The sequence below is a fragment of the Arthrobacter sp. B3I4 genome (assembly GCF_030816855.1).
GTDB lineage: Bacteria > Actinomycetota > Actinomycetes > Actinomycetales > Micrococcaceae > Arthrobacter.
Window position 1 is genome coordinate 1,752,335 of record NZ_JAUSYK010000001.1, and the last position, 457,087, is coordinate 2,209,421.

The 457,087-nt window shown below is 67.3% G+C and carries 416 protein-coding genes, 8 tRNA genes, 2 other RNA genes, 13 pseudogenes and 2 riboswitches (2 of these 441 cut by a window edge); of the genes and pseudogenes, 270 read left to right on the top strand and 169 right to left on the bottom strand.

What is annotated here, in order from left to right:
* A protein-coding gene (locus QFZ61_RS08275) for a twin-arginine translocase TatA/TatE family subunit (RefSeq protein ID WP_307035021.1) crosses the window boundary here: on the top strand, positions 1-150 show its 3' end. The gene continues 228 nt to the left of window position 1, outside the view; 150 of the gene's 378 nt are visible here — the last part of the coding sequence; its start codon lies off the left edge, out of view; its stop codon occupies positions 148-150.
* 30 nt (positions 151-180) lie between these two features.
* Here QFZ61_RS08275 and QFZ61_RS08280 read toward each other — a convergent pair whose 3' ends face one another.
* From QFZ61_RS08280 to QFZ61_RS08290, 3 genes are read right to left on the bottom strand one after another with little or no spacing between them, the layout of a single operon-like run.
* Positions 181-1,332 carry an Mrp/NBP35 family ATP-binding protein gene (locus QFZ61_RS08280; RefSeq protein ID WP_307035023.1) on the bottom strand — a complete coding sequence of 384 codons (1,152 nt, stop codon included), beginning with the start codon at positions 1,330-1,332 and terminating at the stop codon, positions 181-183.
* Between the two features lie 11 nt (positions 1,333-1,343).
* A complete protein-coding gene (locus QFZ61_RS08285; RefSeq protein ID WP_307035025.1) occupies positions 1,344-2,102 on the bottom strand; it encodes a DUF1003 domain-containing protein in 759 nt (252 codons plus the stop codon).
* The gene (locus tag QFZ61_RS08290) at positions 2,083-3,366 is read right to left on the bottom strand and encodes a magnesium transporter MgtE N-terminal domain-containing protein (RefSeq protein WP_307035027.1); all 1,284 of its coding nucleotides are present in this window, start codon (positions 3,364-3,366) and stop codon (positions 2,083-2,085) included. The genes QFZ61_RS08285 and QFZ61_RS08290 overlap by 20 nt, the downstream gene beginning before the upstream one ends.
* 77 nt (positions 3,367-3,443) lie before the next feature.
* Here QFZ61_RS08290 and QFZ61_RS08295 point away from each other — a divergent pair, with 77 nt between their 5' ends.
* The gene (locus tag QFZ61_RS08295; protein WP_307035029.1) at positions 3,444-4,328 is read left to right on the top strand and encodes a general stress protein; all 885 of its coding nucleotides are present in this window, start codon (positions 3,444-3,446) and stop codon (positions 4,326-4,328) included.
* Positions 4,329-4,430: 102 nt separating this feature from the next.
* Here QFZ61_RS08295 and QFZ61_RS08300 read toward each other — a convergent pair whose 3' ends face one another.
* Complete coding sequence (locus QFZ61_RS08300; RefSeq protein WP_307035032.1) at positions 4,431-6,017, bottom strand: aminopeptidase P family protein; 1,587 nt, start codon at positions 6,015-6,017, stop codon at positions 4,431-4,433.
* A gap of 71 nt (positions 6,018-6,088) precedes the next feature.
* Between QFZ61_RS08300 and QFZ61_RS08305 the strand changes: the two genes are divergently transcribed.
* Together QFZ61_RS08305 and QFZ61_RS08310 are read left to right on the top strand one after the other, a co-directional pair.
* Positions 6,089-6,934 (top strand): PHP domain-containing protein, encoded by an 846-nt coding sequence (locus QFZ61_RS08305; RefSeq protein ID WP_307035034.1) that lies wholly within the window; start codon positions 6,089-6,091, stop codon positions 6,932-6,934.
* An 8-nt stretch (positions 6,935-6,942) separates the two neighbouring features.
* On the top strand, positions 6,943-7,551 hold the full coding sequence (locus QFZ61_RS08310) for a MarC family protein (RefSeq protein WP_307038068.1): 609 nt from the start codon (positions 6,943-6,945) through the stop codon (positions 7,549-7,551).
* Here the strand turns inward: QFZ61_RS08310 and QFZ61_RS08315 are convergent.
* From QFZ61_RS08315 to thiE, 4 genes are all read right to left on the bottom strand, one after another.
* Complete coding sequence (locus tag QFZ61_RS08315; RefSeq protein ID WP_307035037.1) at positions 7,519-8,463, bottom strand: site-specific DNA-methyltransferase; 945 nt, start codon at positions 8,461-8,463, stop codon at positions 7,519-7,521. The two genes, QFZ61_RS08310 and QFZ61_RS08315, sit on opposite strands and share 33 nt — an antisense overlap.
* A gap of 8 nt (positions 8,464-8,471) precedes the next feature.
* Complete coding sequence (locus QFZ61_RS08320; protein ID WP_307035039.1) at positions 8,472-10,220, bottom strand: DEAD/DEAH box helicase; 1,749 nt, start codon at positions 10,218-10,220, stop codon at positions 8,472-8,474.
* 318 nt (positions 10,221-10,538) lie between these two features.
* Positions 10,539-12,035, bottom strand: coding sequence for an RNB domain-containing ribonuclease (locus QFZ61_RS08325; protein ID WP_307035041.1), 1,497 nt, complete (start codon positions 12,033-12,035; stop codon positions 10,539-10,541).
* Positions 12,036-12,156: 121 nt separating this feature from the next.
* Positions 12,157-12,909, bottom strand: coding sequence for a thiamine phosphate synthase (thiE, locus tag QFZ61_RS08330; RefSeq protein ID WP_307035042.1), 753 nt, complete (start codon positions 12,907-12,909; stop codon positions 12,157-12,159).
* A gap of 26 nt (positions 12,910-12,935) precedes the next feature.
* Positions 12,936-13,053, top strand: a riboswitch (TPP riboswitch).
* On the opposite strand from thiE, the gene thiO reads away from it, so the two are divergent.
* From thiO to QFZ61_RS08365, 7 genes are all read left to right on the top strand, one after another.
* Positions 13,045-14,364 (top strand): glycine oxidase ThiO, encoded by a 1,320-nt coding sequence (thiO, locus tag QFZ61_RS08335; protein ID WP_307035044.1) that lies wholly within the window; start codon positions 13,045-13,047, stop codon positions 14,362-14,364. Its footprint overlaps the riboswitch before it by 9 nt.
* A complete protein-coding gene (thiS, locus tag QFZ61_RS08340) occupies positions 14,361-14,597 on the top strand; it encodes a sulfur carrier protein ThiS (RefSeq protein WP_307035046.1) in 237 nt (78 codons plus the stop codon). Before thiO ends, thiS begins: the two co-directional genes overlap by 4 nt.
* Before the next feature lie 5 nt (positions 14,598-14,602).
* Positions 14,603-15,457, top strand: coding sequence for a thiazole synthase (locus QFZ61_RS08345; RefSeq protein ID WP_307035048.1), 855 nt, complete (start codon positions 14,603-14,605; stop codon positions 15,455-15,457).
* 69 nt (positions 15,458-15,526) lie between these two features.
* Complete coding sequence (locus QFZ61_RS08350) at positions 15,527-15,730, top strand: hypothetical protein (protein ID WP_307035050.1); 204 nt, start codon at positions 15,527-15,529, stop codon at positions 15,728-15,730.
* Between the two features lie 147 nt (positions 15,731-15,877).
* Complete coding sequence (locus QFZ61_RS08355; RefSeq protein WP_307035052.1) at positions 15,878-16,159, top strand: DUF3311 domain-containing protein; 282 nt, start codon at positions 15,878-15,880, stop codon at positions 16,157-16,159.
* Entirely contained in the window at positions 16,156-17,850 is a 1,695-nt protein-coding gene (gene mctP / locus QFZ61_RS08360) for a monocarboxylate uptake permease MctP (protein ID WP_307035054.1), read from the top strand. The genes QFZ61_RS08355 and mctP overlap by 4 nt, the downstream gene beginning before the upstream one ends.
* Positions 17,851-17,921: 71 nt before the next feature.
* A complete protein-coding gene (locus tag QFZ61_RS08365; RefSeq protein ID WP_307035055.1) occupies positions 17,922-18,314 on the top strand; it encodes a VOC family protein in 393 nt (130 codons plus the stop codon).
* 86 nt (positions 18,315-18,400) lie between these two features.
* On the opposite strand, the gene QFZ61_RS08370 is transcribed toward QFZ61_RS08365, so the two are convergent.
* The 3 genes from QFZ61_RS08370 to QFZ61_RS08380 form a co-directional block, all read right to left on the bottom strand.
* Positions 18,401-18,703, bottom strand: a complete 303-nt coding sequence (locus tag QFZ61_RS08370) for a hypothetical protein (RefSeq protein ID WP_307035057.1) — start codon at positions 18,701-18,703, stop codon at positions 18,401-18,403.
* Between the two features lie 8 nt (positions 18,704-18,711).
* Entirely contained in the window at positions 18,712-18,936 is a 225-nt protein-coding gene (locus tag QFZ61_RS08375; RefSeq protein ID WP_307035058.1) for a DUF3107 domain-containing protein, read from the bottom strand.
* Between the two features lie 64 nt (positions 18,937-19,000).
* Positions 19,001-19,744, bottom strand: a complete 744-nt coding sequence (locus QFZ61_RS08380) for a TetR/AcrR family transcriptional regulator (protein ID WP_307035060.1) — start codon at positions 19,742-19,744, stop codon at positions 19,001-19,003.
* Positions 19,745-19,750: 6 nt separating this feature from the next.
* Here QFZ61_RS08380 and moeB point away from each other — a divergent pair, with 6 nt between their 5' ends.
* From moeB to QFZ61_RS08395, 3 genes are all read left to right on the top strand, one after another.
* On the top strand, positions 19,751-20,962 hold the full coding sequence (gene moeB, locus QFZ61_RS08385; RefSeq protein WP_307035062.1) for a molybdopterin-synthase adenylyltransferase MoeB: 1,212 nt from the start codon (positions 19,751-19,753) through the stop codon (positions 20,960-20,962).
* 11 nt (positions 20,963-20,973) lie between these two features.
* The gene (locus QFZ61_RS08390; protein WP_307035064.1) at positions 20,974-21,987 is read left to right on the top strand and encodes an SDR family NAD(P)-dependent oxidoreductase; all 1,014 of its coding nucleotides are present in this window, start codon (positions 20,974-20,976) and stop codon (positions 21,985-21,987) included.
* Positions 21,988-22,050: 63 nt separating this feature from the next.
* Entirely contained in the window at positions 22,051-22,806 is a 756-nt protein-coding gene (locus tag QFZ61_RS08395; protein WP_307035066.1) for a class I SAM-dependent methyltransferase, read from the top strand.
* A gap of 7 nt (positions 22,807-22,813) precedes the next feature.
* On the opposite strand, the gene QFZ61_RS08400 is transcribed toward QFZ61_RS08395, so the two are convergent.
* Entirely contained in the window at positions 22,814-24,160 is a 1,347-nt protein-coding gene (locus QFZ61_RS08400; RefSeq protein ID WP_307035068.1) for a glutamyl-tRNA reductase, read from the bottom strand.
* 159 nt (positions 24,161-24,319) lie between these two features.
* Between QFZ61_RS08400 and hemE the strand changes: the two genes are divergently transcribed.
* From hemE to hemL, 10 genes are all read left to right on the top strand, one after another.
* Positions 24,320-25,438, top strand: coding sequence for a uroporphyrinogen decarboxylase (hemE, locus tag QFZ61_RS08405; protein ID WP_307035070.1), 1,119 nt, complete (start codon positions 24,320-24,322; stop codon positions 25,436-25,438).
* Positions 25,439-25,443: 5 nt separating this feature from the next.
* Positions 25,444-26,943, top strand: coding sequence for a protoporphyrinogen oxidase (gene hemG / locus QFZ61_RS08410; protein ID WP_307035072.1), 1,500 nt, complete (start codon positions 25,444-25,446; stop codon positions 26,941-26,943).
* Between the two features lie 101 nt (positions 26,944-27,044).
* Positions 27,045-27,782, top strand: a complete 738-nt coding sequence (locus QFZ61_RS08415) for a hypothetical protein (RefSeq protein WP_307035074.1) — start codon at positions 27,045-27,047, stop codon at positions 27,780-27,782.
* 121 nt (positions 27,783-27,903) lie between these two features.
* Complete coding sequence (gene hemQ / locus QFZ61_RS08420; protein WP_307035076.1) at positions 27,904-28,605, top strand: hydrogen peroxide-dependent heme synthase; 702 nt, start codon at positions 27,904-27,906, stop codon at positions 28,603-28,605.
* Entirely contained in the window at positions 28,602-29,876 is a 1,275-nt protein-coding gene (locus QFZ61_RS08425) for a ferrochelatase (RefSeq protein WP_307035078.1), read from the top strand. The genes hemQ and QFZ61_RS08425 overlap by 4 nt, the downstream gene beginning before the upstream one ends.
* The gene (gene hemC, locus QFZ61_RS08430) at positions 29,873-30,871 is read left to right on the top strand and encodes a hydroxymethylbilane synthase (RefSeq protein WP_307035080.1); all 999 of its coding nucleotides are present in this window, start codon (positions 29,873-29,875) and stop codon (positions 30,869-30,871) included. Before QFZ61_RS08425 ends, hemC begins: the two co-directional genes overlap by 4 nt.
* Positions 30,872-30,890: 19 nt before the next feature.
* On the top strand, positions 30,891-31,796 hold the full coding sequence (locus QFZ61_RS08435; protein ID WP_307035082.1) for a uroporphyrinogen-III synthase: 906 nt from the start codon (positions 30,891-30,893) through the stop codon (positions 31,794-31,796).
* 10 nt (positions 31,797-31,806) lie between these two features.
* Positions 31,807-32,787 (top strand): porphobilinogen synthase, encoded by a 981-nt coding sequence (gene hemB, locus QFZ61_RS08440; RefSeq protein WP_307035084.1) that lies wholly within the window; start codon positions 31,807-31,809, stop codon positions 32,785-32,787.
* Entirely contained in the window at positions 32,787-33,914 is a 1,128-nt protein-coding gene (locus QFZ61_RS08445; RefSeq protein WP_307035085.1) for an LLM class flavin-dependent oxidoreductase, read from the top strand. The genes hemB and QFZ61_RS08445 overlap by 1 nt, the downstream gene beginning before the upstream one ends.
* 5 nt (positions 33,915-33,919) lie before the next feature.
* On the top strand, positions 33,920-35,251 hold the full coding sequence (gene hemL / locus QFZ61_RS08450; RefSeq protein ID WP_307035087.1) for a glutamate-1-semialdehyde 2,1-aminomutase: 1,332 nt from the start codon (positions 33,920-33,922) through the stop codon (positions 35,249-35,251).
* A 77-nt stretch (positions 35,252-35,328) separates the two neighbouring features.
* Here hemL and QFZ61_RS08455 read toward each other — a convergent pair whose 3' ends face one another.
* The 4 genes from QFZ61_RS08455 to QFZ61_RS08470 all read right to left on the bottom strand — a co-directional run bounded on the left by QFZ61_RS08455 (position 35,329) and on the right by QFZ61_RS08470 (position 38,963).
* Complete coding sequence (locus tag QFZ61_RS08455; RefSeq protein ID WP_307035089.1) at positions 35,329-36,171, bottom strand: MetQ/NlpA family ABC transporter substrate-binding protein; 843 nt, start codon at positions 36,169-36,171, stop codon at positions 35,329-35,331.
* Positions 36,172-36,274: 103 nt separating this feature from the next.
* A complete protein-coding gene (locus QFZ61_RS08460; RefSeq protein WP_307035091.1) occupies positions 36,275-36,946 on the bottom strand; it encodes a methionine ABC transporter permease in 672 nt (223 codons plus the stop codon).
* Positions 36,946-37,971 carry a methionine ABC transporter ATP-binding protein gene (locus QFZ61_RS08465; protein ID WP_307035093.1) on the bottom strand — a complete coding sequence of 342 codons (1,026 nt, stop codon included), beginning with the start codon at positions 37,969-37,971 and terminating at the stop codon, positions 36,946-36,948. Before QFZ61_RS08465 ends, QFZ61_RS08460 begins: the two co-directional genes overlap by 1 nt.
* Before the next feature lie 281 nt (positions 37,972-38,252).
* Positions 38,253-38,963, bottom strand: coding sequence for a 3'-5' exonuclease (locus QFZ61_RS08470; RefSeq protein WP_307035095.1), 711 nt, complete (start codon positions 38,961-38,963; stop codon positions 38,253-38,255).
* Between the two features lie 83 nt (positions 38,964-39,046).
* On the opposite strand from QFZ61_RS08470, the gene QFZ61_RS08475 reads away from it, so the two are divergent.
* The 3 genes from QFZ61_RS08475 (at position 39,047) to QFZ61_RS08485 (ending at position 46,307) form a co-directional block, all read left to right on the top strand.
* Entirely contained in the window at positions 39,047-39,463 is a 417-nt protein-coding gene (locus QFZ61_RS08475) for an MGMT family protein (protein ID WP_307035097.1), read from the top strand.
* A 59-nt stretch (positions 39,464-39,522) separates the two neighbouring features.
* A complete protein-coding gene (locus QFZ61_RS08480) occupies positions 39,523-42,735 on the top strand; it encodes an ATP-dependent DNA helicase (protein ID WP_307035099.1) in 3,213 nt (1,070 codons plus the stop codon).
* A gap of 128 nt (positions 42,736-42,863) precedes the next feature.
* Positions 42,864-46,307 (top strand): ATP-dependent DNA helicase, encoded by a 3,444-nt coding sequence (locus tag QFZ61_RS08485; RefSeq protein ID WP_307038070.1) that lies wholly within the window; start codon positions 42,864-42,866, stop codon positions 46,305-46,307.
* Between the two features lie 18 nt (positions 46,308-46,325).
* Here QFZ61_RS08485 and QFZ61_RS08490 read toward each other — a convergent pair whose 3' ends face one another.
* Positions 46,326-47,786 carry a phosphotransferase gene (locus tag QFZ61_RS08490; protein WP_373427141.1) on the bottom strand — a complete coding sequence of 487 codons (1,461 nt, stop codon included), beginning with the start codon at positions 47,784-47,786 and terminating at the stop codon, positions 46,326-46,328.
* A gap of 238 nt (positions 47,787-48,024) precedes the next feature.
* On the opposite strand from QFZ61_RS08490, the gene nudC reads away from it, so the two are divergent.
* The 3 genes from nudC (at position 48,025) to QFZ61_RS08505 (ending at position 52,102) form a co-directional block, all read left to right on the top strand.
* Complete coding sequence (gene nudC / locus QFZ61_RS08495; RefSeq protein ID WP_307035101.1) at positions 48,025-49,125, top strand: NAD(+) diphosphatase; 1,101 nt, start codon at positions 48,025-48,027, stop codon at positions 49,123-49,125.
* Between the two features lie 257 nt (positions 49,126-49,382).
* On the top strand, positions 49,383-51,473 hold the full coding sequence (locus QFZ61_RS08500) for an ATP-dependent DNA helicase UvrD2 (RefSeq protein ID WP_307038072.1): 2,091 nt from the start codon (positions 49,383-49,385) through the stop codon (positions 51,471-51,473).
* Positions 51,473-52,102 carry a M48 family metallopeptidase gene (locus QFZ61_RS08505; RefSeq protein WP_307035103.1) on the top strand — a complete coding sequence of 210 codons (630 nt, stop codon included), beginning with the start codon at positions 51,473-51,475 and terminating at the stop codon, positions 52,100-52,102. Before QFZ61_RS08500 ends, QFZ61_RS08505 begins: the two co-directional genes overlap by 1 nt.
* A 158-nt stretch (positions 52,103-52,260) precedes the next feature.
* Here the strand turns inward: QFZ61_RS08505 and QFZ61_RS08510 are convergent, their stop codons facing one another.
* Entirely contained in the window at positions 52,261-53,727 is a 1,467-nt protein-coding gene (locus QFZ61_RS08510; RefSeq protein WP_307035105.1) for a zinc-dependent metalloprotease, read from the bottom strand.
* Between the two features lie 236 nt (positions 53,728-53,963).
* On the opposite strand from QFZ61_RS08510, the gene QFZ61_RS08515 reads away from it, so the two are divergent.
* From QFZ61_RS08515 to QFZ61_RS08535, 5 genes are all read left to right on the top strand, one after another.
* Entirely contained in the window at positions 53,964-55,178 is a 1,215-nt protein-coding gene (locus tag QFZ61_RS08515; protein WP_307035107.1) for a PDZ domain-containing protein, read from the top strand.
* Between the two features lie 164 nt (positions 55,179-55,342).
* On the top strand, positions 55,343-58,351 hold the full coding sequence (locus tag QFZ61_RS08520) for a UPF0182 family protein (protein ID WP_307035108.1): 3,009 nt from the start codon (positions 55,343-55,345) through the stop codon (positions 58,349-58,351).
* A 177-nt stretch (positions 58,352-58,528) separates the two neighbouring features.
* A tRNA-Met gene (locus tag QFZ61_RS08525) sits at positions 58,529-58,602 on the top strand.
* 100 nt (positions 58,603-58,702) lie between these two features.
* Positions 58,703-59,599 (top strand): CPBP family intramembrane glutamic endopeptidase, encoded by an 897-nt coding sequence (locus QFZ61_RS08530; protein ID WP_307035111.1) that lies wholly within the window; start codon positions 58,703-58,705, stop codon positions 59,597-59,599.
* A gap of 19 nt (positions 59,600-59,618) precedes the next feature.
* Positions 59,619-59,695, top strand: a tRNA-Met gene (locus tag QFZ61_RS08535).
* 51 nt (positions 59,696-59,746) lie between these two features.
* On the opposite strand, the gene QFZ61_RS08540 is transcribed toward QFZ61_RS08535, so the two are convergent.
* The 3 genes and pseudogenes from QFZ61_RS08540 to QFZ61_RS08550 form a co-directional block, all read right to left on the bottom strand.
* The gene (locus QFZ61_RS08540; RefSeq protein WP_307035114.1) at positions 59,747-61,171 is read right to left on the bottom strand and encodes a deoxyribodipyrimidine photo-lyase; all 1,425 of its coding nucleotides are present in this window, start codon (positions 61,169-61,171) and stop codon (positions 59,747-59,749) included.
* A 135-nt stretch (positions 61,172-61,306) separates the two neighbouring features.
* Positions 61,307-62,096: pseudogene (locus tag QFZ61_RS08545) on the bottom strand (PspA/IM30 family protein).
* A 114-nt stretch (positions 62,097-62,210) separates the two neighbouring features.
* Complete coding sequence (locus QFZ61_RS08550; RefSeq protein WP_307035116.1) at positions 62,211-64,250, bottom strand: TPM domain-containing protein; 2,040 nt, start codon at positions 64,248-64,250, stop codon at positions 62,211-62,213.
* Between the two features lie 306 nt (positions 64,251-64,556).
* Between QFZ61_RS08550 and QFZ61_RS08555 the strand changes: the two genes are divergently transcribed.
* From QFZ61_RS08555 to QFZ61_RS08575, 5 genes are all read left to right on the top strand, one after another.
* Entirely contained in the window at positions 64,557-66,185 is a 1,629-nt protein-coding gene (locus QFZ61_RS08555) for a S1C family serine protease (protein ID WP_307035119.1), read from the top strand.
* Between the two features lie 250 nt (positions 66,186-66,435).
* Positions 66,436-67,236: an electron transfer flavoprotein subunit beta/FixA family protein gene (locus QFZ61_RS08560; RefSeq protein ID WP_307038074.1), complete on the top strand. Its 801-nt coding sequence runs from the start codon at positions 66,436-66,438 to the stop codon at positions 67,234-67,236.
* Positions 67,237-67,251: 15 nt separating this feature from the next.
* The gene (locus QFZ61_RS08565; RefSeq protein WP_307035121.1) at positions 67,252-68,211 is read left to right on the top strand and encodes an electron transfer flavoprotein subunit alpha/FixB family protein; all 960 of its coding nucleotides are present in this window, start codon (positions 67,252-67,254) and stop codon (positions 68,209-68,211) included.
* Positions 68,208-68,987 (top strand): PIG-L deacetylase family protein, encoded by a 780-nt coding sequence (locus QFZ61_RS08570; RefSeq protein WP_307035123.1) that lies wholly within the window; start codon positions 68,208-68,210, stop codon positions 68,985-68,987. The genes QFZ61_RS08565 and QFZ61_RS08570 overlap by 4 nt, the downstream gene beginning before the upstream one ends.
* Positions 68,988-69,060: 73 nt before the next feature.
* Entirely contained in the window at positions 69,061-69,588 is a 528-nt protein-coding gene (locus QFZ61_RS08575; protein WP_307035125.1) for a gluconokinase, read from the top strand.
* A 10-nt stretch (positions 69,589-69,598) separates the two neighbouring features.
* On the opposite strand, the gene QFZ61_RS08580 is transcribed toward QFZ61_RS08575, so the two are convergent.
* The 5 genes from QFZ61_RS08580 to QFZ61_RS08600 form a co-directional block, all read right to left on the bottom strand.
* Positions 69,599-70,471 carry an anti-sigma factor gene (locus QFZ61_RS08580; RefSeq protein ID WP_307035127.1) on the bottom strand — a complete coding sequence of 291 codons (873 nt, stop codon included), beginning with the start codon at positions 70,469-70,471 and terminating at the stop codon, positions 69,599-69,601.
* A 10-nt stretch (positions 70,472-70,481) separates the two neighbouring features.
* A complete protein-coding gene (gene sigK, locus QFZ61_RS08585; protein ID WP_307035129.1) occupies positions 70,482-71,087 on the bottom strand; it encodes an ECF RNA polymerase sigma factor SigK in 606 nt (201 codons plus the stop codon).
* Positions 71,088-71,331: 244 nt separating this feature from the next.
* On the bottom strand, positions 71,332-71,799 hold the full coding sequence (locus tag QFZ61_RS08590) for a tRNA (cytidine(34)-2'-O)-methyltransferase (RefSeq protein ID WP_307035131.1): 468 nt from the start codon (positions 71,797-71,799) through the stop codon (positions 71,332-71,334).
* A gap of 68 nt (positions 71,800-71,867) precedes the next feature.
* The gene (locus QFZ61_RS08595; protein WP_307035133.1) at positions 71,868-72,836 is read right to left on the bottom strand and encodes a J domain-containing protein; all 969 of its coding nucleotides are present in this window, start codon (positions 72,834-72,836) and stop codon (positions 71,868-71,870) included.
* Positions 72,833-73,471, bottom strand: a complete 639-nt coding sequence (locus QFZ61_RS08600) for a hypothetical protein (RefSeq protein ID WP_307035135.1) — start codon at positions 73,469-73,471, stop codon at positions 72,833-72,835. Before QFZ61_RS08600 ends, QFZ61_RS08595 begins: the two co-directional genes overlap by 4 nt.
* 91 nt (positions 73,472-73,562) lie before the next feature.
* On the opposite strand from QFZ61_RS08600, the gene QFZ61_RS08605 reads away from it, so the two are divergent.
* Entirely contained in the window at positions 73,563-74,261 is a 699-nt protein-coding gene (locus QFZ61_RS08605) for a metalloregulator ArsR/SmtB family transcription factor (protein WP_307035137.1), read from the top strand.
* On the opposite strand, the gene QFZ61_RS08610 is transcribed toward QFZ61_RS08605, so the two are convergent.
* A complete protein-coding gene (locus tag QFZ61_RS08610; RefSeq protein WP_307035139.1) occupies positions 74,248-75,123 on the bottom strand; it encodes a DMT family transporter in 876 nt (291 codons plus the stop codon). The genes QFZ61_RS08605 and QFZ61_RS08610 overlap by 14 nt on opposite strands.
* A 71-nt stretch (positions 75,124-75,194) precedes the next feature.
* Here QFZ61_RS08610 and QFZ61_RS08615 point away from each other — a divergent pair, with 71 nt between their 5' ends.
* The 8 genes from QFZ61_RS08615 to QFZ61_RS08650 all read left to right on the top strand — a co-directional run bounded on the left by QFZ61_RS08615 (position 75,195) and on the right by QFZ61_RS08650 (position 85,107).
* On the top strand, positions 75,195-76,415 hold the full coding sequence (locus QFZ61_RS08615; RefSeq protein WP_307035141.1) for a cysteine desulfurase family protein: 1,221 nt from the start codon (positions 75,195-75,197) through the stop codon (positions 76,413-76,415).
* Positions 76,416-76,530: 115 nt separating this feature from the next.
* Positions 76,531-77,643, top strand: a complete 1,113-nt coding sequence (mnmA, locus tag QFZ61_RS08620) for a tRNA 2-thiouridine(34) synthase MnmA (protein ID WP_307035143.1) — start codon at positions 76,531-76,533, stop codon at positions 77,641-77,643.
* 261 nt (positions 77,644-77,904) lie between these two features.
* Positions 77,905-79,539, top strand: a complete 1,635-nt coding sequence (locus tag QFZ61_RS08625) for an ABC transporter substrate-binding protein (protein ID WP_307035145.1) — start codon at positions 77,905-77,907, stop codon at positions 79,537-79,539.
* Positions 79,540-79,670: 131 nt separating this feature from the next.
* On the top strand, positions 79,671-80,762 hold the full coding sequence (locus tag QFZ61_RS08630) for an ABC transporter permease (RefSeq protein WP_307035147.1): 1,092 nt from the start codon (positions 79,671-79,673) through the stop codon (positions 80,760-80,762).
* Position 80,763: 1 nt separating this feature from the next.
* The gene (locus QFZ61_RS08635; RefSeq protein WP_307035149.1) at positions 80,764-81,798 is read left to right on the top strand and encodes an ABC transporter permease; all 1,035 of its coding nucleotides are present in this window, start codon (positions 80,764-80,766) and stop codon (positions 81,796-81,798) included.
* A complete protein-coding gene (locus tag QFZ61_RS08640; RefSeq protein ID WP_307035151.1) occupies positions 81,795-83,510 on the top strand; it encodes an ABC transporter ATP-binding protein in 1,716 nt (571 codons plus the stop codon). Before QFZ61_RS08635 ends, QFZ61_RS08640 begins: the two co-directional genes overlap by 4 nt.
* A 134-nt stretch (positions 83,511-83,644) precedes the next feature.
* On the top strand, positions 83,645-84,073 hold the full coding sequence (locus QFZ61_RS08645; RefSeq protein ID WP_307035153.1) for a chorismate mutase: 429 nt from the start codon (positions 83,645-83,647) through the stop codon (positions 84,071-84,073).
* A gap of 2 nt (positions 84,074-84,075) precedes the next feature.
* Entirely contained in the window at positions 84,076-85,107 is a 1,032-nt protein-coding gene (locus QFZ61_RS08650; protein WP_307035155.1) for a hypothetical protein, read from the top strand.
* 4 nt (positions 85,108-85,111) lie between these two features.
* On the opposite strand, the gene QFZ61_RS08655 is transcribed toward QFZ61_RS08650, so the two are convergent.
* Entirely contained in the window at positions 85,112-85,822 is a 711-nt protein-coding gene (locus QFZ61_RS08655; protein WP_307035158.1) for a DUF4166 domain-containing protein, read from the bottom strand.
* Positions 85,823-85,996: 174 nt separating this feature from the next.
* On the opposite strand from QFZ61_RS08655, the gene mtrA reads away from it, so the two are divergent.
* From mtrA to secA, 7 genes and pseudogenes are all read left to right on the top strand, one after another.
* Positions 85,997-86,671 carry an MtrAB system response regulator MtrA gene (gene mtrA, locus QFZ61_RS08660; protein WP_307035161.1) on the top strand — a complete coding sequence of 225 codons (675 nt, stop codon included), beginning with the start codon at positions 85,997-85,999 and terminating at the stop codon, positions 86,669-86,671.
* Complete coding sequence (gene mtrB, locus QFZ61_RS08665) at positions 86,643-88,556, top strand: MtrAB system histidine kinase MtrB (RefSeq protein ID WP_373427142.1); 1,914 nt, start codon at positions 86,643-86,645, stop codon at positions 88,554-88,556. Before mtrA ends, mtrB begins: the two co-directional genes overlap by 29 nt.
* Positions 88,553-90,272, top strand: a pseudogene (locus tag QFZ61_RS08670) (LpqB family beta-propeller domain-containing protein). Before mtrB ends, QFZ61_RS08670 begins: the two are co-directional and overlap by 4 nt.
* A 107-nt stretch (positions 90,273-90,379) precedes the next feature.
* Positions 90,380-91,300, top strand: a complete 921-nt coding sequence (locus QFZ61_RS08675; RefSeq protein ID WP_307035163.1) for a ComF family protein — start codon at positions 90,380-90,382, stop codon at positions 91,298-91,300.
* A gap of 162 nt (positions 91,301-91,462) precedes the next feature.
* Positions 91,463-92,191, top strand: a complete 729-nt coding sequence (hpf, locus tag QFZ61_RS08680; RefSeq protein ID WP_307035166.1) for a ribosome hibernation-promoting factor, HPF/YfiA family — start codon at positions 91,463-91,465, stop codon at positions 92,189-92,191.
* A 28-nt stretch (positions 92,192-92,219) separates the two neighbouring features.
* Positions 92,220-93,497, top strand: coding sequence for a winged helix-turn-helix domain-containing protein (locus tag QFZ61_RS08685; RefSeq protein WP_307038079.1), 1,278 nt, complete (start codon positions 92,220-92,222; stop codon positions 93,495-93,497).
* Between the two features lie 84 nt (positions 93,498-93,581).
* A complete protein-coding gene (gene secA / locus QFZ61_RS08690; RefSeq protein WP_307035168.1) occupies positions 93,582-96,320 on the top strand; it encodes a preprotein translocase subunit SecA in 2,739 nt (912 codons plus the stop codon).
* Between the two features lie 80 nt (positions 96,321-96,400).
* On the opposite strand, the gene QFZ61_RS08695 is transcribed toward secA, so the two are convergent.
* Together QFZ61_RS08695 and QFZ61_RS08700 are read right to left on the bottom strand one after the other, a co-directional pair.
* Entirely contained in the window at positions 96,401-96,874 is a 474-nt protein-coding gene (locus QFZ61_RS08695; protein WP_307035170.1) for an Rv3235 family protein, read from the bottom strand.
* A 44-nt stretch (positions 96,875-96,918) separates the two neighbouring features.
* The gene (locus tag QFZ61_RS08700; RefSeq protein WP_307035171.1) at positions 96,919-97,743 is read right to left on the bottom strand and encodes a LysM peptidoglycan-binding domain-containing protein; all 825 of its coding nucleotides are present in this window, start codon (positions 97,741-97,743) and stop codon (positions 96,919-96,921) included.
* Positions 97,744-97,902: 159 nt separating this feature from the next.
* Between QFZ61_RS08700 and QFZ61_RS08705 the strand changes: the two genes are divergently transcribed.
* Complete coding sequence (locus QFZ61_RS08705; protein ID WP_307035173.1) at positions 97,903-98,475, top strand: hypothetical protein; 573 nt, start codon at positions 97,903-97,905, stop codon at positions 98,473-98,475.
* A 43-nt stretch (positions 98,476-98,518) separates the two neighbouring features.
* On the opposite strand, the gene QFZ61_RS08710 is transcribed toward QFZ61_RS08705, so the two are convergent.
* Positions 98,519-98,734: a helix-turn-helix domain-containing protein gene (locus tag QFZ61_RS08710; RefSeq protein WP_307035175.1), complete on the bottom strand. Its 216-nt coding sequence runs from the start codon at positions 98,732-98,734 to the stop codon at positions 98,519-98,521.
* Between the two features lie 153 nt (positions 98,735-98,887).
* On the opposite strand from QFZ61_RS08710, the gene QFZ61_RS08715 reads away from it, so the two are divergent.
* From QFZ61_RS08715 to QFZ61_RS08730, 4 genes are read left to right on the top strand one after another with little or no spacing between them, the layout of a single operon-like run.
* The gene (locus QFZ61_RS08715; protein WP_307035177.1) at positions 98,888-99,529 is read left to right on the top strand and encodes a hypothetical protein; all 642 of its coding nucleotides are present in this window, start codon (positions 98,888-98,890) and stop codon (positions 99,527-99,529) included.
* Positions 99,529-100,887, top strand: coding sequence for a chromosome partitioning protein (locus QFZ61_RS08720; protein ID WP_307035179.1), 1,359 nt, complete (start codon positions 99,529-99,531; stop codon positions 100,885-100,887). The genes QFZ61_RS08715 and QFZ61_RS08720 overlap by 1 nt, the downstream gene beginning before the upstream one ends.
* Before the next feature lie 59 nt (positions 100,888-100,946).
* Entirely contained in the window at positions 100,947-105,812 is a 4,866-nt protein-coding gene (locus tag QFZ61_RS08725; protein WP_307035181.1) for an NAD-glutamate dehydrogenase, read from the top strand.
* A gap of 35 nt (positions 105,813-105,847) precedes the next feature.
* On the top strand, positions 105,848-107,317 hold the full coding sequence (locus QFZ61_RS08730; protein WP_307035183.1) for a sensor histidine kinase: 1,470 nt from the start codon (positions 105,848-105,850) through the stop codon (positions 107,315-107,317).
* A gap of 74 nt (positions 107,318-107,391) precedes the next feature.
* On the opposite strand, the gene QFZ61_RS08735 is transcribed toward QFZ61_RS08730, so the two are convergent.
* Positions 107,392-107,640 (bottom strand): WhiB family transcriptional regulator, encoded by a 249-nt coding sequence (locus tag QFZ61_RS08735; RefSeq protein ID WP_003804966.1) that lies wholly within the window; start codon positions 107,638-107,640, stop codon positions 107,392-107,394.
* 239 nt (positions 107,641-107,879) lie between these two features.
* Between QFZ61_RS08735 and QFZ61_RS08740 the strand changes: the two genes are divergently transcribed.
* On the top strand, positions 107,880-108,347 hold the full coding sequence (locus QFZ61_RS08740; protein ID WP_373427143.1) for a hypothetical protein: 468 nt from the start codon (positions 107,880-107,882) through the stop codon (positions 108,345-108,347).
* Between the two features lie 15 nt (positions 108,348-108,362).
* Here the strand turns inward: QFZ61_RS08740 and QFZ61_RS08745 are convergent, their stop codons facing one another.
* Entirely contained in the window at positions 108,363-112,661 is a 4,299-nt protein-coding gene (locus QFZ61_RS08745) for an FtsK/SpoIIIE domain-containing protein (RefSeq protein ID WP_307035185.1), read from the bottom strand.
* Positions 112,662-112,871: 210 nt separating this feature from the next.
* Here QFZ61_RS08745 and glf point away from each other — a divergent pair, with 210 nt between their 5' ends.
* From glf to QFZ61_RS08780, 7 genes and pseudogenes are all read left to right on the top strand, one after another.
* On the top strand, positions 112,872-114,059 hold the full coding sequence (gene glf / locus QFZ61_RS08750) for a UDP-galactopyranose mutase (RefSeq protein WP_307035187.1): 1,188 nt from the start codon (positions 112,872-112,874) through the stop codon (positions 114,057-114,059).
* Positions 114,056-114,991: pseudogene (locus tag QFZ61_RS08755) on the top strand (glycosyltransferase); the annotation flags it as partial. The gene glf and the pseudogene QFZ61_RS08755, both read left to right, overlap by 4 nt.
* Before the next feature lie 205 nt (positions 114,992-115,196).
* Positions 115,197-115,349: pseudogene (locus QFZ61_RS08760) on the top strand (hypothetical protein); the annotation flags it as partial.
* 117 nt (positions 115,350-115,466) lie between these two features.
* Complete coding sequence (locus tag QFZ61_RS08765; RefSeq protein WP_307038082.1) at positions 115,467-116,087, top strand: hypothetical protein; 621 nt, start codon at positions 115,467-115,469, stop codon at positions 116,085-116,087.
* A complete protein-coding gene (locus QFZ61_RS08770) occupies positions 116,084-116,977 on the top strand; it encodes an ABC transporter permease (protein ID WP_307035189.1) in 894 nt (297 codons plus the stop codon). The genes QFZ61_RS08765 and QFZ61_RS08770 overlap by 4 nt, the downstream gene beginning before the upstream one ends.
* A gap of 1 nt (position 116,978) precedes the next feature.
* Positions 116,979-117,716, top strand: coding sequence for an ABC transporter ATP-binding protein (locus QFZ61_RS08775; protein WP_307035191.1), 738 nt, complete (start codon positions 116,979-116,981; stop codon positions 117,714-117,716).
* A gap of 49 nt (positions 117,717-117,765) precedes the next feature.
* Complete coding sequence (locus QFZ61_RS08780; protein WP_307035193.1) at positions 117,766-119,892, top strand: acyltransferase family protein; 2,127 nt, start codon at positions 117,766-117,768, stop codon at positions 119,890-119,892.
* A gap of 102 nt (positions 119,893-119,994) precedes the next feature.
* On the opposite strand, the gene QFZ61_RS08785 is transcribed toward QFZ61_RS08780, so the two are convergent.
* Entirely contained in the window at positions 119,995-122,070 is a 2,076-nt protein-coding gene (locus tag QFZ61_RS08785) for a DUF6541 family protein (RefSeq protein ID WP_307035195.1), read from the bottom strand.
* A 222-nt stretch (positions 122,071-122,292) separates the two neighbouring features.
* Positions 122,293-123,381, bottom strand: a complete 1,089-nt coding sequence (locus tag QFZ61_RS08790; RefSeq protein WP_307035197.1) for a glycosyltransferase family 4 protein — start codon at positions 123,379-123,381, stop codon at positions 122,293-122,295.
* A gap of 227 nt (positions 123,382-123,608) precedes the next feature.
* On the opposite strand from QFZ61_RS08790, the gene QFZ61_RS08795 reads away from it, so the two are divergent.
* Together QFZ61_RS08795 and QFZ61_RS08800 are read left to right on the top strand one after the other, a co-directional pair.
* Positions 123,609-124,247 carry a glycosyltransferase family 2 protein gene (locus QFZ61_RS08795; protein ID WP_307035199.1) on the top strand — a complete coding sequence of 213 codons (639 nt, stop codon included), beginning with the start codon at positions 123,609-123,611 and terminating at the stop codon, positions 124,245-124,247.
* Positions 124,248-124,262: 15 nt separating this feature from the next.
* On the top strand, positions 124,263-124,643 hold the full coding sequence (locus QFZ61_RS08800) for a DUF2304 domain-containing protein (protein ID WP_307035201.1): 381 nt from the start codon (positions 124,263-124,265) through the stop codon (positions 124,641-124,643).
* A 17-nt stretch (positions 124,644-124,660) separates the two neighbouring features.
* Here QFZ61_RS08800 and QFZ61_RS08805 read toward each other — a convergent pair whose 3' ends face one another.
* The 3 genes from QFZ61_RS08805 to QFZ61_RS08815 form a co-directional block, all read right to left on the bottom strand.
* Complete coding sequence (locus QFZ61_RS08805; RefSeq protein WP_307035203.1) at positions 124,661-125,887, bottom strand: lipopolysaccharide biosynthesis protein; 1,227 nt, start codon at positions 125,885-125,887, stop codon at positions 124,661-124,663.
* Entirely contained in the window at positions 125,884-126,699 is an 816-nt protein-coding gene (locus tag QFZ61_RS08810; protein WP_307035205.1) for a glycosyltransferase family 2 protein, read from the bottom strand. Before QFZ61_RS08810 ends, QFZ61_RS08805 begins: the two co-directional genes overlap by 4 nt.
* 116 nt (positions 126,700-126,815) lie before the next feature.
* Complete coding sequence (locus tag QFZ61_RS08815; protein WP_307035207.1) at positions 126,816-129,041, bottom strand: GH25 family lysozyme; 2,226 nt, start codon at positions 129,039-129,041, stop codon at positions 126,816-126,818.
* 16 nt (positions 129,042-129,057) lie between these two features.
* On the opposite strand from QFZ61_RS08815, the gene QFZ61_RS08820 reads away from it, so the two are divergent.
* The 7 genes and pseudogenes from QFZ61_RS08820 to QFZ61_RS08850 all read left to right on the top strand — a co-directional run bounded on the left by QFZ61_RS08820 (position 129,058) and on the right by QFZ61_RS08850 (position 134,554).
* Entirely contained in the window at positions 129,058-129,486 is a 429-nt protein-coding gene (locus QFZ61_RS08820) for a hypothetical protein (protein WP_307035209.1), read from the top strand.
* A 197-nt stretch (positions 129,487-129,683) separates the two neighbouring features.
* Positions 129,684-130,727, top strand: coding sequence for a UDP-glucose 4-epimerase GalE (gene galE / locus QFZ61_RS08825; RefSeq protein WP_307035211.1), 1,044 nt, complete (start codon positions 129,684-129,686; stop codon positions 130,725-130,727).
* A gap of 144 nt (positions 130,728-130,871) precedes the next feature.
* Positions 130,872-131,147, top strand: a pseudogene (locus QFZ61_RS08830) (CpaF family protein); the annotation flags it as partial.
* A gap of 33 nt (positions 131,148-131,180) precedes the next feature.
* Entirely contained in the window at positions 131,181-132,581 is a 1,401-nt protein-coding gene (locus QFZ61_RS08835; protein WP_307035213.1) for a recombinase family protein, read from the top strand.
* Positions 132,582-132,714: 133 nt separating this feature from the next.
* Positions 132,715-132,957, top strand: a complete 243-nt coding sequence (locus QFZ61_RS08840; RefSeq protein WP_307035215.1) for a hypothetical protein — start codon at positions 132,715-132,717, stop codon at positions 132,955-132,957.
* Between the two features lie 3 nt (positions 132,958-132,960).
* Positions 132,961-133,749 carry a hypothetical protein gene (locus QFZ61_RS08845; protein ID WP_307035217.1) on the top strand — a complete coding sequence of 263 codons (789 nt, stop codon included), beginning with the start codon at positions 132,961-132,963 and terminating at the stop codon, positions 133,747-133,749.
* A gap of 547 nt (positions 133,750-134,296) precedes the next feature.
* The gene (locus QFZ61_RS08850) at positions 134,297-134,554 is read left to right on the top strand and encodes a hypothetical protein (protein WP_307035219.1); all 258 of its coding nucleotides are present in this window, start codon (positions 134,297-134,299) and stop codon (positions 134,552-134,554) included.
* A 9-nt stretch (positions 134,555-134,563) separates the two neighbouring features.
* On the opposite strand, the gene QFZ61_RS08855 is transcribed toward QFZ61_RS08850, so the two are convergent.
* Positions 134,564-134,794: a hypothetical protein gene (locus QFZ61_RS08855; RefSeq protein WP_307035221.1), complete on the bottom strand. Its 231-nt coding sequence runs from the start codon at positions 134,792-134,794 to the stop codon at positions 134,564-134,566.
* Between the two features lie 406 nt (positions 134,795-135,200).
* On the opposite strand from QFZ61_RS08855, the gene QFZ61_RS08860 reads away from it, so the two are divergent.
* The 19 genes from QFZ61_RS08860 (at position 135,201) to ssrA (ending at position 151,010) form a co-directional block, all read left to right on the top strand.
* Positions 135,201-135,560, top strand: coding sequence for a hypothetical protein (locus QFZ61_RS08860; protein ID WP_307035223.1), 360 nt, complete (start codon positions 135,201-135,203; stop codon positions 135,558-135,560).
* A gap of 405 nt (positions 135,561-135,965) precedes the next feature.
* Complete coding sequence (locus tag QFZ61_RS08865) at positions 135,966-137,174, top strand: phage major capsid protein (protein ID WP_307035225.1); 1,209 nt, start codon at positions 135,966-135,968, stop codon at positions 137,172-137,174.
* A gap of 22 nt (positions 137,175-137,196) precedes the next feature.
* A complete protein-coding gene (locus tag QFZ61_RS08870) occupies positions 137,197-137,880 on the top strand; it encodes an HK97 family phage prohead protease (RefSeq protein ID WP_307035227.1) in 684 nt (227 codons plus the stop codon).
* Between the two features lie 435 nt (positions 137,881-138,315).
* Positions 138,316-138,753 (top strand): hypothetical protein, encoded by a 438-nt coding sequence (locus QFZ61_RS08875; protein WP_307035228.1) that lies wholly within the window; start codon positions 138,316-138,318, stop codon positions 138,751-138,753.
* Positions 138,754-138,861: 108 nt separating this feature from the next.
* A complete protein-coding gene (locus tag QFZ61_RS08880) occupies positions 138,862-139,398 on the top strand; it encodes a hypothetical protein (RefSeq protein ID WP_307035230.1) in 537 nt (178 codons plus the stop codon).
* A 547-nt stretch (positions 139,399-139,945) separates the two neighbouring features.
* Entirely contained in the window at positions 139,946-140,815 is an 870-nt protein-coding gene (locus QFZ61_RS08885) for a hypothetical protein (protein WP_307035232.1), read from the top strand.
* A 349-nt stretch (positions 140,816-141,164) separates the two neighbouring features.
* Positions 141,165-142,133, top strand: a complete 969-nt coding sequence (locus QFZ61_RS08890) for a CpaF family protein (RefSeq protein ID WP_307035234.1) — start codon at positions 141,165-141,167, stop codon at positions 142,131-142,133.
* Entirely contained in the window at positions 142,133-142,990 is an 858-nt protein-coding gene (locus QFZ61_RS08895) for a type II secretion system F family protein (RefSeq protein ID WP_307035236.1), read from the top strand. The genes QFZ61_RS08890 and QFZ61_RS08895 overlap by 1 nt, the downstream gene beginning before the upstream one ends.
* Positions 142,987-143,928, top strand: coding sequence for a type II secretion system F family protein (locus QFZ61_RS08900; protein ID WP_307035237.1), 942 nt, complete (start codon positions 142,987-142,989; stop codon positions 143,926-143,928). Before QFZ61_RS08895 ends, QFZ61_RS08900 begins: the two co-directional genes overlap by 4 nt.
* 35 nt (positions 143,929-143,963) lie before the next feature.
* Positions 143,964-144,215: a hypothetical protein gene (locus QFZ61_RS08905; RefSeq protein WP_373427194.1), complete on the top strand. Its 252-nt coding sequence runs from the start codon at positions 143,964-143,966 to the stop codon at positions 144,213-144,215.
* An 87-nt stretch (positions 144,216-144,302) separates the two neighbouring features.
* Positions 144,303-144,647, top strand: coding sequence for a TadE family protein (locus QFZ61_RS08910; RefSeq protein ID WP_307038086.1), 345 nt, complete (start codon positions 144,303-144,305; stop codon positions 144,645-144,647).
* A complete protein-coding gene (locus tag QFZ61_RS08915; protein WP_307035240.1) occupies positions 144,628-145,092 on the top strand; it encodes a hypothetical protein in 465 nt (154 codons plus the stop codon). Before QFZ61_RS08910 ends, QFZ61_RS08915 begins: the two co-directional genes overlap by 20 nt.
* The gene (locus QFZ61_RS08920) at positions 145,089-145,586 is read left to right on the top strand and encodes a pilus assembly protein TadG-related protein (protein ID WP_307035242.1); all 498 of its coding nucleotides are present in this window, start codon (positions 145,089-145,091) and stop codon (positions 145,584-145,586) included. Before QFZ61_RS08915 ends, QFZ61_RS08920 begins: the two co-directional genes overlap by 4 nt.
* Before the next feature lie 28 nt (positions 145,587-145,614).
* Positions 145,615-146,730, top strand: a complete 1,116-nt coding sequence (gene prfB / locus QFZ61_RS08925; RefSeq protein WP_307035244.1) for a peptide chain release factor 2 — start codon at positions 145,615-145,617, stop codon at positions 146,728-146,730.
* Between the two features lie 172 nt (positions 146,731-146,902).
* Positions 146,903-147,661, top strand: coding sequence for a cell division ATP-binding protein FtsE (gene ftsE, locus QFZ61_RS08930; protein ID WP_307035246.1), 759 nt, complete (start codon positions 146,903-146,905; stop codon positions 147,659-147,661).
* On the top strand, positions 147,658-148,572 hold the full coding sequence (gene ftsX / locus QFZ61_RS08935) for a permease-like cell division protein FtsX (protein WP_307035248.1): 915 nt from the start codon (positions 147,658-147,660) through the stop codon (positions 148,570-148,572). Before ftsE ends, ftsX begins: the two co-directional genes overlap by 4 nt.
* Positions 148,573-148,597: 25 nt before the next feature.
* Entirely contained in the window at positions 148,598-150,004 is a 1,407-nt protein-coding gene (locus QFZ61_RS08940; RefSeq protein ID WP_307035250.1) for a M23 family metallopeptidase, read from the top strand.
* Positions 150,005-150,044: 40 nt separating this feature from the next.
* Entirely contained in the window at positions 150,045-150,515 is a 471-nt protein-coding gene (gene smpB / locus QFZ61_RS08945) for an SsrA-binding protein SmpB (RefSeq protein ID WP_307035252.1), read from the top strand.
* Positions 150,516-150,641: 126 nt separating this feature from the next.
* Positions 150,642-151,010: a transfer-messenger RNA gene (ssrA, locus tag QFZ61_RS08950) on the top strand.
* Between the two features lie 154 nt (positions 151,011-151,164).
* Here ssrA and QFZ61_RS08955 read toward each other — a convergent pair.
* Both QFZ61_RS08955 and QFZ61_RS08960 read right to left on the bottom strand, forming a co-directional pair.
* A complete protein-coding gene (locus QFZ61_RS08955; RefSeq protein ID WP_307035254.1) occupies positions 151,165-151,299 on the bottom strand; it encodes a hypothetical protein in 135 nt (44 codons plus the stop codon).
* A gap of 50 nt (positions 151,300-151,349) precedes the next feature.
* Complete coding sequence (locus tag QFZ61_RS08960; RefSeq protein WP_307035256.1) at positions 151,350-151,721, bottom strand: hypothetical protein; 372 nt, start codon at positions 151,719-151,721, stop codon at positions 151,350-151,352.
* A 126-nt stretch (positions 151,722-151,847) separates the two neighbouring features.
* Between QFZ61_RS08960 and QFZ61_RS08965 the strand changes: the two genes are divergently transcribed.
* The gene (locus tag QFZ61_RS08965) at positions 151,848-153,293 is read left to right on the top strand and encodes an MFS transporter (RefSeq protein WP_307035258.1); all 1,446 of its coding nucleotides are present in this window, start codon (positions 151,848-151,850) and stop codon (positions 153,291-153,293) included.
* On the opposite strand, the gene QFZ61_RS08970 is transcribed toward QFZ61_RS08965, so the two are convergent.
* From QFZ61_RS08970 to QFZ61_RS09005, 8 genes are all read right to left on the bottom strand, one after another.
* Positions 153,290-154,000, bottom strand: a complete 711-nt coding sequence (locus QFZ61_RS08970) for a metal-dependent transcriptional regulator (RefSeq protein ID WP_307035260.1) — start codon at positions 153,998-154,000, stop codon at positions 153,290-153,292. The two genes, QFZ61_RS08965 and QFZ61_RS08970, sit on opposite strands and share 4 nt — an antisense overlap.
* Before the next feature lie 10 nt (positions 154,001-154,010).
* On the bottom strand, positions 154,011-155,306 hold the full coding sequence (locus tag QFZ61_RS08975) for an Nramp family divalent metal transporter (RefSeq protein WP_373427144.1): 1,296 nt from the start codon (positions 155,304-155,306) through the stop codon (positions 154,011-154,013).
* Positions 155,307-155,441: 135 nt separating this feature from the next.
* Positions 155,442-156,200 (bottom strand): class I SAM-dependent methyltransferase, encoded by a 759-nt coding sequence (locus tag QFZ61_RS08980; RefSeq protein WP_307035262.1) that lies wholly within the window; start codon positions 156,198-156,200, stop codon positions 155,442-155,444.
* A gap of 66 nt (positions 156,201-156,266) precedes the next feature.
* Positions 156,267-157,658, bottom strand: coding sequence for an aminotransferase class V-fold PLP-dependent enzyme (locus tag QFZ61_RS08985; protein WP_307035264.1), 1,392 nt, complete (start codon positions 157,656-157,658; stop codon positions 156,267-156,269).
* A 33-nt stretch (positions 157,659-157,691) separates the two neighbouring features.
* A riboswitch (SAM riboswitch) is annotated at positions 157,692-157,804 on the bottom strand.
* Between the two features lie 86 nt (positions 157,805-157,890).
* Positions 157,891-158,703, bottom strand: a complete 813-nt coding sequence (gene hisN, locus QFZ61_RS08990; RefSeq protein WP_307035266.1) for a histidinol-phosphatase — start codon at positions 158,701-158,703, stop codon at positions 157,891-157,893.
* 68 nt (positions 158,704-158,771) lie between these two features.
* A complete protein-coding gene (locus QFZ61_RS08995; RefSeq protein WP_307035267.1) occupies positions 158,772-159,887 on the bottom strand; it encodes a ribosome small subunit-dependent GTPase A in 1,116 nt (371 codons plus the stop codon).
* Positions 159,871-161,283 carry a 3-phosphoshikimate 1-carboxyvinyltransferase gene (gene aroA / locus QFZ61_RS09000; RefSeq protein ID WP_307035269.1) on the bottom strand — a complete coding sequence of 471 codons (1,413 nt, stop codon included), beginning with the start codon at positions 161,281-161,283 and terminating at the stop codon, positions 159,871-159,873. The genes QFZ61_RS08995 and aroA overlap by 17 nt, the downstream gene beginning before the upstream one ends.
* Positions 161,284-161,290: 7 nt before the next feature.
* Positions 161,291-161,872 (bottom strand): DoxX family protein, encoded by a 582-nt coding sequence (locus QFZ61_RS09005; RefSeq protein ID WP_307035271.1) that lies wholly within the window; start codon positions 161,870-161,872, stop codon positions 161,291-161,293.
* A 248-nt stretch (positions 161,873-162,120) separates the two neighbouring features.
* Between QFZ61_RS09005 and QFZ61_RS09010 the strand changes: the two genes are divergently transcribed.
* Together QFZ61_RS09010 and rsrA are read left to right on the top strand one after the other, a co-directional pair.
* Positions 162,121-162,906 carry a sigma-70 family RNA polymerase sigma factor gene (locus tag QFZ61_RS09010; RefSeq protein ID WP_373427145.1) on the top strand — a complete coding sequence of 262 codons (786 nt, stop codon included), beginning with the start codon at positions 162,121-162,123 and terminating at the stop codon, positions 162,904-162,906.
* Positions 162,903-163,175 carry a mycothiol system anti-sigma-R factor gene (gene rsrA / locus QFZ61_RS09015; RefSeq protein ID WP_307035274.1) on the top strand — a complete coding sequence of 91 codons (273 nt, stop codon included), beginning with the start codon at positions 162,903-162,905 and terminating at the stop codon, positions 163,173-163,175. Before QFZ61_RS09010 ends, rsrA begins: the two co-directional genes overlap by 4 nt.
* Before the next feature lie 85 nt (positions 163,176-163,260).
* Here the strand turns inward: rsrA and QFZ61_RS16955 are convergent, their stop codons facing one another.
* The 5 genes from QFZ61_RS16955 to QFZ61_RS09035 all read right to left on the bottom strand — a co-directional run bounded on the left by QFZ61_RS16955 (position 163,261) and on the right by QFZ61_RS09035 (position 169,528).
* A complete protein-coding gene (locus tag QFZ61_RS16955; RefSeq protein ID WP_369299106.1) occupies positions 163,261-163,335 on the bottom strand; it encodes a 50S ribosomal protein bL37 in 75 nt (24 codons plus the stop codon).
* Between the two features lie 107 nt (positions 163,336-163,442).
* Positions 163,443-164,054, bottom strand: coding sequence for a PadR family transcriptional regulator (locus QFZ61_RS09020; RefSeq protein WP_307035276.1), 612 nt, complete (start codon positions 164,052-164,054; stop codon positions 163,443-163,445).
* Complete coding sequence (locus QFZ61_RS09025) at positions 164,054-164,881, bottom strand: DUF4097 family beta strand repeat-containing protein (protein ID WP_307035278.1); 828 nt, start codon at positions 164,879-164,881, stop codon at positions 164,054-164,056. The genes QFZ61_RS09020 and QFZ61_RS09025 overlap by 1 nt, the downstream gene beginning before the upstream one ends.
* A 121-nt stretch (positions 164,882-165,002) precedes the next feature.
* On the bottom strand, positions 165,003-165,602 hold the full coding sequence (locus QFZ61_RS09030; protein ID WP_307035280.1) for a GDSL-type esterase/lipase family protein: 600 nt from the start codon (positions 165,600-165,602) through the stop codon (positions 165,003-165,005).
* Positions 165,603-165,730: 128 nt separating this feature from the next.
* The gene (locus QFZ61_RS09035) at positions 165,731-169,528 is read right to left on the bottom strand and encodes a multifunctional oxoglutarate decarboxylase/oxoglutarate dehydrogenase thiamine pyrophosphate-binding subunit/dihydrolipoyllysine-residue succinyltransferase subunit (protein ID WP_307035282.1); all 3,798 of its coding nucleotides are present in this window, start codon (positions 169,526-169,528) and stop codon (positions 165,731-165,733) included.
* A 263-nt stretch (positions 169,529-169,791) separates the two neighbouring features.
* Between QFZ61_RS09035 and QFZ61_RS09040 the strand changes: the two genes are divergently transcribed.
* From QFZ61_RS09040 to QFZ61_RS09070, 7 genes are all read left to right on the top strand, one after another.
* Positions 169,792-171,270: a GuaB1 family IMP dehydrogenase-related protein gene (locus QFZ61_RS09040; RefSeq protein WP_307035284.1), complete on the top strand. Its 1,479-nt coding sequence runs from the start codon at positions 169,792-169,794 to the stop codon at positions 171,268-171,270.
* Positions 171,271-171,537: 267 nt separating this feature from the next.
* Complete coding sequence (locus tag QFZ61_RS09045; protein ID WP_307035286.1) at positions 171,538-172,899, top strand: hemolysin family protein; 1,362 nt, start codon at positions 171,538-171,540, stop codon at positions 172,897-172,899.
* Positions 172,896-173,957, top strand: a complete 1,062-nt coding sequence (locus QFZ61_RS09050) for a hemolysin family protein (RefSeq protein ID WP_307035288.1) — start codon at positions 172,896-172,898, stop codon at positions 173,955-173,957. The genes QFZ61_RS09045 and QFZ61_RS09050 overlap by 4 nt, the downstream gene beginning before the upstream one ends.
* Before the next feature lie 183 nt (positions 173,958-174,140).
* Positions 174,141-174,992, top strand: a complete 852-nt coding sequence (locus QFZ61_RS09055) for a metal ABC transporter solute-binding protein, Zn/Mn family (RefSeq protein WP_307035289.1) — start codon at positions 174,141-174,143, stop codon at positions 174,990-174,992.
* Positions 174,989-175,804 carry a metal ABC transporter ATP-binding protein gene (locus tag QFZ61_RS09060; protein ID WP_307035291.1) on the top strand — a complete coding sequence of 272 codons (816 nt, stop codon included), beginning with the start codon at positions 174,989-174,991 and terminating at the stop codon, positions 175,802-175,804. The genes QFZ61_RS09055 and QFZ61_RS09060 overlap by 4 nt, the downstream gene beginning before the upstream one ends.
* Positions 175,805-176,692: a metal ABC transporter permease gene (locus QFZ61_RS09065; protein WP_307035293.1), complete on the top strand. Its 888-nt coding sequence runs from the start codon at positions 175,805-175,807 to the stop codon at positions 176,690-176,692.
* Between the two features lie 66 nt (positions 176,693-176,758).
* Positions 176,759-177,682 (top strand): hypothetical protein, encoded by a 924-nt coding sequence (locus tag QFZ61_RS09070; protein WP_307035295.1) that lies wholly within the window; start codon positions 176,759-176,761, stop codon positions 177,680-177,682.
* A gap of 41 nt (positions 177,683-177,723) precedes the next feature.
* On the opposite strand, the gene QFZ61_RS09075 is transcribed toward QFZ61_RS09070, so the two are convergent.
* Positions 177,724-178,203: a Fur family transcriptional regulator gene (locus QFZ61_RS09075; protein ID WP_307035297.1), complete on the bottom strand. Its 480-nt coding sequence runs from the start codon at positions 178,201-178,203 to the stop codon at positions 177,724-177,726.
* Between the two features lie 104 nt (positions 178,204-178,307).
* Between QFZ61_RS09075 and QFZ61_RS09080 the strand changes: the two genes are divergently transcribed.
* Positions 178,308-178,964: an MBL fold metallo-hydrolase gene (locus QFZ61_RS09080; protein ID WP_307035300.1), complete on the top strand. Its 657-nt coding sequence runs from the start codon at positions 178,308-178,310 to the stop codon at positions 178,962-178,964.
* 15 nt (positions 178,965-178,979) lie between these two features.
* Here the strand turns inward: QFZ61_RS09080 and QFZ61_RS09085 are convergent, their stop codons facing one another.
* The gene (locus QFZ61_RS09085; protein ID WP_307038092.1) at positions 178,980-180,068 is read right to left on the bottom strand and encodes a PLP-dependent cysteine synthase family protein; all 1,089 of its coding nucleotides are present in this window, start codon (positions 180,066-180,068) and stop codon (positions 178,980-178,982) included.
* Positions 180,069-180,118: 50 nt separating this feature from the next.
* Between QFZ61_RS09085 and QFZ61_RS09090 the strand changes: the two genes are divergently transcribed.
* Positions 180,119-180,979, top strand: coding sequence for a sulfurtransferase (locus tag QFZ61_RS09090; RefSeq protein ID WP_307035302.1), 861 nt, complete (start codon positions 180,119-180,121; stop codon positions 180,977-180,979).
* Positions 180,980-181,026: 47 nt separating this feature from the next.
* Here QFZ61_RS09090 and QFZ61_RS09095 read toward each other — a convergent pair whose 3' ends face one another.
* The gene (locus tag QFZ61_RS09095; RefSeq protein ID WP_307035304.1) at positions 181,027-182,478 is read right to left on the bottom strand and encodes an HNH endonuclease; all 1,452 of its coding nucleotides are present in this window, start codon (positions 182,476-182,478) and stop codon (positions 181,027-181,029) included.
* A gap of 465 nt (positions 182,479-182,943) precedes the next feature.
* Here QFZ61_RS09095 and QFZ61_RS16960 point away from each other — a divergent pair.
* The 4 genes and pseudogenes from QFZ61_RS16960 to QFZ61_RS09110 form a co-directional block, all read left to right on the top strand.
* Positions 182,944-183,144, top strand: a pseudogene (locus tag QFZ61_RS16960) (RNA polymerase sigma factor); the annotation flags it as partial.
* A gap of 123 nt (positions 183,145-183,267) precedes the next feature.
* On the top strand, positions 183,268-184,350 hold the full coding sequence (locus QFZ61_RS09100; RefSeq protein WP_307035306.1) for a CU044_5270 family protein: 1,083 nt from the start codon (positions 183,268-183,270) through the stop codon (positions 184,348-184,350).
* 102 nt (positions 184,351-184,452) lie between these two features.
* On the top strand, positions 184,453-185,619 hold the full coding sequence (locus QFZ61_RS09105; RefSeq protein WP_307035308.1) for an NAD(P)-dependent alcohol dehydrogenase: 1,167 nt from the start codon (positions 184,453-184,455) through the stop codon (positions 185,617-185,619).
* Positions 185,616-186,044 carry an HIT family protein gene (locus QFZ61_RS09110; protein ID WP_307035310.1) on the top strand — a complete coding sequence of 143 codons (429 nt, stop codon included), beginning with the start codon at positions 185,616-185,618 and terminating at the stop codon, positions 186,042-186,044. Before QFZ61_RS09105 ends, QFZ61_RS09110 begins: the two co-directional genes overlap by 4 nt.
* A 67-nt stretch (positions 186,045-186,111) precedes the next feature.
* On the opposite strand, the pseudogene hrpA reads toward QFZ61_RS09110, so the two are convergent.
* Positions 186,112-190,135, bottom strand: a pseudogene (gene hrpA / locus QFZ61_RS09115) (ATP-dependent RNA helicase HrpA).
* Between the two features lie 98 nt (positions 190,136-190,233).
* Here hrpA and QFZ61_RS09120 point away from each other — a divergent pair.
* Together QFZ61_RS09120 and QFZ61_RS09125 are read left to right on the top strand one after the other, a co-directional pair.
* Positions 190,234-190,899: an SDR family NAD(P)-dependent oxidoreductase gene (locus QFZ61_RS09120; RefSeq protein WP_307035312.1), complete on the top strand. Its 666-nt coding sequence runs from the start codon at positions 190,234-190,236 to the stop codon at positions 190,897-190,899.
* Positions 190,900-190,992: 93 nt separating this feature from the next.
* Positions 190,993-191,817 carry an SDR family oxidoreductase gene (locus QFZ61_RS09125; protein WP_307035315.1) on the top strand — a complete coding sequence of 275 codons (825 nt, stop codon included), beginning with the start codon at positions 190,993-190,995 and terminating at the stop codon, positions 191,815-191,817.
* A gap of 104 nt (positions 191,818-191,921) precedes the next feature.
* Here the strand turns inward: QFZ61_RS09125 and QFZ61_RS09130 are convergent, their stop codons facing one another.
* Entirely contained in the window at positions 191,922-192,089 is a 168-nt protein-coding gene (locus tag QFZ61_RS09130) for a hypothetical protein (RefSeq protein WP_307035317.1), read from the bottom strand.
* 81 nt (positions 192,090-192,170) lie between these two features.
* On the opposite strand from QFZ61_RS09130, the gene QFZ61_RS09135 reads away from it, so the two are divergent.
* Entirely contained in the window at positions 192,171-193,139 is a 969-nt protein-coding gene (locus QFZ61_RS09135) for a GlxA family transcriptional regulator (RefSeq protein WP_307035319.1), read from the top strand.
* Here QFZ61_RS09135 and QFZ61_RS09140 read toward each other — a convergent pair.
* Together QFZ61_RS09140 and QFZ61_RS09145 are read right to left on the bottom strand one after the other, a co-directional pair.
* Entirely contained in the window at positions 193,136-193,438 is a 303-nt protein-coding gene (locus QFZ61_RS09140) for a protealysin inhibitor emfourin (protein WP_307035321.1), read from the bottom strand. The two genes, QFZ61_RS09135 and QFZ61_RS09140, sit on opposite strands and share 4 nt — an antisense overlap.
* Before the next feature lie 54 nt (positions 193,439-193,492).
* Positions 193,493-194,539 carry a M4 family metallopeptidase gene (locus QFZ61_RS09145; protein WP_307035323.1) on the bottom strand — a complete coding sequence of 349 codons (1,047 nt, stop codon included), beginning with the start codon at positions 194,537-194,539 and terminating at the stop codon, positions 193,493-193,495.
* 117 nt (positions 194,540-194,656) lie between these two features.
* On the opposite strand from QFZ61_RS09145, the gene QFZ61_RS09150 reads away from it, so the two are divergent.
* The gene (locus QFZ61_RS09150) at positions 194,657-195,637 is read left to right on the top strand and encodes a cation diffusion facilitator family transporter (protein WP_307035325.1); all 981 of its coding nucleotides are present in this window, start codon (positions 194,657-194,659) and stop codon (positions 195,635-195,637) included.
* A gap of 71 nt (positions 195,638-195,708) precedes the next feature.
* Here QFZ61_RS09150 and QFZ61_RS09155 read toward each other — a convergent pair.
* Positions 195,709-195,781, bottom strand: a tRNA-Arg gene (locus QFZ61_RS09155).
* A gap of 187 nt (positions 195,782-195,968) precedes the next feature.
* On the opposite strand from QFZ61_RS09155, the gene QFZ61_RS09160 reads away from it, so the two are divergent.
* The 29 genes from QFZ61_RS09160 to QFZ61_RS09300 all read left to right on the top strand — a co-directional run bounded on the left by QFZ61_RS09160 (position 195,969) and on the right by QFZ61_RS09300 (position 227,897).
* Complete coding sequence (locus tag QFZ61_RS09160) at positions 195,969-196,376, top strand: STAS/SEC14 domain-containing protein (RefSeq protein ID WP_307035328.1); 408 nt, start codon at positions 195,969-195,971, stop codon at positions 196,374-196,376.
* Positions 196,342-197,898, top strand: a complete 1,557-nt coding sequence (locus QFZ61_RS09165) for a bifunctional diguanylate cyclase/phosphodiesterase (protein WP_307035331.1) — start codon at positions 196,342-196,344, stop codon at positions 197,896-197,898. Before QFZ61_RS09160 ends, QFZ61_RS09165 begins: the two co-directional genes overlap by 35 nt.
* A gap of 9 nt (positions 197,899-197,907) precedes the next feature.
* Positions 197,908-198,699 (top strand): class I SAM-dependent methyltransferase, encoded by a 792-nt coding sequence (locus tag QFZ61_RS09170; protein WP_307035333.1) that lies wholly within the window; start codon positions 197,908-197,910, stop codon positions 198,697-198,699.
* A gap of 35 nt (positions 198,700-198,734) precedes the next feature.
* Positions 198,735-200,399, top strand: coding sequence for an arginine--tRNA ligase (argS, locus tag QFZ61_RS09175; RefSeq protein ID WP_307035335.1), 1,665 nt, complete (start codon positions 198,735-198,737; stop codon positions 200,397-200,399).
* Between the two features lie 5 nt (positions 200,400-200,404).
* Complete coding sequence (gene lysA / locus QFZ61_RS09180) at positions 200,405-201,871, top strand: diaminopimelate decarboxylase (protein ID WP_307035337.1); 1,467 nt, start codon at positions 200,405-200,407, stop codon at positions 201,869-201,871.
* Positions 201,872-203,200, top strand: coding sequence for a homoserine dehydrogenase (locus QFZ61_RS09185; protein WP_307035339.1), 1,329 nt, complete (start codon positions 201,872-201,874; stop codon positions 203,198-203,200).
* On the top strand, positions 203,201-204,307 hold the full coding sequence (thrC, locus tag QFZ61_RS09190) for a threonine synthase (protein ID WP_307035341.1): 1,107 nt from the start codon (positions 203,201-203,203) through the stop codon (positions 204,305-204,307).
* A 68-nt stretch (positions 204,308-204,375) separates the two neighbouring features.
* The gene (thrB, locus tag QFZ61_RS09195; protein ID WP_307038094.1) at positions 204,376-205,296 is read left to right on the top strand and encodes a homoserine kinase; all 921 of its coding nucleotides are present in this window, start codon (positions 204,376-204,378) and stop codon (positions 205,294-205,296) included.
* A 311-nt stretch (positions 205,297-205,607) separates the two neighbouring features.
* The gene (rho, locus tag QFZ61_RS09200; protein WP_307035343.1) at positions 205,608-207,737 is read left to right on the top strand and encodes a transcription termination factor Rho; all 2,130 of its coding nucleotides are present in this window, start codon (positions 205,608-205,610) and stop codon (positions 207,735-207,737) included.
* Positions 207,738-207,951: 214 nt separating this feature from the next.
* Entirely contained in the window at positions 207,952-209,025 is a 1,074-nt protein-coding gene (gene prfA, locus QFZ61_RS09205) for a peptide chain release factor 1 (RefSeq protein ID WP_307035345.1), read from the top strand.
* Between the two features lie 17 nt (positions 209,026-209,042).
* The gene (gene prmC / locus QFZ61_RS09210) at positions 209,043-209,981 is read left to right on the top strand and encodes a peptide chain release factor N(5)-glutamine methyltransferase (RefSeq protein WP_307035347.1); all 939 of its coding nucleotides are present in this window, start codon (positions 209,043-209,045) and stop codon (positions 209,979-209,981) included.
* A complete protein-coding gene (locus tag QFZ61_RS09215; RefSeq protein WP_307035349.1) occupies positions 209,971-210,690 on the top strand; it encodes an L-threonylcarbamoyladenylate synthase in 720 nt (239 codons plus the stop codon). Before prmC ends, QFZ61_RS09215 begins: the two co-directional genes overlap by 11 nt.
* Positions 210,691-211,602, top strand: coding sequence for a glycosyltransferase (locus QFZ61_RS09220; RefSeq protein ID WP_307035351.1), 912 nt, complete (start codon positions 210,691-210,693; stop codon positions 211,600-211,602).
* 7 nt (positions 211,603-211,609) lie between these two features.
* A complete protein-coding gene (locus QFZ61_RS09225) occupies positions 211,610-212,572 on the top strand; it encodes a glycosyltransferase (RefSeq protein WP_307035353.1) in 963 nt (320 codons plus the stop codon).
* A 98-nt stretch (positions 212,573-212,670) separates the two neighbouring features.
* Complete coding sequence (locus QFZ61_RS09230; RefSeq protein ID WP_307035355.1) at positions 212,671-214,548, top strand: nucleoside-diphosphate sugar epimerase/dehydratase; 1,878 nt, start codon at positions 212,671-212,673, stop codon at positions 214,546-214,548.
* Positions 214,545-215,570 carry a glycosyltransferase family 4 protein gene (locus QFZ61_RS09235; protein ID WP_307035358.1) on the top strand — a complete coding sequence of 342 codons (1,026 nt, stop codon included), beginning with the start codon at positions 214,545-214,547 and terminating at the stop codon, positions 215,568-215,570. The genes QFZ61_RS09230 and QFZ61_RS09235 overlap by 4 nt, the downstream gene beginning before the upstream one ends.
* A gap of 80 nt (positions 215,571-215,650) precedes the next feature.
* Positions 215,651-216,142, top strand: a complete 492-nt coding sequence (locus QFZ61_RS09240; protein ID WP_307035359.1) for a hypothetical protein — start codon at positions 215,651-215,653, stop codon at positions 216,140-216,142.
* The gene (locus tag QFZ61_RS09245; RefSeq protein ID WP_307035361.1) at positions 216,129-216,458 is read left to right on the top strand and encodes a hypothetical protein; all 330 of its coding nucleotides are present in this window, start codon (positions 216,129-216,131) and stop codon (positions 216,456-216,458) included. The genes QFZ61_RS09240 and QFZ61_RS09245 overlap by 14 nt, the downstream gene beginning before the upstream one ends.
* Positions 216,459-216,549: 91 nt before the next feature.
* A complete protein-coding gene (atpB, locus tag QFZ61_RS09250) occupies positions 216,550-217,350 on the top strand; it encodes a F0F1 ATP synthase subunit A (RefSeq protein ID WP_307035363.1) in 801 nt (266 codons plus the stop codon).
* Positions 217,351-217,430: 80 nt separating this feature from the next.
* A complete protein-coding gene (gene atpE / locus QFZ61_RS09255) occupies positions 217,431-217,649 on the top strand; it encodes an ATP synthase F0 subunit C (protein WP_003804776.1) in 219 nt (72 codons plus the stop codon).
* 52 nt (positions 217,650-217,701) lie between these two features.
* Complete coding sequence (locus QFZ61_RS09260) at positions 217,702-218,253, top strand: F0F1 ATP synthase subunit B (protein ID WP_307035366.1); 552 nt, start codon at positions 217,702-217,704, stop codon at positions 218,251-218,253.
* On the top strand, positions 218,253-219,077 hold the full coding sequence (locus QFZ61_RS09265) for a F0F1 ATP synthase subunit delta (protein ID WP_307035368.1): 825 nt from the start codon (positions 218,253-218,255) through the stop codon (positions 219,075-219,077). The genes QFZ61_RS09260 and QFZ61_RS09265 overlap by 1 nt, the downstream gene beginning before the upstream one ends.
* An 87-nt stretch (positions 219,078-219,164) precedes the next feature.
* Positions 219,165-220,802, top strand: coding sequence for a F0F1 ATP synthase subunit alpha (gene atpA, locus QFZ61_RS09270; RefSeq protein ID WP_307038097.1), 1,638 nt, complete (start codon positions 219,165-219,167; stop codon positions 220,800-220,802).
* Positions 220,803-220,878: 76 nt separating this feature from the next.
* A complete protein-coding gene (locus QFZ61_RS09275; RefSeq protein WP_307035369.1) occupies positions 220,879-221,772 on the top strand; it encodes a F0F1 ATP synthase subunit gamma in 894 nt (297 codons plus the stop codon).
* Between the two features lie 82 nt (positions 221,773-221,854).
* Positions 221,855-223,309, top strand: coding sequence for a F0F1 ATP synthase subunit beta (atpD, locus tag QFZ61_RS09280; protein WP_307035372.1), 1,455 nt, complete (start codon positions 221,855-221,857; stop codon positions 223,307-223,309).
* A gap of 1 nt (position 223,310) precedes the next feature.
* Entirely contained in the window at positions 223,311-223,595 is a 285-nt protein-coding gene (locus QFZ61_RS09285; protein WP_104172348.1) for a F0F1 ATP synthase subunit epsilon, read from the top strand.
* A 10-nt stretch (positions 223,596-223,605) separates the two neighbouring features.
* Complete coding sequence (locus QFZ61_RS09290; RefSeq protein ID WP_307035375.1) at positions 223,606-224,037, top strand: DUF2550 domain-containing protein; 432 nt, start codon at positions 223,606-223,608, stop codon at positions 224,035-224,037.
* Positions 224,038-224,040: 3 nt separating this feature from the next.
* Positions 224,041-225,411 (top strand): alpha/beta hydrolase family protein, encoded by a 1,371-nt coding sequence (locus QFZ61_RS09295; protein WP_307035377.1) that lies wholly within the window; start codon positions 224,041-224,043, stop codon positions 225,409-225,411.
* Positions 225,408-227,897: a bifunctional lysylphosphatidylglycerol flippase/synthetase MprF gene (locus QFZ61_RS09300; protein WP_307035379.1), complete on the top strand. Its 2,490-nt coding sequence runs from the start codon at positions 225,408-225,410 to the stop codon at positions 227,895-227,897. Before QFZ61_RS09295 ends, QFZ61_RS09300 begins: the two co-directional genes overlap by 4 nt.
* 103 nt (positions 227,898-228,000) lie before the next feature.
* On the opposite strand, the gene QFZ61_RS09305 is transcribed toward QFZ61_RS09300, so the two are convergent.
* Positions 228,001-228,204, bottom strand: a complete 204-nt coding sequence (locus QFZ61_RS09305; RefSeq protein WP_011692441.1) for a cold-shock protein — start codon at positions 228,202-228,204, stop codon at positions 228,001-228,003.
* A gap of 424 nt (positions 228,205-228,628) precedes the next feature.
* Positions 228,629-229,324, bottom strand: coding sequence for an endonuclease NucS (gene nucS, locus QFZ61_RS09310; RefSeq protein WP_307035381.1), 696 nt, complete (start codon positions 229,322-229,324; stop codon positions 228,629-228,631).
* An 86-nt stretch (positions 229,325-229,410) separates the two neighbouring features.
* On the opposite strand from nucS, the gene QFZ61_RS09315 reads away from it, so the two are divergent.
* The gene (locus QFZ61_RS09315; protein WP_307035383.1) at positions 229,411-229,776 is read left to right on the top strand and encodes an ATP/GTP-binding protein; all 366 of its coding nucleotides are present in this window, start codon (positions 229,411-229,413) and stop codon (positions 229,774-229,776) included.
* A gap of 24 nt (positions 229,777-229,800) precedes the next feature.
* Positions 229,801-230,601 (top strand): alpha/beta hydrolase, encoded by an 801-nt coding sequence (locus tag QFZ61_RS09320; protein WP_307035385.1) that lies wholly within the window; start codon positions 229,801-229,803, stop codon positions 230,599-230,601.
* Between the two features lie 70 nt (positions 230,602-230,671).
* Here QFZ61_RS09320 and QFZ61_RS09325 read toward each other — a convergent pair whose 3' ends face one another.
* On the bottom strand, positions 230,672-231,994 hold the full coding sequence (locus QFZ61_RS09325) for an AI-2E family transporter (RefSeq protein ID WP_373427146.1): 1,323 nt from the start codon (positions 231,992-231,994) through the stop codon (positions 230,672-230,674).
* Between the two features lie 200 nt (positions 231,995-232,194).
* Between QFZ61_RS09325 and QFZ61_RS09330 the strand changes: the two genes are divergently transcribed.
* The 10 genes and pseudogenes from QFZ61_RS09330 (at position 232,195) to QFZ61_RS09375 (ending at position 243,250) form a co-directional block, all read left to right on the top strand.
* Positions 232,195-234,018 (top strand): hypothetical protein, encoded by a 1,824-nt coding sequence (locus QFZ61_RS09330; RefSeq protein WP_307035387.1) that lies wholly within the window; start codon positions 232,195-232,197, stop codon positions 234,016-234,018.
* Positions 234,019-234,164: 146 nt separating this feature from the next.
* Positions 234,165-235,172 carry a tetratricopeptide repeat protein gene (locus QFZ61_RS09335; RefSeq protein WP_307035389.1) on the top strand — a complete coding sequence of 336 codons (1,008 nt, stop codon included), beginning with the start codon at positions 234,165-234,167 and terminating at the stop codon, positions 235,170-235,172.
* Positions 235,172-236,272 (top strand): NADH:flavin oxidoreductase/NADH oxidase, encoded by a 1,101-nt coding sequence (locus QFZ61_RS09340; RefSeq protein ID WP_307035391.1) that lies wholly within the window; start codon positions 235,172-235,174, stop codon positions 236,270-236,272. The genes QFZ61_RS09335 and QFZ61_RS09340 overlap by 1 nt, the downstream gene beginning before the upstream one ends.
* A gap of 49 nt (positions 236,273-236,321) precedes the next feature.
* Positions 236,322-237,095, top strand: a complete 774-nt coding sequence (locus QFZ61_RS09345) for an ABC transporter ATP-binding protein (protein ID WP_307035393.1) — start codon at positions 236,322-236,324, stop codon at positions 237,093-237,095.
* Positions 237,077-238,648, top strand: a complete 1,572-nt coding sequence (locus tag QFZ61_RS09350) for a transporter (protein ID WP_307035395.1) — start codon at positions 237,077-237,079, stop codon at positions 238,646-238,648. The genes QFZ61_RS09345 and QFZ61_RS09350 overlap by 19 nt, the downstream gene beginning before the upstream one ends.
* Positions 238,649-238,756: 108 nt before the next feature.
* Positions 238,757-239,536, top strand: coding sequence for a glucosamine-6-phosphate deaminase (gene nagB / locus QFZ61_RS09355; RefSeq protein ID WP_307035397.1), 780 nt, complete (start codon positions 238,757-238,759; stop codon positions 239,534-239,536).
* Between the two features lie 45 nt (positions 239,537-239,581).
* Positions 239,582-239,894: pseudogene (locus QFZ61_RS09360) on the top strand (DUF3039 domain-containing protein).
* 137 nt (positions 239,895-240,031) lie between these two features.
* Positions 240,032-241,831: a DEAD/DEAH box helicase gene (locus QFZ61_RS09365; RefSeq protein ID WP_307035399.1), complete on the top strand. Its 1,800-nt coding sequence runs from the start codon at positions 240,032-240,034 to the stop codon at positions 241,829-241,831.
* A gap of 91 nt (positions 241,832-241,922) precedes the next feature.
* The gene (locus QFZ61_RS09370) at positions 241,923-242,402 is read left to right on the top strand and encodes a helix-turn-helix domain-containing protein (RefSeq protein ID WP_307035401.1); all 480 of its coding nucleotides are present in this window, start codon (positions 241,923-241,925) and stop codon (positions 242,400-242,402) included.
* Between the two features lie 14 nt (positions 242,403-242,416).
* Complete coding sequence (locus QFZ61_RS09375; protein WP_307038100.1) at positions 242,417-243,250, top strand: IS3 family transposase; 834 nt, start codon at positions 242,417-242,419, stop codon at positions 243,248-243,250.
* Between the two features lie 77 nt (positions 243,251-243,327).
* Here the strand turns inward: QFZ61_RS09375 and QFZ61_RS09380 are convergent, their stop codons facing one another.
* From QFZ61_RS09380 to QFZ61_RS09390, 3 genes are all read right to left on the bottom strand, one after another.
* Positions 243,328-243,672: a hypothetical protein gene (locus tag QFZ61_RS09380; RefSeq protein ID WP_307035403.1), complete on the bottom strand. Its 345-nt coding sequence runs from the start codon at positions 243,670-243,672 to the stop codon at positions 243,328-243,330.
* A gap of 83 nt (positions 243,673-243,755) precedes the next feature.
* Positions 243,756-244,394, bottom strand: a complete 639-nt coding sequence (locus QFZ61_RS09385; protein ID WP_307035405.1) for an isochorismatase family protein — start codon at positions 244,392-244,394, stop codon at positions 243,756-243,758.
* Positions 244,395-245,723, bottom strand: a complete 1,329-nt coding sequence (locus QFZ61_RS09390) for a nicotinate phosphoribosyltransferase (protein ID WP_307035407.1) — start codon at positions 245,721-245,723, stop codon at positions 244,395-244,397.
* 94 nt (positions 245,724-245,817) lie between these two features.
* Between QFZ61_RS09390 and clpS the strand changes: the two genes are divergently transcribed.
* From clpS to QFZ61_RS09405, 3 genes are all read left to right on the top strand, one after another.
* Positions 245,818-246,180 (top strand): ATP-dependent Clp protease adapter ClpS, encoded by a 363-nt coding sequence (clpS, locus tag QFZ61_RS09395; RefSeq protein ID WP_307035409.1) that lies wholly within the window; start codon positions 245,818-245,820, stop codon positions 246,178-246,180.
* The gene (locus QFZ61_RS09400; RefSeq protein ID WP_307035411.1) at positions 246,173-246,733 is read left to right on the top strand and encodes a DUF2017 domain-containing protein; all 561 of its coding nucleotides are present in this window, start codon (positions 246,173-246,175) and stop codon (positions 246,731-246,733) included. The genes clpS and QFZ61_RS09400 overlap by 8 nt, the downstream gene beginning before the upstream one ends.
* A 172-nt stretch (positions 246,734-246,905) precedes the next feature.
* Positions 246,906-247,742 carry a formate/nitrite transporter family protein gene (locus tag QFZ61_RS09405; RefSeq protein ID WP_307035414.1) on the top strand — a complete coding sequence of 279 codons (837 nt, stop codon included), beginning with the start codon at positions 246,906-246,908 and terminating at the stop codon, positions 247,740-247,742.
* 43 nt (positions 247,743-247,785) lie between these two features.
* On the opposite strand, the gene QFZ61_RS09410 is transcribed toward QFZ61_RS09405, so the two are convergent.
* Positions 247,786-249,828 carry a hypothetical protein gene (locus tag QFZ61_RS09410; protein WP_307035416.1) on the bottom strand — a complete coding sequence of 681 codons (2,043 nt, stop codon included), beginning with the start codon at positions 249,826-249,828 and terminating at the stop codon, positions 247,786-247,788.
* A gap of 170 nt (positions 249,829-249,998) precedes the next feature.
* Between QFZ61_RS09410 and murI the strand changes: the two genes are divergently transcribed.
* From murI to rdgB, 4 genes are read left to right on the top strand one after another with little or no spacing between them, the layout of a single operon-like run.
* Positions 249,999-251,027, top strand: a complete 1,029-nt coding sequence (murI, locus tag QFZ61_RS09415) for a glutamate racemase (RefSeq protein ID WP_307035418.1) — start codon at positions 249,999-250,001, stop codon at positions 251,025-251,027.
* Entirely contained in the window at positions 251,024-251,821 is a 798-nt protein-coding gene (locus QFZ61_RS09420; protein WP_307035420.1) for an MBL fold metallo-hydrolase, read from the top strand. The genes murI and QFZ61_RS09420 overlap by 4 nt, the downstream gene beginning before the upstream one ends.
* A 38-nt stretch (positions 251,822-251,859) precedes the next feature.
* Entirely contained in the window at positions 251,860-252,618 is a 759-nt protein-coding gene (gene rph, locus QFZ61_RS09425; RefSeq protein WP_307035422.1) for a ribonuclease PH, read from the top strand.
* On the top strand, positions 252,615-253,280 hold the full coding sequence (gene rdgB / locus QFZ61_RS09430; protein WP_307035424.1) for an RdgB/HAM1 family non-canonical purine NTP pyrophosphatase: 666 nt from the start codon (positions 252,615-252,617) through the stop codon (positions 253,278-253,280). Before rph ends, rdgB begins: the two co-directional genes overlap by 4 nt.
* Before the next feature lie 18 nt (positions 253,281-253,298).
* Here the strand turns inward: rdgB and QFZ61_RS09435 are convergent, their stop codons facing one another.
* A complete protein-coding gene (locus tag QFZ61_RS09435) occupies positions 253,299-254,066 on the bottom strand; it encodes a VTT domain-containing protein (protein WP_307038102.1) in 768 nt (255 codons plus the stop codon).
* Positions 254,067-254,146: 80 nt separating this feature from the next.
* On the opposite strand from QFZ61_RS09435, the gene QFZ61_RS09440 reads away from it, so the two are divergent.
* Both QFZ61_RS09440 and QFZ61_RS09445 read left to right on the top strand, forming a co-directional pair.
* Positions 254,147-255,172, top strand: coding sequence for an exonuclease domain-containing protein (locus QFZ61_RS09440; RefSeq protein WP_307035426.1), 1,026 nt, complete (start codon positions 254,147-254,149; stop codon positions 255,170-255,172).
* A 69-nt stretch (positions 255,173-255,241) separates the two neighbouring features.
* Positions 255,242-255,772, top strand: coding sequence for a DUF4395 domain-containing protein (locus QFZ61_RS09445; protein ID WP_307035428.1), 531 nt, complete (start codon positions 255,242-255,244; stop codon positions 255,770-255,772).
* 7 nt (positions 255,773-255,779) lie between these two features.
* Here the strand turns inward: QFZ61_RS09445 and QFZ61_RS09450 are convergent, their stop codons facing one another.
* Entirely contained in the window at positions 255,780-256,928 is a 1,149-nt protein-coding gene (locus QFZ61_RS09450) for an ADP-ribosylglycohydrolase family protein (protein ID WP_307035430.1), read from the bottom strand.
* A 73-nt stretch (positions 256,929-257,001) separates the two neighbouring features.
* Here QFZ61_RS09450 and QFZ61_RS09455 point away from each other — a divergent pair.
* From QFZ61_RS09455 to QFZ61_RS09485, 7 genes and pseudogenes are all read left to right on the top strand, one after another.
* Positions 257,002-257,112 (top strand): annotated as a pseudogene (locus QFZ61_RS09455) (YidH family protein); the annotation flags it as partial.
* Positions 257,113-257,179: 67 nt separating this feature from the next.
* A complete protein-coding gene (locus tag QFZ61_RS09460; protein ID WP_307038291.1) occupies positions 257,180-257,359 on the top strand; it encodes a hypothetical protein in 180 nt (59 codons plus the stop codon).
* Entirely contained in the window at positions 257,356-257,694 is a 339-nt protein-coding gene (locus QFZ61_RS09465; protein ID WP_307038103.1) for a DUF202 domain-containing protein, read from the top strand. The genes QFZ61_RS09460 and QFZ61_RS09465 overlap by 4 nt, the downstream gene beginning before the upstream one ends.
* 93 nt (positions 257,695-257,787) lie before the next feature.
* Positions 257,788-258,726, top strand: coding sequence for an MIP/aquaporin family protein (locus tag QFZ61_RS09470; RefSeq protein WP_307035432.1), 939 nt, complete (start codon positions 257,788-257,790; stop codon positions 258,724-258,726).
* Between the two features lie 77 nt (positions 258,727-258,803).
* Positions 258,804-259,976, top strand: coding sequence for an exonuclease SbcCD subunit D (locus tag QFZ61_RS09475; protein ID WP_307035434.1), 1,173 nt, complete (start codon positions 258,804-258,806; stop codon positions 259,974-259,976).
* Positions 259,973-263,056 carry an SMC family ATPase gene (locus tag QFZ61_RS09480; protein WP_307035436.1) on the top strand — a complete coding sequence of 1,028 codons (3,084 nt, stop codon included), beginning with the start codon at positions 259,973-259,975 and terminating at the stop codon, positions 263,054-263,056. The genes QFZ61_RS09475 and QFZ61_RS09480 overlap by 4 nt, the downstream gene beginning before the upstream one ends.
* 176 nt (positions 263,057-263,232) lie before the next feature.
* A complete protein-coding gene (locus QFZ61_RS09485; protein ID WP_307035438.1) occupies positions 263,233-264,636 on the top strand; it encodes an MFS transporter in 1,404 nt (467 codons plus the stop codon).
* 116 nt (positions 264,637-264,752) lie between these two features.
* Here the strand turns inward: QFZ61_RS09485 and hpaD are convergent, their stop codons facing one another.
* The 6 genes and pseudogenes from hpaD to QFZ61_RS09515 all read right to left on the bottom strand — a co-directional run bounded on the left by hpaD (position 264,753) and on the right by QFZ61_RS09515 (position 271,522).
* Entirely contained in the window at positions 264,753-265,826 is a 1,074-nt protein-coding gene (gene hpaD / locus QFZ61_RS09490; RefSeq protein ID WP_307038105.1) for a 3,4-dihydroxyphenylacetate 2,3-dioxygenase, read from the bottom strand.
* 126 nt (positions 265,827-265,952) lie between these two features.
* Positions 265,953-267,453: pseudogene (hpaE, locus tag QFZ61_RS09495) on the bottom strand (5-carboxymethyl-2-hydroxymuconate semialdehyde dehydrogenase).
* Positions 267,454-267,512: 59 nt separating this feature from the next.
* Positions 267,513-268,457 carry a 4-hydroxy-tetrahydrodipicolinate synthase gene (dapA, locus tag QFZ61_RS09500; RefSeq protein WP_307035440.1) on the bottom strand — a complete coding sequence of 315 codons (945 nt, stop codon included), beginning with the start codon at positions 268,455-268,457 and terminating at the stop codon, positions 267,513-267,515.
* Positions 268,458-268,498: 41 nt separating this feature from the next.
* Positions 268,499-269,203, bottom strand: coding sequence for a GntR family transcriptional regulator (locus QFZ61_RS09505; protein ID WP_373427195.1), 705 nt, complete (start codon positions 269,201-269,203; stop codon positions 268,499-268,501).
* 8 nt (positions 269,204-269,211) lie between these two features.
* Entirely contained in the window at positions 269,212-270,690 is a 1,479-nt protein-coding gene (locus tag QFZ61_RS09510; RefSeq protein ID WP_307035444.1) for a fumarylacetoacetate hydrolase family protein, read from the bottom strand.
* 115 nt (positions 270,691-270,805) lie between these two features.
* On the bottom strand, positions 270,806-271,522 hold the full coding sequence (locus tag QFZ61_RS09515) for an IclR family transcriptional regulator (RefSeq protein ID WP_307038107.1): 717 nt from the start codon (positions 271,520-271,522) through the stop codon (positions 270,806-270,808).
* Between the two features lie 321 nt (positions 271,523-271,843).
* Between QFZ61_RS09515 and QFZ61_RS09520 the strand changes: the two genes are divergently transcribed.
* The 4 genes from QFZ61_RS09520 (at position 271,844) to QFZ61_RS09535 (ending at position 275,195) form a co-directional block, all read left to right on the top strand.
* A complete protein-coding gene (locus tag QFZ61_RS09520; protein WP_307035446.1) occupies positions 271,844-273,199 on the top strand; it encodes an MFS transporter in 1,356 nt (451 codons plus the stop codon).
* A 190-nt stretch (positions 273,200-273,389) separates the two neighbouring features.
* Positions 273,390-274,244, top strand: a complete 855-nt coding sequence (locus QFZ61_RS09525; RefSeq protein WP_307035448.1) for a WXG100 family type VII secretion target — start codon at positions 273,390-273,392, stop codon at positions 274,242-274,244.
* 46 nt (positions 274,245-274,290) lie between these two features.
* On the top strand, positions 274,291-274,680 hold the full coding sequence (locus tag QFZ61_RS09530; protein WP_307035450.1) for a hypothetical protein: 390 nt from the start codon (positions 274,291-274,293) through the stop codon (positions 274,678-274,680).
* A 107-nt stretch (positions 274,681-274,787) separates the two neighbouring features.
* Positions 274,788-275,195, top strand: coding sequence for a hypothetical protein (locus QFZ61_RS09535; RefSeq protein WP_307035452.1), 408 nt, complete (start codon positions 274,788-274,790; stop codon positions 275,193-275,195).
* 50 nt (positions 275,196-275,245) lie between these two features.
* Here the strand turns inward: QFZ61_RS09535 and QFZ61_RS09540 are convergent, their stop codons facing one another.
* From QFZ61_RS09540 to QFZ61_RS09560, 5 genes and pseudogenes are all read right to left on the bottom strand, one after another.
* On the bottom strand, positions 275,246-276,073 hold the full coding sequence (locus QFZ61_RS09540; RefSeq protein WP_307035453.1) for an alpha/beta fold hydrolase: 828 nt from the start codon (positions 276,071-276,073) through the stop codon (positions 275,246-275,248).
* Positions 276,074-276,077: 4 nt separating this feature from the next.
* On the bottom strand, positions 276,078-276,407 hold the full coding sequence (locus QFZ61_RS09545) for a biotin/lipoyl-containing protein (protein WP_307035456.1): 330 nt from the start codon (positions 276,405-276,407) through the stop codon (positions 276,078-276,080).
* Positions 276,400-277,378 (bottom strand): annotated as a pseudogene (locus QFZ61_RS09550) (alpha-ketoacid dehydrogenase subunit beta). The gene QFZ61_RS09545 and the pseudogene QFZ61_RS09550 overlap by 8 nt, the downstream one beginning before the upstream one ends.
* Positions 277,379-277,439: 61 nt before the next feature.
* Entirely contained in the window at positions 277,440-278,477 is a 1,038-nt protein-coding gene (locus QFZ61_RS09555; RefSeq protein WP_307035458.1) for a thiamine pyrophosphate-dependent enzyme, read from the bottom strand.
* Between the two features lie 120 nt (positions 278,478-278,597).
* Positions 278,598-279,974, bottom strand: a complete 1,377-nt coding sequence (locus QFZ61_RS09560; protein WP_307035460.1) for an amino acid permease — start codon at positions 279,972-279,974, stop codon at positions 278,598-278,600.
* Positions 279,975-280,146: 172 nt separating this feature from the next.
* Between QFZ61_RS09560 and QFZ61_RS09565 the strand changes: the two genes are divergently transcribed.
* The 6 genes from QFZ61_RS09565 (at position 280,147) to QFZ61_RS09590 (ending at position 286,758) form a co-directional block, all read left to right on the top strand.
* A complete protein-coding gene (locus tag QFZ61_RS09565) occupies positions 280,147-280,620 on the top strand; it encodes an Lrp/AsnC family transcriptional regulator (RefSeq protein ID WP_307035462.1) in 474 nt (157 codons plus the stop codon).
* 139 nt (positions 280,621-280,759) lie between these two features.
* Positions 280,760-281,476, top strand: coding sequence for an NUDIX domain-containing protein (locus QFZ61_RS09570; protein ID WP_373427196.1), 717 nt, complete (start codon positions 280,760-280,762; stop codon positions 281,474-281,476).
* The gene (gene nadA, locus QFZ61_RS09575; protein WP_307035468.1) at positions 281,473-282,771 is read left to right on the top strand and encodes a quinolinate synthase NadA; all 1,299 of its coding nucleotides are present in this window, start codon (positions 281,473-281,475) and stop codon (positions 282,769-282,771) included. The genes QFZ61_RS09570 and nadA overlap by 4 nt, the downstream gene beginning before the upstream one ends.
* Positions 282,768-284,597, top strand: coding sequence for an L-aspartate oxidase (locus QFZ61_RS09580; protein WP_307035469.1), 1,830 nt, complete (start codon positions 282,768-282,770; stop codon positions 284,595-284,597). The genes nadA and QFZ61_RS09580 overlap by 4 nt, the downstream gene beginning before the upstream one ends.
* Complete coding sequence (nadC, locus tag QFZ61_RS09585) at positions 284,594-285,604, top strand: carboxylating nicotinate-nucleotide diphosphorylase (protein ID WP_307035471.1); 1,011 nt, start codon at positions 284,594-284,596, stop codon at positions 285,602-285,604. Before QFZ61_RS09580 ends, nadC begins: the two co-directional genes overlap by 4 nt.
* A complete protein-coding gene (locus tag QFZ61_RS09590) occupies positions 285,601-286,758 on the top strand; it encodes a cysteine desulfurase family protein (protein ID WP_307035473.1) in 1,158 nt (385 codons plus the stop codon). The genes nadC and QFZ61_RS09590 overlap by 4 nt, the downstream gene beginning before the upstream one ends.
* Here the strand turns inward: QFZ61_RS09590 and QFZ61_RS09595 are convergent.
* Together QFZ61_RS09595 and QFZ61_RS09600 are read right to left on the bottom strand one after the other, a co-directional pair.
* Positions 286,755-287,237, bottom strand: coding sequence for a GtrA family protein (locus QFZ61_RS09595; protein ID WP_307035475.1), 483 nt, complete (start codon positions 287,235-287,237; stop codon positions 286,755-286,757). The two genes, QFZ61_RS09590 and QFZ61_RS09595, sit on opposite strands and share 4 nt — an antisense overlap.
* A gap of 4 nt (positions 287,238-287,241) precedes the next feature.
* Positions 287,242-287,916: a DUF1684 domain-containing protein gene (locus QFZ61_RS09600; protein WP_307035477.1), complete on the bottom strand. Its 675-nt coding sequence runs from the start codon at positions 287,914-287,916 to the stop codon at positions 287,242-287,244.
* A gap of 127 nt (positions 287,917-288,043) precedes the next feature.
* Between QFZ61_RS09600 and QFZ61_RS09605 the strand changes: the two genes are divergently transcribed.
* Positions 288,044-288,880, top strand: a complete 837-nt coding sequence (locus QFZ61_RS09605; protein ID WP_307035479.1) for a hypothetical protein — start codon at positions 288,044-288,046, stop codon at positions 288,878-288,880.
* Positions 288,881-288,968: 88 nt separating this feature from the next.
* Positions 288,969-289,775, top strand: a complete 807-nt coding sequence (locus tag QFZ61_RS09610) for a transglutaminase family protein (protein WP_307035481.1) — start codon at positions 288,969-288,971, stop codon at positions 289,773-289,775.
* A 43-nt stretch (positions 289,776-289,818) separates the two neighbouring features.
* Here QFZ61_RS09610 and QFZ61_RS09615 read toward each other — a convergent pair whose 3' ends face one another.
* Positions 289,819-290,331, bottom strand: a complete 513-nt coding sequence (locus QFZ61_RS09615) for a MarR family winged helix-turn-helix transcriptional regulator (RefSeq protein WP_307035482.1) — start codon at positions 290,329-290,331, stop codon at positions 289,819-289,821.
* Positions 290,331-291,434 (bottom strand): LLM class flavin-dependent oxidoreductase, encoded by a 1,104-nt coding sequence (locus QFZ61_RS09620; RefSeq protein WP_307035483.1) that lies wholly within the window; start codon positions 291,432-291,434, stop codon positions 290,331-290,333. The genes QFZ61_RS09615 and QFZ61_RS09620 overlap by 1 nt, the downstream gene beginning before the upstream one ends.
* A gap of 198 nt (positions 291,435-291,632) precedes the next feature.
* Between QFZ61_RS09620 and QFZ61_RS09625 the strand changes: the two genes are divergently transcribed.
* The 5 genes from QFZ61_RS09625 to QFZ61_RS09645 all read left to right on the top strand — a co-directional run bounded on the left by QFZ61_RS09625 (position 291,633) and on the right by QFZ61_RS09645 (position 296,229).
* A complete protein-coding gene (locus tag QFZ61_RS09625; protein ID WP_307033036.1) occupies positions 291,633-293,387 on the top strand; it encodes an IS30 family transposase in 1,755 nt (584 codons plus the stop codon).
* Positions 293,388-293,645: 258 nt separating this feature from the next.
* Complete coding sequence (locus QFZ61_RS09630) at positions 293,646-294,092, top strand: GNAT family N-acetyltransferase (protein ID WP_307038108.1); 447 nt, start codon at positions 293,646-293,648, stop codon at positions 294,090-294,092.
* A 74-nt stretch (positions 294,093-294,166) separates the two neighbouring features.
* Positions 294,167-294,571: a VOC family protein gene (locus QFZ61_RS09635; RefSeq protein WP_307035485.1), complete on the top strand. Its 405-nt coding sequence runs from the start codon at positions 294,167-294,169 to the stop codon at positions 294,569-294,571.
* 114 nt (positions 294,572-294,685) lie between these two features.
* The gene (locus QFZ61_RS09640) at positions 294,686-295,387 is read left to right on the top strand and encodes a hypothetical protein (protein WP_307035487.1); all 702 of its coding nucleotides are present in this window, start codon (positions 294,686-294,688) and stop codon (positions 295,385-295,387) included.
* Between the two features lie 341 nt (positions 295,388-295,728).
* Complete coding sequence (locus QFZ61_RS09645; protein ID WP_307035489.1) at positions 295,729-296,229, top strand: hypothetical protein; 501 nt, start codon at positions 295,729-295,731, stop codon at positions 296,227-296,229.
* Between the two features lie 264 nt (positions 296,230-296,493).
* On the opposite strand, the gene QFZ61_RS09650 is transcribed toward QFZ61_RS09645, so the two are convergent.
* From QFZ61_RS09650 to QFZ61_RS09670, 5 genes are all read right to left on the bottom strand, one after another.
* A complete protein-coding gene (locus QFZ61_RS09650; protein ID WP_307035491.1) occupies positions 296,494-296,766 on the bottom strand; it encodes a hypothetical protein in 273 nt (90 codons plus the stop codon).
* A 745-nt stretch (positions 296,767-297,511) separates the two neighbouring features.
* Positions 297,512-297,784: a DNA gyrase subunit A gene (locus QFZ61_RS09655; protein ID WP_307035493.1), complete on the bottom strand. Its 273-nt coding sequence runs from the start codon at positions 297,782-297,784 to the stop codon at positions 297,512-297,514.
* Between the two features lie 78 nt (positions 297,785-297,862).
* A complete protein-coding gene (locus tag QFZ61_RS09660) occupies positions 297,863-298,549 on the bottom strand; it encodes a hypothetical protein (RefSeq protein WP_307035495.1) in 687 nt (228 codons plus the stop codon).
* 551 nt (positions 298,550-299,100) lie between these two features.
* Positions 299,101-299,760, bottom strand: a complete 660-nt coding sequence (locus QFZ61_RS09665) for a Type 1 glutamine amidotransferase-like domain-containing protein (RefSeq protein ID WP_307035497.1) — start codon at positions 299,758-299,760, stop codon at positions 299,101-299,103.
* The gene (locus tag QFZ61_RS09670) at positions 299,757-300,281 is read right to left on the bottom strand and encodes a DUF2975 domain-containing protein (protein ID WP_307035499.1); all 525 of its coding nucleotides are present in this window, start codon (positions 300,279-300,281) and stop codon (positions 299,757-299,759) included. The genes QFZ61_RS09665 and QFZ61_RS09670 overlap by 4 nt, the downstream gene beginning before the upstream one ends.
* Positions 300,282-300,434: 153 nt before the next feature.
* Between QFZ61_RS09670 and QFZ61_RS09675 the strand changes: the two genes are divergently transcribed.
* Positions 300,435-300,890, top strand: coding sequence for an SRPBCC family protein (locus QFZ61_RS09675; RefSeq protein WP_307035501.1), 456 nt, complete (start codon positions 300,435-300,437; stop codon positions 300,888-300,890).
* Positions 300,891-300,897: 7 nt separating this feature from the next.
* On the opposite strand, the pseudogene QFZ61_RS09680 reads toward QFZ61_RS09675, so the two are convergent.
* From QFZ61_RS09680 to QFZ61_RS09705, 6 genes and pseudogenes are all read right to left on the bottom strand, one after another.
* Positions 300,898-301,462: pseudogene (locus tag QFZ61_RS09680) on the bottom strand (dihydrofolate reductase family protein).
* A gap of 92 nt (positions 301,463-301,554) precedes the next feature.
* Positions 301,555-302,154 carry a GNAT family N-acetyltransferase gene (locus tag QFZ61_RS09685; RefSeq protein ID WP_307035502.1) on the bottom strand — a complete coding sequence of 200 codons (600 nt, stop codon included), beginning with the start codon at positions 302,152-302,154 and terminating at the stop codon, positions 301,555-301,557.
* A 70-nt stretch (positions 302,155-302,224) separates the two neighbouring features.
* Positions 302,225-305,491, bottom strand: coding sequence for an efflux RND transporter permease subunit (locus QFZ61_RS09690; RefSeq protein ID WP_307035504.1), 3,267 nt, complete (start codon positions 305,489-305,491; stop codon positions 302,225-302,227).
* 82 nt (positions 305,492-305,573) lie between these two features.
* Positions 305,574-307,079, bottom strand: coding sequence for a malate:quinone oxidoreductase (locus QFZ61_RS09695; protein WP_307035506.1), 1,506 nt, complete (start codon positions 307,077-307,079; stop codon positions 305,574-305,576).
* 78 nt (positions 307,080-307,157) lie between these two features.
* Entirely contained in the window at positions 307,158-308,810 is a 1,653-nt protein-coding gene (locus QFZ61_RS09700; protein WP_307038110.1) for an ABC transporter substrate-binding protein, read from the bottom strand.
* A 227-nt stretch (positions 308,811-309,037) separates the two neighbouring features.
* The gene (locus QFZ61_RS09705; protein ID WP_307035508.1) at positions 309,038-309,736 is read right to left on the bottom strand and encodes a fasciclin domain-containing protein; all 699 of its coding nucleotides are present in this window, start codon (positions 309,734-309,736) and stop codon (positions 309,038-309,040) included.
* A 239-nt stretch (positions 309,737-309,975) separates the two neighbouring features.
* Here QFZ61_RS09705 and QFZ61_RS09710 point away from each other — a divergent pair, with 239 nt between their 5' ends.
* The gene (locus tag QFZ61_RS09710) at positions 309,976-310,314 is read left to right on the top strand and encodes a YnfA family protein (protein WP_307035510.1); all 339 of its coding nucleotides are present in this window, start codon (positions 309,976-309,978) and stop codon (positions 310,312-310,314) included.
* On the opposite strand, the gene QFZ61_RS09715 is transcribed toward QFZ61_RS09710, so the two are convergent.
* The 5 genes from QFZ61_RS09715 to arsB form a co-directional block, all read right to left on the bottom strand.
* Positions 310,195-311,523 (bottom strand): MFS transporter, encoded by a 1,329-nt coding sequence (locus tag QFZ61_RS09715; RefSeq protein ID WP_307035512.1) that lies wholly within the window; start codon positions 311,521-311,523, stop codon positions 310,195-310,197. The genes QFZ61_RS09710 and QFZ61_RS09715 overlap by 120 nt on opposite strands.
* Positions 311,524-311,537: 14 nt before the next feature.
* The gene (locus tag QFZ61_RS09720; RefSeq protein WP_307035514.1) at positions 311,538-312,923 is read right to left on the bottom strand and encodes an FAD-dependent oxidoreductase; all 1,386 of its coding nucleotides are present in this window, start codon (positions 312,921-312,923) and stop codon (positions 311,538-311,540) included.
* An 87-nt stretch (positions 312,924-313,010) separates the two neighbouring features.
* Positions 313,011-313,988 (bottom strand): thioredoxin-disulfide reductase, encoded by a 978-nt coding sequence (trxB, locus tag QFZ61_RS09725; protein WP_307035516.1) that lies wholly within the window; start codon positions 313,986-313,988, stop codon positions 313,011-313,013.
* Positions 313,989-314,019: 31 nt separating this feature from the next.
* Complete coding sequence (locus QFZ61_RS09730) at positions 314,020-314,442, bottom strand: arsenate reductase ArsC (protein WP_307035518.1); 423 nt, start codon at positions 314,440-314,442, stop codon at positions 314,020-314,022.
* Between the two features lie 24 nt (positions 314,443-314,466).
* Entirely contained in the window at positions 314,467-315,564 is a 1,098-nt protein-coding gene (gene arsB, locus QFZ61_RS09735; protein WP_307035520.1) for an ACR3 family arsenite efflux transporter, read from the bottom strand.
* A gap of 109 nt (positions 315,565-315,673) precedes the next feature.
* Between arsB and QFZ61_RS09740 the strand changes: the two genes are divergently transcribed.
* Together QFZ61_RS09740 and QFZ61_RS09745 are read left to right on the top strand one after the other, a co-directional pair.
* Positions 315,674-316,024, top strand: coding sequence for a metalloregulator ArsR/SmtB family transcription factor (locus tag QFZ61_RS09740; protein ID WP_307035522.1), 351 nt, complete (start codon positions 315,674-315,676; stop codon positions 316,022-316,024).
* A gap of 62 nt (positions 316,025-316,086) precedes the next feature.
* Positions 316,087-316,323, top strand: a complete 237-nt coding sequence (locus QFZ61_RS09745; RefSeq protein ID WP_307035524.1) for a hypothetical protein — start codon at positions 316,087-316,089, stop codon at positions 316,321-316,323.
* On the opposite strand, the gene arsA is transcribed toward QFZ61_RS09745, so the two are convergent.
* The 3 genes from arsA to bcp all read right to left on the bottom strand — a co-directional run bounded on the left by arsA (position 316,310) and on the right by bcp (position 318,846).
* Positions 316,310-318,073 carry an arsenical pump-driving ATPase gene (arsA, locus tag QFZ61_RS09750; RefSeq protein ID WP_307035526.1) on the bottom strand — a complete coding sequence of 588 codons (1,764 nt, stop codon included), beginning with the start codon at positions 318,071-318,073 and terminating at the stop codon, positions 316,310-316,312. The genes QFZ61_RS09745 and arsA overlap by 14 nt on opposite strands.
* 99 nt (positions 318,074-318,172) lie before the next feature.
* Positions 318,173-318,254 (bottom strand) — tRNA-Leu (locus tag QFZ61_RS09755).
* Positions 318,255-318,372: 118 nt separating this feature from the next.
* A complete protein-coding gene (gene bcp, locus QFZ61_RS09760; protein WP_307035528.1) occupies positions 318,373-318,846 on the bottom strand; it encodes a thioredoxin-dependent thiol peroxidase in 474 nt (157 codons plus the stop codon).
* An 85-nt stretch (positions 318,847-318,931) separates the two neighbouring features.
* Between bcp and QFZ61_RS09765 the strand changes: the two genes are divergently transcribed.
* Together QFZ61_RS09765 and QFZ61_RS09770 are read left to right on the top strand one after the other, a co-directional pair.
* The gene (locus tag QFZ61_RS09765) at positions 318,932-319,423 is read left to right on the top strand and encodes a MarR family winged helix-turn-helix transcriptional regulator (RefSeq protein ID WP_307035530.1); all 492 of its coding nucleotides are present in this window, start codon (positions 318,932-318,934) and stop codon (positions 319,421-319,423) included.
* 83 nt (positions 319,424-319,506) lie between these two features.
* The gene (locus QFZ61_RS09770) at positions 319,507-319,641 is read left to right on the top strand and encodes a hypothetical protein (protein WP_307035532.1); all 135 of its coding nucleotides are present in this window, start codon (positions 319,507-319,509) and stop codon (positions 319,639-319,641) included.
* Between the two features lie 36 nt (positions 319,642-319,677).
* Here the strand turns inward: QFZ61_RS09770 and QFZ61_RS09775 are convergent, their stop codons facing one another.
* From QFZ61_RS09775 to QFZ61_RS09790, 4 genes are all read right to left on the bottom strand, one after another.
* Positions 319,678-319,974, bottom strand: a complete 297-nt coding sequence (locus tag QFZ61_RS09775; RefSeq protein WP_307035534.1) for a hypothetical protein — start codon at positions 319,972-319,974, stop codon at positions 319,678-319,680.
* Positions 319,975-320,375: 401 nt separating this feature from the next.
* Positions 320,376-320,451, bottom strand: a tRNA-Lys gene (locus QFZ61_RS09780).
* A gap of 118 nt (positions 320,452-320,569) precedes the next feature.
* Entirely contained in the window at positions 320,570-321,691 is a 1,122-nt protein-coding gene (locus QFZ61_RS09785) for a sorbosone dehydrogenase family protein (protein WP_307035536.1), read from the bottom strand.
* 2 nt (positions 321,692-321,693) lie between these two features.
* The gene (locus QFZ61_RS09790; RefSeq protein WP_307035538.1) at positions 321,694-322,569 is read right to left on the bottom strand and encodes a hypothetical protein; all 876 of its coding nucleotides are present in this window, start codon (positions 322,567-322,569) and stop codon (positions 321,694-321,696) included.
* 103 nt (positions 322,570-322,672) lie between these two features.
* Between QFZ61_RS09790 and QFZ61_RS09795 the strand changes: the two genes are divergently transcribed.
* The 15 genes from QFZ61_RS09795 to QFZ61_RS09865 all read left to right on the top strand — a co-directional run bounded on the left by QFZ61_RS09795 (position 322,673) and on the right by QFZ61_RS09865 (position 343,277).
* Complete coding sequence (locus QFZ61_RS09795; protein WP_307035540.1) at positions 322,673-323,611, top strand: LysR family transcriptional regulator; 939 nt, start codon at positions 322,673-322,675, stop codon at positions 323,609-323,611.
* Between the two features lie 127 nt (positions 323,612-323,738).
* Positions 323,739-325,460 carry a dihydroxy-acid dehydratase gene (gene ilvD, locus QFZ61_RS09800; protein WP_307035542.1) on the top strand — a complete coding sequence of 574 codons (1,722 nt, stop codon included), beginning with the start codon at positions 323,739-323,741 and terminating at the stop codon, positions 325,458-325,460.
* A gap of 415 nt (positions 325,461-325,875) precedes the next feature.
* Entirely contained in the window at positions 325,876-327,774 is a 1,899-nt protein-coding gene (locus QFZ61_RS09805; protein ID WP_307035544.1) for an acetolactate synthase large subunit, read from the top strand.
* 2 nt (positions 327,775-327,776) lie between these two features.
* Complete coding sequence (gene ilvN, locus QFZ61_RS09810) at positions 327,777-328,289, top strand: acetolactate synthase small subunit (RefSeq protein ID WP_307035545.1); 513 nt, start codon at positions 327,777-327,779, stop codon at positions 328,287-328,289.
* Between the two features lie 69 nt (positions 328,290-328,358).
* Positions 328,359-329,384 (top strand): ketol-acid reductoisomerase, encoded by a 1,026-nt coding sequence (gene ilvC, locus QFZ61_RS09815; protein ID WP_307035547.1) that lies wholly within the window; start codon positions 328,359-328,361, stop codon positions 329,382-329,384.
* Between the two features lie 119 nt (positions 329,385-329,503).
* Positions 329,504-331,099, top strand: coding sequence for a phosphoglycerate dehydrogenase (serA, locus tag QFZ61_RS09820; protein ID WP_307035549.1), 1,596 nt, complete (start codon positions 329,504-329,506; stop codon positions 331,097-331,099).
* Between the two features lie 214 nt (positions 331,100-331,313).
* Positions 331,314-334,103 (top strand): ABC transporter permease, encoded by a 2,790-nt coding sequence (locus tag QFZ61_RS09825; RefSeq protein WP_307035551.1) that lies wholly within the window; start codon positions 331,314-331,316, stop codon positions 334,101-334,103.
* A complete protein-coding gene (locus QFZ61_RS09830) occupies positions 334,100-334,864 on the top strand; it encodes an ABC transporter ATP-binding protein (protein ID WP_307035553.1) in 765 nt (254 codons plus the stop codon). The genes QFZ61_RS09825 and QFZ61_RS09830 overlap by 4 nt, the downstream gene beginning before the upstream one ends.
* A 9-nt stretch (positions 334,865-334,873) precedes the next feature.
* Positions 334,874-336,433, top strand: a complete 1,560-nt coding sequence (gene metG / locus QFZ61_RS09835) for a methionine--tRNA ligase (protein ID WP_307035555.1) — start codon at positions 334,874-334,876, stop codon at positions 336,431-336,433.
* Between the two features lie 374 nt (positions 336,434-336,807).
* Positions 336,808-337,860 (top strand): 3-isopropylmalate dehydrogenase, encoded by a 1,053-nt coding sequence (locus tag QFZ61_RS09840; RefSeq protein WP_307035557.1) that lies wholly within the window; start codon positions 336,808-336,810, stop codon positions 337,858-337,860.
* Between the two features lie 112 nt (positions 337,861-337,972).
* Positions 337,973-339,085 (top strand): branched-chain amino acid aminotransferase, encoded by a 1,113-nt coding sequence (locus tag QFZ61_RS09845; protein WP_307035559.1) that lies wholly within the window; start codon positions 337,973-337,975, stop codon positions 339,083-339,085.
* 105 nt (positions 339,086-339,190) lie between these two features.
* On the top strand, positions 339,191-339,982 hold the full coding sequence (locus QFZ61_RS09850) for an MBL fold metallo-hydrolase (RefSeq protein WP_307035561.1): 792 nt from the start codon (positions 339,191-339,193) through the stop codon (positions 339,980-339,982).
* 80 nt (positions 339,983-340,062) lie between these two features.
* Complete coding sequence (locus QFZ61_RS09855) at positions 340,063-340,839, top strand: fumarylacetoacetate hydrolase family protein (RefSeq protein ID WP_307035562.1); 777 nt, start codon at positions 340,063-340,065, stop codon at positions 340,837-340,839.
* 117 nt (positions 340,840-340,956) lie between these two features.
* A complete protein-coding gene (gene gltX / locus QFZ61_RS09860; protein ID WP_307035564.1) occupies positions 340,957-342,504 on the top strand; it encodes a glutamate--tRNA ligase in 1,548 nt (515 codons plus the stop codon).
* The gene (locus QFZ61_RS09865) at positions 342,504-343,277 is read left to right on the top strand and encodes an HAD family hydrolase (RefSeq protein WP_307035566.1); all 774 of its coding nucleotides are present in this window, start codon (positions 342,504-342,506) and stop codon (positions 343,275-343,277) included. Before gltX ends, QFZ61_RS09865 begins: the two co-directional genes overlap by 1 nt.
* Before the next feature lie 78 nt (positions 343,278-343,355).
* Here QFZ61_RS09865 and QFZ61_RS09870 read toward each other — a convergent pair whose 3' ends face one another.
* Complete coding sequence (locus QFZ61_RS09870) at positions 343,356-344,870, bottom strand: hypothetical protein (protein WP_307035568.1); 1,515 nt, start codon at positions 344,868-344,870, stop codon at positions 343,356-343,358.
* 340 nt (positions 344,871-345,210) lie between these two features.
* Between QFZ61_RS09870 and QFZ61_RS09875 the strand changes: the two genes are divergently transcribed.
* From QFZ61_RS09875 to QFZ61_RS09890, 4 genes are all read left to right on the top strand, one after another.
* A tRNA-Gln gene (locus QFZ61_RS09875) sits at positions 345,211-345,282 on the top strand.
* 129 nt (positions 345,283-345,411) lie between these two features.
* Positions 345,412-345,487 (top strand) — tRNA-Glu (locus QFZ61_RS09880).
* 110 nt (positions 345,488-345,597) lie between these two features.
* The gene (locus tag QFZ61_RS09885) at positions 345,598-347,379 is read left to right on the top strand and encodes a dynamin family protein (protein ID WP_307035570.1); all 1,782 of its coding nucleotides are present in this window, start codon (positions 345,598-345,600) and stop codon (positions 347,377-347,379) included.
* Complete coding sequence (locus tag QFZ61_RS09890; RefSeq protein WP_307035572.1) at positions 347,376-348,992, top strand: GTPase; 1,617 nt, start codon at positions 347,376-347,378, stop codon at positions 348,990-348,992. The genes QFZ61_RS09885 and QFZ61_RS09890 overlap by 4 nt, the downstream gene beginning before the upstream one ends.
* A gap of 37 nt (positions 348,993-349,029) precedes the next feature.
* Here QFZ61_RS09890 and QFZ61_RS09895 read toward each other — a convergent pair whose 3' ends face one another.
* Together QFZ61_RS09895 and QFZ61_RS09900 are read right to left on the bottom strand one after the other, a co-directional pair.
* Positions 349,030-349,575, bottom strand: a complete 546-nt coding sequence (locus QFZ61_RS09895) for a DUF1697 domain-containing protein (RefSeq protein ID WP_307035574.1) — start codon at positions 349,573-349,575, stop codon at positions 349,030-349,032.
* A gap of 38 nt (positions 349,576-349,613) precedes the next feature.
* A complete protein-coding gene (locus QFZ61_RS09900) occupies positions 349,614-350,333 on the bottom strand; it encodes an IclR family transcriptional regulator (protein WP_056738264.1) in 720 nt (239 codons plus the stop codon).
* 147 nt (positions 350,334-350,480) lie between these two features.
* Between QFZ61_RS09900 and leuC the strand changes: the two genes are divergently transcribed.
* The gene (gene leuC / locus QFZ61_RS09905) at positions 350,481-351,935 is read left to right on the top strand and encodes a 3-isopropylmalate dehydratase large subunit (protein ID WP_307035577.1); all 1,455 of its coding nucleotides are present in this window, start codon (positions 350,481-350,483) and stop codon (positions 351,933-351,935) included.
* 74 nt (positions 351,936-352,009) lie between these two features.
* A complete protein-coding gene (leuD, locus tag QFZ61_RS09910) occupies positions 352,010-352,612 on the top strand; it encodes a 3-isopropylmalate dehydratase small subunit (RefSeq protein ID WP_307035579.1) in 603 nt (200 codons plus the stop codon).
* A gap of 240 nt (positions 352,613-352,852) precedes the next feature.
* On the opposite strand, the pseudogene QFZ61_RS09915 reads toward leuD, so the two are convergent.
* Positions 352,853-354,212 (bottom strand): annotated as a pseudogene (locus QFZ61_RS09915) (HNH endonuclease); the annotation flags it as partial.
* A 245-nt stretch (positions 354,213-354,457) separates the two neighbouring features.
* On the opposite strand from QFZ61_RS09915, the gene QFZ61_RS09920 reads away from it, so the two are divergent.
* The 5 genes from QFZ61_RS09920 (at position 354,458) to QFZ61_RS09940 (ending at position 359,868) form a co-directional block, all read left to right on the top strand.
* Positions 354,458-355,366, top strand: a complete 909-nt coding sequence (locus QFZ61_RS09920) for a CPBP family intramembrane glutamic endopeptidase (RefSeq protein WP_307035581.1) — start codon at positions 354,458-354,460, stop codon at positions 355,364-355,366.
* Between the two features lie 129 nt (positions 355,367-355,495).
* A complete protein-coding gene (gene murA, locus QFZ61_RS09925; RefSeq protein WP_307035583.1) occupies positions 355,496-356,821 on the top strand; it encodes a UDP-N-acetylglucosamine 1-carboxyvinyltransferase in 1,326 nt (441 codons plus the stop codon).
* A gap of 10 nt (positions 356,822-356,831) precedes the next feature.
* A complete protein-coding gene (locus QFZ61_RS09930) occupies positions 356,832-357,659 on the top strand; it encodes a 1-acyl-sn-glycerol-3-phosphate acyltransferase (RefSeq protein WP_307035585.1) in 828 nt (275 codons plus the stop codon).
* Positions 357,656-358,717 carry an NAD(P)H-dependent glycerol-3-phosphate dehydrogenase gene (locus QFZ61_RS09935; RefSeq protein WP_307035587.1) on the top strand — a complete coding sequence of 354 codons (1,062 nt, stop codon included), beginning with the start codon at positions 357,656-357,658 and terminating at the stop codon, positions 358,715-358,717. Before QFZ61_RS09930 ends, QFZ61_RS09935 begins: the two co-directional genes overlap by 4 nt.
* A gap of 2 nt (positions 358,718-358,719) precedes the next feature.
* A complete protein-coding gene (locus tag QFZ61_RS09940; RefSeq protein WP_307035588.1) occupies positions 358,720-359,868 on the top strand; it encodes a D-alanine--D-alanine ligase family protein in 1,149 nt (382 codons plus the stop codon).
* Between the two features lie 48 nt (positions 359,869-359,916).
* Here the strand turns inward: QFZ61_RS09940 and QFZ61_RS09945 are convergent, their stop codons facing one another.
* On the bottom strand, positions 359,917-360,420 hold the full coding sequence (locus QFZ61_RS09945) for a DUF3515 family protein (protein ID WP_307035590.1): 504 nt from the start codon (positions 360,418-360,420) through the stop codon (positions 359,917-359,919).
* An 88-nt stretch (positions 360,421-360,508) separates the two neighbouring features.
* On the opposite strand from QFZ61_RS09945, the gene QFZ61_RS09950 reads away from it, so the two are divergent.
* The 4 genes from QFZ61_RS09950 to rsmD are packed head-to-tail and all read left to right on the top strand — an operon-like array spanning position 360,509 to position 365,502.
* Complete coding sequence (locus tag QFZ61_RS09950; protein ID WP_307035592.1) at positions 360,509-361,570, top strand: thiamine-phosphate kinase; 1,062 nt, start codon at positions 360,509-360,511, stop codon at positions 361,568-361,570.
* Between the two features lie 22 nt (positions 361,571-361,592).
* Positions 361,593-362,663, top strand: a complete 1,071-nt coding sequence (locus tag QFZ61_RS09955) for a DAK2 domain-containing protein (protein ID WP_307038112.1) — start codon at positions 361,593-361,595, stop codon at positions 362,661-362,663.
* Positions 362,653-364,887, top strand: coding sequence for an ATP-dependent DNA helicase RecG (locus tag QFZ61_RS09960; protein WP_307038114.1), 2,235 nt, complete (start codon positions 362,653-362,655; stop codon positions 364,885-364,887). Before QFZ61_RS09955 ends, QFZ61_RS09960 begins: the two co-directional genes overlap by 11 nt.
* A 36-nt stretch (positions 364,888-364,923) precedes the next feature.
* The gene (gene rsmD, locus QFZ61_RS09965) at positions 364,924-365,502 is read left to right on the top strand and encodes a 16S rRNA (guanine(966)-N(2))-methyltransferase RsmD (protein ID WP_307035594.1); all 579 of its coding nucleotides are present in this window, start codon (positions 364,924-364,926) and stop codon (positions 365,500-365,502) included.
* 3 nt (positions 365,503-365,505) lie between these two features.
* On the opposite strand, the gene QFZ61_RS09970 is transcribed toward rsmD, so the two are convergent.
* The gene (locus tag QFZ61_RS09970; RefSeq protein WP_307035595.1) at positions 365,506-366,483 is read right to left on the bottom strand and encodes an ABC transporter substrate-binding protein; all 978 of its coding nucleotides are present in this window, start codon (positions 366,481-366,483) and stop codon (positions 365,506-365,508) included.
* A 227-nt stretch (positions 366,484-366,710) separates the two neighbouring features.
* On the opposite strand from QFZ61_RS09970, the gene QFZ61_RS09975 reads away from it, so the two are divergent.
* Positions 366,711-367,199 carry a MarR family winged helix-turn-helix transcriptional regulator gene (locus QFZ61_RS09975; RefSeq protein ID WP_307035597.1) on the top strand — a complete coding sequence of 163 codons (489 nt, stop codon included), beginning with the start codon at positions 366,711-366,713 and terminating at the stop codon, positions 367,197-367,199.
* 57 nt (positions 367,200-367,256) lie between these two features.
* On the opposite strand, the gene QFZ61_RS09980 is transcribed toward QFZ61_RS09975, so the two are convergent.
* From QFZ61_RS09980 to QFZ61_RS09990, 3 genes are read right to left on the bottom strand one after another with little or no spacing between them, the layout of a single operon-like run.
* Positions 367,257-368,045 (bottom strand): spermidine synthase, encoded by a 789-nt coding sequence (locus tag QFZ61_RS09980; RefSeq protein WP_307035599.1) that lies wholly within the window; start codon positions 368,043-368,045, stop codon positions 367,257-367,259.
* A complete protein-coding gene (locus tag QFZ61_RS09985; RefSeq protein WP_307035601.1) occupies positions 368,042-369,250 on the bottom strand; it encodes an aminotransferase class I/II-fold pyridoxal phosphate-dependent enzyme in 1,209 nt (402 codons plus the stop codon). Before QFZ61_RS09985 ends, QFZ61_RS09980 begins: the two co-directional genes overlap by 4 nt.
* Positions 369,247-370,182: an SDR family NAD(P)-dependent oxidoreductase gene (locus QFZ61_RS09990; protein ID WP_307035603.1), complete on the bottom strand. Its 936-nt coding sequence runs from the start codon at positions 370,180-370,182 to the stop codon at positions 369,247-369,249. The genes QFZ61_RS09985 and QFZ61_RS09990 overlap by 4 nt, the downstream gene beginning before the upstream one ends.
* Positions 370,183-370,231: 49 nt before the next feature.
* On the opposite strand from QFZ61_RS09990, the gene coaD reads away from it, so the two are divergent.
* From coaD to mutM, 5 genes are all read left to right on the top strand, one after another.
* Positions 370,232-370,732, top strand: coding sequence for a pantetheine-phosphate adenylyltransferase (gene coaD / locus QFZ61_RS09995; RefSeq protein ID WP_307035604.1), 501 nt, complete (start codon positions 370,232-370,234; stop codon positions 370,730-370,732).
* 169 nt (positions 370,733-370,901) lie between these two features.
* Positions 370,902-371,426, top strand: coding sequence for a DUF177 domain-containing protein (locus tag QFZ61_RS10000; RefSeq protein WP_307038116.1), 525 nt, complete (start codon positions 370,902-370,904; stop codon positions 371,424-371,426).
* A gap of 36 nt (positions 371,427-371,462) precedes the next feature.
* Positions 371,463-371,666, top strand: a complete 204-nt coding sequence (rpmF, locus tag QFZ61_RS10005) for a 50S ribosomal protein L32 (RefSeq protein ID WP_056738282.1) — start codon at positions 371,463-371,465, stop codon at positions 371,664-371,666.
* Positions 371,667-371,686: 20 nt separating this feature from the next.
* Positions 371,687-372,409, top strand: coding sequence for a ribonuclease III (gene rnc / locus QFZ61_RS10010; RefSeq protein ID WP_307035608.1), 723 nt, complete (start codon positions 371,687-371,689; stop codon positions 372,407-372,409).
* A gap of 8 nt (positions 372,410-372,417) precedes the next feature.
* Complete coding sequence (mutM, locus tag QFZ61_RS10015) at positions 372,418-373,392, top strand: bifunctional DNA-formamidopyrimidine glycosylase/DNA-(apurinic or apyrimidinic site) lyase (protein WP_307035611.1); 975 nt, start codon at positions 372,418-372,420, stop codon at positions 373,390-373,392.
* On the opposite strand, the gene QFZ61_RS10020 is transcribed toward mutM, so the two are convergent.
* From QFZ61_RS10020 to QFZ61_RS10030, 3 genes are read right to left on the bottom strand one after another with little or no spacing between them, the layout of a single operon-like run.
* Positions 373,362-374,348, bottom strand: coding sequence for an NAD(P)-dependent oxidoreductase (locus QFZ61_RS10020; RefSeq protein WP_307035613.1), 987 nt, complete (start codon positions 374,346-374,348; stop codon positions 373,362-373,364). The two genes, mutM and QFZ61_RS10020, sit on opposite strands and share 31 nt — an antisense overlap.
* Positions 374,345-377,071: an alpha/beta fold hydrolase gene (locus QFZ61_RS10025; RefSeq protein ID WP_307035615.1), complete on the bottom strand. Its 2,727-nt coding sequence runs from the start codon at positions 377,069-377,071 to the stop codon at positions 374,345-374,347. Before QFZ61_RS10025 ends, QFZ61_RS10020 begins: the two co-directional genes overlap by 4 nt.
* Positions 377,065-378,087 carry a 3-oxoacyl-ACP synthase III gene (locus QFZ61_RS10030; protein WP_307035617.1) on the bottom strand — a complete coding sequence of 341 codons (1,023 nt, stop codon included), beginning with the start codon at positions 378,085-378,087 and terminating at the stop codon, positions 377,065-377,067. Before QFZ61_RS10030 ends, QFZ61_RS10025 begins: the two co-directional genes overlap by 7 nt.
* 268 nt (positions 378,088-378,355) lie before the next feature.
* On the opposite strand from QFZ61_RS10030, the gene smc reads away from it, so the two are divergent.
* Positions 378,356-382,003: a chromosome segregation protein SMC gene (smc, locus tag QFZ61_RS10035; protein ID WP_307035619.1), complete on the top strand. Its 3,648-nt coding sequence runs from the start codon at positions 378,356-378,358 to the stop codon at positions 382,001-382,003.
* 55 nt (positions 382,004-382,058) lie between these two features.
* Entirely contained in the window at positions 382,059-383,264 is a 1,206-nt protein-coding gene (gene ftsY, locus QFZ61_RS10040) for a signal recognition particle-docking protein FtsY (protein WP_307035621.1), read from the top strand.
* A gap of 52 nt (positions 383,265-383,316) precedes the next feature.
* On the opposite strand, the gene QFZ61_RS10045 is transcribed toward ftsY, so the two are convergent.
* Positions 383,317-384,582 (bottom strand): MFS transporter, encoded by a 1,266-nt coding sequence (locus QFZ61_RS10045; RefSeq protein ID WP_373427147.1) that lies wholly within the window; start codon positions 384,580-384,582, stop codon positions 383,317-383,319.
* A gap of 284 nt (positions 384,583-384,866) precedes the next feature.
* Here QFZ61_RS10045 and QFZ61_RS10050 point away from each other — a divergent pair, with 284 nt between their 5' ends.
* Together QFZ61_RS10050 and QFZ61_RS10055 are read left to right on the top strand one after the other, a co-directional pair.
* Entirely contained in the window at positions 384,867-386,231 is a 1,365-nt protein-coding gene (locus QFZ61_RS10050) for an ammonium transporter (protein ID WP_307035623.1), read from the top strand.
* Positions 386,228-386,566 (top strand): P-II family nitrogen regulator, encoded by a 339-nt coding sequence (locus QFZ61_RS10055; RefSeq protein ID WP_307035625.1) that lies wholly within the window; start codon positions 386,228-386,230, stop codon positions 386,564-386,566. The genes QFZ61_RS10050 and QFZ61_RS10055 overlap by 4 nt, the downstream gene beginning before the upstream one ends.
* 112 nt (positions 386,567-386,678) lie before the next feature.
* On the opposite strand, the gene QFZ61_RS10060 is transcribed toward QFZ61_RS10055, so the two are convergent.
* Positions 386,679-388,067: a glucose-6-phosphate dehydrogenase gene (locus tag QFZ61_RS10060; protein WP_307035627.1), complete on the bottom strand. Its 1,389-nt coding sequence runs from the start codon at positions 388,065-388,067 to the stop codon at positions 386,679-386,681.
* 150 nt (positions 388,068-388,217) lie between these two features.
* On the opposite strand from QFZ61_RS10060, the gene ffh reads away from it, so the two are divergent.
* The 20 genes from ffh (at position 388,218) to QFZ61_RS10160 (ending at position 404,665) form a co-directional block, all read left to right on the top strand.
* A complete protein-coding gene (gene ffh, locus QFZ61_RS10065; RefSeq protein ID WP_307035629.1) occupies positions 388,218-389,801 on the top strand; it encodes a signal recognition particle protein in 1,584 nt (527 codons plus the stop codon).
* 78 nt (positions 389,802-389,879) lie between these two features.
* Positions 389,880-390,614, top strand: coding sequence for an alpha/beta hydrolase (locus QFZ61_RS10070; RefSeq protein WP_307035631.1), 735 nt, complete (start codon positions 389,880-389,882; stop codon positions 390,612-390,614).
* Between the two features lies 1 nt (position 390,615).
* Positions 390,616-391,104, top strand: a complete 489-nt coding sequence (locus QFZ61_RS10075) for a GNAT family N-acetyltransferase (RefSeq protein ID WP_307035633.1) — start codon at positions 390,616-390,618, stop codon at positions 391,102-391,104.
* Between the two features lie 3 nt (positions 391,105-391,107).
* Positions 391,108-392,193 (top strand): amidohydrolase family protein, encoded by a 1,086-nt coding sequence (locus QFZ61_RS10080; RefSeq protein WP_307035635.1) that lies wholly within the window; start codon positions 391,108-391,110, stop codon positions 392,191-392,193.
* A 97-nt stretch (positions 392,194-392,290) separates the two neighbouring features.
* Positions 392,291-393,166: a VOC family protein gene (locus QFZ61_RS10085; RefSeq protein WP_307035637.1), complete on the top strand. Its 876-nt coding sequence runs from the start codon at positions 392,291-392,293 to the stop codon at positions 393,164-393,166.
* Between the two features lie 130 nt (positions 393,167-393,296).
* Positions 393,297-393,734, top strand: coding sequence for a hypothetical protein (locus QFZ61_RS10090; RefSeq protein WP_307035639.1), 438 nt, complete (start codon positions 393,297-393,299; stop codon positions 393,732-393,734).
* 207 nt (positions 393,735-393,941) lie between these two features.
* Positions 393,942-394,364 (top strand): 30S ribosomal protein S16, encoded by a 423-nt coding sequence (rpsP, locus tag QFZ61_RS10095; RefSeq protein WP_307035640.1) that lies wholly within the window; start codon positions 393,942-393,944, stop codon positions 394,362-394,364.
* Between the two features lies 1 nt (position 394,365).
* A complete protein-coding gene (locus tag QFZ61_RS10100; RefSeq protein ID WP_307035642.1) occupies positions 394,366-394,608 on the top strand; it encodes an RNA-binding protein in 243 nt (80 codons plus the stop codon).
* Between the two features lie 124 nt (positions 394,609-394,732).
* The gene (rimM, locus tag QFZ61_RS10105) at positions 394,733-395,305 is read left to right on the top strand and encodes a ribosome maturation factor RimM (protein ID WP_307035644.1); all 573 of its coding nucleotides are present in this window, start codon (positions 394,733-394,735) and stop codon (positions 395,303-395,305) included.
* A gap of 1 nt (position 395,306) precedes the next feature.
* Positions 395,307-396,110 (top strand): tRNA (guanosine(37)-N1)-methyltransferase TrmD, encoded by an 804-nt coding sequence (gene trmD / locus QFZ61_RS10110; protein ID WP_307035646.1) that lies wholly within the window; start codon positions 395,307-395,309, stop codon positions 396,108-396,110.
* A gap of 262 nt (positions 396,111-396,372) precedes the next feature.
* Complete coding sequence (gene rplS / locus QFZ61_RS10115) at positions 396,373-396,732, top strand: 50S ribosomal protein L19 (protein ID WP_090953186.1); 360 nt, start codon at positions 396,373-396,375, stop codon at positions 396,730-396,732.
* 100 nt (positions 396,733-396,832) lie between these two features.
* On the top strand, positions 396,833-397,510 hold the full coding sequence (lepB, locus tag QFZ61_RS10120; RefSeq protein WP_307035648.1) for a signal peptidase I: 678 nt from the start codon (positions 396,833-396,835) through the stop codon (positions 397,508-397,510).
* On the top strand, positions 397,511-398,491 hold the full coding sequence (lepB, locus tag QFZ61_RS10125; RefSeq protein WP_307035650.1) for a signal peptidase I: 981 nt from the start codon (positions 397,511-397,513) through the stop codon (positions 398,489-398,491).
* A 6-nt stretch (positions 398,492-398,497) separates the two neighbouring features.
* Positions 398,498-399,184, top strand: a complete 687-nt coding sequence (locus QFZ61_RS10130; protein WP_307035652.1) for a ribonuclease HII — start codon at positions 398,498-398,500, stop codon at positions 399,182-399,184.
* Positions 399,185-399,247: 63 nt separating this feature from the next.
* The gene (locus tag QFZ61_RS10135; protein WP_307035653.1) at positions 399,248-399,574 is read left to right on the top strand and encodes a DUF2469 domain-containing protein; all 327 of its coding nucleotides are present in this window, start codon (positions 399,248-399,250) and stop codon (positions 399,572-399,574) included.
* Positions 399,575-399,666: 92 nt separating this feature from the next.
* Complete coding sequence (locus tag QFZ61_RS10140) at positions 399,667-400,023, top strand: YraN family protein (RefSeq protein ID WP_307035655.1); 357 nt, start codon at positions 399,667-399,669, stop codon at positions 400,021-400,023.
* Positions 400,024-401,571, top strand: a complete 1,548-nt coding sequence (locus QFZ61_RS10145; protein WP_307035657.1) for a YifB family Mg chelatase-like AAA ATPase — start codon at positions 400,024-400,026, stop codon at positions 401,569-401,571. It abuts the gene before it with no gap.
* A 58-nt stretch (positions 401,572-401,629) separates the two neighbouring features.
* A complete protein-coding gene (gene dprA / locus QFZ61_RS10150; RefSeq protein ID WP_307035659.1) occupies positions 401,630-402,817 on the top strand; it encodes a DNA-processing protein DprA in 1,188 nt (395 codons plus the stop codon).
* 138 nt (positions 402,818-402,955) lie between these two features.
* A complete protein-coding gene (locus QFZ61_RS10155) occupies positions 402,956-403,882 on the top strand; it encodes a tyrosine recombinase XerC (RefSeq protein ID WP_307035662.1) in 927 nt (308 codons plus the stop codon).
* 279 nt (positions 403,883-404,161) lie between these two features.
* Positions 404,162-404,665: a DUF3145 domain-containing protein gene (locus QFZ61_RS10160; RefSeq protein ID WP_307035664.1), complete on the top strand. Its 504-nt coding sequence runs from the start codon at positions 404,162-404,164 to the stop codon at positions 404,663-404,665.
* Positions 404,666-404,768: 103 nt separating this feature from the next.
* On the opposite strand, the gene QFZ61_RS10165 is transcribed toward QFZ61_RS10160, so the two are convergent.
* Entirely contained in the window at positions 404,769-405,815 is a 1,047-nt protein-coding gene (locus QFZ61_RS10165) for an Lrp/AsnC family transcriptional regulator (RefSeq protein WP_307035666.1), read from the bottom strand.
* Positions 405,816-405,987: 172 nt separating this feature from the next.
* Here QFZ61_RS10165 and QFZ61_RS10170 point away from each other — a divergent pair, with 172 nt between their 5' ends.
* Both QFZ61_RS10170 and QFZ61_RS10175 read left to right on the top strand, forming a co-directional pair.
* Positions 405,988-407,217 (top strand): M20 family metallopeptidase, encoded by a 1,230-nt coding sequence (locus QFZ61_RS10170; RefSeq protein ID WP_307035668.1) that lies wholly within the window; start codon positions 405,988-405,990, stop codon positions 407,215-407,217.
* A gap of 115 nt (positions 407,218-407,332) precedes the next feature.
* Positions 407,333-408,265 carry an ABC transporter substrate-binding protein gene (locus QFZ61_RS10175; RefSeq protein ID WP_307035670.1) on the top strand — a complete coding sequence of 311 codons (933 nt, stop codon included), beginning with the start codon at positions 407,333-407,335 and terminating at the stop codon, positions 408,263-408,265.
* A gap of 96 nt (positions 408,266-408,361) precedes the next feature.
* Here QFZ61_RS10175 and fabF read toward each other — a convergent pair whose 3' ends face one another.
* The 6 genes from fabF to aceE form a co-directional block, all read right to left on the bottom strand.
* Positions 408,362-409,597, bottom strand: a complete 1,236-nt coding sequence (gene fabF / locus QFZ61_RS10180; RefSeq protein ID WP_307035672.1) for a beta-ketoacyl-ACP synthase II — start codon at positions 409,595-409,597, stop codon at positions 408,362-408,364.
* Between the two features lie 189 nt (positions 409,598-409,786).
* A complete protein-coding gene (locus tag QFZ61_RS10185) occupies positions 409,787-410,032 on the bottom strand; it encodes an acyl carrier protein (protein WP_091256299.1) in 246 nt (81 codons plus the stop codon).
* A 73-nt stretch (positions 410,033-410,105) separates the two neighbouring features.
* Entirely contained in the window at positions 410,106-411,167 is a 1,062-nt protein-coding gene (locus QFZ61_RS10190; protein ID WP_307035675.1) for a beta-ketoacyl-ACP synthase III, read from the bottom strand.
* Positions 411,164-412,093, bottom strand: a complete 930-nt coding sequence (locus QFZ61_RS10195) for an ACP S-malonyltransferase (protein WP_307035676.1) — start codon at positions 412,091-412,093, stop codon at positions 411,164-411,166. Before QFZ61_RS10195 ends, QFZ61_RS10190 begins: the two co-directional genes overlap by 4 nt.
* Before the next feature lie 88 nt (positions 412,094-412,181).
* A complete protein-coding gene (locus QFZ61_RS10200) occupies positions 412,182-413,426 on the bottom strand; it encodes a CdaR family transcriptional regulator (protein ID WP_307035678.1) in 1,245 nt (414 codons plus the stop codon).
* Between the two features lie 170 nt (positions 413,427-413,596).
* Positions 413,597-416,350: a pyruvate dehydrogenase (acetyl-transferring), homodimeric type gene (aceE, locus tag QFZ61_RS10205; protein WP_307035680.1), complete on the bottom strand. Its 2,754-nt coding sequence runs from the start codon at positions 416,348-416,350 to the stop codon at positions 413,597-413,599.
* A 437-nt stretch (positions 416,351-416,787) separates the two neighbouring features.
* Between aceE and QFZ61_RS10210 the strand changes: the two genes are divergently transcribed.
* The 4 genes from QFZ61_RS10210 (at position 416,788) to QFZ61_RS10225 (ending at position 418,867) form a co-directional block, all read left to right on the top strand.
* A complete protein-coding gene (locus QFZ61_RS10210; RefSeq protein WP_307035682.1) occupies positions 416,788-417,207 on the top strand; it encodes a DUF3052 domain-containing protein in 420 nt (139 codons plus the stop codon).
* Positions 417,204-417,707: a peroxiredoxin gene (locus QFZ61_RS10215; RefSeq protein WP_307035684.1), complete on the top strand. Its 504-nt coding sequence runs from the start codon at positions 417,204-417,206 to the stop codon at positions 417,705-417,707. Before QFZ61_RS10210 ends, QFZ61_RS10215 begins: the two co-directional genes overlap by 4 nt.
* Positions 417,708-417,723: 16 nt before the next feature.
* A complete protein-coding gene (locus QFZ61_RS10220) occupies positions 417,724-418,644 on the top strand; it encodes an NAD-dependent protein deacetylase (protein WP_307035686.1) in 921 nt (306 codons plus the stop codon).
* Positions 418,645-418,791: 147 nt separating this feature from the next.
* Positions 418,792-418,867 (top strand) — tRNA-Val (locus QFZ61_RS10225).
* A 180-nt stretch (positions 418,868-419,047) separates the two neighbouring features.
* On the opposite strand, the gene QFZ61_RS10230 is transcribed toward QFZ61_RS10225, so the two are convergent.
* A complete protein-coding gene (locus QFZ61_RS10230; protein ID WP_307035688.1) occupies positions 419,048-421,264 on the bottom strand; it encodes an HNH endonuclease signature motif containing protein in 2,217 nt (738 codons plus the stop codon).
* Between the two features lie 342 nt (positions 421,265-421,606).
* On the opposite strand from QFZ61_RS10230, the gene QFZ61_RS10235 reads away from it, so the two are divergent.
* Positions 421,607-421,897 carry a hypothetical protein gene (locus QFZ61_RS10235; protein ID WP_307035690.1) on the top strand — a complete coding sequence of 97 codons (291 nt, stop codon included), beginning with the start codon at positions 421,607-421,609 and terminating at the stop codon, positions 421,895-421,897.
* A gap of 267 nt (positions 421,898-422,164) precedes the next feature.
* Here the strand turns inward: QFZ61_RS10235 and QFZ61_RS10240 are convergent, their stop codons facing one another.
* Positions 422,165-422,896 (bottom strand): FadR/GntR family transcriptional regulator, encoded by a 732-nt coding sequence (locus QFZ61_RS10240; RefSeq protein WP_307035692.1) that lies wholly within the window; start codon positions 422,894-422,896, stop codon positions 422,165-422,167.
* Between the two features lie 226 nt (positions 422,897-423,122).
* Between QFZ61_RS10240 and gndA the strand changes: the two genes are divergently transcribed.
* Positions 423,123-424,559, top strand: a complete 1,437-nt coding sequence (gndA, locus tag QFZ61_RS10245; RefSeq protein WP_307035694.1) for an NADP-dependent phosphogluconate dehydrogenase — start codon at positions 423,123-423,125, stop codon at positions 424,557-424,559.
* 111 nt (positions 424,560-424,670) lie between these two features.
* Here gndA and epsC read toward each other — a convergent pair whose 3' ends face one another.
* The 3 genes from epsC to msrA all read right to left on the bottom strand — a co-directional run bounded on the left by epsC (position 424,671) and on the right by msrA (position 426,835).
* Positions 424,671-425,255, bottom strand: a complete 585-nt coding sequence (epsC, locus tag QFZ61_RS10250) for a serine O-acetyltransferase EpsC (protein WP_307035696.1) — start codon at positions 425,253-425,255, stop codon at positions 424,671-424,673.
* A gap of 34 nt (positions 425,256-425,289) precedes the next feature.
* A complete protein-coding gene (gene cysK, locus QFZ61_RS10255; RefSeq protein ID WP_307035698.1) occupies positions 425,290-426,225 on the bottom strand; it encodes a cysteine synthase A in 936 nt (311 codons plus the stop codon).
* Positions 426,226-426,292: 67 nt separating this feature from the next.
* The gene (gene msrA, locus QFZ61_RS10260) at positions 426,293-426,835 is read right to left on the bottom strand and encodes a peptide-methionine (S)-S-oxide reductase MsrA (protein ID WP_307035700.1); all 543 of its coding nucleotides are present in this window, start codon (positions 426,833-426,835) and stop codon (positions 426,293-426,295) included.
* A gap of 121 nt (positions 426,836-426,956) precedes the next feature.
* On the opposite strand from msrA, the gene QFZ61_RS10265 reads away from it, so the two are divergent.
* Positions 426,957-427,880 (top strand): Nif3-like dinuclear metal center hexameric protein, encoded by a 924-nt coding sequence (locus tag QFZ61_RS10265; protein WP_307035702.1) that lies wholly within the window; start codon positions 426,957-426,959, stop codon positions 427,878-427,880.
* Positions 427,881-427,996: 116 nt separating this feature from the next.
* On the top strand, positions 427,997-428,734 hold the full coding sequence (locus tag QFZ61_RS10270) for a zinc ribbon domain-containing protein (RefSeq protein ID WP_307035704.1): 738 nt from the start codon (positions 427,997-427,999) through the stop codon (positions 428,732-428,734).
* 31 nt (positions 428,735-428,765) lie between these two features.
* Here the strand turns inward: QFZ61_RS10270 and QFZ61_RS10275 are convergent, their stop codons facing one another.
* The 3 genes from QFZ61_RS10275 to QFZ61_RS10285 are packed head-to-tail and all read right to left on the bottom strand — an operon-like array spanning position 428,766 to position 431,380.
* On the bottom strand, positions 428,766-429,530 hold the full coding sequence (locus QFZ61_RS10275) for a YaaA family protein (protein WP_307035706.1): 765 nt from the start codon (positions 429,528-429,530) through the stop codon (positions 428,766-428,768).
* A gap of 23 nt (positions 429,531-429,553) precedes the next feature.
* Positions 429,554-430,477, bottom strand: a complete 924-nt coding sequence (locus QFZ61_RS10280; protein ID WP_307035708.1) for an alpha/beta hydrolase family protein — start codon at positions 430,475-430,477, stop codon at positions 429,554-429,556.
* Between the two features lie 27 nt (positions 430,478-430,504).
* On the bottom strand, positions 430,505-431,380 hold the full coding sequence (locus QFZ61_RS10285; RefSeq protein ID WP_307035710.1) for a slipin family protein: 876 nt from the start codon (positions 431,378-431,380) through the stop codon (positions 430,505-430,507).
* A gap of 105 nt (positions 431,381-431,485) precedes the next feature.
* Between QFZ61_RS10285 and rnpB the strand changes: the two genes are divergently transcribed.
* Together rnpB and QFZ61_RS10295 are read left to right on the top strand one after the other, a co-directional pair.
* An RNA gene (gene rnpB / locus QFZ61_RS10290) (RNase P RNA component class A) lies at positions 431,486-431,879 on the top strand.
* A 228-nt stretch (positions 431,880-432,107) separates the two neighbouring features.
* Positions 432,108-432,386: a DUF6221 family protein gene (locus tag QFZ61_RS10295; RefSeq protein ID WP_307035712.1), complete on the top strand. Its 279-nt coding sequence runs from the start codon at positions 432,108-432,110 to the stop codon at positions 432,384-432,386.
* A 109-nt stretch (positions 432,387-432,495) separates the two neighbouring features.
* Here QFZ61_RS10295 and QFZ61_RS10300 read toward each other — a convergent pair whose 3' ends face one another.
* The 28 genes from QFZ61_RS10300 to terL all read right to left on the bottom strand — a co-directional run bounded on the left by QFZ61_RS10300 (position 432,496) and on the right by terL (position 454,378).
* A complete protein-coding gene (locus QFZ61_RS10300) occupies positions 432,496-432,852 on the bottom strand; it encodes a hypothetical protein (RefSeq protein ID WP_307035713.1) in 357 nt (118 codons plus the stop codon).
* 434 nt (positions 432,853-433,286) lie between these two features.
* Positions 433,287-433,586 carry a hypothetical protein gene (locus QFZ61_RS10305; protein WP_307035715.1) on the bottom strand — a complete coding sequence of 100 codons (300 nt, stop codon included), beginning with the start codon at positions 433,584-433,586 and terminating at the stop codon, positions 433,287-433,289.
* On the bottom strand, positions 433,586-434,518 hold the full coding sequence (locus QFZ61_RS10310) for a M23 family metallopeptidase (protein WP_307035717.1): 933 nt from the start codon (positions 434,516-434,518) through the stop codon (positions 433,586-433,588). Before QFZ61_RS10310 ends, QFZ61_RS10305 begins: the two co-directional genes overlap by 1 nt.
* A complete protein-coding gene (locus QFZ61_RS10315) occupies positions 434,515-435,180 on the bottom strand; it encodes a hypothetical protein (RefSeq protein ID WP_307035719.1) in 666 nt (221 codons plus the stop codon). The genes QFZ61_RS10310 and QFZ61_RS10315 overlap by 4 nt, the downstream gene beginning before the upstream one ends.
* On the bottom strand, positions 435,177-435,410 hold the full coding sequence (locus QFZ61_RS10320) for a hypothetical protein (protein ID WP_307035721.1): 234 nt from the start codon (positions 435,408-435,410) through the stop codon (positions 435,177-435,179). Before QFZ61_RS10320 ends, QFZ61_RS10315 begins: the two co-directional genes overlap by 4 nt.
* A 56-nt stretch (positions 435,411-435,466) precedes the next feature.
* Complete coding sequence (locus QFZ61_RS10325) at positions 435,467-436,102, bottom strand: hypothetical protein (protein ID WP_307035723.1); 636 nt, start codon at positions 436,100-436,102, stop codon at positions 435,467-435,469.
* Positions 436,102-437,055: a hypothetical protein gene (locus QFZ61_RS10330; RefSeq protein WP_307035725.1), complete on the bottom strand. Its 954-nt coding sequence runs from the start codon at positions 437,053-437,055 to the stop codon at positions 436,102-436,104. The genes QFZ61_RS10325 and QFZ61_RS10330 overlap by 1 nt, the downstream gene beginning before the upstream one ends.
* On the bottom strand, positions 437,048-438,223 hold the full coding sequence (locus QFZ61_RS10335; protein WP_307035727.1) for a hypothetical protein: 1,176 nt from the start codon (positions 438,221-438,223) through the stop codon (positions 437,048-437,050). Before QFZ61_RS10335 ends, QFZ61_RS10330 begins: the two co-directional genes overlap by 8 nt.
* Positions 438,224-438,266: 43 nt before the next feature.
* A complete protein-coding gene (locus QFZ61_RS10340; RefSeq protein ID WP_307035729.1) occupies positions 438,267-438,599 on the bottom strand; it encodes a hypothetical protein in 333 nt (110 codons plus the stop codon).
* 13 nt (positions 438,600-438,612) lie between these two features.
* Positions 438,613-440,052 (bottom strand): hypothetical protein, encoded by a 1,440-nt coding sequence (locus QFZ61_RS10345; RefSeq protein WP_307035731.1) that lies wholly within the window; start codon positions 440,050-440,052, stop codon positions 438,613-438,615.
* Positions 440,049-443,060 (bottom strand): phage tail tape measure protein, encoded by a 3,012-nt coding sequence (locus QFZ61_RS10350; RefSeq protein WP_307035733.1) that lies wholly within the window; start codon positions 443,058-443,060, stop codon positions 440,049-440,051. Before QFZ61_RS10350 ends, QFZ61_RS10345 begins: the two co-directional genes overlap by 4 nt.
* Before the next feature lie 9 nt (positions 443,061-443,069).
* Positions 443,070-443,309 (bottom strand): hypothetical protein, encoded by a 240-nt coding sequence (locus QFZ61_RS10355; protein WP_307035735.1) that lies wholly within the window; start codon positions 443,307-443,309, stop codon positions 443,070-443,072.
* Positions 443,310-443,398: 89 nt separating this feature from the next.
* Positions 443,399-443,986, bottom strand: a complete 588-nt coding sequence (locus QFZ61_RS10360) for a hypothetical protein (RefSeq protein WP_307035737.1) — start codon at positions 443,984-443,986, stop codon at positions 443,399-443,401.
* Positions 443,987-443,995: 9 nt separating this feature from the next.
* Positions 443,996-444,262 (bottom strand): hypothetical protein, encoded by a 267-nt coding sequence (locus tag QFZ61_RS10365; RefSeq protein WP_307035740.1) that lies wholly within the window; start codon positions 444,260-444,262, stop codon positions 443,996-443,998.
* 91 nt (positions 444,263-444,353) lie between these two features.
* Positions 444,354-444,671, bottom strand: a complete 318-nt coding sequence (locus QFZ61_RS10370) for a hypothetical protein (RefSeq protein ID WP_307035741.1) — start codon at positions 444,669-444,671, stop codon at positions 444,354-444,356.
* A gap of 12 nt (positions 444,672-444,683) precedes the next feature.
* A complete protein-coding gene (locus tag QFZ61_RS10375) occupies positions 444,684-445,187 on the bottom strand; it encodes a hypothetical protein (RefSeq protein ID WP_307035742.1) in 504 nt (167 codons plus the stop codon).
* Entirely contained in the window at positions 445,187-445,453 is a 267-nt protein-coding gene (locus QFZ61_RS10380; protein WP_307035744.1) for a hypothetical protein, read from the bottom strand. The genes QFZ61_RS10375 and QFZ61_RS10380 overlap by 1 nt, the downstream gene beginning before the upstream one ends.
* Positions 445,454-445,463: 10 nt before the next feature.
* Entirely contained in the window at positions 445,464-445,880 is a 417-nt protein-coding gene (locus QFZ61_RS10385; RefSeq protein WP_307035746.1) for a hypothetical protein, read from the bottom strand.
* A complete protein-coding gene (locus QFZ61_RS10390) occupies positions 445,873-446,241 on the bottom strand; it encodes an HK97-gp10 family putative phage morphogenesis protein (RefSeq protein WP_307035748.1) in 369 nt (122 codons plus the stop codon). The genes QFZ61_RS10385 and QFZ61_RS10390 overlap by 8 nt, the downstream gene beginning before the upstream one ends.
* Positions 446,241-446,654: a DUF6093 family protein gene (locus QFZ61_RS10395; protein ID WP_307035750.1), complete on the bottom strand. Its 414-nt coding sequence runs from the start codon at positions 446,652-446,654 to the stop codon at positions 446,241-446,243. The genes QFZ61_RS10390 and QFZ61_RS10395 overlap by 1 nt, the downstream gene beginning before the upstream one ends.
* Positions 446,648-446,998: a hypothetical protein gene (locus QFZ61_RS10400; protein WP_307035752.1), complete on the bottom strand. Its 351-nt coding sequence runs from the start codon at positions 446,996-446,998 to the stop codon at positions 446,648-446,650. The genes QFZ61_RS10395 and QFZ61_RS10400 overlap by 7 nt, the downstream gene beginning before the upstream one ends.
* Positions 446,999-447,085: 87 nt before the next feature.
* Positions 447,086-448,153 carry a hypothetical protein gene (locus tag QFZ61_RS10405; protein WP_307035754.1) on the bottom strand — a complete coding sequence of 356 codons (1,068 nt, stop codon included), beginning with the start codon at positions 448,151-448,153 and terminating at the stop codon, positions 447,086-447,088.
* An 11-nt stretch (positions 448,154-448,164) separates the two neighbouring features.
* On the bottom strand, positions 448,165-448,512 hold the full coding sequence (locus tag QFZ61_RS10410) for a DUF2190 family protein (RefSeq protein WP_307035756.1): 348 nt from the start codon (positions 448,510-448,512) through the stop codon (positions 448,165-448,167).
* 14 nt (positions 448,513-448,526) lie between these two features.
* On the bottom strand, positions 448,527-449,744 hold the full coding sequence (locus QFZ61_RS10415) for a hypothetical protein (protein WP_307035758.1): 1,218 nt from the start codon (positions 449,742-449,744) through the stop codon (positions 448,527-448,529).
* 11 nt (positions 449,745-449,755) lie between these two features.
* Positions 449,756-449,998 carry a hypothetical protein gene (locus QFZ61_RS10420; RefSeq protein WP_307035760.1) on the bottom strand — a complete coding sequence of 81 codons (243 nt, stop codon included), beginning with the start codon at positions 449,996-449,998 and terminating at the stop codon, positions 449,756-449,758.
* 184 nt (positions 449,999-450,182) lie between these two features.
* Positions 450,183-451,235 carry a phage minor head protein gene (locus QFZ61_RS10425; RefSeq protein ID WP_307035762.1) on the bottom strand — a complete coding sequence of 351 codons (1,053 nt, stop codon included), beginning with the start codon at positions 451,233-451,235 and terminating at the stop codon, positions 450,183-450,185.
* Between the two features lie 107 nt (positions 451,236-451,342).
* Positions 451,343-452,872, bottom strand: a complete 1,530-nt coding sequence (locus QFZ61_RS10430; protein ID WP_307035763.1) for a hypothetical protein — start codon at positions 452,870-452,872, stop codon at positions 451,343-451,345.
* Positions 452,873-452,881: 9 nt separating this feature from the next.
* Positions 452,882-454,378: a phage terminase large subunit gene (terL, locus tag QFZ61_RS10435; RefSeq protein ID WP_307035765.1), complete on the bottom strand. Its 1,497-nt coding sequence runs from the start codon at positions 454,376-454,378 to the stop codon at positions 452,882-452,884.
* A 95-nt stretch (positions 454,379-454,473) separates the two neighbouring features.
* On the opposite strand from terL, the gene QFZ61_RS10440 reads away from it, so the two are divergent.
* Complete coding sequence (locus tag QFZ61_RS10440; RefSeq protein ID WP_307035767.1) at positions 454,474-454,662, top strand: hypothetical protein; 189 nt, start codon at positions 454,474-454,476, stop codon at positions 454,660-454,662.
* A 574-nt stretch (positions 454,663-455,236) separates the two neighbouring features.
* On the opposite strand, the gene QFZ61_RS10445 is transcribed toward QFZ61_RS10440, so the two are convergent.
* The 3 genes from QFZ61_RS10445 to QFZ61_RS10455 all read right to left on the bottom strand — a co-directional run.
* Complete coding sequence (locus tag QFZ61_RS10445; protein ID WP_307035769.1) at positions 455,237-456,007, bottom strand: hypothetical protein; 771 nt, start codon at positions 456,005-456,007, stop codon at positions 455,237-455,239.
* 104 nt (positions 456,008-456,111) lie between these two features.
* The gene (locus tag QFZ61_RS10450) at positions 456,112-456,615 is read right to left on the bottom strand and encodes a hypothetical protein (RefSeq protein ID WP_307035771.1); all 504 of its coding nucleotides are present in this window, start codon (positions 456,613-456,615) and stop codon (positions 456,112-456,114) included.
* 103 nt (positions 456,616-456,718) lie between these two features.
* Positions 456,719-457,087 carry the 3' portion of a hypothetical protein gene (locus tag QFZ61_RS10455; RefSeq protein ID WP_307035773.1) on the bottom strand. Its footprint extends 171 nt past the window's final position, so the window shows 369 of its 540 coding nt (coding positions 172-540); its start codon lies beyond the right edge, outside the window; the stop codon is at positions 456,719-456,721.

The following is a 457,087-nucleotide window of genomic DNA, read 5'->3' on the forward strand; positions in this document are numbered from 1 at the left end:
ATCAAGGAAGCGCTCCTTGAGGACGACTCCAAGCCGGTCAGCCCCGGAGCGCCCGCCGCTGTCGCAACAGCGGAGGAGCGCCGCCCGGCCCGCGTCGTCGAGCGGCTTCCCGAGGGCCAGCCGGCACCGTTCGACTCCGAGGCCACCTAGGCCCGTAGGCCCGCAACCTGGTTTTCCGGGTCAGCGCGGCTGCAGGCCCAGCCGGACGCCGTTGAGTCCGCGCGGACTGGACGCCAACGTTCCGGCGATGCCTGCCAGCGCCACGGCAGCCGGGCTCTCAGGCCGGCTGAGCACCAGCGGCACACCGGTATCGCCGCCTTCGCGTAGCAGGATATCGAGCGGGATCTGGCCCAGCAGCGGCACGTCGGCACCCGCCGTGACAGAGAGCCGCTCAGCCAGCACGGCACCGCCCCCGCTGCCGAAGAGCTCCATCCGGGCGCCGTCGGGCATTTCCAGATAGGACATGTTTTCCACCACCCCGGCCACGGTTTGGCCGGACTGGGCCGCCATCGTCCCGGCCCGTTCAGCGACGTCGGCGGCGGCGGCCTGCGGAGTGGTGACCACCAGGACCTGCGCCTTCGGCAGCAGCTGCGCCATCGAAATGGCGATGTCGCCGGTGCCGGGCGGCAGGTCCAGGAAGAGCGCGTCCAGGTCGCCGAAATAGACGTCCGTGAGGAACTGCTCGAGGGCGCGGTGCAGCATGGGCCCGCGCCAGGCCACCGGCTTGTTGCCGGAAACGAACATGCCGATCGAGATCACCTTGACCCCGTAGGCCACCGGCGGCAGGATCATGTCGTCGACCTGGGTCGGCGCCTGGTCAATCCCCATCAGCGCCGGCACGGAGAAGCCGTACACGTCGGCGTCGACGATCCCCACGCGCAGTCCCTGGGCGGCGAGGGCGCAGGCGAGGTTGACCGTTACGGATGATTTCCCCACCCCGCCCTTGCCGCTTGCCACCGCATACACCTTGGTCAGGGAGCCCGGCGCGTTGAACGGGATGCTGCGCTGGCCGCCGGGCCCGCGCAGTTGCTCCTTGAGGGCATCGCGCTGTGCCTGGGTCATGACTTTGAGATCAACGTCAACGGCGGTGACCCCGGGTACGGCGGCCAGCGCCGCCTCGCAGTCCCGCGTGATTGTCCCCCGGAGCGGGCAGCCGGCAATGGTCAGCAGCACGGTGATCCGCACCCGGCCGCCGTCGGACACGCGGACGGACTCAACCATGCCGAGTTCGGTAATGGGGCGCCGGAGCTCCGGATCGATGACGGTGGCCAGCGCCGCGTCGACGGCCTGTTCCAGGGCGGAGGCGCCTGCGGGGCGCGGAGGAGTGCTCATAGGGGTACGGCTCAGCTTTCGGGGGAGCGGCGTGGCACGGAGGCGTCTGTGCCCTCCGGCCGGTCGTCGGATGCCGGCGTTGTTGCAGGCTCAACGGTGGTATCGGTGGGGACGCGGGGAATCTGCTGGGTGCGGGGGTTGCGCCTGTCGCGGCGCTCCCGAAGCTTTTCCTTGCCTTTGTCGCGCGTGTTCTCGGCGTCCCCGGCCGCGGAATCGCGGCTGCGAAGGTCCTCCTGCGCATCGACCATGTCCTCGAGCAGGCTCCGGAGCTCGGCCCTGACGTAGTCGCGGGTGGCGACTTCGCGCAGGGCAATCCGCAGCGAGGCCAGCTCCCGGGTGAGGTACTCGGTGTCGGAGAGGTTCCGTTCGGCGCGCTGGCGGTCCTGCTGCAGCGAAACCCGGTCCCGGTCATCCTGGCGGTTTTGGGCGAGCAGCAGCAGCGGGGCGGCGTAGGAGGCCTGCAACGACAACATCAGGGTCAGCAGGGTGTAGCCGAGCGCCTGGGAGTCGAACTGCCAATCCTGGGGCGCAAAGGTGTTCCAGACCAGCCAGAAGACCACAAACACGGTCATGTACACGAGGAACGCCGGCGTGCCCATAAACCGGGCGAAACCCTCCGTGGCGTGCCCGAAGGCGTCCGGGTCGGGGGAGAACTTCGGCAGGATCCGCTGCCGCCCGCTCAGCGGGGTGTCGAGGCTGCCGGTGGTCCGTGCTCCCGGACGGACGGTGGAGTTCCGTGGTGCGCTGTTATCAGCCAATGCGGCCTCCAAGTTTCCTTATCGGGGCGTCGTCCTCGTGGGCGCGCCAGTCATCGGGCAACAGATGATCAAGCACGTCATCAACAGTCACCGCCCCGACAAGCCTGCCGTCGTCGTTGACAACGGGGAGGGAGTTGAGGTTGTACGTCGCCAGGGTGCGGGCCACCTCGCTGATGTGGGCCTGGTCCGAGAGCGGTTCGAGGTTCTTGTCCACCAGGTTGCCCAGCGGCTCCGGCGGCGGGTAGCGCAGCAGCTGCTGGATGTGCACGACGCCGAGGAAGCGGCCCGTGGGGGTTTCCAGCGGCGGGCGGGCGATGAAGATCGAGGAGGCCAGCGCCGGGGACAGTTCCTCGCGCCGGACATGCGCGAGGGCCTCGGCGACGGTCGCTTCCGGGGGGAGGATGACCGGGACCGGGGTCATCAGGCCGCCGGCGGTGTCTTCGTCGTATTCGAGCAGGCGGCGGACGTCCTCGGCGCCTTCAGGTTCCATCAGCTGCAGCAGTTCCTCGGCCTGCGCGCTGGGGAGCTCGGCGAGGAGGTCGGCGGCGTCGTCGGGGTCCATCTCCTCCAGCACGTCGGCGGCGCGCTCGACGTCGAGCGCTGAGAGGATCTCCACCTGATCACCTTCGGGCATTTCCTGCAGCACGTCGGCGAGACGTTCGTCCTGGAGCTCGCTGGCGACCTCAAAGCGGCGCTTGTCGCTCATCTCCTGCAGCGCCTCCGCGAAGTCCGCGGGCTTGAGGTCCTCGTGAGTGGCGACAAACTGGGTGGCTGCCTGGGGTTCGGTGCGCGCACCCTGCTGCGCGTCGGCCCAGTCAATGATCATGGTTTCGTTGCGGCGCAGCCGGCTCAAGGGCGAGAGGGAGTGGCCGCGGCGGACGAAGAGCTTGCTGACGAACCAGTCGCCGGAGCGGTGCCGGTCCATGGCGATGTCCTCGATGGTGGCGTCCCCGCTGCCGTCGGCGAGGGTCACCCGGCGGTCAAACATCTCGGCGACGACGAGGGTTTCCGCCCCGCGTTGTTCGAAGCGGCGCAGGTTTACCAGCCCGGTGCAGATGACCTGGGTCTGGTCAATCGAAGTGATGCGGGTCATCGGCACGAAGACCCGCTTCTTGCCCGGCACCTCGACGACGATGCCCACCACGTGCGGGGCTCCGCGGTTACCGCGGGAGAGCACCACGACGTCGCGCAGCCGGCCCAGACGGTCGCCCAAAGGGTCGAAGACGTCCAGCCCGAGAAGGCGCGCGACAAATACCCGCGAAAGAGTTGTGCTCACTCCTACAGGCTACCGAGTCTGCTCTCTTTTAGCGGAATTTGCAGGCGCTGCCCAGCTCGATGGGCGAGAATGGGCGTATGTCAAACATTTTTGGTGGTCCAAAGGCCGGCGCTCCCGGCGGGGCGGACGAGTCCCGCGCAGTCCCCAAGGGCGACGCCGTCGGTTCCTACAATTCGTACCTGGATGCCCAGAAGGCGGTGGACTACCTCGCGGACCAGCAGTTTCCCGTGCAGCTGGTTTCAATCGTCGGCAACGACCTGAAGATGGTGGAGCGCGTCACCGGCAGGCTCACCTACCCCCGGGTCGCCCTTTCGGGCGCGCTCAGCGGCATGTGGTTCGGCCTGTTCGTCGGGGTCATGCTGTCCTTCTTCTCGACGACGGGCGGCTATTTTTCGATCATCAGCTCGGTGCTGATGGGTGCGGCGTTCTTCATGCTGTTCGGCATCGTCACCTACGCGATGCAGCGGGGCAAGCGTGACTTCACCTCGACCAGCCAGGTGGTGGCGACGAACTACGACGTCGTGGTGGCGTTTGAGGCCGCCCACGAGGCCCGCCGCCTGCTGCACCAGCTGCCGATGACTCCGCAGGACGCCTCGTCTCCGGGCTTCCAGCAGCAGGGCCACCAGCACCAGCCGTTCCAGCAGAGCACCCAGCAGCAGGGCCAGCAGGGTCCGCAGCAGCAGGGCCAGCAGGGCCCGCAGCAGCAGGGCCCGGCACCGGAGCGCCCCGCCGGCTGGAGCGATCCTTACGGTCAGCGTCCGTCCGGTGCTACCGCGCAGCAGCCGGCCCAGGGTCAGCAGCCGGCAGCGCAGGAGCCGGAACCGCAGCAGGTCCGCCCCGCCGCAGTCCGCTACCCGGACCTGCCGGATGGCCGCCCGCAGTACGGCGTCCGGGTCAGTGATGACCGGCGCCAGGAGGACAAGCGCCACGACGCATCCCGCGACGAGGGCGAGCAGCGCTAAAAGCCAGCAGGGCGGGCCGACGCCTTGTGAGACGCCTTAAAAATGGGAGGGCGGCCGGAGTTGTTCCGGCCGCCCTCCCTTTTGCTTTCCAGCGCGCTGCTGTTACTCCTGCCGCAGGGCGTCGACTTCCTGGTAGATGCCCGCCATCCAGGACTCGACGTCGGCGGCCTTGCGCGGCAGCGCGGCGCTGAGGTTGACCGGACCGTCGGCCGTCATCAGGATGTCATCTTCGATCCGGACGCCGATGCCGCGGTATTCGGCCGGGATGCCGAGGTCCTCTTCCTTGAAGTACAGGCCCGGTTCGATGGTGAAGACCATGCCGGGGGTGAGGACACCGTCCAGGTACAGTTCACGCTTGGCCTGCGCGCAGTCGTGCACGTCCAGGCCCAAGTGGTGGCTGGTGCCGTGCGGCATCCAGCGCCGGTGCTGCTGGCCTTCGACGCTGATGGCTTCCTCGACGGAGACCGGGAGCAGGCCCCATTCGGCCAGCCGTTCGGCCAGCACCGTCGTGGCTGCGGTGTGGATGTCGCGGAACTTCGTCCCGGGCTGCGCAGCCGCGAAGCCGGCGTCGGCGGCGTCGAGCACAGCCTCGTAGACCTTCCGCTGGATGTCCGAGAAGCTGCCATTGGCCGGCAGGGTGCGGGTGATGTCCGCGGTGTAGAGGGATTCGGCCTCGACGCCGGCATCCAACAGCAGCAGTTCGCCGGCGTTGATCTTGCCGGTGTTGCGGGTCCAGTGCAGCACGGTGGCGTTGTTGCCGGAGGCTGCGATGGTGTCGTAGCCGAGTTCGTTGCCTTCCTCGCGGGCACGGGCGAAGAAGGCGCCCTCGACGACGCGCTCGCCCCGCTGGTGGGTGAGGGCCCGCGGCAGAGCCTTGACCACTTCGGTGAAGCCCTGGACGGTGGCGTCCACGGCGGTCTTCATCTGCTCGATTTCCCACTCGTCTTTGATCAGGCGCAACTCGGAGAGGGCTTCGCTGAGCTTTTCATCCAGCGCGTCCAGCACACCGAGGTCCAGGTTCTCCGGGTCCTTGGCGGTGTTGTAGCGGGCGGTGTCCACCAGCGCATCAATGTTCTCGTCCACCTTGCGCACCAGCCGGATCGACATGCCGCCGATCTCCGGGGCCCCCACGTTCTTGGTGATGGCCAGCTCAAGTTCGGCCAGGTCCGCAGTCGCCAGACCCAGCTGGGCCTCAAATTCGGCCAGCGTCGGGCGGGCCCCGATCCAGAACTCGCCGGAACGGGAATCGGCGTAGAACTGCTCGGTGTCCCGGCCCGCGAGCGGCCGGAAGTACAGCGTCGCGCGGTGGTGGCCGCCGTCGTCGCCCTTCCCCTCGTCCGAGGGTTCCAGGATGAGCACGGCGTCGGGCTCGTGGTCCACGCCCAGGCCGGTCAGGTGCGCGAAGCCCGAGTGCGGGCGGAAGCGGTAGTCGCAGTCGTTGGAACGGACCTTCAGCGGCCCGGCGGGGATGATTAGGCGTTCACCTTTGAACAGCTCGGAGATGGCGCGGCGGCGGGCGGCTGCATACCCGGCGACGGCGTCCAGCCCGGGAAGCTGCGCCTGGGCCGGCGCCCAGTTGCTGGCCATGAAGGCCTTGAAAGCGTCGGAACTGGGCCGCTGGGAGCGGTTGTTGACGCGCTCTTCGAGGGGCTGGGAAGCGGAGACTTGGGTGTTATCTGCATCGTTCACGCACCCATCGTCTCACCAGCGGCTGGCGATAGGCCAACAAGCCGCCCCGGCGGATCTACTAGGCTGGGCAGGTGAGGATTGACCTGCATGCCCACTCGAATGTTTCCGACGGCACCCAAGCTCCCGCAGCGGTGATCGCGTCCGCTGCCGAGGCCGGCCTCGACGTCGTCGCCCTGACCGACCACGACTCCACCGACGGCTGGGCAGAAGCGGCGGCGGCGGCCCGCAAGCTCGGCCTGGCCATGGTCCCCGGGATGGAGGTGTCCTGCCGGACCAGTGAGGGCATCAGCGTGCACCTGCTCAGCTACCTGCACGACCCGGCGCACCCCGGGCTGCTGGAGGAGATCACCAAGGCCAAAGACGCCCGCTTCACCCGCGCTGAACGCATGGTCAGCCTGCTCGCCGAGGATTACCCGCTGAGCTGGGACGACGTCATCCACCATGTGGCCCCCGGCGCCACCCTCGGCCGGCCGCACATCGCCGACGCCCTCGTCGCCGCCGGCGTCGTCGCCGACCGTACCGAAGCCTTCGACACGATCCTGACTTCGCGCTCCCGCTACTGGGTGCAGCACTATGCGCCGGAGCCCGCGGTCGCCGTCGAACTCGTCCGCGCTGCCGGGGGCGTGCCGGTCTTCGCGCACCCGGTAGCGTCCTCCCGCGGACGGATCGTGGGGGACCGGACCTACCGGGAGATGATCGACGCCGGGCTGGCCGGCCTGGAGGTCGACCACCGGGACAACCCGGAGGAGGGCCGCGCCTTCCTGCGCGGCCTCGCTGAACGGCACGGCCTGCTGATCACCGGGTCCTCCGACTACCACGGGGCCGGGAAGCCCAACCTGTTCGGCGAGAACCTAACCTCCCCGGAGGCGCTGGCCCGGATTGAGGAGCTGGGAACCGGATCCTCCGTGGTGCGCTGATGGAGTGGATCGACCTCCAACTCCTCGCCTCCGTCATCGTCACGCTGTTCGTGATCATGGATCCGCCCGGGACGGTGCCGATTTTCATGTCCCTGACAGCCCAGATGGACGCCCGCGACCGCAACCTGTCGGCCCTTCAGGCGCTGCTGGTGGCCACCGGCGTGATCGTGACCTTCGCCATTTTCGGGCAGTCCATCCTCAACTACATGCACATTTCGCTGGCCGCGCTGCAGGGCGCCGGCGGCCTGCTGCTGGTCCTGATCGCCCTGCAGCTGCTTACCGGTTCCACCGGCGGTGAGGAAAACGCAACGAAGTACAAGAACGTCGCGTTCGTGCCGCTGGGGACGCCGCTGATGGCGGGGCCCGGCGCGATCGTCGCGGTGATGGTGTTCGTCCAGCGCTCCGGCAGCATGTCTCAGTACCTCGCCGTCGGGCTCGGGATTGCTGTGACGCTCGCGTCCCTTTACCTGGCCATGCGGTTCGCCGGCGTCGTGCAGCGCGTCCTGGGGGAGAACGGCGTCGAACTGGTCACTCGGATCGCCGGCCTGCTGCTTTCCGCGATTGCGGTGCAGATGATCGCCGACTCAGTCCACGCCTTCGTCACCAGCTGGACCTGACACACCTCGCCCGACCGGGGTTGCCCCGGCCGGCGCGGGCCGGGCATCCGGCAGCGCGGTGAAGCAGGCGCTCGCCGCCAGCCGTTTGGCCATGACGTCGACCGCGGCCTGGTTCTGGTCCACGCAGACGAACCTGCGGTTGAGCTTGGCCGCCACGGCGCCCAGTGTTCCCGAGCCCGCGAAGAAGTCCAGGCACCAGTCGCCCGGCCGGCTGGACGCGGCCACCACGCGGCGGATCAGGCCCTCCGGCTTTTGCGTCGGATACCCCGTCTTTTCCCTGCCGGTGGGTGAAACGATGGTGTGCCACCAGACATCGGTGGGCAGCTTGCCCAGTTCCCGTTTGGCGGGCGTCACCAGTCCGGGCGCCATGTACGGCTCACGGTCCACCTCGGCGCTGTCGAAATGGTACTTCGCCGGGTTCTTCACGTACACGAGGATGTTGTCGTGCTTCGTGGGCCAGCGGAACTTGGCGCGGGCACCGTAGTCGTAGGCCCAGATGATCTCGTTCAGGAAGCATTCCCGGCCGAAGATCGCGTCCAGCATCACCTTGGCGTAGTGCACCTCGCGGTAGTCCAGGTGCAGGTACAGCGTCCCGTTGTCGGCGAGCAGCCGCCAAGCCTCGATGAGCCTCGGCTCCAAAAAGGACCAGTAGTCGCTGAACGCGTCGTCGTAGCTGTGCAGCGCGCCCTTGATGGTGTCGTAGGACCGGCCCTTGAAGCCGACGCGGTCGCCCTCGCCCCCGGCGTTAAGCACCATCTTGGTTTCCTGGCGCTTCTGGACCCGGCCGGTGTTGAAGGGCGGATCCACGTAAATGAGTGTGAAGGCGCCGTCCGGCAGCGTCGGGAGGTACTCCGCGTTGTCCGCGTGAACCACCAGGTTGCTGCCGTCCGGCGCCCAGACGGTGTTAGCCATGAAGCGGGTTAGGCCTCGGTGCCGCGGGCCGGGGCGTTGCCCTGCGTTTCGCCGGCCACGACTTCGCCGTTGCGGCGGCGGGTGCGGGTGCGGCGGCGCGCGCGGGTTGCCCGGTCCACCTCGGCGGGAGCGCTGGCCGGGGCCGCAGCCTGGGTCGTCGCCTCGGCGGGGCCGGCCGCGGTCTCCTTCTCGGGCGAACGACGGCGGCGCTCACCCGAGCGCCCGCTGTCGCGGCTGCCCTCGCGGGAACCGGTCCGGCTGCCCTCGCGGGAACTGGTCCGGCTGCCCTCGCGGGAACCGCTGCGTGCACCGTCACGGCCGCCTTCACGGGAGCCGGTGCGTGCGCCGTCGCGGCCGCTGGGGCGGGCGTTCTTCTTGCCGGTCTCACCGAGGTCTTCGAGGACCTCGGCGTTGACGCCGGCCAGCACGCGCTTGTCGCGGGGCAGGCGGCCTTTGGTGCCCTCAGGGATGTCGAGTTCCTCGAACAGGTGCGGCGAGGAGGAGTACGTCTCCACCGGCTCGGGCACGCTCAGGCCCAGGGCTTTGTTGATCAGGCCCCAGCGCGGCATGTCGTCCCAGTCCACGAAGGTCACGGCGGTGCCCTTGTTGCCTGCACGGCCGGTGCGGCCGACGCGGTGCAGGTAGATCTTCTCGTCCTCGACGCACTGGTAGTTGATCACGTGCGTGACGTCGTCGACGTCGATGCCGCGGGCGGCGACGTCGGTGGCGACCAGCACATCCACTTTGTTGTTGCGGAAGGCGCGCAGGGCCTGCTCACGGGCGCCCTGGCCGAGATCACCGTGGATCGCGGCCGCCGCGAAGCCGCGGTCGACGAGCTCCTCGGCGACCTTGGCGGCGGTGCGCTTGGTCTTGGTGAAGATGATGGTGCGGCCGCGGCCGCGGGCCTGGAGGATACGGGCAACAACCTCGACCTTGTCCATGCTGTGCGCACGGTAGATCAGCTGGCGGATGTCGCGCTTGGTCAGGCCCTCATCCTCGGGGTCGGCTGCACGGATGTGGGTGGGCTGGGTCATGTAGCGGCGGGCCATCGCGACGACGGGGCCGGGCATGGTCGCGGAGAACAGCAGGGTCTGGCGGACCGCGGGGGTGCCGGCGATGAGGGTCTCCACGTCCGGCAGGAAGCCGAGGTCGAGCATCTCGTCGGCCTCGTCGAGGATGACCATTTTGACGTTCTTCAGGACAAGGTGCTTCTGCTTGTACAGGTCGATCAGGCGGCCGGGCGTGCCGACCACAACTTCGACGCCCTGCTGGAGCGCCTCGACCTGCGGCTCGTAGGCGCGGCCGCCGTAGATGGTGGTAATGCGGGCGTTGCGCTTGCGGGCAGCGTTCTGCAGGTCATTGGCGACCTGGACCGCCAGCTCACGGGTCGGCACGATCACGAGGGCCTGCGGCGCACCAGGCGCCGGCAGCTTGTCAAAGCCGGCGTCGTCACGTCCGATGACGCGCTGCAGGGCGGGAATGCCGAAGCCAAGGGTTTTGCCGGTGCCGGTCTTAGCCTGGCCGATGATGTCTTGGCCGGCGAGTGCGACGGGCAGCGTCATGGCCTGGATCGGGAAGGGGTGGGTGATGCCGGCGTCGGCGAGGGATTCAACAATGTCGGCGCGGACGTTGTAGTCGGCGAAGGTCTTTTCCGCGATTTCGTGCGGGGCTTCGGTCGAGATGATGGTCTCTTCCGGCTCGAGCGTTTCCGTGCCGGATTCGTCGGTCAGAAGCTGGTGCGTGTGCAATTCACTCACAGGGGAGTTTCCTTATTCATTTGGGTTGCGCTGCTTGCTCAACGGGGGCCGGCCGGGGGCCGTTCCGGAGCAGGCTCAGGGGCGCAAGCAGGTCCAGCGGAAGCCGATCGCGGGCTATCTGGTTGCTGGCACTGGGACCAGCGGGTGTGTCTCAAGATCGCGTAGGGGCGGGCTTGTTGAATTCGAAATACTTGGAAATCAACGACCGGGCATCCATTACTACCCTTCCAGTCTAGCTGTTCGGCGTTCGGATCCTCGACCGGACGCGGCGGGCGGCGCGGCACCACCGCCGCCGGGCAGGGCGCCCGGCGACAAAAATCAGCCGACCAGTTCGAGCCGCACCTCCCGCGCCGCGATGTCTGAGGACACCACCCGGACCCGGACCTGGGTGCCGGACTGCAGCTCGCCGGGGCAGCGGGCGGTGACGGCGGGCTCAGCAATCTGCACGATCCCGGAAGGACCATTGCCGTTCCCCTTGCCGTTGCCGTTGCTGCTTCCCGTGCCGTTGGCCATGCCGTTTTTGGCGGGTTTGGAGCCGGAGATGACGACGGCGTCGAACTCCTGCCCGATGTGGTTGCTCAGCAGCGCGGCCTCCACCGTGTCCAGGGACAGCCGCTCCAGCTTGGCGGCCAGTTGGTCCGAGGCCGCCATGATGGCCGGCAGCGACGGCAGCGCCTCCCGGGCCCACGCGGGAACCTCGGAGCCGTTGGAAAGGGCCTCGCAGATCACCAGGACGAAACGGTCGATCAGGCGCCGCAGCGGGGCCGTCGAGTGGGCGTACGCCGCGCCGATGGCCGACTGGAGGGCATCCTCGGGGACGTCGCCGTCGAAGGGCGTGTAGCCGGCGCCGCGGAACAGCATGCCGGCCGAGTGCACGATCGCCAGCTGGCGCGGGTCCGTCGGGTCCAGGGTGCGAAGGTACTCCCCGTAACTGATCTGCCCGTCCCACGGCTTGCCCAGGGCGCCGGTCTGGCGCCGGAAGTGCCGCAGCGAGCTCTCGTCCGGGGCTGGCATGGTGCGCAGGATGCCGACCTTGCCTTCAAGCATGAGGCCTGCGGCGGCCATGCCGGTCATCAGCGAGATCTGCGCGTTCCAGTCCTCCACTGGAAGCGGCGGGGCGGCGACGATCCGGTAGCCGCCGTCGGGGAGCTGCTCGATTTCCTGGTCCGGCATGTTCAGGCTCGCTCCGCCGCGCAGCCGCTCCAGTTCCACCCGCTTGCTGCCGACCTCCCGGAGCAGCTGAAGCAACGGGTCCGCGGTGCCGCCGTCGAGCTCGGCCTGAACCCCGGCGTAGCTCAGCTTGGCCCGGCTGCGGACCTGCGCTCGCCGCACCAGCACGGTGGTGACCTCGGCGGCGCCGTCCAACTCAAACTCCCAGACGAACGCCGCGCAAAGCTGGCCTGCCAAGAGGCTGCCCGCCGCTTCACTGATCACCTCAGGGTGCAGCGGAATCCTGCCCTCCGGGGTGTAGAACGTCTGCCCGCGTCGGCGGGTCTCGGCGTCGAGGGCACTGCCGGGGGCCACGAAGGAGGGGACATCGGCGATGGCGTAGAAAACCTTATAGCCCTCGCCTGCGCGATCGATGAACAACGCCTGGTCCAGGTCCGTCGAGGACGCCGGGTCGATGGTCACAAAGTCCACATGCGTGAGGTCCAGTTCCGGCAGTTCGTGGCTGGCTACGGCAGCCTCGGCATCCCGGAGCACATCTTCCGGGAACGGTCCCGGCAGCTCCAGGGTGGTGCGCAATGCATTGAGCGCCTGGGCAAGCTGGTTCTGTTGCTGGCGGACGCTTGGCGTCAGGCGATGATGAGACACGAAAATCAGGTTAGCCCGATTTCCGCCAATAGTCTTGAAACATCGGCCCGGGCGGCGGCGAGGGCCGGCGGGCCCGGTCACGGCCGCGCCGGGGGAGCGGGGCCGGCCGGAAGTGCTGCTGCTAGTTCCCGGGGTTTCCGACGGCGTTGGCAGCGCCGGACGCGGTGGCCGCAGCGGCAGTTGCGTCTGCCCCGGCGTCGAGTGCGGCGAGCAGCGCCCGCGCCGCGCCTTCCGGGTCAGCGGCCTCGGTGATGGCCCGGACCACCACGACGCGCCGGGCGCCCGCCTCGACCACCTGTTCCACGTTGGTGAGGTCAATGCCGCCGATCGCGAACCACGGCACCACCCCGGGAACCCGTCCGGCGTCGCCGCCCTCGGCCCGTGCGATCGCCTCCGCGGCGTAGCGCACCAGCTCCAGCCCGACGGCGGCCCGGCCCGGCTTCGTCGGGGTGGCCCACACCGGCCCCACGCAGAAGTAGTCGAGCCCGCGCCGGCCCGGTGCCGCGGCGATGGCGGCGTCAACCTGGTCCGGGCTGTGCGTGGACATGCCGATTACAGTGCCCTTGCCCAGGAAATCCCGGGCGGCGGCGAAGGGGATGTCCCGTTGTCCGACGTGGAACACCGGTGCGTGGGAGAGCGAAGCGATATCTGCACGGTCGTTGACCGCCCAGAGCCGGCCGTGCCGGGCCGCCGCCGCATGCAGCACCTTCAGCAGTTCAAGCTCCTCGGCGGCCTCCAGGGACTTGTCCCGCAACTGGATGATGTCAACGCCGCCGGCAAAAGCAGCATCGACGAAGTCTTCAAAGTCGCCGCGCTCCTTCCGGCCATCGGTGCACAGGTACAGGCGGGCGGTGGTGTGGAGGTCCTGGCTCATGGTCTAAGGGTAGTTCCTCTACACTGGGCGGATACTGCGGGAGCCCGCGCAGCCTTTCCACGGCGCCGGGCTGAGAGGGCATCAGAGCCGACCGCTTGACCTGATCCGGTTAGTACCGGCGTAGGGAAGGAAGCCATGGTCCCACCATCCGCCACACCCACCGGACACTGCGACGTCGTCGTCATTGGCGGCGGAGTGGTCGGCTGCGGCATTGCCTGGGAGGCCCTCCGGTCCGGCCGCTCCGTCGCACTGGTTGACGACGCGCCTGGCGCCGGGGCCAGCTGGGCCGCCGCCGGCATGCTCGCGCCGGTCAGCGAACTCCATTACCAGGAGGAGGAGCTGCTGGCCCTGATGCTGGAAGCCGCCCGGCTCTGGCCCGGCTTCGCCGCGGCCCTGGCAGCCGGCGCCGACGGCCACCCGGACGGCGGCGCCGGCGCGGGGGACACCGGGTATCTCACGACGCCGACCCTCGCCGTCGGGGCGGACGCCGCCGACCGCCGGGCGCTCGAGGACCTGCGAATCGTGCAACAGGCTTCCGGTCTTGGCGTTGAACCGCTGACGGTCCGTCAGGCGCGCGGGCGCGAACCGCTGCTGAGCCCCGGAATCTCCTGCGCCTTCGACATCCCGGCCGACCACCAAGTGGACCCGCGCACGCTGCTGACCCGGATCGGCGAGCTGCTGGCGGCGAGCAGCCGGTATACCGGCGTGCGGCGGCGGGCAGCCGGACTGCTCTGGGAAGACGGACACGTGGCCGGCATAGAGCTGGAGGGCGGCGGGGAAATCCGGGCCGGTGAAACGATCGTGGCCAACGGACTCGGAGCGGCAGACCTGCAGGGTCTTCCCGAGGGACTGCGGCTGCCGCTGCGGCCTGTCTACGGGGACATCCTGCGTCTTCGGGTGCCGCAACGGCTTAGGCCCCTGCTGCGCTCCACCGTCCGCGGCTTGGTCCGCGGCGTCCCGGTCTACATCGTCCCGCGCGGGGACGGCACCGTCGTGATCGGCGCCACCCAGCGGGAGGACGCGCCGGCGGACCCGACGGCAGTGTCCGCGGGAGGCGTCTATCAGCTGCTGCGCGATGCACAGCAGCTGGTCCCGGCCGTCGCGGAACTGGAACTGCTTGAAGCCACGGCGCGGGCGCGGCCAGGCACTCCGGACAACGCCCCGCTGCTGGGCAGGATGGCCCAATCCCCGGGCGGGCCCGAGTGCGGGGGGCTAATCATTGCCACCGGCTTCTTCCGCCACGGGGTGCTCCTCACCCCGGCGGCCGCCGTCATCTGCCGCCAACTGCTCGACGGGACGCCGGATCCGCGCTGGGCCGCCTTCCGCCCGGACCGCTTCTCCGGTCAGGCAATCCCCGCTCAGGCCATCTCCGCTCAGGCCTTCTCCGCACGCGGTTTCTCCAGTGCCGGCGCAGCAGGGGCAAATATCTCCACGACAGACAGGGAACCAGCATGAACATCAGGCTCAACGGAGCACAGCACGCCGTCGCCCAGGGTGCCACCGTCGGCGCCCTCGTCAGCGGGGTCACCGGCAGGCCGCTGTCCTCCGACGGGCAGGCTACCGACGGCCGGAAACTCGGCGTCGCCGTCGCCCGCAATGCCGAGGTTGTGCCGCGCAGCCAGTGGCACGTGACCGCGCTCGCCGAGGGCGACGACGTCGAACTCGTCACCGCAGTACAGGGAGGATGAACGCCATGGAGGAAACAACGCTGGCTGCAGCAGAGCCGAACGCTGCAGAGCCGAACGCTGCAGGGCCGAGCACAGGACAGCAGCTGCGTCGGGACCCGCTGACGGTCGACGGTGTGGAACTGGGTTCCCGCCTGATTATGGGCACCGGCGGCGCGCCAAGCCTGGACGGCCTCGGCGCCGCGCTGGCGGCGTCCGGAACCGAACTCACCACCGTGGCCATGCGCCGCTACTCGCCGGCCGAGAGCGGTTCATTGTTCCAGCTGCTCGCAGAGCGCAGTATCCGGGTGCTGCCCAACACCGCCGGCTGCTTCACCGCCCGGGACGCCGTCCTGACCGCCGAGCTGGCCCGCGAAGCGCTGGAGACGGACTGGGTGAAGCTTGAGGTGATCGCGGACGAGCACACCCTGCTGCCGGATGCCGTGGAGCTCGTGGAGGCAACCGAACAGCTCGTGGGGCGCGGCTTCAAGGTCTTCGCCTATACGAACGACGACCCGGTGCTGGCCCTGCGGCTGGAGCACCTCGGCGCCACCGCGGTGATGCCGCTGGGCGCGCCGATCGGGACCGGCCTGGGCATCCTAAACCCGCACAACATCGAACTGATCGTCTCCCGGGCATCAGTTCCGGTGGTGCTCGACGCCGGCATCGGCACGGCGTCCGACGCCGCCCTTGCGATGGAGCTGGGCTGCGACGCCGTGCTGCTCGCCACCGCGGTGACCCGGGCCCAGGATCCGACCCTGATGGGCGAGGCCTTCAAACATGCCGTAGCCGCGGGGCGGCTCGCGCGGCTCGCCGGCCGGATCCCGCGCAGGGAGCACGCCCTCGCCTCGTCCGCGATGGAGGGCCGGGCCGAGTTCCTCTAAACGGTTCGAGGGCCGCCGCCTGGGAGCCGGCCCTCGACAATCCGGGGGCGGGACTCCTACCGTGGAACCATGAGCGAGATCCCCGCGGGAGGCGGACCGGACCCCGACGCCGCCGACATCAAAGGTAAAGGCCAAGGCAAAGGCCTTGACGCCGATGCGTTCTCGCCGGTCATCGATCCTGATCTGGTCCCGGCGGAGACGCCAGCGGATGACGAAGCGAAACGCGCCGCAGAGCCGAGTTCCCCTGACCTGGAGGACCGCCCCGGGGACTGACCAACGCCGGGCATTTATGCACTGTTGAAGAATTAGTCCAGTGTCTATTCTGTTGCCTACGACCGCGGTGACACGCGGCCGGCAGACCGCCGGCACGTCCCGGGAACCCTTCCCGCCCCGGAGGTCCGTCCCGTCGAGGAGGCGTCGATGTCCAGTCCCGATGTTGCAACGCGGGGGCCGGCCAGGCCAGGTCCCTATGTGATTTCCGGAATCCTCTTGCTGGTCGCCATCGTGGTTCCGTTGTTTGTGCCCGCGTATTCGTTCGATGAACCGCGGCTGGCCGGTATCCCGTTCTTCTACTGGTACCAGATGGCCTGGATCCCTGTCACGGCAGCCCTGGTAGGGATCTCCTACTGGCTCGTCACGAAGGAGGACCGCCGCCGGCGCGACGCCGTCCGCGGCCTGGCCGGTGCGGGGGAGGGGCGATGACCGCGGCCCTGGCGCCGCTGGCAACACCGGACCGTCCGGTCAACGGCGTCGCGCTCGCCATTGTGATCATCCTCTTCGTCCTGGTTGCGGTCCTTGGGTTCTTCGCCGCACGGTGGCGGCGGCACGAAACCACCGGGCTGCACAGCCTGGACGAATGGGGCCTCGGCGGCCGGGGCTTCGGGACCTGGGTAACCTGGTTCCTGCTCGGCGGGGACCTTTACACCGCCTACACGTTCGTGGCCGTTCCCGCGGCGATGTGGGCCACCGGAGCCGTGAGCGGGTTCTTCGCGGTGCCGTACACCATCGTGCTGTACCCCATCGTGTTCCTGCTGATGAGCCGGCTGTGGTCCGTCTCGCACCGGCACGGATTCGTCACGCCGGCGGACTTCATTGGCGGCCGCTACGGCAGCAGGGCACTGACCGTTGCGGTGGCCGTCACCGGCATCGTGGCAACGATGCCCTACATCGCCCTGCAACTGGTGGGCATCAAGGCGGTGCTCACGGTGCTCGGTTTAGGCAGCGCCGAGAACGTGCTGCTGACTGACCTTCCGCTGATCATCGCGTTCGTCGTGCTGGCCGCCTACACGTACACCTCGGGGTTGCGCGCTCCGGCCCTGATCGCCGTCGTCAAGGACCTGCTGATCTACCTGGCGGTGATCGTCGCGGTGATTTACCTGCCGATCAAGTTCGGCGGCTGGGGCCCCATTTTCGACTCCGCCCAGGCGAAGCTGGGGACGGTCAGCCCGGCGACGGGCAAACCGGCGGGCACGTTCATTCCGGGCGCCTCGAGCTATTCGGCCTACTGGACCCTGGCTCTGGGCTCCGCCCTGGCTTTGTTCATGTACCCGCACTCGATCACAGGTGTCCTGGCGACGAAGAGCAGGAACACCATCCGCCGCAACGCTGCGGTGCTGCCCTTGTACTCCCTGATGCTGGGTTTCCTCGCGCTGCTGGGCTACGCGGCCATTTATGCCGGGACCAAGCCCATCGACCTGAACGGTGCCGTCAATCCTCAACTCGTGGTGCCGCAGCTGTTCCTGGATCAGTTCCCGGCCTGGTTCGCCGGCATCGCGCTCGCGGCCATCGCCATCGGGGCACTGGTCCCGGCCGCCATCATGTCCATTGCGGCGGCGAACCTCTTCACCCGGAACATTTACCGTGACCTGATCAGGCCGGATGCCACGCCCCGTCAGGAAGCGAACGTTTCCAAGATCGCGTCCCTGGTGGTGAAGTTCGGTGCGCTGATCTTCGTCATCGCCATGGACCAGTCGGCGGCGATCAACATGCAACTTCTGGGCGGGATCTGGATCCTGCAGACCTTTCCGGCGATCGTGGCCGGACTCTACACCCGGTGGTTCCACCGTTGGGCGCTCTTCATCGGCTGGGCGGCCGGCATCGCGTACGGCACCATCGCGGCCTACAACGTCGTCAACCCGGCCACGAAGGCCCATTTTGGCGGCTCGATCGCGGCTATTCCCGGCACCGACGTGCAGGTCTATATCGCGGTCGTCGCATTTGCTATCAACCTCATCGTCTCGGCGGGGCTGTCCGCGGTCTTCCGTGCGATGAAGGTCCCCGACGGCAAAGACATCACCCGCACGTCCGACTACGGCGCCGACGAGAACGACCCCAAGGTGGCTCAGCTCCAGCGCGAGCATCCGCTCGTCGAACCGGGAGGTCCCACGTACTGACGGCGGGGCAGTAGTGAAAACCCGCCGATAATGAAGCCCCGGCGCGCTGCAAGCGGGGTACTGTGATCCGCATGGAGATGCGCCTTGAGGTCGTACAGGTACCGGTCACGAATGTCGATGCGGCCAAATCGTTCTATACGGACCGGCTGGGGTTCGCCCTGGACCACGACGTCGAATACATCCCGGGCATGCGGGTTGTCCAGCTCACGCCGCCCGGGTCGGCCACCTCGATAGTCATCGGGACCGGAATGAACAGCATGTCCCCGGGAAGTCTGGAAGGCCTGCAACTCGTCGTCCCGGACATGGCGTCCACCCGTGCGGAGCTTCTGGAGCGCGGGGCGGAGATTAGCGAGGTCCAGGACATGGGCGGAATTGCGTTCGCCTATTTTAGTGACCCGGACGGAAACCGCTGGGTGATCCAGGAGTCCACCCCGCCGGCGGTCAAGGACGCTTATCAGCGCTGACGGCCGGGGCTTGGGTAATGTGGTTAAAGCAGTGTGACCACCCGCCCGCCAGGGGGAGTGGCCACCGCTTAGGGCTTGAAAGACTGCTAGAGCCGCAGGATTGCCGTCATCCGGGCGGTGTCTTGCCGGGTCCGGGACCTGCCGAGGTAAAGCACAGCGCCGGCGGCTGCGGCCACGCCGAGCAGCAGGGGCAGCACCCACGGGATCCAAGTCAGGCCGGGCTGGTAGCCGAAGCCGGCCGCCATAAAGACGATCCAGCTCAGCATCCCCACGCCCAGGGCAACCCCGGCGGGAACGGCCGTGCCGTACTTAGCGTGCCGCTTGTCATTGGCCCACACCACGAAACCCGCGGCGACGGTCAGCATGGCCACCACAATGAGGGACAGCACCGGGGCTCCTAGAGGGCGCCGAAACCGACCCGGCGGACCTCTTCGGCGCCGATCTCCACGTAGCCCAGGACGTTCGCCGGAATGATGATCTGGCGGCCCTTCTCATCGGTCAGCCGGAGTTCGGTGCCCTTGGAGAGGGCTTCTCCCACAAGCTTCGCCACCGCGTCAGCGTCCTGGTTCGATTCCAGAGCGATCTCGCGCCCGATGTTCTGAATGCCGATCTTTACTTCCACTGCAAGGCCTCCAAGCCAATCAACGTGTTCAAGTTTTTTCTACGAGGTGTTCTCTATTTGTACTCTAGGACTCTTTGGGGAAGCGGGAGATTCCGCGCCAAGCTAAACGGTAGATCAGGTCGCTGGCCACATCGAGGTCCAGGTCGCCGTCGGTTTCGAGCCAGTATCGGGCACTGACCTGCGCCATCCCGGACAGCCCGCGGCCCAGGAGCTGTGCCTCGAGCAGGGGCAGCTTGGTGTCCTCGGCAATGACCTTCGCGATGGCGTCAGCGAAGGTCTTGTTGAAGGTCTCCAGCCGTGCGCTCACGTCCGGGTCGTTGACCAGGTCTGACTCGAAGACCAGGCGGTGCGCCTGATCGTCGCTGGCGATGAAGTGGTAGTAGGCGCGCATGACGGCCTGGACACGGTCGTCGTTGTCCGTGGTGGAATTCAGGGCGCCCAGCATGAGGTCGGTGAGGGCCGACAGATGGCTGTCCAGCAGGGCCAGGTAAAGCTCCCGTTTGGAGGGGAAGTGCTGGTACAGGACCGGCTTGCTGACACGCGCCGTCTCCGCGATCTCGTCCATCGCGGCGCCGTGGTAGCCGTTGGCCACAAAGACCTCCTGGGCCGCGGCAAGCAGCTGCACCCGGCGCTCGTCGCGCGGCAGACGCGCCGAGCGTTGCGTGCCGCTGCGCGTTTGGCCGGCCGGTTTCCCGTCCTGGCCCCGCTCAACCGGTCCCTGATGAACCACTGTCGGCCTTCTTTCCCTCGCAGTTGCTTCCACTCTACGCGCGGGTAATATGACCCGGCGGCATCTTCGGGCATACATTGAAGTATGGCTTCGAAGTTGACCGAAAACAGCACCCCCGCCACCGTTGCGCAGGCCCCGGGACCGCTGGTCGAACCGGCGGAAGACCTGACTCCGGCCGAGGTGGAACGCTACTCCCGCCACTTGATCATTCCTGAGATAGGGTCGCTCGGGCAACGCCGCCTGAAGAACGCCAAAGTCCTGGTGATCGGCGCCGGCGGTCTCGGTTCGCCCGCCCTGTTGTACCTCGCGGCCGCGGGCGTCGGGACCCTGGGGATCATCGACGACGACGACGTGGACCTGAGCAACCTTCAGCGCCAGGTGATCCACGGGGTGGCCGACGTCGGCCGGCCCAAGATCGAGTCCGCCCGCGATGCAATCGCCGCGCTGAACCCCTTGGTCGACGTCCGGCTCCACAACGTCCGGCTTGATGCCTCCAACGCCCTGGAGCTCTTCGCCGGTTACGACCTCATCCTCGACGGCGCCGACAACTTCGCCACCCGCTACCTCGTCAACGACGCGGCCGCAATCCTCGGCAAGCCCTACGTGTGGGGTTCGATCTTCCGCTTCGACGGTCAGGTCAGTGTCTTTTGGGAGCAGCACGGACCCACCTACCGGGACCTGTACCCGGAGGCGCCGCCCGCCGGCTCCGTTCCCTCCTGCGGGGAAGGCGGGGTCTTCGGCATGCTATGCGCCGCCGTCGGGTCGCTCATGGTGACCGAAGCAGTGAAGCTGATTACCGGCGTCGGACGCTCCCTGCTGGGGCGGGTGGCGTTGTTCGACGCCCTCGGCGGGAGTTGGCGCGAAATCAAGGTCTCCCGCGATCCGGAGGCTTTGCGCATCACGGAATTGACCGACTATGAGGCTTTCTGCGGGATCACCCCGGCCGCGGACGCGGGCACCGAACACACCGTCACCGCAGCCCAGCTCGCCACCATGCTCGCCTCCCGAAAGGCCGGGCTGAAAGACTTTGAACTGGTTGACGTCCGGGAGAGCGGGGAATTCGAGATCGTCCGGATCGACGGTGCCAAGCTGATCCCGCAGGGCAGGATCCTGGCCGGCGAGGCCTGGTCCGAGCTGCCGCAGGACACGGACATCGTCTTCCACTGCAAGGCCGGGACGCGCTCCGCCGCTGTCCTGGCCGCCGCCCGTGCCGCCGGTTACGAGCGGGTCAGCCACCTGGAAGGCGGCATTCTTGCCTGGGTGCGCGAAGTCGAACCGGGCAAACCGGTGTACTGAAAGGCACAGCGATGAGCGATGAGAGCACCCTGACCCCACGGCAAAGGATCGGCTCGTGCTTCGGCCCGCGGTCGACGGCGGCCGAGGTCGTGGCAGGTGTGGACCTGGACGGCAAGACCGCCGTCGTTACCGGCGGCTACTCGGGTCTGGGACTGGAGACAGTCCGGGCACTCGTGTCCGCCGGTGCGCGCGTGATGGTGCCGGCGCGGCGGCCCGGGCACGCCCGCGAGGTGCTTGACGAAGCGGGCCTCAACGGCGTCCAAGTTGCAGAGCTGGACCTGGCTGACCTGCAGAGTGTTCGAGACTTCACCCAGGGTTTCTTGGCATCCGATTACCTTGGCGATGCCCGGAGCCTGGACATCCTGATCAACAACGCCGCCATCATGGCCACCCCGGAGCGGCGCGTCGGCCCGGGCTGGGAAGCACAGTTCGCCACCAACCACCTGGGCCACTTTGCGCTCGCCAACCTGCTCTGGCCCGCGCTGGCAGCGGGAAGTGGTGCACGGGTGGTTGCCTTGTCTTCCACCGGCCACAAGCTCTCGCCGATCCGGTTCGCGGACATTAATTTCGACGCGGGCTACGACAAGTGGAAGGCCTACGGGCAGGCGAAGGCCGCGAATGCGCTGTTTGCCGTGCAGCTCGACGCGCTCGGGAAGAGCGCCGGCGTCCGGGCCTTTGCGGTCCATCCAGGCGGGATCATGACCGAATTGCAGCGCCACCTGCCGCGGGAAGAAATGATTGCCTCGGGTTGGATGGACGCGGACGGCAACATCAACGAGCGGTTCAAGACCCCTGCCCAGGGCGCCGCGACGTCGGTGTGGGCGGCCACCTCGCCACTGCTCGCGGACCTGGGCGGCGTGTACTGCGAGGACTGCGAGATCGCCGAGCCGACGCAGCCAGGCACACCGGAAGCGCGCATCCGGGGAGTGGACGCCCACGCCGTGGACCGCCCGGCAGCGGAGCGCCTCTGGCAGCTGTCTGCTGACCTGACCGGCATCAACGCCTTCGCCTCCGGGCAGGGCTGAACGCAAAGAGCCTCGTAACTTCGGTTGGTGGTGATCGGCTCTGGGGGGTGCCATAGTGGCGGGATGATCAACCAGCAGCAGCTTTGGGACGAAGACGCCGCTCAGCACTACGACACCCCTGAAGAGGGCATGTTCGCCGCCGAGGTGCTCGGCCCCACGGTGGAGGTCCTCGCCGAGCTCGCGGGCGGCGGCCCGGCCGTTGAGTTCGCCATTGGCACGGGTCGTGTTGCCATCCCGCTCTCGGCGGCGGGCGTGAAGGTCAGCGGCATCGAGTTGTCCCACGCGATGATCGCCCGCCTGCGCAAGAAGGTTCACGAGGACCAGATTCCGGTCGTTCAGGGCGACATGACCGAAGCAATGGCCGGGGAGAACTTCTCGCTTGGGTTCTTGGTGTTCAACACCATCTCCAACCTTTTGACCCAGGACGAACAGGTCCGGTGCTTCCAAAACGCCGCCCGCCATCTTGCACCCGGCGGGCGGTTCGTCATTGAACTCTGGGTGCCGCAGCTGCGTTCGCTGCCACCGGGACACGGCGGGACGGTCGAAGTCAGCCAGCCCGGGTATCTCCTGGTGGACACCTACGACGTGCTCCGCCAGCACGTCGTCTCCCACCACGTCCGGTTCGCCCCCGACCTATCGGAGGGGCGGGACGCCCGGATCGGACGGACACCGCATCGCTACATCTGGCCCAGCGAGCTCGACCTGATGGCGCGGCTGGCCGGGTTCGACCTGGAATTCAGATGGGCGGATTGGGACCGCAGCGAATTCACGGAGGATTCCCGCAGCCACGTTTCCGTGTACCGGCTTTCCGCACGCTAGGAGCGGGCTAAGCCGTCTCCCGCTTGCCCTCGCCGGCAGGCCGGGCGCCGTGGTCCACCGGGCATTCCGCTGCGGCCGCACCGGTGGTCCGGGTTGCGGGCTGTTCAACGCTGATGCCATAGACCGCCTCGAGGCCGGCAACGTAGTCCGCCTGCTGGCCGTTCGCGGCGAGCTCGCGGGCCCGGACGGTGGGCACGTGCAGCAGTTGTTTGACCATCCGCCGCAGGGCGAACTCGACTTCCTCGGCCGCCGCGGTGCAGCCGTGGCGGGCGCGCACCTTTTCCATTTCGGCGTCCAGCACGTCCATGGTGTGGCGGCGCAGGGCCACGATAGCCGAGTCCACGGAGCGCGCTTCCCGCTCCTGCTCAAAGGCGGTCGCCGCGCCGGCGACGATGCCGCTTGCCTGGCTCAGGGACTCTGCCTGCTCCTGCGGGGCGGCCAGCCGGACGGACTCCAGGGTAAGCAGCTCCACGCCGTCGAGCTCGGCGACGGCCGGATCAAAGTCATGCGTGAGGGCCAGATCGATCGCGATCAGCGGCCGCGGGGACGCGGAGCGGATCCGGGCCAGTTCTGCTGCTTCGACCCGGTTGTCGGAGCCGCTGCAGCCGATCATCACGTCGGCAGCGGCGACGGCGCCCGGCAGGGAGTCGCTGTTCAGGGCGGTGCCGCCGCGGGTCGCGACGAAACCCTCGGCCCGGCCCGAGGAGGAAAAAACGGAAATGTCGGTGCAACCGCGTTCCCGCAGCAGCGACATCGTGGCCCCGGCGTACGCGCCGGTGCCGAACACGACGACCCTCTTGCTGGACCAGTCCGCGTTCTCGGACAAATCGGTGGCAAGATCCAGGGCAACCGACACAATCGACAGCCCGCGGGACCCGAGCGCGGTCTGCGCGCCCACGTCCTTGGCGGTTTTCGAGGCTGCCTGGAAGAGCCGCACCAGGCCGGAGCTGGCCGTCCCCTCGTGCTGGGCAGTGATCAGGGCGCGCCGGACCTGGCCGGCGATTTCCCGTTCACCGACGACGGCGGAGTCAAGGCCGGAGCTGACCGCAAACAGGTGCCGGCTCACGTCGGGGCCGGTGCGGGTGTTGAAGGCGCGGGAGACGAGCTGCTTGTTGAGCCCGCTGGCCTCGCTGATCTGCGCCACCAGCGCGGCGCGGGCTGCTTCGACGTCGTCCGGGCGGGGAGCCTCGCCGTAGATTTCGAAGCGGTTACAGGTGGAAAGGACCACGGCGCCGGCGACGGCAGGTGATTCGGCGAGGGCGGAGGATGCCAGCCCGGAAGCGCCGGTGCTCAGTTGAGCAACGGTCTCAAGATCGATGTCGGCGTGTGTAGCCACCAGAGAGAAAAGAACCACAGCACGACTAGCATAGCTTTTTCGCGCCTGTGTAGAACAACGTCGGGACGTGGGTCTGCGCACGCCGGGGTGTGATTCACGCCACCGCGGCGGCCGCCGGAGAGCCCGCTGACAGATTGTCGTTATCTTTTGGGGCCCGTTTTCGGCACAATCAAAGGCATGACTCCTAGCGCTGCGGCAACAAACGGCACGGCACACAACGGCACGGCACCCAACAGCCTCGACGCCGGCCACCCTCTGATGGACGGCCGTACCGGCGGTTCGCCGCTTATCACCGCTTACCGCGGCGGGACGCCCTCCCGGCGTCCTGTCTGGTTCATGCGCCAGGCCGGCCGTTCCCTGCCGGAGTACCTGAAAGTACGCGAGGGCGTGGCGATGCTGGACTCCTGCCTGCGCCCGGAGCTCGCTTCCGAGATCACCCTCCAACCGGTGCGCCGGCACGACGTCGATGCCGCTGTCTTCTTCTCGGACATTGTGATTCCGCTCAAGCTGGCCGGGGTCGGGGTGGACATCGTTCCCGGCGTGGGCCCGGTGCTGGAGAAGCCGGTCCGCACTGCCGCCGACGTCGCCGCCCTGCCCGAGCTGACATGGGAAGCCCTAGAGCCGATCCGCGAGGCCGTCCGGCTCACCGTGGCCGAGCTGGGGAGTACCCCGTTGATCGGCTTCGCCGGCGCTCCCTTCACCCTTGCCGCGTACATGGTGGAAGGCAAACCGTCCCGCGACCACCTGGGCCCGCGCACCATGATGCATGCGGACCCGGAAACCTGGACTGCCCTGGCCAACTGGGCCGCGGACGCTTCCGGGCTGTTCCTCCGCGCGCAGCTGGAAGCCGGTGCCTCGGCCGGCCAGCTCTTCGATTCCTGGGCAGGCTCTCTCGGTCTGGCGGACTATCGCCGCTTCGTTGCGCCGGCTTCGGCCCGGGCGCTGGACCACGTCCGGCACCTCGGCGCACCCCTGATCCACTTCGGCACCGGGACCTCGGAGCTGCTCGTGGCGATGCGCGACGTCGGCGTCGACGTGGTCGGCGTCGACTACCGGCTGCCACTGGACGAGGCGAACCGCCGGCTCGGCGGAACCGTGCCGCTGCAGGGCAACATCGACCCGGCCCTGCTTGCCGCGCCGTGGGAGGTCCTCGAAGCCCACGTCCGGGAGGTCATCGCGGCCGGCGCTTCGGCCCCGGGCCACGTGCTGAACCTTGGCCACGGCGTGCCGCCGGAGACCGACCCCGCGGTGCTGACGCGCGTGGTCGAATTGATCCACTCGATCGCCCCGGAGTAAGCACGATGGCCGCCAACGCCGTACCCGCGCCCGGTACGCCGGTCGCCGCGCCGACTGCCGTGGTGGTGGGCGGCGGCATCTCCGGCCTCCTCGCGGCCAGGGAGCTCGCCGGGGCCGGCGTCAGCACCACTGTGCTGGAAGCCACCGGGCAATGGGGCGGCTGCGTCGGCAGCCACGTCGTGGCCGGCCTGACCCTGGACAGCGGGGCGGAATCCTTCGCCACCCGCTCCTCCGCCGTGGCGCACCTCGCCGAAGAACTGGGCCTCGGTCCGCAAATCGTTCCGCCGAACCCGGGCGGGGCATGGGTCCAGCTCCCCGACGGTCCCCGCGAGCTGCCGAAGACCGGCGTGCTGGGCATCCCTGCCAACCCCTTTGACCCGGAGGTTCGGCGTTCCCTGGGCCTCTTCGGTTCCGCCCGCGCGTGGTTCGATGCCGTGCTGCCCGCGTCCGTGGGAACGGCTGCCGAAGCCACCAGCGTCGCGGACCTGGTCCGGGCCCGCATGGGGCGGCGGGTGCTTGACCGGCTCGTCTCGCCCGTCGTCGGGGGAGTGCACTCGGCCGACCCTGCACTGCTCGACGTCGACATGGTGGCCCCCGGATTGCGCGACGGAATCCGGACGCACGGATCGCTGGCCGCGGCGGTCGCCGCCCAGCGCCGGGGCGCTACCGGCGGTTCACAGCCGCCCGGCCGTCAGCAACCCGGCCATCAGCAGCCGGGTCCGCAGAAGGCAGGTTCCGCCGTCGCCGGCCTCCGCGGCGGAATGCATACCCTTGTCACGGCCCTCCTGGCCGAGTTGCAGGGCCATGGCGTTAGCCTGCTCAGCGGCACGCGTGCGGACGCGGTACAACGTCTGCCCGGCGGTTGGCGCGTCACAGCGGGTTCCGACCGTTTCGAGGCCGAACGGCTGGTCGTGGCGGTGGAGGGTCCCGCAGCCGTCACGCTCCTGTCGGACACGCTGCCTGCCCTGTCGGCCCTGCGCCCGGACGCCGGCCCCGACGTACGGCTGGTGACCCTGGTGCTCAACCGTCCCGCCCTCGACGCCGCACCCCGCGGCACCGGCGTGCTGGTCGCTCCACAAAGCCCGGGTTTCCGGGCCAAGGCCCTGACCCACGCCACCGCTAAATGGGTCTGGCTGGCTGAGCAAACACCGCCAGGACAGCATGTCCTGCGGCTCTCCTACGGCCGTGGAGGGGCCCGCCCCGGCCCCGGCCAGGCACGTCCGGAGCCACGCACTGACGAGGAACTCTTCTCCGCCGCGCTTGAGGACGCCTCCGCGCTGCTTGGCGTTCCGCTGTCCCGGACCGACGTCGTGGACTGGGACGTGGTGCGCTGGTCGGGGGCGCTCCCCTTCGCCGCGCTCGGCCACAAGCAGCGGGTAGGGCGGGTCCGGGAACTCTGCGCCGCGGAGCAAAATCTCGCGGTGGTCGGCGGCTGGCTTTCCGGAAACGGCCTCGCGGCCATCGTCGCCGACACTCCCCGGCAGGTGGCGGCGTTGCTGACCTGACGCCTGCCGGGCTTCCTGCCCCCGCGGAGAGCCCGCTAACCGGAAAGCGGCCGTTTCGGCAAATTTTTCCCGCGGATGGTTGGCGGCTAAGGTCGATGACCATGAGCAAGCACGGGCCCGAAATCGTGGCCGCGCCGGCGGCCCAATGGAACCTCCGGCGCGGCGCTTCAGTAGCGGCGTTGGGAACGGCGCTGGCCCTTAGCGCCGGCGTTCCCGCCAGCCAGGCCACGACGCCGGCGCCCAGCCCTGGTACGCCCTCTGCCTCGATCTCCGTCGGAATCGACGACCTGATCGGCGGCCTCACAGATCCGCCATCGCCATCACCCACGTCGGGCACTGCCGGCCCCACCCCCGCCCCCGGCACAGCGCCGCCGACCTCAACCACGCCGGCGCCCTCGCAGACACCGGAGCAGCAGCGGCCGCCGAGGGGGACAGGCTCCCCCTCCGCGCCCGGGACGACGACGGCGGAGCCAGTACCGGCCGCCCCGCAGCCGCCCACAGGGCAACCGACCGGCACGCAGGCGCCCGGGCAGACGAACCCGACTGTGCCGGACGGACCCACGGACGCCGCTACCGGGAACGCCGGGCCGGGAACTCCCGGGCCGGGAACTGCCGGAACGCCGGCCACAGTGGCATCAGTCCCGGGGGCCGCGCCCCGGTACAGCGCCACCGTCACGGCTGGGACAGCCCCTGACACCAGCGCCATGTCGGGCGGATCGATGCGGGCCGCGTCCGCGGTCGAACCTTTCGGTCGGTCCGGGCTGGTGGGGTGGGGCATCTGCCTGGTCGCGGTTTCACTGGGCTCCGCCGCTGCCCTGCTCCGGCTGCGCAGGCTCTAAGCCGCCGCCTGGCGGCGCAGATCACGAGCCGCTGGGTGTTCCTGTGAAATTAATCACTTCTACGCGTTGTAGAAGTTCTCTGTTTCGACTTAGGTCGGGGGAAGGGGGCAGACTGGTATCCATGAGCCACACTTCTGCCGAATCTGTCACCAAAAACGAAGAATCAGCCGAGCAGTTCTTCACGCTCTGGACAGTCTTCAAGCGCTCCGCGGACGTCCTGCGCAGCGGCGACGCCGCCGATGATTTCGAAGCCCTCCTCGGCCGGCTGGCGGAGGACGGCGTCGTCCACCGCGGCAGCTACGACGTCTCCGCGATGCGCGCCGACGCGGACATCATGGTCTGGCTGCACGGCCCGCGGGCCGAAGCCCTGCAGCGCGCGGTGCGCGACATCCGGCGCAGTAAGCTCTTCGCCGGCACCGAAATCGCCTGGTCCGCCATGGGCGTGCACCGCGAGGCCGAGTTCGCCAAAAACCACACCCCGGCGTACTCCCGCGGCGTGGCGCCGGCTGAGTGGCTCTGCGTCTACCCCTTCGTGCGCTCCTACGAGTGGTACCTGCTGCCGGACGCCGAACGCGGGGCCATGCTTCGTGACCACGGCCTGCTGGGCCGTGACTTCCCGCAGGTTATTTCGAACACCGTCTCCTCCTTCGCGCTCGGCGACTGGGAGTGGATCCTGGGCCTCGAAGCCCCGGAACTGGTGGACCTCGTGGACCTCATGCGGCACCTGCGCAGCACCGAAGCCCGCCACCACGTCCGCGAGGAAGTTCCGTTCTACACCGGCCGGCGCGTCAGCGCCGCCGAGGTCGCCGAGGTGCTCGCATGAGCCCGCTGGATCCCCAGGAGACCCCGGAGGCAGTGACGGACATCAACCCGGTCACCGAAGCCGGCCGGATGGCCCCCAAGGATTACGACGCCGTGCTGCTCGCCTCGTTCGGCGGCCCTGAAGGCCAGGAAGATGTCATCCCGTTCCTCCGCAACGTCACCCGCGGCCGCGGCATCCCCGATGAGCGGCTCGAAGAGGTCTCGCACCACTACCGCGCCAACGGCGGCATCAGCCCGATCAACCAGCAGAACCGCGACCTCAAAGCCTCCCTCGAGGCCGAGCTCGCGGGCCGGGGCATCGGCCTGCCGGTCTTCTGGGGCAACCGCAACTGGGATCCCTACATCCCGCAGACCCTGCAGGACATGTACGACGCCGGCCACCGCAAGGTTCTGATGATCACCACCAGCGCGTACTCCTGCTACTCCAGCTGCCGGCAGTACCGCGAAGACATCGGCATGGCACTGACCGAAACCGGCCTGGACGGCAAGCTCGAAGTGGACAAGGTCCGCCAGTACTTCGACCACCCCGGCTTTGTCGAGCCCTTCATCGAAGGCACCGCGGCCGGCCTCGCCGACGTCCGCGCCCAGCTGGAAGCCGCCGGGACCCCGGACGCGCCGCTCCACATCCTCTTCGCCACGCACTCCATCCCGACCCGCGATGCGGAGGCCGCCGGCCGCTCGGAGGGGGAGCCGCGCCAGTTCGAGCAGGACTCCGCCTACGTCGCCCAGCACCTCGCGACCGGCACCGAGGTCATCCGCCGGGTGGAAGCCGAAACCGGACTCACCGCACCGTGGTCTCTCGTGTATCAGTCCCGCTCTGGCGCGCCGCAGGTGCCGTGGCTCGAGCCCGACATCAACGACGCGATTGAAGAACTCGCCGGCCAGGGCGTCAAAGGCGTCGTAATCGTGCCGCTGGGCTTTGTCAGCGACCACATGGAAGTCGTCTGGGACCTCGACACCGAAGCCCTGGAAACCTGCGGCAAGCTGGGCCTGGCCGCCACCCGCGTACCCACGCCGGGAACGCACCGGAAATTCGTCGCCGGGATCGCGGACCTGATCAGCGAGCGGACCAGGTCGAACAACATCGCCGACCGGCCGCACCTGACCAAGCTTGGACCCTGGTACGACGTCTGCCGGCCGGGCTGCTGCGCGAACTTCCGCGGCGAGAAGCCCACGATCGCCGGCGCGGACACCCGTGTCGGGACCGGGCACGACCCGTACCCGGCCGGGGTCGAGGCTGTTGCCGCTGCCGACGGACAGGCCGCGCTGTGACCATCCGGATCGGCACCCGGGCCAGCAAACTCGCCCTCACCCAGACCCAGCAGACCGCGGACCAATTGGCCGCCGTCGGCGGTTTCCCGGTGGAACTCGTGCACGTCCGCACCGACGGCGACATCCTCACCGGCTCACTTTCCCAGATGGGCGGCACCGGAGTCTTCGTGGCGGCGCTGCGTGATGCCCTGCTCCGGGACGTCTGCGACGTCGCCGTCCACTCGCTCAAGGACCTGCCCACCGGTGCCGCCCTTGGCCTGACGCTCGCAGCGACGCCGAAGCGCGTGGACGTGCGCGACGTACTCTGCGCCCGGGACGGGCTCAAACTCGCCGACCTGCCGGCCGGCGCCACTGTGGGCACCGGTTCCCCGCGGCGTGCCGCCCAGTTGCGTGCAGCCCGCCCCGACCTGGTCATCCGCGACATCCGCGGCAACGTCGACACCCGCCTCGGCCGCGTGCCGGGCCTGCCGGGCAACGCGGACAGTGCCGTCGTGGAAGGAAAACCCGGCGACCTCGACGCCGTCGTGCTCGCCGCCGCCGGCCTGCACCGGATCGGCAGGCTCGACGCGGTCACCGAGTTCCTGGAAACCGACGTGATGCTCCCCGCGGCCGGGCAGGGCTCGCTCGCAATCGAATGCCGCACCGCCGATGCGCCCCGCAAGGCCGGATCCACCGAGGGCTCGCAGGGCGTACTGGCCCAGGCGCTGGCAGCCCTGGATGATCCTGACACCAGGCTGGCGGTCACCGCCGAACGCGCCCTCCTGGCTAGGCTCGAAGCCGGTTGCGCGGCCCCGGTCGGCGCCTACGCCTACCGCAAGGGCAGCATGCTGCACCTCGAGGCAGTCGTCTGCGCCGTGGACGGCACCGCAACTGTCCGCGACAAGAAAGCCACCGACGGACTGACCGAAGCCGGTGCCACGCTGCTGGGAATTGAGCTTGCCGAAGCGTTGCTCGCGGCAGGCGCGGCCGACATCGCCGACCTGGCCGCTTCCTGAGCCGGGGTACGCCAGCCTGATGGGACGCCGCAGCGCACACCTCCGGCCGGACGGGGACGCCGGGCCCAGGGTGCTCGAAGGCGCCCGGGTGCTGGTCACCCGCAGCCCGGAGCGGGCCGGGGCGCTGGTGTCCGCGCTGCGTGAGACCGGCGCCGAGCCGCTGCTGCTGCCGCTCATCGACTTCGAACGCGCCTCGGACCAGCATTCACTCGATGTGGCCTTCGACGCCCTCGGCGCCGGAGCCTACTCCTGGCTCGTTATCAGCAGTGTCACCACGGTCCAGGTCCTCCAGGGGATGGCGGCCGATCGCGGCGCTGCCCTCAGTGCCTGGCTGCCCGGCAACCTCCAGGTGGCAGCAATCGGCCCGTCGACGCGCCGGGCACTGGAAGGCCTGGACATCGCCGTGGACCTCGCCCCGGCTGGTCAGCAGTCCGGAGCCGGGCTGCTGGACATCTGGCCGGAGGGCCCGGGCAGCGTGCTGCTTCCGCAGGCCGACATCGCCGACCCGCGGCTGCGCCGGGGACTGGCGGCCCGCGGCGCCTGGGTGCAGGCGGTCACCGCCTACCGGACCGTGGACTACCCTGCGGACCCGGACCGAAGCCTGGCCGGACTGTTCCCCCCGGACGAGCACGGCGCCCCCGTGCTGACCCCGGCCGACGCGAAGGTGGCCCTCGACGCCGGCGAACTGCACGCCATCGTCGCCGCCTCCCCGAGCGCCGCCCGGCGCGTCTGCTCAGCCCTGGCACCGCTGGGCCCCTGCCGCCTTGTCGCGATCGGACGGTCAACGGAGGCCGAGGCCCGGGGTCTGGGCCTCGTCGTCGCCGCGGTCGCCGACGAACCCACCCCTTCCGGCCTTGTCGCGGCCGTTATCGAGGCCCTGGATCCAGGGCACCCCCACTCCACCCCGCCCACCCGCAGACTGTGAAGGACCAGACATGAGCTTCCCGACCCACCGCCCCCGCCGGCTCCGCACCACCCCCGCGATGCGGCGCCTCACTGCCGAATACCGGCTCTCCCCGGCAGAACTGATCCTGCCCGCATTCATCCGCGAGGGCCTCTCGGAACCAAACCCGATCGACTCGATGCCCGGCGTGCAGCAGCACACCACCGACTCGCTCAAACGTGCCGCCGCGGAGGCCGTACAGCTGGGCGTCGGCGGCATCATGCTCTTCGGCGTTCCGGCCCAGCGGGACGCCCGCGGCACAGCCTCGCTGGACCCGGACGGCGTGCTGAACAAGGCCATCCGCGATGTGAAAGCAGAAGTCGGCGACGAGCTGGTCATCATGAGCGACGTCTGCCTCGACGAGTTCACCGACCACGGCCACTGCGGCGTCCTGGATGCGCACGGTTACGTGGACAACGACGCGACCCTCGAGATCTACGGGCAGATGGCCGTCGCACAGGCCGAGGCCGGCGCCCATGTCCTCGGCCCGTCCGGAATGATGGACGGTCAAATCGCCGTGATCCGCCAGGCCCTTGAACAGGCCGGGCACGCCAACACCGCCGTCGTGGCCTACGCCGCCAAGTACGCCTCCGCCTTCTACGGCCCGTTCCGTGAAGCGGTGGATTCGCAACTCACCGGGGACCGGCGCACCTACCAGATGGACGGCGCCAACCGCCGTGAAGCGATCCTCGAGGTGGAACTGGACCTCGAGGAAGGCGCCGACATGGTGATGGTCAAGCCGGCCATGAGCTACCTCGACATCCTCGCCGACGTCGCCGCGATGAGCCCGGTGCCGGTGGCCGCCTACCAGATCTCCGGGGAGTACTCGATGATCGAAGCTGCCGCTGCGAACGTCTGGATCGACCGCCGCGCAGCCATCACCGAATCCGTGCTGGGCATCAAGCGGGCAGGTGCCAACATGGTCCTGACCTACTGGGCGAGCGAACTCGCCGGCTGGCTGAAGGAATCCTGATGACGCGCCCGCCGGTACCCGACCCGGCGTCCGCGCCCAACCCCACCGCCCCGGTGGGACAGGACCGCATCCTCCTGGGCCTGAACACCTTCGGCGACGTCGGCGTATTCCCGGACGGGCACCCGGTTCCGCACGCCCAGGTGCTGCGCCAACTGTTGGAACAGGCTGAGTTGGCGGACCAGGTGGGACTGCACGCCTTCGGGGTGGGGGAGCATCATAGGCGCGACTTCGCCGTCTCCGCGCCCGAGGTCTTCCTTGCCGCCGCGGCCGCGCGGACCAGGAATATCCGCCTCGGCTCCGCTGTCACCGTGCTCAGCTCCGATGACCCCATCCGGGTCTTCCAGCGTTTCGCCACCGTCGACGCGCTCTCCAACGGCCGTGCCGAAGTCATGCTGGGCCGCGGATCCTTCGTGGAATCCTTTCCGCTGTTCGGCCTGGACCTGGCCGACTACGAGGTGCTGTTCGAGGAGAAGCTCGAGCTGTTCGACAAGGTCCGGACCCAGAAGCCGGTCAAGTGGGAGGGCAGGACGCGCCCGGCAATTAACGGGCTCAGCGTCTACCCGCCGTTGGAACACCACCTGCTGCCGGCCTGGATCGGCGTCGGCGGAACCCCCGAATCCGTGCTGCGCTGCGCCGAGTACGGTTATCCGATCATCTTTGCCATAATCGGCGGCCAGCCGCGGTCCTTTGCCCCGCTGGCCGGGCTCTACCGGGAGGCCATGAGCAAATACGACCACCCGATGCAACAAATGGCCACCCACTCGCCGGGCCACGTCGCGGCGTCGGACGAGGAGGCGCGCGAAGGGTTCTTCCCGCATTGGATCGGCCAGCGCAACCAACTCGGCGCCGAGCGCGGCTGGGGCCCGGGCAGCCGCGCCGAGTTCGATTACCTGTGCAGCCCCGAGGGCGCGCTTTACGTCGGTTCGCCGGAGACTGTCGCGGCCAAGATCGCCCTGCTCAAGCAAAACCTGGGCGTGGACCGCTTCGACCTGAAGTACAGCAACGGCACACTGCCGCACGCGGCCATGATGCGCTCCATCGAGCTCTTCGGCACCGAGGTGGCGCCGCGCGTGGACGCCCTGATCGCCGGTCCGCGGACGGCACCCGACCAGCACCTGAAAGAATAGGACCCATGACTTCCAGCCACCCTCGCAACGAGGAACTTTTCGACCGCGCCCGCCGGCTGATGCCGGGCGGCGTTAACTCGCCGGTCCGTGCCTTCGGCTCCGTGGGCGGAACACCGCGCTTCATGGTCTCCGCCAAGGGCCCGTACTTGACCGACGCCGACGGCGCCGAGTACGTCGACCTGGTCTGCTCCTGGGGGCCGGCCCTGCTGGGCCACGCCCACCCGGCTGTGCTCGCGGCCGTCCACGCCGCCGTCGACCGCGGGCTCTCCTTCGGCGCCTCCACCCCGGACGAGGCCAACCTTGCCGCGCTCGTCCAGGAACGCGTCCCCGCGGCAGAACGGGTCCGGATGGTTTCCACCGGCACGGAAGCGACTATGACTGCCATCCGGCTGGCGCGCGGCTACACCGGGCGTGACCTGGTGATCAAATTCGCCGGCTGCTACCACGGCCACCTCGACGGGCTCCTCGCCGCCGCCGGTTCCGGCCTGGCAACGCTCGCGCTGCCCGGCTCCGCCGGTGTCACCGCTGCCACCGCCGCCGAAACCCTGGTGCTGCCCTACAACGACCTCGCCGCCGTCGAGGCCGCCTTCGCCAAGCACGGTGCGAACATCGCTGCGGTCATCACCGAGGCCGCTCCGGCCAACATGGGCGTGGTCACCCCGGGTGAAGGGTTCAACGCCGGCCTGGCCCGGATCACCCGCGACCACGGTGCCCTGCTGATCCTAGATGAGGTCCTTACCGGCTTCCGCACCGGCTACTCGGGATACTGGGGTCTGACCGGCGGGGCGGCCAACGCCGCAGAACCCTGGGCGCCGGACCTCCTGACGTTCGGAAAGGTCATCGGCGGCGGCATGCCGACGGCGGCCCTCGGCGGGCGGGCCGATGTGATGGACTACCTGGCGCCGGTGGGTCCGGTCTACCAGGCGGGCACACTGTCCGGGAACCCGGTGGCGATGGCGGCCGGCGTCGCGACCCTCACCCACGCCACCGAAGAGGTGTACTCCTTCGTGGACGCCCGTTCGCTGGAGCTCTCCGGCGCGCTGTCCTCGGCGCTGGCCGAAGCCGGGGTGGATCACTCGATCCAGCGCGCCGGGAACCTGTTCTCGGTGGCTTTCGGCACGTCGGCCCGCGGCGTGCACAACTACGACGACGCGCAGGGCCAGGAAGCTTTCCGCTACGCGCCGTTCTTCCACTCGATGCTGGACTCCGGCGTGTACCTGCCGCCGTCGGTGTTTGAAGCCTGGTTCCTCTCCGCAGCGCACGACGACGACGCGATGAACCGGATCTTCGACGCTCTGCCGGCCGCCGCCAAGGCTGCCGCCGCAGCCACCGCGTAGGCGCGAGCCAACCGGCGCCTGGGTTAAACACTTTCGGCACCCGCCGTGGCGGGTGCCGAAAGTGCTTTAACCCTGGTTTAGAAGGCCGGAGTCACGTCGCCGTTGGGCCATTCCTTCTGGATGAAGGCTTTGACCTCGGGGGAGTGGAGCAGCTCGTCGAGTTTCTTGATCCGAGCGTCGTCCTTGGAGTCCTCACGCCAGGCGAGGAAGTTCGCGTAGGGGTTGTTGTCCACTGATTCCACTGCAAGGGCGTTCTTGGTGCTCAGGCCGGCCTTGAGGATGAAGTTGCCGTTGATGAGGGCCAGGTCCACCGAGGGGTCCTTCAGGTCATTGATCAGCAGCTCCGGCTGGTTCTCAGAGAACTTCAGCTTCTTCGGGTTCTGGGCGTCGCTGAGCGTCAGCACGGAGGTGTCGTCTTTGATGTCCTTGAGCAGGCCTGAGACCTGGAGGACCTTCAAAGCGCGTACCTGGTTCGACGGGTCGTTCGTGATCGCAACCTTAGCGCCGTCCTTGACGTCCTTGATGTTCTTGACCTTTTCCGAGAACGCGGCGTACGGCTCGATGTGAACGCCTTCACCGTGGCCGAACTTGTACCCCTTGGTCTTCACCTGGTCCTCAAACCAGGGCAGGTGCTGGTAGAAGTTGGCGTCGAGGGATCCATCGCTGAGCGCTGTGTTGGGCGTCTGGTAATCCTCGATTTCCTTGATGTCCAGCTTGAGGCCGGCCTTCGGAGCGAGCTCCTGGTTGACGAACTCGAGGATCTTGGCGTGCGGAACCGGGCTGGCGCCGACTTTAAGGGTGGCGGGCTTGGCCGGGTCCAGGGTCGTGACCTGGGCGCTGGGGGTGGACGAACCACCGCAAGCCGTCAGCGCCAGGGCAGTGACAATGCCGGTGGCCAGGAGGGAGAGTGACTTACGCATCGGATGCGTTCCTTTCAAGAGAGGCGGAAGCCACGGCCGTGCCGTGGTCCGCGCAGATGCAGAGGGCGGCTACCCGCTGCAAGGCTGTGAGGGGTGTCCGGGGCTAGCGGTGGTCGAGGCTGCGCGAGATCCGCTCGCCCGCCAGCTGAATGACTTGGACGAGGACGACGATCAGAACGATGGTGACGATCATGACTGTGACGTCGAAGCGCTGGAAGCCGTAGTTGTAGGCCAGCTTGCCCAGCCCGCCGCCGCCGACCAGGCCGGCCATTGCGGAGTAGCCCACCAGCGTCACCACCGTGGTGGTCGCGGCTGCGACGAGAGCCGGAAGGGATTCTCGCAACATCACCTTGCTGATGACCTGCATGTTCGTCGATCCCATCACCTGAGCGGCATCGATCTTGCCGTGGTGCACGTCGCGCAGGCATGACTCCACGAGGCGGGCAAAGAAGGGGATGGTGCCGATGGATAGTGACACGGAGGCGGCGATCGGTCCCAGGCTGGTTCCCGTCAGCGCGCGCGCCAGCGGGATAAGGGCCACCATCAAGATCGCGAAGGGAATGGACCGGGTGATGTTGACGATGACATCGCTGAGGATCCGGTTGGTGACGGGCATGGGGCGCAACCCGCCAGGTGCCGTGACGTGGAGGAAGACGCCCAGGGGCAGGCCGATCAGCACGGTGAAGAAAGCCGAGATTCCAACCATCTGCAGCGTCTCCACGATCGCTTCGGGAAGGGCTTTGGCCAGCACGGGGTTGCCGAAAAGGTCATTCATTAAAGTGCTCCTTCTTCCGCCGGGGCGGCGACCGCAGGCGCGTGTTTGGCGCTGATGCCGCGCTCGTGAAGGTAGCGCAACACGGCCTCGGAATCGGCGCTCTCGGCGAGCTGGACGCGAAGGTGGCCGAACTGCTGGCCACCGAGCGTCTCGACGCTGCCGGCCAGTACATTGAGGTCCAGATCGAAGTGCCGGGCGACTCCGGTCAGCACCGGTTCCCTGGCGCTTTCGCCGGAGAAGAGAAGTTCCAGGACCGGTCCCCGCTGCAGTGCCCCGTGCAGGGGTTCCGACGGCGGCAGCGGGAGCAGGGCCCGGGCGAGCTTTCCGTCCAGTGCACCCGCGACGTCCTGCAGTGCACCGTGCTCGATGATGCGTCCCCTGGATAGCAGCGAGACGGAGTCGCAGACGCGCTTCACCACGTTCATTTCGTGGGTGATGATCAGCACGGTCAGCTGCAGCCGGCGTGTCAGGTCCTTGATCAAATCTAGGATCTCTTCGGTGGTGGCAGGGTCCAGCGCCGAGGTCGGCTCGTCGCATAGCAGGACCTCGGGATCCGAGGCCAGTGCCCGGGCGATACCTACCCGTTGGCGCTGGCCGCCGGAGAGCTGGGACGGGTAAGCATTCTCAAACCCTTCAAGCCCGACCAGTTTCAACAGTTCTGCCACCCTGGTCCGGGTCTTTTCCTTGGGCGTTTTCACAAGTTCCAGCGGGTGCGCGACGTTGCCTGCCGCTGTCCGCGCATCCATCAGGTTAGCGTGCTGGAAGACCATGCCGATGCGCCGCCGCGCTGCCCGGATCTGCGAGTCGCGAACGGAACTCAGCTCCGTGCCGTCGATGCTGACCGAGCCGGAAGTGGGGCGGTCCAGCAGCGTCAGGCAGCGTACCAGGGTGGACTTGCCCGCCCCGGAGTGTCCGATGATGCCGTGGATCGAGCCTTTGGGCACCGAAAGCGTGACGCCGTCCAGTGCCACGACTTCCTTTCGACCCTGCCGGTAGACCTTTCGGAGGTCGGTAACTGTGATCATTTATCCCTTGACGGTTGCGGTGTGGGCGCGGCATATCGTGCCCGTAGCTGAACTTAATTATCTCAGCGGGGCGGAGCAGCATCCACCTGCGAATCTGGTTCGTCACAAAGGGAATATTGGCGCAGGAAATTCAGTGGGCGCAGTAAACGTCGGGACACGGCATGGCGAGCAGCAACCCCAGCGGAATAAGAGACGCGACCTGAATAGCCTGTTACTGAGTGATCCGGCTGTGATCTCGGTCCCAGCACGATTGCCGTTGCTTCGGGCAGCTCTCCGAGCGGCTAGAAGCCGCCCCGGCTGGCGTCCTCGGGCGGCAGCACCGGCCATTGCCCTTCGATCACGGCGGCCGGTTTGGTCTTGCGCAGGTAGCTCTGGAAGTCTTCGGCCTGGGCGGTGGCCCATTCCACCTGGAGCTGGTGGAGGTGGCTTGCGGGCATCTGCAGTTTCGGGAATTTGCCTGCCATGGCATCAAGGACCCGCAGCGTCGCCAAAGCATCCGCCGCAGAGGTGTGGGCGTTGTCCAGCTCCACGCCGTATTCCTCACACAGGGCAGTGAGCGTCCGCTTGCCCTTGCGGTACCGGTCCACCTGCTTGTTCATGATGTACGGATCCAGAACGGGGAAACGGCGCAGCTGCGGAACGCCGTAGCGCGCCGACTCGGCGGCCAGCACCGTGAAGTCGTAACTGGCGTTGAACGCAATCACCGGCACGCCAGTATCGAACAGTTCCTGCAGGACCGCCGCGAGTTCCCGCGTCACTTCCGCGGCCGGCCGGCCGTCGCGGCGGGCCTGTTCGGTGGTGACGCCGTGGACGTCGCTGGCTTCGGTAGGAATTTCGACTCCCGGGTCGGCCAGCCATTCGTGTTCCTTGATCACCGAGCCGTCGGTATCCACGACCGTCACCGAAGCCGTCACGATCCGCGCGGCGCGGGAGTTCCGGCCGGTCGTTTCCAAGTCGAAGGCCGCGCGGGGGAGGGTATGCCAGGTGCTCATGCCTCAACGCTACCGGCTGGCCCGGACAGTTTTGCGCAAGGACTTGCCCCTTGGGAGGCAGTGCGCGAAGGTAACCTTGATCCATGCGGACGGAGTATGTGGAGGCGGTGCTCGAAGTGGCAGCAATGGTGCCGGCGGGCGCGGCTGTCAGCTACGGGGACATCGCCGAACTGCTCGGCGCGGGAGGCCCGCGGCAGGTCGGATCAGTTCTCAGCCACCACGGCAGTGCGGTTCCCTGGTGGCGCATTCTCAAAGCCAACGGGGACGCCCCGCCCGGGCACGAACACGACGCCCTGGCCCGGTACCTCGCCGAAGGGACACCCCTGCTGGGCAGCTACGCCGAGTTCCAGCGCACCGGGGAAGGCCGCTGGCGGGTGGACCTGATGGCTGCCCGCTGGGCCCCCTCCGAACCCGATTTCGACCGGATCGACGCCATAGCCGAACGGCTCGACCGGCAGCTGCATAAACTGTCTGTCCCCAATGATGAAATGTCTGTGTGAGTAGCTCCAGCCAAACCCGCGTGACCGAGTCAAACACCAGCCAACCAAACTTACGCCTCGTGCCGCCGCGGACACGGCACAGCACAGTCCCGGTGCTCTCGCCGGACCAGCAGGACGCCGTCGACGTCGCTCATGGTTCCGGCCCCGTGCTTGTTCCCGGGGCGCCGGGCACCGGCAAGTCAACGGTTTTGGTAGAGGCGGCCGTCCGCCGGGCAGAGCGGGACGGCCTCGATCCGGAGCGGATGCTCATCCTGGCGCCCGGCCGGCTCGCCGCCGATGCGCTGCGTGACCGCTTCACGGCCCGCCTGGACCGCAGCTTGAGCACGACGCCGGCACGCACCTGGGCGTCATATGCTTTCGATGTGATCCGCCGGGCTAAGGCCGAAGGCGTCCTGCCGCTGCCGCACGCACCGAAACTTCTGTCCGGCCCGGAACAGGACCTCATCATCAAGGAGCTCCTTGAGGGCCATGCCCGTCCCGGTTTTGAACTTCCCTGGCCGGCGGACCTCGATGCCGCCCTGCAGACCCGCGGTTTCCGGCAGGAGGTCCGCCAGCTGTTTGACCGCATCATCGAGTCCGGCCGGACGGCTCCGGACCTGGCTGCCCTCGCTGCACGCTGCGGGCGGCCGGACTGGACCGCCGCCGCTGCCCTGTACGCGGAGTACCGCGACGTCCTGGACCTGCGCATGCCCGAAGCCTTTGACCCTGCCGGCATCATTACGGCGGCGCGGCAGATTTTCCAGGATGCCCCGGAGTTCCTGGCCGCCGAGCGGGACCGGCTCCAGCTGATCCTCGTGGACGATATCCAGGAAGCCAATCCAGCGGTCTTCGAGCTGCTGGCGGACATCGCCGCGGGTAAGGACGCGCTGGTCACCTCCTGCCCGGACACCGTGGTGCAGGGATTCCGCGGCGCACGGCCGGATCTTGTCGCCGAGCTTCCCCGGCTGCTGGCGGCCGGCGGCGCTGTGCTGGAGCGGCCCCTCTGGACCGCGCACCGGCACGCCCCCGCGGTCGCCCGGGCCTGGCAGGCGGTCGCGGAGCGGATCTCGCTGCGCTCGGGCGGTACGTCGGCCCGCCGGCTGGAACAGCCGGACGCCGCAGCCGGCGGAACGGTTGAGGCGCACCTGCTGCCCTCCCCGGTGCACGAACTGCGTTACGTGGCGCAGCGGATCCTGGAGGCCCAGCTCAATGACGGGCGCGAACTGGGCGATATCGCCGTGATCGTGCGCAACGGCGGCCAGCTCAGCCAGCTCCAGCGCCACCTTGCCGGCCAAGGCATCCCGGTCCGGATTCCGGTGGCCGAATCCGCGGTCCGCGACGAGGTCGCGGTGCGCCCCCTGCTGGACGCCTATGCGGTCGCCCTGGATCCGGCCATGCTCACCCCCGAGGCCGCCGTCTCGCTGCTCACCTCCCGGATCGGCGGGGCGACGTCGATTGATCTGCGCCGGCTGCGCCAGACGCTGCGCCGCGAGGAGCTGCTGGGCGGGGGCGGCCGCACCAGCGATACGCTGCTGGTCGAGGCGCTGCTGGAGCCGGGTGCTCTGGCGCCCCTTGGCATCGAGGGGCGGCCCGCCCGCCGGGTGGCCCGGATGATCCAGGCAGGCCGTGAGGCAGCGGCAGCGCCGGGCGGCAACGCCGAAACCGTGCTGTGGGCGCTGTGGCACTCCACCGGTCTGGCCGGCCGCTGGACCGAAGCCGCCCTGGCCGGCGGCGCGGCTGGTGCCCGCGCCGACCGGGACTTGGACGCCATGATGGCGCTGTTCCACACAGCAGAACGGTACGTGGACCAGCTGCCGGGGTCAGGTCCGGAACAGTTCCTCGAGTACCTGCTGAGCCAGGAGCTGCCGATGGACACGCTGGCGGCCCGTGCCCAGCTGGAGGACGCGGTGGAACTGATGACGCCCGCCAGCGCGGCAGGCCGCGAGTGGCCGCTCGTGATTGTGCCCGGGCTGCAGGAGGGAGTGTGGCCCAACACCCGGCTGCGCGGGGAGCTGCTGGGCAGCACGGTCTTTGCCGACGCAGTGGAACACGGTGTCGAGTACGCCCTGCAACTCGATCCGCTGAGCCGGCTGCGTGAGATCCGCTACGACGAGCTGCGCAGCTTCTCCACCGCGGTCTCGCGCGCCCAGGAGGTCCTCATCTGTACCGCCGTCTCCTCCGAGGATGAGCAGCCCTCTTCGTTTCTGGACTACGTTTCGCCGCTGGACCCGGACCAGGACCGGCGCGGCTTCACCCCGGTGGAACGGCCGCTGACCCTCCGGGCGCTGGTCGCGGAACTGCGCCAGCACGCCCAGCTTGACGCCGGTTCCGCCGAAGCGGCGGAAGCGGCCGCCGTACTGGGGTCCCTCGCCGCGGCCGAACCGCCCGTGCCCGGCGCCCACCCTGGCAGCTGGTGGGGCCTCGCTCCGCTGTCTTCAACCGACCCGGTGGTGCCGGCCGGCAGCACCGTCTTCGTCTCGCCCTCCAAGGTAGAAACCGTACAGAAGTCGCCGCTGGACTGGTTCGTCCAGGCTGCGGGCGGAGAGGCTGCCACCGACTTCGCCCGCAGCCTCGGAACGCTGGTCCATGCGATCGCCCAGGACCTCCCGGACGCCTCAGGTGGGGAGTACGTTGCGGAACTGGTCAAGCGCTGGCCGGCGCTCGGGATGAAGGACAACTGGGAGGGCAAACTCGACTTCCAGCGGGCCGAGACGATGGTCCGGAAGCTGGCCCAGTATGTCCTGATCATGCGCAGCGAGGGGAGAAGCCTGCTCGGCGTCGAGCGGGACTTCGAAGTGAAGCTGCCCGACGTGGTCCCGGAGGGCGGTCCGGAGGGGGATGAGAACTGGCCGGCGCGGCCTGCCGTGCTCCGCGGGCAAGTCGACAGGCTGGAGATCGACGCCGAGGGCCGCCTGGTCATCGTGGACCTGAAGACCGGCAAACGGCAGCCCGGTAAGGCCGAACTCGAACGGCACCCCCAGCTGGGCGCCTACCAGGCCGCGGTCCTTGCCGGCGGTTTCTCCGGCCCCGACGACGGAACTCCGCTGCTGCCCGGCGGGGCGGTACTGGCCCAGCTCGGCACGGGCACCAAGAGCCCCGGGGTGCAGAGCCAGCCGCCGCTCGACCCCGACGCGAACTGGGCACTGGACCTCGTCGGCGAAGCCGCCCGGATCATGTCCGGCAGCACCTTCGAAGCCCGCCATGACCCGGCCAAGGGCGGGCACGGCGGCCACGGCTGCCGGCTGCCGGAAGTCTGCCCGCTGTGCGCACGCGGAAAGCAGGTCACCGAATGAGCAGCCAGAGTACGGCGTCGGTGGCGCAGGGAACAGCATGGCAGCCCGACCCGCTGCCGCAGACACGCCCGGAGTCCCGGCCCGAGGTCCCGCCCGAGCCGCGGTTCAGCCCCGAGGAGCTCTCGGCGATGCTGGGGGAGAAGAACAGCCCCACCGCCGAGCAGTCGCAGATCATCTCTTCGCCGCTCAGCCCCAGGCTGGTCATCGCGGGGGCCGGTTCAGGAAAGACGGCCACCATGGCGGACCGGGTGGTGTGGCTGGTCGCCAACGGCTGGGTCAGGCCGGAGGAAGTCCTCGGTGTGACCTTCACCCGCAAGGCGGCCGGAGAGCTTGCCACCCGGATCCGGGCCAAGCTTTCCGCCCTCGCACGGATCGCAGCGGCTGACACCGATCACCAGGTGTTCCCGGCCGGGCTGCTCAGCACCGACGCCCTGGAACCCAAGGTCTCCACCTATCACTCCTATGCCAGCGGCATCGTCTCCGACTACGGGCTGCGCCTCGGCGTCGAACGTGACGTCGTATTGCTGGGCGGGGCACAATCCTTCCAGCTGGCGAGCGAGGTCGTGGAAGCCTACGACGGCGATTACCAGCACTTCCGCGCGGCCAAATCCACCCTCGTCAAAGCCGTCATCCAGCTCGCTGGCGAATGCGCCGAGCACCTGCAGGATCCGGGCCAGGTCCGCGGCTGGCTGCTGGACCGGGTGGCCGAGTTTGAGGCGCTGCCGTATGCCGCCACTGCCAAAAAGAATCCCAGCCAGGCCGCGGGGGATCTCAGTGCCATGCTCCGGACGCGGGCCAGCGTCGCGGACATGGTTGGACGCTATGCGGAGGCCAAAAGGGCACGGGGCGCCCTTGATTTCGGTGACCTGGTTGCCCTTGCAGCCCGGGTGGCCAGTGAAATTCCGGTGGCGGCGCAGACCGAACGCCAGCGCTACAAGGTGGTGCTGCTGGACGAATTCCAGGACACTTCCCACGCCCAGCTCGTGCTGTTTTCCCGGCTGTTCGGCGACGGGCACGCCGTCACCGCTGTAGGCGACCCGAACCAGTCAATTTACGGCTTCCGCGGCGCATCCGCCGGACAGCTCTTCCACTTCGTCCGCGAGTTCCCGCTCCGCGTTGACACGGCCGCCGCGGCCGCAGCGGGCGAAGGCGACGGTAACGGCGACGGCAACGGCATCTCAAACGGCGGTCCGTCGAAGTTCGCCGTGGCACCGACGTCGTATCTCACCACGGCGTGGCGCAACGGCCGCAACATCCTCGAGGCGGCCAACGTGATTTCCGCCCCGCTGAGCAGGGCAGCGGCGCAAACGGGCGCTGCTGGTGCCCGGGACACTGCCGTGGCCGTGGACGTCCCGCCGCTGCAGCCGAGCCCGGCCGCCGTGCAGGGCCGCGTCCTGATGGCCCGCTTCGGCACCGACGAGGACGAGGCGGCGGCCATCGCTGCGGACGTGCTGAAGTTCCGTGTCACCGACTTCGACGCCGCCGCGGCGCCGGACGCCGAGCCGCCGGCGATGGCCGTGCTCTGCCGCCGCCGTGCGCAGATGGAGTGCATCCGACGGGAATTCGAGCTGCGCGGGATCCCCTACGAGATCGTAGGCCTCGGCGGGCTGCTGGACACCCCCGAGATCGTCGACCTCGTCGCGACCCTGCGGGTTCTGGCCGACCCGGGCCGTTCGGATTCCCTCATGCGCCTGCTTGCCGGAGCCCGCTGGCGGATCGGGCCCGCGGACCTGATGGCCTTCCGCGACTGGTCGAGCTTCCTGGCCCGGCGCCGGGGCCGGCCGGGTGCTGCCGACGAGGACGAGGACATGGACGCCGCCGAGACGGTGATCGAAGCCGACCTCACCGACGCCGCGAGTCTGGTTGAGGCGCTGGACTGGCTGCCCCGCCCGGACTGGACTTCCGCCAACGGCCGGCGGTTGAGCCCGGCGGCGCTGGAACGGCTCCAGCGGCTCTCCGCCGAGCTCCGGCAACTGCGCAGCTTCATGGGTGATGACCTCAGCACACTCCTCGGCGAGGTGGAACGGTCCATGCTCCTGGACATCGAAGTCGCAGCCCGCCCCGGCATCAGCATCCACCAGGCCCGGCGCAACCTGGACGCCTTCCAGGACGCCGCAGCAGGGTTCCTGCACACCTCGCAGCGGGTCGACGTCCTCGCCTTCCTGGCCTGGCTCGAGGCCGCTGCCGCAGAGGAAAACGGCCTGGACGCGGCGGCGCCGGACGTCAACCACGAAGCGGTCCAGCTCCTGACCGTCCACGCCTCCAAGGGCCTGGAATGGGATGTGGTCTTCGTGCCCGGGCTCAACGCCGGGGCGTTCCCCAGCAGCCGGGACTCGCGCTGGAGCAGCGGATCAGCCGCCCTGCCATGGCCGCTCCGCGGAGACCGGGCCGACCTGCCGCAATGGGACCTCGACCACCCGGACCAGAAGGGCTGGCTAGATGCCGAAAAGGACTTCAAATCCGCGGTCCAAGTCCACGGCGAAGCCGAGGAACGACGGCTCGCCTACGTGGCCTATACCCGGGCGAAGCACGTGCTCTGGGTCTCCAGCGCGGCGTGGGTGGGCTCCCGGGCCGGCCTGGCCGGCATGTCGCCGTTCCTGGCTGAACTCGAGGTCCTGAGTGCGGCCGGGACGGCGGAAATCCATCCGCGGTCGGTCGCGGAGGAGTCCCTGCCGGAGGAGAGTCCTCTCACCAGTGAGGTGGAGCTCGCCCTGTGGCCGTACGACCCGTTGGAGGGCCCCGTGAATCCCCGCACCGGCGCCAGGCTACGGTTGGTGCCGGGCCGCCGCGCCGCGATGGAAGGTGCCGCCTTCCGGGTCCTGGCTCAGCTGGCAGACCCCGACGCCGGGCACCCCGCCGCCCCGGTCCCTGCACGGCCGCTGCGCGGGCAGGCCGCAGGGTGGGCTCAGGAAGCGGCCACCTTGTTGGAGCGGCGCTCCCGGCGGAGGGCGGTCCACGACGTGCATCTACCCGGACACATCTCTGCCTCCACCCTGGTGGACTTGGACGACGACCCGGCCTCCGTGGTCGCCCGGCTGCGGCGTCCGGTCCCGCGTGAACCGGGGATGTCGGCCCGCAAGGGAACGGCGTTCCACGCCTGGGTCGAAGAGTATTTCGGCACCTCCGGAATGCTGGACCTCGGCGAGGCACCCGGATCGGACGACCACATTGATGAGGCCTACGGCCTGGACGCCATGGTGGAGACTTTCCGTCAATCGGAATGGGCGCACCGTGCGCCCGCCCACGTCGAAGTGCCGGTGGAAACCCGGGTTGGTGACGTGGTGGTCCGAGGCCGCATCGACGCCGTTTTCCGGGACGCCGACGGCGGCTGGGACCTAGTGGACTGGAAGACCGGCCGCAGGCCCTCGACGGCCCAGCTCAAAACCAAAGCGGTCCAACTCGCCGTCTACCGGTTGGCATGGTCCCGGCTCAAGGGCGTGCCGCTTGAGCAGGTCCGGGCCGCGTTCTACTACGTCGCCGACGACGCGGTGGTGCGCCCGCACGACCTCGGGTCCGCGGAACGACTTGAGGAGATTATTGCTGCGGCCCTGGGGAGGACAGCAACGAAGTAGCGCCGGAACCGGGGAAGACTACGAAGAACCCTTGGCCGGGACCACCGTCAACGCCGTCGTTGAGGTGTCGTCCGCGGCGGACGGTTTCCGGGGAATCGCGTGAGCTCCGGCCGCCAGCGTCCGGGCGTGCTCGGGCCGCCGTACCTCTGCCGGGGCTTCCTCGTTTTCCGCCGGCGCGGTGCGGGCCGGTGCATCCGCTGCGCCCGACTGGTCTGTTTTTGGTGCCGCGCCGGCGGCGTCGTTCTGCCCTGCGGCAGGGACCACATCCCGGGGGCCCTCGTGGCCGGGGATCTCACCGTCAGTGGCCTCACCGTCAGTGGCCTCACCGTCAGGGACTTCGTCGCGGGGTATCGGGGTGACATGGACGGCTGCGACGGCAGCGCCGGACGTCAGCCGTTCCGCTGCGGAGCGTGGCGCGTCCGGGCCGATCGGCTGGACGGTGACAGCGGGCTGGGCGGTGGCGGCGGGCTGGGCCGTGACGGCCGGCTGGACGGTGGCGGCCGGCACGACGGAGACGGCAGGCTGGGCGGGCTGCGGCAGCGGTTCCACGCTGATCGGCTGGCCGCCGTGCTCCGCGACGTCGTCTGCCAGCGCTGCCAGCATCGATTCGGCTTCGTACACCATGTCCAGGTCGTCTGCGGCGAGGCCCTTCACCAGGTACTGCGCCAGAGCGAACTCGGCGGATAACGCCGCGCGGCGCAGCAGATGGGAGTCCGGCACGTCCCGGCGGCTATCGGAGTACTGTGCGAGCACCGTGTCGACGAAGTCCTGGTCGTTGGAGGCGACCAGCCAGGCCATGTCGTCGGCGGGGTCGCCGATGCGCAGGTCCGTCCAGCCGGTCACGGCGGTGACGCGGTCCCCGTCCACCAGAATGTTGTCCTCATGCAGGTCCCCGTGCACCACGCTGGGGTTGAATCGCCACAGCGACACATCCTCCAGCGCGTGCTCCCAGCGGCGGAGCAGCAACGGCGGGATCTTGCCGGTCGTCGCTGCCTGGTCAAGCTCGTTGAGCCGGCGCTGCCGGAACTCATTCGGCGTGTAACTGGGAAGGTCGGCGTTGCTGACCAGGGAGCGCGGCAGATCGTGGACGGCCGCCAAGGCAGTCCCGATTTCACGGGCCAGCGCAGCGGGGCCGCTGCTGAGTTCCTCGACTGAACGGGTGGCACCGGAAAGGTGGGAGTACACGAAGGTACTCAGCGTGCCCTGCCGGACGGTGCCGGCCACGGTGGGCATCAGGAAGGGAAGCTCGGCCCGGATTCCCGGGGTGAAAGCACGGAGCACCAGGAACTCGGTTTCGAGCCGGGCACTGGCTTCGGCATGCCGCGGCGAGCGCACCCGCCAGCGCTTGCCCTCAGTGTCCAGGAGAAGGGCGGAATCGAAGTCTGCCGGATCGTCGGGGGCAGAGCTCACGGCCGTCGGGGTCAGGCCGGGGACTGCCGCCGTTGCTACCGCTGCCAGTTCGATTGGGTTTCTTCTCACGCTTCCACGGTAGATTGAGCCGCGCCCAAGACGGCGATGCATTGCGGCGAGTCGAAAGATCGTCCAGAAATAGCACCGACGCACTGACCCCAGCGGCCCCACCGGCGACAACGGCCCCAGGGGAGCCGCGGCCTGGCGCCGCCGGCTCCCGTCGTCTGCGCGGCTCATTCGCTGCAAGGACGGCGGCCGCCGCCGACGGTAAATGTCAATTGTCAGCGGGGGTCGGTACGGTGGGTACATGAGTCTTGCGGAGTCAGCAGAATCCGGTGCCGCCCAGAGAAACGGCCTGAATATCGGCCCCAGTGGTGACGGCCAGAACACCGGGCCGAACGGCCGCGGAGAGAGCCTGCCTGCCAACAGCCTCCGCGACACCGTCCTCCCGGTGCGCCCGGCACTGATTGACCGGGGCTCCGCGGCCCGACTGAAACCGGGCATGCTGGAGGATCTGCTGGGATCCGGCGGCGTCCAGGCCATGCTGCTGTCGGGGCGCCAGGCGCTGGTCAGTGGCGACGGGTTGGTTTTCCTCGACGCGGCCGACCTCGCCGCGCGCCTCAAAGGAACCGCCCACGCGCCCGAACAAGTGGTTTACCTCGGCTCCGCGCTGCCCGGGTCGGGTACGGCGGAGGGAACCGAATACGTGCTTTTCATTCTTCCCGAACAGTTCGAGGTGCATGCCGAACCGTTCGAGGAGCGCGTCGACGGCATCCCTGCCGCCGCGCAGTGGGCCGGCTTCCGCGAAGTGGCCAGCCAACTGGACGCCAGGGACACCGCGCTGTTCATAGAGGCCAGCGCCATCGCGAACTGGCATGCCAGCCACACCCACTGCCCGCGCTGCGGCGCCGCCACGGTCCCGGAAGCCGGCGGCTGGGTGCGGCGCTGCCCGTCGGATAATTCAGAGCATTACCCGCGCACTGACCCGGCGATCATCGTCACCGTCGTCGGGCCGGACGACCGGTTGCTGCTGGGCGGCGGCGGGCCGCTCGACGCCCGGAACTACTCGACCCTGGCCGGCTTCGTCGAGCCGGGGGAATCCCTGGAACAGGCAGTGGTCCGCGAAATCGGCGAAGAAGTCGGGGTGCGCGTCACGGCCTGCCAGTACCTCGGCTCCCAGCCCTGGCCCTTCCCGGCGTCGCTGATGCTCGGCTTCACGGCCACGACGGCCGACACGGAGGCCAAGCCCGACGGCGTCGAGGTCACCCGGGCGCGCTGGTTCAGCCGGTCCGAGCTTCAGGAAGCAGTGGCCAGCGGCGACATCGTCATCTCCAGCAAGCTCTCGATCGCGCGGGCCCTGATCGAACACTGGTACGGCGGCGTCATCCATGACCGTCCGGAACTGTGAGCGGCGCCGGTCATGAATGCCTTCCGTCCTGAGTTCCAGCGCCACACGCCGGCGTGCCTCCGAGCACACCGCCCCCGGCGCGGCCCACTCCGCGGCGCCCCAGTCGCGGACCTCCACCAACTGAGCAAGTAGAAGTGAACACAGACATATTCCAGACCAGCGACCTCCCGGCCGGACCGCCCGCAGCAGGTGCGCCGGCCTCTGCACCCTCCGCCCTCGAACTTCCGCCACCGGACAACCGCTCCCTTGAGGAGCGGATCCTCGGAGGTCTCGACGCCGAACAGCGTGAGGTGGCCAGCACCCTGAACGGCCCGATGTGCGTGCTCGCGGGAGCCGGGACCGGTAAGACCCGTGCCATCACGCACCGCATTGCGTACGGCGTGCACTCGGGCGTGTACAGCCCGCAACGGCTCCTGGCCGTCACCTTCACCGCCCGGGCCGCGGCTGAAATGCGCAGCAGGCTCAGGGACCTCGGCGTCGGCAGTGTACAGGCCCGCACTTTCCACGCTGCCGCGCTGCGTCAACTTCAATTCTTCTGGCCCCAGGCCGTCGGCGGCGCCCTTCCGAACCTGCTGGATCACAAGGCGCAAATGATCGCCGAAGCGGCCCGCCGGCTGCGGCTCAGCACCGACCGGGCCTCCATCCGCGACCTTGCCTCCGAAATTGAGTGGGCCAAAGTGTCCATGCTCACCCCCGCCAATTACCTGGAAAAAGCCCAGGGCCGCGGCACGCCCGGCGGCTTCGACCTGACCGCAGTGGCCCGAGTGTTCCAGTCCTACGAAGACGTCAAAACGGACCGCAACGTGATCGACTTCGAGGACGTGCTGCTGATCACCGTAGGCATCCTGCAGGAGGACCCGAAGGTTGCCGCCACCGTCCGGGAGCAGTACCGGCACTTCGTGGTGGACGAATACCAGGACGTTTCGCCGCTGCAGCAGCGGCTCCTCGAGCTCTGGCTGGGCGGCCGCGACGACCTCTGCGTCGTGGGTGACGCGAGCCAGACAATTTATTCCTTCACGGGCGCCTCGCCCAAGCACCTGCTCGGATTCAAGAGCCAGTTCCCCAATGCCACCGTGGTGAAGCTGGTCCGTGACTACCGCTCCACCCCGCAGGTGGTCAAACTGGCCAACGAGCTGCTGGCCGGACGGCGCAGCGGCGGTCCCGTCGCGGACGCGGCCTGGGCTGCGCCGCTGCAGCTTGTGGCGCAGCGGCCGGCCGGGCCCGTGCCGCAGTTCACCGAATGCTCCGACGACGAGGCGGAAGCTGCGACGGTCGCGGTGAAGATCAAGGCATTGCTGGACGCGGGGACTCCGGCGAGCCAGATTGCCGTGCTGTTCCGTACCAATGGCCAGTCGGAAGCCTATGAACAGGCCCTCGCCTCGGCCGGCATCGGGTACCAGCTCCGCGGCGGCGAACGGTTCTTCGCCCGGAAGGAAGTCCGGGACGCGATCCTGCAGCTGCGGGCCGCCACCCGGGCGGTCTCCGAGACCGCCGCGCCGGAGCCGCTGGGCCAGCTGGTCCGCGACATCGTGTCCTCGCTCGGTTACACCGACGCCGCTCCGCACAACGGCGGCGCCCTCCGGGAACGCTGGGAATCGCTCGCAGCTTTGGTGGCGCTTGCCGACGAGCTGGTGGTCAGCAGGGGAGCGCAGTTCAGCCTCGCGGATTTCGTGAACGAACTGCAGGAACGGTCCCTGGCGCAACACGCCCCGACGGTCCAGGGCGTCACCCTTGCGTCCCTGCACGCCGCCAAGGGCCTGGAATGGGAGGCCGTGTTCCTGGTGGGCCTGAGCGAAGGCCTGGTGCCGATTTCCTTCGCGGACACCCCCGAGGCGGTGGATGAGGAACGCCGCCTGCTCTATGTCGGCATCACCCGGGCGAAAGAACACCTGTACCTGTCCTGGTCAACCGCCAGGACCCCGGGGGGCCGGGCCAACCGGAAGCCCTCCCGGTTCCTCGACGGGCTGCGGCCCGACTCGGTGGCCAGCTCCTCGGTCCGCGGCAAGGGAGCGGCCCCGCGCCGCAAGGCAGCCGTTCCGGCGTCGTGCAGGATCTGCGGCAGCATGCTCTCCAGCGGAGCCGAACGGAAGGTGGGCCGGTGCAGCCAGTGCCCGCCAAGCTACGAGGAGCAAACGTTCGAGGCGTTGCGGCAGTGGCGGAAGGAAACCGCGCTGGAGGCCGACGTCCCGGCGTTCGTGGTCTTCACCGACGCGACGCTGACCGCGATCGCCGAAGCGCGGCCGGAATCCCTCGAACAACTCGCCAAGCTGCCCGGCGTCGGCGCATCAAAGCTGGAAAAGTACGGCGAGGCCGTGCTGCTGATCCTGGCCGAGAGTTCCACCCTCTAATGCCCGGCACGGCGAACAGCATCCCGCTGACCACCGCTGACGGTGCCCCCGTCGAGGTCCGCCGGTCGGCCCGCCGGCGCCGGACGGTGGCCGCGTTCTGGGAAAACGGCACCGCCGTCGTTGCGATCCCCGCCCACTTCAGCGGGGCGCAGGAACGCGAGTGGGTGCACCGGATGCTCGAGAAGCTCCGGCTGCAGGGCAACCGCGGCGCCAAGGCCGCCGGCAAGCGCCGCGCCGGCAGCGACGACGAACTGGCAGAACGCGCAGCCGCCCTCTCTGCCCAGTACCTCGCAGGGCGCGCCGTCCCCAGCTCGGTCCGCTGGGTGACAAACCAGAACTCGCGCTGGGGCTCGGCGACGCCGTCGGAGGGAACCATCCGGCTCTCACACAAACTCAGGCCGATGCCCCAGTGGGTGATCGACTATGTCCTGCTGCATGAACTGGCTCACCTGCTGGTGGCCGCCCACAACGCCGCGTTCTGGCGGCTGCTGGCTGCCTACCCGGAGACCGAACGCGCCAAGGCCTTCCTCGAAGGCGTCTCCTTCGCTACCTCCCGCGGACTTCCACCCGCTGCGGACACGGCCGACGGCGCCGACGACGTCGGGCAGGCCGACTGCGCGGACGCCTGATCGCGGGAAAGCCCCCGCCCTGACGGGGAAAGCCCAAAGCCCCACGGGGAAAGCCCTGCCCACGGAAAAGCCCCCGGAAAAGCCCTGACACACGAAAAAGCCCCGGCCCGAACCGAGGTTCGGGCCGGGGCTTTCCGCTGCCGTTCGCTGAGGTGCCGTCAGGCCTTGGGCGTCCCGCCCGAGTCGCCGGCCTCGGGCTCGTCGCCCGCGTCGCCGCCGGACTCACGCTCTTCGTCGCCGTCGCGCTCCTCCCCGGCCCCGTCCGCTCCGGGCGTGTCCGTGTCGAACCCGCCGCTGAGCAGTTTTTGCAGGGCGTCGTCCACCTCGGTGTCACTGGCCTCGGCCAGTTTGCGGCGTTCGCTGAAACCCTTCGGATCGTCCAGGTCCTCGGCGGTGGGCAACAGGTCGGGGTGCTGCCAGATGGCGTCCCGGCCCTCCACACCGCGTTCCTCCCGGAGCTGGGCCCACAGGGCGGCGGCCTCGCGCAGCCGCCGGGGCCGCAGTTCAAGGCCGACCAGCGATGAAAACGCGTGCTCTGCCGGGCCGCCGGTGGCGCGGCGGCGCCGGACCGTCTCGCGCAGCGCCGACGCCGAGGGCAGCATCTTGTCGGTCGCGGCGGCAGTCAGTTCGTCGACCCACCCCTCCACCAGTGCCAGGGCGGTCTCCAGCTTTTCGAGGGCCTGCTCCTGCGCCGGGGTGCGCTGGGGCATGAACACGCCCTGCGAGAGAGCCTCCTGGATGCCCTCCGGGTTGCTGGGGTCCAGCTCGCGCGCCAGCTCTTCAATCTTCGACGTGTCGATGTGGATGCCGCGGGCGTAAGCCTCAATCGCGCCGAGCAGGTGGCCGCGCAGCCACGGTACCTGGACGAAGAGCCGGGCGTGGGCAGCCTCGCGGACCGCCAGGAAGAGCCGGATGTCGTTCTCCGGCAGACTGAGGCCCTCGCCGAACTTCGCCACGTTTGCCGGCAGCAGCGCCATTTCCAGGTCCGCCAGCGGGACGCCGATATCGGTGGAGCTGACCACTTCGGCGGAGAGGGCGCCGATCGCCTGCCCCAGCTGCATGCCGAAGATCGCACCGCCCATGTTCTGCAGCATCGAGGAGGCGCCGCCCATCATGGTCTTCATTTCCTCGGGCATCTGTTCGGTCATGGCGGAGGAAAGCGCGTTGGCGATGCTGTTGGCGACCGGCTCCGTCAGGCGCTTCCAGGTGCCGAGGGTTTCCTCGACCCACTCCGCGCGGGACCAGGCCCGGCCGATCAGTCCGGTGGAAGGAAGTTCCGTCACCTGATCCAGCCAGAGTTCAGCCAGCCGCAGCGCCTCGTCGACCTGCCGGGACTGCGCGGCGGTCACGGACGGGTCGGAGCCGCTGGCGGCCACCCTGCGGGCGTTCTCGTGGGCCAGCTGCCAGTTGACGGGCCCCTCGGACGGGGCGCTCATCATGGCCTGGACCTGGGAAAACATCTGGGCCAGCAGGTTCGGATCGTCCGGCAGTCCGGCGGCCTTGGCGAGCTCCGCCGGATCAATGTCCCCCATGCCCCTGCCGCCCATCAGGTTCTGCAGCAACTCCGCCAGCGGATCCTTGGGTTCGTCGTCCCCGCTGGACGGATTAAGTGGGTTAGAGGTCATGATCCCGCCGATCGTCGGTGTGACTGGTACTCAACTTCACGCTACCCCTCCGCGCGAGCGGCTGTCTCCCGAAACCGTGCCACGTTCGCTGTCGGCAAAGAGCCCCGGCAGCGTGCAAGCGCGTAGTGTTGGGAGCTGGAATAATTGCAGGCTGCCGCGCCGGTTCCGGCCGCAGCCGCAGCGCCTTGATCCCGCCCCCAGGGGCACCCCTGGCGCCGGCACGGAGAGGTCCTTCATTGACGTTTACCCAGGGCGGCCAGCCTCGCGGCGAATCAGCGCCGGCAACAGTTGACGACGCCGGTGGCGGCGGCGGTGCCGGCCATGGCACCCTCTGGTCCAGGTTTGGCCCCGGACGCACCGGTGACGGCAGGACGCCGCGCCGCCGCGCCGACGGCGGGGGAGCGGAGAGCCGGTCGTCCGCCATGCTCGTCTCCGGCCTGCTGTCTCTCGCCTTGGGCATGGCCGCCATGACCCTTCCCGTTCCCTATGTGATTGAATCCCCCGGCCCGACCTTCAACACGCTGGGCACCGACAACGGCAAACCGGTCATTGCCGTATCGGGGCACCAGACCTTCCCCGCCCAGGGCAGCCTGGACCTCACCACCGTCTACGTCGACGGCGGTCCCAACGGGCCGGTCAGCGTCTTTGAGGCCCTCAGCGCCTGGCTCAACGGGTCCAAGGCCGTCTACCCGGAGGAACTGATCTTCCCCACCGGCGTCACCAGGGAACAGTCGCAGCAGGAGAGCGCCGTCGCGATGACCACCTCGCAGGAAAACGCTGTGGCCGCTGCCCTGAAGGAACTCGGCATCGCGTTCGAGCAGAAGTTGCAGGTGGCCGGGATCCCGGACGACTCGGCCAGCAAGGGCAAAATCCAGGAAGGGGACGTCCTGGTTTCGGTCGGCGGCAAGCCGGTCACCGCCCTCAGCGTCATCCAGGCGGAACTCGCGGACGGAAAGGGCAAGCCCGTCGCCGTCGTCGTGGACCGGAACGGCACCCAGTTGCCCGTCACAGTCACTCCGACGAAGTCCCAGACCGGCCGCTACCTGCTTGGCGTCGCGCTGCAGTACAAGTTCAAGTTCCCCTTCGACGTCAAGATCTCCCTGGACAAGGTCGGGGGACCCAGCGCGGGCATGATGTTCGCGCTCGGCATCGTGGACACCGTCACGCCAGGGGACCTGACGGGCGGCAAGCACATCGCCGGAACCGGCACCATTAACCCCGACGGTGCCGTCGGAGCCATCGGCGGCATCGGCCAAAAGATGGTCGGGGCACGCTCCGGCGGCGCCACCCTGTTCCTCGCCCCAGCGGCGAACTGCGACGACGTCGTCGGGCATATCCCGGCGGGGCTGCAGGTGGTCAAGGTCGAAAACCTGACCGAGGCGCGGCACGCCGTTGAACTGGCCGCCGGGGGAAGCGACACATCGGGACTTCCCGCCTGCACCAGCAATTAGACTGACCCCGGAACTAAGCTCCGGTGCCACTCGTGGCACTAATGACGGCTGTTGCCGCCCCTGCCCGGGCGGTGCCGGCGGTCCCTGCAACTGAAGACCTAAACAACTGAACACCTGACAACTAAAAAGCCAGCAGCACTGAGACCAGCTATGAGGTACCGAGTTTGTCCCGTCCCAGCACCGTCCCACCCGGAAGGCCACAGCAGCGGCGAGGCGCCCTGACGCCCACCCTGATTGTCGTGGCCCTGATCGTCGTGGGCTTCATCTTCTTCGCCAATGTCTGGACGGACGTCCTCTGGTACCAGCAGCTGGGCTTCTTCGAAGTCTTCCTGACCGAGAACCTCGCGCGGATCGCCATCTTCCTGGCCGGCTTCGCAGTGATGTTTGCGGCGGTGTTCTTCGCAATCCGGATCGCCTACACCGCCCGCCCGGTCTACGCGCCCGATTCGGAGGTCCGGGACAACCTCAACCGCTACCAGGCCCAGCTCGAGCCGATCCGCCGGGTGGTCATGATCGGACTGCCCGTCCTGTTCGGGCTCTTCGCCGGCAGCGCGGCCGCCAGCCAATGGCAGAAGGTGCTGCTTTTCTTCAACCAGGAGCCCTTCGGCCAAAAGGACCCGCAGTTTAACCTGGACATCAGCTTCTACCTGATGACGCTGCCGTTCCTCGGTTTCGTCACCGGCTTCCTGATCAGCGTTGTCGTCGTCGCCGGTATCGCCGGCATCCTCACGCACTACCTTTACGGCAGTATCCGCCTGATGGAACGCGGCGTCTTCACCAGCCGTGCCGCCCAGATCCACCTGGCCGTCACCGGCGCGGCGTTCCTGCTGCTGCTGGGCATCAATTTCTGGCTGGACCGCTACTCGGCGGTGCTCAACAGCGGAGGCCGCTGGGCCGGCGCGCTCTACACCGACGTAAACGCCGTCATTCCCACCAAGGCCATCCTCGCCGTCGCCGCGGCTCTTGTGGCCGTCCTGTTCATCGTTGCCGCCGTGATCGGCAAGTGGCGGCTGCCGGTGATCGGCACCGCCATGCTGGTCATCACCTCGATCCTGGCCGGCGGCGTCTACCCCTGGGTAATCCAGCAGTTCCAGGTCCGGCCCTCCGAACTGACGCTGGAGAAGAAGTACATCGAGCGCAACATCGCCATGACCAGAGCCGCGTACGGCCTCGATAAGATCCAGGAAAAGCGCTACGAGGCCACCACCAACGCCACCACCGGCGCCCTCGCTCCGGACGCGCAGACCACGGCGAACATCCGCCTGCTGGACCCCAACCTGATCTCGGATGCGTTTTCGCAGCTGGAACAGTACCGGCCGTACTACCAGTTCCCCAGTGCGCTGAACGTGGACCGCTACGAGGTGAACGGCAAGATCCAGGACACCGTGATCGCGGTCCGCGAGCTGAACCCGAACGGACTGAGCGCCAACCAGCAGTCCTGGCTCAACCGGCACGTGGTCTACACCCACGGTTACGGCGTCGTTGCAGCCAAGGGCAACAAGTTCACCGCGGACGGCAAACCGGACTTCCTGCAGTCGGGCATCCCGTCCACCGGCGTGCTGGGCACCGATGCCAGCTACCAGCCGCGGATCTACTTCGGCGAAAACTCGCCGGACTACTCGATTGTCGGCGCCCCGGACGGTGCCCCGCACCGCGAGCAGGACCGGCCCGCCGCCAAGGAGGGCGACGGCGAGACGCAGTACACGTTTACCGGCAACGGCGGCCCGAACGTCGGCAGCTTCTTCAACAAGGTCCTTTACGCGATCAAGTTCCAGTCCTCGGACCTGATGCTTTCCGACGGCGTCAACGCCGAGTCGCAGATCCTTTACGACCGGAACCCGCGTGACCGGGTCGAGAAGGTGGCCCCCTACCTGACTGTGGACGGAAATGCTTACCCCGCCGTCGTCGACGGGCGGGTGAAGTGGATCGTGGACGGCTACACCACCAGCCCCTACTTCCCGTACTCGCAGCAGGAACAGCTCTCGGACGCCACCAAGGACTCGCAGACGACGGCGAACCGCACCGCGGCGCTGCCGAACACCTCGGTCAACTACATCCGCAACTCGGTGAAAGCCACCGTGGACGCCTACGACGGTTCCGTCACGCTGTACGCGTGGGACGACCAGGACCCGGTCCTGAAGGCCTGGCAGAACATCTTCCCCTCCTCGCTGAAGCCGTACTCGGAGATGTCCGGCGCGTTGATGAGCCACGTGCGCTACCCGGAGGACCTGTTCAAGGTCCAGCGCGAGCTTCTGGGCCGCTACCACGTCACCAACACGGACAACTTCTATACCAACAACGACGCCTGGAGCGTTCCGAACGACCCCACCGTCAAGGAAGAAGGTGTCAAGCAGCCGCCGTTCTACATGTCACTGCAAATGCCTGACCAGGAAAAGCCTGCCTTCCAGCTGACCTCCTCGTTCATCCCGCAGGTGGTCAACGGCAGCGCCCGGAACGTGCTGTACGGCTTCCTGGCCGCCGACTCGGATGCCGGCAACCAGAAGGGCGTGAAGGCGGACAGTTACGGCCAGTTGAGGCTGCTGCAGATCCCGCCGGAAACCCAGGTGCCCGGCCCGGGGCAGGCGCAGAACAAGTTCAACTCGGATCCCACCGTGTCGCAGGCCCTCAACCTGCTGCGGCAAGGAGCCTCGGCGGTACTTAACGGCAACCTGCTGACGCTGCCTGTCGGCGGCGGCCTGCTCTACGTCCAGCCGGTTTACCTGAAGTCGACCGGCGAGACGTCGTACCCGACCCTGCAGCGGGTGCTGGTCGCCTTTGGCGACAAGATTGGCTTCGCACCGACCCTCGACGAGGCGCTGAACCAGCTGTTCGGCGGCCGGTCCGGCGCAACCGCCGGCGACGCCGCCAATAACGGGCAGACACCGGCTGCCCCGGCCCCGGGCGGCACGCCGCCGCCCGCCGGCGGCACGGACGCCAAGGCCGAGCTCAAGGCGGCGCTGGATGAGGCGAACGCCGCGATCAAGGCAGGTCAGGAGGCGCTCGCCAAGGGCGACTTCGCAGCGTACGGCGACCAGCAGAAGAAGCTCTCCGCGGCCCTGCAACGGGCAATTGATGCGGAGGCCAAGGTCGGCACGCCGGCACCGACGCCCGCTCCCAGCGGCAGCGCCACGCCGTCGGCTGCACCGTCACCGTCGCCCTCGCCGAGCAAGTAGGCGGCGAAGCCCGCTGACGGCTGGAGGCCGGGTTCTGCTCACCGGGAGCAGAAGCCCGGCCTTTTGCCTGAGCGGGGAGAGCCCGGCGCGCAGGTGCACCGGGGCCGGCGGTGGGACGGACATCACGCCCTGCGGATTTGGCCTCCCGATCGCCGGCAGGTAAAGTTGATCTTGCGACGCGGGGTGGAGCAGTTCGGTAGCTCGCTGGGCTCATAACCCAGAGGTCACAGGTTCAAATCCTGTCCCCGCAACTGGAAAAGAGGTCCGGAACACTGGAAAGTGTTTCGGACTTCTTCGTTTAACCACCCGCCCGGCCAGCCGGGGGCACTTTCCTTCAGCCGAAGGCATGCGGTGGTTCTCTTCTATGTCCTGATATTCGCCCTCGCGTTCGGGCCGGCGCTCATCCTGGGCGGTCCCGGTGCCCTCCTGGAAGGCGGCATCTACGCGGGGACCGCCACTGCCGCAGATGCGAGTGCTCTCATGGTCGCGGCCATGCTGTCCGGGCCTCCTGCGTACGCGCTGGTGGCCATGCTGATGATCGCGCTCACCTCCGGGCGCGCGGGGCTGCGTGGCCTCCGGTCAAGGACCCTGCGCTGGAGGGTGGGCGTTCGGTGGTACGCCGTTGCCCTGCTGACCGCGCCACTCCTGTGGTTGGGGATCCAGGGCACGCTTTGGCTCACCTCCAGCGCCTATGCCCCCGCCATCATCGCGGCCGAGGACAAAGCGGGTCTGCTGGTGACGGCCCTTGTGGCGGGCCTCATCGCCGGCTTCTTCGAGGAGATCGCCTGGTCCGGCTTCGCAACGCACGAACTTATTAAGCGGCATGGGCCGGTGGCAACGGGACTGATGGTGGGCCTGCCGTGGAGCCTGCTCCACTTGCCGCTCTACGCCGGAGCGCCCTCCGGGGATGTCCCGTGGGCGCTCTCCGTCGCGGTGGGCCTCTTCGCCTGGCTGCCGCCCTACCGGGTGCTCATGGTGTGGGTCTACGCGCACACCCAGAGCGTGCTGATCGCGATGCTCATGCACGTCCCCGTCAGCGCGCTGGGGTTTGTCCTCGGCTCCGCGGCGATGGCGGGGCTACCCGACCTGATCTTTAACCTCATTTTCGGGGTGACGCTCTGGGGCCTGGTAGCAGCGGTCACCGCCGGTCGCAGGAGCACCCCGCAACCTGGGCCGCCGGCCCCGAGGCCGTTACGTGGGACAGAAGAACCAACTGGGGCGCCCTGGTCGGGGCCGGAGTCAAAGTAGGGTAGTGTTGATCCTGCGACGCGGGGTGGAGCAGTTCGGTAGCTCGCTGGGCTCATAACCCAGAGGTCACAGGTTCAAATCCTGTCCCCGCAACCAATGGCAGTAAGGCAAAGGCCCGGATCGAAAGATCCGGGCCTTTGTGTTTCCCTAGCCGTCCTTGAGCCGCTGGTACGTCCCCAGCGCCCGCGCCCGCGACTCCGGCAGCCCGAGGATGGGCTCCGGGTAGCCCGCTGTGGCACCGTCGGCTTTCCACGGTTCATGCACCGCCTTGTCGGACAGGCCCGCGAGCTCGGGGAGGAAGGCGCGCAGGTAGCGGCCCGCGGCGTCGAACTTCTTGCTCTGCGTGACCGGGTTGAAGATGCGGAAGTAGGGCGAAGCATCCGCACCGGAACCCGCCACCCACTGCCAGTTGGCCGGGTTGCTGGCGGCGTCTGCATCCACCAGGGTGTCCCAGAACCAGGCCTCGCCAACCCGCCAGTCAGCCAGCAGGTTTTTCACCAGGAACGACGCTGCCGCCATCCGGATACGGTTGTGCATCCAGCCGGTCTGCCATAGCTGGCGCATGCCCGCGTCAACCAGCGGATAGCCGGTGCGGCCCTGCTGCCACGCCTGCAGCTCTTCGTCTGACGGCGCCCGCCAGGCGAAGCGGTCAAACTCGGGCCGGTAGTTGCGGCTGGCCAGTTCGGGGTTCTCGTAGAGCAGCTGCCAGCAGAACTCCCGCCAGCCCAGTTCGGAGCGGAAGATTGCGACGTCGGCCGGTGCTCCCTGCGGGAAGCGCTCCCGGAGCGCGTGCCAGATTCGGAAGGGGCTGATTTCACCGAAGCGCAGGTGCGGCGAGAGCCGACTGGTGCCCTCAACCCCGGGGACGTTCCTTCCGGTGCCGTACTCGCTGACGGGGCCGTCCAGGAAGTCCTGCAACCGGGCGTGGGCACCTGCCTCGCCCGGCACCCATTCCGCAGCCAGTCCGGCACTCCAGTCCGGGTGCCGGGGGAGCAGACCCCACCCGTCCAGGGCCTCGCTGCCCGGCAGCTGGCCGTCGTCCGCGGCAGCGGGCCGCGGAAGCCAGTCGGGAGCGGCCAGCGGTTGCCGCGGTTCGTGCGCGTCCAGGCAGGCCCGCCAGAACGGAGTGAAGACCTTGTAGGGCCCTCCGGAGCCGGTCCGCACCGTCCAGGGCTCAAACAGAAGGTTGGCTTGAAAACTGGCCGCTGTCAGGTTCTGGCTGGCCGCCCAGTCCTTCAAGGCCGCGTCGACGGCGCGTTCCGGCCCGCCGTAACGGCGGTTCCAAAGGATTCTGGTGGCGCCGGTTTCTTCGGCTAGCCGCCGGATGGTTTGCTCCGCCGGGCCGCGGCGGAGCACCAGGCGGGAGCCGGCCGACTCGAGGTCCCCGGCAAGCGAAGCCAGGGAGTGGTGCAACCACCACTTGGTGGCCGCCCCGAGGGGCCGCATCCCCGGCGAGACCTCGTCCAGGACGTAGACCACCGTGAGCGGACTGCCGCTCGCCGCTGCCTCCGCCAGGGCAGGGTTATCGTCGAGGCGGAGGTCATCGCGGAGCCAAACCAAGGTCGAGGACATGGTTCCACGCTACTGGATCACCGGGCCGGCGGGCCGACGAACCCCGGCACAGCAGAGGCCGGGCCCGCGCGCTGAAGTGCTGCACGCTGGCCCGGCCTCCGGGTCGACTTCCGGCCGTCAAAGGCCGGCGCCGGTTTAGAGCTTGTCGAAGTCGGCCTCGTCGACGGTGGTGCCCGTCTTGGCGCCGGTTCCGGCGCCGAGGGCCTGGGTGGTGCCGCCGGACTTCAAGGCAGCCAGGCGTGCTTCGATTTCGGTCTGCTCGCCCAGGTCCTCCAGCGAGTTGAACTGGGCGTCCAGGCTGGAGGCGGCGAGTTCCTGCTGGCCGCGTACCTTCGCCTCTTCGCGGCGGATCTTCTCTTCGAACCGGCCCACCTCGGAGGTCGGATCCATGATGTCGATGCTCCGGAGGGCATCGTGCACCTGGGACTGCGCCGCCGCCGTCTTCGAACGGGCGATGAGTTCGTTGCGCTTGCTGGTGACGCTCGTTGAGCTTGCCCTTCATCTGGTCCAGGCCGTGCTTGAGCTTGTCCACCACCTCGGTCTGCGACGCGATGCTGGGCTCGGCGGACTTCGCCTCGTTTTCGGACGAGATCTGCCGCTGCAGGGCCACCTTGGCGAGGTTGTCGAACTTCTCGGCGTCCACGGTGTCGCCCTTGGCGCGGTACTCGTCGGCCTTCCGCGAGGCGGCCAGGGCCTTGTTGCCCCAGTCCTGGGCGTTCTTGACGTCTTCGTTGTAGTCGTCCTGGAGCATGCGCAGGTTGCCGATGGTCTGGGCGACCGCTGATTCAGCCTCGGCGATGTTGTTGGTGTAGTCGCGGACCATCTGGTCCAGCATCTTCTGCGGATCCTCGGCCTGGTCCAGCAAGGAATTGATGTTCGCCTTCGCCAGCTGCGCCATGCGGCCGAAAATGGACTGCTTAACCATGGTGTTACCTTTCGTCCTGTCCAGTGGTGGCCACTGAATTCGGTGAACAGTGAAATGTACCGCTTCTACCCGCCGGCTACGGTCGTTGCCGGCGTCTAGTCTGTAGCCGGGCGGCTAAAAGCTTCCGGAGTCTCCGCCGCCGAAGTCGCCGCCGCCGCCGAAGTCGCCGCCGCCCCAGCCGCCGCCGGAATCGCCGCCGCCCCAGCCGCCTCCGCCGCCCCAGCCGCCGCCTCCGCCGCCATGCAGGATGGAGTTGATCAGGATGCCGCCGAGGATGGCGCCGCCGAGGCCGCCGCCCCCGCCGCCGCCAAACATCCCGCCGCGGCCGTAGCCCTGGCTCGCGTAGCCGCCGAACTGGTCAACGTCTGACTGGGCCAGCTGTGCGGCCTGGGCGGCGAGCGAGTGCGCCTGCTGGGCGTACTGAAGGGCGGTGACCGGGTCTGTGCGGGAGATCGACAGGGCGTAGTCGAGGTTGCGCTGCGCCTCCGCGAGCCGGGTGCGCGCTTCCGTGCCGACGCCGCCGCGTCGTGCGGTGATGTAGTCCGAGGTGGCACCGATCTGCGCCTGGGCGGACATGATGCTCTGCTGCAGCGAGGCCTGCGCCCGGCGTGCCTGCTCCTGCTGGTCCCGGATGCCGGTGAGGGCCGCATCGAGGGACTGATGGGCGGCCTCCACACGCTCCAGGGTGGCGATCGGGTCGATTTTGCCGGCCTTCATTTCGGCCTTCACCCGGGCCAGGGCAGCCTCCACGGCGGCGACCGGTCCGGCAAGTTCGGGGTGCGCACCCGCCCGGATCATGGCCTGCGCCTGAGCCAGGTCCTGGGACGTATCGACGACGGCGGATTCGAGTCCGTTGCGGGCCTCGTTGAGGTTCGCTGCGACCTTGTCGATGGCGCCGAGCAGCACGTTGGTCTGGTGCAGGCTCTCCTCGGCGGCCCGGACGGCGACGGCGGCGAGGCTGCCCTCACCGGCGTCGAGCTTGTCCCCGGCCGTGCCGGAGGCGTTCTGCACGAAGGCCAGCCGCTCCTTGGCCTGGCTGATGTTGTCCGTCACCTGCGTCAGGGCGCTCTCGGCGTACTTGGCCCGCAGCTCGGTCAGGGACTGCTCCGCTGCGGCAATCCGGGTCTCGGCCTCCCTCGCGCCGGCGCCGACGGCCGCCAGGGCCTGCGGGGCGTTTTTCTCAAGCTCGCGCAGGGAATCGAAATCCGCTTTCTGTTCCTGCAGCGAAGCCAATGCCGCTTCGGACCGGCGGATGATTTCACCCAGCCAGGTCCGCTGCTGCTCTTCAGTGTCCGGGATGTGGTCGTCGAGCTGCTGCTGAAGTTTAAAGGACTCGGTCATGTGAGCCTTGGCCTCCTGCAGTGCCGTTGTGAAGTTACCGACGGCGGCATCACCGTACTGCGCCTGGGCAAAGCCCAGCTCCTGCTCGCTTGACTTGATGGCGTCGTCGGCCTCGATGAGCAGCGACCCGCTCTTACGCCGCAGTTCCGTGACGCTCAGCCCGGCAAGGGGGTCCAGTTCGGCGCCCTGCGGGCCGTAGCCGGCAGTGTTGGTCCCCGCGGCTTTCTTTCGCCGGCTGCGCAAATAAAGGTAGGTTCCGACACCGCCGGCGGCCACCACGCCGACGCCGACGAGGGCGCCGTTTCCGGCGCCGGAGGGAACCGATCCGCTGCCGCCACCGGCGGCGTCGCCCACCGCCGCGGCGGTGTCAATGGCGGCCTGGGCAAAGTCACGCTTGCCGCCGGCCAGGTTCGCGACGATGGCATTCTGGCTGATGGTGCTGGTCTTGGAGTAGATCGCGCTGGCCGAGTTGGGGGAGAAGTAATACTTACCCTCGTCCGACATGGCGAGGATAACGTCAGCCCGGCCCATGCCCTTCTTGGTGGCCACGGCCTGGGACCAGGCCTTCGGGTCGGCCGGGTTCGTAAAGCTCTTCACCGTGACGACGTAGAGGTTGTACTTGTGGTCCTTCAGGAGCTTCTGCACCGCGTCCTGAACTTCGCCCTTGCGGCTGCCCAGCAGATTTCCGCTGTCCACGACGTTCTGCCCGGACGGAATGGTCACCGGGTCTTCGGCGAGCGCGGGAGCGGCGGGGAGGGCCAGCAGTCCGGCGACGCCAAGGCCCGCAAGGAATCGTTTCATCATTGACCGCATCTGCAACCCTTCAGCACTTCTGTGACCGGAACAGGCCGAACCGGTCGTCTCAGAATGCAGCAGCGCCCCCACGCAGGTGTAAAGCCGCAGGTCGCTGTGGCAATTCCATTTGATTCTATGGTGCACCCCGGGGGGCGTCCACAGCAGCGAATATGCCACCAGCGAAACGGCTGGCGGCTGCCGTGAGCGGAACCCTGCGGGGCCAATAGGTCCTTGCCAGCGTTCAGGAACCTCCCAGCAAATGCCCGCTCTTGTACCAGCCTGCCGCACCATAGTTAACTGCAGACAAGGATGAAAGGAAGTCCCATGACTGAGAACCCAAGGCAGGGCGCGTCACCGGATCCCTCACAGGCGCACCGCGAGCCGGCCGACCAGTCCGCGGGTAACCCCGCGGCACCGCATGGCGCGTCGGCGCAGGATGCAGCGGCGCAGGGTTCGGCGCAGGAGAACCCGACTATGAGGCTCGACCAGCCGGCGGGCGGCGCTCCACATCCGGTGTACCCGCAGCGCCAGCCGGCCTACGGCCAGCATGGGGTTCCCGACACCCAGTTCGGCGCTTCGGCCCATCAGCCTGACAACGGCCGCCCTGCCCAGGGCCCGGCCCAGCCGAATCATTCCGGAGCGGGGCCCGCAGGGTACGGGCAGAGCCAGTACAGCGGGTACGGTAACCAGCCTCCGACCGGTCCGGCACCCCACAACGCGTACAACCACGCCGGCAACGCCCCCAAGCGGAAGGCCGCTTTCGGTGTTCCCACCCTCGTGGCCAGCATCCTTGCCGCAGGCCTGGTCGGCGGCGGTGTGGTGGCGGGCAGCACCGCCCTAATGGGCAACCGTCCGCTCGCCTCGACGGGCAGCACCAGCCAGCCGGGCACCGTGATCGTCAACAACAAGGAAGACGTCAACGCGATCACCGCCGCCGCCCTGAAGGCGTCACCGAGCGTCGTGACCATCAAGGCCACCAGCGGCTCCGAGGGTGGAACGGGCTCGGGCATCATCCTCGACGGTGAGGGCCACGTCCTCACCAACACGCACGTGGTCACGCTGGACGGCAAGACGGCCAAGGCCGCCGTCGAGGTCCGCACGAGTGACGGCAGGGTCTACAGTGCGAAGATCGTGGGCACCGACCCGCTTTCGGACCTCGCCGTAATCAAGATCGACAACGCCTCCGGGCTGGTACCGGCCACGCTCGGCGACTCCGGCAAACTCAATGTGGGCGATACTGCCGTCGCAATCGGTTCTCCGCTTGGACTCACGGGAACCGTCACTGACGGCATCGTCTCCACGCTCAACCGCACTATCAGCGTGGCCTCCTCGGCAGCGCCCAAGGACGGTGCTGACAAATCCCAGGGCGGTGACCAGGGCTTCCAGTTCGCCCCTCCCGGGGGCGGCCAGGCGCCGAGTACCGCAGACCAGGGCAGCATCTCGATCAACGTGATCCAGACGGACGCGGCCATCAACCCGGGCAACTCCGGTGGTGCCCTGGTCAACGCCAAGGGTGAGATTATTGGCGTCAACGTCGCCATCGCCTCAGCCGGCGGGGACTCGAGCGGCAGCAGCAGCGGCAACATCGGCGTCGGTTTCAGCATCCCGATCAACAATGCCAAGCGGGTGGCCCAGGAGATTATCAGCAACGGCAAGGCAACCCATGGCCAACTGGGCGTAAGCGTCAAGTCCAAGCCTGCAGGCGCGTCCTCCTCCGGTTTCTCGGTCGGCGCCGACGTTGCGACCGTCGAGCCCGGCTCGGCCGCTGACAAGGCCGGAATCAAGGTCGGCGATGTGGTGACGAAGTTCCAGGACCTGGCCATCAGCGACCCTAACCAGCTGACCGCCGCGGTGCGCGAGCAGGCAGCGGGGGCGACGGTCAAGGTGACCGTCCTCCGGGGCGGCCAGGAGAAGCAACTCGACGTGACCCTCGGAGCTGCCCCGGAGCTGTAGGCCGGGCGGCATTCAACAACGGGGCCGGGACGCACGCTCAGGTGCGTCCCGGCCCCGTTGCGTACCGCAGAAAGCGCCGTTTCCTTTCCCCGCCGGAGCGCTGCCGGCAGCGCCACTGACCCCGCACCGCCCGCGGACGGGCTATATGGTTAGTTAGGGGCAACCGGCCCCCGGAAGTTTGCTGGCCAACCCGACCCGGCTGGCCGTCCCACCCGCACGGAAGGCTGCTGTAACCACAGTGGAAGACACCCTGAAGATCATTGTGCTGGTCAAGCATGTACCGGACGCGCAGTTCGACCGCCACCTCAGCGGCGCGGACAACACTACGGACCGGTCCGAAAGCATTCTCTCGGAGCTGGACGAATACGCTCTCGAGGCCGCACTGCAGCTGATCGAAGCACGCGGCGGCGAGGCTGCCGGGAACAAAGTCATCGCCCTTAGCATGGGCCCGGCCGGTGCCGTCAACGCGGTCAAAAAGTCGCTCCAGATCGGCGCCACCGAAGGCGTCCACCTCACCGACGAAGCGCTGGCCGGCTCGGACGCTTCCGCCACCTCTTTCGCGCTGGCCGCCGCGATCCGCCACCTGGGCGCAGACGCTGCCGCCGATCTCGTCCTGACCGGCATGGCCTCCACCGACGCCGAAACCTCGCTGGTCCCGGCCCAGCTCGCCGAGCGTCTCGGCCTGCCCCAGGTCACCTTTGCCGCTTCCCTCGACGTCGACGGCGGCCGGCTCACGGCCCGGCGCGAGGGCGACACCTACGCGGTCACGGTCGAGGCCGCCCTGCCGGCACTTGTCTCCGTCACCGACCAGATCAACGAGCCCCGGTACCCGAACTTCAAGGGCATCATGGCCGCCAAGAAGAAGACGATCACCACCCTGACGCTGGCCGACATCGGCGTCGACCCCGGCATGGTGGGACTGGCCGGGTCCTGGACCGCCGTCGAGTCCGCCGAGGCCCGCCCGCCGCGCACCGCCGGCACCATCATCACCGACGAAGGCGACGCCGGCCTCCAGCTGGTCGAGTTCCTGGCCGCCCAGAAGCTGCTCTAAGGGGATTATCCGAACATGGCAAAAGTACTGGTATTCATCGACAACCCCGGCCGGGCGCTGAAGAAGTCCAGCCTTGAGCTGCTCACCATTGCCCGCACTCTCGGGGAGCCGGCCGTGGCCTTCAACGGCGAGTTGCACGACGACGTCGCGGCGGCGCTAGGTGAGTATGGCGTGCAGGGCCTCTACCGGCCCTCCGCTGACGATTTGGACGACTACCTCGTCGGTCCCAAGGCCTCCTACCTGGCCGCCGCCGTGCAGACCTCCGGAGCAAGCATCGTCCTGGTTGAGAACTCCGCCGAGGGCAAGGAAGTCGCGGCCCGGCTGGGCATCAAGCTCGGTGCGGGCGTGATCACCGACGTCGTCGCGGTGGATCCCGACGGCACCGCCCACAAGTCGGTCTTCGCCGGCTCGTACAGCAGCACGGCCAGGGCCACCACGCCGGTGGCCGTACTCACCGTCAAGCCCAACAGCACCCTCCCCGAGCCGGCGGTCACCGGCACGGCACCGCGAGCCGCCACCGTCGAGGTGCCGGACACCGCCGCCGCCGCGTCCGCCCGGATTACTGGGCGGACGGAAAAAAGCGCCAGCGGCCGCCCGGAGCTTTCCGAGGCCCGGATCGTTGTGGCCGGCGGCCGCGGCGTGGACGGGAACTTCGGGCCGCTGGAAGACCTCGCGGACGCCCTCGGCGCAGCCATCGGAGCCTCCCGGGCGGCCACCGACGCCGGCTGGATCAGCCACGATGCGCAGGTGGGGCAGACCGGCAAGACCGTCTCGCCGCAGCTGTTCATCTCCGCCGGGATCTCCGGCGCCATCCAGCAAAAAGCCGGCATGCAAACCGCCAAGGTCATCGTTGCGGTGAACAAGGACGCCGAATCGCCGGTTTTCGAGATCGCCGACTTCGGCATTGTGGGCGACCTGTTCCAGGTGCTGCCGCAAGCCACCGAAGAGATTAAGAAGCGGAGGGGTGGCCATTGAGCACGGAGGCCGCCACGGCCCCGAGCCCGTTCGACGCGGAGCGCGCCGGGATTGAGCGGGTGCTGTGTTTTGCCGCCCACCCGGACGACATCGACTTCGGCGCTGCCGGCACCATCGCCGCGTGGACTGCGGCCGGCGTGCAGGTCTCATACTGCATCATGACCGACGGTGATGCCGGAGGCTTCGACCCGGAGCGGCGCGACGAGATTGTCCGGCTGCGCATCGAGGAGCAGCAGCGCGCCGCTGCCCTCGTCGGGGTGACCGACATCCGGTACCTGCACCAGCGCGATGGCTACCTCGAGGCCTCGCACGAGGTCATCCGCGAGGTGGTGCGGCTGATCCGCGACGTCCGTCCCGACGTCGTGCTGGCGATGCACCCGGAACGCAACTGGAACCGGATCCAAAAGAGCCACCCCGACCACCTGGCAGTGGGGGAGGCCGTGACCCGGGCGGTCTATCCGGCGCTGGAAAACCCGTTCGCCTACCCGGAACTGGCAGCCGCAGGGCTGGACGCGTACAAACTGCCCTGGCTCTGGCTGTTCGCGGGGCCGGATGAACGTGATAACCACTTCGTTGACGTCACCGACCACGTCGAGGACAAGGTCGCGGCCATCCACATCCACGTCAGCCAGCATCCCGACGCCGGGGCGATGGAACGCACCGTCCGCGGCCTTATGCTGGCCAACGCGGAGCGCGCAGGACTGGCGCCGGGCCGCAGCGCCGAGGCCTTTCACGTGGTGGCCGTCAACGGACCCGGGACCATCGCCGGTTTCTAGGTTTGCCCGCGGCTGCCGCCTGCCATATGCTGGCCATGTTTAAATCATATTTATTTATGGAAGGCAGACTTTAATGGCGAAGACTGCGCAACAGCCCGTACTGGTCATCATGGGCGTCTCCGGCTCCGGCAAGTCAACCGTTGCCGGGCTGCTGGCCGGCCGGCTTGGCTGGGACTTCGCCGAAGGTGATGACCTGCACCCGGCCTCCAACGTGGCCAAGATGCAGGCCGGCCAGCCGCTGACTGATGAAGACCGCTGGCCCTGGCTGGACAGCATCGCGGGGTGGATCCGGGAGCACAGGGCCGCAGGCACGCCCGGCATCGTGACCTGCTCGGCGTTGAAGAAGCGGTACCGCGACGTCCTCCGCGGGGAGGGCATCGTCTTTGTCTTCCTCGAAGGCAGCAAGGACAGGATCTCGGGCCGGCTCGCGTCCCGCCACGGGCACTTCATGCCGCCGGCCCTGCTCGAGTCACAGTTCGACGCGCTGGAGGCCCCGACCGAGGATGAGGACTTCCTTACCCTGTGTGTCGGCGCGACCCCGGCGGAGGAAGCCCAGGAAATCATCGACCGCCTCCACCTCGGGGAAGCCGCCGGGCGGTAGCCCTACCGGCTCAGGCGCCAAGCGGGGCGTTGGCCACGGTGGGTGTGGTGGGCATCTTGGAGCCGCCCGCCGGCTCCACCGTGATTCCCAGGGATGCCGCGGAGCCGATGCCCGTAACGACAGCCGGCTTGGACAGCGCTTCCGCATCCATCAACCCCTTGGACACCGGCGCGGAGCCGTCCTTGGGGATCAGCCACATCTGGTAGACCTTGCCGGCCGGCGGGGCCGGGACGTCATTCATCTTCACCACAGCGGCGTCCTTCGAGGACGAGAGGGTCAGGGACGCCGTGCCCCCGCCTTTCACCTCGATCGTGGCCTTGCGGACGTCACCGGCCTGCATCACCTGGTTGAGCGGATCGTTCTGGTTGGCGACATAGGCGCCGACGCCGACCCCGCCCACCGCGATAAGAGCCGCCGCGGCGACGCCGACCAGCCAGTTGCGCATGCCCTGGGGCCGGCGCCGTTCCTCACGGCGCTGGCGGGCAGCGCCGAGTTCGTCCGGGACCGGAGACCCGGCCTGATCCCGGACCGGTCGCGCGACGACGGGGGGAACAGTTGGTGCGGGGAGGCCTTCACCGGTTCTGCCGGGCTGCTGCGCCGGAAGGGCGGCGACGATGCGGTCAAAGAGCCCGGCCGGCGGCTCCTCCTCCGCGGTGAAGCTCAGGGTCAGCGTTTCACGGGCCTGCAGGACACGTTTCTGGAACTCGGCGCGCTCGGCGGGCGCGGCTCCGGCGATGTAGCGGTCGACGGCGCTGCGCTCGGCGTCGTCGAGGGCGTGCAGCGCATAGACTTCGGCGAGGTCTACGGCGCGGCCGGAGCTGAGGTCTGCCGCGATGTCGGTGGAGAAGCCGCCGGGCGTGCGGCCGCTGTTCAGTGGATTCATTTCGTTCATCTCAACTCACCCCCAAACAGGTTTTCAAGCGGATCAGTCCGTCGCGGATGCGGGACTTGATGGTGGGGACGGCCGCGTTGAGCTTCTCGGCGACTTCCCGGTAAGTCAGGCCGCCGTAATAGGCGAGCCGGACGGATTCCTGCTGTGTGTCGGTCAGCGTGTCCAGGCACCGGACCACGGCTTCGGCTTCAAGCCGGCTGCCCACCTCGTCGGAAACGGAGTCGTGGTCGACTTCCTGGCTGCTGGCGCCGTATTTGGCTTCCCGGTCGCTGGCGGACTGGGAGGAGCGGACCTTGTCAACGGCCCGGCGGTGCGAAATCGTCATGAGCCACGCGAGCGGGGTGCCGGCGTCGGCGTTGAATTTCGACGCGTTTTGCCACACCTGGAGAAAGACCTCCTGGGTGGTGTCCTCACTCAGTTCCGCGTCGATCAGCACCCGGCGCGCCATGCCAAAGACCCGGCGCGAGGTGAGCTGGTAAAACTCGGCGAAGGCGGCCTGGTCCCCGGCGGCGATCTGCCCCAGCAAGGCAACCAGCCGGCGGTTTACGTCGGCTGAGGCGCTGGGGGGAGCGGCGGCCTCGGGGTTCGGGGCATTCGGAGTTTCCATCACCTTCAAGCATAGAGCGCCCGCCGCCGATCCCGGGCCAGTGCCGCGTGTTCCGCGGCCGGCCGCACCGGCGGCCGGGGGTCTGCCCACCTGTAGTGTGCTCACCTGCGGCTCCTTGCTCCCTCGACGCCTACCTGGAAGGTTGTCTCACCTATTGTTCGTGGCAGCCGGGCTGGAGGATGGGCGGAACACGGGGCTAATTCGGCAGCGGCCCTGCCGGCCGCGGCCGACTCTGCGTCCGCGCCTAGAGCTTCGCGCCGGCGAAGCCCTGCTGCCGCCAGGCCTCGTAGACCGCGATCGACGCCGCGTTGGCGAGGTTCAGCGAGCGCAGCGCCGGCAGCATGGGCAGCCGGACCCGGGACGTCACGTGCGGATCGTGCTTCACGTCCTCGGAGAGCCCGACCGATTCACGGCCGAACATCAGCACGTCGCCGGGACGGTATCTGATGTCGGTGTAGGAGGTATTGCCGTCGGAGGTAAACGCGAAGACCCGCTCGGGCTGCAGAGCCTCCCAGGCGGCGCCGAGGTCCGGATGCACGGTCACGACGGCCAGGTCGTGGTAGTCCAGGCCGGCGCGGCGGAGCTTGGCATCGGAGAAATCGAAACCCAGCGGCTCAATTAGGTGCAGCTGGGCGCCGGTAATGGCGGCCAGCCGGATGGCGTTGCCGGTATTGCCGGGGATTTCGGGGCTGTGAAAGAGGATGCGGAACACCCACCCATCCTAGCGAGCGGCCCCGGGGACCGTGCATACGGCCGTGTTTTCCGCCCTGCCCATGCCGCCTAGTGCATCCCTCGCAGCAGGCGCGCCAGTACCGGTACGTTGACGGTGTTGGGGGCCGGTCCCGAGCCGAGGAACTGCTTGAGGCCGCGGGCCAGTCCGGCGCCGTTGACCACCTGCACGGTCTCGGGACTTTCCCCGCGGCCCCGGGAGCGGCCGTGCCGGTCGATCACCGGTTCGTGGAGGTTGCCGTCGCTGCTGTGCACCACTGTCCAGCCGGTGACGTTCAACTCCGGGAAAATGTCCTGCATCCGGCGCACCACGTGGGCAAGCTGCGGCGGCGCGACGGACCGGCCGCCATGGTTCAGGGTGTGCCCGTTCCAGGCGTAGGCACCCGGCGGCAGCAGCATGGAACCGATCACGGCCATCCGGTATCCGGAGAGCAGCACGTGGTCGATGTGGCTGTTGTCCGCCGGCGACTGCAGGCCGTTGATCAGGCGGGCGGCGGGAATGCCCGGGAGGATCTGCCGGGTAATCAACTGCACCGTCCGCATCTCGCGCTGGATGCGTGCCTCCGCCCCGAAGATGCCGCGCCGCCTTGGCATGCCGTGGATCTGTTGGCGGGCCACCGACGCCGGGATCAGCGGAACCTCGCCCGCTGCGGCCACGTCGTCGAAGGACGGGACGTAGACCGGGGCGTCGGCGGAGGTGTTTCGCGGCTCATTGGGACGGCGGACGTGCGCGGAGGCCCGGCTGCCGGCTGCCGGTGCATCGAAGTGGGCGCCTTCCTCGGCCGGTGCCGTGCGGCTGGCATAGGCGGTGCCACTGCCGTAGGAGCGGTCGTAGTCAGCCCGGCGCTTGGCGTCGATCAGGGTCTCGTAGGCGAGGGTCACCCGGCGGAAGGTGGCGGCGTCACCGCCGTGGTCGGGGTGCGCCGTGCGGGCGGCCCTGCGGTACGCCACCTTGATGTCCTTGTCCGTCGCCGTGACGGGGATCCGGAGGACTTGGTAGTGCGAGCTGCCCTGCGTCAAGCGCGATTCCTTTGCGTCAGTGGAGCCAGTCCTGCCGGGACGTCCGGCGTGGCCAGTTTAACCGGCTGGGGGAATAACGAGCGCGGGGCAGTGGATGGTTCCCCTGCGGGCAGAACGCGGCGCCTGCCGGGCGGCCCGCCCCCTGCGCGCGCCGGCCGCCGTCGTCCTGTCCCGCATTCGGCGGGAGGGGCGGCGGCGGATCGCCGGGCTGCGGAGGACGCTAGCGGGTCCTGCCGGGGGGAGAGCCGGTTGAGCGCGAGCGCCCCGACCAGCAGGCCGAAATCGCGCAGGGCCACGTCGAAGAAGCTGCCCAGCACCAGCAGGTTAATGATGATGCCGAGCAGCCAGGCGGCGACCAGCAGCGATCCGAAGCGCGGCCGGACCGCGACAGCAACGCCGGCGACGATTTCGACCACGCCGACGATATACATAAAGCTCTGCGCCGGAAGCGGGATCACCGACGTGGCCACGGGGGCCAGATACATAGTCCAGTCGGTCAGGATGTTGGTGAACTTGTCCAGCCCGAAGATGATCGGCGCGGCGGTGAAGACCGTGCGCAGCAAAATGAACGCCTGCCGCTGCCGGTCCGCCGTGGCTGCGGACGCAGGAGTCGCGAGGGTTGTTGCAGATTTCATGGGATTGCTCCTTCTAAAAGTAGGTAACCTGATTTTAGAATGGGATCAGAAGTTAAGCAATGGATCTTGTTTTTAGAGTTAGGCTCGAGACATGAAGCGATTTACGTGGAACCGGAGGCTGTCCGCCGTCGCCTCCCTGCGCGACGAGAACCGCCGTCGGCTCTTCGACTTTGTCGCCTCCGCGCCGCAGGCTGTGGGGCGGGACGATGCCGCGGGAGCGTTGGGGCTGGCACGCAGTACGGCGTCTTTCCACCTGGACCGGCTGGTCGACGACGGTCTGCTGGGCGTGGAGTTCCGGAAACTGGGCGACAAGGCAGGTCCGGGGTCCGGCCGGCCGGCCAAGCTATACCGGGCTGCGGTACAGGAGGTGTCCGCTTCCGTTCCGGAGCGCAACTACGACCTCGCCGCGGAACTGCTGGTTACGGCGGTTGAGCGGTCAGCCGCCGACGGTAGTTCCGCCCGCGAGGAGCTGCTGCGGGCCGCGTATGAGCGCGGGTTCGGGGCGGGGGAGGCGGCCGGCGCTCCGGACTTCGCCGGTCTGCTGGCGGCCGAAGGCTACCGCCCGGCGGACGACGGCAGCGGCGGGCTGGTGCTGCTCAACTGCCCCTTCCACCGCGTGGCGGAGGGCCACGCCGGGGTGGTCTGTGCCATGAACGGTGCGTTCCTGAGCGGAGCTGCGGCCGGCTGGGGCGTCGACCCGGACCGGGTGGAGCCACTCGCAATTGACGAGCTCAGGGCGCAGGGCTCCGCCGGCTCCGCCCAGTGCTGCGCAAGGATCAGGCCGCTTTGACCCTGGCCTGCCCCTTCGTGCCGGTCAACAGGACGCCCGCGAGGACCAGGATGCCGCCTGCGACCTGGACCAGTGTCAGCGCCGTGCCAAGCACAACTGTAATGACGGCCGTGAAGACCACCATCAGGTTCAGGTAGTTGCCCGCGGTGCCGGGCGGGGTGGTCTTCAAGGCCAGGTTCCAGAAGAGGTACGCGCCCAGTGACGGGAAGACTGCAATGTAGGCCAGTGACCAGGCATCGGCCGGGGTGGAGGGCAGTTGCACGTGGAGTGCCACGGCGAACGGTGCCAGCGTCACGGTGGCCATGGCGACCTGCACCGCCGTCGAGGTGATGGGCGCAACGCCGAGCCGTCGGGCGACGATGGTGTAACAAGCCCAGACCCCGATGGCGCCGGTCATCATCAGCTCGCCCGTGTTGATCGTGAGGCTCACCACCCGTTCCAGTTCACCGCGGGTCAGGACCAGCAGCACGCCCAGCATCCCCAGCCCGATGCCCAGCCAGCCCAGCCGCGTAGTTTTCTCGCCGAGCACGACGATGGCCAGGACGACGATCAGGGCCGGGTTGGCGGCCGTGATCAGGGAAGCGTTCAATGCCGACGTGTAGCCCAGTGCGCTGTAGAGCAGGAGGGTATAGCCGCTCATGCCGAGCACGCTCAGCAGCAGGAGCACCGGCCAGCGGCGCAGCACCGTCCGCCAGTCGGGCTTTTCCACCAGGTGGGCCAGGACCAGCAGCGGCACAGCGGCCAGGGCCCAGCGCCAAAACGTCAGCTGCAGGGGCGTCATCGAGGCCACCGCCGCCTGCCCGACGACGTAGTTGCCGGACCAGAAGAGGGTCGCCAGGACAAGGTACAAGGGCGCTTTCACCGCTTGAATGTACCGCAGTGCCACTACCCTCCGGCCGGGAAGGCCCCGCACTGCCACGGTAGAATTGACCTGTGCCTGTATATCTAGACCACGCCGCCACTACGCCCCTCGCTCCCGAGGCGCTGGCCGCGCTGACCCGGGAGCTGGCCAGGACCGGGAACCCTTCCTCGCTGCACGGTTCGGGCCGCCGCGCCCGCCGGGCCGTGGAGGACGGCCGGGAGGCGCTGGCCGCCGCCGCGGGTGCGCACCCCTCGGAAATCATCTTCACCTCCGGCGGCACTGAGGCTGACAACCTCGCCGTCAAAGGCCTGTACTGGGCCCGGCGCGCGGAGGATCCGCGGCGCACCCGCGTCCTGTGTTCCACAGTCGAACACCACGCGGTGCTGGACACCGTGGAGTGGCTGGAGCGGCACGAAGGCGCCGACGTCCGCTGGCTGCCCGTCGACGCCGAAGGCGTGCTGGACCTGGCCGCCCTGGCCGCGGAACTGGCCGAGGATCCCGCCTCGATCGCCCTGGTCACAGTGATGTGGGCCAACAACGAGGTGGGCAGCATCCAGCCGGTCGCCGAGATCGTGCGGCTGGCGCACGCCGCGGGCGTGCCGGTGCATTCCGACGCCGTGCAGGCGTTCGGCTCCGTCCCCGTCGACTTCCGCGGTTCCGGCCTGGATGCCATGTCCATCTCCGGGCACAAGATCGGCGGCCCGGTCGGCGTCGGCGCCCTGGTCCTGGGCCGGGCCGTGAAGCTGACCCCGGTCCAGCACGGCGGGGGACAGGAACGCGATGTGCGCTCCGGCACGCTGGACACCGCGTCTATTGCAGCCTTCGCCGCTGCCGCGGAGGCTGCCGCCGGCAACCTTGCCGCAGAGTCCGCGCGGATCGCGGGGCTCCGGGACCGGTTGATCGAGGGTGTCCGCGCCGCCGTTCCCGACGCCGTGCTGCGCGGGGCCCCCGGGGTCGGCCGCCTGCCCGGCAACGCCCACTTCACCTTCCCCGGCTGCGAGGGCGACTCGCTGCTGTTCCTGCTGGACCTTGTCGGCGTCGAATCCTCCACCGGGTCAGCCTGCACCGCCGGCGTTCCCCGGCCCTCCCACGTACTCCTCGCCATGGGCCTGGACGAGGAGACCGCCCGCGGCGCCCAGCGCTTCACCTTGGGCCATTTGTCTTCCGAAGCCGACGTCGACGCCCTGCTGGCCGCCCTGCCGGATGCCTACGCGCGCGCCCGGCTGGCGGGCATGGCGGGGCACGTGTCGAGCATCCAGACGGCAGGCACCCAGGCTGGCGCCCCCGGCTGAGCCCCCTTGCACGTTCCGCGCTTTTGGGCGGTGAATCGGCGTGGCGATAGACTGGAGCGGCAGGGCGTTGTGTTATTCCGACGCCGGCACTCCCCATTCCCCATAGAAAGCCAGCATGCGAGTTCTTGCAGCCATGAGCGGCGGCGTTGATTCCGCCGTCGCCGCCGCCCGCGCCGTCGAAGCCGGGCACGACGTCGTCGGCGTCCACCTTGCGCTTTCGCGCATGCCGGGAACGTTGCGTACCGGCAGCCGAGGCTGCTGCACGATCGAGGATTCCCGCGACGCCTGGCGGGCCTGCGACGTGCTCGGCATCCCCTACTACGTGTGGGACTTCTCCGAGCGTTTCAAGGAAGACGTCGTCCAGGACTTCATCGACGAGTACGCCGCCGGCCGCACGCCGAACCCGTGCATGCGCTGCAACGAGCGGATCAAGTTTGCCGCCCTGCTGGAAAAGGCGATCGCCCTGGGGTTCGACGCCGTCTGCACCGGCCACTACGCCAAGGTGATCACCGACGCCGACGGCAATCCGGAATTGCACCGGGCCGCGGACTGGGCCAAGGACCAGAGCTACGTGCTGGGAGTGCTCACGCACGAACAGCTGAAGCACTCGATGTTCCCGCTGGCGGACACCCCCTCCAAGGCCGAGGTGCGCGCCGAGGCCGAGCGCCGCGGGCTGTCGGTGGCCAACAAGCCCGACAGTCATGACATCTGCTTCATCCCGGACGGTGACACGGCCGGCTGGCTGGCCGAAAAGATCGAGATGAGCACCGGCGACATCGTCGATGAGTCGGGCACCAAAGTCGGTGAACACCCCGGCGCGAATGCCTTCACCGTCGGCCAGCGCCGCGGCCTGAAGCTGGGCACCCCGGCCGCCGACGGCAAGCCGCGCTTCGTGCTGGAGATTCGGCCCAAGGAAAACAAGGTGGTGGTGGGTCCGGAGGCCCTGCTCGCCATTGACGAGATCCGGGGCATTAAGGTCTCCTGGGCCGGGCTGCCGATCGGTGAAATTGCCACCGGCGAGGAGTTTGACTGCCACGCCCAGGTCCGCGCCCACGGCGACCCGGTGCCGGCGGCCGCCCGCATGGACCAGGGGAACCTGGTGGTGACCCTCGCCGAGCCGCTGCGCGGCGTCGCCCCCGGCCAGACCGTGGTCCTGTACCAGGGCAGCCGAGTCCTCGGCCAGGCCACGATCGACGCCGCCCGCTCCCTGCAGCGCGCAGCCCTCTAACCGCCGCTGCGGCGCGCAGCCCTCTAACCGCCGCTGCAGCGCGCACCCGTCTGCGCCCCGCATCAGTGCCGGAAACGGACCCGTGCGGCGAAGAAAACGATGAGTTCCCGCGGATCGTATAAATTTTGTGTCTCACTTCACAGGATTTAGCGGTCTCAGCCGCGGTGTTCTGGTTGAATCTAGGAATCAGGACAGTGTGCTGCCCTTCGAGTCGAGCTACTTCGGCGGCGCACGAGTACTCATCGAACAGAAAGTTCACAGATGGCAATGAACAAAAAGGCCCTGCAGAGCGCCATCGCGCTTGCCGGGGTTTCCGCCTTTGCATTGACGGCCTGCACCGGCCCTTCCGGCGGCGGAACGGCGTCCGGGAGCGCCTCAGGCGGAGGCGCCATTACGTACGGCACCACGGACAAGGTGGTCACCCTCGACCCGGCCGGCTCTTACGACGCCGGCTCTTTCATGGTGATGAACCAGATCTACCCGTTCTTGTTGAACTCCAAGCCCGGAACGGCCGACTCCACCCCGGACATCGCCGAATCCGCTTCCTTCACCAGCCCCACCGAGTACACCGTCAAGCTCAAGTCCGGGCTCAAGTTCGCCAACGGGCATGCCCTGACCTCCTCGGACGTGAAGTTCTCGATCGACCGCGTCGTCAAGATCAACGACGACAACGGTCCGGCTTCCCTGCTGGGCAACCTCGCTTCGGTGGAAGTCAAAGACGACTCCACCGTGGTGTTCAAGCTCAAGGAAGGCAACGACCAGGTCTTCCCCGGCGTGCTCGCTGCCAACGCCGGCCCGATCGTCGACGAAGAAGTCTTCGCCGCCGGCAAGCTGATGAGCGACGACGACATCGTCAAGGGCAAGCCCTTCGCCGGCCCGTACACAATCGAGAGCTACAAGAAGAACGAACTTGTCAGCCTCAAAGCCAATCCCGACTACAAGGGTCTGCTCGGCAAACCGGCGAACGACAGCGCCACGATCAAGTACTACGCCGACTCCAACAACCTGAAGCTCGACGTCCAGCAGGGCAACATCGACGTCGCCGGCCGCAGCCTGACCGCGACCGACGCCGCCGACCTCGAAAAGGACTCCAAGGTCAAGGTCCACAAGGGCCCGGGCGGCGAGCTGCGCTACATCGTCTTCAACTTCGACACCATGCCGTTCGGCGCCAAGACCGCCGACGCCGACCCGAAGAAGGCACTCGCCGTGCGCCAGGCGATGGCCGACGTCGTCGACCGTGACGCGATCGCCACGCAGGTCTACAAGGGCACCTACCTGCCCGCGTACTCCGTGGTTCCCGACGGCTTCGTCGGTGCCATCAAGCCGCTGAAGGACATGTACGGCGACGGCAACGGCAAGCCCAGCCTTGAGAAGGCCAAGAAGGCCTTCAGCGACGCCGGCGTCACCGCCCCGGTAACCCTGAAACTGCAGTACAACCCGGACCACTACGGCAAGTCCTCCGGCGACGAATACGCCATGATCAAGGAGCAGCTGGAGAAGTCAGGCCTGTTCAAGGTCGACCTGCAGTCCACTGAATGGGTCACCTACTCCAAGGACCGCACCAAGGACGTGTACCCGGTCTACCAGCTCGGCTGGTTCCCGGACTATTCCGACGCCGACAACTACCTGACCCCGTTCTTCATCCCGGGGAACTTCCTGAAGAACCACTACGAGAACCCGGCTGTGACTGATCTGATCAAGAAGCAGCTGACCACGGTGGACAAGGCCGAACGTGAGAAGGTACTCGGTGACGCCCAGACGGCGGTCGCCAAGGACCTCTCCACCCTGCCGCTGCTGCAGGGCGCCCAGCTCATGGTCGCCGGCAAGGACGTCCAGGGCGTCGACAAGACCCTGGATGCGTCGTTCAAGACCCGTCTTGGTGTGATTTCCAAGTAGGTCCATTCCCCATCCGGTCCTGACCAGCCATGGAGGCGGGGCGCCTGCGCGGCGTCCCGCCTCTTTTGCTGAGGGCAGGACAACCGATTCCCACGCCCACGAAGCTGACGGAAACACAGATTTAGGTACCAATGACAACACTTATTGAGGCACCGCCCAGCGATGCCGACGGCCTATTGCCGACAAAGAAGAAGGCGTCCGGTGGGGGACTGGGCCAATACATTCTGATCAGGTTCCTGCTGATCTTCCCGACCATCCTTATCCTGGTCACGCTCGTGTTTTTCCTGATGCGGATCACGGGTGACCCCATCACGGCCGCCCTCGGCGGCCGGCTCCCGCCGGAGCAGCTGGCGGAACGAATCCACGCCGCCGGTTACGACCGGCCCATTTTCGTGCAGTACTTCGAATACCTCGGACAGCTCATCACCGGCGACTTCGGCACCACGCTTTCGGATAACCGGCAGGTCTCGGAGATGCTGACCACCTACGGGGCGGCGACGCTGGAACTGTCCATCAACGCGCTGCTGGTGGCCCTGGTCGTCGGCATCCCGCTGGGCATGGTCGCCGCGCACCGCCGGGACAAGGCTCCCGACGCTGTCCTGCGGATCTTCGCGATCCTCTGCTACGCCACCCCGGTGTTCTTCGCCGGCATGCTGCTCAAGCTGACCTTCTCCGTCTGGCTCGGCTGGCTGCCGGTCGCGGGGCGGGCGAAGACGTCCACCGAGCTGGCCCTCACGGCGCTGCAGGCGCCCACGGGCATCTACTGGCTCGACGCGGTCCGCAGCGGCAACATGGCAGCGCTCGGGGACGTCATCGCGCACGCGGTGCTGCCCGCCCTTGCCCTCGGTCTGCTGACGGCCGGCATCTTCCTGCGGCTGGTCCGCACCAACGTGATCGGCACCCTCGGCAAGGACTACGTCGAAGCCGGACGCTCGCGCGGCGTCAGTGAATTCCGGCTGGTCACCAAACACGCCTACAAGCCCGCGCTGATCCCGATCATCACCGTGATGGGGCTGCAGATCGCAGTCATGCTCGGCGGCGCCGTGCTGACCGAGACCACCTTTGAATGGAAAGGCCTCGGCTTCCAGCTCGCGACCTACCTGACGGCCCGCGACTTCGTGGCCGTCCAGGGCATCGTGGTGCTGCTCGCCGTGATCGTGGCCGTGACCAACTTCATCGTGGACATCGTCGCCGCGCTGATCGACCCCCGCGTGAGGTACTGACATGAGCATCGAACCAACCATCGCCGCAGAGAGCCGCAGGGACCCATGGTTCCGGCGGCTGCCGGTCGTGTCCCATTTCAACAAGAGCGTCGGCCTGCAGCGCGGCATGCTGGTCGCCGGCCTGATCCTGACCACGCTGTTCCTGCTGACCGCGGTCCTCGCGCCGCTGATCGCCCCCTACGGCTTCGCGCAGATTTCCGACGCCGACGGCGGCTTCCCGGCGCAGCAGGCCCCCGGCGGCAAGCACTTGCTCGGCACCACGGTGGGCGGCTACGACGTGTTCTCACGCGTGGTCTGGGGAGCCCAGACGGCCGCGATGGTCATCGTGGTCGCCGTGATCATGTCCATCTTCATCGGTGTGATCCTGGGCCTGCTCAGCGGTTACATCGGCGGCTGGCTGGACCGCATCCTCGTGGTGATCGCCGACGCCGTCTACGCCTTCCCGTCCCTGCTGGTGGCGATTGTGATGGCCATCGTGATCAGCGGCGGCCGCTCCAGCCTGTGGGGCGGCATCCTGGCCGCGGCGATCTCCATCACTGTGGTGTTCATCCCGCAGTACTTCCGCGTCATCCGGGCCGAGACCATCCGGCTGAAGGCCGAACCCTTCGTCGAGTCGGCGAAGGTGGTGGGTGCGTCCAACATCCGCATCATGACCCGGCACATCTACAAGAACGCCAACCGCACCCTGCCGCTGATCTTCACCCTGAACGCCTCGGAAGCCATCCTCACCCTCGCAGGTCTCGGTTTCCTGGGCTTCGGCATCGAACCGACGTCGGCGGCCGAATGGGGCTTTGACCTGAACAAGGCGCTCGCGGACACGACGTCGGGGATCTGGTGGACGGGTGTGTTTCCCGGCCTGGCCATTGTCCTCACCGTCGTGGGGCTGACCCTGGTCGGCGAAAGCATCAACGACCTCAACGACCCGCGGCTGCGCGGGCGCAAGAAGGCTGCCTCCGGTAAAACCGGACCGGACACCGGCGGATCCGGCGCTGCCGGTTCGCAGGCGGCGCCCACAGCGGAAGTGAGCAACTCATGAGCACCAACATCGGTTCCGTTTCAGACCAGCACGGCCGTGGTGCCGGACCGGTGCTGGATATTGACCACCTCAAGGTCACCTTCGCCACGGACGCCGGGGACGTCTACGCCGTCAAGGACGTCAGCCTGGAGGTAAACCCCGGCGAGGTCGTCGCCATCGTCGGCGAATCCGGCTCCGGCAAAACCGTCACCGCTAAGACCATTCTGGGGCTGCTGCCGGAGACGGCCATCAGCTCCGGTGCCGTGCTGATCAACGGGAACAACGTGATCAGCGTGAGCGCCTCGAAACTGCGGGAAATCCGGGGCCGCGACGTAGCGATGGTGTTCCAGGAGCCGTCGACGGCGCTGAACCCGGTTTTCACCGTGGGCTGGCAGATCGCCGAGGGTATCCGTGCCCACGCCGGCCGCCAGGGCGGCGGCAAGGTCAGCGCGAAGGACGCCAAGGCCCGTGCCATCGACGCGCTGCGGAAAGTCGGCATCCCGGACCCGGAGACGCGGGTCAACTACTACCCGCACCAGTTCTCCGGCGGGCAGAAGCAGCGCGTCGTCATCGCCGCTGCGCTGGCGCTCAACCCGGGACTCATTGTCGCGGACGAGCCGACGACGGCCCTGGACGTGACCGTGCAGGCGGAGATCCTGGAACTCCTGCGCGACCTCCGGGACCAGTACGGCACCTCGATCGTGCTGATCACGCACAACATGGGCGTCGTCGCCGACCTCGCGGACCGTGTGGTCGTGATGTACCAGGGCGACGTCGTCGAGGAAGCGAATTCGCGGGTGCTCTTCGCGGCCCCGAAGCAGGACTACACAAAGAAGCTCCTCGCCGCCGTCCCGCACCTGGGGCGGAACTCCGCCTCCGCCGGCATGACCGAACGAGCCCACCAGGGCGGCAAGGTGCTGGTGGAGGCGAAGAACCTCACCATCGAATACCCCGGCCGGCTGGGCAGCCCGGCGTTCAAGGCCGTGGACGGGGTGAACTTCACCCTCTCGGAGGGCGAAGTCTTCGGCCTTGTCGGGGAGTCCGGATCCGGCAAGACGACGATCGGCCGCGCCATCGCGGGACTAAACAAGACCACGGGGGGCAGCCTGAAAGTGCTCGACTACGAGATGCTCAATCTCAAGGAGCGCACCTTCAAACCGCTGCGCAAGCAGATCGGCTTTGTCTTCCAGGACCCGGCCGCCTCGTTTAATCCGCAGCTCACCATCGGCGACTGCATCGCCGAGCCGCTGATCATCCACACGAAGCCGACGCCGGCGCAGGCCCGCCAACGGACCCGCGAACTGCTCGAGTCGGTGCAGCTGCCGGCGTCGTATGCCGAGCGGTACCCGCACGAACTCTCCGGCGGCCAGCGCCAGCGCGCGTCGCTGGCCCGGGCCCTGATCCTGAACCCGAAGCTGCTGATCGCCGACGAACCGACGTCGGCGTTGGACGTGTCGGTACAGGCGAAGGTGCTTGAACTGTTCAAGGAGATCCAGGCCGAGTTCGGTTTCGCCTGCCTTTTCATCAGCCACGACCTCGCCGTCGTTGACATCCTCTCGCACTGGGTGGGCGTCCTCTACAAGGGCAGGATGGTGGAACAGGGCCTCGGGAACCAGGTCATGGGCAACCCCCAGCATGACTACACCCGCAAACTCATCGCCTCCCTGCCCGTCCCCGACCCGGACGAGCAGGCCCGGCGCCGTGAGGAGTTCCGCGCGGTGCTCGGGGCCTAGCTGCAGGCTGCACGACCCCGGTACGAATGGGCATGTCCGCCGCTCACTTTGAGCGGCGGACATGCCCTTTTGGGCTCCGTCGGCCGCTGCTTAACACCTCAGGGGATTTGCCGCCCAGCCCCTAGACTGGATCAATGACCGAGCAGAGCCAGAACCTTCCCGACGCCGATGCCTACGACCCCGCTGCCAGCTCGCTGGCCGGCCAGGTGGATCCCGCGGTGATGGCGGAACTGCTCTCGATCCGGTCCAGCATCGACAACATCGACGCTACCCTCGTGTTCCTCCTCGCCGAGCGTTTCAAGGCGACGCAAAAAGTAGGGTTCCTCAAGGCTGCGCACCAGCTGCCCGCCGGTGACCCGGGACGGGAGACCGCTCAGATCGCGCGGTTGCGCCGGCTCGCCGCCGAAGCCCATCTGGACCCGGCCTTTGCGGAAAAGTTTCTGAACTTCATCATCGGCGAGGTGATCCGCCACCACGAGGCCATCGCCGAAGACCACCAGGCGGCCGCCTCCGAGGCCGCCGGCCGGACAATTGCGGACCCGGCCGTTAGCGCCGAGGCATAGCCGTGCCCGAATCGCCCGGCCAGGTCACCGCCACCGCCCTCGGACCGTGGCCCGGGGATGACCCGGTTGAAGCGGCCCGCATCATTCGCGGCGAACTGGGCAGCCCGCACCTGCCCTTCCTTGCCGAGCTCCCGGACCGCGGCGTCGGCTCCGACGCTCTCGGCCGAACTGCCTCGCTGCTGGAGGGGCTCGCCGTCGACGTCCAGCCCCACGGCTGGCGCCTGGTGGACCGGCCCGGCAAGGACCACCGACGGGCGAGTTCGGCACTCTCCACCGACATCAACGTCCTGGCGGACGTCGCCGGTGCCGAAGAATCACCGGCCACAGAACTGAAGATCCAGCTGCGCGGCCCGCTCAACCTCGCCACCGGCCTGCACTTGCATAGCGGCGAACGGGCCCTCGTCGATCACGGCGCGCGGCGGGACCTCGCGGCCTCGCTCGCGGCCGGCGTGGGTGGCCACCTGCGCAGGGTGGCCGCCGCGGTCCCGGGCGCCAGGCTGGTAGTGCAAATCGACGAACCGGATATCGCCGCGGTCATGGCCGGCACCATCCCCACGTCCAGCGGCTACCGGACCCTGCGCGCCGTGGCCGGCTCCGAGGTCACCGAATCCTGGCGGCTCGTCATCGACGCACTGCGGGCTTCCGGCGCGGCGGAGGTCGTGGTGGCGGTAGCGGAGGTCGAGGCGCCCTTTGACCGGATCCTGGCCGCCGGTGCGGACGGGATCGCGGTGCCGCTGCGGGCGCTGACCTCCCGGCAGTGGGAGCAACTCGCCGGGGCGGTAGAGGCCGGAAAGCAGCTCTGGGCCGGTGTTTTGTCGGTCGACGATCCGGTCGCCACCTTCCCGGCGGTGCCGCAGGCAGTCGAAACGCTCTGGCGGCCCTGGCGCCAGCTCGGGTTGCCGCCCGCGTCGCTTGGCTCCGTACGGGTCACACCCTCCGGCGGCCTGGCCGGGCACACGCCGTCGTCCGCGACGGCGGTGCTGACCCGGCTGACCCAGATAGCCGACGGGCTGAACCAGCTCGCGCTCGGCTAGGGCGCTACACCCTGCGTTCCCAGCGCGTCGGCAGGGCCGGTGCGGGAAGGTGGCCGGGGGTCCCAGCACCGGCCGGGTACGGCTCGAGGCGATAGTCGAAATGCCCGGCGTAAACCAGTACCAGACCGAACTGGGGCTGGATCACCTTGACCTGGATCCGGTGCCGGCCCTCGGCCGGTTCCCACCATTGCTCTGCGTACGCTTTGGCGTCAAGGATGCCCGGCAGCGGTATCCGGAGCGGGCCAAGGAAGAGCCGGGAGACCTCCGAGATGCCGCGCAGCCGTCCTTCCGGCGTCACGCTAAGGTTCAAGTCGGTGACCAGCCGGCGGTAACGGCCGACATAATCGACCAGCCGGGGCGTGCCGGTGGACGAGTCCAGGCTGGTGGTGTCGGAAAAAACGCGGGTGGTCTCCGGGAAAAAGATCTCCCGCCGGGCGGTTAGGCTCGGGCGCCCGAATGGATCCAGGTGCGCGTGGTTCTCGATCCGGAAGCTGATGCCCTCCCCGTACTCAGGAAAGAAGGCCTGCTCGCCGCTGGCCAGTCTGATCAGCGGCCGCAGCCAGCGTTGCCGGCAGCCGACGACGTCGAAGACGCCCTCGCCGACGCCGTACCTCCCGGATCCCGGTGCCAACGAAAAGTACTCCTGCAATTCAGGCTGCAGCCGGGAGAAGTCCTTTCCCAGGCCGAGCTGGTAAATCGGTTCGTAGCCGGTCACGGCATTCTCCTTGCGGTTACAGGGCCGCCGGTGGCCTGTCAACGCAGGTTCGCAGCGGGGCAGGCTCGGGGCCGGGCCTGCCCCCAGCCTATAGTTGCGGCGCCGCTCCACCCGCGCCATGCCGGGGGTCGGCCGAATACGACAAAGCCATGGCAATAGGGGAATATATAACCTATGAAGGCACGGATTTTGGTAGTGGACGATGATGAGGCGCTGGCCGAGATGATCGGGATTGTGCTGCGCAACGACGGCTTTGACCCCGTCTTTTGCGCGGACGGCGGTCAGGCGCTGGACGTATTCCGCTCCTCCAAGCCGGACCTGGTGCTGCTGGACTTGATGCTTCCGGGCATCGACGGCATTGAGGTGTGCCGGCAGATCCGAGCCGAATCGGACGTCCCCATCGTCATGTTGACGGCGAAGTCCGACACCTCTGATGTCGTCCGCGGCCTTGAGTCGGGCGCCGATGATTACGTCCCAAAGCCGTTCAAGCCTGCCGAGCTGGTGGCGCGGGTCCGGGCGCGGTTGCGTCCCGGAGACCAGAAGGCCCCCGAAACGCTGCGTATCGCCGACGTTACGATCGACGTCGCCGGCCACGTGGTCAGCCGCGACAGCGAACGCATTTCGCTGACGCCGCTCGAATTCGATCTGCTCGTTGCGCTGGCCCGCAAGCCCTGGCAGGTCTTTACCCGGGAGTTGCTGCTGGAGCAGGTCTGGGGCTACCGCCACGCGGCGGACACCCGGCTGGTCAACGTCCACGTCCAGCGGCTGCGCTCGAAGATCGAACGCGATCCCGAAGCCCCCGAAGTTGTATTGACGGTCCGTGGTGTCGGCTACAAAGCAGGTTCCTGAACCGGCGGACGGCCACCCCGCAGCCGCCGCGCAGCCCGCCGCGCCGGCGAGTCCGGGCCCCCAGAGCCCTGCCCCGGAAAGCCCGGAGAGCCCGGCCGGCCCGCCCCGGGGGCAGAGCGCAGTGTTCCGCGCCGGAATCTGGGTCCGCCGTGGCCGGATTGTCACCGCCCGGGTACTGCGGTTGGTCCGCATCGGAGCGGCCCGCGTGCTGCCGACGATCCGGTACCTGCTGCGCGCCCTGCACCGGCGCTGGCGGCGGTCGCTGCAGTTTCGGACGGTGTTGACCACCCTGATGCTGGCGATTGGCTCCTTCGTCGTGGTGGGCGCGTACCTTTCCAACCAGATTGCCAACAACCTCTTCCAAGAGCGGCTGGCGCAGGCGGAGTCGGAGACTCGCTACAACGTCAAGCAGGTCCAGGACACGTTCGACGGCGCCCAGGTCACCGACCAGTCCAGCGTCATAACCCTGGTCTACGACACGCTGAACGCCGTCGAGGGCCGCGGTTCGGTGATTCAGCGCCGCTACGTTTTTGAGGCGATGCCCGAGCAGACCAAGCCGCGCAACCGCTGGGTCGAATCCCGGGCCTCGGACCAGCTCACCATCAGCGTCATCCCGCCGGACCTGCGTAAAGCCGTCCAGGAATCGGGCAAGGACCAGTTCTGGGCCTCCACGGAGTTCCCGGTCGGCACCGAGGACCGTCCCGGCATCGCCGTCGGCAACAAGGTGACTTTCAACGGCACCGTGTACGAGCTGTACCTGATCTACGACCTGAACACCGCGCAAAAGACGCTCGACGAAATCCAGAACGTGCTGCTGGCCGGCGCCGCGGTGCTGGCGCTGCTGATCGGGGCCGTCGCCTGGTACGTGACCCGCAACGTTGTCAGTCCGGTCAGCCACGCCGCCGTCGTGTCCGAAAAGCTGGCAGCAGGCCAGCTTCAGGAACGCATGGTGGTCAAGGGCGAAGACGAAGTCGCCCGGCTGGGGGCGTCGTTCAACCACATGGCCGCCAGCCTGCAGGAACAGATCACCCAGCTGGCCACCCTGTCCCAGATGCAGCAACGCTTTGTCTCCGATGTTTCGCATGAGCTGCGCACCCCGCTCACCACGGTGCGGATGGCCGCGGAGGTGCTGTACGACGCGCGGGAGGACTTCGATCCGATCAACAAGCGCTCTGCTGAGCTGCTGTACCACCAGGTGGAGCGCTTCCAGTCCCTGCTGGCCGACCTGCTGGAAATTTCGCGCTTTGACGCCGGCGTCGCAGTACTCGATGCTGAACCGACGGACATCATCCAGCTCATCACGCACGTGATGGAGGGCGTGGCACCCGTTGCCGCCGAATACGGCTCGGAGGTAACGCTGAATGCTCCGCAGGGCAGCGTCGTGGTCGAGATGGATGACCGGCGGATCGACCGGATTCTCCGCAACCTGGTGCTGAACGCACTCGAGCACGGCGAAGGCCGCCCGGTGAACATCTCCGTGGCCGCCAATGGCACCGCTGCGGCGGTGGCTGTCCGGGACCATGGCATCGGCATGACCTCAGCGGAAGCGGCCCGGGTCTTCGACCGGTTCTGGCGTGCCGACCCTGCCCGGGCACGCACGACGGGCGGCAGCGGCCTGGGACTCTCCATCGCCACCGAGGACGCCAAGCTCCACAACGGCTGGCTGCAGGCTTGGGGCAAGCGAGGGTCCGGCGCCAATTTCCGCCTTACGCTGCCGTTGCGCCAGGGCGAGGTAATTACAAAATCCCCGCTGCAGCTGGAGCCCGCGGACGTTAACCTGGACGGCGGCGGGGAAGGCCGACAGATGATGCTGCTGCTTGACCAGGCTGCTCCGGTTCCCGGCACGCCGGCCGAGGGCCCGCACGAAACGAAGGAACAACCATGAGCGGCACCAAAAAGCTCACCAGCGCCGCCGCGGCCGTGCTGGCGGTGGTCCTTTTGCTGCTCACCTCCTGTGCCCAGATACCGCGGTCCGGGCCGGTGGGCAAGAGCACCGACGAGAGCGCCGGCAAACCGAACAACGCCCCGGTCTTCTTCCCTGTGGCCCCCCGGGCCGGGGCCGGCCCTGAATCGGTCATCGAAGACTTCTACTTGGCGGGCAGCGGTTATGAGGACGACTACGCGGTGGCAAGGCAGTACCTGACCCAGGCTTCCTCGGTGAAGTGGAAGCCGGACCAGCGGGTGCTGGTCTTCCGTTCCGCCCGCGTCGTGGCAACCGCCGTCGAAAATGTCTTCAACTACGAACTGGACCTCGCCTATACGGTCGACGCCGACGGCATCGCCACTCGGTTGCCTGAAGGCACCAAGGAGAGCATTCCCGCCACGCTGACCAAGGTGGAGGGGGAGTGGCGGATAGCGGATATCCCCGACGGAACCGCCATCCCCGAGGAGACGTTCAAAGTCATCTACGGCGCGTACCCCATCTACTTCTACGACCCCACCTTCACCTACGCCGTCCCGGACGTGCGCTGGTTCATCAGAGAAGAAGACCGTCAAAGCCATGACCAGCGCGCTGCTGGGCGGGCCGGCCCCCTACCTGAAAGGCGCCGTGGTCAGTGCTTTCCCCGCCGGGATGAAGCTGGCACGCGAATCGGTTCCGGTGGTCTCCGGCGCCGCGCAGGTGGACCTCTCGGCCAAGGACCTGGTGGAAGCATCCAACGAGGACCGGCTGCGCATGCAGACCCAGCTGGCGCTGACCTTCCGCAGCCAGCCGGACGTTATCAACGTGGAGCTGCGGGCAAACCAGGACCTGGTACGGGTGGAAGACAACGGCTCCGTGCTGCCGCCAGTGCGCGATAAAGAGGTCCCAGCCCACCAGATCGCCGTCAGCAACAACGATCTGGTCCGCTATGAGAACAACAAGCTCGGCCCGCTGCCGGACATCAAGCCCGTCAGCACATTGTCCCCGCGCCTTCCGGCCGAGTCGCCGGCGTCCCAGGCCGTAGCCTTCCTCAACTCGGACCGCAACACGCTGTATTCGATCGTCCCCGGTCAGCCCGCGCGTGCCCTGACCACCCGGGCGAGCGTCTCGCGGCCGTCCTTCGACCGGTACGACTGGGTGTGGGCGGCCGGTCCGGGCGGGAACGGTTCCACCGAGGTCCTGGCCTACCGGCCGTCGGGGATAGCGGAGGGCGCCAACGTGCCCGGCGTGACGCTGACCCCGTCCTGGCTTGCCGGCCGGAAAGTCAAGGAGTTCCGGATCTCACGTGAAGGGACCCGGGCGCTGGTGATCTCCGAACTGAACGGCAAGACCCGGGTGCAACTCACCGGCATCGTCCGCACCAGCGACGGAACCCCCCGGGATCTCACGCCGCCGATGATTCTGCTGACGGTCCGCGACCCGGACCAGGGCGTCTGGGTAAACGACACGACAGTCGCCGTGATGAAAGGCTCCGCGAGTGACAACGTCACTCCCGAGCTGCTCTCCCTGACCGCGGCGGAACCACAACAGCTGGCGCCTTGGTCGGGGCTGACTGCGCTGAGCGCCGGCAACGGTCCGGCCGAGATCTTCGGCCAGTCCGCGGAGGGCATCTTCCAGCGGCTGGGCAACGGCTGGTCATTGCAGCTCAAGGGCGCCGTCGACCCGTCGTACCCGGGCTGACACCGGGCGCTTTGCCGCCGGTTGTCCACATAGCCGGGTTGCCGCCGGTTGTCCACATAGCAGCCGCAAGGCCGGGACCGGGGGAACGGGGCAACGAAGCTTAGGGGGTGAAGAAGCACCGGGTTGACCGCGACCCCACCCCTGCCTCCGTCCTTGACCCGGACCTTGATCCGGCGCCGCCTGCCGCGAAACACCGCGGCCGTTATTCCGGCTGGACGGCGCGGTTCGCTGAGCGCGCGGACGCAGCCGCCCGGGAGCTGCTGGCACTCGCGTTCCCAGTCGAGTGCGTCTGTTGCGGCGCCGAGGACCGGGTCCTTTGTGCTCCCTGCGCCAACCGGCTCCGCCAGCTCACGCGCCGGGCGTTCCGGGCCGAGGCGAGGGCTCCGGCGCTGGTCGACATGGAGGGCTCCGTGCTGCTGCCGGTTGTGGCGGCCGGGGTCTACCGTGACGAGCTGGCGCAGAGCCTGCTCTCCTTCAAGCGACACGGTCAGCGCCAGCTGGCGGTGGCACTGGCCAAGCCACTCGCCGCGGCCATCGCCGCCTCCGCGGCCCCGGTACAGGGGGTCCTGCTGGTCCCCGTCCCCACCAGCGGGGCGGCCTTCCGACGCAGGGGCTTCGGCCCCGTCCATCTCCTGCTGGCCCACGCGCGGCGCAGCCCCGGGCTGCAGAGCGCAGCGGTCGCCGATGTACTTCGGGCCGCCCGGGCCTCCCGGCGAAGGGGACTGGACCTGAAGGGGCCTGGACAGAAAGGACTGGGCCGTGCGGCGCGGGCACGGCGGGTACGCGGCTCCATGCGGGTGAAGGGCGGAATCCGTCCGCCGGAGCTGAAAGGAAGGGCCTGCATCGTCGTAGACGACGTGCTCACCACGGGGGCCACCCTCGCCGAGGCGGCCAGGGCCCTGGGCGCCGCGGGAGCCGTGGTCCGCGGAGCGGTGGTCCTCGCGGCGACACGCCCGCCTGTGCGCGGTGACTGTGCCGGGACAAACCCCGCACCCGTGCGGAAGCAACGGGTAACGGAAAACAAATAAACCAAAAAAGGATGAATAACAGGAGTCCATGAACTAACGTCGAACATGGGTACCAAGAAGAGATGTACCTGTCGATAGCGGCTCGGACAGGGGCTCGACTGTCCGTCAGAACGGCCCCTGGAAGTGCCGCCGTCGTGTCACCGAAGTCATTTGGAGGGCACCATGGAGTTCATGATCAGCGGTCGCAATTTGACGGTCTCGGACCGGTTCCGCGAATACGCCGAGGAAAAGATCTCGAAGATTGCATCATTGGGGGACAAGGTCCAGAGGGTGGACGCGAAGGTCACCAAAGAGACCAAAGTCCGGCAGATCGCAGAGCTGCTCACTGTCGAGCTGACCGTTCTGGGCCGCGGCCCCGTGATCCGTGCCGAAGCCAGCGCGGCGGACAAGTTCGCCGCCTTCGATCTGGCCTACAACAAGCTTCTTGAACGATTGCGCCGGGCCAAGGACCGCAAGAAGGTCCACCACGGCCGGCACACGCCCAAGTCCGTGACCGAGGCTACCGCCACCTTGGAACCGGCCAGCACCAGTGAGCCCATTTATGAGGAAGCGGCCCACTGGTCCGAGGATCGGCCGGCTGAACAGTCACCCTACGAGGTGGCGAACGACATCCCCGCTGGCGACTCGCCCGTGTTGATCCGCCGGAAGGTCTTTCCTGCTGCGTCCCTCTCCCTCGACGACGCCGTCGACAACATGGAACTCGTCGGACACGACTTCTACTTGTTCGTGGACAAGGACACCAAGGCACCGTCGGTCGTCTACCGCCGCGAAGGCTGGACCTACGGGGTGATCAGCCTGGACCAGACCTGCGAGCCGGGCGAGCCCGGCGAGGCTCCGCTGGAAGAGAAGATCATCGCCTATCGTTCTGAGGATGAGCCCGCCAGCGCCTGAGCGGCGGTTTTTCGACGAAGGGAAGAATGTGCCCGCATCGCTGAGCCTCAAGCAGGCGCGGCGGATTGCACTGGCAGCCCAAGGATTGGATAAGGTCCGGCCCGCCGCACCCGTGAGCGCACGGGCGGTGGGCCGGACCTTTGCCCGCCTCCAGCTAGTCCAGATCGATTCCGTGAACGTGCTTGCGCGCAGCCACTACCTGCCGTTCTTCTCCAGGCTCGGTAACTACGACCGTTCCATCCTGCACCGGATGGCGGGCACCCGTCCGCGCCGGATGATGGAGTACTGGGCGCATGAGGCCAGCTTCATCCGTCCCGAGCATTTCCGTGACCTCGTGATCTGGCAGAACCGCAGCTGGGTCGGCGCGCACGCCATGGATCCGCAGTTCCGGTCCGAGGTGGCTCAGCGCGTGCTGCAGGCGCTCGCCGACGGACCGCCCTTAACGGCAGGCGAACTCACTGTCCGTCTGGGCCACGTTGAGGAACGGGCCAGGGACAACTGGGGATGGAACTGGAACGCCGTCAAGCGCGTCCTTGAGCACCTGTTCGAAGAGGGGCTGGTCTCCGCCGCCTCCCGGACCGATTCCTTTGAACGCCGCTACACGCTGACCGCGAGGGTCCTTCCGCCGACCGCTGCGCCTGGTCTTGCAACCGGCGCCGGTCTTGCAGGGGGCGCCGGTCTTCCAGCCGGCGCCGGCGCGGCGGAGCCTGACGCCGCAGCCGCCATGGTCCGGCTGATCGACGCCGCTGCGCTGGCCCACGGCATCGGCACGGTGCGGTGTTTCGCCGACTACTTCCGGAGTCCGCTGCGCGCCGCCGCCGCTGCCGTGGAGCAGCTCGTCGGCACCGGTCGGCTGGAACCGGTGACCGTTGCCGGCTGGAACCGGCCGCTGTACCGGCACGTCGAGGCGAGGCTGCCGCGGACTGCCAGCGGCCGGGCGCTGCTGAGCCCCTTCGATTCACTGGTGTTCGAGCGCCGCCGGCTGGAGGAACTGTTCGGCTTCCATTACCGGCTGGAGATCTACACTCCGGAAGCCAAGCGCCGCTACGGCTACTACGTGCTGCCCTTCCTGCTGCGCGACGGGATCGTTGCCCGGGTGGATCTGAAAGCGGACCGGGCAGCGGGCAGCCTGCTGGTTCGGAGCAGCCACGCAGAGCCCGGCGCGCCGGCGGATACCGCCGTCGAACTCGCCGAGGAACTGCAGCTCATGGCAGAGTGGTTGGAGCTTGACCGGATCGCTGTCGCCCCCGTCGGGGCCCTGGCGGCGGCGCTTGCGCAGGCAGTGGACGGCCTGCATCCGCTCTGAGGGAACAGGCGCGTCCCGCCCTGCGTCTCTCCCGTAGACTAAACACGCCGGAATTCGGCAGCTGGAGACTGGGAGCAATTTCACGTGGCATCACTTATTGAAAAACTTCTCCGCACGGGTGACAAAAAGACCCTGCGGCAACTGCGGAACTATGCCGATTCCATCAACGCCCTGGAAAGCTCCTTCCAGACCTTCACTGACGCCGAACTACGCGAAGAGACCGACCGGCTCCGGGCCCGCCACAGCGACGGCGAGAAGCTCGACGACCTGCTGCCCGAGGCTTTCGCCGCCGTCCGCGAGGCGTCATCGCGGACCCTCGGGATGCGCCACTTCGACGTCCAGCTGATGGGCGGTGCCGCGCTGCATCTGGGCAACATCGCCGAAATGAAGACCGGTGAAGGCAAGACCCTCGTGGCAACCGCCCCGGCCTACCTTAACGCCCTCACCGGCAAGGGCGTGCACGTCATCACCGTGAACGACTACCTCGCCGAATACCAGTCGGACCTGATGGGGCGCGTCTACCGCTTCCTTGGCCTGACCAGCGGCTGCATCCTGTCCAACCAGGACCCCGCCGTCCGCCGGGAACAGTACGCCTCCGACATCACCTACGGCACCAACAACGAATTCGGCTTCGACTATCTCCGCGACAACATGGCATGGGATAAGAGCGAGCTCGTCCAGCGCGGCCACAACTTTGCCATCGTCGACGAAGTCGACTCGATCCTCATCGACGAGGCCCGGACCCCGCTGATCATTTCCGGACCGGCGCAGGGCGACACCAACCGCTGGTACAGCGAATTCGCCAAGGTCGTGCTGCGGCTCCAGGCGGAAACCGACTACGAAGTCGACGAAAAAAAGCGCACGGTTGGTGTCCTCGAGGCCGGCATCGAGAAGGTCGAGGACTACCTCGGGATCCACAACCTTTACGAGTCCGCCAACACCCCGCTGATCGGGTTCCTGAACAACGCCATCAAGGCGAAGGAACTGTTCAAGCGGGACAAGGACTACGTCATCCTCGACGGCGAGGTGCTGATCGTGGACGAGCACACCGGCCGCATCCTCGCCGGCCGGCGCTACAACGAGGGCATGCACCAGGCGATCGAAGCCAAAGAAGGCGTCGAGATCAAGGCGGAGAACCAGACCCTCGCCACGGTTACGCTGCAGAATTACTTCCGCATGTACGACAAGCTCTCAGGCATGACCGGCACCGCCGAAACCGAGGCCGCCGAGTTTATGAGCACCTACAAGCTCGGCGTCGTTGCCATTCCCACCAACCGGGACATGCAGCGCGTGGACCAGGCGGACCTCGTTTACAAGAACGAGACTGTCAAGTTCGACGCCGTGGTCAAGGACATTGCCGAGCGTCACGAAAAGGGCCAGCCGGTTCTGGTCGGCACCACCAGCGTCGAAAAGAGCGAATACCTGTCCCGGCTGCTGGCCAAGGAAGGTATCCGGCACGAGGTTCTGAACGCCAAGAACCACGCCCGGGAAGCATCCATCGTGGCGCAGGCCGGCCGCAAGGGAGCCGTCACCGTCGCGACCAACATGGCCGGCCGCGGCACCGACATCATGCTGGGCGGCAATGCCGAGTTCACTGCCGTCGCCGAGCTGGCCCAGCGCGGACTGGACCCGGAGGAGAACTCCGAGGAATACGAGTCTGCCTGGCCATCAGCCTTTGAAGCGGCCAAGCAGTCCGTCAAGGACGAGCATGAGGAAGTGCTCAACCTGGGCGGTCTCTATGTGCTCGGCACCGAGCGGCACGAGTCCCGCCGGATCGACAACCAGCTCCGCGGACGGTCCGGGCGCCAGGGCGACCCGGGCGAGTCCCGCTTCTACCTGTCGCTGACCGATGACCTGATGCGCCTGTTCAACTCCGGGGCAGCCGAGCGGCTGATGAACAGCTCGGTTCCGGACGACGTTGCGCTTGAATCCAAGCTCGTGTCGCGCGCCATCGCCTCGGCCCAGGGCCAGGTTGAGGGCCGCAACGCCGAACAGCGGAAGAACGTCCTGAAATACGACGACGTCCTGAACCGTCAGCGCGAAGCCATCTACGGTGACCGCCGGCGCATCCTGGAGGGTGACGACCTGCATGAAAAGGTCCAGTACTTCCTCGAGGACACCATCACCGCGTTCATCGACGAGGCGACCGCGGAGGGGACCGGCGACGACTGGGACTTCAACCTCCTCTGGACCAACCTGAAGACCCTCTACCCGGTCAGCTTCTCACCGCGCGACGTGATCGATGAAGCCGGCGGGAAGTCGAGGATCACCGCAGAGTTCCTGAAAGAAGAGATCCTTTCCGACGCCCGTTTGATGTACCAGGCCCGCGAGGAAGTGATCGGGTCCGAAAGCATGCGCGAACTCGAGCGCCGCGTGGTCCTGTCGGTGATCGGCCGCAAGTGGCAGGAACACCTCTATGAGATGGACTACCTCAAGGAAGGCATTGGCCTGCGGGCGATGGCCCAGCGCGATCCCTTGGTCGAGTACCAGCGCGAAGGCTTCATCATGTTCCAGGCCATGATGGAGGCCATCCGTGAAGAGAGCGTGGGCTTCCTGTTCAACCTGGACGTGGAAGTGACCCCGGCGCAGGACGTCGTGGTGGCCGACGGTGCGGGCCAGCACACCGAGCACCAGGAGCCGCAGGTCCACGCCGCAGGACTGGAGGCTCCGGAGAAGCCGGCCCAGCTGCAGTACACGGCGCCGGGCGAGGACGGCGCAGCCCAGACCCGGATCGAGGCGAAAACCTCGGGACGCTCCGGCAACCCGGCGAAGGCAGCGGCGCAGGAGTCGCCCCGCCGGGCCAGCAAAAAGAAGCGCCGCTAAGGTTAGTGACACAGGGCCGGAACGAAAGTTCCGGCCCTGTGTGTTTAAGGCAGCCCTCCTTTCTGGGTTTGCGCGGACGTCTAGCCGATCTCAAGCACGGTGACCCGCCATGTCATCCGGCACCGCTCGAGCCGCAGTGCCACTGCCCGGACCCGCAATTCGTCGGAGACAACGGCGCTGGCCTCGTAGACGTCGTCGGCTACCCGGCAGGCGCGGACCGATCGGACGCACGGATTGCGGTGCAACCGGCCCGCGGTGGGCGAAGAGCCCGACGCCACGCGCCGGGTCAGTGCGGCCCGGTGCTGGAGTGCGGCCAGGCAGCGTTCATCCAGCCGGCGCGCAAGCTGTTGGGCCGGCCGGGTCCCGGCCAGCACCTCGATAGCCGCCTGGACAGTGGAGCGGCAGATGGCACAGACTTCCTTCTCCTGGTCCACGAGCCGCAAAACCGGCGGGTCGGCGCAGGGCGCTGACGTTGCGGGAGTGGAATGGGGATCAGGCGGGGCCGGCGGGACCGGGACTGCGATGCCTGCGCGGATACCGGTGAAGGGGCTCATGGGGTTCCTTTGCTGTCGTTGGAGGAGTTGCGGTGTGAGTTGCCTCAGAAGCCGACGGGAATGATCAGGACCTGTCCGGGGAGCAACAGGCCGGGATCCGGGCCAATGACGCCGCGGTTGGCCTGGTAAAGCCGCGGCCACGCCAGCGCAACGTCCACGTCGGAGGCGAGGGGACCCAACGCCTCCGCGCAGATGCTCCACAGCGAATCACCCGTTTGGACGGTTACTTCAGCCGTCCTGGCCGCCCGGGCCTGGTCCCGATGCGGGGCTGCCGCCAGGACGCGGGGGTCCATTGGCGTCGGTGACGGTGTCCAGTGCGGATCCACCCCAAGGCTCCGCGGGAGCGGCAAGGGCGCCGGCGGATCCGGGGCCGGAGTTGCCGCCCGCGGCAGGGCAACAGCTTGTGCGGCCAGCGCGCCGCCGCTGGGCACCCAGGCCGCAACCACCGCTGACGCAGCGGTGCCCTGGCCCGCCGGATCCCCGGCCCGCGTTGACGCCTGCGCCAGGGGCGCCGTGGCGAGCTGCAGTCCGACGGCGGCCAGTGCCAGCCGGCGCATGAACGCCGGGCTGAACTTCCCCGCAGCGACAGCGGCCCGGTGGCTCCCGCAGCGTTCCAGCAGTGCAGCCGCGACGGCGATCAGAAAGGACAGCACCCACCAGACGACGACAATCAAGCCAGTGGTGTTGGCCACCAGTCCGATGTGGTCCTCAAAAGAGAGGGACTGCCGCCGGGCCGTGGAGGTTTGCAGGCGCTGTGCGAGTTGCGCCCCGGACCACGCCAGGAATGCTCCCAGCAGCAGGATGAGCGCCGCCATGGCTGCGTCCGCGCGCCGTCCCTGCGCCCTGCCGGCGGATGTTGCGGTGACCACCTGGTGCCTCCTTTGGCCATATCCATTTGATGCAGTTTGATGCTGTTTGACACGTTTTGGTGCCTTTATTGCAGTTTGCTCCGGAGTGAGGGTGCTTGTCTAGAGGCAGCAGGATGAAAGTGGATTGACCCCTTACGTGCTGCCGCCTACGCTGTCGCCATGCGTTGGGACGCCCTGTTTGCAGACCTGGAGGCGCAGCTTGCCGAGGCGGAGCGGCGGGGCTTGGAGCTGGAAGTGGATGAACGGGCGCGCGCGGACGCGGTCGACGTCGAGCTGGCGGACCGGGTGCGCGGCTCGGTAGGCCTTCTGGTCCGGGTCCACCTCGGCTCAGGCACGGTGTGCGAAGGCAGCCTCAGCCACGCCGGAAGCCAGTGGCTCGTTCTCGACGAGGCACGCCACCAGGTACTGATTCCCTATGCAGCGGCGACGCGGTACGCCGGGCTGTCCCGGCAGGCGGTGGGCGCGGGAACTGCAGTCCGGCAGCGCCTCGGGCTGGCGAGCGCCTTGCGGGGCTTGGCCCGCGACCGTGCCAGCCTCACCGTGACAGTGTGGCGGGCAGCCGGGGGAGAAGCCGTCCTCCACGGTGTCATTGACCGGGTGGGACGCGACTTCTTCGATCTCGCCGTCACCGCACCGGGTGAGGAACGGCGGGGCTCGAACGTCACCGAGGTGGCAACGATTCCTTTTGGCGCCCTCGCCGCGCTGCGCTCCGTTCGAAGCGCCGCGGGCTGACGGTCCGCCGGAGGAACGCGGACCGGGCTGCAGGGCAGCGGCCTCAGCTGCCCTTGGACCGGGATTCCTCGATCATCCGGCTTGCCTCGGCGTAGCGCTCCTGAATGTACTGCTCCAGCATCGTCTCCTCGACCCGCCACTGGCCCCTTCCGCCCACCTGGATGGCCTTGAGCTGGCCGCTCCGGACCAGGGCATAGGCGGCAGGCGAATTGATCTGGAGCTGCTCGGCAACGTCCGCGAGGGTCAGGAATCGTGGCATGGCACCATTTTGCCACCGGTGGGGTCGTTTGAGGCCGTTGTCCACAATTTGGTGTTGTTGGCCCCGGCGTCTTCCCGCCGGGCCACCTATTGGTAACAATAGGGATGTCCGGCCCCGGGGGTGCGGATTGCGACTACAGGGGGAGCAGGACGCATGACGGTGACTACGGCGCCCGGCGGCGCGCGGTTGAAGAAACCCTCGTGGAGGGACCCGCGGCTGCTCGTCGGCATTCTGCTCGTGCTCGCTTCGGTGGCCGGCGTCGTGTCACTGGTGGCCGCCGCTGACCAGACCACGGAGGCGTTCGCGGCAAGTCAGCCGATCGCCGTCGGAGAGCAGCTGACACCGGACAAGCTGCACCGGGTCAAGGTCCGTCTCGGCGACGTGGAGCAGCACTACCTCACCCCGGCATCCGGTGCTGACTACGGCCTGGTCGCGGTCCAGCGCATCGGCAAGGACCAGCTCCTGCCCCGGGAGAGCCTGGGCACAGTGGACAAGCTGGACCGCAAGCCCGTCGCTGTGACCATCGACGAAGCGCTGCCGCCACAAGCTGTTGCAGGATCACGAGTGGACGTCTGGGTCGCTCTGCCCGACAACCGCAACGGTTTCAGCGAACCCACGCTGCTGCTGCGGGGAGCGGAGATTGCGCAGCTCACGCCGGGGAGCAGCGCACTGGGGGCGCAGCGCTCCACCGTCGTGATGGTCCTCGTCCCGGACGGGCAGATGCCCAAGCTGCTGGGAGCACAGGCCAATAAGGCAAAGATATCGGTCGTCTGGAATCCGGGCGGAGACACCTGATGGGTATTCCGGTGGTGACGGTCGGCAGCGCCACGGAGGACCTCGTGGGCGCCCTGGAGCAGCTTCACGGCCCGGTGTCAGTGGTGCGCCGTTGCACTGAACTCGCCGAACTGCTGGCTGCCTGCCAGACCGGGCTTGCCCGCGCGGCCGTCGTCGCCGAGGGCAGTGGCGAGTTGACCGCCTCGCTGGTGGACCGGTTGTCCGCCGTGGGGGTCGCCGTCGTGGCCCTGACGGACCAGCCGGCGGAGGCGGCCAGGCTTCAGGGCATAGGCGTCACCGCTCACCCCTCCCGCGTAGCGGCCGCCGCTCTCGCCGACGTCATCGCCGGCGCCGTTGCAGGGCTGGCCGGAACGGTATGGGCTCCGGCCGCCGACGCCTTCGCGGGCCGGCCTGGGCCGTACCCTCCACTGGGCCGCGGACAGGAGCGCCTGCGCTTTTCCACTCCGGAGCAGGCACGTGGTGCCAACGGTGATGAGCGCATGGGTGCGGCGGAGCCGGCGGCGGGGCAGATCATCGCTGTCTGGGGGCCGGCCGGGGCGCCGGGCCGGACCCTCCTCGCCACCAATATCGCAGGTGAATTGGCGGCCCAAGGGAAGTCGGTCCTGTTGGTCGACGCCGACAGTTACGGTGCCAGCGTGGCAGCTGCGCTGGGGCTGCTGGAGGAGGCCGCGGGTCTCGCCCAAGCCTGCCGGCTTGCGGATCAGGGCGTCCTGGACGCTGCGGCCCTGGTCGGCGTCGCGGTGCCCGTGGCCACCCGCGCCGGTTCCTTCCGTGTGCTCACCGGCATCACCCGGGCCGACCGCTGGACTGAACTCCGGGCCGCCGCCCTTTCGCTGGTTTACGAGCGAGCGCGCGAGGTCGCCGACTTCACGGTGGTGGACACCGGCTTTTGTCTGGAAACCGACGAAGAGCTTAGCTTCGATTCGATGGCCCCACGGCGGAACGCAGCGACCCTGCGCAGCCTCCAGCTGGCGGACACCGTCTATGCCGTAGGCACCGCAGATCCTGTTGGGGTGCCACGGCTGGTGCGCGGACTCGCCGAGCTGGAGGGTGCCGTCCCGCAGGCGTCCCCGCGCGTGGTACTGAACAAGGTGCGGGCGTCCGCCGTCGGGCGGTCTCCGGAGCGCCAGCTCCGCGACGCCTGGGCTCGCTTCGGCCCCGGCTCGCCGCTGGAGGTTTTCATCCCGGCTGACGCAGCCGCCTGTGACGCGGCCCTGCTGGCCGGATCCCTGCTGCTCGAAAGCGCGCCGGATTCCTCGCTCCGGAAGGCTATCGCCGCCTTGGTTTGTGCACCTGTCCAGCGAAAGCGGAAATCCTCTGTCTTGTCTTCCACAGCAAAGCGACGGACGACCGGATAGGCTCGCCATGAGGGCCGCAACGGTGCGGCCGAGAACTTTCTTCATGGAGGCGTTTGTCGATGTCGTCTGGGTCCAGTGTTGAGGATCAACCCGTTTCGATCGGTGCCAGTGAGAGGTACTTCGCCGACTACTACGAGCACCTCGCTGAGGAGGATGCCCGCACGTACGGCGAGGAAGCGCTGACCGCCCGCTGCCAGGCCCATCTGGAGGCCGCTGCGACGCGGCAGCCAGGTGATGCACATGTCGTGATCGCGGACGAGACGGACTCCAGCGTCGTCTATATCGTCACCGACGACATGCCTTTCCTGGTGGACTCGGTCAACGCAGAACTGGTCCGGCAGAAGTCCCCGATTCGGCTCGTCATGCACCCCCTCTTCGTCGTGACCCGAAACCGTGCGACCGGCCGGCTGGTGAAGGTCGCACGGGTTCCCTCGCATCTTGGCATCTCCAGCGGCGACACGGCGGCGATGCCCAATCTCTCGCACCTGATCGCCCAGGGCGACAACGCCTCGCACATGGAATCCTGGATTGCTGTCGAAATCGGCCGAGTGGACGATGAGAAACGCCAGCAGCTCGTCGAGGGCCTGCAGCGGGTGCTCGGCGATGTCCGGGCAGCCGTCGAGGACTGGCCGAGAATGCGCAACAAAGCGCGCGAAGTGTCCGACGGCCTCGACAAGGTAACCAACGCCGCCGACGTCGCCGGACTCCGCCAGGCGCAGGAGCTGCTCCGCTGGCTGGACGACGGGAACTTCACCTTCCTCGGTTACCGGGAGTACGACCTGCGCAGCGAGTCCGGCGAAGATGTGCTGGAACTGCGCGAGGAGAGCGGCCTCGGCTTGCTGCGCGACGGCGGTGACACCCGCCACCAAATCCAGCACCTGACCGAAACGGGACGGAAAAAGGCGCGCGAAAAGAGCGCCCTGGTCATTACCAAAGCAAACTCCCGGTCCACCGTGCATCGCTCGGCCTACCTGGACTACATCGGTATTAAGAGCTTCGACGCGGCCGGCAACGTCAACGGAGAACGGCGCTTCATCGGTCTGTTCGCCACGACCGCCTACGCCGGCTCGGTCCGCGACATCCCGGTGGTCCGCGAAAAGGTCGACGCCGTGCTGCGCGAGGCCGGGTTCCCGCCGGACTCGCACTCCGGCAAGGACTTGTTGGGCATCCTCGAGACCTACCCGCGCGATGAGCTTTTCCAAATTGAGATTCCCGAGCTTGCTGCCATCGCCACCGGCATCCAGCGGCTTCAGGAACGCCGCCGGACCCGGCTCTTCCTCCGCCCGGACATTTACGGCCGCTTCATGTCCGCGCTCGTCTACCTGCCGCGCGACCGGTACACCACCAACGTCCGGCTGCGCATTGAAAAGGAATTGCGGGAAACCTTCGCCGCGGTCTCCATCGACTATGAGGCGAGGATGACCGAATCTGCCCTCGCCCGGCTGTTCTTCCGGATCCGGCTCCCCAAGGACGCCGACACCGCGCACGTCAACAGCGATGAGCTGGAGAAGCGGCTGGTCCGGGCAGCGCGCTCCTGGAGTGAGGGCATCGCGGAGGTGCTCCGCGCCAGAGCCAGCGCGGACGGCGAAAACGGTGCCAAGGAACTCGCTGCGGTCTGGGCCGAGGCCTTTCCCGCCAGCTACCGCGTTGACTACGAGGTCGAGGACGCGCTGGAGGATATTGCCCGCTTCGAAAAATACGGCGCTGCCGCCGAGCGCGGCGGCGAGGCCGCGCAAGAGCAGCCCGGCGTCCACGTTTACCTGCCCGCCGGTGCCGGTGCGACGCTTGAGGAGGACGCCCGCGTCAAGCTGTACATGCTGGAGCCCAAGAGCCTGAGCCAGATCCTGCCGTTCTTCCACAATCTCGGCCTTGAGGTCCTGGATGAACGGCCCTTCGAGATCGAAACCTCTGACCGCCGCGACTTTTTCCTCTATGACCTCGGCCTGAAGTACCCGACCGGAGTGGACCCCGTGAAGACCGGGGCCCTGTTGGCGGAATCCTTCGGCGCGGCGGTGTCCGGGGCGGTGGAATCGGACAGCTTCGACCGGCTGGTCCTGCGCGAAGGAATGGACTCACGCCAGGTGGTCGTCCTGCGTGCCTACGCCAAGTACATGCGGCAAATGGGAAACACCAACTCCTTCGAGTTCATGGCCGACACGCTGCTGGCCAACCCCGACGTCGCCCGCGGACTGAATGCGCTGTTCGCCGCACGTTTCGACCCGGCGGTGACCGGCGAGGAACGCGAAAACCGGCAGGCCGAAGTCCGCACCGGTCTGGACGCGGCCATCGAACAGGTCGCAACGCTGGACGCGGACCGGGTTCTGCGGACCTTCAAGAACCTGATCCAGGCCACACTGCGGACCAACTTCTTCCAGAACAAGAGCCACGTCAGCTTTAAGCTCGACCCCTCCGGCATCGATGGCCTGCCCTTTCCGCGGCCGATGTTCGAGATCTGGGTCTACTCGCCCCGGGTCGAGGGCGTCCACCTGCGCTTCGGCAAGGTGGCACGCGGCGGACTGCGCTGGTCGGACCGCCGGGAAGATTTCCGGACCGAAATCCTCGGCCTGGTCAAGGCCCAGACGGTTAAGAACGCCGTGATTGTCCCCACCGGTGCCAAGGGCGGCTTCTACGCCAAGCAACTGCCGGACCCCGCCGCGGACCGCAGCGCCTGGATGGCTGAGGGCATCGAGAGCTACAAGACCTTCATCAGAGGCTTGCTGGACGTCACCGACAACCTCGTCACCTCACCGCAGGGTGAAACCCTGGTGCCCCCAGCCGGCGTCGTGTGCCATGACGATGCTGATTCCTACCTCGTCGTGGCGGCTGACAAGGGAACCGCCTCGTTCTCTGACATCGCCAACGGCCTCGCTGCCGAATACGGGTTCTGGCTCGGTGACGCCTTCGCATCCGGCGGGTCCGTCGGCTACGACCACAAGGCCATGGGCATCACCGCGCGCGGCGCCTGGGAATCGGTCAAGCGCCACTTCAGCGAACTGGATCTGGACACACAGGCCGACCCGTTCACCGTCGTCGGTGTCGGCGACATGTCAGGGGACGTGTTCGGCAACGGCATGCTGCTCTCACGGCACATCCGGCTGCTCGCCGCGTTCGACCACCGGCACATCTTCCTGGACCCGAATCCTGACGAAGCTGCGTCCTTCGCCGAGCGGCAGCGGCTCTTCGAGCTTCCCCGCTCCTCCTGGGACGACTACGACAAGTCCCTGATCAGCGAAGGCGGCGGCGTATTCGCCCGCCAGGCCAAGTCGATTCCGGTTTCGCCGCAGGTCCGGGCCGCGCTGGGACTGCCGGAGGCAACCACGCAGCTCAGCCCGCCGGAACTGCTCCGCGCGATCCTGCTGGCCCCGGCGGACCTGCTGTACAACGGCGGCATCGGCACTTACGTCAAGGCGAGCACCGAGACGAACGCCGCCGTCGGCGACAAGGCCAACGACGCCATCCGCGTCGACGGCCGGGAACTGCGGGTTAAAGTCGTCGGCGAAGGTGGAAACCTGGGCATGACCCAGCGGGGCCGCATCGAAGCCGCGCTGCAGGGCGTCATCCTGAACACCGACGCCATCGACAACTCGGCGGGCGTGGACTGCTCCGACCACGAAGTCAACATCAAGATCTTCGTCGACCGCATGGTGGCCGCGGGCAAGCTGGACCCGTCCGAACGCGCAGAGTTCCTCGCCTCGATGACCGACGAAGTCGGCCGCCTGGTACTTGAGGACAACATCGACCAGAACATCCTGCTCCTCAATGACCGGATGCGCGTCGCGGAGTGGAGCCCCAGCTATGAACGGCTGATGGACTGGCTGGAGAAATCTGCTGACCTCAAGCGCGAACTGGAGGCGCTGCCCACCACCGGGACGCTGCGCGAGCGGCTCGAACAGGGCCAGGGCCTGACCTCGCCGGAACTGTCCGTGCTGGCCGCTTACGCCAAGATCGAGCTTGCCACCGCGCTGCGCGACAGCAACCTGGCGGAGGATCCGTGGTTCCGCAAGACGCTCCGGGCGTACTTCCCGAAGCAGCTTCGGGAACGGTTCGACGCCGACCTCGACACGCACCCGCTGCGCCGGGAAATCATCGCCACTGTCGTCGCCAACGACATGATCAACCTGGGCGGCATTACCTTCGCGTTCCGCGCCATGGAGGAAACTTCCGCCAGCGAGGTCGCTGTCGCCAAGGCATTCGTTGCTTTGCGGGAGGTATACGAACTGGACATCATGGTTCAGGAGCTCAACGATCTGCCGGCGTCGTTCCCCACCGAGCACTGGAGCACCGTCCACCTGGATATTCGCAGGCTCCTGGACCGCGCGGTCCGCTGGGTTCTGAGCCAGGGCAACACCGCACGCCCGATCGCCGACGTCGTGAACGACTTCAAGCCGTTGATGGACCCGATGCGGGCACGGCTGCTTGAGTACCTGCGCGGCGACGACCGCGAGCGGGTGTCGCAGTGGCTTGCGAAGGCCCGCAGCTGGGAGCTTCCCGAGGACCTCGCGCACCGCTGGGCCGAGCTCTTCGAAAGCTTCGTACTGCTGGACATCGCGAAGATCGCCCACGCCAGCAGCGAGCCGGTAGAAAACATCGCCCACGTCTACTACACCGTCTTCAACCGCTTCCACGCGGACTCGCTGCTTGAGCGCATCAGCAAGCTGCCCCGCGAAGACCGCTGGCAGGCCCTGGCTCGTGCAGCGCTGCGTGATGACCTGTACTCGACCGTGTCCGACATGACGACTGCGGTGCTGGAAGCGACGCCCGCGGACATGCCGGCGGAGGAACGGCTGGTGGCGTGGGAAAGCAAGAACGTTGAGCAACTGGAACGGGCGAAGAGCATGTTTGACGAGGTGAACGCGCTCGAGGCAGATGACATGGCCTCGCTCTCGGTAGCATTGAGGCTCTTGAGGTCAATCGTTCGACGCTAGGGTCTGCCGGCCCCCGCGACGCAAATGGAGGTGCTGTGGCAATCTTTACGGACCCTATCAGGGAGCATGCTGATTTCGGGCCGGGGGATGCCGAGTGGCTGCACTTGCTCGTGGGGGACTGGCAGATGGTGGCCGACCTTGCCTTTGCCGACCTTGCCTTGTGGTTTCCGCATCCCGAGCTCGGTTACGTTGCGCTGGCCCACGTCCGCCCCTCCACCTCGCATACGGTGTTCCACGCCGACTTCGTGGGGGAGGGCATTCGCTCAGACTTGAAGCGGCTCGTCGACAAGGCGTGGGAGAGCCGCGTGATTGAACGCTCCAACGAGACCAACTGGAGCAGTGACCTGGCAATGCGGGTGGAGGCCGTCCCGATGGTCCGCAACGGCAGGACCCTCGCTGTTGTCACCTCACACATGGACCTGTCCAGCTCCCGGATGCCCTCACGGCTCGAACTGACGTACCGGCAGTGCGCGTACGACCTGCTGCGCATGGGAACCCTGGGCCTCTGGCCGGACTTCGCCTCGCCCACCGGCTCCCGCCGTGGCGCGCCCCGGGTGGGGGACGGCTTGATCCGGCTCGATGCCGAAGGGATTGTGCAGTACGCGAGCCCGAACGGCGTGTCCGCCTTCCGCCGGCTCGGTGACGGGGAGTCGCTTGAGGGGCGGTCGCTGGCCGAGGTCACCGCTGGTCTGCTGCGGGATCGCCGCATGGTCGATGAGACGCTACCCCTGGTGGTCACGGGGCGTATGCCGTGGCGCAGCGAAATCGAATCCCGCGGTGTCAGCCTCTCACTGCGGGCCATTCCACTGCGGGACGAGCAGCAGCGCTTCGGGGCGCTCGTGCTGTGCCGCGACGTTTCGGAGCTGCGCCGGCGGGAGATGGAACTCGTCACCAAGGACGCCACCATCCGCGAGATCCATCACCGCGTCAAGAACAACCTGCAGACGGTGGCGGCCTTGCTGCGCATGCAGTCGCGCCGGATGGTCAGCGACGAGGCCAAGCAGGGACTCGAGCAGGCCATGCGGCGGGTCGCCACCATCGCCCTGGTGCATGAAACGCTCTCCCAGGGCCTGACCCAGAGCGTGGACTTCGACGAACTGATTGGGCGCCAGTTCCGCTTGTCTGCCGAGGTGGCGTCCCCTTCGCAACAGGTGAAAACCCAGCGCTCGGGGCTGTTCGGCGAACTGCCCAGCGATTTTGCCACACCGTTGGCCCTGGTCATCAACGAACTGGTGACCAATGCCGTCGAGCACGGGCTTGAGGGCCGGGCCGGGACTGTCTGGCTACTCGCCGACCGTTCGGAAAGCGAAGACGGCGACGAACTGCTGACCGTCACCGTGGCGGACGACGGCGTTGGTCTGCCGGCGGGGTCCTACGCGGAAGGGCTGGGCCTGCAGATTGTGCGCACCCTGGTGACGAGCGAATTGGGCGGCAGTATCCAGTGGAAGCCTCGGGAGGGCGGCGGAACGGCCGTGCAGGTGGTCCTGAGCCTCGAATCACGCTAAAGGCCGCGTTGAACGCAATGGCCCCGGACCGTTGGTCCGGGGCCATTGCGTTGCCAGATACCCGGCGGTGAAAACTAGGAGGCGCGGCGAGCGCGGGCGGCTCGGCGCTTCAGGGCGCGGCGTTCGTCTTCGCTCATACCGCCCCAGACGCCCGCGTCCTGCCCGGACTCGAGCGCCCATTGGAGGCAAGTGTCCACAACGGGGCACCGCCTGCAGACGCTTTTCGCCTCCTCAATCTGCAGGAGGGCGGGACCTGTGTTTCCTACCGGGAAGAACAGCTCCGGATCCTTGTCGAGGCACGCTGCGCGGTTACGCCAATCCATGCTGATCAGTAACTCCATTCGTGGGAATTCATTTGCTGCCTCTTGTGAAAATATTCACTAGAGGCTTCATAAGAAAGGGGCCCTGTGGGCCCCCTCGGTCATCTGGATTAAGCGTGTCATGTTAACGCTGTGTAAACAAGGGGTTTTTGCTGTACAAATGCCGCCGAATCGTGAGCGATGCATCACATTGGCTGGCGGAGCCCCCACTTCTGCTTGACTATGTCGGGTAGGGTGCCAGTGTGTCAAGACCCCCTGTGAACCCAATTGACCCCGACGGCGACCAGCAAGGGGGTTCTGGACCGCATCCTGTCGGCAGGCCTGCGGGCATCAAAGTGATCTCTCTGGTCGTGGTGCTCGAAGCGATGGCATTGCTTGTGGCCGCAGGCTGGTACGGACTTCAGCTGGTGTCCGGCGCCCCGGTGCTGTCCTTTTGGGGAGCCGTCTTCACTCTGGGCCTGCTGCTCGCCTTTTCCGCCTGGCTGTTCGCGGTGGCGGTTTTCCTGTTCCGCGGCTACCGCTGGCCGCGGGCAGGGGCATTGGTGGCCCAGCTGTTTATGCTCACTATTGGCTTTCCCACGCTGACTGGCGGCTATGTGATTGCCGGTTTGGCCATGCTGGTGCCGGCCGCCGTTGCCATCGTCCTGTTGTTTGACAAGCGCGTGATTGCCTTTGCTTCGCGCGCAGGCGGCGCGCCGCCGGCCCTGTAACAGCCGCATCGCTAGCTATGGATCGGTGCCGGGCTGGGCGCGGTCTGGAGCCAGCGCGAGCTGAACGGCCATGACCCGGCAGTCTGAGATCACGACCGCCCGGCCCGCCGGCGGACGTGGCTCCGGCTCAAAGCGAATACTGAACAGCTCCGCGTCCATCATGCTCTGGGGCTGAATCAGGATGCCCTTGCCGTGGCGGCGGACGGAAAGAGCCAGCGGCACGCGCTGCTGCAACGCCGGGCCGTGCCCGGCCGTGAAGACCACCGTCCAGCCGAGGCTGTTCAGCTGCAGCAACTTATCGTTCACGTCCCTTGTGGCCAGGTCCAGATCGTCGGCGAGAATGATGGCGGCCCGGTCAAGGGCTCCGGCCAACGCCTGTGCGCGGATTCCAGTCCAGTACGCTTCCCGCCCGGTCTCCTCCCTGGAGCCTATCCACGTCCGGGCCGGATTGAGCAGCGGCAGGGCCCGCAAGAGGGCGCTCTTTCCTGAACCCGGACCGCCAAGGACGGCGAGCACGCCCCCCGGCGGCAACACAATGCCGGCCGGGAGCAGTTCATCGCCGCCAACCCCCACCAATAACGTGCCTGTCGGTGCTGTCGGTGCTGTCGGTGCTGACTGTGCCCTCGGTGCGTTGGGTACCTTCGGTGCCTCCGGTGCTGTCTGTGCCGGACAGAGTGCTGTCGGCGCTGTCGGTGCTGGCGGTGCGGGACGGAGTGCCGGCTCAACGACGACCGCCCCTCGCCGGGCGCTCTCTCGGTGAAGGGTCTCCAGCCGGGAGCGGACTTCCTCCACCGTCACCAGTGCAGGAAGGGCCTCCACCCGGAACGGCCGGCTCTGCACGTTGCCTGCCGGAGGACTGGGCAGCGGCCGGCCGCCGGATGTCCCTGCGGGTTTCTGGAACAACTGCGCGGCCCGCAGCACATCCCGTGTAGACCAGCCGTTGCCCGGCGGCGCCGGCCACCCGTTGGGGGTCTCAGTTCTCGCAGACATCCCCGAGACGACGACCCGGCCCGGAAGCGCCGGAAGCCGCGGCATCGGTGGCCACGCGAGCCGGTCTTCCTCCGTCGACCCGGCGGGGAAGTAGATCCTGTTGGGAAGGGCCGCGAAAAACCGTGACGTCACGAGTTCGCGCTCGCCGGTCAGCATCCCAACAACGCCCGCTTTGGGGCCGTCCCGGAGGATGTCGTGCACAACGTCCTCGGCCCAAGCCAGCGGGCCGGAGCGGAACTTCGAAAGCCAGGAGCCCCAGTTGTGCAGAACAAGGATCAGAGGCGGCGGTTTGGGAAGAGGCGCGTCGACCAGCCGGCTGTTTACTTCCTCGCTGATACGCGTCAGTACCCGCGCGGCCCGCCCGGCATCCTGTGGCCCTACCCAGGCGCCCACCCGGGGAGATGGCGCGGCGGCAGCCAGGGATCCGTCCCCGTCGAGAAGATAGAAGTGAGACTCAACGTCGGCCTGGATCAGCCGTTCCAGAACCAGCCGCAGCGTCTCCACGGGGCCGCCAGGACCAGCGATCCGCGTTCCTCCGACCATTGCGAGGTGGCCATGCCGGTCCGGGTCCCAACTTAACTGCCGCACCAGCTGCTGCTCAGGGAGGTCCACGACGCCCAGCGGGACCTCGCGCGCAGACAGCGCCCCGTCACGCTCACATTCCTGCAGGCCAGGCGAGACCAGCACTGGCGGCAGCGGTGTGACGACCGGTCGCCGCGCCGGGGCGCCACCTTGCGAGGCCCACAACCGGGCGGTGAGCTCCACGAAGGGCCCAACAGAATCTACGGATCCGGCAGGCGGACATGGCCGGCCGTCCGTCGAAGGCAGCAAACCCGAGGGCAGGTCGAGCAGCGTCTCGGCCCGCATCACGGTGATGGCGTCGACGGCAGCGATGCGCAGCGGTGCGCTGACGGTGGCTGTCTGCAGCTGAACCGGGGTCCCGTTGCCCCGGACCAGGTAAGCCCGTCCCGGGCAGTCGACCGGGATAGCGGCCGCGACTCGGGAGTTCATGACGTCCGCTGACTCGAGATCCGACTGGACCCTGAGCACCACGCTGCTGGTGACGTTCGCCCGAATGTCCGCCGTGAGGGCACCCTGCGGCCGCTGGGTCGCCATAACCAAGTGGATGCCCAGGGCGCGGCCGATCACCGCAAGGCGCATCAGTTCAGCCAATGCCGCCGGCGCCTCCTCCACCAGCATCCGGAACTCATCGATGACGAGGACCAGATGGGGGAGTGCCGGAAGGTCCATTCCGCGGGCACGGTAGCTGACCAGGTCGGGTACCTCCGCCTCGGCCAGCAACATCTCCCGGCGGCGCACTTCCGCCCGCAGCGAGATGAGCGTCCGGTCCATTTCGTGAGGGTCCAAATCGGTGAGGAGTCCGACGCAATGTGGCAAACCGGTCAAGGGCGCGAGTCCCGAGCCGCCTTTGAAGTCAACAAACAGGAAATTAACCCGGTCCGGGGGGTACGACGCCGCCAACCCGGCCACGAGGGTGCGCAGGAATTCCGATTTACCGGAACCGGTAGTCCCCGCCACGAGCAAGTGGGGCCCGTCCGACTGCAGGTCAACGCCTACGGGCCCGGTCATTCCGCGGCCAACCGGGACGGCGAGGGCCACTGGCTGTAGCGGCGTCCGGACAGCTGCCGCCCAGCGCTGAGCAACCCTGGCCTCAGAGAGCGGCAAAACCTCGTCCAGGAAACAGAAAGCAGGGACGGCGCGGGGTTCTCGGGCCGGCACGACCTCGCCAGGTAACTGCCGGCAGAAACGATCAAAAACCTGCTCCGGCACCAAGTCCGGGACGAAGTCAACAGTGTGCGACCCGCTGGTGAGCCGGCCCATGGAACCACTAAGAACCACCGATTGGTCTCCGCTGGCGGCGGCCATCATGGCGACTCGCGCGCAATCGATCAGCTGCCAACCGAACCGGGCCGCGGCGGAGCGAAGGATATCAGCGGAACGCAGGGCGTCTGCGGAGCCGGTGCCGGGCAGCAGGACCAGCACGCCCCGGTCACAACCCGGACCCGGGCCCTGCCCAAGTCTTGCGGCCGTGACGGCCGGGTTGGCGGAGAGTGAGACCCGGGGAAGAAAGCGGGCGGCGAGCGGGATCGAATGCAGCGGGCCGTGGACGTGCACCCACGTGCCGGAGCCCCGGGGGTACCCGGCCAGTTGCATGAGGAAGAAGCGGACAAGCCCGCCGACAGCCTCCGGTGGTCCCTGCAAAGCGGTGACGGCCGACGCGCCCAGTGTTACCGGAAGAGCGGCGGGCGGTGGCGGGCGGAACCCACGCTCTGGCGGTTCAAGCCGGATATTTGCTGACTGCTCGGCCAAACCGAGTCGCAACCACACCGGTCCGCGTTTCAACGGTTCGGCGGCTCCCGCCGCGTTTTCCGGAGCCGCCGGCGAGTCCTGGCCCAGCGCCGTTCCGGGTCCGGCCCGGGTGGTGGCGAGGACCAGCCGAGCCGCCGGCGGCGCGCACCCCCATCGTCGTTCTGCGTCCAGCCGGACGGCGGCGGCGACGGCCTCCCTCCGCTCCCGGCGCTGCCTGCGGCCGGATACTGCGGGCAACAGCACCGGGATGGCGGAAAACGCGGAAAAGGCCAGAAACATCCACGTCCCTGTAACCGCCGCCAGGATTACACCGGCAACGAGCGGCAGCCCTGCCGCCAGCACCAGAAGTCCGCGCTGGCTGGCTGGGCCGGGACCGGCGACAAGCAGCGGTTCTGATACATCTTCCCCGGCCGGATACAACTCCGGACCTTCGCGAGAAGTTTCACGGAAGATGACCGACAGCGTCGAGTTTCCACACCGGATGAGGGAGCCGGTGGAGACAGCGGTGGACAGCACGCGCCGGCCGTCGACCCAGGTTCCGTTGGCGCTGCCGAGGTCAACCAGGGTTATCCCCGCGTTCGAAACATCCAGCCGTGCGTGTTCGCGGGACAGCTCGGCGTCCGGAAGCGACAGGTCTGTTCCGCTCCTGCCGATCCCATAGCTCCCCCGGTGCAGCGGCAGGACCATTCCGGCGCCCGGTCCGCTTAGCACGGCCAGCAGCAGGGGTGCGCCTGGCTGCGGCCGCTTACCGTCGGACGGCTCGCCCGGCGCCCAGCCGTCGATCAGGACGGCTCCGTTCACAAGCGGCGGCGTTCCGGCCGTCAGGGCGGTCAGCGGCGCCCCCGCGACAACCAGCCGCCCAGTGCCGAACTGCCGCGCCACCGCCTCCTGTAAACGGGCGCCGGAGCAGCCTTCCGGCACCTCGACGGAGAGCTCAACCGGGTAGCCAATGACGGAACCCGCCCCGCCCGCCAGGGTGTAATGCAGGAGCATCGCCGAAGCCTTTCACACCGCCCTCCACCGTCAACAGTACGAATCACAGCCTTTGCGCGCTTCGCACAGTTCGGCCATGTGGACAACTCTTCCCGGCCGTGCGGCTTACTGCGAGCCCGGCAATTCGCAGGTTCACACTCTGCCTCGGGTAGGCTAGAGCAGCAGACAATGCGCATCGTTGTGCTGCCCGCATTCGAACCAGGAGATTTTGTGACCGCTGACCTCGTTATCGTAGGGTCGGGCTTTTTCGGCCTGACAATCGCAGAACAGGCCGCCACCGAGCTGGGCTTGAAGGTCGTCGTCATCGACCGCCGCCACCACATCGGCGGCAATGCCTACAGCGAAAAGGAGCAGCAGACCGGCATCGAAGTCCACCGGTACGGCGCGCACCTGTTTCACACCTCGAACGACCGCGTGTGGGAGTACGTCAACCGCTTCACCACCTTCACGAACTACGTGCACAAGGTTTACGGCGTCCACAAGGGCGAGGTCTACTCCCTGCCCATTAACCTGGCCACCATTAACCAGTTCTTCCGTGCCAACCTGACCCCGGGCCAGGCCCAGGACCTGATCAAGGAACAGGCCGGAGAGCTCGCGGGAACCGACCCGCAGAACCTGAACGACAAGGGCATCCAGCTGATCGGCCGCCCGCTCTACGAAGCGTTCATCAAGCACTACACCGGCAAGCAGTGGCAGACGGACCCGAAGGACCTGCCGGCCGGCATCATTTCCCGGTTGCCCGTGCGTTACAACTACGACAACCGCTACTTCAACGACAAGTACGAGGGTCTGCCGACGAACGGCTACACCGCGTGGATCGAGAAGATGGCGGAGCATCCGAACATCGAGGTCCGGCTCAACACCGATTTCTTCGATGAGTCGCACGAATACAGCAAGAACAAGGTCGTCGGGAACATTCCGGTCGTCTACACCGGTCCGGTGGACCGCTACTTCGACTACGCCGAGGGCGACCTTTCCTGGCGCACCATTGACTTCGAGGAGGAAGTGCTCGACGTCGGGGACTTCCAGGGAACCTCGGTGGTCAACTACAACGACGCCGACGTCGCCTACACCCGCATCATTGAGCCGCGCCACTTCCACCCCGAGCGCGACTACCAGACGGAAAAGACCGTCATCATGCGCGAGTTCTCCCGCGCCGCGGAGAAGGGCGATGAGCCCTACTACCCGATCAACACCGCCGCAGACCGCGAAAGGCTGCTGAAGTACCGCGACCTTGCGGCCGCTGAGCGCGACGTCCTCTTCGGCGGACGGCTCGGCACCTACAAGTACCTGGATATGCACATGGCCATCGGCTCCGCCTTGACCATGTTCGACAACAAGATCCGCCCGCACTTTGAGGGCGGCGCCAAGATTGAAAGCGGGGGTGTGGACGCATGAGCGTTGCAACCGAAGTTTTGAACGAAGAATCCGCGGCCGGTGTCAATGAAGAGTGGCAGATCGTCCACCGCGTTGTCTTCCCGACGGACGGCGACACGGATACCCTTCCCCTGTACCTGGATTTCAACGCCGCGCAGCGCGTAGTGTCCGGCGAAGCCCAGGACTCAAAGTCCGGTTCCGGTGTCACCGCTGTCTCTTCTGCCGGCGCCGCAGTGCGTACGGATTTCCTGGACAATCGCCGACAGTTGCACCTCCCGGCGTTCCGCCGGGTTTCTTTCGGCACCTACTTCAATGCCTTCCCGGCCAGCTATTGGCGTGCTCACACCGATGTTGCCGCCGTGCGACTGACCGTAGCAGTGGACGCCCCGGCCACCGTCGTGATTTCCCGCTCCACGTCCCGAGGAACTTCCAACCGGGTGGAGAGCATCACTGTCGACGCCGGTTCCCCCGCCGACGTCGTGCTGCCGCTGGCCAACTTCGGCGACGGCGGCTGGTACTGGTTCGACCTGGTCGCAGGCTCAGAGAAGGTCAAGCTGATTGGCGCCGAGTGGTCCGTCCGCAAGCCGGATGGCTTCGTGCCCGGGACCGCCACTGTGGCTGTGACGACGTTCAACCGGCCGGACTACTGCGTCAAGCACCTCACGACCTTCGCTGAATCACCGGAACTGCTCGAAGTGGTGGACCGGCTGCTTATCACCGACCAGGGCACCCAGAAGGTGCGCGACCAGGACGGTTACGCGGAAGCCGCCGCCCGGCTGGGCGACAAGTTCGCCATCATCGAGCAGGGCAACCTCGGCGGCTCGGGCGGGTTCGCGCGCGGCATGCAGGAAACCGTTGAGGACGGCCGCAGCAAGTACGTCCTGCTGCTCGATGACGACGTCATCATCGAGACCGAGGGTGTGCTCCGGGCGATCAACTTTGCCGATTACACCCGCAAGCCGACGATCGTCGGCGGCCACATGTTCAACCTCTACGAGCGGTCCGTGATGCACACCTTCGGCGAGGAGGTGAACGAGTACAAGTTCTTCTGGGGTGCCGTCGAAAGCACCCGGGAAGGCCACGATTTCTCTGCCAGCAACCTGCGGACCACCCCCCTGGATGCACCGCCGGATCGACGTCGACTTCAACGGTTGGTGGATGTGCCTGGTGCCGACCAGCATCGTGCGCGAAATCGGCCTGGCGCTGCCGGTGTTCATCAAGTGGGACGACGCCGAGTACGGCATCCGTGCCCGCCGCCACGGCTACCAGACCGTTACGCTGCCCGGCGCTGCAGTCTGGCACATGCCGTGGACGGAGAAGGACGACACCATCGACTGGCAGGCCTACTTCCACCAGCGCAACCGGTGGCTGGCTGCCCTCGTCTACTCGCCCTACAAGAAGGGCGGCATCCTGCCCCGTCTGAGCTTCATGGTGGACGTCAAGCACCTGCTGTCGATGCAGTATTCCGCTGTTGAACTGCGCCTTGACGCGCTCGAGGACTTGCTCAAGGGACCGTCCCACCTGCACGAGACAATCAGGACAAAGCTCCCCGAGATTCGTGCCCGGCGGGCGGAGTTCGACGATGCCCGGATCACCAAGGAAGTTTCCGGCTTCCCGCAGGTGAGGCGGGTCAAACCACCGCGCCGGGGCAAGAAGCCCAGCGCGCCGAAGTCGATCCTGAACGCCCTCGCGACCGCGGCAACCGCCGGTGTCCGGCAGGTCTCCGGGGTCCGGCCGGGCGCCCTGCAGAACCCCGAGGCCCTGGTTCCGGCGATGGATGCCCGCTGGTGGCGGCTGTCCCAGCTGGACTCGGCCATCGTCTCCTCGGCAGACGGGTCGGGCGCTTCCTGGTACAAGCGCCAGCCCGAGCAGTTCCGCACCATGATTGCCCGTAGCGTCAAGCTTCACCAGCAGCTCCTGCGTGACTGGGACAAACTGTCCAAGGTTTACGGCGAAGCGCTTCCCGAGTTCACGTCGCCGCAGGCGTGGAAGCAGACGTTCGAAGCCATGACGGTCAAGCCGGCAGAGCAGACACCGGAGTCGAAGTGACCTCAGTCGGTGCCCACGGGGGGTCCTCCGCCCTTGTCCGCCCCGGCGTGGGCGGAGGTCTCGCAGAGGTATTCCGGCAGCGGTTCCTGCTGAAACTCCTGGTTCGCAAGGAATTGCAGATCCGTTACCGGGGTTCGGTGCTCGGACTTCTGTGGTCCTACGTCAAACCCGGAGTCCAGTTTGTGGTGTTCTATATTGCGCTGGGTGTTTTCCTGGGGCTGGAACGCAGCCCACGGAACCCGGACGGTCTCGCGAACTACGCGATCTACCTGTTTTCCGGCATCGTGTTGATTAACTTCTTCACTGAAGCCCTGAGCAACGCGGCGCGCTCGATCGTCAGTAACGGTGGCCTGATCAAGAAGATCTACCTGCCCCGGGAGCTTTTCCCGGTCGCTTCCGTCTGGGTGTCCGCGGTGCACTTCGTGCCTCAGCTGGCCGTGCTGGTGGCTGCCTGCCTCGTCGTCGGCTGGCAGCCCTCGCTGCTCCAGCTGGCGGCGGCGGCGGCAGGTTTCGTCATCGTTGCCATGCTTGCTACCGGTCTGGGCTTGCTGTTCGGTTCGGCCAACGTGTACTTCCGGGACTTCGAGAACATCGTTGACATGCTGCTCATGGTCGCCACCTGGGCCTCCCCAGTCATGTACGCCTGGACCATGGTTCGGGACAAGCTCGGTGAGGGCTGGTACTCGATCTACCAGGTCAATCCGATTACTATCGGCGTCGAGGCATTTCACTTTGCATTCTGGCTCCCCACCACGGACGGCTCCGCTCCGATCCCACCGAACCTGCTGTCGCTGTGGATCCCAGTGGGACTTGTCGTGGCGTTGCTGACCCTCTTCCTGGGCCAGTGGACATTCCGTAGGCTTGAGGGCCGTTTCGCGCAGGAGCTGTAGCATGCCGGTGGCAATCGAAGTACAGAAGATCAGCAAGCAGTTCGTGCTGCGGCACACGAGGTCCCTCAAGGAAACCATCGTGTGGCTGTTCACGGGCCGCAAGGGCGACCTCTCGAAGAAGTTCCATGCTCTTCGCGACGTCGACCTGGAAGTGCAACAGGGTGAAACCGTGGCCCTGCTCGGCTTGAACGGCTCGGGAAAGTCCACCCTGCTCAAGCACATCTCCGGTGTGATGCTCCCGGACAGCGGGACGGTCCGAACCCGGGGAAAGGTCGCCGGCCTGATCGAGGTCGGTGCAGGCTTCCACCACGACCTGTCGGGGCGGGACAACGTCTACCTGAACGGTGCCATCCTGGGCATGACCGAAGACCAGATCAACGAGCAGTTCGACTCAATCGTCGATTTTGCCGAGATCGGCGAGTTCATCGACACGGAGGTGCGGTTCTATTCCTCGGGCATGTACCTGCGCCTGGCGTTCTCCGTGGCCGTGCACACCGACCCCGAGGTCTTCCTCGTGGACGAGATCCTGGCCGTGGGCGATGAACCGTTCCAGCGCAAATGCCTCGACAAGATCAAGGAATTGTCCGCCGCTGGTAAGACGCTCGTCGTGGTCAGCCATGACCTCGAGCTCGTTTCACGGATCTGCGACCGCGGGGTGGTCCTGCAACACGGCAACGTAGTCTTCGACGGACCGATCCACGAGGCCGTCGCCCGGCTCCGCACCGAAAGCTCGCGCTGAGCCGGTGCAACCGCCTACGGACGCGCCTTCAACACGCACCAATGACCAGGTGGAGGGGTCCGCGCCGGCCACGGAAGTCGAAGCAGGGCCGGCTCTGGGAGCCTTTCCGCAAACCGCTCCCGAGCGGGCCTTCCGCACGGACATCCAGGCGCTCCGCGCGCTTGCTGTCAGCCTCGTCGTCGCTAACCACCTCTGGCCGGTGCGCCTGCCCGGCGGTTACGTAGGCGTCGATGTCTTTTTTGTCATCTCCGGTTTCCTCATTACGGCCCACCTCAGCAAAGAATTGTTTGCCAGCGGCACAGTACGGCTTGGGCATTTTTATGCGCGGCGTACCCGGCGCTTGCTCCCGGCGGCTTTCACCGTCCTCGCGGTGTCTCTGGCCTGCGCCTGGCTGTGGCTTCCGTACACCCGCTGGAATGCCAACGCCCAAGAGATTGTGAGCAGTGCTTTCTACATCGAGAACTGGGTACTCGCAGCCAAGGCAGTGAATTACTCCGAAATGAACTCGTCGGCGTCGATGGTGCAGCACTATTGGTCTCTCTCGGTCGAGGAGCAGTTCTATCTTGTTTGGCCGCTGGCGCTCATCGGACTCTACGTCCTCGCGGTGCGCCGGCGGTGGGCGCAACGCCGGGTCCTGGTGATAGGGCTTGCGGCCGCCGCGGCTGCTTCGTTGTGCTTCAGCATCTACCTGACCGAGGCCTCGCGCAGTGAGGCCTACTTCAATACCCCGGTCCGCGTATGGGAGTTTGGCGCCGGAGCGCTGCTCGCCCTTGCTGGTTCCCGGTGCACGCTTTCGCAGCTTGTCCGAAACATCATGGCGCTGCTTGGCTTCGCGTTGGTGGTTTTCTCAGCGCTGGTTTTTGACCACGCGACGCCGTTTCCCGGCTGGACCGCTGCGGTCCCGGTGGCCGGAACCGCCCTTGTGATTCTCGCAGGTGCCGGCAGCGGACGCCTCTGGCATGATCGATTTACCGCGCTACGGCCGATCCAGTTTCTGGGCAATATCTCGTATTCGCTGTATCTGTGGCACTGGCCCTTGATCGTGGTCGCCCCATTCCTGCTCGGCACCACGTTGGGTACGGCCGCCAAGGTCTGCCTCGCGGTGGCGGCGGTGCTGCTGGCCTGGCTCTCAAAACGGTGGATCGAGGACCGCTGGATCGCACGTTCCCGGGCGCCATCCCGGCCGCACCGGGTCTTGGCTGCCGTCGTAGCAGGCATGCTGGCCATGCTGCTGGCGGGCCTCACCTTGCACCTGCAGGTGGCACCCAAAGCTGCAGCGGCGGCGGAGCTCGGCCGCACGGACGCCGCAGCGCCCTGCTTCGGTCCGCGGGCTGTCGGCAAGCCCGAGTGTGGCGATCCTTTTGCGCGTCCGATTGTGGATCCCAACATGGGGCCCGCCAACCAGTACTGGGGGCTGCCCGCGGATTGCCAGGAGAAAGAGGACACGCTCAATCTGGAACAGCCGGGTGGGCCGGCCGGTTGTGACTACTCGGGCGGGCGTCCGGAAGCCGAAACGGTTTGGCTCGTGGGTGACTCCCATGCCCAGCAGTGGCAGTCCGCCGTTATCGAGCTTGCGCGACAGAAGCACTGGAAGCTCAAATTGAGCTACAGCGGCGGCTGTCCCTTGGCCGACGTGCCATATGTCGGGTACCGCGGAAGACCGGCAGACCCGGCTAAGATCCATAGTTGCCGCACGTGGGGCCTGAACGTCGCAGCTGCCGTGGAACGCGACAAGCCGGCCAGAGTATTCACCTCGAGCTTCGCGGCGGGGGAACAGATCGACGACGGCACCGGTCGGAATCAGCTGGACCAGTATAAGGACGGGTTCCGCCGCTACTGGTCACGATGGGCCGCTACGGGCGCGGTGGTATACCCAATCGCGGACCCCCCGCTGAACGACAAAGTACGGGACGTGAACTGCATCGCCGTGAGCGCCGCTGACCCGAGGCAGTGCCGGGCCCCCCGGGACCAGGCGCTTCCGGTCGACCCGCTCGTCGAATCGGCAAAAGCAGCGTCGGACGGCGGGCACGTGCGGCTGCTGGACCTGTCCGAGTACTTCTGCGACGCGACTTTCTGTTACGGGGGGGTGGGCGGGGTTGCCGTGTACTTTGATCCCGACCACCTCAACAGGCAATATTCAACGCAGCTCGCTCCGTACCTGGACAAACGACTCTAATCCCGCGGGGCCGGCAGCGGCCGACGGGGACAGCGACTGCCCATGGGCGGACCGTCCCTGCACCGATGTCCGTGCTGGCTCCTGCCCCCCCTTTACGTGCGGTCAGCCGCAGGCGACCACCTTGTAGAGCTTTGCGTTGCCTTGGGAGTCGATGAGTTTGAAGTCGGGGTCCGACGACAGGTTCTCGCTGCCCGGGAATGGGTGGTGGCCGCCGTGCACTTCACGGGCTCCGAAGTCCAGCACATAGTACGCCTTGAGATCGCGGACGGACTGGCACACGGACGGGTCTTCGCCTGCTTGGTTCAGTCGGCGGAGGACCTCGGTCGTGTCGGCATCGTAGTCGCCGAAAACATGCGGTGTCAGCGATCTCCGGTCAGCAATCGCGTAGATCAATGATGCGCCTGTCCAAGGGCTGGAAACGACGGTGTTGTCAGCCGGAATCTCTTCCGCTACCCGCCCGAGTAGAATCCGTTCGTCGGTGGACAGTAGCGCAGCGTCCTGCGACGCCGCATAGTTCGTGGCGGCAGAGCGAACGGCAACGGTTACGGCACCCCTTTGTGAAAGCGCGAACAGGCCGCCAAGGGCCAAAAGAGCCAGCACGACAGTTCCAGCCGTAGCGCTGCGGGCGGACGGCCAGCCTGCCAGAAGGCTCTGACCAGACGGTGTGCGCCGGTCGCGAAGTAGTGCCTGCGCACGATCCCACAGCCAAACGAACCCGAGGACGGCTACCGGCAGCGTGGCTACCGGAAGCAGCGCAGCCGGTCGAAACGGGTCGTTGTACCAGATTCCTCCGACGAAAGTTCGGAACGGGCCGAAGGGATAACCGGAGACGACCATAAACATTAGGACCGAGATGCCGTACATCCAGAGAAGCCACAGGTGCCGCCTTTTTTGCAGAAGCCCCGCGATTCCGACCAGGGTCAAAGCGAAGATCAACCAGGGAATTGGCCGGCCTTGTGGCGCGCTCGTCACTGCTTGGCCGAAAGCTTGGCTTAGGGCTTGAACCGGCTCCCACGTGGACTGCGCTTCGTCGGGACGGAGCTTCTTCCACGCCAGGGCGAGCGCGCCGGTGTAGGCAACGAATCCGAGGAGGAAGACACCGTAGCTTCGCAGGGCTCCAGACCGCGGCCGAAGCCTTCGGGACAGCGCTGCCATGGCCGCGAGAACCACGGGATAAGTCCATGCCAGCAGCGCTAGAAAGGTGCTCGGGTGGGCCAGGGCCAGGCCCGGCAGGGATCCGAGTAGTAAGAGCCAGGCAGTGCTACGGCGCAACTGGCTTCCACGGGCCACGCCAAGCGCAAGGGCGAATAGGGCGATGCATGCCGGCATGAGTGCGATTGACAGAAAGTTCGGGTAGAGCACACCGAAATCGACCATCAGGTACGGGAATGCGCTGAAGCCTGCCGCCAGCGCTGCCGTCGCAACAACGACGCTGCGGCGGGCTCCAAAGATGGAGGTGCTGAGCAGCATGCAGGACAGCGGCCAGGCCAGTGCGGCAATGGCGACGTTCGTGCCGTTGATGGCCGCCGGAACGGAGCTCCCGGCCAGTTGTTGCGTCAGCGAGACCACGTCGTGCCAAGCTGCGGGGTAGAACCCGCCGATGCCGCTGGAAGCTGTGAAACCGCTGAGCTTCAACGACGAGGCGTTGCCCGTGTCCGCGATGTACCGGACAGCATTAAGGTGGAAGATATTATCAAAGGTCTGTGAGATGTTTTCCGCTCCACCAAAAGCCTGACCAAGGCGCCACGAGATCACAGCAAAGACCGCGGCGGTGGCAATACTCCCGACGGTAAGACCAGCAAGGTCGCGGCCTGACCACTCCCGGCGGTGTCCCGACAGTAGCCGGATCTTGCGTTGCGCCGGAAGTGTCGCTACCGAAGCGCCGGGCCCGGATCGACGGCGGCGCCGCCTCCCGGGTAATGGAGACCAGGGGAGGCGAAGCACGTATACCCCGACCGCTATGAGTGCCGAGACGGCAAGCACCGGCAGCACTCCCCAGGGCAGGCCGGCCGCCCCGGTCAGGATCGCTGTCAGTGAGATGATCGTGACACTCGCTGGTGCCCCTGCACCGAGCAGAACCCAACCCCGGGCGCCGGTCGCAAAGGCCACCAGCGTGCCTGGCAACATCAGGACAAATACTGCGGCGGCGACTACGGGAACCAAATCGGTGTAGATCATGCGGCAACCACGCTAAGAGAAAACATTGAACTTCTTTCCGGGCGCGCTCCAAGGGGACGGACAGGTGAACTCGGTGGCGCCGGGGCAGGAGGGGCATGTGAGGACGCCCGTCGACGATATATGGGAGCGGAACCAAGCCATAGAGAAGCGGAACCACGGCTATGTCCTCCCACCATAATATGCCCACCCACCTTGCCCGTCCTTTGCCCTGCCGACGGTACCTCAGGTGCCCGGCCGGAGGCTGTCAACCACCGCCAGATACTCTGCAGCGCGACTCTTCCAGTCAAAGGAATCCACTAAGGCGGCCGCCGGCGGCTCCGCGGGGGAGTCCAGGGCCGCCCGGACGTTGTCCACCCAAGCGTCCGGGTCTTTGGCCTCAACCAGTCGGATGTCGGCCCCCTCCGCCAGAAGGTACCGTGCCGCTCCCACTGGGGTACTAACGACGGCGGCCCCCGCGGCTACCGCTTCCAACAGGGTGGTCTGGAAGCCCTCCGAGAGCGTCGTGGGGTTCAGGAAGACGCTTCCTCGGAGCAGTTCGGCGATCCGCGCCGGAGGCTGTTGGCCGTGGATGATGACACGGTCCGCCAGCGGGGAGGCTGCGGCCCGCGCGGCCAGTGTCGTGCGGTCTGTCCCATCGCCGACGATGTGCAGTTCCATCTGGGGGTAGTCACCGGCAAGTTGCTCCGCCGTGGCGAGAGCCAGCTCCCAGCCTTTCCCCGGGACGATCCGGCCGACGTACACGACACGATTTTGCCGGCCGGTCCCGCCTGCGGTAAATGCCCCGGTGTCGATGGCGTTGTGGAAAACCTCGCCGTCAACGCCGGCGAGGTTACGGACGAAGTCCCGGGCACCCTCGGAGATGCACAACACCCGACTGGCACCGCGCAGCACCAGTCTGCCCACCGTCCTGTCGATCAACTTGCTGGCCAGCCCAACCAGGGGGGAGACTCCCTTGACGGCCGCGGAACCGTGTTCCGTGTGGATGCACGGCACCCCAAGCCGCCGCGCCAAGCGCGCCCCGATGAGCGACATTGGAAAAAACCGGGTGTGTGTTGAGATCGCGGTCACGGGGGCTTCTTTGAGTATCCGTCGGATCTGCCGGGACGTTCCCGGCCAGGGCCAGGCGAGCACGCCGCCCACTGCCGGGGTGCATGTGAGCCGCACGATCCTGGGGTTGGACTCCAGCTGCGATGGCGTGTCGTTGTCGAGGCAGAACACAGTCACCCTGACGCCCAGACCGGCGAGTTGCTTGGCCAGCGCCGCGACGTGGAACTCGACACCGCCGACGCTCGGAAGGTAGTTGTTGACCACAAATGCAATATGGGGGGGCCGATCCGTGGCCGGAAGAACAGGAGCGGTCAAGTGATTGGCAGCTTTCTCTCGGGGGGCTGCGCACCACCGTCGTCGGCACTTAGCGACGGCCCGATGCGCCGGGTCTAAGTGCTGACCACTATACCGGCACGGCCCCTGCAGCCCCGGTCCCGGGCGGGCATATGGAATACTGGATTCTTGTGAGTCGCACATGGTTCGTTATTCCGATGTACAACGAGGCTACCGTCGTAGGCGGGGTCGTAGCGGATCTCCGGAAGGAGTTTCCCAACGTTGTCTGCGTTGACGACGGCAGCTCGGACGGCTCCCAGGACATCGCCCGGGCGGCCGGCGCCGTCGTCGTCCAGCACCCGATCAACCTCGGCCAAGGTGCGGCCCTGCAGACCGGCTTCGAGTACGCCCTGCAGGATCCCGAGCTCGATTGCATAGTCACGTTCGACGCCGACGGCCAGCACCGAATCGAAGATGCCAGGGCGATGGTGGAGCGCATCCGCAGCGGTGAGGCGGAAATCGTTCTTGGTTCGCGCTTCCTGGACAAGCGGACAAAGCTCTCCCCGGCCAAACGGCTGGTGCTCAAGACCGCAGCGATCCAGTCCAGGCTTGCCACCGGCCTGGACCTGACGGACGCGCACAACGGGCTTCGAGCGATCAGCCCCTCGGTAGCTGCCCGTATCCATCTCACTCAGAACCGAATGGCCCACGCCTCCGAGTTGGTGCACCAGCTCGCGAAGGTGCAGCCCCGGTATGTGGAGCACCCCGTGGAGATTATCTACACGGACTACTCCAAGGCGAAGGGGCAGTCGCTGCTGAATGCCGTCAATATCGTCTTCGAACTTTTCTTCAAGTAGTAAAGGCCCCCTGACATGTTGATCTTCGTGCAGATCGCCCTCGTCCTTGCCGTCATCATTGTCTCCGTGGCGCTGATGCGCGGGGGATCTAATGCCCGCCACCTCGCCATCCGCCGGATGATGCTGATCCTGTTCGCCGCTGTGGCCGTTCTCTCTATCTTCTTCCCGGGTCTGCTGTCGAGCGTCGCCACGTTCTTCGGTGTTGGCCGGGGCACGGATCTGGTGCTCTACGGAACGATTGTTTCAGTGCTGGTGTTCATGTCCACCACCTATCAGCGTTTCCGGGTGATGGAGGTTTCCATGACCAAGCTCGCCCGGCGGATCGCCATCGATGAGGTGCCGCAGCCTGGTGCGCGCGTCGGCACTGAACCGCCGGCGGGTTCGAACCGCGGCTGAGGTTTGTCCCAGCGGTCTTAGCGCACCAGTTGCCCGGCCCTTTTCCGCTGGCCTAGAGCCAAGGCCGCCATGGAGAGAACGCTTCGGCTCGCCAAAGCAGCAAAACTTACCCAGAGGGCGCCCGGAACCTCGCCGTCCGGGATAACGGCAAAGGCGACGCCGCTGGCCAGGACGACCGCCACCACGCTCGTCGTGAGCGCTTTCACGTAGCTGTTGGCCACGTTCAGCGCCATCGCGGAAAAGAAGACCAGCGGAAGCACTACGAGCGATCCGAACAGCGGGATGATCTCGGCCCAGTCGATTCTGTAGGTGGAACCGAAGATTATCGGCAGCATGAGGTAGGCGGCGGCGCAGACCACGGCCGAGAGGGGAACGAATGCCGCGGTCCAAAGCAGGGCTGTCTTGACGACGGCCCGGAAGAAGGACGGGGCATCGGTTAGCATCTTCTTTGCCCTGGGAATCCAGGACTGGCTGACGGCATTCAGAAATATTTCCACCACAACTACGACGTAGAGGATGATCGCGAAATACCCCACCTCAACTTGGGAATAGTAGGCCGCCAGAAAGTACTGCGGAATCGATGACAGCAGCGACAACAGGCCCCACGAGATTCCGGTGGGAAGGCCTGCCCTGACCACGGACAGGTGGTCTTCCCACGGCGGCTTAGTGCCGGCCGTCGCCGGCTCCTTTGCGGCGAGCAGTGTGTCGGTGGGTCGCTTCATGAGAAACAACGTCGTGGCGCTTGAAACGACGATCAACGCGGCGATGACGGCGTAAAGGTTGTGGAGTGCGGCCAGTACCCCGATGCCGACTCCGATAGTGAGGACCGCGTTGGTGCTGAAAGCGCGCAGGATGGTGGGCAGCTCCCCGTGACGCTGGAGGGGCGCCGAATACAGCTCCCCAACCGAGTCGGCGGCCCGCAGGAGGCTGACCAACAGCAGGACTCCTGTCATTTCGGGGACGAATACCGCACCGATTGCGGCCGTCAAAAGCATCGCCAGGCCAAGGGTCGCGAGCCGGACGCGGAGGTAGGCGCTGAACGGTTGGTTACCACGGTGCGTCAGGTAAACAGTGCGTAGCCCGAACTCACAAAAAACAAAGATGGGGGCGGTCACTGCAAGTGCCAGGGAATAGCTGCCCAGGGTCTCAGGTGAACCGAACCTGGCGAAGACGATCAGCAGGCCCGCCTGACCCAGGCTTCGAAAGGCCAACGCCAAAGTGAGCCAGATGGTGCTCCTGATCATTTGGTTTGCGCCTTCTTCGCCATGCCTCGAAGCGGGGTAAAGACGTAGTAGCGCAGGTACTGGACGCCGAGCCAGGTGGCGTCCTTGGCCCACCCCTCAAGAGCGGGTGCGCCCAAGTTCTTTCGCAGATTGCGCCGTTCAGTGAGGACCTGGGAGATGTGGCTGCCAAAAGGCTTGGCCCCACGGCTTAGCTGGGCGCCGTGGACGCGGTACTGCGCGAGGGTCTGCGGCAGGATGGCGATCTTCCCGTGCTGGGCCAGCCGAAGCCACAGCAGATAGTCCTCCATCTGGCGCAGCGGCTCGTAGCCGCCGGCCAGTTGATAGGCGCCGAGCCGGAACATCACCGCAGACTGGACCACCACGTTTTGAAGGAGAAGCCGCGAACGGACATCCGGGCCTGCGCCGAAGGCCATCGTGCCGGTCACCTTGCCCAAGTCATCGATCAGCTCCGTCTGCGATGTCACGGCCACAGTATCCTGGTGGTCCCTAAGGTACGCGGCTTGCTCGCGGAGCCGGCCCGGTTTGGCGATGTCATCAGCGTCCAGCCGGGCCACGAACTCGCCGCGCGCCTCGGCCATTGCCCGACGAAGAGTCGAGCCGACACCCAGCCGGGTCGGGTTCCTGAGCACCGTCACCCGGCGCTCCTCCATCCACGGGCGGTGCCCGTCTTCCTCGACGCCGTCAAGGATGACGATCAGTTGCAGCTCGACCCCGTCTTGGCGCAGAAGAGAGTCAAGGGCTTGATCGAGCCAGGAATCGAGTCTGATCGCGGGCACCACGACCGACACGTATGGCAATTGATCCGTAGTCATTGGCGGCGTTCCTTGTAGTGGTCGGCAAGGCGTCCCGGCCCGATGAGGTTCGCGGAGACGCCAGCGGACGCCGAAGCAGATCGGGCGGCGTCCGCAACAACGTTACTGGAAGCGGGTCAACGGATCGAAACCGTGCCCGTGTCGCTGACACTGCCGTGCTGGAACTTTTGGGTGCACGAGGCGCCGGTGGCGTCGCAGCGGGGGTTTTCCACCGGGTAGCCGAGTTTGCCGTTCTCGTAGCCGAGGGACCCCCATGTTGCCCGGATGGCTCCCCAGGTGGCGTAGGCGCCGATGCCGGGGGCGTAGTGGATGGTGCCGTTCTGGAAGCCTTGGTAGCAGCCGCCACTGGCCAGGCCGCAGATCTCGTTGGTGACAGGGTAGCCCAGTCTGCCCTTTTCGTAGCCCAAGCTTCCCCAAGACGTCCGGATCGCTCCGGTCGTCGCGTAGGCGCCGATGCCCGGGGAGTAGTGGATGGTGCCGTTCTGGAAGCCCTGGTAGCAGCCGCCGTTGACCAGCCCGCAGATTTCGTTGGTCAACGGGTAGCCGAGTTTGCCGCCTTCGTAGCCAAGTTTGCCCCACGCAGTGCGGATTCCGCCCCAGGTGGCGTAGGCGCTGCTGCCGGGAATGTAGTGGATGGCGCCGTTCTGGAAGCCCTGGTAGCAGCCGCCGCCGGCCAAACCGCAGATCTCATTGGTGACGGGGTAGCCCAGTTGACCGCCTTCGTAACCAAAGCTGCCCCACGTCGTCCGGACGGGTCCGGAGGTGGCGTAGGCGCCGATGCCGGGGGCGTAGTGGATGGTGCCGTTTTGGAAGCCCTGGTAGCAGCCGCCGTTGACCAGGCCGCAGATTTCGTTAGTCACGGGGTAGCCGAGCTTGCCGCCCTCAAAGCCGAGTTTGCCCCACGCGGTGCGGATTCCGCCCCAGGTGGCGTAGGCGCCGATGCCGGGGGCGTAGTGGATGGTGCCGTTCTGGAAGCCCTGGTAGCAGCCGCCGTTGACCAGGCCGCAGATCTCATTGGTCACGGGGTAGCCGAGCTTGCCGCCCTCAAAGCCGAGATTGGCCCACGCGGTGCGGATTCCGCCCCAGGTGGCGTAGGCGCCGATGCCGGGGGCGTAGTGGATGGTGCCGTTCTGGAAGCCTTGGTAGCAGCCGCCGTCGGCCAGCCCGCAGATCTCATTGGTGACGGGGTAGCCGAGCTTGCCGTTTTCGTAGCCGAGCTTGCCCCAGGCCGTGCGGATTCCGCCCCAGGTGGCGTAGGCGCCGATGCCGGGGGCGTAGTGGATGGTGCCATTCTGGAAGCCCTGGTAGCAGCCGCCACCGGTCAGGCCGCAGATCTCGTTGGTTACCGGGTAGCCGAGCTTGCCTTTCTCGTAACCGAGTTTGCCCCACGCAGCGCGGATTCCCCCCCAGGTGGCGTAGGCGCCGATGCCGGGGGCGTAGTGGATGGTGCCGTTCTGGAAGCCCTGGTAACACCCACCGTTGATAAGACCGCAGACTTCGCCGGTGACGGGCCAGCCGAGCTTGCCGCTGCCTCCGCCCTGCGCCGTCCAGGCCATGCCGATGGAGCCCAAGGGGTTGACGGTATAACCGGATGCGAAGCGCTGTAACGCGGCGTAGTCACCGTTCCAGACGTTGGAGTCACCCTCGAAGGGTCCGGTGCTGCTGTACTGCCAGATGCTGGTGGTGCTCCAGCCCGCCGGGAGGGGGCCGGCGTCGTTGCTGGGGCCATCCGGGTAGTTGGCCACCCACAGCGGGTAGTTGCCAAGTCCTGTCACGTTTCCCAGGCACTCGTTCCACCACGACGTATTGGTGTAGATGACCGGCAAACGCCCTGTCAAGGACAGCATGGTGTTGCCGAAGTCGCGGACCCAGGATGCCAAATTGGCCGCGGACATTCCGTAGCACGTATCGCCGAAGTAAAAGCCGCTGATGGTGCGGCCGGCGTACGGATTGAATTCGAAGTCGAGAACCGGGGGCAGCGTGTAGCCGTCGGCGCTCCAGCCCCCGCCGTTCTGGACGAAGTAGCGCGCCTGGTCTGCTCCAGAGGACCAGTTCGGTACGGCGAAGTGGTAGGCGCCGCGGAACATTCCCACGCTCCGCGAGCCTGCGTACTGGGAGTCGAAGGTTTCCTTGTAGACCGGGTTGTCCATCTCGGTGGGGTAGTAGTTGCCTTCCGTCGCCTTTACATAGGCGAACCGGGCTCCCATGTTCCACTGTTGCTGCCAGTCCACGGACGGCTGGTGGCTGCTGACGTCAAGGCCTTGTACGCCGAAGGTGGGACGCCACGTTCCTTCAGTTGTCAGAGACTCTGTACCGAGCGTGGTGGGGCCTGCGGCCGGCATGGCTTTGGCGGAGCCGGTGACTCGCGCAGAGCGCTGCCCCATCTCGGCGCCAGCACCGATCGCGGCCGCAAAGGCCGAGCGGTCCGACGTTGGCGCGGGACTGGGCACTGCCGTTGGCGCGAGACTGGGCGCTGCCGTTGCCGTCGGCATAGCGGTCGCCGTGGCGGACGGTGCCGGCTGGGTAACCGCAGTATCGGCCGTAATCCCGGTGCTAGCGGGCGTGGTGGCCGGAACGGGCGCGGGGGTTGACAGCGTAGTGGTGGCCCCCGGCTCCGGGGCCGGTGACGCGAGTGCCGATAGCGGGTTTGCAAGGCTGACGCTTGTCACCAGCGTTGAGACCGCCAGGACGAATGCGGATCTGGCGCTGATGTTTTTGGTGCGGGAGAGTGGGATCCGCTTCATTATGTGCTCCGGAACGCTGGAGCGCTTCGTGAGCGCTGCATGACGAGGTGTCGTGTCGCCCGGAAAGCCTTTTCGGCACCAAGCAACGGTGGTATTACCTGACTTATCGCGCTCACAGTAACACCGGACAAACCTTGTTACCAGCGTTAGGGGTGTGAATCCTGTGGCTGAAGTGGCTAAGCAGGAGCGAGCGAGCGGACCGGTTCGCTGTGGTTGCGTGACCCTCATACACTGGACCGCATGAAGGTATTGGTCACCGGCGGTGCCGGCTACATCGGATCGCACACCACGCTATGCCTGCTCGAAGAGGGGCACGAGGTGGTGGTCCTCGACAATCTGATGAACTCCAACCCGGAATCCCTGCGGCGGGTGGAGCAGCTCACCGGCAGAAACGTGGACTTCCGCGAGATCGACCTGCTCGACGCGCCCGCCGTCGACGCCGTCTTCGCGGGAGGTGGCTTCGACGCAGTTATCCACTTCGCCGGCCTCAAAGCCGTGGGGGAGTCGGTCCAGAAGCCGCTCTGGTACTACCAGAACAATGTGGTAGGAACCCTGAACCTGCTGCACAGCATGGATGCCGCCGGCGTGCGCCGCTTGGTGTTCAGCTCCTCCGCCACCGTCTACGGCGCCTCGGAGGAAGTCCCGCTCATTGAAAAGGCGCCGCTGGACGCCGCGAACCCTTACGGCCGCACCAAGGAACAGATCGAGGACATCCTCTCCGACCTGGGTGCCGCGGACCCGCGCTGGAGCATCGCCCTGCTCCGCTACTTCAACCCGGTGGGCGCCCACGAGTCCGGTCTGATCGGCGAGGACCCCAGCGGCATCCCCAACAACCTGCTGCCGTTCGTGGCCCAGGTGGCCGTGGGCCGCCGCGAGAAGGTCATGGTGTTCGGCAACGACTACCCGACGCCGGACGGCACCGGGGTGCGCGATTACATTCACGTGATGGACCTCGCCGCCGGGCACCTCGCCGCGCTCGGCTACGTCAACGACAAAGAGGGTGTCTTCCGCTGGAATCTCGGCACCGGCCGGGGCTCGTCCGTCCTGGAAGTCATCGAGGCATTCGGCAAAGCCGCCGGGCACCCCGTGCCCTACGAGTTTGCGCCGCGCCGGCCGGGCGACGCGGCGGTCAGCTACGCGGACCCCTCTGCCGCCCTCGCCGACCTGGGCTGGTCCGCGCACCGTAACCTCGCCCAGATGTGCGAGGACCACTGGCGCTGGCAGAGCAGCAACCCGCAGGGCTACGCAGCCGTCACCGAACATGCCGGGGCTCCTGCCGAGTAGTTCCGGCTGACCTGGTCCGCGGCCAGCGCAGGCACTTATCCACAAATACGGATCCGCACCCTTGTCCGTGCGCTCCGGCTCCCCTAGCATCAACCCCAGTTGCACTGCCCCGGGGGAAGGGGTAGCGGTTGTATTGGGGGCACCGTGGAAGCTGTGCGCATTGTCGAGGACGAGGTCCGCGAGCTCATCCGTCGTCGCGGGCTGGACCCGCTGCGGCAGGCCGGCGAGGTCCGGCGCCTGGTGGATGAGGCGATTACCGACTACGACGAGCGTGCACTGCTGGCCCCGCTGCCGCCGATCGGAGCGCTGGAAAACGCGCGCCGTTTCGTCTTCGACGCCGTGGCCGGCTTCGGGCCGCTGCAGCCCCTGCTGGATGATCCGGCCATTGAAGAGATCTGGCTTAACGCGCCGAACGATCTAGCAAATGGGTTGCTTCGCACTTAACCTAGAAGTGTGGAACCAGTCAGCTCAGTCAAAGCTTGTGGCATCTACGCCCGCATATCGTCTGATGACGGGACCGCCCTCGGCGTGGGCCGTCAGATCGAGGACTGCACCCGCGAGGCAGAACGGCGCGGGTGGCCAGTAAGCGCCGTGTTCTCTGACAACGACGTGTCCGCGATGAAGGCTAAGAAGCGGCCCGAGTATGAGCGATTGTTGGACGCCATGGAGACTCAAGCCATTGACGCCTTGGTTGTCTATGACATCGACCGCCTCACCCGGACACCCGCCGAATTGGAACGGTTCATCGACCTGGCGAACCGGCGCGATACAGCTTTGGCCTCGGTGGGCGGAGAAGTGGATCTGTCCACCCCTCAGGGCCGTCTGACTGCCCGGATCAAAGGTGACGTGGCCCGCCACGAAGTCGAGCAGATGTCACGTCGGTTGAAGCGCAAGTTCCAAGCGAGCGCCGACGAGGGACAGGCCCACGGAGTAACGCCGTTTGGGTACCGGCGCCAGAGGATCGTTGATGACGCCGGACGCCCCGCTGGCTTCCGGGATGTTCTTGAACCCGCCGAAGCCGATGCAATCCGCGAGTGTTACCGCATGCTCGTTGCCGGGGAGTCCTTGCGCAGCCTGGCCAAGTATCTGAACGATGGCGGGTTCCGCACTGGGCGCGGTAACGCGTTCGTAGGGAACACAGTAGGCAACATGCTGCGCAAGCCTCGTTATGCCGGGCACAGGACCCACGGGGGCGAGATCGTGTCCAAGGGGTTGTGGGAGCCGATTGTTACCCAAGACACGTTCGATCAAGCCGCCGCAATCCTGTCCACCCCCGGCCGCCGGGTCTCGCGAGGGCTGGAACCCAAGCACCTGCTGTCGGGAATTGCCCTATGCGGCCGGTGCGGCGGAAAGATGCGGCCGAACATCGGCAAACGCCGCCCTCCGTCGTACGCGTGCCCGGACTGCACCAAACTGACACGGCAGATGGCCCCTGTCCATGAAGTGGTCGAGGGCGTCATAGTCGCCCGCCTGTCCATGCCCGACGCCGCTGCGGTGACGGCGAAGAAGCCCGACGCCCTGCGCGCCGCTCTCACAACGCGGGACGCAGTCTTGGCTCGCATGGACACAGCCGCCGACGAGTATGCCCAAGGCGTCTCGACGGCACGTCAGTTCGCCCGGATCAACGAGAACTTCAAGGCCCAACTCGCTGGCGCCGAGCGAGCCGTGATGATGGCGCAACCGAATCGGGTCTTGGAAGGTATGACGGGCGCGGGTGCGGCGCAAATGTGGGAAAACGCATCGATTGAGCGGAAGCGCGAGACCGTGCGTACCTTGGCGACGGTCACGATTCTGCCTACCGGACCGGGCGTCCGGTTCGCCCCCGAACACGTGCGCATCGAATGGAAGTCTTGACATCTAGGGGTCAAACCGCGCGTGGGTGTGGGCATCAGAAAACTGTCCGGGTGCCTTTACGCTGGATACATGGACTACTACGCGAACGGCGGTGAAGGAGAGAGGCTCTGACCCTCTTCCCTAGGAGCGCCCAATGGCGACCGCACCGACCCCTAACCCCTCACGGGATGACCGGGACGACATCCGTACAATCTCACTCCGCATGGCCCTCTCTACGCGCTGGAACGGCGCCAATGACGAGAAAACGCTTGGACTCCGCCGCGAGCTCAAAGAAGCGAAGCTCGCCCGGTATATCCAAAAGATCGTCTCCGAAGCGCCGCACTTAAGCGCGGAGCAGGTCGGCCGGCTGTCTGCCCTGCTTCGCCCGGCGGAGTGACTCATGCCGTGGACAAAACTCACTGACGAATACAGCGATCAAACCCACCGGCTCTCCCACGAGGCGTACCGGCTCCATACCGACGCGATCATTTGGTGCAACCGCGCATGGCTCGACATGAAGCTACCCAAGAAGGATCTAAGCCGATTCAAGGACGGGATCGGCCTGGAGCCGGCCGTGATCGCCGAGCTCACCGATGGCCCGGTGCCGTATTGGGAGGACTCCGGGACGTATTACACGATCCTTCACACGAAGGACCATCAGCGCACGGCAGAGGATGTACTACGGCAAAGCGCCGCCAACAAGCGGAACGGGAAGCAGGGCGGGCGCCCACGGAAGGACCGCCAAAATATCCGGCAGCACCAGTACTACGACAAGGCAGTCGAAACCGATTCGCTAACCGAATCGCAAACCAATTCGGAAACCGAAACGCGAAGCAAACCGGAAAAAGGGGTTTTCACTACCAAACTGCCGGACGCTCCTGACATCCCCGTCTCTCCGCAGGAGCAAAACCCATTCGCTAACCGAATCGAAAACCAAAAGGGTCTGGCCTTGAAGGGAAGTCCTTCTCCTGCAACTTCAAACCAGAAAGCAGCACTGAAAGAGTCGGCGCCGCAGCCAGCCCCATTGGACCGGGACGCGTTGCCGGTCGATGACCCCGGCCTTAAGTACCGGGCTGCGGCCGAGGAGACGGGCGTGGAGACGGTCGAGGCGTTGGCCGCCAAGCCGGGGTGGACACAGGAGAAGGCTCGGTTCGCATTGTCGCTAGCGTTCCCGGGGAGGGAGTTTTAGGTGGGATGGGACGACGTGCCGCAGTCGTGTTCGGTATCGGGTTGTCCTCGGTTCCGGAACGCCGCTGGGGTTTACTGCGACCAGTGCGACATCGGCGGCGGAATTTCGGGCTGGTCCCGGTCCCGGGATGACGCGTGGCTTGCGTACGTCGATTGCGACGGTATCCGGACCATCCCGCTGCCGCGGGGCATGAATTACGAGGCCGCACGGGAAATGCTCGGCGGGGCGAAACCATGAAACCCAACGGAACCCCGATGGCTGCCCAGGCCAATCGAGAACATGCCCAGCACGGCGCCGTCTCCGGGCGAGAAACCCCGTCTGCGGTCGGACTGGCACTGACAGGCCCGCCCGCGGATAAGCGGCGCACAGAACGCCGCAGAACATCCGCCGCCGGGTTCCGTGCACGGAGGGCGCACCGGGCACGCATGGTCCGACGGGGGCAACACTTGCGCCTGCGTATCCGGCGGCCCACGGTCAGCGCTGCACCAGAGCCCCGCCAACCGAAGGAATGAACCCGTAACACCGCATCACGAGAGGAAGAAACGAAATGAAGACCGCTGTCGTTATCGAGGACATCGTGGAGATGGTCCGGCTCGCACACGGGGGACAGGGCGACCCGCTCATGTTCGAACTCCGCCTGCCCAACCGGCTGACAACTGCCCAGGCCTACCTGACTACCGCCGTGGCGATCATCGACGCCCTGACCTCCGGACCGAACCAGGACGCTGTGCTCGCTGGTATCACCAAGCTTGGCTCGGAGATCACCACCGACACACCACAGCGGCCAGGGGAAGACGACCGATGATGAAAGGGCCTAGTTGAACCCACCCGTAAGGGCAATCAATCCCCAGAAAAAAGCGAAGAGGACCGCCGAAACGGCGGAGGTGATGATCCAAGGTGTGACCACGAACTTGTAGACGGCTGCGAAGAGGCCACCCCTACGTGCCTTGCCTCTCTCGCCCCCGTAAATGGACCAGCCCAAGAGGAACCACACGATCATGACAAGGGTGAAGACCACAAGCACGTTCACAAGAAACTCAGTCATGCGGCCAATCATCCAATAACCCCGCCCGCCTAACCGCTAAAAATTGGATTTTTTGGTGGAGTGTCCTTCCCCATCACCGCGCCGTCAACCAAAAAACCCCCGCAAGTGGGGCGTTAAGCTTCGTGGGGGAACAGGTTTCCCCGAAGAACGTTCGGGAAGCAAGGTCATGAGCGAAATTGTCAGCCACAAGAAGCCGGGGACTACCGGGTACCGGGACGGTTGCCGTTGTGCGGAGTGCCGGGCTGCGCACGCGGCGAAGGAGGCGGAGCGCCGGGCGCGGAAGGCCGGTGAGGGCGCGTCTGTGACCATTCTGCGGCCGGTGGGTCCTGGGCGCGTTCCGGATGCGTCTGCGGGCCGCGTGGCGCCCCCGGACGAGGAGCGAGTGCCCGGCAAGACGGAGCATCGGGTGATAGCCGAGATCGAGTCGTTGTGGCGCCCGGGGTGGGACGCGGAGTGCGATGTCTGGGAGGAGCAGGCTTTGGACGCCGCCCGCCGGTTGGATGATGGCCCGGCGACCACTCACGTGGCGCCGCTGAACCGGTTGAAGAATGAGGCCCTTCGGGAGTTGCGCCGGTTGATGACGAAGCAGGCCCCGCCGTCCGGAGATGAGGGCGCGGTTCCGGTCCGGGATGATTTCGTGGATTGGGTGGGGACGACGCACACCTCCTCGGCGATGTGTCAGCCGTCGTGGCCGGTAGTCGCGCCGGGCCAGTGTACGTTCTGCGATGCCGCCGCCCGCCTGGGCCGCACACAGAACGGCGGCTAGCCGCCGCGCAGGGCCGGGGCTGTCCGTCTAGCGGGATGCGGGGTGGGGTCCTGCCGGAGCGGGGGTCTGAACGCCGCAGAACGACAAGCACGGGAACACCCCTTGCAGGCCGGCTGAAAAGCCGGAACTTGGCACCAAGAGGCCAACAAAAGCCCGTTGACCGTTGGTAAACTGTAGTTGTCAGGCAAGCACCTTTCATGGCAGACGGCAGTGCGATTGGCACACCGGCGCCGGGACGGCAGCGAAAGACGGGGAAACGGTATTTCGGCTCCGCCGACAGGCAGCGTGAAAGCGCACCGGGCGTATTGAGCGAGACCGTGTTTGAAATTTCCTTAGTTCATTTCGCGCCGCCAGTGGGCGCATTTCCAGAAGGGCAGAACAATGCCGAACAGCACAATGGCGCAGATGTTGATTCAGAAGCGCAAAGAAGCCGAAGCCAAAGCACGTGCGATCCTCGACCGTGCCGAAGCCGAGAACCGTTCCCTCGATGCCGAGGAACAGCGTCAATTCGATCAGATTTCCGCCGACATGGACGTACTCCGCCAGCGGTCGGATTCCCTGGTGAAGTTCGATGCGGACAACCGCTCGGCCGAGGAAGCCCTGGGGCGCCTTGGTCACGTTGAGCACACCCACTCGGACGTGGACGTGACGGCGCAGTTCCGGAGCCTCGCTAACGGCGAGGTCCGCCATATCAACCTCATGCCGACCAAGGCCGAGAACCGGCGCTTCACGGAACACCGGGCACTGTCCAAGGGCACCGCGACGGCCGGTGGAAACACCGTGCCGACGTCGTTCCATGGCCAGCTCATCGAGCACCTGATCGAATCCGCAACGCTGATCAATGCGGGTGCGACGGTCCTCAATACCGACTCGGGCGAGAACTATGACGTGCCGGTGACCACCGCTCACGGCGCCGCCGCGCTCGTCGCTGAATCCGGGACCATCCCGCAGTCTGATCCGACGTTCGCAAAGCGGACCCTGGGCGCGTACAAGTACGGGCTCCTTGTCCTCGTTCCCCGTGAACTGCTCGAAGATACGGGCGTGGACATGGAGGGCTACCTCGCCAAGAGCTTCGGCCGGGCCGTTGGCAACGCGCTTGGGGCGCACCTCATTACCGGGACCGGGACCGGGCAACCGGCCGGGATCACCACGCAGACCACCCTCGGCGTTACGTCCGGAACGGCCGTTGCCGGTGCGCCGACGTTCGATAACCTCATCGATCTCATGTACTCGGTGAATCCGGCTTACCGGAATTCGCCCGAGGCCGGGTGGCTGATCAAGGACTCGTCCGTTGGTGTTCTCCGGAAGATCAAGGACACGGCCGGACGGTACCTTTGGGAAAATTCGACCGTTGCCGGGGTTCCTGACCTCATCCTGGGGAAGCAGGTTTTCACCGATCCGAACATGCCCGCCACCGGGCTGAACGCGAAGTCGGTTGCCTTTGGTGACCTCTCCTCGTACTGGGTCCGGATCGTCAATGGCATCCGCTTCGAACGGTCCGACGAGTTCAAGTTCGACACCGATCAGGTCGCGTTCCGTTGCCTCATCCGTGGCGACGGTCTGCTCATCGACCAGAGCGGCGCTGTGAAGCACTTCGTCGGAGCTGCGACCTAGGCAATCGGAAAGGGGCCGGGCCATGATGCGCGAGCAGGAAATTCGAAGCACCGAGCACGTTGTGGAATTCCGGGCCGGTGGGACCACCACCACCGGCCTCGGGGTTCTCACCGGGCTCATTGTGTTCAACAAGCGGAGCGTGAACCTGGGCGGATTTGTCGAGGTAGTGGACCCGAAGGCGTTCAACAAGACGCTTGCGGACCGCGTGCCCGTCATGGCCCGCTTCAACCACGACAGCAACCTTCCCCTCGGAACTACAACCGCCGGAACCCTCCGGCTGAAAGTCCAGCGGGACGGCCTCCGGTACGAAGTGGATTTGCCGGACACCGGAGCGGGCCGGGACGTGAAAGCCCTGGCCGAGCGGGGTGACCTTCGGGCCTCGTCGTTCGCATTCCGCGCGGTCGAGGACGACTGGGGCTTCACCGAAGACAACACACCGCTTCGAACGCTCAAAAGCGTCAAGCTCGTGGACGTGGCGCCGGTCATGGAGCCCGCGTATCCGGACTCGACTACCGGGATGCGTTCGCTGGCGGACCGTCTCGGAGTGCCGTTCGCTGACGTTGAACGGGCTGCGGCCGAGGGTGAATTGCGGCTCCTGGCCGCGCGTGCCGGTTTGCCGACACGGACCACGCAGAAGGCGGAACCGGCCGGGCCGACTATCGCCGAACTGCGCCGCCGTCTCGATGCCGGCTTATTTTCGGGATAGCTAGGGGACCGGTCCGGCCACCCTAGGGGAGGCCGGAACGCCCGGGGCGACAGCGGCGATCCGGGGAACGGGAGTATTCGCCCCGTTCCCGTAAACGGACACCGCGAGCCAATGGCAGGGGGGAAGTCTCCGATTTCTCACATCCTTTCTGGGAGGTCTTTCCCCGGGGTCACGCCCGCGAATGGCCCGCCGGGGCCGGTACCCTCGGCGGGCCGTTCTATGTGGGTCCGCACTTTCCGGGGCGGCTCGAAGCCCGGCTTCCAACGTCATTTGACTTGAATTATCAGCGAGCTTATGGTTGCGCTGTTCGAGTTGAATCCCCCATGACGACTTGGACACCCGAACGCCCCGCACCTTACGTCGCCCCCGACCGAAGTGCGGGGCGTTTGTTTTTGCTCTCGTTCGCTGTCTGCCCCCCGCCCTACTGTGTGACGGGTGGTGAAGATAGATGTGGACGCCGTACGACGCATGCTCGCCGGACGGAACGGCAAACAGCGGCCCCGCTACGATTACGGCATGGCCAGCTTCACGCTCGACGGGGAAACCTACGAGTACTTGAAACCCGACCCCGGACACCCGCCGGAAGAAACCAAGTCCTGGACGTACGGGCAGTACCCCAAAATCCGTGCGACCCTGCAGCTGGCCGACGGCGGCACCGTGACCGTCTACGCCGTCGCCGAACGCTGGAACCCCTCACACATACTTGTGAGCTGGGCAGATGACGGGCGGCACTCCCACTGGGCATGGATACCTGCGGGCAACGTGGAGCGCGTCACGGACTCCGAATGGGACATCGAGGAGTACCGGCGCTGCCCTGCGGAACTGCTCGGAATTCGTTGGGGCAACCGCCTGCCTGGCTTCCTGCCGTCCTGAAAGGAGAACGACGGTGGTTGACCGAGTCGAGGCCCCGGTAGCCTGCATCGCGGCGCCGCCACTGTATTCTTGCCGCAACACTCGTTTTATTTCCTTGGGGGAACCAAATTGAACAAGCTCCGCCCTCTTACCGCTGCCCTCGTGCTGGCGGTGTTTTCCTTGACTGGATGCACGGGCGCGTCTCCCGTCGCGGGAACCAGCCCGACGACGTCGTCGGCGACCGCCAGCGCGACGCCCAGCCCGACTCCTACGGCCACAATCGCACAGTTTGCGTCCATCCTCACCGAGGAGGAGAAGACGTGGCGGGACTACAACGACAACATCACTAAATGCGCGTTCGCGTCGATTGGCAAAGCACCTATCGACAAAGTTCAGAGCACCACCTGCAAATACACCGTGCAGACGGTAACGGTCACCGCCAAGACGGCGGCGAGAAAGTTCCGAGCGCTGCCCACACCGCCTGCGGAGATTTCTAACCTCCGAACCCGGACGTTGTCCGCCTTAGATTCGCTCGCTGCCGTTGAAGCTACGACGGCTTGCAAGGACACCCAGAGTAGTGCCTGCGATGACGCTGAAACCTTGGCGAACGGGGCGATCCGTCCCCTCATCTCGGTGCTTGATGCCTGGCGGCCCTACACCAAATAGGTAAATGGCGCGCTGGCCATGCGGTTTCCCCGGCAACCACCCTCCCGAAACTGTCGGTGCCGATCGCTATGGTTTGTTCCGGGGGAATCGCAACCGGCGAGCCCACTAGATCGGGAGACCAACTATGGCTGCAAACCACCAGCGCATCGAGTCAGCGGGGACGCTAAGGCGCATGACGACTTGTTGATTGAAGCGCAAAAGGCACTTCTCACCAAAGTGGCCGGTTCAACATCAGCGCCAGGCGCACGCAACTTTGCGGAAGCCTACGCGTTGATCAGCGGTCACATCAGTGCCACGAACTCCACCGAAGTCAAGAATGGATAAGCGCGAGATCCGCGAAAGCGCACACACATGCCCGAAGTGCGGATCGCCTTTGCGCGAGATCTGGGTCTTCGGACCGGACGGGGGAATCACGGGCGGTCGGGAGTGGCAGCGTGTAGGTAGGCCCTCGTGCCCGGCGGGCCACCGGCTTGAGTGGAACCTGGCGGGGCAGCCGCTGTAGCCTGCCGATGAGATCATCGCCCGCCGCAGGTAATCTGGCCGGGCGATGATCTTTTTCGCCCTCCAGAGTCGAGCAGGGGGCTGGAAAGGCTATGATCGCTGGGTGCCGCCGCTACCTTGGACAACGAACCAACTGAAGAAACTCGGATTCTGCATCAGGGACGAGATGCCGATTCCCGATTCGCTACCCTCATATGACGAAGTCATGGTCTTTTACAATGATCTCGCGGCGGACACCCAGGCGAAGATACGGGGATTGGACTGGGCACCCCTCCTAGGTGATCGCGTTCCCGAGGTCACTTCTCGCCCAAAGACTATTGACACACTTCGGCAGAAGCTTCAGCGTGACCGCAGCACCCCACTTCCCAGTGTGCAGGACGTTGCCGGTGTCAGGTTCGAGGCGGAGATGACCCTCGACGAGCAAGATGCTGTGGCTACCGCGATTGCCGGTTACTTCGATCATGACCTCAAGACCTGCATCCGCGACATGAGAAACGACCCCCATAGCGGCTATCGCGCTGTTCACCTCTGGCTCAGGCTGCCAGGACGCGTCGAAGTGCAGATTAGAACGCATCTCCAGGGCCAGTGGGCGAACACCTACGAGGCCATGGCAGACGTGCTGGGCCGAGAAATCCGGTATGATGAAGTTCCCAAAGATGAGGCGGCCATGCGGCTAGTAGACTCATTGCAGAAGTTGTCCAGTGATGGCATCGGCGTCCTTGAAGAACGCAGGGCAGCGATCCGGAGAGCTTTTGACCTCATCCAAACTACTCTTGGGGATATTCCTGTTGACCCAAGAGTGGACAAACTGCGGAGTTACGAATCCGATATGGACGAGTTTGAAGACACGGTGAAAACGAGCCTCGCAGACATCAAAAAGTCGTTTGATACGATGCGAATTCATAAGAAGGGATGAGCAGATGCCTGGATACGTAATCGAATACAACCGCATAACTGGAGATCGATATGTGATCGAGTTCCCTGGCTCCAACGGCCACCGTGAGGCCTTGCTCGAACGGCTGAAGCTTGAGAAGATCCGCCCCAGCGAAGACTGGGAGATAGTTTCACTCAACAGTGATTCCCTAGAGACGGTTCAAAAGACTCACTCCCGGTACTTCACCGGTAGTCAGGTTCCAGCGCTAAGCGCCTAGCGCCACACGTTCTGCGCTGTTGACGGGCGGCTTCCCGGCCAAAGAAGGATTGGGGAGCCGTCCGTCTCTTCTGTTTAACCAACCCGGAGCGGTGCTGCAAGCAACTAATATCAAATGTTGTTCCCAAGCGAGGTCTTCGTCGCGCGCAACGGTGAATCAGAACTGACCTCCGTCGCGTTGACGGAGCAGCAGGTCCGCGACCTCGTCGAACGCATGCTCAAAAGCTCGGGCCGGCGGCTGGACCTGTCCTCGCCCTTCGTCGATGCAGCGCTGCCCGACGGCTCACGCCTGCACGTGGTGATCCCCGATGTCACGCGGCGGCACTGGGCCATCAACATCCGCAAATTCGTGGTCAAGGCCAGCCGACTCGAGCACCTCGTGGAACTGGGAACGCTCACTCCGCAATCGGCACGCTTCCTCGGCGCGGCCGTGGCCAGCGGACTCAACATCCTGGTCTCCGGCGCCACCCAGGCAGGCAAGACCACCATGCTGAACTGCCTCGCCGCCAGCATCGGCACCCGCGAGCGCGTCGTCACGGTAGAGGAGATTTTCGAACTCCAGTTCCCCCTCCGCGACGTCGTGGGCCTGCAGTGCCGGCAACCAAACCTCGAGGGCGAAGGCGAAATCCCGCTCCGCCGCCTCGTAAAGGAAGCACTGCGGATGCGGCCAGACCGCCTGGTGGTGGGCGAAGTCAGGGAAGCCGAAAGTCTGGACATGCTCATCGCCTTGAACTCCGGAATGCCCGGCATGTGCACGGTCCACGCAAACTCTGCGCATGACGCCGTCACCAAAATTTGCACGTTGCCGCTGCTCGCCGGCGAGAACATCGCCAGTGCCTTCGTCGTCCCCACCGTCGCTTCCTGCATCGACCTCGTGGTCCACTGCAGCCGCCACGCGAACGGACGCCGGCAGGTGACGGAAATCCTCTCGCTGGGGCGCCGGGTGGAAAACGGTGTCATCGAATCGTCAATGGTTTTCGAGGCCTCCGGTGGCGAGCTCCGGCCGCGGCCGAGCTCCATGCCCGCCGCGGAAAAGTTCGCGCGTGCCGGCTACGACGTCGCGGCGTTGCTGGAGCAGCACTGATGGCACCGCTGCTGGGGGTGCTGCTGCTCGGAGCCGGGCTGCTGCTGGTCTGGTGGTCCGCCTGGGAACAGCCGCCGCCCACCCGGCGCCGGCCAAGAGCGAACCGGCTCGAAGATCTGCTGCGCGCCGCCGGCATTGAAAAGGTCAGCCGTCTGGGCCTGATCGCCACCTGTTGCGGGATGGGAGCCCTTGTCACCGTTGTCTTCTTCGCCGGGACCAGATCGTGGCCGATTTCGGGCTGCTTCGGCCTGTTCGGCGGCTGGCTGCCCCTGGGCATCGTGAGGTGGCGGGCACGTAAGCGGGCAGCGGTGCTCCGGGAGCTGTGGCCCGACGTCGTTGACCACCTTCGCTCGGCCATCCGGGCAGGATTATCGCTTCCGGAGGCCCTGATGCAACTGGGCGACAAAGGGCCGTCCGAGCTGCGCCCGCTGTTCCGCGACTTCGGCGCCGATTACAGGTCCGGCGGCCGGTTCGACCCGGCGCTGACCAGGCTCAAGGAACGGCTCGCGGACCCGGTGGCCGACCGGATCGTCGAAGCGCTCCGGCTGACCCGGGAGGTGGGCGGTTCAGACCTTGGCCGGTTGCTTGGAACGCTGGCCGAGTTTCTTCGGGAGAACGCCCGCACCCGCAGCGAACTGGAGGCGCGGCAGTCGTGGACGGTCAACGCCGCCCGGCTCGCCGTCGCCGCACCGTGGATTGTGCTGATACTGCTTGCGAGCCGCCCCGAAGCGGTGGCCGCCTACAACTCACCCGCCGGCGCAGCGGTGCTGGCAGCCGGGCTGCTCGTCTCGTTGTTTTCCTACGCCATCATGTTACGGATCGGCGCCCTGCCGCAGGACGAACGGGTCCTCCGATGAGCGCGCTGATGGCCAGTGCGGTGGCATGCGGCGCGGTCCTGGGCGGTGGTCTCTGGCTGTTCCTCGTGCGGTTGCCGTTCCTGCGGCCCACCAGCTTTACCGAGCGGATTGCACCGCAGTTGCGGTCCCACAGCCTGGAATCGCGGCTGTTGCGTGCGGCGCCCGGAAACCTGACGCCCTTCGGACCGCTGGAACGAATACTGCGCCCCGTGGTCCAGGACTGGCTCCGGGCGCTGGGCAGGCTTAACCCGGGCTCCGCGGCGCTCAACCGCAGGCTCGCGCGGGCCGGAAGCAGTAAATCATCGGTGGATTTCCGTGCCGAGCAGTTGCTTTGGGCGGCCGGCGGTCTTGTCGCGGCCGGCGTCCTTGTCCTGCTCGGCGGCGCCGCGGGCCGCTTGAATCCGCTGTTCTCCCTGCTGATTGTCCTGGGCGCCGGCCTTGCCGGTTTCCTGTTGCGCGACTACATGCTCGGTGCCCAGGTCAAAAAGCGGGAGGCCCGGATGATGGCCGAGTTTCCCAGCGTCGCGGAACTGATGGCGCTGGCGGTCAGCGCGGGAGAGAGCGCCGCGGCTGCACTCGACCGGGTGTGCCGCAGGACTCACGGGGAGCTGTCAAAGGAGTTCTCCCGTGTGCTTGCCGCCACCCGTGCGGGCCAGCCGCTGGCTGAGGCCCTGCAGGAATTCTCGTCCCGCACCGATCTGGGGCCGCTGGTCCGGTTCGTGGACGGGCTGATCGTCGCAGTGGAGCGGGGGACGCCGCTGGCGGAAGTCCTCCGCGCCCAGGCACAGGATGTCCGCGACACCGCAAAACGCGACCTGATGGAGTCTGCCGGCAAAAAGGAGATCGGCATGATGGTTCCGCTCGTCTTCGGGGTGTTGCCCCTAACCGTGGTGTTCGCCGTCTTTCCGGGGCTGGCAGCCATCAGCCTGGGGCTTTGAGCGGAACCAAAACCAACCAACAAAAAGGGGAAGCAGTGAAGGCAATCAGCATCCGAATGTTAGTGGTCCATCTGGCTAGCCTGCTGTTGTGGCGGACGGGCCACCCGGGGGCGCCCTACACGGGGCGGCCAACCGATGGCGACGGCGACGCACGCGAGCGCGGCGACGTGCCGGGGTGGGTGATGATCACCCTGATGTCAGCCGTGCTGGTGGCCGCGCTGCTAGCGCTCGCCGGCCCGGCTCTGGAGGGGCTCTTCAACCAGGCGATGCAAAAAGTCGGGCAGTAGGCAGTGCATCTGGCTGGCGGACCAAGCCCGGCTAGCCCGGCTGAAGCCGTCCCCGGCGGAGCCGCCGGGGAACGCGGCTCCGCCGTGGTGGATTTCGTCCTGGTCGGCGCCCTGCTCACACTTTTTTTCTTGGGAATCATCCAGCTGGCCCTCGTCCTGCACGTCCGGAACACGCTGGTCGACGCCGCTGCCTCCGGCGCCCGGTACGGCACGCTGGCCGACCGCAACGCCGCGGATGCGAGGGAACGCACCGCGCAGCTGATCGGCGTCGCCCTCACCTCCGAGTTCGCCCGGGACGTCAGCACAGCGGAGACCACCTACGCCGGCATCCGCACCCTCGAGGTGACTGTGCGCGCACCGCTGCCGGTCATCGGGCTGATCGGGCCCCGCGAAATGCTGGAGGTGAAAGGGCATGCCGCCCTCCAGCCTTAGCGCTAATCTTGGCGCCGGCAAGAGCGGTGACGACGGCGAGAGGGGAAGCGCGGTCGTCGAGTTCACCTTTCTTTCGTTCCTGCTGATGGTGCCGGTCGTATATTTCATCATCACGCTTGGCCAACTCCAGGGCGGCTCGTTCGCGGTGGTCGGCGCCGCCGACCAGGCCGCCAAGGTGTTCGTCGCACAGCCCGACGCGGCGGGCGGGCCGGCCGCCGCAGAGCAGGCGGTACGCTTGGCGCTCGCCGACTACGGCCTCCCCGCGGACAACGCCAGCCTGGAAACAAGCTGCAGCCCCGCCGACTGCACGGCAGCAGGAACCGCCGTCACCGTCACGGTGCACCTCACTGTGCCGCTTCCCTTCGTGCCGTTCGGTGACACCCTGAGGCTCGACGCCGGCCACCTGAGCGCCACCGCGACGCAGGTCATCGGCCGGTTCCGATGACCGCCCGGGCTCCGCACCCCGCCGAAGCCGGTCCGTCGGAGGGCGGTCCCTCCGACACCGGCCCGTCGGAGGCCGGCCAGCTGATGGTGCTGATCATCGGGTACGTGCTGCTGGCCCTGCTCGTCACAACCGTGGTCGCCGCCGCCTCCAGCGTGTACATCGAACACAAGAAGCTGCTGTCCCTGGCGGACGGTGCCTCGGTCGCCGCCGCTGACAGTTTCACCCTCGGCGAGCTGGACACTGCGGCAGGAAGCCCGACCGCCGTTCTCAGCGCCGGCCGGGTCCGCGGGACCGCCGTCGACTACCTCAACCGCGACGGCGCCTTCGGCCGGTTCAGCGGCCTTACCGTCGCCCCGGACACCGGGAGCCCCGACGGTGCCACCGCCGTCGTCGTCCTCAGCGCCGCGGTCCATCCGCCGATCATCAACTTCCTGGTCCCAGACGGCATCCGGATCGAGGCGACGTCGACGGCGAGGTCCCGGCTGACGCGCTGACCCGCAACCGGGGTAGGCTTGAAAAACCATGGCTAACATTGATTTTCCCGCAGAAATCCGCGCGCTGCGCGCCACCTACGCCTCGATTGAGAACGTCTCCAACGTTGAGGCGCTGAAGGAAGACATCGCCGAGTTGAGCGAACGCGCCGGCGAGCCGAACTTGTGGGACGACCCTTCCGCAGCCCAGGTCATCACCTCCAAGCTCTCGCACAAGCAGTCCGAACTGGAGCGGCTGAACAAGCTGGCCGCCCGGATCGACGACCTGGAAGTGCTCGTGGAGCTCGGCCAGGACGAGGACGACGCCGACTCCATGGGTGAAGCCGCCACGGAGCTCGATTCCGTCCGGAAGGCACTGAGCGAACTCGAGGTGGTGACGCTGCTTTCGGGTGAGTTTGACGAGCGCGAAGCCGTGGTCACCATCCGGGCCGGCGCCGGGGGAGTGGACGCCGCCGACTTCGCCGAGATGCTGCTGCGGATGTACTTGCGCTGGGCCGAACGCCACGGCTACCCGACCACCATCATGGACACCTCCTACGCGGAAGAAGCCGGACTCAAATCCGCCACCTTCGAAGTGAAGGCACCGTATGCCTTCGGCACCCTGAGCGTCGAGGCCGGCACCCACCGGCTGGTCCGGATCAGCCCGTTCGACAACCAGGGCCGCCGGCAGACCTCCTTTGCCGCCGTCGAGGTCATTCCGCTGATTGAACAGACCGACTCCATCGACATTCCGGACAACGAAATCCGGGTCGACGTCTTCCGCTCCTCCGGCCCGGGCGGCCAGTCGGTGAACACCACCGACTCCGCGGTGCGCCTGACCCACATCCCCACCGGCACGGTGGTGTCCATGCAGAACGAAAAGTCGCAGCTGCAAAACCGGGCCGCCGCCCTGCGCGTCCTGCAGTCCCGGCTGCTGCTGCTCAAGAAGGAACAAGAGGACGCCGAGAAGAAGGCATTCGCCGGCGACGTGAAGGCGTCCTGGGGCGACCAGATGCGCTCCTACGTGCTCAACCCGTACCAGATGGTCAAGGACCTCCGCACCGAACACGAGGTCGGCAACACCTCCGCGGTGTTCGACGGCGAGATCGACGATTTCATCGACGCGGGGATCCGCTGGCGCACCGACAACCGCAACGCCGAAAAGTAACGGGCCCGGCAGTAACAGCGCCAATCACGCGACACACCCCCGGGTACCGGCGCCGCCGCCGTTACCCGTGGGTATAGTCGAGGGGCCGGTGCCCTACTTCCCCTAGAGAAAGCCCGCGCCCCGGCAGCAGAACTGGTCTAAAAATGCCCGGTTCCTGCAGGGTATTAGGGCCATGATTCGTTTCGAAAATGTCACCAAGGTCTACGACCAGAAGGCGCGGCCAGCGCTTGATTCGATCAACCTTGAGATCAACCGGGGCGAGTTTGCCTTCCTCGTGGGAGCCTCCGGCTCCGGAAAGTCCACCTTTCTGCGGCTTGTGCTGAAAGAGGACCGCGCCTCCTCGGGCGCCGTGTACGTCGCCGGCCAGAACGTGGCCAAAATTTCCAGCTGGCGGGTGCCGCGGCTGCGCCGGGGCATCGGCGTCGTGTTCCAGGACTTCCGCCTGCTGCCCCAGAAGACCGTGTTCGCCAATGTCGCCTTCGCCATGCAGGTCATCGGCCGCAGCCGCAGCGTCATCCGCGAAACGGTCCCCGAAGTCCTCAAAACCGTCGGCCTCGAAGGCAAGGAAAACCGGCTGCCGCACGAACTCTCCGGCGGTGAGCAGCAGCGCGTGGCGATCGCCCGCGCCGTGGTGAACCGCCCCGGGATCCTGCTGGCCGACGAGCCCACGGGTAACCTGGACCCGACCACGTCCATGGGCATCATGGGCGTGCTCGACAAAATCAACCAGAACGGCACCACCGTGGTGATGGCCACCCACGACGACGACATCGTCAACGAGATGCGCAAACGCGTGGTCGAACTGCGCAACGGCGTGGTGATCCGCGATGAGGCCAAGGCCCTGTACACCTCGATGATCCCGGTGGTGGGCCAGTCCCGCCGGCTGCGCGACGCGAGCGGCCGCGAGCACGCCGGGGAGGCCCAGCTGTGAGACTGGCCTTTATCCTCGGCGAGATCGGCAGCGGCCTGCGCCGCAACCTGTCCATGGTGGTCTCCGTCATCCTCGTCACCTTCGTCTCGCTGACCTTCGTCGGTGCCGCCGGCATGCTGCAGCTGCAGATCAACCAGATGAAGGGCTACTGGTACGACAAGGTCCAGGTCGCCATCTTCCTCTGCAGCGACGGTTCGACGGCGCCCGGCTGCGCGACGGGACCGGCGACGCCGGAGCAACAGGAGAACCTGCGCAAGCTCCTGCAGTCCCCGTCCGTGGCCCAGTACGTCAACGATTACCAGTTCGAATCAAAAGACGACGCCTACAAGCACTTCAAGGAACAGTTCTCCAACTCACCGATCGTGGACTCGGTCACCCCGGACCAGCTGCCGGCCTCCTTCCGGATCAACCTCAAGGACCCGGAAAAGTATCAGGTCATCAGCGAGAACTTCTCCTCGCAGGCAGGCGTGGAATCGGTCATCGACCAGCGCCAGCTGCTGGAGCGGCTCTTCTCCGCGATGAACGCCGCCTCCCTCGTGGCGGTCAGCATTGCCGGGGTGATGATCATCTGCGCCATCCTGCTGATCGCCACGACGATCCGTCTCTCGGCCTTCAGCCGCCGGCGGGAAACCGGGATCATGCGTCTGGTGGGTGCGTCCAAGATGGTGATCCAGTTGCCCTTTATCCTTGAGGGCGTCATCGCGGCCGTGATCGGTGCCGCCCTGGCCTCCGGCACGTTGTGGGCCGTGGCCCATTTCTTCCTCGGCCAGTTCCTTTCCAAGCAGTATCCGGATACTGCGTTCATTTCCCCCGGTCAGACCCTGATCCTGGTGCCGGCCCTTGTCGGGCTGGGCATCCTGCTCGCCGGGGTATCATCACTCCTGACCCTCCGCCGTTACTTGAGGGTTTAGAGTTGCGCAACGAAGAGGACTACTCATGACACCGCTGGCCCGACGCACCCCTGCCCGCGAGGCCGCCCGCCGCGGCCGCCTGGTCAGTGCTGCCGTGGCGCTGGTGCTCGCCGCGAACTTCGGAGCCTCGACCCCGGTGGCCTTTGCGGACACCCTCGAGGACCAGCAGGCCGCCCTGAACGCCGAGGCGGCCCGGGTGCAGCAGTCCCTCGAGTTCGTTGACGCCAAGATCGCCAAGGCCGCCGGGGACCTCGTGGTCTACCAGGGCCAGCTTCCCGGCGCCCAGCAGGCACTGCTGGACGCCCAGGGCCGGGTTGCCGGCGCGGTCAAAGAGGTCGAGGCTCTTGCCGCACGCGTGGATCTCGCCCAGCAAAACAAGGCAAAGATCACCCAGCAGCTCGAAAACGACAAACAAAAAATCACCGATACCAAGAAGCTGATCGGACAGATCGCCTCCCAGGCGTACAAGTCCGGCGGTGTCCCGTCCAACCTCTCGCTGTTCTTCGGCTCCAACCAGGGCGGCAGCCTCACCGACACGATCGACCTGGCCGACCAGGCCCTGCGCAGCCAGAACTCCGCAATGGACAAGCTCAGCCAGCAGAACGCCACCAATGTGAACTCCCAGGCGCGCCTGCAGGCCGTTGAAGCGGAAATCACGGACCTTAAAGCCAAAGCGGACGCTGCGCTGGCCCGGGAGAAGGCAGCCCGCGATGAAGCCGAGGCCAAGAAGGCCCAGGTGGACAAGCTGATCGCGGACACCAACCGCCTCAACGGTGAGTTGCAGGCCGCCAAACCCGGCATTCAGAGCCAGATCGCACAGGTCAAGGCCCGGCAGGACTCCGTCGCAGCGGAAATCGTCGAACGCGACCGGAAGCTCCGCGAAGCCTGGGAAGCCGAGCAGCGCCGCATTGCTGAGGCCGCGGCCGCCGCCGCTGCGGCGGCAGCCCGCGCCCAGGGCCAGGTACAGGCCAAGCCAGCTCCTTACGTCCCCGCCCCGCCAGGCCCGGTGTCGGCCTTCGCGCTGCGCAGCCCGTTCAACGGCGTCCCGATCACCTCGGGATTCGGCTGGCGCGCGACGCCGCCGGGCACCATCGACTTCTACGGCCAGGGCGGCTACATGCACACCGGGATCGACTTCGGGGCCGCCTGCGGCACCCCGGTGTACGCCCCGGCAGCCGGCACCATCGTCTCGGCCGGGTGGGGAAACGACGGCGGCGGCAACAACGTGAAGATCTCGCACGGCGTGGTCCAGGGCAACTCGCTGACCACCATCTTCTACCACAACACCTCCGTGGCGGTCTCGGTCGGCCAGCAGGTCAGCCAGGGCCAGCTGATCGCCTACTCCGGAACAACCGGCAACTCCACCGGCTGCCACTCCCACTTCGAGACGTGGGTCAACGGCAAGGCCGTGGACCCGATGGGGCTGCTCTAGACTGGAACTGACCCGCACCACCGATTGAGGAGTTATCACCGTGCCTAAAGAAAGTGGCCGGAAAGTAGTGGCCACCAACCGCAAGGCCCGGCACGACTACCACGTCCTGGATACCTACGAAGCCGGCATCGCGTTGATGGGGACCGAGGTGAAGTCCCTGCGCGAGGGCCACGCCTCCATGGTCGATGGCTTCTGCACCTTCTACAACGACGAGTTATGGATGGAAGGCATCCACATCCCCGAGTACCACCAGGGGAGCTGGACCAACCACGCCGCCCGCCGCCGGCGGAAGCTGCTTCTGCACCGTGAAGAGCTGATCAAGATCTCGCACAAGATCCGCGAATCCGGCTTCACCATCGTGCCCCTGCAGCTGTACTTCGTGGACGGCCGGGCGAAGGTGGAAATCGGCGTCGCCCGCGGTAAGAAGGAGTACGACAAGCGCCAGACGCTGCGCGAGCAGCAGGACAAGCGCGAGGCGCTGCGCGTCATGCGGGAGCGCAACCGGGCATGACCACCGGGCCGGGCAGCTGACGGAAGGGCCGGGAAGAAAACGGCGGCGTCGTGCGTTATGCTTGGTAGTCCGGGATGGATCCGCAGGAACCAGACCGGTGAAGTAGGAACATTGATAACAAAATACGGGGATGATCGGTTTCGACGATGTTAGTCGCGACAGGTGAAGCGGGCCGAGGATGCAGAATTATCTCGTAAACGCTTTCTGCAAACCAATAAGTGCCGAATCAAAACGCACTGACTTCGCTCTCGCTGCCTAAGCAGTAAGACAGTCCGTCAGCCCGAGGTTGCTATTGCCCCGGATCCTGGCGTCATTTAAATAGCCACTGCTGTTCACCTCCGTCATCGGGGTGAACGGGACTCTTTGATGACTGGGCCCGGATCAGCCACCTGTTTGCAGGATGGCTGGGGCCGAGAAAATCCGACGCAAACTGCGCCCGGAGAAGCCCTGACAACACGACATCGGACGGGGGTTCAATTCCCCCCATCTCCACTCAGCTCGTTAACGAGCAGGAGCCCCGGCAACGGAGCTCCACCCCGTAGCAAAAGGCCGGAAGCATCAGCTTCCGGCCTTTTTGTTTGCCCGTTACGTGTAGGCATTGTGCGTGTACGCACGGCGGGCGCTCGACGGCGAGTACCCGCCGACGCAGTCAGCGCTTCTTGATGTGCGCCACCGGGTCAGTGTGCTCGTCAACGATGTGCTTGGCCTTCTTATCGGCCCGTTTTTCCTTGATGGTTTTGACCGGCTTCTTGGTCAGGTGCCGGTGCGGCGACTTGTCAGGCATTGCAAGCTCCCTCAAAAGGTCGGGCCCGGGATGAGCCCGTGCTTTTAAGGCTACGCCTCGGGTACCGCGACGTCCACGATGCCGACGAAGCGGCTGCCGACGCCCTCGTACTCGCTGCGGACCAGCCCGGCGCCGGGAGCAGGCACTTCATACGGTGCGTGGTGCGCGCAGCAGACGTAGCTGAACTCCGGCCACCATTTCTTCGGACGTGCCGCCTCGGAGTAGCCGCACACGGCGCAGGTCAGCTGCGTCCAGACGGGACGCTTCCCCGTGCGGTTGGCCTTCGACTGGCGCAACCAGGCCGGCGGGTTGTCCAGCAGTTCGTTGAGCTCAGCGTCAGTCAGCCGGGACGGAAGGCCGTGGCGGCTGGCCATTTCCAGTGGGATATCCAGGATCTGGGCTGCTTCGCGTCGGGTAACCATCCCTCAACTTTACGGGATCGGCAGGTCCCGGAGCCCGGCGCGCAGCCGGTGCTAGGCTCAAGCCAGACCCGGTGGCCGCCCCGCCCTGCTGGACGAGTCGCGCGGGCAACGAGGAAGGCAGCAGCCATGTCCGGCAACCCCGCCACAGCCATGACGAGCCTTGAGAAACGCGTGCTCTACGTGGCGATTGTCGCCTCCTTCATCGCTTTTCTGGACGGCTCGGTGGTTAATCTGGCCCTGCCCGCGATCAGCCGGGAGCTCGGCGGCGGGCTGGTGGTCCAGCAGTGGGTCGTGGACGCCTACCTGCTCACCCTGGGGGCACTGATTCTCGTCGCCGGGTCACTGTCGGACCAGTTCGGCCGGGTACGGGTCCTGCAGTGGGGCCTTGCCGGGTTCACTCTTACGTCGGTGCTGTGCGGCCTCGCCTGGAACGGCGAGTCGCTGATCGTGGCGCGTGGGCTGCAGGGCGTCGCGGGGGCCCTGTTGGTGCCGAGTTCACTGGCGCTGATCGTGACGGTGTTCAGCGGCCAGGCCCAGTCGGCGGCGATCGGGAGATGGTCGGCGTGGACCTCGGGGGCGATCGTCGCGGCCCCGCTGCTCGGCGGGGTCTCGGTGGATGTGTTCACGTGGCGGATGATTTTCTTCCTCAACGTCGTTCCTGCCGCCGCGGTCTGGCCTGCGCTTCGCCGGCTGCGGGAACAGGACCTCGAACGCGCGCCCGGCAGTACCGTCGACATCACCGGGACGGTCCTGGCGGTCATCGGCCTTGGCGGTATTGTCTACGCGTTCATCGAACGCGGCAGCCTGGGCTGGGGGTCCCCGCAGGTCTGGCTGCCGCTGGGCCTTGGCGTAGCCGGCCTCGTCGCGTTCCTGCTGCACGAGGCGCGCACCCCGGCGCCGATGATGCCGCTGCGGCTCTTTACCATCCGCAATTTCGGCTGGGGCAACATTGCCACCATGGTGATCTATGGGGCACTCAGTCTGGGCTTCTTCGTCCTGGGACTGTACCTGCAGCAAGTTGCCGGCCTCGGTGCCACCGCGGCCGGGTTCGCCCTGCTGCCCTCCACCCTGATCCTGCTGCTGCTCTCCGCCCGCGTCGGAACCCTTTCCGGCCGCTTTGGTCCGCGCTGGTTCATGACCGCGGGACCGGTGCTGTGCGCGGCGGGCTTCCTGATGCTGCTCGGCGTCGGCCTGCCGCTGGACTACTTCGCGCAGGTCTTTCCCGGAATGGTGGTCTTCGGGATCGGCCTGGCCGTGACGGTAGCGCCCTTGACTGCGGCCATCCTCGGCGCGGTGGATCCCGAAGAGGCCGGGATCGGGTCGGCCGTGAACAACGCCGTCGCCCGCATCGCCGGCCTGGTGGCCATTGCGTTTGCCGGGCTCATTACCGGGCCGGTGATTACGACGGCGGGTCTGCACGCCACGGCGGCGGTCACTGCTGCGCTTTTTCTCGCCGGTGCCGCCGCGTCCGCCGTCGGCATCCGTAATCCGCAACCAAACAGCGGGACCAGCGGCGACAGCGAAGCAAGCGGCGACGGCGTCGACGGCGGGGGAGCGCCCGCCGCGGCTTAGCCGGCGACGGTGCAGCCCGAGTGGGCCGCGTCCGTGTGCACCCAGAGTGCGGACGCCACCTCGTCGGCGAGGTCGACGTCGCGCAACTGCCCGGGGCCGCCGATCCGGACCACGAGCGGGCCGCCGAACGGTTTTCGGCCGAGGACCTGAACCTGCGCGTCCAGAGCGATCTGCTCCGCCGCAAGGTAGCGCAGCAGCTCCGGGTTCTCGTCGCTGATCCGGGTGATCTGGCCGGTATGGCCGTCGTCAAGTTCACTCATCCGGTGCGCCGGCGGCATCAGCACCGAGCCGTCCGCCGCGGGAATCGGATCACCATGCGGATCTCGGACCGGGTTACCCAGCTTGGCGGCCATCCGCTCGATAAACGTGTCGGAGACGGCATGTTCGAGCAGTTCCGCTTCGTCGTGGACCTCGTCCCAGCGGTAGCCGAGCTCCTGGACCAGGAAGGTCTCGATCAGCCGGTGCCGGCGGACCATCGAAAGGGCAAGCCGGACGCCGTCGCCGGTCAGCGTAACGGCGCTGTACGGTTTGTGGTCCACCAGGCCCTGTTCCTTGAGCTTGCGCACCATTTCGGAGACAGAGGAATTGGCGACGCCCAGCCGCTGGGCCAGTTGCGTGGAGGTGATGGGCTTGTCCTGCCACTCCGTGAAGGAATAGATGACCTTGACGTAGTCCTCGATCGAGGAGGATGGCGGACTGGTTTTCACAGCCCCTAGCCTACCGTCCGGCCGCGCCGGAGAACGTGAGCCACAGCAGGACCAGGTTCAGGGCCACCACCAGAATGACGCTGACGACGGCGGCGATCCGCAGGGGCAGTCCGTCGGCGAACCGCCCCATCAGGGTTTTGCTGCTGGTCAGCACCACGAGCGGGACCAGCACGAAGGGTATCCCGAAGCTGAGCACCACCTGGCTGAGCACCAGCGCCCAGGTGGGGTCGAAGCCGACGGCCAGCAGCACGACGGCGGGAATCAGCGTAAGGACCCGGCGCACCATCAGCGGAATCCGGAGCTTAAGCAGGCCCTCCATGATGGTGCCGCCGGCATAGCAGCCCACGGAGGTGGACGCCAGGCCGGAGGCCAGCAGGCCGACAGCGAAGATCACCCCTACCACCGGACCAAGGCTGTTGGTGATCGCGGCGTGGGCGCCCTCGATGCTGTCCGTTCCCTCCACGCCGCCCAGGGTGGAGGCGGCCAGCAGCAGCATCCCGATGTTGACGACGCCGGCGACGGCCAGCGCCGTCACGACGTCCCAGCGCGTGGCCTTGACCAGCCGGGCGACGGCGTGGTGCGGGACGTGGAGGTGGCGGTCCGGGCGGTGCCGGTCCCGGGAGAGCGCCGAGTGCACGTAGATGGCGTGCGGCATAACCGTGGCACCGAGCATGCTCGCGGCGAGGAGTACCGTGTCCGGACCCTGGAAGCCGGGCACGAGCCCGGCCAGCACGCCGCGGGCGTCGGGCGGGCTGATGAAAAGCCCGGCCAGGAAGCCAACGGTGATGATGCCGAGCAGGAAAATGATGACGAACTCGAAGGGCCGCTGCTGGTTGCGGCTCTGCACGGCGAGCAGGCCCATCGAAACGGCCCCGACAAGAAGGGCGCCAACGGGGAGGGGGAGGCCGAAGAGCAGATACAGCGCCACCGCACCGCCGACGACTTCGGCGAGGTCGGTGGCCGCGGCCACGATTTCGGCCTGCACCCAGAAGGCCCGGCGCCAGGCGGGCCGGAGCCGTTCGCCAAGGATTTCGGGCAGGCTCCTGCCCGTGACGATGCCAAGCTTCGCTGACTGGTACTGGACCAGTACGGCCATGACATTGGCCGCGACGAGGACCCAGACCAGCAGGTAGCCGTATTGCGCACCGGCCGTAAGGTTGGCGGCCACGTTGCCCGGGTCCACATAGGCGATGGCTGCCACGAAGGCCGGGCCCAGCAAACCCAGGAGGGCGCGGCGGTGTCCGCGCACCCCTCGGGCGGGGGGTTGCCCGGCGGCGGACGGTTCGTGTCCTGCGACATCCAGCACGGTGGGCTCCTAGAAATTCCGTCTACCTACATAAAGAATTTAGGCATACCGAAATACTAGGGCGCGCGGGCAGGCTTCCGCAATGCAGCCGGCGGAACTGAACGCGTGCGGGCCACCCACCACCGCTCCGGGGCGTCATGCCCTGGTGGCGCGCCAGCTCTGCGTCAGATAGGGGAGCGGCAGCACCTCGCCGTCTGTGTGCCCGAGGTGGTCGTGGAGGTACCAGCGAAGGTTGCTGAGCACCTTGGCACGGGTCGCTTCGCCGGCGCGCAGGTAGTAGCTGCGAGACTTGGCCAGTTCGAGAATGTCCTGCACCCCGACGGGGTCTTCCCAGCGGGTGAGGTGACTTTGCAGCGCGGTGAATTCGGCACCCAGGGCCGGCTTGAAGGAGGGCTTGTGGACATCGCCGGCATGCATGATCCGGGACAGCCGGTGGACCCAGGGGACGGCGGTGTCGAGCTGGTTCCAGACGAGCCCGAGCACGCCGTGCGGGCGCAAAAGCCGCGCGGCCTCGGTGCTGGCCAGCACCGGATCGCACCAGTGCCAGGCCTGCGCGACGGTGACCAGATCGAACGCGTCCGCCGGCAGGCCCGTGTGCTCGGCGGTCCCGACGAGGGCGGGTACTCCCGGAAGTGAGCGGCGCAGCTGCGCCAGCATGTCCGATGACGGGTCAACGGCCACGGTGCGGAGCCCCCGCCCGACCAGAAGGGCTGTGAACTTGCCGGTGCCGGCCCCGAGATCGGCGGCGTCGCGCGCCCCGTCCGGGATCAGCCAGTCCGCCGCGTCGTCCGGGTAGCCGGGCCGCACCCGGTCGTAGTGCTCGCCGCCGTCCTGGAAGCTCTGGCCGAGCTCCTGCCGGCGGGAATGATGTAGTTTCGGGCCGCCGCCTGCCACGTGCGCTCTCCTTCGGCAGCTCTGGTTGATACCTTCGAATTTACCGCACGCGGCGGGGCAGCGGCGTCAGTCCAGAATGCAGGGTGCAGCCCCGGCGGTGCCCGGTGTGTTGGGGGCCCAGTGCGGGTAGCTGCGGGTGTCGTTGGCAGGCACCCAGCGGCCGGCAGCCACGACATAGTCCGAGCCCAGGCCGTTCCGCCGCAGCTCCTCGAGCCCGGCGAGCAGCCGCTCGGCGTCCCCCAGCCGGGAGCCCAGGCCGAAACTGGCCCGCAGCGAACCCGCCGGCAGGCCCAGCCGCTTCAGCAGCGGGTGCGCGCAGAAGCGGCCGTCGCGCAGGCCGACGCCGTGCTCGGCGGACAGATAGGCGGCTACCAGGCCCGCGTCATACCCGGCTACCGAGAAATTCACGACGCCGATGCTCCCGGGGCCGCCCGGGAGGGCGGAGTCCTCGAAAATGGTGTGCACCTTGACGCCGTCGATCTGTTGCAGCCCCTCGACGAGGAAGGATCGGATGGCATCCTCGTGGTCGTGCCATTGCTGCTCGTCGAGGGCTGCGATCACCTGCGTAGCGCGGGCCAGCGCGGCGGCGCCGAGGACGTTCGGCGATCCTCCTTCATGGCGGGCGGGCCCCGTGGTCCAGTTGACGGTCTCAAGCCGGGCGTCCCGGACGGCGCCGCCGCCGGCGAGGTGCGGGGTGCCGGCGTCGAGCCAGTCGGGCCGGCCCACCAGCACTCCCGCGCCGAACGGGGCGTAGAGCTTGTGGCCGGAGAAGGCGAGATAGTCCACCCCGTCGGCGGCGATATTGATGCGCCGGTGCGGGGCCAGTTGGGCGGCGTCGACGGCAATCCGGGCGCCGTATGCGTGCGCCAGGACCGCCAGCTCGCGGACCGGCAGCACCTCGCCGGTGACGTTGGACGCGCCGGTGACGGCCAGCAGGCTTACGCCGCCGGACGCCAGCTCCGCCTGGAGCCGCGCCAGCGTTCCGGCCAGCGTCGGTGCCGCGACCACGCCCCGGTGCGGCACGTTCTGCCACGGCAGCAGGTTGGCGTGGTGTTCGATGTCCAGATACAGCACCTCACCGGTGGGCTGTCCCCCGCCGGCAGGAAGGCAGCCGGCCAGCAGGTTCAGTGCGTCGGTGGTATTCCGGGTGAAGATCACTGCGTCATCAGGGCGTCCGCCGACGAACCCGCGGACGATGCTCCGGGCGTTCTCGTACACCGAGGTGCTCACTTGGGAGGCGTACCCGGCGCCGCGGTGCACGCTGGCGTAGTACGGCAGGATCTCATTCACGTAGGCGGACACCACGGACAGCGCGGGAGCTGACGCGGCGTAATCCAGATGCGCGTAACGGACCTGGCCGCCCTGGATCAGCGGGGCCAGGATGTCCGCGCCGGACACCGCGGACAGCGGCCGGCGGCCGGCAACGGCGGGACGGGGAGGAAAAGTGGTAGTCGTCATGGGACCTCGCTCGAAAAGGACCCCGTTCCAAGGGATCCGCGCTTGCCGGTCCGCTCCGGACCGGCCAGGTCGTCACCCGGGGCACCCCGCCGCGAATGGAGGGTTGCCGGCCAGCAAACCGGGGTTTAGCGCTGGCACTCGTGACCTGTTTCGAGCCTAGGACACCTCCGGACGCACCGAAAGGCGAACCGCAATATCAAGCGTTGTGTTACGCCGCCCGGCGTGAGAGCGCCTAGAGGAGGTCGTCGAGGCCCGGGTTGAGCCGCTTGAGGACTTCGGAGTGCAGGATGGAGTTGGTGGCCAGCGCGTTGCCGCCGAAAGGCCCGTCCTCGCCCTCGAGCGAGGTGAAACGGCCGCCGGCCTCGGTGACGATCGGGACCAGGGCAGCCATGTCGTACAGGTTCAGTTCCGGCTCGCAGGCAATGTCGACGGCGCCTTCGGCCACCAGGCAGTAGGACCAGAAGTCACCGTAGGCGCGGGTACGCCAGACTTCTTCGGTGAGCCCGAGGAACTCGTCGAGGTTGCCGCGCTGCTTCCAGCCGCCCAGGCTTGAATAGGACAGCGAGGCGTCCGACAGTTCGGACACGTTGGAAACCTTCAGCCGTGTCGCGGCGGCCAGGGAGCGGCCCATGTAGGCGCCGGCGCCTTTGGCCGCCCACCAGCGTTTGCCCAGGGCCGGGGCGCTGACGACGCCGACGACGGGCTCGCCTTCGTCGACAAGCGCGATCAACGTGGCCCAGACCGGGACGCCACGGACGAAGTTCTTGGTCCCGTCGATGGGGTCGATGATCCAGCGGCGCGAGCCGTGGCCGGAACTGCCGAACTCCTCGCCCAGGACAGCGTCGCGGGGACGGGATCGGGACAGTTGGCCGCGGATGGCTTCTTCGGCGGCCTTGTCTGCGTCGGTGACAGGGGTCAGGTCAGGCTTCGTTTCGATCCGAAGGTCGAGCGCCTTGAAGCGGTTCATGGTCTGGGAATCGACCGAGTCCGCCAATACGTGGGCAAGGCGCAGGTCATCGTTGTAGCTTGAAGCGGGTTGACTCATGGGTCCAAACTACCGTCAAAACGCCTTGCGGACGGGGAGGCCACGTCGCTGCGGGCGGGGAGAGGCTCTCAGGAGACGCTGCCGAGTTCCTTCGTTTCCGGCGCTTCCATCCGCGGATCGGTTCCGAGCAGACGCCGCAGCGACGCGAGCCGGGCGGGGCCGGAGGGGCCTGCGTGGCCGGCCGAGACCCACGCGTCGACTCCGCAGTTGACGGCGGATGCGTCGTGCTTGCAGCCACGCTCGCAGTCTTCGGTGCCGGGCGCCAGGTCTGGGAAGGAGCGCAGGATCCGGTCCGGGTCCACGTGGGCCAGCCCGAAGGAACGGATGCCGGGGGTGTCGATGATCCAGCTTCCGGGCGGCGCCGCGTTGACCTTCAGGGCCAGCGCCGACGAGGAGGTGTGGCGGCCCCGGCCGGTGACCGCGTTGACGCCGCCGGTGGCCCGCTCGGCTCCGGTGAGGGCATTCACCATAGTGGACTTGCCGACGCCGGAGTGGCCCAGCATGACGGTGACCTTTCCGTCGAGGTGGGCCCTCAGCTGCGAGACCGCGGCCTTGTCCAGCCGGGCGGAGAGCCCGTCGTCGGAGCGGGCATCGATGCCGGACGCGGCGGAGTCCGCGGTCTTCGAAATGATGACCGGGAAATCAAGGTGCTGGTAGTTGGCGAGCAGTTCGGCAGGATCCTTCACGTCGGCCTTGGTGACCAGCAGCAGCGGTTCGATGCCGGCATCGTACGCGGCCACCAGGGCGCGGTCGATGAAGCCCGTGCGCGGTTCGGGGTTGGCGGCCGCCACGACGACGACGAGCTGGTCGGCGTTAGCCACGACGGCGCGCTCAATCGGGTCCGTGTCATCCGCGCTGCGCCGCAGCAGGGTCCGCCGGTCCTGGATTTTGACCAGCCGGGCCAGCGTGTCGGCCTCGCCGGTCACGTCGCCGACGAGGGAGACAAAGTCCCCGGCGACCACGGGGTTGCGGCGCAGTTCGCGGGCCCGTGCCGCGATCACGGTCCGCTCCGTGCCGGTGCCCTCGCCCACGACGGCAGTGTACCGGCCACGGTCCACCGTGACGATCCGCCCGGTTACGGCGTCGTCGTGCGCGGGCCGGTCCTTGGTGCGGGGGCGGGAGCCCTTCTTGTTGGGACGGATCCGGACGTCGGACTCGTCCCAGGAGTCAGTGCTGCGGGCCACCGGCAACATCCTTCTGTGAAGTGCTGCCTTGGCCGAGCATCGCCGCCCACATGCGCGGGAACTCGGGCATGGTCTTGGCCGTAGTGCCGATGTCTTCGACTTCGACGCCGGGGACGGCCAGGCCAAGGATGGCCCCGGCGGTGGCCATCCGGTGGTCGGCGTAGCTGCGCACCACACCGGCGTGCAGTTTGGCTGGCCGGATGATGAGGCCGTCGGCAGTTTCTTCGGCGTCGCCGCCGAGGCGGTTGATTTCGGTGACCAGGGCCGCGAGCCGGTCGGTTTCGTGTCCGCGCAGATGGGCGATGCCGGTGAGCCGTGAAGGCTCGGCGGCCAGCGCACACAGCGCCGCCACCGTAGGGGCAAGTTCGCTGGTGTCTGCGAAGGTTCCGCCGTGGATGGCCGGGCCGCCGGTGACGGTCAGGGTGCCGCATTCGAGCGTGACAGTGGCCCCCATGGCGGTGAGGATGCTGCGCCAGAGGTCGCCCACCTGGGTGGTTTCGGCTGGCCAGCCGGGGATGCGGACGGTTCCGCCGGTGGCAAGGGCCGCCGCCAGGAAGGGACCTGCGTTGGAAAGATCCTGCTCGATTCTGCGGTCGAAGGCCGCGATGGGGCCGGGGGAAACGGTCCAGTGGTTAGGCGCGGAGTCATCCACCTGCACGCCCACGCTGCGCAGCACGGCGATCGTCATGTGGATGTGGTCCAGGCTGGGGACGGACCGCCCGGTGTCGTCCTTGCTGCGGTGCTCGAGGTGGAGTCCCTCGGTGAAACGCGCCCCGGCCAGCAACAGGGCCGAAACAAACTGCGACGATGCGCTGGCATCGATGACCAGGTGCCCGCCCCGGACTTCGCCGGAGCCTTCGACGGCGAACGGCAACGAGGACGCCGGACCGCCGTCGGGAGCGCTGACCGCGACGCCGAGGCCCGCCAGCGCGCCGATTATGGTGTCCATCGGGCGCTGGCGGGCGTGCGGGTCGCCGTCGAACAATGCCCTGCCGCGGCGCAGCGCGGCCACCGGCGGTACGAACCGCATCACCGTTCCGGCCAAACCGCAGTCGATTGCCGTCTCCGGCGCCGGCGTGCCCGCGGCACCTTCGGCTATCGGGAGGATCTCCAGGTCCGGGCCGTAGGCGCCGTCGCCGGGCACCTCGGTGATGGTGGCGCCCAGTTGCCGAAGCGCCTCGATCATCAGGACCGAATCGCGCGAGTGCAGCGGAGCCCGTAGCCGGGAGGGACCGTCCGCGAGGGCGGCCAGCACCAGGTACCGGTTGGTCAGCGATTTGGAGCCGGGGACCGTAACCGTGGCGTCGACGGGACGGCCGGCGAACGGCGCACGCCAATGCGGACCGCCGTCGGCCGGAAAGGAAGGGGCTGCGGCGGCGGAGGAGATGCCAGTCATTACCGTCTTAGGCTCCGACGGCGCTATCCACGGCTTTGCGGACGGCCTTGTCGGCCTTCTTGAGCTTCTTGCCGGTGGTCTTGCGGGCGTCGGCGGCGAGGTGCGCGGTGGTCTTGCGCGCGTCGGCCGCGAGGTGCGCCGTGGTCTTGCGGGCGTCGGCGGCGAGGTGTTCGGCGCGCCAGGCCAGGCCCGGCTTGCCTGCGGTGTCGACGGCGGCCAGCAGCACGCCGCCGGTGAGCGAAACGTTTTTCAGCAGCTGCTTGCGGCGGGAGTCGCGGCCCTCCTTGGAGCTGGTGTCCGCGCTGCGCCATTCGACGTAGCCGTTGAGCGCCGAGATCACTGCCAGCACCGTGGCCGAGAGCCGGGAGAACTTGCCAAGGGCGAGGAGGACGCCGGCGCTGACCTGGGTGCCGCCCAGAACGCGGGCCAGGGTTTTTTCATTGGTCTGGAAGGGAAGAGCGTCAGCCGCCCGGCTCAACAGCGGAGAGAGCTGGGTGGCAGTGTCATCCGCATTTCGCAGCTTGTCCATGCCTGCGAGGACGAAACTGGAGGCGAGCATGGGACGGGCGAGAAAGCGGACAAACGACATGAATTTCCTCCTGGTTGGATGAACCGCGGGCGCTGTGCGGGGGAACCGGTTCTAGTCTTGCACTTTTGCGGAATATTTGCCCGTCACCCGGGGTTGTGCTGGTAGTCCGACAGCGAGTGCAGGAAGGCGGCAGTTTGATCCTGGTCAGAGAACCCGGGCTGCTTGAAGCAGCCAGTGCAAACCCGTGGGCACAGGCCCTGACGGGAACTTCGGTCACCCGCCGGAACGTGACAGTAGACTTGCACGCAATGAGCACCATGGATCCGGCCGTTGCGGCCAAGCACGAGGTCGCCGGAAACGACGACACCCCATCAGCCACAGCCGGAGAGGCCACGGCCGCGGAAGAAGCCGTCGCGGAGCGCGCGGCCGTGGAAACGGTGGCGGCTGACGGTTCCGGCGAACCGCTGGACACCGACGCCGAGAGCACCGAGGACCGGCGCGTCCGCTTTGAGCGGGACGCCATGCAGTACGTGGACCAGCTGTACTCCGCGGCCATGCGGATGGCGCGGAACCCGGCGGACGCCGAGGACCTGGTCCAGGAGGCCTACACGAAGGCGTTTTCCGCTTTTCACCAGTACAAGCCCGGGACCAACCTCAAGGCCTGGCTGTACCGGATTCTGACCAACACGTACATCAACCTCTACCGGAAACGCCAGCGCGAGCCGCTGCAGTCGAACTCGGACACCATCGAGGACTGGCAGTTGGCCCGGGCCGGGTCGCACACCTCCACGGGACTGCGCTCGGCTGAGACCGAGGCGCTGGACCACCTGCCGGACTCGGACGTCAAACGGGCGCTGCAATCGATCCCGGAGGAGTTCCGGCTGGCGGTTTACTTCGCCGACGTCGAGGGCTTCGCCTACAAGGAAATTTCAGAGATTATGAACACCCCCATCGGGACCGTGATGTCCCGGCTGCACCGTGGCAGGAGAATGCTGCGGGACATGCTGGCCGACTACGCGTCCGAGCGGGGATTCAAGGCCGCCGGCGATTCCGCCGCAGCGGCTGAAGGCACGAATCAGGAGAACAGGAAATGAGCGACTGCCAGGGACTGGGCGACTGCGATGACACCCGCATGCAGCGCATCTACGAGTATCTCGACGGCGCCTTGACGCACGACGATATCGCCGAAATCAAGGACCACCTGGACGAATGCCCGGAGTGCCACGAGCAGTACGATCTTGAATGCGTCATCCGGGCGATGGTCAAGCGCTCCTGCACGGAAGCCGCGCCGGAGAACCTGAAAAACTCGATCCTGGAGCGGATCCATTCGGCCCGCCCGGTTGAGGCCGACGCGGACGCCTAGAGTCCGCTCCCTCGGCACAGCGAAAGACCCCGGAACCGTGAGGTTTCCGGGGTCTTTGCTCTAAGCTGTCAATCCTAGCCGTGGCTTAGGTGTTGGGGCGCTTACCGTGGTTCGCGCCGCCACGCTTACGGTCACGACGTTTACGTGCACGTTTGCTCATAGCTGGCCTCCTTAATCTTGGTACTCAAAAGAGCTGCCCTCAAGTCTCCCACATCAGCGGACCGGCCGCGAACCGGGCTGCGGATGAACACCCAACCGGAGTGCCGCTCAGCTCTCCAGCGAGTTCCGGATCGAGATGCGCGCCTGGTCAAGGACTGTCTTGACGGTCTCCAGGGTGACCGCAGTGACCGGCCGTGCACCGGCGTGCCGGCGCAGCTCCACCCGGATATCGTCGCGGAAGGACTGGACCAGCATCTCGGCTTCCCGGAGCCTGCGGTCGCTGTCCTTGGAGTGCCGCGCCCCCGCCGGGGAGGTGGCACTGCGCGCGGTGGAACGGGCGGCTTCGGCCGTTGCGGCCAGGTCGGCGCGCAGGCCCTGCATGTTGACCCGGATGTCCTGCCGCAACTGGTCGGCGAGCCGGCGGACCGAGGCGGAGATGTCCTTCTCCACTCCGGCCAGTTCCTCGCGCCGGCGGTCGAGCTCCACCAGCCCGGCTTCGGTGATGCTGTAGTTCGTGCGCCGGCCCTCGGTGCTGGTGGCTACGAGCCCTTCTTCCTCGAGCTTGGCCAGTCTGGGGTAGATGGTTCCGGCGCTGGGGGAGTAGGTGCCGCCGAAGCGGTCACTGAGCGCCTTGATCAGCTCGTAGCCGTGCTTGGGGCCCGGTTCCAGCAGGGCGAGCAGGTACAGCCGTAGCGCGCCGTGGGCGAACACGGGCGCCATCAGAGCCCGGCTTCGGTGTCCGGGTTTTGCTGGCTGTGGAAGATCGAGGTCTTTCCCGAGACCGAATTGGTCCGGACCAGCATGAGTTTGGCGTCGGGTCCGGCGATCGTCTGGACGGTCCCGCCGGGCTGGGCATACTTCTGGTCGTCGATCACGACGGCGCCGCTGGCGGACTTGGCGATGATGTCCACGCCGATATCGTGCGGCAGCCGGACGGTGACGTCGCCGGAGACGGAGTTGGCGCCGAAGTCCTGGGTAAAGCCGTGCAGGTCGAAGCTCAGGTCGCCGCTGACGGTGTTGGCGCGGATGTTGCTGAAGTCCCCGGACGCGGTCACCTCGCCGGAGACGCTCTTGGCTGTCAGCACGCCGTGGTGGTTCCGCGCGATCACCTCGCCGCTGACGGTGCTCACCCCGAGTTCACCGGCGGTGCCGTCGGCCAGGACAGAGCCGGAGACAGTGTTGAGCCGGGTGTGGCCGGTCAGGCCGGACACCATGCCGTCGCCGCTCACGGTGCCTGCTTCGACGTCGACGCCGGCCGGGAGGGCGATGCTGACGACGACCGAGTTGCTGGAGTTGTTGTTGACCGTTCCCATGAGGTTCTTGAACCAGCCCTGCGGGCCGTGCAGCTGGTGCCGCACCTCAAGCCGGCCGTCGGTGAGGCTGACCGCCAGCGGATCGCCGTCGAGCTCGGAGACCTCGATCCGTGCCACCTCTTCGCCGTGCGTGACGATGTCGAAGCGGCCCCGGATGATGCCGAGCTTGAGTGAGCGGACGCCGTCGACGTCGATGGTCTGGGGACCGGTGACGGTCCAGGAGTGTTGTTCCATGGTTCCTCTTCAGCCTGGGACGATGCGATTCCGCCCGCGTCCCCGCTTGCGATATATCGCGACTATGGAACCACGGTATAACGGCGCTCCGGGATGGTCAAGATATATCGCGAATTGCTCCTCACTCGGGGGCGTCAAGCTTCAGCCACTGGAACCAGCCGCGGTGCAGCACGAGCCAGGCCATCAGGCCGTAGCCGGCCTGCCCGGGGGTTCCGCCGTTGGCGGCCAGGTCCTGGCGCCACTGCTCGTGGTTCAGCAGCGGGGAGAAGGTGTCGACGTACAGGTGCTTGCGGCGGGTGGTGACATCGGCGAAGGCCGTGTTGAGCTCGCCGAGTCGGCGGTTCTGCGCCGGATCCAGCGTCGGCGGGGGGCCGACGACGAAGACTTCAATCTTGTTCTGCGACGCGGAATCCAGGATGTTGGCCAGGTTCAACCGGCTGCGGGCCGTGGACAGGCCGAACTCGATGTCGCGCCCGGAGAGCCCGATGACCAAACGGTTCTCGTGCCGCGGGGCAAACCGCCGCCCGGCCTCGCCCAGCCAACGCTCGGCCAGGCCTTCGGTGCCTTCCTGCGGACAGGGCAGCGAGTAGCTTTCCAGGGCCAACCCGTCCTGCGGCGTGCGGGCCAACACCCGTCCCAGCCAGCCCAGCGCCCGGGGGTCGCCTAGACCGGCCAGCAGTTCATCTCCAACGGCTGCAATCCGCAGCTTCCGATCTTCCACGACTACCTCTTTACTCCCTGTGCGGTGTCCGGACTTTTTTCGGGGCGGTGCCCGGTGGGTCCGGCTGCGTTAAACAAAGCTGCCCGGCCGGAGATGTGGTGTTCCACTCCCGGCCGGGCAGCCTGGCCTTACTTACGTGCGAATGCCTGCTTGAGCAGGGCGTCCTGCTCGGCTGCGTGGCGCTTCATCGATCCCGCGGCGGTGGAAGCCGAGGCGGGCCGGGACACCAGGCGCACCCGGCGGTCCAGCGCGTCCGGCAGGTTCAGCCCGATGAACGGCCACGGACCCTGGTTGGCGGGTTCGTCCTGGGCCCAGACCACGTCGGCGTTAGGGTACTTGGCCAGTTCGGCGGCGATCTCGGCGGCGGGCAGCGGGTAGAGCTGCTCGACCCGGAGGATCGCCGTCGTGGTGTCCCCGGTCTTCTGCCGGGTGGACAGCAGGTCGTAGTACAGGCGGCCGGAGACCAGCAGCACCCGTTCGACGGCGTCGGCCTGCAGCTTTTCGTGCTCGGGGATGACCGGCAGGAAGGTACCCGTGGTGAAATCCTCCACCGAGGACGCGGCAGCCTTGAGCCGCAGCAGCTGCTTAGGGGTGAAGATGATCAGCGGCTTGCGCGGCCGGTTGTACGCCTGGCGGCGGAGCAGATGGAAGTGCGAGGCCGGCGTCGTGGGGTTGGCCACGATCATGTTCTCTTCGGCGCACAGCTGGAGGAAACGCTCGATGCGTGCCGACGAGTGGTCCGGGCCTTGGCCTTCGTAACCGTGCGGCAGCATCAGCACCAGCGAGGAACGCTGGCCCCACTTCTGTTCCGCCGAGGAGATGAACTCGTCGATGATGGTCTGCGCGCCGTTGACGAAGTCACCGAACTGCGCTTCCCACAGCACCAGGGCGTCCGGGCGTTCGACCGAGTAGCCGTACTCGAAGCCCATCGCCGCGTATTCGGACAGCAGCGAGTCGTAGATCCACAGCTTGGCCTGGTCCTCGGTGAGGTTGGCCAGTGGCATCCACTCATCGCCGTTGGCGCGGTCGTGGAAGACGGCGTGGCGCTGCACGAAGGTGCCGCGGCGCGAGTCCTGGCCGGCGAGCCGGACGGGGACGCCTTCCATGGTGAGCGAGCCGAAGGCCGCGAGCTCGCCGAAGCCCCAGTCGATGCCGCCTTCACGGGACATCAGTTCACGCTTCTCCAGCAGCTGCTTGAGTTTGGCGTGGACCGTGAAGCCGTCGGGGAACTCGATGTGCGCCTTGCCGATCCGGGCCAGCGTTTCGGCGGAAATCGCGGTGGACTTGGGCGCACCACTGGCCGTGTCGGCCTGCTGCGAGGAGGGCAGTTCCAGATCGGACACCGCGCCGGTGGCGGCGTTGATGACCGGGATCGGGGACGTCTGTGCGGCGTGGGTTTCCGCGAAGACCCGCTCCAGGCGTTCCTGGTAGTCGCGGAGCAGCTGCTCGGCTTCTTCCTCGGTAATGTCCCCGCGGCCGATCAGCGACTCGGTGTAAAGCTTCCGGACCGAACGCTTGGCCTCGATCAGGTTGTACATCAGCGGCTGGGTCATCGAGGGATCATCGCCCTCGTTGTGCCCGCGGCGGCGGTAGCACACCATGTCGATGACGACGTCCTTGTGGAACCGCTGGCGGAACTCGTAGGCGAGCTGGCCGATCCGGACCACCGCTTCCGGGTCGTCGCCGTTCACGTGGAACACGGGCGCCTGGATCATCTTCGCGACGTCGGTGGAGTAGGTGGAGGAACGCGAGGACGAGGGCGCGGTGGTGAAACCGACCTGGTTGTTGACCACGACGTGGATGGTGCCGCCGGTGCGGTAGCCGCGCAGCTGCGAGAGGTTCAGGGTTTCCGCGACGACGCCCTGGCCGGCGAAGGCCGCGTCGCCGTGCACCATGATGGGCAGCACCGGGAAGGCTTCGCCCTGGTCCAGGCGGTCCTGCTTGGCGCGGACGATGCCTTCGAGGACGGAGTCCACGGCTTCGAGGTGCGAGGGGTTCGCGGCGAGGTAGACCTTGGTCTCGTTGCCGTTGTCGGAGGTGAAAGTGCCCTCGGTGCCGAGGTGGTACTTCACGTCGCCCGAGCCCTGGACGGAGCGCGGGTCCTGGGTGCCCTCGAATTCGCGGAAGACCTGGGCGTAGGTCTTGCCGGCGATGTTGGTGAGCACGTTCAGGCGGCCGCGGTGGGCCATGCCGATCGCCACTTCGTCCAGGCCGTCGTCGGCGGCGTCGGAGATGATGGCGTCCAGCAGCGGGATCAGGGACTCGCCGCCCTCCAGTGAGAAGCGCTTCTGGCCGACGAACTTGGTCTGCAGGAAGGTTTCGAATGCCTCGGCGGCGTTGAGCTTGGAGACGATCCGGAGCTGCTCATCGCGGCTGGGCTTGGAGTAGGGGTGCTCCAGCTGGTCCTGGAACCACTTGCGTTCGGCAGGATCCTGGATGTGCATGTACTCGATGCCGGTGGTGCGGCAGTACGCGTCGCGGAGCACGCCGAGGATGTCGCGGAACTTCAGCATCGGCTTGCCGCCGAAGCCGCCGGTGGGCCACTCGCGGTCCAGGTCCCACAGGGTCAGGCCGTAGGTGAGGACGTCGAGGTCGGGGTGCTTGCGCTGGACGTACTCGAGCGGATCGGTGTCCGCCATGAGGTGGCCGCGGACCCGGAAGGAGTGGATGAGCTGCTGGATCCGGGCGACCTTGTTGATCTCGTCCGCCGGGTCGACCTGCAGGTCGGGGCTCCAGCGTACGGGCTCGTACGGGATGCGCAGCGACTCGAAGATCTCGTCGTAGAAGTTCTGCGCGCCGAGCAGGAGCTGGTGGACCAGCTTGAGGAACTCGCCGCTGCCGGCGCCCTGGATGACGCGGTGGTCGTACGTGGAGGTCAGTGTCAGGACTTTGCTGATGGCGTTGTGCGCCAGGATCTTCTCGCTGGCGCCCTGGAACTCCGCCGGGTAGTCGAGTGCGCCGACACCGATGATGGCCGCCTGGCCCTTGGAGAGGCGGGGGACCGAGTGGACGGTGCCGATGCCGCCCGGGTTGGTCAGCGAGACCGTGGTGCCGGCGTGGTCGTCAGCGGTCAGTTTGCCGTTGCGGGCGCGCTTGATCAGGTCCTCGTAGGTGTGCCAGAACTCGGAGAAGTTGAGGGTCTCCGCCTTCTTGATGTTCGGGACCATGAGCAGGCGGGTGCCGTCGGGCTTGGGCATGTCGATGGCGATGCCGAAGTTCACGTGGGCCGGCTGGACGGCGACGGGCTTGCCGTCGACGACGTCATAGTAGACGTTCATCGAGGGGAACTGGGCCAGAGCGCGGATGACGGCGTAGCCGATCAGGTGCGTGAAGGAGACCTTGCCGCCGCGGGCGCGGGCGAGGTTGGAGTTGATGACCACGCGGTTGTCGATCAGCAGCTTGGCCGGGATCGCGCGGACACTGGTCGCGGTGGGCACTTCGAGGCTGGTGACCATGTTCGCGGCAATGGCCTTCGCCGGTCCGCGCAGGACGGCGACGACGTCTTCCTCCGGGGCGGTGGGAGCCTTCATGTTTTTGGGCAGCTGGGCCGGGATGGGCTGCGTGCCGGCGCCCGGTTCAGCGGTCTTGGAGCCGTCGCGGGCGACGGTGGCCGGGGCCTTCTGCGCTGCGGCGGAAGCGGGTGCAGGCGTTGCGGCGGGAGCGGGCGCCGCCGGAGACGCGGCAGGTGCCGGGGAGGCTGCGGCAGGTGCGACGACCGGTAGCTCGCGGGTGGCGGGGTGCGCGGCGGCTGTTGCCGAGGCGCCGTTGGTCGAGGAACTGTCGCTGGCGTCGAAGGACTCGAAAAGCGGCCACCACTTGGCGTCTACCGTGTTCTTGTCCTGCTGGTACCGCTCGTACAGTTCGTCAACGAGCCACTCGTTTCCGCCAAATTCCTCGGGTAGACGGTGGCTAGGCTGCTCTGGCACTTGAAATACGCCTCTTCCATGAGTTTGAATCCCGCTGGTTTCCACGGTGCCGCAGCACGTCAATCGAACCAGTTCTCCGCGTCCAGCGTGAACCCAGACCTTTGTCAGTCTAGTGACGATTCCGGTCAAACCGCCAATAACCGTGACTCAAATCATCCGTCAACTTGGCGAGCGTCCGATGCGGCGTCCCGGAGCCCAGGCGGGGCAAGCATCCCGCCTCGCCTAGAATTCGAACGAGAACCCCTTTTCAGCGAGGAGCAAACGTGCGTTTCCTGAGCGAGCCAACCACCGATCTGACCTATTCTGACCTCTTCCTGCTCCCCTCGCGTTCCGATGTCACATCGCGCCTGGACGTGGACCTGGCGGCCGATGACGGGACCGGTTCCACCATTCCGCTGGTCGTGGCCAACATGACGGCAGTGACCGGGAAGCGGATGGCCGAAACCATGGCCCGCCGGGGCGGTCTGGCCGTGCTCCCGCAGGACGTGCCGCTGGACGTGCTCCGCGACGTCACCGCCTGGGTGAAGGCACGCCACACGGTGTTCGAAACTCCTGTCAGCCTCGGCGCGTCCAACACCGTGATCGATGCCCTTCACCTGATGGGCAAGAGGCCGCACGGCGCCGTCGTAGTGCTCGACGACGCCGGCGCCGTCGCCGGCGTGGTCCGGGCTGCCGACTGCGAGGGGCAGGACCGCTTCGCGTCGCTGTCCTCGGTGATGCGCCACCAGCCGCTGATCCTGGATGCCGCGGACTTCGACGCCGGAACGGAACACGGCGCTGATCCCGGGGCTCTCGCACGCTCCCTGCGCGGGGCCTTCGACGCCATGGACGGCGCCGGCACCGACTTCGCGCCCGTCCAGCAGGACGGAACGCTGGCCGGTGTCCTGACCCGCAAGGGCGCGCTGCGCTCGACGCTTTACCGGCCGTTGCTCGACGGCGGTGGGGCGCTCAAAGTAGCGGCCGCCGTCGGTATTAACGGAGACGTCGCCGGCCGGGCCGCAGCGCTGCTCGCCGCCGGCGTCAACGTGCTGGTGCTGGACACCGCGCACGGCCACCAGCAGAAGATGTTCGACGCCCTGGCTGCGGTCCGGAGCCTGGACCCCGGCGTGCCGGTGGTGGCCGGCAACGTGGTCACCGCCGAAGCGACGCGCGAGCTGATCCGGGCCGGCGCCGACATCGTCAAGGTCGGGGTCGGTCCGGGTGCCATGTGCACCACGCGGATGATGACCGCCGTCGGCCGGCCCCAGTTCTCCGCGGTGCTGGAGTGCTCGGCGGCGGCGCGTGCCGCCGGCGGCAGGGTGTGGGCCGACGGCGGTGTCCGCTACCCTCGCGACGTGGCGCTGGCCCTCGCGGCCGGCGCCAGCCAGGTCATGATCGGTTCGTGGTTCGCCGGTACGCACGAAAGCCCGGGGGACCTGCAGGTCGACGCCGGCGGCCGGCAGTTCAAGGAAAGCTTCGGCATGGCATCAGCGCGCGCGGTGCAGAACCGCAACCAGCGCGAAGACGCCTTCGAAAAGGACCGGAAAGCCCTCTTCGAGGAAGGTATCTCCACCTCGCGGATGTACCTGGACGCCGGACGGCCCGGTGTGGAGGACCTGCTGGACATGATCACCGCAGGGCTGCGCAGCTCCATGAGCTACGCAGGCGCCGCGGACCTTGCCGCGTTCCGGGAACGCGCCGTGGCGGGCATCCAGTCAGCAGCCGGCTACGAGGAAGGCCGGCCGGTACCGCAAAGCTGGTGAACGGCGCTCCTGTAGACTGAAATTCTTATGGACAGTAAATCTAGGTGCCGGCCTGGGGGCTGTCAGCGCGGAACGCACACCGTTCCCGCCCAGTCCACCCGCAGAGCCGGCAAACCCCGTTCACGCGCCCATCACTCCAGTGCCGTCCGTCAGGGACACTCCCACGGCCGCACTGCCTTCCAGGAAACAGGGTCGGCCGCGGCTGACCATCCTCCGCCGGTACGTTTCCCCCGGCCAGTCCTCCTGCCCTGCGAAGCGGGCCGCTAAATGGAGTGGCTACTGCTCGGAGCAGGATTGCTCCTCATTCTCGGCACCGGCTTCTTCGTTGCCGTCGAATTCTCCCTGGTCGCGCTTGACCAGGCCACCGTACAGCGTGCGGTGGACAACGGCGACACCGCTGCCGTTCCGCTGCTCAGGTGCCTGAAGTCCCTGTCCACGCAGCTTTCCAGCTGCCAGCTCGGCATTACCCTGACCACGCTGCTCACCGGTTACGTGATGGAACCGTCGGTGGGCAAGCTGCTCGAAGGCCCGCTGTCCGCGCTGGGCCTGCCCGAAGCGGCTGCGACATCGGTTTCGCTGGTCGTAGCCATGGCGCTGGCCACCCTGCTGTCCATGCTGATCGGTGAACTGGTCCCGAAGAACATGGCCATCGCGCTGTCCTTTCCGATCGGCAAGGCCGTCGCCCGGCCGCAGCTGATGTTCACCGCCGTCTTCAAACCGGCGATAATTGTCCTCAACGGCTTCTCGAACAAGGTCCTGAACGTCTTCGGTTTGGAGGCCAAGGAAGAGATCTCCGGTGCCCGCAGCCCGGCCGAACTCGCCTCCCTGGTGCGCCGTTCGGCGGCGATGGGAACCCTGGACGAGCGGACCGCCAACTTCGTCTCACGCACCCTGAACTTCTCCGGCCGGACGGCCGCTGACGTGATGACGCCCCGGATCCGGGTGGAGACCATTGACGGCCACCAGCCGGTTTCGGACATCGTGGAGGCCGCCAAGCGGACCGGCTACTCCCGGTTCCCGGTGATCGGCGAGTCGTCCGACGACATCCGCGGCGTCGTGCACATCAAAAAAGCCATCGCCGTCCCGCCGGACCGGCGGGCCAATCTGGAAGCCGGGGCAATCATGACGGAGGTGCTCCGGGTGCCCGAGACGATCCACCTGGACGGGCTCCTCGCCGAACTGCGCGAAGGGAACCTGCAGCTCGCCGTCGTGCTCGATGAGTACGGCGGAACCGCCGGCATCGCCACGCTTGAGGACCTCGTGGAGGAAATTGTCGGGGAAGTGGCCGACGAACATGACAAGGTCCGCCCCGGGCTGCTGCAGAGCGCCTCCGGGGACTGGTACTTCCCGGGCTTACTCCGGCCTGACGAACTCTCCGAGCAAGTACCCGGACTGACAGTGCCGGACGAAGCGACCTATGAGACGGTCGGCGGCTATGTGATGAGCCAGCTCGGCCGCATCGCCGTAGTCGGCGACACCGTCGGCGTCGTCGGCGGGAAACTGAGCGTGACGCGTATGGACGGACGCCGCATTGACCGCATCTGCTTCACGCCATCGCCGCCCGAGCATGAGCAGCACGGCGGACACGACGGGCGCCTTGACGCTGCCGGACAGGCAGGTGCCGCATGAGCGACTGGATGGGAATCCTCTGGCTGGCTGTGCTGCTGCTGGGCAACGCCTTCTTCGTGGCGGCCGAATTCGCCGTCATGTCCGCCCGGCGGAGCCAGATAGAGCCCCTCGCCGAGTCCGGCTCCAAACAGGCCCAGACCACGCTGCGGGCGATGGAAAACGTCTCGCTGATGCTCGCCTGCGCCCAGCTGGGCATCACCGTGTGCTCCCTGTTGATCCTGCAGGTGGCAGAGCCTGCCATCCACCACCTCCTGGCCGTGCCGCTGGAAGCACTGGGCATCCCGACGGAGATGGCCGACGTGGTGGCGTTCGCGATCGCCCTGCTGATCGTCACCTTCCTGCACGTGACGTTCGGCGAAATGGTGCCCAAGAACATCTCGGTCTCGGTTGCGGACAAGGCGGCCCTGCTGCTGGCCCCGCCACTGATGTTCATCGCCCGTGCGGTCAAACCGGTGATCGTGGCGCTTAACTGGTCCGCGAACCACATCCTGAAATTGATGCGGATCGAGCCGAAGGACGAGGTCACCTCCTCCTTCACGCTCGAGGAGGTCCAGTCGATCGTCCAGGAGTCCACCCGCCACGGCCTGGTGGACGACGACGCCGGCCTCATCACCGGAGCGCTGGAGTTCTCCGAACATACAGCCTCCGAGGTGATGGTTCCGTTGGAGAAGCTCGTGATGCTGAAGGCCGCCACCACGCCGGAGGAGTTCGAGAAATCCGTGAGCCGGACCGGGTTCTCCCGGTTCCCGATGCTCGACGACGAGGGGATGCTCTCCGGCTACCTGCACATCAAGGATGTGCTGTCGATCTCCGAAGCCGGCTACCAGTACCCGATTGCTGAGAGCCGCATCCGTTCGCTGGCCAACCTCGCGATGGACGATGAGATCGAAAAGGCCATGTCCGTCATGCAGCGCACCGGCTCGCACCTGGCCCGTGTGATCGGCCCGGACGGCCACACCCAGGGCGTGCTTTTCCTTGAGGACGTCATTGAACTGCTGGTGGGCGAGATCAGGGACGCCACCCAGGCCACCGGCTACCGCAGGCTCGGGCAGGGCTGACCGCAGCACGCCGGTCTGACCCTAAATAGGAATGATTCCCATTTAGGGTTAGACTCGCTGTATTGCTAACGCTTCTCAATAACTGATCCGAGGTATGTCCCGTGCGCCGTTCCGCCGCCGCTCTTGTCCTTGCCGGCCTCAGCAGCCTCCTGCTGACGGCCTGCGGTACGACGACACCCCGCAGTGACCGGCCGGGGGCCGGGGGACGGTGTGGTCGAGGTCGTTGCTTCCACCAGCGTGTACGGCGACCTCGTCAAGACGGTGGGCGGGGACAAAGTCCGGGTCAGCTCGATCATCAGCCGGACCAGCCAGGACCCGCATTCCTATGAGGCCACGACGCAGGACAAGCTGGCGGTGTCCAAAGCCGAACTGGTGGTGGAAAACGGCGGCGGCTACGACGATTTCCTGCACAAACTGGCCGAGGACACCGGGCTGGGCGAAAAGAACCTGCTCGTCGCGGCGGACGCCTCCGGCCTGGAATCCGGCTCCCCGGCAGGTTTCAACGAACACGTCTGGTACAGCACCGCCGGCATGAGCCGGGTGGCCGACGCGCTGGCGGAGAAGCTGGGCGCCTTGGAGCCGTCCTCTGCCGCGGACTTCCAAAGCCGGGCCGCGGGACTGAAAAAGGAGCTCGCCGGCCTCGACACCCGGCTCTCGGCGCTCAAGGCTCCGGCGGCCCCCGGCGGCGTCGCCGTCACGGAACCGGTACCGCTGTACCTGCTGGAAGCAGCGGGCCTGGAAAACCGGACACCGCCCGAGTACAGCGCCGCCATCGAGGCCGGGTCGGACGTCCCGCCGGCCGTGCTGCGCTCCGCCGTCGACGTCGTGAAATCCGGCGGAATCCGCCTGCTCGCTTACAACCCCCAGACGGAAGGCCCGCAGACGCGCGCGCTCAGGGACGCCGCCGTCGCCGCCGGCGTCCCCGTCGTGGAATTCAGCGAAACGCTGCCGGAGGGCAAGACCTACCTGCAGTGGATGTCCGGCAACGTGGACGCGCTGGCCGGGGCCCTCAGCCAGGGAGGTAACCGCAGTTGAAACCCGTCGTAAGTCTCCGCTCAGCGTCCCTGAAGTTCGGTCAGCGGACCCTGTGGGAGAACCTGGACCTGGACATCTTCCCCGGCGAATTCTTCGCCGTCCTCGGCCCCAACGGCAGCGGCAAGACCACCCTCCTCAAGGTGCTGCTCGGACTGCAGGACCTCAGCACAGGGACCGCCGTCCTCGACGGCCAGCCCATCGCACGGGGTAACCAGCGGATCGGGTACGTGCCGCAGCAGGAGTCCTTTGATCCGGACACGCCCCTGCGTGCCCGAGACCTGGTGGGACTCGGCGTCGACGGCCACCGCTGGGGGATCCGCCTGGGCGGGGGAAAGGTGAACCGCAAGATCGATCACCTCCTGGCCGAAGTCGGGGCGCAGGACTACGCCAAGGTCCCGGTCGGCCAGCTTTCCGGCGGGGAGCAGCAGCGTCTTCGGGTGGCGCAGGCCCTCGCCACCGACCCCAAGGTCCTGCTGTGCGATGAACCGCTGTTGTCGCTGGATCTGCACCACCAGCAGGCTGTCAGCGGGCTGATCAACCGGCAGTGCCATGAAGAGGACAGCGCGGTCATTTTCGTCACCCATGAGATCAACCCGATCATCGACTACGTGGACCGGGTGCTGTATCTCGCCGGCGGCCGCTTCCGGGTGGGAACGCCCGAAGAAGTCATGACCACCGAGGTCCTGTCCGAGCTGTACGGCAGCCATGTGGAAGTGATCCACGCCAACGGCCGGATGATCGTGGTGGGCCTGCCGGACGCGACGACGCACCACCATGAGGATGCCCACGCAGTCGCAGGCGAGGTGGGTTAGGTGGACCTGAACCATATTCTGCAGGCGATCTTCAACTTCGAGAACTATGGCGAACTGCTCGGACTGGTCCAGAACTCGATCTGGGCCGGCGCTGTGCTCGGCCTGCTGGGCGGCCTGGTGGGCACCTTCGTGATGAAGCGCGACCTGGCGTTCGCCGTGCACGGCATTTCCGAGCTCTCCTTCGCCGGGGCCGCCTTTGCCTTGTTGGTCGGCGCGGATGTGGTGCTCGGCGCGCTGGCCGGTTCGGTGGTCGCCGCGCTGCTGCTGGGCCTGATGGGCGTCCGGGCCCGGGACAAAAACTCGACCATCGGTGTGCTGATGCCCTTCGGCCTGGGCCTGGGCATCCTCTTCCTCTCGCTCTACGAAGGCCGGGCCGCGAACAAGTTCGGCCTCCTCACCGGCCAGATCGTCTCCGTCGGCACCGTGCAGTTGCAGGTGCTCGCCGGTGCCGCCGTCGTCGTCATGCTGGCGCTGGTTGCCATTTGGCGGCCGCTGACGTTCGCGAGTGTGGATCCGAAGGTCGCCGCGGCACGCGGCGTCCCGGTCCGGGGACTGGCCCTGGGCTTCATGCTGCTGCTGGGCGTGAGCGTGGCACTGTCGATCCAGATCGTCGGAGCGCTGCTGGTGCTGGCGCTGCTGATCACGCCGGCCGCGGCTGCCCTGCGGGTGACGTCCTCGCCGCGGCTCGTGGTGCTGCTCAGCGTGGTCTTCGCCGTGACGGCCACCGTAGGCGGGATCCTGCTGGCGCTCGGCGGCCGGCTCCCGATCAGCCCCTACGTGACGACGCTGTCCTTTTTGATCTACGTCATCTGCCGCGCCGTCGGCAACATTCGGGCCAAGCGCGGCATCAACGGCCGCGTGCTAGCGCCCTCGACGGCGGCTCCCTAGGCACCGCCCTTTGCCCGGACGCTCCGGGTGGTCGCCCTCAACGGCCGCAGCACGTACAGTGCTCGCATGGGGGAACACATGGGGAATTTGCTCCGGCGGTGGGTGGGTCTGGCCGCCCTGGTGCTGCTGCTGTTGCCGGCGGTTTCGGCCTGCCTTGCTGAGCCGCGGCAGCCGGACCTCTCCACGCGTGAGGAGTTTGCCCGGAGTGTCATGACTGCCGCGCTGTCCGGATCCACCGAGAGCCTCGTCGCCCTGGTCAGTCCGGCGGCCGTCAACGCCCGCCCCGAGGCCCAGCAACTGGTTGACTCCGTCCGGGGCTGGACGCCGGACTCCTGGCAGCTCGGAATCAGCAACGATTTTCCGGAGGTAGCCAACGTCACCGCCCGGCACGACGGTGACTCCGCCTCCGTCCGCTACATGATCTCGTGGAGCGACGAGCGCTGGACCCTGGTGATGGGGGAGTCGAAGAACCGGCCGAGCGGCGGCGCGAAGCTCATCGGCCCCGGCTCCGACCCGAAAATCCTGCCGGGCGGCCCCTCATCCGCACCGACCGCGCCGGTAACCCCGCCACCGAGGGCAGGCGAGGCGTGTCCGGCGGTGATTGGCACCGGTGTAACGGGACCCGTGTACGGGGCCGCCCCGCTGACCTGCCGGACGTTCACCTCGACGTCGGGTTCCATGCGCGGTCAGAACATGTATTGGCTGACGTCCACGCCGCTCCACCTGAGCTTCGACCGGGCGGGAGGGGCCACGGCTCTGGTGGTGCGGATGCCGTGCGGCGTGCTGAACGTGCCCGTGTCGGTGGACGACTTTGGCCTGGTCCCTGAACTGTCGCGGATGGCAGAGTCGGCCGATGGTTGCGCCGGCCCGGAGTCGGAGCAGCGAGGCTGGACGACTGCCTTCTTCAAAGTGCCCTCGGTCTACCGGCTCGACTCCTCGGAGCTGACGATCACCAGCGAACTCGGCCAGATCCGGTTCAAGCAGGACTAAAAGGGGCCCAGCAGGACTAAGAGGCGGCGTCAGCCCCGCCCTTAGTTGTTGCGCTGCAGCGCCGTGCACTCGGGGCACAAGCCGAAAATCTCCACCGTGTGCTCAACCGTGGTGAAGCCGTGCTCGGCCGCGATCCGCGCAGCCCAGGCCTCGACGGCCGGGGCCTCGACTTCAACGGCCTTGCCGCAGTTGCGGCACAACAGGTGGTGGTGGTGGCCGGTGACCGCGCACCGCCGGTAGACCACCTCGCCGTCGGTGTTCCGCAGCACGTCCACCAGCCCTTCGTCCGCGAGGGACTGCAGGATCCGGTAGGACGTTGCGAGCGAGACGGAGGTGCCGCGCTCCTGCAGGATGCGGTGCAGCTCCTGGGTGCTGACGAAGTCATCCAGTTCATCGAGGGCGGCACTGACGGCAAGCCGCTGCTTCGTGACGCGCTGCTCCTTGCCCGCAGGCTGTTCCTTGGTGCCGGCGGTCGCCTCGACCGGTGCCGGACCGCCGCCCGTGGTGGCGCCGTGGGACATGGGAAACTCGCTTCGCTGGGGTGACGCTGTTCGGAGGGGCAGGGTCCCAGATTACCAGCCGGGCACCGTGGACACTGCTTCGGACGGAGCCCTAGGCTGGCCGGATGAAGCTGACGAAATTCACCCACGCCTGCGTCCGGATCGAGAAGGAAGGCCGGGTGCTGGTGCTGGATCCGGGCACGTTCTCCGAGGTGGCGGAGGCTCTGAACGGCGCGGACGCTGTGCTGATCACGCACGAGCATCCGGACCACATCGACGTCGACGCCGTTTCTGCCGTGATCTTGGCCGACCCCCGGCTCCAGTTGTACGCGCCCGACGGCGTGGCCGCCCAGCTACGCGCTAAAGCGCCGGACGCGGCGGAGCGGATCCACACGGTGCGGGTGGGCGAGGACTTCGAAGCGGCCGGTTTCGCGATCCGGAGCTTCGGCGGCCAGCATGCCCTCATCCACCCGTTGATCCCGGTGGTTGCCAACATCGGTTATCTGGTGGACTCGAATATCTACCATCCGGGCGATTCCTTCGTGATCCCGGACGGCATCGACGTGCAGACCCTCCTGGTGCCGATCCATGCGCCATGGAACAAGGTCGGTGAAGTGGTGGACTTCGTGGTCGGCGTCCGCGCGCCGCGGGCCTTCCCGATCCACGACGCCCTCCTGAACGACACGGGTCGCGGCCTGGTGGAGGGCCATGTGACCCGGATCGGCGCCAAGTACGGCACCGAGTACCGCCGCCTTGTCAGCGGAGAATCGGTGGAGGTCTAGCCGGCCGGTTGAATATCAGGCGGGCCAGACGCCGCTGGCGAAGAACTCGCCGATGGTGGCCTCATACGGCGCCGGATCCAGGTTCTGGGTCTGCAGCCATTCGGGGTTGTAGTAGTTCCCGGAGTAACGGTCGCCGCCGTCGCACATCAACGACACCACGCTGCCGTGGCGGCCCTCGGCGATCATCCCGGCGATGAGCTGCCACACGCCCCACAGGTTAGTGCCGGTGGAGGGCCCGGCGTGCAGGCCCGCGTAGTCGCGCAGGTGGCGCATGGCGGCGACGGACGCGGCGTCCGGAACCTGGATCATCGAGTCGATCACCCCCGGTACGAAGCTGGGCTCCAACCGTGGTCGGCCGATGCCCTCAATCCGCGACGGCTGCCCGGAGGCGTCCGTTGTCCCGCCGTCCCGGCTGGCGAGCCAGCCGGGGAAGAACGCGGAGTTTTCGGGATCGACGACGGCGAGCCGGGTGTCGTGCCGCTGGTAGCGCAGGTACCGGCCGATGGTGGCGCTGGTGCCGCCGGTGCCGGCTCCCACCACGATCCAGTCCGGGACCGGGTGCTCCTCAAGGGCCAGCTGGCCGAAAATCGACTCGGCGATATTGTTATTGCCGCGCCAGTCCGTGGCCCGCTCCGCATAGGTGAACTGGTCCATGTAGTGGCCGCCGGTGCTTCGCGCCAGCTCTTCCGCGGCCGCGTAAACCTCGGAGGCGTGGTCCACCAGGTGGCAGGTGCCGCCGAACTGTTCGATGAGCCTGATCTTCTCGCGGCTGGTGGTCGTGGCCATCACTGCGATGAATGGCAATCCCAGTAATTGCGCAAAGTACGCTTCGGAAACCGCTGTGCTGCCGCTGGACGCCTCCACAATGGTGGTGCCTTCGCGGATCCAGCCGTTGACCAGTCCGAACAGGAACAGCGAACGGGCCAGCCGGTGCTTCAGGCTTCCGGTGCGGTGGGTCGATTCGTCCTTGAGGTAGAGCTGGACGCCCCAGTGCTCCGGCAGGGGCACCGAGTAGAGGTGGGTGTCGGCGGATCTGTTGTTTTCAGCATTGATCCGGCGGATGGCTTCGTCTACCCAATCCCGGTCCTGCTGGCGCGCTGTCATCACCGCATTAGCCTACCTTCGCGGGTCTGTGGCCCGGTTAGAGTGGGCGGATGGAAACGCTGATGACTGTGGCCGAACTCAAGAAACGGTTGGATTCCGGTGAGCGCACGGTGCTGCTGGATGTGCGCTGGGCGCTCGGCGACCCGCACGGCCGGGAGCACTATCGGCAAGCGCATCTTCCCGGTGCCGTGTTCGTGGACCTTCCCACCGAGTTGGCCGGTCCGGAAGAGCCCGCCCGAGGCCGCCACCCCTTGCCGCCAACGGAGCAGTTCGAGCTGTCGGCGCGCTCCTGGGGGGTCCGGAACGGGGACACGGTCGTGGGTTATGACGACAGCGGGAACATGGCAGCAGCACGGCTCTGGTGGATGCTGCGCAACGCCGGTTTCTCCTCGGTCCGACTGCTCGACGGCGGCCTTGCCGCCTGGCAGGCGGCCGGTCTGGAAGTCGAGAGCGGCGAAGCTGCTCCGGAGCCTGGCGACGTCGACCTCTCTGACGGCGACATGCCGGCCCTTGGCGCAGCTGAAGCGGCGGGCTGGTCCCGGACGGGCGTGCTCCTGGACGCCCGCGCCGGCGAACGCTACCGCGGCGAAATTGAACCCGTCGACCCGCGCGCCGGCCACATCCCCGGCGCAGTCAGCGCGCCGACCGCCGACAACCTGGCGGAGGATGGCCGTTTTCTGCCCGCGGCTGTGCTGCGGAAACGTTTTGCCGAACTCGGCGTCACCGAGGAGCTGCCGACGGCCGTCTATTGCGGCTCCGGCGTGACCGCGGCCCACGAGATCGCTGCCCTTGAGATTGCCGGCTTTCCCGCGGCACTGTACCCCGGCTCCTTCTCGGAGTGGTGCAACAACCCTAGAAACGAAGTCGTCACCGGTGCTGCTCCCGGCGGCGACGGGTCCGCGGCCGGTTAACCTAGCGACGCAGTGTTCTTGGCCGGTTGACCTCGCCCGCTGGCACGTCACGCGGCTGCCCGCTTGCGCACGCGGGTGCCCATGGATACTTTCGCCCGATGCCGCAGCTTCCTGCTCTGCAACGGTCCGGCGTGAGCTGCCGCCTCGGGGCCAAGCGCATCCAGTTGCTCAGGCATTCGCCGGTGCCCGCTTCCTGGTAGCGGTGGTGCGGTTGAGGAGTAGGTGTGGCCGGTTGGGGTGGTGAGTTCGAGGGTGTGGCGGCCGGGTCCGGGTCTGGGTTGTGCGGTCCAGCCGGGGGTTTCTTTGGTGTGGTTGCAGGCTTCGCAGAGTCCGGCGCCGTTGCTGGAGGTGGTTGGTCCGTCGTTGTGCCAGGGGATGATGTGGTCCAGGTGCCGGATGGGGGCGTCGCAGTAGGGTGTGCGGCAGGTGTCGTCGCGGGTTTGGATGAACCGGCGCAGTCCGGGTGGGAAGAGCCGGTCTCGGGAGTCCATGGCGACGAGGTCGCCGGTCGCGGGTGCGGTGTAGAGCCGCCGGATCCAGGTCGCGAAGGCCGGATCGTCGCTGCTGGCGTTGATCTTGCCGGGCTCCTTGCCGGCCGCCGGTCCGTTGAGGAGTTCCCGGGCCCAGCCGGCGGGGACGATGCCGTAGCCGGGGAGCCGGGCGGGTTCGCTGTCGGCTTGGAGGAGGGTGCGGTCGGTCATGACGAGTTGGATTTCGACTCCGTTGATCCCGCCGGGTGTGCCGGTGGTGCGTTCGACGAGGGTGTCGGCCATCAGTTGGCCGCGGGTGCGGGTGTCTCCGGCGGACCGGAGCGTGTCGGCGTGCCGGGTCAGGGCCGCGTACATGGCGACGCCTTGGCCGACGGGCAGCAGTGCGGTGAGGTAGCACATGGTGTCGGGGGCGGGGCGGATGCTGACGTGGCGTTCGGTGGCGGCGTGTGCGGCGCGCTGGGTGACCGAGCGGGGGTCCCGGCGGTAGGCGGCGGCGCGGGCTGCGGCGGTAATGGCCCGGTCCCCGGCGCCGTCGAAGGTGCCGGTGTCGGGGGCGAGTTCTTCGTCGACGGCGGTCCGGTCGGCGGCGGGCAGGCAGGCGGTTTCCCGGGCCAGAAGGGTGGCGCGCCATTCGTTGAGGTGTCCGGTTTCCAGGGCGGTGAGGGTGTGCGGCATTTCGGTGACGAGGGCTTTCGCCAGGCCGAGGAGCCGGGCGCCTTTGGCCGGGGATTCCCGCCGGGCCAGGGCGATCTGCGCCCCGGCCCCGGCCCCGCGCTGGTCGGCGGGGACTCCGGCGGCGGCTTGTTCACGCCGCTGGGCCAGGTCGAACGCGACAGCGAGCCGGGCCTGACGCGCAGCCAAGGCCGACTTCAGATCCTCCAGGACGCGTGTTTCAGCGATGAGTGCCGCGGCGCTGGCCGGGGCCGGGATCCCGGCCAGGAGCCGCGCAAGGTCCGCGATCTTCACGCTGTCCGCCAGAACCACGCCGGGCCCCTGCTTGCCGTCCATGGTTCAAGTATCCGTTCGGGCTATGACGTTAACGGCCCCGCGAAGACCTTCCGTCGCGGCGGAGTCTCCCGCTCCGGGCCTCACATGGGTGAGGACGGCATGCCCCGCCGAAGCTGTCTCCAGGTCTCCTTTGCCGCCCATGGTCCCAGTCTTCCAGTGACCACTGACACTTAAAGCCACTGCGGAGTTGGCGCCGTGCGGAAGCTCCGACAGATTCGTGCGCCCCGTCGTTACACTTTCGATGATGCCGGACATTAACGGGGTATGAGCTTGCAAGCAGTCCGGAGGGATCCCGCAAATTTGGAACGGGAAAAGCGGTTTTTGGCGGCGCACGCTGCCAGCCACGACCGCATCTACCGCTATTTTCGCCGGAGAACAGCGGATGCGGCCACCGCAGAAGACCTCTCTTCCGAGGTTTTCCGGATCGCGTGGGAAAAGCTGGCCGGCACCGGTGAACTGACCGTCATGGTTCTTTTTGGGGTGGCAAAAAACGTACTTCGGAACCACGACCGGTCAGCGTCCCGGTCCGCAAACCTCATTGGCGCGCTCCGGGCCGAACGACGAGTCGAAGACCCCAGCCACGATTCGCCCATCCAGGAGGCCCTCGAACGGCTCAGCCCCGACGACCGCGAAGTATTGCTCCTGACCTACTGGGACGGCTTCACGTCAGGGGAGATTTTCCGATCTGCTCAACACGAGTGCCACGGCGGTCAGGATGCGACTTCACCGGGCACGCAAAGCACTGAGCCACCTCATTCAGACACAGCCACAGGCAGAGGGTGCAGAACTATGAAAACGAAGACGACCGCTGACCCGCTTCGCCGTCAGCTGGCTTCCCTTGATCCGGCAGGACACGTCACCGCCGACGAATTGGTCCGGAGCAGGGAGCGCTCCCTGGCAGCCATGCAACTCGTCGCAGCACCGCAGGAACACGACGGTGTCGCTGTCCGGGGCGAAGCCGTCCGGTACCCCGCAGCAACAGAACTCTCCGCCCGGCGTTCGCGGCGTGCGCACACCTGGCTGACGTCGGCCGCCGCCGCGGCTGTGCTCGCAGCACTGATCACGGGAGACGTCCTTGGTCTTGCCGGCTGGCGGGGCGGAGCCACCGCCCAGGCCGCTGAGGTCCTCAACAAAGCTGCGCAGACCACAATCGAGACCACCGACCCGGTGGTGAAGCCGGGCCAGTACCTGCGGATCAAGAGCACCAACGTCTGGGCCACAAATACCTACGAGCAGGACGGATCCCAGTACCGGTGGCTGGACACGGAAAAATCGGACTTGTACATTCCCGCTGACCGCTCCGCTGAATGGGTGTGGCAACGATCGGGACGCCTGCCCACGACCTTCTTCGATGCCGATTCCAAGGACTACGCTCTCGAACAGAACATACAGCCGTCTCCGGAGTTGCTGCACGCGCGCAATGGAGCTTTCTACGGAAGCCCGGGCGGGTCGACGGCCACGGACCTGTCCAAGTTGCCCCGCGACCCGTACCGGCTGCTGAACAGCATCTACAAACAGACCCTGGGGCACGGACAGTCCGTCGACGGTGAAGCGCTGGTGTTTATCGCGGACCTCCTGAGGACCGGCGTCGTCCCTGCCGACCTGCGGGCCGCCCTCTACAAGGCCGCGGCTCTGATTCCCGGGGTGACAGTCACCGAAGGCCAAGCCAACTTGGACGGCCGCACCGGTGTCGCCATCGGACGCCTCGAGGATGGGCCCGCCAAATCACGGCAGGAGATTGTTATCGACCCCCGGACCGGACTGATGATCGGAGAACGATCCGTTCTTACCCAGGCCCAGGAGGGCTTTCCTGCGGGCACCGCAACGACCTGGACCGCCATCGAAACGTCCGTCAGCAATACGGCGCCCTAGCCAGGGCTGTGGCGAAGGCGAGGCCGCGGGAGCGGGAGATGGAGGAGCGCAGCGCTCCGCCCCAAGTGGCACGGCAAGCAGTCCCGGGGGTAGCGTCGGACCATGACTCCAGGACGACCCGTACCGCCGCCCCTCGCCAAGCCGCTTCCCGACCTCAACGACGTCGAGGCCACCAATGCAACCGACGCCGGCCCCGCCCTCGCCGCGGCCTATGGTGCTACGGCCAGTGACAGCGGCCTTGTTCCGTTGACCGTGGCCCGGCGGGCGCCCAAGGACGACGACGTCGAGATCGCCGTTGAGTTCTGCGGCCTGTGCCACTCGGACGTGCACGCCACCCGCGGGGAGTGGGGCAACCAGAACTACCCCCTCATCCCCGGGCACGAGATCGTCGGCCGCGTCTCCCGCGTCGGCTCCGCCGTCGACGACTTCACCGTCGGGGAACGCGTCGGCGTCGGCTGCATGGTTGATTCCTGCCGTGAATGCGACAGCTGCCTCGACGGCCTGGAGCAGTACTGCGAGAACGGGATGACCGGAACCTACGGCGCCAAGGATGCCCGGAACGGCGGCGCCACCACGCAAGGCGGTTACTCGACGTCGATTGTCGTGGACCGCAACTACGTGCTGCGGGTTCCGGAGGGCATGGACCCGGCCGCCGCGGCGCCCCTGCTGTGCGCCGGCATCACCACCTACTCGCCGCTCAACCACTTCGAGGCGGAAGAAGGCGACGTCGTCGGCGTCGTCGGGCTCGGCGGACTCGGCCACATGGCGGTCAAGATTGCCAAGGCCATGGGCGCGGAAGTCACGGTCTTCACGACGTCGGAGCAAAAGTTCGCTGCGGCGCGCGACCTGGGTGCAGACCACGTGGTCCTCTCCACCGATCCGGCCGCGATGGAAGCGGCGGACCGCAGCATCGACGTCATTATCGACACTGTCGCCGCCCCGCACGACCTCAACCCCTTCTTCCGCACCCTCCGCGTCGACGGCGCCCTCTTCCAGCTGGGCCTGCCCTCGGAAGCCATGCCGCCGGTCAACCCCGGCGCGCTGATCCGCCGCCGGATCGCCTACGCCGGTTCACTGATCGGCGGGATCGCCGAGACGCAGGAGATGCTCGACTTCTGCGCCGAACACGGCGTGGTGGCCGACGTCGAGGTGGTCAGCGCGGACCAGTTGAACGAGGCCTATGACCGCATGGTGGCCGGCGACGTGAAGTACCGATTTGTCCTGGACGCCAGCACCCTGGGGTCCCCGGCGGAAAAGGCGGATGTATGAGCACCCTGTTCACAAAAATCATCAAAGGCGAGATCCCGGGCCGCTTCGTCTGGCGCGAGGACGACGTCGTCGCGTTCCTGACCGTCGGCCCGCTGGCCGACGGGCACACGCTTGTGGTCCCCACCGAGGAGGTGGACCGCTGGACCGACGCTTCACCGGAGGTACTGGGGCGGGTGATGGAGGTTGCCCGCAAGATCGGCGCCGTCCAGGTGGACGTCTTCGACGCAGCCCGAGCCGGCCTGACCGTGGCGGGTTATGAGATCAACCACCTGCACGTGCACGTCTGGCCGTCCAACTCGATGGCCGACTTTGACTTCGGCACGGTCGACCAGCACCCGGACCCGGCAGTCCTGGACGCGAACGCGGAGAAGCTCCGGGAGGGACTCCGTAAGGCAGGGTACGCCGAGCACGTCCCGGAGGCCTAAGCCCCGGAGCCCTAAGCTCCAGGAGGCCTAAGTTCCAGGAACTGGCGCCGGCGCGGCACCCCGGGGGCTACGCCGGCGCCAGCGCCTTGTTCAGCACCGTCCGGATCCGCTTCTCGGAGACCGAATAGGCGGTCCCGAGTTCGACGGCGAAGAGGCTGACCCGCAGCTCCTCGATCATCCAGCGGACCTGAGTTAACTCGGTGCCGAGGCGCCGTCCCGGAAGCAGCGCCGACACGGCGTCGTCGTAGTCGTCCTCAAGGGCCTGGACCACCGCCATGTGCTGGGCGTCGCGCTGAACGTTGCCGGGCAGCTTCTCGAGGCGCTTTTCAATCGCCGCGAGGTAGCGCGGCAGCTGGCTGAGCTGGGCGTAGCCCGTGCGTGCCACGAAACCCGGGAACACCAGCTGTTGCAACTGCGCCTTGATGTCGTTGAGGGCGCTGATCAGAGCCAGGCTGGTGGTGCCTTTGAGCTGCTTCTCGATCCGCCGCGTGCTGGCGAGGATCCGTTCGACGACGGCGGTGACGGTGAATACGGTGTCGATCAGTTCCGCCCGGACCTGCTCGTACAGCGCCTTAAAAGAGGTTTCGTCCCACGGCAGCGCCGCCGGGGTCAACTTGTCGATCGCGGCCAGGGCACAGTCAGCGATCAACGCCGACACCGAACCGTGCGGGTTCTGGCTGAACGTCAGCTTCTCGATGTTGTTCAGGTGCTCCAGGACGTAGCGGTCCGGTGGCGGCACCTTGAGGGCCAGCAGCCGGATCACCCCGCCGCGCATGGCCTGCTCCTGCTCGGAGGAGGTCTGGAAGAGCCGCAGCGCCACCGAAGCGCCCTCATCGACCAGTGCGGGATAGCCGGTAACGGTGTGACCCTTCACGGTGCCCTGCACCTGCCGTTGCACGGCGCCGAACGTCCAGTCCTTGAGGCCGGAAAGTTCGGTGAAGCCGGACGACGACGCCGGGGCCAGGGGCTGCGCCGCGGCGCCTGCCGGGTCCGATTTCCCGCCCTTCTGCCCGCCGCCCTTCTGCCCGCGGGCCGCCGGCGCCGTCGTTGATGGTGTGGCGCCGAGGGATTCGGCGATGGCTCGCCGGGTGGCAGGTGCCAGCTTTTGCTGCAGGGCGGCGAGGTCCTTGCCCTCGTCGAGCACCTTGCCGCGGGAGTCGACTACGCGGAAGCTGACCCGCAAGTGCGCCGGCACGGCGTTCCAGTTCCAGGATCCCGGCGGAATAATCTGGCCGCGGATCCGGCGCAGGACCAGTTCCAGCGACGACTCGAGTTCGTCCGTGGCGGGATCGAAATCGGCTTCCAGCGCGGCGACGGCCTGCCGGGCGACGTCGGGTGCGGGGACGAAGTTTTTGCGCACCTGCTTGGGCAGCGACTTGATCAGGGCCGTCACCAGCTCGACCCGCTGGCCGGGGATCAGCCAGCGGAACGCGGCGTCGTCCAGCTGGTTCAGGAACAGCACCGGAACCTCGGCGGTGACGCCGTCGGACGGATTCGGCGGCGAACCGGGCGCGACCGGATGGAACTCGTAGCTCAGCGGCAGCTCGAAGCCCCTGTGCAGCCACGTCTTCGGGTAGGCCGAGTCGTCCAGCGCGTCCGCGTCGTCGCTGATCAACAGCGACTGGTCGAAGTCCAGCAGCGCGGGGTCCTGCTGCCGGGCCTCTTTCCACCACTTATCAAAGTGGCGCTCGGAGACCACGTCCTTGCCGATCCGCGCGTCGTAAAACTCGAAGAGGGTCTCGTCATCGACCAGGATGTCGCGGCGGCGCATCCGCGCCTCGAGCTCCTCCACTTCCTGCAGCAGGGCACGGTTGCGGTGGAAGAACTTGTGGTGGGTCTGCCAGTCGCCCTCGACGAGGGCGTGCCGGATGAACAGCTCCCGGCACAGTTCCGGATCCACCTTGCCGTAGTTAATCCGCCGGCTGGGGATGATGGGCACGCCGTAGAGCGTTACTTTCTCGTGCGCCATCACCGAGCCCATTTTCTTGGACCAGTGCGGTTCGCTGTAGCTGCGCTTGATCAGGTGCGGGGCAACCTGCTCGGCCCAGAGCGGATCAAATTTCGCCGCCACCCGGGCCCACAGCCGGCTGGTTTCGACCAACTCGGCTGCCATCACAAAGGTGGGGGACTTCTTGAACAGGGCGGAGCCGGGGAAAATGGCGAAGCGGCTGCCGCGGGCGCCGGCATATTCGCGCTTGCGTTCGTCCAGGATCCCGATGTGGCTCAACAGCCCCGACAGCAGGCTGATGTGGATGCCCTCGTGGTTGCCGACCGGATCGGTGAGCCGTTTGTTGTCCAGGCTGATGCCCAGCGGCCGGGCCAGCTGGCGCAGCTGGGCGAAGAGGTCCTGCCATTCGCGCACGCGCAGGTAGTTGATGAACTCGTTGCGGCAGAGCCGGCGGAACGCCGTGGAGGAAAGCTCCTGCTGCTTTTCCTGCAGGTAGTTCCAGAGGTTCAGGTAGCCGGTGAAGTCCGAGTTTTCGTCCCGGAACCGGGCGTGCTTCTCGGCGGCGAGCTGCTGCTTGTCGGTTGGACGCTCGCGCGGGTCCTGGATGGTCAGCGCCGCGGCGAGGATCATGACCTCGCGCACGCAGCCGCGCTTACCGGATTCGACGATCATGCGGCCGAGCCTGGGGTCCACCGGCAGCTGGGCAAGCTGCTGCCCGACGGCGGTCAGGCCGCTGCCGTTCCGGCCCGAACCGTTCCGGCCAGCGCCCGGACGGCGGCCCGGGCGCGCGTCGCCGTCATTCGTCTGTTCCTGCGGCCGCGGAGCCGTCAGGGCACCGAGCTCGCGGAGCAGGGAGACGCCGTCGTTGATGGCGCGGGAGTCCGGCGGTTCCACGAACGGGAAGTTCTCTACGTCCTTGGGGCCGCGGGCGACGCCCATGGCGGTCATCTGCAGGATGACGGCGGCAAGGTTGGTGCGCAGGATCTCCGGGTCGGTGTACAGCGGCCGGGACTCGAAGTCCTCTTCGGAGTACAGCCGGATGGCGATGCCGTCGGAAACGCGGCCGCAGCGGCCCGAACGCTGGTTGGCCGAAGCCTGGGAGACCCGTTCGATCGGCAGGCGCTGGACCTTGGTGCGGTGTGAGTAGCGTGAGATCCGCGCCGTGCCCGGTGTCGATGACGTACTTGATGCCGGGGACGGTGAGCGAGGTTTCAGCGACGTTGGTGGCCAGGACGATCCGCCGCTTGCTGCCCGGGTGGAAGACCTTGTGCTGTTCCTGCAGACTAAGCCGCGCGAAGAGCGGAAGGACCTCGGTGCCGGCCAGCCGCCGGTTGCTCTGGATCCGTGCATTGAGGGCCTCGGCGGCGTCGCGGATCTCACGCTCGCCGGAGAAAAAGATCAGGATGTCGCCGGGCGCTTCGAGGGCGAGTTCGTCGACGGCGTCGCAAACGGCATCCAGCGGGTCGCGGTCCTCTTCGAGTGCGTCGTCGGAAGCATCGGGGTCGTCGTCCCCGGCGGTGCTGCCGCCGGCAGGCTGGGAGAGCGGACGGTAGCGGATCTCCACGGGGTAGGTCCGGCCGGAGACTTCGATGATGGGGGAGGGCTCTTCCTCGCTGCCGAAGTGCTTGGCGAACCGCTCGGGATCGATGGTGGCCGACGTGATGATGACCTTCAGGTCCGGGCGTTGCGGGAGAATCCGTTTTAGGTAGCCGAGGATGAAGTCAATGTTGAGGCTGCGTTCGTGCGCTTCGTCAATGATGATCGCGTTGTATTTGCGCAGCAGCTTGTCGCGCTGGATCTCGGCCAGCAGAATGCCGTCGGTCATGAGTTTGACCTTGGTGGAGCGGCTGACTTCGCCGGTGAACCGGACCTGGAAGCCGACTTCCTGGCCGATCTCGACGCCGAGTTCCTCGGCGATGCGCTCGGCGACGGTGCGAGCGGCCAGCCGCCGCGGCTGGGTGTGGCCGATCAGGCCGTTCTCGCCGAGGCCCAGCTCGAGGCACATCTTGGGGATCTGGGTGGTCTTACCGGAGCCGGTCTCGCCGGCAATGATGGTCACCTGGTTTGCGGCGATGGCGGCCATCAGGTCCTCGCGGCGCTCGGAGACCGGCAGCTCTGCGGGGTAGGAGATATGGAATGTCATGGCTTCAGACAGTCTACTGGGAACCGTCAGGGGGCCGTCCGCACAGAAAACTAAGGTTGCTGAGGAATAGTTCCCCGCCCGCCGGCCTTGGAGCAACTATGACGACTATTGCAATCATTGGAGCAGGATCAGGACTCGGCGCCGCAGTCGCGAGGCGCTTTGGCGCGGAAGGCTTCTCCGTCGCGCTGATTTCCCGCAACCAGGGACGTGTTGACGCCCTTGCCGAAACGCTCGCGGGTGAAGGCATTGAAGCCAAGGGCTTTGCTGCGGACGTCCGGGACCCGGAATCCCTCGCACGCGCCCTGGAGCGCGCCACCGAGACCCTCGGACCGATCGAGGTGTTGCAGTACAGCCCGCTGCCGCAAAAGGACTTCATGCGGCCGGTTCTCGAGACCACGCCGGCCGACCTGGTGGGCCCGGTGGAATTCTCTATCTACGGTCCGGTCGCGGCTGTCCACCAGGTCCTTCCCGGCATGCGGTTCCTCGGCGAGAACAAGGGAACAATCCTCTTTGTCAACGGCGGCTCGGCCGTGAAGCCGGGACGCAATGTCACGGGAACCTCGGTGGCCTTCGCCGGGCAGGCAGCCTACGCCCAGCTGCTCAACGAGGCCCTTGGCGAGGAAGGCATCCAGGTATCCCAGCTCATCATCGGGGGCCGCATCATCGAGGGGGATCCTGAAAAGGACCCGGCGGTTCTCGCCGGCCACCTCTGGGACCTGCACACCAAGCGTGACCGGTTCCGCCTTCAGATCAGCGCCGACTAGGGCCCCCACGCCGCCCGCTCCGGCCGGGGTTGGACAACGTTCGGCAAATATTGCTGCAGCGGCCGGTTACGGCCCTGACAGAGGAGGTAGTACTTGAGCACGAAAACCTGGTTCATTACCGGAACATCACGCGGGTTCGGCAGGGAATGGGCGCTCGCGGCCCTGGAGCGCGGGGACAACGTCGCCGCCACCGCACGGGACACCACAAGCCTCGACGGCCTCGCCGGTGAATTCGGCGATCAGGTCCTGCCGATGGCGCTTGACGTTACTGACCGGGATGCCGTCTTCACGGCGGTGGCCCGGGCGCAAGAGCACTTCGGCGGACTGGACGTTGTGGTTAACAACGCCGGCTACGGCCAATTTGGCACGGTCGAGGAACTCAGCGAAGAGGAGGCGCGGAACCAAATCGAGACCAATCTCTTCGGCGCGCTGTGGGTGACCCAGGCCGCGTTGCCGTTCCTGCGGGAGCAGGGCAGCGGCCACATCATCCAGGTTTCCTCGGTGGGTGGTGTGTCGGCCTTCCCCACTGTAGGTATCTACCACGCGTCCAAGTGGGCGCTGGAGGGACTGAGCCAGTCGCTCGCCCAGGAAGTCGAAGGGTTCGGGATCAAGGTGACGCTCATCGAGCCGGGCGGCTTCGCCACGGATTGGGGCGGCAGCTCCGCACGGCACGCGACGGCCATGCCGGCCTACGACGGAGTGCGTGAGCAGGCAGCCAACAGGCCCAGCCGCCGCGGCACGCCCGGTGACCCCAAGGCCACCGGGAAGGCCATCCTGACGCTGGTCGACGCCGCAGAGCCGCCGCTGCGCGTCTTCTTCGGCGAAGCGCCGCTCGGCATCGTCACGGCGGACTACGAGTCGCGCCTTGCGACCTGGAACGAGTGGCAGCCGCTTTCCGTCGCCGCCCACGGCGGCTAGCCCCCGGCGATTCAGCCGACAACAAGGGCCCCGGCCGCCGGTTTTGTTAACCGGTGGCCGGGGCCGCTTTTGTGTTGCTTTTCTTGTCGGGGGACTGCACAGGATCAGAAATTCCGCAGGGTGTAGCCGGTGCTGGGCAGGTCCCGGGCCATCCAGTACTCATGCGAGCGGACGGGCGGGTTGTGGCCGAGGCCATCTTTCCGCAGGCTGCGGAGCGTGGCGGCGACGGCGGCGAGAACCAGGATGATGAGGGCGATTCCGATGAGTTCCATACCTCCATGGTTCTCCGGAGAGAGAAACAAAATAAGTGGCAGAAACGACCAAATAGCTATAATTTCTGCCACACTGGAGGAATGATCAATTCAGTGGCGATGATCGTGGTTCCCAACTTCTCCGTCTTCGAGTTCGGGACTGCCTTTGAAGTGTTTGGTGTTGACCGTTCGGACCGCGGCACGGGCGTGCCTGCCTTCGATTTCCGGGTCTGCACACCGGAGCCGGGCGACGTTCCGATGAAGTCCGGGCTGTCCATGCATGTACCGCTCGGGCTGGAAGCGGCAGCCGATGCGGACCTGGTCATCATGACGCCGTTCGGCAAGGACGCGGATGTTCCCGAGTCCGTGCTGGAGGCGTTGCGGGCCGCGCACGCGCGGGGTGCCTGGGTCATGTCCATCTGCTCCGGAGCTTTCGCGCTGGCCCGCGCCGGATTGCTCGACGGCCGCCGCTGCACCACCCACTGGCATTACTCCCAGGAGCTCGCGAGCCGCTACCCGGCCGCCCTGGTGGACGAAAATGTGCTGTACGTCCAGGACGGGCGGATTATCACCAGCGCCGGCACCGCCGCGGGAATCGATGCCAGCCTGCACCTGGTCCGGGTGGAGCTGGGCGCGAACGTGGCGGCAAGTATCGCCCGCGACATGGTCGTTCCGCCGCACCGCGACGGCGGCCAGGCCCAGTACATCGACCGGCCGATGCCCAGCTGCGGGTCGCAGCCGATCGAAGAACTGCTGCGCTGGATGGTGCGGAACCTGGAGGAGGAACACTCCGTCAACGAACTGGCAGCCCGCGTGCACATGTCGCCGCGGACCTTTGCCCGGCGTTTCCGGGCCGAGACGGGCGCGACCCCCGCGGCGTGGTTGAACTCCCAGCGGGTGCTCCGGGCCCAGGAACTGCTCGAAACCACGGACCTCAACATCGACGAGATCGCCCGGGAAGCAGGCTTTGGCCACTCAGTGCTGTTGCGGCACCACTTCGCCAAAGTGCTGGACACCAGCCCGCAGTCCTACCGGCGGACCTTCCGCGGGCATCTGCAGGCGGTGGTCTAGCCGCGCCGGGATTCCGCTTCGGCAGCGGCGCGCATCGAATCGACGAGGGTCCGCCACGGCCCGGTAAGGTCACGCTCCGGCAGGGTGGCACGGCGCTCGCCGGCCCGGATGCTGTAGACAAAGCGGTCCGGCTGAACGCTGCGGCCGGCGTCAGGCGCAGCAGCGCCCGGCAGTTCGTCCCAGGGGCAGGCCTCCACGAGGCTCAGCCACTGGTTCCGGTCATCCGGGGTGACCGCCTCCACGCTCCAGACGCGCTCGATGCCGGCGATGCCGCCGCTGCGCTGGACGGTGATTTTCACGGGCGTATTTCCGCTGTTAGGGTCACGGTGCGGGTCCTAGGGGCAGTCTTTCGGTTACAGCCTCACTTTGACAGTGTCCCACGCCTGCCGGACGGCGTCATGCTCTGCGGAATCCGCGCCATAGAGATCCTTCGCGGACGCCGCGGTGGCCTTGGCGAAGGCACTGAAGGTCGCGGCGGCGGCCAGCGTTCCGCCTGTCAGGGTGTCATACCAGATCCGCCCCGGCGTCTCCCACGCGTTGCCGCCCAGCGCACTGGCGACCAGGTAGAAGGCGCGGTTGGGAATGCCTGAGTTCAAGTGCACGCCGCCGTTATCGGCGCTGGTGTGGACATAGGAATCCATCGAGTCCGGCTGCGGATCCTTACCGAGCACGTCGTCGTCGTACGCGGTTCCGGGAGCCTTCATGGAGCGCAGGGCCTGGCCCTGCACCTGGTCCGTGAACAGGCCCTCCCCGATCAGCCAGCTGGCCTCGGACGCAGACTGGCGCTTCACGTACTGCTCCACCAGGGCGCCAAAGACATCCGACAGGGACTCGTTGAGGGCGCCGGCCTGGTTGCGGTAGGCGAGTCCGGCGGAGAACTGGGTGACGCCGTGCGCGAGCTCATGGCCGATCACGCTCAGTGACGCCGTAAAGCGGTTGAAGACGTCGCCGTCGCCGTCCCCGAAGACCATCTGCCGGCCGTCCCAGAACGCGTTGTCGTAGCGCTGGCCGAAGTGCACCGTGGCGTCCAGGGGAAGCCCGTTGCCGTCGATGGAGTTGCGCCCGAATGCCTCCGCATAGAGGCGGTGCGTGCTGCCCAGGCCGTCATAGGCCTCATCCGCGGCAGGATCACCGGAGGCGGGTTCGCCCTCCTTGCGCACCAGGACGCCCGGCAGGTTTTCCGAGCCCTTCGCGTCGTACACCGTCCGCTGCGGCGGGCCGGGCGTAAGCTGCCGCAGCCCCGGGGGCACGGCCGGTGCCGGTGCCGAACGGGACGCCTGAAAACTCTTGACGTGCTGCAGGGCTTCCCTGGCGGCGCGGGCTGCTGCCTGCAGACGCGGTTCGGAGTGTTGCGCGGCAAGCCGGCGCAACAGGTAGGGAGGAATGATGGAGCAGTACATGTGAGACCCCTTTGCTTCTGCCGATGCGAACAGCCTACGAGGGGGCACCGACATTTGGCAGGGGGATTTGATCAGTTTGGGGCGCATCGGTTGCTGCCGGGCGGATACGGTAGGCCAATGGCCGAAACCGAGAAGCGCAAGAAATCCAGCTCCACCCTGCTGACCGTCATCATCGCCTTCGTAGCGAATATCCTCGTCGCGACGGCGAAGTCGGTGGCGGCGTTCATCACCGGATCGGCGTCGATGACCGCCGAGGCGGCGCACTCCTGGGCGGACACCGGAAACCAGGTGTTCTTGTTCTTCGCGGAGCGCCGGTCGGTCAAACCGCGGGACAAGAGCCACCCGATGGGTTACGGACGGGAAGCCTACGTCTGGTCAATGTTTGCGGCGTTCGGGCTCTTCACCGCCGGAGCGGTGGTGTCCATCATGCACGGCATCCAGCAGATTATCGAGCCGGAGCCGGCGACCGACTTCGCCGTGGCGTACTGGGTGCTGGGCGCGGCCTTCGTCTTCGAAGGCATCTCCTTCATCCAGGCTTTCCGTCAAACCCGGAAGGCGGCCCACGAGCTTGAACGGCACACCCTCGAGCAGGTCCTGATCAGCTCCGACCCGACCCTGCGCGCCGTCTTCGCCGAAGACGCCGCAGCCCTGATTGGCCTCGTCGTGGCGTTCGCGGGCGTGTTCCTGCACCAAGTCACCGGCTCTGCGCTGCCGGATGCCATCGGGTCCATCATTGTCGGCGTGCTGCTCGCCGTCGTCGCCGTCGTACTCATCGACCGCAACCGGCGCTTCCTAGTCGGCCAGGGCGTCACCCCGGACATTGAACGCTCCATGGCCCGCCGGGTGCTGGAGCACCGGGACATCGCCCGGCTCACCTACCTCCACCTGGAGTTCGTCGGCCCCCGCAAGCTGTACCTCGTTGCCGCAGTGGACCTGCAGGGCGACCACCCGGAACACGAAGCGGCCGTGGCCCTGCGCCGGGTGGAGCGCGAGCTGGAGGACCACGAAACGGTGGAGGAGGCCGTGCTGACGTTGTCCACCCCGGATGAAGCCACATTGGACTTCGAGTCGGAGGACAGCTCTGTCCGTCCTTCCTGAGGTGGCGTCCGCCGCCCCCGCAGGGCATGCAAAAACCCCGCCGTTTCACTGAAACGGCGGGGTTTTGGCTGTGCCCTCGATTGGAATCGAACCAACGACCTTCTGCTCCGGAGGCAGACGCTCTATCCCCTGAGCTACGAGGGCAATCAGGGATCCTGCCGTTACCGGCGGGACGTCCTAGAGCTTAGCAGGAAGGTGGGGTCCAAAGGAAAATCGCCGGTCCGTGAGAGCCGGCGGCTGTGCCGGCCCGGTGCTGCCGGCAGCCCGCAAATGCTCTTGTGCGGCAGGTCAGAGTGGATGGAATCGGACGGTATCTTTGAGGAGTCGTCGAATGGATCGGCGCGGGCTTTGGGAGGACGTGCACGTGGCACCGCTAATCGCCGACGGCGGCAAGGCGAGCGTTGAACTGCTCGACGACGGTTACCTGCATCTGCACTGGCAGCCCGGTGCCCACATCCAGATCGAAGACGCCCATGCGGCGATGGCCACAGTGAATGAAGTCTGCGGCCAGAAGCAGTACCCCATGCTCGTTGACATGGCATCAGTGGCTTCCGTCAGCCGGGCAGCCAGGGGCGTGTGGTCCATTCCCTGCAGCGCTTCCCGCATTGCGCTGCTGGGCAAGTCCCCCGTGGACCGGGTGCTTGCGAACTTTTTTCTAGGGGTGCACATCCCGCCGTGCCCGACGCGCTTCTTCACGTCCCGCAATGAGGCCCTGGACTGGCTCGACGCAGATGGATGAGGCCCCGGACCCCCGGCTGCAGCTGCTCGTCGACGGCGTCGTCCGGCTGGCAGCCGGTGAACTGGATGCGCGGATTCAGCCCTCGGAACGGCGGGACGATATTGACGCGGTCATCACGGGTGTGAACCTGCTGGCCGAAGAACTGGGCCATATTTACACCGACCTGGAAGAAAGGGTCGCGGCCCGGACCGCGATGCTGCGGCGCACGCAGGTCGAGCTGGAACAGATGGCCAAGACGGACGCTTTGACGGGTCTTGCGAACAGGACCCTGCTGAAGGAACGGATCCGGGACGCACTCGACGCCTGCACCCACGGGCCGGCCGCTCCGGCCGTGGTGCTCCTGGATCTTGACTCGTTCAAGGTCATAAATGACACCCTGGGCCACAGCGCCGGCGACGACGCCCTGGTGGAGGTCGCCAACCGGCTGCGCGCGGCCGTCAGGGAGACCGATACGGTCGCGCGCCTGGGCGGCGACGAATTCGCGATCCTCATCACCGAGGCCACCGAGGAAGAAATCCTTCAGGTTGCCCATCGTGCCTCGGAGTCGCTGCGGGACAGTGTGCGTATCGGCACAGAAACGGTGTGGGCCATGGCCAGCATGGGAGTGTGCATCGGAGCGCCCGGGTATCCGGCGGAAGCGCTGATGCGCGATGCCGACATCGCCATGTATCAAGCCAAGGCGCAGGGCCGGAACAACGTTCAGCTCTTCCACCCGGACATGCTCGAGGCCGTACGTGAACGATCACGCACGACGGCGGAACTGGGCACCGCAGTCGCCAACGAAGAGCTCGCTCTGCTGTACCAGCCGGTGGTCGACATGGCTTCGGGTGAAGTCGTGGGCATGGAAGCGCTGGTCCGCTGGAACCACCCGGTCCGCGGCACCGTCCTGCCTGACAGCTTCATCGCGATCGCGGAGGAAACGGGCCTCATCTATGAGCTGGGACGTTGGGTGCTGCATGAAGGCATCCGCCAACTCAACTGCTGGAGCCAGGCGGTCCCGGACCGCGCGGACTTTTGCCTTCACATCAATCTCTCTGCCGCTGAACTGCTGCGCAATGATCTGCTGGAGGACATCCAGAGCACCCTGGCCGCGCACGGCGTCGAACCGCGACGCCTGGTCCTGGAGATCACCGAGACCGTGCTGATGACCAGGGGTACCGGGGAGCAGCAGGTCCTGATGAAGCTGCGCGAGCTCGGTGTCGGGCTGCAAATCGACGACTTCGGAACCGGATACTCATCCATCAGCTACCTCGGCTCCATTCCTGCTGAGACCGTCAAAGTGGACCAGTCCCTCATCAGGAACATGGGCACCGATGCCCAGCAGCAACGATTCGTCTCCGCCGTGCTGCAGCTGATTTCGGCTGCCGGGCTGAACGCGATCGTGGAAGGAATTGAAACGGCCGACCAGGCCGACCAGCTGCGGGACATGGGCTGCCTCTACGGGCAGGGTTACCATTTTTCCCGCCCGCTGGCTCCCACGGAAGCACTGGATTATCTGCGCGGCTCGGCACCGCGTCGGTAAGGTTGGGGCATGTCGAATCTTTGGGAGCAGATGCAGCTTGTGCCTTCGGTGGTGCGCTTTGCATCGCGGGCACCGAAGGACCCGGACGTGGCCTGGGAGGGGTACTGGCGCGGGGTGCGCTCCACCGGACGATCCGGCGACGTGCTGTGGGACGCCGGCGCCCAGAGGGAGCGGGCCCAGTACGCTGAGCAACTCCTGGCCCACTTCGATCCCGCTCTTCCGGTGGTGGATGTCGGCTGCGGCAACGGAACCCACACCCGCTGGCTTGCCGGTCTGTTTCCCAGCGTGCTCGGCGTCGATGTGTCAGCCGGTGCCATCGACCGGGCCCGGCAGGAAAGCGAAGACGTCCCCAACGCCGACTATGCGGTCCTGGACGCTACCGCCGGGGACGCAGGGACACTCCTTGCGGAGCGGCTCGGGCAGGCCAACGTCTTTGTCCGGGGAGTCTTCCACGTCCTGAAACCGAACAGGCAGAAAGCCCTGGCGGCTAACCTGCACACCGTCGTCGGCAGCGGGGGCAACGTTTTCCTGGCCGAAACCAATTTCCGTGGCAACAGCCTCGGTTACCTGGCGGAACTCGGAGCGACCCGCGCGCATATGCCCCGCCAACTGCAGCGCGCCCTCGAACACCTGCCACGGCCAGGGCATTTCGGGCCGCAGGAACGCGCCCGCCATTTCCCAGCCGCGAGCTGGCGGCTGGTAGTCGACGGGCCGGCGAAGATCGAGGTAGTTCCTATGGACGGCACCGGCAACCCGCAGCACGTCCCGGGGTACTTCGCCGTCATGGCAGGCGCGGACTGAAAACCGATGCTGCCGGCCACCGGTAGGCTTGAACTGTGACCCCAGAACAACTCTCCCTCGCCATATCCGCCTGCCTCAAGGACGCCGTCGCCGCCGGTGACATCGCCCTGGCCGCTACCGACATTCCGGACGCGGTGCGCGTGGAGCGGCCCAAGAACAGGGAACACGGGGACTGGGCCACCAACATCGCGTTGCAGCTCGCCAAGCCGGCCGGCGTCAACCCGCGGCAGTTCGCCGGCGTCCTGGGCAACCGGCTGACAGCGATCGACGGCGTCTCCGCTGTTGACATCGCCGGGCCGGGCTTCCTGAACATCACCGTCGACGCTGCCGCCGCGGGCGCGCTCGCCAAGGCGATCGTCGAGGCCGGGCCCGCGTACGGGACCAACACCGCGCTCGCAGGCCGCACGGTCAACATGGAGTTCGTCTCCGCCAATCCCACCGGGCCGCTGCACATCGGCCACACCCGCTGGGCCGCCCTCGGCGACTCGATCGCCAGGGTGCTCCGGGCGTCGGGCGCGGACGTCACGGCCGAGTACTACGTCAACGACGCCGGTTCCCAGATGGACGTCTTCGCGCACTCCGTGCTCTCCCGGCTGCACGGCCGCGGCGTTCCGGAGGGCGGTTACCCGGGGGAGTACATCGCCGATCTCGGCCACGAAGTCCTGACCCAGCACCCCGACATCCGGGAACTCACCGACGTGGCGGCCCTGCCCGTGATCCGCGGCGCCGCCTACAAGGCGCAGCTGCAGGACATCAAGCGCACGCTCGCTGACTTCGGCGTGGAGTTCGACGTCTTCTTCTCGGAGCAGGAGCTGCACGACGCCGGAGCTATCGAAAGCGCCGTCGCCCGGCTGCGGGAACAGGGCCACGTCTACGATGACGGCGGCGCCGTCTGGCTGCGCACCACCGACTTCGGGGATGACAAAGACCGCGTCATGATCCGCGCCAACGGGGAACCGACGTACTTCGCCGCCGACGCCGCGTACTACCTGTCCAAAAAGGACCGCGGCTTCACCGAGAAGATCTATCTGCTCGGCGCCGACCACCACGGCTACATCAACCGGCTGAAGGCCATCGCGGCCGCGGCCGGTGACGATCCCGAGGTCAACATCGAGGTGCTGATCGGCCAGCTCGTCTCCGTCAACGGCGCCAAGCTGTCCAAGCGGGCCGGGAACATCATCGAGCTCAAGGACCTGATTTCCTGGTTGGGCAAGGACGCCGTGCGGTACTCGCTGGCGCGCTTCCCGGCCGATTCGCCGCTGACCCTGGATCCGGAGCTGCTGAAGAAGCACAGCAATGAGAACCCGGTGTTTTATGTCCAGTATGCGCACGCCCGCTCCCGCGGCGCGGCCCGCAACGCAGTGGCCGCGGGCGTCGAGCGCCGCGTTGATGGCAGCGACCGGTTCGACGCCGCGCTGCTGGACCACGCGACCGAAAACGAGCTGCTCTCGCACTTGGGCAGCTACCCGTCGATTGTGGCAAGGGCCGCCGAACTGCGTGAGCCACACCGGGTTGCCCGCCACCTGGAAGTCATCGCCGGCGCCTACCACCGCTGGTACGACGCTTGCCGCGTCGCGCCGCTGGGCGATGAAGCCATCACCGACCTGAACCGCACCCGGTTGTGGCTCAATGACGCCACCAGCCAGGTGCTGGCCAACGGACTCGAACTGCTGGGCGTTTCGGCGCCGGAACGGATGTGAACGCCATGACCACCAACCCGAACATCAGCGCCGCGGCGTCCCCGCTCGCGCCGGACTGGCTGGAGGTTCCCGCTGACCTGAACGTGCTGCATGAACCGATGTGGGCTGCCGGAGTGGCGCGCGACGGCAGCGGCGAACTCGCCCTCGACGGTATCCCGGTCAGCGAACTGCAGCAGCGGTTCGGGACGCCGCTGTTCGTGATGAGCGAGACCGACTTCCGGGCCCGCGCCAGGGCGTTCCAGGACGCTTTTAACGAGGCGTTCGCCGACATCTGCGGGGGAGTGGACGTCTACTATGCTGGAAAATCCTTCCTGTGCACCGCCGTCGTCCGGTGGGTCGAGGAGGAAGGGCTCCGGCTCGACACCGCCTCCGGCGGAGAGCTCGCCGTTGCCGCCCGCGCCGGCATTCCCGGCGCCGCCGTCGCCCTGCACGGCAACAACAAGTCCGACGGCGAAATCCACCGCGCCCTCGACATGAAGCTCGGCCGGATTGTCGTCGACAGCCTGGCTGAACTGGAACGTGTCGCAGCGATCGCCGCGCACCGCGGCGACACAGCGAAAGTCATGCTGCGGCTGACCCCCGGCGTGCACGCGCACACCCACGAATTCATCGCCACCGCGCACGAGGACCAGAAGTTCGGGCTTTCGATGGCCGGTGACTCCACCGACCAGGCAGGGCTGTCCGCTGCGGAAGAGGCCGTGGCGGCCGCCGCCGGCCACGACAGCATCGAACTGCTGGGCCTGCACTGCCACATCGGCTCGCAGATCTTCGAACCCGACGGCTTCGCGCTTGCCGCCGAAAAACTGCTCGACTTCCTGGCCGCGATGCAGGCGAAGTACTCGATTGTGCTGCCCGAGCTGGACCTGGGCGGCGGTTACGGCATCGCGTACACGCCGGCGGACACCCCCCGCCCGCCGGCGGTAATCGCCCAGGCAATGGCCGCCGTCGTCCGCGCCAAGGTGGCCGAACTCGGCATCACCGCGCCGCGGATCTCGATCGAGCCGGGCCGGGCGATCGTAGGTCCGAGTGCGTTCACGCTCTACGAAGTCGGCACGTGCAAGACGGTGCGGGTGGACGCACCAGAGCCGGCTCAGGAAAACGTTACGTATCCCCGTCGCTATGTGTCAGTGGACGGCGGGATGAGCGATAACGCCCGTCCGGTGCTGTACGACGCGGATTACTCGGCAATTCTCGCCTCCCGCGCGTCAGGGGCGGCCCCGCAGCTGTCCCGAGTGGTGGGCAAACATTGCGAGAGCGGCGACATAGTTGTTAGAGATGTATATCTGCCCGAGGACGTGGCAGCCGGTGATCTGCTCGCTGTACCGGGGACCGGCGCCTACTGCTGGGCCCTGTCAAGCAACTACAACTATCTGGCCCGGCCGGGCGTTGTCGCGGTACGCGATGGATCAGCCCGGCTCATTGTCCGCGGGGAGACAGAACAAGATCTGCTGAACCGCGACATGGGAGTCTGAATGACGGAAATGCGAACCCTGAAGGTGGCCCTGCTGGGCTGTGGCAACGTCGGGGCCCAGGTTGCGCGGATTTTGATTGACGACGCCGACGCCCTCGCCGCCCGCACCGGGGCCCGCCTTGAACTGGGCGGCATTGCCGTGCGCAACCTGGACGCACCGCGCGACGCCGAACTGCCGCGCGAGCTCTTCACCACTGACGCCGACGCCCTGGTCAAGGACGCGGACCTGGTGATTGAGCTGATGGGCGGCATTGAGCCGGCCCGCACGCTGATCCTCAGCGCGGTCCGGAACGGCGCCTCGGTGGTGACCGGCAACAAGGCCCTGCTGGCCCAGGACGGACCGACGCTCTACGAGGAGGCCGACAAGGCCGGCGTGCAGCTGTCCTACGAGGCTGCCGTGGCCGGCGCGATTCCGATCCTGCGCCCGATCCGCGACAGCCTCTCCGGGGACCGGATCACCCGGGTACTGGGCATCGTCAACGGCACCACCAACTTCATCCTGGACCAGATGGACAGCACCGGGGCGCAGTTCGCGGACGCCCTCGCCGAGGCCCAGCGGCTCGGCTTCGCCGAAGCGGACCCCACTGCCGACGTCGAAGGCCACGACGCCGCCGCGAAGGCAGCGATCCTAGCCTCGCTGTCCTTCCATACCCGGTTCGCGCTCGAAGATGTCTACTGTGAAGGCATCCGCTCCGTCACGGCCGCTGATATCGCCGCCGCCAAGGACGCCGGCTTCGTCATCAAGCTGCTCGCGATCGCCGAGAAGCTAAGCGACACAGGCACGGACGCCGAGGGCAAGGACGGCGTGTCCGTCCGCGTGCACCCCACCCTGCTTCCCCGCGAACACCCGCTGGCCGCAGTGCACGGTGCGTTCAATGCCGTGTTCATCGAAGCGGAGAACGCCGGTGAGCTGATGTTCTACGGACAGGGCGCCGGCGGCACCCCGACCGCATCGGCCGTGCTGGGGGACCTGGTTTCGGCAGCCCGGCGGATCGTCCTGGGCGGTCCGGGGCGCACCGAGACGACCACCGGGCATGTCCCCGCACTGCCCATCGAAGCGGCCATCACCAGTTACTACATCGGCCTCGACGTAGCGGACCAGCCCGGCGTGCTGGCCCGGATCGCGCAGCTCTTCGCCGAGCACGGCGTCTCCATCGAGATCATGCGGCAGACCGTGCACCGGGAGTCCGGAGCCGAAGCCGAGTCCGCGGAACTGCGGATCATCACCCACCGCGCCAGCGAAGGCGCACTGGCAGCAACCGTGCGGGCCGTGAAGGGCCTGGACGTCATCAATTCCGTCACATCCGTCCTGCGGGTAGAAGGAGTCTAAGTGGCTCACCAATGGCGCGGAGTCATCCGCGAATATGCTGACCGCTTGCCGGTCACCGAGGCCACCAAGGTCATCAGCCTGGGCGAGGGCGGTACCCCGCTCGTGCACGCGCAGAAGCTTTCCGAACTCACCGGCTGCACCGTCTACCTCAAGGTCGAGGGCATGAATCCGACCGGTTCGTTCAAGGACCGCGGCATGACCATGGCCATGACCGCAGCGGTCGCCTCCGGTGCCAAGGCAGTGGTGTGCGCCTCCACCGGCAACACCTCCGCCTCCGCAGCCGCGTACGCCACCTCGGCCGGGCTGCAGTGCGCCGTGCTGGTGCCGGAAGGCAAAATCTCGATGGGCAAACTCAGCCAGGCGATCGCGCACGGGGCAACCCTGCTGCAGGTCGACGGCAACTTCGACGACTGCCTGGACATCGCCCGCAAGCTGGGGGAGTCCTACCCGGTGTTCCTGGTGAACTCGGTCAACCCGGCACGGATCGAGGGCCAGAAGACCGGGGCCTTCGAGGTAGTCGATGCGCTCGGCGACGCCCCGGACATCCACGTGCTGCCTGTCGGCAACGCCGGCAATATCAGCGCGTACTGGAAGGGGTACAAGGAGTACGCGGCGCCCTTTGAGTCGCCCACCGCCGGGCAGCTCGCCGCCGTCGCGACCAAGACCCCGGTGATGTGGGGCTTCCAGGCCGCGGGAGCCGCCCCCTTCGTTGCGGGCCACCCGATCACCGAGCCGGACACCATCGCCACCGCCATCCGGATTGGCAACCCGGCTTCCTGGGACACCGCCGTCGCGGCCCGGGACGAATCCGGCGGTGTGATCGAGGCCGTCACGGACGAGGAAATCCTCTCCGCGCACCGCTGGCTCTCTGCCCGGGAAGGCGTCTTCGTGGAGCCGGGCTCCGCCGCCGGCGTCGCCGGGCTCATCAAGAAGCACGCCGCCGGCGAGGTTCCCGCGGGCAAGACCATCGTCATTACCGTCACCGGGCACGGCCTCAAGGATCCGCAGTGGGCCCTTCGGACCGAGGACGGCAGCGATGTGCAGCCGGTGAAGGTCGCCAACGACGTCGTCACGGTGGCCGCAGAGCTGGGACTGGAAGAAAAATAGCCGTGGAAACCACCCTCACCGTCCCGGCAGAATTCCCTGCCGACACGCCGGCGGTCCCGGCCGGGCAAATGGTCACCGTCCGGGTGCCGGCGACCACCGCCAATCTGGGCCCCGGCTATGACAGCCTGGGGCTGGCGCTGTCGCTGTACGACACGCTGACCGTGGAGACCCTTGAAAGCGGCGAACTGGAATTCGACCTGAGCGGCGAGGGCGCGGACACGCTGCCCCGGGACGCGAGCCACCTGGTGGCCAGGGCACTCACCGAGGCGCTGCATCTGTTGGGCTTCCGGCACGAGGGGCTGCGGATCACCGCGGACAACGTCAACCCGCACGGGCGCGGCCTGGGGTCCTCGGCCGCCGCCGTCGTGGCCGCCGCCACCGCGGCGAATGCGCTGGTTCCGGCGGAGGCCCGGCGCGGCAAGGACTGGATCCTGCAATTCACGTCCCAGCTGGAAGGCCACCCGGACAACGTTGCACCCGCCATTTTCGGCGGACTGGCGCTGTCCTGGCAGGACAGTGACCAGTACAGCAGCACCCGCGCGACAGTCCATGCCGGCGTCGTGCCCGTGGTTGCTGTGCCGGACTTCGAACTCTCCACCGAGGCTGCCCGGGCGCTGCTGCCGGCTTCCGTAGGCCACCACGCCGCGGCCATGAACTCGGGCCGCGCGGCGTTGCTGATCCATGCCCTCACGCAGCAACCTGAATTCCTGCTGCCGGGAACCGAGGACTACCTGCACCAGAGTTACCGGGCCCAGGCGATGCGGCCCAGCGCCGATCTGATCGCGGCCCTGCGGGGCGCCGGCCACGCCGCCGTCGTCTCCGGTGCGGGACCCACCGTGCTGGTGCTGGCCGCGAGCGAAAGGGAAGCAGCCGACGTGGCGGAATTCATCGGTGCCTTCACGGCGGCCAACACGCCGGACGTTGCTTGGCGTGTGATGGCGCTAACCGTGGACACTGAAGGTGCTAAAGTGGAAGTGCACCGGCGGTAATCACGCAAGCTTTCTCTAAGACCGCGATGTTGGCCCAGTTGCCCACTCTCATCTTTCACTGCGCAATATTTTCCGGTGCCACCTGCTAACGGTCTGACGCGGGTAGCTACAGAATTCCTCTGTACCCCAGAAGTGTCAGCCGGCCGTCCCGCAAATTTGGGGGCGTGACCTGGTGCAGCAGTAACCGGCCCTGCTGGCCGAAATCACACCGGCAAGGCTGCAAATCCCGGCTGCAGATCTGAACTGCAGCCCAGATCAAATCACCGCGTCCAGCTCCTAGCCTGGACGCCGTCGAGGGGGAAGGATCCTTCGTGACCGAAACCACTGAGCTGTCTTCAGCTGTGGACACATCATCTTCTGCTGCCGCCACGGCAGCACCCGCCAAGAGCAGCGGCCTCGCCGGCCTCAAGCTCGCCCAGCTCCAGGCTCTGGCCAGCCAGTTGGGGATTTCCGGGGGCTCCCGGATGCGCAAGGGCGATCTGGTGACCGCCATCTCGGCCCACCGTGCCGGTACTCCGGTCAGCAAGGCTCCGGCCCGCGCTGAAAAGGCTACTGACAACGGCACCGTGGCTCACGCCGCAGCTCCGGCCGCCGCGCCCGCAGCCGCTGAAGGCGAGGCTCCGGCCCAGGAAAACCCGCGCGCCCGGACCCGGGGCCGCAGCCGCCGTGCCGGCAGCGACGGCGTCGTCAGCACCTCGGGCGCCGAGGCGCCGGCCGCAGCGCCGGTGGAGGCACCGACCGCCGCCGTGTCGTCGGAGGCACCGGCCGCTCCGGCCGAGCAGGGCACCGAAAGCAGCGACCGCACCCGCCAGCCGCGGACCCGCAACCGCCGCCGCGGCGAGGCCGCAGGACAGGGCGGAGTGCAGGGCGAAAACGCTGCCGCACCCGCCAGCGAAGCGCCGGCTGCCGAGCAGGCCTCCGGCGAGCAGCGCCAGGAGCGCCAGTCCGAGCAGGCCAGCGAAGACGGCCAGCGCCGCGAGAACACCCGCGGCCGCGGCAACCGTGAGGACAACCGCGGCAATCGCGAGGACAACCGCGACAACGCTTCCGGGAGCCGCGACAACAACCGCGACTCCAACCGCGACAACGATGACAACGACGGCGGAAGCCGCCGCAACCGTCGTAACCGCCGGGACCGCAACGACCGCAATGACCGCTCCGGCGGCCAGGACAACCGCGACAGCGGCTCACGCAACGACCGCTTCCGCGACCGCAACGAACGCCGCCGCGGCCGCTCGCAGGGACCGGACGTCGACGACGTCGAGGTCACCGAGGACGACGTCCTGCTGCCGGTCGCGGGCATCCTGGACGTGCTGGAAAACTACGCGTTCATCCGCACTTCCGGTTACCTGCCGGGCCCGAATGACGTTTACGTGTCCCTCGCCCAGGTCAAGAAGTACAACCTGCGCAAGGGTGACGCCGTCGTCGGTGCGATCCGCGCCCCCCGTGAAGGCGAAGACCGCAGCCAGCAGTCCGCCCGCCAGAAGTTCAACGCCCTGGTCCGGGTCACCTCGGTCAACGGCAAGACCGCCGAGGAACTCAAGGACCGCGTTGAGTTCGCGAAACTTGTTCCGCTGTACCCCTCCGAGCGCCTGCGCCTCGAGACGGACCCGAAGAAAATCGGTCCGCGCGTTATCGACCTGGTGGCCCCCATCGGCAAGGGCCAGCGCGGCCTGATCGTCTCCCCGCCGAAGGCCGGCAAGACGCTCATCCTGCAGTCCATCGCCAACGCCATCACCACCAACAATCCTGAGGTCCACCTCATGATGGTGCTCGTTGACGAACGTCCCGAAGAAGTCACGGACATGCAGCGCACCGTCAAGGGCGAGGTCATTGCCTCGACCTTCGACCGTCCCGCCGACGACCACACCACCGTGGCCGAACTGTCCATCGAGCGCGCCAAGCGCCTGGTGGAAATGGGCATGGATGTCGTGGTGCTGCTGGACTCGATGACCCGCTTGGGCCGTGCCTACAACCTGGCCGCACCCGCCTCCGGACGCATCCTGTCCGGCGGCGTCGATTCCGCCGCGCTGTACCCGCCGAAGCGCTTCTTCGGTGCAGCCCGCAACATCGAAAACGGCGGCTCGCTCACCATCCTGGCCACCGCGCTCGTTGAGACCGGCTCCAAGATGGACGAGGTCATCTTCGAAGAGTTCAAGGGCACCGGCAACATGGAACTGCGCCTGTCCCGCCAGCTCGCGGACAAGCGCATCTTCCCGGCCGTGGACGTCAACGCGTCCGGCACCCGCCGCGAGGAGAACCTGCTTTCGCCCGAGGAAGTCAAGATCATGTGGAAGCTGCGCCGCGTCCTCTCGGGACTCGAAACGCAGCAGAGCCTTGAGCTGCTGACCAACAAGATCCGGGAGACCCAGAGCAACGTCGAGTTCCTCATGCAGGTGCAGAAGACGACGCTTGGTGCGAAGTCCGATAACGACAAGTAGCTGAGTTGAGGGGCGGGCGCCGTCGCATATTTTTGCCGGCCCCGCCCCTTCGCGTTGCTGCTGACGTACTGCGTACGCCAGCAGCAACGCTCCGACAGGCCCGATGCCACTCCCGGGGCGGAACATCCGCGCGGCAGTTACGGGGCTCGCTCACCGTGGCGCGCCGATTCTTGCGCCTGATTTAAACTGGGTGCAGAACGAAAGAGGTTTGAAAATGTTTGAGTCCGTACAGGGGCTGTTGGATGAGCATGCTGCTATTCAGGCGCAGCTTGGGGATCCTGCTGTTTATGCTGACCAGAAGCTGGCCCGGAAGTTGGGGCGGCGTTCGGCGCAGTTGAACGGCATTGTGGAGGCCTACCACCGCTGGGAGGCCATCAGCGACGACCTGTCGGCTGCGAAGGAAATGGCCGGTGAGGATCCTGAGTTCGCGGCGGAGGTGCCGGAGCTTGAGGCGGCCCTGGACACGGCTGCGGCCAGGCTGCGCCGGCTGCTCATTCCGCGTGACCCGGACGATGCCCGCAATGTGATCCTGGAGGTCAAGGGTGGTGAAGGCGGGGACGAAGCTGCCCTGTTCGCCGGCGACCTGCTGCGGATGTACACCCGGTACGCGGAATCCCGCGGCTGGAAGACCGAGCTGATCTCGGCCACCGAATCGGACCTCGGCGGTTACAAGGACGTCCAGATGGCCGTGAAGGGCAGCTCCAACGATCCTGCCGAGGGCGTCTACGCACGGCTGAAGTTCGAAGGCGGCGTACACCGGGTGCAGCGCGTCCCCGTGACGGAGTCGCAGGGCCGCATCCACACCTCCGCCGCCGGCGTGCTGGTGCTCCCCGAAGTGGATGAGCCCGAAGAACTCGAGATCAACCAGAACGATCTCAAGATCGACGTCTACCGTTCCTCCGGTCCCGGCGGCCAGTCTGTGAACACCACCGACTCGGCCGTGCGCATCACCCACCTTCCCACCGGGATCGTCGTGGCGATGCAGAACGAGAAGTCCCAGCTGCAGAACCGTGAGGCCGGCATGCGCGTGCTGCGCGCCCGCATCCTCGCCCACCAGCAGGAGCAGATCGACGCCGAGAACTCGGCCCAGCGCAAATCGCAGATCCGCACCATGGACCGCTCCGAGCGCATCCGCACCTACAACTACCCGGAAAACCGGATCGCGGACCACCGCACCGGCTACAAGGCGTACAACCTGGACCAGGTCATGAACGGGGACTTGGAACCGGTGATCCAGTCCGCGATCGAGATGGACGAGCAGGCCCGCCTCGACGCCATCGGCGACTAGTACGGACCGGGCGCCTGATGACTTCTGACGCTGTGCCGAGCCTTGCCGAAGCCGTCCGGAAGGCGACGGCCCTGCTGGCCGCCGCCGGCGTCCCGAGCCCCAAGGTCGACGCCGAGCTCCTCGCCGGTCACCTGCTCGGCGTCGGGCCCGGCCGGGTCCGCGCCCTGGTGCTCGGCGACTCGCCGGCGCCGGAAGGCTACGCCGAACTCGTGGCGGAGCGCGCGCAGCGCATCCCGCTGCAGCACATCACCGGCGTGGCGCACTTCCGCTACCTCGAACTGGCGGTGGGCCCCGGAGTCTTCATCCCGCGGCCGGAAACCGAGTCTGTGGTGCAACTCGTGATCGACTGGCTTCAGGACCGGAAGTTGGCACGGCCCAAGGTGGTGGACCTCGGGACCGGCTCCGGGGCGATCGCCGGCTCGATCGCCCACGAGGTCCCCGATGCCGAAGTCCACGCCGTGGAGTTCAGCGAGTTCGCCCACGCCTGGGCGGCCAAGAACCTGCTGCCGCTCGGCGTCCGCCTGGTGCGCGGGGACCTCCGCAATGCGCTGCCCGAACACAACGGCAGTTTCGACGTCGTCGTCTCCAATCCGCCCTACATTCCCGCCGAAGCGGTCCCCAACGAGCCCGAAGTGGCACTGCACGACCCGCCCGAGGCCCTCTACGGCGGGGGAGCGGACGGCATGGAACTGCCGACGGCGGCGGCCGCCTCGGCGGCCCGTCTGCTGGTGCCCGGCGGATACTTTGTGATGGAGCACGCCGAGGTCCAGTCCGGGTGGGTTGCCGCGATGCTGGAGCGCTCCGGCCACTGGTCCGGCATCGCCACGCACCGGGACCTCAACGGACGGGATCGCGCCACCACCGCCGTGCTCAAACCGGCCGACGCCGACAGCGACGATGGGCCGGCAGGAACGATAGCTTCGACAGGAATGGCAGGATGGTCCAGTGACGACTAGCTACGATTGCACAGACGCAGGCCAGCGTGCCGCCGGGCTCGAACACGCCCAGCGGGCCATCCGGGAACAGAAATGCGTGGTCCTTCCCACCGACACCGTCTACGGCATCGGCGCGGATGCCTTCTCGCCGCAGGCCGTGACCCTGCTGCTCGCGGCCAAGGGACGCAGCCGCCAGATGCCGCCGCCGGTGCTGATCCCTCGGCTCAACGCCCTCGACGGCCTGGCCACCGACGTCCCGGCCGAGGCCCGCCGGCTGGCCGAGGCATTCTGGCCCGGCGGACTGACGCTGATCCTGCACGCCCAGCCTTCCCTTGACTGGGACCTGGGCGAGACCAAGGGAACGGTGGCGCTGCGCCTGCCGGCCGACGACGTCGCCCAGGACCTCCTCACGCTCACCGGCCCGCTGGCCGTGTCCTCCGCCAACCGCACCGGCCAGGCAGCCGCGCAGAGCGCCGCCGAAGCCGAGGCCCAGCTGGCCGAATCGGTGGAGGTCTACCTGGAGGACGGCCACCGGCCGCTGGAAGGCGACGGCGCCGCGCCGTCCACCATCATCGACGCCACGGCCCTGCCGCTGCGCGTGGTCCGCCAGGGGGCCATCAGCCTCGAACGGCTGCGCGAAGTGGTGCCCGGCGTGCTCGGCGCCGGCGAAGAACCGGCCGCCGCCCCCGAAGAACCGGCCACCGCCCCCGACGATTCCCCGGAGAACTAGATGCAGCCCAAAGTCGCCGTCGCGGCCGTCACCTTTGACCGCCACGAGGAACTCGCCCTGCTCCTGAAGGGACTGGCCGCGCAGACCGCACCGATCCACTCGGTCGCCCTCGTGGATTCCGGCACCGTTCCGGCCACCGACGTGGTCAGCGCGCACGGAGCGGAGAACATCAACTACCTGCGGTCGGAGGCCAACCTCGGCGGTGCCGGCGGCTTCGCCTACGCGATCCTGGCCGCCATGGCCAGCGGCGCCGAGTGGATCTGGATGATGGACGACGACGGCCACCCCGAGGACGCCAGCTGCCTGGCGGAACTGCTCAAGACGGCCGAGGAGCACCAGCTCGACATTGTCAGCCCCCTGGTCGCCGCCACCGCCGACCCGAACCGGCTCTCCTTCAACTTCCGGATCAACGGTCTGCTCACCAACGACCGGTCCCGGCTGGCGCCGATGGGCTACCTCCCGGACATGGTGCACTTCTTCAACGGCGCCCTGATCCGCACCGAAGTTTTCTACCAGGTCGGCATCCCGGACGTGAAGTTCTTCATCCGCGGTGACGAGGTGGACTTCCTGTCCCGGGTGAAGAAAGCGGGTCTGAAATACGGCACGCTGGCCACCGTGGCGGTGCAGCACCCCGCCACCTGGACCGAGATGAAACCGGTTTTCGGCGGGTTCATCACCCCCGTCATTCCGGAGGGCGAGTTCAAGCGCTACTGCTACTTCCGCAACCGCGGCTACCTGACCCGGAAGTACCGGAACCTGCGCTGGTTCAGCGCCGACATCGTGGGCTTCCCTTACTACTTCCTGAAAACCGGCGACCTCAAGGGCCTGACGCACTGGTTCGGGGCCTACTCCACCGGCTTCCGCGGCAAGGGCTTCGGCTCGCCCGCGAAGCTGATGTCCGCCCGCAGCTAGGCCCGCCGTGGACAACCTGTACGCCGTCGTCGTCACCTACAACCGCGCCGACCTCCTGCGCAACCTGCTGGACTCCTTCGCCCGGCTCGGCACGGGCCCGGCGCGGATCATCGTGGTCGACAACGCCAGCACCGACCATACGGCCGACGTGGTCGCCGCGGCGGCCGCCGCCGGCGGGCCGCCGATCCGGTACGAGCGGCTCGGCGAGAACCTCGGCGGCGCGGGCGGGTTTTCCCGCGGCGTGGAACTGGCCCTGGAATCCGGCGCCGAGTGGCTGTGGCTGATGGACGACGACGTCGAGGTGCTCCCCGGCGCGGTGGAGGCGCTGGAGAAGTTCACGCCGGAGTACTCCTGCCTGATCGGACGCCGTTACGACGCCAACGGCAAACCGTTCTTCTGGCAGCACCATTTCGTCGACGCGCTGGGCATCTTCCTGCCGGTGTCCGGGGACGTGTTCCGGCACTCGGACGTTTTCCGCACCAATGTCGGCAACTTTGAAGGGATGCTGGTCAGCGCCGCCGTGGCCCGGAGCATCGGCCTGCCGGATCCGAGGTTCTTCATCACCTGGGACGACGCGGTCTACGGCTGGCTCGCCGCGCAGCAGACCCCCGTGGTCTACGTCAACGCCTTCGTCATCAAAAAGGTCCGTGCCCAGCGGCAGGTGGACCTGGGGCTGCGCCACCTCAACGATTCTTCGGACCTGAGCCGCCGCTACGTAATGCGCAACCGCGGCCACGTTGCGCAGTACCTGCGGGCGCGGGGGAAGTTCAACCCGCCCGGTTTCGCGGCCGGGACGGCGTTGACCTTCCTGAAGGAAATCGTCCGCCTGGTCCTCGTTGAGCGGACCCTGAAGGGGACCGGTGCGCTCTGGCAGGGATGGCGTGAATCCCGCGCCATCCTCGCCGACACCGGCTGGAAGCCCATGCCCCCGGTGCCCGCGTTCCCCGGAAGCGGTGCCGAAAGAGATTAGTATCGTTCTAGGTCCCGACGCCGTCCGACAGTTTGCGGCGGGGCATTTTGAAACAGGCGCCTCGCCGCCGTGGTAGTGGAAGTCGGTTGCAATCTCCGTTGAGTACGAAATCTGAAACGCGCGAACCTGCCGCAGGGAGGGACGAAAAACCCGCCCTCTGGATCTGGATCCAGCTCTTCCTCGACTCCATGTCGTGGATCGTTGCGATCGTCCTGGCGCTGCTGCTGCGCTACGAGATGGGGATCCGGGTCGAGCAGTTCGCCGGCGCGTTTGTCATCGCCGCGATCGCCGTCGTCGCGCAGGTGCTGGTGGGCTACGCGCTGGCCCTCTACCGCGGCCGGTATCCGTTCGGCAGCTTCCAGGAGGCCAGGGCGCTGGTCTTCGTCACCGTCATAGTGGCCGCTTCCATCACCGCGAGCCTGCTGGTGCTGTACGAGGCGATCAACATCGGCCGCAGCGTGGGCCTGATCGCCTTCCCCTTCGCCTGCCTGTTCATGGGCGCAGCACGCTACGTCAAACGGCTCTACGTGGAAGGCCGGACCCGGCCCGGCGACGGGGCGCAGAACACCCTCATCTACGGTGCGGGCTTCCTTGGCAACTCGCTGTTGAACCGGATGCTGCAGGATCCGGACTCCCCGTACTTCCCGGTGGGCCTCATCGATGACGACCCCGCGAAGAAGCACCTCCGGCTTTCCGGCGTGCAGGTCCAGGGCCGCGGGGACGACCTTCCGGCGATCATCCGCCGCACCCGCGCCACGATCCTGGTCCTGGCCTTCGCCAACGTCGAGGCGGCCGTGGTCCGCCGGATCTCGGACGCTGTTGCCGGGCTGAACATCCGCGTGCTGGTGCTCCCGCCACTGCGCGACATGCTGGGCAGCGGGGCGCCCGCTGGTTTCTCCGACTTCCGCGACGTGGCCGTCGAGGACCTGATCGGCCGGCGGCCCGTCGACATCAAGGTCGATGAAATCGCCGGTTACATCAAGGGCAAGCGGGTGCTGGTGACCGGTGCCGGCGGGTCCATCGGTTCGGAGCTCTGCCGGCAGATTGTCCAGTTCGCCCCGGCGGAACTGATCATGCTGGACCACGATGAGACGGGGCTGCAGCACACCCAGATCTCGATCACCGGCCGCGGCCTGCTCGCCGGGCGGGACACCGTGCTGGCAAACATCCGCGACGGCGAGGCGCTGCACAGCATTTTCCAGGACCGGCGCCCCGAGGTGGTGTTCCATGCCGCCGCCCTGAAACACGCACCGCTGCTCCAGCAGTACCCCGTCGAGGCCTGGAAGACCAACGTCTGCGGCACGCTGAACGTCCTGCGCGCGGCCCAGCGTGCCGGTGTCTCGCACTTTGTGAACATCTCCACCGACAAGGCGGCCAACCCCACCACCGCCCTTGGCCACTCGAAGCGTGTTGCGGAGAAGCTGACCGCCTGGATGGCCGGGCAGACCGCCGGCAAGTTCGTATCCGTCCGTTTCGGCAACGTCATGGGCAGCCGCGGCTCGATGCTGCCCCTCTTTACCGAGCAGATCCGCGTCGGTGGCCCCGTCACCGTTACCGACCCCGACGTCACCCGCTTTTTCATGACCATTCCCGAGGCGTGCCAGCTGGTGATCCAGGCCGGCGCGATCGGGGCAGGCGGCGACGTCCTGATCCTGGACATGGGTGAACCGGTCCGCATCCTTGACGTGGCGCAGCGGATGATTGCGATGTCCGGCAAGAAAGTGGACATCATTTACACCGGGCTGCGGCCGGGGGAGAAGCTGCACGAGGAACTGGTCGGCACGGGCGAACTGGACCAGCGCCCCCTGCATCCGAAAATATCGCACACCCGGGCTTCGCAGCAGGATCCGGACAAACTCGACCTCGACGTCTGGCTGGCCCGCTGTGAGGCGGAGCAGGGCGTCAACGTCGCGGAAATCCCCGACGATGAGTCGGACGAGACGGGCCCGATCGGGATCGTCAGGGTCGCGTCATGACGCCGATGGTGCTCACTGCCGTCATCACCCTGCTGGCAAGCCTGCTGCTTCCGCTTGCGGTTAGGCCGTGGCTGGTCCGGATGGGCGTGGTGGATGTCCCGTCCGCCCGCTCCTCGCACGTTAAAGCGACCATCCGCGGCATGGGGGTGGCGGCGGCCCTGGCCACCGCCGCAGGCTACCTTGCCGCTGTCCTCCTCGGGGCCGTCACAGTGGACCGGTCAGTGTTCGCCGCCGTGCTGGCCACCATTGCCGCCTGCGCCGCGGTGGGATGGGTCGAGGACCTGCGCGGCATGTCGATCCGCGGCCGGGCCGCCGCCCAGCTTGGCATCGGTGCGGCCGGCTCGGCGGCGCTGATCGTGCTGACGGGGCAGTCGTTCTGGTGGCTCCCGCTGGCTGCCGTCGCGATCGCAGCCTACGTCAACATCGCCAACTTCATGGACGGCGTCAACGGAATCTCCGGCCTGCACGGCGTTACGGCCGGAGGCGCCTACGCAGCGGCGGGCTTACTGGCCGAACAGCCCTGGCTGACCGCGGGCGGCACCGTCCTGGCGATGTCTTTCCTCGGCTTCCTGCCGTGGAACCTGGGCCGCGGTTCCGTCTTCCTGGGCGACGTAGGCAGCTACCTGCTGGGCGCCTCAGTCGCCGCCCTTGCGGTGGCGGGCTTCTTCAGCGGTGTCTACGTCGAATATGTCCTCTCGCCGATCCTTGTCTACGCTGCGGACACCGGCTACACCCTGCTGCGCCGGATCAAGGCGGGGGAGCGGTGGTATGCCTCGCACCGCGAGCATGTCTACCAGCGGCTTACCGACGTCGGTTTCACGCACCTGCAGTCGGCCGCTACGGTCACGGCGTGCACTCTCGCGGTGATCGTCCTTGGCTTCGTCGCCGCGACCGCGCCGCTGCCCGCCGTCGCTCTCTGTGTGGCGGGCAGCTTGCTGGTGCTGGCTCTCTACCTGGCCAGCCCGGACCTGATCCGCCGGCACCGGCGCCGTTCCAAGGTCACCCGGCTTCCTGTGGCCTAGCTGTGTTCTATCTCGTGTAGAATTCAGGTGCGGCTTAGCGCCGCGTTCCTGCCTTAACCTCCAGCGACGATTGGGATCCCATGACCTCCAACGCCGAGTCCGGACGCACGTCCGGCAACGGACCCGTTGGCGTTTCAGGACCCACGACCTCGCTCTGGCTGAGGCTGCTGGCCATCAGTTCCGCCGCGGCCGGGGCGGCGCTGCTGCTCACCGGCGGGCTCGCCCTCGTGTTCAACGGCGGCACCGGAGCTTGGTCCAGCCTCTTCGGCGGAGCACTGGTGATGGCATTTTTCGCCATCAGCCTCGCGATCGGACACTTCGTCGGCCGCAACAATCCCTCCGGTGCCATCGGGATGTTCGTCGCCACCTATTTCGTCAAGGTGATCGGCTTCGCCGTCGTGCTCTTCGTGCTCGGGGCACCTGCCTGGCTGCACGAGCGCTGGTTCCTGATCGGCGCCGTCGTGAGCGTCGTCGCCTGGCAAGCGGCCGAGATCATTGGCTTCGGCAAAGCACGGCTGCAGATCTACAACGACCCGGATTCGACCGAAGGCGGCCCGCATGCCCAGCCGTAAAGAGCGCGGTAAAAACACCCCGCAAACACCTAGGAGAACCGGTGGCGCCCCCGGCGTGTCGCAGGACGGCAACGACGGCGGATACAACGCCGGAATCGCTGTGTTCAGCTACATTGTTGGCGGAATCATCGTCTGGAGTTTGATAGGGTGGGGTCTGGATAATCTGTGGGGAACCCGCTGGATTGTGCTCGCAGGCGGCCTGCTTGGAGCTGCTGGAGGGTTCTATCTTTCTCATATGCACGGACTCACCAGTTCCCGAAATACGGCTGGTGAAGACGGCGCTGCAGGTGGCCCGTCGAAGGACGCGGAACAGTAATGCCAAAAAATTTCACAGGGGGAATGGCTGACAGAAATGCCACCGTTTCCCGCCCAACGCCCAATGATGGACACTGCAGAGAGGAAACGCGTTGATCGCGCTTGCGCTCCCGGCCCAAGATTCAGGAGAGTTCACTCCTCCTGGAATTGAACAATTGCACCTGCCGGCTATCCTGCCTTGGGGTGCGGCCGAAGGATTCTCCAAGCAGATGCTGCTGGTGATCCTCTCGGTCGTCATTATCGCCACTTTCTTTGTGCTGGCTGCGCGTAAGCAGCAGCTCGTTCCCGGCAAGCTGCAGTTCGCCGGCGAGGCCGCCTACGGCTTCGTCCGCAACGGCATCGCCAAGGACATCATCGGCGGCAAAGACTTCATGAAGTACGTCCCGCTGCTGTTCAGCCTGTTCTTCTTCATTCTGGTGAACAACATCTACGGCGCCATCCCGGTTCTCCAGCTCCCGAGCTTCTCGCATGTCGGCGGCGCCTACGTGCTCGCCGCGATCGTCTACATCACCTGGATCGCGATCGGCATCAAGAAGAACGGCTTGAGGTACTTCAAGCTGGCCACTGTGCCGAGCGGCGTCCCCATCTACATTCTTCCGATCGTCATTCCGATCGAGATCATCTCTAACTTCCTGGTCCGGCCGGTGACGCACAGCCTCCGTCTGTTCGCCACCATGCTGGCCGGTCACCTGATCGTGATGATTGCCGGCTCCGGCATCGAGTTCCTGATCATGCAGGAGAACGTCCTGCTGAAGGGCGCCTCGGTCCTGGTCCTGGCCGGCTCGCTGGCGATGTACATGCTGGAGGCGCTGATCATGGCGCTGCAGGCGTACGTCTTCACGCTGCTGACCGCGATCTACATTGAAGGCGCACTCCACGCCGACAGCCACTAAGGCACCCACAAACTTCCCCTTCGGGGGATGAAGCAACCCAAACAACCTGCCACACGGGTGGCATCTTGAAAGGAAGAAAAATGGAAGGCTCCATCAACGGCTCCCTCAACCTCATCGGCTACGGCCTCTCGGCCATCGGCGGTGGTATCGGTGTGGGTCTCGTGTTCGCTGCTTACATCAACGGCGTCGCACGTCAGCCGGAAGCCCAGCGCGTTCTGCAGCCGATCGCATTCCTCGGCCTTGCGCTGACTGAAGCCCTCGCCATCCTCGGCCTGGTCTTCGCATTCGTTCTCAAGTAAACCTTCAGAACCCAGCGAACATCCAGAACCGAGTAGATAGGACGGGTGAAATATGAAGCAGCTGATCATCTCAGCCGCCACCGAGGGTGATACCAACCCCCTCGTTCCCAACATCTGGGAAATGTTTGTCGTCCTCGTAGGCTTTGCTGTCCTCATGTTCATCGTGACGAAGTACGTCGTCCCGATGTTCGAGAAGAACTTCGCAGAGCGTGCAGAGGCGATTGAAGGCGGCATTGCCAAGGCCGAAAAGGCGCAGGCGGAGGCTTCTGCAGCACTCGAAGAGTACAAGCAGCAGCTGACGGACGCCCGAGCCGAGGCCAACCGCATCCGCGAGGAAGCCCGTGCCGAAGGCGCCCAGATCCTTGCGGATCTGAAGGAGAAGGCAGCTGCTGAGTCTGCCCGCATCACCGCCCAGGCACACACGCAGATCGAATCCGAGCGCCAGGCGGCCGTTGTGTCGCTCCGCGCGGAGGTCGGCACGCTGGCTACCACGCTGGCAGGCCGAATCGTCGGCGAGGCCCTCACCGACGACGCGCGGGCAGCCCGTGTGGTTGACCGCTTCCTGGCAGATCTGGAGAACCAGAACGCAGGTGCAGCTAAGTAATGGCAGGTGTATCGAGCGAATCGCTGACCGCGGCACTCGTCGCGTTGGAGGCCAAGCTTCCCAACGCCTCGCTGCAGTTGGCTACGGAACTCTTCGCAATTCTGGGAACGGTGGACAGCTCGGCTGGCTTGCGCCGTGCCCTGACTGATCCGTCCCGCAGCGGGAAGGAAAAGTCGGAGCTGGTCACGCAGCTTTTCAGCGGAAAAGTCTCCGCTGATGCTGTGGAGATCGCGAGCGGGCTGGCCAGCTCACGCTGGGCGTCGGCTCGCGACATCGGCGATGCACTCGAAACGCTTGCCGCTTCGGTGGTAATCGCCGTTGCTGAAAACAAGTCGGCAGTCTCTGCCTCTGGCATCACTGGACTGGAAGCGTTGGAGAACGACCTGTTCACCTTCAACCAGGCCGTCGATTCCAGCCACGAGGTACAGCGTGCCCTGTCCGAGCCGCAGGCGAGCCAGGCCTCCAAGGCTGCCCTCGCCGGCAAGCTGGTACCCGGTGCCAGCGAAGAAGCCAGGGTCCTCATTGGCCAAGCAGTCTCGCAGCCCCGCGGGCTCAAGGTCACCAAGCTCGTCAGCCGTTTTGCCGAGCTTGCAGCCAAGCGCCAGCAGCGCTGGATCGCCACGGTCGGCGTTACCCGTCCGCTGACGGAGGTCCAGACCAGCCGCCTGCAGGCAGCGCTCAACGCTTTGTACGGCCGCGAGCTGAAGATCAACATGAACGTTGACCCGGCACTGATCGGTGGCATCCGCGTCCAGATCGGCGACGAAGTGGTTGACGCTTCGGTCCTCGCCCGTCTGGGCCAGCTCCAGCGTCAGCTTGCCTAGTTAGCCGGACAAGCACAACTTACCGACAAGAAACCCCGGTCATCGTGAGCAACGATGATCACGAAAACAGGAGAGCAGGGACTGCAGATGGCCGAATTGACCATCAACGCCGACGACGTCCGTAATGCGTTGAACGAGTTCGCGGCGTCCTACGAACCCGGAAACGCAGAGCGCGTAGAGGTTGGTCGTGTAACGACCGCAGGTGACGGCATCGCCCGTGTTGAGGGCCTTCCCTCGGTCATGGCGAACGAGCTGCTTCGCTTCGAAGACGGCACGCTGGGCCTGGCCCAGAACCTCGACGTCCGCGAGATCGGTGTCATCGTACTCGGTGACTTCCAGGGCATCGAAGAAGGCCAGGAAGTGCACCGCACCGGACAGGTTCTGTCCGTTCCGGTCGGCGACGCCTTCCTCGGCCGTGTTGTTGACCCGCTGGGCCAGCCCATGGACGACCTTGGTGACATCAAGGCCGAGACCACCCGCGCCCTGGAACTTCAGGCGCCCGGCGTGACCCAGCGCAAGTCGGTCCACGAGCCGATGCAGACCGGCCTGAAGGCCATCGACGCGATGATCCCGATCGGCCGCGGCCAGCGCCAGCTGATCATCGGTGACCGCCAGACCGGCAAGTCAGCCATCGCCATCGACACGATCATCAACCAGAAGGCCAACTGGGCTTCCGGCGATGTGAACAAGCAGGTGCGCTGCATCTACGTCGCCATCGGCCAGAAGGCGTCCACGATCGCGGCCATCCGCCAGACGCTTGAGGACAACGGCGCGCTGGAATACACGACCATCGTGGCTTCCCCCGCCTCCGACCCCGCAGGCTTCAAGTACCTGGCACCGTACGCCGGTTCGGCCATCGGCCAGCACTGGATGTACGGCGGCAAGCACGTCCTCATCGTGTTCGATGACCTGTCCAAGCAGGCCGAGGCCTACCGTGCCGTGTCGCTGCTGCTGCGCCGCCCGCCGGGACGCGAAGCCTACCCGGGCGACGTGTTCTACTTGCACTCCCGCCTGCTGGAGCGTTGTGCCAAGCTCTCCGACGAACTGGGCGCAGGTTCCATGACCGGTCTGCCGCTGATCGAGACGAAGGCGAACGACGTTTCCGCCTACATCCCGACCAACGTCATCTCGATCACCGACGGCCAGATCTTCCTGCAGTCGGACCTCTTCAACGCCAACCAGCGTCCCGCTGTCGACGTCGGTGTGTCCGTCTCCCGCGTCGGCGGCGCCGCGCAGGTCAAGTCGATGAAGAAGGTCTCCGGCACCTTGAAGCTGGAACTGGCCCAGTACCGCGACATGCAGGCTTTCGCCATGTTTGCCTCGGACCTGGACGCCGCTTCCCGCCAGCAGCTGACCCGTGGTGCTCGCCTGATGGAACTGCTCAAGCAGGGCCAGTACTCGCCGTTCCCGGTTGAGGATCAGGTCGTCTCCATCTGGGCCGGCACCAACGGCTACCTCGACGACGTTCCGGTGGAGGACATCAACCGGTTCGAGACCGAGTTCCTGGAGCACCTCAAGCACAAGTCCTCCATCCTGACCACGCTGGCGCAGACCAACGTTATGGACGATGACACCGCTGCAGCGCTGAAGGCCGCGATCGTGGACTTCAAGAAGGGCTTCTTCGGCGAGGGCGACAGCCTTCTGGTCGGTGCGGGGCATGAGGAGTACTCCCCGATCGACGAGGGCTCAGTCGACCAGGAAAAAATCGTCAAGCAGAAGCGCTAGTTCCGCTGGCAGGGACTGCTGGGACCCTCGCGGGTTCCGGCAGTCCCGGCCACCGGGATCTTAGGAAAGGATAAGTATGGGAGCCCAGATTCGGGTCTACCGCCAGAAGATCAGCTCGACGACGTCGATGCGCAAGATCTTCAAGGCGATGGAACTGATCGCTACCTCGCGCATCGGCAAGGCCCGCGCACGCGTAGCGGCTTCACTGCCTTACGCAAACGCGATCACGCGTGCCGTTTCTGCTGTCGCAAGCCAGAGCGAAATCGACCACCCGCTGGTCACCGAGCCGGAGCACATCCGCCGGGCCGCCGTCCTGGTCATCACCTCCGACCGCGGCCTCGCAGGGTCCTACTCGGCGACGGTGCTCAAGCAGGCGGAGGGTCTCGTCGAGCTGCTCCACGAGGAAGGCAAGGAAGTCAAGACGTACGTCATGGGCCGCAAGGCGCAGGCATACTTCGACTTCCGGAACCGCCCCTACGAGCGGGTGTGGACCGGTAACACGGACGCACCGCAGTTCGAGACGGCACGGGAAGTCGGCGAAGCACTGCTGGCCGACTTCGCCACAGCCTTCGAAGAGGGCGGCGTTGACGAGATCCATGTCGTCTACACCCGCTTCAAGTCCATGGTGACGCAGGAGCCGACGGTTATCCGCCTACTCCCGCTGGAGGTCGTTGAAGAGCAGGCTGCTTCCGAATCGGATCTCCTGCCGCTTTACGAGTTCGAGCCGGAGACGGAGCAGGTTCTCGATGCCCTGCTGCCTCGCTACATCGAGTCACGCATCTTCGCAGCCATGCTGCAGGCAGCGGCTTCCGAGCTCGCCGCCCGCCAGCGGGCGATGAAGTCTGCCGGCGACAACGCCACGGACCTCATCAAGAAGTACACGCGTCTGCGCAACACTGCCCGCCAGGCTGAAATTACGCAGGAGCTTTCCGAGATCGTGGCAGGTGCCGACGCGCTGAGCGCGTCCTAGCCTGCACGCCGCGGACCCAGCTGTACCTGCACCACAGAATGAACTTAACCGCCCACGCCATCTACTGAGTGAAGTGAGAGAGATGACTGCCACTGCTACCGAACACGTAGCCGCAACGTCCGGTGCCACCGGCCGTATTGCACGTGTTATTGGCCCGGTTGTCGACGTCGAATTCCCGGCTGACGCAATCCCCTCGATTTACAACGCACTCACCACGGAGATTACTCTCAACGGTGAGACCAAGACCATCACCTTCGAAGTTGCGCTGCACCTCGGCGACAACCTCATCCGCGCCATCTCGCTGCAGGCGACCGACGGCCTGGTCCGCGGCACCAACGTCATTGACACCGGTGCCCCGATCTCCGTTCCCGTCGGCGACGGCGTCAAGGGCCACATCTTCAACGTCCTGGGCCAGCCCCTGGATGTGACCGAGTCAGAGCTTCAGATTTCCGAGCGCTGGCCGATCCACCGCAAGGCCCCTGCCTTCGCAACGCTCGAAGGCTCCACCGAGATGCTGGAAACCGGCATCAAAGTCATCGACCTGCTCACCCCGTACATCAAGGGCGGCAAGATCGGCCTGTTCGGCGGTGCCGGTGTCGGCAAGACCGTGCTGATCCAGGAAATGATCACCCGCGTCGCCCGCAACTTCGGCGGCACCTCGGTGTTCGCCGGTGTCGGCGAGCGTACCCGTGAAGGTAACGACCTGTGGGTTGAAATGGAAGAAGCGGGCGTCCTCAAGGACACCGCCCTTGTCTTCGGCCAGATGGATGAGCCGCCGGGAACGCGTCTGCGCGTGGCCCTGTCCGCCCTGACCATGGCGGAGTACTTCCGCGATGTGCAGAACCAGGACGTGCTGCTCTTCATCGACAACATCTTCCGCTTCACCCAGGCCGGCTCCGAGGTTTCCACCCTCCTCGGCCGCATGCCGTCGGCAGTGGGCTACCAGCCCAACCTGGCCGATGAGATGGGCCTCCTGCAGGAGCGCATCACGTCGACCAAGGGCCACTCCATCACCTCGATGCAGGCCATCTACGTTCCCGCAGATGACTACACCGACCCGGCTCCGGCAACGACCTTCGCACACCTTGACGCGACCACGGAACTTTCCCGTGAAATCGCTTCCCGTGGTCTGTACCCGGCCGTTGACCCGCTGACGTCGACCTCCCGCATCCTGGATCCGCAGTACATCGGACACGACCACTACAACACGGCCGTCCGCGTCAAGCAGATCCTGCAGAAGAACAAGGAACTCCAGGACATCATCGCCATCCTCGGTGTCGATGAGCTCTCCGAGGAAGACAAGATCGTCGTGTCCCGTGCACGCCGCATCCAGCAGTTCCTGTCGCAGAACACCTACACCGCAAAGCAGTTCACCGGCGTCGAAGGCTCCACCGTGTCCATCAAGGACACTGTCGAAGGCTTCACCGCGATCTGCGACGGCGAGCTGGACCACATTGCAGAGCAGGCGTTCTTCAACGTCGGCGGCCTGGATGACGTCGAGCGCCAGTGGGCCAAGATCCAGGAACAGACCAAGTAATATGGCTGAGCTTGAGGTTGAGATTGTCGCAGCGGACCACTTCGTGTGGTCCGGAGCGGCCAAGATGGTCAAGGCCCGCACCAGCGATGGTGAAATCGGAATCCTGCCCGGCCACTCGCCCCTGCTGGCGATTCTGGCCGAAGGTGAACTGGCCATCGAGCCGGTCTCCGGTGACCGCATTGCTGTAGTTGTCGACGGCGGATTCTTCTCCGTCGACAACAACCGGGTCGTCATTGTGGCTGACAACGCCCAAATGGGTGATGCGGCTACCGCGGGGATCCGCTAGCCCTACCTTGATGAACGATTCAGGTCTTCCGTTCATCATTCTGGCAACGGCATTTGCGTTGCTGGTCTTTGCACTGTGCCTCTCCGGGGTGCGCCGCTTCAATTTGCGGCGCGCCCTGGGCACGGTGGACGCCTCCATTTGCGTTGCTGGAAACAGCTGGCAGATGGGGGTTTGTCGTTATCAGGACAATGACCTGGAATGGTTCCGGCTCGCCTCGCTGAGCGTGCGGCCCAAACACACTTTCCGCCGCAGCTCGCTTGAGCTCACCGGCCGCCGCCAACCCACCGAAACCGAAGTGGTGAAGGTGCCGCCCGACTCGGTGATCGTCGAGCTGCGGTACGAGGGCCAGGATGTGCTGCTGGCCATGAGGTTTGATGCCTATACCGGTCTCTCCTCCTGGCTGGAGGCCGGACCGGTCATCGGCGTCGGCACCTGGCGCTAGCCGGTGGACTTCCTCGAAGACATCCGGCTCGTGGACGGGCCGGTGCTGTGGACCGCCTGGGCCGTCGGTGTGGGCGGCCTGGCCTATCTGCTGTGGCGCTGCGGACGGCGCCACACCGTGGGCGTCTCGGCAGCCGTGCTCTCCGCAGCGCTCCTGCTCGCCGCAGCCCTTGTCGCCGGCAGCCACCTCCTGCTGATCTACGTCCTCTCGGTCTTTCCCGAGGAACTTCCCTGGGAAGTCCTTGCCTGGAGTGTTCCCGCCGTCGCCGCGCTGCTGCTGTGGCTGCTGCGCTTGCACGGCATCTGGGGCCGAAAACCTTTCCTCGCCAGCGTCCGCAGTCCCGCCCGGCCGGTCCCGCACCGTGCCCGCTCCACCGCTGCGGCGACGGCCGCGCTGGTGGGGGCCGTGGTGCTGTCTGCGGTGCAGGTGAACGCCTACTTCGGGCTCAACCACACCGTGAGCGACCTGACCGGGACTGCCGTGGCCCGAATACCGGTCCTCGAGGAGGCGCTGAAGCGCCACCCGGGAGAAAGCAGGGCCGTCAGCCTCGCGGACTGGACGGCGCCGGAAGGGCTGCCCGCCGACGGGACCATCCGGAAGGCGAGCATCCCCGGCACGGTGTCCGGGTTCCGGAGCCGCGACGCCTACATCTACTTTCCACCGGCCTACCAGGGTTCGCCGAAACCGGCCCTGCCGGTGCTGGTGCTCTTCGCCGGCCAGCCCGGCACGCCGGCGGACTGGCTGACCGGAGGTGCGCTGCGCAGCCGGATGGACCGGTTCGCCGCAGGGCATGGGGGAGTAGCGCCGGTGGTGGTCGTGGTCGATCCCAACGGCACCCCCTCCGGCAACACCCTGTGCATGGACAGCCGCATCGCCCAGGCCGACACATTCCTTGCCCAGGACGTTCCGGCCTGGATCCGCAACACGTTCGACGTCGACCCGGACCCCGCGCAGTGGGCCGCCGGTGGCTTTTCCTTCGGGGCCACCTGTGCCATCCAGATGGTCACCCGGCACCCGGACATCTACAGCGCGGCGCTGGCCTTCTCCAGCGAGAAGGAACCTGCCCTTGCCAAGGAGCGGCAAAAGACCATTGAAGGCTCCTTTGGCGGCGACACGGCGGCCTTCGAGCGGCTGACACCGCTGCGCCTGATGCAGGAACGCCGCTTCGACGGCAAAGCGGTCTACTTCGCAGCCGGCGAGCGTGACCCGGAATTCCTCGAGTACATGACGCTGCTGTCGGCAGCGGCGAGGAAAGCCGGCTTCACCGTGGAATCCCACCGGGTGGCCAACGCGGGCCACTCCTGGGAGACCGCCTCCAAGGCGCTGCCCGGCGGCCTGGACTTCCTCGCTACGCGCTGGGGGATCAGACCGTGACCGGCCTGCGCCGTGTCGGCCGCCAGCTCCGGCAGCTGCCCTTCACGCTGGCCGTGCTTGCGGCCTTCCTGCTCACCGCGGCCGCCACCGGCAGCTTTCTGGACGGTCCACCGGAGTCCATGCTGGACTTCGCCTCGGTCAGTGCCCAGGGGCTGCAGGCCGGGCGCTGGTGGACGATGTTCACCTCGCTGTTCTTCGCCACCAACCCGCTGGCCTATCTCGCGGCGTCACTGATGATCCTGGGCCTGCTGGGTGTGTCCGAACGGCAGCTTGGCTCGGTCCGGACCGCATCATTCTTTTTTGCCGCACAGTTCGCGGCCGTATCGCTGTTCCTGCTGGTCACCCAGCTTGCCCGGTACGCCGGCGACGGCTGGCTCGGCCTGATGGTCGACGCTCCGCTGATCGGGCCTTACCCGGCCATCCTCGCCGTGGTGCTGGCGGCCTGCGGACTGCTGCCAACGCTTTGGCAACGCCGGTTGCGGACCGCGGTGGTCTCCGTCGCCGTCGTGCTCGTGCTCTACGTCGGCCACCCGGAAACCGTGGTGGGCCTGGCCGGTGCGCTGGTGGGGCTGATCGCCGGGTGGTGGCTGCAGGGGGACAAGGGGACCCTGCACCGGCACCGTTCCACCGGCCGGGAAACCCGGAATCTGCTCGCCCTGACGGTGGCGATCTTCGCCGTCGGGCCGATCCTCACAGCCGCCGTGCGGGCCCCCACCGGGCCGCTGGCACTGCTGCGCGACGTCGTGCTGAACCCGCTGCCCACCCTGAACCAGCTGGAGCAGAACTGCGGCGGGACCGTCGACGCTAACTGCCTTGAGGTGGGCCGGGCCGGCTTCGCCGGCCCGCTGGGCTTGGCTCTGGCCGTCGTTCCGGTGGTGCTGCTGCTGATTTGCGCCGACGGCATGCGGCACGGACGCCAGCTGGCGCTGCGGATTGCCCTTCTGGTCCAGCTCAGTGTCACCGCCTTAGCCTCCGTGTACCTGGCCTTGTTCGCCAGGATCCCGCACTACCCCAACCGGCCGCACACGGCGCTAATGGGCTCCGGATTCGTCCACGTCCTGCCGCTGGTGGTGGTCCCGCTGGCGCTCGCTCTGCTGCTGTTCGCGAACCGTCGCCTGTTCCGCGTGCAGACCACGGCCAGGGCCCGCCGCACCCTGGCGCTGGCAGTCGGCGGAACTTTCCTGGTGCTCGCCGGCGGCTACACTGCGGCCTGGTTTGCCGCCGGCGGGCTGGAACGCGACGGCGGCTGGCTGGGCCTTGCCGCGGAGCTGGCCAGGCAGTACCTGCCGCTGCCCATTCCCGGCGTCTACAGCCGGGTCTTTGAACACCGCAACGCGGTCGAATCATTCCTCTTCGGCTACTCCGGAATCGCCTTCTGGGTGGTGGCGCTGACCGGCGTCTGGCTCGTGCTGCTGCGCAGGCACCATGACACGGACGCCGGCGCCGGTGACCGGGACATCGCCCGCCGGCTGATCCGGCAGGGCGGCGATTCGCTGTCCTGGATGGCGCTGTGGGAGCCGAACAAATATTGGTTCAGCCCCGGCCAGCGCGGGGGAGTGGCTTACCAGCAGCACAACAACGTGGCCCTGACCCTGGCCGGACCCTTCGGGCCGGCGGAGACCAGGGAAGAGACCGCCGCGCAGTTCCTCGATTACTGTGCCGAACACGCCCTCATACCCTGCTTCTACTCATGCACCGACGAGCTCTGGCCCCTGCTTGAGGCGCGCGGCTACCGCCGGCTCGCCGTGGCGCAGGAGACCCGGCTCGAAGTCCGCGAGCTCACCTTCAAGGGCAAGGAATGGCAAAACGTGCGCACGGCGCTGAACCGGGCTGCGAAGACCGGCGTGCATGCGGTCTGGGGCCGCTACAGCGACTTTTCAGCGCCGCTGCGCGCCCAGCTCAGCGAAGTCTCCGAAGAGTGGGCGGCACGTAAATCCGTCCCCGAAATGGGCTTCACCCTGGGCGGGCTCGACGAGCTCGAAGACGACGACGTGCTGTGCTGCCTCGCTGTTGACGCGGAGGGCCAGGTGCAGGGTGTCACGAGCTGGCTGCCGGTCTACGACGGCGGAGCGCTGGTCAGCTGGACGCTGGACTTTATGCGGCGGCGCGGTGACGCCTTTCCCGGGGTGATGGAATTCCTCATCGCCTCTGCCGTTCTTGAGCTGCGCAATTCCGTGGAGGTCATTTCGCTTTCCGGGTCGCCGCTGGCTAAAGACGAAGCCCGCGAGGACGGCGGCGACGGGTCAAAGGCCGGTGACGGGCTCGCGGGAATCCTGGACGTGGTGGGCGGAGCACTTGAACCTGTTTATGGATTCCGCTCGCTCGCCATCTTTAAGTCCAGATTCAAGCCCGAGTACCGAACGCTGTATCTCTATTACCAGGATCCGCTCCAGCTGCCCGCCATGGGCCGGGCACTAAGCCGGGCCTACCTGCCGGACCTTTCAGTTCGGCAAAGCGCACGGTTGCTCCGCACGCTCGTGGGCTAAAGCAATTGCAGCCCGGGCCGCGGGTTTAAACAAAAATGATCCCCGGCATTGCGGCCGGGGATCATTTTATTCGAGGACTGCCGGGGCAGCCCCGCGGGGGAGACTAGACCAGCGTGACGCCGGTGGCCTGGGGGCCCTTGGCGCCCTGGCCGATCTCGAACTGAACGCGCTGGTTCTCGTCGAGGGTCTTGAAGCCGCCGGTCTGGATCTCGGAGTAGTGAACGAAGACATCGCCATCGGAGTCGTCCGGGGTGATGAAGCCGAAGCCCTTTTCTGCGTTAAACCACTTGACGGTTCCCTGAGCCATTTAATTCTCCTCGTTGTCGAACTTTAAAAAGTCCGGCGCACTTTGCACCGGGCTTGGTCACTCTGCGAGAAGAACCTTGGCGTCCGCCCGGATGGACCGGGCTTTGGCGGCGGGAGCTTCACGCTCGCAACATGTCTTGCGAGCATGAAAAACACCTACACAAAGACTGGTACAAGAATTTCATGCCGTCACCGTCAGGTCAACGGAACCGACACAGAATTCCGGGAAATTTTAGCCAAAGGATCAACGAGCGGCGCTGCGGTGGCGAATGCCCCCGGCGGGCGGCCCGTGCGTGCCGCTGCAATGCAGGGCGTCAAGGCACGGAATTACTTTCCCGGCATTCGGACCCCGCGCAAGCGTCCCGCTATTAGAGCCACGCCTGAGGAACCGCATTCGGGATAACGGTCCGCATCCAATCAGGGCCTCAGAAGAGGCGGGACTCGCTGTCGTCCACGCCGCGCATGGCGTCGTAGTCCAGGGTGATGCAATCGATGCCGCGGTCGTTTGCCAGCACCTTTGCCTGCGGTTTGATCTGCTGGGCGGCGAAGATGCCGCGCACCGGCGCCAGCCGCGGGTCGCGGTTGAGCAGCTCCAGATAGCGGGTGAGCTGCTCGACGCCGTCGATGTCGCCGCGCCGCTTGAGCTCGATGGCGACGGTGCGGCCGCTGGCATCGCGGGCCAAAATGTCAACCGGGCCGATGGCGGTGAAGTACTCGCGCCGGATCAGCGAGAAGCCCTCGCCGAGGAGCTCAATCTGTTCCGCAAGGAGCCGCTGCAGATCCGCCTCGACGCCGTCCTTGATCAGTCCGGGGTCCAGGCCGAGTTCATGCGAGGTGTCGTGCAGCTGTTCGTGGATGTTGATGATCAGCCGGTCGTCGGTCTTCGCCGACTGCACAGTCCACTGCTCGACCACGCCGACCTCAACGTCGACCTCGTCGGGAGTGGAGACGCGCAGGCTGGCCGGCGGACTCATCCAGTTCAGCGGCTTGTAGGAGCCGCCGTCGGAATGGACCAGCACCGAGCCGTCGGCTTTGACGAGCAGCAGCCTGGTGGCGAGCGGAAGATGGGCTTTGAGCCGGCCGACGTAGTCGACAGAGCAACGGGCTATGACTAAACGCACCCGGTCAACACTACCGCCCCTGCACGCCGAATGCTGCGGCCTGGTGCATGCGCGTGACGCCGTCCGGGCTGGGGCAGAATGGAACCATGCCACGATCGAACCGTCCCCGCCGTGCGGCGTCGGGGAATACCGCCTCCGGACGGGCCGCCGGCCGCACCGGCGGAGGCAAGCACGTGGCGGGACCCGTGCCGGAACTGGACTTGGAGCGGGCCCGCACAGGAATCGCCCGGCGCGAAAGCGCGCCCGACGGCGAATGGATGGTCCGCTCGATCTCTGCCAGCCGGGCAGGCAAGACGTATGTCTGCCCGGGCTGCTTTACCGCCGTCCTGCCAGGCACGGCGCACCTGGTGGTCTGGTCCGAGGACCACATCTTCGGTCCGGCCGCCGGCCTTGCCGAGCGGCGCCACTGGCACTCCAACTGCTGGACCTCGCGCAGCTACCGGTACCGCTAGCGCGGGGTCGCTAAGCTGGAGGGCATGACTTTCGACCCGTCGTCCTACGTTTTCACCCAGCCGTCAGCGCCCACCGCCATCCGCGCCTCCACGGTGCTTCCGGCGCGCCGCGAAAATGTGGAACTCCGGACCGAGGACGGGCACAGGCTGGTCGGCGAGCTGGCACTGCCGGAGTCCGGGGAGATCTCGGCCACGCTGATTACACTGCATCCGCTGCCGACGCACGGCGGCTTCATGGACTCCCATGTTTTCCGCAAGGCTTCCTACCGGCTGCCCGCCCTCGCCGGCATGGCGGTGCTGCGCTTCAACACCCGGGGGACATCCTCGCCGCGCGGAACGAGCCAGGGCTCCTTTGAAGAGGGCATCGGCGAGCGGCTGGACGTGGAGGCAGCCGTACGGTTCGCCGTCGAGCGCGGCCTGCCCAACCGCTGGCTGGTCGGCTGGTCGTTCGGCACGGAGCTGGCGCTGATGTACGGGGCCACCGAGCCGGTCGCCTCCGAGGTGGAGGGCGCCATCCTGCTCTCGCCGCCGCTGCACCGCGCCACGGACGTGCACCTCAAGGAGTGGGCCGCCGCCGGCAAGCCGCTGAAGGTCCTCGTCCCCGAGCACGATGACTACCTGCAGCCGGAAGCCGCCGCCGAGCGCTTCCGCCTGGTGCCGCAGGCCGACGTCGTCGGTGTTGACGGTGCCAAGCACCTCTGGGTCGGTGAGAAGTACGCCGGGCGCGTGCTCAACGAGATCGTGGCGGAGGTCCTCCCGGGCGGCAGTGCGGCTGCGGCGCTGCCGGAAGAGTGGGACGGTCCGGTCGCGAGCGCGCACTCCTGAACGCTACATAAGCGGACAGCCGCTACGTGGATCCACGCAGCGGCTGTCAGAAATCGGTGCGGAAAGCGGCCTAGTGCTTGTCCTGCCGCAGGATGAAAATTTCCTTGACCAGCAGCATGACCGCCGCGGCCGTCGGGATGGCGATGAGGGCGCCGAGCACTCCGAGCAGGCTGCCTCCGGCGATGACCGAGATGACGGCGACGGCGCCGGGCACCGCGACGGCCTTCTGCATGATGCGCGGCGAGATGAAGTAGGCCTCGAACTGCAGGTAGGCGAAGTAGCAGATGGCAAAGACCAGGGCCGTCTGCCAGCCGGCGGTGAGAGAGATCAGGGTTACCAGGATGCCGGCGATCATGCCGCCGACCAGCGGGATGAAGGCGAGCAGGGCAACGACGAACGCCAGGGAGACGGCGAACGGGACTCCCGCGATCGACATCACGATGAAGGCATAGGTCGCGTTGAGCAGCGCGACGCAGACCTGGCCGATGACGTAGTTGCCCACCGACGAGGTGATCTCCTCGGACAGTGCTTCGACGCGGGCACGGCGCGACCGTGGCGCCAGGCGGTAGCCCCATTTCTTCATCGAGGGCATGGCGGAGAGGAAATACAGGCTCAGGACAAGCACAATCAGGGCGCCGAACAGGCCGTTGAACACGGTGGTGCCAAAGCCGACGACGCCGCCGAAGATGCCGCCCATGGCCTCGGGGTTGTTGACGAACTTCTCGAGTTCCTGGCTGATCCGGTCCCGCACGCCGAACTGGCTGTCCAGGGAGCGGAAGAAGTCGGAGTCGATGAAGTCCTGGATCCAGCGCGGTGCCTCCTGCACGATCTGCGTCACCTGCGCCACGATGGTGGGGATCACGGTGGCAAAGAACCCGGTGACGGCCAGGGCCAGGGTGGCGACGGACACCAGGATTCCGGCGGGCCGGGGCACCTTCTTGCCTTCGAGCCAGCGCACCACCGGGTCCAGGCCGAGGGCGATGAAGAGGGCCGTCACGATCCAGAGCAGCAACTGGGTTGTGTTCGAGCCGATCCAGTAGACCAGCAGCGCGGCGCCGACTCCCACCGTGCCCATGAAGCCGACATACAGCGGGTGCTGGGCGGACATCCGAGGCCCCGGCCGGCCGAAGGGGGCGTCGTCCTCATCGTCCGGGCCTGCCTGGAGTTCCACCTCGGGCTGGGCCGGCAGTTCCGGCGGCATCTCGAAGCGCAGCCGGGGCTGCGCGCCGGGCAGCGGTTGGCGCAGGCGCCGTGCCATCGACACCAGGAAGCCGGCGGCCGCGGCACGCGGAGTGTGCTGCTGCGGGGCCGCTTCAAGCGGGCCGCGTGACTGGCTGCCGGATTCTTGAGTGGCCGCGTGTCCTGAGGAGGACGAATCCGTGGGTTCAGTCACTGCGTCGAATGCCTTTTTTCTCTGGTTTTCCCCCGAAAACCCGCGGTCGCGGGCCGGTGTGACGATCACCGCAAACACTATCAGCAGCCCTGCTACCGGGCCGATCGGGGCAGCCGCAACCCGCCGGACGGGGGTTGACAAGGCGCCCGATCTGACTCACAGGTAACAAAACCGTTACCCTTTAAGCTACGTGTCCGCTGATGATAGGTAATATTTTGCGTTTCAAGACTGCAGTTGCGCTAGTGCTGCTCGGCCTCCTGACACTGCTGGCAGGTATTGGCCAGAAGACCTTCTGGGCTCCGCCGGAGACCGTGACCGCTGTCGCGCCCGGCGGCGGGACGGCCGCCCCCCTGACCGTCTTCGACCAGAAGCTTCGCACCCTGCATGGCGGCACGGTGAAGATCAAGGTCAAGGGCGAGGGCAGCTTCCTGCTGGCTGCCGGACGGCCGGACGACGTCGACGCCTGGGTCGGCAAGACAGCCCACAACACCGTTTCCGGTGTCTCGGAGGACCGCAAGGCACTTCAGCTTGACCACACCGACGGCGAAGCAACCGCTCCCTCGCCCGCGGGCTCTGACCTCTGGGTGACCACGGAGAACGCCAACGGGGAACTGAACTACTCCTGGAACCCGCCGGCTGACGGCGACTGGTCGCTGCTGCTGGCCTCCGACGGCACCAAGGCCGCCCCCTCGCAGGTCTCAATGACTTTCCCCAACGACACGTCCACCCCGTGGGCCATCCCGCTGATGGTGCTCGGAGCGCTGCTGATCCTGGCCGGCGCGGCCCTGGCCCTGCTCAAGCCCAGGAAGCGCAAGACCGGCGGCGACGACGCGGCAGGCACCGGTGGAACGCCGAAGGGCAGCCCGTTCGCCCGCCGCGCCCGCGACCAGGCGGCCAACCGGGCGCACGAGCGCAATGCCGGTGCCGGCACCGCCCTTGCTCCGAAGGGGAGCACGGCTGCCGGCAGCGTCGAAAGCAGGGTCGCCCCGTCGGCCCTCCGCCGTGGAACCGGCGCCGCCGTGGCGCTGCTGACCGCCGCCGCCGTCGCCGGAACCGGTGTTGCGGCGCAGGCCAGCCAGTCGCCGTCTCCGTCTCCTTCGCAGTCCGGGTCTTCGGCCCCGGCCGCGGACAAGGCAGCGGCCGCTCCGGTCCTGCTGGATGCCCAGTTCCGCCGCATCCTGGAACAGGTCGCCAGTGCTGTCGACGCCGGCGACGCGGCCAAGGACGCCGCCAAGCTGGCGCCGCGGGTGGGAGCGACCGAACTCGAGGTTCGCACGCAGAACTACAAGATCCGCTCGAAGGTGGGCAGCTATGAGCCCCGGATGCCGGTCCGTGCCACCAAGCTGCTGACCACCGTCGTCAGCAACGAGCGCGAGTGGCCGCGCTCCGTCATGGCCGTCACGCAGGGGGAAGGCAACGTCGTCCCGCAGCTGCTGACCCTCGTGCAGGCCTCGCCGCGGGAGAACTACAAGCTGGTCGGCGCGACACCGCTGCAGCCCGGCACCACCTTCCCCGGAATCACCCGGGGCGGTACCGAAACCCTGGCCGCCTCGGACAAGTCGGGGCTGTTGTACAGCGGTGAGGAAGCACTGGCAGGACTGGGCGACCGCCTGACCAAGTCAGACTCCGCCTTCAAGGACAAGCTCGCGGAGGGCCAGTCCTCGCCGTACATCGCGGACACCCTGGCCTACCAGAACGACGTCGTGAAGTCCGGCGCCAACGGCAACTTCACCTTCACCCACAAAGTGGCTCCGGAGAACACCGTGGTGTTCCGCACCTCCGACGGCGGCGCGCTGGTCCTTGGCCGGCTCAACTTCGCTTTCGACGGTACGCCCAAGAACGCCGGTGACAAGCTGACCATCGGCGACGACGCGGCAGCCCTGGCCGGCGGCAAGGAAACCAGCACCGGCATGGTCCTGAACTTCGCCGAATCCGTGGCCGTCTACGTGCCGCCCGCCGGGTCCAAGGATCCGATGAAGCTCGTGGCCGCCACCCGCGGTCTGGTCGGGGCCAGCTTCAAGTAGCCGGGCCCGCCGGCGCAACGCACGGTGCCCCGCGGACCGGGGTGCCGTGCGCTGCGCGGCCGTGGTGGTGTGTGGTGCGCAGCGCTGCGCGCGCCCTCTGCGTACCTTCGCGGGCGGTGCGCGGACGTAATGGTTAGAGTGGAGCCATGACTTCGCCAGCTTCCCGTCCGGTCCCGCCAGCTGCCGCCAACCCGCTGAACCTGCGGGGCGCCGTCGACCTCTCCGCGCTGAAACAGCGGCCCGCGCCGCCGGCAAGCGCCGGTGCCGGCCGCCCGCCGGCGCCCGGAACCGGAGCGGCGGGCGGGGCAGAGGACACCGGTTCCGCAGGGGCCCCGTTGCGCGTGGACGTCACCGAAGCCAACTTCCAGGAGCTCGTGGACCTCTCCGCCCAGGTCCCGGTGGTGATTGCGCTGTGGGCGGGCTACTCGCCGGGTTCCGCGCAGCTCGTCGATGTGCTGGAACAGATCGTGGACAGCTACGAGGGCCGGCTGGTCCTCGGAGCCGCCGACATCGAAGCCTTTCCGCAGCTCGCCCAGGCCTTCCAGGTCCAGGCCGTGCCCACCGCGGTCGCAGTGGTGAAGGGCCAGCCTGTCCCGCTGTTCCAGGGCGGCGCTGAAGAGCAGCAGGTGCGCAGCCTGTTCGAGGAACTCCTCAAGGTTGCCGCCGCCAACGGAGTGACCGGCCGGATCGGAGCCGGCGGCCCCGGCGCCGGGGAGCCCGAGGCGCCGCCGCTGCCGCCGCTGCACCAGAAGGCGTTTGATGCCATTGAAGCCGGCGACTACGCCGGCGCCGCAGCGGCCTACCGGCAGGCCCTGACCGAGATGCCGGCCGACGCCGAAGCCAAGGCCGGACTGGCGCAGGTGGAACTCATGGACCGCCTGCAGTCGCTGTCCGCCGCGGAATCCGACGCCGTCCGCGGCCGGGCCGCGGAGGAACCCGATGACCTGGAAGCGCAGCTCGCCGTTGCCGATCTGGACATCGCCGGCGGCCACGTCGAGGACGGGCTCGGCAGGATCGTCGCGTTCATCGGCCGGAACTTCGGACCGGAGCGCGAGACCGCCCGGGTGCGGCTGCTGGAGCTTTTCGACGTGGTCGGCCCGGCCGACGAACGCGTCGCCAAGGCCCGCCAGAACCTCGCACGGGTGCTGTTCTAGTGGGGCCGGCTCTGTTCACTCCGCTGGAGCTGCGCTCACTGCGGCTGGAGCACCGCGGCTGGGTCTCGCCGATGTGCCAGTACAGCTGCGAGCCCGACACCGCCGAAGGGGTGCCCACCGACTGGCACTTGATGCATCTGGGATCCTTCGCCACCGGCGGTGCGGCCCTGATCCTGACGGAGGCAGCCGCCGTCAACGCCGCCGGCCGGATCAGCCCCCGGGACGCCGGCCTCTACAACGACGCCCAGGCCGATGCCTGGCAGCGGATCGTCTCCTTCGTGCACCGCCACGGCTCCGCCGACGCCAAAATCGGCACCCAGCTCGCGCACGCTGGACGCAAGGCCTCGACCTACTGGCCGTTCTCCGGCAAGAGCGGCACCGTCCCGGCTTCCGAGGGCGGCTGGAGTACCGTGGGCCCAAGCACCCAAGCCTTCGACGGGTACGCCCCGCCCTCAGCGATGACGGCGGAGGAGATCGACGGCGTGATCGCCGACTTCGCTGCCGCCGCCAAACGCGCCGTCGCCGTCGGTTTTGACACGATTGAGCTGCACGGCGCGCACGGCTACCTGCTGCACCAGTTCCAAAGCCCGCTGATCAACGACCGCACGGACAGCTGGGGCGGGGACGAGGCCGGCCGCAACAAGCTGACCCTCGCCGTGGTGGATGCTGTCCGGGACGTCATCCCGGACTCGATGCCGCTGCTGCTCCGGATTTCCGCCTCCGACTGGGCCGAAGGCGGCATCGATGCCGACTCCTCGGTACGGCTGGCCCGGGCCGCGGCGGAGCACGGGGTGGACCTGGTCGACGTCTCCAGCGGCGGCGCCGTGGCGCACCAGTCGATCCCGGTCGGCCCCGGCTACCAGACCGGTTTCAGCGCCCGGATCCGGCGTGAAGCCGGCGTCAAGACCGGCACCGTGGGGCTACTGACTTCCGCCGGACAGGCCGAGCACGCGGTCGCAACCGGGCAGGCCGACGGCGTCTTCATCGCCCGCGCGGCACTCCGGGACCCGCACTGGTGGCTGCGGGCGGCCTTTGAACTGGGCCACGAACTGGCCTGGCCGCCGCAGTACGAACGGGCCATCCCGCGGCGCACCTTTTAGGCGCGCCGGCGGAGACGCCGGCCGGGACGCCGGCGGTTAGGCTAGCGACATGACCTTCGAGCAACCGCCCGTCCCGGCGCTGGCCCTGCGCGGCCTGGCGAAACGCTTCGGCGCGAAAATCGCCGTGGACGGCATCAGCCTGGACGTGCCGGCCGGCTCCTTTTACGGGATCGTCGGCCCCAACGGCGCAGGCAAGACCACCACGCTGTCGATGGCAACCGGCCTGCTGCGGCCGGACTTCGGCACCGCCCTGGTCCAGGGCGTGGACGTCTGGCAGCACCCGCTGGAGGCCAAGAAGCTGATGGGGGTGCTGCCGGACGGCGTCCGGCTCTTCGACCGGCTGACCGGGGAGCAACTGGTCAGCTACGCCGGGCTGCTGCGCGGCATGGACCGGCCGGTGGTGGCTGCCCGGGTTGCCGAGCTGCTTGCAGCCCTGGACCTCAGCGCCGACGCCGGCACCCTCGTGGTGGACTATTCCGCCGGCATGACCAAAAAAATTGCCCTTGCCTCGGCGCTGATCCACGCACCCCGGCTGCTGGTGCTGGATGAGCCGTTCGAATCGGTTGACCCGGTGTCCGCGGCCAACATCCGGGACATCCTGGACCGTTACGTCGCCTCCGGCGGCACCGTCATTGTGTCCAGCCACGTCATGGACCTGGTCCAGCGGATGTGCGACCACGTCGCCGTCGTCGCTAGCGGCCGGGTGCTGGCCGCCGGCACGGTCGAGGAGGTGCGCGCGGGCGCGTCGCTGGAGGACCGCTTCGTCCAGCTGGTGGGCGGCCGCAGCCACACGGAAGGCCTCGAGTGGTTGCGCACCTTCTGAGGCTCAAGCTCACGCTGCTGCGCAACGGCCTGCGCCGCAGCCCCTGGCAGCTGGTCGGGATCGTCATCGGCGGGCTCTACGCCCTCGGCATTGTCGCGGCGGGGGTCGCCGGGCTGCTGCTGTTGCGCCAGGCCGACGTCGACACTGCCCGGACGGTCGTTGTGCTCGGCGGCGCCGCCGCGGTCCTGGGCTGGGCAGTCATACCGGTTGTGGCCTCCGCGGCCGACCTCACGCTGGACCCTTCCCGGTTCACCACCTTCGCGGTGCCGATGCCGCAGTTGCTGACCGGGCTTGCCCTCGCCGGGCTGATCGGCATCCCGGGGGTGTCGACGGCCCTGGTGGCACTGGCTACCGTTGGCACCTGGTCGCGGGGACTCCTGGCCGCGTCCGGGGCCCTGGCCGGCGCGGTTCTGGGGGTGCTCACCTGCATTGTGATCGCCAAAGTGGTGACGGCCGGAACCGCAGGCCTGGCCAGTTCCCGGCGCTTCCGGGATCTCAGCGCCATCGCGTTCCTGGTCCCGCTGGTGCTGATGGGGCCGATCGTGGCCGGAGTCGCCCGCGGGATCGCCGGCAATGCCGGGTTCGTGGCTGAGCTGGCGCGGTTCCTGGAATGGACGCCCGCCGGGGCGGCCTGGTCCCTGGGTGGAGAACTCGCGGCAGGCCACTACGGCCCCGCGGCACTCAAGCTGGTGGTTGCGCTCGCCAGCCTGGCCGGGCTGGCGCTGTGCTGGAAGGTGCTGCTGCAGCGCGCGCTCGTCACTCCGCCCTACGCCGGCACGGCCAAGAAGAAATCCTCCGGCCTGGGCCTGTTCGGACTCGTTCCGGCGACCCCCACCGGGGCGATAGCGGCCCGGTCGCTGACCTACTGGTTCCGCGATCCGCGCTACGCCGGTGCCCTGGTGGTAGTGCCGCTGCTGCCGGTGCTGCTGCTCTTCCAAGCCAGCCAGTCCGGGTTTTACGGCATGCTGCAGTTCGTCGGACCGCTGACGGCGTTCCTGCTGGCCTGGTCCATCTCCTCGGACGTGTCGTACGACAGCACGGCCTTTGCCGTGCATGTCGCCGCGGGAGTGCGCGGCGTACATGACCGGCTGGGACGGGCGCTCGCCTGCCTGGCCTTTGCGTTGCCGGTGGTCCTTGTCTTCAGCGTCCTTCCGGCGTTCATCACCGGTGACTGGAGGTTCGTGCCGGGAGTCCTCGGCGTGGCGCTGGGCGTGCTGTTTACCGGGCTGGGCCTGTCCTCGGTGGTTTCGGCCCGCTACACCGTTCCGGTACCGCTGCCCGGCGACAGTCCCTTCAAGAAACCGCCGGGCAACGTGGCACAGACCCTCGCAGTGCAGTTCGGCGGCATGGCAGTACTGCTGGTCCTGGTCAGCCCGGAGCTGGCCCTCGTGGCGCTTCAGCTCGCCGGCGGCTCCGTGGTGCCGGGCTGGATCTGCCTGGCCCTTGGCCCGGTGCTGGGCATCGGGCTGTTTGCCGCCGGGGTCAGGCTGGGCGGCCGGTGGTTCGATGCCCGCACGCCGGAACTGCTCGCCCAGCTGGCCGTCAACCGCTGACCGGGTCTCAGGGCCCGGGCCGGGGCGCCCGGAGTGGGGTAGCCTGCCGTCAAGATATCCGGGCGGCCGGACCTAGGGACGTATGGACGTATGGACGGGGGCGGGAGCGTGGAAGTTGTCATCCTCCCCGGCGGGAAGCCGCTCGCCGTGCTCGCCGCCGATGCCGTCGAGGCGCTCCTGCGGCGAAAGCCCGACGCAGTCCTGGGCCTGGCGGCCGGATCCTCACCGCTGCCGGTCTATGACGAGCTGGCCCGGCGGCATGAGGCCGGCCTGGACTTCAGCCGTGCCCGGGCGTTCATCCTGGACGAGTACGTCGGGCTGCCTGCCGGGCATCCGCAGGCCTACCGCGAAGTTCTGCGGCGCGACTTCACCGGCAGGGTCAACATCAGCCCGGAAAACGTCCACGGACCCGACGGGCTGGCCGCGGACCTCCCCGCGGCCTGCCGCGCCTTCGAGGATGCCCTCCGCGCTGCCGGCGGGGTGGACCTGCAACTGCTCGGGCTCGGAACGGACGGCCACATCGGCTTCGATGAACCCGGCTCTTCGCTAGCGTCCCGCACGCGGATTAAGACGCTGCTGGAGCAGACCCGGCGGGACAACGCGCGCTTCTTCGGAGGTTTGGCGGAGGTGCCGCACCACGTCCTGACCCAGGGCCTGGGCACCATCCTTGAGGCCCGGCATGTGATCCTGCTCGCGGGAGGTGCCCTGAAGGCGCAGGCCGTCCGCGATCTTGTCGAAGGTCCGGTGGCGGCCATCTGCCCGGCGTCGATCCTGCAGTTCCACCCGCACGCCACGGTCCTGCTCGACGAGGCGGCCGCCTCCTCGCTGCGACTCGCCGACTATTACCGGCACAGCTATGACAACAAGCCGAAGTGGCAGGGCCTGTGACCGGCCCTCGCGATTCGATCTGTTCCAGCGGCTAAGATGGATCCCATGACCAGCATGACGACTCCGTTGGAAAACGACCCGATGCGCGAACTCTCCGGAGCCGGGACATCGACGGCTACCCATTGAGCGCGAGGAACTGCGCCAGGAAGTGGAACCGGGCGACCGGGAACGCTTCTCGCACTATGTGCGCAAGGAAAAGATCATGGAATCCGCGCTGTCGGGTGAACCCGTGATTGCCTTGTGCGGCAAGGTGTGGACGCCCGGCCGCGACCCGAAGAAGTTCCCGGTCTGCCCCGAGTGCAAAGAGGTCTACGAGGGCCTTCGGCCCGGCGGCGACGGCGGCGACTCCGGCAAGTAGTGCCGACGTGGCAGCTCCGGGGCGGTGCGCTCCGCTGCCGGCGCTGAGGTCCGCTTCATCCGAAAAAAGATTGGTGTTTTTGTGCTTATTGGGGTTTCTCCGGAACCGGCTGATGCGTGTGGACGGGGGCCTGCTAGGTGACAGAGACACTCTTCGGCGGACCCGTGCTGCCCCCCGCTTATCCCGAGCGGGCAGCCTGGGGAACCGCCCCGAAGCTCCGCGCCTGGCAGCAGGAAGCACTGGACAGCTATTTCAGCAGGCACCCCAAGGATTTCCTTGCGGTCGCCACCCCCGGCGCGGGCAAGACGACCTTCGCGCTCCGGGTCGCGTCCATGCTGATCGAGGCAGGCGCAGTGAACCGGGTGACCATCGTTGCGCCCACCGACCACCTCAAACGCCAGTGGGCCGACGCCGCGGCGAAGGTCGGCATCGCCATTGACCCGAACTTCAAGAACGCCGACGGCCAGCACGGCCGCGGCTTCATCGGCGTCGCCGTCACCTATGCGCAGGTCGCCAGCAAACCGATGCTGCACCGGGCGAAGACCGAAGCGGCACGCACGCTGGTCATCCTCGATGAGATCCACCACGGCGGCGAGGCGCTGTCCTGGGGCGACGGGCTGCGCGAGGCCTTCGAACCCGCCGCCCGCCGCCTCTCGCTGACGGGCACCCCGTTCCGGTCCGACACCTCGCCGATTCCGTTCGTCGAGTATGCCGAGGACCGGGACGGCATCCGCCGCTCCAAGGCCGACTATACCTACGGCTACGGCAAGGCCCTGCGTGACCATGTGGTCCGCCCAGTGATGTTTATGGCCTACTCCGGGCAGATGCGCTGGCGCACGAGTGCCGGCGATGAGATGGCCGCCTCGCTCGGCGAAGCCGCCGTCACCAAGGACGTCACCTCCCAGGCCTGGCGCACCGCGTTGAACCCAGCGGGCGAGTGGATCCCTGCCGTGCTGGCCGGAGCGGACAAGCGGCTCAGTGAGGTGCGGCGGACCGTGCCGGACGCCGGGGGACTGGTCATCGCCACCGACCACGACGACGCGCGGGCCTACGCCGGGCAGCTGAAGCGGATCACCGGCGAGTCACCCACCGTCATCCTCTCCGACGATGCGAAGGCCTCGAACAAGATCGAGGAGTTCTCCGCCGGCGACAAACGCTGGATGGTCGCGGTGCGGATGGTCTCCGAAGGCGTGGACGTTCCGCGGCTCTCAGTCGGCGTCTACGCGACCTCCACCTCCACGCCGTTGTTCTTCGCCCAGGCGGTGGGCCGCTTCGTGCGTGCCCGCAAGCGCGGCGAAACGGCGTCGGTGTTCCTGCCCTCCGTGCCGCAGCTGATGGCACTGGCGAACTCCATGGAGGCCGAGCGGGACCACGCGCTGGACCGGCCGGAAAAGGAGGACGCCGACGGGCTTTTCAACCCGGAGGATTCGCTGATGGACGAGGCGAACCGGGAGGAAAAGGCCTCGGATACCCTGATGAAGGGCAAGTTCGAGGCGCTGGATTCGCAGGCGTCCTTTGACCGGGTGCTGTTCGACGGCGGCGAGTTCGGCACCGGCGGCGAGGTGGGTTCCGAGGACGAGCTCGACTTCCTCGGCATCCCCGGCCTGCTCGACGCCGAGCAGGTGGGCACCCTGCTGCGCCAGCGCCAGCACGAACAGCTCAACCGCAAGAACAAGCGCAGCCCGCAGGGGGACGCTTCGCGGGCCGGAACCGTCGAGGCCGCACCGGCCGTGCCGGACCACCGGATGCTGATGGACCTGCGCACCGAGCTGGCCAAGAACGTCGCGGCCTGGTCCGCGCGGACCGGCACCCCGCACGGTGTCATCCACACCAAGCTGCGGACCGTCTGCGGCGGCCCCGCCGTGGCCCAGGCCAACGAGGAGCAGTTGCAGACGCGGCTCCGGAAGCTTCAGGACTGGTTTATCGGCCGGAAGTAACAGCTAACACGAAAAAGGGACCGGATGTGAACTGCACCCCGAAAGTTGGATTCGAATTTGAGAATCTGACTTTCGGAGGTGCAGTTCCTTTATGGCCCGGTATTCACGACACGGGGATGAGGTCCGCGGCCGTTTGGCCGAGTTGGTTGACCGGGGGTTCGGGCGCAGGTCGATCGCCAGGGAGCTGGGTCTGCCGGGCACGAGTGTTGAGAAGCTGGTGGGGCAGTATCGTCGTCAGGGAATCGAAGGGCTGGTTCCGATGGCGACGAAGAAGTTTTATCCCGCTGACCTGAAGCTTGAGGCCGTGCTCGCCTACCTTGGGGGCGCCACCCGGGAGCAGGTGATGGCACGCTTCGAAATCCGCCACCTCTCCCAGCTTGAGGACTGGCTGCGCCGATACCGGGAAAATGGCGCGGCCGGTCTGCAACCTCGGAAACGGGGACGGAAGCCGCGGGCCGCGCCGGCGGAAGAGTCCCTGGAGCAGAAGGTGCGGCGCCTCGAGATGGAGAACGCCACACTAAAAAAATTGCAGGCTCTGGCGGCGGAGGAACGACGACGCAACTCAAGGTAGCTGTCGTCGCGTCGCTGGAGCAGCGCTACCCGGCCAAGGACCTGCTCGGCTTCCTGGGTCTGCCGGCCAGCACCTACTACTACCACCGCTCCCGGGCCGGGAAACCGGACCGCTATGCCCGTGAGAGGGAACTCCTTGCCCGGGTCTTCACCGAGAACCGGAAAGCCTACGGATACCGCAGGGTCCGCATCGCGCTGGCCCGCGACCACGGCATCCGGCTCAGCGGCAAGACCGTGGCCGCACTGATGCGCCAGGAAGGCTGCATCTGCAGAATACGGCGCCGCAAGTACAACTCCCACCGCGGCGAAATCGGACACGTGGCACCCAACAGGCTGGCCCGGGACTTCCAGGCCGATGCCCCGCACCTGAAGTGGGTGACAGACGTGACCGAGTTCCGGGTCGCCGACCAGAAGATGTACCTGTCCCCGGTGCTGGACCTGTTCAACGGCGAGATCATCGCCCACGCCGTGCGCCCGAGTCCGGCCCTGCCCCTGGTGATGGACATGCTCACCGACGCCTTCAAAGTCCTGAAGCCCGGTGAGCATCCGGTCCTGCACTCGGACCAGGGCTGGCAATACCAGCACCGATCCTGGGTCAGCGCCCTCCAGGACCGAGGGCTCCACCAGTCCATGTCCCGCAAGGCCAACTGCTACGACAACGCAGCCATGGAAAGCTTCTTCGGTCACCTCAAGGAAGAGTTCTTCCACCACGACCGCTTCGACACGATCGAACAGTTCGAGCAGGGACTCAGCCAATACATCCACTGGTACAACCACACCCGCATCAAGGAAAAACTGAAGGGACTGAGCCCGGTGCAATACCGGACTCAGTCCCTTCACGTAGCCTAGAAGCACCGTTCAATAACGGCTCCAACTTTCGGGGAGCAGTTCAATGACCGGTCCCTTTTTCGTGGAGCTCGCCGGCGCTACTGGGCGGCACCGCAGGTCTGGGAGAACGTCTGACCGGCCGCGGTGTACTTGGCCTTCAGGTCCTCGAGCTTGGCCGAGTCCGGGTCCTTCTTGGCGGCCTCGTCGAGGTAGTCAACGATGGACCGCAGCGGATCCTGCAGCTCGTCGGAGGCGGTCGCCTGGATCGGCCGGATCTGGTTCGCCAGCCGGGTCATGCCGAACTTGTCCGAGCCGGACGTCGGCGACGCGGTGATGGTCTTGATCCGGGCGCAGGTCTCCTCGCTGGTCATCTTCGGGGCCGAGCAGGCAGCCGCGCCGAGCAGGGTCCCGGCGGCAAGCAGGACGGTCAGGGTCTTCTTCATGGTGGTGTACTCCGGGAATTTCTACGGGTCCAACGTTATTGTCAAGGGTTCCGAGTCTACTGTGCTGTCGGAGGCGGCGGCGCTCAGGCGAGATCGACGCCGCCGAACTCCATCTCGGCAAAGGCGTCATCAAGGTCCTCGGCGATGCCGACGGTGAGCGCCCGCGGCACGGTGACGGAGTAGCCGGCCTGGACCGCATCGAGGGCGGTCGCCTTCACGCAGTGGTCGGTGGCGATCCCCACGACAACCACCTCTTCGACGTCGTGGCTCTGCAGCCAGTCATCCAGGCCGATGGCGTCTTCGTCCGCCGCGGCGGCGCCGGCCCCGCCGCCCACCGGCAGCGAGCCGGGGGCACGGTCACCGGTGGGAACGGCATCGTCCGGGGCGAGCAGCCCCTCGAACCCGGAGTAGGCTGCGGTGAACTGGCCCTTGCGGAAGTAGGCCTGGATGTACTCGGTGTCCAGATCCGGGTGGAGTTCGGCTCCGCGGGTGCCGGCGACGCAGTGCGGCGGCCAGCTGTCGACGAAGTCCGGCTGGTCGGAGAAGTGCCCGCCCGGCTCGATGTGCCAGTCCTGGGTCGCCACGACGTGGTCGAACTGGCCGTGATGGGCATCAACGTATTCGCTGATTTCGGCTGCGAGGGCCGCTCCGCCCTCCACGGGGAGCGCCCCGCCTTCACAGAAATCGTTCTGCACGTCAACAATAATCAGAGCCCGGGACATTCAGTCCTCCTCATAGATGGTGGGGATGGCTGGTTCGCCGCGCTGGAGCCGGTTGACCACGGCCGGGAGTTCCTTCATGCTGTCCGCGTGCCGCTGCCGGGCACGCACCACACCCTCGGGGCCGGTCCAGCCGGGCAGCAGCTCGCCGTTCTTGATGAACTGCTGCAGCAGCTGACGGTCGTTGCCGTCGTCGTCCGGGCGGTGTCCGATCCCGATAATCTCCTGGCTGGCAGTGCCGCGCTCGTTGAGCCGCCGAAGCGCGTATTTGCGGCCGCCCTTGCTGGTTTTGTTCTTGGCCGCCTTGGCGACCGGAACGAAATTGCCGGCGTCGTCCGTGCGGCTGACCAGCTTGTAGACCATGCTGGCCGTGGGGGCGCCGGAGCCGGTGACCAGGGACGTGCCGACGCCGTAGGAGTCGACCGGGGCGGACTGCAGGGCGGCAATGGCGAACTCGTCCAGGTCCGAGGTCACGATGATGCGGGTGTTTTCGTTCCCCAGATCGTCGAGCAACTGCCGGACCCATTGCGCCTGCGCCACCAGGTCGCCGGAGTCCAGGCGCACTGCTCCCAGTTTGGCGCCGGCCAGCTCGACGGCGGTGCGGACGGCTGCCTCGACGTCGTATGTGTCCACCAGCAGTGCCGTGCCGGCGCCCATCGAGGCGATCTGCGCTTCGAAGGCCTCGCGTTCGGTGTCATGCAGCAGGGTGAAGGAGTGGGCAGCCGTGCCGACGGTCTTGATGCCGTAACGCCGGCCGGCCTCCAGGTTGGAGGTGCTGTCGAAGCCGGCGATCACGGCGGCGCGGGCGGCGGCGACGGCGGATTCCTCCTGGGTCCTGCGCGAGCCCATCTCGACGCAGGGCCGGGTGCCCGCCGCGGTGATCATGCGCGAAGCAGCGGACGCGATGGCGCTGTCGTGGTTGAGGATCGAGAGGATGTACGTCTCGAGGATGCACGCCTCGGCGAAAGTGGACTCGACGATCAGGATGGGGGAGTTGGGGAAGTAGGCCTCGCCTTCGGCGTAGCCCCAGATGTCACCCGAAAAGGAGAAGTTGGCAAGGTAGTCAAGAGTCTCTTCGTTGACCACTTTGGTGCGGCGCAGGAAGTCGATCTCTTCCTCGCCGAATCGGAAGTTGGCGATCCCTTCCAGCAGCCGGCCGGTGCCTGCGACGATGCCGTAGCGCCGGCCGTCCGGCAGCCGCCGGGCGAAGGCCTCGAACACCGACTTGCGGTGGGCTGCGCCGGAGTGCAGGGCAGCCTGCAGCATGGTCAGCTCGTAGTGGTCGGTGTACAAGGACGTGCGGGGATGGTCCCAGCCGGCTGAGGTGCTCACAAATTCACTCTAATCCCCATCGGCTCCCGCGTCTCGCTTCGCTTCGCCGTGGGGCCCTCGCCGGTGTGGACCCAGCCCCCCATAGAATGGACAGATGACCCTCAGCGTTGCGCTCGGCCCTGACACCCAGGAGAGCACCCAGACCGGAACAGCGGCGTCCACTGACGTCCTGACCGCCCCGGACATTCCCTGGAACCTCGTGATCTGGAATGATCCGGTGAACCTGATGAGCTATGTCAGCTACGTGTTCCGCAGCTACTTCGGCTACTCGGAAGCGAAAGCGAACAAGCTGATGCTGGAGGTCCATAAGAAGGGCCGCTCCATCGTCGCGCATGGCAGCAAGGAGCAGGTGGAGCAGCACGCGGTCGCGATGCACGGTTACGGTCTCTGGGCCACCGTGGAAAAGGCCACCGGCGACTCCGGCGGATCCGGCAAGGGCAAGGGAAAACGTGGCTAGGGCATTCAAGTACGGACTCAAGGGCATCACCGGTTACCTCGAGCCGGCCGAGCGGGAGCTGCTGCGGAACCTCTTTGACGACGTCATCTCCATGCTGGAGCCCGAGGAGCGGACCGGGCAGGACCCGCTGGCGGCGCTCGTAGGGCTGGACAGCGAGGCCCGGGAACCATCGGACCGCGCCCTCCGGCGGCTGCTGCCGAACGTCATGAAGGACGACGACGTCGCGTCCCTGGAGTTCCGCCGCTACACCGAGCGCTCGCTGCGGGAAAGCAAGATCGGGGCGTTGAAGGCCGCGGCGCTCGGCCTGGACAAGGAGGAACTGGTGCTGACCCCGGCGGACGCCCGGCACTGGTCCACCGCGCTCAACGACGTGCGGCTGGTGCTCGCGGAGCGCCTCGATATCCGGGACGACGCCGACGCCGAACACGTGCACCGGATGCAGGACTGGTCCCAGGCCGAGGACGTGGAAAGCTACCTGGCCCTGGTCTACAACTTCACCACCTGGCTGCAGGAATCTCTGGTCCAGGCGATGCTGGCCTCGCTCAAGGCGTAGGCGCCCGGCAGGTGACTGCTGGGGCTGGTGTGGGCGGTGTGAAGGGGACTGGACGTGCGCTTCCTTCCACTCGCCCGCGACAGCGTGTACACGGCCGAAGACGGGTGCAAGACCATCTACGGCAGTCGGCTGGTCAACGGCACGAGAGCTCACGGGAGCCGCGGAAGGCAGTATGAGCGAAGAACGCAGGCGGGAACTGGGGGAGACGGACGCCCCGGTGGAGCAGGAGCTCAAAGAATCGTTCGATAAGACGATCGGCGAGGGAGCGGAACGGCTTCACCGGACGATGCGCAACATCCTGGTCACCGGTGTGTTTGGCGGTTTCGAAGTCGGACTGGGAATCATGGCCTACCTCGCGGTGATGCACGAGACCGGAAACCATCTGCTGGCCGGGCTGGCCTTCAGCATCGGACTCATCGCCCTCCTCCTCGCGCACAGTGAGCTGTTCACTGAGAACTTCCTGATGCCGGTGGCCGCCGTCGTGGCGAAGGAAGGCAGCATCGGTCAGCTGGCGCGGCTCTGGGGAGGCACGCTCGTGGCGAACCTGGCCGGCGGCTGGGTCTTCGTCTGGATCGTGATGCAGGCGTTCCCGGAGTGGTCGGCAGTGGTGAGCGAGAGCGCCCACCACTACGTCGATGCTCCGTTCTCCCTGCAGACCGTGGCTTTGGCGGTACTCGGCGGCAGCACTATCACCCTGATGAGCCGGATGCAGCAGGGCACCGGCAACGATGTGGCCCGCATCGTCGCGACCATCATAGGCGGGTTCCTGCTGGCCGGGCTCCAGCTCTTCCACTCGATCCTGGACTCCTTGCTGATCTTCGCGGCCATCCACTCCGGCGCCGACATCACCTACGGGCAGTGGCTCGGCTGGTTCGGTTACACCCTGCTGTTCAACGTACTCGGCGGCCTGATTTTGGTCACCCTCCTGCGACTTGTCCGTACGAAGGAACTGATCGAAAAGCGCCGCACCCAGGCGCCGGCCGACCCCGACGCGCCCCACAACGCCTGAGCCGGTTCCCGGAGCTGCCTGACCGGGGCTGCCGGACGGCCCGCTACCCCTTCGGGACCTGCCCGTACCGGTACCAGATCACATCGTCGCCTGCCTCGTTCTTGTAGCTGAGCCGGGGATTGGCCAGCTGAGGGCCCTTGTAGACAAGATCACCGGTGGCGCACTGCCCACGCCGCAGCGTCGCTGGGCGCAACTGCCCGCTGCTGCTCACCAGCCTCGCCGTGCTGTACTGATCATCGAACATGGAGAAGTTCTCCGGCGATACGCTGCGCTGGGTTTCCGGCGGCAGCTTGCCGGCCCTCGTGTCGTTGCCGGCGCAGAAGTCGACGTGGACGGTGACCGTGTATTCCGGGTCGGCAGGATTCGGTCCGGCAATTTCGAACGCGGAAGCGGTGATCCTGGTGCCGTTGCCGAGCTCAGCGGTGTCGGTCACGGCCAGCCGGCCGGTCACACTCGCGGCGGCACTGTTCTGCAGCCCGATCATCACCGCGATGAAGACACCGAATCCCGCGGCGACGGTTTTGAGGCTGAGGGAAGTCGTCCTGGCGCGTTTCGCCCAGCGCTCCATTTCGCCGCGGTCCTGGCTGGTCCTATGCGTGAGCCTCGGCACCCCCTTCAGGCGTTGCCCGAGAAGCTCCTGCAGCGCGCGACGGCGGGGGAACAGCAGAGGGTGGAACGATACTGTCCGGAACTGGTCATCCAGGATCGACACAGTGCCGGACTGATCCTCAAGGACTGCGAGCGCGCGCGTGGTGTCCACCCCGGCCTGCCAGGAGACCGGGGCACGCACGGCGGACATGACCCCGGCGAAGATGGCGTTCTCTCCGACGACCAGCCGGTTCGCGGCGGTGGCCGGTGTGGGACCCGGCCGGCCGCTGGTCCATGTCTTGAAGGTGCGCCCGCGGCCAGGATGCTTCGGTGGCTTGGACCGTAGTGAAACCTGCGGCGCCCGGGTTGTGCCGGCGGCCGGGTCCCCGGCCGGATCCGCGGTGTCCCCGGCTTCCGGGAGGACACGCGGAACGGCGAGGTGGAGGCTTTCCGCTGCCCCGACGACGGCCTGCATCACGTCTCTGCTGCTGACCGCAGGGTCAGCGCCGAGGTCAAAAATCTGTCGTTCGCGTTCGAGCCGCGCCTGGGATGGAATCACGCTCACCATCGCTTCGTCCACCCATGGTTCCGGGACCAGGGCCAGGGTCCTGCTGAACGTCTCCAGCAGCGGACGCAACGCCTCCTCGCCGAGTACGGGGTCGCCGACCAGGACAAGGCAGTGGTCCGGCCCCATGCCGGTCAGCTCGGCGTGGATTCCGGTGTGGCCGGCGAGGGTTTGCTCGGCCGCCGCTGCCAGCTGCCGGTGCAGCACCCGCGCCGCCGCGAGGCCGGCGGCCGACCTTGGCACCAGCACGGACGCCAGCGCGGCGGTGGGGGCCGGCGGACCCAGCTGCTCTGCCGGAGATTCCGGTACTTCGGGATCCGGATCCACCGCCGCATGGCCGGTGCGGGTCCCGTCCGCCCAGCGGGTCCCGGCGCCGGAGCCGCGCAGGAAATCCTGCACCGGAAACCCCGTTCCAATCAACGAAGCTTCCGAAGCGAAGAACACGGCCCGGAACCGCCCGCTGCCGGGGTGGAGCTGCGGCAAGAGGGTGCGGGCCAGCTCGTGGACGCTGGCGGCGGCCACCCCCTGGGGACCCGCAAGCGCCGCCGCGTTGTGTCCGGTACGGCGAACGAGATCGGTGCGCCAGACCGGTGCGTCCGTGCGCAGCGGCAGCAGATCGTCGGCAATGATGTCGGGAGTAAACAGCGTCGGCAACCTGCTCCAGGCCGACGCCACTGTCTCCCGGCTCCCGCGCACCAGGAGGGTGGAAGTGTCCGTCGATACTTCTGCCAGGGCCTCGGCAAGAGCGGCCCCTCCCGTCGCGAGTTCCACGGGCCGGGCCAGCTCCGCCCTGAGGGCGGCCAGGGCGGTCGACAGTGCACCGGTATGTTCCACCGGTTCGTCCAACAGGCCGACGCCGAACGTGACGCCGATCGACGCTGTGGCGCCGCCGTCGTCGACCAGCTGCCAGTTCTGTCCCACCCACGAAGCCATACATCCCCCACCGTCGGCCGGACCGCCCGAGACGCGGATCCGGAAGCAACACAACAGGAGAAACATACCCTTCGGCCTGCTGAACAGTGCCGTGTGTGACCCATCAGACACGAGTTGCCGGACACAATGTCATGGTCGTGTCTTCTGCGAAGCCCTATCCTCGAATAATCATGACTTCAGCATCGAGCACGGATCCGGCGGCCCAGGCTGCGGCGGAGACCGCAGCGGGCAGCACCGGTAATTCCCGGCCGGGGGAGCGCCCGATCGGCGTTTTCGATTCCGGCGTCGGTGGCCTCACCGTGGCGAGGTCGATCATCGACCAGCTCCCCAACGAGTCCATCCTTTATGTCGGCGACACCGCGCACGGGCCCTACGGGCCGCTGCCCATCGCCGAGGTCCGTGCCAACGCCCTGGGCGTGATGGACGAGCTGGTGGACTCCGGCGTCAAACTGCTCACCATTGCCTGCAACTCCGCCTCCGCCGCCGTGCTCCGCGACGCCCGGGAACGCTATACCGCGCGGTACGGCATTCCCGTGATCGAAGTGATCCAGCCCGCCGTGCGGCGGGCAGTTTCTGCCACCCGCAACGGACGGATCGGCGTCATCGGCACGTCGGCCACCGTCGGCTCGCGCGCCTATGAGGACACCTTCGCGGCGGCCCCGGACCTGGAGATCACCTCGGTGGCCTGCCCCGCCTTCGTCCCGTACGTCGAGGCCGGTATCACCACTGGACCGGAACTGCTCGCCGTCGCCCGCGAATACCTGGCACCCCTGATCGCCGCCGGGGTGGACACCGTCGTGCTCGGCTGCACCCACTACCCGCTGCTCACCGGGGTGCTTTCCTTCGTCCTCGGCGAAAACGTCACGCTGGTGTCCAGTGCGGAGGAGACCGCCAAGGACGTCTACCGTGCCCTGGCGTCGCGCGGGCTGGAACGTACCGGCACGTCCGCCCCGGAACACAACTTCATCGCCACCGGCGACGCCGCCCAGTTCGAGCACCTGGCCCGCCGCTTCCTCGGCCCGGAGGTACTCAGCGTCCGGCACGTCGACCACGTCGCGGCCCAGTACCCGACCGGCAGCCTCGCCCGCATCACCCCGGAAATGATTGCTGCCGCGCAGGCAGCCGCGGGCCGGCCGCGGATCTCCAACTTCGTCTCCGCAACCGTCCCTATGACCGGCCTGCGGGGGTCCGGTCTGTGAAACTGACCATCGTGGGGTGCACCGGATCGTTTCCGGGGCCCGGATCGCCGGCGTCGTGCTACCTGTTGACCGCGCACGACGGCGAGCGGAGCTGGAAGATCGTGCTGGACCTGGGCAGCGGGGCGCTGGGGGCGATCCAGCGCTACACCGACCTTGAGGATATCGACGCGATCTTCCTCACCCACCTGCACCCGGATCACTGCATGGACCTGTGCGGGCTCCACGTCGCGGTGCGCTGGAAGCCGGGCGGCTGGGACCGCGGCCGGATCCCGGTCTGGGGGCCGGCCGCAACCGCTGACCGGATGGCGACCGCCTACGGCCTGGACCTGGATCCGGGCATGCACGAGGAGTTTGACTTCAGCAACTGGTCCGAGCGCAAGCCCGTAACCCTGGGACCCTTCACCGTCACCCCTTATGCGGTAAACCACCCCGTCGAGGAGGCCTACGCGCTGCGGGTGGAGGTGACGGAGCCGGACAAGGACGGCATTCCGGTGACCCGGGTGCTGAGCTATTCGGGGGACACGGACTCCTGCAGCGGCCTGGAGGACGCAGCCCGGGACGCGGACCTGTTCCTCTGCGAGGCTGCCTTCGAGGAAGGCCGGGACGATGCGGTCAAGGATGTCCACCTGACCGGCAAACGGGCCGGTGAGGCGGCTGTTGCCGCCGGGGCCCGGCGGCTGCTGCTGACCCACATCCCGGTCTGGACGTCCCATACCAAGGTGACGGCTGAGGCCAAGGAGGTCTTCGGCCAGCACGTGGCCGTGGCCGTCGCAGGGGTCCACTACACCGTCTGAGGGACGAAGCGCCGCGCCAAGTCGATAAGCTAGAACGCATGACTTCCGAAGCACTGACTGCCCCCGTTCTCCGCGCCGACGGCCGAACCCCGGACCAGCTCCGCCCGATCAGCATCACCCGCGGCTGGTCCAAGCAGGCCGAAGGTTCGGCTCTGATCGAGTTCGGCAACACCCGGGTGCTGTGCACCGCGTCGCTGACCGAGGGCGTGCCGCGCTGGCTCAAGGGCGAGGGCCGCGGCTGGGTCACCGCCGAATACGCCATGCTGCCGCGCGCCACCAACACCCGTTCGGCGCGCGAATCCGTGAAAGGAAAGATCGGCGGCCGCACGCACGAAATTTCCCGCCTGATCGGCCGCTCGCTGCGCTCCATCATCGACACCAAGGCGCTGGGCGAAAACACCATAGTGCTGGACTGCGATGTCCTGCAGGCCGACGGCGGCACCCGCACCGCCGCGATCACCGGCGCCTATGTCGCGCTCGCCGAGGCCATCCGCTTCGCCCGGGACAACAAGCTGATCGCCCGCAACGCCCAGCCGCTGGTGGACACCATCGCGGCTGTTTCCGTCGGCATCATCGACGGCGTGCCGATGCTGGACCTGCCGTACATCGAGGACGTGCGCGCCGAGACCGACATGAACGTCGTCGTCACCGGCTCCGGCAAGTTCGTTGAAGTCCAGGGCACCGCCGAGGGAGCCCCGTTCGACCGCGACGAGCTCAACAAGCTGCTGGATCTGGCGCTGCTGGGCACCGAACAGCTCGCCGCCATCCAGCGCGAAACCCTGGCCGAAGCCCCGTGAGCGGCACTGCGGCAGCGGACCGGCCGGACCGGCCGGTCCTGGTGCTCGCGACCCACAACCAGGGCAAGCTGAGGGAACTGCGCGAACTGCTGCGCGGGCAGCTGCCCGGCCTCGACGTCGACACGCAGGTAGTGGACGCCGGCGCCGTCGGGGCCCCCGACGTCGTCGAAACAGGGGTGACCTTTGCCGAGAACTCCCTGCTGAAGGCGCGGGCGGTGTCCGAAGCCACCGGCCTGGTCGCGATCGCCGACGACTCCGGCCTGGCCGTGGACGTCCTGGGCGGTGCGCCGGGCATCTTCTCGGCGCGCTGGGCCGGACGGCACGGCGACGACGCTGCCAACCTGGAGCTGCTGCTGAACCAGCTCTCCGACGTGCCGGACGGGTACCGCGGGGCGGCGTTCGTCTGCGCCGCGGCGCTGGCGGTACCGGGGCAGGCGGGTGAAGAGGCCCGCGAGGTCGTGGAGTACGGCCAGCTGGAGGGAACGCTGCTGCGCGAGCCGCGCGGCGCCGGCGGCTTCGGCTACGACCCGGTGCTGCAGCCCAGCGGCCTGGACCGCAGCTGCGCCGAACTCAGCGCGGAGGAGAAGAACGCCATCAGCCACCGCGGCCACGCCTTCCGGGCGCTGCTCCCGGCGATCGTGGAAGCGCTGGCGGGGAGGTAGCCTGCCGTTCGCCGGCGGCTAGGGGGTCTTGCGCTCCTCTTCCGGGGCGTGTTCTTCAATGAATTCATCGACCAGCCCGGTGCCGTACTTCTCGGCCTGGCGCTTGGCGACGAAGCCGCGGACAACTTCGATGCCGATCGGGATGACGGAGAGCAACACGATGGCAATGAAGATGATGTCGAGGTTGTCGCGCACCCAGGGCACCTTGTCGCCCAGCAGGTAGCCGAGCAGCGTGACGCCGCCGCCCCAGAGGACGGCGCCGATCACGTTGTAGAGGAAGAACTTCCGCTTGCTCATCTGAGCGACGCCGACGATCACCGGAACGAAGGTTCGGATGATCGGGACGAAGCGGGCCAGGATCAGCGCCTTGCCGCCGTGCTTTTCGAAGAACGCGTGCGCGCTTTCCACGTTCTCGCGCTTAAAGAGCTTGGAGTCGGGCTTGTTGAAGATCGCCGGTCCGGCCTTGGACCCGATCAGGTAGCCGGCCTGGTTGCCGATGATCGCGGAAACCACGATCAGGGCCGCGAACGCCCAGATGTTGAATTTGATGGTGTCCGTCGCGACCAGCAGCCCGGCCGTGAACAGCATCGAGTCGCCCGGCAGGAAGAAGCCGATCAGCAGTCCGGTCTCGGCGAAGATGATCCCGCACACCAGCACGACGACCCACGGCGCGAGGGCCGGGTCGGCCAGGAAGACCTGGGGATTAAGCCAGTCGGGCAGGAACGAAGCCAGGTGCGGCTGGACCGGTCCGGCGCCGCCGAAAGTGGTCACGGCAAAGTCGTGCAGGGTAAAAGGGTTCACCCATCTAGGGTACTTGACGGCCACCTTGCCGGGCCGCGGCGGCTTCCGGCGGTAAGGTGTGGGGCGTGGGTTTGGACTTTACGGCGATCGACTTCGAGACGGCCAACGGCTTCCGCGGATCGCCGTGCGCCGTCGGGCTGAGCAAGGTGCGCGGCGGCGTGGTCGTCGAGGAAGCCTCCTGGCTGATGCGGCCGCCGGAAAACCACGACGCCTTCGACTACCACAACGTGCGGATCCACGGCATCCGGCCCGAGCAGGTTGCCGGGCTGCCCCGGTTCGGTGAGCTGTTCCCCGAAATCGGCGCCTTCATCGGCGATGACGTGCTGGCAGCCCACAACGCCGCGTTCGATCTTGGCGTGATCCGGTCCGGGCTTGAGGTTTCCGGCCTGCCCGGCCCCGCCTATGACTATGTCTGCACCGTGATGCTGTCCCGCCGCTGCTATTCGCTGGTATCCAATTCGCTGCCGTACGCGGCCGAGGAAGCGGGCGTTCCGCTGATCAACCACCACGACGCCGCAGAGGACGCGCGTGCCTGCGCCGGCATCCTGATTGACATCGCAGCCCGCAACGGTGCCGCCAGCATCGCCGAGCTGCATCTCTCGCTGGGGCTGGCGCTGTCCCGCCAGCCGGCCTTCGATCCGCGCCGTGACCCGCTCTCCAAGGCCACCCGGTCCGCGCTTGAGGCTCTCGCCGCCGGCCAGGGTCCGGCCGCCGCCGTCCGCCAGCTGCGCGCCGGCTGGCCCGAGGAGGGCGCCAACCCGGAACCCAACATGGCGGCGGAACCCGGCCACCCGCTGTTCGGACAAACCGTGGTCTTTACCGGGGAGCTGGCCATCGCGCGGCCCGAGGCGAAGCTGCGCTCCGCAGAGCTCGGCGCCCGGCCCGAAAGCCGTGTCACCGCCCGGACCACCGTCCTGGTGGTGGGGGACGGCTTCGTCGCGGCGGACCTGCGCTCAGGCCGCCTGACCGGCAAGGCGCGGCGGGTTCTGGAACTGCACGAACGCGGCCAGCGCATTGAAGTCCTGTCCGAAGGGGAGTTCCTGCAGATGCTCGGCGGCCACCTCGCCGCGCCGGTGGCCCGCGCCGGGTAGTTCGCGTGCCCAGGTCACACCGCGCAACAATTCTTTCGCCCGCACTCGGGCCGCTCCTAGCCTTGAACGATGAGCAAACTGATGTCCGCACCCGCTGCAGGCCGACGGGGCGGTACCGACTGGGGCAAGGTTTTTGCTTTTCCCAATCCCGTAAATGAGTACTCCGCGCGGATCACCGCCGCCCTGGTGGTGTTGCTGTCGCTCGCGGCGCTGCTGACCGGCTCCGGCTGGGGGCTGGCGGCCATTGCCGCCGGTTTCTGGCTGCGGGTGCTGTTCGGGCCGCGGATCTCGCCCTTCGGTGTGCTCTCGGTCAAGGTCCTGACGCCGCTGCTGGGCAGGAAACGGCTGGTCCCGGGGCCGCCGAAGCGGTTCGCGCAGGGCATCGGCGCGGCGCTGTCCACGGCTGCGGTCATCTTTTTCGCCGCCGGTCTGGCCACCGCCGCGTGGAGCCTGCTCGCCGTGCTGATCGCTGCGGCGTCCCTCGAAGCCTTCGCCGGGTTCTGCCTCGGCTGCGCAGTCTTCGGCCTGCTGCAGCGCCGCGGCTTCATCCCGGAGGACGTCTGCGAGGCCTGCAACAACATTTCGCTCAGGCGCCCGTAACTGCCGCTCAGACGCCCGTAACTGCCGCCAGCCGTGCGGCCATGCCCCGGATGACCTCGGGGGCTTCGAGCGCCTCCAGCCAGTCCGCCGGCAGGCACTCCTTACCGTAATACGTGCCCAGGATGTTGCCCGCGATCGAGGCGGTGGAATCGCTGTCGCCGCTGTGGTTCACCGCCACGGCGATCGCCGCCCGGAAGTGCTCCTCGGGGCCGGGGCCGGCTGCCGCCGTCGCCGGGGCCGTGGCGAGCACAGCGTACACCGCGACGGCGAGCGCCTCCTCGGCAACCCACCCTTCGCCCAGTTCGGCTACCAGGTCCTCTGCGGAGAGCTGACCGGCGCCGGACGCCGCGGCAGCGAGCCGCTGCGCCGTCGCCAGCCGGTCAATCAGATCGGAATCCGGTTGCTCACCCCGCGGCAGCCTGCCTTCCTGCAGCTGCTCGAGCGCCGCGGAGGCCGCGTCCTGCAGGCTCCGACCGTTGGCGAGGGCGTGGACCAGCAGGCTGAAGACGCCCGCGCTTTGCCGCGCCGAGGGGTGCCCGTGGGTCAGCGCCGCCGCATCCGCGCTCATTTTGTATACCTCGTCCGCGCCGATGTAGGGAAGCAAACCAAACGGGGCCGAGCGCATCACCGTGCCGCAGCCCTTCGAATCCGGGTTGACCGGCCGGTACACCGTGCCCATTTCCCCGGTGGCCAGCCCGCTCAGGCACGCATTTCCCGGCGCCCGGCGGTTTCGCAGCACCTCGTGGCCGTCGATCCAGCGCGGCGGCTGGAACGGTGCGGAATCCGGCAGCACCACGCCCTGGCTGCCGAGCCAGCGCAGGTAGGCAAGCCAGAGGCAGGCATTTGTGTCGGCAGCGACGCCCGAGTTGGCCCACTCCAGGGCTTCCAGCAGACCGTCCACCGTATACAGCGTCATCTGCGTGTCGTCGGAGAAGTGGCTGCCGCCGTCGAGGTCCGCGAAGTCCCGCAAACCCGCAGGTCCGAACATCGCCCGGATCGAGTCAATCTTTTCGAACTCGACGGCGTACCCGAGCGAATCACCCAGTGCCCCGCCGAGCAGGCAGCCGTGGATGCGTGATTCGTGCGACGGCGTTGGGGTCTGTGCAGCGGAGGGTGCAGGAGTCGGTTCGGGGGTGCTGCCGGGTTCGATGCTCATGCTTTCAAATTTACCCTCCGTGTTCCCCGGTAGGGTGCTGTGGGAGCGACACAGCCAACGGACAGGACGACGGATGCGCGAACCAGCGTGGCGCAGGACCGGCACCACCCCCGACTACCGGTTTTCGCTGGCGAACGAACGGACCTTCCTCGCCTGGATCCGGACCTCACTGGCCCTCATCGCCGGCGCGCTCGCCGTCGACCAACTGGCGCCGGGTATCGCCCCCGGGCCCGCTGAGGGTGGTGCTGTGCGTGCTGCTGGCGTTGATCGGGGCCGGGCTGGCGACGCTCTCCTACCGCCGTTGGGGCAAGATGGAGGCCGCCATGCGGAACAACCGCGAACTGCCCTTCTCCGGCGTGCTCCTGGTCATGACGGTGGGAGTGGCTGCCGCTGCCTTCATCGTCGCTGCCCTGATCCTGGTGGCACGGTGAGCGCTCCGGCGCAGCGCGACCCTGGGCTGCAGCCCGAACGCACCTCGCTGGCGTGGCGGCGGACGCTGCTGGCGCTCGTCGTCGTGGACCTGCTGATCTGGCGGAGCTGGGCGCACGACGTGGGCGCGGCGTCCGGGGGCGGCGCCGACCTCTCGGGCGTGAGCGTGCTTACCGCAATGGCCGCCACCATGGTGCTGGCGGGGTGCGTGTGGGTCCGCGGACACGAGCTGCGGCGCGGTACCGCGGAAGCTCCGGCTGTCCTGGTGCGCTGTGCGGCCGCTGCCGTCGTCGCCCTGGCGGGCAGCACGGTCGCGGCGCTGGCGCTGGCGCGCTAAGCGACCGCCCGCTACTTTCAGACCCAGCGCACGTCCAGACTCCGCTGTCAGACTGCTGGCGGCACCGACCTCCGAGCAAAGGACCTTCCGAACATGACTCTGCAAGTGCAGGCCCGCGAACCCGGCAGCCAGCCGTCCGCCAACCCCGACTGGCGCCCGAGCCTCCCGGCCCGGCTGTCCGCCGAGGCCCTGGGCACCTTGTTCGTCGTGGTGGTGGGCCTGGGCGTGCCGTTGTTCGCCGTTCCGCAGTACAACCCGATGTCCGCCTCCCTGGCGGCCGGTCTGGCCCTCACCGCCGCCATGCTCGCCTTCGGCTACCTCTCCGGCGGCCACTACAACCCGGCCGTGACGGTGGGACACCTGATCGCCGGGCGCATTCGGCTGGCCGACGCCGCCGCCTACCTCGGCGCCCAGCTGGCCGGCGCTTTGCTCGGTGCCTTGGCGCTCTTCGGCGTGCTGCGCACTGTTCCCAAGCTCAACGGCACCCAGAGCGCCTTCGACACGGTCGCGTCGGGCTTCGACGCCCGCTCGGTCATCCAGGTGCCGATGCCAGGGGTGCTGCTGGTCGAGGTGCTCGGCGCCGCCCTGCTGGTGGCGGTTTTTCTCGGCACCACGGCGGGACGCAACCCGGGAAGGGCCGCTGCACCGTTTGCCGTCGGTTTGAGCTGGGCCACGCTGCTGCAGCTGGGACAGAGCGTTGGCAACGCGCCCTTCAACCCTGCCCGCGCCACTGCCGCGGCGGTGTTCAGCAGCCCGGATGCCCTGGGCCAGCTGTGGTTGTTCTGGGTCGCTCCGCTGGTCGGTGCAGCATTGGCCGGGCTGGTGTTCCGCGGCTTCGCCCCGCCACCGGTGAGCTCGTCCACGGTGTCCGCGGACACCGTGGACGACATGGACGACGGCCGAGACCGCACGGAGGCGGACGAGCCGACCGAGGTGGACGCACCCGCGCCGGTTCCTGCCCCCGCGCCGGTTCCTGCCCCCGCGCCGCCGGCCGACGAGGCCCGGGAGTTCTTCGACAAGCGCACTCCGTAACGCACCTCACGCGTCGCGCCGGGCTGAGCCGCCGGGTGTTGCGCAATACTGTCGGTGGCAGCCGCTAGCGTAGTTGTATGCGGTTATTGCACACCTCGGACTGGCATTTGGGCCGGTCCTTCCACGGACTCGGAATGCTCGAAGCGCAGCGCGCGTTCGTGGACCAGCTCCTCGACGTCGTCCGTAAACAGTCGGTCGATGTTGTCCTCATTGCAGGTGACGTCTATGACCGCGCCCTGCCCGGCGTGGATGTCGTCCATCTGCTGGACGATGCCCTGGTACGGATCACCGCCGCCGGTGCAAAAGTGGTCCTCACCAGCGGCAACCACGACTCAGCCATCCGGCTCGGGTTCGCTTCCCGCCTGCTCGAGCGCGGGGGAGTGCACCTGCGCACCCGCCTCGCCGAACTCGACACGCCGCTGCTGCTGCCGCTCGACGGGGACGACGCCGGTCCCGTCCTGGCCATCTACGGCATTCCCTGGCTTGAGCCCCGGCTGGTCGCCGCCGGGCTGGGCGTCGAAACGGCCAGCCACTTCGAGGTCACCCGCGCCGCCACCGAACTGGTCCGCGCCGACGTTGCGGCCCGGTCGGAGGGCCGGACCGTCCATTCCGTCGTGCTGGCCCACACCTTCGCCAGCGGCGGGATCAGCTCCGACAGCGAACGGGACCTGAGCATCGGTGGAGTGGGTGCCGTTCCGCTGGATCTCTTCGACGGCTTCAGCTACGTCGCCCTCGGCCACCTGCACGGCCGGCAGACGCTCTCACCCACGGTCCGCTACTCCGGCTCGCCGCTGGCCTACTCGTTCTCTGAGGCGAAGCACCAAAAAGGCGGCTGGCTCATCGACGTGGCGGCGGAGGGTGTCACTGCCGTCACGGAAGTGCTGTGGGAGGCTCCGCGCACCCTCGCGGTGCTGCGCGGCAGGCTGGAGGAGCTGCTCGCGGTGGAGGAGTTCGCCTGGGCAGAGGGCGCCTATTGCCAGATCACGCTGACCGACGCGCAGCGCCCGGCCCAGGCGATGGAACGGCTGCGTGCCCGCTTTCCCGACACTCTGGTACTCGGCTTTGACCCGGAGGGCGCAGCGGCGTCCCCGAAGACCAGCTACAGCCGCAGGCTGGCCGAGTCGGTGGACGACCTCTCGATCTGCTGCGGCTTCCTGGAGCACGTCCGGGGCCGCACCGCCGAGGACGCCGAATCTGCCGTCCTGGCTGAAGTGCTCGAGGCTGTCCGGCTGGAAGAGGTGTCCCGGTGAGAATCCAACGCCTCGAGATCTCCGCGTTCGGCCCCTTCGCCGGCACGGAGTGCATCGACTTCGACCGGCTCAGCACGCACGGGCTTTTCCTGCTCAACGGCGCCACCGGGGCTGGTAAGACCAGCGTCCTGGATGCCATCTGCTTTGCCCTGTACGGCTCGGTGCCCGGCGCCCGGCAGGACGGCAAACGGCTTCGCAGCGACCACGCCGACGCCGCCGCGGAGCCTCGGGTGACCTGCGAGTTTTCCGCCCAGGGCAGGCACTTTGAGGTCTCCCGGACGCCCGCCTGGAACAAGCCCAGCACCAGGGGCAAGAACGGTTTCACCGAGCAGAAGGCCAACACCCTGTTGCGCGAGCGGGTGGACGGCGAATGGGTGGAGAAGTCCGGCCGCAACGACGAGGCCGGTGCCGAGATCACCGCACTGCTGGGCATGGACCGGGACCAGTTCACCCGCGTGGTGATGTTGCCGCAGGGCGACTTTGCCGCCTTCCTGCGCTCCAAGGCCGCCGACCGGCTCGCGCTGCTGCAAAGCCTTTTCGGCACCCAGCGTTTCGAAGCGGTGGAACAGGAATTGGTCCGGCGCGCGGTGGCAGCCCGGGCAGAGGTGGAAACCCTTAATAAGGAACTCGCGTTGCTGCTGGTCCAGGCGGAGGCTGAAGCAGCCAACCTGGGTGTCGAAGTGGAACCAGCGGCCGACAACGACGCTCCCGATCAGCTGTTGGCCCGGCTGCAGGCAGCCGCCGCGGCCACGGCGGTTGACCGCCAGGTTGCAGCGGCGGACTCCGACGGCGTGCGGGCAGGGCTGGCCGGTCAGCTCGAGGCAACGAAGGCCCGCGCTGCGCGGCAGGCGAAACTTGCGGCGGCCCTTCAGCGCCGCGCGGACACCGAAGCCGCGGCAGCGGAGCTGCAGGAGAAAGCCGGACGGCTTGAGCAGCACCGCAAGGCCGAAGTGCTCGGAGGTCAGCTTCAGGCGGTGGACAGCGCGGAGGCCGCCGAGGAACGTGCGGCCGCTGCTGCTGTTACCGCCGCGGGTGAGTTGCGGGCGGCCGTTCCCGCGGATCCGGAACTGGCCGCGCTCCCGGAGCTGCTGGCCGCTGCCGACGGCGGGGCGGGCGGGGCGCCGTCGTCCGGTCCGCTTTTTGAGGGCATGGCGTTGCGTGGCGGGCTGGAACGGCTGCGGTCACTGCGGGCGGTGCTGGAGCAACGGCTGCCGGACGAGGAACGTCTCGCCGAACTGGTTGGCCGGGCCGATGACCTGCAGCAGCGGCTGGACGGGCTGCACGAGACCACCCGTTCCGGTGCAGCGCGGCTCGAGGCCTTGCGCACCGAATCCCTGGAACTCGAGGCTGCGCTGGCGCCGCTCGAGGAACTCGCCTCCGAACTCCAGCTCAGGACGAAGGAAGCCGCTGCCGCGGCAGAGCTGGTCGGCATTGTGCGGCGCCATGGCTCGGCAACGGAGGACTGTGCGCGGATCGCGGAACGGCACCGCCTCGCCCGCGAGAAGTCTCTTAACTGCCGGCAGAGCTGGCTGGACCTGAGGGAGGAACGGCTCGCCAATGCGGCCGCGGAACTCGCGGCCCAGCTGCTCCCGGAGAGCCCGTGTCCGGTCTGCGGCAGCCCGGAGCACCCGGCGCCCGCCCCGGCGATGGCGTCCGCCCTCACCCTTGCTGACGCGGAGAAGGCAGCCCAGGCCGACACCGAGGCGGCCGAGGCTGCGCTCTCGGAGCTGGAACGTGAGCTGGGTGAAGCCCGTCAGCTCCTCGCCGTCCTGACAGCGCAGGGCGGCGACACCGCGCCCGGGACAGCCGGCAATGACGCCGCAGTGGCGAAGGAACGGGCCGCGGAGGCCAAGCGCGCCACCGCCGAACTCACACTCAAGCGGGCCAGGCGAACCGAGCTGGCGGAGGACGCCGAGGCCGTCGAGCGAGCCCAGGGAGCCGCCGCTGCGCAGCTGGCCGAGACCGGTTCCAGCCTCAGCGCCGTCCGCGCGCAGGCAGAGGCCCTCGACGCGGCCCTGACCGGACTGCGTTCCGGCCACGCCACCCTCGGTGACCGGCTCGCGGCCGTAGGGCGGAGCACGTCACTGCTGGAGCGCGCCGAAGCGGCCGCCGGCGATCTTGAAGCGGCCAGGTCCCGGACCGCGGAGGCGCGCGGCCAGCTGGAGCAGGCCCTTCCCGCGGCCGGCTTCGGCTCTGCGGCTGCGGCCCGTTCCGTGCTGCTCCCGGCCCGCGACGCAGCCGGGCTGGAAGCGGCCGTCCGCGCCGGCCAGGACGAGGCGGCGCGGCTCGAGGAACTTTTTGCCGGTGACGAACTCCGGCTGGCCGAACGGGAGCTCACGGAGGACGGCCCGGTCGACCCTGCCCTGCTCGACGAGCTTGGCGTCGAATTTGCCGCGGCCGAAGCGTCCGCGCGGGAAGCTGCCCTGACCGCCGGACTGGCGCAGAACTCGGTCCGGACCCTCGCCGGGATCAGCTCCCGGTTTACGGAGCTGGCCGACGCCGGCCGGGAGCCCCGGGAGCGTGCCGCCTTGTGGACAGCGGTTGCCGAGGCGGCCCGCGGCGGCGGCGACAACCTCTACCGCATGAGCCTTAACAGCTATGTGCTCGCGGCCCGGCTGGAGCAGGTGGCCGAAGCGGCGTCGGAACGGCTGATCGGTATGAGCGACGGCCGGTACACCCTGCAACACACCGACGCGAAGGCCTCCCGCGGCCAGAAATCCGGGCTGGGCCTGGAAGTCGTGGACCTCTGGACCGGCCAGCACCGCGACACAGCCACCTTGTCCGGGGGAGAGTCGTTCATGGCCTCGCTCGCACTGGCGCTCGGCCTCGCCGACGTGGTGCAGATGGAGTCCGGCGGCGTGGACATTGAGACTCTCTTCGTGGATGAGGGATTTGGCAGTCTGGATGAGCAGTCCCTCGAGCAGGTCATGGACGCTCTCGAAGGGCTCCGCGACGGCGGCCGGGTGGTCGGCCTCGTGAGCCACGTGGCGGAGATGAAACAACGGATCACCACCCAGCTCCAGGTGGTCAAGGGCCGCAACGGCTCAACCCTGCACATCTCCGACGCCGCCCAGGCCTGAGACCGGCCGGGCCGGCTGCGCCTGAGGGCGAGCGGGTCGGCCGCCCAGGCCTGAGGGCGGCAGGTGCCCTCCTCCGCACCGCCCGCGGCGGAGGGGCTCGGTTATAATCGAAGGGTTACCGGGTCGCGCGCATCGGGAGGAGGGACGATGCGCACTATCGAACGAACCCGGAAAACATGAATCCTTCTCCGTCTTCCACGACACCGTCGTCCACCACACCGTCTTCCACCACAGCGTCTTCGACGATCCCGCTTTCCGCTGCGGCTCCCGCCGCGCCCGCCAAAGGCGGACGTTACGCGCGGCTGCCCCTGCTGGCCGGTCGGAGTTTCATTCCGCTGGGACTCTTCGCCCGCCTGCCGCTGGCCATGCTCACTGTCGGCGCCCTGACACTGGTCACCGCCGTCAGCGGCTCCTACGCTGTCGGCGGCGCCGCGGCCGGCGCCGTCGGCATCGGTTCGGCGCTCGGTGCACCGGTGCTCGGAGCCCTCGCCGACCGGCTGGGCCAACGCCCCGTCCTGCTCGTCTCCGCCGTCTTCAACACGGTGGCCGTGACCGCACTGATCCTTGCCGCGTACCTGGTCCCGGGCAGCCGGGAACTGGCCGCGGCGCTGCCGGTGCTTGCGGCAGCCTTCGTGGCCGGTGCCAGCTGCCCCCAGGTCGGTCCGCTGGCCCGCGTCCGGTGGATGGCGCTCAGCTCCGGGCCCGCAGGCGGACGGCCCGGCGACCTGGACACCGCCTTGTCCTACGAGAGCACGGCCGACGAGCTCACCTTTGTCCTCGGGCCTGCGCTGGTAGGCGTTCTCGCCAGCCTGGTAGCCCCCTGGTTGCCGCTCGCGCTGGCCGCGGCGCTGACCCTTACCCTGGTCCCCGCCTTCGCGGTGCACCCGACCCACCGCGCCGTACCGCTCACGCCGGCACGAAGCAGTGCCGCTGCGGGTGCCGCACGGGACCAGCGGCAGGCGCTGCCGGCCGGACAGCGGGCGGCAGCGTTCGCCGCCGTCGCGCTCCCGGTCCTGGCGATGGTCTGCATGGGCACCTTCTTCGGCGCGACCCAGACCTCGCTCAGCTCCTTCGCAGGCAGCTTCGGCACGGCGGAACTGGCAGGGCTGCTGTACGCGGTGATGGGCCTGAGCTCGGCCGCCGCGGCGCTGTCCGTCGCGTACTGGCCGAGCCGGTTCTGTGTCCGCGGCCGCTGGCTGGCGTGTGCCGCGCTGATGACCGGACTGGCGGCACTGCTGCTGCTGCCCTCGACGGCGCTGCCCATGATCCTGGTGCTGTTGGTCCTGGGCCTGCCGGTGGGGCCGCTGATGGTCACCGTCTTCGCCATCGGCGGCCAGGTGGCGCCGGCGGGCAAGCTCGGCACCGTGATGACGGCGCTGGCGAGCGGCATCGTGGCCGGCACCGCGGTGGGCTCCTCCATCGCAGGCCAGCTGGCGCAGAACCTCGGCTACTCCGCCGCGTTCTTGGTCCCCGTCGGCGCCGCGGCCGCGCTGTTCCTGCTCGGCGCGGCAGCCGCCGTCGTGCTCCGTCGCCAAGCAGAACGGCGACGGCCGGCCGCCAGCCCCGCAGCGTCCGCTTAGAGATGGGCGGCGACGGCCGGCCGCCGCCCCCTCAGCGTCCGCCTAGACGACGGCGGCGTCCCTAGAGCCGCCCTAGAGCCGCCCTAGAGCCGCCCTAGAGCCGCCCTAGAGCCGCCCTAGAGCTGGGCGCCGAGCTTGAAGCCGCGCTCCTCGCCGGGTTCCCGGGTGTAGGCGAAGCCGTCGGCGCCGATTGTCACCGCCATCTCGCTGTTGTCGGTGCGGACCACCAGCGGCTGCGGGTTGCCGTCGAGGTCCAGGACCAGGGAAGCCTCGGTGTACCAGGACGGGACCACCGGGTTGCCCCACCAGTCGCGGCGCTGGTTGTCGTGCACGTCCCAGGTCACCGTGGGGTTGTCCGGATCGCCGGTGTAGTAGTCCTGGGTGTAGATCTCCACCCGGTGGCCGTCCGGATCCAGGATGTAGAGGTAGAAGGCGTTGGACACGCCGTGCCGGCCGGGACCGCGTTCGATCCGGTCCGAAATCCGCAGGGCACCCATTTTGTCGCAGATCTGGATGATGTTGTGCTTCTCGTGGGTGGAGAACGCGATGTGGTGCAGCCGGGGGCCGTCCCCGCCGGTGAGGGCGGTGTCGTGCACGGTCTGCTTGCGGTGCATCCAGGCCGCGTAGGTGACGCCGGCAGAGTCCTTGATGTCCTCGGAAACCCTGAAGCCGAGGTCCTCGAGGTATTTCCGGCCCCGGGGCACATCCGGGGTGACCTGGTTGAAGTGGTCCAGCCGGACCAGCTCGCCGGCGCTGTAGAGGTCGTAGCGCTGGGTGAGGCGCTCCACGTGCTCCACCTCGTAGAAGAACTCGTAGGGGAAGCCCAGCGGATCCTCAACCCGGACCGAATCGCCGATGCCGCGGGCAAAGCCGTCCCTGCGCCGCTCGGTGCGGCAGCCCAGTTCGGTGAAGTAGGCCTCGGCCTTGTCCACATCCTCCGGCGTGCGCACGCGGTAGGAGAACGCAGCGGCGGCGGCGACCGGGCCTTTGCGCAGAACCAGGTTGTGGTGGATGAACTCCTCAAAGGAGCGCAGGTAGATCGCTTCGTCGTCCTCATAGGTGACGTGCAGGCCGAGCAGGTCCACGTAGAAGGCCCGGGATTTGGCCAGGTCGGTGACTACGAGGTCCATGTAGGCGCAGCGGACAATGTCCGGCGCCGGGACCGTGGGGGTGATGATGTCGTTGGCCATGGGATTCTCTCTCTTCATTGAGGGGCTGTGGTTTGGTGCGACGTTGGCGCGCCACCCCCCGTTGCGCTATCAGTTGTGGTGGCCTCCGGGGCCGTTTGGGGACCACAAGTGATAGCGCAACAGGGGCTAAGCCGAGGCGCCGAACTTCGGGGTGTGGACGCTGCCGAGCGTGATGTGGACGGCCTGCTGGTCGGTGTAGAAATCGATGGACCGGTAACCGCCCTCGTGGCCTAGGCCGGAGGCCTTGACCCCGCCGAACGGCGTGCGCAGGTCCCGAATGTTGTGGCTGTTGAGCCACACCATGCCGGCTTCCAGGTTCTGCGAGAAGTTGTGGCGCCCGGGCCAAGTCGTTGGTCCAGACGTAACCGGCCAGGCCGTAGCGGGTGTTGTTGGCCAGCGCCAGCGCCTCGGCGTCGTCGTCGAACGGTGTGATCGCCACTACCGGGCCGAAGATTTCCTCCTGGAAGATCCGGGCGTCGGGCTTGACGTCGGCGAAGACGGTGGGGGCGATGTAGTTGCCGGTGTCCAGGCCTTCAGGCCGGCCGCCGCCGGCGAGGAGCCGTCCCTCGGACTTGCCGATTTCGACGTAGCGGGCGACCTTCTCGTAGTGCTCCGGGTGCACTAGCGCACCGACCTCGGTCTTCGGATCGTGCGGGTCACCGACGACGATGTTCTTCGCGCGGGCGGCGTACTTTTCGCAGAACTGCTCGTAGATGCCGCGCTGGACCAGAATCCGGGAACCGGCGGTGCAGCGCTCGCCGTTGAGCGAGAAGACGCCGAAGAGGGTCGAATCGATCGCGGCGTCCAGGTCAGCGTCGTCGAAGATGACCGCCGGGCTCTTGCCGCCGAGTTCCATTGAGAGGCCCTTCAGGTTCTCCGCGGCGTTGCGGAAAATCGTCTTGCCCGTCGTGGTTTCGCCGGTGAAGGAAATCAGCGGCACGTCCGGGTGCTTGACGAGCGCATCGCCGGCTTCCTCGCCCAGGCCGTTGACAAGGTTGAAGACGCCGTCGGGCAGGCCTGCGTCCTTGAAGATCTTCGCCCAGAGCGAGGCGGACAGCGGCGTGAACTCGGCCGGCTTGAGCACCACGCAGTTGCCGGTGGCCAGCGCCGGGGCCAGTTTCCAGGACTCCAGCATGAACGGCGTGTTCCAGGGCGTGATCAGCCCGGCGACGCCGATCGGCTTGCGGTTGACATAGTTGATCTGCGACCCCGGCACTTTCATGGCGTCGTCGAACTGGGCGACGATCAGGTCCGCGAAGAAGCGGAAGTTCTCCGCCGCCCGCAGGGCCTGGCCCTTGGCCTGGGTGATCGGCAGGCCGGTGTCGAAGGTCTCCAGCTGCGCGAGCCGGGTCTCCTGGGCTTCGACGGCGTCGGCGATCCGGTTCAGCACGCGGGCGCGTTCGCGCGGCTTCATCCGCGGCCACGGGCCTTCGGTGAAGGCGGTGCGGGCGGCGGCGACGGCGAGGTCGATGTCCTCCTTTTGCCCGGCAGCGGCGGTGGCGTAGGTTTCGTTGGACACCGGGTCGAGGACATCGAAGGTCCGGCCACTGACGGAGTCGACGAACTCGCCGTTAATGTAGTGCTGGATCCGGGTGGGCAGATCATCCGGAATGTAGTGCTCAGCCATGGGTATCAGTCCTTTTGCTTCGGCGTTGAAGTCGTGCGGCGTGCGTGAGGGTGGAGGTGTTACTTGGCGATCTGGAAGCCATCGACCGGGGTGAGGTACTCCCGGCCGGCCTCCATCAGCTCATTGATCTTCTTCAGCCCGGCGTCCGTGGGGGTGATCAGCGGCGGCCGGACGTGGTCGGAGGAGATCAGTCCGGCTTCGGCCATCAGCCACTTGCTCGGCGCCGGGTTGGTCTCGACGAACAAGAGGTCCACCAGGGGGTGGACGCCGTAGTGGATGGCCCGGGCGGTTTCGAAGTCGCCTTCCATCCAGGCCTTGTACATGTCGGCGGAGGCTTTCGGCGCGATGTTCGCCAGCGCCGAGATGAACCCGACGCCGCCGATCGCCATCAGCGGCAGGCAGAGCAGCTCGATGCCGGACCAGACCAGCAGGTCCTTGCCGGCCAGATGCATCACGCGGGAGAAGTGTTCGAAGTCCTTGGTGGTTTCCTTGATCCCGACGATGTTGTCGAAGTCGCGGAAGAGCCGGGCCACGGTTTCCGGGGCCATGTCCACCGCGGTGCGGCTGGGCACGTTGTAGATCACGAACGGCATGTCCGGGAACTCGGTGGCGATGGTGGCGTACCAGCGGTACAGCGCCTCCTGCGTGGGCCGGGAGTAGTACGGCGTGATGATCATCGACGCGTCCGCGCCGGCGTCGACGGCGGCCTGGGTCAGTTCCAGCGTTTCGGCCAGTTTCGCGGTGCCGGTGCCGGCCATGAAGGGCACCCGGTCACCGATCGCCTCGGCGGTGGTGCGGATGGCGGCGGCGCGTTCCTCCACGGACTGGGCGCTGGGCTCACCGGTGGAGCCGCCGATGGTGATGCCGGCGGACCCGCTGGCGATCTGCCATTCCACCATGTTGCGCAGGCTGGCATGGTCGACGTCGCCGGTGGCGGTGAACGGGGTGAACATGGCCGCGAGCGAGCCTTTGAGGTGCTGCTGGGGATCGGAACGGAACTTCATTGTTTGTCCTTTTTCGCTAAGTGGCGGGTGACAGGGGGTGGTCAGCGGCCGGGAGGCCGGTGGGCGAGGTAGGCGTCGAGGGTCGCGGTGCGGTGGGCCCGGGCGGCACGCTCGACGTCGTCCGCCGGGGCACTTGTTTCCAGCAGCCCCAGCAGCGCCTCGTGTTCCTCGACCGACTGCCGGGCCCGGCCCGGGACGTAGCTGAAGGTGGAGGAGCGCAGGGCCTGCAGCCGGTTCCAGCCGCGGTGCACGAGGTCCAGGATGTGCGGGTTGGGGCAGCGCTCGAACAGGACGCTGTGGAAGTCCTGATTCAGGCTGGTGAAGCGGACCGGGTCGAAGTCCGTGAGGCACTCGCGCATGAGCTCGTTCACTGCCCTTGCCCGGGCGATGTCCTCGGGGGTAATCAGCGGTGCGGACAGCGCGGTCGCTGCGCCTTCGACGATTCCCAGGGTCTGCATCGTGTAGAGGTATTCGGTGGGGTCGATGCCGGCCACGGTGGCGCCGACGTTGCGTTCGAAGACGACGAACTTCTCCGCTTCCAGCCGGCGGATGGCTTCACGGACCGGCACTACGCTGCAGCCCAGTTCCTCGGCGATCTTCCCCAGCACCAGCCGGTAACCGGGGGAGTACTCCCCGCTGAGGATCCCGGCCTTGACCGCGGCGTAGGCCTGTTCCGACTTGCTCGCGGTGCCGGTGCCGGCGGCGCTCGCGGTGCCCGTGCCAGTGCCGGACGCGGTGCCGGCCACTGCGCTGCTCACGGCCGTGTCCTGCCGCGCTCGGCAGCCCAGGCCCGGTATTTCTCCCGCCACTGGGCGTTCATCGGGTACAGGCCGTCCACGCTGTGGCCGGCGGCGACCATCTCGGCGATGAAGGTCTCTTCGGCCTCCTGGCCCAAGGCGTCGTCGGCGACTTCCTCGGCCAGGGCCGGCGGAATCACCAGGATGCCGTCGGCGTCGCCCACGATGATGTCCCCGGGCTGCACGGTGGCGCCGCCACAGGAAATGGTGAGGTCGACGTCCCAGGGAATGTGCCGACGGCCCAGAACCGCGGGGTGGGCGTTGGCGAAGAAGGTGGGCATGTCCAGGGCCCCGACGGCGGTGACGTCGCGGACGCCGCCGTCGGTGATGACGGCGACGGCACCGTTGACCTGGGCCCGCAGCGCCAGGATGTCGCCGACCGTTCCGGTGCCCTTCTCGCCGCGGGCTTCCATCACGAGGATTTCGCCTTCCCGGAGCGAGTCGATGGCGCGTTTTTGCGCGTTGAAGCCGCCGCCGTGGGACTTGAAGAGGTCCTCCCGGTTGGGCACGTAACGCAAGGTCCGGGCCAGCCCGACGACGGTACGCTCCGGCCGGGTGGAATGCAGCCCATCGATGCTGACATTGTTCAGGCCCCGCTTGCGCAGCTGGGAGCTCAGAGTGGCCGTCGCAACCGACTCCAGCTTCGCCTTCAGCTCCGGGGTCAGCACTGACGCGGACCCGACCCGGGCTGCTGCTGCCTCCGTCGGCGTGCCGTAGGCCTCCGCCCGCTGGGTGTCGTCGCTGCGCGGTTGGGCGCCGTAGGGGGCAAGCGGCACGGTGCCCTGGGCTGCCGTCGTCGTCAGCCGTCCGGTGGTGACACCGTTGTCTGGGGCGTCCACTTCGACCTCCATCACGTCGCCGGGCTGGGCGACGGAGGCTCCGGCGGGGGTACCGGTCAGGATGATGTCGCCCGGTTCCAGGGTCAGGAGCTGGGAGAGGTCCGCGACGAGCCGGGCGAACGGGAACAGCAAAGTGCCGGTGGTGTCTTCCTGGACGAGTTCACCATTGAGCCAGGTCCGGATCCGGAGGCCGGCCGGGTCCACGTCGCCCGCCGGGATCAGGCCGGGTCCCACGGGGGTGAAGCCGTCACCGCCTTTGGAGCGGAGGTTGGAGCCCTTGTCCGCATAGCGCAGGTCGTACACGCCGAGATCATTCGAAGCGGTGACGAAGCGGACGTGGCTCCAGGCTTCGTCGGGGGAGACGCGCCGTGCGCGGGCCCCGATCACCAGGGCCACTTCGCCCTCGAAGGCAAGCAGTTCACAGCCGGCGGGCCGCTCAACGGCGGCGCCCGAAAGGCTCAGCGACGAAGAGGGCTTCAGGAAGTAGGAGGGCTGCTCCGGGGTCCGCCCGCGCTGGGCGGCGCGGCTGGGATAGTTGATGTGCACCGCGATGACCTTGCCGGTCGCGGCGAGATCGTCCTGTGAAAGCTGCTCCACGCATCCTCCTCATTGAGTATGAAATCGTATACGATACAAAACTGCCTTAGCTCGGGGCGCTTGTCAAGGCTTTCGGTTGAGGTTCGTTCCCGATGAGGCTGGTGCCGGGCGGGTGTCAGCCCAGCTGGGCTTCGATGCGCTCGGCGCTCGCCGACAGCGCGGCCGCAACCTCGGCGGGGTCCTGCCCGTCCCGGATGTAGACGACGGCCAGGGCCGCAGGCCTGCCGCCGGGAACCCGCACCGGCACGGCCAGTGAGGACACACCGGCAATCACCTCGTCGTGGCTGGCGGCGAAACCGCGGCGGCGGGCCTCCGCCGCCTCGGGCCGGTAGGGCAGGCCGGGGGCGAGCCGGTGCCAATCCTGCTCCGAAAACGCTGATTGGATCGCGATCCCCGGCGCGCCGGCGCTGATCGGGTGGCGGGACCCGGGATGCTGCACGACGGCCGGTCCCGTGCGCCGCGGATCGACGGTGACGAGGGTGACGCACTCGTCGCGGTCCCAGACTGCTACGAAGGCGCTCATGGTGAGGCTGTTGGCCAGTTGGGTCAGTTCCGGCAGGGCGGCGGTCTGCAGGTTTCGCGCCACGCCGCGTGCCAGGACCGCGAGCCCGGGGCCGGGCTGGACCCGGCCGCTGTCGTCCCGAACCAGAAGCGAGTGGTCCTCAAGGGTGCGCAGGATGCGGTAGGCCACCGAGCGGTGGACGCCCATCGCGTCGGCGAGTTCGGCGATGGTGAGCGGCTCGGGGGCGTCCGCCAGGATCTCAAGGGCCCGGATGCCCCGGGACAGCGTTTGCGACGGGGAGGCCTGGGTGCTGCCGGCGGTGGGAGTCATCATGTCCGTTCTGGGCGGATCGAGCGGGGCCCGGGCGATGACGGAAGGCTCTTGTGTTCCGCCTCACAGTGCCGTAGCGTTCCATATGGGAATTTCGTGTTCGATTATAGAACAGCACTCGGCATCGCACAAGAGCGCGGCTCCTCCACCGTCATCTTTCCGGGCGGCGGCGTGTTTTTCTCGGCGATTGTGTGACGAATCACATTTCCGTAGTATTATCGCAGTTACTAACTGACCGTTCGATCAGTAAATCATGAGGCACCTTAGTTTTTCATTTGCACCCACCCGGGCAGCAGGCCTGCCCCCAGCAACGGAGTTCCAATGACCGCAACTTCAACCGTCGATTCAGAGGCGGGCCCCAGCAGCAAACATGAGGAACGCAAGGTCCTCGCCGGGACGCTGGTCGGTACCACTATCGAATGGTACGACTTCTTCATTTTCGCCCAGCTGACAGCCACGCTGCTGTCCCCGCTTTTCCTCGCGCCGCTCAACGCGTCCAATCCGGGCCTGGCCCAGATCCTGTCGTTCGCGCTGATCGGCATCAGCTTCCTGTTCCGCCCCCTCGGCGCCATCATCGCCGGCCACCTCGGTGACCGCCTGGGCCGGAAGGCGATGCTCGTCTTCACCCTCGTCATGATGGGTGCTGCGACGGCGCTGATCGGCATGCTGCCCACCTACGCGCAGATCGGCGTCTGGGCTCCGGTTCTGCTGATCCTGCTGCGTATCGTGCAGGGCTTCTCCGCCGGCGGAGAATGGGGCGGCGCTGCGCTGATGGCCGTGGAGCACGCTCCGATGAGCCGGCGCGGCCTCTTCGGCGCGTACCCGCAAATCGGTGTTCCGGTGGGCATGATCCTCGCCACCGGGCTGCTCTACTTCCTCAACACCGGCATGTCCAAGGAGGACTTCGGGTCCTGGGGCTGGCGGGTGCCGTTCCTGCTCTCCATCGTGCTGGTCGTTGTCGGCTACCTGATCCGCCGAGCCGTGGCCGAAAGCCCGGTCTTCAAGGAGATGCAGGAGCGCAAGGAAGAAAGCAAGGCGCCCCTGGGCGTATTGATCCGCAACCACAAGAAGGCCGTCCTCTACTCCACGATGATCTTCATCGGCAACAACGCAGCCGGCTACCTGCTGATCGCGTTCTTCATCTCGTACGCCACCAAGAGCCTGAAGATGCCCACCCCGCAGATCCTGCTTGCCACCACGCTGGCGTCCTTCGGCTGGCTCATCTTCACGCTGGTCGGCGGCTGGCTCTCGGACAAGATCGGCCGGGTCAAGACCTTCCTGATCGGCTACGCGATCGTCTTTGCCTGGATGATCCCGATGTTCGCCCTGATCGACACGAAGGACATCGTGCTCTACGGCGTCGCACTCTTCGTCCTGACCATCGGCTTGGGACTGTCGTACGGCCCGATGTCGGCCATGTACGCCGAAATGTTCCCGGCGAACGTACGCTACTCCGGCATCTCCATCGGCTACGCCTTCGGTGCCATCCTCGGCGGCGCCTTCGCAGCCACCATCGCCGAAGCCCTGCTGCAGAGCACCCGCTGGACCGGTTCCATCGGCATCTACATCATGATCCTCTGCGTGATCTCCGCCGTCGGTGTTCTGCTGGCAAAGGAAACCAAGGGCCGCCCGCTCGGCGTCCACCGCCACCTGCCAGCCGAATCGGCCAAGCACTAGGACCCCAAGAGGAAACCACGAGTCGGGGCACGGACCGCAAGGTCCGTGCCCCGTTCGGTTTAAAGGCAGGCGGCGGGCAGTTCTATCCATCGCCCGCTTGCTCCGGGCTCTGTAGCAAGGCGGGGCGGCAGGCCGTTGGTGCTTATCTGTGAGATCCGCGCGGGGCTTGGGGAAGGCATAGGGGGAATCGGTGGCCGGAGTTCTTTACGGGGCGGACGTGGCGCAGCTGCGGGCCATGGCGGCGCAGGCGGGGAAGAGCGCCGCGACCCTCCAGGGCCTCCAGCGGCGGCTGGCGACGGAGCTTGCCGCCTCGGTTCACTGGCAGGGCCACGACGCCGCGGCGTTCCGGTCCGACTGGGTACGCAGTCATTCTCGCTCCCTGATGGCGGCTGTCCGGCTGCTGGAGGCGATGCAGCGTGAACTTGCGGCCAACGCCGACCAGCAGGAACACGCCAGTGCCGGCGACGCCGGCCCTGACGCAGACACCCCCGCGGCGCCGGTCGTGCCTCCAGCGCTGCAGTCGATGACCCCGCGGCAGGTGCTGGACTGGTGGAACGGCCTCGACGCCAGCCAGCAAGCCGGGTTGGTGCGCGGCTTTCCCGCTGCGGCCGGCAACACTGAAGGGCTGCCCGTCGCGGCCAGGATCGAAGCGAACCGCCTGACCGCCGAAAGCCGCCTGGCCGTGCTGGAAGAAACCGGGGAGGACGGGACGGAGGAAGCTGAGTACCTGAAGGACACGGTGAGCGGGAGCATCAAGCTTGTGGCCTACGACCCGGCTGAGGGTAACCTCGTTCAGATGATCGGCGACTACGACGGGGACACCAAGACAGTCCTGACCTACGTGCCCGGAACGTTCGCCACCGCCGGCGACTTTTACGGCGGAACAGCCCAGAAGATGGCCGCGTTCCTGCAGCAATCGGATCCGGCCGGCCGCACGGCGGCGTTTGTCTACAAGAACACGCGAGTTCCCGCAGGACCGGACGTTCAGGCAGTCAGCGGACAAAGCCTTCGGCGAGCAGGCCGGCAGGAAACTGGCGGCTTTTGAGGCGGGGCTGGAGGCGCAGAACCCGCCGGCGGCCCGTTCTGTTGCCGTGTCCCACAGCTGGGGCGAAGCTGCCGTTGCTTCCTCCGAGACGTTCGGGACCCACTACGACACCCAGATCTCCTTGTCGGGCGCCTGGATGCCGGACGACTGGAAGGGGGACCCCGCCACCAGCTACCACCACTTCGCCTACGACTTTGATGCGCTGGCAACCGCCCAGCACTTGGGTCTGGTCGGTGACAAGTACCCGCTGGGCGACCCCGCCTTCACGCAACACATTTATGACGATCCGGCCCGGAACTACGAGTTCGGCCCGGTAAAAATCACCACAGATCCGATGGCCAAGATCGAGAACCACAGTCTGATCGCCAGCGCGCAGGACGCCAAGAACCGACAGGCCCGCGACGACGTCGCTCGCGTGGTCTTCGGGGGCCGGTAATGAACCCCGCCACACTCTTGATGCGGCTGTCAGCAGCCGTATCCCTCACCTGCCTCGCGGCCGTCCTGGCCGCTTGTGCTCCCGCCGCCGACCACCGGAGCCCCAGCATGGACCTAGCTACCGCGAAACAATCAACCCGAAGCCAGCAGGAGGAGTTGCTGGCGGCTGTGCCGGCTGCGGCCGTATCGACCACGAAACAGACGGAGACGTCCCGTGCCCTGTTTGAATGCGAGGCCGGCGGTTACTACTGGCCGGGAATGATGGATGTTGTCCTCGGGCGGGACACCCACGGCGCGGAACTGCTCCAGGGGATCAAAGCCGAGTGGTCCGCCAAAGGCGGCTGGACCGTGGAGGACAAAACGAGCGTGAATGGAAACCCCGAGCTTGTTTTTGTCAGCCAGGAAGGTTTCCGGCACTCGATCGAGTACGTCCCGCAGCGGAACGCGCTGTATGTGCTGTCCTCGTCCGCATGTTTCCAGATGGAGGAAAAGCCCAAGCCGGGAGTCGACTACTAGCCGGCGGAAGGGGGCCCACCCCGCCCCCGCGTTGGCGGCGGGAAGACGGTCTAGACGCCCAGGAAGCTGATGGCGCCCTGCTTGAAGGCCCGGCTGGTCACGGCGTTGGTGTGGTTCCGGGCCGGCAGGATGAGCTGTTCCACCATCGCCCCGGCCTTGGTGCCCAGGGCGGCCAGTTCCGGCATGGACGCCGCCCGATCGTCCTGTTCCCCGGCCACCAGCAGCATCGGCATCGGCGGGACAGCCTCGGCCGGGTCGTAGGGCTCGTTCTTGATTGCCTCAACCAGGGACAGCAGGGCGAAGATGTTGTTGCTCGGGAGCAGCTGCGCCATCTTCAGTAGTCCGGCGGTGGACGCGTCCGCGATCGGCGTGCCGTCGGCCAGGTAGTGCTGCGCGGCGACGAGGTCGAACTCGGCCAGCGGGTCCGCCACGTTGGGTCCGCCCAGGACCAGCCGGTGGACCAGTTCGTGCTGGGTGGCGCCGAATTCCCAGGCCAGCCGGGACCCCAGGGAGTACCCGATCACGTCCAGGCCGCTGGAGGGGTCGCCGTCGCGCAGGGGGCGGGCGCCGGCGTCGAACGCGATTTGAAGCAGGTCCGCGCGGATCCGGCTGGGGGAGTAGGAATCCCGGTCCTCGGGGGCGCCGCTGCGGCCGTGGCCGGGCAGGTCCACGGTGATGACACGACGGCCGGCCTGGGTGAGGGCGGCAATCCAGCCGGTGTCCTCCCAGTTGAGTTTCGAGGAGGAAGAGAAGCCGTGCAGCAACAGCACCGGGCGCAGACCGGCATCGTTCTGCGGATCATGCACCGCGACGTACAGCTGGGGGTCGGTGCCCTCAACGGTGTGCGAATGCTGTTCGCCGGTGTGCCTGCCGCTCATGGTGTCAGTCCTCATCAAGTACGGCGCTCAGGCGGACCCGGCGCTTCGGTGCCTCTTCCGTCGGGACCGTGCCCACGATGCCGGCGGTGTTGTCCGGCACCTCGAACACGATCAGGGGCTCGCCGACGTTGATCTTGTCGCCGGGCCCGCCGTGGATACGCACTACCTTACCTGCCTGCGGGCTGGGCAATTCGACGGCGGACTTGGTGGTTTCGACCTCCACCAGCGGCTGGTTGCGCTCTACCTGGTCCCCGGGGGAGACCAGCCATTCCAGCACTGTCGCCTCGATCAGGCCCTCACCCAGGTCCGGCAGCGGGAAGGAAATTTCAGCCACGTTTGTACTCCAATACTCGCTGGATCCCGAAAAGGATCCGGTCAATGTTCGGGATGTATTCGTCCTCCAGATCACCGGAGGGGTAGGGGACGTCGAAACCGGTCACGCGCCCCACCGGCGCCTTGAGTGTGTCAAAGCAGCTTTGGGTGATCAGCTGCGCCACCTCGGCGCCCAGCCCTGAGGTCAGCGGCGCCTCATGGACCACGACGGCGCGGCGCGTCTTGCGCACCGAGGCGGCCAGCGCAGCGGCGTCGATCGGCTTGAGCCAGCGCAGGTCCAGGACCTCAATGTCGATCCCGTCCTCCGCGGCCAGTTCGGCGACCTGGAGGCAGCGGGCCACCATGGCGCCCCACGCAACGAGCGTCAGGTGCCGGCCCTCGCGCATCACCTTCGCGCCTTCCGGGGTGTAGCCGGTGCCGCCGGCAAGGTCCACCTCGCCCTTTTGCCAGTAGCGGGACTTCGGTTCCATGAAGATCACCGGGTCCGGCCGCGTGGCAGCGTACTTGAGCAGGTGGTAGGCCTCGTGCGGGTTCGACGGTGAGACCACCTTGAGCCCGGGCACGTGCGCAAAGAGCGCTTCAAGGCTTTCGCCGTGGTGTTCGGGGGCGCGGATGCCGCCGAAGCTGGGCACGCGCAGGGTGATCGGCATCGGCAGGGTGCCGCGGCTGCGGTAGTTCATCCGGGCGATCTGGCAGACGATCTGGTTGATCGCCGGGTAGGCGAAGCCGTCGAACTGGACCTCCGGAATGGGGGTGGAAGCCGGCCATCGCCAGACCGACGGACATGCCCAGGATGCCGGATTCGGCCAGCGGGGTATCGAAGACCCGCTGCGCGCCGTGTTTGGCCTGCAGCCCGTCGGTGATCCGGAAGACCCCTCCCAGCCGGCCGCAGTCCTCGCCGAAGATGACCGCCTTGGGGTTCGCGGCGAGCACCTCGTCGAGGGCGCGGTTAAGGGCCTGCTGCATGGACATCGTTTCGGTGCCGGAGACGGGGGCGCCCGCGCTTTCTGCCGGTGCACCTTCGAGAATCGAGTTAGACATGTTCGGACTCCTCGCGCCAGTGGGCGGCCTGGGCCTGCAGGGCCGGGGTGGTTTCCTGGAAGACCAGGTCGAACATTTCGGCGCCCGGCCGCGGGCCGAGCTCCTGGATGCCGGTGCGGATCTGTTCCTCCTCGGCCTGTGCCGCGGCGAGGGCCTCGGCGAAGAAGGCATCGTCCGCGATCCCTTCGGCGAGCAGTCTCTGCTTGAGCCGCTCCAGCGGATCAACGCCCGCGCCGTCGCGCTCCTCATCAAGGGAGCGGTAACGGCCGGGATCATCGGAGGTGGAATGCGGGCCGCGCCGGTAGGTCATGGCTTCGATCAGCACCGGGCCGTTGCCGCCGCGGGCGTGCGCGAAAGCGCGCCGGGTGGCCTCGACGACGGCCACGACGTCGTCACCGTCGATTTGCAGCGCCGGCATGCCGTAGCCGGCCGCGCGGGCGGCAACCGAGCCACCGGCGACCTGGCGTTCGGTCGGAACGGAGATCGCCCAGCCGTTGTTTTGCACGAAGAAAACCACCGGCGCCTTCATCACTGCGGCGAAGTTCATCGCTTCGTGGACATCGCCCTGCGAGGAGGCGCCGTCGCCGAAGTAGGTCAGGGCGACGCCGTCGTTCCCTTCCAGGGTCTGGCCGTGCGCCCAGCCGACGGCATGCAGCACGGATCCGCCGACGACGGCCTGGATCGGGGCGAGCCGGGACGCCAGCGGGTCGTAGAGGCCGCCGTGCCAGGTGGCTTTGTGCGTGGACATGTAGGCCACCATGTCCACACCCATGGTCCGGGCGACGCCCATCTCGCGGTAGGTGGGGAAGACGAAGTCACGGGTTGTGTCCACCGCGTAACCGCTGCCCACCTGGGCCGCCTCCTGGCCAAGTTCTGGGGCGTAGCCGGGGATGATGCCCTGCCGCTGCCAGGCGATGGCGGAGCGGTCCAGGTGCCGGACCGCGACCATCAGCGAGTACAGCTCGCGCAGTTCGTCGGGGGTGAGCGGACCGGCGTCGTCGCCGGACGCCGCGAGGGGGAGTGTGTCCATGCCTGTGACCCTAGTCACCGTTGGACCGTTGGGCAATCAGTGCAGTGGGAGCTGACCATTCTGCCTAAAGCTGCCGGCCGAAATGCTGTCGGGGTTGGCAGTTTGTATACCCGCCGCGGGTTAGCGGGATCCGCGGCTGCGCGTGAGCCGGGCGCCGATCCAGCACGCGGCGGCGATGCCCACGATGAGTGCCAGCGTGCTGAACAGCTGCCTGCTGCTGTCCGGGCTGCTGAAGCCGACGGCGAAGATCAGGCCCAGCAGGACCAGCCCAACGACCGTCAGTCCGGGGAAGGCCTTCATCCGCAACGGCAGCGCGGTGCCTTCCCGGTCGGCACGGCGCCGAAGGATCAGCTGCGACACCAAAGCCGAGCCCCACACCACCAGACAGGTGGAGCCGACCAGCTGGAACAGTGCGGGCAGGATCCGTTCCGGGAACAGCAGCTCAAGCACGGCGGCGAGGAAGCCGAAGGCGACGGAAATGCCGACGGCGGCCACCGGGACCCGTGCCTTGTTGAGCCGTGACAGGGCGCGCGGCGCCTCGCCGCGCTCGGACAGCGAATAGGCCATCCGGGACGCGCCGTAAAGGTTGGCGTTGAGGGCGGACAGCAGGGCGACGACGGCCACCAGGGTGATCGCCGCCCCGGCGCCCGGGATGCGGGCCAGGTCCAGGACGCCGGCAAACGGCGACTTGAGTGCCTCCGACGTCGAAGGGAGTATGGCGGCGATGACGAAGACGGAACCGATGTAGAACACCAGGATGCGCCAGACCACGGTCCGGATCGCGTGGCTGACGCTGCGCTCAGGGTTTTCCGTTTCCGCCGCCGCCACACTGACGATTTCGGTGCCGCCGAAGGCGAAGATCACCACGAACAGGGCGGTCGCGATGCCGCCCAGGCCAGCCGGGGCGAAGTCCGTGGTGAGGTTGCGCAGTCCCGGGCTGGCGACGCCGGGGAGCCAGCCGAAGAGCAGGGCGGCGCCAATGGCCAGGAACAACAAAATGGCCACGACTTTCAGGATGGCGAACCAGAACTCGAACTCGCCGAAGTTCTTGACCCCGGTGAGGTTGATGGCGGTGAAGACTGCCATGAAGACCAGCGCGAGGCCCCAGACCGGCACCACGGGCCAGATGGTGAAGAGCAGTCCCGCGGCGCCGAGGGCTTCTGCGGCGATGACGACGACGAGCTGCAGCCACCAGAGCCAGCCGACCGTGGCGCCTGCTGTCTTGCCCATCGCTTTTTCGGCGTAGACGGAGAACGCGCCGCTGGTCGGGTTGGCGGCGGCCATCTCGCCGAGGGCCCACATGACGATGATGATCAGGGTGCCTGCCACCAGGTAGGAGATCAGGACCGCCGGGCCGGCGGCCTGGATGCCGGCGCCGGAGCCGAGGAACAGGCCGGCACCGATGGCGCTGCCGAGTCCCATCATGGTGAGCTGGCGGGGCAGCATGGTGTGGCCGAGTTTCAGGCCGGGGCGCTCCGCGGTGGACTTCGTTGTCATGCTGGCGAACCTTCTTAGCTGGGGTGGTGTCCTTTTGGGACCTTTCGAATTTACCGTCCCGCGGCAGCCGTTCGGGACCGGCGGCATGAGAGCATGGTTGCAGTTTGTCCAAGGAACCCTCCGAATACCCGGCGATTTGCGCTGTCGTATCCCTGCTGGCAAGGAATCTCACGTGAATGTTGACCCGCTTGATGCGAAGATTGTCCGATTCTTTACGGACTCGCCGCGGGCTTCGGTCCTCGAGGCGTCCCGGGTCCTCAAGGTTGCCCGCGCCACCGTGCAGTCGAGGCTGGACCGGATGCAGGACGGCGGCGTCATCGGGTCCTGGGTGCCGCAGCCGGACCCCTCCCATTTCGGCTACCCGGTGGTCGCGTTCTGCTCGCTGACCATCAACCAGGACCTGGGGCACGACGCCGTCGTAGAAGCGCTGGCCCGGATACCGGAACTGATCGAGATCCACACCGTGTCCGGGAGTTCGGACCTGATGGCCCGCATCGCTGCCCGCTCCAACTCGGACCTGCAGCGGGTGCTCGACGCCATGATCGCCACCCGGACGGTCCTCCGGTCCTCATCGGTGATCGTGCTGAACACGCACTTCCAGGGCCGGACTCTGCCGCTGCTGGAGGCCGCGGCCCAGGAGCAGTAACCCGCCCGGACTATTTTGTCCCGGGCTGGCACCGTCGTAGAATTAGTTCTAGTCAACATGACTATAACTACTCCGGCGGTCCGGCCGGAGCCGTCCGGCCAGTCCCGAGGACTGTCCGGACCCCGGCAACCGGGGGTTGATCACCGTCTACACCTCACCAGCCAATGTGTCGGAGCGTCAGCTCGCGCCGCCGTCGCTGGCCATTTCCACGGTCATTTTCGCCCTGCGGCCCAGCGAACGCTCGGGCCGTCCCACGCTCTGGATCCCGCTGGTGCGCCGCATCCGGGAGCCCTTCAAGGGCCTGTGGGCGCTGCCCGGCGGCCCGCTGACCCATGCGGAATCCCTGCAGGACGCCGCATCCCGGAACCTGCGCGACACCACCGGCCTCGCGCCCAGCTACCTTGAGCAGCTGTACGCCTTCGGCGGCCTGCACCGCTCGCCCACCCAGCGGGTCGTCTCGATCGTGTACTGGGCGCTGGTCCAGCCCACCGAAGCGGCACTGGCCGACGAATCCGAGAACGTCCGGTGGTTCCGCGCCGACCGGCTCGGCGACCTGGCTTTCGACCATAACGAAATCATCGAGTACGCCCTTTGGCGGCTGCGCAACAAGATGGCCTACGGCTCGATTGCGTACCACTTCCTCGGCGAGTACTTCACGCTCGCCCAGGTCCGGGGGGTTTACGAGGCGGTCCTGGACCGGGAGCTGGACCCGGCCAACTTCCGCCGGCAGATCAAAGCCGCCCCGGAAATCGAAGAGACCGACCAGTACCTCCAGGGCGGCAAACACCGTCCGCCCCGTCTTTACCGCTTCACCGGCCGTCCCGGCCTCGATCCAGACAACAGGAGCACATCATGAGCAGCGTCAACACGGCGATCCAGCTGATTACCCGGGGCCAGGCGGAGGGCGCGACGGCGGCCACCACCTGCAGCCCGGCGCTGGCCCGCGGGCCCTGGGACTTCGACCTCGCTGAAGCCAGTGCGGGTGTGCCCGGCTATGGCCCCGGCGCGTCCCTGGCGGATATCGCTCCGCCGTCGACCCCACGGCAGGGCCAGCTTCCGGAGGAATACCGCGTGGCGGACGACGCCGAGCTTGACGCCCGGATCCGCGCGGCCAAGGCGGCGCTCGGGGACCGGGCCGTGATCCTGGGCCACTTCTACCAGCGCGATGAGGTGGTCGAGTACGCCGACTTCGTGGGTGACTCGTTCCAGCTCGCCAACGCAGCCCTGACCCGGCCGGACGCCGAGGCGATCATCTTCTGCGGCGTGCACTTCATGGCCGAAACCGCGGACATCCTGTCCCGGCCGGAGCAGGCGGTGATCCTGCCGAACCTCGCCGCCGGCTGCTCGATGGCGGATATGGCGGACATCGATTCCGTGACCGACTGCTGGGAGCAGCTCGAGGAGCTGTTCGGCACCGAGCCGGACGCCGACGGGCGCGTACCCGTCATTCCGGTCACCTACATGAATTCCTCGGCGGCGCTCAAGGGCTTCTGCGGGGAGCACGGCGGCATTGTCTGCACTTCCTCGAACGCTGCCACGGTGCTGGACTGGGCGTTCGAGCGCGGCCAGCGGGTCCTGTTCTTCCCGGACCAGCACCTCGGCCGCAACACCGCCAAGGCCCTGGGCGTGCCGCTGGAGCAGATGCCGATGTGGAACCCGCGCAAGGAGCTCGGCGGCAACGACGAGCAAACCCTGCAGGACTCCCGGGTGATCCTGTGGCACGGTTTCTGCTCGGTGCACAAACGCTTCACGGTGGCCCAGATCGAGAAGGCCCGAGCCGACTTCCCCGGCGTCAAGGTCGTCGTGCACCCGGAGTGCCCCATGGAAGTGGTCGACGCCGCGGATGCTGCCGGGTCCACCGACTTCATCCGGAAGGCCATCGCCGCCGCCACGGAACCGACCACTTTCGCTGTGGGCACCGAGATCAATCTGGTCAACCGGCTCGCGGCGGAGTACCCGCAGCACACCATCTTCTGCCTGGACCCGGTGATCTGCCCCTGCTCCACGATGTACCGGATCCACCCGGGCTACCTCGCCTGGGTGCTCGAGGCGCTGGTCCGCGGCGAGGTGGTCAACCGCATCACGGTGGCCGACGGCGTCGCAGCCCCGGCGCGGGTTGCCCTGGAACGCATGCTGGCGGCGCGGCCGTGACCCGGCGGCTCGTCGTCGTCGGCAGCGGGATCGCGGGGCTGTACGCGGCGCTTCTCGCTTCCGAAGCGGCCGCCGCTTCCGAATCCGACGCGAGCGCACCGGGTGTCGAGGTGGTGCTGCTGACCAAGGGGACGCTGGAGGACAGCAACACGTTCTACGCCCAGGGCGGGATCTCCGCGGTGCTGGGGCCGGACGAGGCCGCACCGGGGGACACCGTCGCCGCGCACATCGCCGACACGCTTGCCGCCGGTGCCGGACTGAACGATCCAGAGGCCGTGCGCATCCTGTGTACCGAAGCTGTCCGGGACATCACCGGTCTGCGCCGCTTCGGCGTCGAGTTCGACGGCGGGTCCGCGGGGCCGGCACTGGGGCTGGAGGCTGCACATTCGGCCGCGCGGATCCTGCACGCCGGCGGTGATGCCACCGGCGCGTGCATCGCCCGTGGCCTGACGACGGCAGTGCTGGCCCGCGCCGCGCAGGGCCGCCTCCGGGTGGAGACCGGTGCTTTCGTGACCGAGCTGCTGACCGATGCCCGGGGCCTCACCGGCGTCGCTTACCTCGCCGGCAGCGAGCTCACGCGGCTGGACGCCGACGCCGTGCTGCTCGCCACCGGCGGAGCCGGGCGACTGTTCGCCCGCACCAGTAACCCCGCCGTCGCCACAGCCGACGGACTGGCGCTGGCCTGGCGGGCGGGGGCAGCTGTCCGTGACCTCGAATTCTTCCAGTTCCACCCCACCACGCTGGCCGCCACCGAAACGGCCGGCGGTCCGCCCGCACTGCTGATTTCCGAGGCGGTGCGCGGCGAGGGAGGCGTGCTGCTGGACGCCGACGGTCGCCGCTTCATGCCGAACTACCACCCGGACGCGGACCTGGCCCCGCGCGACGTCGTCTCCCGGAGCATCGCGCTGCATCTGGCTGCCACCGGGATGCCGGCGGACAGTCCCGTGTACCTCGATGCGCGGACTCTGGAACGCCGCCGCGGCGCCGGATTCCTGGCCCGGCGCTTCCCCACGATCACCGCCCGGACCCGTGCCGCCGGCTACGACTGGGCCCAGGAGCCGCTGCCGGTCTCGCCGGCGGCGCACTACTGGATGGGCGGGATCGCGACGGACCTCCACGGCCGGACCACGGTGCCCCGGCTCTACGCCGCGGGCGAGGCTGCCTGCACCGGAGTCCACGGCGCGAACCGGCTGGCCAGTAATTCGCTGCTCGAAGGGCTGGTCTTCGGGCGCCGGGCCGTGGAATCGTTCCTCGGTGGCGAAGCGTCGCACGACGGCACTGCTCCGCACAGGGGCGGCGCGTCGCACGACCGCGCTGCTCCGCGGGCTGTCTCGGCCGCGGGCGGCCTCGCCTTGACGCCCGCTTCCGCAGTGCTGTCGCGCGACTCCTCCGGGGAAGGAACCCCACGCACTGCCCCCGAAGTAATTATTGGGTCCGGTGCGGGGGCTTTTTCGCGGGAGGCGCTTGGGTTGTTGATGACGCGGGCCGCCGGGGTGCTTCGCTTGGGGGCCGAACTCGATGCTGCAGCGGCGCAGCTGGCCGCCTGGGCCGCCGCCGTCCGTCCAGAGACAGTGACGGACGCACTTGACCAGTCCGCGCACGAGGACTCGAACCTGCTGCTGGCCGCGCGGCTGCTCGTGCAGGCGGCCCGCGCACGGACCGGCTCCGTCGGCGCCCACTACCGGGCCGACGCGATGCACTCCCAGCCCCGGCCCGCCAGGCCTGCGGAGCCAACACCGGCAGCGGCCCGCCACGCCGCCCTGCCCGAGACCCAGACCCGCCGGCACCTCGCTACCCCCCGCACCAAGCAAAGGATCCCCTCATGACCGCCACCGTCACCCCGGCCACCGCCGCCCAGGGCTTCCTCGCGGCGTCCGCACCCCCGCCCGCGCCGATTGCTGTTTCCGGACCGTCCCGGTCCGCGGTCCTGACCGGCACCCTTCCGGCAGCCGCCGTCGAGGCCGTGCTGCGGGCAGCGCTGCTTGAGGACGCCCCCTATGGGGACATCACCTCCCAGTCGCTCATCCCGGCCGACGCCCGCGCGACCGCGGTGCTGTCGGCGCGGGTGCCCGGGGTCTTCAGCGGCGGCGAGGTGTTCGCCGCGGCGATGAAGCTCGCTGACCCGGGCGCCGCCGTCGACCTGCTCGTGGCGGACGGTGAAGCTTTCAGTGCCGGCACCGCGCTGGCCAGGGTGACCGGCAACGCCCGGGGCGTGCTGCTGGCCGAGCGCGTGGCGCTGAACCTGGTGCAGCGGATGAGCGCCATCGCCACCAGGACCGACGAGTTTGTCGCCCTGGTGGCCGGCACCCGGGCCCGGATCACCGACACGCGGAAGACGACGCCGGGACTGCGGGTGCTTGAGCGCTACGCAGTCCGCTGCGGCGGCGGGGCAAACCACCGCTTCGGCCTTTCCGACGCCGTACTCGCCAAGGACAACCACCTGGCGGTGCTGACCGGGGGAGACCCGGCGAAGCTCACCGCGGTGCTGCGCGATGCCAAAGCCCGGCTGGGACACACCACGCACTTCGAAGTTGAGGTGGACAGCATGGAGCAGATCGAGCCGGTGCTGGCCGCCGGTGTGGACACCATCATGCTGGACAACTTTTCGCTGATCGAACTCGCGGACGGCGTCGGGCTCATCGGCGGGCGGGCCCGCGTGGAGGCCAGCGGCAACGTCAACCTCGCGACCGTGGCGGGGATCGCCGCCACCGGGGTGGACGTCATCTCGATCGGTGCGCTCACCCACAGCGTCACCGCGCTGGATCTCGGACTCGACGTCGAGCTGGAAACGGCGCCGGCCACCGCGCCCGCGGGCGGCCAAGGAACGCCGTGATCTTCCTCGACGCCGCCGCCGCCACCCCGGTCCGCCGCGAGGTGCTGGAGGCCATGTGGCCGTACCTGAGCGGCGAGTTCGGCAACCCGTCCAGCCACCACTCCCTTGGCGACGCTGCCGCCGCGGCGCTCGCCGGCGCCCGGGACAGGGCAGCCGAAGCCCTGGGCTGTCGCCCTGGCGAGGTGGTCTTCACCTCCGGCGGCACCGAAGCGGACAACCTCGCCGTCAAGGGCATCGCCCTGGCCCGGCGGGCCGCAGACCAGCGCCTGGACCGGGTGGCGATCAGCGCCGTCGAACATCCCGCGGTCGAAGAATCGGCGAGGTACCTGCAACGCCTCCATGGCTTCGCCGTCGATGTCATTCCGGTGGACCGTTACGGGCAGGTCACCGAGGAGGCGCTCGCCGCCGCACTCCGGCCCGAAACCGCGCTGGCCAGCGTCATGTACGCCAACAACGAGGTGGGCACCGTCCAGCCGGTGGCCAGGCTCGCCGCCTTGGCCCGCAGCCGGGGCGTTCCGCTGCACAGCGACGCCGTGCAGGCAGCGGGCTGGCTGCCCCTGGACGTCCGGGCGCTGGGCGTGGACGCGCTGAGCATTTCCGGGCATAAGCTCGGCGCGCCCAAGGGCTGCGGGGCGCTCTTCGTGCGCGGCAGGACCCGGCTGGAGCCGCTGATCCACGGCGGCGGGCAGGAACGCGGACGCCGTTCAGGCACCGAGAACGTGGCCGGGGCGGTCGCGCTTGCGACGGCGCTCAGCCTGGCCGTGTCGTCACGGGAAGCCTCCGAGCGCGTTGCGGACCTGCGGGACGGCTTCATCGCCGCCGTCCTGGCCGGAGTGCCCGGGGCCGTGCTTACCGGCCATCCCGCCGAGCGGCTGCCCTCCGTGGCGTCGTTTTGTTTCCCCGGCACCAGCGGGGAGTCGGTGCTGCTGGAACTGGAACGCCAGGGCGTCATCTGTTCCAGCGGCTCAGCCTGCGCCGCGGGTTCGGACGAACCGTCCGCGGTGCTGCTGGCGATGGGGATCGACTCGGCAGTGGCCCAGACGGCCGTGCGGTTCAGTTTCGAGCCCTCGGTCACGGCCGCCGAGCTGCGCGAAGCGGCTGCCGCGGTCCGTGCCGCCGTCGGCAGCGTTCGCACCCTGGGCGCTGCCGGCTAGCGGTGCCGGGCGCGGCGGAAGATCCAGTGCCGCAGCATGGTGAACCGCACGGCCGTGGCCAGGAAGCCGGAGAGGGTGGTGGTCCAGAGTTCATCGGCCACTGTCGCGTCCGGGTTCACCCAGTGCAGGATGCCGAGGCTGCCGCCGGTGATCAGCAGGGCGACAAGGATGACGATCAGCCCGTTGAGGTGGTCGCGCTTCATCCGGTGCTGCTCGGTGATTTTGAAGGTCAGCCGCCGGTTCAGCGCGGTGTTCAGGAAGGATGTCAGGATCAGCGCCACGGCGTTGGCCGGCTGGGGTCCGATCCACGGCCGGAGCGCCGCGTACAACGCCAGCGAGGTGACGGTGCAGATGACGCCCACGCCGGTAAAGCGCAGCAGCTGCCGGACCAGGGGGTAGCGGAGCACGCCGCGGCGGCGACGCCGGGTGTCCGGAGGGGATTGCGACGGCGGCTGGGCCTCTTGAAGCTGGAACTCCATCCGGTCAGGACAGCTCGCCGACCGGGATGTCCACCGCCAGGCGGTTGGACGGCCCGGCCAGGGGGCATGCCCACGCTTCGTTGTACGCGCAGGAGGGGTTGTACGCGAAGTTGAAGTCCAGCACGAACTGCGCGTCGGGCCCGGACCCGGTGACCCCGTGGAAAGCGCCCTTGATGGTGTCCAGCAGGTAGCGGCCGGCGCCGTAGCTGCCGCCGGGCTGGCCGGCGGTGGCGTCGCGGAACGGAACAAAGATTCCGCCGCCGTAGCCGTTGAGCTTCCACACGGCCAGTTGGCCCATCTCCGGCAGGTCGAAGGTGCCCAGGCGGACGAAGCGGACGACGCCGTCGGTGCCGGTCTTGACGTTCATCTCGCGCCCGGCGCCCTCCTTGGTGATGGGGACGTGGAAGCGGTAGATGGGGTCATAGTCCGCGGTCTTGAGGCCGCCGAAGTCTGCTTTCGCGGCTTCCGTCAGCGGCGAGGCGGGGTGGGTGCCGAACATCCGGTCCCGGCCGTGCCGCCAGTAGGAGTGGGCCTCGGCCGGGTTGTCGGCCGCGATCTTCCGCACGCCGGCATAGAGCGCAAAGGTCCGGAGCCGCCAGTCGGCGATGTCGACGGCGGAGATGCGCTGCACGTCGTCCTGCTCGTCACGGTCCGTTCCCTCAAAGTCCTGTTCCGACATCCCTCCAGCCTAGCCTTGTTTGGCGGCAGGGCTTGCTGGGGCCTGCCCTCCGGGCCTCGGTGTCTGCTTTAAGGAAACGCTGTTCCGGATGCTCTGAGCTGCCCGGGGCCCCGGCTACGCTGGCACCATGACTGGGACGGCACTATCCCGCGGACTCCGGCTGGCAGCGGCGCTGGCGCTGAGCGCGTCGGCGCTCGCGGGCTGCAGCAGCAACGGTTCTCCGGCGTGGACTGCGGGAACCCCGGGTGGCACTTCGACGCCTGTGCTGTCCACCGGAGGCACCGCACCGGCGTCGCCGGGTGCGGGCGCCGGGACCGCATCGGCGTCGGGCTCCGCTACGGCGTCCGCCGGCGTGACGTCCCCTGGCGCAACGGCAGGAGCGACGGCGTCGGCCTGGAAGACGTTTTCCGATCCGGCCAAGAACGTGAGCTTTGACCTGCCGCAGGACTGGATTGCCCAGTCGGGCACCCCGGCCCAGGGCACGCTCCCGGGGGCGGTGAAGGTCGAGGTCAAGGACGCCGAGGGGCGGTACCTCGCCACCCTGCAGACCGGGCTGCCGCCCCAGACCGCCGCCGCGTGCGCGGCCGAGGCCGCCAAGCCGTACGTCGTCGTCAGCAGCGTTCCGGTGGAGCTGCCGCACCGCGGCGGGGCGGGAACCATCGACCCGCACGTGGTGTTCCGGGTGATCCAGGGATACAAATATTTCGGTTCCTACGGCATCACCAGTGTGGTCGGGGGAGCGGAAAGCAAGTCCTGCGCCCTGCAGAACTTGGTGCGCGGCCCCGAGGGCAAGGGCGACTATTCTTTCGGAGACCTGGTCGAACTCAAAGCGTTCGCACCGGACCAGAAAGTGGCTCCGGCAAAGTCTTTCGACACTCTGGCCCAGGCCGACAGATACGTCAATGGGGGCTCGGAATTCGCCAATGTCCAGCGGATGCTAATGTCGCTGAGGATCAAAAACTAGTCCTGCCCGGCCGGCGTCACGGCCGCCGCGGCACTCGTCGAAGCCGCTGCAGATCCGACGGCTCCGCTCGCACCCCTTCCGGAGACTCATGGAACGCATCGTGTCCGCACGCATGGCCTTCAAAACGGTGGCCGACACCAAGGTCGCGATGGCCGTGGCGGTGGCGCGCAACCCCGGTTACAGCGGCTTTGAGGAGTCGCTGTCCGTGACGGCGGCCGGCGAGGACGTGCCCCTGGTCGAACTCTCCGACCACCACGGCGGCCGCTTCCACTACATGGAGTTTCTCGAGCCCACCGAGGTGCTGGTGGAGTACGGCGCCACCGTCACCGGCTTCGCCGTGCCGGAGGAAACCGGACTGATGGAGCTCATCCGCTACGTCCGGCCCAGCAGGTACGCCGAATCCGACCGGCTGCTCCCGACGGCGTACGCCGAGTTCGGCGGTGTGCAAGGGCCGGAGCTGCTGCACGCCGTGCGGAACTGGGTCTTCAGCGAACTGCGCTACGTCAGCGGATCGTCGCGGGGGACCGACGGCGCCGTCGAGACCCTGCTGCACCGCCGCGGCGTCTGCCGCGACTTCGCGCACCTGGCGATTTCATTGCTGCGGTCCAAGAACGTCCCGGCCCGGCTTGCCGCGGTGTACGCGCCGGGGCTGAGCCCGATGGATTTCCATGCCGTGGCAGAAGCCCATGTCGGCGGGGCGTGGCACGTCATCGACCCCACCGGCCTCGCCCCCCGGGAGAGTCTGCTCCGGATTACCGCCGGCCGGGATTCTTCCGACACGGCCTTCCTGTCCACGGTGGGCGGCAGCCTCTCGCTGAAGGAGCTGAAGGTCACCGCCACTGTGACCGGAGAGCTTCCGGTCGAGGATCCTGCTGCGCTCGTCACCATCCGGTAGTCTGCCGGAGCGCAATGCGCGGTTCGACGTCGGCGTCGCGGCGTCAGCGGGCCTGGACAGACGCCCGGAGCTTTTCGGTCAGCCGCAGCAACTCGCGCTGCTCCGCCGCCGTCAGGGCCGGGCCGACCAGTGCTGCGATGTCCCGGACATGCTCCCGGCCGATCTGCTTTTGCAGTTCCCGCCCGTCCTCGGTAAGCCGGACCAGGACGCCGCGGCCGTCGTCGGGGGCGGGCCGGCGCTCCACCAGGCCGCGCTTCTCCAGCCGCTCCACCAGCCGGCTCAGGCTCGACTGGCTCAGGAGCACATGGTCGTTGAGTTCGTTCTGGCGGAGCCAGCCGGAGGGGCAGCCGGAGAGCGTGAACAGGACGTCGTATTCATTGACGGCGAGATCCTTGAAGGCAGGACCGCCTTGCAGCCTGCGCATCACGGCGACCTGCGCCCGGAACAGCGACTCCCAGGTCTGCGCCGGCAGCCGAACCGAGGAGGCCTGGGCTTCCCCGGTTGCCGCCGGCGCTCCTTTGGCGGCGGCTCCCGCCGGCGCTGCTTTGGGGGACATCAGGCGCCCTGGGGCGCAGCCTCGAGGGCCGCAAGCTTGGCGGCCACGCGACCTGCGTGGGTCGGCGGGGCCGGGACGTGGGCCGGAGTCTTCTCGGCGTATTCCTTGCGCAGGACCGGAAGGACTTCCTCACCGAACAGGTCCAGCTGCTCCAGCACGGTCTTCAACGGCAGGCCGGCGTGGTCGATCAGGAACAGCTGGCGCTGGTAGTCGCCGAAGTACTCCCGGAAGGTCAGGGTCTTCTCGATGACTTCCTGCGGGCTGCCGACCGTCAGCGGGGTTTGGGCGGTGAAGTCCTCCAGTGAGGGGCCGTGGCCGTAGACCGGGGCGTTGTCGAAGTACGGGCGGAACTCCTTGACGGCGTCCTGGGAGTTCTTCCGCATGAAGAACTGTCCGCCGAGACCGACGATGGCCTGGTCTGCCTTGCCGTGGCCGTAGTGTTCGTAGCGTTCGCGGTAGAGGCCGATCAGCTGCTGGTAGTGCTCCTTGGGCCAGAAGATGTTGTTGGCGAAGAATCCGTCACCGTAGTAGGCGGCCACCTCGGCGATCTGCGGCGTGCGGATGGAGCCGTGCCAGACGAAGGGGGCGACGCCGTCGAGCGGGCGCGGGGTGGAGGTGAAGTTCTGCAGCGGCGTGCGGTGCTTGCCGGACCAGTTGACGGTGTCCTCGTCCCAGAGCCGGCGCAGCAGGCTGTAGTTCTCGATGGCGAGCTCGATCCCGTCCTGGATGTTCTTGCCGAACCAGGGGTAGACGGGAGCGGTGTTGCCGCGGCCCAGCACCAGGTCCACGCGGCCGTCGGACAGGTGCTGAAGCATCGCGAAGTCCTCGGCGATTTTCACCGGGTCGTTCGTGGTGATCAGCGTCGTGGCGGTGGAGAGGATGATCCGCTCCGTCTGGGCGGCGATGTAGGCCAGGGTGGTGGTGGGGGAGGAGGAGAAGAACGGCCGGTTGTGGTGCTCGCCGATGGCGTAGACGTCCATGCCGATCTCTTCGACCTTCTTGGCGATGGCCACCGATGCCTTGATCCGCTCATGCTCTGTGGGGGTGTTGCCCGTGGTGGGGTCAGCAGTGATGTCGCTGACGCTGAATACGCCGATCTGCATGGTGTTCCTTTCCGGCCGGAGGCTTCCGGTTGCTGCTGCTAGTGTATCCGATTTACATGCGTTTGCATCTATCGTTCTCTACAACGCCCTCTGCTTGGGATTATTCCGACCCCGTCAGCACCCTGCCCCGGAAGCGTCCGTACAGGGCACGCGGGATTCTGTTGATCGAAGCAACACCTTCTTTCAAGGTGGTTCGACATGTATCTCAGCTCCTCGTCAGCAGCAGGCATCCGGTTTCTTGCTTCGATTAAGCACGGGCACGGTCTCAGACCGTCCGCCCGACATGCTGGCATTGATAAGGAAGTCGGCTACCGCTGGCTGCGCGAGGAATACTTGCGCCTGCGTCGCAACGGCAAGACTCCGAGCGAGACGACAGCGGAGCTCGGGTTCAGCACGTCCCGGCTGGCGGCGTGGGAAGCTGACGTCGGCCAGGTCAAAGACCGCCATCACCTTCGGGTGAATATTGACGAGGAGGCCAGCTTTTGGGCGGCGTTTGGTCGGGGGGAAAGCTTTGGTGAGGCAGCCAAAAACGCGGGTGTGAGCCGTTCGACCGCCTATCGGTGGATGCACCGTCGTTTCGACCAGCTACGTAAGTCCAAGGTGACCGTTAGGCGGTGCCAAGACCAATTGCGCCTGACCGACCACCTCAGCCTGAACTTCGAACGCGACCGATTATCCCGACTATCGAACGAGCGGAATGCGGCCACGGCGGCGCAGCACGCCGCAGTCCTCTCCTCCGGTCGCTATGCAGACCAGATGCTCGGCGCGGTGCTCTCAGAGGCGCAGCAGCACCGTGCTGCGCGGACCGAGAAGTATTGGCAGCTGATGCGCAACGGGGTGAGCAACGCAGAAGCATGCAGACTTCTCGGTATGCACCGAAGAACAGGGACGCAGCTGCGTCGAGCCAGCAACTTCCAGATCCCGCCCATCACAGCGCCGGCCGTAACCGCGGGCCGCTACCTGGATGTGCGGGAGCGGTTGCAGATCGCGGACCTATTGCGCCTGGGGCACTCAATGCGGCGAATCGCGGCGGAACTGGGCCGTCACGCCTCCACGGTCAAACGGGAACTCGACCGTCACCGGGACGCTCAGGGCCTCTACCTGCCCCGCACTGCCGATCATGACGCCCGGCTGCAACGGGCCCGACCGAAAGTGCATAAGCTCGCTGCCAACACCCGACTGCGCACCCTTGTGCAACGTAAGCTCAACCGTTTCTGGTCCCCGGACGAAATCTGCGGGTGGATGAAGAAGACATACCCCGATGACCAGACGATGCGGTTGTGCCCGGAAACGATTTACCGGGCACTGCTGCTGCGCGAGGACCACGGCCTGCACCAGCGGTATGCCGCCAAGCTGCGCACCGGCCGTAGGATCCGCAAGACCCGTTGGCGCACCCGCACCGGGAAAGGCTCGCGGATCCGCAACATGACCATGATCGGTCAACGGCCGGCAGAGGTGGAAACCCGTCTGGAGGCCGGCCACTGGGAAGGGGACCTCATCGTCGGCGTCGGGTCAGTCTCGGCGATGATGACACTCAGGGAAAGGAAAACCCAGTACGGCATCATCATAAATCTGCCCCTGGATCACACCGCTGCGAGCGTCAACGCGGCCGCCATCAGCGCGTTCGCGAAGCTGCCAACACACCTGAAGCGAACACTCACGTGGGACCAGGGCGTGGAAATGGCCAGCCACGAGGAACTAACAAAGAAGACCGGGGTTCCGGTTTACTTTGCCGAACGCTCCAGCCCCTGGCAGCGCGGCGCCAACGAGAACTTCAACGGGCTCGCCCGCCAATACTTCCCCAAAGGCACCAACCTCGCCGTTCACAGCGTTGAGCACGTCTCCCACGTGATGCGCGAACTCAACGAACGGCCACGAAAAACCCTCGACTACGACACCCCGGCAGCACGCTTCAAAGCCGAACGCACCGCCCCGCCCGGTGCTTTGCGATAGCCTCAAAGCACCGGGAAACGACCCGAAAATCACGCATCTGTTGCGTCGACCCCCAGAAACCGCCGCACCTTCACCGGGCATTTTTGCGGGCGGGGTATACGGGACACCTCAAACTGCATCCCTACAAAGCTGCAGGTCAAAGCCGGGTTGTCGCAGTAAGGGGACCGGCTTTCGGGCAGTCACCTTATGATCAATTGGTGACCGCTCGAATCCGCTTCGCGTCACCGGCTGACTACGCTGCAATCGAGACGATTGAAAATGCTGCCGATCGGCTTCTCGTTGATTGGCTGCTTCTTGATCAGTGGCCGCCGGCCCCCATCTGGCGCTTCGAGAGCGTCAGAGCCCGGATACGTTCTGGTCGCTGAAGCGACCGACACTGGTGCCGTCGTGGGTTTCGTGCACGTCATTGAGTCAGACAGAATTGCCCATCTGGAGCAACTTTCGGTCTCACCTGAATATAGTCGTCGCGGATATGGGCGCATGCTGATCGATGCCGCGAAGGAAGAAGCCCGAGGACGGGGGCATAACCGGCTGACTCTGCGTACGTATGCCGATATCCCTTGGAACGCGCCTTTTTACTCGCAAGCCGGTTTTGTGGAGGAGGACCCTTCGACTGACTTCCACCGCGAACTGGTCCATGTTGAATACAGCCTCGAGCTTGCTAGGTACGGGCGCCGCGTACAGATGGTCGCAGTGCTGAAGTAGTTGCTTTCCATCCATATAGCCCGGTGAGCGATCGGTCTGCGGCCAGCTGTAATCGAGCATGAAAGAATCCCAATGTGAACACCCCTCCCACGGGTTCCCTGCACCATATCGAGGTGTGGGTCCCTGACATTAACCGCGCCAAGCAGGAATGGGGTTGGATTCTGCCCCGACTGGGATACACCACTTACCAAAGCTGGGACGCAGGAATCAGCTGGCGACTTGATCAGACCTACATAGTGGCTGAACAGTCACCGGCCTTGACCGGTCGGGAACACGAGCGCACTACACCAGGCCTCAACCACCTGGCGTTCCACGCCGGAAGCCAAAGAGACGTGGATGCGCTTGTCGTGGAAGGCGCTCGTCACGGATGGATGCAGCTGTTCCAAGACAAGTATCCGCACGCCGGCGGACCTGATCACTATGCCGCTTACCTCTTCAACTCAGACGGCTTCGAGATCGAGCTCGTAGCCGCCGGGTAAGCAGAATGTGGCGAGTGTCCGGTGAAGGATCCCTTGCCGGGCGCCGCACGGTCGCAGTCCAGCTGTAGTCATGGCGGGGCGTCCGGTGCCTGTTAAGCCGGTAAAGTGCGCCTCATGACATTGGGGGATGCCACACCTAACCCTGTTCGCCGGCAGTGGGGATTCGCTGCTGTGTGCGTGATGGTCGCATCGCTGACGCTGCTGGTCTTTGGACTGTCCCGGGTGCCGGTGATCCAGCTGCTGCCTTGGTATGTGGCCGCATATCTCCTGATCGGGGCCTGCATCTTCGTCCCGGTCGGAAGGCTCCCGTCGCTGCGACAGGCCGCGGCGTTCCTGCTTCCGGGCGTCCTGCTCGTCGCCCTTGCGCTGACGAACCTGGGCTTCTGGGCGGGTGGCTGGCTGCTCGGGCTCCCGGCCTGGGGCCTGCTGCTGACCCGCTGGACGGTAAAGAACCGGCTTCCCGGGGTGCAGGTCCTGAAGTTCTTGGCCATGCTGGTGTTAGGCCTGCTCATCTTCACTTTCAACGTGGTTTTCGTGGTGTTCAGCCCTGGACTATTCCTGCTGCCAATCATTCCCCTCGTCCGCCTGACCCACCCCAAATACCGGGCACGGACGTTGGAGGCAGTCTTGGAGGTTCTTCTGGGGTTCGCAGTAGTCGTGGTGGCCTTCGCGATTCCCACGCCGGAAGGATGGTGGTCTTCGCTCTGGATCTACGCCGGAGGCGCCGCGACTGCAGGACTCATGATCACATTCTGGGCCGGCGGATTGCCTCGGCCCTCCAGGCGCCTGCAGCTTAACGACGGGGCCATCGTCTAGCTCTGACTCGGAGAGTATCGTCGGCGGCGCCCGGAGAAGGATCCCTTTGCGGCACGTATCCCATCGAGCGGCTCAAGATCTTGGTCAATTCCGATGGGCGACCGAGCATCTAGGGCACTTTGGATAATTGTTGGGGTAGGTTTCTTTCATCCGGGCGGGCGCCCGAGCACGGAGGGGGACCATTGCAGACATCAAACGAGGGGCCGGTTAAGGGAAAGCCAGATACAGCCAGCGGATCCGGCCGTTATGCGATTGTGCGTCCGGCCAGGACGTATCGGTCGGCATCGGCTCGACCGGCGGCGGCAGGCGTGTGGATATGCGCCGCCGGAACGCTGACGTGGTTGTTGATTGCCGGAGACGTCAGTGCCGCGGTACGCGCTGCGCCTTGGCTGGTTCTGTTGTCCTGGTTTGTTTATGCGTCCCAATGGCGGCCGTGCCTGCGCGTCGACGGCTTTGGGTTCGAGGTGATCAATGGCCTGCGCGACCACCGGATACCGTTTGGGACCGTTAAGGACATCGAGGTCCGGTACACCACGGCGATCTGGGCGGCCGGCAAGAAGTACGTGAGCTGGGGAGCTCCGTCCCCGCCGTCCGCATTCGGCTCCGGGTTTCAGAATGAAGTAAACCTAAAGAGCCGTCCTTTCGCCGCGCTTCCGAGCAACGAACGCATCAGCCAACCGGAGGGGAGAACCGGACGTGATGACATCGTCGCCGCGTGGCAAGACGCCCGATCCGCCGGCTTCACCTCCACACATGAGACAGTCGTCTCTAAGTGGAATGCGCCCGTGATCGTCGTCGGGCTGCTCGCGATTGGGTCAGTGATCGCCACAGCTTTGACGTAAGTGCCGGCCCAGGCACCGCTAGAGATTCCGGAAGGGGATGGTCCACCGCAACGCTCCCCGGTTTGGGGAACGTTCAGTGGGCCTGCTTTTGGCCGATGGAATGGTACCGACGGATAAGCCGTCGAGTATGAAAGGCAGCCAGCAACCCGGAGACTGTGGCGAAGCCGGCTCCGAATCCTGCCAGCGCCAACCCGGTTGCTCCCGATACATCGAAGGCGATGACGGTGTAAACGGCCGTCACCGCGGCTGCTCCCAGTCCAGCGGTCAGCGCCCGTGGCAGCACGACTGATAAGGAGTGCTGGCGTCAATCCAAAGCGCCACTACCGAACCGGCACCCGTTGCCAGCCCGGCAGCAGATCCGACAACGAGCCCGAGTAGGGACATGAAGAATATCTGGCCGCCATTCATGCCCCACAGCCCGAACTGCTCGGGATACAGGACTGCCTGAATGGTGGAAAACGCTGAGATGCCGGCGCCGACAGTCGCACCCAGCAGTGCCCCGGTAAGAACAGCGCGGACCAGAAGAGGCAACGCCACTGTCTGTACATCTCGCGTGGCTGCCCGACCCATATTCGACACCCTAGCGGACGGCATAGGAGAAGTGGGGCCGCCTGCAATGGGCTCGTCAAAGGGACCGGTGTCCGCTTCGAGTCGCGCCAGTTAGAGGGGGCTCAGCGGGCACTCGGGTGCCCGTAAGCCGATCGGCCTACGGGCGCCATCTAGGGGCGCATGTCGATCCTTAACCGCGCGTGTAACGCGGAGTCAAAGAATCTGTTTTCAGCGCTTCGGCGTGGCGCATGATGAGAGAAGCTGCGATTAAAACAGCAGAGAATATGATGCAGACGGCCGGGGCTAGCAGGTAGAAGGTCGTGACCAGTATTGCCACTGGTGCGGCCCCTACGAACGTAGCGGTGCCGAAGTTGCTAATGATAAGCGGGCTCATCAGTACCAATAGGACAGCGACTACAGCGAGACCTGCCCCGGTACGCATCGTCATCCTTGACAATTTTGAAGCTTCCACCTCGGACCCCCGTCCAATCAGTTGAGTACCAGACAATCAGCAGGGACCCTGTTCCGCAAGGAAATACCTAGGAACGTTATGTCGTGGGGACTGTGGATGATTTCGAGGCGGTTCCGTAGCGGATCTTCTTCCGGTAGAGCCCCGCACAGAATGCTCGTGCGCGACTGTTGTGTAAGTGTCCCGTTGTAGGATCGGCTTATGGGAAGCCCGGCACGCGAGCCGCGACAAGGGAGGCGGCAAATGATGTGCGGCGCCGAGTCCTCAGCGCCTATCAGGCAACCGTGATCTGAGTTCTTCTGCGAAGGACGCGATGGCCTGACGCCGGTCTCGGGTGAATGTTCCGGCCTGCATATCCAAGACTGCCCGGCTGCCGTGCTCATCCAAGCCCAACAGCTGACCCACCCGACGGATCGCTTCGTCCATGTCCTGGGAATCCTCAATCTCATGGAAGACCTCGTCCCGCCGATCCATCGCCTGCACCAGAGCCTCGTGGAGCATCAACTGCTGCCTGATCTGCCGCTCGTCCTCATCCATGCGGCGATTCTCGCACGACGAAGGTCATGGCATGGAGTACCGGTGGAGGATCCGCTTACGGACGCTGGGGTGTGACCGTTAGCTCCGGGTCGTGAACTGGACCTGGATTCGTTTGAGCTCGGCACGTGGAAGTACTGCGGTCACGACGCCGCCGCCTGCCAGGTGGGCTCCGACGCCGTACACGAACGGGTCCGTATCGACCTCCGCACCCGGCACGTCGACTCCGTTGATGACGGTCCTGGCCTGGCTGTTGACCATCCGGCCGGTAACTGTGGGGGCGTGCTGGTCCCACGGGTTGCTGCCCGGCCAGAGCTCTTGCCGATATTGGTTCATGAGGATGTGGTTGACATGGTCAACCAACAGGCTTCGAACCGAAGAACGCTCGGATGGATCGCGGTGCCAGGTGGTTCGCACGGCCTCCTCAAGTTGCGGGTAACGCAGGCGCTCCACGTACTCGATCAGCCAAGGGGGCCGCGGCCATGGCGGAACTTCCTCGATCGATCTGCGTGTCTTCTCGTTGAGGTCCGCGAGGTTTACCGGGTCTGAGCGGTCATCCGGGTTTCGCCAGAGCGTATAGGTGATGCTCGCCGTCATCTCGTTGTACCCACGATCATCCAGGCCGTAGCTCAGACTGACGGAGTCCGTGTCCTCCAGCGAAGGTTGGGGCATAAGCCCCAGCACCGGAATAGGCATGAGTTTTAGGTTCTCGACCCATTCGGCACGGGGGTCGGGGGCGTCTTCGGGGAGAATGCCAGCCAGTCTCATGCCTCGACTATGAATCAAACGAGGGTACCTGTAAATGGGAATGAGATTCAGGCCGCACGTGTCCCGGTAAAGGATCCACTGTCGGGCGCCAGGAAGATGCGGGGCCTTATCCTCGATCGATGGAGCGTTTTGAGAAACGGTGGGGCAGTCCCGTCTTCGTGGTCTTCAGCCCCGGGTTATTCCTGCTGCCAATCATTCCCCTCGTCCGCCTTGCCTACCCGGAATACCGGGCCCGCACGTTGCAGACAGTCGTGGAGATTCTGCTGGGGGTCGCCGTTGTTGTGGTGGCCTTTGCGCTTCCGACCCCGGAAGGATGGTGGTCTTCGCTCTGGATCTACGCTGGAGGGGCCTCGACTGAGGGGCTCGTTATCGCGTTCTGGGCCCGCGGACTGCCCCGCCACTCCAGGCGCCGGCAGCTTAGCGACGGGGTCATCGCCTGGCTCCGACTCGGCCCGAATCAGCGTATGCCTCTCTCCGGTGCTCCGCCTTCGTGACAGGCACTCTGCACCGCCTCGGGAGACAGTGAAAGGACCCGTAGTCCGCCTCGGCTGTCATCCAAACTTCGTCCATTCTCCTTCGGAAACGACCTCGACGGAGTCGTCGACGACCTTGATGGCTGTCTGTTCGTCGATGGCGTAGGAGGAAACGCCAACATCGGCGGCCCACCGCTCTGCGTGTGCCATGGTGTTGGTCGGGAAGGCATTCAAGTGCGGGAAGATCGAAAAGTCGACGACGCCCAGGGTGCGATCATCCGGAGCGGACGGCCACTCGACGAAGTATTCCCCGATCCGGGGTGTCATGACCATGCTGCCGGCGCTCACTCCCACCCACACCGTGTCGGGTAGTGACGGCAGCAGCTCGGCCAGCCCGGACTCCCGCATCCAGTGGTACAGGTACGTCGCGTCGCCGCCGTCGACGAGGAGCACGTCGGCCTCGCGGAGCCAGGGGACCCAGCGCTCCGCGCCGATGCTGGGCAGCGCCGTGAGCTCAAGGACGCCGAGCGAGGCCCAGCCGAGGCCGGACAAGTGACGGGAGCCGGGTCCGGCGGCCAGGAGACGCCGGACCGACGCCGGTCCGCACATCGGGTGGCCCCACTGCGCTGTGGGGATCACCAGGGCATGGCTCTCGGCGATCGGCTTGTCGAGAAGTCGCACGAGCGCCGAGTGGATGCTCGGGTTCGTTACGCCGCCTGATGTAAGCAAGAGCTTCAACAGTTCCCCCAGTGTTCGTGTGCGGATGTTCGAAGTGTCTGATGACGGGCGACCGGGCCATCCGTCAGCCGTGTGTGTTGGCGGATTTGCGGGCCATATCCCAGGAATAGAGCCAGAGATCCCGCTGCGATGAGAGCGACGAGCCCTCCGGCGAAGAGCCCGAGCATCACCCCGGGGGAGGTGTACCCGGTTTCGTTCAGTGCGATGAAGGCCGTCACAACGAGCGCGACGAATGCGAGCAGGCAACCGATCACCGCACCTAACCACTTATGAGCAGATGAGTCGACTCTATGCTCACGGGAAAGCCGGACCAGCAGCAGCCCAATGACGGCGATGGCTTGCCAGCAAACGATCGCGCAGGCGCCCCAGACCAGTGCCGGGACGGCGAGCGGACGGACTTCAGGAAAAAGAGAAACCGCCCTCTCCACGGCCGCGGGCAAAGCCCATACCTGCACTAAAACGGACAACAGTAGGAGGACGAGAAGCGCCACAAACAGCGTGCACGAGGTATTACGACTCATCACTTGTTCCCGCCCGTTCTTGGTGGCGCCTTCCGATGCTTCAGTTCCCCCATTGGCGAAGCATAATCCCCGACGGAGCGCACCAGCTATCTATAAGGGAATCCAGTTGATGGCAATACAAATCGAAACGGAGAAAGCTGCAATACTCTGACGATGGCCGTCTATTTTGAGTGCAGAACGCGGACGTTGATGCCCAGGTCGGAGCTATTTGACCTTGCCCGGAGCATCGACGTGCACAAGGACTCCATGGCGCAGTCGCATGAAGAGGCGGTAGACGGCGTGACCTCGGGTCTCATCTCCTTGGGCGAGGAAGTGACGTGGCGAGCTCGGCACTTCGGTGTCCCGTTTCAAATGACGAGCCGGATCACCGAGATGCAGATGCCCGACTATTTCGTGGATGAACAGGTTAAAGGTCCGTTCCGCCGGTTCCGGCATGTTCATGAGTTCAGCCAGGACTCTGCAGGAACCACCATGGTGGACCGCATCGAGTTCGCGACACCGTTCGGACCCATAGGGCGTGTGGTCGAAAAACTCCTGCTGGGCCGCTACCTCCAAAGGCTGATCGAGACGCGCAACCGGCATCTTGCTGGTGGCTCTGATCTGCAATAGACCGCACTCAATTCCGGGTCTCGTACCTGATAAGGACTACACCGCCGGGAAACGTCCGAGCCTCCACCAGGTTCAGGTTCACCCAGCTGTCCAGTGCCGTGAAAAACGGCGTACCGCCGCCCACCAGGACGGGATGGGTGACGATCGCGTACTCGTCGATCAGCCCGGCCCGCATGGCGGTCCCGGCGAGAGTTGCACCACCGATGTCCATGGGACCGCCGTCGCCGGCCTTAAGCCGCGTGATTTCGCGGACCGCATCGCCGGTGACCAGGGCGGGTGTTCCAGTCCACTGTGCTGGTCGTGGAGGAGAACACCACCTTCGGCATGTCCCGCCAGCGGCGGGCGAACTCGACCTGCGCCGGGGTGGCCCCAGGCTGCTGGGCGGCGGTCGGCCAGTGCGCGCTCATCGTCTCCCACAGCTTCCGCCCGTACAGCATCAGGCCCGTCGCGCCCACCCGGTCCGACCACCATTGGAACAGCTCGTCGCTCGGGACGCTCCACTCGATGTCGTCGCCGGGCCCGGCGATGTAGCCGTCCAGGCTCACGTTCATGCCGAAGGTCAGTTTGCGCATGGCGCAAGTCTCCTGCCAGCCTGCATTCGTTGTACAGACCCGGCCGGCTGAACCATGGGGGCGGCCCGGAACGGCATTGGTCGGTTTAGAGTTCACAGTGCGAGCGGTAGCTGGGAGTGACTACCGATGCTGGTGAGTACGAAGGGGCCTAGCGATGCAGGACTACTTTGGTAGAGGTTGTGGTCCTGCCATCTCCCCGCAATCTGGAGGTATTGAGGTGCCATCCCGATCTGCTGGAAGCCGGCCTTCAAAAGCACCCGCTGCGAGCCCAGGTTGTGCGGCAGGGTGCTCGCCTCGATGCGGTGCAGCCCGAGGTCGTCGCGGGCCGTTCCGACGATCACCTGAACCGCTGCGGATGCCAGCCCGCGTCCGGCGTAGGCGCTGTCCACCCAGTAGCCAAGACCCGCGCTCTGGAAGGCGCCGCGCACGATTCCGGCCAAATTGAATCGGCCCACGAGGGTACCGCCGGCAAACAAACCCAGGGGACACCCCTCACCGGCTTCCATGGCAGCAAGGCGCCTGGCGACGTCGGCGCCCTGCCATGCCTCGGTGTAATACTCCTCAGGACGCTCTGGTTCCCAGCGGGAAAGGTACTCGCGGTTGCGTACATACGCAGCGGCCAGCGCCGACGCATCCCCTGGACGCAGAACACGCAGGCTGACATCTTCACTAAGCTGACACGGTTTGAACACCGGTCAACACTACTCCCGGTGGTCCTCTGCGTTCACGGAAGGATTCTGGCGGCCCAGTCGGGGGAGAGTGTCAGTGCCGGAGGGCTGGGGCCGCGTCCGGTTCGCCGTCGCGCTCGTCGTCGTCCCTGTCACGTTCCGCCAGCCGGGTGGCACCGCCGCCCTCTTCGGGGCTCTGGGCGCCGTCGGCGTCCGACGGCGCGGGGCGGGCCCGGCGGCCGTGGCCGGCCCCTCCGCCGTTGGCCTTCTGCAGCGCCTTGCGCTCGCGACGGCCCTCCACCAGCCGGTAAAGCACCGGCACCAGGACCAGGGTCAGTGCGGTGGAGGAGATCAGGCCGCCGATCACGACGATGGCCAGCGGCTGCGAGATGAAGCCGCCGCCGCCGGTCAGGCCCAGCGCCATTGGGGTCAACGCGAACACGGTGGCGAGCGCTGTCATCAGGATCGGCCGCAGGCGTTGCCGGGCACCGTGCGTGATCGCATCCGCCACGTTCATGCCCGGCTCGCCGTTGCGGGGCTGGCGGTACTGGTTGATCAGGTCGATCAGCACGATCGCGTTGGTCACCACGATGCCCACGAGCATCAGCATGCCGATCAGCGACGGCAGTCCCAGCGGCACGCGCGTGATGAGCAGCAGAGCGATGGCGCCGGTGGCGGCGAACGGGACGGAGACCAGCAGGATCAGCGGCTGGATTAGGGACTTGAACGCCGCCACCATGATCACGTAAACGATGGCGATTGCGGCCAGCAGGGCCAGTCCCAGCTGGCCGAAGGACTCGGCCTGCTGGGTGGTGGCGCCGCCGATGTCGGCGGTGACACCGGGCGGCAGCTGGACCGTCTTGAGCCGGGCCTGCACCTCGGTGCTGACGGCCCCGAGGTTGCCGCCCGACGGCGTGACGGACACCCGCGCGGTCCGCTGGCCGTTGCTCGCCGTGATGGAGACCGGCACGTCAGCCTGCTCCACCGAGGCGATGGAGGACAGCGGGACCGGCCCGCGGGCCGTCGGCAAGGGCAGGTCGCGGACCGCGGCGATGCTGCTGAAGCGGGTGCCCTCGCCGATCCGGACCGGGAAATCGGTGGTGCCGATCCGGACGGTGCCCGCCGGGATAGGGCTGATCGTGGACGCCAGCACGCCGGCCACCTGCTGCTCGTTCAAGCCGGCAGTGACGGCCTTGGCCCGGTCCACCTTGACCTGGACCACCGGCTGGCTCGCGGCCAGGTTGGTGCTGACCTCGGACGAGCCGGGGACGCCGTCCATGGCCTTGACCATGGTGTCGCTGGCGGCCTTCAGGTCTTCGGAAGTGGCGGCCTTGAGCGTGATGTCCACGGTCGACGTTGTGCCGAATCCGCCCTGCTGGGAACCGACGGTGATCTTGCCGGCGTCGGCGATCTTGCCCAGTTCGCTGCGGACGGTCTCCTGCAGCTTGCCCTGGTTCGCCTTTTCCTCGGTCACAACGGTGAAACTGGAATTCGCCGCCCCCGTGGATTGCAGCGCGGAGAAACCGGACTGGGCGTTGCCGGTGGTGACCTGGACGTTCTTGATTCCGTCGATGCCGCGCAGCACGTTTTCGACCTTGACCGCGGCGGCGTTGCCCTCGGCCAGACTGGTTCCGGCCGGCAGGGCCTGCTTGACCGTCATGCTGTTCTCGCCGGAACGGCCCAGCAGATCGGTGGCGAGCAGCGGCGACATCGCGGCGGTCCCGCCGAGGACCAGGACGGCCGCGATCAGAGTGATCACCGGGTGCCGCTGGGTTTTGGTCAGGATCGGAAGGTAGCCGCGCTGCAGGAAGCCGCGCTGCTCGGCCTCGTGCGCTTTCGCCGCAGTTTCCCGGGCCGAGGCTTCGGAAACATACGTCCCGGCCTTGTCCGCCGGCGTCCGCAGGAACCAGTAGGCCAGAACCGGAACGATGGTCAGGGAAACCAGCAGCGAGGAGATCAGGGCGATCGTGACGGTCAGGGCGAAGGGCCGGAAGAGTTCCCCCGCGAGGCCGGCCACGAAGGCGATGGGCAGGAAGACAGCCACGGTGGTGAGGGTGGACGCCGTGATCGCGCCGGCAACTTCCCGGATGGAGGTCAGGATCGCCGTGATCTTTTGCTCGCCGTAGCTGAGGTGGCGCTTGATGTTCTCGATCACCACGATCGAGTCATCCACCACGCGGCCGATCGCTATGGTGAGCGCGCCGAGAGTCAGGATGTTCAGCGAGTAGCCGGTGGCTTTGAGGCCGATGAAGGTGATCAGCAAGGACAGCGGGATGGACACTGCGGTGACGAGCGTGGAGCGCACCGAGAGCAGGAACAGCAGGATGACCGCGACGGCGAAGCCGAGACCCAGCAGCCCTTCGGTGGTGAGGTCCTTGATGGATTTCTCGATGAACGGCGCCTGGTCGAACACCGGCGTGAACTTGGCATTGGAACCCAGCTCGGCCTCAAGCTGGGGGATAGCGTCCTTGACCGCATGCGAGATGCCCACCGTGTCGCCCTCGGGCTTCTTGGTGACCGACACGGCCAGGGTTTCCTTGCCGTTGGTGCGGGTGATTGAGGTGCGGGCGTCTTCGGCGATGCTGACGTCGGCGACGCTGCCGATGGTCGCGGCGTCGCGGGCGCTTCCCAGCGGGAGGGCCTTGACCGCGTCCAGGGAATCGACGGGGCTGCCGATTTGCAGCGAGAGCGTCTTGCCCTGCTCCTCGATGCTGCCGGCAGGCACCAGTGACCCGTTGTTCTTCAGGGCGTCGGTGATCGCCTGGATGGACGCGCCCGAGGCGGCCATGGCGTCCGGGCGCGGCTGGATCTGGATGTGCTGGCTGGCTCCGCCGGTGATCTCGGCGCCGCGTACGCCGTCGAGCTTCTGCAGCCGCGGCACGGTCAGCCGGGCCAGATCGGTGTTGAGCTCGCTCAGCGGTTTGTCCGAGGAAACCGCGAGGAAGACGATCGGGAAGTCGCTGATGCTGCCGGCGATGGCCTGCGGCTGGACATCCTTCGGCAGCGCCTGCTTGGCGTTGGAGATGGCCCGGTCGATCTGGTTCCGGGCCCGGTCCAGGTTGGAGCCGTAGGTGAACGCCAGCGTGATCTGCGAGACGCCGTTGCGCGAGGTCGACGACGTCGACTCCAGCCCCTCGACGCCCTTCAGGGCTGTTTCCAGTGGCCCGCTGACCTGCTTGTCCACGACTTCCGGGGAGGCCCCGGGCATTGAGGTGATGACCGTGATCTGCGGAAACTCGATCGACGGGATGAGCTCCTGTTTGAGCGAGGACATCGTGATCACACCGAACACCGAAGCGAAAACGGTGATCAGCGCGATCAGCGCGCGGTTTCCTAGCGAAAGCTTGGCCAGCCGGAACATCTCATGGTCTCCTGGGAGGTCGACGGACGTACGCCAAGCGTGACGTCAAAGGGGTAAAACGTGCCGACACCCGCGCAGGGTGTCAGCCTTGGCTGGCGCTGACCGGCTCCAACTGGAGGGCCGCGGCCGTTTGGGCCTCGAGCTGCGCGGCAAGCTCCGGGTTCTCATTGAGCTTGATGCCGTAACCGGGCATCATCTCCTTGAGCTTGGACTGCCAGCCCTTGAAGTTCTTCGGGAAGGACTTCTGCAGCAGCTCGATCATGATCGGCACCGCGGTGGACGCGCCCGGGGACGCACCCAGCAGGGCGCCGATCGAGCCGTCACGGCTGGCGATGACCTCGGTGCCGAACTGCAGCACGCCGCCCTTTTTCGGATCTTTTTTGATGATCTGTACACGCTGGCCGGCGGTGATTAGTTCCCAGTCGCCGTCCTTGGCCTCCGGGTAATACTCCCGCAGGGCCTCCACCTTGGCGCCGTGCCGCTTGGCCACCTCCTTGACCAGGTAGGCGGTGAGGTCCATGTTGTCCTTGGCCACGGCCAGCATCGGGATGATGTTGGAGGGCCGGATGGACAGCGGCAGGTCCAGGTAGGAACCGTTCTTAAGGAAGTTGGTGGAGAAGCCGGCGTAGGGGCCGAACAGCAGGGAGCGCTTGCCGTTCACATACCGGGTGTCCAGGTGCGGCACCGACATGGGCGGGGCGCCTACTGAAGCCTGGCCGTAGACCTTGGCGCTGTGCTGGGCGGCCAGGGACTCGTCGGTGCAGCGGAAGAACTGGCCGGAGACCGGGAAGCCGCCGTAGCCCTTGCTTTCCGGGATACCGGAGGCCTGCAGCAGGTGCAGCGCCCCGCCGCCGGCGCCGACGAAGACGAACTTGGCGTGGATGGAGCCGCGCTCACCGGAGACAGGGTGCTTGAGCGTAAGGTCCCAACCGCCGTCGGAGGCCTTGGAAATGCCGGTCACGTCGTGGCCGTAGTTGATTTCCACGCCGTTGTTGCCGAGGTAGCCGGTCAGTTCGCGGGTTAGCGCGCCGAAGTCGACGTCGGTGCCCTCGGCCGCGCGGGTGGCGGCAACGTGCTGCTTCGGGTCGCGGCCTTTGATGATCAGCGGGGCCCACTTGGCGATCTGCGCGTGCTCCTCGGAGTACTCCATCGAACGGAACAGCGGGTTCGGCTTTAGCGCCTCGTAGCGGGTGCGCAGGAAGTTGGCGTTCGCGTCGCCGACGACGAAGCTCATGTGCGGCACCGTGTTGATGAAGCCCTTGGGCGAGCCGATCAGCGAGTTGGTGACTAGGTGGGACCAGAACTGGCGGGAGAGCTGGAACTGTTCGTTGATGTGCAGTGCTTTGGAGGCGTCCACGGAGCCGTCTTTGGCTGCGGGGGAGTAGTTAAGCTCACACAGGGCAGCGTGTCCGGTGCCGGCGTTGTTCCAGGGGTCCGAGCTTTCCAGGCCGGGCTGGTCCAGGCGCTCGAACAGCGAGATGGTCCAGTTGGGCTCAAGCTGCTTGATGAAGGCGCCCAGCGTGGCGCTCATGATGCCGCCGCCGATCAGGACGACGTCGGCGTGTTGGGTCTTGGAAATGAAGGTCACATCAGTCTCCGATAGCAGCGGCTCTGGCTGTCACAGAATATCCCCGCACGGCCCACTAACTGAAATTGGGTTGCCCCGTCAAGGCTTTAGTTCGACCTTGGTGAAAACTTCATTCAGGACCGGCGACGCCGGGTACTTCAGTACCCGGTCGGACAAGGCCAGCGCCGAGATCGGGAACGCGATCGGCACGGCCGGGACCGACGCCGCGATCTGGGCGTTGATGGTCTGGTACTGGTCGGTGCGTTCCTTGCCGTCCGGCAGGCCGCGGGCGCGGGCGATCTTGGAGAACACCTGCGGGTCCTGGTAGCCGAACTCGCCGGTCTTCTCGCCGAAGAGCGGGCCCACGAAGTTGTCCGGGTCGGAGTAGGAGCCGTTCCAGCCCAGCAGGTGGAAGGCGTGGTCCCCGGGGGACGTGACCTTCTGCAAGTAGCCGTCGGACCAGTCAACCGGCACCGGCTGGATGTTCAGCCCGACAGCTGTGAGCTGGCGGCTGATCTCGGCGTAGACCTTTTCCGGGGTGGGCAGGTACGGCCGGGCGACGTTGAGCGGGTAGTAGAACTTCAGTTCTTCGCCCTTGTAGCTGGATTCGGCGAGGAGTTCCTTGGCCTTGGCCGGGTCGTGTCCCAGCGAGGGGGCATTGTTGTTGAAGCCGCTCAGTTTCGGCGGAACGAACTGGGAGGCCGTCGACGTGTTGTCGATGAAGAACTTCCGGATCAGGGTTTCCTTGTCCAGGGCCATCTCCACGGCCTGACGGACTTTAAGATCCTGCAGCGCGGGCACTTCCTGGTTCATCCCCAGATACATGACGGAAAAAGGATCGCGCTGGATGATCTGCTTGCCCCGCTTGACCAGCTGGTCGAAGTTCCCGACCGTCACGCCGTCGTAGCCATCGATCTTGCCATCCAGCAGCGCCTGCATCCGGGTCTGCGGGTGGTCGTAGCTGATGAAGTTGATGGTGGCGATCTGGCCTTTGTCGCCCCAGTAGCCCTTGTTGCTGGCCAGACGGATGGTGTTGTTGTCCCACGAGTCGAAGATGTACGGCCCGGTGCCTACCGGATGCAGGCCGTAGGCGGACACCGGCTGGCCTTCGCGGGTCTGGTTCAGCACGTCGGCGGATTTGGCGGCGAGAGCCTGCGGCGAGGAGATGGCGAATGCCGGCAGGGTGAGGGCCTGCAAAAAGCCGGTGAAGGGCTGGGTCAGGTTGATCTGCACGCTGCCGGCGGTCAGCGCGGTGCAGCTTTTGTAGATGGACAGCGACGCCTGGTCCGCGTGGGCCTTGAAGACGCCCTTGAAGCTGGTGCCGGGCGCCTGCTTGCGCAGAGCCTCGGGAAAATTGAACCAGCGGTTGAAGTTGGTGCAGACCGCCGCGGCATTAAACGCCGTCCCGTCCTGGAACTTTACGTCCTCGCGGAGCTTGAAGGTGTAGGCCCGGCCGTCATCGTTGGTGGTCCATTCGGTGGCGAGCAGGGGGGTGGGCTTGCCGCTGGTCTGGTCGACGCCGACCAGGCCTTCGAGCACTTGGCGGGTGATGCGGTACGAGTCGACGTCGGAGACCAGGGCCGGATCCAGGCCGAGCGGCCGGGAGGCCGTGCCGAAGTTGAAGGTGGCGGTGGGCCCGGCGGCGGAGGCCGTGGCGGAGGATGACGACGACGGCGGCGGCCCGGGCGTCCCGGTGCACGCAGCGAGGGGCAGCAGGAGCGCGGCGCTGAGACCGGCGGCGAGGCGGCGCACCCTCCTGCGGGGGCCGGTACTGGGCACGGTACTGCTGGGCACTGAACGAACCACCTCTGGGGAACTGTACGACCGCCGGCTGCGGGAACAGCCCTCAGTCTAGTAGACCAGTCTGCGGGTTCGCCCGGAACACGGCGAAGGCCCGCACCGGCGGGTGCGGGCCTTCGTTTCTCCAGATGGACCCGGGGGAGTCAGGCCGGGTCCGGGGCAGGAGGTTTGAGCCGGACCTACTTGGGCATCAGCACCGAGTCGATCATGTAAACCGTGGCGTTGGCAGTCTTGACGCCGCCGCAGACCACGTTGGCCTCGCCGACCTTGAGGGCGTCCTTGCTCCCGGTCACGGTAACTTCGCCACCCTGGACGGTCTTGTGCGTGCCGACGATCTTGTCCGGGCTGATCTTGCCGGGGACTACGTGGTAGGTCAGGATCTTGCTCAGCAGGGCGTCGTCCGTCTTGAGCGTTTCGATCGTGGCGGCGTCGATCTTCTTGAACGCGTCATCGGTGGGGGCGAAGACGGTGAATTCGCTGCCGTTCAGGGTGTCCACCAGGTTGACCTTCGGGTTGAGCTTGCCGGAGACGGCGGCCGTCAGGGTAGTCAGGATGGGGTTGTTCGAGGCGGCGGTGGCGACCGGATCCAGAGCCATTCCGGAGACCGAACCGGCGCCGCTGGGTACCTGGGCCGCGTAGGCGGCGCAACCGGAGCCAACAAGGTCCGCTGCCGGATCCATGGCCGCAGCGGAGGAGCTCATGGACGGTGAGGGTGCCATGCTCGAAGCGGAGGGCGTCGACGCCATGCTGGATGCGGAGGGCGTCGAGGCAGCCGAAGAGCTGGAGGCCGTGGTGGACCCGCCGCAGGCGGTCAGGCTGAGCATAGCTACTGCAGCGATACCCGAGACGGCGAACGTGGTGCGCTTGATGGTCTGCATTTCGAATCTCCTTTGTTGTGCCGATGTGTCGCCAGCAGCGAACGTCTTTGCCGCTGTGGCTCTTTTCCCGACTGGTGGGCACCTACCTTTGGTTGGTGTCTCAATGGGTATTCGGGCGTTCAGCGGAAAGGGATGGGTGGGAGTCGAAATTCTTTTTTGTGCAGGGCGGCTAAACGGCGCCGGGACCGTGCCGCTCCTTGGACGGGCAATAGACCGTAGCCGGTGTCAGGATGGAATACATGGGAATCGTCCGATCCGTTCTGCTCTTTGTCCTCGCTGCGGCCGCCGAGATCGGGGGCGCCTGGCTGGTGTGGCAAGCGGTCCGGGAGGGCAAGGCGTGGTGGTGGGCAGGGCTGGGAGTACTTGCGCTGGGGATCTACGGCTTCGTCGCAACCCTGCAGGCGGACGCGAACTTCGGCCGCATCCTTGCTGCCTACGGCGGAGTGTTCGTGGCCGGATCACTTGTCTGGGGCATGGTTTTCGACGGCTTCCGTCCTGACCGCTGGGACGCCATCGGTTCGGGGATCTGCCTGGTAGGCGTGGCGGTCATCATGTTTGCGCCCCGCGGCGCGGCCTGACCCTGCCCGGCGTCGGCTGGTGTCCCGGAGCGTGAAGGCTGCGGCGAGCAGGGCCGCCGCGGCGGCCGATGCCGCCATGGCAGTAGCCATGGCGGTGTACGTTCCGAGCAAACCGGCCAGCAGCGGCCCGGCGGCCGGTGCGATGGCGATGACCGCCGTCAGTGGAGCCGCGAACACCCCCTGCAGGGCGCCCAGGTTGCGGGTTCCCCACCGGTCCGCGACGATCGTGGCCTGCAGCAGCGTATGACATCCACGGACCGCGCCGGCGAGCATTCCCGCTGCAACCAGCAACGGTACCGGTCCCGGCAGGACGGCCAGGAGGACGACGGCGCCGGCGGCCGTGCTGGTAATGACGGGCAAGCGGACACCGGGCGGGATGGCGGCGAAGAGCAGGCGCCCGCCGACCTGCCCGGCGCCCACCAGTCCCAGGACAGCCGCGGCCGCGCCGTAGCTGGCACCCTTCTCCATCAGCAGGGGAACGATATTCAGCGTCGCAGTGTAGAGTCCCAGGCCCAGCAGGACCATCAAGAGCTGCAGCCCCAGGAATTCCGGACTTCGCCGTACGGCGCGGACCGCGGCACGGTGCGCCGCGGCGGTGCCGCCGCTGGCTGCCCGGGTCCAGGACCGGTTGAGGTAGCGGGCGTGCAGCGGCACCGTGACGACCCCCAGGATGACGGCCAGGACCGCGAAGGTGCCCCGCCAGCCGATCCCGGAGGTCAGGGCGGCCGTGAGAGGCGCGAAAATAGTGGAGGCGAATCCTGCTACCAGCGTCAGGACGGTCAGCGGCCGAAGGCGCGCAGGTCCGTACCACCGGCTTATCACGGTGAAGGCCGGCTGGTAGAGGACGGCAGCCTGCGCCATTCCGGCGGCCAGCCACCCGGCGAAGAAGACCGGCAGATTCGGTGCCGCCGCCACGAGCAGCAGGGCAAGCACCCCGACGGCGGATCCTCCGGTCATCAGCGTCCGGGGTCCCGTCCGGTCGAGGATCCTGCCGACGAAGATGCCGGCAACGGCCGAGAGCAGCAGGCCTGCGGAGAATGCTCCGGTAATCAGGACCGGGTCCCAGCCGGTGTCCTCGCTGATCGGCCGGACCGCGGTGACCAGGGCGTAGTAAAGCGCGCCCCAGCCGGTCGTCTGCGTGATGCACAGCGCGGCGAGGCCGCCGCGCGGTGCCCCGTCGGCCGTCAGCGCACGGCCCGGCTGCGGCACGTCAGTACCCGTTGTCAGTTCTCACCGGAACGGCCATGGCGCAGTCCGGTAGGGAAACCGACCAGCACCGGTTCGGGCGCGCCGCAGCAGCCGCCGGAGGTTTCCGCGCCAAGCCCCGCTGCTGCCGTGGCGGGAACGTCGCAGCTGGTGCCGACGTCAGAGGAGCAGACGCCGGTCTCCGGCAGTTCGAGCTGGACGGTGTCCGCAGCTTCACGGTCTCCGGCCAGAGCTGCGGCGACGGAGCGGACCTGTTCGTAGCCGGTGGCCAGCAGGAAAGTCGGGGCGCGGCCGTAGGATTTCATGCCGACAATGTAGAAGTCCTGCTCCGGGTGCGCCAGCATTCTGGCGCCGTGCGGTTCGACCGTGCCGCAGGAATGGAACTCGGGATCGATCAGCGGGCCCAGCTCCCGCGGGGCTTCCACGCCCGGGTCCAGTTCGAGCCGCAGCTCGCGGAGCATGTCCAGGTTGGGGCGGAACCCGGTGGCGGGCACGATTACGTCAGCCTCGAGGGTGCGGCCGTCTGCGGCGGTCAGCGCAACGGCACCCCCGGCTGCGGCAACGCCGGCGATCCCGAAACCGGTGTGCAGTTCCACCGTGCCGGCCTCTACCAGAGCGCGGAGCCGGCTGCCGAGCTGGCCGCGGGCGGCGAGGCCGTCGGCGTCGCCGCCGCCGTACACCTTCGCTGCGGAGGCGCCACGGATCGCCCAGACGACCCTCGTCCCGGGCACCCGGGCTGCGAGCTCGGAGAGATTGATCAGGGTGTTGGCCGCGGAGTGGCCGGCGCCCACCACGACGGCGGTGCGCCCGGCAAAGGCTTCACGGTCCCGGCCCAGCACGTCCGGCAGCGGAGTGGAGATGTGGGCGGCTGCAGCACTCTCGCCCGCTGCGGGCAGCCCGGAGATCCCCAACGGGTTGCGGGTGGACCAGGTGCCTGAGGCGTCAATCACAGCGGCGGCTTGGTAGTCACGGGTCCCGCCGTTGGCTTCCTCGACCCGGACCAGGAAGGGGGTGGTGGCGCGGTTCCGGCTGTGTGTCTTGTCCATCCCAAGGCGGGTGACGGCGGTGACGCGGGCGCCGGTGTGCAGGCGGGACGCTATTGCCGGAAGCGCGGCGAGCGGGGCGAGGTACTGGTCGATGAGTTCACCGCCGGTCGGCAGGGCCGCTGGTGCCGGTGCTTCCCAGCCCGTGGCGGCAAGCAGGCGGACGGCGGCGGCGTCGGTGTTGTACTGCCAGGGCGAGAACAACCGGATGTGGCGCCACTGTTCGATCGCTGCGGCCGCCGTCGGACCGGCCTCCAGGATCAGCGGTTCAATGCCGCGCTCGAGCAGGTGCGCCGCCGCGGCGAGGCCGGTCGGCCCGGCTCCGATGACAACGACGGGAAGGGTGTTGGTTACAGCCATGGTGTCCTCTGATCATCCGGCGGGGTGGTGGGTGTTTGCTGGGCGCCTGCCGGTCCTTGGGAGACCGGCAGGCGGTGGAGCCTCTGGTCAGGAGTGGATGGGTGCCTCGACCAGCGCGGTGGCGATGCTGTCGGCGTCCTCGAGCGCGGCCAGGTAGCGTTCGGCGTCGAGGGCGGCTGCGCAACCGGTGCCGGCGGCGGTGATGGCCTGCCGGTAGCGGTGGTCCACTGCGTCGCCGCAGGCAAAGACGCCGCTGAGGTTGGTCACTGTGGTGGGGGAGTCGACCTTGATGTAGCCCTCGGCGTCGAGGTCCACCTGGCCGTGCAGCAGTTCGGTCCGCGGCACGTGGCCGATCGCGACGAAGATGCCGGTGGCACCCTGTTCGCGGGTTTCGCCGGTGACCGTGTCGGTCAGGGTAACGCCGGTGACCTTGCCCTCGCCGTGGATCTTGGTGATGGCGGAGTTCCAGGCGAAGCGGATTTTGGGGTTGTCCTTGGCGCGCTGGGCCATGATCCGGGAGGCGCGGAGCTCGTTTTTGCGGACGACCACCGTCACGGTCTTGCCGAAGCGGGTCAGGAAGGTTGCCTCCTCCATGGCGGAGTCGCCGCCGCCGACGACGATGATGTCCTGGTCGCGGAAGAAGAACCCGTCGCAGGTTGCGCACCAGGAAACGCCGTGGCCGCTGAGCTTCTTCTCCTCCGGCAGGCCCAGCTCCTTGTAGGCGGACCCGGTGGCGAGGATGACGGCCGGCGCTTCATGCGTCTCACCGGCGGCGGTGACCACGCGCTTGAGGTGCCCGGTGAGCTGGACCTCGGTGACGTCGTCGAACACCACCTGGGCGCCGAACTTTTCGGCCTGCTGCTGCAGCCCGTCCATCAGCTCCGGGCCTTGGACGCCGGCAGGAAAACCGGGAAAGTTCTCCACCTCGGTGGTGTTCATCAGGGCACCGCCGGCGGTGACAGCGCCCGCGATGACGAGCGGCGACAGGCCTGCCCGGGCGGCGTAGATGGCGGCGGTGTAGCCGGCAGGGCCGGAACCGATGATGATCAGTTGCTGGGTGCTCATGGAAACTCCTGGGTCTGGCTTTGGTTGCTGGTTATTTGGCGGCTGGGGAGAGCGAGGCAATGAGGTCCTCGATGCGGGTCTTGATTTCGTCCCGGATGGGCCGGACTGCCTCGACGCCCTGCCCGGCAGGGTCTTCTAGTTCCCAGTCCTCGTAGCGCTTGCCCGGGAAGATCGGGCAGGTGTCGCCGCAGCCCATGGTGATGACGACGTCGGACTCCTTGACAGCCTCGGTGGTGAGGACCTTCGGGATCTCGGCAGACATGTCAATACCGAGCTCCGCCATGGCCTCGACGGCGGCGGCGTTGACCTGCTCGGCGGGCTGGGAGCCGGCGGAGCGGACCTCAATGGCGCCCTTGGAAAGCGTCGTGAGGAAGGCGGCGGCCATCTGCGACCGGCCGGCGTTGTGGACGCAGACGAACAGGACGGAAGGTTTCCTGGCGGTTTCGGTGCTCATGCGGTTCTCCTGAAGTCTGGGAAGCTAGCGGGAAACGGGGCTGGCGGCGAAGTAACGAGTACGGGCCCACAGGGCCACGTACACCAGTGCAACAAGGACCGGCACCTCGATCAAGGGGCCGACGACGCCGGCCAGAGCCTGGCCTGAGGTGACGCCGAAGGTGCCGATCGCCACGGCGATGGCGAGTTCGAAGTTGTTGCCTGCGGCCGTGAACGCAAGCGTGGTGGTCTTGGCATACCCGAGCTCCAGCCGCCTGCCGATCAGCATGCCGGCGCCAAAGACGACAAGGAAGTAGACCAGCAGCGGCAACGCGATCCGCGCGACGTCGAGCGGGCGGGAGGTGATGGTGCCGCCCTGGAGGGCGAAGAGCAGGGTGATGGTGAACAGCAGACCGTACAGCGCCCACGGACCCAGCTTGGGCAGGAACCTGGCTTCGTACCAGTCGCGGCCCCGGGCCTTTTCACCAAGGGTGCGGGTGAGGAATCCGGCCAGCAGCGGGATGCCGAGGAACACGAGTACGGAGCCTGTGATGGCCCAGAAGGAGAAGTCCGCGCTGGACGTCGGCAGCCCAAGCCAGGACGGCAGGAGCTGGAGGTAGAACCAGCCCAGGGCGCCGAACGCGAGGACCTGGAAGACGGAGTTGATGGCCACCAGCACGGCGGCGGCTTCACGGTCGCCGCAGGCCAGGTCGTTCCAGATCATCACCATGGCGATGCAGCGGGCCAGTCCCACAATAATCAGCCCGGTGCGGTACTCCGGAAGGTCCGGGATGAAGATCCAGGCCAGGGCGAACATGAACGCCGGGGCCAGCAGCCAGTTCAGGACCAGGGAGGTAATCAGGAGCTTGCGGTCGCCGATCACGCGGTGGGTCTGGTCGTAACGGACCTTGGCGAGCACCGGATACATCATGACCAGCAGGCCGGCAGCGATCGGCAGCGAGACCCCGCCGACCTTTGCCGCTTCCAGCGTGGTGTTCAGGCCTGGAACGACGTCCCCCAGCAGCAGGCCGAGGGCCATCGCGGCGATGATCCAGACAGGCAGGAACCGGTCCAGGGTGGAGAGCCTGCCGATGACGGCGGCCTCGCCTCCTGGCGACGGCGGCAAGTCAGTCTGGATGCTCACGGGACTCCTGTACTGCTGAGCTGTACGGCTTAGCTTGAAATTGATGGTTGTCGATACGAAGTATTCCCAACTATATCGATCAATGTCAATCTATGTGCATAATGGATGCATGAGTTCTCTGCAAACTGTCGGACGGCCCCTCGATACCGCCTGCTGCGCTCCGTCGGGCCCGACTGTCATCAGTGCGGAAGACGCCCGCCGGACGGCATTGGTGTTCAAGGCTCTGTCCGACCCCAACCGCCTGCGGCTGCTCTCGATCGTCAAGGGGGAGGCTTCCGGCGAATCCTGTGTTTGCGACTTGACCGAGCCCTTGGAGCTGGGTCAACCCACCGTGTCCCATCATTTGAAGATCCTTGTGGACGCCGGGCTGCTGCACCGCGAAAAGCGGGGCACCTGGGCGTATTACTCCCTGGTTCCCGGTGCCCTCGAGGAGACCGCGGGCCTCTTGGCGTCACTGTAAGCCCTTGAGGCTGCGCCCAGCCCGATTGACCTGAGAACAGGACCGCCAACAAGGAGGACACCATGCACACCGAGGCTCCCACGGCAGACGAGCGGCTGCGCGCCATGCTGGAGAACATCCGGACCGCAACCGCGAACACGCGCCAGGCGATGGATTCTCCCGGCGACGAGAACTGGGTGCAGGACGGCGAGTCCGACGCCGAGTACCTCCGGTCGATCCAACGGGACACGGTTGCCAAGCTGGAAGCCACCGCCCGGGACATCGAAGCACTGCTGGCCGAGCGGCTCAGGCAGGCATAGAGCTAAGCGAACTCAGCGCCGCCAGCTTCTCCCCACCCACCGGCTCTTCAGGCAGCAACGGAACGACGGCGACTCGGTCCGCCAGCGTGTGCACCTTCGTAATCTGCTCAATTTCACTTGCGGCCCGGGCCCGCAGGAACGGCGTCTGCGGGTGTGCTGCAGCGATCGAGTTGTTGATGACCCAGGCCCACGGGTGAATTCCGGCCCTTTCAAGATCGCCCTGTAGTTCCTCGGCTTCAAGGACAGGCGTCGTTTCCGCCAGCGTGACGAGAATGACCTTGGTCTGGGCAGGGTCCTGGAGCCGCATCAGCGGCGTCACGAATCCCATGGTGTCGCCCACCTGACGGGCGATCTCCCGATGGTAGGAGCCTGTCGCGTCCAGGAGCAACAGCGTGTGCCCGGTCGGGGCCGTGTCGATCACCACGAAGTGCCGGCGGGATTCCTGCACCACCTTGGAGAACTGCCGGAAGACGGCCACCTCGTCGGTGCACGGCGACATCAGGTCTTCAGCGAGGGCTGCCCGTCCGTCATCGTCCAGGTTCCGGCCCTTGGTCGCCATCACGTGACTTCGATACTCGGCAATGGCCGCCTCCGGGTCGATGCGCGACACCGTCAGGCCGGGAACGGACCCGTGGAGTGTTTCGGTAAGGTGCGCTGCCGGATCGGTCGTGGTCAGGTGGACCGCATGCCCGCGCCTGGCCAGGGCGACGGCGATGGCGGCCGCCACGGTCGTCTTCCCGACGCCGCCCTTGCCCATGCACATCACCAGGCCGTGGCCGTCCGCCTCAACTTCGTTCACCAGGGCAGCCAGCGGTGCGTCCTCAATCTCCGGCACCAGCGCCGGATCGAGGGTGATGTCGGCGCCGGAGGTGGCCGGGAACAGGGATTCCAGTGCCGCAATGCCGACCATGTTGCCAGATTTCAGATCCAGAACATCGCGGGGTAGCCCGGCGACCACGTCCGGAATGGCAGTGATGGCAGCAGCTTCCCGGGCGCGCAGGGCCTGCGCCAGATCCTCATCCCCTGCCGCTTCCGGGAGGACGCCATTGACGACGACGTATCCTCCCCGGATTCCGATCTGGTTGAGTTCGAGGTATGTCCTCTCGATTTCCGCCAGTGACGAGGTCTGGGCGCGGGCGACCAGGACCAGCCGGGTCCGTGCCGGATCAGTGAGTGCTTGGACAGCCTTGGCGTACACCTGCTTGTGCTTCTCAAGCCCCGACAAAGGGCCCAGACAGGACGGGTCGCCCTTGCCTGCCGCCAGGAAATCGGTCCATGAACCGGGCAGTTGCAGCAGCCGGATCGTGTGGCCCGTCGGGGCGGTATCGAAAATGATGTGGTCATACGCACCGTAGGCCGTGTCGTCGGCGAGCAGGCCGGTGAATTCATCGAAGGAAGCGATCTCCGTTGTGCACGAGCCCGAAAGGCTCTCGGCGATGCCGGCCAATTCGGTCTCGGGCAGGAGGCCCCGGACGGGCGAGATGATCCGTTCACGGTACGCCTCGGCTGCCTGTTCCGGGTCAATTTCCAGCGCGCAGAGACCCGGCGCATCAGGGATGTCGGTGACGGTGTTCCCGATGGTCACGCCGAAGACCTGTCCGACATTGGAAGCAGGGTCGGTGCTGACCAGCAGGACTTTTTTGCCGGTCCTGGCGAGGGCCAACGCGGTTGCACAGGCCACAGAAGTCTTGCCGACGCCGCCCTTGCCCGTGAAGAACAGGAACCGTGGTGCTTTCTCGAGAAACTTCACGCTTCCCAGCCTATCCACCCCGCCCGCCGGTCAGAAGGGCGGGAGGCGCGCAGGGGGGCAAAGAGAAGAACCCCGGTCCGAAGACCGGGGTTCCGCAAGTGCGCAAGGGGGGACTTGAACCCCCACGCCCGAAGGCACAGGAACCTAAATCCTGCGTGTCTACCAATTCCACCACTCGCGCGCGGCGTTGCCGTTCGGATCCCGGGACCCTCGACGGCGGATGCCGACACTCAGTCTACAGGCCGGCCCAGCGCCGTGTGCCCGGTCCGGGCCGACTGGTCCGCCCCCGCTTCTGCTAGCTAGGCGGCGACTTTCAGGTCGCGGAGCAGCTTGGCGACATGGCCGGTGGCGCGGACGTTGTACTGCGCCAGGGCGACCTTGCCGTCGGGCCCCACCACGACCGTGGAACGAATGAGGCCGTCGTAGCTGCGGCCGTAGTTCTTCTTTTCGCCCCATGCTGCATATGCCTCCGCGACCGCATGGTCCGGATCGGAGAGCAGCGGGAAAGGGAGCCCCTCGGCTTCGGCAAAAGCGGCAAGTTTCTCGACCGGGTCGGGGGAGATGCCGACGACGTCGTAGCCGGCTCCCTGGAGGGCGGCGAGAGAGTCGCGGAAGTCGCAGGCCTGCTTAGTGCACCCCGGTGTGGCGGCGGCGGGGTAGAAGTAGACAACCGTGTTTCGCCCGCGAAAATCCTGCAGGCCGACGCTGTTGCCAGTGGAATCGGAAAGACGGAAGTCGGGCGCGGCATCCCCGGGTACAAGGCGTTCTGCCATCGTTTCTCCTTGAAAATTATGCGAATACTCAGCTTACTGAGCGTGTGGGCGGGGGGCGAATCGATCAGTGGCTATACTCTTGGGTATGCCCGATTTGGATCGCTGGCCCACAGGCCGCTTACTGTCCACGGCAGCACGCCTGGTCGAACACTCCTGGAACGAAAAGCTGGGAGCTATCGGCCTGACCCACGCAGGGGTCATCGCGATGGAAGTGCTCTCCGTCCATGGACCGATGACCCAGGCGCAACTGGCGCAACTGGTTCGTGTCCAGGCCCAGACCATGGGTAAGACGCTGAGCCGGCTTGAAGCGCATGGACACATCTCGCGGGAGCGCAGTGCCTCCGACCGGCGCAGCCACGTGGTCACCTTGACCGAGCGGGGTCGGGAAGCCGTCGTCGCAGCCGCTGACATGGAGCGCTCCGTTCTTGCCGCCGCCTCGATCGACCCCGACGCTCTCCGGCACGAGCTCCAGTCCGTCGTCAGGGAGCTGGCCACCCGGATCTCCTCAACGGAGGCTAAAGCCATCGTCACCGAGGCCGATTCGGCCCTGCCTGCAGAAGTTAACAACGCCAACTGACCCGGGCAGCGCAATCGCACCGCCGCCCCGGCGTTTCGTGTCATGCCCGAATCCGGGAGACCCGCTCGCATAGGCTTTTTCCTATGGAAACAATGCCGCCGCCCGAGCTGGAAGGGCAGACTTCGATTAATGAGCTGCTCGACGAGCCGATAGGCGTCGTGCCAATCCAGCTGGTGCTGCCGATCCATTTTCAGCCGGTGACGGTCGACCCGCGCTAGGTGCCGCCCGGAGTGGGCGAATGACCTTCGGCCCGGTCAATACTGCACAAAGTGTTGCTGGATGGTCTGCAGGTCTGCGGCCAGATCCGTCATCCTCGCGGTGGGCTCGGCGGGCTCCGCCGATGGATCTCCGAACCATTTGTGCCATACCGCCGCCACCGCCTCCGGCGTGATTGCGGCACCCGCCGTGATGAGCGCGGCGAAGTCTTCCATCTCGGGGTCGTACTCGGTTCCGGTCGCACGGGACGCCAGCACGCCGGCCAAATCGTAGGCGTTCAGCCGTTCGGTGATGGCATCGCGCAGGCGGGCGTACTCCGGAGTGACGGGGTCCATGAGACCAGTCTAGGAGGAGCGGGGCCGAAGTTTTTCTGCCCCTGGCGGAGCCGCCAAGTTCCGCGAGGGGCTTGCCGGGCCCCTTCCGGATTTACTCTGGCTTTTCCTTGGACAAGGCGATGATCCAGCCGGGGGTGACGTCTCCGGTGAGCTTGTCCAGCCTCACGGAGAAGGCCTCGGCTTCGTGGGAGGAAGTACCCCGTCCTCGGGCGTGGCCAGCTTGCTTCGGGCCAGGAGGTTGATGGCCTGCTGTCCCATCTCGGCCCGCTTCGGCTCACCGGACATGGATGCGTCAAGTGCCCGCTGGGCCGGGACTCGGACGTTCAGCGGTTGCCGCGTGGTTGGGTAAAACAAAACCCCGCCTCTACCTGCCGTTAGGCCGGTAAAGACGGGGTTTTCGTTGGTGCACCCCCCGGGACTCGAACCCGGAACCCATTGATTAAGAGTCAATTGCTCTGCCAGTTGAGCTAGAGGTGCAACTGTTGTTTTCGTTTCCCTCGGGCTTTTTATTTCCCGCGGTGTTCTCCGCAACGACATGAAACTCTACACGATATTTCGCGCGGTACGAAATCGGACTGCAGCTTGCCCGTCGAGGCTACTGGGGCACGCTCAAAACCACCGCGAAATCAGGGTTTTGACCGTTGCTGAGTGCCCACAATTGGCCGTCCGGCGCGCGGGCGACATCGCGGATCCGGCCAAACTGGCCTGTGAAGTAGGCCACAGGATCGGCGGCGAAGTCACCCTTCAGCGGAACCGACCAGAGGCGTTGGCCCCGGAGCGCCCCAAGATAGGCGGTGTCGCCGGCGATTTCCAGGCCGCTGGGGGAGGAGTCCGCCGTCGAAGGCCACACCACCTTGGCATCCAGGAACCCGTCGCGGTGCGGAGCTCCCGTGACCTCGGGCCACCCATAGTTGCCGCCGGGGACGATCAGGTTCAGTTCATCATCCTTGTCGGGACCGAACTCGCTTGCCCACAGCCGCCCAGCGCCGTCCCAGTCCAGGCCCTGGACGTTGCGGTGTCCGAGGCTGTAGACGGGGCTGTTGCCGAACGGGTTCCCGGCGGCGGGTGCTCCTTCGGGCGTCAGGCGGAGGATCTTCCCGCCGAGAGCATTCTTGTCCTGCGGCTGTTCGCGGCGCTGGGAGTCGCCGGTACCGACGTAGAGGTTGCCGTCTGGACCGAAGCGGATCCGGCCGCCGTTGTGCGTTGACGCTTTGGGGATGCCGGTGAAGATCGTTTCGGGGACTCCTAAGGCCAGGCGCCCGCCGTTGTCGTCGACTTTAAAACGGGCAATCCGGTTGTCGCCCTGCGCCGTGAAGTACGCGTAAAGGTAGCGGTCCGTCGCGAAGTCGGGAGACAGTGCCAACCCCAGCAGTCCGCCTTCACCGCCGGGCACGACGCCGGGGACCTTGCCTACCGTGCCTGCCGGGCCGGTTGCTCCGGGTGGGATAAAGCGCAACAGTGCGCTGTCACGTTCCGAGATCAGTGCCGTGCCGTCGGGCAGGAAAACGATTGACCAGGGCACGGCCAGGCCCGCGTCGATGCGGCTGACGACTTGTGGCGTGGCCGGGCCGGCCTGGCTGCTGCTGGTGGTGGTGGGTCCGGATTGGCTGGTGGCGACATTGGGCGCCGGGGTGCTGCCGGTACACGCCGGGACGGCCAGGAGGACGGCTGCCCCTGCGACCGCCCACCCGGCCCGCTCCGGAGAAAGGCGCCGCACGCCTAGAGCCGCGAACGGCGCGGCGGCCGGAAACCCGCTGCCTCCGCGTGGGCCGCAGAGAGGAACCAGACCTCGGCCCGTGTTTCTCCGTACAAGGGGCTGGTCTCGTCGTAATAAACCATCGTCGAGGCACTTCCCTTGACGGTAAAGTCCTCCGGGCCGCTGCCGTCCGGGGCCGGCGCGGCGGAGCCCTCACCGTAGGGCTGGGCCAGGGCAAGGTGCCCCGCCGGTGCCGGAACGTGGCTGGCCGAGCCTTCCGCCGAGGCTACCGAAGTTCCGTCCTGCGGGAGGTCGGCTTCCGCAAGCTCCGCCGCCGCGGATTCCGCGCCGGGAAGGGTGGGGGCGTGCGGCTCGGTGTACTCGGAATGGTGCACGGGGCTGTGGTGTGCCGGGGCGTGCTCGGCGGCTGGGCGCTCGGCGGTACTGGGCTGGACCGCGTGGGCTCCGGAGGGCACGTCGTGCTGGGAGGCGGGATGCGGCTCGGCCGGGGGCGTCTCGGACCACTGGGTCTCCCACTCGGCGCCCTCCACGGCGCCGGCGGCTGCAGGCGTCGCACCCGGGGACCCGCTACCGGCGGGCTGGACGGTTCCGCCAGTCTCGCCGTCCCCGCGGGCCCCGGCAGCGTCGGCAGAACCAACCTCGTCGGGCACGGCACCCTCGGACACGGCCTTGTCGGACACGGCGTCCGCGGACTGTACACCGCCCGTCGTCCGAGGCTCCGGTGTCTCCCGGCTCACCGGAGCCTCGGGAGCGGGAGCAGTTCCAGCCACCGTGGACGTCGAAGCTCCAGCGCCGCTCCGTGCGTTGTTGCGGTTCAGCAGCCACCACACGACGCCGACAATCACCACGATGACGATGAGCCAGATAATCCAATCCATAACCGAGTCCTTCCGTCCGGATGGCAGGGTTGCCGTTGTTTGACGTTACGTCCGGCCACCACGGCTGTCCAGCGCCGCGGAACCGCCCGTGTAGCCTCGCTTCATGGACTTCAAGAGGCTGCGGATCCTCCGCGAATTGGCGGACCGCGGGACCGTGGGCGCCACCGCCGTAGCCATGCAGGTGACGCCGTCCGCAGTCTCCCAACAGCTCAAGACACTGCAGGACGAGCTCGGCGTAGTGCTGGTCGAAAAGTCGGGCAGGGGAGTGCGGCTCACTGAGGCGGGACTGGCCATGGCCGGCGCCGCCGCCGAGGTCTCCACGGCCATGGCCCGCGCCGAGGCCACCATTGACACCTACCGGCTCGGCTGGCAGACCCGGATTAAGGCGGCGTTTTTCCCGAGCGCTGCGGAAATGTTCCTGCCGGGGCTGCTGCACCGCGTCAAGGAGATCGACGGCCTGCGCTTCGAGGCGCACTTCGAGGATCCCGGCGTTGCAGGTTTCGCCGCGCTGGCGGCGGACTACGACGTCGTTCTGGCGCACAGCGTCGACGGGCCCGAGGTCTTCGCCCGCCAGGGACTGCAGGTCATCCCGCTGCTGGATGAGCCGCTGGACGTGGCGGTGCCGGCCGGGCATGCCCTGGCAGGCAAGGTGGCGCTCACCGCGGCAGATGTCATCGGATACCCCTGGATGGGAGTGCCGGAGGGCTTTCCCTTTGACACCGTGCTCCGCCAGATCGAGATGCAGGCCGACTCCCCGGCCCTGCGCGCCCAGCTCTTCCCTGACCTGCGGGTGCTGGAAGCACTTGTCAGCGCCGGGCACGGCCTCAGCATCCTGCCGCGCTACACCGCCTTGAAGAACCAGGGAAGGGGGTTTGTGCTCCGCCCGCTCCGAGGCGTGAAGGCCAGCCGCAGCATCGTGGCGCTCGCCCGCCCTGAAGCTGCGGCCCGGACCACCATCCAGCAGGTGCTGACCTTGCTCAAGGCCGAGGCGCAGGCTGTCGCACTGGCGCCGGAGCTTCATGACGAAGGTCACAACTCTTGACCCGCGCCGTCGGGAAGTCCAAGCAGTGAGACGAATGTCCATCATGCGGGCGAAATATTCCCGCATTTAGGCTTAATCAGCCGGTCCGGCTCGTTGCCGTCGTCGAGGGAGCCCTAGACTTTGACCCATGAGTCAGGACACCCACACAGCAACAGAGACCAAGCCGGATATCAAGCCCCGCAGCCGGGTCGTCACCGACGGAATCCACGCCGCCCCCGCGCGCGGCATGTTCCGCGCGGTCGGCATGGGCGACGACGACTTCGCCAAGCCGCAGGTCGGCGTCGCGAGCTCGTGGAACGAAATCACCCCCTGCAACCTGTCCCTGAACCGGCTGGCCCAGGGCGCCAAGGAAGGCGTCCACGCCGGCGGCGGCTTCCCCATGCAGTTCGGCACCATCTCCGTCTCCGACGGCATCTCGATGGGCCACGAGGGCATGCACTTCTCCCTGGTCTCCCGCGAAGTCATCGCCGACTCCGTGGAGACCGTGATGCAGGCCGAGCGGATCGACGGCTCGGTGCTGCTGGCCGGCTGCGACAAGTCCCTTCCCGGCATGCTGATGGCCGCCGCCCGGCTGGACCTCGCCAGCGTTTTCCTCTATGCCGGTTCCATCATGCCCGGCTGGGTCAAGCTTGAGGACGGCTCCGAAAAGGAAGTCACCCTGATCGATGCCTTCGAGGCGGTGGGCGCCTGCGCCGCCGGCAAGATGAGCATGGAAGACCTGACCCGCATTGAGAAGGCCATCTGCCCGGGCGAAGGCGCCTGCGGCGGCATGTACACCGCGAACACCATGGCCTGCATCGGCGAGGCCCTCGGCATGTCCCTTCCGGGTTCCGCCGCCCCGCCCTCGGCAGACCGCCGTCGCGATGAGTTCGCCCGCAAGTCCGGCGAGGCCGTGGTCAACCTGCTGCGCCTGGGCATTACCGCCCGGGACATCATGACCAAGAAGGCCTTCGAGAACGCCATCGCCGTCACCATGGCCTTCGGCGGTTCCACCAACGCCGTGCTGCACCTGCTGGCGATTGCCCGCGAAGCCGAGGTCGAGCTGACCCTCGACGACTTCAACCGCATCGGTGACAAGATCCCGCACCTGGGCGACCTCAAGCCGTTCGGCCGCTACGTGATGACCGACGTCGACAAGATCGGCGGCGTCCCGGTGATCATGAAGGCCCTGCTTGACGCCGGCCTGCTGCACGGCGACTGCCTGACCGTAACCGGCAAGACCGTCGCGGAGAACCTCGAGGCGATCAACCCGCCGGACGTTGACGGCAAGATCCTGCGAGCCCTGGACAACCCGATCCACAAGACCGGCGGCATCACCATCCTGCACGGCTCGATGGCTCCGGAAGGCGCTGTCGTGAAGAGCGCCGGCTTCGATGCCGACGTCTTCGAAGGATCCGCCCGGGTCTTCGAACGCGAGCAGGGCGCCCTGGACGCGCTCGACAAGGGTGAGATCAAGGCTGGCGACGTCGTCGTCATCCGCTACGAGGGGCCCAAGGGCGGCCCGGGCATGCGCGAAATGCTCGCCATCACCGGCGCCATTAAGGGCGCCGGGCTCGGCAAGGACGTCCTGCTGCTCACCGACGGACGCTTCTCCGGCGGAACCACCGGCCTGTGCATCGGCCACGTCGCGCCGGAAGCGGCCGACGGCGGCCCCATCGCCTTCGTTCAGGACGGCGACCGCATCCGGGTGGACATCGCCGCACGGAGCTTCGACCTGCTGGTCGAGCCGGCCGAGCTCGAGGCCCGCAAGGAAGGCTGGCAGCCGCTGCCGGCCAAGTTCACCAAGGGCGTGCTGGCCAAGTACGCCAAACTCGTCCACAGCGCCTCCACCGGCGCCTACTGCGGGTAATACCTTCCCCAAGGACACGGCGCGAGCGCCGTGTCCTTGGGCCCCTCGGTATTCCCCTTAGTAAGCCCTGCCGCCCTATGCGGCAGGGCTTACGGGGGGAACCTGAAGGTTCAGTAAGTGGACAATGAAGTCCACATCGTGAGACAGGAGTTCGGCCCGTTGACACCTGTCTCGCTCAGAGGGAAAACTGAACGCATGACCGCAATCGTTACCACCGGCTACACCGCATGTGAAAGCACTGCAGGTGTATCCGTCGTCCTTACCAAGCGCGTGGCTCAATAGCCTCTCCTGGTAACGAACCGTCACGCGCAAACCCCTCGAAGAGCCGCCAGGCTGAGGGGTTTTTTTATTTCCCTACCCGCACCACCAAAGATCACCGAAGATCCACCCGAAGATCCACCAAAGGAAGAGTCCGATGAGCAAAGGATCGCCGATCAGCCCCTCGCTGATGGCCTCAAAGTCCGCTGGAGCCCACAGGGCTCCGGAACGCGTCGAACGGCCGGCCGACGCCGGCGTCGAGCATGCTGCCGTCTCTCCTGTCCTTGGGCCGAACAACGTCGTACCCCCGACGCTGATGACCGGCTCGCAAGCAATTGTCCGCGCGCTCGAAGAACTCGGCGTCGAGGACATATTCGGTTTGCCCGGTGGCGCAATCCTGCCCACCTACGACCCCTTGATGGCCTCCAGAATGAACCACGTCCTGGTCCGTCACGAACAGGGAGCCGGCCACGCCGCGCAAGGCTACGCCATGGTCACCGGACGGGTCGGCGTCTGCATCGCCACCTCGGGCCCCGGTGCCACCAACCTCGTTACCGCCATCATGGACGCCCACATGGACTCCGTGCCGATGGTCGCCATCACCGGCCAGGTCTCCAGCGGAGTCATCGGCACCGATGCCTTCCAGGAAGCTGACATCGTCGGCATCACCATGCCGATCACCAAGCACTCCTTCCTGGTGACCGACCCCAACGACATCCCGCACGTCATGGCGGAAGCCTTTCATCTTGCCTCGACCGGCCGTCCCGGACCGGTCCTGGTGGACGTGGCCAAGGATGCGCAGCAGGCGGAGATGACGTTCTCCTGGCCGCCGAAGATTGACCTCCCCGGTTACCGGCCGGTGCTCCGCGGCCACAGCAAGCAGGTCCGTGAAGCCGCACGGCTGATCGGCGCCGCCAAGAAGCCGGTGCTCTACGTCGGCGGCGGCGTGGTCAAGGCCCACGCTTCGGCTGAACTGCGGGAACTGGCCGAACTCTCCGGCGCTCCCGTGGTCACCACCCTGATGGCCCGCGGCGTGTTCCCGGATTCGCACCCGCAGCATGTGGGTATGCCCGGCATGCACGGGGCGGTGTCCGCGGTGACCGCCCTGCAGCAGTCAGACCTGCTGATCACCCTCGGTGCGCGCTTCGATGACCGGGTCACCGGCATCCTGAAGTCCTTTGCCCCGAACGCCAAGGTCATCCACGCCGACATCGACCCGGCGGAGATCTCCAAGAACCGCACGGCCGACGTCCCCATCGTGGGCTCGGTCAAGGAGATCATCCCGGAACTCAGCGAGGCCCTGCGCCTGCAGTTCGAAGCCACCGGCACCCCGGATCTGGCCAACTGGTGGGCGTTCCTGAACAACCTCAAGGAGACCTACCCGCTGGGCTGGACTGAACCCGATGACGGCCTCACCGCACCGCAGCGTGTGATCCAGCGGATCGGTGCCCTCACCGGGCCCGAGGGCGTCTACGTCGCCGGCGTCGGCCAGCACCAGATGTGGGCCTCGCAGTTCATCAAGTACGAGCGCCCCCACGCCTGGCTGAACTCCGGCGGTGCCGGCACGATGGGCTACGCCGTGCCGGCCGCGATGGGCGCCAAGGTGGGGGAGCCGGACCGGGTGGTCTGGGCGATCGACGGCGACGGCTGCTTCCAGATGACCAACCAGGAACTGGCCACCTGCGCGATCAACAACATCCCCATCAAGGTCGCGGTAATCAACAACTCCTCACTCGGCATGGTGCGCCAGTGGCAGACCCTCTTCTACGAGGGCCGCTACTCCAACACCGACCTCAACACCGGCCATGACACCGTCCGGATCCCGGACTTCGTCAAGCTCGCCGATGCCTACGGCTGCGCCGCCCTGCGCTGCGAACGCGACGAGGACATCGACGCCACCATCCAGAAGGCCCTGGAGATCAACGACCGCCCGGTGGTCATTGACTTCGTCGTGAGTCCCAACTCCATGGTGTGGCCGATGGTCCCCGCCGGAGTGAGCAACGACCAGATCCAGGTTGCCCGCAACATGACCCCGGACTGGGAAGAAGAGGACTGACCATGACTCGCCATACACTCTCCGTTCTGGTCGAAGACAAGCCGGGCGTGCTGACCCGCGTGGCCAGCCTCTTCGCCCGGCGCGCCTTCAACATCAACTCCCTGGCCGTGGGCCCCACCGAGGTCCCGGGCGTTTCCCGGATGACCGTGGTGGTCGACGCCGACGGCGAACTGATCGAACAGGTCACCAAGCAGCTCAACAAGCTGATCAACGTGATCAAGATCGTCGAGCTCACCCCCGAATCCTCCGTACAGCGTGACCACATCCTGGTCAAAGTACGGGCCGATGCCGCAACCCGGCTGCAGGTAACCCAGGCAGCCGATTTGTTCCGCGCCTCCGTGGTCGACGTCTCCACAGAGTCGGTGGTCATCGAAGCGACCGGCCACCCGGACAAGCTCACGGCACTGCTGTCGGTGCTGGAGCCCTTCGGCGTCCGCGAAATCGTGCAGTCCGGCACCCTGGCCGTCGGCCGCGGATCCCGCTCCATGAGCGACCGGGCCCTGCGCTCGGCGTAAGCCACCCCTGCTCCACCCCCTAAATTTCCCCGAGCAACACCAACGAATCCATTCAAAGGAGACACCCCAGTGACTGAAATGTTCTACGACGACGACGCCGACCTGTCGATCATCCAGGGCCGCACCGTCGCCGTTATCGGTTACGGTTCCCAGGGCCACGCCCACGCCCTCAGCCTGCGCGATTCCGGTGTTGATGTCCGCGTAGGCCTGAAGGAAGACTCCAAGTCCCGCGCCAAGGCCGAGGCCGAGGGCCTGCGGGTCCTCAACGTCTCCGACGCTGTCGCGGAAGCCGACTTGATCATGGTCCTCACCCCGGACCAGGTCCAGCGCCACGTCTACGCCGAGGACATCGCCCCGAACCTGCAGGCCGGCGACGCCCTGTTCTTCGGCCATGGCTTCAACATCCGCTACGGCTACATCAAGCCCCCGGCCGACGTCGACGTCGCGCTGGTCGCCCCCAAGGGCCCGGGCCACATCGTCCGCCGCGAATTCGAAGCCGGCCGCGGCGTGCCGGACCTGATCGCCGTCGAACAGAACCCGTCCGGCAAGGCCAAGGAACTGGCGCTGTCCTACGCGAAGGCAATCGGCGGCACCCGCGCCGGCGTCATCGAGACCACCTTCACCGAAGAAACCGAAACCGACCTCTTCGGCGAGCAGGCGGTTCTTTGCGGCGGTGCCTCGCAGCTGATCATGTACGGTTTCGAAACCCTCACCGAAGCCGGCTACAAGCCCGAGGTTGCCTACTTCGAGGTGCTGCACGAACTGAAGCTGATCGTCGACCTGATGGTCGAGGGCGGCATCGCCAAGCAGCGCTGGAGCGTCTCGGACACCGCGGAATACGGCGACTACGTCTCCGGCCCGCGGGTCATCACCCCCGAGGTGAAGGAAAACATGAAGGCGGTCCTCAAGGACATCCAGGACGGCACCTTCGCCAAGCGCTTCATCGACGACCAGGACGCCGGAGCCCCGGAGTTCAAGGCCCTGCGCAAGAAGGGCGAGGACCACCCGATCGAGGCCACCGGCCGGGAACTGCGCAAGCTCTTCTCCTGGATCAAGAACGAAGACGACTACACCGAAGGCTCAGTAGCCCGCTAAGGCCATTGACCGGCAGGGAAGCCGGACACCATTACTTGGGGTCCGGCTTCCCTGCGTTGAGCACCACCCGTTTCACCAAAATCCCCGCCTGTTATACAAGAGAGCTAAAGAGGTCACCGGTGACAAGCACCAAACCTGTCGTACTCCTCGCTGAGGAACTTTCGCCCGCCACAGTCGAGGCCCTCGGCCCGGACTTTGAAATCCGCCAGATCGACGGCGCCGACCGTTCCCAGCTGCTCTCCGCGATCGCCGACGTCGACGCCATCCTGATCCGCTCCGCCACCCAGGTCGATGCCGAAGCCATCGCCGCGGCGAAAAACCTCAAGGTGATCGCCCGCGCCGGCGTGGGTCTGGACAACGTGGACATCAAGGCCGCCACCCAGGCGGGGGTCATGGTGGTCAACGCCCCGACGTCGAACATTGTCTCCGCCGCCGAACTCACCGTCGGCCACATCCTCAGCCTCGCCCGCCACATCCCGCAGGCCTCCGCCGCGCTCAAGGACGGCGAGTGGAAACGCTCCAAGTACACCGGTACCGAACTGTTCGAAAAGAAGATCGGCATCATCGGCCTGGGCCGGATCGGCGCCCTCGTCGCGGCCCGCCTGAAGGGCTTCGACACCAAGATCCTCGCCTACGACCCCTACATCACCTCCGCCCGTGCCGCGCAGCTCGGCGTGCAGCTGGTGACGCTGGACGAACTGCTGGCGCAGGCGGACTTTATCACCATCCACATGCCCAAGACGCCCGAGACGGTCGGCATGCTCGGCGCCGAAGCCTTCAAGAAGATGAAGAGCAGCGCCTACGTCGTCAACGTCGCCCGCGGCGGTCTCGTGGACGAGGAAGCCCTCTACGCCGCGCTGGAGTCCGGCGAAATCGCCGGTGCCGGCGTCGACGTCTTCGTCAAGGAGCCCAGCACCGACCTGCCGTTCTTCAAGCTCGACAACGTGGTGGTCACCCCGCACCTGGGCGCCTCCACCGATGAGGCGCAGGAAAAGGCCGGCGTCTCGGTCGCCAAGTCCGTCCGCCAGGCCCTCGCCGGTGAACTGGTGCCCGACGCCGTCAACGTCGCCGGCGGCGTCATCGCCCCGGACGTGCGTCCCGGCATCCCGCTGATCGAGAAGCTGGGCCGGATCTTCACCGCCATGACACACGCGTCGCTGACGCAGTTCGACGTCGAGGTGGCCGGCGAGATCTCGACACTGGACGTCAAGGTCCTCGAACTGGCCGCCCTCAAGGGTGTCTTCGCCGACGTCGTGACCGAGCAGGTCTCCTACGTCAACGCCCCGGTGATCGCCGAGCAGCGCGGCATCAACGTCCGGCTCATCACCACCCCGGACACCGAGTCCTACCGCAACGTCCTGACCCTGCGCGGGGCCCTGAGCGACGGCACCCAGATCTCGGTTGCCGGTACTCTCACCGGACCCAAGCAGGTCGAGAAGCTCGTGGGCATCAACGGCTTCGAAGTGGAGATCCCGATCAGCGAACACCTTGTGGTGGTGGCCTACTCCGACCGGCCCGGCGTGATTGGCACGATCGGACACATCCTGGGCATGAACAACATCAACATCGCCGGAATGCAGGTGGCGCGGCAGGCCGAGGGGGGCCAGGTGCTCGCCCTGCTGACCATCGACAGCTCGGTGCCGCAGCAGGTGCTGGACGCGATCAAGGCCGGAATCGGCGCCGAAATGGTGCGCGAAGTCGATCTCGAGGACTGAGTCCGTCCGACGGGCGCCTGCGGCGGCGACACCGCCGCAGGCCGCCACGAATCGGCGGCCGGTCTGCGTACAATAACTACGTCCGAATTTCGGATCTGGCCGGCCAACCGGCCTTTACTTTTGCATGCCCGGCAAGGGACACCTTTACTTTTGCGCTGAACGACCCGCGCGGAACGGACAGCGGCGTGCACGCAATCCAGTTTTCAGGAGTCCAATGAACGCCGTCCAGAGGTTCATCAGAAGCAGAGTGCTTTTGCTGACCGCGTCCATTTTGATCGTGGCTATGTGCCTGTCAGTCCTGGTTCAGGGGCGGTCGCAGGCGGCGCTGAACCGCACCGTCGACCAGAACTCCCGCGGGCTCTACGACGTCCTGGTCCAGGCCAAGGCCGACGACAACGGCGGGCTGATGCAGCCCGAGATCGCCTCCGGCCAGGGCGGCATCAGCTTTGAGCAGCTGGACTCCATCCGGAAGCTCTCCGGCACTTCGGTGGCGGCCCCGATCAGCCTGGTCTCCCGGGTTTCGCAGAACCTCGAGTCCCCGCGCCTGGACGCTACCGACTACCTCGGCTACAACGCCGGCCTCGCCGGAACCGCCGGGGACCCCACCGCGGCGGACCCGGCCAAGTGGCCCGCCGCCGAATCCGTGCTCAGTGACACCGCCAAAAAGTACCGGCTCACCGCCAGCGCCGTCAGCTCGGACGGCAAGACCGAGCAGACCCTCTTCAAAACCACCGCCGAGGGCTCCCTGGGCAAGGCCAAGCTCATCGAAGAGCAGGTCGCCGGCGGCAAGAACGTCCGGATCGCCGGTCCGGCAGGGGAGACCGGCATCAAGTTCCCGGCACCCGCCGGAGGATCCGAGCACAACCTCTTCAACCTCTCCGTCTCGCTGCCCCTGGCCCCGCAGGTCACCGAATCCGTCGTCGCCGTCGACCCGGTCTCCGAACGCGCGCTCCTGGGCGGCGCGGGCGACTTCCTGGCGCCGCTGGAGAAGGCGCCTCCCGCGGACGCCCGCAACGCCGGGGCGATCGGCCGCCACTTCGAGAGCCTCTTCACCAGCGGCATCACCATGGACCAGCTCAAGGAAGGCCCGGACTTCCTGGGCGTCAAGCTCAAGTACTGGGCGCCGCTGATGACCCAGTACCAGCAGGCCAAGCGAGCCGGCCAGCTGACAGCGGATTCACAGGCGATTCCGCTGATTGTGCGTTCCGGCACCTCGCTGGACCTGAAGTACTCAGTCAAGATCGAGGAGATCGACGCCGCCGGCAACGTCACCAAGGACGTCGGCACCGTCTCGCGGTCCCTTGACAAGGACTACCTGCCGTTCGTGTCCAAGTCGCCGTTCTCCCTCGCCTGGCCCGGCTCCAAGGACCTCTCCCAGCTGATGGGGGACACCGGCAGCTTCAGCCAGGGCCTCTACAACCCCGCGACCTGGAGTACCGACTTCGCCGCCGCGCCGAAATACACGGACGGCAAAACCGCCAGCAACGGCGCCGTCGACAAGTCCGCCGTTCCGGGCGACTGGATCACGGTTAACCGGCTCCCGGAGAAGGGCGCCAACGGCGCGCCGGTGGACCAGACGCAGCGCACACCGGTGGACGAGCGCTCCTACCGCGAGAATCTCGAAACCGGGAAGAAACAGGCCACTCCGCTGGCCATGGTCTACGGAACGTTCGACCCCGCAAAGGTCCAGGAAGCGGCAGGGGACATCAACCGTCTCCCGCTGGGCGGCTACGACCCGACGCCGATGACCCTGACCAAAGACGCAGCCGGCAAGGATGTTGAGCCGACCGCGCTGAAGCCCTCGCTCAGCGCCACCGGCCTGGTCAGCCAGTCGGCCGGCGCCATCACCGATTACTACGGCCTGGCCGCGGCCCGGGGCTATGACAAAAACGTCTCCGTGATCGACGCCGTGCGCGTCCGCGCGAAGACCGACGGAAGCTGGAAGCAGGCCCAGCCGGAGGTCGAAAAGCTCGCCAACGAAATCCGCGACATGGGCCTGCAGGCCACCGTGGTGGCCGGCTCCGCCCGCGAGGATGCCAGCATCTTCGTCCCCGGCTACTCCAAGGACGACGCCGGCAAGGAATCTCCGCTGGGCACCGTGCAGCAGTCGTGGGTCCGCCAGAACGCGGCCGACGCCGTCTCCGGATCGCTGACCGGCACGAACGTCACGCTGCTGTTCCTGACCCTGTGCGGGGCGGCCCTGCTCACCGGCGCCTCGACCGTCAGCTACGTCCGCAAGCGCCGCCGTGAGGCGGGAACCCTGCGCGCCATGGGCTGGACCCAGCGGAAGATCCGCTCCTGGGTGCTGGCCGAGTTCGGCGTGGGCGCAGCCCTGCTCGCCGTCGCCGGGATCGCGTTGAGCCTGCTCAGCTGGAACCCGGTCACCGGGATCGTCTCCGCCTCCGTCCTGGTCCTGTACTGCGCGGCCGCCTACTTCGCCGCGCAGCAACTGCGCCACCGCGAGGTCATCGACCAGGAGCCGCAGCACGACGAGCGGCTCATCCCGGTCGACTCGCCCCTGACGTTCGCCAGCCGGCAGCTGAGCACGAACAAGTTCAACACCGGTTCCCTCGCCATCGCCGTCGGCGTCTTCGGTGCCGCGGTGGGCGGGCTCGCCGCGCTGCTGATCGATATTCCGCGGGCCGCGGGCGCCAGCGCATTGAGCGGGGCGGCCGCCGCCAGCATCGCGCTGCCGAGCATTGTCCTGGGCGTGTCCGGCGTCGCCGTGGGGCTGGTGCTGACGATGGTGACCGGCCGCTTCGAGCTCGGCGCCAAACGGCAGTACCTGGGCGTCCTGCAGGCGATGGGCTGGAACCCGGACATGCTGGGCCAGGTCCGCTTCTTCGAAAACGCCATGGTGGGGACCATCGCGCTGCCGCTGGGTGTCCTCGGCGCCCTCGGCGTCGGCCTGGTCCTCGCCCCCTACGCCGCACTCTGGGCCGGAATCGCCGGCTTCGTCGCGGTACTTTGCTGGATTCCGATTGCAACGAAAGTGGTCCAATGACTAACGAGCTGAACCTTGACCGGGAGGCACACGACCAGATGACCGCCAGCACCCGTCGCGGCGCGCAGACCCGCGCCAACACGATCGTGAAGGCTGCGGACCACGCCACGCCGCTGGAACTGAGCAACATCACGATCCATTACGGCGGCGGCAAGGGAGGCGCCGAGGCGGTCAACGTCGTCGATGACTTCAATATGACGCTGCACGCCGGCGAGATGCACTGCGTCGCCGGCCGCTCGGGCTCCGGCAAGACCAGCATCCTCACGGTCGGCGCCGGCTTGACCCTGCCGACCTCGGGCCGGGTCTTCTGGGAAGGCGACTCGCTCGAAACCATGGGCGACGACGAGATCGCCGACCGCCGTCGTGCGCTGATCGGCTACGTGGACCAGGGCGGCGCCCTGATTGACGGCATGAGCGCGCTGGAGAACGTGCTGCTCCCGGCTGTGCCCGACGGCGAGGTCGAACAGCGCCGCGACATGGCCAAGGACCTGCTGGACCTCGTCGGCCTGGGCCGGCGCATGCGCCACCGCCCGGCCCAGCTCTCCGGCGGCGAACGCCAGCGCGTCGCCATCGCCCGGGCCCTCATCCTCGGCACCCGCGTGCTGGTGGTCGACGAGCCCACCGCGAGCCTGGACCGTGCCTCGGCCAACCGCATCATCAGCATCCTCAAGGACACGACGTCGGACGGCATCGCCGTCCTGGTCGCTTCACACGACCACGAACTTGTCCGCCAGAGCGATACCCTCACCGAACTGATCTAGGTTTAACCCGTGACCCCTTCCGAAAAAACCCCGTTCTACATCACCACGGCCATCAGCTACCCCAACGGCGTGCCGCACATCGGCCACGCCTACGAGGTGATCGCCACCGACGCGATGGCCCGCTTCAAACGGCTCGACGGCTACGACGTGTTCTTCATGACCGGCACCGACGAGCACGGCCTGAAGATGCAGCAGACGGCGGAAAAGGAAGGCATCCCGGTCAAGGAACTCGCCGACCGCAACTCGGCGGCGTTCCGGCAGATGAGCGACGATCTTGGCATCTCGCTGAGCCGCTTCATCCGCACCACCGACCCGGACCACTACGAGGCCGCCAAAGCGCTCTGGCAGCGGATGGAAGCCAACGGCGACATCTACCTGTCCAAGTACGCCGGCTGGTACTCCGTCCGCGACGAGCGTTACTTCGTCGAGGACGAAACCGAGGTCCGCGACGACGGGCTCCGCTACGCCGCCGAAACCGGCACCGAGGTGACCTGGACCGAGGAGGAAAGCTACTTCTTCAAGCTCTCTGCCTACCAGGACAAGCTGCTGGCCCTGTACGCGGACCAGCCCGAGTTCGGCGCCCCGCACGGCCGCTTCAACGAAGTCATCAGCTTCGTCAAGGGCGGCCTCGAAGACCTCTCGATCAGCCGCACCTCCTTCAACTGGGGTGTTCCGGTGCCGGGTAACCCGGACCACGTCATGTACGTCTGGGTCGACGCGCTCACCAACTACCTCACCGGCGTCGGCTTCCCCGACACCGAGTCCGAGAGCTTCCGGAAGTACTGGCCGGCGGACGTCCACGTGATCGGCAAGGACATCTCCCGGTTCCACGCGGTCTACTGGCCGGCGTTCCTGATGTCCGCCGGGCTGGAACTGCCCCGGCGCGTCATGATCCACGGCCACCTGCACAACCAGGGCATCAAGATGTCCAAGTCCCTCGGCAACGTCGTGGCACCGGCCGACTGGGTGGCGCAGTACGGCCTGGACCAGGTCCGCTTCTTCCTGCTCCGCGAGGTGCCGTTCGGCGCCGACGGCAATTACAGCCATGACGCCATCGTCGGCCGGATGAACTCGGACCTGGCGAACAACTTCGGCAACCTCGCCCAGCGCTCCCTGTCGATGGTGGTCAAGAACTGCGAGGGCAGGGTTCCGGTCCCGGCAGGCTTCAGCGCCGAGGACGCCGCGCTGCTGGGCCAGGCCCGCGGACTGCTGGGCATCGCCCGGACCGCCTTCGAGAAGCAGGAGTTCAGCCGCGCGCTCGAGGCCATCTGGAACGTCCTCGGCGACACCAACGCCTACTTCGCCGAGCAGGCCCCGTGGGTGCTGCGGAAGACCGACATCGAACGCATGAACACTGTCCTTTACGTCACCCTCGAAGTGCTGCGCACCGTGGCGATCCTGGCCCAGCCGGTGATGCCGGCGGCGTCCGGCGCCATCCTCGACAGCCTGGGCCAGGCCGAAGGGGAGGCCCGGTCCTTCGCGGCCCTGGCGACGCCGATCGAGTCCGGCACCGCCCTGCCGGCCCCGGCTCCGGTGTTCCCGAAGTACGAGGAGCCCGCAGAGGCCTAACCGTGCGCACCCCCGACGCTCCCGCAGGTCCGGCGGCGGTTGGGATGACGCTCCCGCAGGTCCGGCGGCGGTTCGGGTGACGTTCCCTCAGGTTCGGCGGCGGTTGGGGTGACGCTCCCTCAGGTCCGGCGGCGTTTCGGCAAGCGCTCCCGCAGGTCCGGCGGCGGTTCGGCAAACGCTCCCGCAGGTCCGGCGGCGGTTCGGCAAACGCTCCCGCAGCTCCGATATGGAGGTGCGGGAGCGTTTCACTTTTGGCGGCCGGAGCTGAGGGAGCGTCCGGTTTTTGGCGGCCGGAGGTGAGGGAGCGTCGCAGGGGGTGTTCGGATGTTGAGACGAGTTGACCAGCATGCGGATACCCGAACTACCCTGAAAGCATGAGCGCATCCAGCATTGACCTGGCCGTCATCCCCGGCGACGGCATCGGCCCGGAGGTCATCGCCGAGGCACTGAAGGTTCTTGAGAAAGCAGCCGCCGCGGAGGGCATTGTCCTGCAGCAGACGCACTATGAGCTGGGTGCCGCGCACTGGCTCGCCACGGGGGAGACCCTGCCGGAAGAAACCCTCGCGGACCTGCGCCAGCGTGACGCCATCCTGTTCGGCGCAGTGGGCGCCGCTCCCGGCGATACCCGCATCCCCTCCGGCATCATCGAACGCGAACTGCTGCTCAAGCTGCGTTTCAGCCTGGACCACTACGTCAACCTGCGGCCCTCCCGGCTGTACCCCGGCGTCGCCAGCCCGCTGGCAAATCCGGGCACAGTTGACTTCATCGTGGTCCGCGAGGGCACCGAAGGCCCTTACGTCGGCAACGGCGGCAGCCTGCGCACCGGGACGGCCCAGGAGGTGGCCACCGAGGTGTCGCTGAACACTGCCTACGGTGTGGAGCGCCTAGTCAGGGACGCCTTCCGCCGCGCCAATGACCGCCCGCGCAAGAAGCTGACCCTGGTGCACAAACACAACGTCCTGGTCTACGCCGGACACCTCTGGAAGCGCACCGTGGAGGCTGTTGCCCAGGAGTTCCCCGAGGTCAGCCACGACTATCTGCACATCGACGCCGCCACCATCTTCATGGTCACCGACCCGTCACGCTTCGACGTAATCGTGACCGACAACCTCTTTGGCGACATCCTCACCGACCTCGCCGCCGCGGTCACCGGCGGCATCGGCCTGGCAGCGTCCGGCAACATCAACATGGACCGGACCGCGCCGTCAATGTTCGAACCGGTCCACGGCTCCGCGCCGGACATCGCCGGGCAGCAGAAAGCGGACCCCACCGCCGCGATCCTCTCCGCTGCGCTGCTGCTGGACCACCTCGGCTATGCCGCGGCCGCCCGAAAGATCGAGGAGGCCGTGGCGTCCGACGTCGAACGCCGGGACGGCGGCTTCCGCGGCACTGCCGCGATCGGGGATGCCATCGCCGCCGCGCTGTAGCCGCTCTCCAGGAGCAGGAGCCGGGCGTAAGCTTGATTCGAATCACCAACTAGCTGCCGTGGTCCTAGGATGAACCACGTTCACGCACCAGGCAGCCGACCGTGGAGGAACCATGACCCAGACTGCCCATGGCGTCGAATTCACCCAGCGGCTCTCGGAGACCCCGAAGTCCGCTGACGAGCGTGCAGCCATCCTGGCCAACCCCGGATTCGGCGACTACTTCACCGACCACACCGCCGTGGTTGACTACAGCGTCGACGCCGAGGGCAACGGCGGCTGGCACGATGCCCGCGTTGAGCCTTACGGACCCATCACGCTGGATCCCTCCGCCGCCGTGCTGCACTACGGCCAGGAAATCTTCGAGGGCCTTAAGGCCTACCGCCACGCCGACGGCTCGATCTGGACCTTCCGTCCCGAGGCCAACGCGGCGCGGCTGAACAAATCGGCCCGCCGGCTGGCCCTGCCGGAGCTGCCGGAGGAATACTTCCTCACCGCCATCCGCGAGCTCGTCTCCGTGGACCGGGAATGGGTTCCCTCCGGCGACGGTGAGGCGCTGTACCTGCGGCCGTTCATGATCGCCACCGAGGCGTTCCTGGGCGTCCGCGCCGCCCGCGAGGTCTCCTTCCGCGTCATCGCTTCCCCGGCCGGCAACTACTTCGGCGGCGAGCTGAAGCCGGTGTCGATCTGGATCTCCCGCGAGTACGCCCGCGCAGGCCGCGGCGGCACCGGCGCCGCCAAGTGCGGCGGCAACTACGCCGCATCGCTGATCGCCCAGCAGGAGGCCGAAGCCCACGGCTGCAAGCAGGTGCTGTTCCTGGATCAGTTCAACGACAACGCCGTGGAAGAGCTCGGCGGGATGAACGTCTTCTTCGTCATGAAGGACGGCTCGCTCGCCACCCCGGCGCTCTCCGGCACCATCCTCGAAGGCGTCACCCGCTCGTCCGTGATCCAGGTCGCCAAGGACATGGGCAGAGGCGTCAGCGAACGCAAGATCACCTTGGATGAATGGCGCGACGGCGTGGCCTCCGGCGAGATCGCCGAGGTCTTCGCCTGCGGCACGGCAGCCGTTATTACCCCCATCGGCGTGCTCAAGGACGAGACCGAATTCATCGGCTCCGAGGACGCGACAGCGGGGGAGACCACCATGGCCATCCGCGAACAGCTGCTCGGCATCCAGACCGGCAAGGTCGAGGACACGCACGGTTGGCTGACCCGCCTGGCGTAGCCCGGCCCGGTCACAACAAAGCCAAGCACGACGGCGGCCCGCACCCTTGAACCGGTGCGGCCGCCGTCGCTGTCTGGGAACGCCCCTCGGTGGCAAGATGGAAGGGTGATCCAAGATGATGCCCGCGCCCCGGTCCGCAGCACCGAGCTGACACGCTTCCGCCTCGCCCCGAACCCCGGGCCGATGAGCCTCCACGGCACCAACTCCTACATGATCGCGGCCGCCGGCTCGGATTCGGTGGTGGTCGTGGACCCCGGCCCCCTGGACGAGGAGCACCTGCGCGAGCTCTCCCAGTTCGGCGCCGTGGAGCTGGTCCTGATCACGCACCGCCATGCCGACCACACCGCCGCCGCGGCCCGCTTCGCCGAGCTCACCGGCGCGCCCGTCCGCGCCGCCGACCCTGCCCACTGCCACGGCGGAGAACCGCTGCGGGGAGGCGAGGTGCTGCATGCCGCAGGGGTTGAGATCCGGGTGCTGGCGACGCCGGGCCACACCTCTGACTCGGTCTGCTTCCACCTGCCCGCGGACGGGACATACGGCGCCGTCCTCACCGGCGACACGATCCTGGGCGTGGGCACTACCGTGCTGGACTACCCGGACGGCACGCTGGCGGACTACCTCTCCTCGCTGGACCGGCTGGAAAGCCTCGGCCCTGCCACCGTCCTGCCCGCCCACGGGCCCATCCTGCCGGCGCTGGACGATATCGTCCGCGCGTACCGGGACCACCGGCAGGACCGGCTGGCACAAATACGAACCGCGCTCGATGAGCTGGGCCCCGGCGCCGGTGTGCACGAGGTGGCAGATCTTGTCTATGCCGCCGTCGACCCGTCCGTCCGGCCCGCCGCCGAGCTCTCCGTCGCCGCGCAGTTGGACTACCTGCGCAGCCTGCCCAACTAGCCGGCCTGCGGCCGCGCGGCGGCGCGGACACGGGCCCAAGCCGAAGGGCCGCCGCCGCGGGAGGCGCTACGCTAGGAACCATGCGTATCGCCCGGTTTGTAGTTGATTCTGATCCCATGTACGGCATCGTCGAAGGCCAGCCCGGCAGTGAGGAAATCACTGTCATCAACGGCGACCCCTTCTTCCACGGGGTGGAGCGGACCGCCGCCCGGCACAAGCTGGAGGACGTGCGCCTACTTGCGCCCATCATCCCGCGCAGCAAGGTCATCGGCGTCGGCCGCAACTTCGTCGAGCACGCCCATGAGCTCGGCAACGAAGTCCCCAAGCAGCCGCTGCTCTTCCTCAAGCCCAACACGTCCGTCATCGGGCCCAACGATCCGATCATCCTGCCCGAGTTTTCTGAGGAGATCTCCTTCGAAGCCGAGTTGTGCGTCGTGATCGGGCGGATCTGCAAGGACGTGCCGGAGGAACGGGTCGACGACGTCGTCTTCGGCTACACCTGCGGCAACGACCTCACCGCCCGGGACGTCCAGAAGTCGGACCTGCAGTGGGCGCGCGCGAAGGGCTTCGATACCTCCGCGCCGCTGGGCCCGTGGATCGAGACCGAACTGGACACCGAGGACCTGCAGGTCCAGGGCCGGCTCAACGGCGAACTGCGCCAGGACGGCAACACCAACCAGATGATCCGCGGCGTCCGTGAACTGGTCTCCATCGTCTCGCACGCCTTCACCCTGCTGCCCGGCGACGTCATCATGACCGGCACCCCCGCCGGTGTCGGCCTCGTGCAGGCCGGCGACCGCTTCGAGGTTGAGATCGAGGGCATCGGCCGCCTATCCAACCCCGTGGTCCGCCGCTAGCCACGTCGCCAGGAAAAAGCGCGCCGGTTCCGGACAGCCGCACCGTAGACCCTCGGTGCGGCTGTCCGTTTCCGTAGCGAAATCCGACGGCGGGCAGGCGGTAAAGTTGGTACCACTATGACTACTCCCACCGCGCCCGACGCCGTCTCCAGTACTGCCACCACGGAACTGACCCGTGAAGCCCCCCGCGAAGTCACCGAGGAAACCCCGGTCCGGGTCCGGTTCTGCCCGTCACCGACCGGCACCCCGCACGTCGGCTTGATCCGCACGGCCCTGTTCAACTGGGCCCACGCAAAGCACACCAAGGGCACGTTCGTCTTCCGGATCGAGGACACGGACGCGGCCCGGGACTCGGAGGAGAGCTACCAGCAGCTGCTGGAGGCGCTGAAGTGGCTCGGCATCAGCTGGGAAGAGGGCGTGGAAGTCGGCGGCCCGCACGAGCCCTACCGCCAGTCGCAGCGCCTGGAGCTCTACAAGGATGTCGTCGCCAAGCTGCTGGAGGCCGGCTACGCCTACGAGTGCTACTCCTCCCCGGACGAAGTTGAAGCCCGGCACCGTGCCGCCGGCCGTGACCCGAAGCTCGGCTATGACAACTTTGACCGCAACCTTTCCGAGGAACAGGTGGCCGCGTTCCAGGCTGAGGGCCGCAAGCCGGTGCTCCGCGTGCGGATGCCGGACGAGGACGTCACCTTCACCGACATGGTCCGCGGCGACATCACGTTCAAAGCCGGCAGCATCCCGGATTACGTGATCGTCCGCGCCGACGGTTCCCCGCTGTACACCCTGGTCAACCCGGTCGATGACGCCCTGATGGGTATCACGCATGTGCTGCGCGGCGAGGACCTGCTGTCCTCCACCCCCCGCCAGGTGGTGCTGTTCCGCGCGCTGATGGACATCGGCGTCGCCAGCTACCTGCCCGAGTTCGGCCACCTCCCGTACGTGATGGGCGAGGGCAACAAGAAGCTCTCCAAGCGCGATCCGCAGTCCAACCTCTTCCTGCTCCGGGACCGCGGCTTCATCCCCGAGGGCCTGCTGAACTACCTGTCCCTGCTGGGCTGGAGCCTCTCCGCGGACGAGGACATCTTCACCGTCGAGCAGCTGATCGAGAACTTCGACGTCCACGACGTGCTCGCCAACCCGGCCCGCTTCGACATCAAGAAGGCCGAAGCCATCAACGGCACGCACATCCGCATGCTCGACGCCGAGGACTTCCGCGGCCGCCTCGTCCCGTACCTGCAGGCCGCCGGGCTGGTGGGGGACAGCCTCACCGCCCGTGAGGAAGAGATCCTGGCAGAGGCGGCGCCGCTGATCCAGGAGCGCATCTCGCTGCTGGGCGAGGCCCCGGAGATGCTCGCCTTCCTGTTCAAGGCCGACGACGCCGTCGACGTCGCCGACGACGCGCGCAAGGGCCTGCCGGAGAACCTCGCCGAGGTCCTCGACGCCGCCCTGGCCGCCCTCGAGCCGATCACCGAGTGGACCGCGGAGAACATCCAGGCCGCGCTCAAGGAAGCCCTCGTGGAAGGGCTCGGCGTCAAGCCGCGCCTGGCCTTCGGTCCGGTCCGCACCGCGGTGTCCGGCCGCCGGATCTCCCCGCCGCTGTTCGAGTCCATGGTCATCCTGGGTAAGGACTCGTCCCTGGCCCGGCTTCGCGCCTTCCGCGGCTGATGGCGTCCGCACCGCAGGCCCAGACGGGCGCCCAGACAAGCTCCCGGCCCAGTGAACTGAGCGGCGAACTGACCGGTGCGCTTGCCGGAATCCGCGGCGTGCTGTTCGACATCGACGACACCCTGGTGGACCTGGAGTTCGCCATGACGTCCGCGCTGCGCGGTGTGAGCGAGCACCTGCTGCCGGGCCTGGATGACGATGAGTGGGAGAAGTTCGGCCGGATCTTCACCCGCGAAACCACGCACTACTATGACCGCTACCTGGCCGGTGAGCTGACCTTCAATGAGCAGCGGCTGCTGCGCGGCCGGGCCGCACTGGGACACTTCGGCGTCGAGCTCGAGGAGGGGGAAGCGGCCCATCACTGGGTCAGTTCCTACGCCAGCCTCCAGCACAGCTACATCCGCCCCTTCGACGATGTCATGCCGCTGCTGGACGCCCTGGACGCTGCCGGCGTTCCCTATGGCGCGGTCAGCAACAATGTCCACGACTACCAGCGGGTGAAGCTGGACGCCGCCGGGCTTGAGCGCATCGGGGTGCTGGTCGGCACCGACACTCTAGGCGTGCCCAAACCGGATCCGGCGATCTACCTGGAGGGTGTGCGCCTGCTCGGCACCGGCCCGGGGGAGACGCTGTACATCGGCGACAACCGCCTGCTTGACGCGGAGGGGTCGACGGCGGCGGGCCTGCGCGGCGTCTGGCTGAACCGCGGCGGGGAACCGGCGCCGGGCTTCGCCGGCCGCGAGGTTGCCTCGCTGCTGGACCTGCTGGGCTAAAACTCCCGCATCAGCGAACAGCCCCCAGGAGAGCCACGTTCTCCTGGGGGCTGCTGCCTTGGCTCAGGCCGCTGGCGGTCAGTCGCGCAGTTGCGCGAACCGCCGCTTCCGCAGTGCCAGGTAAGCACCCACGGCCCCCAGGCCCAGGAGCGTTACCAGGCCCAGGGCCACGGCGACGTCGTTCTTGATCATGTTCGACGGCGAGACCGCGGCGGCGCTGGAGTACAGCGTGCCGGTGCCCGCAGCGATCTGGGCGTTGCCGTCGGCCAGCTTGTCCGCGCCGGTGGACAGCTGGCTGGAACCGGAGGCCAGCTTGGTGTTGCCGTCGGAGAGTTCCGAGGCGCCGGATGCCAGCGCTGTCGAACCGTTCAGCAGGCCCGGGTTGGCCGGATCGGACGGATCGCCCTTAATGCCGGCATTCAGTGCGAGCGTGCCGTCGGCCAGCCGGGAGCTGCCGTCGGTCATCTTTGCTGTCGCCTTGAGCAGGCCGGGGTGCTCGGGGTCCCCGGGTACCCCGTCCATGCCGACGCGGATCTTGGCGGTGCCGTCTGCCAGCAGCTGGGTGCCCAGAACGACGCCCGGGTTGTTGGGATCGCGGCTGTTGAGCTTGGCCGCAAGGGTGGCAAAGCCGGCGGTGAGCTTTCCGGTTCCGGCGTGCAGCTGGCCGGCGCCGGTGTCCAGCTGGGCGGCTCCGCTCTGCAGCTGGGCTGCGCCGGTATTGAGCTGGCCCGCTCCCGCGTTCACCTGGGCCGCCCCTGCCTGCAGCTGGAAGGCGCCGGCGTCCAGCTTCTGCGCCCCGGCGAGGATCTTGGCAATCTTGTCCTTGACTACGGCCATGGGCACCAGTCCCTGCACAGGATCGTTGGCCGCGGCGTTCAACTGCTCGAGGGCCTGGGCGAGGGCCGCGGTTCCGGTCCCTGCCTCCGGGTTGTTGTTCGCGCCGCGGTAGCCCTTGAGCTGGTTGGTCCCGGCGGCGAGCTGGTTGGTCCCTGCCGCGAGCTTGCTGGTGCCGGCCGCAAGTTCATTAGTGCCGGCCGCGAGCCGGCCGGTCCCGTCGGCCAGCTGCCCGGCACCGGCGTTCAACTGGGTGGCGCCATCCGCGAGGTTGTTTTCGGCGTTGCCACCGGCCGTCGGAGTGAGGGCGGCCGAGAGCTGGACGGCGCCGGCGGCCAGTTTCTGGGCGCCGGCGTCGACCTGGTACACGCCGGGCGCCAGCTTGTTGTTGACGTCCGTTTCGATCTTGACGGCACCCTCGGCCAGCTGGCCGGCGCCTTCCTGCAACTGGTCAGCGCCCGGGGCGAGCTTGCCCGCAATTCCGGCGTGGATCTTCGCAGCCCCATCCGAGAGTTTGCCCGCTCCGGTATCGGCCTGGCCGGCTCCGGTGGCCAGCTTGCCCGCGCCGTCCTTCAGTTGCTGCGCTCCCGCGGCAGCCTGGCCGGCCCCGTCGTTCAGCTTTGCCGACCCGTCCGTGATCCGCCCGGTGACCAGGGTGTAGAACCCAAGCAACGCGATCAGGAGCAACGCCAGAATGGCGATGGCTATTTGCTGGGCGCGGGTACGGGGCGGTGCGGCGGCGACACGACTCTGTGGCACAGGTTGTTCCTCTCGACGATCTCCCCGGCAGCGGCTCTGCTGGCGGGCCAGGCATGTGATGCAGCTAACAGTTGAAATTGGCCGTTGTTCTCCCGCAACTGGGTTGGGGGAGGTGGGTTACTCGCTGGTAACTTACCGAGCGTAAACTTATCCCCGTCGGAATTGCAAGGGTTTTTGCTGCTCTGCACGAAAAAAGCGGGAAGGCTGCAGCGTGGACAGCGCCGACGGCGACGCGGCGGGGTCGATTTGTGCCGGACAAAAGTGTCGGGTAAAGTAATTACTCGTGCTGAGGCGCTGGGAGCGCGGGTTTGGACCTGCGGAACCGGCGCAAAAGTTCCATTGGGATATGGTGTAATTGGCAACACTACGGTTTCTGGTACCGTCATTCTAGGTTCGAGTCCTGGTATCCCAGCTCTGAAAAAACCGCGGATTCTAGCGGCGAATCAGGGGTTCCAAAGCGGCCTGGCCGATTTGGAACGCGGGCTGAGTGTGTGAAATACTCACTGAGCTTGAACGGCAGAGATGCTGTTTGGAAGTGCAGGGCCCCATCGTATAGCGGCCTAGTACGCTGCCCTCTCACGGCGGTAACGCGGGTTCGAATCCCGCTGGGGTCACCACCGAAACGGCCCCGGACATCAGTCCGGGGCCGTTTCTCGTTCCCATCCATGGACGGCGCGCGCCGCCTGCCCCACGGCCCGCGGGCGGATCCAACTGGCATGATGATGCAGTGAGTTCCAACGAAAGCACCGGCCGGTCCGGGCAAACATCACCCGCCGCACGGCAGGCTTCCGCCGTCGAACTGCTCGAAGCGGTGCGGGGCGAGCTGTCCGCCGTGTCGCTTCCCCTGGCCCTGCCCGGCGCGGAAAACGCCCGGCTTGAAATCAGCCACGCCCTGGCCCAGCTCGAGGACTACATCCTGCCCCGTTACCGCAGTCTCGACGCGCCGCTGCTGGCCGTCGTCGGCGGCTCCACCGGTGCCGGCAAGTCCACCCTCGTCAACGGGCTCGTCGGGCACCCGGTGACGCGGGCCGGGGCTATCCGCCCCACCACCCGCCAGCCCATCCTGCTGCACCACCCGGACGACGCCGCCTGGTTCGAAGACCAGCGGGTCCTGCCGAGCCTGAGCCGCATCCGCGGAACGGTGGTTGCCTCGCCGTTGCCGGCGCACCAGGCAGGCCCCACGCCGGACGCCGCCGCAATCACCTCCCTCGTGCTGGCCGCGGACCCGGCGGTGCCGCCAGGAATTGCGCTGCTGGACGCTCCCGACGTCGATTCCATCTCCGACGACAACCGCAGACTGGCAGGCCAGCTGCTCGCTGCCGCAGATCTGTGGGTGTTTGTCACCACCGCCAACCGGTACGCCGACGCCGTGCCGTGGCGGCTGCTCCTCGATGCAGCCTCGCGGGACATCCTGGTGGCCGTCGTGCTGGACCGGGTACCACCGGCAGCCGAGGAGGAGGTCGCGACCGACCTGAGGTCCATGCTGAGCCGGGAGGGGCTGGGCTCGGCCCGGCTCTTTGTCGTTCCGGAAGTGGCGCTGGATGCCATGGGCATGCTGCCCCCTCACGCGGTGGAGCCGCTGCGGGGCTGGCTCCAGGAACTCGCTGCCGATGCCGCCGGCCGCGCGGACATCGCCCGCCGGACCCTCAACGGCACCGTCAAGGCGCTGGGCGGCCGGGTCGACGCCGTCGCCGAGGCCGTGACGGCGCAACACCGAGCGGCGGCTCTGCTCGCCAGGAACGTCGACGGCGCCTACCACGGCGCCGGGGTGCGCATCCTGGACGCCACCCGTGACGGCGCGCTGCTTCGCGGCGAAGTCCTGGCCCGCTGGCAGGACTTCGTCGGCACCGGGGAGTTCTTCCGGGTAATGGAACAGAACATCGGCCGGCTGCGGGACCGTATGGGCGCCTTCTTCCGGGGCGAGCCGACGCCGGCCGTCCGGGTGGAGACCGCGATCGAAACCGGCCTGCAGGCAGTCATCGTTGACGAAGCGGCCAACGCGGCCGAGGAAGCCGACCAACGCTGGCGCGCGGACCCGGCCGGCCGTCGGCTGCTGGGCAACGACGACCTGTCCGGCGCCAGCGAGGGCTTCTCCGACGTCGTCGCCGCCGAGATCCGGGCCTGGCAGGGCAGCCTGATGGAACTCATCCGCACTGAAGGCCAGGGCAAACGAACCCAGGCGCGCTGGCTTTCCTTCGGCATCAACGGCCTCGGCGCGGCGCTCATGATTGTGGTGTTTTCCATGACCGCAGGCCTGACCGGGCTCGAAATCGGCGTCGCCGGCGGCACCGCCGTCGTGGGCCAGCGCGTCCTGGAAGCGGTCTTCGGTGAGGATGCCGTCCGCCGGCTGGCCAAAACCGCACGCGATGACCTGCAGGCGCGCTGCGAGCGGCTGCTGCAGGCGGAAAAGCAGCGCTTTCTGGTCAGACTTGACGTGGCGGACGGCGTTCCGCCGGATGAACTCACTGCCCGCGCGGCGGACCTGGCCCGGGTGGCGGCTTCCGCATGAGCCGCCACGGCGCTGCCCGCGAGACTTCACAACTGGACCGGCGGCTGGAAGCCCTGGACGAAGCACGGCAACTCGCCGACGGCGCCCTGCCGGATGACACCCTGGACGAGGTGCTTCAGGTGCTGGAGCGGGCGAGTTCCCGGCGGTCCCTGTCCGCCGACCACACCGTGGTGGGCTTCTTCGGGGCGACCGGAAGTGGCAAATCCTCGCTCTTCAACGCTGTCAGCGGGGCGGAGCTCGCGACGGCGGCAGCGCGCCGCCCGACGACGTCGGAACCGCTCGCTGGCGTCTGGGGCGCCGAGGGCAGCGACGAACTGCTCGACTGGCTGGACGTCCGCACCCGGCACCACGCCACCGCCGTGCCGGGCTTCGCCGAGGAGAGCACGGGCCTGATCCTGCTCGATCTGCCCGACTTCGACTCCACCCGCGCTGAAAACCGGGAAATCGTGCAACGCATGGTGGGGCTCGTGGACGTGCTGGTCTGGGTACTGGATCCGCAGAAGTACGCCGACGCTGCGGTGCACAATGATTTCCTGGCGCCGCTCGCCTCGCACGCGGCCGTCACCCTCGTGGTGCTCAATCAGGTGGACCGGCTGCCGGAGCACGAGGTCCGCCCGGTGCTGGAGTCGCTCAAGGCCATCCTTGCCAGGGACGGGCTCGGGAAGGTGCAGGTGCTCGGCGCCTCGGCGCTTGTGGGCACCGGCGTGGACAAGGTGCGGGCCGCCATCCGCCAGGTCGCCATGCAGCGGCGTGCACTCTCGCAACGGCTCGCCGCCGACGTTGACCGGGCGTCCGCACGGCTCGCCGCCGCTTCAGGCCCGGGGGAGGCGGCCGGCGTCCGGTCCGGCACGCGGGACCGGTTGTCCTCGGAACTGGCCGTCGCCGCAAATGTGCCGCTGGTGGTGGACGCCGTAGCGCGCTCCTACCGGCAGGAAGCCATCCGCCGCACCGGCTGGCCGGTCACGCGCTGGCTGGTGAGGTTCCGGCCAGACCCGCTGCGGCGGTTGAATCTGCGCCGGACAGGGGAGCGGCCGGAGTTGAACCGGACCTCGCTGCCGCCTGCCGGGGCACCGGAACGGGCCCGGACGGATGCGGCTGTGCGGGAGTTTGCCGACGCGGCGTCCGAGGGCGCACCCGGCCCGTGGCGCGCCGTCATCCGCGGAGCCGCCCGGGAAGGCCGTGAGCAGCTCCCCGACGCGCTGGACCAGGCGATCGCGGGGACCGAGTTGAAAGCCGGGCAGCGTTCCTGGTGGTGGACGGCCTTCAACGTGATCCAGTGGCTGGGCCTGCTCGTCGCCGTCGGCGGTCTTGGCTGGCTCGGCGTGCTTGCTGGACTGGGCTACTTCCAGCTGCCGGTACCGGAGGTACCGCGGGTGGAGGGCTGGCCGGTGCCGACCGTGCTGGTGGCCGGGGGCGCGCTGCTGGGGATCGTCCTGGCACTTGCGGCGAGATTCATCGCCGGCGCGGCGGCACGAGCCCGGGCCAGGGCCGCGCGCAGGCGGCTGGGCGCCTCGGTGGACGCCGTCGCGCAGGACCTGGTGGTGGAACCGGTGGAGCTTGAGGTCAGCCGTCTCAAGTCCTTCAACGCAGCACTAAAATCGGCCGCTGGGTAGAGGGGGCCGACGGCGGCAGGCCGGTTGCGGCGTGCCTCTATGCTGCACCGAGCTGCGCGGCCGCGTCCCGGACCTTCACCAGCGTGCGCAGGTTCCGCGTGGTGGTGCTGGCCTTGTACTTCGGCTTGGCGGAGAGCTTGCTGAACGGGCTGTCCAGCGTTCCGCCGGCGGGTGCGAGCCAGGCCATGGCCTCCGGCCCCAGCCGGGTGAGTTCGACGCCGTCCAGCGCCGCGCCGGCGTCGTAAAGATCCGAGAGCACGGCGGTGTCCGAGGACAAGGTGACGTAGCTGTGGGTGCTGGCGTCATCGGCCGGGTAGGGGCAGGCCTCGACCAGGGCCGCGACGCGGTCCGCCGTCAGCACCACCACCCAGGCGTCATAGCCGAACGTCTCGCGGAGGCAGGCTTCGAACTCGGCCTTCACCCCGGCGGCCGGCAGGTCACTGGACAATACGACGTTGCCGCTGGCTAGCAGGGTTTTCACGGCCGAGAAGGGACGCGATTTCAGTGCTTCCTTGAGGTCGGCCATTTTGATGGTGATGCCGCCGACGTTGACGCCGCGCAGGAAGACCGCATAGCTGTTCATGCGCACAGCCTAGCGCCGGCACAGGACCTGCGTGGGGATTAGTCGTTGGTCTTGCGCAGCGCCTCGGTCAGCACGCGTGCGGCGTTGCAGACCACCTCGGCGTGCAGGCGGCCCGGCTGGCGGGTCAACCGCTCGATTGGGCCGGAGATGGACACCGCGGCGATCACGCGGCCGGACGGCCCGCGGACCGGAGCCGAAACGGAAGCGACCCCCGGCTCACGCTCGCCGAGGCTCTGGGCCCAGCCCCGACGTCGCACTCCGGCCAGGACGGTGGGTGTGAAACGGGCGGCTTGGAGGCCCTCGAGCAGACGGTCGTGGTCTTCCCAGGCCAGCAGCACCTGGGCTGCGGAGCCTGCCTTCATTGACAGCTGGGTGCCGACCGGGATGGTGTCCCGAAGGCCGATGGGCCGTTCGGCGGAGGCGACGCAGACACGCCATTCGCCCTGGCGGCGGAAAATCTGTGCGCTCTCGCCGGTGGCGTCGCGCAACTGCATCAGCACCGGCCCGGCGGACGCGATGAGCCGGTCTTCCCCGGCGGCTGAGGCGAGCTCCACCAGGCGGCTGCCGAGGACGAAGCGGCCCTGGATGTCACGGCTCACCAGGCGGTGGTGGACCAGCGCCAGTGCCAGCCGGTGGACCGTGGGCCGGGCGAGACCGGTGGCGGCCACGAGCTGTGCCAGGGTGGTGGGCCCGGCCTCAAGCGCGTCGAGCACATGGGCCGCTTTATCAATGACGCCGACGCCACTAGAATTGTCCATGTAATGATATTGCCGTCTCAATATCTGAGATGCAAATCATTGCGCTGGCGAATTGGGTGGCAGGGCTGGTTCAGTGGACAGCAACAACCCCGCCGGACTCGAGCTGGCGTGGACTGGCAGCGAAAACCGCAGTGAAGGGAGCAGGCCGTGGCAAAGACATTGGCCGAGAAAGTCTGGGACGCGCACGTGGTGCGCAAGGGGGACGGCGAAGGCGCCAACGCCCAGCCCGACCTCCTCTTCATTGACCTTCACCTGGTGCATGAGGTGACGTCGCCGCAGGCGTTTGAGGGTCTGCGGCTGGCCGGCCGCAAGCTGCGCCGGCCGGACCTGACGATCGCCACCGAGGACCACAACACCCCGACCCTGGCGATCGACAAGCCTATCGCGGACCTCACGAGCCGGACCCAGATTGAGACGTTGCGTAACAATTGCAAGGAATTCGGGGTGCGGCTGCACTCCCTGGGCGACGCGGAGCAGGGCATTGTGCACGTCGTCGGCCCGCAGCTGGGCCTGACCCAGCCGGGCATGACTGTGGTCTGCGGTGACTCGCACACGTCCACGCACGGCGCGTTCGGGGCGCTTGCGATGGGAATCGGCACCTCGGAGGTCGAGCACGTCATGGCGACCCAGACACTGTCGCTGAAGCCGTTCAAGACCATGGCCATTAACGTCGAGGGCACGTTGCGCCCTGGCGTGTCGGCCAAGGACATCATCCTGGCTGTGATCGCGAAGATCGGCACCGGCGGCGGCCAGGGCTACGTGCTGGAGTACCGTGGCTCTGCGATCCGTGCGCTGTCCATGGAAGCGCGGATGACGATCTGCAACATGTCCATCGAGGCGGGCGCCCGGGCGGGGCTGGTCGCCCCGGACCAGACCACCTATGACTACATGCAGGGCCGTCCGCATGCCCCGCAGGGCGCGGACTGGGATGCCGCCGTCGAGTACTGGAACACGCTGCGTTCGGACGACGACGCCGTCTTCGACGCCCAAGTGGATCTCGACGCCGACACCCTCGAGCCGTTCGTCACCTGGGGCACCAACCCCGGGCAGGGCGTCTCCTTGTCCGCGAAGGTGCCGTCGCCGGCGGACTTCGGTGATGAGAACGCCAAGGCCGCGGCCGAGCGTGCCCTGCAGTACATGGGCCTTGAGGCCGGCACGCCGATGAAGGACATCAGGGTCGACACCGTTTTTCTGGGTTCCTGCACGAACTCCCGGATGGAGGACCTCCGGTTGGCTGCGGACATCGTCCGCGGCCGGACGAAGGACCCGAACGTCCGGATGCTCGTGGTGCCCGGTTCCGCCCGGGTCCGGCTCGAGGCAGAGGCCGAGGGCCTGGACAAGGTCTTCACCGACTTCGGCGCCGAGTGGCGGTTCGCAGGCTGCTCGATGTGCCTGGGCATGAACCCGGACCAGCTGGAGGTGGGGGAGCGCTGCGCGTCCACCTCCAACCGCAACTTTGAAGGCCGTCAGGGCAAGGGCGGGCGCACGCACCTCGTCTCACCCGTCGTGGCGGCGGCGACGGCGGTGCGCGGCACGCTGAGCTCCCCGTCGGACCTCGAACCTGAGCCCGTATCCGCCGGACACCGTACCGCAACGGCATAACCCCGCCGCTTCCGCGCCGCGCGGCATTGACGCAGGCTGCACGCACCGATCCCACCGCTTAAGAAGGATCCGCCATGGAAAAGTTCACCACCCACACCGGAATTGGTGTCCCGCTGCGCCAGAGCAACGTTGACACCGACCAGATCATCCCCGCTGTGTACCTCAAGCGCATCACCCGGACGGGGTTCGAGGACGCCCTCTTTTCGGCCTGGCGCAAGGACCCGGCGTTCATCCTGAACCAGGCACCGTTCAGCGCCGGCTCCGTGCTGGTCGCCGGGCCGGACTTCGGCACGGGCTCCTCCCGCGAGCACGCCGTCTGGGCGCTGAAGGACTATGGCTTCAAGGCCGTCCTGTCCTCCCGTTTCGCTGACATCTTCCGGGGCAACTCCGGCAAGCAGGGCCTGCTGGCAGCCGAACTGGCCCAGGACGACATTGAACTCATCTGGAAGGTGCTGGAAAACGCCCCCGGAATCGAGGTCAAGGTCGACCTGGCCTCCAAGACCGTCGAGTGCGGCAACGTCGTCGCGCCGTTCGAGATCGATGACTACACCCGCTGGCGGCTGCTGGAGGGACTGGATGACATCGGCCTGACTCTGCAACACGAGGAAGACATCACCGCCTACGAGGCGACACGCCCCGCCTTCAAGCCGACCACGCTGCCGGCCAGGCTGTCCTGAGTTTCTCACTTGGACCGCTTTGACACCGCCGCCGGGCTGATGCCCGGCGGCGGTGTGGTTTGGCTGGGTGGTTTAAGGAGCGAATCCCAGGCCACGCGACCGTTGCTCGGCGGGATCATGCTTCCCCGCAGGGCCGGCCCTGCGCTGCCGACTCCGCCGTAGCCCGGAGGGGTCCTTCCGCTTTCGTCTGCCGGCCGTCAGCACGATGCGCAGCGTCACTTCTGCCGCAGACTCAGGTGCCCTGCTGCTGGCCGTTCCGGGGAGGGCGGGTGCGGTGGAGGAGTAGGTGTGGCCGGTGGGGGTGGTGAGTTCGAGGGTGTGTCGGCCGGGTCCGGGTCTGGGTTGGGCGTTCCAGCCGGGGGTTTCTTTGGTGTGGTTGCAGGCTTCGCAGAGTCCGGCGCCGTTGCTGGAGGTGGTCGGTCCGTCGTTGTGCCAGGGGATGATGTGGTCCAGGTGCCGGATGGGGGCGTCGCAGTAGGGTGTGCGGCAGGTGTCGTCGCGGGTTTGGATGAACCGGCGCAGTCCGGGTGGGAAGATGCGGGCGCGGGAGTCCATGGCGACGAGTTCGCCGGTCGCGGGGGCGGTGTAGAGCCGCCGGACCCAGGTCGCGAAGGCCGGATCGTCCCTGCTGTCACCCGGGGCGTCCCCGTGGCCACCCGAGCCGCCCGCGTCGCCGCTGGCACCCGCGCCGCCCGGGCTGTCGTTGCGGCCGACGCTGCTGCCGGGGTTCTTGACCGTGCCCGACCTGTTGAGGAGTTCGCGGGCCCAGCCGGCGGGGACGATGCCGTAGCCGGGGAGCCGGGCGGGTTCGCTGTCGGCTTGGAGGAGGGTGCGGTCGGTCATGACGAGTTGGATTTCGACTCCGTTGATCCCGCCGGGTGTGCCGGTGGTGCGTTCGACGAGGGTGTCGGCCATGAGCTGGCCGCGGGTGCGGGGGTCTCCGCCGGAGCGGAGGGTGTCGGAGTGCCGGGTGAGGGCCGCGTACAGGGCGACGCCCTGGCCCACGGGCAGCAGGGCGGTGAGGTAGCACATGGTGTCCGGGGCGGGGCGGAGACTGACGTGGCGTTCGGTCGCGGCGTGCGCGGCGCGCTGGGTGACGGAGCGGGGGTCGCGGCGGTAGGCGGCGGCGCGGGCTGCGGCGGTGATGGCCCGGTCCCCGGCGCCGTCGAAGGTGCCGGTGTCGGGGGGCGAGTTCTTCGTCCACGGCGGTCCGGTCGGCGGCGGGCAGGCAGGCGGTTTCCCGGACCAGGAGGGTCGCACGCCATTCATTCAACTGCCCGGTTTCGAGGGCGGTGAGGGTGTGCGGCATTTCGGTGACGAGGGCTTTCGCCAGGCCGAGGAGCCGGCCGCCTTTGGCCGGGGATTCCCGCCGGGCCAGGGCGATCTGGGCCGCGACCCCGGCCCCGAGCTGGTCGGCCGGTACCCCGGCGGCGGCTTGTTCACGCCGCTGGGCCAGGTCAAACGCGACCGCGAGCCGGGCCTGACGCGCAGCCAAGGCCGACTTTAGATCCTCCAGCTGGCGAGTTTCGTCAATGAACCCGGCGGCACTGCCCGGTGCAGGGAGCTCGGCGAGAATGCGGGTCACGTCCGCGACCGTCATCTCTTTCGTCCCGCCCACTTCGGGCTTCTGCTTGCCGTCCATGATTCAACTAAACCAGCGGGGTCCGACAATATAAGGCCGCAGGCTGCGACAAAGCCGTAAGAGGCCCCAAGGGATTGACGTTGCCGCTTTACCGCGTCCGAAGCTGCGAGCCGCGGCCGTCTTCCCCTAACGGTGCAACGAGAAGAATATGGAACTGGAGGCAGCTGAGGGGAGGCCATAGCAGCGGAGGAAGGGCAGCTGAGATGGACGCGAATGCTGTTTCACACTGGCGCACCTGGGCCTGGATTACGTGGTTGGTAGCCGCGATGCTGTTATTGGCGTTCCTTGACCTAACGGTCCATGCGGTGGTCGTCAGTTCGACGGCGCTGGTGCTGGCCGCGGTATCTGGGCCCGCCGGATGGCGGAGGCAAAAGTTCGACAAACTTGATCTCACCGTCGTGGCGGTGCTGTACGTTGCCGTCGTCGTCCTCTTTCGGGTCGCCTTCACGGTCTTCACGGCCACGAACGTGCTGGGCCTATTCCTATGCTTCGGCACAGGATTGACCCTGGGAGTCGCGGGTCCGGTGTTCTACACGGTCCGGCGCGGCAGGCACTTGTCCGATTTGGGATTGTGGCTGGGTAACTGGAAACAGGCCGTGGGCCTTGGGCTGGTGTTGGCGGCGATTCAGTTTGCCGTCACGCTTTTGGGCTACCCGTTGCCGACGCCGGTTGATTGGGTGCCGCTGCTGGTCATGTCCTTAACGGTGGGTGCCTTTGAGACCATATTCTTCCGCGGATTCGTCCAAACCCGTCTGAGTGCCAGCCTTGGCCAGGTTCCCGGCGTGGGTGCCGCCGCGACACTCTATGCCGTCTATCACGTCGGCTACGGCATGGGCGGCGAAGGAATGGTCTTCCTCTTCGGATTGGGCGTCATTTACGCTGTCGCCTACGCTCTGACGCGCAACTTCCTCGTGCTCTGGCCCCTGCTCACCCCGCTCGGATCGTTCTTCAACAACCTCAACGGCGGAGAGATTGAGCTGCCCTGGGAGTCGATTCTGGGGTTTGCTGACGTTCTGGGTCTTATGGCTGCGTCGGTCTGGCTGGGCCACCGGATGCTTCGGCGCAGCGCCCGCCGTCGGGCAGTAGCAGGACAACGCGCACAGCGGCCCTGACCTGCCGCTGTGACGCAATCGGCAGGCGCCCCGGCGCGTCCCGTATTTCAGATCGGTAACGCGACCTCCTATGCTTAGCGGGAGCCTTTGTAAGGATTTGGGGGCGAGTAGTCGTGAGGAAACTGGTAAATGAGTAGTGTTCTGACAATCCGCGGAGGCGTCCCGCTGACCGGCCGCGTCACCGTCCGCGGGGCCAAGAATCTTGTCCCCAAGGCGATGGTCGCCGCCCTGCTGGGCAACGAACCGTCCGTGTTGCGCAACGTTCCTGAGATCAAGGACGTTGAGGTTGTCACCAGCCTGCTCCAGCTGCACGGCGTGACGGTGGACAAGGACCCGGTCACCGGGGACCTGACCCTGGACCCCACGAATGCGAAGACCGCCTCGCACACGGCCATTGACGCGCACGCCGGCGATTCGCGCATCCCGATCCTGTTGTGCGGACCCTTGATCCACGCCATCGGTGAAGCGTTCATCCCGGACCTCGGTGGCTGCAAGATCGGTGACCGCCCGATCGACTACCACCTCAACGTGCTGCGCCAGTTCGGCGCCGTCGTGGAGAAGCGCCCGGGCGGGATCCACATTTCCGCGCCCGGCGGCCTCAAGGGTGCCAAGATCGCCCTGCCCTACCCGTCCGTCGGCGCGACCGAGCAGGTCCTGCTCAGCGCCACCCGCGCCGAGGGAATCACGGAACTGTCCGGCGCGGCCACCGAACCGGAAATCGTCGACCTCATCGCCGTGCTGCAGAAGATGGGCGCCATCATCAGCGTCCAGACCGACCGCACTATCCGCATCGAGGGCGTCCAGGACCTGGGCGGCTACAACCACCGGGCCCTGTCCGACCGCAACGAGTCGGCGTCCTGGGCCTCCGCAGCCCTGGTGACCCGCGGCGACATCTTCGTAGAAGGCGCCACCCAGCGCGACATGATGACGTTCCTGAACACCTACCGCAAGGTGGGCGGCGGCATGGACATCCGCGACGATGGCATCCGCTTCTACCACCCGGGCGGCAAACTCAGCCCGCTGGTCCTCGAAACGGATGTGCACCCCGGGTTCATGACCGACTGGCAGCAGCCGCTCGTCGTGGCTCTGACGCAGGCGGAGGGCGTGTCGATCGTGCACGAGACCGTCTACGAAAACCGCTTCGGCTTTACCGACGCCCTGATCCGCATGGGGGCCAACATTCAGGTCCACCGCGAGTGCCTTGGCAGTGTCCCGTGCCGCTTTGGCCAGCGGAACTTCCTGCACTCGGCGGTCATCTCCGGCCCTACCCAGCTCAAAGGCACCGACATCGACGTCCCGGACCTGCGCGGCGGCTTCAGCCACCTGATCGCAGCCCTGGCCGCCACGGGCACCTCGCGTGTCACCGGTATCGACATCATCAACCGCGGCTACGAGCGGTTCACTGAAAAGCTCGCCGGCCTGGGCGCCGATTTCGACATTACGTCGGCGCGGTAGCGGGGACGACGTGAAGGAAACGGCCAAGAGCCACGTCACCTTTGTCATCGTCGCCGGCATCGTCCGGCCGGTGATGAACCTGCTGATGAACAAGAAGTGGGAAGGCCTGGAAAAGCTCCCCGCCGGCGGGTTCATCGCGGTGCCCAACCATTGCACGGAGATCGACCCGCTGGTGATCGGGCACATGCTCTACAACCAGCAGCGGATGCCGCACTTCCTGGCCAAGGGCAGCCTCTTCAAGGTCCCGGTCCTCCGGTCTGTGCTGCGTAACACCAAGCAGATTCCGGTGGAACGCTCGACGGCGGGAGCCAACCGTTCGTTGCAGGTCGCCAAGGAAGTCGTGGATGAAGGCGGCGCCATCATCATCTACCCCGAGGGAACGCTGACCCGCGATCCGGAGCTGTGGCCGATGAAGGGCCACACCGGGGCGGCCCGGATGGCGCTGGAGAGCGGTATCCCGGTCGTCCCGATGGCCCACTGGGGAGCGCATGAGGTCTTCCCGCGCTACGCCAAGCGGTTCCACGTCTTTCCCCGGAAGACCTCACGCGTGCTCGTCGGTGATCCGGTGGACCTGAGCGCCTTCGCCGGCCGGCCGCTGGACCGGGCGACGCTGGCAGAGGCGACGAACGTCATCATGGAAGCCATCACGGAGCTGCTGGCGACCCTGCGCGGGGAGCAGCCGCCGCTCTTGCGGTGGGATCCGGCAGCGCACAACCAGTCCACCCACGGTCGCTTCATGGAGCGCGGTGGCAGTGCTCCCGGCGGTGGCGCCGACAGGGCCCCCGGCGGGGTTTTCGACGGCGGTCCGGTTGACGGCGCGCCGGACGGCGCCAAGTGACGGCTGGACCCGCGGGTCCGGACGCCACCGGCTCGGCGCTGCGCGTTGCCGTGCTCGGCGCCGGCTCCTGGGGGACCACCTTCGCGAGGATCCTCGCCGACGCAGCAACTGCGTCCGGGGTTGAGCGGAGCATCCGCGTCTGGGGCCGCCGCGCCGCCGTCGTGGACCAGATTAATGCCGAGCACCGCAACGAGCAGTACCTCAAAGGTATCGCTCTGCCGGAAAGCATCACCGCTTCCACTGACGTGGCTGAAGTCCTTGACGGCGCCGACCTGGTGGTCCTGGCGGTTCCCGCCCAGACCCTGCGGCCGCAGCTGCGCGAGTGGAAGGGCCTGATCGGGCCGGACGCGCTCGTCGCGTCCCTGATGAAGGGCCTTGAACTGCACTCCGACGCGCGGATGAGTGAAGTCATCTGTGAGGAGCTGGTCATCCCCGCCGACCGCGTGGCCGTGGTCTCGGGGCCCAATCTCGCGATGGAAATTGCGCGCGAGGAGCCGACTGCCTCCGTGGTGGCCTGCTCGGACGCTGTCGCGGCGGGCTGGATGGCACGCAGCTGCACCGCCCCCTACTTCCGCCCCTACACGACGTCGGACGTGGTGGGCGTCGAAATCGGTGGCATCGTCAAGAACATCATCGCCCTCGCCGTCGGCATCTGCGAAGGCAAGGAAATGGGCGACAACACCAAGGCCTCCGTGATCACCCGGGGCCTCGCGGAGACTTCCCGGCTGACCCTCGCCCTCGGCGGGGAGGCCCGCACCATGGCAGGGCTGGCGGGTCTCGGCGACCTGGTCGCCACCTGTTCCTCGGCACTGTCACGCAACCACACCGCCGGCCGGCTGTTCGGTACCGGGCTGAGCCTGGACCAGGTCACCGCCAAAATGACGCAGACCGCCGAAGGCATCAAATCGGCGCAGGCCGTGCATGAGCTCGCTGGCAAGCTGGGCGTGGAAATGCCCATCACCGCCGCCGTCGTCGCCGTGCTGGCCGGAAAACTGTCCGTAGACCAACTGGGGCCGCTGCTGCTGTCCCGGGACCTGAAATCCGAAGGCGATTACTAACAGTGTCGGAAAAGAACTTGACTCCAGAGCCCCAGTCCGGCCGAGCCCGGCCCCGGGTTGCGGTGCTCTTTGGCGGCCGCTCCAGCGAGCACGCGGTCAGCTGCGTCACGGCTGCCGGCGTGCTCGGCGCGATCGACCAGGCGAAGTATGAGGTGATCCCGATCGGGATCGCCAAGACCGGCCAGTGGGTTCTGGCCTCCGGGGACACCCGGGAATGGTCCCTGTCCGCCTCGTCACTTCCCGAGGTTGCGCCGTCGGATCAGACCGTGACCCTGGCCGAGATCGGCGGCGAGCACCAGCTGATCGTGGCCGCGCCCAACCAGGTCCCGCAGGAGCTCGGCACCGTCGACGTCGTCTTCCCCCTGCTGCACGGACCGTTCGGCGAGGACGGGACCATCCAGGGCCTCCTGGAACTCTCCGACACCCGCTACGTCGGTGCAGGCGTCCTGGCCTCCGCCGTCGGCATGGACAAGCACTACATGAAGGTCGTTTTCGAGTCCGCCGGGCTCCGGGTCGGCCCGTACATTGCGGTAACCGACCGGCAGTGGCTCACCGATCCGGAGCTGGTCCGCAAGCGCGTGGACGCCTTGGGCTTCCCGGTCTTCGTCAAGCCGGCGCGGGCCGGTTCCTCCATGGGCATCTCCAAGGTGGATTCGCTCGAGCAGTTGGACGCCGCCATCGAGGCCGCCCGGCAGCACGACCCTAAACTCGTCATCGAGGCAGGCATCGTCGGCCGGGAAATCGAATGCGCCGTGCTGGAGGGCCGGGGAACGGACGCTCCGCGCACCTCAATGCCGGGCGAGATTTCCGTCGCCGGCGGGGGCCACGTCTTCTACGACTTCAACGCCAAATATGTCGAGGACGACGCCGCGGCGCTGAGCTGCCCGGCCGACCTCCCCGAAGAGGCCATCATCCGGGTCCGCGAGCTCGCCGCGGTCGCTTTTGACGCAGTCGGCGCCGAGGGCCTGAGCCGGGTGGACTTCTTCTACACGCCCGAGGGCGAGCTGATCATCAACGAGATCAACACCATGCCCGGATTTACGCCCAAGAGCATGTACCCGCAGATGTGGAAGGCCTCCGGGCTGGGCTACGCGGACCTGATCGACGAACTGATCTATCTGGCCCTGCACCGCAGGACCGGTCTGCGCTAGTCCCCACCGGCACCCTAACCTCGCTCCGCTTCGGCCAGGGAACCCGGCCTACTGGCCCGTCGGCAGGGTTGCGGCGTCCGACAGGCCTACGCAGTTCCGCACGGCCTTCACCTTGCCGGCGGCATTGGCGAGTTCGGCGAGGACCGTTGCCGAACTGATCTTGTTGGGGTCCATCAGGATCTCCGTGGCCGGTTCGCGCCCATAGGTGGTCAGCGTCCACACCGGGTCGCCCTCCTTGATCACCCAGTCGACGCCGTTGACGCTGACGCAGCGGTCTGTTGTGGGGCCGGGCACATTGACGCCGCACCGCAACACCACCAGCGAGGGATCACCCCATGCCGCCGTCGCTTGGCTGTTGGTTTTGCGCAGTTTGGCTTCGCCGATGCTGTCCGGCAGCGCGACCATCATCGGCGCGCACGCCGCGTTCGCCGCATCCTTGGCGGGCGGGACGTCAACGGCGGGGGAGCAGCCGCTGAGCGCGAGCCCGACGGCAGCTGCGGCGGCACCTAAGCGAAGCGGGCGGAGGAAACCGGTGGGGCGGTGCTGCTGCATCCATCCAGCCTATCCCGGCGGGAGCGCGCGGCCGGACGCCGCCGTCATCCTCGTCGCCGCTGTCAGCCTTGGGCGGTAGCGTAGGGCTGTGCTTGAACCCGGAACCCCCAAACCGCAGGACCCCTCGCCGCAAAACCGAGCCCCGCTCACCGTCGCCGAGCTGTCCGAAGGTGAGCTGCTCGAACGCATCTTCCCCCGGCTGCACGGCGGGGAGAAGAGCACGCTGCTGCTCGGCCCCGGCGACGACGCTGCCATCGTCGCGGCGCCCGACGGCCGCACCGTGATCAGCATCGACACGCAGGTGGCGGACCAGGACTTCCGGCTGGAGTGGAACAACGGCTACCGGACCTCCGGCTACGACGTTGGCTGGAAAGCCGCCGCCCAGAACCTCAGCGACATCAACGCCATGGGTGCCCGCGCCACCTCCCTGGTCGTCAGCCTGACGATGCCGCCGGAAACCCCCGTGTCCTGGGTGGAGGGCTTCGCCGACGGGCTCGGCGCCGGCATCCGCGAGCTCGGCGCGCCCAACTGCGCCGTTGCCGGCGGGGACTTGGGCCGCGGCCGTGAACTGGCCGTCAGTGTCGCCATCCTCGGCACCCTCGACGGGCACGACCCGGTGCTGCGCTCCGGCGCCCGCCCCGGGGACACCCTGGCCCTCGCCGGCACCGTCGGGCGCGCGGCCGCCGGACTGGCCCTGCTGGAATCCGCCACCCCGGTGGCCTCGCTCAGCAAAGAACAGCGGGACCTGATGGACACCCAGTGCCGGCCCCGGCCGCCGCTCGCCGCCGGTCCGCTGGCCCGCGACGCCGGCGCCACCGCCCTGATGGACATCTCCGACGGCCTGGTCCGGGACGGGAAACGGATGGCCGCGGCCAGCCGAGCTGTGCTCAACCTGGACCCGGCTGCGCTCAAGGACCTCGGCGCGCCGCTGCAGCCGGCCGCCTCCCTGCTGGGCACGGATCCGCTGGGCTGGGTGCTCGGCGGTGGTGAGGACCACGGCCTGCTCGCGGCCTTTCCGCCGGACGTTCAGCTGCCATCCGGGTTCACTGCGATAGGCTCGGTAGAGGCCCTTGCACCAACGGACAGCACGGGCGTGACGATAGCGGGCCAGCCCGCTGACACTGTCGGATGGGATCACTTTGCAGACTAAAATTGCCGCCAACGCGCAAGCGATGAAGCGGTGGTTGGGCAAGGCAGAAACGACGCTCGGAAACCACAGCGACCGCCTGAACGCCATCAACATTTTCCCCGTTGCAGACGGCGACACCGGCACGAACCTGTACCTCACGGTCCGCGCTGCCGCCCGGGCGCTCCAGGACGTTCCCACCGACACCACTGTCCTTCCCCAGTTGACCCCGGGCATGCAACTGCACGAGGTGGACCCGCCCGCGCCCGCGCAGAACGACGTCGGCGCGCTACTGGCAAGGGCAGGCCAAGCCGCGATCGAGCAGGCCCGCGGCAACTCCGGCACGCTCTTCGCCGTGTTCCTGTGCGCAGTCGCCGAACCCCTGGCAGGCCACCCCCGGCTTAGCTCGCCGCTGCTCGCCGCGGCCCTGAACCGTGCGCAGATCCGGGCCTGGTCCGCGCTAAGTGACCCGGTGCCCGGCACCATGCTCTCGGTCATGGAGGCGGCCGCCCGCGCCGCCGCCGCCGTGGACGCCGAGCACAACGGCGACGACAGCAACCACACGCTGGGCCTGGCCCTCGACGCGGCCGTCGATGCCGCCCTGGCCGCGGTGGTGCACACCGAGGACCAGCTCGAAGCGCTGAACACCGCCCACGTGGTGGACGCCGGCGGCGTCGGCATGCTCCTGGTCCTGGACTGCCTGCGCTCGGCCGTGCTCGGCGAGGAGCTCCAGGACCAGCTGCTGGACGGCCTGCACGGCTACGACGTCCAGGCCCCGCACATCCACACCGGCATGCCGCGGGATGAGGGCGTGGAGGTCATGTGCACCATCGCGCTGTCTCCGCTGGATGCCGCCACCATGCGGCAGCGGCTCGACGAGCTGGGGGAGTCCGTCATCATGAGCCAGGTCGGCGGCACCGCGGACGCCGACGGCGCCTACCGCTGGCGGGTCCATGTCCACGTGCCCGACGCCGCCCCCGCCGTCGCGCTGATCCGGTCCCTGGGCGAGCCTTCGGACATCAACGTCAGCGACCTGGCCCTGCCCAGGGAGCCCCAAGACCCCTCGGACGCTTCCGATGCCGGCCTCAGCACAGACCTCGACGGACATGGACGCTGAACTTGAAGTAGGCCTCGAGCGCCGGATCGGTAAGCGCTCCGCGGCCGTCATCGAAAAGCACCTCGGCATCACCACTGTCGGCGGGCTGCTGAACCACTTCCCGCGCCGCTACATGAACCGCGGGGAGCTGACCCCCATCAGCGAGGTCCCGCTGGATGAGGAAGTTACCCTGATCGCCCGGGTGGTCTCGAGCAGCACCCGCCCCATGCGTGCCCGCAAGGGTTCGCTGACCGATGTCGTGATCTCGGACGACGTCGCGGCCCCCGGCTCCGGCGTGCCCGGTACCCTCAAGGTCAGCTTTTTCAACGGCCACCGCGCCAGGGCCGAGCTGTTACCGGGCCGGCGTGCCCTGTTCTCCGGCAAGATCACCCGCTACAACAACGCCCTGAGCCTCACCAACCCCCAATACGAGCTGCTGGACGAGGACCCGGACATCCCCGGCAAGGACCCGGAAAAGCTCGCCGCCATGCCCATCCCCGTGTACCCGGCCACCGCCAAGCTGACCAGCTGGGCCATCCGGAAGGTCATCGCCGCACTCCTGGAAACAGCGGACCTGGCCGCCGTGCCGGACCCGCTCCCGGACGCCATTGCTGCCCGGGAGAAGTTCCTCTCCGTCGCCGATGCGTACCGGCTGATCCACGCCCCGGAATCGCCGGCGGACTGGCGGCGCGCCCGGGACCGCTTCCGCTACCAGGAAGCCCTGGTGCTGCAGTCTGCCCTGGCCCGCCGCCGTGCCCAGCTGGCCGCCGAGGACGCCACCGCCCGCCGCCCGGTGGCCGAGGGCCTGCTGGCCGCCTTCGACCAGCAGCTGCCCTTCACCCTGACGGCCGGCCAGGCCGCCGTCGGGAAGACCCTAGCCGAGGAACTGGCGCTGGATTCCCCAATGAACCGGCTGCTGCAGGGCGAGGTCGGCTCCGGTAAGACCATCGTGGCCCTGCGGGCGATGCTGCAAGTGGTCGACGCCGGGGGACAGGCCGCGCTGCTGGCCCCCACCGAGGTCCTCGCCGCCCAGCACTTCGAGTCGATCCGGCGCACGCTCGGCCCGCTCTCCCGCGACGGGCTGCTCGGCGGGCTCGGACCGGACTCCGTCCAGGTCACGCTGCTGACCGGCTCCATGCCCACCGCCGCCCGGAAACAGGCGATGCTGGACGCCGCGTCCGGCACAGCCGGGATCGTCATCGGCACCCACGCCCTGCTCAGCGAGAACGTGTCGTTCTACGACCTCGGCCTGATTGTGGTGGACGAACAGCACCGTTTCGGCGTCGAACAGCGCGACGCGCTCCGGGCCAAGGCCAGCAGGCCGCCCCACCTGCTGGTCATGACCGCCACTCCCATCCCGCGGACCGTGGCCATGACGGTCTTCGGCGACCTGGAAACCTCGGTGCTGGACGAACTGCCCGCCGGCCGCGCCCCGATCTCCACGCACGTGGTGGGACTCGCCGAGCACCCCGCCTGGGCCACCCGGATCTGGTCCCGCTCCCGTGAGGAAATCAAGGCCGGCCACCAGGTGTACGTGGTCTGCCCCAAGATCGGCGCCGACGACGACGGCGACTTCAGCCCCGGCGAGGCCGAGCCCACGGACGCGGACCTCGCCGAGACCGGCGCCCGCGAACTCGCCTCGGTGACCGGCGTCGTCGAACTGCTCCGGGACGAACCGGCACTTGCCGGCGTGCCGGTGGCGCCGCTGCACGGCCGCCAGGACCCCGCGCTGAAGTCCGAAACCATGGCCTCCTTCACCGCCAACCAGACCAAGCTGCTGGTCTCCACCACGGTGATCGAAGTCGGGGTGGACGTGCACAACGCCACCCTGATGGTCATCCTGGACGCTGACCGGTTCGGCATCTCCCAGCTCCACCAGCTCCGCGGCCGGGTGGGCCGCGGCGGCCTCCCCGGAACGTGCCTGCTGGTCACCACCCTTGAGCCCGGGCATCCCAGCCGGCGGCGGCTGGACGCAGTGGCTGCCACCACCGACGGCTTCGCACTCTCACAGGAAGACCTCAAACTCCGCCGCGAGGGCGACATCCTGGGCGCGTCCCAATCCGGCGGCCGGTCAACGCTGAAGCTGTTGCGGGTTCTCGAACACGAGGACATCATCGCCAGGGCCCGGCAGGACGCCCAGGCGATCGTCGGCGCGGACCCGGAGCTGGCCCGCCAGTCGGCCCTCGCCGCCGCCATCGAGGATTACCTCAACCCGGAAAAGGAGGCGTTCCTTGAACGCGGCTAAAACGAACGGGACTGCACCGGCGGAACGGACTGCATTATGAGCCGGATCATTGCCGGTACGGCGGGCGGCACGACCCTGGCCAGCGTCCCCGGATCTTTGACCCGGCCCACCACGGACCGGGTCAAAGAGGCGCTCTTCTCACGGCTGGACGCCTTCGAGGTTATCGCCGACGCCCGGGTGCTGGATCTCTACGCCGGCTCGGGTTCCCTCGGCGTGGAAAGCGCCAGCCGCGGGGCGCTGAGCGTGGACCTGGTGGAGTTCGCGCCCAAGGCCAGCGAGATCTGCCAGCGCAATGCGGACCTGGTGAACACGGTGGCACGCCACAAGATCGTCTCGGTGCACCGTTCCAAGGTCGAATCGTTCCTGGACCGGACCGCAGAAGGAACCCGCTGGGACCTGGTGTTCCTGGACCCGCCCTATCCGCTGGACGAGGTGGCGCTGGGGGCCGTGCTCACCAAGCTGCTGCCGCACCTGAACGAGGGCGCCGTCGTGGTGGTGGAACGCTCCGCCCGCACCCCGGAGCCCTCCTGGCCCGAGGGACTGGAACGGTTCGCCGAGAAGAAGTACGGCGAAACCCGGCTCTGGTTTGCAGAGCCGGGCCCCGAATCCGCGTAGCCGCTACTTCAGGATCGTGCCGGCCACGTCAGGCTTGGAGGGCACCAGCCCGTACTTGGTCATCAGGTCGCCGAGCTTGTTCAGGGTCGGTTCATCGATCTGGCCGTTGAACGCCTCCAGCCGCAGGTTCTTTGCCACCGCCTCCGGCATCTTCATGAACGCCGGCAGCAGCGCCCGAACCTTGTCGGGGTTGTTCTGCGCCAGGGTAAGGGTCTCCGTCATGGCCGCCTTGAAGTCAGAAACCACCTGCGGGTTCTGCTGGGCGTAGTTGCCGCTGGTGAAGGTAACGAGGGTGGGCAGGCCAGGAATCGCAGCCTGGTTGTTGTAGGTCACCAGCTTGTTCCCTTCGGAGAGCAGCTTTGAGAGGAAGGGCTCCGGAACCCAGACCGCGTCCGCGTTTCCCTGGGCCAACTGGGCGCCCATGTCCTGGAACGGCAGCTCGAGGAACTTGACCGCGTTCGGATCGCCGCCCTGCTGGGATACGACTTCCTTGATGGTCAGGTCGCCCTGGGCGTTGATGGTGTTGACGGCGACTTTCTTGCCCGCAAGGTCTTTGGCCGAGGTGATCCCGGAGTTCGCCTTGGCGACGACGCCGTTGATGTCATCGCCGGTGGGCAGGGAGTTGGAGTACCCGGACACGATCTTCATGTCCAGGCCCTTGTTCTTGGCCAGCAGCACGGAGAGAGGATTTCCGACGGAGAAGTTCATGGTGCCGGTGGAGACTGCCGGGAGCATTGCCGCGCCGCCCTGCCCGCTCTGCAACTCGACTTTCAGCTTGTGCTTCTCGAAAATCCCCTCGTCAATCCCCAGCTGCACGGCCGCTGACGGTGCAATCGAGATCACGCCCACGCTGATGTTGCGCACGCCGTCGCCGCCCGCGGCCGCGGTGCTCGAGGTGGACCCTGACGGGGACCCACCGCCGCAGCCGGTAAGCAGCAAGGCCGCGGCGGCTCCGACGGCGGCAAAGGTGAGTCTCTTCATAACGTCCACTTCCTTGGGGTGAGTTATTAGATGTAGCTGGACGGGGTGGCGCCCGGGAGCGAGCCCGGGCGGCGCCTCGGGCCAACACCGAAGCTATGTAAATGACAACTCACATAATTGACATTGTCAATGATAATTTGGGGGCTGAGGGTTAGAGGCTGCCGATGCCGGCGGTATCGTTGAAGCCGCCAAGCGTTCTTGGCATTTAGGAGAAGGCGCGAGGACCTGTGGCGGAACCGACTCAGCATGACCAAGACCTCTGGGCGGAGACGGTAGCGGCCGCTCCGGACCGTTTTCTCACCACCGACCTTGCCAACGAAATAGAGTTCCTCGCGGCGCGCGCGCGGGCCCTCGGCAGCGGCCACGCCAACGCCTTGCTGGCCGCGCTGGACCTGAAGGTCCGTTCGTACTCGGTCCTGGCCATGGCGTGCAGCGGTTCAGAGCCCTCGCAGCGTGAGCTCGCCGATTTCCTGCGCCTGGACCCGAGCCAGATTGTGGCCCTGGTTGACGCCCTGGAGGAGCGCGGGCTGGTGCGACGGGTGCCTGATCCCCGCGACCGGCGTTCCAAGATCATCCGGCCCACAGACGCCGGCATGAAGTTGCACCAACGTGCCGCGGAAGCCGTCCGGGCCGCCGAAGACACCTCCCTCGCCCAGCTCGACGGCTCCGAACGGAACCAACTCCGGGTCCTGCTGCGGAAGATCGCTTTCAACTGAGCAGGGCGGCCAAGGCGGCCTGGCCGCCGATGGCGGCCACGGCTCGGCGCTCCGCCGCTAGTCCGAAAGTACGTCCAGCGCTACCCCGGAGAGGACCTTGGCCGGGTGCGGGCCGCGGGCGGTCAGCGCCGCAGTCCACGCCTCCGGCCACGGGCCCTGCGTGCCGGTCAGAATGAAGTTGCCCGGATAGCGGCCGGTGAACATACCGGTCTCGGCGAAGGCAGCCACATCCGCCATCGCCCGGCGCAGAGCAGCCACCTGGCTGCGGACCAGGGTCAGGCCGGGTTCGTCGCCGACATTGATGACCAGCACACCGCGCGGTGTCAGCCGTGCCGCCGCTTCCCGGTAAAACTCAGTGCAGGCGAGATGCTCCGGTGCCTCGGGGCCGGAGAAGATGTCCAGGATTACGACGTCGAAGCGCAGCCCGGCGGGCAGGGCCGCCAGCGATTCCCGGGCGTCGCCGATCACGGGATGCAGTTCGGTTCCTTCCGGTAGCGGGAGCTGTTGCAGCACGAAGTCCAGCAGTTCCCGCTCCAGCTCCACGGCGTACTGCACGGATCCGGGCCGGGTGGCCTGGATGTAGCGCGCCAGGGTGAGGGCACCGGCGCCCAGGTGCAGCGCGGTGATCGGCTCGGCCCAGGGCGCGGCAAGGTCCACCACGTGGCCGATCCGGCGGAGGTACTCGTAGAAGATGTCACTCGGGTCGGCCAGGTCGACGTGCGACTGCTCGGCTCCGCCGATGCTGAGCACGTACCCGCCCTCGGTGAACTCATCCGGCTCGATTGCGGCGTGCTGTCCGGTGGTCCGCAGGAAACGTGTAGCGGCAGGAATGCTGTCAGCGCTCACAGCCGGTCCTGGAGGGTGGAGAGCCGTTCCGCGGCTTCCTCCAGCACATAGGTCTTCTTGCAGAATGCGAAGCGCAGCAGGCTGCGGGTCCGTTCGGCTCCCTCGGGGTGGCAGAAAACCGGCACCGGAATGGCGGCGACGCCCACCAGTTCCGGCAGCCGGCGCGCCAGGTCCACCGCGTCGGAGATCCCGAGCGGCGCGGTGTCGACGTTCACGAAGTAGGTTCCTTGCGGGGTGAAGACCTCCAGGCCTGCCGCGCGCAGCCCCTCGCTGAGGATGTCCCGTTTGAGCCGCAGCGTGTCGGCGATCCCGGTGTAGAACTCGTCCGGCAGGCCCAGGCCCACCGCAATGGCGCTTTGGAACGGGGTTCCGGAACTGTAGCTCAGGAACTGCTTGACCGTCCGGGCCGCGGCGACGAGGTGCTCGGGGCCGCTGAGCCAGCCGATCTTCCAGCCGGTGAAGGAGAAAGTCTTGCCGGCCGAGGAGATGGTCAGCGTGCGTTCGGCGGCGCCGGGGAGCGTCGCGATCGGCAGGTGCGCGACGTCGAAGGTGAGGTGCTCGTACACCTCATCGGTGAGGATGACGGCGTCGTGCTGGGCCGCGAGCTCGACGACGCGCTCCAGCACCTCGCGAGGGAACACGGCGCCGGTGGGGTTGTGCGGATTGTTGATCAGCACCACCTTGGTGCGGTCGCTGAAGGCCGCGGCCAGGGCGTCGAGGTCCGGCATGAAATCCGGGGCCAGCAGCGGCGCGGTGACATGCCGGGCACCGGAGAGCCCGATGATGGCACCGTAGGAGTCGTAAAACGGTTCGAACGTGAGGACCTCGTCGCCGGGGCCCACCAGGGCGAGCAGCGCGGCCGCGATGGCCTCAGTGGCGCCGGTGGTCACGATGATCTCGGTCTGCGGATCCGGGGTCAGTCCGTAAAAGCGCTCCTGGTGGAGCGAAATGGCTTCCCGCAGCTCCAGGATGCCTTTGCCGGGGGCGTACTGGTTCGCGCCGGCGGCGATCGCGGCCTGCGCGGCGTCCTTGATCTCGGCCGGGCCGTCCTCGTCGGGGAAGCCCTGGCCCAGGTTGATGGCGCCGGTGGCCAGCGCCAGCGTGGTCATTTCCTCGAAGATCGTGACACCCAGGTTCCCGCCGGGGGAGAGCAGATTCGCGCCGGTAGCCGCTCGCTGCCAGGGAGGCAGAGGGTGCGAACTCACTGCGCGCCTGCCTCGCCTGCGCTTGCGCCGGCGGTTCCGCCCGCCGTTGCGGCGGCACTTCCGCCCGCGCCCGCACCGCGGCCGGTGAACTTGTCCATGGTGGTGTAGATGCCGAAGATCTTCCCGCCCACGAAGTCCCAGGCGCGGACCGGCAGCAGGCCGCGCAACACCTTCCCCAGCTGCGCTGTCGCCGGGGCGATCAGCTGCGGCTGGCCGGCCACGGTGGCCCGCCAGGCGCGGTCGACGGCGTCGTCGGGGGTCATCAGCGGCGTGAACAGCGGACCCCGGGCGCCTTCGAACATGCCGGTGGAAATGTAGCTGGGGCAGAACGTCGTCACCTTCAGGTGGTCGTAGCCCTGCTGTTCAAGTTCGAGCCGCAGCGAGTCGCTCCAGCCGATCACCGCCCACTTGGAGGCCGCGTACACGCTCATCCGCGGGTTCGACACGGTACCGGCGGCGGAGGCGATGTTCAGGATCCGGCGCGGCCGCCCGCCGTCGGACATCATGGCCGGCAGGAACGCGTGGGCGACGTACATCGGGGCCAGGGCGTTGATGTCCATGGTGAGGGCGATGTCGCGGGCCGGATCGTGGTCCCAGAACAGGGCGCCGCGCACGATTCCCGCGTTGTTCACCAGCAGGGTCAGCGGACCCTCGGACGCCGCCTCCTGCGCCGCCTCTGCGATCGCTTTACGGCTGGCCAGGTCCACCTTGCGGACGACGGCCCGCGCGCCCAGGTCGGACACCTCGCGGGCGGTCCGGGCCAGGCCGTCGGCGTCGACGTCCCAGAGAATAAGGACGGCGGCGCCCTCCCGGGCTGCGCGGAGGGCGTAGAGCCGTCCCATGCCCATGGCGGCGCCGGTGACGAGGACGACTCCGCCGGCAACAGTAAACGGTTCGACCGGCTCGGTTACGGAATTCTTAGGTGCTGACATTCCGCCATGCTATCCCGGCCCACAAGGAGCTATGGGGTAGGTTCGAGGGATGAGACGCGCGGTATGCCCTGGCTCCTTTGACCCCATTCACAACGGCCATCTGGAAGTCATCGCCCGCGCCGCGAGCCTTTTCGATGAGGTCATCGTGGCGGTGTCCACCAACTACGCCAAGAAGTACCGCTTCGACCTTCAGGAGCGCCTCGACATGGCCCGCGAAACCTTGGCTTCGTTGCGGGGCATCGTGGTTGAACCCGTGGGGGAGGGGCTGCTGGCCGAGTACTGCCGCAAACGCGGAGCCTCAGCCATCGTGAAGGGCCTGCGGTCCTCCTCGGACTTTGACTACGAGCTGCCGATGGCCACCATGAACCGGCAGCTGACCGGCGTCGAGACCGTGTTCATTCCTGCCGAGGGCCACTACCTGCACCTGTCTTCCACGTTGATCAAGGAGGTCTACACCCTGGGCGGCGACGTCTCCGACTTTGTGCCGAAGTCGGTGCTGAGGAGGCTGGGCTCCGGCGAGCCGCCGCAGGATCCGGGTCGTAGAGGGTAAGCTTGATCGGTACTCGGCGGCCTGCTGCCGGATGCGCGGCCTACCGGGCCGGTTTGGCGGGGCCGAAGCGCTGCCGTCCGGTTTGAGTCCGCCCGGAAGTTCAGGCTAAGATGGTACGTCGGTCATATGTTCAACAGGAGTTCTCATTAAACGAGATGCTAGTTCGCCCCTGGCGTTCGACGTCAAGGACCTCGGACGCAGTCCGGGAAGCATGCGGACACTGACGGAACATGTACCCGCACCAAGTGACCTTGGTGTGGCACTCATTGGCGTGCAGGAAGGCTCGGATGTCGAGCTGGATCTGCGGCTTGAGGCCGTACACGAAGGAATTTTGGTATCAGGTACCGCGAACGTCGAAGTAACGGGCGAATGCGGTCGATGCCTGGATCCCCTTGCGTATGACCTTGAGGTCAATGTGCAAGAACTTTTCTTCTACGAGGATGCTGAATTCGCGGATGAAGAAGATGAAGAAGAGCAACGTCGAGTCGAGCACGATCTGATCGATCTTGAGCCGGTGTTGCGGGACGCAGTTGTCACTATGCTGCCGTTCCAGCCGGTGTGCCGGGAAGACTGCCAAGGCCTTTGCTCCGAATGCGGAGTGCGCCTGGAAGACGAGCCGGGGCACCACCACGAGGTCGTTGATCCTCGCTGGGCTGCCCTAGCCGACCTGGCTAAGCCTGACCGGCAAAACTGATTTGTAAGTGTTGGACTAGAGAGAAATGAGTTAGCCGTGGCTGTTCCCAAGCGGAAAATGTCTCGCTCGAATACCCGCGCCCGCCGCTCCCAGTGGAAGGCAACCGCCCCCCACCTGGTGAAGACCGTGGAAAACGGCCAGGTTGTTTACAGCCTGCCGCACCAGGCAAAGGTCGTTACCGACTCGGCTGGCACCGCGCTGTTCCTTGAGTACAAGGGCCGCAAGGTCGCAGACGTCTAATCCGCCAACAGGCTGACAAGATGTCTTCAACTGAAGAGCTTCTGAAGCGTCTCGGTGTCTCAATTGACGCCGGGACGCTTCGTCTTGCTCTGACCCACCGTTCCTACGCCTACGAAAACGGCGGCATCCCCACCAACGAACGCCTTGAGTTCCTGGGTGACTCCATCCTCGGGTTCTCCGTCACCGACGCGTTGTACCGCGACAACCCGGACCTGCCCGAAGGTGACCTGGCCAAGCGCCGTTCCGCCGTCGTCAGCACCCGGGCGCTGGCCGGCATCGGCCGCAGCATCGGGCTGGGGGAGTACATCTACCTCGGCCAGGGCGAAAAGCTCACCCAGGGCAAGAACAAAGCCTCCATCCTGGCGGACACCATGGAGGCGCTGATCGGCGCCACCTACCTGTCCAACGACCTGGAAACCGCCCGCCAGCTGGTCATGCGCCTGGTCGGACCGCTGCTCGAGGACGCCGCAGCGCTTGGTGCCGGCACCGACTGGAAAACCAGCATCCAGGAGCTCGCGGCTGCCCGGCAGCTGGGCACCATCAACTACGCCGTGGAGGGCTCCGGGCCCGACCACGCGCGGACGTTCGAGGCGGTACTGCGGATCGGTGGGAACGACTACGGCACCGGTTCGGGGAACTCCAAGAAGGAAGCCGAGCAGGAAGCTGCGGCCGACGCCTGGCGCCGGCTCTCGGCCCCCGCCCCTGATGCCGCGGCCGTCGCGCCCGGCCAGAGCGGAAGCTAGGCGCGTCGTTGCCTGAACTGCCCGAGGTGGAAGTGGTCCGGCGCGGCCTGGTGAACTGGGTCCGCGGCCGGACCATCACCGGCGTCGACGTCGTGGATCCCCGCTCGATCCGCCGGCACGCGCTGGGGGCCGAGGACTTCGCCGGGAACCTGCAGGGCGCCCGGGTGCTGGACGTGGTCCGGCGCGGCAAGTTCCTCTGGCTGCCGCTGACCGACACGTCGGCGGGCGAGCCCGCTATGCCTGACGGCGCTGGCGAGGCGCCGCCGTCGGTGGCGCTGATGGCGCACCTGGGCATGTCGGGCCAGTTGCTGATGCAGGACGCCGGCGTTCCGGACGAGAAGCACCTGAAGATCCGGCTGCGGCTCAGCCCGGCTGCTGGCATGCCCGAACAGTTGCGGTTCGTGGACCAGCGGATCTTCGGCGGGCTGTTTCTGACCAGCTTGATCCCCACGGCCGACGGCGGTCCCGGCGGTCTTGCCGAGACCCCGCTGCCGTTGATTGCCGAGGAAGCTTCGCACATTGCCCGGGACCCGCTGGACCCGCACTTTTCCTTCGACCTGTTTTACCGGCGGCTCCGGGCGCGCAGGACCGGGCTTAAACGGGCGCTGCTGGACCAGGGGCTGGTCTCCGGGATCGGGAACATCTACGCGGATGAGGCGCTCTGGCTCGCGAAGCTGCACTACGCCCGCGCCACCGACACCCTCCGCCGGTCCGAGGCGCTGCGGGTGCTCGACGCCGCCCGCGAGGTAATGACCGACGCCCTGGCCGCCGGCGGAACCAGCTTTGACTCGCTGTACGTCAACGTCAACGGCGCCTCAGGCTACTTTGAACGCTCGCTGAACGCCTATGGCCGGACCGGCGAGGAGTGCCGGCGCTGCGCCGCGGCGGGCATCGTCAGCCTGATCAAGCGCGAACAGTTCATGAACCGCTCAGCCCACACCTGCCCTGTCTGTCAGCCGCGGCCGCGCAACGGCCGCTGGTAGTAGGCCGCCAGCCTGGCCAGGCCCTCATCCAAGGTCACGGCCGGCGTCCAGTCCAACAGCCGGCGCGCCTCCCGCTGGTCAAACCAGTGCGCGGTGGAGAGCTGTTCGGCCAGGAACCTCGTCATGGGCGGTTCGTCTGTCTTGCCCGCCCGGGTCCAGGCCTTCTCCACCAGTGACCCCGCGGCCCGGGCGAGCCTGCCCGGCACCGACCATGCCGGGGCCGGGACGCCGCCGGCGGCGCAAATGCCGGCCAGCAGCTCACCGACCGGGCGGGGTTCGCCGTTGCTGACCACGAGCGCCCGGCCCCGGACATGGTCCATCCGGTGCAGCGCGGCGGCGATGGCAGCGGCGGCGTTGTCGATGTACGTGGTGTCGATCAGGGCCGCGCCGGCGTCGAGCAGCGGCAGCCGGCGGCGGCCGGCGCGTTCCAGCACCCGCTCCACTAACTGGGTGTCGCCCGGGCCCCAGACGATGTGCGGCCGGACTGCCGCGACCCGGAACTCCGGGGAGCCCGCGGCCAGCGCCAGCAGTTCGGCTTGAGCTTTGGTGCGGGAGTAGTCCCCGTGGGCTTTGGCCGGGTCCGCCGGGTCGGCGCCGAGACCGGCAATTGCGGCCCCCGAATTGGCCACCGACGGGGAGGAGACGAAGACCAGATCCCGCACGCCGGCGTCGCGCGCTGCCTGCAGCAGCAGCCGGGTGCCCGCGACGTTCACCTCGTCGAACTCGGCCGCGCGGCCGGTGAAGGAGACTTTCGCGGCCAGGTGGATGACACCCTCGGCGCTGGCGACGGCCCGGCGGACGGCGACGTCATCCGTCACCGACCCGGCGACGTCGGCGGCTCCCTCGACGCCGGAGGGCCGGCGCTGGAACGTGGTCACGGCGTGGCCCTGGCGCACCAGCAGCCGTGCCACTTCCCCTCCCAGCAGCCCGCTGGCGCCGGTGACAAGAACCCTCACGGGGTGCCCGGGCGGCCGCCGGCCAGCACTTTGGATGCCCAGCGGGCCAGTCGGGTCCGGTCGATCTTGGCGTTGTGCCGGATGTCGGTCGGCTGGGCGGGTACAGCCAGCACGGCGGACACAGCGACGCCCGCCCCGCGGGCAGCAGCCCGGACCCGCCCTGCAAGCTCCGGGGCGGCGGGGCCGGGACGGCGGACGGGCGGCACCGTCTCCACAACGGCGACCACGGCCTGCGTCCCGGCCGGGCCGACGCCGACGATGGCAGCCGGCCCGACGCCGTGCAGCCGCTCGATGGCCTGCTCGGCGCCGACCGGGGTCACGACGGCGTCAGGTCCGGTCACGACGTGCGCGAGGCGGCCTTCAACCCAGAGCCGGCCGTCGGCATCAAAGTGCCCGACGTCGCCGGTGCGGTGCCAGCCTGGCGTGCGGGCGCTCTCGCGCTGGGCGAGCCAGAGCCGGTCGTACGCCTCCATCACGTGCGGGGCGGCCACCAGGATCTCACCGGTCACGCCCGGCTGCATGACCGGGTCATTTCCGGCTGCGGTGCCGTTCGCGGCGAGGGGGATGACGGCCACGCGGGCGCCGTGCACCGGCCGGCCCACGCAGACGCCGTTGCCGGCGCCCGGAACGGTTCCGGCGGCTGCGTCCGTTTCGGCGGCCCGGATCTGCTCGAGGCTGATGTCGGTGACCGGCAGGGCTTCAGTCATGCCGTACGGGGTGTGCAGCCCGGCGCGGGGCACGAGCTGCTGGACCTGTTCGAGCAGGGACGCGGGGACGGGGGCGCCGGCGGAGAGCAACAGTTCCACACGGTCCAGGGCGTCGCGGCCGGCCCGGTCCAGGCTGTCCCGGGTGGCGAGTACATTGCGCAGCGCCGCGGGCGACGCGAAGACCACGGTGGCGTCGATGGCGGCCGCCGCGCCGGCCAGGGCCCGGGCGGTCAGGGTGCGGGGCACGGTGACGTCCATGGCGGGCGTCACCGACACCGCGCCGAGCGCCGGTCCCAGCAGGGCGAACGGCGCGAAACCGGCGACCAGGCGGGCGCCCGGCCGGATCCCCAGCGTCTCGGCCAGGGTGTCCCGCATCGCGCCCAGCTGCCGGTGCGTGTACAGCACACCCTTGGCAGGACCGGTGGAACCTGAGGTGAAGAGCACGGCGGCGGGGGAGTCCGGCGCAGGAAGCGCGCGCGGCTCCGCGCTGTTGTCATTGCTGCCCGCGCCGGCTGCACCGATGCGGGCTGCACCGGTGCGGGTCAGAGCGGCAAGGGACGTTTCGACGCCGAGGACGCGGCGGCGCGCTGCCGGCAGCTCCGCCACACTGATCCGCCGGGCCGCCCAGCCCAGGACCTTGGCGGCGGCCAGCGCCTTGTCGATGCCGATCAGGAAATCCGGGGTGGCACCCTTCACGGCCCTGCTCAGGCCCCGGGTGCCCAGTCCGGCGTCGGCGACGACCACCACGGCGCCGAGGCGCAGGCAGGCGTAAAGGACGACGGTCAGGTCCACGCCCGGCGGAACCATCAGGCTCACCCGGCTGCCGTGGCCTACTCCGGTGTCCTGCAGTCCCGCCGCCACGGCAGCGACGCGCTGTTCCAGTTCCAGCCAGCTGAGCGAGCGGGCCACGGTGCCGTCGTCGGCCATTTCCGCGACGGCGGTGTCCCCGCCGGCGGGTCCGGCCGCGAGTTTGGTCAGCGGCGCCCACAACGGGGCATTGTCCGCAGGCGCGGATTCGAGGGGCTCCGGGGCGAGGGGTTCCGCGGCGACGGACGCTGTGCCGTTGGGCCCGGACGCTGCGCGGGGCAGCCCGTTCTCGGCGAGCCAGTCGAACACCGGGGTGGCGATGTCCCGGTCCTCCGCGACCAGGTGGCCGGCTCCTTCAAAGCGGTGCACCTGGGCGTGCGGCAGCCGGCCGAGGAGGTCCTTGAGGTACCGGTCGGAAAAGATCGGGTCCTTCGGGCCCCAGAGCATCAGGGCCGGGACGCTGAGCCCGCGCAGCCCTTCGGCCAAGCGGTTCAGTGCCGGGAAGCTGGGGTGGGAGGCATCGGCGGGGATGTCGGCGACGAAGTTCCCGACGCCGGCGCGGCGGCCGGAGCTGCGGTAGGGGGCCATGAAGGCCGTGCGGACCTCCGGGGCCAGCGGCGGGTGTGCCAGGGCGTGCGTCACTCGCAGGAAGGCGTCCGACGTCGTGGTTCCCCAGCGGTGCACGGCGGGGTGCAGGGCGAGTTGCAGTGCCGGCGGGATGGGGGAGCCGGCGGGCTGGTGGACGGCGGTGTTGGCCAGCACGACGCCGGCGAGCTGCTGGGGGTGGGCCAGCGCCCAGCCGAGGCTGATCGCTCCGCCCCAGTCGTGGCCGACAGTGACGACCGGCCCGTCCAGCTCGAGCGCTGCGGTCAGGTCGCCCAGATCGTTGATCCGGTCGGCGAGCCGGCGGAACTCACCGGTGCGCTCGGAGAACCCCATGTCCAGTTGGTCAACCGCGACAACCCGCCACGGGCGGGCCGCGTCCGAACCGGCGGCCAGCAGGGTCCGCCACAGATAGGACCAGGTCGGGTTGCCGTGCACGCACAGCAGGGTACCGGCGGGGACGAGGCCGCGGCTGCTGAGCTGGGCGCCGTTGTCCAGGACGTGCCAGCGGCGCACGGTGCCGGGCACATCGACGGCGGACGAGGAGGGCACGGCGATTTCACGTGACCAGGCGGGATCGACGCCGGGCCAGTCGGCGGTTACCAAACGATTTCCACCATTGCGGTGTTCAGGCCGGAGCCGACGCCCATGCACAGGACGCGGTCTCCACTGGTCAAGGACTGCGCTTCCGCCGCGAGCGTCATCGGCAGGGACGCCGGGCCGACGTTGCCCCAGTGCGGGAATGTGATCGGCACCTTGTCCGGGTCCAGGTCGATGGCGTCGATGATCGCCTGGGTGTAGGCGTTGCTTACCTGGTGCGTGACGTAGCGGTCCATCGCGGCCCAGTCCCACTCCGGCTGCGCTTCCTGCCAGGCGTCGACGACCAGCTGCAGGCCGCCGTCGAGCAGGCCCTTGGTGTCGGTGGCCATGCCGTCGATGCCGCCGACGCACAATTCGTGGTGTTCGGTGCCGGCGCGCATGACTCCGCCCACGACCCGGTGGGCCCCGGGGTGCTGGTCTGCCGGGCCAAGCACGGCCGCCGCGGCGCCCGAGCCCAGGGTGAGGGTGGCGAATTCGCGGTTGAAGTCTTCGCGGGTCGTCTCCGGCCGCTGTAACCGCGCCAGGGTGGCCTCCTGGGTGGCCTGGGCGTCCTCGCCGTTGACGATCACGGCGTACTTGATCTGGCCGGAGTCGATCATGTTGGCGGCCAGGGTCATGCCGTTGACGAAGCCGAGGCAGGCGTTCGCCAGGTCGAAGTTCATCGCCGACGACGGCAGGCCCAGCCCGTGGTGGATTTTCACCGCGACCGACGGCTCAAGATTGCGGCGCGTCACAGAGGTGTTGATCAGCAGGCCGACGTCGGCCGCAGCGATGCCGGACTCGGCCAGGGCCTTCGCGCCCGCCTCGATGGCGGCGTCGTCGAAGGACGTCCCGGGGGCCCACCAGCGCCGGTGCGTGATCCCGGCGACCCGCTCAAGCAGCCTCGGCGGGAACCTCAGGCGGCGCAGGGTCGACGCGAGCGTGTGGTCGAAGTCTCGGGAACTCACGATCGTGGGAGCTTCGACGCTGCTCACCGAAAGCAGGGCGGTGTTGTGGTGCCGGAACGTTGCATTCCCTATCAAATCAAGCCTCTGTTCGTGTCTGTCCTGCGCTCCAGCGGCTTACCGCGACTTCAAGCACAGGCCCAAGGGCTTAACTATGCCCGGTGCGTATCCATTCCTGCATATGCAAAATGGGGCATTAACGCGGCCGCCCTCCCGGGTTTTGCGCTGAATTGTCGTAGCGCCGCAGTAGATTGTATCCGGGGCCGTTCCCCAAAAACCGCGTCCGTTCGCACCGCAGTGTCCTTCACCACGTGCCCAGCCCGCCAAGCAGGAGACCAGAGACACCTTGCACCTCAAGAGCCTGACCGTCCGAGGATTCAAGTCGTTCGCGTCCGCGACGACCTTCGAATTCGAGCCTGGCGTGACCGCCGTGGTGGGACCCAACGGCTCGGGCAAGTCCAACGTGGTCGACGCACTGTCCTGGGTGATGGGCGAACAGGGCGCCAAAACCCTGCGCGGCGGCAAGATGGAAGACGTTATCTTCGCTGGCACCTCGGGACGGCCGCCGCTGGGCCGAGCCCACGTCTCGCTGACCATCGACAACAGCGACGGCGTGCTGCCGATCGACTACAGCGAAGTGACCATCTCCCGGACGCTGTTCCGTACCGGCGGCTCCGAGTACGCCATCAACGGGGCAAGCTGCCGGCTGCTGGACATCCAGGAGCTGCTCTCCGATTCGGGTCTGGGCCGGGAAATGCATGTCATCGTCGGGCAGGGGCAGCTGGACAAAGTCCTGCATGCCACACCGGAGGACCGCCGCGGCTTCATTGAAGAGGCCGCAGGCATCCTCAAACACCGCCGCCGCAAGGAAAAAACGGTCCGCAAGCTTGAAGCCATGCAGGCCAACCTCGCACGGCTCAGCGACCTTACCGGCGAGATCCGGCGCCAGCTCACGCCGCTGGGCAAGCAGGCCGAAGTGGCCCGCCGCGCCCAGACGGTCCAGTTCGAGGTCCGCGACGCCCGCTGCCGGCTGCTCGCCGACGACATCGTGCAGCTGCAGACGGTGCTGGCGCAGGACGTCGCGGACGAGACGGCGCTGAAGGCGCGCCGCGCGGTCGTCGAACGCGAACTGCAAAGCGGGCGGCAGCGGCAGGCCGGGCTGGAGCAGCTCGCCGCCGAGGCCACCCCAAAGCTGAACGCCGCCCGGGACACCTGGTACCAGCTCTCCTCCGGGCGGGAACGGCTGCGCTCGCTGGGCTCGCTGGCGGAGGAACGCCGGCGCCTGCTCGGGGCAGCTGACGCCGTCCCGGACGCCGGCAGGGACCCCGAGCAGCTCGAGAAACAGGCCGCCAGGGTCCGCGCGGAGCAGGCCGGGCTGGAGGCGCAGCTGGTCGAACGCCGCGCCACCCTGGAAACCGCCACCGCCGCCAAACAGGAGGCCGAAGCCGCTGCCGCTGCCGAAGACAAACGCCTCGCGACCCTGCTCCGGGCCGCCGCGGACCGCCGCGAGGGCCTCGCCCGGCTGGCCGGCCAGGTGGGGGCGGCGAGGTCACGGGTCGAATCCGCGCAGGCCGAGGTCGGCCGGCTGCGGGAGTCGCTGAAAGCCGGCGAGGAACGCCGGCGGCAGGCCCAGAGCGAGTTCACTGCGCTGGAGTCCCAGGTAGCCGGCGTCGAGGACGGCGAGGAAACCCTGGATGCGGAATACGAGGCCGCGAGCGAGGCCCTGGATGCTGTGGTGGCGGAAATCGACGCCCTGAAGGCGGCCGAACGGGAGGCCGAGCGGGAACGCGGCGCCCTCGCGGCCCGGCGTGACGCCCTGCAGCTAGGCCTGAACCGCAAGGACGGATCCGAGCATGTGCTCGGATCCGGGCTGGCCGGTGTGCTGGGCCCCCTGGCGGGCATGCTGGCGGTGGAGCCCGGTTACGAGGCCGCCGTCGCCGCCGCGCTGGGCAGCTCCTCCGACGCCGTCGTCGTGCGCGACGCCGGCTCCGCGGCCGCCGCGGTGCAGCTCCTGAAGGACGACGACGCCGGCCGCGCCTCGCTGCTGCTGGCCGGTGCTGACGGCGCTGACGGTGCTGTTGGTCCTGCCGCCGACGCGCCGGATTCCTCGGCCGTACTTCCTGCCGGGGCCCGCTGGGCCACCGAGCTCGTAGCCCCGGCCCGGGACGCCCGGGACGCCCGGGACTCCGGTGGCCCGGACATCCTGCTGGACCGGCTGCTGGACCGGCTGCTGAGGGGCGCCGTCGTCGTCGACGACCTCGACCAGGCGGCCCGGCTGATTACTGCCCGTCCGGACCTGACCGCGGTTACCCGCGCGGGCGATGTGTTCTCCGCGCTTACCGTTACCGGCGGCTCTGCGACGGCGCCGTCGCTGCTGGAAGTCCAGGCAGCCGTCGACGACGCCGCCGCGCGGCTCGCCGAAGTGGGAGCCGACCTGGAACGCAACCGCTTCGCCCTGTTTGCGGCGGAAGCCCGGCGCGCTGCTGCCCAGGAGCGGGCGGACGCCGCGCTGGAGAAACTCCACGACTCCGACGCCCGCCTCGCGGCCGTCGCCGAGCGGCTCGGCCACCTGAACTCGGTGCTGCGCAGCGCCGTCGGGGAAAGCGAACGGCTCGCCGCGTCGCTGGCCAGGGCGGAGGCCGGTATCCAGGGGGAGCAGGACGCGCTGGAAACTGTCGCAACGCGGCTGGCCGCCGCGCAGGAAGCACCGGCCGAGGAGGAACCCTCGCCGGAGCACCGCGACGCGCTCGCCGCGGCGGCGTCCGGGGCCCGCGCAGCCGAGATGGAGGCCCGGCTGGCGCTGCGGAGCGCGGAGGAACAGCTCAACGCCGTCCGCAACCGCGCGTCCTCACTGGAACGCGCCGCCGCCACCGAACGCCGCGCCCGGGAGGAAGCCGCGGAACGGGCCCGGCGCCGCCGGATTCAGGCCGCCCGCGCCGCCGCGGTCTCCGCCGCCGTCGAGCAAGTGGTCGGTTTTCTGGATATCTCCGTGGAACTGGCCCGCGAAGAACGCGACAGCGCCGAGGAACGCCGTGAACAGATGGAACGGGAGCTGGCCGAGGTCCGCGCCGGCAACGATTCCCTCGCCCGGGAACTGGCCGAACTGACCGACTCCGTGCACCGGGACGAACTGGCCCGGGCCCAGCAGCGCCTCCGGATCGAAGCCCTTGAACTGCGCAGCGTCGAGGAGCTCGGCCTGACTGCGGACCAGCTCATCGCCGACTTTGGCCCCGACCAGCCCGTGCCGGTGCCGGCGGGTGCTTCGGCGGACAAGTGGGCCGCCCTCCGCGCCCCGGTGGACGACGACGGGCGCGAGATCGTCGAAGGAAAGCCGTTTGTCAGGGATGAGCAGGAGAAGCGGCTCCGCAAGGCCGAACGGGACCTCTCCGCGCTCGGCCGGGTGAACCCGCTGGCCCTCGAGGAGTTCGCCGCCCTCGAGGAGCGCCACCAGTTCCTCAGCACCCAGCTGGAGGACCTCAAGTCCAGCCGCAAGGACCTGCTGGACATCATCAAGGAAGTCGACGAGCGGGTGCAGAAGGTCTTCGCCGAGGCCTTCGAGGACACCGCGGCGCAGTTCGTCCGGGTCTTTGCCCGGCTGTTCCCTGGCGGTGAGGGCCGGCTGGTGCTCACCGATCCCACGGACATGCTCACCACCGGTATCGAGGTGGAGGCCCGCCCCGCCGGGAAGAAAATCAAACGGCTGTCCCTGCTCTCCGGCGGCGAACGGTCGCTGACCGCGGTGGCCCTGCTGGTGGCGATCTTCAAAGCCCGGCCCTCGCCGTTTTATGTCATGGACGAGGTGGAGGCCGCCCTGGACGACACCAACCTTGGCCGCCTGATCACCATTTTTGAGGAACTGCGCGAGTCCAGCCAGCTGATCGTCATCACCCACCAGAAACGCACCATGGAGGTGGCGGACGCGCTGTACGGCGTGACCATGCGCGGCGACGGCGTCTCGACGGTGATCAGCCAGCGGCTGGGCGCCGACGTCTGAGCGCCGCCGTCGAAGCGTCGGCCGGGGCTTTTAGCGTTTGTGAGAAGCTAGGGGAGTGAACGACATCCTCCCTATCATCCTGCCCATCATCGTCGCCCTGGTGGTCCTCGGTGCGCTGATTCCGGTGTTCATGAAGACCCGGAAGAACATCACCAACTACCCGGGAACGCGTGACGCGAACGACCCCGTACAGGGCGGCGGCGGCACGCTGCTGGAGGACCGGCCGGGCCCGCGCAGCGGCTCCACGGTCATAGGCGCCGAAGATCTCGACGGCCTCGGCACCGTCGAGGTGCCGGACAACGTGGCCGGGCTCGAGACCGTTCCGGTGGAGACGCCGCTGCCGGTCGCGGGACGCCTGATCCGGCTGCGGGAACGCCTGGTCAAGTCCAACAACATTCTGGGCAAGGGCCTGCTCGCCCTGCTCTCGGCAGACAAGATCGACGAAAACGTCTGGGACGAAGTCGAGGAGACCCTGCTGCTCGCGGACCTCGGCACCGAACCGACGATGCAGCTGGTGGACGCCCTCCGGGAACGCGTCCGGGTGCTGGGAACCCGCTCGCCCGAGCAGGTCAAGGCCCTGCTGCGCGAAGAACTCATCAAGCTCGTGGATCCCAGCATGGACCGCAGCCTCAACGTCCAGCGGCACGCGGACAAGCCGGCAGTGATGATGGTGGTGGGCGTCAACGGTGTCGGCAAGACCACCACGGTGGGGAAGCTCGCCCGGGTGCTGGTGGCCGAAGACAAGGACGTGCTGCTGGGCGCAGCGGACACCTTCCGTGCCGCCGCCGCCGAACAGCTCGCCACCTGGGGCCAGCGCGTCGGCGTCCCCACGGTCAAATCCGACATCGACGGCGCTGACCCGGCGTCGGTCGCCTACGAGGCGGTCAAGGCCGGCATCGACCAGGAAGTCGACGTCGTCATGATTGACACCGCCGGCCGGCTGCAGAACAAAATCGGCCTGATGGACGAACTCGGCAAGGTCAAGCGCGTGATCGAAAAGCTGGCCGAGGTGGACGAGGTGCTCCTGGTTCTGGACGCCACCACCGGCCAGAACGGCCTGAACCAGGCCCGCGTCTTCGCCGAGGTCGTGAACATCACCGGCATCGTGCTGACCAAGCTGGACGGCACCGCCAAGGGCGGCATCGTCGTCGCGATCCAGAAGTCCTTGGGCGTGCCGGTCAAGCTCGTGGGCCTCGGCGAGGGTGCAGACGACCTCGCCCCCTTCGACGCCGACAGCTTCGTGGACGCCATCCTGAACTAGCCCCGCTGGCCCCGCACCCCCGACCGGCCCGCAGCCGGTGCCGCAACGGCGCCTACTGCGGGCCGGCGGGCTTTCCCTGGAAAGTTTCGCGGGCCAGCACCCAGCCGACCGCCGCGGCGAGGAGGACCCCGCCGGTGACGCCGAAGGCCCAGCCGTAGCCCAGCCGGTCCGCCAGCAGCCCGGCAATGACCGGGCCTACGATCGCGCCGCTGTCCGAAGTCATCTGGAACACGGCCAGCACCCGCCCGCCGGAACGCTCGTTGCCCACGACGTCGGCGATCGCCGCTTGCTGCGCCGGCCCCAGCAGGCCCGAGCCGATGCCGGCAACGGTGGAGGCCACCAGGAACTCCGGCAGGTGGTGGGTGAACCCGATCCCGGCCGTGGCCAGCCCGGTGACCACCAGGCCGGCCAGCATCATCGGCTTGCGTCCCAGGGTGTCGGCGAGCCGGCCCGAAAAGGTCAGCGCCGCGGCGTTGCCGGCAGCAAAGACGGCCAGCGCCCAGCCGGCGGAGGATGAACCGGCGCCGAGCGCCGCGACGGCAAAGAGCGGCACCGTTGCCATCCGGACCCCGAACGTGGCCCAGCCGTTGGCGAAGCTGGAGGCAAGCCCGGCCCGGTAGGCGCTGTCCCGCAACGCGTCCCGCAGCAGCATCGCCGGTGCTGCCGCGCCGGCGTCCCGCGCCCCTGCCGGCACGTGGCTGAGCTGGGTCTGCACGACTGCCGCTGCCAGGACCAGCGCTGCAGCGTAGGCCAGGAACGGCACCCGCAGGCCGAAGCCGGCGAGCAGCCCTCCCACAATCGGGCCGCAGACGTTGCCGATCAGGAAGGCCGACGCATAGGCCCCGGACACCCGGCCCCGGCTCTCTGGCGGCGCCAGCCGCACCACCAGCGCCATCGACGCCACGGTGAACATCACCGATCCGGCCCCGCCCAGGCCGCGGAAGACCAGCAGTTGCCAGTAGTTCTGGGCGAAGGCGCAGGCCGCCGTCGAGGCCGCCACGATCAGCAGGCCCGTCACGTAGATGGGCCGCTCGCCCAGCCGCACGATCAGCGCGCCGCCGGCCGGGGCGAATACCAGCCGCATAAACGCGAAGATGCTGACAATCACCGCTGCCGCGGTGGCACCGACGTCGAACGTCGTGGCGAACTGCGGCAGAACCGGGGCCACCAGCCCGAAACCCAGCGCGATGAGGAAGGCGGCGACCAGCATCACCTTGATGTCCCGGGGCAGGGTAGGACGCCGGCGGGCCGGGCCGCCGGAACGCAGGAAGCCCGAAGCGGGCCCGGCTCCGTTGGCGGAACGGGAAGTTTTGCTCATGCTGCTGCTGCTTTCGGTACTGCTTCGGTGCCCTGGCGCAGGCCGGGGGCTGGATCGTCCGCGTGAAACATAACCGTAACAAGCGCGAGACGCAGCATTTACTTCCAGCCGGTTCTTGTAACAGCCCGGCAATGTAAAACCCCAGCCGGTGAAACACGGCGCCAGCAGACTCTTCTTAGAACGCAATCAGCGTTGGGGCAGGCGGAGCGATCCGCCGGACAGCAACACTTCGCATCGGCCGCTTTTCGGGCGGCACATTTCTAAGCAAAGGGAGGACGTGCACCATGGAACTTACCGCAGGTCACGTTTGGCTGATGGTGGCAGCAGCGCTCGTGCTGTTCATGACACCCGGGCTGGCATTTTTCTACGGCGGCATGACGCGCGCCAAGGCTGCACTGAACATGATGATGATGAGCTTCATCTCGATCGGGATGGTCGGCGTGGTGTGGGTGCTGTGGGGCGCCTCAATGAGTTCCGGAGAGGGTTTCCTGGAAATCGTCGGGAACCCGTTCGCCACCTTCGGGCTGGAGGGCATCACTACTCCCGACGGCCTGATCAAGGTCGGCTACGCCGCCACCTTCGCCATCATCACCGTGGCCCTGATCAGTGGCGCGATCGCCGACCGCGCCAAGTTCGGCGCCTGGAGCGTCTTCGTCCCGGTCTGGGTCACCCTGGTGTACTGCCCGCTGGCGTACATGGTCTGGGGTGGCGGACTCTTCGGCCCGGAAGGTGAGCTCGGCAAGGCCCTCGGTCCTGCCATCGACTTCGCCGGCGGCACCGTGGTGCACATCAATGCCGGTGTTGCGGCCCTGGTCCTGGTCCTGATCATCGGCAACCGCCGCGGCTTCGGCAAGGACCCCAACCACCGGCCGCACAACATCCCGTTCGTCATGCTGGGAGCCGCCATCCTCTGGTTCGGCTGGTTCGGCTTCAACGCCGGTGCAGCAACGACGGCGGAGCAGGCCGGCCTGATCTGGGTCAACACGCTCGCCGCCCCGGCCGCCGCCATGCTCGGCTGGCTTGTCACCGAACGCATCCGCGACGGCCACCCCACCTCGCTCGGCGCCGCCTCCGGCGTGGTCGCCGGCCTGGTCGCGATCACCCCGGCCTGCGCCAACGTCAGCCCGGTCGGCGCCCTCGGCCTCGGCGTCGTGGCCGGCGTCGCGTCCTCGCTCGCTGTCGGACTGAAGTTCCGCTGGGGCTTTGACGACTCGCTCGATGTCGTCGGCGTCCACCTCGTCTCCGGCATCATCGGCACCGTGGCCCTTGGCTTCATCGCCCTCCCGGCCGACGGCGTCGGCGGCGGCCTCTTCTACGGCGGCGGCCTGACCCAGCTGTGGGCGCAGCTTGCAGTCGCCGGCGTGGCGATCGCCTACTCGGCCGTCCTGACCACGGTGATCGCCCTGACGATCCACAAGACGATGGGCTTCCGGGTTTCCCAGGAGCAGGAAGTCGTCGGCGTGGACCTGAGCCTGCACGCCGAAACGGCGTACGAGTTCGGTGTCGGCGGCCACGGCGGAAGCTTCCAGCCGCTGCACGAACTGATCACCGGCAAGTCGCACGGCGACACCTCTGACGCACCGGACCCCGTGACCGTGAAGTCCAACGGCAAGAAAGCCGCAGCAGGCAAGGAAAGTGTGGGGGCATGAAACTGATTACCGCAATCGTCCGTCCGGAAAAACTCGACGCCATCCGCGAAGGTCTGGAGTCCTACGGGGTGCAGGGCCTGACGGTCAGCGCAGCCAGCGGCTACGGCCGGCAGCGCGGCTATACCGAGGTGTACCGCGGAGCCGAGTACAACGTGGACCTGCTGCCGAAGATCCGGGTCGAGGTGCTGGCCACCGACGAGCAGGCGGACGACATCCTGGATGTCATCATCGCCAGCTCCAATACGGGCCGGGCCGGCGACGGCAAGGTCTGGACCGTGGACGTGTTTGAAGCGGTCCGGGTCCGCACCGGAGAACGCGGCACGGCAGCCATCTAGGCGCACAGAGGCGGCGGCCCTCCAGCCGTGGACCGCGCAGCGGGCTGCGACAAGCGGGCCGGACACCGGGGAAGGTGTCCGGCCCGTTTTTCGTCTGCCGCGGGCCCTACGGCTACGTGGGCCAGCCCTCCGGCCCGGGGGACCCGGCCGGGTATTCCTCCAGCGGCACACCGTCCCGGGCCCATGCCTTCAGCACGGGATCGAGGATCCGCCAGCAGTCCTCGGCGGTGTCGCCGCGCACGGACAGCAGCGGATCGCCGTTGAGCACGCCCTCCAGCACTTCACCGTAGGGCAGGAGGGCCGAAGCGCTCAGCTCCGCGTGCAGCGTCGCGCGGTCCAGGCTCAGCACGTCGCCCGGACCGTTCACGTCGACGTCGAACTGCAGCGTGTCCGGGCCGAACCCGATCCGCAGCTGGTTGGGGGTGTCAACGCCGGTGAAGCCCCTGGGCAGGTGCGGCGGGGGCCGGAACGTGACCACCGCTTCTTTGCGCATGGACCCGAGCGCTTTGCCCGAACGGAGCAGGAACGGCACGCCCTGCCAGCGCCAGTTATCGATGTCCACCTGGACCTCGGCCAGGGTCTCGGTGTTCCGGGACGGGTCCACGCCCTCTTCCTTGGCGTAGTCGGGCACCTTCCGGCCGTCCAGGGATCCGGCGGTGTACCGGGCGCGGCGGGTGTGCTTGGCGTACGGGGCCTTGATGCTGCTGGCCCGCAGCACAGTCCCGACGGCGTCGCGCAGGTCCCGTTCGTCTACCGAGGCCGGCGGTTCGATCGCCATCAGCGCCATGATCTGCAGCAGGTGGCTTTGGATCATGTCCCGCAGGGCGCCGGCGCCGTCGTAGTAGCGGGCCCGGCCCTCGAGGGCGAGGTCCTCGTCGAAGATGATCTCCACCTTCTCGATGTGTTCCCGGTTCCACACCGGCTCCAGGAACGTGTTCGCGAAGCGCAGGCCCAGGATGTTCAGCACCGTTGCTTTACCCAGGAAGTGGTCCACCCGGTGGATGTGGTCCTCCGGGACCAGGGCGGCGAGCGTCTCGTTGAGGTGCCGGGCGGACTCCTCACTGGAACCGAACGGTTTCTCCATGACCAGCCGTGTGCCGGCCGGCACCTGCTCGGGCGTCAGGGCCTCGCAGGCGAGCTGGCTGATCCGCGGCGGCAGGGCGAAGTACACCGCCACCGGCCCCTCAACGGCGTTGATCAGCCCGGCGAGCTGCCCGTCCGCGGTGACGTCCAGCTGCCGGTAACTGGTGGAGTTGCGGATCCGTTTCAGCTCCCGTTTCCCGCTGGAGTCGGCCTGCGAGTTGGCGTCCGCAAACGAAGTGTCCACCCGCTCCAGCCACTGCTCCGCGGTCCAGTCATCGGAGCCGGCGCCCACCAGGGTCAGGCCCGCGGCGTGGGTCCTTGCCACCAGCCGGGCCAGGCCCGGCAGCAGCAGCCGTCCGGTCAGGTCGCCGGAGGCGCCGAGAATGAGCAGGGTCTTTACCGTTGTTTGACTGGTCACCTACGCCAGCATGCCACCTTGAAGCCGGGTCTTGGTACCCTAGATAGTCGAGTCCCGTTGTCGGGGCAGTTCGTTCCGGCGAAACAGTTCCGACTCTGGCGTGCCGTACCGGCCGTCAGCTGCAGATCCACTGAAAGAAGTGCACGGCGCGTGTTCAATTCACTCTCTGACCGGTTGACAGCAACCTTCAAGAACCTCCGTGGCAAGGGCCGCCTCACCGAGGCGGACGTTGACGCCACGGTCCGCGAGATCCGGCGTGCCCTGCTGGATGCCGACGTTGCCGTGCCCGTGGTCCGCGAGTTCACCGCCCGGGTGCGTGAGCGCGCCCTCGGCGCCGAGGTCTCCGGCGCGCTGAACCCGAGCCAGCAGATTGTAAAAATCGTCAACGAGGAACTCGTTGAAATCCTCGGCGGCGAGACCCGCCGCATCCGACTGGCGAAGACCGGCCCCACCATCATCATGCTCGCCGGCCTCCAGGGCGCGGGCAAGACCACCCTCGCCGGCAAGCTGTCCAAGCACCTCAAAGCACAGGGCCACAGCCCCATGCTCGTGGCCTGCGACCTGCAGCGCCCCAACGCGGTGACCCAGCTGCAGGTCGTCGGCCAGCGCGCCGGCGTCCCGGTCTACGCCCCGCACCCGGGCGCCACCTCCAGCGAGCTGGACCACCCGGCCGGCGACCCGGTCGCCGTCGCCCGCGCCGGCGTCGAGGAAGCCAAGCGCACCCTGCACGACGTCGTGATCGTGGACACCGCCGGCCGCCTCGGCGTCGACGCTGACATGATGGAACAGGCCCGACAGATCCGCCGCGCCATTGTTCCCAACGAAGTCCTTTTCGTCATTGACTCGATGATCGGCCAGGACGCCGTCAACACGGCACTGGCCTTCGACGAAGGCGTCAACTTCACCGGAATCGTGCTCTCCAAGCTCGACGGCGACGCCCGCGGCGGTGCCGCGCTCTCCGTCGCGTCGGTCACCGGCAAGCCGGTCATGTTCGCGTCCACCGGTGAAGGCCTGGACGACTTCGAACTGTTCCACCCGGACCGCATGGCCTCGCGCATCCTCGACATGGGCGATGTGCTCACCCTGATTGAGCAGGCCGAAAAGTCCTGGGACAAGGATGAAGCGGCCAGGATGGCGAAGAAGTTCGCCGACCAGGAAGACTTCACCCTCGAGGACTTCCTCGCCCAGATGCAGCAGATCCGCAACATGGGCTCGATGAAGAAGATGCTCATGATGATGCCGGGGGCGCAGAACATCCGCCAGCAGCTGGAGCAGTTCGACGAGCGTGAGATTGACCGCGTCGAGGCGATCGTCCGGTCCATGACCCCGCACGAGCGGGTAGCCCCGAAGATCATCAACGGCTCCCGCCGTGCACGCATCGCCCGCGGCTCCGGCGTGCACGTCTCCGAAGTCAACGGCCTGCTGGAACGCTTCGCGCAGGCGCAGAAGATGATGAAGAAGATGGCAGCCGGCGGCGGCATGCCCGGTATGCCGGGGATGCCCGGCATGGGCGGTGGCGCGGCCCGCAAGGGCGCCAAGACCGCGCCGAAGAAGAAGGCCCGCTCCGGCAACCCGGCCAAGGCGGCGCAGGAGCTTAAGGACGCCGAAGCACGGCGCGCCGCCCCCAAGGCGCTGCCCACCGGCGCGGCCTTCGGCCAGCAGGGCGGCGACTTCGACCCGTCCCAGCTGAACCTGCCCAAGGGGTTCGACAAGTTCCTCGGCGGCAGCAAGTAAGCAAGGCGCGGTGTGGCAGGGCGGGCGTGGACGTATGTCCTCGGCCTCGATGACAGACCCGTGCCATAGGGTGGGAGCATGTTCAAGCAGCGCGTAGTCTTCGTCCACGGGGCGGGCAGCTTCGGCGCCGCGGCGTGGCCGAAGCAGCACGGCATGGCCCTGCAGTACGACGCCCTGTTTCTGCGCCGGCACGGATTCGACGCCGTCGCCGAGCCGCTCGAAACCGACTTCGACGCCGATGCAGGGATCGTCCTGCGCGCCCTGGACGACGACGGCCGGGGCTCCTCCGGCGGCCACGTCGTGGCGCATTCGCAGGGTGCCATCGCAGCGATGATGGCCGCCGTCGAACGGCCCGACCTCGTGCACTCCCTGACCCTGGTGGAGCCGGCCTGCCTCTCGCTCACGGCCGAACTGCCCGCTACTGCGGCGCACCGGTCACTGCTGCAGCCGCTCTTCGACGTCCGGCACAACCTCAGCGACGAGGACTTCCAGCGCGAATTCGTCCGCCGCGTCTTTTCGGCGGAGACAACCGGGGCCGTCACCGCAGAAAGCCCCCGGGCCGCCCGCCGGCTCCGGCTGCAGGCGCCGGCCTGGGAAGCGCCGCTGCAGATCGTCCCGGGTGTGCCCACCCTGGTCCTCACCGGCGGCTGGGAGCCGCTGTATGAGGAGATCGCCGGCTACCTGCGGGAGACGGGCGCCCTGCACCGCACCGCCCCGGGCGGTCACCGGCCGCACGATTCCAGGGAAGGCGACGGCGCCATCCGTTCGTTCATTGCAGAAGCCAGCCGCAGCCGGCACGCCCGCGCCTCCTAAGATGGCGCTGCTCCTGATCCGTCGGGCTTCGCCGGAAGACCTCGCTGGCCTGCCGGCCCTTGAAGCCGCGGCCGACCGGCTGCTGGCGGCAGAACTGGGCTGCCCGCTACCAGCCGCTCCTGAGCCGGATGACGCGGAGGAACCGCTTTTCCTGCTGGTCGCTGGCAGTCCGGCCGTGGGCTATGCCCGGGTCGATAATGTCGGGGGCCAGGCCCATCTTGAGCAACTCTCGGTGCACCCGGACTTCGCCCGCCGCGGAATTGGCCGGTCTCTCGTGGAGGCAGCCCTGGCTGCGGCACGGGGACTGGGATTCGACTGGATGACGCTGCGTACTTACGCGGACATCCCGTTTAACGCACCGTTCTATGCGAGCTGCGGGTTCGAAACCGTCGCCGTGCCGACGGGGGCGCTTGCCGCTTTGCGGACCCGCGAAGCGCAGCGGGGTCTCGACGGGCTGGGGGTCAGAATCGCGATGCGGATTAGGCTTTAGGCCATGAGCGGCATCATCGAATTCACCGGCCCGGTGCTCACCGCAGCCGACGAGGAACGGCAGGGATTGTGGGCTGTCGACGGCAGGCTGACCTTCCAGCGCCCGCTTGAAACACCCGGATCGGTGCTGGACGGATGGGTCATCCCGGGACTCGTCGACGCGCACTGCCACATCGGCCTGGGCCCGGGCGGGGACGTCTCCGAGGGCGTCGCCGAGCAGCAGGCCCGCACCGACCGCGACGCCGGCACCCTGCTGGTCCGGGACGCCGGCGCCGTCCACGACACCCGCTGGATCCAGCAACGCAACGACCTGCCCCGCATCATCCGCGCCGGCCGCCACATTGCCCGGACGCGGCGCTACCTGCGGGGCCTGGCCATCGAAGTGGAGCCAGAAGACCTCGTCGAGGCGGTCCGCAAACAGGCCCGGGCGGGGGACGGCTGGGTCAAGCTCGTGGGGGACTGGATCGACCGCGACGCTGGCGACCTCGCCGCGAGCTTTCCGGCCCAAAGCGTCAAGGACGCAGTCAGCGCGGCCCACGACGAGGGCGCCCGGGTCACGGCGCACTGCTTCGCAGAGGACACCCTTGATGACATGCTCGACGCCGGCATCGACTGCATTGAGCACGGAACCGGCCTGCTGCCCCGGCATCTGCCCCGTTTCGTCGAACAGGGCGTCCCGATCGTGCCGACGCTGACCAACATCGCCACCTTTCCGGACATCGCGGCGCAGGCCGAGGCGAAGTTCCCGCGCTACGCCGCGCACATGCTGGCGCTCTGGGAGCGCCGCGCGGAAAGGGTCCTCGAAGCCTATGAAGCCGGAGTAAGCATCTACGCCGGCACCGATGCCGGCAGCGTGATCAAGCACGGCAGGATCGTCGATGAGCTCGAGGCGCTGCACGCTGCCGGGCTCCCGGCTGCTGCTGCCCTCGACGCCGGTGCCTGGGCCGCCCGGAGCTGGCTGGGAGCCGACGCCATAGCCGAAGGTGCCAGCGCCGACGTCCTGGTCTGCGCCGAGGACCCGCGGACCAACCTCGCCACGCTGCACAGCCCCTGGAACATCGTGCTGCGGGGGAACGTCCTCGGCAGGTAGAGACACCGGCACTTGGAATAAATTGAAGCTTCAAGTAATTTAGTTCTGTAGAGGGTCATCGAGGGTCGGTGGCCGCAGAACCACCGGAGCGTTTCAAATGACCGCAGAAGCCAGCAGCCAGGATCTTCTTCCCGCCGAACTCACCATGGGCACCGTGATGCTCAAGGTCGGCGACATGAAACTGATGACTGATTACTACCAGCGCGCCCTGGGCCTTGACGTCGTTGCCGACCAGGACGGCGGGCTCTACCTTGGGCGCGGGCAGAAGCCGCTGGTCCATCTGGCCCCCGCGCCGGGGCTGAATCTGCCCTCCCGCGGCGAGGCCGGCCTCTTCCACACTGCCCTGCTGTTTCAGGACCAGTCCTCGCTGGCGGCGACGATTGCCTCAGCCGCCCAGTACGAGCCGCAGTCCTTCACCGGCAGCGCCGACCACCTGGTCAGTGAGGCCTTCTACTTCAACGACCCGGAGGGCAACGGGATCGAGCTGTACTGGGACCGGCCCCGCGACGCCTGGTCCTGGGACGGCACGAACGTCGTGATGGACAGCCTCGCCCTGCCGCCGCAGCGCTACCTGGAGCAGCACCTGACCGAAGCGTCCCTGGCCGGCCAGCGCGAGGCGGACGCCGGCGTCGGGCACGTCCACCTGCAGGTCGGCGACGTGCAGTCCGCCCACGACTTCTACGTCGGCACGCTCGGTTTCGAGAAGACCGCCGGCTGGCACGGGCAGGCGCTCTTCGTCTCCGCCGGCGGCTACCACCACCACATGGCCATGAACGTCTGGAACAGCCGCGGCGCCGGACCACGGCGCGACACCCTGGGCCTGGGCGAGGTGCTGATCGAAGTGCCCTCAGGCGACGACGTCGGCGCCCTCGCGGACCGGCTCAAGTCCGCCAGGGTCCAGTCCCATCACACCGGGGCCGAGTTGCGCTTCGAGGATCCCTGGCGCAACCGGATCCGGGTCGCCGTCCGCTAGGCGCCCGTCGGCAGCCGGCGCCCGTCCCGGCGTCGCTTCAGCCTAACCGCGCCGGGCCGGGCGGAGCGGTTAGGCTGAAGCGACGCTGAAACCGCGGCCCGGCGCCGCCAGAAATCAAAGGATGGGTTCCATGGGATTCACCGAAGTCTTTGTCTCCACCCACGATGAAGCCCTCAAGCGGGCGGCGGCCCTCGATGGCGGCGCGGCGGCGGCAACTGGCGCCGTCCGGATCCCGGAGATCAGCGATTACGAAGTCGAGCGGCTGGGGGACCTGGCCGGCACCGCGGTGCACGCTGCGGGCGCCGATTATGAGCTGGCGATGGTGGACGTGGCCAGCGATTCGCTGCTGGGCGTTCCCGCCGCCATGGTCCGGGCCCTCGCCGACCTGCTCAGCTACGAAACCGAAGGCGAAGGCGACGTCTTGGCCGAAGTCAGCGAAGCCTGGGCCGCCGAGGAGGACATGCCCTTCGGCGCCGAGGAGGCCGGGCGCTATGTCCGGCAGCTCGCCGAGCTGGCCGCCGGCGTGGACCCCGCCACGAAGGCCGGACTCTACGTCTGGACGTCCTGACCGCCGGAGAATCCCGCCCCGCCGGGCCCGCCGCGGGTGTCAAGTCGAAATCCGCGCGGTGATCTGGCACAATAAACAGGTACTCGATCTGCGTGGCCCCTCTCTCCGCGTCCGGATCCTGTCCTTTAGAACCCCCTAGTACGGCCCGCCCCACGGGTGCAGAACGCCGGGCTCGACCCCGTTTCAGAAACAGGAGTGACCACAAAAGTGGCCGTAAAGATTCGCCTTAAGCGCTTCGGTAAGATGCGCGCACCGTACTACCGCATCGTCGTCATGGACGCACGCTCCAAGCGTGATGGCCGTGCCATCGAAGAGATCGGCAAGTACCACCCGACCGAAGAGCCCTCGTACATCGAGGTCAACTCGGACCGTGCCCAGTACTGGCTCGGCGTCGGCGCACAGCCGTCAGAGCAGGTTGCCGCGATCCTGAAGATCACCGGTGACTGGCAGAAGTTCAAGGGTCTCCCGGGCCAGGAGGGCACCTTGAAGACCAAGGCTGCCAAGGAAGCCTTCGTCGCCCCGGAAAAGGGTTCCGTGATCATCCCGGAAGCCATCACCAAGAAGGCTAAGAAGGACGACGCCGCCGAGGCTCCTGCCGAGGCCGAAGCAGAGACCACCGAGGCTGAGTAACTTGCTGGCAGAAGCGCTCGAACACCTGGTCCGCGGGATTGTTGACAGCCCCGAGGACGTCAAGGTCAGTGCGAAGAACAACCGCCGCGGGGACACCCTCGAAGTGCGCGTTCATCAGGACGACCTCGGACGGGTGATCGGACGCCAGGGCCGCACCGCACGCGCACTGCGCACTGTGGTGGCGGCGCTGGCCGAAGGTGAGCCGGTTCGGGTCGACGTCGTCGACACCGACCGCCGCCGGTAGCGCGGCCAGCAGTACTTGATCTTTAGTCCGGCCCCTTCACCAGCTTATGGTGGAGGGGCCGGACTGTTTTGCGCACGAAGCGCAATCAACCCCGCGATTTTATCGAGACCGAACAGAGGAACACATGCAGCTCCAGGTGGCACGAATCGGCAAGCCCCACGGCATCCGCGGCGAAGTAACCGTCCAGGTGCTCACGGACGCCCCCGGTGACCGCTTCGTTCCCGGCACCCAGTTCGTGGTGGAACCGGCCTCGGCCGGCCCGCTGACGGTGGAGAGCGCCCGCTGGAACAAGGACATCCTGCTGCTGGCGTTCGAGGAAGTGGAAACCCGCAATGACGCGGAGACCCTCCGCGGCGCGAAGCTCTTCATCGAGACCGAGGAACTGGACGAGGACGACGACGAGGGCTGGTACGAGCACGAGCTTGTCGGCCTGGATGTCCGGGTCGGCGACAGGGTCGTCGGCAAGGTCTCCGGCCTGCACACCATGCCGGTCCAGGACCTGCTGGTGGTCACGGACCAGGACGGCAAGGAAATCCTCATCCCGTTCGTGGAGCAGATCGTCCCCGAAGTCAACGTCGGCGAGAAGTACGTGCTCGTCACGCCGCCGGAAGGACTCTTCGAGGTCAACACCGACGCCGGAGCGACCCCGGACGACGGCGAAGCCGACGCCGAGAGCGCCCCGGGGGACAACGCCTAAGATGCGGATCGACGTCGTCAGCATCTTCCCGGAGTATTTGGCACCGCTGGAGCTGTCCCTGATCGGCAAGGCACGCCAGGACGGGCTGCTGGATCTGGCAGTCCACGACCTCCGGAGCTTCACCACAGACCGGCACCGCACCGTCGACGACACCCCGTACGGTGGCGGCGCCGGCATGGTGATGAAGCCTGAACCCTGGGCGCAGGCCCTGGCCGCCGTGGCAGCGGCGGGGCCCGAGCGGGCCGAGGGAACCGGCAAGCCCGTGCTGATCGTCCCGTCCCCGGCGGGGGAGCGCTTCAGCCAGGCGATCGCCCACGAACTCGCCGAAGAAGACCAGCTGGTCTTCGCCTGCGGACGCTACGAGGGCATCGACGAACGCGTCCTGGAATGGGCCGCGGAGCATTTCACCGTCCGGCCGATGAGCCTAGGCGACTATGTGCTCAACGGCGGCGAGGTGGCGGTGCTGGCCATGGTCGAGGCGGTGGGCCGCCTGCTGCCCGGCGTCGTCGGGAACCCGGAATCCCTGGTGGAGGAGTCCCACTCTGACGGCCTGCTGGAATATCCGGTCTACACCAAGCCCTCCAGCTGGCGGGACCGCGAGGTTCCGGCCGTGCTGCTCAGCGGCAACCACGGCAAGATCGCCCAGTGGCGCCGGCACGAGCAGTACCGTCGCACCGCGGAGCGCCGCCCGGACCTGCTCGAAACGTTCGACGCCGGCCACCTGCCCCGCGCGGACCGGACGGCGTTCGGTGAACTGGGGTACGACGTCGTCGACGGCCGCCTTCAGCGCCGCCCGAACGCGTAACCCGGGCGGCCCGGCTGCGCAAGCCGCCTCTGCCGATTCACCAAATCGGCCCCGAATGTGGCAAAATTGGTCCTTGTGCCTGCTGGGTGCGAACCTGCCACAGGGGGAGCGTCACCAACAGCGCGGCACCCCGGTCCCGGTCAACTCCTGACTGGACCGGAACGACAAAACTTTCGGCGGGAATTTCCGGTGCGCACAGCATCCGGGCTTGCCCGCCGTGACCCAAAGTGAATGACCTGTGGCGTTCACCAGGAGTGGATCAATGCATATCCTCGATTCCGTAGACGCAGCTTCGCTGCGCAGCGATGTTCCCGAGTTCCGCGCGGGTGACACCATCAAGGTGCACGTGAACATCATCGAAGGCAAGAACTCCCGTGTCCAGGTCTTCCAGGGCTTCGTCCTGGGCCGCCAGGGCGACGGCGTCCGTGAAACCTTCACCGTCCGCAAGGTCTCCTTCGGCGTGGGCGTGGAGCGTACCTTCCCGGTGCACTCCCCGATCATCGACAAGATCGAGCTCGTCTCCAAGGGTGACGTGCGCCGCGCCAAGCTTTACTACATGCGTGCACTGCGCGGTAAGGCTGCGAAGATCAAGGAAAAGCGCGACTTCCAGACCGCCAAGTAAGTCCTCCGGACTTTCTTCAGCGGATCCACGGCTGGCCCGGCACGCGCCGGACCGCCCGCCACTGCGCCGATCTCCAGAAAAGCGTTAGAGGATACGGATCATGGAACAGACAAAACGCCAGCCCGGGAAACTGGGCTGGCGTTTTGCGTTGCTGGGCCTGGTCTTGGCGGTGGCCGTCTCCGGCCTGGTCCGCTCGCTCTGGCTGGACATCTACTTCATCCCCTCGGCATCAATGGAACCGCTGCTGCGCGACGGGGACCGGATCGTTGTCTCCCGCACCGCCTTCTCCTCGGCGCCCGTCCGCCGCGGCGACGTGGTGGTGTTCGACGGGCGCGGCTCCTTCGCCCCGCTCAACAGCGGCCGGGGGCCGGCAGGTGATTTCCTCGCTGGCGCCGGCCACTGGCTCGGCCTGACCGGCAGCGACAACACCTACGTCAAACGCGTCATCGGGCTTCCGGGCGACCACGTCATCTGTTGCGACGCCGACGGCAGGCTCACAGTCAACGGCCAGCAAGTTGAGGAACCCTATGTGTATCAGGGCGACGCACCGAGCACCTTGAAGTTCAGCACGATCGTGCCGGACGGCCGGCTCTGGCTGATGGGGGACCACCGCTCGAAATCGGCTGATTCCCGAAGCCTGCTGGGCGCTCCCGGTGGCGGCATGGTGCCGCTCGACCGGGTGATCGGAAGGCCGGTACAGATCATCTGGCCGCTTGATAGATTTGCAGCTATACCGCGGCCCGACGAGGCCGCCACGACGATAAAGAACGGACAGTAGATGCCCGAGACCGGACCCCGGACTCCTGATCCGCAGGGGCACAACGAGCCCCGGGTGACGTCCTCGCCCATTCCCGCCGGCGAGCACCCGACGACGCAGCTTCCCGCTGTGCCGCGGCCCGAGGGTGCCGACGGCGGCTCTGCGCCGGCGCACGGCGGCTCTGCGCCGGCACGGCCCGTGCAAGCCGGGCGCGCCCGGCCTGCCCCCGAGCGTGCCGCCGGGGTGCCGCAGGACGGGCCCTCGCACGCCGGTCCGACGTCGGCGAAGGCCCGGAAGGCGAAAGCGCGCGAGGGCCGGAGCCCCGCCGTCGTCTGGCTGAAGGAGGTCGCCACGGTCGTGGTGATCGCCGTCGTGCTGTCGTTCCTGATCAAAACGTTCCTGTTCCGGGCCTTCTACATCCCGTCCGAATCCATGATGAACACCCTCGACGTCAACGACCGGATCTTCGTCAACCTGCTGGTCCCCGAGCCCATTGCCATGCAGCGCGGCGACGTTGTGGTATTCCGGGACGCCAAGGGCTGGCTGGTGCCGACCGCGCAGAAGCCGGCCGGGCCGTTCACCGGCGTGCAGGACGCCCTGACCTTCGTCGGCCTGCTGCCGGACAACTCCGAACAGCACCTCGTCAAGCGTGTCATCGGCCTGCCCGGTGACCACGTGGTCTGCTGCGACGGCAGCGGTCGGCTTACCGTCAACGGCGCGCCGCTGGACGAGAAATACGTCAACAATGTCGAGGTCCCGCAGGAACGCGACTTCGACGTCGTCGTGCCCGCCGGCAAGGTCTGGGTGATGGGGGATAACCGCAACCATTCCGCGGACTCGCGGGCACACATGGAAAACGGCGGCGGCTTCATTGACGTCGCCGACATTGAAGGCAAAGCGGCGGTGATCGCCTGGCCGCTCAACCGGATCACGGCGCTGGACAACTACCCGGACGTTTTCAGCGGTGTCCCGGCACCCGCGAAGGCACCGGCAGGCAAGTAGGACAACGTGTCAGAAGCTCCAACCCTCGACTACGAGCGCCGCTTCCGGGGCTCCGGCGCCCGGCTCCTCGCCGGGATCGATGAGGTGGGCCGCGGCGCCCTCGCCGGACCGGTCAGCGTCGGAATCGCCGTCGTGGACCTGCACAAACAAAAGCTGCTCGCTGATGTGCGGGACAGCAAGCTGCTCAAGATCGCGGAGCGGGAGCGGCTCGAGCCGCTGGTCCGCAGCTGGAGCGTCGCCTCCGCCGTCGGCCACGCCTCGGCCGCCGAGATCGACGCCCTCGGAATCATCGCCGCGCTCCGGCTTGCCGGGAACCGCGCGTGGTGCGCGGTGCTGGCGGCCGGCGTTGTGCCCGATGTGGTGCTGCTGGACGGGAGCCACAACTGGCTGTCACCGGCGGCGCAGGCGTCCTTGTTCGACCCGGAACCCGAGGACGCGGGCCCGGACGAGCCGGTCTGCGACGCACCCGTCCACACCCTGGTGAAGGCCGACATGCAGTGCCTGAGCGTGGCGGCGGCGTCGGTGCTGGCCAAGGTCGAACGCGACCGCCAAATGACGGCCCTGCACACCGAGTACCCCGCCTTCGGCTGGAACGAGAACAAAGGCTACGGAACCGCCGCGCACAAGGACGCGCTCCGCGCCGCCGGGCCGACGCCGTATCACCGGGTCAGCTGGCAGCTGCTCAGCGCCTGAACGGAGGCCCGGTCCGGTGGGGCAGTGGCGCATGCCCGGGGCCGGATGGTGCAAGATGGAACCATGAGTGCCGAGGACCTTGAAAACTATGAGACCGACATGGAGCTGCAGCTCTACCGCGAATACCGCGACGTCGCCGGGTTGTTCAGTTACGTGGTCGAGACCGAACGGCGTTTCTACCTGGCCAACCACGTGGACCTCCAAGCCCGCAGCGCCGACGGCGAGGTCTACTTCGACCTGACCCTCCAGGACGCCTGGGTCTGGGACGTGTACCGCTCTGCCAGGTTCGTCAAAAGCGTCCGGGTCATCACCTTCAAGGACGTCAACGTCGAAGAGCTCCCGCGCAGCGAGGAACTGGCGCTGCCCAAGGTTGAGGACCTGGGGAACTAGAATAAGCGCCGGACTTACTCACATAGCCGAAGTTTCCCACATAGCCCGATAGCCCGCCTCGTGCAGGGCGTTCCGCGCCGCATGCTGGAGGCATGAGAGCCAAAGACGCGCTGGGCCGGCGCGGTGAGGACCTTGCCGCCGGCTACCTCGAGGCGCTGGGGATGCGGGTCGTAGACCGCAACTGGCGTTGCCCCGACGGCGAGATCGACATCGTTGCGCTCGACGGCGACGCCCTGGTCATCGCCGAGGTCAAGACCCGGAAATCCCTGGCGTACGGGCACCCTTTCGAAGCCGTCGGGCCGGACAAACTCGCCCGCCTGCACCGGCTGGCCTCCGCATGGTGCCGGGACCATGAGCTGCGAATGCCGCTGCGCCGCGTGGACGTCATTGCCGTACTCGACGACGGCACCGGCGGTCCGGCCATTGAACACCTCAAAGGGGTGGGCTAGATGGCGCTGGGCCGTACCTACTCCGTGGCGCTGGTCGGGCTGAACGGCTACATCGTGGAGGTCGAGGCCGACATCGGCCAGACCCTTCCGGCTTTCGTGATCCTTGGCCTGCCGGACGCCTCACTCAACGAGGCGAAGGAACGGATCCGCTCCGCGGCGCAGAACTCAGGCATCCCGCTCAGCCGCCGGAAAATCACCGCCAACCTGATCCCGGCGTCGCTGCCCAAACGCGGCTCCGGGTTTGACCTGTCCATCGCGATGGCGGTGCTGCTGGCCGCCAACGATGTCCGCCCCACCGGGCGGCACGTATTCATCTCGGAACTGGGCCTGGACGGGAGGTTGCGACCCGTGCGCGGGATCCTCCCGGCCGTTCTGGCCGCGGTCCAGGCCGGCTACCCGGACGTGGTCGTGGCGCACGCCAACGCCGCCGAAGCGGAGCTGGTGCCGGGCGCCCGGGTCCGCGGCTACCGGACCCTGGCCCGGCTGGCGTTCGACTTCGGTGCCGACCCGCAGGACCTGGCCCTGGACTTTGAACCAGTGGACGAAGAACCGGGGGAGGCTGGGGGGAGCCCCCCGCCCGGCGTGGCCCCGGATATGTGCGACGTTTCCGGCCAGAGCGAGGGCCGCCGGGCGCTGGAAGTCGCGGCGGCAGGAGCCCACCACGTGCTGCTGACCGGGCCGCCCGGGGCCGGCAAGACCATGCTGGCCGAGCGCCTCCCCGGCCTGCTCCCGGACCTTGGCGATAGGGAAGCGATGGAAGTGACGGCCATCCATTCGCTGAGTTCGCTCACCGCCGCCACCGTCACCCTGCTGCGCCGGCCGCCCTACGAGAACCCGCACCACACTGCCACCGCCGCCGCCATCATCGGCGGCGGATCCGGCCTGCCGCGGCCTGGGGCTGCCTCCCGGGCCCACCGCGGTGTGCTGTTTCTGGACGAAGCGCCGGAATACGAGCGGCGGGTCCTCGATGCCCTCCGCCAGCCGCTGGAAAGCGGCGAACTGGTCATCCACCGCTCGGCAGGCACAGCAGCCTACCCCGCCCGGTTCCAGCTGGTCCTCGCAGCCAATCCCTGTCCCTGCGGCAAAGCCTCCGGCAAAGGCGTGGACTGCACCTGCACGCCCATGATGCGCCGCCGCTACCTGGCCCGGCTGTCCGGCCCGCTGCTGGACCGCGTCGACATTCAGCTGGAAGTCGAACGCGTCGCCCTGGCCGACTTCGGCCAGCCGCAAGCCGAAGAAGGGACAGCTGACATCGCCGCCCGCGTCCGGAAGGCCAGGCAGCGACAGCTGGACCGGCTGGGGCCTCTCGGCCTGGAAACCAACTCCCAGGTGCCCGGACGGGTGCTCCGCGGACCACTCCGGCTCGCAAGGCCGACCACACAGATACTCGACCGCGCGCTGGAACGCGGCGTCCTGACAGCCCGGGGCTATGACCGCGTCCTGCGCCTGGCCTGGACCCTGGCAGACCTCGGCAACCGTCAGTTCCCCGGCGCCGACGACGTCGGTCAGGCGCTCGGCCTCCGGCAGGCCGCGGCGGCGGCTCGCTGACGCCGGGACCTGTGACAACAGCCAGGACGGAACCGCAACATGAAGAGAGAGCAGCGTCATGACCGAAAACGAGAGGACAGCCCGGGCCGCACTGTCCCGGCTTTGGGAGCCCCAGGACGCGGCTGGCCTGGCACTGGTCCAGATTGCCGGCGCGGAGGATGCGTTGAGGATCGCCACCGGGCAGCTGGCAGCCGGTCCTGGGCTGGAGCAGGAGCTCACGCAGGTCCTGGCGGAGAATGGTGCGGGGGCCGGGTGGACCGGCCTCGGCATGGCACTGAAGCGCTGGGCACCGCGGATTCCCGACTTGGCGCCCGCCCGTGACCTCGCGACTCTGCAGCGCCTCGGCGGCCGCCTGCTCATCCCGACGGACGAGCTGTGGCCGGCCCAGCTCGCCGACCTGGGGCTGCAGGAGCCGATCTGCCTCTGGTGGCGGGGGGTGGAACAGGGACTGCCGGAGGTAAACACGACCGTCGCTCTCGTGGGTTCCCGGGACAGCACATCCTACGGCTCCGCGGTCACCGGCGACCTGGCTTACGCCCTGGTCCAGCGCGGTTTCACCATCGTCTCCGGTGGCGCCTACGGGATCGACGCCCACGCCCATCGGGCCGCGTTGGCCGGTGCAGTCAGCGGCCTGCCGACCATCGCCGTCATGGCCGGGGGAGTGGACCGCTTCTACCCGGCCGGTAACGAGGACCTGCTCCGGGCGGTCGCCGCCCAGGGCGCCGTACTGGCCGAGGTCCCGCCCGGATCGGCGCCGACGCGGTACCGGTTCCTGCAACGGAACAGAATCATTGCGGCGCTGGCCGCTGTCACCGTCGTGGTGGAGGCCAGGTGGAGATCCGGCGCGCTCAACACTGCCCATCACGCTGAAACCCTTGGCCGGGCAGTCGGAGCGGTTCCCGGATCGATCCACAGTGCCAATTCCGCCGGCTGCCACAGACTGCTGCGCGAAGGCGGCGCCGTTTGCGTCACGGACGCCGGTGAAATCGCCGAACTTGCCTCACCGAGTGGTGACTCGATGCCGGAGGACAAGCCCGCCCGCGCCGAGGCCCACGACGGGCTGACCCTGGAAGATCTGATCCTGCTGGATGCCCTGCCGCTGCGGACCACTAGCACTGTTGAGAAGCTGGCAACGGTTGCCGGCCTGAGCCCGGAGTCGGTGCGGGCCGGCCTGGGGCGGCTGGGGTTGCTGGGCCTGGCCGAGTCCCAGCGCGGGGGTTGGAAGCGTGCGGCGAAGGCCGGGTGAGGACCCGCCAAGCTGCCCCGGAACCTGGGCGCGCCGCCAAGCTGCCCCGGAACCACGGCGCGCCGCCAGACTGCCCCGGAACCGCGGCGCGCCGCCAGGCTGCCCGGGCCAGTGCCCAATTGCTGGGAGAGTTGGAGGGTGCCAACACAACAACTGCCCGGAGCGCTCGCCGAAGCCGCACACGGGTTCGGCCGGTACCTCGAGGCGGAACGGGGCCGTTCTGGCCACACCGTGCGCGCCTATCTGGCGGACGTGGGAAGCCTGCTGGCGCATGCGGCGTCGGAGGGCGCTGGGGAGCTGGCCGACCTTGAGCTCGGCACTCTCCGCCGCTGGCTTGGCGCCCAGAGCGAAGCGGGAATGTCCCGTGCGACCCTGGCCCGGCGTGCCGCCACCGCACGGGCCTTCACCGCCTGGGCGGTCCGAGAGGAACTCATTACGGCTGATCCCGCCCTGCGGCTGAAAGCTCCTAAGCGGGAGAAGTCACTGCCCGGGGTGCTGCAGCAGGGGCAAGTCCAGCGGCTTGTCGCCGGGGCGGAGTCCGCGGCGGCGGGGGGTGAGCCGCTGGCCCTGCGGAACCGGGCCATGCTGGAGCTGCTCTACGCGACCGGAGTCCGCGTCGGGGAACTGGCCGGCCTGGACGTCGACGACCTCGACCCGGACCGCCGGACCCTCCGGGTCATCGGCAAGGGCGACAAGGAACGGACAGTGCCGTACGGCCTTCCGGCAGCGCTCGCCGTCGACGACTGGCTGCGCCGCGGGCGACCCGCCCTGGCCGCCGACGGCTCCGGCCCGGCCCTCTTCCTGGGCGTCCGCGGCAGGCGCGTGGACCAGCGGCAGGTCCGCAGCGTCGTTAAAGGATTGCTGGACGGGCTGGGAGACACCGCAGCGACAGGCCCGCACGCGCTCCGGCACTCGGCGGCAACCCACCTGCTCGACGGCGGGGCGGACCTGCGCGCCGTGCAGGAAATCCTCGGCCACAGCAGCCTGGCGACCACCCAGATCTACACCCACGTCTCCGTCGACCGGCTCCGCAAGAGCTATCAGCAGGCTCACCCGCGTGCCTAAATCACCGGGACGCGACTCGCCGGGAACGACGCGCCGAATTGCACTGGCGTAATTAGATCGCGTACGGCAGAATGGGACTCACGCCCGGAAACTTTCAAGTGGTGCTTGAAGCTCGTGAGCAAGTAGCACCTGAGGTCCGGACGTATTTTTGCACCAGACAGTCTTGAAGAAACTGAATAGTCTGGCAGGGCCGACCGCCCTGCACGCGGTTCCGCGCAACAGGCAGACATCCAGGCGGAGGTCGTTGGGGAAGACGTACCTATAGCTATGGAGGATGGAATGTCTGTTGCACTAACCCGTGGTGTCCTGTTCGTTCACTCGGCCCCGACCGCCCTGTGCCCCCACGTTGAGTGGGCCATTGGGTCTGTCGTGGACAAGCGGACGGACCTTGAGTGGACTCCCCAGCCTGCCGCGCCCGGAATGTTCCGGGCCGAGCTGTCGTGGACCGGAACGCCGGGCACGGGGGCTCAACTGGCGTCCTCACTGCGCGGCTGGGCGCACTTGCGCTACGAGGTCACCGAGGAGCCAAGCCAGGGTGTCGACGGCGGCCGCTGGTCGCACACGCCCGAGCTCGGGATCTTCCACGCCGTCACGGACGTGCACGGCAACATCATGGTGTCAGAGGACCGCATCCGGTACGCCTACGAATCCGGTGCCGGTGACCCCTCCGCTGTTTACCATGAGCTCTCCCTCGCACTCGGCGAGGCCTGGGACGAGGAACTCGAGCCTTTCCGGCACGCCGCCGAAGGCGCACCCGTCCGCTGGCTGCACCAGGTGGGCTAGTACCGGTTCCGCCGCTCCACACTCCATAGCAAGCCAAAGAACAGATGGCGGCAGTGTCCTCGAAGGACATTGCCGCCATCTGTCGTTTCGGCGCGGCGGCACCCTACCAGGGTGAGATGGGAACGGTTCCCGTCCGCCGGCCCTCGTCGTCGCACAAATGGCCCATACGCTTAGGCGTGTTCAGCGCCACCATCCTGTGCACCACAGTCAGCGAGGGAAAGTGCCCGCTTGTCCTGGCCTCAAGACGCTGCAGCTCGCCGAGATCACGGACCCAGAAGGTGGCATAAACGTTTGCCGTCCCGGTAACCGCGGCAAGGAAGCGGCATTCCGGCCACGCGGCGAGCACCCTGCAGATCCGGTCCACGTCCGCGGCCGGTGTCTGCGCCAACAGGGAGGCCTGAATCGGCCATCCGGCCAGGGAATGGGCAAGTTCGCAGCGGAACGTCACGATGCCGGAGGAGATGAGCTTGTTCACCCTGCGGCGGACGGTGGCGGTACTGGCGTCGGTGAGGGAGGCAAGTTCGGCCCAGCTGAGGCGCCCGTCGTTCGCCAAGTGCCCGAGCAGAGAGCGGTCCAACCCGTCAAGGTGGTTGACGTAGTTTCCCTGCGTGCGCGACATGGTGCTCTTATTGAGCACATTCAGCTGGTCCTGGTCCAGGGATCGCAGTCTCCAGCGGCTGCCCTCCAGGTACAACGAGGTTGTCAGCAGGATTGATACAGAGATGACTCCGCGGACACCATGGACCTTCTCGGTAAGGAAACGGTCCAGGTCCCTGAGATCGAGGGTCAGTACGTCACAGTTGATGTCGTGGCCGCCGGTGGCGACCTCGATCGTTGCCACCTCCGGGCACTGCGCCAGCTGTTCCACCACGCTGGTGCGCTCAGCGGGCTCCGACCGAATCATCACGTAAGAGATGCACCGGCTCCGGGCGAATTCCGGGCCGAAGGACGCCGTGACCCAGGCGAGTCCGGCTTTCGACAAGCGGTCCCAACGCCGCGCCAGGGTGGTGGCGGTGGTCCCCAACGGCCCGGCCAGGTCGACCCAGCTGGCCCGGGGCTGCAGCTGGAGCGCGTTGACGAGCGCCAGGTCAAGTTCCGCGAAAATGACCGGTTCCTGCACCAAGGACGGCGCAGCGTCTGTTTCTTTCATTTTTGGCCCTGGCATGCGCCAAGTATCACATATTTAACACAGCGCGCCGCTCGGCTCTGCCTTTGCGGGGACGGGCCGGGACAACAACGCTGCGCCGGACTCACCCCGTACCGGACCAGCAGTACACCGTGGACCCTCCGGGGAAAGCTCAACACTGAAAGCATGGATAACCTTGACCGTCTCTGACACCCGACCCACAACGCCCACTCAGGACCTGGCGTCCAGCATGGCCGGTGACCTCGCCGGCTTCCGGCGCGAACTGCACCGCATTCCCGAGCTCGGCAATCACCTTCCGCTTACCCAGGAACGGATCCTGGCCGAGCTGGAAGGTCTCGGGCTCGAAATCAGCACCGGCAAGAAGCTGTCCTCGGTGACCGCGGTCCTACGGGGAGGAGCAGCGCCGGCCTCCGGCGTCAAGCCAGTCGTGTTGCTGCGAGCCGACATGGACGCGCTGCCGGTCGCAGAGGACAACGACCTGGCGTACAAGTCGACGCATGACGGCCTGATGCACGCCTGCGGACACGACATGCACGTCGCCGGACTGCTGGGAGCCGTGCGGATCCTGCACGCGCTCAAGGCGGAACTGGCCGGCGACGTCGTCTTTATGTTCCAGCCGGGCGAAGAAGGTCCAGGCGGTGCAGCGCCCATGATCGAAGAAGGCGTCCTCACAGCAGCCGGGCGGCGGGCGGACGCCGCCTTTGGCCTGCACGTGTTCTCCGCCGCCGAGCCCAACGGTGTCTGGTTCGGGCGCTCCGGTCCGCAGATGGCCGCCGTCGATGACCTGCACGTGCGGTTCACGGGCTCGGGCGGGCACGGCTCACAGCCCCACTTCGCCAAAGACCCCATCCCTGCCCTCTGCGAGGCGGTCACGGCCCTCCAGACCATGGTGACCCGGGCCTTCGACGTGTTCGATCCCGTTGTGCTGACGGTCGGAAGGATCGCCGGCGGAACGAGAGAGAACATCATCCCGGAAGACGCCGTGTTTGACGCCACCGTGCGCAGCTTCAGCGCAGAGTCGCGCATCAGGGAGAAGAGTGTGCGGCTGCTTGAAGGAATCGCCGCAGCCCACGGTTTGAAGGCCGACGTCGACTACCACGAGCTGTACCCTGTCACGGTGAACGCGGCCGCGGAGTACGAGCTGGCACGTCAGACAATTGTGGACATGTTTGGTGAGGACCGTTACCGGGCGATGCCCAACCCGATGCCGGGCGCAGAGGACTTCTCCTTCGTGGCCAACGAGGTGCCCAGCGCCTTCCTGTTCCTGAGCGCGTGCGCCCACGACGACCCGGCCGACGCCGGCTCCAACCACTCACCCCACGCCCTCTTTGACGATGCGGTGCTTCCTGACGCGGCCTCGTGGCTCGCCGAAGTGGCTATCCGCCGGATCAGCCAGGGAGCCTGACCGTAACGGGTGCTGACTCAACCGGTTCGAGCTGCCCGACCACCTGATTAGTCCAGGAACCGCGTCCGATCGTCCGCTGTTTCCGGTATTTTCCCGAAATGAAGGTTGCCAAGAAATGAATGCAAAGCAGTTGAAAAGCGTAAAGGCCACGGCCATCGTTGCCGCGGGATTGATCGCGCTGACCGGGTGCACGTCGGCTTCCGAGTCAAACGGTGCCAGCCAGCCGTCCGGCGGGGCGAGCTTCGATCCGGCGAGCGTCGCCAAGGACGACACGCTGGCGGCACTGGTGCCGGAGGCAATCAGGACCAAGGGCACCCTGGTCGTGGGCTCGGACACCACGTACGCCCCGGCGGAGTTTCTCGCGGCCTCCGACGGCCAAACCCCGGTGGGCTACGACGTCGACATCGCCAAAGCCCTCGGAGCGACCCTCGGCCTGAAAGTGGATGTGAAAACGGCCGGGTTCGACGGCATTCTTCCTGCCCTCGGCCCCAAGTACGACCTCGGTGTCTCGTCCTTCTTCATCACCAAGGAACGCAGCAAGGCAGCCAACTTCGTCAGCTATTTCCAGGCGGGCTCACAGTGGGCAGTCCAGAAGGGCAACCCGAAGAACGTCAACCTGGATGATCTGTGCGGCAAGTCCGTAGGTGTCCAGACCGGCACGTTCCAGGAGGACCCGGACATCTCTGGCCGGAACGCCAAGTGCGTGGCGGACGGAAAGCCGGCCATCAACGTCGTTTCACAAAAGAACCAGACTGACGTCACCACCCGTCTGGTGGCCGGAGGCCTCGATGCCATGGCGGCTGGGTCCATCACCGTCGGCTACGCAATCGCCCAGTCCAACGGCACATTGCAGACTCTGGGCGACGTCTATGGAGCGTCGCCGGTGGGCATCGCAGTAGCCAAGAACAACCTTCCCTTGGCGGACGCGGTCTCGCAGGCCATGAATAAACTCATCAAGGACGGCTCGTACAAGAAGATCCTGGATGCCTGGGGTACCGGCACCGGTTCCATCGCCAAGGCGGAGGTCAACCCGGTAGTCAACAAGTAACGTCCGTGGCCTAGCCAAAGTACAGATGGCGGCAATGTTCTCGAAGAACATTGCCGCCATCTGTCATTTCGCGCCGCCGGGTCGGCGCTGCTTTGGCTAGACGCTGCGGATAGCGATTACGGCGTTGTGGCCGCCGAAGCCGAAGGAGTTGCTCAGCGCCACGATGCTGCCGCCGGGCAGTGCACGCTCGGAGGTGACGACGTCGAGCGGGATGTCCGGATCCTGGTTCTCCAGGTTGATCGTGACCGGCGCCTTGCGGTCGTGCACCGCCAGCACCGTCAGGACGGCTTCCACGGCGCCGGAAGCACCCAGCAGGTGGCCCATCTGCGACTTGGTGGCCGAGACGGCGACGTCGTCCACGTGCCCGCCCAGCGCTGCCTTCAGGGCGGTGTACTCGGGCTTGTCGCCGACGGGGGTGGAGGTGGCGTGCGCGTTGACGTGCACCACGTCCTCGGCCTGGATCCGGCCGTCAAACATGGCAGCCTTCAGGGCGCGGGTGGCGCCGAGGCCTTCCGGGTCCGGAGCGGTGATGTGATAGGCGTCGGCGGTCACCGAGGTGCCGGCCAGTTCCGCGTAGATCCGGGCGCCGCGCGCAAGGGCGTGCTCCTCGGCTTCGAGGACCAGCGCGCCGGCGCCTTCACCCATGACGAAACCGTCACGGTCGCGGTCGTAGGGGCGGGAGGCGCCCTCGGGGTCGTCGTTACGGCGCGAGAGCGCCTGCATCGAGGCGAACGCGGCGATCGGCATCGGGTGGATGGCCGCCTCCGCGCCGCCGCAGACGACGACGTCGGCCTTGCCGGAGCGGATCAGGTCCAGTCCCATGTGCACCGCTTCGGTGCCGGACGCACAGGCGGAAACAGGGGTGTGGGCGCCGGCACGGGCGCCCAGGTCGAGGCTGACGGCTGCAGCGGGGCCGTTGGGCATCAGCATGGGCACGGTCATCGGCAGGACGCGGCGGGGGCCCTTTTCGCGCAGGGTGTCCCAGGCGTCCAGGAGGGTCCAGACGCCGCCGATGCCGGTGGCGAAGGCCACGGCCAGACGGTCGTGGTCGATCTCGGTGATGCCGGCGTCGGCCCAGGCCTCGCGGGAGGCGACCACGGCAAACTGCGTGGACGGGTCCATGCGCTTGGCTTCGACCCGGCTTAGGACCTCGGTCGCGGGGTTGGAGGCGCGTGCAGCGAAGTGCACCGGCAGCTCGAATTTGGCCACCCAGTCATCCTCAAGCGTGTGCGCGCCGGAGACGCCCTTCAGCGCGTTCTTCCACATTGTGGGGACATCGCCGCCGATGGGCGTGGTGGCACCCAGACCGGTGATGACTACTTTGCGTGCCATGGGATCACTCTTTCGTCGGTGCGCCTGCCGAGTCCGGTGCCTGAAGGCGGCCGGGGCCTGCGTAGGAAAAGCTCGGTGGTCATGAAAACTAGGGGTTTGGTGGTGGTGCTCCGGTCCGGGACGCCGGTACAGCGCCCCGGTCCGGCCACAGGTCCGGCCTAAGGAAGCCGGAGCCAAGCTCAGCGGGTATTAGGCCTGGGCGTTGGCGATGAAGCTGACGGCGTCGCCGACGGTCTTGAGGTTCTTGACCTCTTCGTCCGGGATGCGTACGCCGAACTTTTCCTCGGCGTTGACCACGATGGTCATCATCGAGATGGAGTCAATGTCCAGGTCCTCGGTGAAGGACTTGTCCAGCTCAACGGCCTCGGGGGCGAGGCCGGTCTCTTCGTTGACGATCTCGGCCAGGCCGGCCAGGATTTCTTCGTTGTTAGCCATGGATGGCTCCTTTTTCTTGTAGTTGCCGCCGGTGACCGGTCAAGGCCAGCAGCGGAGGGAGTGCGGTGGCCGCCTACGGAAGCACAATCACCTGGGCGCCGAAGACCAGTCCGGCCCCGAACCCAATCTGCAGGGCCAGTCCACCGCTAAGTTCCGGGTGTTCCTGGAGCAGGCGGTGGGTGGCGAGGGGGATGGAGGCTGCCGAAGTGTTGCCAGCTTCGGCGATATCCCGGGCGACCACGACGGTCTCCGGAAGCTTGAGCTTCTTGGCCATCTCATCGATGATGCGCATGTTGGCCTGGTGCGGGATGAACGCTGCGAGGTCGTCCGCGGAGATGCCGGCTGCGTCGAGGGCCTGCTGGGCCACCTTGGCCATTTCCCAGACCGCCCAGCGGAAGACCGTCTGGCCGTCCTGGCGCAGCGTGGGCCACAGGGCTGCTTCCGTGACCGCGGCCTCGCCCTCGCTGAGGGCCGAGTCGTGCTTGCCGGCCAGGGAGAGCTCACGGATGTTCAGCATCGAGTGCGTCATCCCGATGGCATCCCACTTGCTGCCGTCCGAGCCCCACACGGACGGGCCGATGCCGGGGGTGTCGGAGGGGCCGATCACGACGGCGCCTGCCCCGTCGCCGAGCAGGAAGGAGATGGTGCGCTCCGTGTTGTCGATGACGTCGGAGAGCTTCTCCGCGCCGACCACCAGCACGTACTTCGCCGCTCCGGAGCGGACCAGCGCGTCGGCCTGGGCGATGCCGTAGCAGTAGCCGGCGCAGGCGGCGGAGATGTCGAACGCGGGTGCCGGGGTGGCGCCGAGACGGTCGGTCAGGCTGGCGGCGGCCGACGGCGTGGCGTACGGGTGGGTGACGGTGGAGACGATGACGGCCCCGAGTTCAGAGGCTTCGATGCCGGCCTTCTGCAGCGCCTCGCGGGCTGCGCCTTCGGCCATGTCGATGACGCCGATGTCAGCCGGGGCGCGGTGCCGGGTGATGATGCCGGTGCGCTGCCGGATCCACTCGTCCGAGGAGTCGATCCACTGGCAGACGTCCTCGTTGGTGACGATGACGTCGGGCCGGTAGGCTCCGACGCCCATCACCCGCGTGTTTTCCTGCAGGGGAGCCTGCTTCAGAGTAGGAGTGCTCATTTCCCTCCCTCCAATTCTGCGAATAGGGCCAAGGCATCGGACAAGTCATCCGGGGTCTTGACGGTGACAGTCTTCACACCCGGCATGCCGCGCTTTGCCAGGCCGGCCAGCGTTCCGGCCGGGGCCAGCTCGATCAGGCCGGTTACGCCGCGCTGCACCAGGGTGTCCATGCAGCGGTCCCAGCGGACCGGGCGGGAAACCTGGGCGATCAGGCTGTCAACGGCTGAACCGCCGTCGGTCACCTCGGCGCCGTCGAAGTTGGAGAGCAGCGGAACCTGCGGGTTCCGCGGGTGCAGCGAGGGCCGCAGCGCCTGCAGGGCCGCGACCGCGGGGGACATGTGCGCCGTGTGGAACGCGCCGGCGACCTTGAGCGGGATCACGCGGGCCTTCGCCGGCGGTTTGTCTGCCAGCGCCTTGAGCTGCTCCAGGGTGCCGGCGGCAACCGTCTGGCCGGCTCCGTTAACGTTGGCCGGGGTCAGGCCACAGGCTTCGATCGCGGCCAGTACCTCTGCCGGGTCTCCGCCCACGACGGCGCTCATGCCGGTGGGGGTGGCCGCAGCGGCGGCGGCCATGCCGTTGGCGCGTTCCCGGACGAAGGTCATCGCTTCGGTTTCGGTCAGGACGCCGGCCAGGGCGGAGGCGGTGATTTCACCGACCGAGTGCCCGGCGAGGATGACCGGGAGGGCGCCGAGCTCGACGTCGAAAAGGGACTTGGCGGCAACGAGTCCGGCGGCGACGATCAGCGGCTGCGCGACGGCGGTGTCCTTGATGGTCTCCTCGTCGGAGGTGGTGCCGTGGGCGGTGAGGTCGATACCTGCTATTTCGCTAAGGGAGGCCAGGTGGCCTGCGACGGAAGGCAGTTCCAGCCAGGGGGCCAGAAAACCAGGGGTCTGGGAGCCCTGTCCAGGGCAGACGATTGCAAGCACGTATCCAGCTTTCCAAATTGCCGCGTGATTCATCGGTACTTTCATGCACCAAGACCACTGGGTCAGGTTGTAGGAAGTCTACAACGGGTCAGCTGTTGTTACGGGACGGGTTGCGTTCCACTGCGGGCCTTGGCGGGGCCGAGAGCCGGCCGACCACCAGGGCCGCCTGGAGCACGAAAGCCTCCCGCGGGATCAGCGGATCCCAGCCTGTCACATCGCAGACGCGCTTGAGCCGGTACCTGACGGTGTTGGCGTGGACGAAGAGTTCGCGGGCCGTCGCCTCGAGCGAGTGTCCCAGTTCCAAGTATGTTCCGAGCGTCTCTACCAGCCCGTTCGAGGCGGCGAGCAGGGGCCGGTATATGTTTTTGACCAGGGACCGGCGGGCGGCGTCGTCGCCGGAAATCACCCGCTCCGGCAGCAGGTCATCTGCGGCCACGGGGCGCGGCGCCGAGGGCCACGCGCGTGCCGCGGTCAGTCCGGCGAAGGCGGACTGGGCGGAGCTGCTGGCCTCGAGCAGCGAGCTTGCCTCGGCCCCGTAGACCACCGGGCCGGGGGCGAAGAGGTCGCTGAGTTTCTGGCAGGCCGTTTCCCGGTCCTGCACCCCGCCCAGGATCAGGATCAGCCGGTCGCCCTGGATGCCGACGAGGGCGTCCTCGGCGAAGCGGCCGGCGGTGCGGCGGAGTTCGCTGACGTAGGAAGCGTTGGGTTCCGACGGCGAGTTTCCCACCATCACGGTGAAGCGTTCCTGCGCTTTCCAGCCCAGCGCCGCGATCCGGGAGCGCAGCGCGTCGGTGTTTTCGCCGCGCAGGATCGCGTCGACAATGAGCGCCTCCAGCCGGGTATCCCACGAGCCGCGGGTTTCGGCGGCGCGGGCGTAGACGTCGGCGGCGGCGAAGGCCACCTCCCGGGAGTAGCGCAGCACGGCCTCGCGCAGGGCAGCCTGGTCGGCCTCGGGCGCGATGATCGGCACCTGTTCCTCCACTACCTCGACAACGATCCGGATCAGTTGCAGCGCTTTTTGCAGGCTGATTGAGCGGGTCAGCTCCGTCGGGGCGGTGCCGAAAACGTCGGACAGGATCCAGGAGGGTGAGCTGGGCCGGTCGAACCAGGTAACGAAGGCCGCGATGCCGTTCTGCGCGACCATGCCGAGGGCCGAGCGTTCGTCGGAGTTCAGCCGGCTATACCAGGGCAGCGACTTTTCGAGCTGCCGCAGCGTGGTGGTGGACAGTTGGCCCACGCTGGACCGGAGCTTTTTCAGCGTCTCGGCCTTCTCCGGGGTGAGGGCCCGCGCGGACGGCTGGCGTTTTGCGGGAGTGGTGGTGGGCTCTGCCATGTCAACGAGCATACGGCGCCTGCAGGCCAAGCTCCATTTGTGCAAAGGCTACAACTCCGTTTGCGCTGACTCACAGCGTTAAACGCCCGACGGCGGCCCCCACCTGGGTGGGAACCGCCGTCGGGCGTTCGCTGTGGCGCTGCTCGCGCCGGTGCTGTTCGGGCCGGTGCTTAGGACTCGCCGCCCGCGTTGCCGGTGGTACCGGCATTGACGTTGAGCAGGCGGTACTTCTCGATGGCCTGGGCGGGGGCCTGGGCGTCGACCTCGCCGCGGCGGGCCAGCATCTCCAGGGAACGGACCACGATTGAGTGGATGTCGTTCTTGAAGAAGCGCCGCGCGGCGGCCCGGGTATCCGAGAAGCCGAAACCGTCCGCGCCGAGCGAGGCGAACTCGTTCGGAATGAACTGCCGGATCTGGTCCGGCACGGCCTTCATGTAGTCCGACACGGCCACGATCGGTCCGGTGGCACCGGCGAGCTGTTCGGTGACGAACGGCACGCGGGCCGGCTGGCCGGGGTTGAGGAAAGCTTCTTCCTCGGCGGCCATGGCGTCGCGGCGAAGCTCGGTCCAGGAGGTCACCGACCAGACGTCCGCGGAGACGCCCCAGTCTTCGGCGAGAACCCGCTGGGCCTCGAGAGCCCAGGGGACGGACACACCGGAGGCGAGAAGCTGCGTGCGCGGGCCGTCGATCTTGGCCGGTGCCAGCAGGTAGATGCCCTTGATGATGCCCTCGACGTCGAGCTCCGCCGGCGCCGGCGGCTGGACGATCGGTTCGTTGTAGACCGTGAGGTAGTACATCAGGTTCCGGGACGGGTCGTTGTCGGCAGGGCCGGGTCCGTACATCCGGTTGAGGCCATCACGCATGATGACGCCGATCTCGTAACCGTAGGCCGGGTCGTAGGTGACGACGGCCGGGTTGGTCGAGGCCAGCAGCGGGGAGTGTCCGTCGGCGTGCTGCAGGCCCTCGCCGGTCAGCGTGGTGCGGCCCGCGGTGGCGCCGATGATGAACCCGCGCGTCATCTGGTCCGCTGCGGCCCAGAAGGAATCGCCGGTCCGCTGGAAACCGAACATCGAGTAGAAGACGTAGATCGGAATCAGCGGTTCGCCGTGGGTGGCGTAGGAGGTGCCCGCCGCGGTGAACGCCGCAACGGAGCCTGCCTCGTTGATGCCTGCGTGTACGATCTGGCCGGCAATGGATTCTTTGTAGGCCAGGACGAGGTCGCGGTCCACGGAGAGGTAGTTCTGGCCGTTCGGGTTGTAGATCTTCGCGGTCGGGAAGAACGCGTCGATGCCGAAGGTGCGTGCCTCATCCGGGATGATCGGCACGATCCTGGAGCCGAACTCCTTGTCCCGCATCAGGTCCTTGAGCAGCCGGACGAACGCCATGGTGGTGGCCGCCTGCTGCTTGCCGGAACCACGGTTCGCCACCTCGTACGCCTTGTCCCCGGGGAGGGAGACGTCGGTGTGCTTGGAGCGGCGCTCCGGGACGAACCCGCCCAGGGCCTGACGGCGTTCCATCAGGTACTTGATCTCCGGGGCGTCGGTGCCGGGGTGGTAGTACGGCGGCTGGTAGGGGTCGGCTTCGAGCTGTTCGTCCGTGATCGGAATGCGCAGGTGGTCGCGGAAGGCCTTCAGGTCCGCGAGCGTGAGTTTCTTCATCTGGTGGGTCGCGTTGCGGCCCTCGAAGTGGGTGCCCAGGCCGTAGCCCTTGACCGTGTGGGCGAGGATGACCGTCGGCTTGCCCTTGAACTCGGTGGCGGCCTTGTAGGCGGCGTAAACCTTGTTGTAGTCGTGGCCGCCGCGCTTGAGGTTCCAGATTTCCTGGTCCGTCATGTCCGCGACCATGTCCTTGGTCTGCGGGGTCTTGCCGAAGAAGTGCTCGCGGACGAACCCGCCGGATTCGGCCTTGTAGGTCTGGTAGTCGCCGTCGACCGTCTCGTTCATGATCTTCACGAGGGAGCCGTCGTCGTCCTTGGCAAGCAGGTCATCCCACTCGCGGCCCCAGACGACCTTGATAACGTTCCAGCCGGCGCCGCGGAAGAACGCTTCAAGTTCCTGCATGATCTTGCCGTTGCCGCGGACCGGACCGTCGAGGCGCTGCAGGTTGCAGTTGATGACGAAGTTGAGGTTGTCCAGTTTCTCGTTTGCGGCCAGCTGAAGCAGGCCGCGCGACTCGGGCTCGTCCATTTCGCCGTCGCCCAGGAAGGCCCAGACCTGCTGTTCGGAGGTGTCCTTGATCCCGCGGTTATGCAGGTAGCGGTTCGACTGCGCCTGATAGATGGCGTTCATCGGACCGATGCCCATGGAGACGGTGGGGAACTCCCAGAACTCCGGCATCAAGCGGGGGTGCGGGTAGCTGGAAAGCGCGTGGCCTTCCTTGGACTTCTCCTGCCGGAAGCCGTCAAGGTCCTGCTCCGTCAACCGGCCTTCAAGGAAAGCGCGGGCATACATGCCGGGGGAGGCGTGGCCCTGGAAGAAGACCTGGTCACCGCCGCCGGCGTGGTCCTTGCCGCGGAAGAAGTGGTTAAAACCGACCTCGTACAGGGTCGCCGCGCCGGCATAGGTGGAGATGTGGCCGCCGACGCCGATGTCCGGGCGCTGGGACCGGTGCACCATGACGGCGGCGTTCCAGCGCAACCACGCGCGGTACTTGCGCTCGATCTCCTCGTCGCCGGGGAACGGTGCTTCCTGGTCCACAGGGATGGTGTTGACGTAGTCGGTGGTGGTCACCATCGGCACGCCCACGCTCTGTGCGCCGGCCCGCTGGAGCAGGCTGCGCATGATGTACTGGGCACGCTCGGTGCCCTGTTCCTGAATCAGGGTATCCAGGGACTCCAGCCATTCGGCGGTCTCTTCGGGATCACGATCAGGCAGCTGGTTAGTCAACCCGCTGAGGATATGGGAGGTTTCTTCTCCTGCAGCCACGTCCAACCTCTCTTTGAGCGCATCCACCGGCACCCTCAGCTCCGGCAGGGTAACTGCCTGGCGTGAACGCGACGTGTGCGACATATATCGGTAACAGCAGCCCGGTCCTGTGTGCCGGGCTAGGTCCAATCACAACCAAGCCTGGCTCTAGCAGCGGTCGGTTGTCCGCGCAGGCGTGGTCGTCATCAGCCACTCTAGTCCTGCCAGTCCGCGGATGCGTAGCTGTCGCATGAGGCCCTTGCCGTATTTCACAGGCATACTGGTTCTGGTGCGTGGGGCCTCCTAAGGGCCGCCGTAATGCCCGGTGTGACGCAGAATATGGCGGATCGCGGGCTCCGCAGCTTGAAGCAAAGGCCCAAAGGGTGTTGGCTTGTAGTAATGGAAATCACTAGCACCAGGCAGTTCCCCGGGACCCACAAACAGCATAGGAGCAACACGTGAGCGAGGCCGACGCCGCCACTTCGGTAAATGTGGCGGAAAGATTGGGTTTCAAAAACGGAGACCTGATTCAGGAATTCGGTTATGACGACGACGTCGACTTCGACTTGCGTGATGACATTGAGGACCTCACCGGTTCGGAACTCTTTGATGAGGACGACCACGAGGTCGTGGACGCTGCCATCCTGTGGTGGCGCGACGGCGACGGGGACCTCGTTGACACTCTGGTTGACTCGCTGACCACGCTCACCGAAGGCGGCGTGGTCTGGGTGCTCACACCCAAGAATGGCCGCTCCGGTTACGTTTCGCCGTCGGACATCCAGGACGCGGCCCCCACTGCGGGGCTGCACTGCACCACGTCTGCCGGCGTGTCCCGTGACTGGAGTGCCACCCGGCTGGTCACGCGGAAGAACAAGTGACTCAGGCGGCACCCGCGGCGGCGGCCCAGGCCACCGCCGTACCCGCCGTCGGGCAGGCCGCTCCGGACTTCGAACTGGTCAACCAGTTCGGTGAGCCCGTCCGGCTCACAGGGCTGCGTGGACGCACCGTCGTGTTGGTGTTTTTCCCCTTTGCGTTCTCCGGTATCTGCACCGGCGAGCTTTGCGAGTTGCGCGACAACCTCGCGCTGTTCGATGAGGCCGACGCCGTCGTGCTCGGGGTGTCGGTAGACAGCAAGTTCGCGCAGCGCGCCTATGCGGAGAAGGAAGGCTACACCTTCGATCTGCTCGCGGACTTCTGGCCGCACGGCGCCGTCGCTGAGCGGTACGGTGTCTTCGACCCGGCCAGCGGCATGGCCACGCGCGGCACCTTCATTATCGACGCCGAGGGAATCGTGCGTTATGTCGTTGTGAACCCCCGCGGCCAGGCCCGGGACTTCGCCGGCTACCGTGCCGCCCTGGCAGGGCTCTCGGGAAACTGACGGCGTAGGCGGGGCTATGAGGACGCGGCGGCCGGGAGTGGGGATGACTGGGTTCGCCAGCATGCCGCCCATAGCGTCCGGCGAGCCGGCACGCAGCGAACTCGAAGTCCTGCAGGAGATTCACGGGCTGTTGGCGGGGGAGCCCTTCGCCCTGCTGACCGGCGCTGGATTGAGCACCGACTCGGGGATCCCGGACTACCGCGGCCCGGGCGCGGCGCCCCGGGCACCGATGACGTACCAGGAGTTCATTGGCGCGCCGGAGAACCGCCGGCGTTACTGGGCCCGCAACCACATCGGCTGGTCGCACCTGCGCCGGGCCGACCCCAACGACGGCCACCTGGCCGCCGCGCGGCTGGAACAGCGCGGGCTCCTCACCGGCCTGATCACCCAGAACGTGGACCGGCTGCATGAAGATGCCGGCAGCGTCAACGTGGTGGACCTGCACGGACGTTTTGACCGGGTCGCGTGCCTTTCCTGCCATCGACGTTACAGCCGGTCGCTGCTGGCCGGCGTGTTGGAGGAACTCAACCCGAACTTTTTGGCCGAGGCTCTCTCCGCGGGCGTCGTGGAGGTGGCGCCCGACGCCGACGCGACCGTGGAGGACGCGGAACTGATTGAGACGTTCGTGGTGGCGAACTGCCCTGCCTGCGGCGGCACGCTCAAGCCCGACTTCGTCTACTTCGGGGAGAACGTCCCCAAGGATCGGGTGGAACGCTCCTACGCGATGGTGGACGCTGCGGCTGCTCTGCTGGTGGCCGGTTCGTCCCTGACGGTGATGAGCGGGCTGCGGTTTGTCCGGCACGCAAACAAGCAGGGCAAGCCCGTGGTGATCATCAACCGCGGCCAGACCCGCGGCGACGACCTCGCGACCATCAAACTTGAGGCAGGCGTCAGCGAATCCCTGACCTGGCTGGCGGCGGAACTCCCGAGCCTCTGAGCCGGGGTTTGGACGGGCTTCTGAGCGGAGTCTCTGAGCCGGCCGCGCAGCGCCCGGACCGGCGTCCGGCGATTGGCGTTTCCCGGGTCGGTTCCGGTAGAGTCATTGTTCGTTGGTTGACGCATTGAAGTGCGGAAACAACGCTTTGGGTCTTTAGCTCAGCTGGTAGAGCGCCACGTTTACACCGTGGATGTCATCGGTTCGATCCCGGTAGGACCCACCAGGAATAACCCCGTTGCAGCAGGCACCGCGCCCGTCGCAGCGGGGTTTTTGCATGTCAGTATGGGTGAGGCCGCGGGATTGCGTGCTGGTGATTTAACGCCGGCGATTTACCTTCCGGTGATTGCGCCGTTGACTGACGTGATCGGTCCCGAGAGGTGGCCTGAGTTGACCAGCACGTTCCTTAGGCGGCGGGGGAGAGGTAGTGGTGCCAGTCGGGGAAGGGGTCTTCGGGCAGGGGTAGGTCTGCGCCGGGGCCAGAGTCAGGGGGCGGGTCGAATTCGATATCCGGTTCCCAGACCGGCCGCGGACCGGCGCCGGGACCAAGACCTGGGTCCGGCGGAAGGTGGGGTTCGAAGTCCGGTTCCCCACCCGGCGGCAGGCCGGCATCGAGGTCCGGTTCCCCACCCGGCGGCAGGCCGGCATCGAGGTCCGGTTCCCCACCCGGCGGCAGGCCGGCATCGAGATCCGGTTCCCCACCCGGCGGCAGGCCGGCATCGGGTTCCGGTTCCCAGCCCAGTGGCAGGCTGGACCCGAACGGCACGTCTATTGCCAGAATGTCGTCCGGCAGTCGGGGTGGTTCCCAGTCCTGGTGTTCGCTTGGGTAGGTGCGGCCTGTTGGGGACGTCCAGCCGGGCGGGTGGTCTCTACTGGCTCCGGTGGGTGTCCAGGCGGTGGTGTGTTTGAGGCGGTGGTGTTTACGGCAGGCCTGGCCCAGGTTGGCGATCCCTGTGGTGCCGCCGTCGGCCCAGGCCAGCAGGTGGTCGGTTTCGTTATCCAGCGACGCGTTGTTACAGCCCGGGAACGAGCACTTCGCGTCCCGCAGCCGCAGCCACTGCCGCAGGGCTTTGCTTGGCCGGTAGCTTTTCCGGCCGATCTCCAACGGCGCCCCGTCCCGCGGATCGACCAGCACCCGGTACATCGCGTCGGTGCCGTCGGCGACGAGCCGGCGGGCCATCGACGGCGGGATCGGGCCGTACCCGTCCAGCATCGCTGGTTCCTCCGTGACCCCCAGCAGCGACAGCACCGGTACGGTGACCAGCACCTGCGCCCGCGGCAACCGCACATCCCCCGACAACCCAGCCCCTCTAACGCCGGAAGCGGCCGACCCGGAAGCGGAACCGGTGCTGCCGGACCATGAAGCGCCGGTGCCGATCTCGCTGCTGTCGCCGCTGCCGTCGCGGTGGCCGGCGGTAGCCACGGTGGGGAGTTCGCTGCCGCTGCCGTCGCGGTGGCCGGCGGTAGCCACGGTGGGGAGTTCGGTGCCGATACCGGAAGATGAGCCGGTGGTGCGGGGAGCGCTCGACCCGGAAGTGCAACTGGTGCTGCCGAGCTCTGAAGTGCCCCCGGTGATCTCGCCGGTGAGGAGCAGGCCCGCGGTGACGTCCGCGCGCAGCTGCGTCAGGTTCCGTCCCTCGGCCGGGCCTTGCAGGGCCCGGGCCGTGGCGGTGGTCCGTTCCCAGATCCCCGCCGCGGTGTCCGCGGGCAGATACGTGTTGTACCAGGCCATCCCGTCACTGTCGGGCAGGAATTCCACCCGCCGGTCCTGCACACCCCTGGCATGCCGGGCCTCAATGCTGACCGGGTGGTGCCGCTCCCGCCACGTCCGGGCCTTCGCACGGAACCGGCCCGGCACCAGCTCCCCCGCCGGGCAGCCCCTCGCCGGGTCCGGGACCTCCAGGTCCGGGAAGTACGGGGCCAAAAAGTGCGCCTCCAGCGCCGCAGCGCCCGCCCGGTCCAGGTTCACGGTCTCATCGACCATGATCCGGGCATGCTGCCACGAAATCTGCCCGGCCTGCAACGCCCCCAGCGTCAACGGCAACGCCGTCGTCAACGCCACCGCCTGGCAAATCAGCGCGTCGGCGGAGCGTTCACTGACCGTCAACACACACGCAAGCTCCGCGACCATCGACATCCGATGCACCGTGCGCTGCTGCGGGGCCGACACCGGCGGCATCAACGCCTCCGACACCCCGAGGTACTCCGCAGTCAGCCGGGTCTTCACCGCCGCGAACTGCCCCTCCAACCGCGCCAGCCCGGTCAAACCATCCAGACACCCATCCGCCGCCTCACGCAACGGATCCTCAACAAAAACAGCACCCTCGCTAGCCTCAGAACCGGCCTCAGGCACAGAACCAGCAGCAGCCAGGGGCCCGGCCCCAGGCGCGGCGCCGGCAGCAGCCAGGGGGCCGGCGTCGCGGGAAGAACCGGCATCGGGCACGAGCTCACCGACCACGACACCGCCGCCGGCCAGGGAGCCGGTTTCAGTCGAGGAATCAGCGTTGAGTGGTTCGCAGTCCTCCAGCCCCACGCCCACCGAAGCAGCAAACGCCGTAACCGACGCAAGAAGCGCCGCCACCGCCGACCTGCTCTCCGCACTCAAAGCCACTCCGCTTCTCATACCCAAAGCCTAAAAGCAGGGTCTGACAATAAAGACGGAACGATGCCCACCGACCGAGCAGAAACCGCAGCAGAGGCGGCGGATGTAGCCAGTGACGCGACAAGCGTCGTCCCCGCCGCCGCACTCAAAGCCACACCGCTTCTCATACTCAAACCCTATGTACGGGCACTGACAATATTTGGGGGTACCGGGTCCGGGGCACCGGGTCCAGGGGCACCGGCACAGCGCCGCAACCGATTGAGGGGCCGCAAGAGTGTCGCTCAGGTGCCCAGCGAGGGGAATCTCACGGTTGCTTAAAACGCGCATCGGGCAATGTCGGTACCTCTCCGTACTGTCTCTCGCATGGAACATGTTGTGGTGAAAACGGCTCCGGACGGGCAGCCAGTAGCGGTCGTTCGCGGTGGCCGGGAATGGCTGATTGGGGCAGAACCGGTCCGCTGGTTCGAGCGCGTTAGGTGGTGGGAGGCTGAGCGCCGGATGCCGAAGGGGTTGAGTCGCGTGGACGTCGAGGTGTGGCAGGTCCAGGCCAGGCTCGGCCGGAACGCCGGATCCGCGCTCACCACCATGGAAATCGTCCGGGACGGACTCGGCGGAGGATGGCGGCTCAGGGAGGCGGTGGCCGATGCGGCGTAGCCCACCGCCCGGGCAAACAGTCCCGAACAACAAAAGGCTGGGCCAATGGAAAAGCCTTCCACCGCGACTATTGGGGGATGCCGCGGTGGAAGGCTTGCAAAAAATATACCCGAATTGCGACGAAATGTGAAACTCATTGCGGTTGAATTAGCCCATCGTCGGGACTTAATGCTTCCGCCATGCAACTTTCTACCGCCGGCATCCCGTCCGGGCTCCGCCGGCCGGACGCCTGCATCCCGCCGGCATCCCGCCTGGGCTAGGCCTTCGCTAGGAGGAACGGCGGACCGGAATGAAGACCCGCGGCTCGTCCTTCCAGGTCGGCTCCATCTCGGCGATGGTCTGGCGCATGATGTTGCTCGATGCCTCTCGGGCAGCCGTTCCGTCGCCGGCCGCTATCGCCTCCGCCACGTCGACGTGCCACTGCAGGGCCGAGGTCCCGGGGTGGTCCGGCATCAGGCCGTGGACGGTGCGCCCGGTCAGCGTCTCCGCCACCTGGCCCACCATGTTCGCGAACATCTCGTTTCCGGAGCCCGTCAGCAGCAGGGAGTGGAAGCAAATGTCCAGCTCCAGGAACCGGGGCATGTCCCCAGCCACGCCCGCTTCCCGCAAGGCATGCGAGACTTCCACCAGCTCGGTGCGGAGGTCATCGGGGGCATTGCGGGCAGCCAGTTCCGCGGCCACCGGCTCGACGGCGGTGCGCAGCTCGGCCAAGGAGCGCAGCTGGGCGCCGCGGCCCTCGCCAGCGAGCCGCCAGCGGATCACCAGCGGATCAAACGGGTTCCACCGGCTGGCCGGCAGCACCCGAATGCCTACCCGCTTGGTGGTCTCAACCAGGCCAAGGGACTGCAGCACGCGCACCGCCTCACGGACCACCGAACGGGAAACCTTCAGCTCGTCTTCGAGGTGCTCGGCCAGCATGACGTGCCCGGCGGGGAGCTCGCCGGTGATAATACGCGTTCCCAGATGCTCGATGGCCCTGGTATGAAGGCTGGTTGGCATAGTCGTAAGCATAGTGGCGCGCGCCGCATCACGGCGGGCACCGGCGCATGGGCCGCGGAAATCATAGACTGTTGGGACGCCCGGTATTCCGTCACGTGGTCGCTGCTATCGTGCAGTGCCCGGACCTACATATGGTTTACCGACAGCCACTGTCCCGCACGATGCGTGTTCCGCTGTACGTGCGGGACGAACTGCACTCGTTGCACGGAAATGAATTGGAGTTTTGATGTCAGCACACATCGGTGTCACCGGCCTTGCGGTGATGGGGGCCAACCTCGCCCGCAACCTGGCCAGGAACGGCTTCACCGTTGCCCTGCACAACCGGTCGGTGGAGAAAACCGACGCGCTGCTGGAAAAGCACGGCAACGACGGCGACTTCATCCGCACGGAAACCCTGCAGGAGCTGGTGGACTCGCTGGAGAAGCCGCGCCGCGTGCTGATCATGGTCAAGGCCGGCAAGCCGGTGGACTCGGTGATTGAGCAGCTGGAGCCGCTCCTGGAGCCCGGCGACATCATCATCGACGCCGGCAACTCACACTACGAGGACACCCGGCGCCGGGAAGCAGCCTTGGCCAAGAAGGACCTCCATTTCGTCGGCATCGGCGTCTCCGGCGGCGAGGAAGGTGCCCTCAACGGGCCCTCAATCATGCCCGGCGGCTCGAAGGAGTCCTACCAGGCGCTCGGCCCGCTGCTGGAAAAAATCTCCGCACACGTCGACGGCCAGCCGTGCTGCGCCTGGATCGGCACCGACGGCGCCGGCCACTTCGTCAAAATGGTGCACAACGGCATCGAGTACGCCGACATGCAGGTCATCGGGGAAGCCTTCGATCTGCTGCGCTCCGGCGCCGGGATCGAGCCGGCGGAGCAGTCCAAGATCTTTGCCGAATGGAACAAGGGCGAGCTCGCCTCCTTCCTGATCGAGATCTCCGCGGAAGTCCTTGGCCATGTGGACGCGAAGACCGGCAAGCCGTTCGTCGACGTCGTGGTGGATGCAGCCGGCCAGAAGGGCACCGGCCGCTGGACCGTCATCTCCGCGCTCGAGCTGGGCTCGCCGACGTCGGGGATCGCCGAGTCTGTCTTCGCCCGGGCACTGTCATCGCAGACGGCGCAGCGCAAGCTGGCGCAGGAACTGCTCGCCGGCGGCGAAGCCGCCGTCGAGGTCCCCGAAACCTTTGTCGAGGACGTCCGGCAGGCGCTGTATGCCTCCAAGCTCGTCTCCTACGCCCAGGGCCTGGACATGCTGACCTCCGCAGCCACGGAATACGGCTGGGACCTCAAACTCGATGAGATCGCCTCGCTGTGGCGCGGCGGCTGCATCATTCGCGCCGAGCTGCTCAAGGAGATCACTAAGGCCTACGCCGCGGCGGAGAAGCCGGCCAACCTGCTTTTCGCCCCGGCGTTCACCCAGGCGATCGCCGAAGTCCTGCCGGCCTGGCGCCGCGTGGTGGCCACTGCCGTGCAGCTTGGCATCCCGGTGCCGGTGTTCTCCTCCTCGCTGGCCTACTACGACGGCCTGCGCCGCAAGCGCCTGCCCGCGGCCGTCATCCAGGGCCAGCGCGACCTGTTCGGCGCGCACACCTACGGCCGCGTCGACACCGAGGGCACTTTCCACACTCTCTGGGGCGAGGACAAGTCCGAGATCAGCGCTGTGGATACGCACTAGTCCCCGGACGAACGGCAACGGCCGGTGCTCCCGTTTCTCGGTGGCACCGGCCGTTCTTGTTTCCCGGCATACCCGGCAGGGTCTAGCCGCAGGGGACCTGTTCGGTGCGGCCTAGATGCGGTATTCGATCAGGTACTCGGCCGGATCGACGGCGGGCTTGGTTTCCCGCCGGGCATCACGGTGGCGGCAGGTGGCCGGCACTCCGGTCAGGATCGACTCGGCCGGGGCGTCCTTCACCACGACGGCGTTGGCACCGATGGCGCTGTCCCGCCCGATCGTGATGGGACCCAGGACCTTGGCGCCGGCGCCGATGACCACACGGTCTTCGATGGTGGGGTGGCGCTTGATCTTCGCCAGTGAGCGGCCGCCCAGGGTGACGCCGTGGTAGAGCATGACGTCCTCGCCGATTTCGGCGGTCTCGCCGATGACCACGCCCATGCCGTGGTCGATGAAGAACCGGCGGCCGATAGTGGCGCCGGGGTGGATCTCGATGCCGGTCATGAAGCGGGCGAGCTGGGAGATTAAACGCGCCGGGAAGCGCAGCGAAGGGTTCTGCCACAGCCGGTGCGTCAGACGGTGCGCCCAGATTGCGTGTAGGCCGGAGTAGGCAAAGAAGTTTTCAAAAGAGCCCCGCGCCGCCGGGTCGTGCGACCGGGCGGCGTCGAGGTCTTCCTTCAGTCTTGCGAAGAAGCTCACTAAGACCTTTCTAACGAATTGTGGAGAGCCGGACTCAGCCGCGGATGTCGTCGTACAGCACGGTGGAGATGTAGCGCTCCCCGAAGTCGCAGACGACGGCAACAATCAGTTTACCGGCGTTCTCCGGGCGCTTGGCGAGCTCCAGGGCGCCCCAGACGATCGCGCCGGAGGAGATGCCGCCCAGGATGCCTTCCTTGGCGCCCAGGTCCCGTGCCACGCGGACCGAGTCCTCCAGGGTGGCGTCCAGGACCTCGTCGTAGATGTTGGTGTCCAGGATTTCGGGAACGAAGTTCGCGCCGAGCCCCTGGATCTTGTGCGGGCCCGGGGCGCCGCCGTTGAGGATGGCCGAATCCTTGGGCTCGACGGCGACGATCTGCACGTCAGGCTTGCGTTCCTTGAGTACCTGGCCCACACCGGTGATGGTGCCTCCAGTGCCGATGCCGGAGACGAAGATGTCCACCTTGCCGTCGGTGTCGGACCAGATTTCCTCCGCCGTGGTCCGGCGGTGCACCTCGGGGTTTGCCTCGTTGGCGAACTGCTGTGCCCAGATGGAGTTCTCCGTGTTGGCGACGATCTCCTGCGCCTTCTCCACCGCGCCGCGCATGCCCTCGGAACCGGGGGTCAGCACGATCTCGGCGCCGTAGGCACGCAGCATGACCCGGCGTTCCGTGGACATGGTCTCCGGCATGGTGAGGATGACCTTGTACCCGCGGGCCGCGCCAACCATGGCCAGGGCGATCCCGGTGTTGCCCGAGGTTCCCTCGACTATGGTCCCGCCGGGCTTTAGTGCGCCCGACTTCTCCGCGGCGTCGACAATGGCCACGCCGATACGGTCCTTGACGCTGTTGGCCGGGTTGTAGAACTCCAGCTTGACCGCCACGGTGGCGTCCAGGCCCTCGCTCAGCCGGTTGAGCCGGACCAGCGGGGTGCCGCCGACCAGCTGGGTAACATCGTCATAGATTCGTGCCATGGGTATAGGTGCCTATCTGTGAAGAGGAAATTCTAACGTCAGCTTAACGAGGGCGGTTTCTGCCCGGTTAAGCTTTGAGCCACTCGGAGTAATGTTTCCGGGCTTTCGCGAGCTTGGGGTTGATAATCACCTGACAGTAGCCCTGTTCCGGGTACTTGGCGTAGTAGTCCTGGTGGAAGTCCTCGGCCACATAGAACTCCGGCAACCGGCTGACCTCGGTGACGATCGGATCCGCCCACAGAGACTGGTTGCGCTCGATCGCCTCCTCGAACAGGATCTTTTCCTCGGTGGTCTCGTAGAACATCGAAGAGCGGTACTGCGTGCCGACGTCGTAGCCCTGCCGGTTCAGCGTGGTGGGGTCGTGCAGGGCAAAGAACATGTCCAGGATGACCTCGGCCGGGATCACGGCCTCGTCGAAGCTCACCGCCACCACTTCTGCGTGTCCGGTGGTCCCGGAGCAGACCGAGTAGTAGTCAGGGTTGCGGTCATGGCCTCCGGTGTAGCCGGACACAACCGAGCTGACGCCCCTGGTCTTCTGGTAAACGGCGTCGAGGCACCAAAAGCAGCCTCCGCCGAGCACGAAAGTTCGCTGAGTTTGTTCAATGCTCATGGTTTGTTCAATGGATGAAGCGCCCGGATCATTCCCGAAGCCGCCATTTGCCCCATGTCTTTCGGCTACAGGGGACTCCCGGCCGGGCCGCGGGGGCGGCCGATAGGGTAAAAATGAGGGTATGGAACCTGAGAACCACGATGTTTCAGACCGGCCCGCCGACAACGGCGGCGCGGGCAACGACGGCGAGGGCAGCGCCGGAACGGCCGCCACGCTGGGCATGATCCAGCTGGCCCTCGAGGAGCTGTGGCCCGAGTCGCTGGCGGAGGCCTGGGACGAAGTAGGTCTCGTGGCCGGGCACCCTTCCGCCGAAGTGAGCAGGATCCTCTTCGCTGTCGACCCGACCCTCGAGGTGATCGAGGAAGCCGTCAGCTGGGGTGCGGAGCTGCTGATCACGCACCACCCCTTGCTGCTCAAGGGCGTCACGTCGGTCGCGGCAAACACCTCCAAGGGCAAGGCGGTGCACCGGCTCATCGAGTCCGGGACCGCCCTGCTGACGGTGCATACCAACGGCGACTCCGCCGTCGGCGGTGTCTCCGATGTACTGGCCGACGCGCTGGGGCTGCAGGACGTGGTGCCGCTGACGCCGGCGGCGAACGGCCTTCCGGAGGAAGGTATTGGGCGGGTCGGTGACCTCGCCGAGGTCCGGACACTGGGCGACTTCGCGGCACAGGTCTTCGGCATCCTGCCCTCCGTCGCCGGCGGTGTGCGGGTCTCCGGTGACCGGGACGGCCTGGTCCGCCGCGTGGCCCTGTGCGGGGGAGCGGGGGATTCGTTGTTCGATGAGGTCCGGGCGAGCAACGCCGACGTTTACCTGACGGCGGACCTGCGCCACCACCCGGCGTCGGAAGCGCGGGAAGCCGCCGTGAATGACCGGCCGTACCTGATTGACGTTTCGCACTTCGCCAGCGAGTGGCTCTGGCTGCCGGCTGCCGCCGCGGCCCTGGGGAACGTGCTCACCGACCAAGGGCACGACATCGAGATCCGGGTCAGCACCACCAACAGCGATCCGTGGGACTTCATTCTGACTCCGGGCGGCGACTAAAGTGCGAGGTGCCCCGGGCGAGCGCAGGGAGCCGGGGAACGCGCCAGGCGCTAGAGTCTAGGGAGCGCCCGTACGGTGCCCGGCTCCGGCCGGTAAGTGAACAAGCGGAGGAAATAGTGGCCAAGGCAGCACCGGCGGAACAGTTGAAGTTGCTCGAATTGCAGGGACTCGATGCCAGGCTCAAGTCCCTCTCCAACCGCCGCCGCAGCCTTGAAAGCGACTCCCGGATCACGGACCTCGAAGCCGCCCTCAGCGTGGCCAACGGCGAGCTCGGGGCTGCGAAGGTCGCCGTGCACGACGCCGAACTCGAACTCAAGCGCGCCGAGGCCGACGTCGAACAGGTCGCCACCCGGATCGAGCGCGACGAAGCAAAACTCAACAGCGGGACCGGCCTGTCCAAAGACCTCGTGGCCCTGCAGCGGGACATCGCCTCGCTGAACAAGCGGCGTTCGGACCTGGAAGACGTCGAACTTGAGATTCTGGAGCGGCTGGATTCGCTGCGGCTGCGCCAGGCGTCGCAGCAGCAGATCGTCGATGACATCCAGGGATCCTTCGGCAGTATCCGTGCTGAAATCGACGAGAAGCTCGCCGAAGTGGCGGCTGAGCTGACGGTTGTGCGCGGCCAGCGGGCCGAATTCGCCGCCGGCCTCGACGAAGGCATGCTCGCCGTGTACGAAAAGACACTGGCCAAGCGCGGCGTCGGCGCCGCCCGGCTGTTCCACGGCACCTCGGAGGGGTCCGGCATGCAGTTGAGCCCCGGCGACCTCGCCGAAATCAAGGCCGCCGCGGAAGACGACATTGTTTTTTGCCCTGACTCCGGCTGCATCCTGGTCCGCTCGACAGAGTGGGCCTAGCCCCGCGGTCTGCCGTCCAGCGGCCTGCCGGCTAGCCGGGCAGGATCAGGTTCAGGGCGTGCGGCTTGCGGGCTGTGCCGGGGATGAGCTCGGCGGCCCACTTTTCCGCCGCCGCCTGGCGTAGCTGCGCCGGAGTCTGCGGCGCCTTGCCGCGGCGGCTGAGCAGGTGCCGGGCCAGTTCTCCGCGGGTGTGCTTGGCAAAGTGGCTGACCACCTTCCGTGCGCCGTTGACCTCGGTGTAGACGTTGACCGCGACGGTCTGCTCGGGCGGGGGAGCCCATGCCGCGGCGTAGGTGCTGGAGCGGCAGTCGACCAGCAGCTGCCCGGCCGCCGCGGCAGCCAGGGCCTCGGTGAGCTGCGGCTTCCAGAATGAGGCCAGCCGACCGACGTCGGGCAGCGCCGTCGCCATCGACAGCCGGTACGCCGGTACCCGGTCGGCGAATCGGATCGCGCCCCAGAGCGCGGAAATGACCAGTACGGACTCATCCGCCTTCCGCCGCTGCCCGGGCGTCAGGGATTTGTAACCCAGCGCGTCGTAGAGCACCCCGGAGTACACCTGGTGTGCAGGTGCTGCCGGTTCGGCGTGCAGGCGCGTGTTGCGTTCGACGTCGTCCTTCAGCGAGGCGCCGACTCCCAGCAGCGCGAGTGCGTCCTGGTGGGCGCTGACCGTGCCGAGCGCTTCGAGGACCTTGGCGCGGTAGCTGTTGAGGACAGGGAAGCTCAGCGACTCAGGATCGACGGCGTCGCCGCCGGTCGCGGGGGTCTTGCCTTCGGACGGGGGCAGCAGAATCAGCACCGTACGATCCTACCGGCGGCTGCTCAGGCGAGCTGCCGGCCTAAGAAGGAAAGAACCGCAGGCAGGATCAGCCGCCAGTAGGCTTCCTCGTGGCCGCCGGGCTGGAAGCCGCCTTCGACGTGGCCGGGCAGGCCGGCGACGTAATCCTTGACGTAGGGAAGAAGTGAATCCTCGGTCCCGCAGTCGATCCGCTTTGGCAGCGGCGCCAGTTTGGGCCGCAGCGCAAAGACGTCATTGGCGGCGAAATCCTCGGGGCTGTCGAAGGCGTCTTCGAGGCTGTCGTCGTAATCGCTGAAGACGGCGGGGCTCATTGCGGCCACGGCGCGCAGGCCGGGAATCTTGCCTTGCGAGGCCAGCAAAAGCACGCCGAAACCGCCCATGGACAGGCCGAACAGCCCGAACCGGCCGAGGTCCAGGCCCTGCGAGGCCAGGAGCGGGACGAACTCGTCAATAAGCATCGAACCCGTATCCGTGCCGTCGGTGCGGCGGTGCCACCAGGTGTCGCCGCCGTCCACCGACGCGACGGCGAAGGGCGTCCCGCCGTCGGCCAGGTAACGCTGCAGCACGGCCTCGATACCCAGATTGTCGAAGAGGAACCGGTTGTCGCTGCCCGTGCCGTGGAGGAAGAGCGCCACCGGCATTTTGTCCCGTTCGTACCCGGCGACCACCGGTATGGCGAGGGACCATTCCGTATCGGTATTCGGCCGGAAACGCGAGACGAAGCTGTCGGTCCGGACGACGACACGCGGTGCCGGCGTCCCCGGGGCGGCAGGCGTCGACGTGGACGGCTGGGCGACCGGGCCTGATCCGCCGGTGGCCCCTTCGGACGGGCCGCCGACGCCGTCCTGCCGCCCGGCCGGCGGGGAACAGGCGGCCAGCGTTGCGGCACCCAGAAGGCCGGCACCGAGTTCCAGCATCCGCCGGCGGTCAAGCTGCGGCTCATCCATCCCTTGATCTTAGGGGGAAGGGCGAAGCTACGCCGCTTTCGCAGGCGGCTGCTGTCGTTGTGGGGGTAGCGGGGGTTGCGCAGCCTGTGCCGCCTGTGCCGCTGCAGCGCTCTGCCCCGCAGCCTGCGCTGCCTGGGTCTCCCGGGCCAGGAACGCGGAGAGTTCGCCGATGGTGCTCATCAGCGGGGCGGGGAACACAACCGTCGAGTTCTTATCCACCGCGATCTCAACGAGGGACTGCAGGTTCCGCAATTGCAGGGCGAGCGGGTGCGACATCATTATGTCCGAGGCTTCGCCAAGCGCCGCCGCCGCAATCGATTCGCCCTCCGCGGCGATGATCTTGGCGCGCTTCTCCCGCTCGGCCTCGGCCTGCCGGGCCATGGCGCGCTTCATGCTCTCCGGCAACTGGATGTCCTTGAGCTCCACGAGGGTCACCTCGACGCCCCACTCCAGTGTGAGGGCGTCGAGGATTTCGCGGATGTCGCTGTTGATGCGCTCCGTTTCAGACAGGGTCTGGTCCAGGCTGTGCCGGCCCACAACCTTCCGGAGGGTGGTCTGGGCGATCTGGTTGATAGCGGCTGCCACGTTTTCGATCGCCACGACCGACTTCACGGCGTCAACCACCCGGTAGTAGGCGACGGCGGAAATGTCCACGCTTACGTTGTCCTGGGTGATGATGCCCTGCGACTGGATCGGCATGGTCACGATCCGCAGGCTGACCAGCTGGAGCCGGTCAAGGACTGGAATGACGAAGCGCAGGCCCGGCATCCGGACCCCGATGACCCGCCCTAGCCGGAACAGCACCCCCTGCTCGTACTGGCGCACGATCCGGATCGACATCCGGGCGGCAATGAGCAACAGGACGAGAACAAGCACCAAGAGAATGACTGCGACGGCGTCCATCTGAATCGCTTCCTTAAGCGGGACTGCTGCTTCAATTCTCCCACCGCGGGCTGGAAAAAGCGTCGGCGCGGCGGCCCCAATGAAGACCGTAGAATGAACAGCGGATGGGTTGACCAGGCGGCCGCGCGTCACGCAAGTGGCTCGAGGAACGTCCGGGCTCCGCAGGGCAGGGTGGTGGGTAACGCCCACTCGGGGTAACCCGCAGGCCAGTGCCACAGAGAATAGACCGCCTGCACCGGGACCGTGTCCGCACGGTGCTGGTGGCAGGTAAGGGTGAAACGGTGGTGTAAGAGACCACCAGCTTCCCGGGTGACCGGGAAGGCTAGGTAAACCCCACCCGGAGCAAGGCCAGACAGGACACATTTGAGGGCTGCCCGCCCGAGTGTCCGGGTAGGCCGCTGGAGGGCGTCGGCAACGGCGTCCGTAGATGGATGGCCGCTACTCCCGTGCCGGTAACAGCGCGGGAGCACAGAACCCGGCGTATCGGTCAACCCATCCCACCAAAGGGCGAGTAATCGCCGTGATTCCGGGCAAGAACGGCCCCTTGGGTGCCTGGCGGGCGGCTCGTTAGGGTCTATTCGATGGTGCTCAATTGCCTTGTGGTGGCCCCTTTTGCCCACGATTTGCCCATGGGATTCAGCCCTGAAGAAGCCCCGGTCGCCGGTTTCACCAGCGGGCGGTCGGCAGCTAAGCAGAGGACTGGCGGGGGGCATGGGACACTGTCTGCGTGGACATTGTGGTTTTTCTTGAGGCGCGCATCGCTGAGGAAGAAGCACGCCTGCTCGGTGCCCAGGACAGCGACGCACGTCTTGCGGCCTGCATGATGGCTGAGTGCGCCCAGAAGCGGGCGATCCTGGAGGACTGGAAACGGGGCGCGGCAAACAGCTCGCATGATCCGCTTTCCATCGCCCGTCGATCGATGCTGGTTGTTCTTGCGGCTAGCTACAAGAGCCACCCCGACTACTCACGGAACTGGCATGACGCAGGCGGAGGTTCCTCACCTTGAAGGGAAACCCCGCCAGGGTTACTCGCTGACGGGGTCTCCAATGCCTAGATGCCCTTTGCTAAACAACCGGGTCACTTTCGAGTCTACGCCTGATGTTGATGCTTCAAGTTCACGCGGGCAGGAACCCAGGCAGCCGGTCTCCCCACCGGACGTGTCGGAGGTTAGCGGGGCAGCGGTGGTATTCCCAGATGTCCCATTCGGAGGCGGTGACGCGCCTGACGCTGTCCGAGGGTAGCCATGCGTGGCGCGGACGGTAGTCGTCATCTTCCCAGCGGACGAGAATGTGGGACTGGGTCCAGCGCTCGGCCCTGGCGTAGACGTCGAGGGTTCCGCCGCCAACCAGGGCGAGCGTCGCGACGACCTTGGGCTGCTTCCCGTATTCCCACGTGTGGGTGGTCCCCGGTTCCCCGGGGTCGGGCGTGAGGCAGCCATAGGTAACGCTATTGAGCGTGAAGGCGAGGGGCATTAGACCATAATTGCACGCCGGTGGGCCGGTGTTACGGGTCTTACGGCCCGTGGGCACGGTCAAACTGAAACAGAGAAACGCCCCCGCACCAAATCGGGGGGACAGGGCGCGGGGGCGTTTCAGCGGCCACGGTTTGGGGGCGTGGCCGCGTCAAACATAGAGCGCCGTAATACGCAAGTCAACCATCAAGGCTACTGGCCCGTACTGTCCTACGGTGTTCTCGGGAGGCGGTTCCGGCCGAAGGCATGTTTGGGGGCAGAACCGCGTCCCGCATAGCACTCATGGAAGAGCCAGCCTGCACATGGAGGGGAACACAAAACCGCCCCCGCGCATCCTTGGGGGAAGGTGCGCGGGGGCGGTTATGTGTGGTTCCGTCACGCTGGGGGAGGGGACGGAACCAAGCAACCTTACCAGTTGCGGGGATGGTGTCGTGTCTACTTCTGGTCGGGTGCGAGCCAAGGCAGGTAGGTCCGGGTCCACTCGATGACCCCGGGGATGGCCATGACGCGGGTGATGGTCGCGGACGCCGCGGTGATGACGACAGCGGCGCCGGCCAACCAGAGCCGGAGCCCGTCGGGGAGGTGCTGGCCGAAGCCGTCTACGACGACTTGGATGATCTGCGGCACGATGACCAGCAGGCCGAGGAACGCCGGGATACCCACGGCCACCGCTGTCCGGATGGTGGCGCGGCCTGGGTTCGCGGCCTGGGTGGTGGTTGCGAGGTGGTCGGCCATTACTTGGCTCCTTCCGCTGCTGCACCGGGCGCGTTGCTGAGCGTGATGGTGATGTCCTTCAGCGCAGCGTCGGCCGCAGCGGAGACAGCTGCCTGCACCGCAGACGGGTCGAGAATCTGCTTGGCGTCCAGTTTGTCCAGATTGGCATCCAGATACGCCAGAGTGGACAGCAGGTCGGTCTGCCCGGTGGCGCCGCCTGCCCGGCTGATCTTGGTGGTGAGCAGCGCGGTGACGGTGGCGGCCACGGTGCCCTTGATCGCCTCCCGGGTATAGTGCACGTTCGCGTCGAAGTTGGCCACGACGGCGCGGAGGGTGGTCGGTTTGCCGTTGAGCGGTCCACCGCCTTCTCGGGTGATTGGTTCGTCAAGAATGCCCATGTCGTCCTCCTCGGACTGTGATGTGATGGTGCCCTGCGGACCGACGGCGGCCGCAGCGTAGTCGGGGTTGAGACTGCCGTACAGGTAGGGGGTCGGGTCGATGCGCCCGCGCCAGCGGTCGGCGAGGTTGTATCCGCGGATTTTGAGCATGCCCAGGTGCAGGTGCGCCGCTGTTGCCGCTCCGGTCTTCCCGGAACGGGCGATGACCTGCCCGCGCCGGACGGTGTCGCCAGCCTGGACCAGCCACTCTGAGAGGTGGAGGTACTCGGTCTGGACCCCGTATTCGGGGTGTTCGATCAGGATTGCGTTGCCTCCGCCGGACAGGATGGCGTGCCAGTTTCCGGCGTCCCCGGCGAAGGTCACGACGCCGTCGGCTACTGCTTCCACCGGGTCGCCGACGAAGCAGCCGTAATCGATGCCGTTGTGCCCGTCCCAGCCGATGGAGTGGTAGAAGCCGCCGGGGTAGTCAACGACACCGTCACCGTCCCAGTCGTCGAACTCAGCACCCCACGCCTGAGTGACGGGGCGGGATGTCGGGAGTGTGAATCCGGTCATGGCGCAACGCCTCCGCTCGAGCAGGTGTAGGTCGATGAGCCGGGCGGGTTTGGGCTGCACGTGTACGGGGTGCCAAGGTAGGTGAACGTGAACGACGACGGGCTGGTACCGGAGGCGCCATTCGGACCGGGCGGTCCCGGCGGACCGGGCTGGCCATCCGCTCCGGCGGGGCCCTGTGGACCGGGCTCACCTTGCGGCCCGGTGGGGCCTTGCGCGCCGGCCGGGCCTGTCGGTCCTGTCTGCCCGGGCGTTCCGCTGGGTCCCGCGGCGCCGGGTTGTCCGGTGCTGCCGGCCGCGCCGGCGTCGCCTGTCGGTCCGCCGGGGCCCGTGGCGCCCGTACTGCCGGGCGGGCCTTCGGCGCCGTCCTTGCCCGGCGCTCCTGGGTCACCTTTCGGGCCGGGAATCGCCTCCGTGGGGTTCTGTTGGACCTGCTCGGCCTTCACGCAGAGATCCCGCTCCTCGACCATGAGCTTCCCCTTCGTCGCGCAGACGGTCTGGATGTCCTGCGCGAGGGTCTGGGAGTTCGCCTGGGCGGTGTTCTTGTCAGCTGTGGTCGAGAGCTTGTCATAGACCATAAAGCTCAGTGCGCCCAGAATCAGGACGGCGAGGACGAGGAACGCCCACCGGGGCGGGAACGGTTCACGCGCTGTGTGTCGGGTCATGCCTGATCACCCCGGAGTTTCGCTCGTAGTTGATCGATGGTTTCCTCGGCCTTGTCCAGCCGCTCGGTGAGGTACTTGTTGTCCTCGCGGAGCGTTTTGTTGTCTTCCCGGAGGGAGGTTGCGCGTTCGGCGTCGAATTTGCGGTAGAGCAGGTACCAGCCGGTGATGCCGCCGGTAGCGACGAGGGGGGCGGTGAGAGCTTTGACGAGCTCAACAAACTGCGGATCCACACGTTTGGTCCTCCCTCAAAGCCACAAGGGCGGTGGTTACTGTGCACGGCACGCCACTAACCGATCTTGCTGATGCGGGCGATGGTGGACCACGTCTGCTGGGTGCCGCTGGTCTGGTAATACTTCAGGAACACCCGGCCCCCCGCAGTGGGGAAGTAGATCACCGGGGCGGCGATGACAAACTCACTCGCGGAGCTGTGGGGGTACTCCTGCCCGTAGACGGAGTTGCCGTTGGCGTCTTGGATGGTGCCCTTGGCAAAAGCCGCCACCGTGCCGGTGGTCAGCCTGACGTGGGCGGACATGCTGTACAGCCCCGGGGCGGTGAACTGGATGCAGTCCGCGACGGGGAAGGTCACAAACGCAGGGTCTGTGGAGTTGGTCTGGTTCAGGGTCAGCTGGCCGGAGCCCCACGCCTGGCTAGGCTGCACCAGGATGGACCCGGTGGCCTCCGCATAGATGAACTGCACCCACTTGCTGCCGTTCCACTTCTGCTCCGGCATGGTGGTGTCGTCCGTGACGATCACCTTGGTCCCCGGGGTCAGCAAGGCCGGGGGCAGCGCGTCCCGCTCCGCCGTGGAACCGACTTTGACGGTGACGTTGGTGGAGTCCGCCATCCGGGCCTGATGGGTGGCGAGGTCGTAGACCTCGTCGTTCGTGATGGTGATGATCTTGTTCGGCCGTGTCTGGGACATCAGGCGCTCCAATCCAGGATGAGTAGCCCGGACTCGGGCTGGGTTGATGGTCCGTTGAACCCGGCATAGGGGTCCCCCGCGATGGCGATACCGCCGCCGCCCTGCAACGCGGATGCGAAAGACAGGGGCAGTGCGTATTCCGTCAGTCCCTGCCCGGGTTGAACGGTGATGTCGAAGGGGCCAGCGACGCGGTTGACGTCATCCCCGGGCTTATTGGCGCTGGTGTGGGCGTAGACGTGCACGGTGACGGGCTGGTTGTTGTTGCCCACGGGCAGCCGGGCGCCGAGCGTGAAGCGGATCCCGGTGATTGTCTTGCCTGCCTGCTGAGCGGTGGACCCTGCGTAGAACCATGCGCCGTAGACCTGCCCGGCGCCGTAGGAGCCTTGGTAGACGCGGCCGCCGCCGCCGGCCCATTTTCCCCACCCGCCGGCCGGGTAGTAGGTGTCCGCAGTGGCAGCCTGGTACGGCGTTGAACCTGTCATCCCGGCGCCCGGCGGCGGGGCCACAGGTGGTGCCACCGGTGTTGGCGCGGCGGTCGTGGTGACCTTGCCGACGACGGACGGCACCGCTGCGTTCCACGAGAGGATCACCGGGTCGCCCACGACCGGGCTGTAGGAAGCGACGAACGTCGCCGTGTAAACGAGTCCATCCGAGCCCGTCACAGTGATCGTCGGCGAGGAAGCCGGCACGGTCTTCACGGTGCCCTGCCCGGGCCGGGGTTTGTCGGTGAGCCGGCACCGCACGAACGCGGCAGCCTGGCCCGCCCTGCTGCCGCTCAGCTCGACCAGCACCGGGTCACCCTCCACGACAACGAGCGGGTCCGCCCAGCGGGCCGGGAGCACGTTGCCGTTCACGTTGACCTGCAGAACCCCGCCGACAAGCACCATGACACCTTGATAGGTGGTGACGGTGCGTTGCGGTGCGAGCCCTTCAGCGCTGCGCAGTTCAGCCACGGTCGACTCCTGCCAGTGCTGTCTGGACATCCGTGTAGGAGCACTCCACCACGACGGTGCAGGGCCCCGGGACGGTGCCGTTGGATGGTTGATTGATGGCCTTCACCATCCCGGCAAGGGTGAATGCCTGGCCGTTGACGACCGGGTTGCCGACGTTGACCCAGTCGCCCTGCTGGACGTGGGGGATCGGCAGGCAGGTGACTTTCAGGTCCACGGTCAGCCCGGCCAGGTGGGTGTCCTTCATGGTCCGGGCGTAGTCGTACGCCTGGTCCCGGGTGCTGATCATGTTGGATTCGTAGAACGTCGGTACCCGCCCGTGCGGTCCGTAGACGCTCAGCGGGCCTGCGGTGATCTCGGCGATGGCGCGCACCGGAGTGTCAGTGCCGGTGCCGGTGACAACGAAGCGGTTGTAGAGCCCGTCATACTGCTGCTCCCGATCTACTTTCACCAGGAGCCCTTCCTCGCCGCCCTTCAAGGTGGCGACCGGAGCCTGCTTGGTGACCGGGTAGACCTCCAGCTGCCCCTCACCATTCATCCGGTAGTCGCACGCGATCGACTTGCACAGCGCCTGGATGGCGTCGAGCCGGTCCCGTTCGTAGATGAGGGTCTTGTTCACTGGCCGGTCGGTGACGCCGGCCGCCGCCACGACCGGGACGATGTCCCCGGCCAGGCGCCGGATTTCACCGACCACGGTCGGGTTAGCCCCCTGCGGTGACTCCGGGGCCAGAAGCTGGTCGGCCTTGATCATCACGGCAAGGTCGTTAGCCTGCACCCGGATCGTCGCGCCCCCGGAGACCAGTACGTCCTTCTTCCCGGCAGGGACCGGGGAATCAGGGTTGACCCGGCCCGCGTCGTCGATGCGGTAGGAGTGCCACCGCTCATCCGGTGAGGGGCGGGTGATCCGGTACCAGCCGAGGTTGATGGAGCCGGCGCCGCCAACGTTATAGCGGACCTGCAGGCGGCTGCCCCCCACTCCCAGTGGGTCCTCCAGCAACCATGGGGCGAGCTTGCCGTCTTTGTCCGCGACGGTAATGTCGAACGTCTGCACCTGCCTGGTGCGGTCCCAGCTGAACTGCCAGTCGGAAACAGGCAGCGCATCCGGGTAAGCCAGCCGGCCACCGTACCAGACATAGACGGTGATGCCTTCCCCGGAGCGGGAGCCCGTCAAGGCGTTTAGGCTATTGGCATCTATCTGGCGCAACGGGGCCCCCTCAAATCAGCGCGTTCGCGGTGCAGGTGAAGGACGGGCTCGTGCCACTAACGACGACTACGAGCCGCCAGTACGGTGCCTTGACCGGGAACCTTGCGATCACTGAGACAGGCGCCGTGGCCGTGCCGATGACGTCCCGCGGGATGCCGTCCGCCCACGTGACATTGTCGAAGCTCCACTGCAGGCGGAACTCGGCGCTGGGGTTGGTGCCAGACACCGCGCTGATGTCGATGCCGATGGACATCCAATCCAGCTGGCTGTTGACCACCCTGCCGGCGTCAGCCGTGGTTTTGGTGATGTTGAAGTTGGAGAACAGTGCCACTGCGGTTGCCATGTGAGGCCTTTCGTTAGACGCCCGAAGGGCTCTTCAATGTGTCGAGGTAGGTCTTCCCTGACAACGCGGTCTGCGCCTGCTGGTAGGTGCCCCAGAGCCCCTTGACGTCGCCGTAGGTCCACAACGGGACGAGGACGTTCATCGTGGGGGCCGCCACGAGGTCGCCCACCAACTGCCAGCGGATCAGGCTCCCGCCCCACGCCTCATCGACGGGCAGTTCCGTGGGCTTGCCCGCGGCGAGGTAGCACAGGCCAGGCAACGCTGCGGACCACCCTGGGAGTGGCCGCACGAGCACTAGCGGGGCCTGCTTGAGAAGGTTCCTCAGGTTGGCCGCGTGCTGCGCGGCGCGTGTGGACATCGACATATCGACGCCCGCTGCCGACATGCGCTGACCGAGCAACGCCACCGGGTCGGGGCTGCCCAGGACTTGCATGATGGACATGTCAGCTGCATACTCCAGCTGCTTGACGGCAGTGTCCCGAAGGTACGCCTGCCCGTCGGGGCCGAACTCACCAAAGACGGGCACTGAACTGCCGGGGACGAGCGGATCTTGGATGCAGCCGGAGACGCTGTCCACCCGGGTTGTCTGCTGGGGTGCCGCTACTTGGGCGTTGATCCCGGCAGTCACCTCGATCTCGTAGCTGACCAGCCGGCCTAGCGGCGCCTCGTAGTCGATGATTGCGTCAGCACTGACCATGGACCGCTTGCGGGCGCCTCGCACTGCTTGTCGCTTGCCGTCGGCCGTCCGCCAGATGGTTACGGTGTTGGCCGTCGGGGTGAGATCCGTTACGGTGATTTCCACCCGCGGGGTGGGGTCGAACGTGGGCTTAGCCACCAGCGCCAGGGCCGGGGTGTACAGCTTGGCGGTGCTGGTGCTGGCGTTGGTGGCGCCCGACCAGGCGTACATGGTCGATGCCGCGTTCACGAACGAGCCATCAAAGTACGGGCCAGCGGTTGCCGCCGTCTCAATGAGGACTGCTTCGCCGTCGAGCCAGTCGTTGACGGCCCAGTTCGTGCCGCCCGTGGTCGCAGAAACAGTCAGAACCACACGATCGCTCGCGGCCCCCGACGCCCCCGTCACAGACAGTCGTGTCCACGTATTCGCAGCAAGAACCACAGGAGCAGAGATAGCGTTGTTGACGTACACCATTCCCGAGGTGTAGTAGTCCGCAGTGAGCTTCAAGGTCTGCGCCTTGCTGCTGCGCGCCCATATTTGATGTGAATACAAGGTTGACGCGGCAAGCCCCGTCTGGGTGTACGTCAGACCTCCACTGACAGCCGTGGTGGCAACGGACCAGGTCACCCGCGGGTAGCCCGGGATGCCCTGGTAGCCCGCACCCCCGTTCCAGGCAAGGGCAGCCGTGCCGCCCGTGCCCGCCACCGCAGCGTAGTTAGCCGCTGTCGTCCCCGCGCTGGGGTTAGTGGCCAGGTTGGTTCTCGTTGTGATGCTCATACCGAGCTCCCCCTTGCTATGTCACGGCCGGCGGCGCCTACGGCGGCTCCGGCCTCCTGTCGGGCAACGGACTGCACCACGCCTCGTACCTGTTCCCCGGTAAAGGGGTTGGTCACCACGACCGTGAGGCCCTCGAGCGTCACCGTCGGGGAGATGCCGGTGTTGTTCACCAGTACCCGGGCTGCACTCATGCGGCCGATAGCACCGCCCTCAGCGAACCGTGGCACCTGCCCCGCCTGCAGCTGCGCCCGGAACCGGTAGACGGCCTGTTGGCCGCCCATCTTCTGCACGTCACCGGCATCGAACATGTGCTCACCGCTCGAGGCTGCGATCAGTACTTCATCGCTGGTGCTGGTGCCGGGTCCCACGATGGCGCCGCCGGAAGCGTAGGCTTCCCGCCGGCCGTCGTGGCTGGTGCCCTGCCCGCTGTTGGCCCCCGAGTCGGAGCGCACGGTCTCGATGAACGTTGTCTCGTGGTGGTTGACGTAGGTGTTGACCGTCTTGCCGTCGATCTCACCCAGCGCGGCCTTAGTGTTCTCTGCCATGGTTTTGGCAGCAGATGACATCCAGGACTCAATGCTGACCCCTGGTGGAACTTTCAGGATGTCGCGGGCAAGGTCGATGGCGGCCTGCCCCGTGATCCCGAACTGCCCGGCACCGGCTATCAGGTCGTTGTAGGTGTCGTTCAGGTTGCCCTGCAGGGCCTCCTGAGACTCGCCGTTCTTGGCGTTGGCCTGCACCACTGCCATTCCCGACCCGGCGATGGCGTCCAGGGCCGCCTGGTTGGCACGACCCTTTTCTGTGTGGATATCAAGGCTGGTGCCGTTCTTGGTGATGGACTCACTGACTGCGTCAATGGCTTCCTGGTAGTTACGGGCCGCGTCACGGGCCGACAAGTTCAGCAGGCCCGCGTTGAGCAGTGCGTCCGCGAACTTGACCAGGTCCCCGGCCGTGCCGTCCGCGTTGACCCCAATCTCGGCCAGCGCGTCGGAGAGTTCCTTGCTCATAGGTGCAGCCTTGCCGCTGGCGTCACCTGCGGCACCGATGCCCCCGGCCGCCTTGTCACCGCCTGCAGCGGCGGCCTCCATAGCAGCGGGGGTCTTACCCATCATCCAGTTCAGCAGCTCGGTGTCTGTGACGGTCTTCCCGGCCGCGTGGGCCACGGACAGCAGCGCATCCTTATACTGCGGGAAACGCTTGGCGGTGTCCTCGATCTCGACGCCCTGCGCCTTGGCGCTGTCCGCGATGGCCTTGAAGCCCTTGGCGGCCATCTCAGTGTGGCCGCTGCTGGCCGCCCCGGCGATGGCCTGGTCGGACTTCTTGACCGCGTCGGCGATCTTGGACATGCCGTTGTCAATACCCAGCACCGTTGCGCCGAAGCTGGCTGTGGCGTCATTGAAGTCCTGGTGTAGCAGGTGCTTCATAGCGTCACCAGCGTTGTTGATCTGGCCTACGAGCTTGTCCCCGGTGCCGAACTCGATCTTCTTGAAGACCTCATCCATGGAGCCGGACTGCTTACCCAGGCCGATCAGGCTGTTGGTGAACGCCTCAACGCCCTGGGTGGCGGGCTGCGTGGCGTTGTAGATGCCCTTGACTGCCTCGAACGCGATGACCGCGCCCAGGGCCACGCCTGCGCCCTTGGCGATGCCGCCGAACATGGCGGGGATGCGGCTGCCTGCGCTGTTCAGTGTGGCGAACGCTGCCCGCGTGGCGACGATCTTGGGGGTGAGCGTGAGCAGGGCCCCGCCCGCCAGAGCAGCCGCCCCGACCACCCCGGTGAGGATAACCACTGCGGACTGCACGGGGGCGGGCAGGCTGCCGAACGTCTGCGCCAGGCCGGACACCGACTCGGCCACACCCTGGACCACGGGCAGTATCGCGGCCCCAGCGTCGATAGCTGCGTCCTTGATGTTGTTCCAGGCGATCTTGACCTTGGACTCGGTGGTCTCGTACCGCTTGGTAGCTTCCGCCACCAGGGCGGTGTTCTCCTGCCAGGACGTGTTGCCAAGCTTCAGGCTGTCGCTGAGCAAGTCCCCGCTGGCGGCCAGGGACAGCATGACCTGGGTTTCCTCAGTGCCTTTGAGCCCCATATCTTTCATGGTCTGGACGACGTTGCCGCCCTCGTTCTTGACCCGGTTCAGGCCCTTGTCCACCATGTCCAGCGCCGCCACAGGGGAGTCCGCAAACTTCTTAGCAAACTCGTCGGCGCTGACGCCGGCCGTCTTGGCGAACGCGGCCAGCTTGGGGCCGCCCTCCTGGATGGCGGAGTACATCTTGAGCAGCACGCGGGTGGTGACGCCACCACCCAATTCCGCCTTGACGCCCATGGACGCCAGCGTGTTGGACAGCGCCAGGACCTCGACCTCGCTGGCGCCTACCGTGGCGCCTGCGCCAGCGATTCGCTGGGCCATGCTGAGAATCTCAGCTTCCGTGCTGGCGCCGGCGTTACCAAGGGCCACGAGGGTAGCGCCGAAGCGCTCGACGCCGACGCTGCCCTCACGCTTCATGGTGCCCATCACGTTGCTGATCTGGGCGATGTTGGTGGCTGCTTCTTCCGCGGTGAGGTTGGTGCTTACGCCCAGGTCGATCATGGTCTTGGTGAAGCCCACCACGTCTTTTCGGGCGACACCCAGTTGCCCGGCCGCCTCGGCCACGCCAGCGATCTCGGTGTGGGTGCTGGGCAGGGTCTTGGCCAAGCCCCGCAGGCTCGACTCCAGGTCCCGCATCTCGTCCGGGGTGCCGTTTACCGTCTTGGTGACTCCAGCCCAGGCGGACTCCCAGTCCATAGCAGCCTTGGCACTGGCACCCAGTGCCGCCATGGATACCGTGCCGAACGCCATCATGGTCTTGCCGGCTTTGTCCATGGCGTCGGCGTTGTCGGAGATGGACCTGCGGCTGTTGACGGCCTGGCGGGCTACGTTGTCGGTAGCCTGTGCCGCACGGCCCATCCCAGCGATGTAGCTGGCAACTTCCGCCTCTAGGCGGACAATAACGGAACGTGCGGCCAAGGGTGCCTCCTAGGGCTTGAGCGGCTTACTAGCGGGGCGGGTGTACTCGGTGTAGACCTTCTCGCCAGGCTTCGGCACGTAAGGGTCTTTCCCGTTGCCGGCGGTGGCGCGCTCGCGGGCGGCGCAGCTGTGGCACTGGCGCTTGTGCGCGTCGTACCAGCCGTCGTTTTGGTCGTGGTGGGCGAGGATCACCGGCTGCCCGCAGCCGCACAGGCCGTCCTCGTAGATGGTGAGCGCCAGCGCCAGCACGTAGTCGCGCTCCTGCCAGTCGCCCCGGTTGCGGCTGAACCAGTGCGACGGGGGCTTACCCGCCGCCCTTGCCGTGCGCAGAACCCGTATTACTCCTGGCCAGGTTCCGAGCCAGAGCGCTTGTGCAAAAAATCGGCGTCCACAGATGGCAGCGCGTTCTGCGCTTGCTGCCGGGCCGCGAGCACTAAGCCCACCTGCGTCTGCCCGACGGAGTCAACCAAAGCCTTGACCTTGGCTGTGGTGAACGTGGCGGGGGTGCGGTGGCCGCCGGCGGGCTTCACGGCGACGATTGCGGCCGCCAGCAGGGCGTAGCCGAATTCGGCGTTCTGTTCGACCAGGGTCAGGTCCTTGGTGGCTGCGTCGACCTCGGCCCGCAGGCTGCGCAGCTTGTCGTCCGTGAGGGCCTGTACGTACACCGTCAGCGCGGACTTGCTGAAGGCGTCCAGAAGGGTTGCGTACTCCGCTTCCAGCGGGGTGACCTCCTGTTCGGCGGCCGCCCGCTCACCGCCGGCCGCCCGCTCTTCCAGCTCGATGCGCCGCTTTAGGTCGGTCAGTTCCGCCACCACGTCCGGTCGCTTGTACACCGTGGCGGATTCCTCGGGCAGATGGGCGTCCTGCAACCACCCTTCGACGTCGAAGGCGGCCGGGTCGGCAGTGGGGTGAAGTTCTTCGGTCATGACAGGCTCCTAGAGTCCGTGGTTTTCGGGGGCGGACAGCATAGGCACGGTCACGAGGTGCTTCTTCCAGCCGCAGAGTTCGCCGTTGCTGTCGTGGACGGGCAGTTTGAACCCATCCAGGCTCCGTACGTACTCCACGAGGGTGATCTGGTCGTCCTCAACAAGAACCTCCTGCGCGGCAGGAACGCCGCTCGGGTCAATGCCGTTCGCCTCCAGCCATGCCATGCATTGCGGGTCCGGGAGGTTGGGCTTATCTAGATTTATGCGTCGGGACATAGGGTTTCAGGCTCCTAAGTTTGGGTGGGTGCAGGCTCGGGGGTATGAAGGTGGCGGGCCGGAGCCTGAGAACGGCCCGCCACCTGGTTCACTACACGCGGTTGATAGCCGCGACCGTCACCGACGCCGTAGCGGAGAACGCCACGTTGGCTAGCCCACCGGGCTGCCGATAGTCCGCCAGGATGGGAATCCAGCGTTCAGCCGCAGCGGGAACTGCGTACACCTTGTCGGGGTACGCGTCACCTGTCGGCAGGTTTCCGGGGGTGTCCAGGGTTACGTTGATGGAAGCTGCGCTGCCGTTCTTGACGATCAGCAACATACCCATTTCCACCGTCTCGGTAGCCGCCGGGGTTGCATAGCTGGGGCCCACGCCGTCAAGGCGGGGCACCTGCTGTGTTGCAATAGCCATTCGAGCCTCCTCTTAGGCGGTGACCAGCACTTCGCTGATCATGTTCTGCGGAAGGAACTCGATGCGGCGCTTGAGGTTGCCGTCGTTGTTCACCCGCATCGGAGCGTCGGAAACAACCTCACCACCAAGGTGAATTTCGTCACCCACAGCCCAGGCTGCGGTGGAGAGCTTGTCCGTCTCGCGCAGGTAAATCCAGACCGTGGTGCCCTTTGTCTTGACCGCTTGGTATCCTGCGTCCAGCCCGGTGCCGTCGATGCCGCCCCCGACCAAGTACTCGCGCAGGAACGTGAGCGCCGTGTCGTAGTTGGATGCGCCGAGCGCCTGGCTGTTGCCCGTGGTGCAGGCGGGCTTCTCGCCGAAGCGGTCGCTGGCCGTGTTGGTCCAGTTGGCGTCCGAGTCCAGCACGGCGCAGGAGATGTCCTTGCCTGCGTTCAGCTCGGCGGCCGTCGGCTTGAGCGCCGCAGGCTTGGTGAGCAACAGAGTGAATTTCTTCTTGCCGTCAGCTGCTACTTTCATTAGCTAGCCTCCTCGTTTTCTCCGGCTGCGCCGGTTCGCTTGCTTGTCTTGGGGGCGGCCGCAGCCGGTTCCTCCACCTGTTCGACGGTCGGGTTGACCGCTGCAGGCTCCCGCACCGTGCTGGTGCCGGAAGTGTCAGCGGGCTCTTTCACCCGGTCCGAAGGGGGAAGCTTGAACCCGAGAGCCGGGTTGTCCAGGTAGTGTGCCGGGACTAGGCGCTTGTTTCCGCCCGGGTCCACGGCCATGATGAAGTCGTTCTCAGCCATGAGGTGTCTCCTAGTTGGTGATGAGCCGCCACTGCCGGGGCAGCATGAAGCGGGACGGGGTGGTTTGGGTGTCGAGGATGGGGGCTTGCTGGTTGAACCCGTCAGGGTTGCGGCGCACCCGGCCAGTCCCCATGGCGAGGTTGGTGAGGACGGCGGCCACTGCCTGGTCCACTGCCCGACAGATGCCCGGGGTGGCGCCGACGGCGGTGGTTTGGAAGTCCCAGATGATGGTGTCCCAGGTTTGACGGCCGTCGGCGGGAAGCTCGCCGGGTTCGTCACCGGTCCCGGCCCAGAGGACGACGTACGGGTCGATGAACCCGCCGGTCTCCGGGACCTTCACCGGCACGAACCCGTCGTACCCGGTGATGCCCGGGACGGCAGCCAGGGCGGCCATGATGTCGGCGGCGCACTGTACGGGGTCAGCCATTCAGGCCCTCCAATCCGAGCTGCTGCATGGCCTGTGTGAACGCCGGCTCATGCGTGTCCGCTGCCGGGCCCATGAACGGTTGCGGGGCCATGCGGGACGTCCCCTGCTCGACGAACACGCCATAGTTGGCGGTCGGGCCGATCTCAATAGCCAGAGTCCCGGAGCGGCCCACAGAGCGGGCGTCACTGTGCCCAATCGAGCCCTTCAAGTTGCCCGTGTCCACCGGGACGAGGTTCTTCGCGGTCCGTTCGATGTCGTACGCGGTCTTCCGGACCACGACCTGCGCCCGCGCCTCCGTGGTGGCGGCCGCCTTCGCGATGTCGGCGGAAAGTTTGCGGAGCGCCTCCGCGCCGTCACCCATCAGACCGGGTTCTGCTGGGTCAGGTTGTCCGTGCAGAGCAGGTCGATCTCCCACAGGAGGGAACCGAACAGGACCTGCTGGACCCGGAACTCGCGGCCCGCCACCCGGACCAGGTCGCCACGTTCCCCGGTCTGCAGTTTCGGGACGCCGATCTTCGTGGTGAGCAAGTACTGGCGCTCGCGGGTGGGCTGCTCGCCGGGGGTGCCGCCGCCTTCACGGTTCAGCTGCTGCACCCGGAAGAGGGCCTCATGGAGTAGCGTCTCCCCGGTCCAGCCCTCGGGCTTGGGGTATGGGGGCGGACCGGCCGTGATCCGGTAAATGCCGCCCTGCTCCGTCATCGTCGCCTCAGCGACCGGCCGGTGATGCCCGGCCCACCCATCGGGGATGACCTTCGCGTTGGGGAGTCCTACCACCGGTACTCGGCCCCCTCCGGTTTCGGGTCGAACAAGGGCACGACTTCGAAGAACGAACCAGCCGCGGCGTCCTCGTCGTCAGCCTCCGCCTTGTACGTGGCCGCCAAGGCCCGGAGTTCCGCAGCGACCGCGGGACCGTCCGTGGACAGGTCCTGGGTGCGGATCTTCTTCCCAAGGAGGACCTCGGAGGTGGCGATCGTGATCAGCGCCCGGTACGTGGCACGGTTCACCGATCCGCCGTACTGGGCCAGCCAGGCACTGAGCTGGTCATCAGTGAACAGCTGCTCAGCAGCGATGTCCGTGATGTTGAGGCGGACAATTTCGACGTCGGTGAGTTCGGCCATGATCCGCCTCCTGTGTGAAGTTGTGGGTGGTGCCGGGGTGGGGTTGATTTGCCCTATTTGTCACCCCGGCGCCACGGGTGGCGGTGTTTAGCCGCCGTTGGACGCGTAAACGCCCGTGGTGAAGCCCTTGTCGATGCCGAAGAAGTTTCGGCCACGGAACCAGATGGTGTCGTCGTTGAACGAACCCTCTTCGATGGAGACGGGTCCGCCGTTGACGTTGTCGCCCTGGTCCCGCTTCACGCGGATGTCGACGTTGCCGTCGTGGCCTTCGAGGCCGGTGTCAATAATCGACGGCAGGGTGGTGTCCTTGCCCTGGATCAGCGCCCACGCCTTGCCCTGGTTCGCTCCCAGCTCTTTGCCGACACGGCGCGACACGAGCAGAGTGACGACCCCGCGGAACGGGTTGGCGATCTCCGTCTTGGTGACCTTCGAACCGTTGGTCACCTCCATGACGATCTTGTCCGCGTTCAGGATCCGGTTCGCCTCCGACTGCAGGCCGGGGCCGACCATGAGGACCAGGTTGGACGTGTCCACGAGGTCACCGCGGTGGTCTTCACGGGTTGCGAGGTCCTTCAGGGCAGCGTCCAGGGCCTCAGGGGAGAGGGCCACGTTCGCGACCGTGCCGAAGAACGCCGGGTCCCAGGCGCCGGCCTCGACGAGGAGCTGCGCTACGGCGCTGTTCTTCGCCTTGACCGCACCCGAACCGAGCAGGTTCGGGAAGTTCGCGAGGTCGGAGAACACGCGGCGCATGCGCAGTTCGAACGTCAGCCCGTAGGACTTGCCGTACTTAGCGGTGCCGTGGTCGAGGTCGGTCTCGTTGAGCGTGCCGCCCTTGTACTCCTCGCCCTGACGGACTCGCTCGAATTCGTCACCGGACCACAGGTCGATGAGCTTGTGCCGCTCAAAGTCGGGGGCCGTGGTGTGCGTGAGGACCGGGGCGAACTCGTCGACGGCCGCCTTCTGCGCGGCCACGGCCTTCTTGGTGAAGGCGGCGCCCAGCAGGATGGGGAAGTCGGAGGTGGAGAACGCTTCCGCGACCTCCGCCTGGGCGAGGGGGCCGCCGGAGCGGCCCTGACCGAAGAACTTGGCGGCCTCGAAGACCCGCTCGTCGCGGGTCGGGGCTTTCCGCCACCCCTTGTTTTCGAAAAGGTCCATTGTCATTCTCCTTACGCCAGGGCGGCGGTGTTGGTGATCTTGCCGAACGGTGCGACCTCGACGACGCCGGACCCGGCGGCCTTGGAGGCGTTGGCCACACCGAACGGGTAGTTCCCGGTGGCGGTGGCGGTGAGGGTGTTGTCGCCCTTGATGTAGACGATCCCGGCCTCGGACACTGCGCCGGCGACGGTGACGTCGTAGGAGCCGTCCAGCCAGACGGTGACCTTTTCACCGGCGGCGGCCTTGGTCTGGGCGACGCCGACGTACTGGCCGATCTTGACCGGGGAGCCGGATTCGATCGCCTTGTCAGCGGTGAGTGCGATGTGGCGGTTGTGGGTGTAGCGCTGGTTCTTTGCCATGCTTGTCTGCCCCCTTAGAGCGCGTTGACGACGTCGTCGTCAGAGATGGTTTTGGACTCGGTCACGGGTTCGCCGAGGCCGCGGACGGCGCCGGCGCCTGAGGCGACCTGCAGTTCGGCGATGGACTCAGCCACGTCGGTCTTGAGCTCTTCGGCGTTGAGGACGCCGTTCTCCTTGACCGGGTAGCCCTTGGACAGCCGTGCGGCGGTCTTGGGGGCGCTGATCCCGGCGGCGGTGAATGCTGCTTCCACGACGGCGGCGGCTGCCTCGTCGTTGGCCTCTGTCAGCCCAGCTTCGGCCGCGGTGGCACGTCCGGTGGCGGTGGTGACTTCTGCTTCCAGCGCGGTGGTCCGGCTGGACTGTGCGATGAGGTCAGCGTGAATGCTTTCCTCGATCTGAATGGTGGCCACGGTCGGCTCCTTTTCATTTTCGGTAACCCCAGCCGGAGCGGATGGGGAATCTTTGGCGGCCTCAGCCGCGGGTGTTTCGATCGGCTCGTAGTTGGTGACGCGGCGGACCTCGATCAGGTCACCGGTCAGATCCGCAACTGCGCCGTTCATCGTGTAGCCCTGCTGCCAGGTCTTGGAGGCGTCGGCGGACTCCTGCTCGAACCAGACGTTCGTCTCGTCGTAGTCGAGGACCCATACCCACATGCCGTCGTCCTGGTAGGCGTCACGGACGGCGGTGCTGATCGCTGCGCGGGTTTCGTTCGCGGTGGCCTCTACGGCGCGCCCGGCAATGGATTCGAGGACTTTCTCGACCTTTCCTCCGCGGCCGGCGACGGTGACAAAATCGACCCGGTTCAGGGCGTCGGGGTAAAGCTTCTCGACGATGGTTCCCTTCCGGCCCTCGGCCTCGCCGATGGTGACTTCGGCGCCGGCCGCGATGGAAGTACCGATGTACTCGGCGAACTCCGTGATTACATCCCGGTACTGCGAGCCGAGCATCGCCTCAGCGACAAGGCGTTCCCCGTCCCACACGGCGTCCTCCGTGAGGACGGCGGCCAGCGTCTTCACTGATCCAGCGGGCTGTTCGTGGCGTTCCCGGCTCGACATGTGGTCGATGTGCATCTGGGTGCCTTTGGCGAAGACCTTGTCCGCGGCGGCCTGCTCGAGCAGGGCGGGGGAGTAGTAGCCGGACGAGCCCCAGCCGGGGGTGATGAGCTGGATGAGCAGCTTGCCGGGGCCTGCAGCGGTGCTGAGTGTTCCGGCCTCGTGAATGAGCTTGGCCATTGATGGTCTCCTTAGGTGCGTGGGGGCCAGGACCAGTGGCCGGGCTTCGGTGTCTCGCTGAAGGGGAGGAACGGGTACCCTGCCGCCGTACCGGAGGGAAGGAATACCGAAGCACTGATGCCGCCGTCCGGTACGTGGCTGCCGCGCCGGTGCACTGCCGTGATGATCGCCGCCCACGGGCCGTTCGCGCAGTCCGGCAGCGACTGGGCCGGGTAGAAATGCACGATCCGTCCGATGCTGGGCGTCTGGGACATGTGGCTCCTAGAATGGCGGTGTGGGCCTAGACGACCGGAACGAGAGCGCTGGCGTGCCCGGGGAGTGTCCCGGGCACGAGTGGAAGGTCCATGGGGTTTACCTGCGCTCGACCGGTGGCTCCATGTCCGTGGCCTGCAAATGGTGCGGGGCTGTGCAGTACGAGTCGTCCCTGAGCGACGGGACCTAGCCCGCTTTCGCGAGGAGGTCCTTCACCGGGACGACCACGTGGGAGTCGCGCCACCCGTCGGTTTGTTTGACCGCGGTCAGGTCTGACCAGGACACCTTCCCCGACTGGAGCAACTCCAGTCGTTGGGCGCCCATGATGTCCCGCTGCGTGGCCCGCGTCAGCTCGTTGAACACGGTCTCCGCATCCTTCGTCGCCGAAGGGGGCTCCTCGATGTCGATGCCGAGGTCCTTCCACGACTTGGTTACGGTGACGCGGGCGCAACGGCCGTTCTGGTGGTCGTTCGGCCCGTCTTCGTCTAGCGGGTGCCGGGTGCCGTGCTTCGCCCAGCATGACGGACATGTGCGGGGGCCAAGGTCGGCGTGCCATTCCCACTCTTGGAGGATGGTCTTGTTGGCCTGCTCTGATGCTTTGGTGGCTGCCCGGTGAGCGTCGAGGGTCTCGGTGCGGGAGATGGTGAGGGCCCGGGTGAGACCGCCGTTGAAGCGTGACTCGGTTTGTTGGAGCATCCTGGCCGCGGTCCGGCGGGGGTTGTCCCCGACGGCGATGCCGCGGATGAGCTCCCGCTTCATGACCCGCTCCACGTCGGCCGGGAGGGGCCGGGTGGCGGAGTGGATCTGCTGGGCGGTGCGCTCCACGATGGCAGCAAGCGCGTCCGGGGACATCCGGGTGAACGAGGCACCCGCGCTGCCCGGGTTCGGCGGCAGTTGCGAGTTGATGAGAGCGGCGTGCCCGTCGAGTGCGTCGAGGACAGCCTGGCCGACGTCGTTCGTGATCGTCGCTTCGGTGGTTTTGGCCAGTTCGTCGAGCATGGTCCGGGACTGCTGCAAGGCGTCCCGCAACCGGATGTTCTTGGCGGCCGTCGCCCGGGACACCTTCCCGTCCACGGCGCCGGCGAGCAGCTCGACCAGGGCCAGTTCGAAGTCGGCCCGGAGGACATCCCACGCCTCAGTCCACGCCCGGACCAGCGCCACGGTTTGGGCGTCGGTCATGCGGGCCAGGTCGGCGCGGAGGCGGTCCACAATGCGCAGGGTGTCGGCCGTGACCGCCATGCTGCCTCCTTACCTGTAGAGCGGGGTTACTTCCTCGTGGCACCAGCGGCACCGCCAGGTCCGGGACCATGGCCACCACTTGCCCTTATGCCCAAGCAAACGGCAGATCACTTGAGTGCAGCTGCAGGGTCTTGACCGTTGCGGAACGCGGTGGCTGCGACGTCGCCCGCTGTCGTGTCCGTCGGGATGAGGTTCCCGTCGGCGTCGGTGATCTTGTCGATCAGCTCGTCCACGTCCCGGATCCGCAACGCCTGCAGCGCAAGCTTGATCAGGGGCAGCTTCGGCATGTCCGGCAGGCCGTCTGCCGCGACGATCGCGTCGATGAGGACCTTCACGTCGACCTCGTCCAGCGAAGGCCAGACGACCTCGACGGTTGCTGTGGCCGGGTCGTTGAACGCGACGGTGAGCCGGTCCTCGTCCCTGACGACCTTGCCGAACCGCCGGAGCGGGCCCTGGGGTGCGATGACGGCCTGTTCGATGGCGTACCCAATGGAATCCCGGTACACCTCCGTGTGGAGTTCCTGCCGGGCCTGCATGATCAGCCTGGTCGGCAGGTCAAGCGTCTCAGCTGTCGCCCTCGCACCGGTCTGGCCCGGGTCGGCGAGGATGATGGTGACCGGGACGCCCATGGCGGACGCCGCCATCGTCGCCAGCGGCCGGGACGACTCAGAGTCGATGGTGGCGCCTGACTTCGGGACGGCCTCCAGCTTCTGATCATCCGACATGGACACCGTGGAACCGGCCGGCATCCCGCCGAGTGACTGGATCTGCGCCCGCTTCGCCTGCGCGGCGCCGGTCGACTTCGACGACGTCGTGAATGCGATCTTCGCGAGGGCCTTCATCAGGAGCGCCCAGTCTTCGAGGAAGCCCTTGTGCGACAGAGCCCACGGGATCGCCGCGTAGGAGTCACCTATGCCGAACTTCCACCCGTTGCCGGCGTTGACCTTCACATGCCGAACCGGGGCATCCCAGATGACGGGTGTCCCGTCGATGCGGATCGTCTTCATGCGCGGCTGGTACTTCAGCGCCGGGTAGTAGGCCTTCATCTGAACGTCTTTACCGTCCGCACCCACCTCCGCCCACTGGCGCAGGTAGAACCACGGGGTGGCCTTGTCACCGGGTGCAGTGATGACGTCCTTGACCTCATCGAACGGGATGGAGCGGACCTTCACCCGTCCTGTGAGCGGGTTTGTGAAGTGGGCGAGGAAGAAGTTGCCCTCATCGAACAGGCACCCCTCGTACTGCTGCCGGGCCTGCGCCCCGTAGAACGCTTCCCGGTTGCCCTCGTCATCGACAAACGCTTGGAGGACGTCGTTCACGTCCTGGTCGCGGGCGCCGATCGTGACGCCTTGGCCCCACACGTAGGCGTGCCGGATTTCCCGGCCCCGCTTGATGATGGGGTTCGCGATACCGAAGATCCGGCCCATCTCGGCGGCCTTGTTCAAGCCCTCACGGGTGAACTCCTGCGCGTACTGCTCCGACATGCGCATCCACCCCGCGTTTTCGCGGGAAAGTTCCAGCTGGGCGAGGGATTCCTCCAGCCGGTACTGCAGGGTGGCGACCTGGCCCTCAACGACCTTGCCTTCGGACGCGTTTGCGGCTTCTTGAAGGCCGAGCAGCTGACGGAGCATGCCCACAGTGGCCCCCTAGACCGGGCTGATTGACCAGCCCTGTTCGTTGTAGACGTCGTACACGTCGGGTTCGATGATGTTGCCCTGGTTCAGGATGGGCATGAGCAGCAGACGGTTGATCGCCTGAGAGAAGGCGTCCAACTGGTCGTCGTTCGCCCCGGAGGGGAAGGACAAGGCCTCTTGAAGGAACGTCTCCACCCATGGTGCGAGCCTCGTGGACGGCAGTTGCACGTTCCCGGACCACGCCAGGGGCGAAACGGCGCTGACGCGGGCGTATTTGCTGCCCTCCGGCTCAATCGGAATCAATCCGGCCACGGTAGAGCTGAGCGCGTTCATCACCGCGGGCCCGTTGGCTTTGTCCTCCACAAATTTGGCCACGGCTTGCGGCCACTTCGCGGACATCGCCTTGATCGCCTCGCACGTCTCGTTGAAGTTCATGCGCCGGCGGACCTGGTCCAGCAGGTAAGCGGTGTTGCCGACCCGCAACCACACCTGCCCAACCACGTAGTCGGACGTGTCACCGCCCTTGAACGTGAGGTCCCAGGACTGGACGAGCTCGTGGTCGTCGCGGCCGATACCGGGGACGGTGTGCGCCCCGGCGTGGTCGACAAGCCAAAGCGGCTGGTCGTAGTGCGTCCAGGTTGTGGGGAGGACCCCGCCTTCGTCGAGGCTGGGGTTGCCTTGGTAGAGGGACTGCCACACTTTGGGACCGACAGCGACCTTGATCTGCTCCCACTGCTTAGCGGTGCGTTTCCGGGACGATTCGAGCCATTCCCCTGGTTTCCGGCCGAGTGGGTCGTTCTCCTCAGCGGCGGCGGGGATGTTGAGGACCGTCCAACGGTGCGCGTCCTCGGCGGCGAGGAGACGCCCGGCGAGGTCATCAGCATGCCAGCGGGTGAGGACGAGAATCACGGGGGCGCCGGGTGCGAGACGGGTGTTGCCGACGGACTGCCAGAAACCCCACGCCTGATCCCGGTACGTCTTGGAGTTCGCTTGCTCGAGGTTGCTGATCGGGTCGTCGATGAACAGCGCGTCAACGGGCCGGCCGGTCAGGCCACCGCGGATACCCACCGCACGGACACCGCCGCGTGCGCCTTCGAGCTGCCAGCGCCGCGCTGCCCCGTTGTCCTTCGCGACGCGGAGGCCGAGGTCGAGGGTTTCATCGTCGCCGGTGTTGGAGGAGATGTGGTTGCGGATATTCCGGCCGAACTCGTCGGCCAGATCTTGTGCGTAGGAGACGATGGCTATGCGCCGGTTCTTGTTCCGGGTGAGGAACCACAGCGGACCGATCGTCGTGACCCGGGTCGACTTACCCTCCTGCGGGGGCAAGTTGATTATGAGCCGGTCAATCTCCCCGGACTCAACCTTCACTAAGTACTCGTCGATGAGATCCAGTGCCGGTGTCTGCACCGTTGAGGGCTCAATCGCCTTCGCCAGGTCGCCGGGTGTCGCCCAGTCGTGCCGCATCGGTTCGAACATGCGGGCAGCTGCTTCCCACATGTCGACGGTCACGGCAGGCCTCCCGAAGCAAAAGTGTCGGTGCTCACGTCTAGGCTGTGGTCCAGTACGTCGGCGCTGGGCCGCACGTCTAGAGAAAGGGAATCATCATGGCTGTATCTTCCGAGATCCGTGAGGCTGACAAGGTCGCCCGTATCGCGCTCCTGAACCAGATCGCCGAGTTCACACCGCAGGCTAACCTTGCGGGCGTGGTCGAGTTGGCGAAGGCCTACAACTTTGTCACCGCGAACGATGCCCCGCAGGAAGCCTCGAAGGTGCGGACGGCTCAGGTCTTCTGATCCTTGGTGCCAGGCCCCGCCACGTGTGCACTGTGGCGGGGTCCGGCGTTTCGGCGGTCTCACCCAGCCGCCGCGCTGGGGTGGGTGGACGGCTCCCGCATCTGCCCGCTCATCGCAATGGTTGGCCGGGGTGGGGAGCTGTCAGTGGACTGGCGACGGGTCGAACATCGCACCGGGCCTGCCGCGGACGGCCGTCCTCAGTCCTGCCGGGTGGAAGGGTCCGGCGGTCTTACTCATGGGAGCGGCACTGGGGCCGCCGTGGGCTGGCAGGAATCGAACCTGCGGACGGGAAACGCCCTGACCGTTCAGCCCTCCCGTCGCCCCTGAGGTCTCATGGCAGGGGAGCGGGCTATTCAGTTGTGGTCTGCGGGTTTGGGCAGGACCGTCCATTGCAGGCGCCAGAAAGGTTACGCCCGGCCGGCCTTCACCTTGTGTACGCGTCCAGTGTTGACCCGCACCGCATGACAAAGCCCGCCACAGCTGGGGGAGTGACGGCTTTTGACTGGTCGCATCTCAAGGACACGTATCGCAGTATGGGTTCAACCTACGTGACAAGTCTACGAATTGCAAGCGCCTATGCGGCGAGTTCAAGTTGTTTCTTGTTCGACGGATTCCCGTACGCCGAGGCCTGCATCCGGGCCCACAGATTCCGGACCTTCCGGACCTGGTAGGTGGGGCGCCCGTTCGCGTTGGCCCCAATGGGGGTGAGCTTCCCGCGCCGCACCCACTGCCGGATCCGGTCCTGGGGGAGCGCTTCACCGGTAACGGGGTCGGAGATCATGCGGGACAGTTCGGCGGGTGTGCCGTGGTGGATGCCGGCGGCGCTGATCGCCCGGCCCCGCCACTCGGTCACATCCCATTCGGACCGGCACTTCTGGCAGCGGGCTACGGGCCGGCCGGGGGCGGTGAAGACGGCGGCCCCGCATTCGGCCCCGCCGGTCTCGGTGGGGCACATGCCTGCGAACACCCGTTCGGCGCCCCGGTCGGTGACCCGGCGGGCGGCGTTGAGGGCGTCCCGCAGCTCGTGGAGCAAGTCGCCGGCCCAGTCCCGCCGCCGGATCTGCTTGACCTGGTTCAGTAGGCGCTCCGCGACCTGGGGCGGGGTGAAGTGTGGGCTGACGACGGCGAGCTGTTCCGCCCAGCCGCGGAGGACGGCTGCGAGCTGGTCCCCGTCTTCGATTGCGTCGAAGTTACACGGGGCTGCCGGGGCTGAGTGCCCGCTAGAACCGATGGATGCTGCGCCTTTGTCGAGGCGGGCCGCGGTGACCATGAGGTTCGCCCACACGTCGCGGACATCGCGGAGGAGTGCTTCGAGCCGGGTGGTGCAGTTGTGGCAGAGGGTCACCCCTTGCGCGTTGGTTGGGTGTTCCGCGCCCGTGCATTGCACCTGTTCGACCACTTAGCTCCCCCTCCGAGACCCCTGCTTATCACTCGTTATTGTACCAAGTTCTACGCGTTTCCACTGGCAAGAGCACGCAGTTCCCGGGGGACGATGACGGGTACCAGCTCCTGCTGTTCGGGGGTGAGGCCAAGGGCGCCCAGGATCCGCCGGATCGCGTCCGCAACGAGGAGGCCCTGGGACTCGGCCAGCTTGACCTTCCGCTCCTCAATGCCGGCACGGAGGGCGAGGGAGCACACCTTGGCGAGGTGCTCACGCTCCTTCAGGTACAGCTGGTACCAGACGGAGGCGTCTGCCTTCTCAGTGGTCTTGTCGATCGGGCCCTCCGGCCCGATGCCCACCTCCGTGGAGGCACGGCCCCACACCAGGTCGTCATCCTGGAGCTCCTGCACTTTGTCCCGCAACCAGGCAACATGCCCGGCCGTCCAGTGGATCTCATCCAGCAGCGCTTTGCCGGGATCGACGTCGATGGGCAGGCCCAACGTGCGCACCGCCTTGGTCATGGTTTCGCGGGCCGCAGCCTCAGCCACCCGCCGCTCGGCAGCGGCCTTCACCTGCGGCGCCTTCCCACCGTGCCGCCAGCAACGCTTCGCACCCTCCGCCGGGGCGTTCGCACACGTCTTGCCAGCCTGCTTGCCCCGGAGCTTAGCCCCACACTTATCGGTCACTGCTACCAACTTTCTCGGAGCTACGACGGGCTATGCCTGTAGCTTTGATGCCTTGCCAGCAGTGAAAACGCCGGGTCAGTGGAAGGCGGGCCGGGTCCAGTGCCTTGGCCGTGTGGTCGAGGATTCTCATCAATCGGTCATACTCCTCGTGGCGTGGCGGGGTGAGGCGCATGGTGAACAGATCCGCTTCTATTTGCGCTGATAATGCCAGATTGACGTACCTCGACTTGAGGCCGGAGTGTTTCAGGCTGTCTGCTGCATCAAATTTCTCCGAAAGCTCAAAGAAGGGTGCGCTATGTTCTGCGTGGTGGTAGACGTCGTTGAGCTTGAAGAGCTTAGTTGTGGTCAGGACGAGCTG

What these genes read in the sequence shown, in the direction of transcription:
- hemL (WP_307035087.1), top strand. Translation starts at nt 33,920, where the DNA reads ATGACTTCCAGCCACCCTCGCAACGAGGAACTTTTCGACCGCGCCCGC.
- QFZ61_RS09345 (WP_307035393.1), top strand. Translation starts at nt 236,322, where the DNA reads ATGACCTTCGAGCAACCGCCCGTCCCGGCGCTGGCCCTGCGCGGCCTG.
- QFZ61_RS08885 (WP_307035232.1), top strand. Translation starts at nt 139,946, where the DNA reads ATGATCTTTTTCGCCCTCCAGAGTCGAGCAGGGGGCTGGAAAGGCTAT.
- QFZ61_RS09075 (WP_307035297.1), bottom strand. Translation starts at nt 178,203, where the DNA reads ATGTCCCACGGCGCCACCACGGGCGGCGGTCCGGCACCGGTCGAGGCG.
- QFZ61_RS09655 (WP_307035493.1), bottom strand. Translation starts at nt 297,784, where the DNA reads ATGGATGAGGACGAGCGGCAGATCAGGCAGCAGTTGATGCTCCACGAG.
- hisN (WP_307035266.1), bottom strand. Translation starts at nt 158,703, where the DNA reads ATGAGTCAACCCGCTTCAAGCTACAACGATGACCTGCGCCTTGCCCAC.
- QFZ61_RS10145 (WP_307035657.1), top strand. Translation starts at nt 400,024, where the DNA reads ATGGCGCTGGGCCGTACCTACTCCGTGGCGCTGGTCGGGCTGAACGGC.
- QFZ61_RS08640 (WP_307035151.1), top strand. Translation starts at nt 81,795, where the DNA reads ATGAGCACCAACATCGGTTCCGTTTCAGACCAGCACGGCCGTGGTGCC.
- QFZ61_RS08475 (WP_307035097.1), top strand. Translation starts at nt 39,047, where the DNA reads ATGCGGACGGAGTATGTGGAGGCGGTGCTCGAAGTGGCAGCAATGGTG.
- QFZ61_RS10280 (WP_307035708.1), bottom strand. Translation starts at nt 430,477, where the DNA reads ATGGATGAGCCGCAGCTTGACCGCCGGCGGATGCTGGAACTCGGTGCC.
- QFZ61_RS09845 (WP_307035559.1), top strand. Translation starts at nt 337,973, where the DNA reads ATGACCCAGACTGCCCATGGCGTCGAATTCACCCAGCGGCTCTCGGAG.
- atpA (WP_307038097.1), top strand. Translation starts at nt 219,165, where the DNA reads ATGGCCGAATTGACCATCAACGCCGACGACGTCCGTAATGCGTTGAAC.
- QFZ61_RS10220 (WP_307035686.1), top strand. Translation starts at nt 417,724, where the DNA reads ATGAGGACGCGGCGGCCGGGAGTGGGGATGACTGGGTTCGCCAGCATG.
- prfA (WP_307035345.1), top strand. Translation starts at nt 207,952, where the DNA reads ATGTTTGAGTCCGTACAGGGGCTGTTGGATGAGCATGCTGCTATTCAG.
- QFZ61_RS10420 (WP_307035760.1), bottom strand. Translation starts at nt 449,998, where the DNA reads ATGTCCCAGACGCCCAGCATCGGACGGATCGTGCATTTCTACCCGGCC.
- QFZ61_RS09405 (WP_307035414.1), top strand. Translation starts at nt 246,906, where the DNA reads ATGAGCGAAGAACGCAGGCGGGAACTGGGGGAGACGGACGCCCCGGTG.
- QFZ61_RS10190 (WP_307035675.1), bottom strand. Translation starts at nt 411,167, where the DNA reads ATGAGCACTCCTACTCTGAAGCAGGCTCCCCTGCAGGAAAACACGCGG.
- QFZ61_RS08800 (WP_307035201.1), top strand. Translation starts at nt 124,263, where the DNA reads ATGTTGATCTTCGTGCAGATCGCCCTCGTCCTTGCCGTCATCATTGTC.
- QFZ61_RS09855 (WP_307035562.1), top strand. Translation starts at nt 340,063, where the DNA reads ATGCGTATCGCCCGGTTTGTAGTTGATTCTGATCCCATGTACGGCATC.
- QFZ61_RS08555 (WP_307035119.1), top strand. Translation starts at nt 64,557, where the DNA reads ATGACTGAGAACCCAAGGCAGGGCGCGTCACCGGATCCCTCACAGGCG.
- QFZ61_RS08765 (WP_307038082.1), top strand. Translation starts at nt 115,467, where the DNA reads ATGGTGGACGTCAAGCACCTGCTGTCGATGCAGTATTCCGCTGTTGAA.
- QFZ61_RS08955 (WP_307035254.1), bottom strand. Translation starts at nt 151,299, where the DNA reads ATGCCTGACAAGTCGCCGCACCGGCACCTGACCAAGAAGCCGGTCAAA.
- QFZ61_RS08565 (WP_307035121.1), top strand. Translation starts at nt 67,252, where the DNA reads ATGGCAAAAGTACTGGTATTCATCGACAACCCCGGCCGGGCGCTGAAG.
- QFZ61_RS09865 (WP_307035566.1), top strand. Translation starts at nt 342,504, where the DNA reads ATGGCGTCCGCACCGCAGGCCCAGACGGGCGCCCAGACAAGCTCCCGG.
- QFZ61_RS08550 (WP_307035116.1), bottom strand. Translation starts at nt 64,250, where the DNA reads ATGCGGTCAATGATGAAACGATTCCTTGCGGGCCTTGGCGTCGCCGGA.
- QFZ61_RS09705 (WP_307035508.1), bottom strand. Translation starts at nt 309,736, where the DNA reads ATGCAGACCATCAAGCGCACCACGTTCGCCGTCTCGGGTATCGCTGCA.
- QFZ61_RS09385 (WP_307035405.1), bottom strand. Translation starts at nt 244,394, where the DNA reads ATGTCCCGGGCTCTGATTATTGTTGACGTGCAGAACGATTTCTGTGAA.
- QFZ61_RS09120 (WP_307035312.1), top strand. Translation starts at nt 190,234, where the DNA reads ATGACGACTATTGCAATCATTGGAGCAGGATCAGGACTCGGCGCCGCA.
- QFZ61_RS09470 (WP_307035432.1), top strand. Translation starts at nt 257,788, where the DNA reads ATGACTCTGCAAGTGCAGGCCCGCGAACCCGGCAGCCAGCCGTCCGCC.
- QFZ61_RS09830 (WP_307035553.1), top strand. Translation starts at nt 334,100, where the DNA reads ATGACTAACGAGCTGAACCTTGACCGGGAGGCACACGACCAGATGACC.
- QFZ61_RS10415 (WP_307035758.1), bottom strand. Translation starts at nt 449,744, where the DNA reads ATGGCCAAGCTCATTCACGAGGCCGGAACACTCAGCACCGCTGCAGGC.
- thrB (WP_307038094.1), top strand. Translation starts at nt 204,376, where the DNA reads ATGGTCACCGTCCGGGTGCCGGCGACCACCGCCAATCTGGGCCCCGGC.
- QFZ61_RS09610 (WP_307035481.1), top strand. Translation starts at nt 288,969, where the DNA reads ATGGAACGCATCGTGTCCGCACGCATGGCCTTCAAAACGGTGGCCGAC.
- QFZ61_RS08845 (WP_307035217.1), top strand. Translation starts at nt 132,961, where the DNA reads ATGCCGTGGACAAAACTCACTGACGAATACAGCGATCAAACCCACCGG.
- QFZ61_RS10075 (WP_307035633.1), top strand. Translation starts at nt 390,616, where the DNA reads ATGGCGCTGCTCCTGATCCGTCGGGCTTCGCCGGAAGACCTCGCTGGC.
- QFZ61_RS09630 (WP_307038108.1), top strand. Translation starts at nt 293,646, where the DNA reads ATGCTGCCGATCGGCTTCTCGTTGATTGGCTGCTTCTTGATCAGTGGC.
- dapA (WP_307035440.1), bottom strand. Translation starts at nt 268,457, where the DNA reads ATGAAGTTCCGTTCCGATCCCCAGCAGCACCTCAAAGGCTCGCTCGCG.
- QFZ61_RS09025 (WP_307035278.1), bottom strand. Translation starts at nt 164,881, where the DNA reads ATGGAACAACACTCCTGGACCGTCACCGGTCCCCAGACCATCGACGTC.
- QFZ61_RS09380 (WP_307035403.1), bottom strand. Translation starts at nt 243,672, where the DNA reads ATGAAGAAGACCCTGACCGTCCTGCTTGCCGCCGGGACCCTGCTCGGC.
- QFZ61_RS10310 (WP_307035717.1), bottom strand. Translation starts at nt 434,518, where the DNA reads ATGACCGGATTCACACTCCCGACATCCCGCCCCGTCACTCAGGCGTGG.
- QFZ61_RS09160 (WP_307035328.1), top strand. Translation starts at nt 195,969, where the DNA reads ATGGATCGGCGCGGGCTTTGGGAGGACGTGCACGTGGCACCGCTAATC.
- mctP (WP_307035054.1), top strand. Translation starts at nt 16,156, where the DNA reads ATGACCGCGGCCCTGGCGCCGCTGGCAACACCGGACCGTCCGGTCAAC.
- QFZ61_RS10240 (WP_307035692.1), bottom strand. Translation starts at nt 422,896, where the DNA reads ATGCCAACCAGCCTTCATACCAGGGCCATCGAGCATCTGGGAACGCGT.
- QFZ61_RS09265 (WP_307035368.1), top strand. Translation starts at nt 218,253, where the DNA reads ATGGCAGGTGTATCGAGCGAATCGCTGACCGCGGCACTCGTCGCGTTG.
- QFZ61_RS08465 (WP_307035093.1), bottom strand. Translation starts at nt 37,971, where the DNA reads ATGATCACAGTTACCGACCTCCGAAAGGTCTACCGGCAGGGTCGAAAG.
- QFZ61_RS08630 (WP_307035147.1), top strand. Translation starts at nt 79,671, where the DNA reads ATGACAACACTTATTGAGGCACCGCCCAGCGATGCCGACGGCCTATTG.
- QFZ61_RS09690 (WP_307035504.1), bottom strand. Translation starts at nt 305,491, where the DNA reads ATGTTCCGGCTGGCCAAGCTTTCGCTAGGAAACCGCGCGCTGATCGCG.
- nadC (WP_307035471.1), top strand. Translation starts at nt 284,594, where the DNA reads ATGACCGCCACCGTCACCCCGGCCACCGCCGCCCAGGGCTTCCTCGCG.
- QFZ61_RS10235 (WP_307035690.1), top strand. Translation starts at nt 421,607, where the DNA reads ATGGAACATGTTGTGGTGAAAACGGCTCCGGACGGGCAGCCAGTAGCG.
- QFZ61_RS10390 (WP_307035748.1), bottom strand. Translation starts at nt 446,241, where the DNA reads ATGGGTGACGGCGCGGAGGCGCTCCGCAAACTTTCCGCCGACATCGCG.
- QFZ61_RS08625 (WP_307035145.1), top strand. Translation starts at nt 77,905, where the DNA reads ATGGCAATGAACAAAAAGGCCCTGCAGAGCGCCATCGCGCTTGCCGGG.
- QFZ61_RS09050 (WP_307035288.1), top strand. Translation starts at nt 172,896, where the DNA reads ATGAGCGACTGGATGGGAATCCTCTGGCTGGCTGTGCTGCTGCTGGGC.
- QFZ61_RS08635 (WP_307035149.1), top strand. Translation starts at nt 80,764, where the DNA reads ATGAGCATCGAACCAACCATCGCCGCAGAGAGCCGCAGGGACCCATGG.
- QFZ61_RS09010 (WP_373427145.1), top strand. Translation starts at nt 162,121, where the DNA reads ATGAGCACCATGGATCCGGCCGTTGCGGCCAAGCACGAGGTCGCCGGA.
- QFZ61_RS09790 (WP_307035538.1), bottom strand. Translation starts at nt 322,569, where the DNA reads ATGGATTGGATTATCTGGCTCATCGTCATCGTGGTGATTGTCGGCGTC.
- QFZ61_RS10265 (WP_307035702.1), top strand. Translation starts at nt 426,957, where the DNA reads ATGGAACCTGAGAACCACGATGTTTCAGACCGGCCCGCCGACAACGGC.
- QFZ61_RS08575 (WP_307035125.1), top strand. Translation starts at nt 69,061, where the DNA reads ATGGCGAAGACTGCGCAACAGCCCGTACTGGTCATCATGGGCGTCTCC.
- QFZ61_RS09090 (WP_307035302.1), top strand. Translation starts at nt 180,119, where the DNA reads ATGGAAACGCTGATGACTGTGGCCGAACTCAAGAAACGGTTGGATTCC.
- QFZ61_RS08785 (WP_307035195.1), bottom strand. Translation starts at nt 122,070, where the DNA reads ATGATCTACACCGATTTGGTTCCCGTAGTCGCCGCCGCAGTATTTGTC.
- QFZ61_RS09825 (WP_307035551.1), top strand. Translation starts at nt 331,314, where the DNA reads ATGAACGCCGTCCAGAGGTTCATCAGAAGCAGAGTGCTTTTGCTGACC.
- QFZ61_RS10285 (WP_307035710.1), bottom strand. Translation starts at nt 431,380, where the DNA reads ATGGACGCCGTCGCAGTCATTCTCTTGGTGCTTGTTCTCGTCCTGTTG.
- QFZ61_RS09770 (WP_307035532.1), top strand. Translation starts at nt 319,507, where the DNA reads ATGGAAACAATGCCGCCGCCCGAGCTGGAAGGGCAGACTTCGATTAAT.
- QFZ61_RS09555 (WP_307035458.1), bottom strand. Translation starts at nt 278,477, where the DNA reads ATGGACACACTCCCCCTCGCGGCGTCCGGCGACGACGCCGGTCCGCTC.
- rimM (WP_307035644.1), top strand. Translation starts at nt 394,733, where the DNA reads ATGCAGCTCCAGGTGGCACGAATCGGCAAGCCCCACGGCATCCGCGGC.
- QFZ61_RS10090 (WP_307035639.1), top strand. Translation starts at nt 393,297, where the DNA reads ATGGGATTCACCGAAGTCTTTGTCTCCACCCACGATGAAGCCCTCAAG.
- QFZ61_RS10410 (WP_307035756.1), bottom strand. Translation starts at nt 448,512, where the DNA reads ATGGCAAAGAACCAGCGCTACACCCACAACCGCCACATCGCACTCACC.
- hemE (WP_307035070.1), top strand. Translation starts at nt 24,320, where the DNA reads ATGACTCCTAGCGCTGCGGCAACAAACGGCACGGCACACAACGGCACG.
- QFZ61_RS08855 (WP_307035221.1), bottom strand. Translation starts at nt 134,794, where the DNA reads ATGACTGAGTTTCTTGTGAACGTGCTTGTGGTCTTCACCCTTGTCATG.
- QFZ61_RS09745 (WP_307035524.1), top strand. Translation starts at nt 316,087, where the DNA reads ATGCACACCGAGGCTCCCACGGCAGACGAGCGGCTGCGCGCCATGCTG.
- ilvN (WP_307035545.1), top strand. Translation starts at nt 327,777, where the DNA reads ATGACTCGCCATACACTCTCCGTTCTGGTCGAAGACAAGCCGGGCGTG.
- QFZ61_RS08345 (WP_307035048.1), top strand. Translation starts at nt 14,603, where the DNA reads ATGGAGGAAACAACGCTGGCTGCAGCAGAGCCGAACGCTGCAGAGCCG.
- thiO (WP_307035044.1), top strand. Translation starts at nt 13,045, where the DNA reads ATGGTCCCACCATCCGCCACACCCACCGGACACTGCGACGTCGTCGTC.
- QFZ61_RS08915 (WP_307035240.1), top strand. Translation starts at nt 144,628, where the DNA reads ATGCCGCCCTCCAGCCTTAGCGCTAATCTTGGCGCCGGCAAGAGCGGT.
- QFZ61_RS08850 (WP_307035219.1), top strand. Translation starts at nt 134,297, where the DNA reads ATGAAGACCGCTGTCGTTATCGAGGACATCGTGGAGATGGTCCGGCTC.
- lysA (WP_307035337.1), top strand. Translation starts at nt 200,405, where the DNA reads ATGACCACCAACCCGAACATCAGCGCCGCGGCGTCCCCGCTCGCGCCG.
- QFZ61_RS08280 (WP_307035023.1), bottom strand. Translation starts at nt 1,332, where the DNA reads ATGAGCACTCCTCCGCGCCCCGCAGGCGCCTCCGCCCTGGAACAGGCC.
- QFZ61_RS08540 (WP_307035114.1), bottom strand. Translation starts at nt 61,171, where the DNA reads ATGTCCTCGACCTTGGTTTGGCTCCGCGATGACCTCCGCCTCGACGAT.
- QFZ61_RS09020 (WP_307035276.1), bottom strand. Translation starts at nt 164,054, where the DNA reads ATGGCGCCCGTGTTCGCCCACGGCGCGCTACGGCTGTACCTGCTCGCC.
- QFZ61_RS08720 (WP_307035179.1), top strand. Translation starts at nt 99,529, where the DNA reads ATGGGTATTCCGGTGGTGACGGTCGGCAGCGCCACGGAGGACCTCGTG.
- rnc (WP_307035608.1), top strand. Translation starts at nt 371,687, where the DNA reads ATGTCTTCAACTGAAGAGCTTCTGAAGCGTCTCGGTGTCTCAATTGAC.
- QFZ61_RS10325 (WP_307035723.1), bottom strand. Translation starts at nt 436,102, where the DNA reads ATGTCCCAGACACGGCCGAACAAGATCATCACCATCACGAACGACGAG.
- QFZ61_RS09475 (WP_307035434.1), top strand. Translation starts at nt 258,804, where the DNA reads ATGCGGTTATTGCACACCTCGGACTGGCATTTGGGCCGGTCCTTCCAC.
- QFZ61_RS10315 (WP_307035719.1), bottom strand. Translation starts at nt 435,180, where the DNA reads ATGACCCGACACACAGCGCGTGAACCGTTCCCGCCCCGGTGGGCGTTC.
- QFZ61_RS09100 (WP_307035306.1), top strand. Translation starts at nt 183,268, where the DNA reads ATGAAAACGAAGACGACCGCTGACCCGCTTCGCCGTCAGCTGGCTTCC.
- QFZ61_RS10405 (WP_307035754.1), bottom strand. Translation starts at nt 448,153, where the DNA reads ATGGACCTTTTCGAAAACAAGGGGTGGCGGAAAGCCCCGACCCGCGAC.
- QFZ61_RS09970 (WP_307035595.1), bottom strand. Translation starts at nt 366,483, where the DNA reads ATGAAGAGACTCACCTTTGCCGCCGTCGGAGCCGCCGCGGCCTTGCTG.
- QFZ61_RS09105 (WP_307035308.1), top strand. Translation starts at nt 184,453, where the DNA reads ATGACTCCAGGACGACCCGTACCGCCGCCCCTCGCCAAGCCGCTTCCC.
- QFZ61_RS10085 (WP_307035637.1), top strand. Translation starts at nt 392,291, where the DNA reads ATGACCGCAGAAGCCAGCAGCCAGGATCTTCTTCCCGCCGAACTCACC.
- QFZ61_RS08390 (WP_307035064.1), top strand. Translation starts at nt 20,974, where the DNA reads ATGAGCGATGAGAGCACCCTGACCCCACGGCAAAGGATCGGCTCGTGC.
- QFZ61_RS09720 (WP_307035514.1), bottom strand. Translation starts at nt 312,923, where the DNA reads ATGGCTGTAACCAACACCCTTCCCGTCGTTGTCATCGGAGCCGGGCCG.
- QFZ61_RS10230 (WP_307035688.1), bottom strand. Translation starts at nt 421,264, where the DNA reads ATGAGAAGCGGAGTGGCTTTGAGTGCGGAGAGCAGGTCGGCGGTGGCG.
- QFZ61_RS08395 (WP_307035066.1), top strand. Translation starts at nt 22,051, where the DNA reads ATGATCAACCAGCAGCAGCTTTGGGACGAAGACGCCGCTCAGCACTAC.
- QFZ61_RS09290 (WP_307035375.1), top strand. Translation starts at nt 223,606, where the DNA reads ATGAACGATTCAGGTCTTCCGTTCATCATTCTGGCAACGGCATTTGCG.
- QFZ61_RS09085 (WP_307038092.1), bottom strand. Translation starts at nt 180,068, where the DNA reads ATGACAGCGCGCCAGCAGGACCGGGATTGGGTAGACGAAGCCATCCGC.
- rph (WP_307035422.1), top strand. Translation starts at nt 251,860, where the DNA reads ATGACTTCCGAAGCACTGACTGCCCCCGTTCTCCGCGCCGACGGCCGA.
- QFZ61_RS08460 (WP_307035091.1), bottom strand. Translation starts at nt 36,946, where the DNA reads ATGAATGACCTTTTCGGCAACCCCGTGCTGGCCAAAGCCCTTCCCGAA.
- hpaD (WP_307038105.1), bottom strand. Translation starts at nt 265,826, where the DNA reads ATGGCCAACGACATCATCACCCCCACGGTCCCGGCGCCGGACATTGTC.
- QFZ61_RS08605 (WP_307035137.1), top strand. Translation starts at nt 73,563, where the DNA reads ATGAAGCGATTTACGTGGAACCGGAGGCTGTCCGCCGTCGCCTCCCTG.
- QFZ61_RS10365 (WP_307035740.1), bottom strand. Translation starts at nt 444,262, where the DNA reads ATGTCCCGACGCATAAATCTAGATAAGCCCAACCTCCCGGACCCGCAA.
- QFZ61_RS09675 (WP_307035501.1), top strand. Translation starts at nt 300,435, where the DNA reads ATGGCCGTCTATTTTGAGTGCAGAACGCGGACGTTGATGCCCAGGTCG.
- QFZ61_RS09625 (WP_307033036.1), top strand. Translation starts at nt 291,633, where the DNA reads ATGTATCTCAGCTCCTCGTCAGCAGCAGGCATCCGGTTTCTTGCTTCG.
- QFZ61_RS09775 (WP_307035534.1), bottom strand. Translation starts at nt 319,974, where the DNA reads ATGGACCCCGTCACTCCGGAGTACGCCCGCCTGCGCGATGCCATCACC.
- QFZ61_RS09045 (WP_307035286.1), top strand. Translation starts at nt 171,538, where the DNA reads ATGGAGTGGCTACTGCTCGGAGCAGGATTGCTCCTCATTCTCGGCACC.
- QFZ61_RS08295 (WP_307035029.1), top strand. Translation starts at nt 3,444, where the DNA reads ATGTCAAACATTTTTGGTGGTCCAAAGGCCGGCGCTCCCGGCGGGGCG.
- QFZ61_RS08455 (WP_307035089.1), bottom strand. Translation starts at nt 36,171, where the DNA reads ATGCGTAAGTCACTCTCCCTCCTGGCCACCGGCATTGTCACTGCCCTG.
- nadA (WP_307035468.1), top strand. Translation starts at nt 281,473, where the DNA reads ATGAGCAGCGTCAACACGGCGATCCAGCTGATTACCCGGGGCCAGGCG.
- QFZ61_RS09640 (WP_307035487.1), top strand. Translation starts at nt 294,686, where the DNA reads ATGACATTGGGGGATGCCACACCTAACCCTGTTCGCCGGCAGTGGGGA.
- QFZ61_RS09275 (WP_307035369.1), top strand. Translation starts at nt 220,879, where the DNA reads ATGGGAGCCCAGATTCGGGTCTACCGCCAGAAGATCAGCTCGACGACG.
- murI (WP_307035418.1), top strand. Translation starts at nt 249,999, where the DNA reads ATGACTTCAGCATCGAGCACGGATCCGGCGGCCCAGGCTGCGGCGGAG.
- QFZ61_RS09130 (WP_307035317.1), bottom strand. Translation starts at nt 192,089, where the DNA reads ATGGAACTCATCGGAATCGCCCTCATCATCCTGGTTCTCGCCGCCGTC.
- QFZ61_RS09240 (WP_307035359.1), top strand. Translation starts at nt 215,651, where the DNA reads ATGACCTCCAACGCCGAGTCCGGACGCACGTCCGGCAACGGACCCGTT.
- QFZ61_RS08865 (WP_307035225.1), top strand. Translation starts at nt 135,966, where the DNA reads ATGTTGATTCAGAAGCGCAAAGAAGCCGAAGCCAAAGCACGTGCGATC.
- QFZ61_RS10340 (WP_307035729.1), bottom strand. Translation starts at nt 438,599, where the DNA reads ATGGCAACCGCAGTGGCACTGTTCTCCAACTTCAACATCACCAAAACC.
- QFZ61_RS08315 (WP_307035037.1), bottom strand. Translation starts at nt 8,463, where the DNA reads ATGGCTAACACCGTCTGGGCGCCGGACGGCAGCAACCTGGTGGTTCAC.
- leuD (WP_307035579.1), top strand. Translation starts at nt 352,010, where the DNA reads ATGGAAAAGTTCACCACCCACACCGGAATTGGTGTCCCGCTGCGCCAG.
- QFZ61_RS09370 (WP_307035401.1), top strand. Translation starts at nt 241,923, where the DNA reads ATGGCCCGGTATTCACGACACGGGGATGAGGTCCGCGGCCGTTTGGCC.
- QFZ61_RS08380 (WP_307035060.1), bottom strand. Translation starts at nt 19,744, where the DNA reads ATGTATGCCCGAAGATGCCGCCGGGTCATATTACCCGCGCGTAGAGTG.
- aroA (WP_307035269.1), bottom strand. Translation starts at nt 161,283, where the DNA reads ATGACTGGCATCTCCTCCGCCGCCGCAGCCCCTTCCTTTCCGGCCGAC.
- QFZ61_RS10045 (WP_373427147.1), bottom strand. Translation starts at nt 384,582, where the DNA reads ATGAGCAAAACTTCCCGTTCCGCCAACGGAGCCGGGCCCGCTTCGGGC.
- QFZ61_RS10305 (WP_307035715.1), bottom strand. Translation starts at nt 433,586, where the DNA reads ATGGCCGACCACCTCGCAACCACCACCCAGGCCGCGAACCCAGGCCGC.
- QFZ61_RS08705 (WP_307035173.1), top strand. Translation starts at nt 97,903, where the DNA reads ATGCGTTGGGACGCCCTGTTTGCAGACCTGGAGGCGCAGCTTGCCGAG.
- QFZ61_RS08840 (WP_307035215.1), top strand. Translation starts at nt 132,715, where the DNA reads ATGGCGACCGCACCGACCCCTAACCCCTCACGGGATGACCGGGACGAC.
- rsrA (WP_307035274.1), top strand. Translation starts at nt 162,903, where the DNA reads ATGAGCGACTGCCAGGGACTGGGCGACTGCGATGACACCCGCATGCAG.
- QFZ61_RS08810 (WP_307035205.1), bottom strand. Translation starts at nt 126,699, where the DNA reads ATGACTACGGATCAATTGCCATACGTGTCGGTCGTGGTGCCCGCGATC.
- QFZ61_RS09960 (WP_307038114.1), top strand. Translation starts at nt 362,653, where the DNA reads ATGGACGCTGAACTTGAAGTAGGCCTCGAGCGCCGGATCGGTAAGCGC.
- QFZ61_RS09330 (WP_307035387.1), top strand. Translation starts at nt 232,195, where the DNA reads ATGATAGGTAATATTTTGCGTTTCAAGACTGCAGTTGCGCTAGTGCTG.
- QFZ61_RS09615 (WP_307035482.1), bottom strand. Translation starts at nt 290,331, where the DNA reads ATGTCCCCCAAAGCAGCGCCGGCGGGAGCCGCCGCCAAAGGAGCGCCG.
- QFZ61_RS08735 (WP_003804966.1), bottom strand. Translation starts at nt 107,640, where the DNA reads ATGGATTGGCGTAACCGCGCAGCGTGCCTCGACAAGGATCCGGAGCTG.
- lepB (WP_307035650.1), top strand. Translation starts at nt 397,511, where the DNA reads ATGCCCGAGACCGGACCCCGGACTCCTGATCCGCAGGGGCACAACGAG.
- gndA (WP_307035694.1), top strand. Translation starts at nt 423,123, where the DNA reads ATGTCAGCACACATCGGTGTCACCGGCCTTGCGGTGATGGGGGCCAAC.
- atpD (WP_307035372.1), top strand. Translation starts at nt 221,855, where the DNA reads ATGACTGCCACTGCTACCGAACACGTAGCCGCAACGTCCGGTGCCACC.
- QFZ61_RS08890 (WP_307035234.1), top strand. Translation starts at nt 141,165, where the DNA reads ATGTTGTTCCCAAGCGAGGTCTTCGTCGCGCGCAACGGTGAATCAGAA.
- QFZ61_RS08940 (WP_307035250.1), top strand. Translation starts at nt 148,598, where the DNA reads ATGACACCGCTGGCCCGACGCACCCCTGCCCGCGAGGCCGCCCGCCGC.
- QFZ61_RS09945 (WP_307035590.1), bottom strand. Translation starts at nt 360,420, where the DNA reads ATGCAGCAGCACCGCCCCACCGGTTTCCTCCGCCCGCTTCGCTTAGGT.
- QFZ61_RS09990 (WP_307035603.1), bottom strand. Translation starts at nt 370,182, where the DNA reads ATGTCAGCACCTAAGAATTCCGTAACCGAGCCGGTCGAACCGTTTACT.
- QFZ61_RS09305 (WP_011692441.1), bottom strand. Translation starts at nt 228,204, where the DNA reads ATGGCTCAGGGAACCGTCAAGTGGTTTAACGCAGAAAAGGGCTTCGGC.
- QFZ61_RS09070 (WP_307035295.1), top strand. Translation starts at nt 176,759, where the DNA reads ATGGGGGAACACATGGGGAATTTGCTCCGGCGGTGGGTGGGTCTGGCC.
- clpS (WP_307035409.1), top strand. Translation starts at nt 245,818, where the DNA reads ATGACCCTCAGCGTTGCGCTCGGCCCTGACACCCAGGAGAGCACCCAG.
- cysK (WP_307035698.1), bottom strand. Translation starts at nt 426,225, where the DNA reads ATGGCACGAATCTATGACGATGTTACCCAGCTGGTCGGCGGCACCCCG.
- QFZ61_RS08505 (WP_307035103.1), top strand. Translation starts at nt 51,473, where the DNA reads ATGCCCGGCACGGCGAACAGCATCCCGCTGACCACCGCTGACGGTGCC.
- hpf (WP_307035166.1), top strand. Translation starts at nt 91,463, where the DNA reads ATGGAGTTCATGATCAGCGGTCGCAATTTGACGGTCTCGGACCGGTTC.
- hemB (WP_307035084.1), top strand. Translation starts at nt 31,807, where the DNA reads ATGAGCTTCCCGACCCACCGCCCCCGCCGGCTCCGCACCACCCCCGCG.
- QFZ61_RS09710 (WP_307035510.1), top strand. Translation starts at nt 309,976, where the DNA reads ATGGGAATCGTCCGATCCGTTCTGCTCTTTGTCCTCGCTGCGGCCGCC.
- QFZ61_RS09135 (WP_307035319.1), top strand. Translation starts at nt 192,171, where the DNA reads ATGATCAATTCAGTGGCGATGATCGTGGTTCCCAACTTCTCCGTCTTC.
- QFZ61_RS09260 (WP_307035366.1), top strand. Translation starts at nt 217,702, where the DNA reads ATGAAGCAGCTGATCATCTCAGCCGCCACCGAGGGTGATACCAACCCC.
- QFZ61_RS10185 (WP_091256299.1), bottom strand. Translation starts at nt 410,032, where the DNA reads ATGGCTAACAACGAAGAAATCCTGGCCGGCCTGGCCGAGATCGTCAAC.
- lepB (WP_307035648.1), top strand. Translation starts at nt 396,833, where the DNA reads ATGGAACAGACAAAACGCCAGCCCGGGAAACTGGGCTGGCGTTTTGCG.
- QFZ61_RS08365 (WP_307035055.1), top strand. Translation starts at nt 17,922, where the DNA reads ATGGAGATGCGCCTTGAGGTCGTACAGGTACCGGTCACGAATGTCGAT.
- QFZ61_RS09165 (WP_307035331.1), top strand. Translation starts at nt 196,342, where the DNA reads ATGAGGCCCTGGACTGGCTCGACGCAGATGGATGAGGCCCCGGACCCC.
- trmD (WP_307035646.1), top strand. Translation starts at nt 395,307, where the DNA reads ATGCGGATCGACGTCGTCAGCATCTTCCCGGAGTATTTGGCACCGCTG.
- rsmD (WP_307035594.1), top strand. Translation starts at nt 364,924, where the DNA reads ATGAGCCGGATCATTGCCGGTACGGCGGGCGGCACGACCCTGGCCAGC.
- QFZ61_RS09595 (WP_307035475.1), bottom strand. Translation starts at nt 287,237, where the DNA reads ATGGAGTTCCAGCTTCAAGAGGCCCAGCCGCCGTCGCAATCCCCTCCG.
- QFZ61_RS09890 (WP_307035572.1), top strand. Translation starts at nt 347,376, where the DNA reads ATGAGCCGCCACGGCGCTGCCCGCGAGACTTCACAACTGGACCGGCGG.
- nudC (WP_307035101.1), top strand. Translation starts at nt 48,025, where the DNA reads ATGAGTCTTGCGGAGTCAGCAGAATCCGGTGCCGCCCAGAGAAACGGC.
- QFZ61_RS09110 (WP_307035310.1), top strand. Translation starts at nt 185,616, where the DNA reads ATGAGCACCCTGTTCACAAAAATCATCAAAGGCGAGATCCCGGGCCGC.
- QFZ61_RS08715 (WP_307035177.1), top strand. Translation starts at nt 98,888, where the DNA reads ATGACGGTGACTACGGCGCCCGGCGGCGCGCGGTTGAAGAAACCCTCG.
- QFZ61_RS08815 (WP_307035207.1), bottom strand. Translation starts at nt 129,041, where the DNA reads ATGCCGGCCGCAGGCCCCACCACGCTCGGTACAGAGTCTCTGACAACT.
- atpE (WP_003804776.1), top strand. Translation starts at nt 217,431, where the DNA reads ATGGAAGGCTCCATCAACGGCTCCCTCAACCTCATCGGCTACGGCCTC.
- QFZ61_RS09895 (WP_307035574.1), bottom strand. Translation starts at nt 349,575, where the DNA reads ATGAACAGCTATGCGGTCTTCCTGCGCGGCGTCAACGTCGGCGGCATC.
- mnmA (WP_307035143.1), top strand. Translation starts at nt 76,531, where the DNA reads ATGCGAGTTCTTGCAGCCATGAGCGGCGGCGTTGATTCCGCCGTCGCC.
- QFZ61_RS09900 (WP_056738264.1), bottom strand. Translation starts at nt 350,333, where the DNA reads ATGGACAATTCTAGTGGCGTCGGCGTCATTGATAAAGCGGCCCATGTG.
- QFZ61_RS09320 (WP_307035385.1), top strand. Translation starts at nt 229,801, where the DNA reads ATGACTTTCGACCCGTCGTCCTACGTTTTCACCCAGCCGTCAGCGCCC.
- QFZ61_RS09410 (WP_307035416.1), bottom strand. Translation starts at nt 249,828, where the DNA reads ATGGCTTCGTGGGTGGGACAGAACTGGCAGCTGGTCGACGACGGCGGC.
- QFZ61_RS08725 (WP_307035181.1), top strand. Translation starts at nt 100,947, where the DNA reads ATGTCGTCTGGGTCCAGTGTTGAGGATCAACCCGTTTCGATCGGTGCC.
- QFZ61_RS08795 (WP_307035199.1), top strand. Translation starts at nt 123,609, where the DNA reads ATGTACAACGAGGCTACCGTCGTAGGCGGGGTCGTAGCGGATCTCCGG.
- QFZ61_RS09670 (WP_307035499.1), bottom strand. Translation starts at nt 300,281, where the DNA reads ATGAGTCGTAATACCTCGTGCACGCTGTTTGTGGCGCTTCTCGTCCTC.
- QFZ61_RS10080 (WP_307035635.1), top strand. Translation starts at nt 391,108, where the DNA reads ATGAGCGGCATCATCGAATTCACCGGCCCGGTGCTCACCGCAGCCGAC.
- QFZ61_RS10425 (WP_307035762.1), bottom strand. Translation starts at nt 451,235, where the DNA reads ATGGCGGTCACGGCCGACACCCTGCGCATTGTGGACCGCCTCCGCGCC.
- ftsE (WP_307035246.1), top strand. Translation starts at nt 146,903, where the DNA reads ATGATTCGTTTCGAAAATGTCACCAAGGTCTACGACCAGAAGGCGCGG.
- QFZ61_RS09535 (WP_307035452.1), top strand. Translation starts at nt 274,788, where the DNA reads ATGGACCTAGCTACCGCGAAACAATCAACCCGAAGCCAGCAGGAGGAG.
- QFZ61_RS09520 (WP_307035446.1), top strand. Translation starts at nt 271,844, where the DNA reads ATGACCGCAACTTCAACCGTCGATTCAGAGGCGGGCCCCAGCAGCAAA.
- bcp (WP_307035528.1), bottom strand. Translation starts at nt 318,846, where the DNA reads ATGGCAGAACGCCTTGTACCCGGGGATGCCGCGCCCGACTTCCGTCTT.
- QFZ61_RS09620 (WP_307035483.1), bottom strand. Translation starts at nt 291,434, where the DNA reads ATGCAGATCGGCGTATTCAGCGTCAGCGACATCACTGCTGACCCCACC.
- QFZ61_RS09515 (WP_307038107.1), bottom strand. Translation starts at nt 271,522, where the DNA reads ATGACTCCCACCGCCGGCAGCACCCAGGCCTCCCCGTCGCAAACGCTG.
- QFZ61_RS09795 (WP_307035540.1), top strand. Translation starts at nt 322,673, where the DNA reads ATGGACTTCAAGAGGCTGCGGATCCTCCGCGAATTGGCGGACCGCGGG.
- sigK (WP_307035129.1), bottom strand. Translation starts at nt 71,087, where the DNA reads ATGGAAACTCCGAATGCCCCGAACCCCGAGGCCGCCGCTCCCCCCAGC.
- QFZ61_RS10140 (WP_307035655.1), top strand. Translation starts at nt 399,667, where the DNA reads ATGAGAGCCAAAGACGCGCTGGGCCGGCGCGGTGAGGACCTTGCCGCC.
- QFZ61_RS09730 (WP_307035518.1), bottom strand. Translation starts at nt 314,442, where the DNA reads ATGAGCACCGAAACCGCCAGGAAACCTTCCGTCCTGTTCGTCTGCGTC.
- QFZ61_RS09150 (WP_307035325.1), top strand. Translation starts at nt 194,657, where the DNA reads ATGGCCGAAACCGAGAAGCGCAAGAAATCCAGCTCCACCCTGCTGACC.
- QFZ61_RS09185 (WP_307035339.1), top strand. Translation starts at nt 201,872, where the DNA reads ATGACGGAAATGCGAACCCTGAAGGTGGCCCTGCTGGGCTGTGGCAAC.
- QFZ61_RS10160 (WP_307035664.1), top strand. Translation starts at nt 404,162, where the DNA reads ATGTCTGTTGCACTAACCCGTGGTGTCCTGTTCGTTCACTCGGCCCCG.
- QFZ61_RS08415 (WP_307035074.1), top strand. Translation starts at nt 27,045, where the DNA reads ATGAGCAAGCACGGGCCCGAAATCGTGGCCGCGCCGGCGGCCCAATGG.
- QFZ61_RS08985 (WP_307035264.1), bottom strand. Translation starts at nt 157,658, where the DNA reads ATGACGACTACCACTTTTCCTCCCCGTCCCGCCGTTGCCGGCCGCCGG.
- QFZ61_RS10375 (WP_307035742.1), bottom strand. Translation starts at nt 445,187, where the DNA reads ATGAAAGTAGCAGCTGACGGCAAGAAGAAATTCACTCTGTTGCTCACC.
- QFZ61_RS10135 (WP_307035653.1), top strand. Translation starts at nt 399,248, where the DNA reads ATGAGTGCCGAGGACCTTGAAAACTATGAGACCGACATGGAGCTGCAG.
- QFZ61_RS08580 (WP_307035127.1), bottom strand. Translation starts at nt 70,471, where the DNA reads ATGAATCCACTGAACAGCGGCCGCACGCCCGGCGGCTTCTCCACCGAC.
- QFZ61_RS09235 (WP_307035358.1), top strand. Translation starts at nt 214,545, where the DNA reads ATGACGCCGATGGTGCTCACTGCCGTCATCACCCTGCTGGCAAGCCTG.
- QFZ61_RS08870 (WP_307035227.1), top strand. Translation starts at nt 137,197, where the DNA reads ATGATGCGCGAGCAGGAAATTCGAAGCACCGAGCACGTTGTGGAATTC.
- msrA (WP_307035700.1), bottom strand. Translation starts at nt 426,835, where the DNA reads ATGAGCATTGAACAAACTCAGCGAACTTTCGTGCTCGGCGGAGGCTGC.
- QFZ61_RS08900 (WP_307035237.1), top strand. Translation starts at nt 142,987, where the DNA reads ATGAGCGCGCTGATGGCCAGTGCGGTGGCATGCGGCGCGGTCCTGGGC.
- thiS (WP_307035046.1), top strand. Translation starts at nt 14,361, where the DNA reads ATGAACATCAGGCTCAACGGAGCACAGCACGCCGTCGCCCAGGGTGCC.
- QFZ61_RS08920 (WP_307035242.1), top strand. Translation starts at nt 145,089, where the DNA reads ATGACCGCCCGGGCTCCGCACCCCGCCGAAGCCGGTCCGTCGGAGGGC.
- QFZ61_RS09315 (WP_307035383.1), top strand. Translation starts at nt 229,411, where the DNA reads ATGCCACGATCGAACCGTCCCCGCCGTGCGGCGTCGGGGAATACCGCC.
- QFZ61_RS09170 (WP_307035333.1), top strand. Translation starts at nt 197,908, where the DNA reads ATGTCGAATCTTTGGGAGCAGATGCAGCTTGTGCCTTCGGTGGTGCGC.
- QFZ61_RS08710 (WP_307035175.1), bottom strand. Translation starts at nt 98,734, where the DNA reads ATGCCACGATTCCTGACCCTCGCGGACGTTGCCGAGCAGCTCCAGATC.
- QFZ61_RS09660 (WP_307035495.1), bottom strand. Translation starts at nt 298,549, where the DNA reads ATGAGACTGGCTGGCATTCTCCCCGAAGACGCCCCCGACCCCCGTGCC.
- coaD (WP_307035604.1), top strand. Translation starts at nt 370,232, where the DNA reads ATGAGACGCGCGGTATGCCCTGGCTCCTTTGACCCCATTCACAACGGC.
- QFZ61_RS10440 (WP_307035767.1), top strand. Translation starts at nt 454,474, where the DNA reads ATGGCTGTATCTTCCGAGATCCGTGAGGCTGACAAGGTCGCCCGTATC.
- QFZ61_RS09765 (WP_307035530.1), top strand. Translation starts at nt 318,932, where the DNA reads ATGCCCGATTTGGATCGCTGGCCCACAGGCCGCTTACTGTCCACGGCA.
- QFZ61_RS08645 (WP_307035153.1), top strand. Translation starts at nt 83,645, where the DNA reads ATGACCGAGCAGAGCCAGAACCTTCCCGACGCCGATGCCTACGACCCC.
- QFZ61_RS10370 (WP_307035741.1), bottom strand. Translation starts at nt 444,671, where the DNA reads ATGGCTATTGCAACACAGCAGGTGCCCCGCCTTGACGGCGTGGGCCCC.
- trxB (WP_307035516.1), bottom strand. Translation starts at nt 313,988, where the DNA reads ATGAGCACCCAGCAACTGATCATCATCGGTTCCGGCCCTGCCGGCTAC.
- QFZ61_RS09445 (WP_307035428.1), top strand. Translation starts at nt 255,242, where the DNA reads ATGAGCAAACTGATGTCCGCACCCGCTGCAGGCCGACGGGGCGGTACC.
- QFZ61_RS08805 (WP_307035203.1), bottom strand. Translation starts at nt 125,887, where the DNA reads ATGATCAGGAGCACCATCTGGCTCACTTTGGCGTTGGCCTTTCGAAGC.
- QFZ61_RS08425 (WP_307035078.1), top strand. Translation starts at nt 28,602, where the DNA reads ATGAGCCCGCTGGATCCCCAGGAGACCCCGGAGGCAGTGACGGACATC.
- QFZ61_RS09540 (WP_307035453.1), bottom strand. Translation starts at nt 276,073, where the DNA reads ATGAGCGGCAGGCACACCGGCGAACAGCATTCGCACACCGTTGAGGGC.
- QFZ61_RS08745 (WP_307035185.1), bottom strand. Translation starts at nt 112,661, where the DNA reads ATGCTCCTGCATTACACCCTGGCGGGCGGGGCGGGTTCCGTCATTGGC.
- ilvD (WP_307035542.1), top strand. Translation starts at nt 323,739, where the DNA reads ATGAGTCAGGACACCCACACAGCAACAGAGACCAAGCCGGATATCAAG.
- QFZ61_RS09485 (WP_307035438.1), top strand. Translation starts at nt 263,233, where the DNA reads ATGAATCCTTCTCCGTCTTCCACGACACCGTCGTCCACCACACCGTCT.
- QFZ61_RS09600 (WP_307035477.1), bottom strand. Translation starts at nt 287,916, where the DNA reads ATGTCGGAACAGGACTTTGAGGGAACGGACCGTGACGAGCAGGACGAC.
- QFZ61_RS10200 (WP_307035678.1), bottom strand. Translation starts at nt 413,426, where the DNA reads ATGGCAGAGCCCACCACCACTCCCGCAAAACGCCAGCCGTCCGCGCGG.
- QFZ61_RS09920 (WP_307035581.1), top strand. Translation starts at nt 354,458, where the DNA reads ATGGACGCGAATGCTGTTTCACACTGGCGCACCTGGGCCTGGATTACG.
- QFZ61_RS08470 (WP_307035095.1), bottom strand. Translation starts at nt 38,963, where the DNA reads ATGAGCACCTGGCATACCCTCCCCCGCGCGGCCTTCGACTTGGAAACG.
- hemQ (WP_307035076.1), top strand. Translation starts at nt 27,904, where the DNA reads ATGAGCCACACTTCTGCCGAATCTGTCACCAAAAACGAAGAATCAGCC.
- moeB (WP_307035062.1), top strand. Translation starts at nt 19,751, where the DNA reads ATGGCTTCGAAGTTGACCGAAAACAGCACCCCCGCCACCGTTGCGCAG.
- QFZ61_RS09605 (WP_307035479.1), top strand. Translation starts at nt 288,044, where the DNA reads ATGACTGGGACGGCACTATCCCGCGGACTCCGGCTGGCAGCGGCGCTG.
- thiE (WP_307035042.1), bottom strand. Translation starts at nt 12,909, where the DNA reads ATGAGCCAGGACCTCCACACCACCGCCCGCCTGTACCTGTGCACCGAT.
- QFZ61_RS10165 (WP_307035666.1), bottom strand. Translation starts at nt 405,815, where the DNA reads ATGAAAGAAACAGACGCTGCGCCGTCCTTGGTGCAGGAACCGGTCATT.
- QFZ61_RS09245 (WP_307035361.1), top strand. Translation starts at nt 216,129, where the DNA reads ATGCCCAGCCGTAAAGAGCGCGGTAAAAACACCCCGCAAACACCTAGG.
- prmC (WP_307035347.1), top strand. Translation starts at nt 209,043, where the DNA reads ATGACTTCTGACGCTGTGCCGAGCCTTGCCGAAGCCGTCCGGAAGGCG.
- QFZ61_RS08435 (WP_307035082.1), top strand. Translation starts at nt 30,891, where the DNA reads ATGGGACGCCGCAGCGCACACCTCCGGCCGGACGGGGACGCCGGGCCC.
- mtrA (WP_307035161.1), top strand. Translation starts at nt 85,997, where the DNA reads ATGAAGGCACGGATTTTGGTAGTGGACGATGATGAGGCGCTGGCCGAG.
- QFZ61_RS08355 (WP_307035052.1), top strand. Translation starts at nt 15,878, where the DNA reads ATGTCCAGTCCCGATGTTGCAACGCGGGGGCCGGCCAGGCCAGGTCCC.
- murA (WP_307035583.1), top strand. Translation starts at nt 355,496, where the DNA reads ATGAGTAGTGTTCTGACAATCCGCGGAGGCGTCCCGCTGACCGGCCGC.
- QFZ61_RS10050 (WP_307035623.1), top strand. Translation starts at nt 384,867, where the DNA reads ATGGAACTTACCGCAGGTCACGTTTGGCTGATGGTGGCAGCAGCGCTC.
- QFZ61_RS10360 (WP_307035737.1), bottom strand. Translation starts at nt 443,986, where the DNA reads ATGACCGAAGAACTTCACCCCACTGCCGACCCGGCCGCCTTCGACGTC.
- QFZ61_RS08895 (WP_307035236.1), top strand. Translation starts at nt 142,133, where the DNA reads ATGGCACCGCTGCTGGGGGTGCTGCTGCTCGGAGCCGGGCTGCTGCTG.
- QFZ61_RS10345 (WP_307035731.1), bottom strand. Translation starts at nt 440,052, where the DNA reads ATGAGCATCACAACGAGAACCAACCTGGCCACTAACCCCAGCGCGGGG.
- QFZ61_RS09450 (WP_307035430.1), bottom strand. Translation starts at nt 256,928, where the DNA reads ATGAGCATCGAACCCGGCAGCACCCCCGAACCGACTCCTGCACCCTCC.
- QFZ61_RS09740 (WP_307035522.1), top strand. Translation starts at nt 315,674, where the DNA reads ATGAGTTCTCTGCAAACTGTCGGACGGCCCCTCGATACCGCCTGCTGC.
- QFZ61_RS10400 (WP_307035752.1), bottom strand. Translation starts at nt 446,998, where the DNA reads ATGGCCGAACTCACCGACGTCGAAATTGTCCGCCTCAACATCACGGAC.
- QFZ61_RS08510 (WP_307035105.1), bottom strand. Translation starts at nt 53,727, where the DNA reads ATGACCTCTAACCCACTTAATCCGTCCAGCGGGGACGACGAACCCAAG.
- QFZ61_RS09005 (WP_307035271.1), bottom strand. Translation starts at nt 161,872, where the DNA reads ATGTCGTTTGTCCGCTTTCTCGCCCGTCCCATGCTCGCCTCCAGTTTC.
- dprA (WP_307035659.1), top strand. Translation starts at nt 401,630, where the DNA reads ATGACCGAAAACGAGAGGACAGCCCGGGCCGCACTGTCCCGGCTTTGG.
- QFZ61_RS09220 (WP_307035351.1), top strand. Translation starts at nt 210,691, where the DNA reads ATGCAGCCCAAAGTCGCCGTCGCGGCCGTCACCTTTGACCGCCACGAG.
- QFZ61_RS08350 (WP_307035050.1), top strand. Translation starts at nt 15,527, where the DNA reads ATGAGCGAGATCCCCGCGGGAGGCGGACCGGACCCCGACGCCGCCGAC.
- QFZ61_RS09840 (WP_307035557.1), top strand. Translation starts at nt 336,808, where the DNA reads ATGAGCGCATCCAGCATTGACCTGGCCGTCATCCCCGGCGACGGCATC.
- QFZ61_RS08965 (WP_307035258.1), top strand. Translation starts at nt 151,848, where the DNA reads ATGTCCGGCAACCCCGCCACAGCCATGACGAGCCTTGAGAAACGCGTG.
- prfB (WP_307035244.1), top strand. Translation starts at nt 145,615, where the DNA reads ATGGCTAACATTGATTTTCCCGCAGAAATCCGCGCGCTGCGCGCCACC.
- rplS (WP_090953186.1), top strand. Translation starts at nt 396,373, where the DNA reads ATGCATATCCTCGATTCCGTAGACGCAGCTTCGCTGCGCAGCGATGTT.
- QFZ61_RS09285 (WP_104172348.1), top strand. Translation starts at nt 223,311, where the DNA reads ATGGCTGAGCTTGAGGTTGAGATTGTCGCAGCGGACCACTTCGTGTGG.
- QFZ61_RS08600 (WP_307035135.1), bottom strand. Translation starts at nt 73,471, where the DNA reads ATGAAATCTGCAACAACCCTCGCGACTCCTGCGTCCGCAGCCACGGCG.
- QFZ61_RS08695 (WP_307035170.1), bottom strand. Translation starts at nt 96,874, where the DNA reads ATGAGCCCCTTCACCGGTATCCGCGCAGGCATCGCAGTCCCGGTCCCG.
- QFZ61_RS09095 (WP_307035304.1), bottom strand. Translation starts at nt 182,478, where the DNA reads ATGGACGGCAAGCAGGGGCCCGGCGTGGTTCTGGCGGACAGCGTGAAG.
- QFZ61_RS09145 (WP_307035323.1), bottom strand. Translation starts at nt 194,539, where the DNA reads ATGTACTGCTCCATCATTCCTCCCTACCTGTTGCGCCGGCTTGCCGCG.
- QFZ61_RS08960 (WP_307035256.1), bottom strand. Translation starts at nt 151,721, where the DNA reads ATGGTTACCCGACGCGAAGCAGCCCAGATCCTGGATATCCCACTGGAA.
- QFZ61_RS10055 (WP_307035625.1), top strand. Translation starts at nt 386,228, where the DNA reads ATGAAACTGATTACCGCAATCGTCCGTCCGGAAAAACTCGACGCCATC.
- QFZ61_RS09805 (WP_307035544.1), top strand. Translation starts at nt 325,876, where the DNA reads ATGAGCAAAGGATCGCCGATCAGCCCCTCGCTGATGGCCTCAAAGTCC.
- QFZ61_RS09955 (WP_307038112.1), top strand. Translation starts at nt 361,593, where the DNA reads ATGAAGCGGTGGTTGGGCAAGGCAGAAACGACGCTCGGAAACCACAGC.
- QFZ61_RS08775 (WP_307035191.1), top strand. Translation starts at nt 116,979, where the DNA reads ATGCCGGTGGCAATCGAAGTACAGAAGATCAGCAAGCAGTTCGTGCTG.
- QFZ61_RS10070 (WP_307035631.1), top strand. Translation starts at nt 389,880, where the DNA reads ATGTTCAAGCAGCGCGTAGTCTTCGTCCACGGGGCGGGCAGCTTCGGC.
- QFZ61_RS10300 (WP_307035713.1), bottom strand. Translation starts at nt 432,852, where the DNA reads ATGCCCCTCGCCTTCACGCTCAATAGCGTTACCTATGGCTGCCTCACG.
- QFZ61_RS10175 (WP_307035670.1), top strand. Translation starts at nt 407,333, where the DNA reads ATGAATGCAAAGCAGTTGAAAAGCGTAAAGGCCACGGCCATCGTTGCC.
- gltX (WP_307035564.1), top strand. Translation starts at nt 340,957, where the DNA reads ATGACTACTCCCACCGCGCCCGACGCCGTCTCCAGTACTGCCACCACG.
- QFZ61_RS08485 (WP_307038070.1), top strand. Translation starts at nt 42,864, where the DNA reads ATGCTGGGGGAGAAGAACAGCCCCACCGCCGAGCAGTCGCAGATCATC.
- galE (WP_307035211.1), top strand. Translation starts at nt 129,684, where the DNA reads ATGAAGGTATTGGTCACCGGCGGTGCCGGCTACATCGGATCGCACACC.
- fabF (WP_307035672.1), bottom strand. Translation starts at nt 409,597, where the DNA reads ATGGCACGCAAAGTAGTCATCACCGGTCTGGGTGCCACCACGCCCATC.
- QFZ61_RS10385 (WP_307035746.1), bottom strand. Translation starts at nt 445,880, where the DNA reads ATGGCTGACCCCGTACAGTGCGCCGCCGACATCATGGCCGCCCTGGCT.
- QFZ61_RS08445 (WP_307035085.1), top strand. Translation starts at nt 32,787, where the DNA reads ATGACGCGCCCGCCGGTACCCGACCCGGCGTCCGCGCCCAACCCCACC.
- hemG (WP_307035072.1), top strand. Translation starts at nt 25,444, where the DNA reads ATGGCCGCCAACGCCGTACCCGCGCCCGGTACGCCGGTCGCCGCGCCG.
- QFZ61_RS10380 (WP_307035744.1), bottom strand. Translation starts at nt 445,453, where the DNA reads ATGGCTGAGAACGACTTCATCATGGCCGTGGACCCGGGCGGAAACAAG.
- QFZ61_RS09560 (WP_307035460.1), bottom strand. Translation starts at nt 279,974, where the DNA reads ATGACAACGAAGTCCACCGCGGAGCGCCCCGGCCTGAAACTCGGCCAC.
- QFZ61_RS09335 (WP_307035389.1), top strand. Translation starts at nt 234,165, where the DNA reads ATGACTTCGCCAGCTTCCCGTCCGGTCCCGCCAGCTGCCGCCAACCCG.
- QFZ61_RS09080 (WP_307035300.1), top strand. Translation starts at nt 178,308, where the DNA reads ATGAAGCTGACGAAATTCACCCACGCCTGCGTCCGGATCGAGAAGGAA.